The sequence below is a fragment of the Pseudomonas sp. E45-MNA-CIBAN-0222 genome (genome assembly GCF_040310405.1).
GTDB classification, from domain to species: domain Bacteria; phylum Pseudomonadota; class Gammaproteobacteria; order Pseudomonadales; family Pseudomonadaceae; genus Stutzerimonas; species Stutzerimonas stutzeri_AC.
Map to the genome: position 1 here is coordinate 113654 of NZ_JBEOPU010000002.1, position 409057 is coordinate 522710.

355 protein-coding genes, 1 tRNA gene, 1 other RNA gene, 6 pseudogenes and 2 riboswitches (1 of these 365 only partly in view) are annotated in these 409057 nt (G+C 62.5%); of the genes and pseudogenes, 165 read left to right on the forward strand and 198 right to left on the reverse strand.

Translation table 11 applies throughout. The annotated features are described in order from the left end of the window. From AAEZ08_RS03605 to AAEZ08_RS03650, 10 genes are all read right to left on the reverse strand, one after another. Positions 1-128, reverse strand: the 5' end (the start) of a protein-coding gene (locus AAEZ08_RS03605) for a DUF493 domain-containing protein (protein WP_003285156.1). 157 nt of this gene lie to the left of the window's left edge; only the first 128 of its 285 coding nucleotides appear in the window; the start codon lies at positions 126-128; its stop codon lies beyond the left edge, outside the window. A gap of 65 nt (positions 129-193) precedes the next feature. Further along, on the reverse strand, positions 194-1351 hold the full coding sequence (locus AAEZ08_RS03610; protein ID WP_003285157.1) for a D-alanyl-D-alanine carboxypeptidase family protein: 1158 nt from the start codon (positions 1349-1351) through the stop codon (positions 194-196). Between the two features lie 49 nt (positions 1352-1400). Next, on the reverse strand, positions 1401-2399 hold the full coding sequence (locus AAEZ08_RS03615) for a septal ring lytic transglycosylase RlpA family protein (RefSeq protein WP_003285158.1): 999 nt from the start codon (positions 2397-2399) through the stop codon (positions 1401-1403). Then, a complete protein-coding gene (gene mltB / locus AAEZ08_RS03620; protein ID WP_003285159.1) occupies positions 2396-3373 on the reverse strand; it encodes a lytic murein transglycosylase B in 978 nt (325 codons plus the stop codon). Before mltB ends, AAEZ08_RS03615 begins: the two co-directional genes overlap by 4 nt. A gap of 47 nt (positions 3374-3420) precedes the next feature. Beyond that, positions 3421-4566, reverse strand: a complete 1146-nt coding sequence (gene rodA, locus AAEZ08_RS03625; RefSeq protein WP_003285160.1) for a rod shape-determining protein RodA — start codon at positions 4564-4566, stop codon at positions 3421-3423. Continuing rightward, positions 4563-6452 (reverse strand): penicillin-binding protein 2, encoded by a 1890-nt coding sequence (gene mrdA / locus AAEZ08_RS03630; protein ID WP_500123723.1) that lies wholly within the window; start codon positions 6450-6452, stop codon positions 4563-4565. Before mrdA ends, rodA begins: the two co-directional genes overlap by 4 nt. Positions 6453-6469: 17 nt before the next feature. Beyond that, a complete protein-coding gene (gene rlmH, locus AAEZ08_RS03635; RefSeq protein ID WP_482694485.1) occupies positions 6470-6937 on the reverse strand; it encodes a 23S rRNA (pseudouridine(1915)-N(3))-methyltransferase RlmH in 468 nt (155 codons plus the stop codon). A 2-nt stretch (positions 6938-6939) separates the two neighbouring features. Next, positions 6940-7299, reverse strand: a complete 360-nt coding sequence (gene rsfS, locus AAEZ08_RS03640) for a ribosome silencing factor (RefSeq protein ID WP_003285165.1) — start codon at positions 7297-7299, stop codon at positions 6940-6942. A 15-nt stretch (positions 7300-7314) separates the two neighbouring features. Then, positions 7315-7974: a nicotinate-nucleotide adenylyltransferase gene (gene nadD / locus AAEZ08_RS03645; RefSeq protein WP_003285166.1), complete on the reverse strand. Its 660-nt coding sequence runs from the start codon at positions 7972-7974 to the stop codon at positions 7315-7317. Further along, on the reverse strand, positions 7974-9239 hold the full coding sequence (locus tag AAEZ08_RS03650) for a glutamate-5-semialdehyde dehydrogenase (RefSeq protein WP_500123724.1): 1266 nt from the start codon (positions 9237-9239) through the stop codon (positions 7974-7976). Before AAEZ08_RS03650 ends, nadD begins: the two co-directional genes overlap by 1 nt. Positions 9240-9455: 216 nt before the next feature. On the opposite strand from AAEZ08_RS03650, the gene AAEZ08_RS03655 reads away from it, so the two are divergent. Beyond that, positions 9456-10775 carry a bifunctional DedA family/phosphatase PAP2 family protein gene (locus AAEZ08_RS03655; RefSeq protein ID WP_500123725.1) on the forward strand — a complete coding sequence of 440 codons (1320 nt, stop codon included), beginning with the start codon at positions 9456-9458 and terminating at the stop codon, positions 10773-10775. Positions 10776-10814: 39 nt separating this feature from the next. On the opposite strand, the gene AAEZ08_RS03660 is transcribed toward AAEZ08_RS03655, so the two are convergent. The 3 genes from AAEZ08_RS03660 to AAEZ08_RS03670 are packed head-to-tail and all read right to left on the reverse strand — an operon-like array spanning position 10815 to position 12488. Beyond that, on the reverse strand, positions 10815-11399 hold the full coding sequence (locus AAEZ08_RS03660; RefSeq protein ID WP_500123726.1) for an LON peptidase substrate-binding domain-containing protein: 585 nt from the start codon (positions 11397-11399) through the stop codon (positions 10815-10817). Positions 11400-11409: 10 nt separating this feature from the next. Continuing rightward, positions 11410-12120, reverse strand: coding sequence for an LrgB family protein (locus AAEZ08_RS03665; RefSeq protein ID WP_179486382.1), 711 nt, complete (start codon positions 12118-12120; stop codon positions 11410-11412). 5 nt (positions 12121-12125) lie between these two features. Continuing rightward, the gene (locus tag AAEZ08_RS03670) at positions 12126-12488 is read right to left on the reverse strand and encodes a CidA/LrgA family protein (RefSeq protein ID WP_003285172.1); all 363 of its coding nucleotides are present in this window, start codon (positions 12486-12488) and stop codon (positions 12126-12128) included. 229 nt (positions 12489-12717) lie between these two features. Between AAEZ08_RS03670 and AAEZ08_RS03675 the strand changes: the two genes are divergently transcribed. The 3 genes from AAEZ08_RS03675 to AAEZ08_RS03685 all read left to right on the forward strand — a co-directional run bounded on the left by AAEZ08_RS03675 (position 12718) and on the right by AAEZ08_RS03685 (position 15582). Continuing rightward, positions 12718-13173, forward strand: coding sequence for a MaoC family dehydratase (locus tag AAEZ08_RS03675; protein WP_500123727.1), 456 nt, complete (start codon positions 12718-12720; stop codon positions 13171-13173). A 74-nt stretch (positions 13174-13247) separates the two neighbouring features. After that, positions 13248-14921 (forward strand): C13 family peptidase, encoded by a 1674-nt coding sequence (locus tag AAEZ08_RS03680; protein ID WP_003285174.1) that lies wholly within the window; start codon positions 13248-13250, stop codon positions 14919-14921. Between the two features lie 19 nt (positions 14922-14940). Continuing rightward, positions 14941-15582 carry an oxidoreductase gene (locus AAEZ08_RS03685; RefSeq protein ID WP_500123728.1) on the forward strand — a complete coding sequence of 214 codons (642 nt, stop codon included), beginning with the start codon at positions 14941-14943 and terminating at the stop codon, positions 15580-15582. A 90-nt stretch (positions 15583-15672) separates the two neighbouring features. Here AAEZ08_RS03685 and orn read toward each other — a convergent pair whose 3' ends face one another. Together orn and AAEZ08_RS03695 are read right to left on the reverse strand one after the other, a co-directional pair. Continuing rightward, positions 15673-16215 (reverse strand): oligoribonuclease, encoded by a 543-nt coding sequence (gene orn / locus AAEZ08_RS03690; RefSeq protein ID WP_181065865.1) that lies wholly within the window; start codon positions 16213-16215, stop codon positions 15673-15675. Positions 16216-16243: 28 nt separating this feature from the next. Further along, on the reverse strand, positions 16244-17050 hold the full coding sequence (locus tag AAEZ08_RS03695) for a class I SAM-dependent methyltransferase (protein WP_058065012.1): 807 nt from the start codon (positions 17048-17050) through the stop codon (positions 16244-16246). A gap of 122 nt (positions 17051-17172) precedes the next feature. On the opposite strand from AAEZ08_RS03695, the gene rsgA reads away from it, so the two are divergent. Next, the gene (gene rsgA, locus AAEZ08_RS03700) at positions 17173-18204 is read left to right on the forward strand and encodes a small ribosomal subunit biogenesis GTPase RsgA (protein WP_003285179.1); all 1032 of its coding nucleotides are present in this window, start codon (positions 17173-17175) and stop codon (positions 18202-18204) included. A gap of 8 nt (positions 18205-18212) precedes the next feature. On the opposite strand, the gene motB is transcribed toward rsgA, so the two are convergent. After that, on the reverse strand, positions 18213-19190 hold the full coding sequence (gene motB, locus AAEZ08_RS03705) for a flagellar motor protein MotB (protein WP_058065011.1): 978 nt from the start codon (positions 19188-19190) through the stop codon (positions 18213-18215). A gap of 9 nt (positions 19191-19199) precedes the next feature. Further along, positions 19200-20051: a flagellar motor stator protein MotA gene (motA, locus tag AAEZ08_RS03710; RefSeq protein WP_003285182.1), complete on the reverse strand. Its 852-nt coding sequence runs from the start codon at positions 20049-20051 to the stop codon at positions 19200-19202. A gap of 163 nt (positions 20052-20214) precedes the next feature. On the opposite strand from motA, the gene AAEZ08_RS03715 reads away from it, so the two are divergent. The 6 genes from AAEZ08_RS03715 (at position 20215) to AAEZ08_RS03740 (ending at position 28995) form a co-directional block, all read left to right on the forward strand. Further along, a complete protein-coding gene (locus AAEZ08_RS03715) occupies positions 20215-21729 on the forward strand; it encodes an HDOD domain-containing protein (protein WP_058065010.1) in 1515 nt (504 codons plus the stop codon). A gap of 47 nt (positions 21730-21776) precedes the next feature. Then, positions 21777-22592, forward strand: coding sequence for a rhodanese-like domain-containing protein (locus AAEZ08_RS03720; RefSeq protein ID WP_500123729.1), 816 nt, complete (start codon positions 21777-21779; stop codon positions 22590-22592). Positions 22593-22603: 11 nt separating this feature from the next. Beyond that, positions 22604-23497, forward strand: coding sequence for an archaetidylserine decarboxylase (asd, locus tag AAEZ08_RS03725; protein ID WP_500123730.1), 894 nt, complete (start codon positions 22604-22606; stop codon positions 23495-23497). A gap of 143 nt (positions 23498-23640) precedes the next feature. Further along, positions 23641-25479 carry a cyclic-di-GMP receptor FimW-related protein gene (locus AAEZ08_RS03730; RefSeq protein ID WP_500123731.1) on the forward strand — a complete coding sequence of 613 codons (1839 nt, stop codon included), beginning with the start codon at positions 23641-23643 and terminating at the stop codon, positions 25477-25479. A 241-nt stretch (positions 25480-25720) separates the two neighbouring features. After that, a complete protein-coding gene (locus AAEZ08_RS03735; RefSeq protein WP_003285187.1) occupies positions 25721-27787 on the forward strand; it encodes an EAL domain-containing response regulator in 2067 nt (688 codons plus the stop codon). A 134-nt stretch (positions 27788-27921) separates the two neighbouring features. Further along, entirely contained in the window at positions 27922-28995 is a 1074-nt protein-coding gene (locus tag AAEZ08_RS03740; protein ID WP_500123732.1) for an NAD(P)-dependent alcohol dehydrogenase, read from the forward strand. A 99-nt stretch (positions 28996-29094) separates the two neighbouring features. On the opposite strand, the gene serB is transcribed toward AAEZ08_RS03740, so the two are convergent. After that, complete coding sequence (gene serB / locus AAEZ08_RS03745) at positions 29095-30309, reverse strand: phosphoserine phosphatase SerB (RefSeq protein ID WP_003285189.1); 1215 nt, start codon at positions 30307-30309, stop codon at positions 29095-29097. A gap of 223 nt (positions 30310-30532) precedes the next feature. Here serB and AAEZ08_RS03750 point away from each other — a divergent pair, with 223 nt between their 5' ends. Continuing rightward, on the forward strand, positions 30533-32059 hold the full coding sequence (locus AAEZ08_RS03750) for an AhpA/YtjB family protein (protein WP_500123733.1): 1527 nt from the start codon (positions 30533-30535) through the stop codon (positions 32057-32059). Positions 32060-32237: 178 nt separating this feature from the next. On the opposite strand, the gene AAEZ08_RS03755 is transcribed toward AAEZ08_RS03750, so the two are convergent. The 10 genes from AAEZ08_RS03755 to AAEZ08_RS03800 all read right to left on the reverse strand — a co-directional run bounded on the left by AAEZ08_RS03755 (position 32238) and on the right by AAEZ08_RS03800 (position 42086). Continuing rightward, entirely contained in the window at positions 32238-32945 is a 708-nt protein-coding gene (locus AAEZ08_RS03755) for a PqiC family protein (protein WP_003285191.1), read from the reverse strand. A gap of 181 nt (positions 32946-33126) precedes the next feature. Then, on the reverse strand, positions 33127-35379 hold the full coding sequence (parC, locus tag AAEZ08_RS03760; protein WP_500123734.1) for a DNA topoisomerase IV subunit A: 2253 nt from the start codon (positions 35377-35379) through the stop codon (positions 33127-33129). Beyond that, complete coding sequence (locus tag AAEZ08_RS03765; protein WP_500123735.1) at positions 35379-35762, reverse strand: bleomycin resistance protein; 384 nt, start codon at positions 35760-35762, stop codon at positions 35379-35381. Before AAEZ08_RS03765 ends, parC begins: the two co-directional genes overlap by 1 nt. Further along, on the reverse strand, positions 35759-36292 hold the full coding sequence (locus AAEZ08_RS03770; RefSeq protein WP_500123736.1) for a retropepsin-like aspartic protease family protein: 534 nt from the start codon (positions 36290-36292) through the stop codon (positions 35759-35761). Before AAEZ08_RS03770 ends, AAEZ08_RS03765 begins: the two co-directional genes overlap by 4 nt. Continuing rightward, positions 36289-37272, reverse strand: coding sequence for an esterase-like activity of phytase family protein (locus tag AAEZ08_RS03775; protein WP_003285195.1), 984 nt, complete (start codon positions 37270-37272; stop codon positions 36289-36291). The genes AAEZ08_RS03770 and AAEZ08_RS03775 overlap by 4 nt, the downstream gene beginning before the upstream one ends. Then, positions 37269-39155, reverse strand: a complete 1887-nt coding sequence (gene parE, locus AAEZ08_RS03780; protein ID WP_058065002.1) for a DNA topoisomerase IV subunit B — start codon at positions 39153-39155, stop codon at positions 37269-37271. Before parE ends, AAEZ08_RS03775 begins: the two co-directional genes overlap by 4 nt. 126 nt (positions 39156-39281) lie before the next feature. Then, a complete protein-coding gene (locus tag AAEZ08_RS03785; RefSeq protein ID WP_500123737.1) occupies positions 39282-39887 on the reverse strand; it encodes a YqiA/YcfP family alpha/beta fold hydrolase in 606 nt (201 codons plus the stop codon). 169 nt (positions 39888-40056) lie between these two features. After that, positions 40057-40872 carry a 3',5'-cyclic-AMP phosphodiesterase gene (gene cpdA / locus AAEZ08_RS03790; RefSeq protein ID WP_500123738.1) on the reverse strand — a complete coding sequence of 272 codons (816 nt, stop codon included), beginning with the start codon at positions 40870-40872 and terminating at the stop codon, positions 40057-40059. A 153-nt stretch (positions 40873-41025) separates the two neighbouring features. Next, positions 41026-41472, reverse strand: a complete 447-nt coding sequence (locus AAEZ08_RS03795) for a DUF1249 domain-containing protein (protein ID WP_036992109.1) — start codon at positions 41470-41472, stop codon at positions 41026-41028. After that, on the reverse strand, positions 41469-42086 hold the full coding sequence (locus AAEZ08_RS03800; protein ID WP_003285203.1) for an NUDIX domain-containing protein: 618 nt from the start codon (positions 42084-42086) through the stop codon (positions 41469-41471). Before AAEZ08_RS03800 ends, AAEZ08_RS03795 begins: the two co-directional genes overlap by 4 nt. A 216-nt stretch (positions 42087-42302) precedes the next feature. Here AAEZ08_RS03800 and AAEZ08_RS03805 point away from each other — a divergent pair, with 216 nt between their 5' ends. Continuing rightward, entirely contained in the window at positions 42303-43040 is a 738-nt protein-coding gene (locus tag AAEZ08_RS03805; protein ID WP_500123739.1) for an RsiV family protein, read from the forward strand. A 51-nt stretch (positions 43041-43091) separates the two neighbouring features. On the opposite strand, the gene thiC is transcribed toward AAEZ08_RS03805, so the two are convergent. Continuing rightward, positions 43092-44972, reverse strand: coding sequence for a phosphomethylpyrimidine synthase ThiC (gene thiC, locus AAEZ08_RS03810; RefSeq protein WP_258188889.1), 1881 nt, complete (start codon positions 44970-44972; stop codon positions 43092-43094). Between the two features lie 100 nt (positions 44973-45072). Continuing rightward, positions 45073-45179: riboswitch (TPP riboswitch) on the reverse strand. Positions 45180-45354: 175 nt separating this feature from the next. Here thiC and AAEZ08_RS03815 point away from each other — a divergent pair. Next, positions 45355-46809, forward strand: coding sequence for a TolC family outer membrane protein (locus tag AAEZ08_RS03815; protein WP_500123740.1), 1455 nt, complete (start codon positions 45355-45357; stop codon positions 46807-46809). A 199-nt stretch (positions 46810-47008) separates the two neighbouring features. Here AAEZ08_RS03815 and waaA read toward each other — a convergent pair whose 3' ends face one another. After that, complete coding sequence (gene waaA / locus AAEZ08_RS03820) at positions 47009-48277, reverse strand: lipid IV(A) 3-deoxy-D-manno-octulosonic acid transferase (RefSeq protein ID WP_500123741.1); 1269 nt, start codon at positions 48275-48277, stop codon at positions 47009-47011. A gap of 118 nt (positions 48278-48395) precedes the next feature. Between waaA and AAEZ08_RS03825 the strand changes: the two are divergent. The 4 genes and pseudogenes from AAEZ08_RS03825 (at position 48396) to AAEZ08_RS03840 (ending at position 51742) form a co-directional block, all read left to right on the forward strand. Continuing rightward, positions 48396-48723 (forward strand): annotated as a pseudogene (locus AAEZ08_RS03825) (SMR family transporter). A 60-nt stretch (positions 48724-48783) separates the two neighbouring features. After that, positions 48784-49959 carry an NAD(P)/FAD-dependent oxidoreductase gene (locus AAEZ08_RS03830; protein ID WP_102820751.1) on the forward strand — a complete coding sequence of 392 codons (1176 nt, stop codon included), beginning with the start codon at positions 48784-48786 and terminating at the stop codon, positions 49957-49959. Then, positions 49956-50765: an aldo/keto reductase gene (locus AAEZ08_RS03835; protein ID WP_181065888.1), complete on the forward strand. Its 810-nt coding sequence runs from the start codon at positions 49956-49958 to the stop codon at positions 50763-50765. Before AAEZ08_RS03830 ends, AAEZ08_RS03835 begins: the two co-directional genes overlap by 4 nt. An 89-nt stretch (positions 50766-50854) precedes the next feature. Continuing rightward, positions 50855-51742, forward strand: a complete 888-nt coding sequence (locus tag AAEZ08_RS03840; RefSeq protein WP_483031525.1) for a metal ABC transporter ATPase — start codon at positions 50855-50857, stop codon at positions 51740-51742. 79 nt (positions 51743-51821) lie between these two features. Here AAEZ08_RS03840 and hldE read toward each other — a convergent pair whose 3' ends face one another. From hldE to msbA, 6 genes are all read right to left on the reverse strand, one after another. Beyond that, positions 51822-53243, reverse strand: a complete 1422-nt coding sequence (hldE, locus tag AAEZ08_RS03845; RefSeq protein ID WP_500123742.1) for a bifunctional D-glycero-beta-D-manno-heptose-7-phosphate kinase/D-glycero-beta-D-manno-heptose 1-phosphate adenylyltransferase HldE — start codon at positions 53241-53243, stop codon at positions 51822-51824. Between the two features lie 27 nt (positions 53244-53270). Further along, positions 53271-54545, reverse strand: coding sequence for an O-antigen ligase family protein (locus tag AAEZ08_RS03850; RefSeq protein ID WP_500123743.1), 1275 nt, complete (start codon positions 54543-54545; stop codon positions 53271-53273). Continuing rightward, positions 54545-55336, reverse strand: a complete 792-nt coding sequence (locus AAEZ08_RS03855) for a glycosyltransferase family 2 protein (RefSeq protein ID WP_181065896.1) — start codon at positions 55334-55336, stop codon at positions 54545-54547. Before AAEZ08_RS03855 ends, AAEZ08_RS03850 begins: the two co-directional genes overlap by 1 nt. A 109-nt stretch (positions 55337-55445) precedes the next feature. Continuing rightward, a complete protein-coding gene (locus tag AAEZ08_RS03860) occupies positions 55446-56915 on the reverse strand; it encodes a PIG-L deacetylase family protein (protein ID WP_181065898.1) in 1470 nt (489 codons plus the stop codon). A 3-nt stretch (positions 56916-56918) separates the two neighbouring features. Next, on the reverse strand, positions 56919-57812 hold the full coding sequence (locus AAEZ08_RS03865) for a GNAT family N-acetyltransferase (RefSeq protein WP_181065900.1): 894 nt from the start codon (positions 57810-57812) through the stop codon (positions 56919-56921). Then, positions 57809-59641 carry a lipid A export permease/ATP-binding protein MsbA gene (gene msbA, locus AAEZ08_RS03870; RefSeq protein WP_058065130.1) on the reverse strand — a complete coding sequence of 611 codons (1833 nt, stop codon included), beginning with the start codon at positions 59639-59641 and terminating at the stop codon, positions 57809-57811. The genes AAEZ08_RS03865 and msbA overlap by 4 nt, the downstream gene beginning before the upstream one ends. Before the next feature lie 149 nt (positions 59642-59790). On the opposite strand from msbA, the gene AAEZ08_RS03875 reads away from it, so the two are divergent. Further along, on the forward strand, positions 59791-60384 hold the full coding sequence (locus AAEZ08_RS03875; protein ID WP_180983340.1) for a phosphotransferase: 594 nt from the start codon (positions 59791-59793) through the stop codon (positions 60382-60384). Positions 60385-60413: 29 nt separating this feature from the next. On the opposite strand, the gene AAEZ08_RS03880 is transcribed toward AAEZ08_RS03875, so the two are convergent. Beyond that, positions 60414-61334, reverse strand: coding sequence for a glycosyltransferase family 2 protein (locus AAEZ08_RS03880; RefSeq protein WP_181065901.1), 921 nt, complete (start codon positions 61332-61334; stop codon positions 60414-60416). Between the two features lie 202 nt (positions 61335-61536). Between AAEZ08_RS03880 and AAEZ08_RS03885 the strand changes: the two genes are divergently transcribed. From AAEZ08_RS03885 to AAEZ08_RS03895, 3 genes are read left to right on the forward strand one after another with little or no spacing between them, the layout of a single operon-like run. Continuing rightward, positions 61537-62253 carry a hypothetical protein gene (locus AAEZ08_RS03885; RefSeq protein WP_152987365.1) on the forward strand — a complete coding sequence of 239 codons (717 nt, stop codon included), beginning with the start codon at positions 61537-61539 and terminating at the stop codon, positions 62251-62253. Continuing rightward, a complete protein-coding gene (locus AAEZ08_RS03890) occupies positions 62244-62909 on the forward strand; it encodes a hypothetical protein (RefSeq protein ID WP_181065903.1) in 666 nt (221 codons plus the stop codon). Before AAEZ08_RS03885 ends, AAEZ08_RS03890 begins: the two co-directional genes overlap by 10 nt. Before the next feature lie 42 nt (positions 62910-62951). Then, positions 62952-64103, forward strand: coding sequence for a hypothetical protein (locus AAEZ08_RS03895; protein ID WP_102819865.1), 1152 nt, complete (start codon positions 62952-62954; stop codon positions 64101-64103). Between the two features lie 20 nt (positions 64104-64123). Here the strand turns inward: AAEZ08_RS03895 and AAEZ08_RS03900 are convergent, their stop codons facing one another. The 14 genes from AAEZ08_RS03900 to glnE all read right to left on the reverse strand — a co-directional run bounded on the left by AAEZ08_RS03900 (position 64124) and on the right by glnE (position 81091). Beyond that, positions 64124-65005 carry a WaaZ-like lipopolysaccharide core biosynthesis protein gene (locus AAEZ08_RS03900; protein WP_146029356.1) on the reverse strand — a complete coding sequence of 294 codons (882 nt, stop codon included), beginning with the start codon at positions 65003-65005 and terminating at the stop codon, positions 64124-64126. After that, positions 64989-66059 (reverse strand): polysaccharide pyruvyl transferase family protein, encoded by a 1071-nt coding sequence (locus tag AAEZ08_RS03905; protein WP_500123744.1) that lies wholly within the window; start codon positions 66057-66059, stop codon positions 64989-64991. Before AAEZ08_RS03905 ends, AAEZ08_RS03900 begins: the two co-directional genes overlap by 17 nt. A 70-nt stretch (positions 66060-66129) precedes the next feature. Next, on the reverse strand, positions 66130-67122 hold the full coding sequence (locus AAEZ08_RS03910) for a glycosyltransferase family 9 protein (protein ID WP_241491483.1): 993 nt from the start codon (positions 67120-67122) through the stop codon (positions 66130-66132). Beyond that, complete coding sequence (locus AAEZ08_RS03915; protein WP_180983281.1) at positions 67112-68248, reverse strand: glycosyltransferase; 1137 nt, start codon at positions 68246-68248, stop codon at positions 67112-67114. The genes AAEZ08_RS03910 and AAEZ08_RS03915 overlap by 11 nt, the downstream gene beginning before the upstream one ends. Continuing rightward, positions 68241-69995: a carbamoyltransferase family protein gene (locus tag AAEZ08_RS03920; RefSeq protein ID WP_500123745.1), complete on the reverse strand. Its 1755-nt coding sequence runs from the start codon at positions 69993-69995 to the stop codon at positions 68241-68243. Before AAEZ08_RS03920 ends, AAEZ08_RS03915 begins: the two co-directional genes overlap by 8 nt. A gap of 12 nt (positions 69996-70007) precedes the next feature. Further along, positions 70008-71453, reverse strand: a complete 1446-nt coding sequence (locus AAEZ08_RS03925) for a lipopolysaccharide kinase InaA family protein (RefSeq protein WP_500123868.1) — start codon at positions 71451-71453, stop codon at positions 70008-70010. Continuing rightward, positions 71450-72196 carry a lipopolysaccharide kinase InaA family protein gene (locus AAEZ08_RS03930; protein WP_003285225.1) on the reverse strand — a complete coding sequence of 249 codons (747 nt, stop codon included), beginning with the start codon at positions 72194-72196 and terminating at the stop codon, positions 71450-71452. Before AAEZ08_RS03930 ends, AAEZ08_RS03925 begins: the two co-directional genes overlap by 4 nt. After that, positions 72193-72927 carry a lipopolysaccharide kinase InaA family protein gene (locus tag AAEZ08_RS03935; RefSeq protein ID WP_003285226.1) on the reverse strand — a complete coding sequence of 245 codons (735 nt, stop codon included), beginning with the start codon at positions 72925-72927 and terminating at the stop codon, positions 72193-72195. The genes AAEZ08_RS03930 and AAEZ08_RS03935 overlap by 4 nt, the downstream gene beginning before the upstream one ends. After that, a complete protein-coding gene (gene rfaP / locus AAEZ08_RS03940; protein WP_058064950.1) occupies positions 72927-73733 on the reverse strand; it encodes a lipopolysaccharide core heptose(I) kinase RfaP in 807 nt (268 codons plus the stop codon). Before rfaP ends, AAEZ08_RS03935 begins: the two co-directional genes overlap by 1 nt. A gap of 208 nt (positions 73734-73941) precedes the next feature. Next, the gene (locus AAEZ08_RS03945) at positions 73942-75063 is read right to left on the reverse strand and encodes a glycosyltransferase family 4 protein (protein ID WP_500123746.1); all 1122 of its coding nucleotides are present in this window, start codon (positions 75061-75063) and stop codon (positions 73942-73944) included. Then, positions 75063-76064, reverse strand: a complete 1002-nt coding sequence (waaC, locus tag AAEZ08_RS03950; RefSeq protein ID WP_102819872.1) for a lipopolysaccharide heptosyltransferase I — start codon at positions 76062-76064, stop codon at positions 75063-75065. Before waaC ends, AAEZ08_RS03945 begins: the two co-directional genes overlap by 1 nt. Further along, positions 76065-77099 carry a lipopolysaccharide heptosyltransferase II gene (gene waaF, locus AAEZ08_RS03955; RefSeq protein WP_102819873.1) on the reverse strand — a complete coding sequence of 345 codons (1035 nt, stop codon included), beginning with the start codon at positions 77097-77099 and terminating at the stop codon, positions 76065-76067. It lies immediately after the preceding gene. A gap of 74 nt (positions 77100-77173) precedes the next feature. Next, entirely contained in the window at positions 77174-78097 is a 924-nt protein-coding gene (ilvE, locus tag AAEZ08_RS03960) for a branched-chain-amino-acid transaminase (RefSeq protein ID WP_003285232.1), read from the reverse strand. A 48-nt stretch (positions 78098-78145) separates the two neighbouring features. Continuing rightward, on the reverse strand, positions 78146-81091 hold the full coding sequence (glnE, locus tag AAEZ08_RS03965; RefSeq protein ID WP_500123747.1) for a bifunctional [glutamate--ammonia ligase]-adenylyl-L-tyrosine phosphorylase/[glutamate--ammonia-ligase] adenylyltransferase: 2946 nt from the start codon (positions 81089-81091) through the stop codon (positions 78146-78148). Positions 81092-81360: 269 nt separating this feature from the next. On the opposite strand from glnE, the gene aceE reads away from it, so the two are divergent. Together aceE and aceF are read left to right on the forward strand one after the other, a co-directional pair. After that, on the forward strand, positions 81361-84006 hold the full coding sequence (aceE, locus tag AAEZ08_RS03970) for a pyruvate dehydrogenase (acetyl-transferring), homodimeric type (protein WP_500123748.1): 2646 nt from the start codon (positions 81361-81363) through the stop codon (positions 84004-84006). 24 nt (positions 84007-84030) lie between these two features. Further along, the gene (gene aceF / locus AAEZ08_RS03975) at positions 84031-86034 is read left to right on the forward strand and encodes a dihydrolipoyllysine-residue acetyltransferase (protein WP_181065921.1); all 2004 of its coding nucleotides are present in this window, start codon (positions 84031-84033) and stop codon (positions 86032-86034) included. Positions 86035-86170: 136 nt separating this feature from the next. Here the strand turns inward: aceF and AAEZ08_RS03980 are convergent, their stop codons facing one another. Then, on the reverse strand, positions 86171-86659 hold the full coding sequence (locus AAEZ08_RS03980; RefSeq protein WP_003285239.1) for a hypothetical protein: 489 nt from the start codon (positions 86657-86659) through the stop codon (positions 86171-86173). Positions 86660-86808: 149 nt separating this feature from the next. On the opposite strand from AAEZ08_RS03980, the gene AAEZ08_RS03985 reads away from it, so the two are divergent. Both AAEZ08_RS03985 and msrA read left to right on the forward strand, forming a co-directional pair. Then, positions 86809-89481 (forward strand): bifunctional diguanylate cyclase/phosphodiesterase, encoded by a 2673-nt coding sequence (locus AAEZ08_RS03985; RefSeq protein ID WP_003285240.1) that lies wholly within the window; start codon positions 86809-86811, stop codon positions 89479-89481. 117 nt (positions 89482-89598) lie between these two features. Then, complete coding sequence (msrA, locus tag AAEZ08_RS03990) at positions 89599-90246, forward strand: peptide-methionine (S)-S-oxide reductase MsrA (protein ID WP_181065924.1); 648 nt, start codon at positions 89599-89601, stop codon at positions 90244-90246. A 416-nt stretch (positions 90247-90662) separates the two neighbouring features. On the opposite strand, the gene AAEZ08_RS03995 is transcribed toward msrA, so the two are convergent. The 9 genes from AAEZ08_RS03995 to bioB all read right to left on the reverse strand — a co-directional run bounded on the left by AAEZ08_RS03995 (position 90663) and on the right by bioB (position 101106). Next, positions 90663-92441, reverse strand: a complete 1779-nt coding sequence (locus tag AAEZ08_RS03995; protein WP_058064943.1) for an acyl-CoA dehydrogenase C-terminal domain-containing protein — start codon at positions 92439-92441, stop codon at positions 90663-90665. A 139-nt stretch (positions 92442-92580) separates the two neighbouring features. Continuing rightward, entirely contained in the window at positions 92581-93870 is a 1290-nt protein-coding gene (locus AAEZ08_RS04000; RefSeq protein ID WP_500123749.1) for a GGDEF domain-containing protein, read from the reverse strand. A gap of 167 nt (positions 93871-94037) precedes the next feature. Beyond that, the gene (locus tag AAEZ08_RS04005; RefSeq protein WP_003282599.1) at positions 94038-95843 is read right to left on the reverse strand and encodes a phenylacyl-CoA dehydrogenase; all 1806 of its coding nucleotides are present in this window, start codon (positions 95841-95843) and stop codon (positions 94038-94040) included. Positions 95844-96202: 359 nt separating this feature from the next. Further along, positions 96203-96451 carry a hypothetical protein gene (locus AAEZ08_RS04010; protein WP_058064941.1) on the reverse strand — a complete coding sequence of 83 codons (249 nt, stop codon included), beginning with the start codon at positions 96449-96451 and terminating at the stop codon, positions 96203-96205. A 63-nt stretch (positions 96452-96514) separates the two neighbouring features. Further along, complete coding sequence (gene bioD / locus AAEZ08_RS04015) at positions 96515-97225, reverse strand: dethiobiotin synthase (RefSeq protein WP_500123750.1); 711 nt, start codon at positions 97223-97225, stop codon at positions 96515-96517. Beyond that, positions 97225-98040 carry a malonyl-ACP O-methyltransferase BioC gene (gene bioC / locus AAEZ08_RS04020; protein WP_003282602.1) on the reverse strand — a complete coding sequence of 272 codons (816 nt, stop codon included), beginning with the start codon at positions 98038-98040 and terminating at the stop codon, positions 97225-97227. Before bioC ends, bioD begins: the two co-directional genes overlap by 1 nt. Then, positions 98033-98758 (reverse strand): alpha/beta fold hydrolase, encoded by a 726-nt coding sequence (locus tag AAEZ08_RS04025; RefSeq protein ID WP_500123751.1) that lies wholly within the window; start codon positions 98756-98758, stop codon positions 98033-98035. The genes bioC and AAEZ08_RS04025 overlap by 8 nt, the downstream gene beginning before the upstream one ends. Continuing rightward, positions 98751-99929: an 8-amino-7-oxononanoate synthase gene (gene bioF / locus AAEZ08_RS04030; RefSeq protein WP_500123752.1), complete on the reverse strand. Its 1179-nt coding sequence runs from the start codon at positions 99927-99929 to the stop codon at positions 98751-98753. Before bioF ends, AAEZ08_RS04025 begins: the two co-directional genes overlap by 8 nt. Positions 99930-100047: 118 nt before the next feature. Beyond that, positions 100048-101106 carry a biotin synthase BioB gene (gene bioB, locus AAEZ08_RS04035; protein ID WP_500123753.1) on the reverse strand — a complete coding sequence of 353 codons (1059 nt, stop codon included), beginning with the start codon at positions 101104-101106 and terminating at the stop codon, positions 100048-100050. A gap of 93 nt (positions 101107-101199) precedes the next feature. On the opposite strand from bioB, the gene AAEZ08_RS04040 reads away from it, so the two are divergent. After that, positions 101200-101904: a ComFC family protein gene (locus tag AAEZ08_RS04040; RefSeq protein WP_500123754.1), complete on the forward strand. Its 705-nt coding sequence runs from the start codon at positions 101200-101202 to the stop codon at positions 101902-101904. A gap of 71 nt (positions 101905-101975) precedes the next feature. Then, a complete protein-coding gene (locus tag AAEZ08_RS04045; protein ID WP_500123755.1) occupies positions 101976-102950 on the forward strand; it encodes a serine/threonine protein kinase in 975 nt (324 codons plus the stop codon). 127 nt (positions 102951-103077) lie between these two features. Here AAEZ08_RS04045 and AAEZ08_RS04050 read toward each other — a convergent pair whose 3' ends face one another. Next, positions 103078-103917, reverse strand: a complete 840-nt coding sequence (locus AAEZ08_RS04050) for a 23S rRNA (adenine(2030)-N(6))-methyltransferase RlmJ (RefSeq protein WP_500123756.1) — start codon at positions 103915-103917, stop codon at positions 103078-103080. A 135-nt stretch (positions 103918-104052) separates the two neighbouring features. On the opposite strand from AAEZ08_RS04050, the gene AAEZ08_RS04055 reads away from it, so the two are divergent. Both AAEZ08_RS04055 and AAEZ08_RS04060 read left to right on the forward strand, forming a co-directional pair. Continuing rightward, positions 104053-105096: an NAD(P)H-dependent flavin oxidoreductase gene (locus AAEZ08_RS04055; RefSeq protein WP_228208085.1), complete on the forward strand. Its 1044-nt coding sequence runs from the start codon at positions 104053-104055 to the stop codon at positions 105094-105096. Between the two features lie 82 nt (positions 105097-105178). Beyond that, positions 105179-105712 carry a sterol desaturase family protein gene (locus tag AAEZ08_RS04060; protein WP_500123757.1) on the forward strand — a complete coding sequence of 178 codons (534 nt, stop codon included), beginning with the start codon at positions 105179-105181 and terminating at the stop codon, positions 105710-105712. Here the strand turns inward: AAEZ08_RS04060 and AAEZ08_RS04065 are convergent. Genes AAEZ08_RS04065 through fni form a run of 5 tightly spaced genes read right to left on the reverse strand, consistent with a single transcriptional unit; the run spans position 105672 to position 111602 of the window. Then, on the reverse strand, positions 105672-106598 hold the full coding sequence (locus tag AAEZ08_RS04065; protein ID WP_500123758.1) for a phytoene/squalene synthase family protein: 927 nt from the start codon (positions 106596-106598) through the stop codon (positions 105672-105674). The two genes, AAEZ08_RS04060 and AAEZ08_RS04065, sit on opposite strands and share 41 nt — an antisense overlap. Further along, positions 106595-108100: a phytoene desaturase gene (locus tag AAEZ08_RS04070; RefSeq protein WP_500123759.1), complete on the reverse strand. Its 1506-nt coding sequence runs from the start codon at positions 108098-108100 to the stop codon at positions 106595-106597. Before AAEZ08_RS04070 ends, AAEZ08_RS04065 begins: the two co-directional genes overlap by 4 nt. Further along, the gene (crtY, locus tag AAEZ08_RS04075; protein WP_500123760.1) at positions 108097-109266 is read right to left on the reverse strand and encodes a lycopene beta-cyclase CrtY; all 1170 of its coding nucleotides are present in this window, start codon (positions 109264-109266) and stop codon (positions 108097-108099) included. Before crtY ends, AAEZ08_RS04070 begins: the two co-directional genes overlap by 4 nt. Then, positions 109256-110542, reverse strand: a complete 1287-nt coding sequence (locus AAEZ08_RS04080; RefSeq protein ID WP_500123761.1) for a glycosyltransferase — start codon at positions 110540-110542, stop codon at positions 109256-109258. The genes crtY and AAEZ08_RS04080 overlap by 11 nt, the downstream gene beginning before the upstream one ends. Before the next feature lie 19 nt (positions 110543-110561). Further along, positions 110562-111602: a type 2 isopentenyl-diphosphate Delta-isomerase gene (gene fni / locus AAEZ08_RS04085; RefSeq protein ID WP_500123762.1), complete on the reverse strand. Its 1041-nt coding sequence runs from the start codon at positions 111600-111602 to the stop codon at positions 110562-110564. A 158-nt stretch (positions 111603-111760) separates the two neighbouring features. Here fni and AAEZ08_RS04090 point away from each other — a divergent pair, with 158 nt between their 5' ends. From AAEZ08_RS04090 to selO, 5 genes are all read left to right on the forward strand, one after another. Next, on the forward strand, positions 111761-112651 hold the full coding sequence (locus AAEZ08_RS04090; protein ID WP_500123763.1) for a polyprenyl synthetase family protein: 891 nt from the start codon (positions 111761-111763) through the stop codon (positions 112649-112651). 102 nt (positions 112652-112753) lie between these two features. Next, positions 112754-114556: an acyl-CoA dehydrogenase gene (locus AAEZ08_RS04095; protein ID WP_003282617.1), complete on the forward strand. Its 1803-nt coding sequence runs from the start codon at positions 112754-112756 to the stop codon at positions 114554-114556. Between the two features lie 135 nt (positions 114557-114691). After that, positions 114692-116437 carry a potassium/proton antiporter gene (locus AAEZ08_RS04100; RefSeq protein WP_500123764.1) on the forward strand — a complete coding sequence of 582 codons (1746 nt, stop codon included), beginning with the start codon at positions 114692-114694 and terminating at the stop codon, positions 116435-116437. 184 nt (positions 116438-116621) lie between these two features. Beyond that, entirely contained in the window at positions 116622-119912 is a 3291-nt protein-coding gene (gene mscK / locus AAEZ08_RS04105; protein WP_500123765.1) for a mechanosensitive channel MscK, read from the forward strand. A gap of 90 nt (positions 119913-120002) precedes the next feature. Beyond that, positions 120003-121463: a protein adenylyltransferase SelO gene (gene selO / locus AAEZ08_RS04110; protein WP_500123766.1), complete on the forward strand. Its 1461-nt coding sequence runs from the start codon at positions 120003-120005 to the stop codon at positions 121461-121463. Between the two features lie 379 nt (positions 121464-121842). Here the strand turns inward: selO and AAEZ08_RS04115 are convergent, their stop codons facing one another. From AAEZ08_RS04115 to AAEZ08_RS04135, 5 genes are all read right to left on the reverse strand, one after another. Continuing rightward, complete coding sequence (locus tag AAEZ08_RS04115) at positions 121843-123033, reverse strand: hybrid sensor histidine kinase/response regulator (protein WP_500123767.1); 1191 nt, start codon at positions 123031-123033, stop codon at positions 121843-121845. A 2-nt stretch (positions 123034-123035) separates the two neighbouring features. Continuing rightward, the gene (locus tag AAEZ08_RS04120) at positions 123036-123638 is read right to left on the reverse strand and encodes a chemotaxis protein CheB (RefSeq protein ID WP_179485527.1); all 603 of its coding nucleotides are present in this window, start codon (positions 123636-123638) and stop codon (positions 123036-123038) included. Beyond that, entirely contained in the window at positions 123635-124453 is an 819-nt protein-coding gene (locus tag AAEZ08_RS04125) for a CheR family methyltransferase (RefSeq protein ID WP_500123768.1), read from the reverse strand. The genes AAEZ08_RS04120 and AAEZ08_RS04125 overlap by 4 nt, the downstream gene beginning before the upstream one ends. 1 nt (position 124454) lies before the next feature. Further along, positions 124455-127976, reverse strand: a complete 3522-nt coding sequence (locus AAEZ08_RS04130) for a response regulator (protein WP_500123769.1) — start codon at positions 127974-127976, stop codon at positions 124455-124457. A gap of 188 nt (positions 127977-128164) precedes the next feature. Next, a complete protein-coding gene (locus tag AAEZ08_RS04135; protein WP_003282625.1) occupies positions 128165-128323 on the reverse strand; it encodes a YqaE/Pmp3 family membrane protein in 159 nt (52 codons plus the stop codon). Positions 128324-128765: 442 nt separating this feature from the next. Between AAEZ08_RS04135 and AAEZ08_RS04140 the strand changes: the two genes are divergently transcribed. Then, positions 128766-129758 (forward strand): SDR family oxidoreductase, encoded by a 993-nt coding sequence (locus AAEZ08_RS04140; protein ID WP_500123770.1) that lies wholly within the window; start codon positions 128766-128768, stop codon positions 129756-129758. Here AAEZ08_RS04140 and AAEZ08_RS04145 read toward each other — a convergent pair. Then, complete coding sequence (locus AAEZ08_RS04145; RefSeq protein ID WP_058064917.1) at positions 129755-129952, reverse strand: hypothetical protein; 198 nt, start codon at positions 129950-129952, stop codon at positions 129755-129757. The genes AAEZ08_RS04140 and AAEZ08_RS04145 overlap by 4 nt on opposite strands. Before the next feature lie 229 nt (positions 129953-130181). Between AAEZ08_RS04145 and AAEZ08_RS04150 the strand changes: the two genes are divergently transcribed. From AAEZ08_RS04150 to AAEZ08_RS04165, 4 genes are all read left to right on the forward strand, one after another. Next, positions 130182-131561: an NfeD family protein gene (locus AAEZ08_RS04150; RefSeq protein WP_500123771.1), complete on the forward strand. Its 1380-nt coding sequence runs from the start codon at positions 130182-130184 to the stop codon at positions 131559-131561. Continuing rightward, the gene (locus tag AAEZ08_RS04155) at positions 131551-132309 is read left to right on the forward strand and encodes a slipin family protein (protein ID WP_003282629.1); all 759 of its coding nucleotides are present in this window, start codon (positions 131551-131553) and stop codon (positions 132307-132309) included. Before AAEZ08_RS04150 ends, AAEZ08_RS04155 begins: the two co-directional genes overlap by 11 nt. Continuing rightward, the gene (locus AAEZ08_RS04160) at positions 132310-132813 is read left to right on the forward strand and encodes an LEA/WHy family protein (RefSeq protein ID WP_102819901.1); all 504 of its coding nucleotides are present in this window, start codon (positions 132310-132312) and stop codon (positions 132811-132813) included. Between the two features lie 300 nt (positions 132814-133113). Beyond that, a complete protein-coding gene (locus tag AAEZ08_RS04165; protein ID WP_003282631.1) occupies positions 133114-134385 on the forward strand; it encodes an OprD family porin in 1272 nt (423 codons plus the stop codon). A gap of 84 nt (positions 134386-134469) precedes the next feature. On the opposite strand, the gene AAEZ08_RS04170 is transcribed toward AAEZ08_RS04165, so the two are convergent. From AAEZ08_RS04170 to kdgD, 10 genes are all read right to left on the reverse strand, one after another. Next, positions 134470-135360, reverse strand: coding sequence for an aldose 1-epimerase (locus AAEZ08_RS04170; RefSeq protein WP_500123772.1), 891 nt, complete (start codon positions 135358-135360; stop codon positions 134470-134472). A gap of 119 nt (positions 135361-135479) precedes the next feature. Continuing rightward, a complete protein-coding gene (locus AAEZ08_RS04175; protein ID WP_500123773.1) occupies positions 135480-136406 on the reverse strand; it encodes a 2-hydroxyacid dehydrogenase in 927 nt (308 codons plus the stop codon). 44 nt (positions 136407-136450) lie between these two features. Next, positions 136451-136774 (reverse strand): DUF3325 domain-containing protein, encoded by a 324-nt coding sequence (locus AAEZ08_RS04180; protein WP_036991415.1) that lies wholly within the window; start codon positions 136772-136774, stop codon positions 136451-136453. Between the two features lie 2 nt (positions 136775-136776). Next, the gene (locus AAEZ08_RS04185) at positions 136777-138303 is read right to left on the reverse strand and encodes a PepSY-associated TM helix domain-containing protein (RefSeq protein WP_500123774.1); all 1527 of its coding nucleotides are present in this window, start codon (positions 138301-138303) and stop codon (positions 136777-136779) included. Continuing rightward, on the reverse strand, positions 138300-138596 hold the full coding sequence (locus AAEZ08_RS04190; RefSeq protein ID WP_003282636.1) for a DUF3649 domain-containing protein: 297 nt from the start codon (positions 138594-138596) through the stop codon (positions 138300-138302). The genes AAEZ08_RS04185 and AAEZ08_RS04190 overlap by 4 nt, the downstream gene beginning before the upstream one ends. Before the next feature lie 49 nt (positions 138597-138645). Continuing rightward, positions 138646-140781 carry a TonB-dependent siderophore receptor gene (locus AAEZ08_RS04195; RefSeq protein ID WP_500123775.1) on the reverse strand — a complete coding sequence of 712 codons (2136 nt, stop codon included), beginning with the start codon at positions 140779-140781 and terminating at the stop codon, positions 138646-138648. A gap of 142 nt (positions 140782-140923) precedes the next feature. Next, the gene (garD, locus tag AAEZ08_RS04200; protein ID WP_500123869.1) at positions 140924-142477 is read right to left on the reverse strand and encodes a galactarate dehydratase; all 1554 of its coding nucleotides are present in this window, start codon (positions 142475-142477) and stop codon (positions 140924-140926) included. A 459-nt stretch (positions 142478-142936) separates the two neighbouring features. Continuing rightward, entirely contained in the window at positions 142937-144277 is a 1341-nt protein-coding gene (gudD, locus tag AAEZ08_RS04205) for a glucarate dehydratase (protein WP_500123776.1), read from the reverse strand. A 93-nt stretch (positions 144278-144370) separates the two neighbouring features. Then, entirely contained in the window at positions 144371-145813 is a 1443-nt protein-coding gene (locus tag AAEZ08_RS04210; RefSeq protein WP_500123777.1) for an aldehyde dehydrogenase family protein, read from the reverse strand. Positions 145814-145883: 70 nt separating this feature from the next. Next, positions 145884-146795, reverse strand: coding sequence for a 5-dehydro-4-deoxyglucarate dehydratase (gene kdgD / locus AAEZ08_RS04215; RefSeq protein WP_500123778.1), 912 nt, complete (start codon positions 146793-146795; stop codon positions 145884-145886). A gap of 452 nt (positions 146796-147247) precedes the next feature. Between kdgD and AAEZ08_RS04220 the strand changes: the two genes are divergently transcribed. The 4 genes from AAEZ08_RS04220 to AAEZ08_RS04235 all read left to right on the forward strand — a co-directional run bounded on the left by AAEZ08_RS04220 (position 147248) and on the right by AAEZ08_RS04235 (position 151735). Beyond that, positions 147248-148639: an enolase C-terminal domain-like protein gene (locus tag AAEZ08_RS04220; protein WP_500123779.1), complete on the forward strand. Its 1392-nt coding sequence runs from the start codon at positions 147248-147250 to the stop codon at positions 148637-148639. A gap of 28 nt (positions 148640-148667) precedes the next feature. Next, complete coding sequence (locus AAEZ08_RS04225; protein ID WP_482694556.1) at positions 148668-149648, forward strand: tripartite tricarboxylate transporter substrate binding protein; 981 nt, start codon at positions 148668-148670, stop codon at positions 149646-149648. Between the two features lie 64 nt (positions 149649-149712). Continuing rightward, positions 149713-150204, forward strand: a complete 492-nt coding sequence (locus AAEZ08_RS04230; RefSeq protein ID WP_003282644.1) for a tripartite tricarboxylate transporter TctB family protein — start codon at positions 149713-149715, stop codon at positions 150202-150204. 10 nt (positions 150205-150214) lie between these two features. Beyond that, a complete protein-coding gene (locus tag AAEZ08_RS04235; RefSeq protein ID WP_500123780.1) occupies positions 150215-151735 on the forward strand; it encodes a tripartite tricarboxylate transporter permease in 1521 nt (506 codons plus the stop codon). 35 nt (positions 151736-151770) lie between these two features. Here AAEZ08_RS04235 and AAEZ08_RS04240 read toward each other — a convergent pair whose 3' ends face one another. Further along, positions 151771-152913 (reverse strand): L-talarate/galactarate dehydratase, encoded by a 1143-nt coding sequence (locus AAEZ08_RS04240; protein WP_058064904.1) that lies wholly within the window; start codon positions 152911-152913, stop codon positions 151771-151773. Between the two features lie 105 nt (positions 152914-153018). On the opposite strand from AAEZ08_RS04240, the gene AAEZ08_RS04245 reads away from it, so the two are divergent. Continuing rightward, positions 153019-153975: a LysR family transcriptional regulator gene (locus AAEZ08_RS04245; RefSeq protein ID WP_500123781.1), complete on the forward strand. Its 957-nt coding sequence runs from the start codon at positions 153019-153021 to the stop codon at positions 153973-153975. A 106-nt stretch (positions 153976-154081) separates the two neighbouring features. Here AAEZ08_RS04245 and AAEZ08_RS04250 read toward each other — a convergent pair whose 3' ends face one another. Beyond that, positions 154082-155308, reverse strand: a complete 1227-nt coding sequence (locus AAEZ08_RS04250; protein ID WP_500123782.1) for a type II toxin-antitoxin system HipA family toxin — start codon at positions 155306-155308, stop codon at positions 154082-154084. Next, positions 155308-155631 (reverse strand): helix-turn-helix domain-containing protein, encoded by a 324-nt coding sequence (locus tag AAEZ08_RS04255; protein WP_500123783.1) that lies wholly within the window; start codon positions 155629-155631, stop codon positions 155308-155310. Before AAEZ08_RS04255 ends, AAEZ08_RS04250 begins: the two co-directional genes overlap by 1 nt. A 496-nt stretch (positions 155632-156127) precedes the next feature. On the opposite strand from AAEZ08_RS04255, the gene AAEZ08_RS04260 reads away from it, so the two are divergent. From AAEZ08_RS04260 to AAEZ08_RS04295, 8 genes are all read left to right on the forward strand, one after another. Then, positions 156128-156844 (forward strand): AzlC family ABC transporter permease, encoded by a 717-nt coding sequence (locus tag AAEZ08_RS04260; RefSeq protein ID WP_500123784.1) that lies wholly within the window; start codon positions 156128-156130, stop codon positions 156842-156844. Further along, on the forward strand, positions 156834-157142 hold the full coding sequence (locus AAEZ08_RS04265) for an AzlD family protein (protein ID WP_003282651.1): 309 nt from the start codon (positions 156834-156836) through the stop codon (positions 157140-157142). Before AAEZ08_RS04260 ends, AAEZ08_RS04265 begins: the two co-directional genes overlap by 11 nt. A 384-nt stretch (positions 157143-157526) precedes the next feature. Then, the gene (locus AAEZ08_RS04270; RefSeq protein ID WP_500123785.1) at positions 157527-158342 is read left to right on the forward strand and encodes an NAD-dependent epimerase/dehydratase family protein; all 816 of its coding nucleotides are present in this window, start codon (positions 157527-157529) and stop codon (positions 158340-158342) included. Positions 158343-158383: 41 nt separating this feature from the next. Beyond that, positions 158384-159274 (forward strand): SMP-30/gluconolactonase/LRE family protein, encoded by an 891-nt coding sequence (locus AAEZ08_RS04275; protein ID WP_500123786.1) that lies wholly within the window; start codon positions 158384-158386, stop codon positions 159272-159274. 80 nt (positions 159275-159354) lie between these two features. Further along, positions 159355-160326, forward strand: coding sequence for a TRAP transporter substrate-binding protein (locus tag AAEZ08_RS04280; RefSeq protein WP_191122404.1), 972 nt, complete (start codon positions 159355-159357; stop codon positions 160324-160326). A 58-nt stretch (positions 160327-160384) separates the two neighbouring features. After that, entirely contained in the window at positions 160385-160912 is a 528-nt protein-coding gene (locus AAEZ08_RS04285) for a TRAP transporter small permease (protein ID WP_500123787.1), read from the forward strand. Beyond that, positions 160912-162192: a TRAP transporter large permease gene (locus AAEZ08_RS04290; protein WP_500123788.1), complete on the forward strand. Its 1281-nt coding sequence runs from the start codon at positions 160912-160914 to the stop codon at positions 162190-162192. The genes AAEZ08_RS04285 and AAEZ08_RS04290 overlap by 1 nt, the downstream gene beginning before the upstream one ends. 163 nt (positions 162193-162355) lie before the next feature. Further along, positions 162356-163261 (forward strand): EamA family transporter, encoded by a 906-nt coding sequence (locus AAEZ08_RS04295; protein ID WP_427702196.1) that lies wholly within the window; start codon positions 162356-162358, stop codon positions 163259-163261. A gap of 42 nt (positions 163262-163303) precedes the next feature. Here AAEZ08_RS04295 and AAEZ08_RS04300 read toward each other — a convergent pair whose 3' ends face one another. The 3 genes from AAEZ08_RS04300 to AAEZ08_RS04310 all read right to left on the reverse strand — a co-directional run bounded on the left by AAEZ08_RS04300 (position 163304) and on the right by AAEZ08_RS04310 (position 166531). Further along, the gene (locus AAEZ08_RS04300) at positions 163304-164059 is read right to left on the reverse strand and encodes a FadR/GntR family transcriptional regulator (protein ID WP_279648115.1); all 756 of its coding nucleotides are present in this window, start codon (positions 164057-164059) and stop codon (positions 163304-163306) included. A 106-nt stretch (positions 164060-164165) separates the two neighbouring features. Next, on the reverse strand, positions 164166-165767 hold the full coding sequence (gene treF, locus AAEZ08_RS04305) for an alpha,alpha-trehalase TreF (RefSeq protein ID WP_500123789.1): 1602 nt from the start codon (positions 165765-165767) through the stop codon (positions 164166-164168). Continuing rightward, on the reverse strand, positions 165764-166531 hold the full coding sequence (locus tag AAEZ08_RS04310) for an SDR family NAD(P)-dependent oxidoreductase (RefSeq protein WP_102819924.1): 768 nt from the start codon (positions 166529-166531) through the stop codon (positions 165764-165766). The genes treF and AAEZ08_RS04310 overlap by 4 nt, the downstream gene beginning before the upstream one ends. A 204-nt stretch (positions 166532-166735) precedes the next feature. Here AAEZ08_RS04310 and rarD point away from each other — a divergent pair, with 204 nt between their 5' ends. Then, on the forward strand, positions 166736-167626 hold the full coding sequence (gene rarD, locus AAEZ08_RS04315; RefSeq protein WP_003282661.1) for an EamA family transporter RarD: 891 nt from the start codon (positions 166736-166738) through the stop codon (positions 167624-167626). Positions 167627-167642: 16 nt separating this feature from the next. Here rarD and AAEZ08_RS04320 read toward each other — a convergent pair whose 3' ends face one another. After that, entirely contained in the window at positions 167643-168167 is a 525-nt protein-coding gene (locus AAEZ08_RS04320; RefSeq protein ID WP_003282662.1) for a glycine cleavage system transcriptional repressor, read from the reverse strand. 229 nt (positions 168168-168396) lie between these two features. Here AAEZ08_RS04320 and AAEZ08_RS04325 point away from each other — a divergent pair, with 229 nt between their 5' ends. The 6 genes from AAEZ08_RS04325 to AAEZ08_RS04350 all read left to right on the forward strand — a co-directional run bounded on the left by AAEZ08_RS04325 (position 168397) and on the right by AAEZ08_RS04350 (position 176799). Next, a complete protein-coding gene (locus AAEZ08_RS04325) occupies positions 168397-170577 on the forward strand; it encodes a malate synthase G (protein WP_500123790.1) in 2181 nt (726 codons plus the stop codon). 200 nt (positions 170578-170777) lie between these two features. Continuing rightward, positions 170778-172400, forward strand: coding sequence for a methyl-accepting chemotaxis protein (locus AAEZ08_RS04330; protein WP_500123791.1), 1623 nt, complete (start codon positions 170778-170780; stop codon positions 172398-172400). 19 nt (positions 172401-172419) lie between these two features. Continuing rightward, positions 172420-173559 carry a porin family protein gene (locus AAEZ08_RS04335; protein ID WP_003282666.1) on the forward strand — a complete coding sequence of 380 codons (1140 nt, stop codon included), beginning with the start codon at positions 172420-172422 and terminating at the stop codon, positions 173557-173559. An 11-nt stretch (positions 173560-173570) separates the two neighbouring features. Further along, positions 173571-173975, forward strand: a complete 405-nt coding sequence (locus tag AAEZ08_RS04340) for a hypothetical protein (RefSeq protein ID WP_003282667.1) — start codon at positions 173571-173573, stop codon at positions 173973-173975. Positions 173976-174160: 185 nt separating this feature from the next. Continuing rightward, positions 174161-176095 carry a putative nucleotidyltransferase substrate binding domain-containing protein gene (locus tag AAEZ08_RS04345; RefSeq protein ID WP_003282668.1) on the forward strand — a complete coding sequence of 645 codons (1935 nt, stop codon included), beginning with the start codon at positions 174161-174163 and terminating at the stop codon, positions 176093-176095. After that, the gene (locus tag AAEZ08_RS04350; RefSeq protein WP_003282669.1) at positions 176092-176799 is read left to right on the forward strand and encodes a 3'-5' exonuclease; all 708 of its coding nucleotides are present in this window, start codon (positions 176092-176094) and stop codon (positions 176797-176799) included. The genes AAEZ08_RS04345 and AAEZ08_RS04350 overlap by 4 nt, the downstream gene beginning before the upstream one ends. Before the next feature lie 223 nt (positions 176800-177022). Here the strand turns inward: AAEZ08_RS04350 and AAEZ08_RS04355 are convergent, their stop codons facing one another. The 4 genes from AAEZ08_RS04355 to rloA2 all read right to left on the reverse strand — a co-directional run bounded on the left by AAEZ08_RS04355 (position 177023) and on the right by rloA2 (position 180934). Next, on the reverse strand, positions 177023-177541 hold the full coding sequence (locus AAEZ08_RS04355) for a hypothetical protein (RefSeq protein ID WP_003282670.1): 519 nt from the start codon (positions 177539-177541) through the stop codon (positions 177023-177025). A gap of 97 nt (positions 177542-177638) precedes the next feature. After that, positions 177639-179408, reverse strand: a complete 1770-nt coding sequence (locus AAEZ08_RS04360; RefSeq protein WP_181065969.1) for a sodium:solute symporter family protein — start codon at positions 179406-179408, stop codon at positions 177639-177641. A 5-nt stretch (positions 179409-179413) separates the two neighbouring features. Continuing rightward, positions 179414-179677: a DUF4212 domain-containing protein gene (locus tag AAEZ08_RS04365; protein ID WP_003282672.1), complete on the reverse strand. Its 264-nt coding sequence runs from the start codon at positions 179675-179677 to the stop codon at positions 179414-179416. Between the two features lie 747 nt (positions 179678-180424). Further along, positions 180425-180934 carry a retropepsin-like aspartic peptidase RloA2 gene (gene rloA2 / locus AAEZ08_RS04370; RefSeq protein WP_003282673.1) on the reverse strand — a complete coding sequence of 170 codons (510 nt, stop codon included), beginning with the start codon at positions 180932-180934 and terminating at the stop codon, positions 180425-180427. A 183-nt stretch (positions 180935-181117) separates the two neighbouring features. On the opposite strand from rloA2, the gene dbpA reads away from it, so the two are divergent. Together dbpA and yccS are read left to right on the forward strand one after the other, a co-directional pair. Next, complete coding sequence (gene dbpA / locus AAEZ08_RS04375) at positions 181118-182497, forward strand: ATP-dependent RNA helicase DbpA (RefSeq protein ID WP_003282674.1); 1380 nt, start codon at positions 181118-181120, stop codon at positions 182495-182497. A 128-nt stretch (positions 182498-182625) separates the two neighbouring features. Beyond that, the gene (gene yccS, locus AAEZ08_RS04380) at positions 182626-184806 is read left to right on the forward strand and encodes a YccS family putative transporter (protein ID WP_500123792.1); all 2181 of its coding nucleotides are present in this window, start codon (positions 182626-182628) and stop codon (positions 184804-184806) included. Here the strand turns inward: yccS and AAEZ08_RS04385 are convergent. After that, positions 184803-185480 carry a substrate-binding periplasmic protein gene (locus tag AAEZ08_RS04385; RefSeq protein WP_427702286.1) on the reverse strand — a complete coding sequence of 226 codons (678 nt, stop codon included), beginning with the start codon at positions 185478-185480 and terminating at the stop codon, positions 184803-184805. The genes yccS and AAEZ08_RS04385 overlap by 4 nt on opposite strands. A gap of 210 nt (positions 185481-185690) precedes the next feature. On the opposite strand from AAEZ08_RS04385, the gene AAEZ08_RS04390 reads away from it, so the two are divergent. Next, a complete protein-coding gene (locus tag AAEZ08_RS04390) occupies positions 185691-186875 on the forward strand; it encodes a BaiN/RdsA family NAD(P)/FAD-dependent oxidoreductase (RefSeq protein ID WP_003282677.1) in 1185 nt (394 codons plus the stop codon). Between the two features lie 23 nt (positions 186876-186898). On the opposite strand, the gene AAEZ08_RS04395 is transcribed toward AAEZ08_RS04390, so the two are convergent. From AAEZ08_RS04395 to AAEZ08_RS04420, 6 genes are all read right to left on the reverse strand, one after another. Continuing rightward, positions 186899-187081 (reverse strand): hypothetical protein, encoded by a 183-nt coding sequence (locus AAEZ08_RS04395; protein WP_003282678.1) that lies wholly within the window; start codon positions 187079-187081, stop codon positions 186899-186901. A 67-nt stretch (positions 187082-187148) separates the two neighbouring features. Further along, positions 187149-187460 carry a hypothetical protein gene (locus AAEZ08_RS04400; protein WP_181065973.1) on the reverse strand — a complete coding sequence of 104 codons (312 nt, stop codon included), beginning with the start codon at positions 187458-187460 and terminating at the stop codon, positions 187149-187151. A 132-nt stretch (positions 187461-187592) separates the two neighbouring features. Further along, positions 187593-189851 carry an EAL domain-containing protein gene (locus AAEZ08_RS04405; RefSeq protein ID WP_500123793.1) on the reverse strand — a complete coding sequence of 753 codons (2259 nt, stop codon included), beginning with the start codon at positions 189849-189851 and terminating at the stop codon, positions 187593-187595. Positions 189852-190077: 226 nt separating this feature from the next. Then, positions 190078-190551, reverse strand: coding sequence for a PA2171 family ribosome-binding persister protein (locus tag AAEZ08_RS04410; protein ID WP_003282681.1), 474 nt, complete (start codon positions 190549-190551; stop codon positions 190078-190080). Between the two features lie 88 nt (positions 190552-190639). After that, positions 190640-190918 (reverse strand): DUF3509 domain-containing protein, encoded by a 279-nt coding sequence (locus AAEZ08_RS04415; protein WP_003282682.1) that lies wholly within the window; start codon positions 190916-190918, stop codon positions 190640-190642. A gap of 170 nt (positions 190919-191088) precedes the next feature. Further along, a complete protein-coding gene (locus AAEZ08_RS04420) occupies positions 191089-191703 on the reverse strand; it encodes a class I SAM-dependent methyltransferase (RefSeq protein WP_003282683.1) in 615 nt (204 codons plus the stop codon). 272 nt (positions 191704-191975) lie between these two features. Here AAEZ08_RS04420 and AAEZ08_RS04425 point away from each other — a divergent pair, with 272 nt between their 5' ends. Beyond that, the gene (locus tag AAEZ08_RS04425) at positions 191976-192356 is read left to right on the forward strand and encodes a response regulator (RefSeq protein ID WP_003282684.1); all 381 of its coding nucleotides are present in this window, start codon (positions 191976-191978) and stop codon (positions 192354-192356) included. A gap of 65 nt (positions 192357-192421) precedes the next feature. Here AAEZ08_RS04425 and fba read toward each other — a convergent pair whose 3' ends face one another. The 7 genes from fba to AAEZ08_RS04460 form a co-directional block, all read right to left on the reverse strand. Next, positions 192422-193486, reverse strand: coding sequence for a class II fructose-bisphosphate aldolase (gene fba, locus AAEZ08_RS04430; protein WP_003282685.1), 1065 nt, complete (start codon positions 193484-193486; stop codon positions 192422-192424). Positions 193487-193665: 179 nt separating this feature from the next. Next, a complete protein-coding gene (locus AAEZ08_RS04435; protein WP_003282686.1) occupies positions 193666-194001 on the reverse strand; it encodes an MliC family protein in 336 nt (111 codons plus the stop codon). A 23-nt stretch (positions 194002-194024) separates the two neighbouring features. Then, positions 194025-194216, reverse strand: coding sequence for a hypothetical protein (locus AAEZ08_RS04440; protein WP_102819930.1), 192 nt, complete (start codon positions 194214-194216; stop codon positions 194025-194027). A gap of 131 nt (positions 194217-194347) precedes the next feature. Then, on the reverse strand, positions 194348-195508 hold the full coding sequence (locus AAEZ08_RS04445) for a phosphoglycerate kinase (RefSeq protein WP_102819931.1): 1161 nt from the start codon (positions 195506-195508) through the stop codon (positions 194348-194350). A 49-nt stretch (positions 195509-195557) separates the two neighbouring features. Then, complete coding sequence (gene epd, locus AAEZ08_RS04450) at positions 195558-196604, reverse strand: erythrose-4-phosphate dehydrogenase (RefSeq protein WP_003282689.1); 1047 nt, start codon at positions 196602-196604, stop codon at positions 195558-195560. Between the two features lie 107 nt (positions 196605-196711). Beyond that, complete coding sequence (gene tkt, locus AAEZ08_RS04455) at positions 196712-198709, reverse strand: transketolase (RefSeq protein WP_500123794.1); 1998 nt, start codon at positions 198707-198709, stop codon at positions 196712-196714. Between the two features lie 94 nt (positions 198710-198803). Continuing rightward, positions 198804-199742, reverse strand: a complete 939-nt coding sequence (locus tag AAEZ08_RS04460) for a LysR substrate-binding domain-containing protein (protein WP_500123795.1) — start codon at positions 199740-199742, stop codon at positions 198804-198806. Positions 199743-199876: 134 nt separating this feature from the next. Here AAEZ08_RS04460 and AAEZ08_RS04465 point away from each other — a divergent pair, with 134 nt between their 5' ends. From AAEZ08_RS04465 to AAEZ08_RS04485, 5 genes are all read left to right on the forward strand, one after another. Beyond that, positions 199877-200773 (forward strand): TauD/TfdA family dioxygenase, encoded by an 897-nt coding sequence (locus tag AAEZ08_RS04465; protein ID WP_500123796.1) that lies wholly within the window; start codon positions 199877-199879, stop codon positions 200771-200773. Continuing rightward, on the forward strand, positions 200770-201372 hold the full coding sequence (locus tag AAEZ08_RS04470; protein WP_003282693.1) for a LysE family translocator: 603 nt from the start codon (positions 200770-200772) through the stop codon (positions 201370-201372). Before AAEZ08_RS04465 ends, AAEZ08_RS04470 begins: the two co-directional genes overlap by 4 nt. Positions 201373-201454: 82 nt before the next feature. Further along, complete coding sequence (locus tag AAEZ08_RS04475) at positions 201455-202456, forward strand: ArsR/SmtB family transcription factor (RefSeq protein WP_500123797.1); 1002 nt, start codon at positions 201455-201457, stop codon at positions 202454-202456. A 14-nt stretch (positions 202457-202470) separates the two neighbouring features. Continuing rightward, positions 202471-203661 (forward strand): methionine adenosyltransferase, encoded by a 1191-nt coding sequence (metK, locus tag AAEZ08_RS04480; RefSeq protein ID WP_427702208.1) that lies wholly within the window; start codon positions 202471-202473, stop codon positions 203659-203661. A gap of 255 nt (positions 203662-203916) precedes the next feature. After that, entirely contained in the window at positions 203917-204249 is a 333-nt protein-coding gene (locus tag AAEZ08_RS04485) for a hypothetical protein (protein ID WP_102819936.1), read from the forward strand. Between the two features lie 48 nt (positions 204250-204297). Here the strand turns inward: AAEZ08_RS04485 and AAEZ08_RS04490 are convergent, their stop codons facing one another. Both AAEZ08_RS04490 and AAEZ08_RS04495 read right to left on the reverse strand, forming a co-directional pair. Then, entirely contained in the window at positions 204298-205059 is a 762-nt protein-coding gene (locus tag AAEZ08_RS04490) for an ABC transporter permease (protein ID WP_102819937.1), read from the reverse strand. A gap of 12 nt (positions 205060-205071) precedes the next feature. Further along, the gene (locus AAEZ08_RS04495; protein ID WP_500123798.1) at positions 205072-205995 is read right to left on the reverse strand and encodes an ABC transporter ATP-binding protein; all 924 of its coding nucleotides are present in this window, start codon (positions 205993-205995) and stop codon (positions 205072-205074) included. Between the two features lie 175 nt (positions 205996-206170). On the opposite strand from AAEZ08_RS04495, the gene AAEZ08_RS04500 reads away from it, so the two are divergent. The 3 genes from AAEZ08_RS04500 (at position 206171) to AAEZ08_RS04510 (ending at position 209700) form a co-directional block, all read left to right on the forward strand. Continuing rightward, a complete protein-coding gene (locus AAEZ08_RS04500; protein WP_500123799.1) occupies positions 206171-207502 on the forward strand; it encodes a ferredoxin reductase family protein in 1332 nt (443 codons plus the stop codon). 90 nt (positions 207503-207592) lie between these two features. Beyond that, on the forward strand, positions 207593-209260 hold the full coding sequence (gene ligB / locus AAEZ08_RS04505; RefSeq protein ID WP_500123800.1) for an NAD-dependent DNA ligase LigB: 1668 nt from the start codon (positions 207593-207595) through the stop codon (positions 209258-209260). A gap of 59 nt (positions 209261-209319) precedes the next feature. Next, the gene (locus AAEZ08_RS04510) at positions 209320-209700 is read left to right on the forward strand and encodes a DUF1090 domain-containing protein (protein WP_500123801.1); all 381 of its coding nucleotides are present in this window, start codon (positions 209320-209322) and stop codon (positions 209698-209700) included. Between the two features lie 6 nt (positions 209701-209706). On the opposite strand, the gene AAEZ08_RS04515 is transcribed toward AAEZ08_RS04510, so the two are convergent. Both AAEZ08_RS04515 and AAEZ08_RS04520 read right to left on the reverse strand, forming a co-directional pair. Then, positions 209707-210153: a c-type cytochrome gene (locus tag AAEZ08_RS04515; protein ID WP_003282706.1), complete on the reverse strand. Its 447-nt coding sequence runs from the start codon at positions 210151-210153 to the stop codon at positions 209707-209709. 107 nt (positions 210154-210260) lie between these two features. Further along, positions 210261-210698 (reverse strand): hypothetical protein, encoded by a 438-nt coding sequence (locus AAEZ08_RS04520; RefSeq protein ID WP_500123802.1) that lies wholly within the window; start codon positions 210696-210698, stop codon positions 210261-210263. Between the two features lie 165 nt (positions 210699-210863). Next, positions 210864-211018, forward strand: a riboswitch (S-adenosyl-L-homocysteine riboswitch). 24 nt (positions 211019-211042) lie between these two features. On the opposite strand from AAEZ08_RS04520, the gene ahcY reads away from it, so the two are divergent. The 3 genes from ahcY to rhlE2 all read left to right on the forward strand — a co-directional run bounded on the left by ahcY (position 211043) and on the right by rhlE2 (position 215454). Next, positions 211043-212449 (forward strand): adenosylhomocysteinase, encoded by a 1407-nt coding sequence (gene ahcY, locus AAEZ08_RS04525; protein ID WP_058064279.1) that lies wholly within the window; start codon positions 211043-211045, stop codon positions 212447-212449. 92 nt (positions 212450-212541) lie between these two features. After that, positions 212542-213390 (forward strand): methylenetetrahydrofolate reductase [NAD(P)H], encoded by an 849-nt coding sequence (metF, locus tag AAEZ08_RS04530; protein ID WP_500123803.1) that lies wholly within the window; start codon positions 212542-212544, stop codon positions 213388-213390. A gap of 234 nt (positions 213391-213624) precedes the next feature. After that, positions 213625-215454, forward strand: coding sequence for an RNA helicase RhlE2 (rhlE2, locus tag AAEZ08_RS04535; RefSeq protein WP_103457006.1), 1830 nt, complete (start codon positions 213625-213627; stop codon positions 215452-215454). Between the two features lie 99 nt (positions 215455-215553). Here the strand turns inward: rhlE2 and AAEZ08_RS04540 are convergent, their stop codons facing one another. The 5 genes from AAEZ08_RS04540 to AAEZ08_RS04560 form a co-directional block, all read right to left on the reverse strand. Then, entirely contained in the window at positions 215554-216978 is a 1425-nt protein-coding gene (locus AAEZ08_RS04540; protein ID WP_500123804.1) for an AdeC/AdeK/OprM family multidrug efflux complex outer membrane factor, read from the reverse strand. Then, entirely contained in the window at positions 216975-220112 is a 3138-nt protein-coding gene (locus tag AAEZ08_RS04545; RefSeq protein ID WP_493905737.1) for an efflux RND transporter permease subunit, read from the reverse strand. The genes AAEZ08_RS04540 and AAEZ08_RS04545 overlap by 4 nt, the downstream gene beginning before the upstream one ends. Before the next feature lie 13 nt (positions 220113-220125). Then, positions 220126-221265, reverse strand: a complete 1140-nt coding sequence (locus AAEZ08_RS04550; RefSeq protein ID WP_049340295.1) for an efflux RND transporter periplasmic adaptor subunit — start codon at positions 221263-221265, stop codon at positions 220126-220128. Between the two features lie 265 nt (positions 221266-221530). After that, positions 221531-222106: a YceI family protein gene (locus AAEZ08_RS04555; protein ID WP_493905736.1), complete on the reverse strand. Its 576-nt coding sequence runs from the start codon at positions 222104-222106 to the stop codon at positions 221531-221533. A gap of 25 nt (positions 222107-222131) precedes the next feature. After that, positions 222132-222686 carry a cytochrome b/b6 domain-containing protein gene (locus AAEZ08_RS04560; protein WP_493905735.1) on the reverse strand — a complete coding sequence of 185 codons (555 nt, stop codon included), beginning with the start codon at positions 222684-222686 and terminating at the stop codon, positions 222132-222134. Between the two features lie 165 nt (positions 222687-222851). Between AAEZ08_RS04560 and AAEZ08_RS04565 the strand changes: the two genes are divergently transcribed. Both AAEZ08_RS04565 and AAEZ08_RS04570 read left to right on the forward strand, forming a co-directional pair. Then, the gene (locus AAEZ08_RS04565; RefSeq protein WP_500123805.1) at positions 222852-224258 is read left to right on the forward strand and encodes an adenosylmethionine--8-amino-7-oxononanoate transaminase; all 1407 of its coding nucleotides are present in this window, start codon (positions 222852-222854) and stop codon (positions 224256-224258) included. A 92-nt stretch (positions 224259-224350) separates the two neighbouring features. Next, positions 224351-225067: a 16S rRNA (uracil(1498)-N(3))-methyltransferase gene (locus tag AAEZ08_RS04570; protein WP_500123806.1), complete on the forward strand. Its 717-nt coding sequence runs from the start codon at positions 224351-224353 to the stop codon at positions 225065-225067. Between the two features lie 22 nt (positions 225068-225089). Here AAEZ08_RS04570 and AAEZ08_RS04575 read toward each other — a convergent pair whose 3' ends face one another. From AAEZ08_RS04575 to pilG, 8 genes are all read right to left on the reverse strand, one after another. Further along, entirely contained in the window at positions 225090-225563 is a 474-nt protein-coding gene (locus tag AAEZ08_RS04575) for a chemotaxis protein CheW (protein WP_058064271.1), read from the reverse strand. Beyond that, positions 225560-226612 carry a chemotaxis protein CheB gene (locus AAEZ08_RS04580; RefSeq protein ID WP_058064270.1) on the reverse strand — a complete coding sequence of 351 codons (1053 nt, stop codon included), beginning with the start codon at positions 226610-226612 and terminating at the stop codon, positions 225560-225562. The genes AAEZ08_RS04575 and AAEZ08_RS04580 overlap by 4 nt, the downstream gene beginning before the upstream one ends. Then, a complete protein-coding gene (locus tag AAEZ08_RS04585; RefSeq protein WP_500123870.1) occupies positions 226605-233825 on the reverse strand; it encodes an Hpt domain-containing protein in 7221 nt (2406 codons plus the stop codon). The genes AAEZ08_RS04580 and AAEZ08_RS04585 overlap by 8 nt, the downstream gene beginning before the upstream one ends. A gap of 11 nt (positions 233826-233836) precedes the next feature. Continuing rightward, positions 233837-234703, reverse strand: coding sequence for a protein-glutamate O-methyltransferase (locus AAEZ08_RS04590; RefSeq protein WP_500123871.1), 867 nt, complete (start codon positions 234701-234703; stop codon positions 233837-233839). Between the two features lie 61 nt (positions 234704-234764). Continuing rightward, entirely contained in the window at positions 234765-236813 is a 2049-nt protein-coding gene (locus AAEZ08_RS04595; protein ID WP_181065989.1) for a methyl-accepting chemotaxis protein, read from the reverse strand. Positions 236814-236894: 81 nt separating this feature from the next. After that, positions 236895-237431 (reverse strand): chemotaxis protein CheW, encoded by a 537-nt coding sequence (locus AAEZ08_RS04600; RefSeq protein ID WP_003282727.1) that lies wholly within the window; start codon positions 237429-237431, stop codon positions 236895-236897. Positions 237432-237472: 41 nt separating this feature from the next. Then, positions 237473-237838: a twitching motility response regulator PilH gene (gene pilH, locus AAEZ08_RS04605; protein ID WP_003282728.1), complete on the reverse strand. Its 366-nt coding sequence runs from the start codon at positions 237836-237838 to the stop codon at positions 237473-237475. A gap of 43 nt (positions 237839-237881) precedes the next feature. Continuing rightward, positions 237882-238289 (reverse strand): twitching motility response regulator PilG, encoded by a 408-nt coding sequence (gene pilG, locus AAEZ08_RS04610; RefSeq protein ID WP_003282729.1) that lies wholly within the window; start codon positions 238287-238289, stop codon positions 237882-237884. Positions 238290-238524: 235 nt separating this feature from the next. Here pilG and gshB point away from each other — a divergent pair, with 235 nt between their 5' ends. The 7 genes from gshB (at position 238525) to AAEZ08_RS04645 (ending at position 244394) form a co-directional block, all read left to right on the forward strand. After that, on the forward strand, positions 238525-239475 hold the full coding sequence (gene gshB, locus AAEZ08_RS04615) for a glutathione synthase (protein WP_058064267.1): 951 nt from the start codon (positions 238525-238527) through the stop codon (positions 239473-239475). 87 nt (positions 239476-239562) lie between these two features. Then, positions 239563-240456: an energy transducer TonB gene (locus tag AAEZ08_RS04620; RefSeq protein WP_036991428.1), complete on the forward strand. Its 894-nt coding sequence runs from the start codon at positions 239563-239565 to the stop codon at positions 240454-240456. A 63-nt stretch (positions 240457-240519) separates the two neighbouring features. Continuing rightward, the gene (locus AAEZ08_RS04625) at positions 240520-241089 is read left to right on the forward strand and encodes a YqgE/AlgH family protein (RefSeq protein WP_427702218.1); all 570 of its coding nucleotides are present in this window, start codon (positions 240520-240522) and stop codon (positions 241087-241089) included. Beyond that, the gene (gene ruvX, locus AAEZ08_RS04630; protein ID WP_003282733.1) at positions 241086-241514 is read left to right on the forward strand and encodes a Holliday junction resolvase RuvX; all 429 of its coding nucleotides are present in this window, start codon (positions 241086-241088) and stop codon (positions 241512-241514) included. Before AAEZ08_RS04625 ends, ruvX begins: the two co-directional genes overlap by 4 nt. 21 nt (positions 241515-241535) lie before the next feature. Continuing rightward, positions 241536-242048, forward strand: coding sequence for a bifunctional pyr operon transcriptional regulator/uracil phosphoribosyltransferase PyrR (pyrR, locus tag AAEZ08_RS04635; protein WP_003282734.1), 513 nt, complete (start codon positions 241536-241538; stop codon positions 242046-242048). 55 nt (positions 242049-242103) lie between these two features. After that, positions 242104-243120, forward strand: coding sequence for an aspartate carbamoyltransferase catalytic subunit (locus AAEZ08_RS04640; RefSeq protein WP_003282735.1), 1017 nt, complete (start codon positions 242104-242106; stop codon positions 243118-243120). Beyond that, a complete protein-coding gene (locus tag AAEZ08_RS04645; RefSeq protein WP_058064264.1) occupies positions 243120-244394 on the forward strand; it encodes a dihydroorotase in 1275 nt (424 codons plus the stop codon). Before AAEZ08_RS04640 ends, AAEZ08_RS04645 begins: the two co-directional genes overlap by 1 nt. A 73-nt stretch (positions 244395-244467) precedes the next feature. On the opposite strand, the gene AAEZ08_RS04650 is transcribed toward AAEZ08_RS04645, so the two are convergent. Beyond that, on the reverse strand, positions 244468-244863 hold the full coding sequence (locus tag AAEZ08_RS04650; RefSeq protein ID WP_003282737.1) for an NINE protein: 396 nt from the start codon (positions 244861-244863) through the stop codon (positions 244468-244470). 133 nt (positions 244864-244996) lie between these two features. Here AAEZ08_RS04650 and AAEZ08_RS04655 point away from each other — a divergent pair, with 133 nt between their 5' ends. Together AAEZ08_RS04655 and AAEZ08_RS04660 are read left to right on the forward strand one after the other, a co-directional pair. Further along, positions 244997-246208: a putative DNA modification/repair radical SAM protein gene (locus AAEZ08_RS04655; RefSeq protein ID WP_102820038.1), complete on the forward strand. Its 1212-nt coding sequence runs from the start codon at positions 244997-244999 to the stop codon at positions 246206-246208. Continuing rightward, on the forward strand, positions 246208-247044 hold the full coding sequence (locus AAEZ08_RS04660) for a TIGR03915 family putative DNA repair protein (RefSeq protein ID WP_427702220.1): 837 nt from the start codon (positions 246208-246210) through the stop codon (positions 247042-247044). Before AAEZ08_RS04655 ends, AAEZ08_RS04660 begins: the two co-directional genes overlap by 1 nt. Here the strand turns inward: AAEZ08_RS04660 and AAEZ08_RS04665 are convergent. Then, positions 247041-248186 (reverse strand): PilT/PilU family type 4a pilus ATPase, encoded by a 1146-nt coding sequence (locus AAEZ08_RS04665; RefSeq protein ID WP_058064262.1) that lies wholly within the window; start codon positions 248184-248186, stop codon positions 247041-247043. The two genes, AAEZ08_RS04660 and AAEZ08_RS04665, sit on opposite strands and share 4 nt — an antisense overlap. 85 nt (positions 248187-248271) lie before the next feature. Next, positions 248272-249306: a type IV pilus twitching motility protein PilT gene (gene pilT / locus AAEZ08_RS04670; protein WP_003282742.1), complete on the reverse strand. Its 1035-nt coding sequence runs from the start codon at positions 249304-249306 to the stop codon at positions 248272-248274. A 66-nt stretch (positions 249307-249372) separates the two neighbouring features. Here pilT and AAEZ08_RS04675 point away from each other — a divergent pair, with 66 nt between their 5' ends. From AAEZ08_RS04675 to AAEZ08_RS04720, 10 genes are all read left to right on the forward strand, one after another. Beyond that, the gene (locus AAEZ08_RS04675; RefSeq protein ID WP_181065994.1) at positions 249373-250062 is read left to right on the forward strand and encodes a YggS family pyridoxal phosphate-dependent enzyme; all 690 of its coding nucleotides are present in this window, start codon (positions 249373-249375) and stop codon (positions 250060-250062) included. A gap of 10 nt (positions 250063-250072) precedes the next feature. Beyond that, entirely contained in the window at positions 250073-250897 is an 825-nt protein-coding gene (gene proC, locus AAEZ08_RS04680) for a pyrroline-5-carboxylate reductase (RefSeq protein ID WP_003282745.1), read from the forward strand. Positions 250898-250906: 9 nt separating this feature from the next. After that, complete coding sequence (locus tag AAEZ08_RS04685) at positions 250907-251497, forward strand: YggT family protein (protein WP_003282747.1); 591 nt, start codon at positions 250907-250909, stop codon at positions 251495-251497. A gap of 271 nt (positions 251498-251768) precedes the next feature. After that, a complete protein-coding gene (locus AAEZ08_RS04690) occupies positions 251769-253736 on the forward strand; it encodes a dynamin family protein (RefSeq protein WP_500123807.1) in 1968 nt (655 codons plus the stop codon). 129 nt (positions 253737-253865) lie between these two features. Next, the gene (gene metX, locus AAEZ08_RS04695; protein ID WP_500123808.1) at positions 253866-255005 is read left to right on the forward strand and encodes a homoserine O-succinyltransferase MetX; all 1140 of its coding nucleotides are present in this window, start codon (positions 253866-253868) and stop codon (positions 255003-255005) included. A gap of 9 nt (positions 255006-255014) precedes the next feature. Next, positions 255015-255614, forward strand: coding sequence for a methionine biosynthesis protein MetW (gene metW, locus AAEZ08_RS04700; protein WP_003282750.1), 600 nt, complete (start codon positions 255015-255017; stop codon positions 255612-255614). Between the two features lie 25 nt (positions 255615-255639). Further along, entirely contained in the window at positions 255640-256062 is a 423-nt protein-coding gene (locus tag AAEZ08_RS04705) for a DUF4426 domain-containing protein (protein WP_003282751.1), read from the forward strand. Next, positions 256059-256652: an RdgB/HAM1 family non-canonical purine NTP pyrophosphatase gene (gene rdgB / locus AAEZ08_RS04710; RefSeq protein ID WP_483031460.1), complete on the forward strand. Its 594-nt coding sequence runs from the start codon at positions 256059-256061 to the stop codon at positions 256650-256652. Before AAEZ08_RS04705 ends, rdgB begins: the two co-directional genes overlap by 4 nt. Then, a complete protein-coding gene (gene hemW, locus AAEZ08_RS04715; RefSeq protein WP_500123809.1) occupies positions 256649-257827 on the forward strand; it encodes a radical SAM family heme chaperone HemW in 1179 nt (392 codons plus the stop codon). Before rdgB ends, hemW begins: the two co-directional genes overlap by 4 nt. A 9-nt stretch (positions 257828-257836) precedes the next feature. Further along, positions 257837-258160: a DUF3392 domain-containing protein gene (locus tag AAEZ08_RS04720; protein ID WP_003282754.1), complete on the forward strand. Its 324-nt coding sequence runs from the start codon at positions 257837-257839 to the stop codon at positions 258158-258160. Between the two features lie 6 nt (positions 258161-258166). Here the strand turns inward: AAEZ08_RS04720 and AAEZ08_RS04725 are convergent, their stop codons facing one another. Then, positions 258167-258529 (reverse strand): DUF5064 family protein, encoded by a 363-nt coding sequence (locus AAEZ08_RS04725; protein ID WP_102819951.1) that lies wholly within the window; start codon positions 258527-258529, stop codon positions 258167-258169. A 190-nt stretch (positions 258530-258719) separates the two neighbouring features. On the opposite strand from AAEZ08_RS04725, the gene arcD reads away from it, so the two are divergent. The 4 genes from arcD to arcC all read left to right on the forward strand — a co-directional run bounded on the left by arcD (position 258720) and on the right by arcC (position 263536). After that, the gene (arcD, locus tag AAEZ08_RS04730) at positions 258720-260147 is read left to right on the forward strand and encodes an arginine-ornithine antiporter (RefSeq protein WP_500123810.1); all 1428 of its coding nucleotides are present in this window, start codon (positions 258720-258722) and stop codon (positions 260145-260147) included. A 96-nt stretch (positions 260148-260243) separates the two neighbouring features. Next, on the forward strand, positions 260244-261500 hold the full coding sequence (arcA, locus tag AAEZ08_RS04735; RefSeq protein ID WP_500123811.1) for an arginine deiminase: 1257 nt from the start codon (positions 260244-260246) through the stop codon (positions 261498-261500). Positions 261501-261557: 57 nt separating this feature from the next. Further along, positions 261558-262568 (forward strand): ornithine carbamoyltransferase, encoded by a 1011-nt coding sequence (locus AAEZ08_RS04740; protein WP_003282758.1) that lies wholly within the window; start codon positions 261558-261560, stop codon positions 262566-262568. Between the two features lie 44 nt (positions 262569-262612). After that, positions 262613-263536, forward strand: coding sequence for a carbamate kinase (gene arcC / locus AAEZ08_RS04745; protein ID WP_482694591.1), 924 nt, complete (start codon positions 262613-262615; stop codon positions 263534-263536). A 64-nt stretch (positions 263537-263600) separates the two neighbouring features. Here the strand turns inward: arcC and AAEZ08_RS04750 are convergent, their stop codons facing one another. The 5 genes from AAEZ08_RS04750 to AAEZ08_RS04770 form a co-directional block, all read right to left on the reverse strand. Next, positions 263601-264941 carry a DUF1329 domain-containing protein gene (locus AAEZ08_RS04750; RefSeq protein ID WP_058064256.1) on the reverse strand — a complete coding sequence of 447 codons (1341 nt, stop codon included), beginning with the start codon at positions 264939-264941 and terminating at the stop codon, positions 263601-263603. A gap of 232 nt (positions 264942-265173) precedes the next feature. Next, positions 265174-265890, reverse strand: a complete 717-nt coding sequence (trmB, locus tag AAEZ08_RS04755; protein ID WP_500123812.1) for a tRNA (guanosine(46)-N7)-methyltransferase TrmB — start codon at positions 265888-265890, stop codon at positions 265174-265176. Between the two features lie 64 nt (positions 265891-265954). Further along, positions 265955-266749 (reverse strand): thiazole synthase, encoded by a 795-nt coding sequence (locus tag AAEZ08_RS04760; RefSeq protein WP_500123813.1) that lies wholly within the window; start codon positions 266747-266749, stop codon positions 265955-265957. A 75-nt stretch (positions 266750-266824) separates the two neighbouring features. Continuing rightward, a complete protein-coding gene (gene thiS, locus AAEZ08_RS04765; protein WP_058064299.1) occupies positions 266825-267025 on the reverse strand; it encodes a sulfur carrier protein ThiS in 201 nt (66 codons plus the stop codon). Positions 267026-267113: 88 nt separating this feature from the next. Beyond that, positions 267114-267488, reverse strand: a complete 375-nt coding sequence (locus AAEZ08_RS04770; RefSeq protein ID WP_058064253.1) for a DUF423 domain-containing protein — start codon at positions 267486-267488, stop codon at positions 267114-267116. A 68-nt stretch (positions 267489-267556) separates the two neighbouring features. Here AAEZ08_RS04770 and mtgA point away from each other — a divergent pair, with 68 nt between their 5' ends. The 3 genes from mtgA to AAEZ08_RS04785 all read left to right on the forward strand — a co-directional run bounded on the left by mtgA (position 267557) and on the right by AAEZ08_RS04785 (position 273101). After that, on the forward strand, positions 267557-268285 hold the full coding sequence (mtgA, locus tag AAEZ08_RS04775; RefSeq protein WP_500123814.1) for a monofunctional biosynthetic peptidoglycan transglycosylase: 729 nt from the start codon (positions 267557-267559) through the stop codon (positions 268283-268285). A 124-nt stretch (positions 268286-268409) separates the two neighbouring features. After that, complete coding sequence (gene dibA / locus AAEZ08_RS04780; protein WP_500123815.1) at positions 268410-270341, forward strand: phosphodiesterase DibA; 1932 nt, start codon at positions 268410-268412, stop codon at positions 270339-270341. Positions 270342-270533: 192 nt separating this feature from the next. Next, entirely contained in the window at positions 270534-273101 is a 2568-nt protein-coding gene (locus AAEZ08_RS04785; RefSeq protein WP_500123816.1) for a CHASE domain-containing protein, read from the forward strand. An 84-nt stretch (positions 273102-273185) separates the two neighbouring features. On the opposite strand, the gene rpoH is transcribed toward AAEZ08_RS04785, so the two are convergent. The 4 genes from rpoH to ftsY form a co-directional block, all read right to left on the reverse strand. Then, on the reverse strand, positions 273186-274040 hold the full coding sequence (rpoH, locus tag AAEZ08_RS04790; protein WP_003282767.1) for an RNA polymerase sigma factor RpoH: 855 nt from the start codon (positions 274038-274040) through the stop codon (positions 273186-273188). Between the two features lie 110 nt (positions 274041-274150). Continuing rightward, a complete protein-coding gene (gene ftsX / locus AAEZ08_RS04795; RefSeq protein WP_058064249.1) occupies positions 274151-275170 on the reverse strand; it encodes a permease-like cell division protein FtsX in 1020 nt (339 codons plus the stop codon). Beyond that, a complete protein-coding gene (gene ftsE, locus AAEZ08_RS04800) occupies positions 275170-275838 on the reverse strand; it encodes a cell division ATP-binding protein FtsE (protein ID WP_003282770.1) in 669 nt (222 codons plus the stop codon). The genes ftsX and ftsE overlap by 1 nt, the downstream gene beginning before the upstream one ends. Beyond that, on the reverse strand, positions 275835-277109 hold the full coding sequence (gene ftsY, locus AAEZ08_RS04805) for a signal recognition particle-docking protein FtsY (RefSeq protein ID WP_500123817.1): 1275 nt from the start codon (positions 277107-277109) through the stop codon (positions 275835-275837). The genes ftsE and ftsY overlap by 4 nt, the downstream gene beginning before the upstream one ends. Positions 277110-277338: 229 nt before the next feature. On the opposite strand from ftsY, the gene AAEZ08_RS04810 reads away from it, so the two are divergent. From AAEZ08_RS04810 to rsmD, 3 genes are read left to right on the forward strand one after another with little or no spacing between them, the layout of a single operon-like run. After that, positions 277339-278691, forward strand: coding sequence for a M16 family metallopeptidase (locus AAEZ08_RS04810; protein ID WP_003303183.1), 1353 nt, complete (start codon positions 277339-277341; stop codon positions 278689-278691). Then, the gene (locus tag AAEZ08_RS04815) at positions 278684-280213 is read left to right on the forward strand and encodes a M16 family metallopeptidase (RefSeq protein ID WP_003303184.1); all 1530 of its coding nucleotides are present in this window, start codon (positions 278684-278686) and stop codon (positions 280211-280213) included. Before AAEZ08_RS04810 ends, AAEZ08_RS04815 begins: the two co-directional genes overlap by 8 nt. Continuing rightward, positions 280213-280815: a 16S rRNA (guanine(966)-N(2))-methyltransferase RsmD gene (rsmD, locus tag AAEZ08_RS04820; RefSeq protein WP_500123818.1), complete on the forward strand. Its 603-nt coding sequence runs from the start codon at positions 280213-280215 to the stop codon at positions 280813-280815. The genes AAEZ08_RS04815 and rsmD overlap by 1 nt, the downstream gene beginning before the upstream one ends. Positions 280816-280826: 11 nt before the next feature. On the opposite strand, the gene AAEZ08_RS04825 is transcribed toward rsmD, so the two are convergent. Then, on the reverse strand, positions 280827-281231 hold the full coding sequence (locus tag AAEZ08_RS04825; protein ID WP_042927084.1) for a hypothetical protein: 405 nt from the start codon (positions 281229-281231) through the stop codon (positions 280827-280829). Positions 281232-281403: 172 nt separating this feature from the next. Between AAEZ08_RS04825 and AAEZ08_RS04830 the strand changes: the two genes are divergently transcribed. Further along, the gene (locus tag AAEZ08_RS04830; protein ID WP_181121015.1) at positions 281404-282387 is read left to right on the forward strand and encodes a hydrolase; all 984 of its coding nucleotides are present in this window, start codon (positions 281404-281406) and stop codon (positions 282385-282387) included. A 13-nt stretch (positions 282388-282400) separates the two neighbouring features. On the opposite strand, the gene AAEZ08_RS04835 is transcribed toward AAEZ08_RS04830, so the two are convergent. Then, positions 282401-283075, reverse strand: a complete 675-nt coding sequence (locus AAEZ08_RS04835) for a TetR/AcrR family transcriptional regulator (RefSeq protein WP_500123819.1) — start codon at positions 283073-283075, stop codon at positions 282401-282403. 128 nt (positions 283076-283203) lie between these two features. On the opposite strand from AAEZ08_RS04835, the gene AAEZ08_RS04840 reads away from it, so the two are divergent. The 6 genes from AAEZ08_RS04840 to ggt all read left to right on the forward strand — a co-directional run bounded on the left by AAEZ08_RS04840 (position 283204) and on the right by ggt (position 289454). Further along, entirely contained in the window at positions 283204-284616 is a 1413-nt protein-coding gene (locus AAEZ08_RS04840) for a coniferyl aldehyde dehydrogenase (RefSeq protein WP_500123820.1), read from the forward strand. 15 nt (positions 284617-284631) lie between these two features. Beyond that, the gene (locus tag AAEZ08_RS04845) at positions 284632-285162 is read left to right on the forward strand and encodes a twin-arginine translocation pathway signal protein (protein ID WP_500123821.1); all 531 of its coding nucleotides are present in this window, start codon (positions 284632-284634) and stop codon (positions 285160-285162) included. Positions 285163-285178: 16 nt separating this feature from the next. Beyond that, positions 285179-286774, forward strand: a complete 1596-nt coding sequence (locus AAEZ08_RS04850) for a GMC family oxidoreductase N-terminal domain-containing protein (protein ID WP_181066006.1) — start codon at positions 285179-285181, stop codon at positions 286772-286774. Between the two features lie 105 nt (positions 286775-286879). Next, on the forward strand, positions 286880-287362 hold the full coding sequence (gene coaD, locus AAEZ08_RS04855; protein WP_014818712.1) for a pantetheine-phosphate adenylyltransferase: 483 nt from the start codon (positions 286880-286882) through the stop codon (positions 287360-287362). A gap of 107 nt (positions 287363-287469) precedes the next feature. Further along, positions 287470-287721, forward strand: coding sequence for a YfhL family 4Fe-4S dicluster ferredoxin (locus tag AAEZ08_RS04860; RefSeq protein WP_003303200.1), 252 nt, complete (start codon positions 287470-287472; stop codon positions 287719-287721). After that, positions 287721-289454 carry a gamma-glutamyltransferase gene (gene ggt, locus AAEZ08_RS04865; protein WP_500123822.1) on the forward strand — a complete coding sequence of 578 codons (1734 nt, stop codon included), beginning with the start codon at positions 287721-287723 and terminating at the stop codon, positions 289452-289454. Before AAEZ08_RS04860 ends, ggt begins: the two co-directional genes overlap by 1 nt. On the opposite strand, the gene AAEZ08_RS04870 is transcribed toward ggt, so the two are convergent. The 4 genes from AAEZ08_RS04870 to AAEZ08_RS04885 all read right to left on the reverse strand — a co-directional run bounded on the left by AAEZ08_RS04870 (position 289438) and on the right by AAEZ08_RS04885 (position 293515). Continuing rightward, a complete protein-coding gene (locus AAEZ08_RS04870; protein WP_500123823.1) occupies positions 289438-291276 on the reverse strand; it encodes a Na/Pi cotransporter family protein in 1839 nt (612 codons plus the stop codon). The two genes, ggt and AAEZ08_RS04870, sit on opposite strands and share 17 nt — an antisense overlap. Positions 291277-291378: 102 nt before the next feature. Beyond that, positions 291379-291720, reverse strand: coding sequence for a multidrug transporter (locus AAEZ08_RS04875; protein ID WP_482694605.1), 342 nt, complete (start codon positions 291718-291720; stop codon positions 291379-291381). Between the two features lie 112 nt (positions 291721-291832). After that, on the reverse strand, positions 291833-292645 hold the full coding sequence (gene mutM / locus AAEZ08_RS04880; RefSeq protein WP_102819973.1) for a bifunctional DNA-formamidopyrimidine glycosylase/DNA-(apurinic or apyrimidinic site) lyase: 813 nt from the start codon (positions 292643-292645) through the stop codon (positions 291833-291835). A gap of 57 nt (positions 292646-292702) precedes the next feature. Further along, positions 292703-293515, reverse strand: a complete 813-nt coding sequence (locus tag AAEZ08_RS04885) for an HDOD domain-containing protein (protein ID WP_177333363.1) — start codon at positions 293513-293515, stop codon at positions 292703-292705. Between the two features lie 183 nt (positions 293516-293698). Between AAEZ08_RS04885 and AAEZ08_RS04890 the strand changes: the two genes are divergently transcribed. After that, positions 293699-294238, forward strand: coding sequence for a type 1 glutamine amidotransferase domain-containing protein (locus AAEZ08_RS04890; protein ID WP_003282798.1), 540 nt, complete (start codon positions 293699-293701; stop codon positions 294236-294238). Positions 294239-294340: 102 nt separating this feature from the next. Further along, a complete protein-coding gene (locus AAEZ08_RS04895; protein ID WP_003282799.1) occupies positions 294341-295537 on the forward strand; it encodes a class I SAM-dependent rRNA methyltransferase in 1197 nt (398 codons plus the stop codon). A 76-nt stretch (positions 295538-295613) separates the two neighbouring features. Here AAEZ08_RS04895 and AAEZ08_RS04900 read toward each other — a convergent pair whose 3' ends face one another. Beyond that, positions 295614-296462 (reverse strand): poly(ethylene terephthalate) hydrolase family protein, encoded by an 849-nt coding sequence (locus tag AAEZ08_RS04900; protein WP_014818704.1) that lies wholly within the window; start codon positions 296460-296462, stop codon positions 295614-295616. A 498-nt stretch (positions 296463-296960) separates the two neighbouring features. On the opposite strand from AAEZ08_RS04900, the gene ilvD reads away from it, so the two are divergent. Then, positions 296961-298799, forward strand: a complete 1839-nt coding sequence (ilvD, locus tag AAEZ08_RS04905) for a dihydroxy-acid dehydratase (RefSeq protein WP_483031444.1) — start codon at positions 296961-296963, stop codon at positions 298797-298799. 182 nt (positions 298800-298981) lie between these two features. On the opposite strand, the gene AAEZ08_RS04910 is transcribed toward ilvD, so the two are convergent. Continuing rightward, on the reverse strand, positions 298982-299662 hold the full coding sequence (locus AAEZ08_RS04910) for a response regulator (protein WP_500123824.1): 681 nt from the start codon (positions 299660-299662) through the stop codon (positions 298982-298984). Next, the gene (locus AAEZ08_RS04915; protein ID WP_500123825.1) at positions 299662-301047 is read right to left on the reverse strand and encodes an ATP-binding protein; all 1386 of its coding nucleotides are present in this window, start codon (positions 301045-301047) and stop codon (positions 299662-299664) included. The genes AAEZ08_RS04910 and AAEZ08_RS04915 overlap by 1 nt, the downstream gene beginning before the upstream one ends. 138 nt (positions 301048-301185) lie before the next feature. On the opposite strand from AAEZ08_RS04915, the gene AAEZ08_RS04920 reads away from it, so the two are divergent. From AAEZ08_RS04920 to AAEZ08_RS04940, 5 genes and pseudogenes are all read left to right on the forward strand, one after another. After that, positions 301186-302370: an efflux RND transporter periplasmic adaptor subunit gene (locus tag AAEZ08_RS04920; RefSeq protein ID WP_500123826.1), complete on the forward strand. Its 1185-nt coding sequence runs from the start codon at positions 301186-301188 to the stop codon at positions 302368-302370. Positions 302371-302379: 9 nt separating this feature from the next. Continuing rightward, positions 302380-305502 (forward strand): efflux RND transporter permease subunit, encoded by a 3123-nt coding sequence (locus tag AAEZ08_RS04925; protein ID WP_500123827.1) that lies wholly within the window; start codon positions 302380-302382, stop codon positions 305500-305502. After that, positions 305499-306895: pseudogene (locus tag AAEZ08_RS04930) on the forward strand (efflux transporter outer membrane subunit). The gene AAEZ08_RS04925 and the pseudogene AAEZ08_RS04930 overlap by 4 nt, the downstream one beginning before the upstream one ends. Before the next feature lie 45 nt (positions 306896-306940). Then, entirely contained in the window at positions 306941-307420 is a 480-nt protein-coding gene (locus tag AAEZ08_RS04935; protein WP_228207998.1) for an anti-virulence regulator CigR family protein, read from the forward strand. A 23-nt stretch (positions 307421-307443) separates the two neighbouring features. Next, positions 307444-307542 (forward strand): annotated as a pseudogene (locus AAEZ08_RS04940) (hypothetical protein); the annotation flags it as partial. A 57-nt stretch (positions 307543-307599) separates the two neighbouring features. Here the strand turns inward: AAEZ08_RS04940 and AAEZ08_RS04945 are convergent. Next, positions 307600-309330, reverse strand: a complete 1731-nt coding sequence (locus AAEZ08_RS04945) for a DUF4153 domain-containing protein (RefSeq protein ID WP_500123828.1) — start codon at positions 309328-309330, stop codon at positions 307600-307602. A gap of 100 nt (positions 309331-309430) precedes the next feature. After that, a complete protein-coding gene (locus AAEZ08_RS04950; protein ID WP_500123829.1) occupies positions 309431-310549 on the reverse strand; it encodes an NAD(P)/FAD-dependent oxidoreductase in 1119 nt (372 codons plus the stop codon). 97 nt (positions 310550-310646) lie between these two features. On the opposite strand from AAEZ08_RS04950, the gene AAEZ08_RS04955 reads away from it, so the two are divergent. Further along, positions 310647-311102, forward strand: a complete 456-nt coding sequence (locus AAEZ08_RS04955; RefSeq protein WP_500123830.1) for a metallophosphoesterase family protein — start codon at positions 310647-310649, stop codon at positions 311100-311102. Here AAEZ08_RS04955 and AAEZ08_RS04960 read toward each other — a convergent pair. Together AAEZ08_RS04960 and AAEZ08_RS04965 are read right to left on the reverse strand one after the other, a co-directional pair. Beyond that, positions 311095-311742 carry a YitT family protein gene (locus AAEZ08_RS04960; RefSeq protein ID WP_058064229.1) on the reverse strand — a complete coding sequence of 216 codons (648 nt, stop codon included), beginning with the start codon at positions 311740-311742 and terminating at the stop codon, positions 311095-311097. The two genes, AAEZ08_RS04955 and AAEZ08_RS04960, sit on opposite strands and share 8 nt — an antisense overlap. Positions 311743-311829: 87 nt before the next feature. After that, positions 311830-312348: a dihydrofolate reductase gene (locus tag AAEZ08_RS04965; protein WP_312946802.1), complete on the reverse strand. Its 519-nt coding sequence runs from the start codon at positions 312346-312348 to the stop codon at positions 311830-311832. Positions 312349-312532: 184 nt separating this feature from the next. Here AAEZ08_RS04965 and AAEZ08_RS04970 point away from each other — a divergent pair, with 184 nt between their 5' ends. Then, positions 312533-313648, forward strand: a complete 1116-nt coding sequence (locus tag AAEZ08_RS04970; RefSeq protein WP_500123831.1) for a glycerophosphodiester phosphodiesterase — start codon at positions 312533-312535, stop codon at positions 313646-313648. Between the two features lie 43 nt (positions 313649-313691). Here AAEZ08_RS04970 and AAEZ08_RS04975 read toward each other — a convergent pair whose 3' ends face one another. After that, a complete protein-coding gene (locus tag AAEZ08_RS04975) occupies positions 313692-313928 on the reverse strand; it encodes a DUF4282 domain-containing protein (RefSeq protein ID WP_500123832.1) in 237 nt (78 codons plus the stop codon). A gap of 224 nt (positions 313929-314152) precedes the next feature. Between AAEZ08_RS04975 and AAEZ08_RS04980 the strand changes: the two genes are divergently transcribed. Both AAEZ08_RS04980 and AAEZ08_RS04985 read left to right on the forward strand, forming a co-directional pair. Then, on the forward strand, positions 314153-315547 hold the full coding sequence (locus AAEZ08_RS04980) for a DUF2868 domain-containing protein (protein WP_500123833.1): 1395 nt from the start codon (positions 314153-314155) through the stop codon (positions 315545-315547). Next, complete coding sequence (locus AAEZ08_RS04985) at positions 315540-316913, forward strand: DUF3482 domain-containing protein (RefSeq protein ID WP_500123834.1); 1374 nt, start codon at positions 315540-315542, stop codon at positions 316911-316913. Before AAEZ08_RS04980 ends, AAEZ08_RS04985 begins: the two co-directional genes overlap by 8 nt. Positions 316914-317125: 212 nt before the next feature. Here the strand turns inward: AAEZ08_RS04985 and phoU are convergent, their stop codons facing one another. The 5 genes from phoU to AAEZ08_RS05010 all read right to left on the reverse strand — a co-directional run bounded on the left by phoU (position 317126) and on the right by AAEZ08_RS05010 (position 324032). Then, positions 317126-317854: a phosphate signaling complex protein PhoU gene (phoU, locus tag AAEZ08_RS04990; RefSeq protein WP_500123835.1), complete on the reverse strand. Its 729-nt coding sequence runs from the start codon at positions 317852-317854 to the stop codon at positions 317126-317128. Positions 317855-318000: 146 nt separating this feature from the next. Further along, a complete protein-coding gene (gene pstB / locus AAEZ08_RS04995) occupies positions 318001-318828 on the reverse strand; it encodes a phosphate ABC transporter ATP-binding protein PstB (protein ID WP_102823989.1) in 828 nt (275 codons plus the stop codon). A 101-nt stretch (positions 318829-318929) separates the two neighbouring features. Then, complete coding sequence (gene pstA / locus AAEZ08_RS05000) at positions 318930-320546, reverse strand: phosphate ABC transporter permease PstA (RefSeq protein ID WP_500123872.1); 1617 nt, start codon at positions 320544-320546, stop codon at positions 318930-318932. 81 nt (positions 320547-320627) lie between these two features. Further along, positions 320628-322904 carry an ABC transporter permease subunit gene (locus tag AAEZ08_RS05005; RefSeq protein ID WP_500123836.1) on the reverse strand — a complete coding sequence of 759 codons (2277 nt, stop codon included), beginning with the start codon at positions 322902-322904 and terminating at the stop codon, positions 320628-320630. Between the two features lie 162 nt (positions 322905-323066). Then, entirely contained in the window at positions 323067-324032 is a 966-nt protein-coding gene (locus AAEZ08_RS05010) for a PstS family phosphate ABC transporter substrate-binding protein (RefSeq protein ID WP_058065316.1), read from the reverse strand. Between the two features lie 224 nt (positions 324033-324256). Between AAEZ08_RS05010 and AAEZ08_RS05015 the strand changes: the two genes are divergently transcribed. Continuing rightward, entirely contained in the window at positions 324257-324658 is a 402-nt protein-coding gene (locus AAEZ08_RS05015; RefSeq protein ID WP_003282816.1) for an acyl-CoA thioesterase, read from the forward strand. A gap of 9 nt (positions 324659-324667) precedes the next feature. On the opposite strand, the gene AAEZ08_RS05020 is transcribed toward AAEZ08_RS05015, so the two are convergent. Then, entirely contained in the window at positions 324668-325873 is a 1206-nt protein-coding gene (locus AAEZ08_RS05020) for a GGDEF domain-containing protein (RefSeq protein ID WP_500123837.1), read from the reverse strand. A 127-nt stretch (positions 325874-326000) separates the two neighbouring features. Here AAEZ08_RS05020 and AAEZ08_RS05025 point away from each other — a divergent pair, with 127 nt between their 5' ends. Continuing rightward, positions 326001-326957 carry an AEC family transporter gene (locus AAEZ08_RS05025; protein ID WP_125860348.1) on the forward strand — a complete coding sequence of 319 codons (957 nt, stop codon included), beginning with the start codon at positions 326001-326003 and terminating at the stop codon, positions 326955-326957. Here AAEZ08_RS05025 and AAEZ08_RS05030 read toward each other — a convergent pair whose 3' ends face one another. The 4 genes from AAEZ08_RS05030 to recC form a co-directional block, all read right to left on the reverse strand. Continuing rightward, positions 326958-327401, reverse strand: coding sequence for a hypothetical protein (locus tag AAEZ08_RS05030; RefSeq protein ID WP_036991478.1), 444 nt, complete (start codon positions 327399-327401; stop codon positions 326958-326960). It lies immediately after the preceding gene. 129 nt (positions 327402-327530) lie between these two features. After that, a complete protein-coding gene (gene recD, locus AAEZ08_RS05035) occupies positions 327531-329381 on the reverse strand; it encodes an exodeoxyribonuclease V subunit alpha (RefSeq protein WP_500123838.1) in 1851 nt (616 codons plus the stop codon). A gap of 247 nt (positions 329382-329628) precedes the next feature. Then, positions 329629-333177: an exodeoxyribonuclease V subunit beta gene (gene recB, locus AAEZ08_RS05040; RefSeq protein ID WP_500123839.1), complete on the reverse strand. Its 3549-nt coding sequence runs from the start codon at positions 333175-333177 to the stop codon at positions 329629-329631. Beyond that, entirely contained in the window at positions 333174-336443 is a 3270-nt protein-coding gene (gene recC, locus AAEZ08_RS05045; RefSeq protein ID WP_500123840.1) for an exodeoxyribonuclease V subunit gamma, read from the reverse strand. The genes recB and recC overlap by 4 nt, the downstream gene beginning before the upstream one ends. 226 nt (positions 336444-336669) lie before the next feature. Between recC and AAEZ08_RS05050 the strand changes: the two genes are divergently transcribed. Both AAEZ08_RS05050 and AAEZ08_RS05055 read left to right on the forward strand, forming a co-directional pair. Further along, positions 336670-337566, forward strand: a complete 897-nt coding sequence (locus tag AAEZ08_RS05050) for a cache domain-containing protein (RefSeq protein WP_058065322.1) — start codon at positions 336670-336672, stop codon at positions 337564-337566. 140 nt (positions 337567-337706) lie between these two features. After that, a complete protein-coding gene (locus tag AAEZ08_RS05055) occupies positions 337707-339398 on the forward strand; it encodes a Na/Pi cotransporter family protein (RefSeq protein ID WP_500123841.1) in 1692 nt (563 codons plus the stop codon). Between the two features lie 138 nt (positions 339399-339536). On the opposite strand, the gene AAEZ08_RS05060 is transcribed toward AAEZ08_RS05055, so the two are convergent. Both AAEZ08_RS05060 and AAEZ08_RS05065 read right to left on the reverse strand, forming a co-directional pair. Further along, a complete protein-coding gene (locus AAEZ08_RS05060) occupies positions 339537-342089 on the reverse strand; it encodes a TRAP transporter permease (RefSeq protein ID WP_102819989.1) in 2553 nt (850 codons plus the stop codon). A 121-nt stretch (positions 342090-342210) separates the two neighbouring features. Continuing rightward, complete coding sequence (locus AAEZ08_RS05065) at positions 342211-343176, reverse strand: TAXI family TRAP transporter solute-binding subunit (protein ID WP_003282827.1); 966 nt, start codon at positions 343174-343176, stop codon at positions 342211-342213. A gap of 610 nt (positions 343177-343786) precedes the next feature. Between AAEZ08_RS05065 and AAEZ08_RS05070 the strand changes: the two are divergent. The 6 genes and pseudogenes from AAEZ08_RS05070 to AAEZ08_RS05095 form a co-directional block, all read left to right on the forward strand. Continuing rightward, positions 343787-344062 (forward strand): annotated as a pseudogene (locus AAEZ08_RS05070) (PAS domain-containing protein); the annotation flags it as partial. A gap of 303 nt (positions 344063-344365) precedes the next feature. Then, a pseudogene (locus AAEZ08_RS05075) lies at positions 344366-345367 on the forward strand (methyl-accepting chemotaxis protein); the annotation flags it as partial. Positions 345368-345669: 302 nt separating this feature from the next. Beyond that, positions 345670-345834, forward strand: a complete 165-nt coding sequence (locus AAEZ08_RS05080) for an HAD-IG family 5'-nucleotidase (RefSeq protein WP_160320986.1) — start codon at positions 345670-345672, stop codon at positions 345832-345834. 123 nt (positions 345835-345957) lie between these two features. Then, positions 345958-346239: pseudogene (locus AAEZ08_RS05085) on the forward strand (PAS domain-containing protein); the annotation flags it as partial. Between the two features lie 240 nt (positions 346240-346479). After that, positions 346480-347538 (forward strand): methyl-accepting chemotaxis protein, encoded by a 1059-nt coding sequence (locus AAEZ08_RS05090; protein WP_500123873.1) that lies wholly within the window; start codon positions 346480-346482, stop codon positions 347536-347538. Between the two features lie 131 nt (positions 347539-347669). Next, complete coding sequence (locus AAEZ08_RS05095) at positions 347670-349598, forward strand: sensor domain-containing diguanylate cyclase (RefSeq protein WP_500123842.1); 1929 nt, start codon at positions 347670-347672, stop codon at positions 349596-349598. Here AAEZ08_RS05095 and AAEZ08_RS05100 read toward each other — a convergent pair. Both AAEZ08_RS05100 and AAEZ08_RS05105 read right to left on the reverse strand, forming a co-directional pair. Further along, complete coding sequence (locus AAEZ08_RS05100) at positions 349579-350979, reverse strand: sensor histidine kinase (RefSeq protein WP_500123843.1); 1401 nt, start codon at positions 350977-350979, stop codon at positions 349579-349581. The two genes, AAEZ08_RS05095 and AAEZ08_RS05100, sit on opposite strands and share 20 nt — an antisense overlap. After that, positions 350972-351643 carry a response regulator gene (locus AAEZ08_RS05105; protein WP_500123844.1) on the reverse strand — a complete coding sequence of 224 codons (672 nt, stop codon included), beginning with the start codon at positions 351641-351643 and terminating at the stop codon, positions 350972-350974. The genes AAEZ08_RS05100 and AAEZ08_RS05105 overlap by 8 nt, the downstream gene beginning before the upstream one ends. A 182-nt stretch (positions 351644-351825) precedes the next feature. Here AAEZ08_RS05105 and AAEZ08_RS05110 point away from each other — a divergent pair, with 182 nt between their 5' ends. The 5 genes from AAEZ08_RS05110 to AAEZ08_RS05130 all read left to right on the forward strand — a co-directional run bounded on the left by AAEZ08_RS05110 (position 351826) and on the right by AAEZ08_RS05130 (position 357169). Then, positions 351826-353088 carry an OprD family porin gene (locus AAEZ08_RS05110; protein WP_427702253.1) on the forward strand — a complete coding sequence of 421 codons (1263 nt, stop codon included), beginning with the start codon at positions 351826-351828 and terminating at the stop codon, positions 353086-353088. Positions 353089-353122: 34 nt separating this feature from the next. Continuing rightward, positions 353123-354097, forward strand: coding sequence for a Bug family tripartite tricarboxylate transporter substrate binding protein (locus AAEZ08_RS05115; protein WP_102819994.1), 975 nt, complete (start codon positions 353123-353125; stop codon positions 354095-354097). Between the two features lie 88 nt (positions 354098-354185). Then, complete coding sequence (locus tag AAEZ08_RS05120) at positions 354186-354629, forward strand: tripartite tricarboxylate transporter TctB family protein (protein WP_003282837.1); 444 nt, start codon at positions 354186-354188, stop codon at positions 354627-354629. 1 nt (position 354630) lies between these two features. Continuing rightward, positions 354631-356145 (forward strand): tripartite tricarboxylate transporter permease, encoded by a 1515-nt coding sequence (locus tag AAEZ08_RS05125; protein ID WP_500123845.1) that lies wholly within the window; start codon positions 354631-354633, stop codon positions 356143-356145. A gap of 1 nt (position 356146) precedes the next feature. Then, positions 356147-357169 carry an AbrB family transcriptional regulator gene (locus AAEZ08_RS05130; protein ID WP_500123846.1) on the forward strand — a complete coding sequence of 341 codons (1023 nt, stop codon included), beginning with the start codon at positions 356147-356149 and terminating at the stop codon, positions 357167-357169. A 118-nt stretch (positions 357170-357287) separates the two neighbouring features. On the opposite strand, the gene AAEZ08_RS05135 is transcribed toward AAEZ08_RS05130, so the two are convergent. From AAEZ08_RS05135 to AAEZ08_RS05150, 4 genes are all read right to left on the reverse strand, one after another. Further along, on the reverse strand, positions 357288-358517 hold the full coding sequence (locus tag AAEZ08_RS05135; protein ID WP_500123847.1) for a nucleoside recognition domain-containing protein: 1230 nt from the start codon (positions 358515-358517) through the stop codon (positions 357288-357290). Between the two features lie 412 nt (positions 358518-358929). Continuing rightward, the gene (locus tag AAEZ08_RS05140) at positions 358930-359100 is read right to left on the reverse strand and encodes a DUF1328 domain-containing protein (RefSeq protein ID WP_003282841.1); all 171 of its coding nucleotides are present in this window, start codon (positions 359098-359100) and stop codon (positions 358930-358932) included. Between the two features lie 111 nt (positions 359101-359211). Then, the gene (locus tag AAEZ08_RS05145) at positions 359212-359448 is read right to left on the reverse strand and encodes a hypothetical protein (RefSeq protein WP_500123848.1); all 237 of its coding nucleotides are present in this window, start codon (positions 359446-359448) and stop codon (positions 359212-359214) included. A 178-nt stretch (positions 359449-359626) separates the two neighbouring features. After that, complete coding sequence (locus tag AAEZ08_RS05150; protein ID WP_058065335.1) at positions 359627-360058, reverse strand: PA2169 family four-helix-bundle protein; 432 nt, start codon at positions 360056-360058, stop codon at positions 359627-359629. A 309-nt stretch (positions 360059-360367) separates the two neighbouring features. On the opposite strand from AAEZ08_RS05150, the gene algB reads away from it, so the two are divergent. Genes algB through AAEZ08_RS05165 form a run of 3 tightly spaced genes read left to right on the forward strand, consistent with a single transcriptional unit; the run spans position 360368 to position 363927 of the window. Next, positions 360368-361714: a sigma-54-dependent response regulator transcription factor AlgB gene (algB, locus tag AAEZ08_RS05155; protein WP_058065336.1), complete on the forward strand. Its 1347-nt coding sequence runs from the start codon at positions 360368-360370 to the stop codon at positions 361712-361714. Next, complete coding sequence (locus AAEZ08_RS05160; protein ID WP_102819997.1) at positions 361711-363498, forward strand: KinB sensor domain-containing domain; 1788 nt, start codon at positions 361711-361713, stop codon at positions 363496-363498. The genes algB and AAEZ08_RS05160 overlap by 4 nt, the downstream gene beginning before the upstream one ends. 24 nt (positions 363499-363522) lie before the next feature. After that, positions 363523-363927 (forward strand): DUF1330 domain-containing protein, encoded by a 405-nt coding sequence (locus AAEZ08_RS05165; RefSeq protein WP_003282846.1) that lies wholly within the window; start codon positions 363523-363525, stop codon positions 363925-363927. Between the two features lie 3 nt (positions 363928-363930). On the opposite strand, the gene AAEZ08_RS05170 is transcribed toward AAEZ08_RS05165, so the two are convergent. The 5 genes from AAEZ08_RS05170 to AAEZ08_RS05190 form a co-directional block, all read right to left on the reverse strand. Next, positions 363931-364719 (reverse strand): N-acetylmuramoyl-L-alanine amidase, encoded by a 789-nt coding sequence (locus tag AAEZ08_RS05170; protein ID WP_003282847.1) that lies wholly within the window; start codon positions 364717-364719, stop codon positions 363931-363933. A 140-nt stretch (positions 364720-364859) separates the two neighbouring features. Further along, on the reverse strand, positions 364860-366707 hold the full coding sequence (locus AAEZ08_RS05175) for a GGDEF domain-containing protein (RefSeq protein WP_500123849.1): 1848 nt from the start codon (positions 366705-366707) through the stop codon (positions 364860-364862). Beyond that, positions 366704-367573: an endonuclease/exonuclease/phosphatase family protein gene (locus AAEZ08_RS05180; RefSeq protein WP_003282849.1), complete on the reverse strand. Its 870-nt coding sequence runs from the start codon at positions 367571-367573 to the stop codon at positions 366704-366706. The genes AAEZ08_RS05175 and AAEZ08_RS05180 overlap by 4 nt, the downstream gene beginning before the upstream one ends. A 6-nt stretch (positions 367574-367579) precedes the next feature. Further along, entirely contained in the window at positions 367580-368209 is a 630-nt protein-coding gene (locus AAEZ08_RS05185; RefSeq protein ID WP_102820000.1) for a thiol:disulfide interchange protein DsbA/DsbL, read from the reverse strand. 181 nt (positions 368210-368390) lie between these two features. Next, positions 368391-369023, reverse strand: coding sequence for a c-type cytochrome (locus AAEZ08_RS05190; RefSeq protein WP_003282851.1), 633 nt, complete (start codon positions 369021-369023; stop codon positions 368391-368393). Between the two features lie 267 nt (positions 369024-369290). Between AAEZ08_RS05190 and yihA the strand changes: the two genes are divergently transcribed. Continuing rightward, entirely contained in the window at positions 369291-369935 is a 645-nt protein-coding gene (yihA, locus tag AAEZ08_RS05195) for a ribosome biogenesis GTP-binding protein YihA/YsxC (protein ID WP_058065476.1), read from the forward strand. Between the two features lie 263 nt (positions 369936-370198). On the opposite strand, the gene gcvP is transcribed toward yihA, so the two are convergent. The 10 genes from gcvP to AAEZ08_RS05245 all read right to left on the reverse strand — a co-directional run bounded on the left by gcvP (position 370199) and on the right by AAEZ08_RS05245 (position 382537). After that, positions 370199-373075: an aminomethyl-transferring glycine dehydrogenase gene (gcvP, locus tag AAEZ08_RS05200; RefSeq protein WP_500123850.1), complete on the reverse strand. Its 2877-nt coding sequence runs from the start codon at positions 373073-373075 to the stop codon at positions 370199-370201. Positions 373076-373134: 59 nt separating this feature from the next. Next, a complete protein-coding gene (gcvH, locus tag AAEZ08_RS05205) occupies positions 373135-373524 on the reverse strand; it encodes a glycine cleavage system protein GcvH (protein WP_003282854.1) in 390 nt (129 codons plus the stop codon). A gap of 52 nt (positions 373525-373576) precedes the next feature. Next, the gene (gene gcvT, locus AAEZ08_RS05210) at positions 373577-374659 is read right to left on the reverse strand and encodes a glycine cleavage system aminomethyltransferase GcvT (protein WP_003282855.1); all 1083 of its coding nucleotides are present in this window, start codon (positions 374657-374659) and stop codon (positions 373577-373579) included. Positions 374660-374872: 213 nt separating this feature from the next. Next, the gene (locus AAEZ08_RS05215) at positions 374873-376489 is read right to left on the reverse strand and encodes an ABC transporter permease (protein WP_003282856.1); all 1617 of its coding nucleotides are present in this window, start codon (positions 376487-376489) and stop codon (positions 374873-374875) included. A gap of 118 nt (positions 376490-376607) precedes the next feature. After that, a complete protein-coding gene (locus tag AAEZ08_RS05220; protein WP_003282857.1) occupies positions 376608-377609 on the reverse strand; it encodes an extracellular solute-binding protein in 1002 nt (333 codons plus the stop codon). Between the two features lie 109 nt (positions 377610-377718). Next, positions 377719-378939, reverse strand: a complete 1221-nt coding sequence (locus tag AAEZ08_RS05225; RefSeq protein WP_500123851.1) for a 2-octaprenyl-3-methyl-6-methoxy-1,4-benzoquinol hydroxylase — start codon at positions 378937-378939, stop codon at positions 377719-377721. Next, positions 378939-379427, reverse strand: coding sequence for a DUF4442 domain-containing protein (locus tag AAEZ08_RS05230; RefSeq protein ID WP_003282859.1), 489 nt, complete (start codon positions 379425-379427; stop codon positions 378939-378941). Before AAEZ08_RS05230 ends, AAEZ08_RS05225 begins: the two co-directional genes overlap by 1 nt. Before the next feature lie 24 nt (positions 379428-379451). Next, positions 379452-380630, reverse strand: a complete 1179-nt coding sequence (gene ubiH, locus AAEZ08_RS05235; RefSeq protein ID WP_500123852.1) for a 2-octaprenyl-6-methoxyphenyl hydroxylase — start codon at positions 380628-380630, stop codon at positions 379452-379454. A 1-nt stretch (position 380631) separates the two neighbouring features. Next, the gene (gene pepP / locus AAEZ08_RS05240; RefSeq protein ID WP_500123853.1) at positions 380632-381966 is read right to left on the reverse strand and encodes a Xaa-Pro aminopeptidase; all 1335 of its coding nucleotides are present in this window, start codon (positions 381964-381966) and stop codon (positions 380632-380634) included. 16 nt (positions 381967-381982) lie between these two features. Beyond that, complete coding sequence (locus AAEZ08_RS05245) at positions 381983-382537, reverse strand: YecA/YgfB family protein (RefSeq protein ID WP_058065477.1); 555 nt, start codon at positions 382535-382537, stop codon at positions 381983-381985. Positions 382538-382666: 129 nt separating this feature from the next. Here AAEZ08_RS05245 and AAEZ08_RS05250 point away from each other — a divergent pair, with 129 nt between their 5' ends. The 4 genes from AAEZ08_RS05250 to AAEZ08_RS05265 all read left to right on the forward strand — a co-directional run bounded on the left by AAEZ08_RS05250 (position 382667) and on the right by AAEZ08_RS05265 (position 384008). Continuing rightward, a complete protein-coding gene (locus tag AAEZ08_RS05250; protein ID WP_003282863.1) occupies positions 382667-382876 on the forward strand; it encodes a TIGR02449 family protein in 210 nt (69 codons plus the stop codon). Continuing rightward, a complete protein-coding gene (locus tag AAEZ08_RS05255; protein WP_103457126.1) occupies positions 382873-383187 on the forward strand; it encodes a cell division protein ZapA in 315 nt (104 codons plus the stop codon). Before AAEZ08_RS05250 ends, AAEZ08_RS05255 begins: the two co-directional genes overlap by 4 nt. A 33-nt stretch (positions 383188-383220) precedes the next feature. Beyond that, positions 383221-383399, forward strand: a non-coding RNA gene (gene ssrS / locus AAEZ08_RS05260) — 6S RNA. A gap of 6 nt (positions 383400-383405) precedes the next feature. Continuing rightward, complete coding sequence (locus AAEZ08_RS05265) at positions 383406-384008, forward strand: 5-formyltetrahydrofolate cyclo-ligase (RefSeq protein ID WP_181066033.1); 603 nt, start codon at positions 383406-383408, stop codon at positions 384006-384008. A gap of 28 nt (positions 384009-384036) precedes the next feature. Here AAEZ08_RS05265 and AAEZ08_RS05270 read toward each other — a convergent pair whose 3' ends face one another. Then, positions 384037-384189, reverse strand: a complete 153-nt coding sequence (locus AAEZ08_RS05270) for a hypothetical protein (protein WP_003282866.1) — start codon at positions 384187-384189, stop codon at positions 384037-384039. Between the two features lie 198 nt (positions 384190-384387). Here AAEZ08_RS05270 and AAEZ08_RS05275 point away from each other — a divergent pair, with 198 nt between their 5' ends. Further along, entirely contained in the window at positions 384388-384837 is a 450-nt protein-coding gene (locus AAEZ08_RS05275; protein WP_500123854.1) for an EVE domain-containing protein, read from the forward strand. A 1-nt stretch (position 384838) separates the two neighbouring features. On the opposite strand, the gene AAEZ08_RS05280 is transcribed toward AAEZ08_RS05275, so the two are convergent. After that, entirely contained in the window at positions 384839-385222 is a 384-nt protein-coding gene (locus AAEZ08_RS05280; RefSeq protein ID WP_181066047.1) for a flagellar basal body-associated FliL family protein, read from the reverse strand. Between the two features lie 230 nt (positions 385223-385452). Between AAEZ08_RS05280 and AAEZ08_RS05285 the strand changes: the two genes are divergently transcribed. Continuing rightward, positions 385453-386433, forward strand: a complete 981-nt coding sequence (locus tag AAEZ08_RS05285) for an NADPH:quinone oxidoreductase family protein (RefSeq protein WP_500123855.1) — start codon at positions 385453-385455, stop codon at positions 386431-386433. 57 nt (positions 386434-386490) lie between these two features. On the opposite strand, the gene secB is transcribed toward AAEZ08_RS05285, so the two are convergent. Genes secB through AAEZ08_RS05300 form a run of 3 tightly spaced genes read right to left on the reverse strand, consistent with a single transcriptional unit; the run spans position 386491 to position 387712 of the window. Further along, complete coding sequence (gene secB, locus AAEZ08_RS05290) at positions 386491-386985, reverse strand: protein-export chaperone SecB (protein ID WP_003282870.1); 495 nt, start codon at positions 386983-386985, stop codon at positions 386491-386493. A gap of 56 nt (positions 386986-387041) precedes the next feature. Continuing rightward, entirely contained in the window at positions 387042-387296 is a 255-nt protein-coding gene (grxC, locus tag AAEZ08_RS05295; protein ID WP_003282871.1) for a glutaredoxin 3, read from the reverse strand. Between the two features lie 2 nt (positions 387297-387298). Continuing rightward, a complete protein-coding gene (locus AAEZ08_RS05300) occupies positions 387299-387712 on the reverse strand; it encodes a rhodanese-like domain-containing protein (RefSeq protein WP_003282873.1) in 414 nt (137 codons plus the stop codon). Between the two features lie 139 nt (positions 387713-387851). Between AAEZ08_RS05300 and gpmI the strand changes: the two genes are divergently transcribed. The 4 genes from gpmI to AAEZ08_RS05320 all read left to right on the forward strand — a co-directional run bounded on the left by gpmI (position 387852) and on the right by AAEZ08_RS05320 (position 392958). Then, a complete protein-coding gene (gene gpmI / locus AAEZ08_RS05305; RefSeq protein ID WP_483031410.1) occupies positions 387852-389399 on the forward strand; it encodes a 2,3-bisphosphoglycerate-independent phosphoglycerate mutase in 1548 nt (515 codons plus the stop codon). Between the two features lie 111 nt (positions 389400-389510). Beyond that, entirely contained in the window at positions 389511-390773 is a 1263-nt protein-coding gene (locus AAEZ08_RS05310) for a murein hydrolase activator EnvC family protein (protein WP_483031409.1), read from the forward strand. Positions 390774-390844: 71 nt separating this feature from the next. Then, positions 390845-392164: a S41 family peptidase gene (locus tag AAEZ08_RS05315; protein ID WP_500123856.1), complete on the forward strand. Its 1320-nt coding sequence runs from the start codon at positions 390845-390847 to the stop codon at positions 392162-392164. 2 nt (positions 392165-392166) lie between these two features. After that, on the forward strand, positions 392167-392958 hold the full coding sequence (locus tag AAEZ08_RS05320) for a divergent polysaccharide deacetylase family protein (protein ID WP_500123857.1): 792 nt from the start codon (positions 392167-392169) through the stop codon (positions 392956-392958). Between the two features lie 3 nt (positions 392959-392961). Here the strand turns inward: AAEZ08_RS05320 and AAEZ08_RS05325 are convergent, their stop codons facing one another. The 7 genes from AAEZ08_RS05325 to hisB form a co-directional block, all read right to left on the reverse strand. Beyond that, positions 392962-393681: a substrate-binding periplasmic protein gene (locus tag AAEZ08_RS05325; protein WP_500123858.1), complete on the reverse strand. Its 720-nt coding sequence runs from the start codon at positions 393679-393681 to the stop codon at positions 392962-392964. 259 nt (positions 393682-393940) lie between these two features. Continuing rightward, positions 393941-394690: a substrate-binding periplasmic protein gene (locus AAEZ08_RS05330; RefSeq protein WP_003282879.1), complete on the reverse strand. Its 750-nt coding sequence runs from the start codon at positions 394688-394690 to the stop codon at positions 393941-393943. 85 nt (positions 394691-394775) lie between these two features. Then, positions 394776-395546 (reverse strand): imidazole glycerol phosphate synthase subunit HisF, encoded by a 771-nt coding sequence (gene hisF / locus AAEZ08_RS05335; protein WP_003282881.1) that lies wholly within the window; start codon positions 395544-395546, stop codon positions 394776-394778. Between the two features lie 98 nt (positions 395547-395644). Next, positions 395645-396388, reverse strand: coding sequence for a 1-(5-phosphoribosyl)-5-[(5-phosphoribosylamino)methylideneamino]imidazole-4-carboxamide isomerase (gene hisA / locus AAEZ08_RS05340; RefSeq protein ID WP_014818633.1), 744 nt, complete (start codon positions 396386-396388; stop codon positions 395645-395647). A 36-nt stretch (positions 396389-396424) separates the two neighbouring features. Next, the gene (locus AAEZ08_RS05345; RefSeq protein WP_500123859.1) at positions 396425-396685 is read right to left on the reverse strand and encodes a DUF2164 domain-containing protein; all 261 of its coding nucleotides are present in this window, start codon (positions 396683-396685) and stop codon (positions 396425-396427) included. After that, positions 396686-397324, reverse strand: a complete 639-nt coding sequence (hisH, locus tag AAEZ08_RS05350; protein WP_003282884.1) for an imidazole glycerol phosphate synthase subunit HisH — start codon at positions 397322-397324, stop codon at positions 396686-396688. Then, positions 397324-397917 carry an imidazoleglycerol-phosphate dehydratase HisB gene (hisB, locus tag AAEZ08_RS05355; RefSeq protein ID WP_500123860.1) on the reverse strand — a complete coding sequence of 198 codons (594 nt, stop codon included), beginning with the start codon at positions 397915-397917 and terminating at the stop codon, positions 397324-397326. The genes hisH and hisB overlap by 1 nt, the downstream gene beginning before the upstream one ends. Before the next feature lie 145 nt (positions 397918-398062). Between hisB and AAEZ08_RS05360 the strand changes: the two genes are divergently transcribed. Continuing rightward, entirely contained in the window at positions 398063-399358 is a 1296-nt protein-coding gene (locus AAEZ08_RS05360) for a nitrate regulatory protein (protein ID WP_177333425.1), read from the forward strand. A gap of 19 nt (positions 399359-399377) precedes the next feature. On the opposite strand, the gene AAEZ08_RS05365 is transcribed toward AAEZ08_RS05360, so the two are convergent. Beyond that, positions 399378-399515 carry a hypothetical protein gene (locus tag AAEZ08_RS05365; protein WP_160320987.1) on the reverse strand — a complete coding sequence of 46 codons (138 nt, stop codon included), beginning with the start codon at positions 399513-399515 and terminating at the stop codon, positions 399378-399380. Positions 399516-399715: 200 nt separating this feature from the next. Here AAEZ08_RS05365 and AAEZ08_RS05370 point away from each other — a divergent pair, with 200 nt between their 5' ends. The 10 genes from AAEZ08_RS05370 (at position 399716) to AAEZ08_RS05415 (ending at position 408980) form a co-directional block, all read left to right on the forward strand. Next, positions 399716-401047, forward strand: a complete 1332-nt coding sequence (locus AAEZ08_RS05370) for a CmpA/NrtA family ABC transporter substrate-binding protein (RefSeq protein WP_156244926.1) — start codon at positions 399716-399718, stop codon at positions 401045-401047. 26 nt (positions 401048-401073) lie between these two features. Further along, the gene (gene ntrB, locus AAEZ08_RS05375; protein ID WP_500123861.1) at positions 401074-401943 is read left to right on the forward strand and encodes a nitrate ABC transporter permease; all 870 of its coding nucleotides are present in this window, start codon (positions 401074-401076) and stop codon (positions 401941-401943) included. Between the two features lie 11 nt (positions 401944-401954). Beyond that, positions 401955-402737, forward strand: coding sequence for an ABC transporter ATP-binding protein (locus AAEZ08_RS05380; RefSeq protein ID WP_041015037.1), 783 nt, complete (start codon positions 401955-401957; stop codon positions 402735-402737). A gap of 87 nt (positions 402738-402824) precedes the next feature. Beyond that, positions 402825-403223 carry an aspartate 1-decarboxylase autocleavage activator PanM gene (gene panM, locus AAEZ08_RS05385; RefSeq protein WP_500123862.1) on the forward strand — a complete coding sequence of 133 codons (399 nt, stop codon included), beginning with the start codon at positions 402825-402827 and terminating at the stop codon, positions 403221-403223. Between the two features lie 210 nt (positions 403224-403433). Beyond that, positions 403434-405656, forward strand: a complete 2223-nt coding sequence (locus AAEZ08_RS05390; RefSeq protein WP_500123863.1) for an AsmA family protein — start codon at positions 403434-403436, stop codon at positions 405654-405656. Beyond that, positions 405653-406720, forward strand: a complete 1068-nt coding sequence (gene mutY, locus AAEZ08_RS05395; protein ID WP_003280775.1) for an A/G-specific adenine glycosylase — start codon at positions 405653-405655, stop codon at positions 406718-406720. Before AAEZ08_RS05390 ends, mutY begins: the two co-directional genes overlap by 4 nt. Next, a complete protein-coding gene (locus tag AAEZ08_RS05400) occupies positions 406717-406989 on the forward strand; it encodes an oxidative damage protection protein (RefSeq protein WP_003280779.1) in 273 nt (90 codons plus the stop codon). The genes mutY and AAEZ08_RS05400 overlap by 4 nt, the downstream gene beginning before the upstream one ends. Positions 406990-407081: 92 nt before the next feature. Then, a tRNA-Phe gene (locus AAEZ08_RS05405) sits at positions 407082-407157 on the forward strand. A 163-nt stretch (positions 407158-407320) separates the two neighbouring features. Beyond that, positions 407321-407776 (forward strand): Arm DNA-binding domain-containing protein, encoded by a 456-nt coding sequence (locus AAEZ08_RS05410; RefSeq protein ID WP_500123864.1) that lies wholly within the window; start codon positions 407321-407323, stop codon positions 407774-407776. After that, complete coding sequence (locus AAEZ08_RS05415) at positions 407760-408980, forward strand: tyrosine-type recombinase/integrase (RefSeq protein ID WP_500123865.1); 1221 nt, start codon at positions 407760-407762, stop codon at positions 408978-408980. Before AAEZ08_RS05410 ends, AAEZ08_RS05415 begins: the two co-directional genes overlap by 17 nt. Positions 408981-409057 lie beyond the last annotated feature (77 nt).

Genomic DNA, 409057 nt, shown 5'->3' on the forward strand with positions numbered 1-409057 from the left:
TGGCGCTGAATGACGTCGATCACCACTTCACGAAAACCCTCGCCAGCATCGCCGATCACCTTGATAGGGTAGCGCTCGCAGGGAAAGTCGATCTTGGGTGCAGATATATCGTCTTGATTATCGGTCATGGGTAACGGACTCGTGATCCGCACGTGCGCCGCGGCGGGGTCAGCCGGGGCGCACTCGAGCGTGGTCAGTTGAACAGGCTGAAGAAGAACAGGCGAATGCTATCCCAAAAACGGCGGAACAGCCCACCCTCTTCGATGGTTTCCAGCGCCACCAGATCGGTACTGCGGATCACCTTGTCGGCCAGCTTGACGTCCACCTTGCCGATCACATCACCCTGCTGGATCGGTGCCGTGAGCGTGCTGTTGAAACTCATAACCGCTTCCAGCTTCTCCACTTGGCCACGCGGCAACGTCATAGTCAGATCTTGCGCCAGGCCGGCCTTGAGCTTGTCCTGCTGGCCTTTCCAGACCTGAGCCTGGGCCAGCTCGGCGCCTTTTTGGTAGAACGTGCGCGTTTCGAAGAACCGGAAGCCATAAGTCAGCAACTTCTGGGTCTCCGCCGCGCGGGCTTGCTCGCTGTCGGTGCCAAAGACGGCGGAAATCAGCCGCATGTTGTCACGCACGGCAGAGGCCACCAGACAAAAGCCGGCCTCTTCGGTATGCCCGGTCTTCAACCCGTCGACGGTCTTGTCGCGCCACAGCAGCAGGTTGCGGTTCGGTTGTTTGATGTTGTTCCAGAAGAACTCTTTCTGCGCATAAATGGCGTAGTGCGCTGGATCTTCGTAAATGATCGCGCGTGCCAGCTTGGCCATGTCATTAGCCGAGGAGTAATGATCCGGATCCGGCAAGCCAGTGGCATTGACGAAATGGCTATTGGTCATGCCCAGGCGCTGGGCGGTGCTGTTCATCAGGTCGGCGAAGGCTTCTTCGCTGCCAGCGATATGTTCGGCCATCGCGACGCTAGCGTCGTTGCCCGACTGAATGATGATGCCGTGCAACAGATCGTCTACCGAGACCTGGGTGTTGACCTGGATGAACATCCGCGAGCCACCGGTGCGCCATGCCTTCTCGCTCACCGTGACCATGTCGTTGTCGCTGATCTGGCCTTTCTGGATTTCCAGGGTAGCGATATAGGCGGTCATCAGCTTGGTCAGGCTGGCTGGCGGCAGGCGTTCGTCACCGTTGTGCTCTACCAGCACTTCCCCGCTGGCAGCGTCCATCAGCATGTAGGACTTGGCAGCCAGTTGCGGGGCGGACGGTACGATCTGCGCTGCCCAGACGGTCGGCGCGACCGTTAGCAGCGTCAGGACTATGATGCGTTGCACGAGGCTGGTGATTTTCATCCGAATCTCAAGTTAGTCAGGTAAAACAAAAGGCAAAGAATGACAACGCTCAGTCGGCAGCAACCCGCCGTGGCTGCCCAAGGTTGGCCAGGCGGACGCTCTCTTCGAGCTGCATCGCCTCATCCGGCGTTTCGATGGGACCCATTCGTACCCGGTGCAGCGTCTGCTGGTTGTGTACTACCGAGCTGATGAACACCGGAGCAGACACCACCCCGCTCAGCTTGTCCTTGAGTAGCTGAGCCGCATCTGGATTGGCGAAGGCGCCAACTTGGAGAAACAGGCCAGAGGCTGCGGGCGAAGCGTTTTTTTTTGCGTCGATTTCCAGCGGCACCGTCGCAGCGGCGTGCTGTTGAGGCGGCGGCGTGTACTGCTCGATGGGCTGCGCGATATTGCTGACCGGTTTTGCTGCGGCCATCTGCGGCTGCGCCATCATGCTCGGCACCGGCCTGCCCTGCTGCGCCCACCACTGTGTAGGATCGATGCCTTCGACCTTGACCCGCGCCGTACCGCTTTCGGCGAAACCGAGCTTTTTCGCAGCGGCGAAGGATAGATCAATGATCCGATCGGAATAGAACGGGCCGCGATCGTTGACCCGAAGTGTCACGGTGCGCCCGTTATCCAGGTTGGTGACCTTGACATAGGTGGGCAACGGCAGCGTCTTGTGCGCCGCGCTCATGCCGTAAAGGTCGTACTTCTCGCCATTGGCGGTGGGCTGACCGTGGAACTTGGTGCCATACCAGGACGCCGTACCGGTAGCCGTGTAACGATGACCATCACTGATAGGGAAGTAGGTTTTACCCAGCACGGTGTACGGGTTGGCTTTGTAAGCCCCGTAGTGAGGCATCGGAACGGCGTCCGGAATTTGCGAGACGTCCACGTCCCACCAAGGCGCGCCGTCCTTGTGTGGCCGGGAGTAATCGCCCGGCCCACTGATACCGGTACTTTTGCTCGGTGTGCTGCTGGGCTTGGGTGCGGGTGTCGACGAGCAGCTTGCCAGCAGTACGCCAGTAACGCTTAGCGCGACCAGCTTGGTCCAGAGAGCACTCATTGGTCGCCTCGCGCTTCAGCCAACATCTGCGACAGCTGATGCACGGCCATGGCATACATCACGCTACGGTTATAACGAGTGATAACGTAGAAGTTCGGCAAGCCCAGCCAATACTCGTCACCCTCTGCGCCTTCCAGGCGAAAGGCAGTAATCGCTGTGTCGTCAGCCACAGACTTGTCGAACTGCCAGCCCAGGCTGCGCATCTCGCCTGCCTTTTTCTGCGACTCCAGACCGACGGTCAGGCCTTCTTCATGGCGATCGCCGGACACTTTCGCGCGCGCTACAACGGGCTCGCCGGCAGCCCAACCATGTTGCTTGAAATAGCTCGCGGCACTGCCGATCGCATCGGTCGGGTTATTCCAGATATCGATGCGGCCATCGCCATCAAAGTCCACCGCATAGGCGCGGAAGCTGCTCGGCATGAACTGAGGCAAGCCCATGGCACCAGCATACGAGCCTTTGAGTGTCAGCGGGTCGACCTGCTCCTCACGAGTCAATAGGAGGAATTCCTTGAGCTGCTGGCGGAAAAACGGCTGACGTGGGGGATAATCGAACCCGAGTGTCGACAGCGCGTCGATCACTCGATGGCTACCGGTGTTGCGGCCGTAGAAGGTTTCGACGCCGATGATCGCGACGATGATTTCCGGCGGCACACCGTACTCAGCTTCAGCACGAGACAGGGCTGCTTCGTTCTCCCGCCAGAAATCGACACCCTGCGCGACCCGCGAATCGGTAAGGAATATTGGCCGGTATTCCTTCCACGGCTTGACCCGCTCAGCTGGCCGGGAAATGGCATCAAGAATCGCCTGCTTGCGCTCGGCCTGCTCGAACAGATCGCGCAGCTGGTCGCCGACGAACCCGTAGTCGCGGGTCATTTCCGCGATGAACTCTTCCACATTGGGCCCGGTGTAATCCGCCGCCTGCAGCGGCAGACTCCCGAGCAAGGCGCCAGTCAAGCTCACGCTCCCAAGCATCCGTGCGATCCAGCCACGCCGTAATGAAATCAAAAAATTCACTCTCGTCAAACCTGCGCGATCCACTTGCGATGGGTGTGGATCGACATCAAAACCCCGAACCCTGACAGCAGGGTCACCAATGAAGTTCCGCCATAGCTTATGAAGGGCAAAGGTACCCCCACAACCGGCAGCAGACCACTGACCATACCGATATTGACGAAAACGTAAACAAAGAAGGTCATTGTCAACGCACCGGCCAGCAGCTTTCCGAACAACGTTTGCGCCTGCGCTGTGATCACCAACCCTCGAGTAATCAACAGGATGTACACCACCAGGAGCAGACAGACGCCAACCAGGCCGAACTCTTCGGCGAGAACGGCGATGATAAAGTCAGTATGGCTTTCCGGCAAAAAATCCAGATGGGACTGGGTCCCAGCAAGCCAACCCTTTCCGAATACGCCGCCCGAGCCAATCGCCGCTTTCGACTGAATGATGTTCCAGCCTGTACCCAGCGGATCGCTTTCTGGGTCGAGAAACGTCAGCACACGCTGCTTCTGATAATCGCGCAAGACGAAGTACCACATGGCCACGGCGACGGGCACGAGCGCAGCCACTGCGCCTATGATCCAGCGCCAGCGCAGCCCACCGATGAACAGCACGAAGGCCCCAGAGGCCAGAATCAGCAACGACGTGCCAAGATCGGGCTGTTTGAGAATAAGCACAAAGGGGATGAGGATCATCGCCAGGCTGATAGCAGTGTGCTTGATACTCGGAGGCAGGCTACGCGATGACAGATACCAGGCAATGGTCATCGGCATGATGATTTTCATGAACTCGGATGGCTGAAAACGGATCACCCCGGGAATATTGATCCAGCGCGTCGCACCCATTGCCGTGTAGCCAACGAACTCGACCGCCAGCAGCAGCCCCACCACGGCCAGGTATCCCAACGGAACCCAGCGAGCCATGAAACGAGGCTCGAACTGTGCAATCACCAGCATTACGCCCAGGCCAATGCCGAACGACGTCGCTTGCTTGATGACCATATCCCAGCTTTTGCCGCTGGCCGAGTAAAGAATGAACAAGCTACCAGCGGCCAGTACCAGCAAAAGGACGAGTAAGAGGCCATCAATATGCAAGCGCTGCAACAGGCTGGCACGGCGCCGGAGTACGTCTTCGCGCGATAGGGTACGGTCGAAATTACCGCTCATGGCGTTTTACCCTCGGCAGTCAGCGGCGCCGCGAATTCCGCCTTCAGCTTGCCTTCTTCATCCAACAGCCAGGCATCCATGACGAGCTTGGCTACGGGGGCAGCGACACCGGAACCGGATTCGCCGTTCTCGACCATCACCGCCACCGCGATCTTCGGATCATGGACCGGTGCAAACGCAACGAATAGCGCATGGTCTCGATGCCGCTCAGCCAGCTTCGCACTGTCGTACTTCTCCCCTTGGCGGATGGCAACCACCTGGGCAGTGCCGCTTTTACCGGCAATACGATAAACCGAGCTGTCGCCGACCTTCCTTGCGGTGCCACGGGCGCCGTGAAGCACCTGTTCCATGCCGTGGTTTGCATAATCCCAGAAGCGCGGATCACGCAGCTGAATGTCCGGAACCGGGTCCGGATCGACGGGCACCCTGCCACCAATGCTGCGCGCCAGGTGCGGACGAATCCACTTGCCGCGAGTCGCCATCAAGGCGGTGGCCTGAGCCAGCTGCAATGGAGTTGCCTGCATGTAGCCCTGGCCAATACCGAGAATGACGGTCTCTCCGGGATACCAAGGCTGGCGGTAACGCGCACGTTTCCAGTCGCGCGACGGCATCAGGCCAGCGGTTTCCTCATGCATGTCCAACGAAACGCGCTGCCCGAGACCGAATCGGGTCATGTAATCGTGCATACGATCGACCCCCATTTTGTGGGCCATATCGTAGAAATAGGTGTCGTTGGAGCGGGCGATGGCGAGATCCAGATCCACCCAGCCGTCACCGCTGCGATTCCAATTGCGGTACTTGTGCTTCACGTTCGGCAGCTGAAAAAAGCCCGGGTCGAAAACTCGGCTGGTCGGGGTGATCACCCCCGCATCGAGCCCCGCCACAGCCATCATTGGCTTGATCGTCGACCCTGGCGGATAGAGCCCCCGCAGCACGCGGTTGTACAACGGACGATCAATGGAATCGCGCAGCTCGCCGTAGGCCTTGAAGCTGATGCCGGTGACGAACAGATTGGGGTTGAAGCTTGGCTGACTAACCATCGCCACCACCTCACCGGTGTCCGGCAGCAGCGCGACGATCGCCCCGCGACGCCCACCCAGGGCGTCCTCGGCGGCTTCCTGCAAATCCAGGTCGAGCGACAGGGTGATGTCCTTACCCGGTATCGGATCGGTCCGCTTGAGCACGCGTAGCACGCGGCCACGGGCGTTGGTTTCGACTTCCTCGTAGCCGACCTGCCCGTGCAGCTCATCCTCGTAAAACTTTTCGATGCCTGTCTTGCCGATGTGGTGCGTACCGCTGTAGTTGACCGGATCGAGTTGCTTGATTTCCTGCTCGTTGATCCGTCCGACATAACCCACCGAGTGGGCGAAGTGCGCACCCTGCGGATAGTGCCGAACCAGCTGCGCCGCCACCTCGACGCCGGGCAAGCGGAACTGGTTCACCGCAACGCGCGCAATCTGCTCTTCAGACAGCTCATACATGATCGGCACCGGCTCGAATGGCCGGCGGCCCTGCAGCACACGCTTCTCGAAAAGCCCGCGTTCTTCCTCGCCCAGTTCCAGCAACTCGACCACAGAATCGAGCACAACCCTCCAATCACCGGCGCGCTCGCGCGTCACTGTCAGGCTAAAGCTCGGGCGATTGTCGGCAATGACGCGGCCCTGACGATCAAAGATCAGCCCGCGATTAGGCGGAATGGGCTGTACGTGGACGCGATTGTTCTCTGACAGAGTCGAGTGATGCTCGAACTGCACCACTTGCAGGTAATACATCCGCGCCACCAGCACGCCGATCAGCGCCAATACAAAAGCAAGGCCCACGATGACGCGCCGACGTACTAGCAGGGCGTCCTTCTCATGGTCCTTGAGCTGAATCGGTTGCGGCATTTGAGGGGGTTCGCGGACTACTTGTGATAAGGGTGACCGGACAGTAGCGTCCAGGCGCGGTAAATCTGCTCGCCGATCAGGATACGCACCAGCGGATGGGGCAGCGTCAGCGGCGACAGCGACCAGCGCTGCTCGCTACGCGCGCAAACCTCAGGTGCGAGGCCTTCCGGACCACCGACCATGAGATTGACGTTACGCGCGTCTAGCCGCCAGCGCTCAATTTCCGCTGCCAGCTGCTCGGTGCTCCATGGCTTGCCGTGCACCTCGAGCGTGACGATCCGTTCTCCCGCCTGCACCTTGCCCAGCATCGCCTCGCCTTCCTGGCGAATCAACCGGGCAACATCGGCATTTTTGCCGCGGGTATTGAGCGGTATCTCGTGCAGCTCCAGCGGCAGCTCGGAAGGCAGGCGTTTAGCGTATTCCTGCCAGCCATCCTCGACCCAGCGCGGCATCTTCGAGCCGACCGCAACCAGCTTGATACGCACGCTTATTCCGGGTCGTTAGCGTGCTGCGCGCGGCTTTGCTCGGCGCCTTGCCAGAGGCGTTCCAGATCGTAGAACTGGCGGGTCGGCACCTGCATCACGTGGACAACCACATCGCCCAGATCGAGCAGTGCCCATTCGCCACCTTCGAGGCCCTCACTGCCCAGCGGGCGAACACCCTGCTCCTTGACCTTCTCCAGCACGTTCTCCACCAGCGATTTGACGTGGCGGCTGGAACTGCCACTGGCGATGATCATGTAATCGGTGACACTGGTCTTGCCGCGAACATCAATGGTGGTGATGTCCTGGCCTTTCAGATCTTCCAGGGCGGTTACAGCCAGCTGGACCAAAGTTTCAATTTGCATAACGTGAAAACAACCTCAGTTCGACGCCCGGTACAGTCCGTGCGCGTTGATATAAGCCAGTACAGCATCGGGAACCAAAAATCGGACCGACTTGCCGCTGGCCAGCAATTGGCGAATCTGTGTGGCCGACACTTCCAATGGTGTCTGCCAAACGAAGGCAATCTGCCCGCAGCCGCCGCAAAGCACCTGAGGGTCGGGCACACTGCGCGCGGCGAGCAAATCACGCAGCTCCTGCGGCGCCTCGCTACCGGCGTCTGGCCGCTGCAGAACCAGGATATGGCAGTAATCGAGCAGCTCTTCCCAGCGATGCCAGGTCGGCAGCCCGCAGAAGGCATCCCAACCCACCACCAACAACAACTGGTCGTCCTGGCCAACCTCGGCGCGCAGGGAAATCAGCGTATCGATGGTATAGGACGGCTTTTCCCGCTCCAGCTCGCGAGCGTCCACACACAGCGGCGGCAGATCCTGCACCGCCAGGCGGACCATCGCCAGGCGATCCTGCGCCGAGCAATTAGGGGTGTCACGGTGCGGCGGCCTTGCATTGGGTATCAGCCGCAACTCATCGAGGCCGAACATTTCGACGACTTCCAGCGCGCCGCGCAGGTGGCCGATATGTACCGGATCGAAAGTACCGCCGAGAATACCGATGCGCCGGGCGCCGCTGCCATGGCTCATCAGGTGCGGACGTGGCCGTCGCCGAAAACCACGTACTTCTCACTGGTCAGCCCTTCCAGACCGACCGGGCCGCGGGCGTGGAGTTTATCGGTAGAGATGCCGATCTCCGCCCCCAGTCCGTACTCGAAACCATCGGCGAAGCGTGTCGAGGCATTGACCATCACCGAAGCGGAATCCACTTCGGTGAGAAAGCGCCGTGCATCGGTGAAGTTCTCGGTGACAATCGCGTCGGTGTGCTGCGAGCCGTAGCGATTGATGTGTTCGATGGCTGCATCCAGCGAGTCGACGATGCGAATCGACAGGATCGGCGCGTTGTACTCGGTGGACCAGTCTTCTTCGCTGGCCGCGAGCACATCGCCGCCAAGCAGTGCGCGAGTGCGCTCGCAGCCGCGCAGCTCGACGCTTTTCTCGCGATAGATGGCGGCCAGCGGCGGCAGAACCTGTTCGGCAGCGCCCTGGTGAACCAGCAACGTTTCCATGGTGTTGCACGGCGCGAAGCGCTGGGTCTTGGCGTTGTCGGCGACGCGGATGGCTTTGCCCATATCTGCCGCCACGTCGACGTATACATGACAGATGCCATCCAGGTGCTTGATCACCGGCACGCGGGCGTCGCGACTGATGCGTTCGATCAGCCCCTTGCCGCCGCGCGGCACGATCACATCGACGAACTCGGGCATGCTGATCAGCGCGCCGACCGCGGCACGGTCCGTGGTTTCCACGACCTGCACCGCCGCTGCTGGCAGTCCAGCTTCAGCCAAGCCGAGCTGGATGCACCGTGCAATCGCCTGATTGGAATGTATCGCCTCGGAACCACCACGCAGGATGGTCGCATTGCCCGACTTCAGGCACAGACTGGCGGCATCGATGGTCACATTGGGACGCGACTCGTAGATGATCCCGACTACGCCAAGCGGCACACGCATCTTGCCGACCTGAATGCCGGAAGGCATGTAACGCATGTCTCGAATCTCGCCGATCGGATCCGGCAGCGTGGCGACCTGGCGCAGACCTTCGATCATGCCGTCGATCACCTTGGGCGTCAGCGCCAACCGATCAAGCATCGCCGCGTCCAGCCCGTTAGCACGGCCACCGGCGAGGTCCAACTCATTGGCCGCCACCAGCTCGTCGCGAGCGGCGTCGAGCGCAGTGGCAGCTGCTTGCAGGGCACGATTCTTCTGCGCCGTACTGGCGCGCGCAAGCACTCGCGAGGCTTCGCGCGCCGCGCGGCCCAGGCGGGTCATGTAATCGAGTACGGACTCGGTCATGGATCTAGCTGGCCTGACTGAAGGGAAAGCGGCTGATTATAGCCACGCCGGGCGTTCACGCACAGCGGCGCCCGGTGAATGGGAGGTGAATATAGCGGTACTTTCCAAGGCCATACGGCGCCCGCGTGCCGCGCTGCTGCGCGAAGTATCATCGCCCAGGGAAACCCATGAGCCTTTCGTCAGGTCGAAAGGCGGTCCCGTTTCAAGGAATTTCGCATGAGCCAATGGCTCGACACCCTCACTCAATGGCTGGCCACTCACCCACAATGGCTTGGCCTGGCACTCTTGATCGTTGCCTGCATGGAGTGTCTGGCGGTGGTCGGCCTGATCATCCCGGGCACCGTACTCATCTTCGCTATCGCCGTGCTCGCGGGCAGCGGCGTGCTGACCCTCGGTGAAACGCTGCTGCTGGGTTTTATCGGCGGCTTGATCGGCGATTTGCTGTCCTATGCACTCGGGCGACGCTATCACCAGGGCATTCGCAGCCTGCGTGGCCTGCGCGATCATCCTGAATGGCTTTTGCGCGCTGAGCATTATTTCCAACGCTATGGCGTCGCAAGCCTGCTGGTAGGTCGATTCATCGGCCCATTGCGCCCCATGCTGCCGATGACTGCCGGCATGCTCGATATGCCTTTCGGACGTTTCCTCCTGGTCAGCCTATGCGCCGCAGCGGGCTGGTCGATGGCCTATCTGCTGCCAGGCTGGAGCGCCGGCGCCGCCATGCGTCTGCCATTGGAAGAGGGTTTCTGGAGCGAAGCGGCAATCGTGGTCGGTGCCCTGTTGACGCTGATTGCGGCAACGGCATTCGGCAGTCTGCGGCAACATCGCTGGGTGAGCGCGCTATCGGCCGGGCTCAGCGTCGCGATCCTGCTCGGCCTGTTTTTCGGTTGGCCGCATCTGAAAGAGCTAGACGAGGGGTTGCTCGCGGTGATTCAGGGCGAGCGCAGCGCCACGTTCGACCGCGTCATGGTGGTCATCACGCGCGCTGGCGATTTCCACACCCAGCTATGGGCCGCAGTGTTGCTGTGCGTATTGCTCCTGGCATTGCGGCAATGGCGCACTGCGATGTTCGCCGTCCTCACGCTGCTGGGTACGGCCCTGGCCAACGGCGCGCTTAAGGCGACCTTCGCTCGCGTTCGCCCGGAGGTGCTGATGGAACCGCTGAGCAGCTACAGCTTCCCCAGCGGGCACAGTTCGGCGGCATTTGCCTTCTTCCTCACCCTAGGCGTGCTCGCCGGTCGCGGCCAACCACCGCGCCTGCGCCTAGCCTGGCTGGTTCTTGCCAGCCTGCCAGCGACAGCGATTGCACTCTCGCGGGTCTATCTGGGGGTGCACTGGACCAGCGATGTCACAGCCGGCGCGCTGCTGGCCGCGAGCATCTGCGCAGCCAGCCTGACCCTGGTGCAATGGCGCACGCCACTGAGCGCGATGGCGCCGAAGGTGTGGTGGCTGATACTGCCAGCCTGCCTGGGCCTGCTCGGCGCATTCAGCGTCTGGGCCTTGCCGACGGCGATGCAGATGTATCGGTATCAGTAGCGCCCACGGATCAGTCGTAGCGCCGGCAACGCAATCGATCTACGCCCCGTCCTGCAATTGCTCGAGCAGGCTTTGAATCTGCTCGAGCTGCAACGCCGGCTCGTCCAACCCAAGCAATTCGATCTTCTGCTCAGCTTCGAACGGCAGCAGGTAGGCCAGCTGACTGGCCAGAGCGGCCTGATCGCTCACGGCACCGCCCAGCCCAAGGGTTTTCACCATCGGATGCTGACCCAGCGCGGCGAGCAGTACGACGAGGTCGGCGTGCTGCTCGGCCAATGGCTGGCTGTCGGCTTCGCTGCGCCAGGTGACTTGGGCGACGGCCAGCTGGTCACGCAGCACTTCGTACGATTGCACATCGAAGCGCCGCCCGCCTTCGACCCGGATACCCAACAGGCCGTTGGGCAGCTGTTGCCAGTCGCGAATCAGCGCTTCGCAACCGATATGAGAGAACGCCGCCGGTGCTGCGCCAACCTCCTTGCCATCCAGAATATGCACCACGCCAAAGCCATGCCCGGCCTTGAGGCACTGGCTGACCATATCGAGATAGCGTGCCTCGAAGACCTGCAGGTCGAGAAAACAACCGGGGAACAACACGGTATCCAGCGGGAACAACGGCAATCTCATGGGGACTCCATCACAACAGCAAGGCAACCACCAACGGCAACAGCACCGCAGTCATTACCCCCATCAGGCTCATGGCCAGGGCCGCGAACGCACCGCACTCTTCGCTTTCCTGAAGCGCCTGCGCGGTACCCACGGCGTGGGCGGTCAGCCCGAGCGCAATGCCACGGGCCGCAGGATGCTGAACGCCAAACCGGCGCAACAGTTCCGGACCGAGGATCGCACCGAGTACGCCGGTGATCATCACGAACACTGCTGCCAGGGCCACCACGCCGCCAATCTGCTCGGCCACTAGCATCGCAATAGGTGAAGTGACCGACTTCGGCGCCAGCGTCATAAGGATCATCCGCTCGGCACCGAACAACCAGGCCAGCGCCATCCCCAAAGCCGTGGCAAACATGCCGGCAATCAGCAAGGTGATCACGATCGGTCCGAACAACTCACGAATCCGCCGCAGGTTCAGATACAGCGGCACGGCCAGAGCGACGGTAGCCGGGCCCAGGAGGATGGTTAGCCACTGCGCGCTGATGCGGTATTCGTCATAGTCGATCCCACACAGCAGCAGGATGCCGACGATAAGCGTCATCGACACCAGTACCGGCTGCAGGAACACCCAGCGGGTTTTCTCGTATGCGGCATAGGCCAACTGAAAGACCGCCAGGGTGATGCCTACGCCAAACAGCGGATGGTGGATCAGCGCCTGCCAGGCTGCATACCAGTGCAATTCCATCATGCGCCCTCCTGCCGGTGCTGCTTGCGCCGGATGAGCGCCTGCATCAGCCAGCCTGTAAAGACCAGCGAGATCAGCAGCGAGATCACCAGCACGCCGACGATGGCCCAGAAATCGTCGAGAATCGCCTCGGTATAGGCCATTACCCCCACCGCCGGCGGCACCAGCAAAAGCGGCAGATAGCGCAACAGACTGCTCGCCGCCAATTGCAGCGACTCGCTGGCCCGGCCGCGCGCCAACAGCCCGGCAAACAGCAACACCATGCCGATGATCGGCCCAGGCAGCATGGGCAGGAACAGCACATTGAGGACGGTGCCGAGCAACTGGAATGCAACCAGCCAGGTCAGGCCTCTGAGCAGCATGGGAGCCTCCCGCAAAATTGCGACAGTATAAAGGGCAACGCCGGCAGGCGCCCGCGCTGCGCTATGACGGGCCATTCGCGGTGCCGATGCTGGTTTGCCGCGACGCCTGCCCGTGCTGATCTAGAGCTGTAAATGACGCAGAGCCAGCCGGCCGTTTCGGGCCCGGCACTGCCCCTCTCTAGTCAGACTGCACATCGCTGCAGCCATACAAGAACAATCAGGAGGACACATGCCACAGATACCCGTCGCACAGCTCAAGGATTACATCGGCAAGGAACTGGGCCACTCCGAGTGGCTGACCGTCGATCAGCAGCGCGTCAACCAGTTCGCCGACTGCACCGGCGATCACCAGTTCATCCACATCGATGCCGAAAAAGCCGCGCAAACACCGTTCGGTGGCACCATCGCCCATGGTTTCCTGTCGCTGTCGTTGCTGCCGATGTTGTCTGGCGACCTTATGGTCGTGCCGGAAGGCACGCGGATGGGCGTCAACTATGGGCTGGACAGCCTGCGCTTCATCCAGCCAGTGCGGGTTGGCTCGCGGGTGCGTCTGGGCCTGACGCTGATTGATGCTTACGAGAAGAATCCAGGGCAATGGCTGCTCAAGGCGCGCGCGGTGATGGAAATCGAAGGCTCGGAAAAACCGGCCTATATTGCCGAAACCCTCGCCCTGTGCATCCTCTGACAGGCACAGCAGCATTGCCGCGACCCGCTCGGTTTGCGGCATACTGCGGGCTTCCTGCCTGAGCGGAAGCCCGCATGCTGCGCCTCGTTCCTTTTCTCTTGATCGGCCTGCTTACCGCCTGCGGTGAAGGCGAGCCCATCACGCCCGCAGATGCTGTACTGCCGGACGGCGGCCGCTATCGCGGCACCCTCGTCGACGGACGCCTACAAGGCGGAGGCCGCATCGACTACCCGAACGGCAGCTATTACCTAGGGCAGTTCAAGGACGGCCAGTGGCATGGCCTGGGCACCTGGCAAAGCGCCGCAGGCGATCGCTACGAGGGCGAATTCAAACACGGCTTGTTCGACGGCCTCGGCCGTTTCAGTTATGTCGAGGGCGGCGTCTACGAGGGCGAATTCCAGGCCGGCCGCATGCATGGCCACGGGCGCTTCAGCCAGGACGGCACAGTCTACGAGGGCGAGTTTCGCAACAATCTGTACCACGGCCAGGGCAGCCTGAAATACGCCGACGGTTTCAGTCATCAAGGCCAATTCAAAAAAGGCCAGCCGGATGGTCCCGGCACCCGCAGCGACGCCGATGGTCAACTCAGCGGGCATTTCAGCGCTGGCAGCCTGAACGGCGAAGGCAGCTTCGTGACAACCCAGGGCGAGCGCTACAACGGGCAGTTCGAGAACGACCAGTTTCACGGCCAGGGCCGCTACGAGGACAGCGAGGGCAACTCTTGGGTCGGCACCTTCGTTCACGGCGAACTGAGTGGCACTGGCACTCACGTCACCAGCGAAGGTAGCCGCTACAGTGGCCAGTTCCACAACTGGCGCTACCATGGCCGGGGCCGCCTCGACCGGTCTGATGGCAGCGCCTACACCGGCAGCTTCCGCCAGGGCCGCCTTGACGGTGATGGCCTACTGACCGCGGCGGATGGCCATGAGCTGCGCGGTATATGGCGCAACGACCGGCGCGTTCGCGACGAGCAGGGACGCGCCCTGCCGGACCCGCTCGAGCTCGCACTGCTGGAACAAGGCGCCCTGCTTGAGCGTGCGATCAGCGCGCTACCGCCTTCCAGCTCTGCCCAGGACCTTTATACGCTGACCGTGGCGGGCGATGGCCGGCAGAACGTGTTCATGCGCGAAACCGATTACGTACAGAAGTTGCTCGCCGAGCGCTTCGCCGCCCATGGCCAGATAAGCCTGGTCAACCACCGCGACCATCTGACCGACCGCCCGCTGGCGACCCGGGAGAACCTGGCCCGAGCGATTCGCGCGCTGGCCGAACGCAGCGGTGAAGAAGACCTGATCTTTCTCTATTTCACCAGCCACGGCTCGGCGGACCACGAGCTGGTGCTGAACCAGCCGCGTATTTCGCTCGAAGATTTGCCGGCAGCGGATCTGGCACAAGTGCTCGCGCCCCTTGCAAAGCGCAAGGTCATCCTGGTGATCTCGGCGTGCTATTCCGGTGGTTTCATCGAGCCACTGAAGAACGAGCACACTCTGATCATGACCGCCGCCCGCGCCGATCGGGTGTCCTTCGGTTGCTCGGAGCAGAGCGACTTTACCTACTTTGGCCGTGCGCTATTCGCCGAAGCACTGCAGGAAACCGACGATATCGTGCAGGCCTTCACGCTGGCCGCAGCAAAGGTTGCCGAACGCGAGCAGGCCGACGACTATCAGGCATCGGAACCGCAAATTTGGGCGCCGGAAACGGTTGTCCAGCGCTGGCAGGAACTGCAGCAGCGGCGTGCCACCCAATGATCGCCACAGGAGCAAGACCATGTATTTGACGCCACAGCGCATTCTGCTTGCCGGCGCCACCGGACTCACTGGCGAGCACCTGCTCGATCGACTGCTAAACGAACCTACCGTCGAACGCGTGCTGGCACCAACGCGTAAACCGCTGGCCGCCCACCAACGCCTGGAAAATCCGGTCGGCGAGCTGCTGACGCTACTGCCAACACTGGGCGGTGAGATCGACACGGCCTTCTGCTGCCTGGGCAGCACCCTCAAGCAGGCCGGCAGCCAGGAAGCCTTCCGCGCCATCGATCACGCCTTGGTAGTGGCGTTTGCCCGCAGGGCAAAGGAAATGGGCGCACGTCACCTGCTAGTGATCAGCTCACTGGGCGCGAACCCGGACAGCTCAGTGTTCTATCTCAAGGTCAAAGGCGAAATGGAAGCAGCGCTGCAACAGCAGGACTGGCCGCAGCTGACCATCGCCCGCCCCTCGCAGCTGATCGGCCCGCGCCTGGAGCCGCGGTTGAGCGAACGCATCGCGGCGCCTCTGTCGCAGCTGCTGCCGGGCAAGTACCACGGCATCGAAACCTGCACCCTGGCCCGCGCGCTGTGGCGGCTGGCGCTGGAAGAAGGCGACGGCGTGCGCATCGTCGAGTCGGACGAGCTGCGCAAATTGGGGAAGTAGACTGTCGGCGCCTCGCCAAGAGGCGCCTTATTGATCGCAGTACCACAGGGTGGATGTAGTTTCACACCCTCCAGGCGCCCACGCCGCCTTTCAGACCTTGATGAAATGCTCGCGGTAATGCCGCAGCTCGGCGATTGAATCGCGGATGTCGTCCAGCGCCAGATGCGTGCCGCTTTTCTTGAAGCCATCCATAATCTGCGGCGCCCAGCGTACTGCCAGCTCCTTGAGCGTCGATACGTCCAGGTTGCGGTAGTGGAAGTATGCTTCCAGCTTCGGCATCTGCCGGTAGAGGAACCGCCGGTCCTGGCAGATGCTGTTGCCACAGATCGGCGACTTGCCCTTAGGCACCCACTGTTCGAGGAAGGCCAGCGTCGCCTGCTCGGCCTCGGCGGTGGAAATCCTGCTCTCACGCACGCGCTGGGTCAGGCCCGAGCCGCCATGCTGGCGGGTGTTCCAATCATCCATGCGCGCCAGCGTTTCATCGCTCTGGTGGACCGCGATCACCGGCCCTTCGGCCAACACGTTGAGCTGGCTATCGGTGACGATGGTCGCCATTTCGATGATGACGTCGTTGTCCGGATCCAGACCGGTCATTTCCAGGTCGATCCAAATCAGGTTCTGCGGGTTCTGCATGGCGGGCTCCTTGGCTGTGCGGCGCAGTTTAGCCGCTCGTACCGGCGCCGTCAGGTGTCGCGCCACCGGGGCACCAGATCAGTAGCCGTGAGCCGCGCCAGTCATCGAGGTGCAGCACTTCAGCCGGTTCGACCCCAGGCACCTCAAAGCTATTGCTGATCAACAGTGCACCAGAACGCATTTCCGCTTGCGCTTTTTCCCACAACGCCGCCATAGGCGCTGGCGAGAGGAAGCAATACACGACGTCGTACTCGCCAAGGTCGACACGCCAGAGGCTGATCAGACGGATGTGGCAGTTACGCCGCGTCAAACAACGCAACCAGGACAGCACAAAGGGCAGCGGTGCGGTTTCAACGCCAACAAACTGCGCCGACGGAAACTCCCGCGCCAGTCGCGACAGCGTACCGGCCAAGCCGCTGCCCAGATCGATATAGCGGAAATCGCGCGGTAGCATGGCCAGCCGTTCGCGCAACTCGCGCTCGGCTTCGCGGCCGGTCAGGTAGAGCGGCACCCGCTCGGTGAACGCATTCCAGTTCAACAGCAACAGCAACATGAAAGCGCCCAACGGCAACCAACCCGGCACGTCGAAATCGCGCAGCAACACAAGGCCCGGAACGAACATCAGGTTGATCACCAGCCACCAGGCCGACAGCCCGAGCCGCGCCCCGATCAGCGCAGCCAGGCTGCCCTGCGCGACCGCCGTAAGGATGAGACTGGGGCGCACATCCAGCACCGCGACCAGACCGAGCAACAGCAGCCAGACCAACAGCAGCGCCAACAGCTGGGCCAGCAACGCACGCAGTATGGGTAGGCGAGTGAACAGGGTGGCGGACATGACCGGCAATCATCGGCGACGGGAGCCACAGTCTAACCGCCCGACTTGGCGTCATGCAGGCCGAAGCCGCCACGGTGCAGCGTGCTAGACTCGCTCACCAATCCCAGAGACAGCCCGAATCCATGGCCAAACGCCAACTCAACCGCCGGCAGAACTGGCGCATCGAGAAAATCCAGGAAGAGCGCGCCGCGCGCGTTGCGCGTCGCGAGAGCCGCACCCTCGAAGAGCTCGAAGGCGGCGACCTCGGCCCGGAGCAAACCGGACTGGTCATCGCGCATTTCGGGGTGCAGGTTGAGGTCGAGGCGCTGGAGGGCGATCAGAGCGGCCAAGTGTTCCGCTGCCACCTGCGCGCCAATCTGCCCGCCCTGGTCACTGGTGATCGCGTGGTCTGGCGCCCCGGCAATCAGGGAATCGGCGTCATCGTCGCGCAACTGCCGCGGCATTCGGAACTCTGCCGACCGGACACCCGTGGCCAGCTCAAGCCCGTTGCGGCGAACGTTGACCTGATCGTCATCGTCTTTGCGCCGCTACCAGAGCCCCACGCCAACCTGATCGACCGTTATCTGGTTGCCGCCGAACACGCCGGCATCACGCCGTTGCTGCTATTGAACAAGGTCGACCTGATCGACGACCAGAATGAAGCCGCGCTGAATCGCCTGCTGGAGGTCTATCGACAGCTGAACTACCCGCTGCTGGAAGTCTCGGCGCACGGTGGCGGCGGCATGGACACGCTCAAGGCGCGGCTCGACGGGCACGTCAGCGTCTTCGTCGGGCAGTCAGGTGTGGGTAAATCTTCGCTGGTGAACAGCCTATTGCCGGGCGTCGACACGCGGGTCGGTGCGCTTTCGGAAATGACTGGCAAGGGCACTCACACCACCACCACCGCGCGGCTGTTCCACTTTCCCGGCGGCGGCGAATTGATCGACTCACCCGGCATTCGCGAGTTCGGCCTTGGCCACGTCAGCCGAGCCGATGTGGAGGCGGGCTTCATAGAATTCCAGGATCTGCTCGGGCACTGCCGTTTCCGCGACTGCAAGCATGATCGCGAACCCGGCTGTGCGCTGCTCAAGGCTCTGGAGGATGGGCGAGTCCAACCTCAGCGCATGGCCAGCTATCGACACATTCTCAGCAGCCTGGCAGAACCGGACTACTGAATAGGCACTCAGCGAGCGTCGGGTTGGCTGAGCTGCAACACACCATCCTCGAAGATATTCAGCCGCTCGCGTAGCGCTTGCGGCTGCAGCGGGTCATCAGTGGCAGGCGCTGCAGCCTGAGGCGCAGATGTATCGCCCGCATCGGGCTGTTCACCTTCGATCGAACGCTGAGCCTTTTTGGTCAGCACCAGAATGTCGATGCGCCGATTGACCGGGTTGTAGGGGTCCTTGCGGTCGAACAGTGCGGACGACGCGTAACCCACCACTCGTGCAATCTGGTCCTCCGGATATCCGCCGATCACAAGCGTTCGACGGGCAGCATTGGCGCGGCCGGCAGAGAGCTCCCAGTTGCCGAAATCGCCACGCCCCGCAAAAGGCTTCGCGTCAGTGTGGCCACTGATGCTGATCTTGTTCGGGATGGCAGCGATGGTATCGACCAACGCCAGCAGGATGTCTTCGAAATAGGGCTGCAGTTGCGCACTACCGAGCGCAAACATTGGCCGGTTCGCCGCATCCATGATCTGAATCCGCAGACCGTCCTGGGTAATCTCGAAAAGGATCTGATCCTTGAATTTCTGTAGCTCCGGATTTTCGTCGACCTTGTTCTGCAGCTCTTGTAGCACCAGCTCCAGGCGTTCGCGCTCAAGCTGCTCGGCGAAATTTTCCGCCCGCCCGGGATCTACCTGCAACTCGATCTGGGCCGGCTCGAGCTCCTGGTTAAGGGTACGATCCGGCGAGGGTGTAGGTGTGCCGCCCAGATCGATGACGTGAGGGCTGGCGCTCTCGGTAAAGCCAAGGGGATCCTGAAAGTACCCGGAAATCGCCAGCTTCTGCTCCGGCGTGGCCGTGGTCAGCAGCCACATCACGAGAAAGAACGCCATCATCGCCGTGGCAAAGTCGGCAAAAGCGATCTTCCAGGCGCCGCCATGATGGCCACCTGCGACCTTCTTGATCCGCTTGACGATGATCGGTTGGGTATTGTCCATGGCGAACCTTTAGGCGCCGCGCATCGCTTGTTCGAGCTCGGCAAAGCTCGGCCGGTGCGCCGGATACAGGACCTTACGCCCGAATTCGACGGCCAGGGTCGGCGGCATGCCCGAGGCTGAAGCCACCAGAGTCGCCTTGATCGCCTCATAGACGTTCAGCTCTTCTTTGGCATCGTGCTCCAAGGCCGATGCGAGCGGGCCGAAAAAGCCATAAGAAGCAAGAATCCCGAGAAAGGTACCCACCAGCGCCGTGGCCACCTTCTCCCCAATCTCGGCGTTGGTAGCGGATGCGAGAATCGACATGGTGATCACGATGCCGAGCACCGCTGCGACGATGCCCATCGCTGGCAAGCCATCAGCCACGCGAGCCACAGCATGAGCCGGGTGATCGAGCTCTTCTTTCAGTCCTGTCATTTCCATGTCGAACAGGCCTTCAAGCTCGTGGGGGGCCATGTTGCCGGAGGACATGATGCGAAGGTAATCGCAGGTGAAAGCGGTCATACGCTCATCCTGCAGAAAGCCGGGGTACTTGCTAAAAAGCGGACTGGCAGCGGGATCTTCGAGGTCGGCCTCGATGGCCATCATGCCTTCACGACGGCTCTTGTTGAGAACCGCATAGAGTACGCTGAGCACTTCCAGGTAATAGGCGTGAGTGAAACGCGTGCTGAACATTTTCAGCGATTTCTTGAACACCACCATCGTGGTGCTGCCGGGGTTGGCCTGGAGAAAGCCGCCTAGCGCAGCGCCTCCGATGATCATCACTTCGAACGGGTGGAGGAGTGCGCCGACCTTGCCGCCGGACAGCACGAAGCCGCCCAGCACGCTGGCGAACACGACGATGATGCCGATGAGTTTGACCATAGGAGGTACGTCTGAACCTGGTTACGAGCCGGCTGGCATACAGGAAACAATGCCCTGAATCGCCGCCAGACAGCCTTGCGAAAGGAATGTTTGAAGAATTGTTCTGGTTATCGGAACTTTTGCGCCAGACTAAAGGCCATCCCGATGAAAAGCTAGTTCGGCCATGACCACGACACCTCTGCTGCCACGCACGATACCCGCCTGGATCAAGGCACTCGACGACGCCCCCCTGCCCGCCTTCGCCGCTGTTCATGGCAAGGTGCGGCAGGCACTGCGTGACGGCAGCAACTCGATGCGACAAATCGCTGAGCTAATCCAGACCAGCCCTGTTTTGGCGCTGCGCTTCATACAAGAGGCCAACCGGGGCATCGGTGACGGGCAACCTGCCGAAAGCCTGGAGGTTGCGCTCAGCCGCATCGGCCTGCAGCGTGCCGAAGCGCTACTGGCCCGCATCCCAGCCATGGAAGCACGCGATATCCCGCTGCCACTGCGCCAGATGGTATTGATCAGCCGTCACGCCAGCCAGCAGGCCAACGGGCTATTTGCCGCCCGCCTCGCCCGTCTGTGGCAGGACATCCATTGGGGCAGCCTGCTATTCCTGTCACCCGCATGGGCGCTGGTCGGTGCCTACCCGCATCTGTTGGAAATCTGGGAGCAGCGAGTCCTGGTAAAAGGTGAGCCAGCCAGTCGAATCGAAAAGGAATTGCTTGGAGTACCGCTGCTGGAGCTGTGCCTGAAACTCGCCGAGCATTGGCGCCTGCCGGATTGGATTATTCAAGGCTACCGCCTGCTCAGCGGCGATCGGCGCATGCTGATCAAGGCGCTGCATATCGCCCGCGACAACGAACACCCGCTACACCAGCAACAGATGCTCGACGCCGACCCCGAATTGCGCCGCTGGCTGACCCTGCCAAGCAACACTATCGTGCTGGCCAACGGCCTGGCACTGTCCTCGCACCACAGCTGGAGTGGTGTGCACAGCCTGCGCTGGCAACGCCTAGCTGGACTGTACCTGCAGGTAGCGTTGGGCGAGCTGCAGCAGATGGTGCACCAGCAGGCGGTCATCAGCGCTCGCGAGATCGGCCCAACCGACCTCTGGCACCCGGCCCAGGGACTCCTGTGGCCCTTCGATACAAGCTTCCAACGCCTACGCGACGTGGCCGTGCCAAATGAAGCCGATCTTGCCGACTGGCGCGCACAGTGCCGCCGCCTGCTAACTGAGCCGACTCCGTTCAGCAATGTCCTGCAGCTGACCGCCACTGCCAGCCAAGCCTTATCGAGCGCTGGAATGCAGCGATCGATGGTGATGCTGCTCGACCGCAAACAGAACCGTCTGGTCGCGCAGCAATGCGCGGGGCTACCGAGCGACGCTGTACGCCTTAGCCTGCCCGCAGAGCAGAGCCAGATTGTTCGACGGCTTCTGGAAAAGCCCGCGCAACTGCGCTTGCAACCGGCCAACATGGCGCAGTTTTCGGCACTGTTACCAGGCACGCTGAAGGCTCTTTTCGCCGGCGAACACCTGCTGTTGCGTTCCTTGGGCGTCGACGGTCGCGTACTGATGCTGGTGGTGGCCGATCAGAATGGCGCGCCCATCTCAGACGCAACGCTGCAAACATTCGCTAAAACAACGCAGTGCATCGAGCGCGCATTGGGCGCCTTCAGCAGGCGCGGGGTCTGAGCTTTTTCGCTAGACTTCGCCCCTTCTACGATTAGTCGAGGGCTGCCGTGTCTGCCTTTTCCAACCTGCCACTGGTGATCGAGCCGGCCGACCTGGCCGCGCGCCTGGCTGCACCCGAGCTGATTCTGGTCGACCTGACCAGCGCTGCGCGCTATGCCGAAGGCCACTTGCCAGGCGCTCGCTTCGTTGACCCGAAACAAACCCAACTCGGCCAACCACCTGCACCTGGACTACTGCCTAGCCTGGGACAGATCGAAAGCCTGTTCGGCGCGCTCGGCCATCGTCCCGACGCGGTCTACGTGGTGTATGACGACGAGGGGGGCGGCTGGGCCGGGCGCTTCATCTGGCTGCTCGACGTGATTGGCCATCACCGCTACCACTATCTCAACGGTGGCCTGCACGCCTGGTTGGGCGATGGCCGCCCGGTGACACAGCAAGTACCCGAGGCGGGCACAGCGGAACTCAGCCTGACGCTGGACGATGCGCCCACAGCAACTCGCGCTTACATCGAGAGCCGTCTTGGCGACGATGACCTGGTAATTTGGGACGCGCGCTCGCCTGCCGAGTACCGCGGCGAGAAGCTGTTTGCCGCACGCGGTGGTCACATTCCTGGGGCTGTCAACTTCGAATGGACAGCTGCCATGGACCCTGCCCGCGCGCTGCGCATTCGCGAAGACATAGCCGAGCAATTAAAGGGGCTGGGCATCGTCCCGGAAAAAGAAATCATCACCCACTGCCAAACCCACCACCGCTCGGGCCTGACCTATCTTCTGGCGAAGTCTCTAGGTTATCCCCGCGTCAAGGGTTACGCCGGCTCCTGGGCCGAATGGGGCAACCTGCCTGACACCCCGGTGCAGCAATGAAAAGGTCCAACATGAAAGATCGCTTATTCGTTATCAGCCAGTATGTGCTGCCCCATCACCTCATTTCGCGCCTGGCCGGCTGTCTGGCCGAATGCCGCCTGCCGTGGGTGAAGAACGCATTTACCAAGTGGTTCGTCCGCCACTTTCAGGTCGATATGCGTGAAGCGGTGACCGAAGATCCGACCGCTTACGAGCACTTCAACGCGTTCTTCACCCGTGCACTGAAGGATGGGGCCCGCCCGCTGGACAGCACCCCAGGCGCCATTCTCAACCCCTGCGACGGCGCCATCAGCCAGTTGGGGCGGATCGAACAAGGCCGCATCTTCCAGGCCAAGGGCCACAGTTTCAGCGCCATGGAGCTGCTTGGCGGGGACCATCAGCGTGCCGCACCGTTCATGGGCGGCGCATTCGCTACCGTCTATCTGTCACCCAAGGACTACCACCGCGTGCATATGCCGGTCAGCGGCACACTGCGCGAAATGGTCTATGTCCCGGGGCGGATTTTCTCGGTCAACACCGTGACAGCTCAGGGCATGCCGGAGCTCTTCGCTCGCAATGAGCGCGTAGTCTGCCTGTTCGACACAGAGCACGGCCCCATGGCCATGGTCCTGGTCGGCGCCATGATCGTTGCCAGTATCGAAACCGTCTGGGCGGGGCTGGTGACGCCGCCTAAGCGCAGCCTGAAGACGTTCCGCTACGACGAAGCAGCGCGCGCGCCTATCCATCTGGAGAAAGGTGCGGAAATGGGTCGTTTCAAATTGGGCTCGACCGTGGTTCTCCTGTTCGGGCCGGACAAGGTGCGCTGGGCCGAGCAGCTGGGTGCTCTGAGCCCCGTTTGCATGGGCGAAGCGCTTGGGCAAGCGGTCCTTAGCACAGCGCCCGTTGAGCCAGTCGAGCAGCCCTGACAGGGTGAACACGACATTCGGTAGCCGACAGCTGCCGAATGTCGGCTAATATCAATAAGCCATCATTCAGTCCTGACCATCCCGGCAGATATTGATAGAGTTCACATTCACCCATGCCCTGACCGCTGCGGAGCCTGCCCGTTTTGGATAGACAGAGCCACCATCTGCTGTTGCGCGCACCCGCACCGACCCAGCAGGCACTGTCCTTCTGCGACGCTAGCGTTCGCGGCGTCACTGGCTGGCTCGCCGGATTACCGAAAGCCAACATCGGTGAGACCGCGCGACAGCTTTACCAAGCCCTGATCGAGCTCAATCAGCTGCGTATTGCCTCGGACACCCGACTGCAAATGCTGGAGCTGCTGCGGCCGGACGTGCACTTCGTCTGCACGCAGCTGGAAAAGCACTATGTCAACCAGCCCATCGTGCTCAGCGAGCGACCGCGTAAAGTCGCCGGGCTCTGCCAGGCGTTACAGAACCACCTTGCCGTCGGCTACAAGCTGATCGTTGTCCGCGTGGTATCCCAGCCTGATCGCGACCGCCATCAATTGCTGTCAGTTGCACTACAGCGTGCCATCCACAGTCTTGGCGCCTTGCTGATACGCTCCACGCAACTTTACGGTCCGGCAGCGCCTGGTCTGTGGCTCGAACTTCATCAGCTCTATCAACTGGCCGTCGAGCAAGGTACCGAACGCCTGCTGGTCCGGGACCCGTTAGCACGACACGCACAAGGCCTTAGCGCAGAGCAGAGCTATCTGGCATCGCTGCTGCTTGGTTGCGCCCGCTGCAACCAGATGCGCCAGCAGAGCATCGGCAAGCTGGCCGCAGCGCTGGAGGCGTGGGGTGCTTTGGTCCATATCCAGGCGGCCAGCGCTGCCAGCGGCCTGTTCCTGCTGTCGCCGGTGGTTGACGGACCGCCACGCTACCGATCACTTTTTACCGACAGGGATCAGCAAAACCTGTTGGGTATCGATACCCGAACGCTCGTCGACGTCATCGAAGAGCACCTGCGCCTGGCCCCAGACAACCGCCGCCTGACACGCCTACCAGCGGCGGCCGGCCTTGATGACGATCTATTGCGACACCTTAGCTCCGCATGGGGCGCCATCTCCGAGCGCACCTTCCAGCGCATACCCGCACAGGGCACGATCAACCTGTGCATCGGCATGACCGCGCTGCATTATCAGCTCGCCGGACAGCGTCCTTTCAATGAAGTACTGGAGCTACCTCGCACCTCGAACCGTGCTGTTTACAAGCTGCACAACGGCGCAGCGGACGTATGGGCCAATGCATTCGATGCCCAGAGCAGCACAATGGAGCTGTTACCGAGCCACGACCACATCGAATTTGTCAGACCCGATATGGCGCAGACCGCGCCCGTGGCCAAAACTGCTGCTCCAAGCAATAGCCCCAAGAACAACGCCACAGCAGAAAGTCATCCGGTCTTTCAGGTTCAACTGGTTGACCATAGCCCCGGCGGTTATTGCCTGGCATGGGACGGAGAAGTGCCCAGCCAACTGCAGGCGGGCGAATTGCTTGGATTACGTGACGGTAACGCGCAGACCTGGAGCATCGCTCTGGTGCGCTGGATCCGTCAGGTACGAGGCGGCAACACGCAAATGGGCGTCGAGCTGATCGCACCGCAGGCTCAACCATGTGGCCTACGCCTGCTTCGCAAGGTCGACCAGGGCAGCGAGTACCTCCGCGCACTGTTGCTGCCGGAAATCAGCGCCATCTCGCAGCCGGCAACGCTGATAGCGCCCCGCCTGCCATTCCAGGAAGGCCACAAGGTGCAGATCAACCGTAACGGCGAAGAACAACGAGCCGTACTTAACCGGCGGCGGTCCAATACTGGCAACTACAATCAGTTCGACTACCGCTTGATCGGTCAGCTCGCGCCAGAGCGAGAGACACCTGTCACAGGCTGGAAAACCCACACAGCGGGCGGGGATGAAGATTTTGACTCACTTTGGAAGTCGCTGTAGATTGCCGGATCTCGCATTCTTGCCTGCCTGCGCCGCCTCGGCGCGCACTTGAGCGGTAGGGACCATTGCCATTTCGTTCACGGCCGCGCCGGAGTCCGTTTTTGTGCGGAGCACGGCATGAGGAGAGAAGTTTGGTCACCCCAAATGAACGACGAATAACGCAGCACCGCGTAAGCGCAACCCCAGCCCTTCGGTTTGCACTGCAACGTGGCACGCGACGAATTGGCAACAGACCCTGAACATGGCCCTGCAAAAGAAAACCATCCGCCTGCTGATCCTTGAAGACTCGCAGAACGAAGCCGAACGTCTGGTCAGCCTCTTCCGCAATGCCGGACAGGCGACACGAGTGCATCGACTCACTTCCAGCGACGACCTTGCAGAAGCCCTGAAACAAACCTGGGATCTGCTGATCAGCTCGCCGCAAAGCGAAAACCTCGATCCTAGCGAAGCGATCAGCGCTATTCGCCGGCAGGCCAAGGATATTCCGATCATCCAACTCACCACTGACAACGACGCCGAAGCGATCACCGAAGCGCTCATGCTCGGCGCCCAGGATGCCCTGCCCCAGGGTGAGGATGAGTGGCTGCTGCTGGTGGCTAATCGCGAACTGGCCAATCTCGAAGAGAGACGGGCCCGCCGCTCGGCGGAAGTAGCCTTGCGTGAAGCCGAAAAGCGTTGCCAATTGCTGCTCGACAGCTCGGTAGATGCGATCGCTTATGTGCACGACGGCATGCACATCTACGTCAACCGCGCCTATCGCGAGCTGTTCGGCTATGTCGATGCGGAAGATCTCGAAGGCATGCCGATGATCGATCTGATCAGCAGCACCGACCAGAGCCGTTTCAAGACCTTCCTGAAAAACTACCACACCCTCGAGGGTACCGCAGAGCTGGCCTGTGGTGGTGTTCGCGCCGATGGCGAAACCCTGAAAACCCGCATGAATTTCTCGCCGGCGGCCTATGACGGCGAACCCTGCATTCAAGTCGTCATACGCGCTGAGAACGACAGCGCCGAGCTGCAGAAGCTGCGTGAGATCAGCAGCCAGGACCCAGTGACCGGCCTGCTCAATCGCAACAGCTTCCTTGAAGTGATGGACGTGGCAGTCGAGCGCGCGGTTAATGCTGGGCAAAGTGCCAGTCTTGCCTACATCCGAGTCGATCGATTCGCTGCGCTGCAGGCCGATATCGGCCTGGCGGACTCCGACCAACTGCTGAGCCAGCTGGCCACCCTACTCCGAGGCCACTTCGCTAACGAAACCCAGCTCGCGCGCTTTGCCGATGACGTGTTCACCGTCTTGCAGCCCGGAATTAACCCGCAACAGGCCGAACCGGAACTGCGCAAGCTATTGAGCAAGGTCGACGGGCTTCTGCTCGATGTCGGCGGGCGAACCGTGCAGACCACCCTTAGCATTGGCGTGGCCGGGCTGGACGAGAAAACTGCCAAGGCTCAGGATGCCATTGAGCGCGCCCACCGCTGCGCCGACGAGTTGAGCGACGGCAACGCGCTAAAGATATTCAACCCGGCCGACGAACTAGCCGCAGCGGCAAATCGCGGTGATATCGTCGCGATGCTCAGACAGGCTCTGGAAAACAACAGTTTCCGCCTGCTTTTCCAACCGATCATCAGCCTGCGCGGCGACAGCTTCGAGCATTACGAAGTCCTGCTGCGACTGCTTGATCCGCAGGGCGTGGAAGTGCCGCCGAACGAGTTTCTCAGCGCTGCCAGTGATGTCGGCCTGGCAACCAAGATTGATCGCTGGGTGATCCTCAATTCAATCAAGCTACTGGCAGACCACCGCTCCAAAGGGCACAGCACGCGCCTCTTCCTGCATCTGTCTGCCGCCAGCATTCAGGACCCCAGCCTGCTGCCCTGGCTCGGTGTCGTACTGAAGGCGTCACGCCTGCCCGGTGACTCGTTGGCGTTCGAGTTCGGTGAAGCCGACGCCGTGGCTTATCTGAAGCAGGCGAAAGCGCTGGTGCAGGGACTGACCGGTCTCGGATGCCGCATCGCCCTGGCCCAGTTCGGTTGCGTGCTCAACCCGTTCAACACGCTCAAGCATCTGGATGCCGAGTTCATCAAGGTCGACGGCTCTTACACGCAGGACCTGACCCGCCAAGAGAATCAGGAAGCGCTCAAGACGCTGCTCGCAGATCTACACGAACAACAGAAACAGAGCATCGTACCGTTCGTGGAAAGCGCCACCGTGCTCGCCACATTGTGGCAGGCGGGTGTCAGCTACATTCAGGGCCATTACCTGCAAGGCCCTAGTCAGTCGATGGACTACAACTTCTCCTCCGACGAGGAGTAGTGATGCCGGCTTGGGCCGGCGCAGTCTACCGGCCCATCCATCCCCCTTTCGCCTCCAATTGACCACGATCACTGGCCAACCACAACGTTGGGCTAGAGTGCTTGGACGTCTTCACGTCCAAGAGGAACCGCACCATGGTCATGATGAAAGCTGCCGTGTTCGTCGAGCCGGGCCGCATCGAACTGCAGGACAAACCCATCCCGGAGATTGGCCCCAACGATGCGCTGATGCGCATCACCACGACCACCATCTGCGGCACTGACGTGCACATTCTCAAAGGCGAGTACCCGGTCGCCGCCGGCTTGACCATCGGTCATGAGCCGGTGGGCGTTATCGAAAAGCTCGGCAGCAACGTAAGGGGCTATCAGGAAGGCCAGCGCGTGATCGCCGGCGCGATCTGCCCAAGCTTCACCTCTTATGCCTGTCAGGACGGCCTGCCCTCACAGGACGGCGGCTGCTCCTGCCACGGCTACAAGCCCATGGGCGGCTGGCGTTTCGGCAATAGCATCGACGGCACTCAGGCCGAGTATGTACTCGTACCCGATGCCCAGGCCAACCTGGCGCCTGTGCCCGATGGCCTGACTGACGAGGAGGTACTGATGTGTCCTGACATCATGTCGACCGGTTTCGCCGGTGCCGAGGCGGCCAACATCAAGATCGGCGACGTCGTAGTGATCTTCGCTCAGGGGCCCATAGGCCTTTGCGCCACCGCAGGTGCCAGGCTACGAGGCGCCGGTACCATCATCGCAGTCGACGGCGTCGATGCACGCCTGGACATTGCCAGAAAGATGGGCGCTGACGTCACACTGAATTTCAGAAACGTGGACGTAGTGGAGGAAGTGCTGAAGCTCACCGGGGGGCGCGGTGTCGATGTCTCGATTGAAGCGCTCGGGCTGCAGTCCACCTTCGAGAGCGCTTTGCGGGTGCTCAAACCGGGCGGAACCTTATCCAGCCTCGGCGTTTACTCCAGCGATCTGACCATTCCGCTCGGCGCCTTCCATGCAGGCCTGGGCGACAACAAGATCGTCACCTCGCTCTGCCCTGGCGGCAAGGAGCGCATGCGGCGATTGCTCAACGTGGTCGCATCCGGGCGTGTCGACCTTGGCCCGCTGGTCACTCATGAATATGGCCTGGACGACATTACCAAGGCGTACGACCTGTTTGCCAATCAGCGCGATGGCGTGCTGAAAGTGGCAATCAAGCCCTGAACCAGCTGCAAGCCAGAAGTGTCGGGCGGCAGTAAAAAGCCCTGGGTCGAAACAGGCCCAGGGCTTTTCTTTCCAGGGGCTTGCCGCTGGCAGTTGCCCTTATTCGGTGCCTTCGCGATCGCGGAAGCCCAGCAGATAAAGGATACCGTCCAAACCCAGGGTGGAGATGGCCTGCTTGGCCGACTGTTTGACCAGTGGTTTGGCACGGAAGGCAACGCCAAGCCCGGCGAGGCCCAGCATCGGCAAGTCGTTGGCGCCATCTCCCACCGCAATGGTCTGCTCCAGACAGAGACCTTCCTGTTCCGCCAGCTGCCGTAGCAGATCGGCCTTGCGCTGCGCATCGACGATAGGCTCGACCGCCACGCCGGTGACCTTGCCGTTCTCGATCTGCAGCTCGTTAGCGAACACGTAGTCGATGCCTAGCTTGGCCTGCAGCTGCTTGGCAAAGTAACTGAAGCCACCGGACAGAATTGCCGTCTTGTAACCCAGGCGCTTGAGTTCGGCAAACAGCACCTCGGCCCCCTCGGTCAGGCGCAGGCTGGCGCCGATATCGACAAGCACGTCCTCCGACAAGCCCTCCAGCAGCGCCAGACGCTCCTTGAAGCTGGCACGGAAATCCAGCTCGCCACGCATCGCGCGCTCGGTGATCTCGGAGACCTGCTCACCTACACCGGCCGCCTTGGCCAGCTCGTCGATCACCTCGGCCTCGATCAGCGTCGAGTCCATGTCGAATACCGCCAGACGACGGTTACGCCGGTAGACCGAATCGCGCTGGAATGCGATGTCGACGTTGAGCTCCTGCGCCACGCTGAGGAACTCAGCGCGCAGGGCCGCAGTATCAGCTGGTTCGCCACGCACCGAGAACTCGATACAGCCTTTGCCCAGCTCCTCCGGCATGTCCAGCGGCATGCGCCCGGAGAGGCGATCGATATGATCGATGTTGAGGCCATATTTGGCGGTGATCGAGCTGACTCGCTGCAGCTGCTCGGCAGTGACCTTGCGCGTAAGCAAGGTCACGATATGTCGGGACTTGCCCTGCCCGGCAACCCAATGCTGGTAGTCGGCCTCGGCCACCGGCGTGAAGCGCACTTGCTGGTCATGCTTGTAGCCCATGAACAGCACGTCCTTGAGCACCGACGAGGCGCGCTCGTTATCCGGAATCTCGATCAGGATGCCGAACGACAGGGTGTCATGGATCACCGCCTGGCCGATGTCGAGAATGGTCACGCCACCCTGGGCGAGCACACCAGTGATGGCGGCTGTAAGACCTGGACGATCTTCTCCAGTGATATTGATCAGGACGATTTCGCGCAAGGCGCAGCTCCCATGGCAGGCAATGAAGGCTGGCATTCTACATCAGCTGGTCTGCACGCTGGACAGCGCCCACACCTCTACCATGTGCCTGCTCGGTGGAACCTGCCAACTCGCAAGTCGAGGATTTCGACGCAATTCGTCAGCTTACCGTCGCAGACCTTCAGCGCCTCCTGCGCTTTCCGTATACTGCTCGGCAAATTCCCGACGAGAAGAGCCGCGCTCTGTGAACCGGCCCGCATCCGTAAAGCCAGATAATTTCTTCCTGATGGTCTATCGCGCAGTGCGCCAGCATCGTGTGCCGCTGGTGTTGCGTATTGCCAGCCATACGCTGCTGCTCGTAGCACTCGCGTTGGTCATCTATGCGTGGGTGATCGGCATGCAGTTCAAGCATGCCATGGAGCAGCAGGCCGACGCCCTCGGCCAGAGCCTGGTCACCCAGACAGCCGCATCAGCCACTGATCTATTGGTCGCCAACGATATCCTCAGCCTCAACGTGCTGTTGAGTAACTTGGTGAAGAACCCGCTGGTCGCCCACGCCGCAATCTATAGCGTGGACAACCGCGTGCTCGCCGAATCCGGCACTCGCCCTCAGCAGGGCCTGCTCGGTGACGACAACGGCCTTTACTCGACGCCGATCAGCTTCCAGGAAGTAATAGCCGGGCACTTGCGCGTTAGCCTGGATATGCAGCAGTTCCAGCAACCGATGACCATCAGCCTTCAGAGCATGGGCCTGCTCAGTCTGATTCTGCTCGCACTGACACTGATACTGAGCCTACGCCTGGGCAGACAGTTGGCAACGCCGCTGATGCAGCTACGCCTGTGGCTGCGCGATCCGGATGATCCCGCCCCGGGTGCAGGACGGCAGGACGAGATCGGCGACCTTGCACGCCAACTGCAGGCACGCCTGGTACCCGAGAAGCCCGAGCCGGAGCTGGATATGAGCGATGCGCTGGACGATGATTATTTCGACCAGCGTGACGAGCACTCGCCCTCGGACCAGTCTTACGCGCCGCAATTCGAGCGCTTTGATATGGAACTGGACGACGAGCCAAGGCGCTCGCCACGGCTATCGACAAGCGCCGATGACGAGCTGGAGGTGCTTGACGACGAAGTGATCTTCGACGCTACGCCCGTAGCGGCCAAAGTCGCACAACCCGCAGCGCCACGCCCAAGCTGCAGTGCCGTGCTGGCCATCCAGCTTGGCGGCCAGGAGCAGTTGCGCCGCCTGCCCCGCCCGCGCCTGACCGAGTTGCTGCAACGCTATCGCGACTGCCTGCAACAGGCCGCCACCCTCTACCAGGCCGAGCTGCACACGCTCAATGACGGCAGCAGCCTGATGCTGTTCCATAGCCAGGACGACGAGCAGAATTACCTCACCCACGCGATCTGCTGCGGTGAACTGATGCGGGCTCTTGGCCACGCGCTGCAGATCGAGGTTGCTGACAGCGGAATTACCCTACAGCTGCAGCTCGGCCTGACTCGCGGCGATAACCTGGTCGATCTCAGTCAGGGCGACCTGTTACTCAGCGAGCCGGCCCAGGCAGCGTTGGATATGTCTCTGCACAGCCGCAACCTGCTGCTGGTCGAGCGCAGCATCAGTGAAGATTCGCTGATTCAGCAGCGTGCCCGTATCCGCCCGATCGCCAGCCCGGAAGGCGCCTGCTGTGTGGAGCGGCTACTGGAACCCTACCCCTCGCTGCTGGAGCGCCAGCTGGCGCGTATGCACGAACTGCGCAATCGCCCTCACTGATCCGGAATGCACACCAGCGCTCGCGCCCAGCAGCGTGCGCTGGTGATAGCAGGAGCCCTACCGGCCGCAACAGCGCTCATCCGAGAGACACAAAAAAGCCCGACGGGAAGCGACTAGCGCTGGCCTGATCGGGCTTTTTTGCTGCAGCAGATAACCGCAGTTTTCCGTTGGGCTTCGCTTAGAAGCGAAACACTTCCATATCGGTACGAATCGGCTCGGCCGCCGGAATGCGCGGCACCGGCGCTTCAGCAGACCTGTTCACCTGTGGCTTGGCGGGCGCCGGCTTGGGTGGCGTCTTGGCGACCAGCGCAGGCTCGACCGCCCCCGCTACCATCTCGCTCAGGCGCTGCAACAACAGGCTCTGTGCACGCACCTGATCGGTTGCGCTACCTTGATGTTCTTCCTGCAGTCGCACCAGACGGCTGCCCAGGTGCTTGCCCGCTTTGTCCCGCAGCCGCCATTGCGCTTCGAGTACGGCGGGGTATTGCGGACCGGAGTCGAGGCGAGTGATGGACAGCTCGATCTGCACCTCCGGCGCAAAACCTTCATCGGCCGGGCCAAGCACCAGGCTCTGGGTATCCAGCTGCCAAGCCAGTTGCCGCAACAGCAATTGCTCGATATCGGCCTTCAGACTGCCGGCCCAACGGGCCTGCTGAACATCACCGGCCAGACTACCGTCAGCCAGACGCTGAAGCAGTGCATCGCGCTGTAGATAATCGGCAAGCGTGACAGGCGCCAGCAACACGGAGGCTCCATCGGTTCGCTCCGGCACTTCGGTAGTGCCGCTGTCGAGCCGATACATCGGCGCAGGTTGCAAGCCGATACAACCGGACAAACCAATGCTGGCCAGCAACAAAACAGTCGGAACACGCAGCAAGTTCATCATTACCGTAATAACACCAAAGTTCAGGCCGCTAGCGGCCTTCTAAGGCACCGATGCCTCATGCATGGCGCGCCGGACAATCGGATTAGCCGACGCAAATGAAGCAGCGGGCAAAACGCCGCAGGCTGGAAAGGCCGCTATCTTCCGTGAAACCGGCCGTCGATTCCAGCGCCAATGCACATTGTCACACTTCGACCAGCAGACCCTCGACGCGCTGGAAGCCTCTCGGCAGCTTGTTGCCGCGCCTACCACGCTCGCCTTTGTAATGCTCCAGATCTTCGGCCTTGAGCGACAGCGTGCGCTTGCCGGCCTGCAGCACCAAGGTGGCGCCAGCAGGCAGCACGGCGAGGTCGATCAGGTACTCATCGCGACTGGCAACCCGCTCGCCAGGGATGCCAATGATCTTGTTGCCCTTGCCTTTGCCCAGCTGCGGAAGATCGCGCACCGGGAACACCAGCAGGCGGCCCTCGGTAGTCACAGCGGCCAACCAGTCGTCATCACGGCTGGCCAGCGGCCGTGGTGCAACGACCTTGGAACCCTTGGGCAGCGAGAGCAGAGCCTTGCCCGCCTTGTTCTTGGCCTGCAAATCCTCACCCTTGACGACGAAACCGTATCCGGCATCCGAGGCGATCACATAAAGCGCGTCGTCGTCGGGCAGCATTACGCATTCGAAGCTGGCACCCGGCGGCGGCGTCAGGCGTCCGGTGAGCGGCTCGCCCTGTCCACGTGCCGAGGGCAGCGAGTGCGCCGCGAGCGAATAGCTGCGGCCGGTGGAGTCTATGAACACTGCGTACTGATTCGAGCGCCCGACGGCGGCTGCCCTGAAGCCGTCGCCGGCCTTGTAGGAAAGCCCATTGGCATCGACATCGTGGCCCTTGGCACAGCGCGCCCAACCTTTTTCGGAGATCACCACGGTAACCGGCTCGGAAGGCAGCAGCTCATTTTCCGACAACGCCCGCGCCTCGGCACGCTCGACGATCGGCGAGCGACGGTCGTCGCCGTAGGTTTCGGCGTCCTCGATCAGCTCCTTGCGCACCAGCTTCTTCAGCTTGGTTTCGCTACCCAGCAGCGCCAACAGCTTTTCGCGCTCCTTGGCCAGCTCGTCCTGCTCGCCGCGGATCTTCATCTCTTCCAGCCGCGCCAACTGCCGCAGGCGGGTGTCGAGGATGTAGTCGGCCTGCAGTTCGGAGAGCTCGAAGCGGGCCATCAACACCGGCTTGGGCTGATCCTCGGTACGGATGATATGGATCACCTCATCCAGATTGAGGAAGGCCACCAGCAAACCTTCCAACAGGTGCAGGCGTCGCTCGACCTTGTCCAGACGGAACTGCAGGCGACGGCGTACAGTACCGATGCGATAGGTCAGCCATTCGCCAAGCAGCGTGCGCAGATTTTTCACCTGCGGGCGGCCGTCGAGACCTATGACGTTGGCGTTGACGCGGTAGCTGGACTCCAGATCGGTAGTGGCGAACAGGTGCTGCATCAGCGCTTCCACGTCGACCCGATTGGAGCGCGGGATAATGACGATGCGGCATGGGTTCTCGTGATCGGACTCATCGCGCAGGTCAGCGACCATCGGCAATTTCTTGGCCTGCATCTGTCCGGCGATCTGCTCCAGCACCTTGGATCCGGAAACCTGATGCGGGAGCGCGGTGACCACGACGTCGCCGTCCTCGACACGGTAAACGGCCCGCATGCGCACGGAACCTCGACCTGTCTCATAGATCTTCAGCAGATCCGCACGCGGCGTGATGATCTCCGCCTCGGTCGGGAAATCCGGCCCAAGCACATGCTCGCAGAGCTGCTCGACACTGGCGCCCGGCTCGTCAAGCAAGCGTACGCAGGCGGCCGCCACTTCGCGCAGGTTGTGCGGCGGCACGTCAGTGGCCATGCCCACGGCGATACCGGTGGTGCCGTTGAGCAAAAGGTTGGGCAGGCGCGCCGGCAGCGTCGCCGGTTCGTCGAGCGTGCCATCGAAATTCGGCACCCAATTCACCGTGCCCTGTCCCAACTCGCTGAGCAGCACCTCGGAATAGCGCGACAGACGCGCCTCGGTGTAGCGCATCGCGGCAAAGGACTTCGGATCGTCCGGGGCGCCCCAGTTGCCTTGGCCGTCGACCAGCGTATAGCGATAGCTGAATGGCTGCGCCATCAACACCATGGCCTCGTAACAGGCACTGTCACCATGGGGATGGAACTTACCGAGCACGTCACCGACAGTCCGGGCGGACTTCTTGTGCTTGGCGTCGGCGTTCAAGCCGAGCTCGCTCATGGCGTAGATGATCCGCCGCTGCACCGGTTTGAGGCCGTCGCCGATATGCGGCAGCGCACGATCCATGATCACGTACATGGAATAGTTGAGGTAAGCCTGCTCGGTGAAATCGGCGAGGGAGCGACGCTCCACGCCGTCCAGGCTCAGGTCGATGGTTTCGCTCATCAGCAGTTTTCTTCAGCAATGGTTGGATGACTCACGACAGGCTGCTCGCCGAACTTGAGCAAATTGCCATGGGCGTCGATGACGTAAAGTTCTTTCATGCCCCAGGACCGCAAAACAGGTGCATCGAGGGCCAAGCCACGTTGGCTGAACTCTTGATACAGCGCCTGACAGTCACCGGTACGGAGATAACAGGAGGTGTTCTGCGCAATGTGTCGCTCTGGGCAAAGCCAGAAGTGCAGCTCGACACCATCGCGCATCATGATCAGATAGTCAGAGGCTTGCAGACACACATGAAAGCCGAGACGCGCCGTGTAAAAGTCGCAGCTTTCATCGAGGTTCAGCGAAGCCAGCACCGGCACTGCGGCCTGTATTAGCGCGCTCATTGAGCTCGCCTCTCCGGTAACTGCTGGCGCAGCACCAAGGTGCCGGCGCGCTGGGTGAATTCAAGTTGTTTCAAGGCGCTCATGCCGAGCAGTACCTGCTCGCCGCGAAAGCCGGGAGCGACGATAGCGCGCACGTCGCGCAGGCGAATGTCACCCAGATCGAGGCTCGACAGCACAGTGCGATAGCCGGTGGTCTGGCCATTGGCAGTGTGCAGCATCACCGCCGCACCGCGCTGCAAACCCAGGCGCTCGGCCAATTCGGCGGGGATGGCGACATCCGTGGCGCCGGTATCGAGCAGAAAGGTCACAGACTCGCCATTGATACGCCCGCTGGCGACGAAGTGCCCTTGGGCATTACCGGTCAACTGCACCTCGATTTGCTCGCCCTGCACCAAGGATAGCGGCTCGCGATTGGGATTGGTTCGGCCTTCCTCCCACGCCGCGAAGAACCGGGTGGCCAAGAACAAACCTGCACCCCAGGCCAGCACCAACATCACGCGCCCGGCGCGACGCCCGGCGGTCTGGCTCACGGCCGCGCGCTCCAACCGCCATTCGGCGCTGCGAAGCGCCAGACGATCGGACGCTTTTCTCCATCGCCACGGGCCTTGCCATTGTTATCGACGCCAATCCAGGCGCCTTCGGCGTCAACCCACAACGCCTCGGCATTGCCATAGGGTTCCCCGTAGCGACGCTCCTCGGTCAAGGCTTCGGCGGCAAATGACCAGCAACGCTCGACCGCTCCGGTGGCCGGGCTGCGGCGGCAAATCCGGTAGGCCGATGGCTCCAGCACGAACAACTTGTCGCCAAAGAACGCGATGGCCGAAAAGCTGCGCGGGACGGGCATCTCACCTAACGCTTCCGGCGGCTGCTGGTGGCCGCCCTGAGCCATCAATACGCAGCCACCGGTGCATTGCCAGCTGCTCTGCTTTCGATGCAATACCAGCAAACCACGGCGCTCGCGCTCTGCCGCCAACCACATACGCTCGGCCTTAGGGTCTACCGCGATGCCTTCGAACAGGGCGTTGAAGTGCCAGAGCATACCGCTGGCCCGTGCCTGACGAACCAGTGAGTCGGGCAGGCGAAGCCATTCCGCAGTACCTGCCGGGCTGACTCGCAGTACAGCCGCATGGGCTTCGCTGACCACATAGCGATTACCCGAGCTATCGCAGCTCAAACCCTCGAAATCCAGATGACCACCGCGCACGTGTCCACTGAGCCAGGCGCGCATGCGCATACCCCAGGGCAAACCGCTGTGAGGCGGCGGGCCGGCCTCGAAGCGCTCAGGCTCTGCCTGCCAAGGCGAGACACTGGTGTCCAGACGATAGAGAACATCGTCCTCACGGTCCGATACAGCCCATAGTGCGTCGCCACACCAGGCCATCCCTGACAGGTTGCCGCCGGTCATGCCCTCAACCGGATACTCGCCGAGCAATTTGAGTTCGGGCGCCGGCTCGTTGGCCCAAAGCGGCGCAGAAGCCAGGCACAGCAGTGCCAGCCAACGGCGGCTCAAACCAGCACCTCCGCCAGATTGCCCTTGGATTCGAGCCAACTCTTGCGGTCGCCGGCGCGCTTCTTGGCAAGCAGCATGTCCATGATTTCGCGGGTTCCCTCGAAGTCGTCCAGGGTCAACTGCACCAGCCGACGGGTGTTGGGGTCCATGGTCGTTTCACGCAGTTGCGGCGGGTTCATTTCGCCAAGCCCCTTGAAGCGCGTGACTTGCGGCTTGCCACGACGCTTCTCGGCGACCAGACGCTCGAGGATGCCATCGCGCTCCGCCTCATCCAGCGCATAGAAAATGTCCTTGCCCAGGTCAATCCGATACAGCGGCGGCATGGCGACATAGACGTGCCCGGCATCGACCAATGGGCGGAAATGCTGAACGAACAGAGCGCAGAGCAAGGTCGCGATGTGCAGGCCGTCGGAGTCGGCGTCAGCGAGGATGCAGATCTTGCCGTAACGCAGTTGCCCCAGATCGGCCGCACCCGGATCGACGCCGATGGCGACGGCGATGTCGTGGACCTCCTGACTGGCGAGTACTTCGCCGCCGTCGACTTCCCAGGTGTTCAGGATCTTGCCGCGCAACGGCATGATCGCCTGGAACTCCTTGTCCCGCGCCTGCTTGGCAGAGCCACCGGCCGAATCACCCTCGACCAGGAACAGCTCGGAGCGCATCGGATCCTGCCCGGCGCAGTCGGCCAGTTTGCCCGGCAGCGCGGGGCCTTGGGTGATCTTCTTGCGCTCTACCTTCTTGCCGGCCTTGAGACGACGCCCGGCATTGTTGATCGCCAGCTCGGCTAGCTGCATACCCAACTCGGGATGCCCGTTGAGCCACAGGCTGAAGGCATCCTTGACCACGCCGGAAACGAAAGCGGCAGCTTCGCGAGACGACAGGCGCTCCTTGGTCTGACCGGAGAACTGAGGCTCCTGCATCTTCATCGATAGGACGAAAGAGATGCGCTCCCAGATGTCCTCAGGCGCCAGTTTGAGTCCGCGCGGCAGCAGATTGCGGAACTCGCAGAACTCACGCATCGCATCCAACAGACCCTGGCGCAGACCGTTGACGTGGGTGCCGCCCTGGGCCGTGGGAATCAGGTTGACGTAGCTCTCCTGAACGCTTTCGCCGCCCTCCGGCAGCCAGAGCAAGGCCCAGTCTACCGCCTCGGTATTTCCGGCCAGCTTGCCGACAAAGGGCTCATCGGGCAGGCGCAGGTAGTCGCTGACCGAGTCGACGAGATAGGAGCGCAGACCATCCTCGTAATGCCACTCGACTTTCTCGCCGGTGCTCTTGTCCTCGAAGCTGACGTTCAGCCCTGGACACAGGACCGCCTTTGCCTTGAGCACATGCTTGAGGCGAGTGATGGAAAACTTGGGTGAATCGAAGTACTTGGGATCAGCCCAGAAGCGCACGCTGGTGCCGGTATTACGCTTGCCGACGCTACCGATGACTTCCAGGTCGGTGGCTTTGAAGCCGTCGGCAAAGCTCATGCGGTACTCGCTGCCGTCACGCTTGACGGTCACTTCGACGCGCGTGGACAGCGCGTTGACCACAGAGATACCAACGCCGTGCAAACCACCTGAGAACTGGTAGTTTTTGTTGGAGAACTTGCCACCTGCGTGCAGCTTGGTGAGGATCAGCTCGACACCGGGCACACCCTCTTCAGGGTGGATATCAACCGGCATGCCGCGGCCATCGTCGATCACTTCCAGCGAGCTGTCTTGATGCAGGATCACCTGAACCGCGCGGGCATGACCGGCAAGGGCTTCATCGACGCTGTTGTCGATGACTTCCTGGGCCAGATGATTGGGCCGCGAGGTGTCGGTGTACATGCCCGGGCGCTTGCGCACTGGGTCGAGGCCGGAAAGAACCTCGATGGCTTCTGCGGTATAAGACATCTGTCTGGCACTGTCCTTATGTTCTGAACAATCAGCCGCTAAGGGCCGCGAAAAAACCAGCGCACCGGCCGGGATAAAGCGTCGCACGTGGCGAAGATCGACCTGCTCCGCCTGCACATGTTTCTGTCAGAGCTGCTCCAACCACTTATTCGGCTCGAAGCCAGCGAACGCCAAGAGCGCCGGCAGACGCTCAGCGAACCCCTGGAAGCCATGGTCGCCGCCAGCCTGAATGCGCAAGGCACAGCCACGATAGAACTGTGCAGCATCACGGTAATCCAGCGTTTCATCACCTGTCTGCAGCCAGACTTGATAGCGCTCAGCATCCTGCGGCGGCGCGGTTTCCAGTTCCGCCAAAGCGGCCACATGATCCTCGGTAAGATCCCAGACTTCCCCGCTATAGAGGTTTGTCTGCGGCCCGAGGTAACCGTCGAAACGGCGGTGCGGTGTCACGGCCGGGTTGATGAGCAATGCCTTCAGGCCATGGCGCTCGGCGAGGTGGGTCGCATAGTAGCCGCCAAGCGAGCTGCCGACCAGCAGCGGGCGCCCGAGCTCGGCGAGGCAGGCTTCGAGCTGGATGAGGGCCTGGCGTGGATGATGATGCAGTGCAGGAACCCGCAATCGATCAGCCAGGCCTAGCTTTTTCAGCGCAGCGGATAGCTGGCTCGCCTTCTGTGAAGCAGGTGAGCTGTTGAGGCCATGGATATAAAGGATGGCAGGCGGGTAACTGGACATGAATACAGTTCGTTGAAAAAGGGCAAGGCTACAAGGCACCCGTCGCCCTCTGCAAGCGACCTGACCTGGAAGGTCACGCCCAGCCAACAGGTGAAAGATGAAAAGAAAAACCGTCTCGACCACGTTTACGGCCAGTTGGCGCCATAACGAGTCGCCAACCACTGGGTGTTCAATAACCCTTTACGGTGTAATCGATCTCAAATTCGATGCCGCTGACCCGTGACACTCCGGTATCCAGCTGCCCATCGCGGTGTAAACGCAACCAGCGATAACCCGGCGCGGCGCTGTCGACCTGAAAGTCTTCGCTCTGCGGAGTGAACTGCACACCGGTCGACGGCGATGCAAGCAGGCGTACACCATTGCGGAACTGATCGAACTCCTGGTGAATATGCCCCCAGAGCAATGCCCGCACGTTGCTGTGTCGATCAAGCACCGTGAATAGCTCATCGGAATTTCGCAGTCCGATGGCATCCATCCAGCGACTGCCGATGGAAACGGGGTGGTGGTGCAGACAGATCAGATGATGCCGATCCGGCGCCTCGCTCAGGGCGCGCTCGAGCAACTCCAGCTGATCACCGCGGAGCATGCCAAACACCGAACCCGCCACCAGCGTATCGAGCATCACCACACGCCAGTTGCCAATATCCAGAACTGGCTCCATCAGCGAGCTTGCATGCGCCGCCTCGCGCATCGCGGATAGCTCATCGTGGTTGCCTGGGCACCAGCGGGCTGGAGCCAGGATCGGCTCTACAGTACGGCGAAAACGCTGGTAGGACGCCACCGATCCATCCTGCGACAGATCGCCAGTGGCCAGCAGCAGGTCGATGCGCGGCTGCTCGTCAATGGCAAGCTCAACCACCTGCCTGAGGCTGTCGCAGGTATTCATGCCCAGCAGGTTGTCGTCCGCCTCGGCAAACAGATGGCTGTCGGTTAGTTGCACCAGCAATACCGAATCTTCAACAGCAGTCAGGGACGCACCAGGCAAGACCCTTCTCCTTGAGCTAAAACGCAACGGAATTATGGTAGGAGCCCATCAGGAGGGTAAACCACGGGATGTGGGCTTGGATCACAGAACCGTACAGCACACGCCAAAGATGGCGAAGCGCCAGCGTGGGTCAGCAAGAAATAGTTGGAGCGGTTACAGCACCGGCTCGAGCTCGTGCCCGCAAGCCAGGCAGTGACCCAACCACTCGCCAAGGAAAAGATTGAGCTGGTTCTTCTCATCCGGCTGGTGCATTTGCGCGTTGGGGTAGTGATAGATACCGCGAAAGCGCCGAGCATTCTCGGCGCGAATCACCTCGGCCATGCGCGCATCGTGGTAAACACGCACCTCCATCTTCGGCACCGGCAGCCAAGTCAGGCAATTCTCCTGACTGACCTGCAAGGTCGTGGTGTAAGGGCAGGCTTCAAGCACTTCAAGTACCAGTACACCGAGCAACTGGTCGCCCTGACTGATGGCGATACGGCGCGCGGCGCAACCGTTGCGCATGCCCGGCAGCAATCGCATCAGGCGCAGGTAATTGGCCTCGCAGGCCGACTGCAGTTCGAGCAGATCGACTCGGTAGCGCTCGCGCGTCCTTCTCATGTCCATGCCCCCCGCACCTGCTCGCGATTCAAGGCCAGCCACTGCAGTGCAATGATGCTTGCCGCATTGTCGATACGACCGTCGTTCACTGCGCCGAGTGCCTCCTGCAGCGACCAGACGTGCACACGAATGTCCTCGCCTTCCTCGGCCAGGCCGAAGACGCCCTGCGCGCCCTCACTGTTGCAGCGACCGACATACAGGTGAACACGCTCGTCGCTGCCGCCCGGAGACGGGAAGTACTGTGTGATCGGCAAAAGCTCGCCCAGCTCCAAGCCGGCTTCTTCGATCGCCTCGCGTCGGGCAACCTCTTCGGGCGACTCGTCTTTGTCGATCAGGCCTGCCACCAGCTCAATCAACCAGGGATTCTCGACCTTGCCCACCGCACCCACCCGGAATTGCTCGATCACCACCACCTGATCGCGCTGCGGATCGTAAGGCAGCACGCAAACGGCATCGTGGCGTACAAACAGCTCGCGAGTCAGTTCCCTGCCCATGCTGCCGCTGAACTGGCGATGGCGCAGGTGCAGGCGTTCCAGCCGGTAGAAACCGCTGAAGCATTGCTCTCGTCGGAGGATCTCGACATCATCCGGGCCGGGCTTGAAGGTCTCGCTCATGGGGTACTACTCATATCGGTTTGATCCGCGCCGGACGCGGCGGCGAATGACTGCAACCGTCACGTCGTGAGCGGCATCGTGGCCATCCTAACGCGGCATCGCCTCTGGCGCAGCCCTTTGCAGACCACCTTAGTCGAAGAAAGCTCCGTTGGCCGAACTGTACGAACTTCACGCCTGGTCGGTAATCGAAAGCGCACTGTCATGTCTGGACGAACCATGAATCCAACCGCATCCATCCGCAATCTCATCATGCTGAGCAGCCTTGCCGTGCTGCTGAGCGGCTGCCAGCACTTCGCCTCCGAGCGCCCACTCGAGGTCCACCAGAACGTTACGGAACAGCGACCTGCGGGTTGCAAAGAGGAAAGCTGCCCGCTGGTAAACATCGACTCACTGGAATTTGCCGACGAACCGGAACTGAATCGTCTGATCGATGCCCGTCTGCGGCGGATGACCATCAATGGTCCGGATGATCGACTACCTGAATCGCTACGGAGTTATGAGGAGCAGTTCCTGAGCACGGCTGAGCCGACCTGGAGCAGCTACCTGCAGGCCAAACTACGTGAACAACACGGCGATATTCTGGTTATCGAGCTGTCCAGCTATCTCTACGTAGGTGGAGCCCATGGAATGCCTGGCCGTGGATTCATCAACTACGACCGGGAGCGGAACAAGGAACTGCGGCTGGAAGATCTGCTGATCCCAGGGCAAGAGGGCAACTTCTGGCGCGCCGCACGCCAGGCGCATCAGCGCTGGCTGGTAGAGAACGAGCACGATCAGGACGCCGAGTTCGTCGACTTCTGGCCGTTCCAGCAAACCGCTCATGTCGCGCTGCTCAAGGACAGTGTGCTGCTCAAGTACGATGTGTACAGCATCGCCCCTTACTCAAGCGGACACCCTGAGCTGTTCATTCCGCTCGAACAGCTCAAGGGCATTGTGAAACCCGAGTATCTCTAAGCCGAGCCGTCGCGGGCCGGTGTCACTGCCGGCCCGCGATGCCTTCAGTTGTCACACCTGCTTATAGATCACCGACCCTTCATCCTTGAAGCGCGAGGACTGCTCGGCGAAGCCGGCCTCGATGGCCTTCTGCTCGTCGGTCAGGCCATGCTCGGCGGCGTACTCGCGCACTTCCTGGGTGATCTTCATAGAGCAGAACTTCGGTCCGCACATGGAGCAGAAGTGCGCGACTTTCGCCGATTCCTTCGGCAGCGTCTCGTCGTGGAAGGCACGCGCGGTGTCCGGGTCGAGGCCGAGGTTGAACTGGTCTTCCCAACGGAACTCGAAGCGCGCCTTGGACAGCGCGTTGTCGCGGATCTGCGCGCCCGGATGACCCTTGGCGAGGTCGGCGGCATGGGCGGCGATCTTGTAAGTGATGATGCCGGTCTTGACGTCATCCTTGTTCGGCAACCCGAGGTGCTCCTTCGGCGTCACGTAGCAAAGCATGGCGCAGCCAAACCAGCCGATCATGGCCGCACCGATGCCGGAGGTGATGTGGTCGTAGCCCGGGGCGATGTCGGTGGTCAGCGGGCCGAGGGTGTAGAACGGCGCCTCGTCGCAGCATTCGAGTTGCTTGTCCATGTTCTCCTTGATCATGTGCATCGGCACGTGACCCGGGCCTTCGATCATGCACTGCACGTCGTGCTTCCAGGCGATCTTGGTCAGCTCGCCGAGGGTTTCCAGCTCACCGAACTGCGCGGCGTCGTTGGCATCAGCAATTGAGCCCGGACGCAGGCCGTCGCCCAGCGAGAAGCTGACGTCGTAGGCCTTCATGATTTCGCAGATTTCCTCGAAGTTCGTGTAGAGGAAATTCTCCTTGTGATGCGCCAGGCACCATTTGGCCATGATCGAGCCGCCGCGCGAGACGATGCCGGTGACGCGCTTGGCGGTCAGCGGCACGTAGCGCAGCAAGACACCCGCGTGGATGGTGAAGTAGTCCACCCCCTGCTCGGCCTGTTCGATCAGCGTGTCGCGGAACAGCTCCCAGGTCAGGTCTTCGGCAACGCCGTTGACCTTTTCCAGCGCCTGGTAGATCGGCACGGTGCCGATCGGCACCGGCGAGTTGCGGATGATCCACTCGCGGGTTTCGTGGATGTGCTTGCCGGTGGACAGGTCCATCACCGTGTCCGAGCCCCAGCGGATGCCCCAGGTCAGCTTGGCCACTTCCTCTTCGATCGAGGAACCCAGCGCCGAGTTGCCGATATTGCCGTTGATCTTCACCAGGAAGTTGCGGCCGATGATCATCGGCTCGAGCTCGGTGTGGTTGATGTTGGCCGGGATGATGGCGCGACCGCGGGCCACTTCGTCACGCACGAATTCCGGCGTGATCTCCTTGGGGATCGAGGCGCCGAAGCTATGCCCGGCGTGCTGATCCTTCAGCAGTCCAGCCTCGCGTGCTTCGGTCAGCTTCATGTTCTCGCGGATGGCAACGTATTCCATCTCGGGCGTGATGATGCCCTTGCGCGCATAGTGCATCTGGCTGACGTTGCGCCCGGCCTTGGCCCGCCGTGGATGGCGCACATGAGCAAAGCGCATGGCGGTCAGCTCCGCGTCGTTGAGGCGACGCTGGCCGAACTCGGAGGTCAGCCCCGGTAGCTTCTCGGTATCGTCGCGCTCCTCGATCCAGGCGCTGCGCACATCCGCCAGGCCCTTGCGTACGTCGATCTGCACGTTCGGGTCGGTATAGGGGCCGGAGGTGTCGTACACGGTGACCGGGGCGTTGATCTCGCCGCCGAAGTCGGTCGGGGTCACATCCAGACTGATCTCGCGCATTGGTACACGGATATCCGGGCGCGAACCCTGCACATAGACTTTCTGCGAGCGCGGGAAGGGTTGGATCGACTGCTGGTCGACCTGGGCGGATTCACTCAGGTTCTGTTGTTCTACACGCATCAGGCTGGCTCCTAGAGAATTGTCGGAGCGAACCTGAAAACACGGATGGCAAGGGCATCGGGTGCGCCGGAACTGGCGCTGAGAGAGCTGGCCGAACGACTGGCGAGCACATCTTGTTCCCTACGCAGGCCTTAACCTGATCAGGTTCAACGGGATCCGGAACTTTCCGATCTCAGCCTTCGCTTCAAGGCACCCCGACAAGAACGCCATCGAGTCTAATCAAGACCCAGTACGAACGCCATGCCAAGGGCGAAAGTAGTCGACCGTTCGGTCATTCGGGCGCGACTGCAGTCCCATCGCACGGTGCTTTGCACACGCACCTTGACCCCCCGTCACCTGCCGCTTAGCCTTGCCCATCAGCTCTATTCAGGATGGACCCAACATGCTGCGCAGACTCCCCCTGGCTCTCGCCGTGGCCTCCCTCACCGCCGGAGCAGCCTGGGCGCAGGAGACCATCCCCCTCGCCAGCAAGACCGATCTGGTCAGCGTCTATCAGCAAGCCGTCAACAACAACGCCGACCTGGCTGCGGCCCGCGCGCAATTCCGCGCCCGCCAGGAAATCGTGCCCCAGGCGCGTGCCGGATTGCTGCCCAACTTCAGCGCCGGCGCCGAAATGAGCGATACCGAGACGGACGTCGACACCAGCATGGGCTCAACCTCGCTGTCGCGCAGCGGCACAGCCTATCAGGCGACGCTGAGCCAGCCGATCTTCCGTGCTGATCGCTGGTTCCAGCTCAAGGCCGCGGAAGCCGTGAGCGAGCAGGCCGCAATCGAATACTCCATCGCCGAGCAGGACCTGATCCTGCAGAGCGCCCAGGCCTACTTCGCCGTGCTGCGCGCGCAGGACAACCTGGCCGCGGTAAAGGCCGAAGAAGCCGCATTCAAGCGCCAGCTCGACCAGGCCAACGAACGCTTCGAGGTCGGTCTTTCCGACAAGACCGATGTGCTCGAGGCCCAGGCCGGGTTCGATACGGCGCGGGCCAACCGCTCCATCGCCCAGCGCCAGGTTGACGATGCCTTCCAGGCTCTGTTCACCCTGACCAACCGCGAGTACATCGCCCTGGAAGGCATCCGCCACACCCTGCCGGTGCTGGCCCCGGTACCCAACGAAGCCAAGGCCTGGGTCGATACGGCGACGCGGCAGAACCTCAACCTGCTGGCAGTGAATTACGCGGTGACAGCGGCGGAAGAAACCCTGCGCCAGCGCCGCTCCGGCCATGCACCGACGCTCGATGCGGTGGCGTCCTATCGCAAGGGCGACAACGACTCGCTGGGTTTCAGCAATTCCCAGAGTATTCCGGGCTTCGACATGCCGCGCTATACCGGCGATGTCGAACAACGCAGCATTGGCCTGCAGCTGAACATCCCGATCTACAGCGGCGGCCTGACCACTTCGCAGAGTCGTGAGGCCTATTACCAGCTCAGCCAGAGCGAACAGCAGCGTGAGAGCCTGCGCCGCCAAGTGGTCGAATCCACACGCAACCTGCATCGGGCGGTGAATACGGATATCGAACAGGTCGAAGCCCGCCGGCAGTCGATCATCTCCAACCAGAGCGCGCTCGAGGCCACTGAAATCGGCTATCAGGTCGGCACGCGTAACATCGTCGACGTGCTCGACACTCAGCGCCGGCTGTATGGCGCTGTGCGCGACTACAACAACGCCCGCTACGACTACATTCTCGACAACCTGCGTCTGAAACAGGCCGCCGGCACACTCAACCCGGACGACTTGCAGCAGCTGGCAGAGTATCTGAAGCCAGATTACAACCCGGACACCGACTTCCTGCCGCCGGACCTGCCGCAGACCATCGGCCAGCCGGTGCGAATTGACTATTGATCAGAGAGCCGCTGTGTTTGATTGACCCGCAGATTGGTGGGCTCAAGCCCACCAATCTCGCCGCCAAGCAAAACGAAGTACCCGCAGGTGAAGCTGCAACGCGGCCGGTCCGTAGGGTGGGCTTCCGCCCACCAAGCTCGCGCACCACGGACGGCGGCGGCAGTCGTGCAGGCTTTACCTTCCAGGCCTGACGCGACCGCTAGCTGAGCAATCGCCCCAAACCTGCCAGCAATCGCTCCAGCGCCCCTTGATTGGCCCTGAGCACGCCGAGGCCGGCATTGCGCATACGCTCTGCCACATCCGGGTCGCGCCAAAGCTCGCTGACTGTCAGAGACAATTGCGCGGCATCCTGCACTTCGCGCAGAGCACCGGCATCGCGCAACTGCACCGATATCTCGAGAAAGTTGAACAGGTGCGGACCACTGAGCATCGGCTTGCCCAGCGCTGCGGGCTCGAGGAGGTTGTGCCCGCCATTGGGCACCAGGCTGCCGCCAACGAAGGCGATATCCGCCAGTGCGTAAAGAAACAGCAGCTCGCCCATGGTGTCGCCGACCAGTACCTGGGTGCCGGCACCAACCGCCTCGCCCGTCGAGCGGCGCACGGCGGAAAACCCCTCCCTACCCGCCAGCTCGTACACCGAGGCAAAGCGCTCCGGGTGCCTGGGCACCAGGATCAGCAGCGCCTGCGGATGCTCGCTGAGCAGTTGGCGATGAGCAGCGAGAATGATCTCGTCCTCACCAGCGTGAGTACTGGCGGCGATCCATAATGGCCGCTCCAGTGCCGCCCATTGGCCGCGCAACTCCGTCGCTCGCGCCAGCAGCGCCGGGTCGATGGTCAGATCGAACTTGATCGAGCCGGTCACGTCGACGCACTCGCGGCGCGCACCGAGCTGGCGGAAACGCTCGGCTTCAGCCTCTGTCTGCACGGCAATCAGGCTCAGCTCGGCCAGCATCGGCGCGGTCAGGCGGGCGAAGCGCGCGTAGCCGCGGGCCGAGCGCTCGGACAAGCGCGCATTGGCCAGCGCTACCGGAATGCCGCGGCGTGCACACTGATGGATATGGTTGGGCCAGAGTTCGGTTTCCATCACCACCGCCAGCTTCGGCCGCACGCGGTCAAGAAACCGCGCAGCCGCCCAGGGCAGATCATAGGGCAGATAGCAGTGCTGCACGCTGTCACCGAACAGCGCCTGAATCCGCTCCGAGCCGGTCGGTGTCATGCAGGTGACGGTAATCGGCAGCTGCGGATAGCGCGCCATAAGCTGGCGGATCATCGGCGCCGCGGCGATGCTCTCGCCGACCGACACCGAATGTACCCAGATACCGCCCGGGCGAAGCGGCGGAAGGCCGAAGGCGAAACGCTCGCCGATACGCCGCGAATAGGCCGGCGCTTGCCTGGCGCGCCAGAGCAGACGCAGAAATACCAGCGGTAGGCCAAGATGGAACAGAAGGGTGTAGAGGGTGCGATTCATGGGCGCGGAGCTTAGCAAGCCGCCTGCCGGCGAGCCACAACCACCGCAGTGACTAGCTAGTTGGCGAGGACGCGACCGAACGAAGTTCACCTTCTCCAGCCCACGATCAGGATTTCCCATGTCCGGTTACGTTTACCTGGCCATCGCCATCTGCGCCGAAGTGGTCGCCACCATCTCGATGAAAGCCCAGACCGGCTTCAGCCGCCCTCTGCCCCTGCTATAGCCTGTCGTTCTGGATGCTGGCGCTGGTGGTGAAGACGATTCCGGTGGGGATCGCCTACGCCATCCGGGCGGGCCCGGGCATCGTACTGGTCAGCATCGCTGCGGCGATGATCTATCGCCAGCACCTGGACCTGGACCTGGACCTGCCGGCGATGCTCGGCATGACCCAGATCATCGCCGGTGTGGCGGTCATTCAGCTGCTCTTCGGCAGCACCGGCCACTGAACGCCCTGCGAACTGCATGCAGTTATACTGCGCATCCGTTTCCTTATCCGAGGTCTGCACATGCCTGAATCCCTCAGCACCGACGTCCTGATCGTTGGCGGCGGCGTCGCCGGCCTCTGGCTCAACGCGCGCCTGCGCAGACAAGGTTTTGCCACGTTGCTGGTGGACAAGGGAACGCTGGGTGGCGGGCAGAGCGTGAAGTCCCAGGGCATCATTCATGGCGGCACCAAGTACGCCTTGAGCGGCGCCCTCACCGGCGCATCCGAAGCCATCGCCGACATGCCGCGGCGCTGGCGCGAGGCTCTCGAAGGCAACGGCGAACTGGATCTCAGCGGCGTGCGCCTGCTCTCCGATGCTCATTACCTCTGGTCGCCCGGCACCCTGGCCGGCAACCTCACCAGCTTCTTCGCCAGCAAGGCGGTGCGCTCGCGGGTTGGTCAGGTCAAGGGCGACGAACTGCCACCCGCGCTGCAACATCCTAAATTCAAAGGAAAGGTCTACCGCCTCAGCGAACTGGTGCTCGATGTGCCCAGCCTGATCGCCCGTTTGGCCGAGCTGGCCGGTAACAGCCTGCTCGCCGGCCAGCAGGTCGAACCGCTACTCGATGGCAACGAGCTGGTCGGCCTGCGCGTCGACAGCCGCGAGATCCGCGCTCAGCGCATCGTCTTCAGCGCCGGCGGCGGAACGGCAGAGCTGCTCGCTTCGCTCGGCCTGCAACAGCCGGCCATGCAGCGCCGCCCGCTGCACATGGTCATCGTCAAGGCGCCGACGCTCAAGCCGCTCTACGCCCACTGCCTGGGCGGAGGCACCAAACCGCGCATCACCGTGACCAGCCATCCGGCGGCAGACGGCGAGTGGGTCTGGTATCTCGGCGGCGATCTCGCCGAAGCCGACGGCGTGGCACGCGACGAATCCCGCCAGATCGCCGCGGCGAAGAAGGAGCTGGCCGAGCTGGTGCCCTGGATCGACCTGTCCGCAGCGCACTGGGCGACGCTGCGCATCGACCGCGCCGAGCCTGCGCAATCGGCCCTCGCCCGTCCGGACAATGCCTTTCTCGCCGAGCAGGGCCGCCTGCTGGTCGGCTGGCCGACCAAGCTGGCGCTATCGCCGGACTTTTCCGACCGCGTCGAAGCCGCCCTCGCCCGCGACGGCATTCGTCCCGGCCAGCATCCCGCGCTACCGGAACTGCCGCGACCACCGTTGACCGGGCCGTTCTGGGAAGGACTGCTGCCATGAACGCAACGCTGCATGAGTTGCACCGTCCGCTGGGCAGCACCGGCCTGAATATCTCGCCGCTGGGTCTGGGAACGGTGAAGCTCGGACGTGACCAGGGCGTGAAATATCCCAGCGGCTTCGCCATTCCCGACGATGCTCAGGCTCGCCAGCTGCTGGCTCTGGCCCGCGATCTGGGCATCAACCTGATCGATACCGCCCCGGCCTACGGCGTCAGCGAAGAGCGGCTGGGCCCTCTGCTGGCCGGCCAGCGCGATGAGTGGGTGATCGTCAGCAAGGTCGGCGAGGAGTTCGAGAACGGCCAGTCGCGCTTCGACTTTTCCGCCGCGCACACGCGCTTTTCGGTCGAACGCAGCCTCAAGCGCCTGCGTACCGACCGCATCGAGCTGGTGCTTGTGCATTCCGATGGCAACGATCTGGACATCCTGCAGCACGCCGAGGTCTACCAGACCCTTGCCGAGCTCAAGCGCGAGGGCAAGATTCTCGGCTACGGCCTTTCCGGCAAGACTGTGGATGGCGGGCTGCTGGCGCTGCAGCAGGGCGACTGCGCAATGGTCACCTACAACCTCAACGAGCAGGCCGAGCGACCGGTGCTCGACTACGCTGCAGCCCACGGTAAGGGCATTCTGATAAAGAAGGCCCTGGCCAGCGGCCACGCCTGCCTCAAGCCAGGTGAAGACCCGGTGCGCCGCAGCTTCGAGTTGCTGTTCAGCCACCCTGGGGTCAGTGGCGCGATCATCGGCACTATCAATCTGCAGCATTTGACGGCTAACGTACGGACTGCTGCTGCCGTTCTGACCGGCAACTAAACGGTCCTAGCGCCAACGTTCATCCGCTGCGCGGGAGCTTATTACGCTGATACCGCGCGGTTACTGTCTTCGCCGCAAGGAGAAACCGAATGCCAAGAGTTCTGGTGCGCAAGAGCCCTGCCGCATTCAAGACCCTGCCCCTCTATGTCGAGGCCAGTCAGGACAACCTGAGCTACCAGAGTCTGGGCAGGCCGTTGAACTTCAGCGAAGTGATCGAGCGCCGCCGCCCGGTTGATGTTTCCGATCCGGGCCGCTTTGCCATCGAACTGGCCAATCTCGGCGTGTCGGTACGTCTGACCATGAGTTGGCAGGGCCGCGAATACTGGGTGCTGGTCCGTCAGCAGCGGCCGGACCGTGGTGACGTTGTCCTCAAGCTAATTTCCGGCTACATCCCAGCCCATGAGCTGAACCTGCCGCTGCTTACCGCCATCCAGGAGATCGCCGAAGAATGCCTACTGGAAACCCCTGAAGGCTGGCTTGCCGGGCGTTTCGGCGATACCTGGCTGCCCACTCCGTACCAGGCCAGCCTGCACTACCGCGAGGCGGTGCACTTCAAGCTCGCCTCGCAATCCGGCGCCACACGCCCGGTGCAGTGCGGCAACATGGTGCTGATGGAACGTCCTCGCGCCTATGTACACCTGCCGACCGCATCGCTGCAGCTGGTCTATGACATGCGCATGGAGCTACCGAAGGAGACGCGACAGCTCAGTCTTTTTCATGTCGATGAGCGCCTGGAAGACGACCAACTGGTCGCGCGACTGGAGCGCAGCCGGCCCGATATCTACCTGATTCCTCTGCATCAGGGCCAGCCACAGGATCAGCTGTTGCAACTGCGCAATGGCCAGTTCAGCCCAGTGAACACCCGCGGCCTGTGGCTCTCGGAAAGCTTTGCGCCGCAGGAAGGCTGGGTAGTGCGCGACGAGCGCGTTCGCTGGCGCGATTGGTGGGCGGCACGGCCGGTGGCGATAGCCCGTTAAAGCGAAGTGGATAGCCACGGAAAGCGGCTATCCACCTTTGGCTGACGATACGCTGGCGGTGCCGCGTCCGTACTCAGACTCAGCGGCTACGGATCTTCTCGACGATGGCGGTGGTCGAGCTGTTTTCCACCAGCCCCAGCACCTTCACCACGCCACCATACACCTTGACCAGATCGGCACCGACCACCTGATCAACGCCATAGTCGCCGCCCTTGACCAGCACATCGGGACGAACCTGAGCCAGCAGGTTTTCCGGAGTGTCCTCCGAGAAACACACCACCCAGTCCACCGCCTCGAGTCCGGCGAGCACCGCCATGCGGCGATCCACCGAGTTGATCGGCCGCCCCGGCCCCTTCAGGCGGCTGACCGAGCCGTCGTCGTTGACTGCCACGACCAGACGATCACCTTGTGCGCGCGCCTGCTCCAGATAGGTCACATGGCCGGCATGCAGGATGTCGAAACAGCCATTGGTGAAGACGATTTTCTCGCCCTCTGCCCGTGCATCCTCAACGGCAGTCAACAACTGCTCGACGGTCATTACGCCACGCTCGGAGCCCTCTTCGCGCTGCACGGCTCGGCGCAACTCGGGTGCGCTGATACAGGCAGTACCCAGCTTGCCGACCACGATGCCGGCAGCGAGATTGGCCAATGCCACGGCCTGCGGCAGCTCCTCACCGGCAGCGATGGCCGCTGCCAGAGTCGAAATGACGGTATCCCCGGCGCCGGTCACGTCGAAGACCTCGCGGGCACGGGCCGGCAGGTGCAGCGGGGCGTGATCAGGGCGCAGCAGAGTCATGCCGTGCTCGCCACGAGTGACCAGCAGCGCTTCCAGTTCGAGCCGGCTCATCAGCTCGGCACCCTTGGCGACCAGTTCGGCCTCATCGGCACAATGCCCGACGATCGCCTCGAACTCGCCCAGGTTCGGCGTAATCAACGACGCGCCGCGGTAGATTTCAAAATCCTTGCCCTTGGGGTCGGCGAGGACCGGAATGCCGCGACGGCGCGCAGCCTGGATCAGTGCCTGATGGTTCTTCAACGCGCCCTTGCCGTAATCCGACAGCACCAGCACCTTGACCCCAGCAAGCAAGCCCTCCACGTCGGCCAGCAGCGCAGCAGGGTCGGTATCGAACGGCTCTTCGAAATCCATGCGCAGCAGCTGCTGATGGCGGCTCATCACTCGCAGCTTGACGATGGTCGGCTGGTCCTCGACGCACTGAAAATGTGTATTCACGCCCGCCGCGGCGAGGCTGTCGGCCAGGCTCTGACGGGCCTCGTCTTCACCGGTCACACCCACCAGCGCAGCAGGCGCACCCAGCGCCGCGATGTTCAGCGCCACATTGGCCGCGCCACCGGGCCGATCTTCAATCTGCTCGACCTTGACCACCGGTACCGGCGCCTCAGGCGAGATACGCGACGTACCGCCATGCCAGTAACGATCGAGCATGACGTCACCGACCACCAGAACGGCGGCTTGGTCGAAACGGGGCATGGACAGTTTCATATAGGCTCCTAAGTTAAGACGGATAGCTTAGCAGGCAGCGGCGCCCTGATCGCCAGCCTTGAACTGCTTCGAACCACTCCGAAGAGGAGCACTTGGTAATGCGCAGGCAAAAGCCACCGGTAGCCAGACCCATAGCCAGACGAGGTTGGGAGTCGACAGGAAAGAGCTGAAATCGACGCCTATTGCGGCTGCGGCTCCACACAGGATCGAAAGCCACAATGCGCTGAGTGGATCCTTGCGACAGAGCCACAGCCGTCTGATCGAACCGGCCAATATCGCCAGAAATGCGGCAAGCCCCAGCAGGCCGTAGTTGAAGATCACTTCAACATAGAGGCTATGTGCATGGTTGATCACGGCGTCGTAACCGCCGAGCTTTCGCACCCCCAATAACGGCTCAATGCTTGCATCGGCACCGTACCCAAGAAGCCATCGGCCTGGCATCAGGCCAAACACCATGCGCCAGATTTCATCCCGATGGGTCAGCTGGCGGGTGAATAATTCATACGCGATGCGCTCATGAAAAAAAACGACGGCCAAGGTCGCAGTAACGAGTACGCTCCCCCAGAAAGCGTATCGCTGCTGCTTGGTAGCTAGAACCGTAACAAGCACGATCACCGCCAACGCGGCAGCGAGCCATCCAGACCGACCTAGCGTACCGAAGACATAAACCGAAGTGACAACGGCGCATAACAACCAAAAGCACTGAATCGATCGGCGTTGGGCGATCAAATAAAGCCAGACGATCAACACCAACGAGAAGGCCATCTGTAATGATGCAAGTACGCTGTTTTCGAACTCAGCCAACCCCTTGATGCCCGAATCGCTGATCGCAGCCGCACGATTACCCAAATCGAGTGAGCCGGCGTGCCAGAGCTCCCATAGGGTTACTGCACAGGCCATTACGGAAGCGATCCCTGTCGCCGATATAAGCCCAGCCCAATGGCTCTGCCGCTGGTGGGCGGCATGGGCAAGCGCAATGAAGAACGCTGAAACCAGCACTACGCGGCGCATGGTTTTGCCATCACCGAGCCATATGCTGCTCACTGCGATATAGGCCAACAAAGCTGCAGCGGCCCATAGCAAATAGTTTTGCTTGAGCCATTGCCTGAAAACGCTCGCATCGAGAAGGCTTAGTGCCAGGCAGAGAAACAAGGTAGCGCGTATGAACCCGGCCCACGTGCTTGCCTCACCAAACCACCATATCCGGCCTACCAAAAGCGCAAACAGCGCGCAGAAAGCCAATGCAGCACAAGCAGTTCGGAGCCAGCCCAATTGGCGCGATTCGCACGTTAAGGACAACATCAAATCGATCCACGGCCAAGGTATCCGACCGCGCCCCCCAAGCAAAACAACAAAACTGCAGCTACAACTCGACCGATTTTTTTCTTTCGTTTCTTACGTTGTTTTTGCTGGTCTGCCTCTGCCCAGACATGCGCATCATCGCCAGTATGAATGACTGCATCGGACTCAAGAATGACGACCCTGTAACCCAGCGCCTCAAACTCCTGAGACAGTCGTGACTCGCCCTCAGCAGAAGAAGAGAAGCGGGCAACCGGCGATACCTTCTGGAAGTCACGCATACGTCGCAAGCCGGGGTTGAAGGAAAAACCTCGCCATGCCGGTTCGCTGGATAGCAGGTAGTGACAGGCTATACCGTCTAGCACCAGCCGATCGCCGAGCATGTGAAATGGGTAGTTAACCCTGAAATCGTGCGCAAAACTTCTCAGCCAGACCTGCAAGATTTCCGGGAACGCCTGAAGAATGCTCAGCGATTGCTCAACGAAACCGGGCCGGTAGAATTCCCAATCATCCTCGCAATGAAAAACATAAGCCGTTTCCACAAGTGCGTAAGCCCGGTCGATGGCAGCGAGTTGCCCTAGTCGCGGCCTGTTCAACAGAACTTGGGTATTTGCCTTCCAACTCGCTGGAAGGGTCATGTGAACGGCGCCATCGCCGCTGTCCTCGACGATAATGACTGACCTGATAGGAGCAGTGTTGAACCTATCGAAACTCTCGAGTGTTTTACGCAGATGATCGAACCGCCCGCAGCTGGTTACCACCAGAGTTACATCGCTATCAATGCTGAACTGCATGTTCTGTTCACTTACCCTTGAGATGAAACCGCATCTGGCCACTGAGCAACTTCTTTTGTGCAGAGCGAGCCTTACGTCTAAAACCGAACTGGTAACGGCTGTACTAGCGTCAAACCTCAACTCGAAGGCTTGGCATCTGAAGGCCATCTGCTGTGGGTCGGCGTACCCAGAACAGTTCATGCCGCCGTACCGCTTTGCGAAAAAACTCGTCCTCGCCAATCGCTGGCCATACGCGACCTGCTAGAAAACGCTGGATAACCCGGCGCAGGCGCTTCTTGAAAGGCAGAGGTATCTGCAAGTCATGCTGCATCGACAATGCCATGGCCTTGTCGATTCGGGTGGCGGAGGACAGCAGGGGACTCCAGGGAGCATAAGCAGGTAATGGTTCGATGGCGGGCGGAAGCGCGACGCCACAATTGGCAGGCCCCATAGGCCAACGATCGTTGTCCGCTAAGTGATTGGCATAAAGCAAGTGCACGCCGGGCTTCCAGGAGCTCTGGGCGATGGCTTGATCAACAGCCAACGTTGCATGCACATGATCGTCATGCGGATCGAGCTCTGGATGTGGCATGACCACCACCTCAGGTTGATGCTGCTCAAGCAATTCAACCAGGTCGGCAATCAGGTTCTGCCAAGTGGGAAGGCCGTCGGCGTCCCCCGGCAAAGAGTGTTTATTGAGGTAGCGCGCGCCTCGTATGTCAGCCTCTTCGGACTCACGAGAGCCGTATACCTCGCCCGGATGGGCATGCATGTCAGACAACTGTAGGCAGTAGTATCCCAATTGAACGCAATTCTCTATGGGCACATCGCCCCAAAGTGGCACCGCATAGCTGTTCCATGTTCTCAAACGCCCTTTTAAACGTGCAGCGGCAGCCGTATCCAGCCCCAAACGACGGTAATAGCCGGCCTCAATTTCGCCTTGGGTCAGGGTAACAATTACAGGCTCCCTGCTTTCGCTGTATAGGCCGAACGCGGCAAGCTCTGCATCATCGGCGTGAGGCGCAATGATCATCACTTTTTGCTTGGAGAAATCGGGGTGGCTAAAGGCATGTAGTATTGCCGATTTACCAAGGCGGCAATGCTTACCCTTCAAGGTGAGCTTACCAACGCGAAGCGACTCTCCAGCCCCGGAGAGATTGAGATAACGTTTGCCTGATACCCTCCTTTCGAAGTCCTGCCGGTCCGGCTCAGGCATGCCGCTTATAAGGACCTGCGGATCAAGCAAGAAGCCCGCCCATGTCGACCTCACATCGACCTCTAGAATGAGCGTGTCGGCACTCACCGGGACATCCTGACCACAACAGAGCACTTGCCCCTCGCTTAAAGCGACCGGTAGTGCAACGCTATCGGGTGGAAAACTGTACCGGTAGGAATCACGTGGAGAATAAAACAGGTGGTCGGCGAACCACGCCTCGTGGGCTAACCAAAACAACATCGCCAGAATTGGCGAAACCCACCAGGGACCAATATTGTAAACACCGAAGTCGATGAACGCAGCCAGTATTAGCGTCAGCAAAGCCAGAATTATGCGCTTGTTGCGCCGGTGCTTCTTGAGAAGGGCCTTCTTGCGTACGGACATTCATCAAACCTCAAAACAATCCATGCGATTACACCAGCGCTCCTTGTATTCACGATCAGCCCGCCCAAACGAATAGCGCAATGCCTTGCCAAGCGATTCGGCATCAGCCCAAGCAGCTTGAATATTAGCGAAACTGAGTATACTGCCGGGGCTAAACTCTCGGCTTTCAGGGGCCACGCCGCCGTTAACATATTCGATACTAACCCACTGAGGAGACTCCACTCGGTATAAAACCTGTATTGCAACTGGTTTATTACTCAGCACAGCAATTGAGCCAAAGATGAACGGTCGTAACGTTTCGAAAACCTGAGCAAGATTCTTTTTGCCAGGCACATCGAACCCCCACCGTCGTTCGAATAAGTCAGTGTAGATTGCAGCCTGCTCGTGCGGGGAGTAACCACTCATTGGCTGCAACTGCCCTCCCGCTTCCTCGAACAAACGCAACTCACGACGCTGGTTATAGCGAAACTTGCGAGAAAACTGCTCAAGCGGACGAGCCATTGCCAGCGCGTCCTTTTGGAGACGCAGGCCCGCGAAGCGCCCTTGGTTAAGCGACGAAAGAAAGGACCCTCTATGGCGCAAAGGCGCCTGTGCTGTGTCTCGAGCGGGCAAAATGATTTCGGCGTTTCCCATATCAAATGCACCACGCTGCCCAATGCGCTTCAGCACGCGCCGCGAAAGCGCAAGGTCGCGCCCCCAACAGGCGACAGCAGCCTCGATCTCTCCAGAGCTGAGGCGCCCCAGGTAGCGCACCTTTACGCCCACCAACGAGGAAAGGCTCTCCACAAAGAAGGGATGGGTCGCAACACTACCGCCAAAGCGGTGCCATGCCTGAGCGTAAGTCGGTGCATCTATCGCAACCCACCCCCGCTCCCGCCAGTAACGCAGGCTAATCATGTGGGCGTCTCGAACTCAGCGTCGGCAACGTCGGAATTCGGCTGAACCGTCTCTTCGAAATTATGGCTATGCAGGCGAGCGTAATAGCCATTGACCGCAATCAACTCAGCATGAGTACCGCGCTCTACGATGCGGCCCCGGTCCATTACTAGGATCAAATCTGCCTTTTCGATTGTAGACAAGCGATGGGCGATGACGATGGTGGTCCGCCCTAGCACGACTTCATCCAACGCAGCCTGTATATGCCGCTCTGACTCGGTATCGAGCGCCGAAGTCGCCTCGTCGAGAATCAGAACAGGTGCGTCCTTCAATAGCGCCCGTGCGATTGCCAAACGCTGCCGCTGGCCGCCCGACAACAACACGCCGTTTTCCCCCACAAGTGTGTCAAAACCTTTCGGCAGTGCATCAATGAACTCGGAGGCATAAGCGGCATCCGCCGCACGCACGACCTCATCCCGGGACTTGGATGAGAGATCACCATAGGCGATGTTCTTGGCAATGGTATCGTTGAACAGGGTTACTTGCTGGGTTACTAAAGCGATATGAGATCGCAAATTACGAAGCGTATACTTCTCGACTGGCACTCCATCCAGCAGAATCTCGCCTACACTGTGCCGATAAAAGCGGGGAATCAAATTAGCCAGTGTCGACTTTCCGCTACCAGAGCGCCCTACCAGGGCAACCATCTGTCCTGGTTGTATGCTGAAACTTATATCATCCAGAATTACTTTCTCACTTCCCGGATAAGAAAAACTCAAGTTACAGACTTGAACCTCCCCGGTTACCGTTTCCCGCTCGATGCAGCCGTCATCCTGCTCCGGCGTCTCGTCAAGCTGCCCGAAAATTGTTTCCGCACCGGCTAGTCCTTTCTGAATGGTGGAGCTAACCTCAGATAGCTGACGAATAGGCTTGGGCAATAAGCCTGCAGCAGTAATGTAGGCAACAAGGTCGCCTACTGTGGAATCTCCTCGGAGATATAGCACCAAAAACATCATCAGCGCCATTGCGCTATAAGTTACCAACTGCAGCGATGGCGTATATATTGCCGATGTGCGAACCATACGCAGCTGCTTACGAGCATTGTCGATATTGGCCGCAAGGAAGCGGTTACTTTCGTAACGCTCACCGCCAAAGCTTCGAACCACTCGGTATCCCTGTATGGTTTCCGAAGTTACATGCGTAAGCTCCCCCATGGCGTCCTGTATTTTTCGGCTCTGCGAGCGAAACTTACGGCTTGTAATTCGCACCATCATAGCGATAAAAGGTAGTACAGCCACCATAACCAGAGTCAACTTCCAGTTCATCCACAAGAGGTAGCTGAACAGGAATATTACAGTTAGCCCCTCTCTGACGAGAACCTTCAGTGCATCCGTAGCCGCACCGGTAACCATTGAGACGTTATAAGTGACGCGAGATATCAGATGTCCCGAAGAGTGCTCATCGAAATATCGGTTGGGCAGGGTCAAGAGATTATTAAATAATGTCGTTCGCAGATCTTGCACCAACCCCAGCGCAACCCTGGCCAGATAGTAGCTACCAAGAAATGACCCTATACCCTGCCATATAGTAATCAGCATCAGCGCAAGCGGGACGCCGTAAAGCAGTTCCATTGAGCCAATTACCGGCAGCGCCACCTCGCTCTGCGTAGAATCCGCAAGACCGTCTACAAAATACTTCAGCAAGCCGGCCATCATTGGCTGGGTAGACGCGAAAATTATGTAGCCAATCATACTTACCGCAAAATACAGCCAGTAAGGCCGGACGTACGTCAGCAATCGCAAGTAGAGCCGCACGCTAGACAGTTTTGATCTTGAAGAATCTGTGGTCATGGTAATCATCAGATCGAGGACAGGCGACGATTGTATCACTCAGCGACAAGGTGCCAAATTATTGCTAATATTCAATGCTTTCCCTGCCCATGAAGCCCCTCCTAAACCGCATGCATTCCATGACAAGCGAGGCCTTTCAGCGACTTACCATGCACGCCGCCGTGCTCGAAGAAGACGGATTCGGCCCTAAAGTGTATCTGCTGGAGGACGGAAGCTTTTTAAAGCTGTTCAGACGTAAGCGCTTCTTTTCATCGGAGGCGCTGCGGCCGTACGCACGGCGTTTCGCGGAAAATGCAACGGTGCTACGCGGCCTGCTGATACCCGTCCCCGAGATCAAAGGCGTCTACCGAATGGCAGATCCGCTCCGCACGGCAGTGCATTACGTCGGACTACCAGGAAACACCATGCGCGCCAGCATGCGAGAGGCCGACGAAGCCGGACGAGAGCGCCTAGTAAGACGATTCGGACAGTTACTTGCCCACCTGCATGACGCCGGCATCTACTTCCGATCACTCCACCTAGGAAACGTGATCGTACTGCCCAACGAGGAACTGGGCCTGATCGATTTCGCAGACATGCAGACTTATCGCAAGAGCCTCTCCATATCCAAACGCAAACGCAATCTTCGACACGTACAACGCTACGAAGAAGATCGCGAGTGGATATTTGAAACCTATTTAGCCACACTGCAAGAAAGCTATCGTGAAGCCACGAATACACCAGACTTTCAGATGACCCTGTAAGGCTTCAGCCCCCGAGTTGCGGGATACACTTAAATAAGACGCTGAATAGGACCAGGCCGGGGACGCTTGATCAGAAAATGACGGAGTCGCCTCAATAGCTGCCGGTCCCACTGCCGCGCCGGAACCTGCCTGAACAGCGCCCAAGCGAAGCGCTTATCATGCACTACAGCAAGGCGCAGGGCCTTGCATATGAGACGTGCCTTGGCAGATTCGTAGCGTGGATGATCGGCAAACGGCTGAATCACTTGGAGACTGTAGCGGTATTCAGCAATGTAGTTTTTTGACAAACTGTCTCCATGGCGCCTGTAAAAGGTGACCACGTCCGGGAGAATATCTATTCGATAACCCGCAGCGGCGATCTTCAGAGTCATCTGGAAATCTTGAATCTTGATCGAGGGGTCATAGCCACCGACGCGCTCAATTGCCTCTCGCCTGTAGACTGCAATGTTGCCGCCAACACATAGCGCCTGAGCCAGCACATCATCGAAGGTGTATTGACATACAGACCGCTTCTTGTTTTTTTGCGGCAGAAGCTTTCCCGTCTCGTCGATCCTGATGGCCCGGCCGCCCAAACAACCGACCTCTGGGCGATCACGCAAATAATCAACCTGCACGGCCAGCCTCCCTGCCACCATCACGTCATCGGCATCAAAGGTAGCCACATACTCGCCAGCAGCAATAGCCAAGCCCGCGTTCAAGGCCGCACTGACACCCTGATTGGCCTGACGAATAAACTCGACGCGACGCACGAACGAACCAGGCACACCCTGCGCTATCGCCGCCTCGATCACCTCAACACTATTGTCCGTCGACCCATCGTCCACGACGACGAGCTCAAAATTAGGGTAGGTTTGCGCTAGGACACTATAGATACATTCAGCGACGAATGCGCCGTAGTTAAAGCAAGGCACAATCACCGAGATTAAAGGGTAGCGACCCGTGGAAGCCATATCACTCACCACAAGGAGGGGTTGAGCACATCATCACCATGCAACACGCCACCCGAACGGCTACTTGCGGAAGGCAAACGCGGGCGGGACGCCCTATACTGACCAGATTCATCGGATTTCTCGGTAGATCTTAACGGCGGATCATCATAGAAATGACCATGCCTTTGAGAACAATCGTAACGGAAAAAACAAGGCAGTACGAATGCCCCCACAACTCGACAGTCCAGAGCTAACAATATTCGACCTAATCGAATTTCGTCCACCGAAACGATGGATGCCGTGGCGGCGCGATCAACGCCTGCATCTGTACGTAGACGGCAAGCGTTTCGATTATGTGACCGGTGCATGGGCCTATTGGATACCTGCACTTCGCTGCAAATTTCTGCATTCGGCGCAGGGACGTCTGGACTGCAGATTTACCGGCGTACCGTCCCGGCAGACCTGTGAAACCGCGACTGACCCTAATAGCTCTGCTGGCAATGACAGCCCTTATACCTGGCAAGACTGGCGAAACGTTTACGCAAAAACGGCAGCACGCCGTGCCGCCGAGTTGTACGTTGCAACGGAGCGGCTATACAAGGCAGGAATTGGCCCCCGCCCCCTGGGCATCTGCATGGCGCGATCCTTGGTCGAATCGGGTCATGAAGATGTTCATGGCGCCTTTGGCATCAGCACGGAAAACGTACTTCAACTCCCTGTCAAGGCACCGGCTACTCAAGATGAGTTCTTGCGCGCGGGCGTACAACCTGACCGTATAGGAAGCTGCATTCGGCAACAGCTACGCGGCTATGTGGTTGACCTGAACTCTGCGGTCGGCGCAATGCCAATAAACGCTGAGGCAGAGATAGCAGCGATAGAAGCATTCTTGGAAACGCACACATACAGCAACCCTGCGGCCGTCACCCCAAAATGTACCTGACCCAGACAAAAGCGAAACTGCAGCTAGGCCAAGCCCTCGTACTGCGTATTGATCCGCGCAAGGTAACTCATCACGCTGGGTCAAAATTTCCAATCAGCAGAACCATCGAGCAGAAGCTTAAAGGCTTCCCAAAGCCGATCAGAAAGGGCGCCAGTCAGCTCTCCACACGCTATCACCCCTTTGTTCTAGCCGACGACGCTCTCCCCCCGGTAACACCGATTGAGCTGCTTGAGAAAGACAGGAGAGTAAAAGACCTCCTGTCCTCCAGCCATTACTCCGACTCGCTGTGGTATCAATCTCTGCTTGCCGAGCTGACAACAAAAGGAAAGACACGACATAAAGGTATCAAGATAACCAGCCAAGACGAGCTGAATAAATTCTTCGAGACCTACGTCTGGGAGCTGGTAGCAAGCATGCGAAGGGACGGTTACGTTGAAAGAGCCGGATCGGATACCGGAACCGCATTCATTCTGAGCAACGGCGTACTCGTCAAAAGCGCGAGCGCAGACCATCGTTTCCTTGTCGCAAGACACCTAGGAGTAAGGGATTTTCCGCTTACAGTTATGGGCGTATGCCGGGGATGGCTGGAAAGCACTGGAACAACCATTGAGCATATTGCACCCGCATTAAAGAATATTGCTGAACGGTATCGCTAAATATTGCAAGCTAACTGATAGCTTCCCAGCCAAGATCGAGACATGACAAATATTATAGAACTGCAAATCAACAAGAGCACACCTAACCGAATTGAGCTGAACACCGACAGCATCAGCATCTACCTAGAAACAACTGGCTTCGATATAGAGCACGTCAGCGATGACTTCGCCGTATGGATGTTCTTGCCAATAGCCATGAAATGCGGCAAAAACCTTCACATCAGAGGAACTATTGATCCCGTCGTTGCACGCAACGCTGAAAAGCTATCCTATATATGGGCCATGTGGGTGCCGGGCCTTTACTCAACCATAAAGGTTACCGCAGACCACTGCATGCCCACAGCCCCGGTTCAGGAACGAGCATCCGAGGTCATCCTCTTTTCCGGCGGCATTGATTCAACGCATGCCATGATCAAACGAGGCAAGGCGGGCAACGGCAACCTTGCCGTCACAGTTCATGGCATGGACTATAAAGCGAGAGACGACGCGCGCTTTGAAAGCCTGATGGCAAAAGGTCTTCCGCTTATTCAGGACTTAGCCTACGAAAGCGCCTCAGTGAAAACTAACGCTGCTGAGTACGTTGCCCCGTTGAGTTACAGCCATGGTTTTCTGCTGGCCAGTATTCTGTTCCTGTTTTCCGGGCACTTCAAAAAAGGCGTTATAGCTTCGGATTGCACATGGGAGCAGGACATGCTCATCTCGCCCTGGGGTAGTAATCATGTAACAAACGAGTATTTTGCTTCCGAAATTTTCAAACTGGAGACTGCCGAAGCCAGCCTCAGCCGAATCCAGAAAATATCGGCAATATCAGCGCACCCGGTTGCGCTGAACACGGTCTCTTTCTGCAAAAACTATAAATCCCGCCCAGATAACTGCGGACAATGCACCAAGTGCATAAGAACAAAAACGATGTTCATCGCAGAGCTAGGAAGCTGCCCACCAATCTTTCACGTGACCGAATTAACGAAAGAGCAAGTTGCCTCGATAACTCTTGAGAAGAAAAGCGACTTCATGTTCTTCTTCGACGTCGTACTTTCAGCGCGCGCGAACGGAAATCTCGAAAAACTGGCTGGTCTGGAGATTAAAGTTGAGCGCTACATTGCGAAACAGAAAGCGCTGCTGGCAGAAAAGAAACTCAGCATGTCAAAGAAGCTGGCACGCAGACTCTTAAGCATAGCTGGACTTAAACGGTAGCAATAAAAAGCTCCGCCCGATCACGCCAGCGATATTTTCTTGAGCAACTCGTCAAGGTCATTCAATCGTTCAAGCCGCGGAATGACCGACTCGGGCAGGCGACTGCTCGAAAACAGATTATACACTTTGAACTCTGACGTTCGCCTAAAAGCTCGGGACATATACTTAAAGCTGGGCAATATGAGCGCCTCGTAATCATCATCCAATGCGCTACGCATAGGGGCCTCGCCTTCTTCATAGAAGCGACCGGCCCCCGAACTCAGATCTACGCCAACCAGAACGACATGGCTAAAGCCGAGATGATAAGCCAACTGAATCGCAACGTATGGAACCGTCCGAGCACAGAAATATCCCTTTTCTATATTTTTGCTAAAGCCGATGCGATTGGCTTTCTTCGACCAGAGGGAGAACCGGCACATCAGATCGGGATCACGGCGAACGGACCAAGAGAACCGGCGGTCTGACATCGCCCTCCCATGCCACGGACGGTTCAGTCGCTCCACAAGGTACAAAGGACTATTTCCGGGACGAAACTCCTCGTGATGCTTCAATACCTGATCCAGAACAGATGGGCTTAAGGCAACGTTTTCTGAAAACTCTGCCGCTTCGATAACCACTTCGCTTTTCGCGTCCCCATAATTAGGGTCGTCGCAGACATAAAAGTAGGGGCGCACATCCGCCGCTTTGAAAGCAGCCAACGATCCATTGACTGCAAACATAGGCATATGACTATAGCGTTCAATCGGAAAGTTTTTTACCGACGGGCCTGAAGCAATGATAATTGCAGCACCCTTACGGGTACTCCCGCACGCGCTCAGGCTTGCAGTCTGGAAAAGGCACTTACCATTTCGGATGACGTCGTACCTTTTCGTATTCTCGGGCCGCTCAAACACTAACGTCATGATCTTCTCTACGCCTCTCGGCCCGCTGTGCAATTTCTTCGAACATGCGCACAGCATCTCTCCGTGCGTCTGTCTTGAATTTTTCTATGCGCTCTTTTTCAGACTTTGTAAACGCTAGTTGAGAACACGAATTTAATGCGCCGCTATACGAATCAAAGACCCTCTTTTCCAAGCCTATCTCTTCAAGTAACGCCTCAATCTTATGGGTATTCGACGGCACAGCGTAGAACGGTGTACCCGTGACAAGGCAAAGCGTTACACAATGAAAGCGTCCTGTGATCACTCCTTCTGAAGAGGCCAGCGCATGAAGGAACCGATCCCCGGACAGTACCGCATGTCGCCAACGCAACCGATCCATCTTCTTTTTGCCCAAACGCCCAAAGCCTGGCGCCAGATAGCTCTCAGCAATATGCCTGTAGCGCTTCAATCGTTTGATATAACCCTGAAAAGCCAGACGTTTGAAACCTCGCCCAACCCGCAAAGGCGGCAGTGTCCGTATGCTGAGGTAACGCAACGGCATGGAAGCGCTCGAAACTAGGCGTAGCGCTTCAAGCTGACGCTCTTTCAGGACGCTTCCGTTGACTACCAGCCCTTCGCGCGTAGCCGATACAGAGGGAGCAAGCGTGAAAGTGAGGTCAGGCACAACCTCTGCGCTTACCCCGGAAGCGGCCAACTCCTCTTTACTCATTCGATCACGCACATAGATTGCGGCAAAGTCAGTGGCGTATTCCAAAAGTTGGCAATTATCTTGCCACACACTGTTTATCAGAAAGCAAGGCACGCCAACACTGCGACAATATCGCGCGAGCCTCCCGAAGCACAGCGCCGGGTCTGCATCATGATGCATGGTGCCTTCGCCATTCACGATACAGAGGTCAAGCGTGGCGATTTCCGCAATCAGCTGCTGGTCTGACTCCCAATCATAGTTTTTTGGACAATAGCGTCTGACCTGAATACCCGCGTCCTTGCTCAGCTTTCCAAGCTGAGCCATAACGAACTGGCAGCCATGGTGTTCATCGCAGGATGTGTCATTGAAAACGATGGTTTGCAACATGCTTTATCTAGTCAGCTTCGGAACTGCTTCAGGCAGCTGGATGGTCCGGTAGGCGTATAAGATCCGCCGGTTATTTCTTGCAATATCGGCCCAGCTGCGATGGAACACGCCAGACTGGCACAAATGGACGCCAGATATATCGTCCTAAAAGCTTAAACCTATAGTAGGGATGAAGCACCGTATTAAGATTATTGAACCCTGGCCGCCAGGTAAACTGCTCCCCCCGCCTGGTAATCGTAAAGGTCTTCAGCCCAATCAAGGACGCCAAGTGCCCACCGCCGGAGTCATTACTTATGACCACCGAAGCTGTCGACACATGATCGATCAACCCATTGATATCGACAAAACTCCTGACGACAAAGCCGGGAAAAGCCGCTTCCAGCTGCTGATGCTCCTTTGGAACGCCGACGTATTCAACGTCCCAACCATTCTTTCGAATTGCATGCCCTAACAGCCTGAAACCCAGAAGCCAGTAATTCTTCTTCGGCTGAGGAGTCGTCGGAAAAATAAGCACCAAACGACTGCTCTCCCGTTCTTCCAATTGAGATAACAGTTCTCCGCCAGGCTTGACTGATATGCCGAACACGTCGCGAGCATAGGTATCAACCCAGTCGACCATAGTGAGTCCGGCGTCCGAGTCACGGCAGAACGCCGTGCTCGCATCTGCGAAGCGGCGCCCGCGGACCACGACTTCGCGCCCTTGCACACCAACGTTGCGAGGAATTTTCTTTGCGGTCACAAAGGCAACATTCGTAAGGCCATTCGAGAGCTGCGATGCCACTGACGGGCAATAGCATCGCTCGAAACACGCGATAACCAGATCGAATCGATTGGCAACATCCACCAGGTCCTCTTTCCCGTCCTGGCGCACGTCAAGCCACGTAAAGCGGTCACGCGCGGGATACAGCAAACTGCTGAAAAACTGCACCTGCGCGCCTGCCATGCACAAGTTCCAGGCCAAGCGCAGATAGATAGTGACATCACCTAGAGCAGGGAACGGCAGTATGGCAACGCTCATTCCAGCAACACTAAACGGCGGCACACCTTTTTCTTCATGTTCCATTAGCAGCGGCCTTCCCCAGTATCGCAACAACACCTTCCATAGACCAGAACCGCTGGCGAGCAGCTGCATCTGAAAAACGCAGGCGAAGCGCCTTAGCCATGGATTCCCGCTGAGCGGCGAGCGCTTCCGAGCCCTGCCGTGACGTATTGATCAGTACGTCAGACAACGCCCGCTCATCACCCAGACGGAAAAAGACACCACAACCTTCCAAGACCTCGGGAGCCCCCCCACAATCGGCACTCACGATCGGCAACCCGGCTGCCATTGCTTCTAGCAGCACCATACCGAAAGGTTCGTGATCGGAACTCAGGACGAATATATCGAAAGCCTTGAACAGCCGGCGGGCTTCGGCTATCTGCCCTAGGAAATACACTGAAGAGCCGACGCCCATCGCCTCCGCCAAGGCTTTGAGCTCTGCCTCCAAGCGCCCTGTCCCGACAATGACTAAGATACTGCCGTGCGGCAACCGATCTCGAGCGGCCGCGAAACCACGTATCAGCGTCGCCTGATCCTTGTCCGGATGTAAGCGTCCGACATTACCGACAATCCAGGAGTCCTGCGGCAGACCAAGAGCTTGGCGCGCGTCTTCACGGCAAACTTGCTCTGCCTGAACCGCATCGATATCGAGGCGATTGTAGAGCGTTTGTATGCGGTCGGCCTTCCAAGTCGGCAAGCAGCGCCGGATATCGTCACGCACGGCATTGGACACACCGAGAAGCATGAGCCGCTCGCGAAACAGGTTACTGAACGCGCGGCGCGAGCGGCGCGCGTAATCGCCGAACGCGTGATGGACGTTTATGACATCAAGTTTGGTGCCAAGCAACGCGACATATGCCGGCTTGGAACGGTGCGCAATGCACAATGCAAAATCACGCGCGGCCGCTATGCGGCGAATTTCCCGTATGGCAGCCAGCTTGAGACCTCTGACCGCCTTGCTGTCATGACCAAGAAAGATGACCTCGTCAGACGCAGACCCCTCAACAACCTCATCTCTTGGTCTACCTGTCAGGTAGACCGTTGTGACCTTGTAGGAAGTCCCCTGAAATAGCACGGCATATTGCCGTGCGCAATCGAGGAAAGGTCCGTCGTAGCCGTGACAGATCTGGAGGATCCTGCGTTCAGACACAAAGGCGTTCCTCGGCGTCACACTTCACCACCAGCACATCTTCCATGATCAGGTACTGCAGGTCCGAGCCATAGAACATGTTCAGCGCATCGGTCGGTGAGCAGATCATCGGCTCACCGCGGCGATTGAGGGAGGTATTCAGCGACACGCCATTGCCGGTCAGCTTTTCCAACTCCAGCATCAGGTCATACCAGCGCGGGTTGTGGCGGCGCTCGAGAACCTGGGCGCGGGAGGTGCCGTCTTCATGGACCACCTCGCCGACGCGCTCCTTCCAGCCCTCGTTGACCTCGAAGGTAAAGGTCATGAACGGGCTCGGATGATCGACCTTGAGCATCTGCGTCGCAACGGTATCGAGCATGGACGGGCAGAAGGGTCTCCAGCGCTCGCGGAACTTGATTTGTTCGTTAATCCGATCAGCGACGCCAGGGATGCTCGGACAACCGATAATAGACCGCCCGCCAAGGGCGCGTGGGCCGAACTCCATACGGCCTTGAAACCAGGCGACCGGATTCCCCTCAACCATGATTTTCGCTATGCGCTGAGGCACATCGTCGATTTGCTGCCATGCTGGCTTGTTCGGATGACGAGCGCAGGCCGCGATCACGTCCTCGTTCGAGTAGGACGGCCCAAGGTAGACGTGCTCCATTTTCTCAACGGGAACGCCGCGCTGGTGCGAAACATAGGCTGCAGCACCAACCGCGGTACCGGCATCACCAGACGCGGGCTGGACGAAAAGCTCCTTGACCTCGTCACGGGCGATGATCTTCTGGTTGAGCTTGACGTTCAGCGCGCAACCGCCGGCGAAGGCAATCTTGCCGGTCTCGCGGAGGATGTCGCCCAAGTAGTAGTCCATCATCTGCAGCGCGAGTTTTTCGAACAGCGCCTGCATGGCGGCCGCGTAATGGATGTAGGGATCGTCGGCGATATCGCCTTCACGCTTGGGCCCCAGCCACTCGATCAGCTTGGGAGAGAAGTAGTAGCCCTTGCCCTTCTCCTTGTAGCGACGGAAGCCGATGACATTCGCGTAATCGGTATTAATGGTCAGCTCGCCGTTCTCGAATTTGGCCAGTCGCGAGAAATCGTACTTGGCGGCGTCGCCATAGGGCGCCATGCCCATGACCTTGAACTCGCCGTCGAGCATCTCGAAACCGAGGTACTCGGTGATGGCGCCGTAGAGGCCGCCGAGCGAATCCGGGTCGTAGAATTCCTTGATCTTGTGGATCTTGCCGTTCTCGCCCCAGCCGAAGAAGGTGGTGGCGTACTCGCCTTTGCCGTCGATGCCGAGGATGGCGGTTTTCTCGGTGAAGCCCGAGCAATGGTAGGCACTGGAGGCATGTGCCAGGTGGTGCTCGACCGGCTGCAGCTTTACCTTCTTCAGATCAAAGCCCAGCTGCTGCAGGCACCACTCGATGCGCTTCTTGTAACGGTAGTAGCGGCGGTTGCCCATAAGGATGGCATCTAGCGCACGATCCGGTGCGTACCAGTAACGCTTGGCATAATGCCAGCGCGCCTTCTCGAAGATGCTGATAGGCGCAAAAGGAATCGCCACCACGTCGACATCCGCCGGCTTGATGCCGGCCTGTTCCAGGCAGAACTTGGCGGACTCATAGGGCATGCGGTTCTTGGCATGCTTGTCGCGCACGAAACGCTCTTCTTCAACGGCGGCGATCAGCTTGCCGTCGATGTAAAGGGCAGCGGAAGGATCATGACTGAGGGCGCCGGAAAGGCCGAGAATCGTCAATGCCACGGGTAATGCCTCTTAATCTTCGATACGGGTGCCGGGCACCGCGGGTAAACGTTGGTCAAGCAGCTGATGCAAAGCACTATCGGCCGGCCAATTGCGCAGAAAACGTGCGCGATCTTTGGCATAGGCCCGGGCGAAGCTCGAGTCGCTGTTGTGCTGCTGCACAGCATCAAGGTCGATCAGGACCCAACGACCCTGCTCCCAAAACAGATTATGTCCCTTTAGATCGCCATGACTGATGCGCTGACGAATCAGCGCAGCGAACAGTCGATCCAAAGCGGACAGCTCAAGCTCGGGCGGGCAACCATCCAGGTATGGCTTAAAACGCGCGATTATATCTTTACCGTGCAGCAATTCGGTAATTAGCCACGCAGGGCCACGCATCCACAACCAACGACGCTCGATCACAGCCAGCAGGCGGGGCGTGGCAATCCCTAAGAAATCGAGACGGTTACCTTCGACCCAACTGTGCCAGGCCCGGCTGGGGCGCCAGAAGCGTTTGAGCCAATGCAGCGGATTCTTGATGTTGTAGCGCTTGATCAGAAGCGCTCGACCGTTCGACTCAATGCTGGCGACCGTCGCGCTGCCACCGTCTTTCAGAAGCTCGCCTTGTGCGATAAATGCATTGGGATCAGCAAGAACAACCCGCAGCGCTACTTCCTCGTCACGCCGCACCACCTGCGCACCAAACGCGCCGATACGCGCGCTGAACAGACTACAGTCGCGCGCTACCTTCTTCAGATAATCGTTCAAGCGCCAGGCGCGAGTCTTGTGAATGTCTTTGAGCAACGCTTCCAGCGGCAACGCATGCTCGCTATTGGCGAGCAGGTAGTGGACCAGCAGCTCTTCAATGAACGGATCGACCTCCGCGGGCAACTGCGCGAAGAACACGCCAAGATTTTCCAGCACTTGCTCGCGGCACAACGGAGCTCCGGGCACTTTCGCTTTCACACCGCCGCCATCGACAACGTAAAGCTGGTCGCCCGCCCGCAATAAGTTATCGAGATGCAGATCGGCCTGCCAGATGCCGCGCGCATGCATCCTGGCGATCAATTCAAGTGCTTCGCCAAGGACCCCCCTTTGCCCGTCAGACAGCATCACATCAGTTTCTACAGCGCGCCAGGCATCCCAGAGGCTTTCGGCATCGTCGAGCCAATCGAAAATCAGCCAGCCACCTTCGCCCTCCTGCCACCCCTCGGCCAGCAAGCCGGGCGTCGGCAGTTGCTGCTCCGCCATTAGCCGCGCGCCACTTCGCTCGAGCTGATGATGACGCTGCGCTTTGGAGCCCACTATCAGCTTGGCCAGTACGGTGCGACCGTTCCACTCGGCACAACCGACATATCGATGACCAGGCAAAATCCGCAGCCAGCGAACAATATTCAGCACTCCATTACCAGGCAGCGCTACTTGTAGCGGGCTGCCTGGCTGACGCCCCGTACCAGCCAACTGGGACAGATTCATCCACGCGCCTCTTTTTCTCTGCGCCGACGATTGAGGCGCTGCACCCATGAATCGAGCAGGCGATCGTCATCAAGGTAAGTTGACAGCAGGGAGCGCACGCCGTCGTCACCAATACAGGCAGCACGACGCACGAGTGGCTCCAAATCCCTGATACGGTCACGCTGGCCAAACAGCAGCGGGCGCGTTTTTTCCAGATCGATAAGACAAGCCTGCCACTGACCAGCTAGCTCTCGCAGGAAGATATGTTTGGGATAGAAGCAGCCATGCATTTGCCCCGCTCGGTGAAGGGCGCGAGCCAACTTTCCGGTTGCGCGAAGGATCGATTGGCGTTGCGATTCGGCCAGCTGCGGCCATTGAGCTAGCCAACCATCCAAATCCATCCAGCCATCCAACGCACGAGTCAAAAGGACTGCTCGCCGCTCTCCACCCACCTTGCGCTGGCCGAAAAAGCTCGCCTGTAATGCCGGTACACCAAGCTGAGCGTAGCGGCGGATACTGCGGAATTCTCGGGCGAAAGTGGGCTCGCCAAACGGGTGCGTCAGGCTCCGCGTCAGGTGATTGCTCTGCCGTTTGAGGTAGAAGGCCGCGCCATTGAGCTCAAGCCGAAAGACGCTGCTCCACCCTCCGCGCTCGATATTCGGCTCATCCACAGCTTCGAGCTGTACAGCCCAGAGCGCGTCGAAGTCACTTAGGCCGCTGCGCTCAAGTAAAGGACGGTCGGACTCTTCTATGAAATCAGTCATTCTCGTCCCTGAAAGTAGTTCAATATCTGCCGTATCCGCGGCTTGTCCTGGGGTGCCAGCCGCGGGCGCTGGCAATACTGCAAATAGAATCTCAGGCGCTGAGTGCGAGTAAGCTGGTACTTGGCCACCTTGTCCAAACAGGCTAGATCCTTGACGATGCGCCGCTGCAGAAACGGGCCGCGCCAGAATGAGCCGGTCGGACAATCAATCAAATACAAGCGCCGCTGCGGATCAACCAGCAGGTTGCGCCATTTGAGATCATTGTGGGCGAAGCCCCGGTCATGCAATGCGCGAGTCGAGCGCGCCAGTTGCAGGCTGACTTCATGTACCCAGCGCCGATCACGAAGGCGAGGATCATGGCTTGCCGCCAGCAAAGCCAGATCTTCGGTCTGCTCCAATTCGCGGGTGATCAAAGCGCCTCGTAAAAATGCGCCGCCTCGGCGTTCCATGCCGTATGCCACGATTGGGGCGGTCGGGATGCCCCAGCGGCGAAAGAGCATTAGATTCTGCCACTCGGCCTTTACTCGTGGGCGCCCAACGAATCGCCGCAGGCCCTTGCCTGCCCCCGAGTAGCGTTTGACGTAATAACGCACACCATTGAGTTCGACACGAATGACTTCCGACAACGGGTCTTTCGTCAGGCGCTCACCCTCAAGCGCAAATACAGTCATCAGGCTGCCGAACTCATCCCGAAGGTCAGCGTATGCTGGATCCAGTGTCCAGCCAGCCATCAAAGTGCCCCTCCGTAGCGCTGCTTGCGGCCCTGCAGTTTTTCCGCCCTGCGCTGCAACCAGACCAGCAGGGACGCCTCCTCGTGCAGGATTTCGCGCACTGGTTGCTGGAAGTAGTCGCGCAGGAAGCGCAACTTGTCGCCACGGGTCAGGCCGATCTCCAGTGCCGAGAAATACAGTCCTGCCAGGTCCTTGTTGCGCCAACGCCGCGGCGTCTGGCTGCGGGCCTGCGCGCGGTGCAGGTCGATCAGCGACAGACGGAAATCACTTGCTGTCACCGGCTTGTCGGTATGCAGCAGAAAGTGGCAAATATAGAAATCGCGGTGATTGACGCCGGTGCGGTGCATGGTGCCGGCCATGCGCGCGACTTCAGCGATGAGTGCTCGTTTAAGCAACGGCGCAGGTGGCTGTTCACGCCAGTTGGCCGTGAAATCCTCAAGACTGACAGTCGGCGCCAGCTCTTCGGTGATGATGAAGGAGTGTTGAGTCGCAGGATTGCTGCCACGCTCGCCGTAAGCAACTGCGGTCATGGTAGGAACACCCACTTCATGCAGCCGCTGAATCGCGCGCCACTCCTGACCAGCGCCAAGCACTGGCGCCTTGGCCGTGAGCAGATTTTTGGTGATCTCGCCCCAGCCGATGCCACGGTGGATCTTAACGAAGTATCCGCGTCCCTCTACCTCGGTACGCAGCGTGCGGCGGCCTTCCAGCTCGCGGTAGACCTGACCGTCAAGACGCTCGACTTCTACGAAGGGATCCTTGCCGTGCCAGAGGCTTTTGAACGGCTCCGATAAAATCAGTCGCATGTAGCCTCCGCAGCTCGAGGCATCAACCCTGGTCGAGCTGGAAACCCGCGCAGGCCTGCAGGCTGCAATCGCCGCGAGGGCGCACCACCCACGGAATCGGCGGGCACTCGACACGTTTGTGGGGGGCCCGACATCGGGGCGAGGCTTTTGAGTGCTGTGGGCAAGCCTGTGGCTTGCGATCGGCTTGGGGACATGCCGGTCATGGGCCTCATGCCTGCTCTCCAAGGATCACATCGGCCGCCTTCTGCGGCATGGAGTACAGATCGGCGCTGGCGGCATACGCCAACCCGTTGCGGCTCCAGGTCGCGCGCTGCTGCTCGTCGCTCAGCATCTGCGTCAACAGCTGGTCGAGCGTGCGCTGTTCGAACGGGCTGGGCACCACGCGACCGCAGTCGGCGTCGGTAATGTAGTGCGCATAGCCACATACATCGGTTACCAGCACCGGCAGCCCGGCCACCAGCGCTTCCAGCAACACGGTACCAGTGTTCTCGTTGTAGGCCGGATGGATCAGCAGGTCGGCGCCAAGCAGGAAGCGCGGGATGTCGCTACGCCCCTTGAGAAACTCGACCATGCCGGAAACGCCCAGCGTCTTGGCCTGCAGCTTGAACGGCTTGGGATCGTCCTGGCCGATCACCAGCAGCCGTGTGCGCTGGCTCAGCTCACGGGGCAATGCGGCGAGCGCCTTGAGGCTGCGGTCCAGCCCCTTGGTCTTGAAGCCGGAACCGATCTGCACCAGCAGCAGTTCTTCCGACCGGACCTCGAACTCCTCGCGAAACTCGGCACGGATTTGCGCGGCATTGGCCGGCGCGCGGCGATCCTGGGCGGTGCCCGGCGGCAACAGGTGAAAGCGTTCGGGGGGCGTGGCGTAGTGTTTGACGAACAGCGGCTGCTGCACCTCGGAGATCATCAGGATTTCGGTCTTCGCCTCGAGCGCGAACACCGCGCGCTCGTACTCGGCGAAGTGTTTATAGCGACCCCAGCGGCGATAGATAGGGTTGCGCAGGGTCTGCGCCTTGTCCTCGAAACAGGGGTCGGCGGCGTAGTACACATCGAGCCCGGGCATCTTGTTGAAGCCGATCACGCGGTCGACCGGCCGCTTGGCCAGATCCGCCTCGACCCAGACAGTGAAGCGCTCGTTGCGGGTGTGGTTGAACAGCGCCTTTACCGGGGCGATCAGTACCTCGAAGCCTTCAGGCACGTCACCTTCCCAGATCATCGCGTAGACGCGGATCGAGTGGCCGCGACGCTGGCATTCGAGGGCAATGCGCATGAAATCGCGCTGCAGCCCGCCAAAGGGAAAGTACTTGTAGAGAATGAACGCCAATTGCATCAGACGGACTCCGGGGCCCGCAGCAGGGCTTTCAGTTCGGTGACGACGCGCTCGGGGCGCAAATCGTCGAAACAGGGCTTACGCCGATCACCGCGACCGGCATTCGGCCCGCTCGCGCACAGGTGCACCTGAGAGCGCCCATAGGCGCCGACTCGCCCGGGCAGGGTCGGACCATAAAGCGAAATGCTCGGCACATCCAGCGCCGCGGCCAGGTGGCCGAGACCGGTGTCCACCGCGACGCAGGCGCGTGCACCGGCGATGACCCGGGCCACACCGGCAAGATTGAGCTTCGGCAACACCGCCGCGCCGGCTATGCCGCTGACGATGCGCTCGGCCCGCGCCTTCTCTTCGGCATTGCCCCACGGCAGGCGGATCGCCCAGCCGAAATCGCTCATGCGCTCGGCCAGCTCACGCCAGTAGGCTTCCGGCCAGTGCTTGCTCGGCCAGGTGGTGCCGTGCAGGAACAACAGATAGGGCTGATCACTCGGCGCGGCCATCTGCTCGCGATTCAGGCCGTAGTCGGCAACATCCTGCGGCAGCGGATAACCGAGCGCCTGAGCGAATAGCTGGCGCACCCGCTCCAGCGCATGCTGCTCACGCGGCACGGCATAGCACCGATCATAGAAGCGTGTCGCCAGCGGCTCGCGCGCCGAATCGCGGTCCAGCCCGGCGACCGGCGCCTTGACGTAGCGGGTCAGCCAGGCGCTCTTGAGCAAGCCCTGGGCGTCGATTACCAGGTCGTAACGACTTTCGCGCAGACGCGCCTTGAAGCGTCGCCACTCGCCGCTACGCAGGGTATCGATCGGATGTTTGCGCCAGCGACGAATCGCCACCGTGATCACCTGCGCCACCGCTGGATGCCAGGCCGGGATCTCGGCGAAGCCCTCCTCTACGACCCAGTCGAACTGAATGCCGGGCAGCGCCCGCTGCGCGTCGGTCAGCGCCGGCAGGGTATGCACGACATCGCCCAACGACGAGGTTTTGACCAGCAGGACCTTCAATCAGCGTACCTCGACCGACTGCGGAGCCAGGCGATCAAGCGCCTCGATCGCCGCGCGCGGCTTCAGCTCGCGCATGCAATTGTTGTGGCCGAAACGGCAGGTACGCTCGAAGCAAGGACTGCAATCCAGCCCTAGGCGCACCACCTCGACTTGCTCGGAAAGTGGTGGGGTGAAGGCTGGCGAAGTGGAGCCGTACACGGCCACCAATGGCCGGGCCAGCGCAGCAGAGACGTGCATCAAACCGGAATCGTTGGACACCACCGCATCGGCACAGGAGAGCAGGTCGATGGCCTCGGCCAGGCTGGTTTCGCCGGCCAGGTTCACTGCTTCCTCGCGCAAACCAGGAATCAATCGCGCAAGAATCTCCTCGCCCACCGGATGATCGTTTTTCGAGCCGAACAGCCAGACTTGCCAACCGTCACGAATCTTCAGCTCGGCGACCTTGGCGAAGTGCTCGGCCGGCCAGCGCTTGGATTCGCCGAACTCGGCGCCCGGACACAGCGCCAGTACCGGACGATCCAGACTGAGGCCGAAACGTGCCAATGCCGCATCGCGAGTCACGGGGTCGATACGCAGCGAGGGGTTCGGATACGGTCTGGGCAACTCGGCGCCAGGCTCGAACGCCAGCGCCATGAAGCGCTCGATCATCAGCGGATAGCGCTGCTTGTCGAGCTTGCGCATATCGTTTAGCAGACCGAAGCGCATTTCGCCGCGCCAGCCGGTGCGCTTGGGAATACCGGCGAAGAACGGCACCAGTGCCGACTTCAACGAATTGGGCAAGAGGATCGCCTGCTCATACTGACCACGCAGGCTCTGCGCAACTGTGCGCCGGGTCGCCATATCGAGCACGCCGTGCCCGACCGGAAAGCTCAGCGCCTGACGTACCTCGGGCATGCGCTCGAGAATCGGCCGGCTCCACTCGGGCGCCAGCACGTCGATCTGGCAGTCGGGATGGCGCTGTTTCAGGCAGACGAACAGCGTCTGCGCCATCACCATGTCGCCAACCCAGCTGGGTCCCACAATCAGAATATTCATAAAGGCAGCTTCAAGCCACGAGCCTCAAGCTGCAAGCGGTAAACCATCGGCCGCGTGCAGCTTGGTGCCTGCGCTTACTTGACCAGTGTCCGCCATTCGGCATGCGCCGCGGTCTTGCCGGAGACCAGATCGAAGTAGGCTTTCTGCAGCTTCTCGGTGATCGGGCCACGACGGCCGATACCGATGGCGCGACCGTCCACTTCGCGAATCGGCGTGACTTCGGCGGCGGTACCGGTGAAAAAGGCTTCGTCGGCGATGTACACCTCATCGCGGGTGATGCGCTTCTCGACGATCTTCAGGCCGTGCTCGGCGGCCAGAGTCAGCACGGTGCCACGGGTGATGCCGTTCAGGCAGGCGGTGACTTCCGGGGTGTAGATCACGCCATCCTTGATGATGAAGATGTTTTCGCCCGAGCCCTCGGCCACATAGCCTTCGGGGTCCAGCATCAGCGCTTCGTCGGCGCCGCCGGAAATGGCTTCCTGCAGGGCCAGCATCGAGTTGATGTACGCACCGTTGGACTTGGCGCGGGTCATGGTGATGTTGACGTGGTGGCGGGTGAAGGAACTGGTGCGCACCTTGATGCCCAGCTCAAGCGCCTCGTCGCCCATGTAGGCGCCCCAGTGCCAGGCAGCGACGATCACGTGCACTTTCAGGCCGCTGGCGCGCAGCCCCATGCCTTCACTTCCGTAGAACACCATCGGGCGGATGTAGGCGCTTTCCAGGTTGTTCTCGCGAACTGCGGCGCGGGTCGCCTCGTTGATCTCTTCCTTCGAGTACGGCATCGGCATGTTCATGATGTGAGCCGAATCGAACAGGCGGTCGGTGTGCGCCTGCAGGCGGAAGATCGCCGTGCCATCCGGGGTGTTGTAGGCGCGAACACCTTCGAACACGCCCATGCCGTAGTGCAGGGTATGGGTCAGCACATGGGTGGTCGCATCGCGCCACTGCACCAGTTCGCCGTCATACCAGATGACGCCATCACGATCGGCCATCGACATCTTGCCAGCTCCTCAGAATTCGATATTGCTCGGTAGCCCGACGCAGGCTCAGCTGAGCCCCAGCTCGCGCCAGATACGCATGACAGCGCGACGCTCGTCGTGGAATTGATCCCCACTCACCACTCCGGGCTGCTTCTGCAGTGATTGCCGGTGGGCTGCTGCGCGGTAGGCCTTGTAGGCGTCCTGCAGCAGCCGAACCTCATCGCCGGTCATCAACCCGGCCTGCTCCAACCCATCGAGAATGCGGATGTTATCGGTATAGCGCAGCAGTTCGGGATGCTGGTGCGACCACGCCAAAGCCGCGTATTGCACCATAAATTCGATATCCACGATACCACCGGCGTCCTGCTTGAGATTGAACTCGGCGGCACCGTCGAAGGCTTGCTCGGCGGTCCCCGCATGCGTCGCGCGGGTCCCGAGGTTGTCACGCATCTTCGCGCGCATGTCGCTGACTTCGCGACGCAGCGCATCCAGATCGCGTTCACGCCCGAGCACGCCAGCGCGCACCCGCTCGAAGTCGGCGGTCAGCTGCGAGCAGCCAACCAGCACCCGCGCACGCACTAGCGCCTGGTGTTCCCAAGTCCAGGCTTCCTGACTCTGGTAGCGCTCGAAGGCGCCGAGGGAGCTGACCAGCAACCCGGAAGCACCGGACGGACGCAGCCGCATGTCCACTTCATAGAGTTGGCCGGAGGTGGTCTGGGTAGTCAGCAAATGAATAATGCGTTGACCGAGGCGGGTAAAGAACTGCGCGGTGTCGATGGACTTGGCGCCATTGGTCTCGGCGGCAGGGTCACCGTCGTGGATGAACACCAGATCCAGATCGGAACCGTGGCCGAGCTCGATCCCGCCGACTTTGCCATAGCCGACGATGACGAAGGCCGGATCGCACAGCGTGCCGTCGCTGCGCTGTGGCTGGCCATGACGCGCGACGGTGTGGCGCCAGGCCAGGGTCAGCACCTCCTGCAGGATGGCCTCGGCCAGCCAGGTCAGGTAGTCGCTGACCTTCATCAACGGCAGCGTGCCGGCGATCTCCGAGGCGGCGACGCGCAGTCGGTGCGCCAGCTTGAAATGGCGCAGCGCTTCCATTTGCTGCTCCAGATCGTCCTCGGGAATGCGCATCAGCCGCTCGCGCAATTCGGCGGCGAGCTCGGGCGCCAGCGGCGGACTGTAGAGGCGCCCGGCATTGAGCAGCTCATCGAGCAGCAAGGGGAAGCGTGCAATCTGTTCAGCAATCCACGGGCTGGCCGCACAGAGCTCCAGCAGTCGCTGCAGCGCGCCGGGATTTTCGGTCAGCAATACGAGATAGGCCGAACGCCGGGCCACCGCCTCGACCAGCGGCAGCACGCGCTCAAGCACCAGATCCGGGTCATCCTGCTCGACAGCCTGCGCCAGCAGGCGAGGAATGAAGGCATCCAGACGCTCGCGACCGAGACGTTGCATGGTCCTGACCTGACTGGCATTGCGCAGTGCGGCAAGGCGCTGGCAGGCAACCTGACCATCACGGAATCCGGCTTCGGACAGCTGTCGACAGGCGAACTCCTCGTCCCAATCCTGCTCCCAGAGCGGCAGCCATTCACCACCCACCAACGCTTCGCCCTCGGCATCCTCGTCCTCATCCGGGTCAGCGATGACCTGATGGAAATGCCAGTCGATACGCCCACGCCAGTGCAACAGCTGCTCGTGGAAAGCCTGCCAGCTGTCGAAACCAAGCATGAAGGCGACCCGCGCGCAGTCGACTTCAGTCTCCGGCAGCATCTGCGTCTGGCGATCGGCAATGGCCTGCAGCGCATGCTCGGTATAGCGCAGAAACTCGTAGCCTTCGCGCAGCTCCTTCACCGCTGCGCCCGGCAGATAGCCCTGACCCTCCAGCGTCGCCAGCACCTTGAGCAACGGCCGTTGCTGCAGGCTGAGATCCCGCCCGCCGTGAATCAGCTGAAACGCCTGGGCGATGAACTCAACCTCACGGATTCCACCGGCACCCAGCTTGATATTCGAAGCCATGCCCTTGCGCCGGACTTCCTGCTGAATCAGCTGCTTCATGGTGCGCAGCGCTTCGATGGCGGAGAAATCCAGATAGCGCCGATAGACGAACGGCCGCAGCATTTCCAGCAGCTCCTTGCCAGCCTGCTGATCGCCACCAATGACGCGCGCCTTGATCATCGCGTAGCGTTCCCAGTCACGCCCCTGGTCCTGGTAGTACTGCTCCAGCGCATTGAAGCTGTAGACCAACGGCCCGGAGGAGCCGTACGGACGCAAGCGCATATCGACGCGGAAGGCAAAGCCGTCGACGGTGATGGCATCCAACGATTTGATCAGCCGCTGACCGAGTCGGACGAAGAACTCCTGATTGTCCAGCGAACGCTTCGCTCCCACGGTTTCGCCGCCTTCGGGGTACCCAAAGATCAGGTCGATGTCCGAGGACAGATTCAGTTCATGGGCGCCCAACTTGCCCATGCCAAGGATGACCATGTGCTGCGCCGTGCCGCTGCGGCGCCCAGTAGGCACGCCGAACTGTTCGCAGTGGCGCGTGTAGAGCCAGTGATACGCCAGATCGACCGAGGCGTCGGCGAGATCGGAGAGGTCGCGACAGGTTTCGGCCAGGTCAGCCTGACGGGTCAGATCGCGCCAGATGATCCGCACCTGCTGGCGCGTGCGAAAGCGCCGGAGGGTCAGCGCCAGGGCGTCCTCGTTATCGCAGGCGGCAATCTGCTCGTTAAGCGCGTCGCGCATCTCAGTAGGCGCAAACGAGCGATCCAGCCAGCCCCGCTCGGCCAGCTGCAGCAACATCTGCGGATCTCGACTAACCTGTTCGCTGACGAAATCACTCGCCGCACATACTCGAGCGAAAGCATCGTGGTGCTCTGTTAACCAGGCGCGACAACGTGCCGCAATAGCTTCCGACAGGCTGCCGGCGGCACTGAGGAACGACTCTTCGGCACGACTGACAAAAGGCAGAAGCGAGGGCGGCAATGCAACCAGCGATGGCAGACTCATGGAGGTTTCCTTCACACCAGCAATACAGTGAAACCGCGCGATTCAGAGCCTCACATAAACCCTTCACAGGAAAATGCCAGTGCCGCTGATCTGTAGTTTTACTACTAAAGAGTGTTTCAGGGGGCTGATCCTGACGCCGTTTTGTAGTAAAACTACAGGCGCCCGGTCCTATCCCCGGCACTCGTCCAAGAACATTACACGCACCGGCCCACAAAGCCGGTAGCGAACAGGCGACCGATTCTGGAAGCCTTTCCGCCATGGAGCAAGCCATGCAAGATCTCGATCCCGTCGAAACCCAGGAATGGCTGGACGCCCTCGAGTCCGTCCTCGACCGCGAGGGCGAAGACCGCGCTCACTACCTGATGACCCGGATGGGCGAACTGGCCACACGTAGCGGCACCCCCCTGCCCTACGGCATCACTACGCCGTACCGCAACACCATCCCCGTTACCCGTGAAGCCAAGATGCCCGGCGACCTTTTCATGGAGCGCCGTATCCGCTCTTTGGTCCGCTGGAACGCATTAGCCATGGTGATGCGCGCAAACCTCAAGGATCCGGATCTGGGTGGGCACATTTCCACCTTCGCTTCCAGCGCGACGCTCTACGACATCGGCTTCAACTACTTCTTCCAGGCGCCGACCGAAGAGCATGGCGGCGACCTGATCTACTATCAGGGCCATGCCTCCCCCGGCATCTACGCACGCGCCTTTTTGGAAGGTCGCCTGAGCGAAGAGCAGATGCTCAACTTCCGCCAGGAAGTGGATGGCAAGGGCTTATCGAGCTACCCGCACCCGCACCTGATGCCAGACTTCTGGCAGTTCCCGACCGTGTCCATGGGACTCGGCCCGATTACCGCGATCTACCAGGCGCGCTTCATGAAGTACCTGGAAAACCGCGGTTTCATTCCGAAAGGCAAACAGCGCGTCTGGTGCTTCATCGGCGACGGCGAGTGCGACGAGCCGGAAACCCTTGGCGCGATCTCCCTGGCCGGCCGTGAGAACCTCGATAACCTGGTGTTCGTCATCAACTGCAACCTGCAGCGCCTGGACGGCCCGGTTCGCGGTAACGGCAAGATCATTCAGGAACTGGAAGGCGTATTCAAAGGCGCCAACTGGAACGTCAACAAGGTCGTCTGGGGTCGCCTGTGGGATCCACTGTTCGCGATCGATGAAGATGGTCGCATGCAACGCCGCATGGACCAGGCAATCGACGGCGAATACCAGAACTACAAGGCAAAAGACGGCGCCTACGTGCGCAAGCATTTCTTCGGGGCCGACCCAGAACTGCTCAAGCGCGTCGAGAGCATGTCCGACGAAGAAGTCTGGAAGCTCAACCGCGGCGGCCACGATCCCTACAAGGTTTATGCGGCCTACCATCAGGCGGTCAACCACAAAGGCCAGCCGACTGTCATCCTGGCGCACACGATCAAGGGCTACGGCACCGGTGCCGGTGAGGCGAAGAACATCGCCCACAACACCAAGAAAGTCGATATCGACAGCCTGAAGAAATTCCGCGATCGCTTCGACATCCCGGTCAACGACTCGCAGCTCGAAGAGTTGCCGTTCTACCGTCCGGCCGAAGACAGTGCGGAGATGAGATACCTGCGTAAGTGCCGTGACAAGCTGGGTGGCCACCTGCCGCAGCGTCGGCCGAAGAGCTTCAGCATCCCGACACCGCCGCTGGATACCTTGAAGGCAGTGCTCGACGGTTCCGGTGACCGCGAGATTTCCACCACCATGGCGTTCGGTCGCATCCTTTCGCAGCTGGTGAAGGACAAGGATCTGGGCAAGCGTATCGTCCCGATCCTCGCCGACGAGGCGCGCACCTTCGGCATGGAAGGCATGTTCCGTCAGCTGGGTATCTACTCTCCGGTCGGGCAGCTGTACGAGCCGGTCGACCGCGACCAGGTGATGTACTACCGCGAGGAGAAAGATGGCCAGATCCTGCAGGAAGGCCTGAACGAAGCTGGTGCCTTCTCCTCGTTCATCGCCGCAGGTACCGCCTACAGCAACTACAACCAGCCGATGCTGCCGGTCTACATCTTTTACTCGATGTTCGGCTTCCAGCGAATCGGTGACCTGGCCTGGGCGGCTGGCGATGCCCAGACCCGCGGCTTCCTGCTGGGCGGCACTTCCGGGCGTACGACGCTGAACGGTGAAGGCCTGCAGCACGAGGACGGCCACAGCCACATCCTCGCCAGCACCATCCCCAACTGCCGCAGCTATGACCCCACTTACGGCTACGAGCTGGCGGTGATCATGCACCACGGTATGCACGAGATGATGGAGCAGCAGAAGAGCGTCTACTACTACATCACTGTGATGAACGAGAACTACCAGCAGCCGGCCATGCCGCAGGGTGTCGAAGACGGCATCATCAAGGGCATGTACCTGCTCGAAGAAGCCAAAGGCGACTTCAAGCACCGCGTGCAGCTGCTGGGTTCGGGCACCATCCTGCGCGAAGTCCGTGCTGCGGTGGACATCCTCGCCAAGATGGGCGTAGGCGCCGACGTCTGGAGCGTGACCAGCTTCAACGAACTGCGCCGTGACGGCCTGGCGGTAGATCGCTGGAACCGTTTGCACCCGACCGAGGAGCCACGCAAGAGCTACGTCCAGCAGTGCCTGGAAGGCCGCGAAGGCCCGGTCATCGCCTCGACCGACTACATGAAGCTGTTCGCCGACCAGATCCGCCAATGGGTGCCGTCACGCGAATACCAGGTGCTGGGTACCGACGGCTTCGGCCGCAGCGACTCGCGCGCCAAGCTGCGTGATTTCTTCGAGGTCGATCGTCGCTGGGTGACTGTCGCCGCACTGCAAGCACTCGCCGATCGCGGCGCCATCGAACGCACCGTGGTGGCCAACGCCATCACCGAGTTCGGTATCGACCCCGAGAAGCGCAATCCACTGGATTGCTGATGCGTGCGCACAGGAGAACCTATTGTGAGTGAAACCATACGCGTACCCGACATCGGCAGCGGTGAGGGTGAAGTAATCGAATTGTTCGTCAAGGTCGGCGACCGTATCGAAGCCGACCAGAGCATCCTGACGCTCGAATCCGACAAGGCCAGCATGGAAATTCCCGCGCCCAAGGCGGGCGTGGTGAAGAGCCTGAAGGTCAAGCTCGGCGATCGCCTGAAAGAAGGCGACGACCTGCTCGAACTGGAAAGCGAAGAACAGGACAGCGAAGCGCCGGCGCAAGCCGCAGCCGAGCCTGCCGCCGCCAGCAGTGGCGGCCCTGCCGACGAAGCCGAGGAACCCACTCCTGCGGGCGACGAAAACCCGTCAGCTTCGGCTGAGGAGGGCGAATCGCAGGAGATCAAGGTTCCGGACATCGGCTCCTCCGGAAAAGCCAGCGTGATCGAAATTTCAGTGAAGGCCGGCGACACCATCGCCGCCGAGCAACCGCTGATCACGCTGGAGTCCGACAAAGCCAGCATGGAGATCCCCTCTCCAGCCGCCGGTGTGGTCGAGAGCATTTCGGTGAAGGTGGGAGATGAAGTCGGTACCGGCGATCTGATCCTGATCCTCAAGGGCGCCGCCTCAAGCAAGCCCGCAGCGGCCAGTGCTCCGACCAGCCAGGCACAAAGCCCGGCCAAGGAGAAACTGACCGAGCAGGCAGCAGAAGCGCCAGCCGAAGCTGCAGGCGAGTCCGTCGAAGAGGTTCGTATTCCGGACATCGGCTCCAGCGGCAGCGCCAAGGTCATCGAAGTCATGATCAAGGCCGGCGACAGCGTCGAGGCAGACCAATCGCTGATCACCCTTGAATCCGACAAGGCCAGCATGGAAATCCCGGCCCCCAAGGCGGGTGTGGTGGAATCCCTGTCGATCAAGGTGGGTGACGATGCCAAGACTGGCGACCTGATCCTGACCCTCAAAGTCCAAGGCGCCGCACCGGCGAAGAAGCCGGCCGCCAAGCCGGAGGAAGCTGCACCGCAGCAGCAGGCTGTCGCACCGAACAAGCAGGGCGTACCTGAAGCCAAGGCTGCCGCTACACCCGCGCCGGCAGTCAGCGGTCCGAGCAAGACCGGCACCAAGGTTCACGCCGGGCCCGCGGTACGCATGACCGCGCGCGAGTACGGCGTCGAGCTGGTCGACGTTCCGGCTACCGGCCCCAAGGGACGAATCCTCAAGGAGGACGTCCAGGCCTACGTCAAGAACATGCTGCACAAGGCCAAGCATGCTTCGGCCGAAGGTGCAGCGGGCGGTGCCGGCATTCCGCCGATCCCGGCCGTGGACTTCAGCAAGTTCGGCGAGGTCGAAGAAGTCGCGATGTCGCGCCTGATGCAGATCGGCGCAGCCAACCTGCACCGCAGCTGGCTCAATGTGCCACACGTGACGCAGTTCGAATCGGCTGACATCACTGAACTTGAAGCCTTCCGCGTGGCTCAGAAGGCCGCAGCCGAGAAAGCCGGCGTCAAGCTCACCGTGCTGCCACTGTTGCTCAAGGCGTGTGCACACTTGCTACAGGAGCTGCCGGATTTCAACAGTTCGCTGGCGCCAAGTGGCAAGGCGCTTATCCGCAAGAAGTACGTACACATCGGCTTCGCAGTAGATACACCGGACGGGCTGATGGTGCCGGTGATTCGCAATGTCGATCAGAAGAGCCTGCTACAACTGGCCGGCGAAGCGGCACAGCTGGCAGAGAAAGCCCGCACCAAGAAGCTGTCGCCCGATGCGATGCAGGGCGCTTGCTTCACCATTTCCAGCCTTGGTCATATTGGCGGCACCGGCTTCACGCCGATCGTCAACGCGCCGGAAGTGGCAATTCTCGGTGTTTCCAAGGCGACGATGCAGCCCGTTTGGGACGGCAAGGCTTTCGAGCCTCGTCTGATGTTGCCGCTCTCGCTGTCCTACGATCACCGTGTGATCAACGGGGCTGCTGCAGCGCGCTTCACCAAGCGTCTGTCCGAGGTGCTGGCGGATATCCGCACGCTGCTGCTGTAAGCGACTGAGCCAGACGAAAACGCCGCATCCTCTTAACGAAGATGCGGCGTTTTTCTATCCAGCCACGCCGGACGTTGCGCTTGCCGAAGATGATGGGAAATCTAGTCAGCCTCAGCGCAGGACATCCAGCACTACCTCAGCCCTTTTGCAGATTACGGATCAGGAACGACAACGCCTTCGCCAGCTCTTCGGCGCCCTCTGGGTCGCGAAGAATGACCAGCAGGGGCAGACCATCGACAGGGCTGTTGATCGAGCAGCTAAACCCCTGAGAAGGACATTGATATTGCAGGTAAGGATCGAGACCGAATACAGACAGGCTCCGATTGCGCACTGCCACGCCGCCGCTGTTGCCCCGCACCTCTTCGCGAATGCGCAGCTCGCCGGGAGTCGACACGCTCAGCTCGTAAAGAAAGTCCTGCGGGTTGGCTTGTCCAACCTGGTAGCCCGCGCGCAGAGCGTAGGTATCGAGCATTCCATTGCTATGCGCCAACAACGCCTCACGGTCGTTATTGGTTAGATAGAGTTTGCGCAGTTCAGTAAGATAACGCGCCGATTCGTCGGAGCCGAACTCGACCGTTTCGCCCGCTATCAGTGGCGTTCCGATCACGCAGAAAACCGAGACCATCACTAACTTTGCCAGCCGACTTGTCAGTCCCTGTCGCATGATGCACCCTTGCCGAAATTAATATTATTTAGCCATCGTCCTTCGCTGGAACGGCGCCTGGAGCACAGGCCAGCCCGTCTTCAGGGAGCATACTGGAAGCCACCCGCTCGATGAAAATACATACCGATGCCGCCAGCCGTCTGGCGACCGAGGTTGTGACGCAGTTGCCAGTGCCTTCACGGCTCGGCATGCTGCGTTTCGAGCGCCTGAACGAATCCAGCTGGACACTACTATTTCTCGACCCTGCCTGCGATCGGTACCTCGGCGTTTCCGCCGCAGACCTCTGCTCGCTGGTCGACTCTCCCTATGCCAGCCTGATGGAGCCCAGCACCCGCCATCAGTTGCATGAGGATATCCAGCAGCAATTGGCAGGTCGTGGGCACTATTCGGTCAGCTACCGTCTGCATACGCCAGATGACGTGCTGGACATCACCGAACTGGGGGAAGTCTGCCAGCAATACGGCCGCGAGCTGCTCCGGGGCTATCTCATGACCGGTCGACAACCTGAGTCGGATCAGGATCTCAGAGTGCAGAACGCCAGACTACGAACGGCGCTGCAGCAGCATCAGCAAACGCAGGACGAGCACATTGAGCACATGCTGCGCTCGCGCACCCAGCAGAGCCTGATCGTCAGACTGGCGCGCCATCGCTATGGCTCCGGCAATCCGCAACTGGAGGCGGCGCAACTGATAACTCAGGCCGCCAGTGAGGTCTACGAACTCAACCACGCAGTGATTTGGCATCTGAATGGCACCCGCCTGGAGCCAGTCGCCTGCTACCGTCGCGCCAGCGACAGCTACGAAACGCTGTCAGCGCTGGAGCTGGCTCCATACCCGCGCTATTTGCAGGCCCTGCAGAGTGGCCGCGCCGTCGATGCTCAGGACGTTTTGCAGGACCATCGCACCTGCGAGCTGGGCGAATACTACTATCGTCCCCAGGGTATTTGCTCGATCCTCGACGCCAGCATCCGCGTCGGCGGCGAGGTAATAGGCGTGCTCAGCCTGCAACACACCGGCAAACTGCGAGCCTGGCAAGCCGACGAGATCGCCTTTGCCGGCGAACTGGCCGATCAGTACGCCCAGGTCTTGGCGAACCAGCAGCGCCTAAGCGCCACACATATGCTGAATCTGTTCCAGCGCGCGGTGGAACAGAGCGCCAGCGCGTTCATATTGGTCGATCGAGACGGACGGGTGGAATACGTCAATCCGGCCTTTACCGTCATCAGCCAGTTTTCCGCATCCGAGGTACGAGGGCAGCGGTTGGCCGACCTGAAGGCCCTGGAAAACCTCAGCGAGCTGCTTTTCGACACATCCTCGGCACTTGCCCATAGCAATAGCTGGCAAGGGGAATTCCGCTCCCGACGCAAGAATCTGGAGCCCTACTGGGGGCAGCTGTCGATCTCCAAAGTCTTCAACGACGAAGGCGCACTTACCCACTACATCGGCATCTACGAAGACATCACCCGTAACAAGCTGGCGCACCAGCACATCGAACGCCTGGCCTACACCGACAACCTGACCAACCTGGGCAACCGGCCGTGTTTCATCCGCAGCCTTGAAGAACGCTTCGCCGCTGGTGCAGAGCCCAGGCTTTGCTTGCTACTGGTGGACATCGACAACTTCAAACGTATCAACGACAGCCTTGGCCACCAGATCGGCGACAAACTGCTGACCGCCCTCGCTCGCCGCCTGCGCAACGGGCTGAGCCAGCAAAGCGTACTGGCGCGTTTCGCCAGCAATGAATTTGCCCTGCTGTTCGACGACAAGGGGCTGGATGAAGGTATCCGACTGGCAGATCAGGTGCTGCGCATTCTCGACAAGCCGCTGTTCGTCGATAAACAACTGATCAGCGTCAGCGGGTCACTAGGGCTTGCTTGTTCACCGCAGCACGGTAGCGATCCGGAAACACTGATGAAGCATGCCGGGCAGGCGCTGCACAAGGCCAAAGCCAATGGCAAGAATCAGGTACAGATATTCACCGAAGCGCTGCATGCCGAGGCCAACTACAAGTTGTTCGTCGAAAACAACTTGCGCCGGGCCCTCCTGCAGAACGAGCTGGAGGTGTTCTACCAGCCCAAACTGTGCCTGCGTACTGGCCGGCTGCAGGGTCTGGAGGCGTTGCTGCGCTGGAACCATCCGGAAAAGGGCATGATCAGCCCGGATCAGTTCATCAGCGTCGCGGAAGAAACCGGGCTGATCATCCCCATCGGCAAATGGGTCGCTCGCGAAGCATGTCGCATGGGTGTCAGACTGTCAGCGCTAGGCCTTGGCAACCCGCAGATAGCGATCAATCTATCGCCCAAGCAGTTTTCTGACCCGGACCTCCTGGGGTCGATTGCGGCGATCCTGCTTGAGGAGCAGCTTCCGCCAGCCCAGCTGGAGCTGGAGCTGACCGAAAGCCTTCTACTCGATGCCACAGAGGAAACCCGACAACAGCTGATTGGTCTCAAGGCACTGGGGCTGACGCTGGCCATGGACGACTTCGGCACAGGCTATTCCTCGCTGAGTTATCTCAAGAAATTCCCCATCGATGTCATCAAGATCGATCGCAGTTTCATCAAGGACATTCCCGACAATCAGGACGATGTGGAAATCACCTCTGCAGTAATCGCCATGGCTCGCAAGCTGCACCTCAAGGTTGTTGCCGAGGGCATCGAAACGCAGGCGCAGCTGCAGTTCCTTCGCCTGCACCGCTGCGACATCGGCCAGGGCTACCTGTTCGACAAACCCATTCCGGGAAACAATCTGAGCGAAGCCCTGCGACGTTATCCACGCTGGAGCTGAGCGCCACATCGTCGCCGCAACGCCTATTTCAGCGACGTGCGGTATCGACCGTGCTTTCACAGCTGCCCGAGCTTTTGTAGCCTACATCGTCCCCCTCCCGCTCCGATCGAGGCACGCATGTCGCTACGCTCAGAAATACTGGTCAGCAAGCAAGCCTTACCCACGCCAGAGCAGGCCCTACCCGGCCGCTCAACGCCCATGTCGGTCCCCGCAGCACACTACGTCAATGGCAATTCGCTGCAGGCGCCATTCCCTGAAGGCTTGGAACAGGCGGTGTTTGCCATGGGCTGCTTCTGGGGCGCGGAACGGCGGTTCTGGGAGCAGCCGGGTGTCTGGTCCACGGCCGTGGGTTATGCCGGCGGGCTGACACCAAACCCAACGTATGACGAGGTATGCTCCGGCCTAACCGGCCATACCGAGGCAGTGCTCGTGGTGTTCGATCCGCAGCAGATCGACTACGGCACGCTGCTGCGCAATTTCTGGGAAGCGCACAACCCGACGCAAGGGATGCGCCAGGGCAACGATGTCGGCAGCCAGTACCGCTCGGCAATCTACTGCATGAACGCACAGCAGCACACCGAGGCGCAGGCCAGTCGTGATCGCTTTCAGCAGCGTCTGCGCGATGCCGGCTTTCCGGAGATCACCACAGAAATTGCCGACGCCCCAACGTTCTATTACGCAGAGGCCTACCACCAGCAGTATCTGGCAAAAAATCCGGGGGGGTATTGCGGGTTGGGAGGCACAGGCGTTTGCATGCCGGATTAAGGCGAGCGTTAGCAGGCAGACTAAGCCGCTCCTACAACGAGCCTGCATCGCGACGCTAGATGCGTGCCTGAACTAAGCAGAAAAGAAAAACCCCGCCGAAGCGGGGCTCTGCAGACTGAATCCTGACATCCGTGATCGCGCGCCGTCCTGGCGCCGCTCCCTGTGTGGTCCGTATTGTTGATCTGCGCTTTCCTTGCGCCACGTCCTTATGCAGTAGATTACCGCCAGACCGTGATGGCCAGTAGTAGCCATTTTGCATCACGCCATGTAAGCCTTTTCCTACATCGCGTCATCCGTGATGCAGAGCTGTAAGTCCAGGCTTACATATGCGCAGTTTTTATGACCTGAGGCGCGGCTTAATCGTTCCGCGTCATGGCCAAATAATTTCATATTGCCTTTAGATTAAGCCGTGCGACTTAAAATTGAGCGGCATCAAGCAGATACAGCGACTCGCTTCCAGCCTTGACCGACGCGCTCAGCGAATGGATGCGAGGCAGCAAACGGGCAAAGTAGAAACGCGCTGTTCCAAGCTTGCTCTGGTAAAAATCCCCTTCCTCCTGCTTGGCAAATGCGACGGCTGCCATGCGCGCCCACATGTATGCGTACGCGGTGTAGCCGAACACGTGGAGGTATTCCACCGATGCGGCACCGATCTCGTTTGGGTTCGTCTTGGCCTGGTCGATCACCCAAGCAGTCAACTCGTCCAGATTATCCATCGCAGCTTTGAGGGGCTTGGCGAACTCTGCCAGCTGCGGATCTGCATCGGCGATAAAGGCGCGAATCTCATCGACGAACGCCTGATACATGGCGCCGCCACTGCCGACGATCTTGCGGCCGACTAGGTCCAATGCCTGAATGCCATTGGTGCCCTCGTAGATCTGGGTGATCCGGCAGTCACGCACCAGCTGCTCCTGACCCCACTCACGAATGAAGCCGTGGCCGCCGAAGACTTGCTGGCCATGAACCGTGGTTTCCAGCCCCATATCGGTAAGGAATGCTTTGGCTACTGGCGTCAGCAGCGCCACCTGAGCCTCGGCACGCAGTCGCGCCTCGTCGTCATCGCTGAACTTGGCGATATCGAGCTGCAGCGCGACATAGCTGGAGAAGGCCCGGCCACCCTCGTTTAGCGCCTTCATCGTCAGCAGCATGCGACGCACATCCGGGTGCACGATGATCGGGTCAGCGGCCTTGTCCTGCGCCACCGGCCCGGTCGGGGCGCGGCTCTGCGTACGATCGCGGGCATACTCGATTGCGCTCTGATAGGAACGTTCACCGGTCGACAAACCCTGGATACCAACTCCCAAGCGCTCGTAGTTCATCATGGTGAACATCGCCGCCAGGCCCTTGTTCGGCTCGCCGACCATCCAACCGGTGGCACCGTCGAAATTCATCACGCAGGTTGCCGAGGCCTGGATACCCATCTTGTGCTCGATGGAACCGCAGGACAGCGAGTTTCGCTCACCCAGGGTGCCATCCTCATTGACCATGACCTTTGGCACCAGGAACAACGAAATGCCGCGGGAGCCAGCCGGCGCATCCGGCAGTTTGGCCAGCACCAGATGGATGATGTTCTCGGTCAAGTCGTGCTCGCCGCCGGTGATGAAGATCTTGGTTCCGCTAACCTTGTAGGAACCATCGGCCTGTGGCTCAGCCTTGGTGCGAATGATGCCCAGGTCGGTGCCCGCATGGGGCTCGGTCAGGCACATGGAGCCGGACCAGACACCGGCATACATGTTCGGCAGGTACTTCTGCTTGAGCTCCTCGCTGGCGTGGGCATAGATCGACAGGCAGGCGCCGGACGTCAGCATTGGATAGAGACCGAAGGCCAGGCTGGCGGAGTTCATCATTTCCTCGACCTGAGCCGAGATGACTTTCGGCATGCCCATGCCGCCGAACGCCGGATCACCACCAACACCTACCCAGCCGCCTTCGGCGTACAACTGATAAGCCTCGCGGTAGCCGGCGGGCGTCGAAACCGCCCCGGCGTCCCAGCGACAGCCCTCTTCATCACCGCTGCGGTTAAGCGGGGCAATGCTGTTGGCCGTGATCTTGCCGGCTTCCTCAAGAATGGCGTCGGCCGTTTCGGCATCGACAACCTCGGCCAGGGCTGGCAGCGACTGCCATAGTTTCGGCGCGTCGAAGACTTCATTCAGGACAAAACGCATGTCGCGCAGCGGCGCTTGGTAGTCAGCCATGGCAAGGTTCCTCGCAAGACACTGGGTTGCAGCCACTGTGGGCCGTTTCCAGCGAGTCTAACCGAATAACCAATACGGGATTAAGCGTCTTTTTATGACTTAATGGTTTTTATTGGTCACAAACAGCACTCATGCAACCCTAACGCGAACGCACGGCCATCCGCACCGCGCCACGCCCGCTACCGTGCACTCGCACACAATTGCGCCCGGCCTTCTTTGCGGCGTAGAGCGCTTCATCAGCCGCTTTGATAACCTCTGCTGCGCCGCGTTGCTCGACCTGCCGTTCCGCCACGCCGATGCTGATGGTTACCGAGACTTGACTGGCAGAAGATGCGCCGCGAGCCATGCGGCCACGTCGATCATCTTTCGGCCGGCTGCTTGTATCGCGCAATTGCAGCGCATAGGCCTCCACGGCTTGGCGTACCGCCTCCAGATGTGGCAAACACTGCTCGATACTGCGTCCCGGGAACACCAGAGTGAACTCCTCACCCCCATAGCGATAGGCGCGCCCACCGCCGCCGATTTTACGTAACCGACTGGCGACCATCCGCAGCACCTGATCGCCGACATCATGGCCATGGGTATCGTTGAAGCTCTTGAAATGGTCCACATCCGCCATTGCCAGCACGTACTGCCGCCCGAGGCGCTGCAAGCGCTCGTTCAACGCACGACGGCCGGGCAGCCCAGTCAGCTCGTCACGGAAGGCCATGAGATACGCTTCATGGGCGATCGCCACCACCAATATCAACAGCACATGACTGCTCAACACGTTCAAGGCACCGGCGCGGCTGAACGTCTGCGGAAGCATCAGCAACAACCCAAGCAAAGCAACGACCTGCGCCGCATGGGTCGGCCTTGGCTGGCGCAGGTACTGGATGATCAGTAGCACTAGCGCCCCCAAGAACGCCGGGTACGCCAGCTGGATGAGCGGCAGCCAGTCAGCCTGCAGGGCTGGCCAGCGAATCACGACGAGCCAGGCGTGTAATGCTTCAGGAAAACGTCTTGCCAACGCCAGGGCAACAATGCCGACGGCAAACAGTACCGCTGCACGCGCCAGCCCGTCTTGAGCAAGGTGACTGCGCTCCCGCCACATCCCATACAGGCCATAGAGCAACGGTAAGAGCAGGCTGCACAGATGAAAAGTAAGGGCCGCATCGTCCAACAGCGTGCCGTGGGCGCGGAAATGGTCGACATGGGTGTCGAGCAAAAAATAAACCAGATAGACACAAAGCAGCAGAAAGGACTCACGAATGCGCCCGTACATCATGCAGAGCGCACCACCGAGCAACAGCAGCACGGTGGGCAGGACGTTATAAAGCGATGTGAAGAACTCGTTCAGCGATCCCTGACGCGCAATGACTTCGCCGCCCAATAGCAAGGCCAGCGGCGCAAGGAAGTGGCTGAAGCGGGCCGAGACGGTACGTGACAAGAGTGCTCCGGCGTGTTGCCGAGAAAGCTAGCATTTTGCCTTCTCGCCACCCGTTACGCAGCCAAAAAACCATCCAATGCGCTATCCCGCACGGCAAAGCCGCCTATACCTGCGCAAAAAAAAGCCGCTGCAGAGCAGCGGCTTTTTTCTACAACTTCTTCAGCCTATTAGTAACCGAGCGCGAAATCTTCCTCAGCCATTTCCATCAGGTTATCGGCACCCGACATCATGGCGTCAACATGCATGCGGGTACGCGGCAGGATGCGCTGGAAGTAGAAGCGAGCGGTCTGCAGCTTGGCCTTGTAAAACGCCTCCTCGGAGGTGCCTTCAGCCAGTTTCTCGGCAGCAACCCGAGCCATGTCAGCCCAGAAATAGGCGAGGCAGGCATAGCCGGAATACATGCAGTAATCGACCGATGCCGCACCGACCATTTCACGGTCCTTCATGGCAGCCATGCCGATCTTCATGGTCAGCTCGCCCCACTCCTTGTTCAGCTGGTTCAGAGGGGTAACGAACTCCTTGATGGCATCGTTGCCTTCCTGGTTCTGGCAGAACTTGTGCACGATCTTGGTGAAGGACTTCAGCGCCTCGCCCTGAGTCATCAACACCTTGCGGCCCAACAGGTCCAGCGCCTGGATACCGGTGGTGCCTTCGTACAGCATGGAGATACGGGCATCACGCACGTTCTGCTCCATGCCCCACTCGGCAATGAAGCCGTGGCCACCGTAGATCTGTACGCCATGGTTGGCCGCTTCGAAACCCACTTCGGTCATGAAAGCCTTGGCGATCGGCGTGAGGAAGGCCAGCAGTGTGTCGGCCTGCTTCTTCTGCTCTTCATCCTGGCTGTTCTTGACGATGTCGACCTGCTTGGCAGTGAAGTAAACCATCGCGCGGTTGCCCTCGGCGAATGCCTTCATGGTCAACAGCATACGGCGCACGTCAGGGTGCACGATAATCGGGTCGGCTGCCTTCTCAGGCGCTTTAGGACCGGTAAGCGCACGCATCTGCAGACGCTCGCGAGCGTACTTGATGCCACCCTGGAAACCGATCTCGGCATGCGCCAGGCCCTGCAGTGCGGTACCCAGACGTGCGGTATTCATGAAGGTGAACATGGCGTTCAGGCCCTTGTTCGGCGGCCCGATCAGGAAGCCGGTAGCGCCGTCGAAGTTCATGACACAGGTCGCGTTGCCATGGATACCCATCTTGTGTTCCAGCGAGCCGCAGGTCACACCGTTGCGCTCGCCCTTCTCGCCTTCAGCGTTGGGCAGGAACTTGGGCACGATGAACAGGGAAATACCCTTGGTGCCAGCCGGAGCATCGGGCAGGCGAGCCAGCACAATGTGGACGATATTCTCGGCCATGTCATGCTCACCGGAAGAGATGAAGATCTTGGTGCCGTTCAGCTTGTAGCTGCCGTCAGCCTGAGGCTCGGCCTTGGTGCGCAGCATGCCAAGGTCGGTACCGCAGTGCGGCTCGGTCAAGCACATGGTGCCAGTCCACTGACCGGAAACCAGCTTGCTCAGGTAGGTGTGCTTCTGATCATCGGTGCCGTGGGTAGCAATGGTGTTCATGCAGCCATGGGACAGGCCGGGGTACATGCCCCAGGACCAGTTGGCCTGACCGATCATTTCACTGATAGCCAGACCGAGAGACTCGGGCAGACCCTGGCCGCCGTGGTCGACGTCATGGGCCAGGCTCGGCCAGCCGCCTTCCACGTACTGCTCGTACGCTTCCTTGAATCCGGTCGGCGTTTTCACACCCGACTCGCTCCAGGTACAACCTTCGATGTCGCCGACGCGGTTCAGCGGTGCGAGCACCTGCTCACAGAACTTCGCGCCTTCGTCGAGAATGGCATTGACCATATCCGGGGTGGCGTCTTCACATCCCGGCAGGCTCTGGTAATGCGCCTCGTAGCCGAGCAGCTCGTCACGTACGAAGCGGATATCGCGCAAGGGGGCCTTGTAGTCGGGCATAGCGTAAACCTCAGCGGTGAGTTCTTGTTACAAGCTGACCGGGACGACCCAGCCATTTGAATTCGATTTCGACCGTCGGACAACTAGCCCGAAGGGTCAAACAGGCGTTTGAAACATACGTTTCGACCTGATCGATGTCAAGCGGAGGAAAATGCACGCGTAGAGACCTGAATGCATTGAGATGTCGCGCCTGAGCGGGAAACTGGCTGTCGGGTAAAGGCTATGGAAACGAGCTGTTGCAAAAGCAGGGCGTGAGTACGTCTGCCGGAATGGCACCAAAAAAGACGGTGAGGAGAGAGGCATCGCGTCGAACGAGACGACCGACGGCGCAGGTGAGCAGGAAAAGTACAGGCCTGAGATCAGGCCTGGGTATCGATCAGCGTGCCGAGCACTTCATCAGCACTCTGGATCACCCGGGCTCCAACCTTGGCGCTGTGCTCACCGACTTTCAGCTGAATCATCTGCTCGGTGATATCCGCAACAGCCTGAGAATTATCAGGCACAGGTCCATTGGCAGATGCGATAGCCGAGGCAGCCTGTTCGACACGCTGCTGGCCGCTCTGGAAGGCGCTTAGACCGGCGCTCATCATACTGTTAGTGATCTGCATGGTGACTCCACGCGCTATCAGGTTGCCATCATTCAAGCAGATGCTGGCAGCTATCGCAAGGCGCTAGCCGTCGGAATGCGAATCTGCGCATGTCAGCCGCAATGGAGACAGCGTCAGGTGCTGTGCGACTTGTCGTGCAGTAGCCTCAGCAAGGCGCGGCACCCGGCCAAGGCAGGGTGCCGGCAGCAACTCAGCGAGGGTAGAGAGGTTTTCCTCCAGGCGCGAAGTGGCAGGGTCAACGATATTCGCCACCCAGCCAGCCAGCACCAAGCCGTCGCGGGCGATCGCTTCGGCGCTGAGCAGCGCATGATTGATGCAACCCAAGCGCACCCCAACCACGAGAATGACCGGCAATCCCAGCGCCACTGGCAATGCCGACAGATACTCACGCGCATTCAGCGGCACCCGCCAGCCGCCCGCACCCTCGACCAGGGTGAAATCGGCTTGCCGAGCCAGCACCGGCTGCACGGCCTGAACCAGACCAGCGACACTCAGCTCGACCCCGGCTTCGTGGGCAGCGATATGCGGGGCAATGGCCGGCTCGAACGCGAACGGGTTGACCGTCGCATAGTCCAGCGCAGGACCGCACTCGGCCAGCAGCGCCAGCGCATCGCTGTTACGCAAGCCCTGCTCGGTCCGTTCGCAGCCTGAGGCGACCGGCTTCACCGCCGCGGTGGACATCCCTTGCGCGCGCGCGGCATGCAGCAAACCAGCAGCGATGGTGGTCTTGCCGACATCGGTATCAGTGCCGGCAATGAAGAAAGCGCGATGCATCATGGCTCCTTGTGCAGAATGCCGTAGATCACCTGGTAGGTCGCCGGGAGCCCTTCGGGCTGGCGGAAATCTTCGTAGGCCTCGACCAGCGCGCGGATGCGTGAGCGCCCGGTCAACCCGTCCGGGCGACCCGGGTTCAGGTTGTGCGCACCCAGCGCCTTGAGCTCATGGGTCAGCTGGCGCAAATCGGGGAAATGCAGCACTTCCGGGCGCACTTCGAGACTCACCAATCCCAGACCGCAGTCCCTACACAGCGCCTGGTAGGCCTCCAGCGAGCGGAAGCGATTGACGTGAGCGAAGCCGTCCACCACCAGCCAGCTGTCCCGCAGCTCCTGCAGGGTACCGCTGCACAGACTGGTGAAGGCGAGGATGCCGCCCGGACGTAACACCCGCCGCGCTTCGCTCAGCACGACTGCGAAATCCTCGCACCACTGCAGCGCCAGGCTCGAATAGATCAGATCGACGCTGCCATCACGCAGCGGCAGCCGCTCGGCGTCACCGGTGACGAAATGCCGTGCGCCTCCCTGCGGCCGCGCGTGGCGCAGCATGCCCTCGGCGATATCCAGTGCCAGGCCATCGGCCTCCGGAAAGGCCGCGGCCAGGGCGCGGGAAAAGTAGCCGGTGCCACTGCCAAGATCGAGCCAGCAGCTGGGTTGCCGAGTTGAAGGCAGTCGGGCCAGCAATTGATTACCGACTTTCCGCTGCAGCGCGGCGACGCTGTCGTAGCTGGCAGCAGCACGGGAAAACGATGCCGCGACCTGGCGCTTGTCAGGTAACTGCGCCGGTGGACGCTCGCTGAGCGATGCTTCAGTCATCCTCGCCCTCACCCATGAACGCCAGCATGGCGGTCGCCACGTCGTCGGCGCGCTCCAGCGGCAGGCCGTGGCTGGCACTGGCCAGCACATCGACCTCCACATCCGGCAGACAGGCCAGCAGCGCCTCCGCGGCAGCCGCTGGGACCAGCGCATCGCTGCCCGCGAACAGGTGTAGCTGCGGTCCAACGTAACGCTGCAGCGACTCGCGTCCATCCAGATCGGCAAGCAGGCGCAAACCGGCGGCCGCGACGGCCACAGGCTGGTCGAGCAGACTGACCTGCAACTGCCGGGCAAGCGTGCGCGGATCGTACGCACCGCGGCTGCAGAGCAAACTGAAGCGCTTGAGCGTGTCCTCCGGTCCCATCTGGAATGCCGCATCGAAGGCATCGAAGACTTCGGCAGGCATGGCCGTCGGCCAATCGTCGCGGCTGCGGAAGCAGGGGTTGCTACAGATGGTGATCAGGCCAGGGCAGTTGTCGCCACGGCGTGCTGCCAGCTGCGTGGCCAGCATTCCGCCCAGGGACCAGCCCGCTATCCAGCTGTCGACGGGCAACCGCGCATCCAGCTCATCGAGCCAGGCCTCAGGGCGCTCTAGCGTCGGCAGCGGGACAATGTCGACCTGCAGCCGCGGCTCACGATCACGCAACAGCTCGGCCAGGGGCTCCAGGGCAGCCGGGCCGAACGCCCAACCCGGCAGAAGAATCAGTCGATCACGCATCCTCGTTCTCCTTGGGCAATAGGGCCCAGCACTCGGCCAGCGCTAGCAGCAGACGGTCCAGCTGCGCCTCACTGTGGCTCGCGGTGAAGGTGATCCGCAGTCGCGCGCTGCCGGCCGGAACGGTCGGCGGGCGAATGGCGCCGACCAGGATGCCGCGTTCGCGCAGCAACGCCGACAGCCTTAACGCCCGTTCGCTGCTGCCCACCAGCACCGGCTGGATCGGCGTCGGGCTGTCCATCAGCGTCAGTCCGATCTGCTGCGCGCCCTCGCGGAAACGCGCGACCAATCGGTTCAGATGCTCTCGGCGCCAGCCTTCGCTGCTCAGCAGCTCCAGGCTTTTGAGTGTGGCACAGGCCACCGCCGGCGGCTGGCTAGTGGTGTAGATGTAGGGCCGAGCGAACTGGATCAGCGTTTCGATCAGCTCCTCGCTGCCGGCGACAAAGGCACCCGCGGTGCCGAACGCCTTGCCCAGCGTGCCAACCAGCACCGGCACGTCATCCATGCCCAGGCCGAAGTGCTCGACGATGCCGCCGCCCGTCGCGCCCAGCGGACCGAAGCCATGGGCATCGTCGACCATCACCCAGGCGCCACGCTGCTTGGCCGTGGCGCAGATCGCCGGCAGGTCGGCGAGATCGCCGTCCATGCTGAATACGCCATCGGTCACCACCAGGGTATTGCCGCTGGCCTTCTCCAGGCGCTTGCCGAGGCTCTCGGCGTCGTTGTGCAGGTAGCGCGAGAAACGCGCGCCCGAGAGCAGACCAGCATCGAGCAGGGAAGCGTGATTGAGGCGATCCTCCAGCACCGTATCGCCCTGCCCGACCAGCGCCGTCACCGCGGCCAGATTCGCCATGTAGCCGGTGGAAAACAGCAGGGCACGCGGGCGGCCGGTGAATTCGGCGAGGGCTTCTTCGAGCTGGTGATGCGGCGTGCTGTGGCCGATCACCAGATGCGAGGCACCGCCGCCCACGCCCCACTTCGCGGCGCCCTGCTGCATGGCTGCGATCACCTCGGGATGGCTGGCCAGTCCCAGGTAGTCGTTGGAGCAGAACGCCAGCAGCCGCTGCCCATCGACCACCACTTCCGGCTGCTGCGGTGTTTCCAGCAACGGGCGTTGACGATAGAGATGGGCCGCGCGGCGCTCGGCAAGACGGGCGGAGAGATCGAAAGTCATGGACTCGGATACCGGCGAATGGTGGATAACCGCAAGCGGGTTCCACCTTACGAAGAGTCGCGTTAAGTGTCGGGGGAATCGGGGCGCAGTTGGCGTCTCCGTCCACCGAAACGAATCATCAGGCTGAAGCGGCGTTGTAGAACAGCTTGCTGTCGCGCTGCTCGATCAGCGCCTGCTCGATGGCCGCCTGGTGTACTTCGTCGGCGTGCTCGTGGCGCTCTTCCGGCTTGATGCCCAGGCGCGCGAACAGCTGCATGTCCTTGCCAGCCTGCGGGTTGGCGGTGGTCAGCAGCTTCTCGCCGTAGAAGATCGAGTTGGCGCCGGCGAAGAATGCCAGGGCCTGAATCTGATCGTTCATCTGCTCACGGCCGGCGGACAGGCGCACATGGGATTTCGGCATCATGATCCGCGCCACGGCGAGCATGCGGATGAAGTCGAACGGATCGACGTCCTGTTCCTCGGCCAGCGGTGTGCCCTTGACCTTGACCAGCATGTTGATCGGCACCGATTCCGGGTGCTCCGGCAGGTTGGCCAGCTGGATCAGCAGGCCGGCGCGATCGTCCAGCGACTCGCCCATGCCGAGAATGCCGCCGGAGCAGATCTTCATGCCCGCCTCGCGCACGTAGCTCAGCGTCTCCAGACGCTCACCGTAGGTGCGGGTGGTGATGATGTTGCCGTAGTACTCCGGCGAGGTGTCGAGGTTGTGGTTGTAGTAATCCAGCCCCGCCGCCGCCAGCGCCTTGGTCTGCTCCTGATCGAGCTTGCCGAGGGTCATGCAGGTTTCCAGGCCCAGCGCCTTCACACCCTCGACCATTTTCAGCACGTAGGGCATGTCCTTCGCGGACGGGTGCTTCCAGGCTGCGCCCATGCAGAAGCGCGTCGAGCCGATGGCCTTGGCTTCGGCCGCCGCCTCCAGCACCTTCTGCACTTCCATCAGCTTTTCTTTATCCAGGCCAGTGTTGTAGTGGCCGGACTGCGGGCAGTACTTGCAGTCTTCCGGGCATGCGCCGGTCTTGATCGAGAGCAGGGTGGACACCTGCACGCGGTTGGCATCGAAATGCTGGCGATGCACGGTCTGCGCCTGGAACAGCAGATCATTGAAGGGTTGCTCGAAGAGCGCCTTGACCTCGGCAAGAGTCCAATCGTGACGCGTAACGGAAGCGGAGGTGGCGCTCATGGGCATTCCTTGTAATTAATAGCGGCTTGGCGGCCTGACACGGATGTGGAATGGTTAGCCAAGCTCGAAACGCTGTCAACCAGGAAAGGAATCATGGTTTACAATTGGTCAATTAATAAACAGCAATGTTTATTGTGCGATGAGCCTTGCGAAGGCCATCCACTGTGTATCCCGTGCGAAGCGGAACTGCCCTGGCTCGATGGCCAGTGCGCAGTCTGCGCCGTGCCGCTGCCGACCCGCGGACTGATCTGCGGCGAGTGCCTGAAGCGGCCGCCGAGCTACGACCATGTCGAAGTGCCCTGGCGCTTCGCCTTTCCCGTCGACACGCTGATCACCCGCTTCAAGCACCAGGCGCGCTGGCCATTCGGCCGCCTGCTTGGCGAGCGAATGGCGCTGCATCTGCAACACGCCTTTACCGAGGGACTACCGCAGCCTGACCTTCTGGTCCCGGTACCACTGGCACGCCGACGCCTGCGCCAGCGCGGCTTCAATCAGGCGCAGATGCTGGCGCAGTGGCTGGCCGCCGCGCTGAAACTGCCGGTCGATGAGCACCTGCTCGAGCGGATCGTCGATACGCCACCGCAGCAGCAGCTGGACGCCGCCACCCGACGGCGCAATCTGCGCCAGGCGTTCCGCGTCGCACCCGCAGCCAACATCGAGGGCCGCCATCTGGCATTGGTCGACGACGTACTGACCACCGGCGCGACCGCCGAGGCGCTGGCGCAACTGCTCAAGCGTGCGGGTGCGGCTCGAGTGGACGTCTATTGCCTGGCGCGCACGCCCAAGCCGGGCAACTGATCGCGGCGGACGCGCGGTTGTTTAAAAGCCCCGGTGCAATACACTGATCGGCCTATTCCGCGGAGCCGGTCATGTCTCATCCCTTCGACACACTCACGCCGGACCTGGTCCTCGACGCTGTGGAAAGCATCGGTTATCTCAGCGATGCCCGCGTGCTGGCGCTCAACAGCTACGAGAACCGCGTCTATCAAGTGGGCATCGAAGACGAAACACCACTGATCGCCAAGTTCTACCGGCCCGGTCGCTGGAGCAACGAGGCGATTCTCGAGGAGCACCAGTTCAGCCTGGAACTGGCCGAACACGAGGTGCCTGTAGTGGCGCCGCTGGAGCGCAACGGCACGACGCTGTTCGAGCATGCGGGTTTCCGCTTCGCGCTCTTCCCACGCCGTGGCGGCCGCGCGCCGGAACCGGGCAATCTCGACCAGCTCTATCGCCTCGGCCAGCTGTTGGGGCGCATGCATGCGATAGGTGCAAACCGGCCGTTCGAGCATCGCGAAACTCTGGGCGTACAGAATTTCGGCCACGACTCGCTGAACAGCTTGCTGGACGGTGACTTCGTGCCCCGTAGCCTGCTGCCTGCCTACGAGTCGGTGGCGCGCGACCTGCTCAAACGGGTCGAAGACGTCTTCGCCAGCACCAACTTCACCCCGATCCGCCTGCATGGCGATTGCCACCCGGGCAACATCCTCGCCCGCGACGACGCCTTTCATCTGGTCGATCTCGACGACTGCCGCATGGGCCCGTCGGTCCAGGATCTGTGGATGATGCTGGCCGGCGAACGCCACGAGCGGCTCGGCCAGCTGGCCGAACTGGTGGACGGCTACAACGAATTCCATGATTTTGCCCCCCGCGAGCTGCCGCTGATCGAGGCGTTGCGCGCCCTGCGGCTGATGCACTACAGCGCCTGGCTCGCCCGCCGCTGGGACGATCCGGCCTTCCCGATGAGCTTTCCCTGGTTTGGCAGCGAGCGTTACTGGGGCGACCAGGTGCTGATCCTGCGCGAACAGATATCGGCGCTGCAGGAAGAGCCGCTCAGGCTGTTTTAGTATCGGGCAGGGTGGTGGGCTGAAGCCCACCCTACGGGTTCGGCCGCATGGCTGTGAGGCGCCCGACGTCGTAGGGTGGGCTTTAGCCCACCGAGCGGACCAAACCCTACCCAGGCAAACGCCCTCTTCAGGCCTCCTCGATCAGCCAGTCCAGGCGCCAGCTGCCTTGGCTCTGCGCCAGCTGCTCGGCCAGCCATGGCAACAGCTCGCGCAGCTCTTCCTCCAGCCCCCACGGCGGGTTCACGATAGCCAGGCCCGAACCGCTCAGGCGGCTGGCGTCGTCGGCGGGGTGGACGAACAGTTCGGCACGCAGCAACTTGGGCGCACCGCTGCGCGCCAGATCCTGATAGAAACGCTTGAGTTGACGTTCGTCCTTGATCGGATACCAGATCACGCCGATGGTCTGGCGCATGCGGCCGAGCGCTTCCTTAATTGCCGTCACGCAGCGGCTTAGCTCATCGGCCTGCTCGAACGGCGGATCGATCAACAACACCACGCGCTTTTCCTGCGTCGGCATCAGCGCCCGCGGCACATGCCAGCCCTCGCCGCGGTGCACGGCCACGCGGCGGTCGCCGGCCATGTTGTCCTTGAGCAGCGCGCCGTCCTCGGGATGCTTTTCGTTGAGCTGCAGACGATCCTGCTCGCGGGTCAGTTGCCGCGCCAGCTCCGGCGAGCCGGGGTAATAGCGCAGCGCGCCGTCCGGGTTGAGCTGGCGGATCACGTCGAGATAGTCATCAAGCAGCGCAGGGTGCGTCTCGGCCTGCCAGATGCGGGCGATGCCCTGCAGCCACTCGCCAGTACGACTGGCCTGGTCGCCGGCCAGGTCGTACAGGCCAACGCCGGCATGGCTGTCGAGGTAGGCGTACGGCGCCTCCTTGCGCGCGAGCAGGGCGAAGATTCGGCTCAGAACCAGGTGTTTGAGCACGTCGGCGTGGTTGCCGGCATGGAAGGCGTGGCGGTAGTTCATCTGATCCTCCTCGAGAGCCGCGCAGTTTACCCGTCCGCCTTGCGCAGCGCAGGTCCCGCATGACCGGCGTCGTTTTCCCCGACCACCGACACGGGCTACAGTGGCGCCCCACGACGACTGAACGGAGCTGACCTCATGGACCTGCGCGATCTCTTCGGCATCGAGCACCCGATCATCCAGGCGCCCATGGCCGGTGCGCAGAATCACCTGCTGGCCGCAGCGGTGTGCGAGGCCGGCGGGCTGGGTTCGATCCCGGCCGGCATGCTCAATGCCGAGGCGCTGGACGCCGAGCTGACCGCCATCGAGGCGCTGACCGACCGGCCCTACAACGTCAACTTCTTCTGCCACCAGACGCCGGCTGCCGACCCGACGGCCTTCGACGCCTGGCACCGGATGCTCGCACCCATGTTCGCCGAGTTCGCCATCGACCCGGCGAGCATTCCCACCGGCGCCACCCGCCAACCGTTCGATGCCGCAATGGCCGAGGTGCTGGAGCGGCACAAGCCGGCGCTGGTCAGCTTCCACTTCGGCCTGCCGGCGCCCGATCTGCTGCAACGCGCCCGCGCCACCGGGGCGAAGATCGCCTCCAGCGCGACTACGGTCGCCGAAGGCCTCTGGCTGCAGCAGCACGACGTCGACCTGGTGATTGCCCAGGGCCTGGAAGCCGGCGGCCACCGCGGCATCTTTCTCAGCGAGGACCTGACCACCCAACTCGGCACCTTTGCCCTGCTGCCGCAACTGGTCGCCGCGCTAAACGTGCCGGTGGTCGCCGCGGGCGGCATCGCCGATGCCGGGGGCGTGGCTGCAGCGCAGACGCTCGGCGCGGCTGGTGTGCAACTGGGCACGGCCTACCTGCTGTGCCCGGAGAGCCGCACCAATGCGCTGCATCGCGCCGCGCTGAAGAGCCCGCACGCAGCGCATACCGCGCTGACCACCCTGTTCAGCGGGCGCCCGGCGCGCGGCATCGTCAACCGCATCATGCGCGAGCTGGGTCCGCTGCCCGAAGGCGTGCCGCCCTTCCCGCTGGCCGGCAACGCCATCGGCGCGCTGCGTGCCCAGACCGAGAAGCAGGGCCTGGATCACTGCACGCCGCTGTGGGCCGGGCAGAACGTCAGCGGCTGCCGGGAGATCCCGGCCGGCCAGCTGACCCGTGAACTTGCGGCCGGATGGCGGGCCTGAGTCATTACGCAGTCCGTCGCGGCGAGCCCTGAGCCGCCGCGACGGGGCGTAGAATCGACCGCACGTCACACGGAATCCCGCCATGAGCCCACTGACCAATACGCTCGTCTTCCTGGCCACCCTGGCCGGCATGGAAGTCTTTGCCTGGTGGGCACACAAGTACGTGATGCACGGCTGGGGTTGGGGCTGGCACAAGTCGCACCACGAGCCACGCAGCGGCTGGTTCGAAAAGAACGACCTGTATGCGGTGGTGTTCGCTGGCGTGGCGATCCTGCTGATTGCCTTTGGCACGGCCGGCTACCACCCGCTGGAATGGATCGGCGCTGGCATGACGGCCTACGGCTTTCTCTACTTCGTCGCCCATGACGGGCTGGTCCATCATCGCTGGCCGCTGCGCTATGTGCCGCGCAACGGTTATCTCAAGCGGCTGTATCAGGCGCACCGTATGCACCATGCCGTAGAGGGCAAGGAGCGCTGCGTGTCCTTCGGTTTTCTTTATGCACCGCCGCTGCCGGTGCTCAAGCGCCAATTGCGCGAGTTGCACGATGGGCCGCTGCGCAAGGCGAGCGTTAGCGCTAGCGAGGACGCCTCCAGAGACCGTCAGGACGTGGCCTGACCTGCATCCGCCGCGAGGCCAGCGCCAACACGCCACCCCCCAGCAGGAACTGCAGCTTCTGCGCCTTGCTCGTCGACACCCGCGCATCCCAGGCCGCTGCGCCGCGCGCTTTCACCTCGACGCCAATTTGCCGATAGACGCCATGTGCCGTGCCGATCGACCAGGCCGAGCGCAGCGGCAGATCGCGCAGGCCCTGCGACGCCGAGCGATAGTAGGGCTCGGCCAGATCCACCAGCCGCGCCGCCAGCGTCGCCAACGCGGCACGATGCCCAGGCAGTGCGATTTCATCTTCGGGAATGCCCACTTCAGCCAGCCACTCGGCCGGCAGGTAGACGCGGCCGATCTGCGCATCCTCGACGATATCGCGGGCAATGTTGGTGAGCTGAAAGGCCAAGCCCAGATCACAGGCGCGATCCAGCGTCGGCTCCGCTTCGGCGCCCATCACCCGCGCCATCATCAGGCCGACCACGCCGGCAACCCGGTAGCAATACAGCAGGGTGTCGTCGAGGGTCTGGTAGCGGTAGCCCTGCACATCCATGCGAAAACCCGCCAGATGTTCCAGCGGATGGGCCTTGGGAATCCGATGACGCTTGATCACCTGCTGGAAGGCGGCGAACGCCGGATCGGCCATCGGCTCGCCGGCATAGGCGCGCTCGGTGAGATCGACCAGCTCGGCCAGCCGCGCCTCACCGCTGTTGCGATCGCCCTCCACCTGGCCGTGCCCCAGCGTCTGGCCGTCGATCACATCGTCGCAATGACGGCACCAGGCGTAGAGCATCACCGCACTCTGGCGGGTGCGCTCGTCGAACAGCTTCGCCGCGGCGGCGAAGCTCTTGGAGCCGACATTGATCGCCTGGGTCGACTGATCGATTACCCGGTCGTTCATCCGGCCTGCTCCTTCAATAGGAAGTCCTCCAGCATCAGCCCGGCAGTAGCCTTGGCCGAGCCCACGACGCCCGGAACTCCCGCGCCAGGGTGGGTGCCGGCGCCAACGATATAGAGGTTGGGAATCACGTCGTCGCGGTTGTGCGGGCGGAGCCAGGCGCTCTGGGTAAGGATCGGCTCCAGCGAAAACGCCGAGCCCAGATGCGCGTTGAGCTCGTCGCGGAAATCGTGCGGTGTGAAGATCCGATGCGTGACCAGATCGCCGCGCAGACCGGGAATATAGTGCCGCTCCAGGTACTCGAAGATGCGGTCGCGGTATTTCGGCCCCTCCTCTGCCCAATCGATATCCGCCGTGCCCAGGTGCGGCACCGGCGCCAGCACGTAGTGGCTGGCACAGCCTTCCGGCGCCAGCGAGGGATCGGTGACGCAGGGCGCGTGCAGGTAGAGGGAAAAGTCGTCGGCCAGCGTCTCGCGCTTGAAGATTTCGTCGATCAGCTCGCGATAGCGCGGGCCGAAACATACCGTGTGGTGCTGCAGGTGCTCGTGGCGGCGCTTGAGCCCGAAATGAATGACGAACAGCGACATAGAGAAACGCTTGCCGGAGAGCCGTTTGGCCTCGTCGCGACCACGCTGTTCGTGGCCGAGCAGCCGCTTGTAGGTGTTGACCACATCGGCGTTGGAGGCCACCGCATCGGTGTCGAAGCGTCGACCGTCACCCGTGATCACCGCCTTCGCCCGCCCTTCGGCCAGCTCGATGCACGCCACCTCGGCGTTCAGCTCCAGCTTGCCGCCGAGGTCTTCGAACAGCTTGACCATGCCCTGCACCAGCGCACCGGTGCCGCCGCGCGGAAACCACACACCGCCCTGGCGCTCCAGCGCATGGATCAGCGCATAGATCGACGAGGTCTCGAAGGGGTTGCCGCCGACCAACAGGGAGTGAAAGGAAAGCGCCTGCCGCAGCCGGTCGTTCTCCACGAACTTGGCCACCATGCTGTACACGTTGCGCCAGGCCTGCAGCTTGGCGAGCTGCGGGGCGACACCGATCATGCTGCGAAACGACAGGAAGGGCACGGTGCCGAGCTTGACGTAGCCCTCCTCGTACACCGCCCGCGAATAGGCGAGAAAGCGCTGATAACCGGCGACGTCACGGGGGTTGAGCGCATGGATCTGCCGATCCAGCTGGGCCTGGTCGTTGACGTAATCGAAGCTGTAGCCGTCCTCCCAGCACAGCCGGTAGAAGGGGCTGACCGGCAGCAGCTCGACGTAGTCGGCCATGCGCTTGCCGGCGCCGCTGAAGAGTTCTTCCAGCGCTGGCGGATCGGTGATCACCGTCGGGCCGGCATCAAAGGTGAAGCCCTGGTCGTGATAGACGTAGGCGCGGCCACCCGGCTTGTCGCGCTTCTCCAACAGGGTGGTCTGGATGCCGGCACGCTGCAGACGGATGGCCAGCGCCAGCCCGCCGAAGCCGGCGCCGATTACCACCGCTCGTTTAGCTTGGTTCATCGGTAATCCTTGCGATGCAGATCATGGGCGGCGAGCGCGCGCAGCGCTTCGCCGAGCGGAACAGGAGGCTTGCCCGAGACGATGCGCAAGCGGTCGCGGGTGGTCAGATTGGCCGCGTAGAAACGCTGGATCAGCGGTTCGCGCAGGCGATAGAAACGCTGCATCACCGCCCAGCGGCGATCCGCCGGACCGGCCATGAACAGCATGCGATTGAGCAGTCGGAAGAAACCGCGCTGGCGCCACTGCGCCAACGAGTAATCGCGGATCGCCTCGAACAGGCTGACGGCATCCCAGCGATCCAGCGCGATCAGGTGGTCGGCCAGACGCACCGCGTCGGGCAGCGAGTAGCCGGTGGTGGGATGGAACAACGCCGCGGACAGCCCCGTCTGCGGCACGCCACGCGCCTCGCCCCAGAAGGCGGCGATGTCGCCGGACAGCACGATGGGCAGCACGCCCTGCTCCTCGCGCAGCACCCCGCGGATCGCCCAGCCGCGGCCCTCGGCGTAGCGCTCGATATTGGCGCGCAGTGTCTCCGGCGCTACCGCGTCGCCGTCGGCGTAGTAGGTGTCTTCGATCAGCAGGCTGTCGATGCTGAGCGGCAGCACATAGACGAAGCGATAGCCGTCGTGCTGCGGGACGCTCGCGTCCATGATGATCGGCTCCTGCAAGCCGTGCGGCTGCTGCAGGCGCAGTTCCTGGCCGAGAAACTTCTGAAAGCCGAGGGCCAGCTGATCGGTCCGGCGCACGCCGCGTCCATCGATCACGGCGCCGGCCTGCAGGACGTCCCCCGAGCCCAGACGCACCCTGTGTGGCTCCACGCTGGCAACGGTGGTGCGCAAACGCACGCCATCGCTCAGTTCGGGCATCAGGTACTGGTGAAAGCGCTCCGAGAAGATACTCGCGTAACCGCTGCCCAGCCGGCGCTGCAGGTCGGGAAAGATCACTTCATAACCGGGCCAGCGCTTGCCCACTATGGGCTCCAGCCAACGCTGCTGAGCCGGCGTCAGATCATGCTGGTGAAACGACCAGGTGTGATTGCCGCCCAGGGTGTCGCCCTGCTCGACGATCAGCAGGCGCAGATCGGGTCGCTGCTGACGCAGGCGCAGGGCCAAAAGGCCGTTGGCCAGCCCACCGCCAACCAGGATCAGGTCCGCATCAAGCGCCACGTGCCACCTCCAGCCGTTGCCCATCTGTCCCGAGCGCCGCCTCGATCAGGTCGGCGGCACGCACCACACCGCCAGCCTGACGTGCTTCCGCCCCGAGCTGTGCCGCGCGCCGGCGAAACGCTGGATCGCTCAGCAGCTGCTCCAGCGCACGACTGATCCGCGTCGGGCTCGCCAGTTGCGGCTGCAAACGCAGGCCGACGCCGGCATGTTCGATACGCGCGGCGACACCCGGCTGATCGAAGGCGATCGGCAGCGCCAGCATCGGCACGGCGGCCTCCAGCGCATCGAGCGCGGTATTCAGCCCGGCATGGGTGATCACCGCCGAGGCCCTGGCCAATGCCGCGCGCTGGGGCGCGAAGTCGGTGACCCAATGCGCGTCCTCCTCGCGCAGCCGCGCCGCTTGCGCGGCATTCAGCCCGCCGCAATGGGCAATCAACAGCTGTACGCCGAGCGGCTTGCAGGCGCGGGCGATATTGCGCAGCAAGGTATAGCGATGTCCCTGCAGGGTGCCCAGCGAGGCGAAGACAAACGGCCGCGCCGGGTCGATCGGCAGGTTCAGCTCGGCTTCGTTTTCCAACGGACGCCGCAACGGCCCGACAGCATGAAAATTCGCCGGGAGCTGGCGGCGCGGAAAGTCGAAGCCGGGCACCGTCTGGCTGATCTGCAGCAGCGGCGACAGGCATTCGCTCAGGGTCGAGCGGGGCGTCAGGCCGAACGTCTGGCAATAGTGCTGAATCACGTTGGCATGGGGCCGCATCAGGCGGTCGTAGACACGGCTGCTGTGCAGGTTGAGCTGCTCGCCCCAGTCGGTTGTCCGGTAGCGCCAGGGCATCACCGGCAAGGGCACCAGCGGCTCGCGGTTGAACGGCAAGGCACAGGCGATGGATACGAACGGCAGATCGAGATGTTCGGCCACCAGCGCCCCGGCCGGCTCCATCTGGTCGGCCAGTACGGCGTCGACCTTCAGCGAACGCAGCACGCCCGGCGCCTCGCGACAGAACAGTGCGGTACTCGTCGCCATGTCGGCAATGACCCGGCGGATGCCGAACGGCCCCGGTTGCGCGGCGCGGCGGACCACCGCAGCCAATGTGCCCGGCGGATGGGATTCGGCGCCGATGGCGACGAATCCGGCGTCGGGCAGCGCCAGCAGCGCAGCCACATCGGCCTGCTGAATAAACGTCACCCGATGGCCGCGCTGGATCAGTTGCCAGGCGACCGCTTCGAAGGCGCGCAGGTGGCTGAGAAAGGGCGGCGCAATTGCCGCGAAATGAGTCATCTGGCGGCTCCGCCCGGCATCAGGCAGTGGGCACTTGCAGCAATCGAGCCTGCCGCAGCTCGGCCAGGCCAGCCGAGCCTGTACAGAAGCAGGCAATGCGCAGCTGCTCGATCAGCACTTCGAAGTGCTGAACCACCGCCTCACTGCTGAGCATCGCGGCCTGTAGTACGCCCGCTGCCTGGCCGACCAGGTCGGCGCCCAGGCAGATCGCCTTGGCTGCTTCCACACCGTCGCGAATGCCACCGGAAGCGATCAGCGGCGTATCCGGGCAGGCCTTGCGCACCACCTGCAGCGCCTGTGCGGTGGGGATGCCCCACTCGGCGAAGGCCTGGGCGATCGCGCGCTGGCTGACATCAGTGGCGCGCTCGGCTTCCACCGCGGCCCAGCTGGTTCCACCAGAACCCGCGACATCGATGGCGGCGACGCCGGCGTCGACCAGCTGCCGCGCCACCATCGCGGATATGCCGGCACCGACTTCCTTGATCACCACAGGCGCGGCCAGGCGGCTGGCAAGCGCTTCGATCGCCCGCAGCACGCCTCGCCAATCACGGTCGCCACCCGGCTGCACCGCTTCCTGCAGCGGGTTCAGGTGCACGATCAGCGCATCGCCATCGATCATCTCGACCGCCCGCCGCGCCTCGTCCACACCGTAGCCGCGTACCAGCTGGGCGGCTCCGAAATTGGCCAGCAAGAGGATGTCCGGCGCGAGCTGGCGCAACTGGCCCGTCAGGCCCTGATCGCCCGCAGTTTCGAGCGCAACCCGTTGCGACCCCACCGCCATCGCGATACCCAGGTGCTGCGCAGCTTCCGCCAGGTGCGCGTTGATCGCGGCCGAGCGCGCGGCGCCGCCGGTCATCGAGCTGATCAGCAGCGGTGCCCGCAGCTGGCGGCCGAACAGCCGGGTGTGCAGCTCGATCTGGTCCAGGTGCAACTCGGGCAGGGCGCAGTGCTCAAAGCGAAATGCACCGAAACCGGTACCCGTCGCACCGGCTGCCCGCGTCGGGTTCAGGACGATATCCAGATGATCGTTTTTGCGGCTGACCAACGATTGTTTGCTCATGGAAATCGGCTCCCGGGAAGACTTGTTTGGACGTGGCGCCCTGAAAAAAGTGCTATGCGATGGCAACGAGTTGTACAGGTTTTTGTCATAACGTCCAATCGTTGTACAACATTGCACAACCCTGGTGCTCGAACTGGGGCGCCAGCGAGGGCACCGCCATGCAAACGCAGAATTCCACCCTCCCGCTTCCGCAATGCGACAGCCTGCTGCGCCTGCGGCGGCAGGTCGACGAGCGCCTGGCCATGCGCCTGCCGCGACCCGAGTCGGAGCTGGACAAGGTCACCCTGGCGTTACGTGAAGGCACCCTCGCTCCCGGCAAACGAATCAGGCCGCTGTTGTTGCTGCTGGCGCTGGGAGATCTCGGCGTCGACCTCGATATCGGCCTGGACCCGGCATGTGCGCTGGAGATGATCCACGCCGCCTCGCTGTTTCTCGACGACATGCCATGCATGGACAACGCCAGCCTGCGGCGCGGCCAGCCGACCATTCATCTGCGTTTCGGCGAGGATGTCGCCGTCCTCGCCTCAGTGGCCCTGCTCAGCCATGCCTATGGCATAACCGCCACCGCGCCCAGGCTCACCCCCAGGCAGCGCAACGACGCGGTGGCCACACTGGCGCGAGCGGTCGGTGCGCAGGGCCTGGTGCGTGGGCAATTTCGCGACCTGCATGGCGCACAAGAAGCACAGCAGCTCGATGCGGTGATTGCCACCAATCAGCTGAAAACCGGCTCGCTGTTCACCGCCGCATTGGAAGTTGCGGCCCTGCTTGCCGGCGCGGAGCGGACGCGGACACGCCATCTGCAAGGCTTTGCCAACGAGCTGGGGCTGGCGTTTCAGCTGCTCGACGATATCGCCGATGGCCTGACGCCAGAGCAGACCGGCAAGGATTGTCAGCAAGATGGCGCCAAGGCGACAGTGGTCTCACTGCTCGGTCAGCATGCCGCGCATCAGCAGCTGACAGCGCACCGAGAAGCGGCGCTGGCTCATCTCGACGCGGCCGGCCTGGGCGAGGGCGAACTGGCCGCGCTCATGCGCCAGCTGTTCGGCTGAATGGACCGACCCCGTGTTGACGCTTCATCAGTGCAATGGATGAAGCTAGGCAATGGAAAAGCGCGGTCCTTAGACTCAAGCCGATAAAAACGGAGGTTGACCATGACCGAGACCCTGCTCTGCCCGCGCAACCTGGCCTTCGAACTCTACGAGGTGCTGGACGCCGAGGCCCTGACCCGCCGCGAGCACTTCGCCGATCACAGCCGCGAAACCTTCGACGCCGCCATCGGTACCGCGCGCACCATCGCCGAAAAGTACTTCGCGCCGCACAACCGCAAGTCCGACGAGCACGAGCCGCAGTACGTCAACGGCGAAGCGGTGCTGATTCCCGAGGTCAAGCCGGCGGTGGACGCCTTTATCGAGGCGGGTTTCCACAATGCCCAGCGCAGCTTCGACGACGGCGGCATGCAGCTGCCGAACCTGCTGTCGCGGGCCTGCTTCGCGCATTTCCAGTCCGCCAACATCGCCACCAGCTCCTACCCGATGCTGAGCATGGGCGCCTCGCACCTGATCGAAGCTTTCGGCTCGGAGGAGCAGAAGCAGCGCTTCCTGCAGCCGATGCTCGAGGGGCGCTTCTTCGGCACCATGGCACTCACCGAGCCGCACGCCGGCTCCTCGCTGTCGGACATCCGCACGCGCGCCGAACCGGCCGGTGACGGCAGCTATCGCCTCAAGGGCAACAAGATCTTCATCTCCGGCGGCGACCACCCGCTGTCGGAAAACATCGTGCACATGGTGCTGGCCAAGCTGCCGGACGCACCGCCCGGGGTTAAGGGCATCAGCCTGTTCATCGTGCCGAAGTTCCTGATCAACGACGACGGCTCGCTGGGCGAACGCAACGACGTGCTGCTGGCCGGCCTGTTCCACAAGATGGGCTGGCGCGGCACCACCAGCACCGCGTTGAACTTCGGCGACAACGGCAACTGCGTCGGCTACCTGGTAGGCGAGCCGCACAAGGGCCTGGCCTATATGTTCCAGATGATGAACGAGGCGCGCATCGGTGTCGGCATGGGCGCGATCATGCTCGGCTACGCCGGCTACCTCTACTCGCTGAACTACGCCCGCGAGCGTCCGCAGGGCCGCCTGCCGGACGGCAAGGACCCGGCGTCGACCCAGGTGCCGATCATCGAGCACACCGACGTCAAGCGCATGCTGCTGACGCAGAAGGCCTACGTCGAGGGCGCCTTCGACCTCGGCCTGTATTCCGCGCGGCTGGTGGACGACGAGCACACTGCGGAAAGCGAGGAGGCGCGGCGCAGTGCGGCGGAATTGCTCGACCTGCTCACCCCCATCGTCAAGTCCTGGCCATCGGAGTTCTGCCTGAAGGCCAACGAACTGGCGATCCAGATCCTCGGCGGCCACGGCTACACCCGCGAGTACCCGGTGGAGCAGTACTACCGCGACAACCGCCTCAACCCGATCCATGAAGGTACTCACGGTATCCAGTCGCTGGACCTGCTCGGCCGCAAGCTGATGCAGAACAAGGGCGCCGGCCTGCGCCAGCTGCTCGGGCTGATCCAGGACTGCTGCCAGCGCGCCGCCGAATACGACTCGCTCGGTGCCTTGCGCCAGCCACTGGAACAGCACGTCGCCCGGCTGACCAGCGTGACCCAGGCGCTCCTGGGCGACCTGATGGCAGGGAAGGTCAACCAGGCGCTGGCCAACTCGGCGCTGTATCTGAAGGTGTTCGGCCACGCAGTGATCGGCTGGCGCTGGCTGGAACAGGCACTGCGTGCCGAGCGCGGGTTGGCCGAGGGCAATCCGGCAGATGCCGACTTCTACCGCGGCAAGCTGCAGGCCGCACGCTACTTCCTCAGCTGGGAAGTACCGGCTTGCGAGCACGAGCTGGCCATCCTCGAAACACGCGACGATACCTGCCTCTCCATGCAGGACGCCTGGTTCTAGCGTACGCCATACATGCTGTTACAGCGCCCCGCTCATGCGGGGCGTTTTTTTGACAGGCAGTCAAATCATCAGGTTAGAATCGCTGGCATATCCCGTGCATGGGCACGCGGCAGCTTTCTCTAGTGGAGACTTCATTTGGACGTCGGCAGCATCAACCACCTGTTCTTCATCGGTGCCTTGTTGGTGGCGGCGAGTATCCTGATGAGCTCGCTTTCGGCGCGACTCGGTGTGCCGATCCTGGTGATTTTTCTTGGCGTCGGCATGCTTGCCGGGGTCGATGGCGTCGGCGGTATCGTCTTCGAGGACTACCGCCTGGCCTTCATCATCAGCAACCTGGCGCTGGCGATAATCCTGCTCGATGGCGGCATGCGCACCCGCACCGCTACCTTCCGCGTCGCGCTGAAACCGGCATTCTCGCTAGCAACCCTGGGCGTGGCGATCACCTCCGGCTTCACCGGCCTGGCCGCCGCCTGGCTGTTCGACCTGCCGCTGCTGCAGGGCCTGCTGATCGGTGCGATCGTCGGCTCCACCGATGCCGCCGTGGTGTTCAATCTTCTCAACGGCAAGGGCCTGAACGAGCGGGTCGGTTCGACGCTGGAAATCGAATCGGGCAGCAACGACCCGATGGCGATGTTCCTGACCGTCGCACTGATCGAGATGCTGCTCGCCGGCCAGTCCACCTTTGGCTGGGATTTCCTGCTCAGCCTGCTGCAGCAGTTCGGCATCGGCACCGTGCTCGGCCTGCTCGGCGGCTGGCTGCTGCTGCAGCTGATCAACCGTCTGTCGGTGGCCGACGGCCTCTATCCGCTGCTGGCGGTGGCCGGCGGCCTGATGATCTTCGCCCTGTCCGGCGCCATTGGCGGCAGCGGCATCCTGGCGATCTATGTCTGCGGCCTGCTGCTGGGCAACCGGCCGATCCGCAACCGCCACGGCATCCTGCACATGTTCGATGGCCTGGCCTGGCTCAGCCAGATCGGCATGTTCCTGGTGCTCGGTCTGCTGCTCACGCCCAGCGAGCTGCTGCCCATCGCCCTGCCGGCACTGGCGCTGTCGCTATGGATGATCCTCTTCGCCCGGCCGCTGGCGGTGTTCGTCAGCCTGCTGCCGTTTCGCAGCTTCCACCTGCGCGAACGCCTGTTCATTTCCTGGATCGGTCTGCGCGGCGCGGTGCCGGTGATCCTCGCGGTGTTCCCGCTGATGGCCGGGCTGGAAAATGCCCAGCTGTTCTTCAACGTGGCGTTCTTCATCGTGCTGGTGTCGTTGCTGCTGCAGGGCTCGACGCTGGCCTGGGCGGCAAAGAAGGCCAAGGTGGAAGTCCCGCCATCGCCGATGCCGGTCTCGCGCATTGGCCTGCAGGTGCACACCACCAGCCAGTGGGAGATATTCGTCTACCGCCTGAGTGCCAGCAAATGGTGCGTCGGCGCCGCCCTGCGCGAGTTGAAGATGCCCCCGGGCACGCGCATTGCTGCGCTGTTCCGCGGAAAGGAGCTGCTGCACCCGTCGGGCAGTACCCGCCTGCAGGTGGATGACATCCTCTGCGTGATCGGCCATGACGAAGACTTGCCGGCCCTTGGCAAGCTGTTCAGCCAGGCGCCCACGCGCGGACAGGACCTGCGTTTCTTCGGCGACTTCATCCTCGAAGCCGACGCCCAGCTCAATGCCATCGCCGCGCTCTACGGGCTCAAACTCGGCGAGGTGGATGGCGAGCAGACCATCGGTGACTTCATGGCCGAGCAGGTTGGCGGCCGGCCGGTGGTCGGCGACCAGGTCGAATGGAACGGCCTGACCTGGACCGTGGCGGCGATGGACGCGGGCGAGGTGCGCAAGGTCGGCCTGAAGTTTCCGGACGGCGACAAGCCCGGCCCGCAGCTGATGTTCTAGCGTCTGGAGGCGGTCCGCCGATCGCCCCGTTTCGCCGGCTAGCGAACCGGCGCCGCGAATCACTGCATTGCTGCGAACCGCCCGGCCAACGAGCCCGTCCGTCGACCCGTTGCACGGTACTCGCGCTCGGCTGGCGCAGCCCGTAGACTTTCGCACTTTCGGTCACCCGCCTGCGTCTGCCTCCATGTCATTTCTGCGCACCCTGCTGCTTTCCACGCTCTGCCTGTTCGTTGCCCCGCTGCACGCCCAATCCCTCGACAGCCTGACCGGCACGCCGCCCGCCGCCGAAGGCGAAGCCAAGCCGGCGTTGTCGCTCGGCGAGCAGACCCAGCGTCTGCTCCAGCAAACCGAAACCAGCAACAAGCGCGCCGAGGAACTCAAGGCCCTGCTGGCTCAGGCCCCCAAGGAAATCGCCGAGGCCCAGCGCGAACTGGCCAAGCTCAAGGCCAGCCCCGACGAAGACCCCGCCAAGCGCTATGCCAGCCAGTCGGTAGAGGCGCTCGAACAGCGCCTGAGCGCGCGGGTCGAGGAGCTGTCCGAATGGCAGAAGCAGTTCAGCGCCGCCAACAGCATGATCATCAGCGCGCAGACCCGTCCGGAGCGCGCCCAGGCGCAGATCAGCACGGCGCAGACGCGCATCCAGGAAATCAACAATCTGCTCAAGAGCGGGCGCGAGTCAGGCAAGCCGCTGAGCGAAGAACGTCGGGCACTGCTGGACGCCGAGATCGTCTCGCTCACTGCACAGATCGACCTGCGCCGCCAAGAGCTGGCCGGCAACAGCCTGCTGCAGGACCTGGGCAAGGCACGCCGTGACCTGCTGGCCGAGCGCATTGCCCGCGCCGAGCAGGACACCCAGGCGCTGCAGGGCCTGATCAACGAGAAGCGCCGCGCCGAATCGGAACAGACCGTCGCCGAGTTCTCGGCACGGGTGCAGCAGGCCGGCTCGGACAAGCTGCTTGCCGCCGAGAGCGCCGAGAACCTCAAGCTGTCCGACTACCTGCTGCGCGCCACCGAGCGCCTCAACCGCCTCAACCAGCAGAACCTCAGGACCCGCCAGCAGCTCGACACCCTCAACCAGACCGATCAGGCACTGGAGGAGCAGATCGCCGTGCTCGAGGGCAGCCTGCTGCTATCGCGCATTCTCTACCAGCAGAAGCAGGCCTTGCCGAGCCTGCAACTGGACAAGAATCTCGCCGACGAGATCGCCGATATCCGCCTCTATCAGTTCGAACTCAACCAGCGCCGCGAGGCGGCCGGCAATGCCGCCGCCTATGTCGATCAGCTGCTGGCGCGGCAGAACGAAGAAGAAGTAACGCCGGAGCTGCGGCGCACCCTGCTGGAGCTGGCCACCACCCGTAGCGAGTTGCTCGACCGTCTCAATCGCGAGCTGGATGCGCTGCTCAACGCCTCGATCACCCTGCAGCTGAACCAGAAGCAGCTGCAGGACACCGCGCGCGCGCTCAGCGATACCCTCGACGAGCAGATGTTCTGGATTCCCAGCAACAAGCCGCTGGATCTCAGCTGGCTGCAGGGCGCCCCCCAGCGCCTCAAGGCCCAGCTGGCGTCGATGCCCTGGCTGTCGGCGCTGCAGGAACTGGGCGCCGGTCTCAAGGAGCGGCCGCTGTTCTTCCTGCCGCTGCTGCTGCTGATCGCCGCCCTGCTCTGGTGGCGCAACAAGATCGACGCCAAGCTCAGCTCGCTGAGCGAGCAGATCGGCCACTTCCGCAACGACAGCCAGCTGCATACACCGCTGGCGCTATTGCTCAACCTCTTGCTGGCCTTGCCTGGCGCATTGTTCCTCGCCCTCTGCGGCTATCTGCTGCAGATGGATGCGCGCGGACAGAACTACGTGCTCGGTGCCGCCCTGTTCGAAATGGCCCAGGCCTGGCTGGTGTTCTACAGCGCCTACCGCATGCTCTCGCCGGGGCGTGTCGCCGAGCTGCACTTCGGCTGGTCACGGCCGCAGGTGGCCTTCCTGCGCGACGAGATCCGCCGCCTCGGCCTGATCGTCATGGCCCTGGTGGCGGTGGTCAGCGTCGCCGAGCACCAGCCGGCGCGGTTGGCCGACGACGTGCTCGGCATCCTCGTGGTGCTGACCTGCTTCGCCCTGATGAGCTGGCGTCTCAACCGCCTGCTGCTCAAAGGCCCATCGAGCCAGAATGCGCCACCAGTGAGACTGATGATCGGCCTGCTGTTCAGCGTGCTACCGATCGCGCTGATCGTCGCGGTGGGCTTCGGCTACTACTACACCGCGCTGAAGCTGACCGACCGGCTGATCGACACCCTTTACCTGCTGATGATCTGGATCGTCGTCGAGGCCGCGCTGATCCGCGGGCTGACGGTGGCGGCGCGGCGCCTGGCCTACAAGCGCGCACTGGCCAGACGGCAAGCCATGGCCGATGAGCAGAGCGATACGATCGAAGCCCAGGGCGAGCCTGGGCTGGACATCGAGCAGGTCAACCAGCAGTCCCTGCGCCTGACCCGCCTGACCATGTTCGGCGTGTTCCTGGTGGCGCTGTACTGGGTCTGGTCCGACCTGATCTCGGTGGTGTCCTATCTGGACAACATCACCCTCTACGAATACACCAGCGGCAGCGGCGACGCCCTCACCACCGCCGCGATCAGCCTGAACAACCTGCTCGGTGCGCTGCTGATCATCGCCATCACCGTGGCCCTGGCACGCAACCTGCCGGGCCTGCTTGAAGTCATGGTGCTGTCCAAGCTGCGCCTGGCCCAGGGCAGCGCCTATGCCACCACCACGCTGCTGTCCTATGCGCTGGCCGGCTTCGGCATCGTCGCCACACTGTCCACCCTCGGGGTCAGCTGGGACAAGCTGCAATGGCTGGTGGCGGCGCTCTCGGTCGGCCTGGGTTTCGGCCTGCAGGAGATCTTCGCCAACTTCATTTCCGGTCTGATCATCCTCTTCGAGCGCCCGGTGCGCATCGGCGACGTGGTCACCATCGGCAACCTGTCCGGCACGGTCAGCCGGATTCGCATCCGTGCCACCACCATCACCGACTTCGACCGCAAGGACATCATCGTCCCGAACAAGACCTTCATCACCGGCCAGCTGATCAACTGGTCGCTGAGCGACACCGTCACCCGCGTGACGCTGAAGGTCGGCGTCGCCTATGGCTCGGACCTGGAGGCGGTACGCAAGCTGCTGCTGCAAGCCGCCCGGGACAACCCCCGTGTACTCAAGGAGCCGGAACCGCAGGTGCTGTTCCTCAACTTCGGCGAAAGCACCCTGGACCACGAGCTGCGCATCCATGTGCGAGACCTCGGCGACCGCAACCCGGCCACCGACGAGATCAACCGCTTCATCGACCGCGAGTTCAACAAGGCAGGCATTAACATCGCCTTCCGTCAGGTTGACGTGTTCCTGAAGAACTTCGCCGGCCAACAACTGCAGCTCAGTGCCGCGCCCAAGCCCGGCGACGACGAGCAGAAGCCGGCGACCGACGATCGCGGCTGAGGAACGTCCAGGCGCGCCTCGCTCTCAAACGTCATGAACGCCCGGCACCGGCCGGGCCCATTCTCGCTCGCATGCCGCGCCGGAGGCGTTTTGAAAACCCTGACCCAACTGACCTTCGACAACCGCTTCGCCCGTCTCGGCGACATCTTTTCCACCGAGGTGTCGCCGCAGCCACTGAGCGATCCGCGCCTGGTGGTTGCCAGCGAAGCGGCGATGGCGCTGTTGGATCTGGACCCCACAGAAGCCGAGCAGCCGCTGTTCGCCGAACTGTTCTCCGGGCACAAGATCTGGTCCACCGCCGAGCCGCGCGCGATGGTCTATTCCGGCCACCAGTTCGGCAGTTACAACCCGCAGCTCGGCGACGGCCGAGGCCTGCTGCTCGGCGAGGTGGTGAACGAGGCCGGCGAGTACTGGGACCTGCACCTCAAGGGCGCCGGCAAGACGCCCTATTCGCGCATGGGCGATGGTCGCGCGGTGCTGCGCTCGTCGATCCGCGAATTCCTTGCCAGCGAACATCTGCATGCGCTGGGCATTCCCAGCTCCCGTGCGCTGTGCGTCACCAGCTCGGACACGCTGGTCTATCGCGAGCGCCCGGAGCGCGGCGCCATGCTGCTGCGCCTGGCGCCCAGCCATGTGCGCTTCGGCCACTTCGAGTTCTTCTACTACACCCGCCAGCACGCCGAACTGAAGCAGCTGCTCGAACACGTCATCGCGGCACACTTCAGCGAGCTGCTGGAACACCCCGAGCCGTTCCACATGTTCTTCCGCACGGTGCTCGAACGCACCGCCGCGCTGATTGCCCGCTGGCAGGCCTATGGCTTCTGCCACGGCGTGATGAACACCGACAACATGTCGATCCTTGGCATAACCTTCGATTTCGGCCCCTACGCCTTTCTCGACGACTTCGACGCGCGCTTCATCTGCAACCATTCCGACGACACCGGTCGCTATTCCTTCGAGAATCAGGTGCCCATCGCCCATTGGAACCTGGCGGCGCTGGCCCAGGCATTGACGCCTTTCGTCGACGTGAAAGTCCTGCGCGAAACCATGGAGCTGTTCCTGCCGCTGTACGAAGCCGAATGGTTGGACCTGATGCGCCGGCGCCTGGGTTTCGCCCAGGCCCAAGCGGATGACGAGACACTGGTCCGCCGTCTGCTGCAACTGATGCAGGCCAGCGCCGTCGATTACACCAGCTTCTTCCGCGAACTCAGCGAGGGCCTTGCCGAACAGGCCACACAGAGCCTGCGCGAGGACTTCGTCGATCTGCAGGGCTTCGATGCCTGGGCCGCGGATTATTGCGCGCGAACTGCGCGCGAGGGTGCCGACGCAACCGAACGCCAGGTTCGGATGCAGGCGGTCAATCCGAAATACATCCTGCGCAACTACCTCGCGCAACAGGTCATCGAGGCAGCGGAAAAAGGCGACTACGCCCCGGTACGCGAGCTTCACGCGGTGCTCAGCCGCCCGTTCGAGCATCAGCCGGGCATGCAGCGTTACGCCGAGCGCCCGCCCCAATGGGGCAAGCACTTGGAAATCAGCTGTTCGTCCTGACAACTAGAACGAAAGATCAAAAGCTCGCGCCGGGGGCGGCCCTCCCACAGAAGCAATCAGCCACGCCGCACCGCTCTCGTGGGAGTCGCGCCCCCGCGACGAATGCAGGCAGCAGGCCCGCCAGAAGATCAAAAGCTCAAGCCGGGGGCGGCCCTCCCACAACGGCAACCAGCCAAGCCGACCCGCTCCCGTGGGAGGCGCGCCCTCGCGGCGAATACAGGCCGCAGGCCTGCCAGAAGATCAAAAGCTCGCGCCGAGGGCGGCCCTCCCACAGAAGCAACCAGCCACGCCGAACCGCTCTCGTGGGAGGCGCGCCCTCGCGGCGAATGCAGGCCCACAGGTCTGCGCAAAGCAACAAAATATGATCGAGAGGGTGAGACTACTCGCCCAGCGGCAGCACGACGCGGAACAGCGAGCCCTGGCCTTCCTCGCTCTGCACCTGAATGCGGCCGTTGTGCGCACGGACGATCTGGTCGGCGATGAACAGACCCAGTCCCAGACCGGCGCTGCTTTCGCTGCCTTCGGCACGTTCGAACTGGCAGAAGATGCGCTCCAGACTCTGCGGGCTGATGCCGATGCCGTGGTCGCGCACCTCGATGCAGGCGCCGTCTGCACACGACACGACACTGACGTGCACCGGCTTGCCAGCCCCGTAGCGCATGGCATTGGTCAGCAGGTTGGCCAGCACCTGTTCGATACGGAAGGCGTCCCACACGCCGATGATCGGCTCGTTTCGCTCCAGCCGCAGCTCGCAGCCGCAGGCTTCCATCTGCGCCGCGAAACTTTCCACGACGTTACCGACCAACTGCGCGAGGTCGGTGCGGCTCGGGCGGATCGATAACTTGCCGGTACGGATGCGCGAGACATCGAGCATGTCGTCGATCAGGCGGATCAGGCTCTGAATCTGCCGCTCGTCCTTGTCCACCATGTTGCGCAGGCGCTCTTCGCTGAAGGCCTCGAGATTGTTGCGACCGAGCTGCAGCTTGCGCAGCTGCACCTCGAGAATCAGGGTGTTGAGCGGTGTCTTCAGCTCGTGGGAGACGATCGACATGAAGTCATCGCGCATGCGCACCGCCCCCTCCAGCTCGGCCTGGGTGCTGCGCAGTTCGTCGAGCAGCACTTCCTGCTCGCGGCGGCTCCGCTCCAGCGCCTCCAGTTGGCGCGCCAGGCGCTTGCGCCCGCGATAAAGATCGACGAACACACTGACCTTGCTGCGCACCGCGTGGGCATCCAACGGCTTCTGCATGAAATCCACCGCGCCGCTCTCGTAACCCTTGAAGGCATAGTTGAGCTCACGGCCGGCGGCGCTGACGAAGACGATGGGGATCTGCTTGGTGCGCTCGGTGCCGCGCATCAGCTCGGCCAACTGGAAGCCGTCCATGCCCGGCATCTGCACGTCGAGGATTGCCAGCGCGAACTCGTGCCGCAGCAACAGCTCCAGCGCCTGCTCGGCCGATTCGGCCTGATGAACCCGTATGCCGGGCGCCTGCAACAGCGCGTCCAGAGCCAGCAGGTTCTCCGGCAGGTCATCGACGATCAGTAGATTTACCTCGTCGGTACGGTCGGGCATGGTCACTCCAGTTCTCGCAACAATCGGTGAATGTCGCGTAGGGGCAAGATGTAATCCGGCGCGAAGCGTCGCAGAGCGGCGCGAGGCATGGTCGGTACGGCCGCTTCGGCGGGGTCCTGAATCACGGTCAACCCGCCGCCGCGGTGAATCGCCTCGAGGCCGGCGGCGCCATCCTCGTTGGCGCCGGTCAGCAGGAAACCCGCAACCTGCGGTCCCCAGGCATCAGCCGCCGATTCGAACAGCACGTCGATCGACGGACGGGAAAAATGCACCGCATCGTCCTGGCTCAGGGACAGGCTGCGGTCGCTCTCGACCAGCAGGTGGTAGCCGGGTGCGGCAAAGTACAGCATTCCGCAGCGTAACTGGTCCTTGTCGTCGGCTTCCTTGACCAGTAGCCGGGTTCTACGTCCGAAAATCTCGGCCAGATGCGTCGGGCCATTGGCCGGCACGTGCTGGACCACCAGGATCGGCAAGCGGAAACCGCTCGGCAGCCCTTCGAGCACCATCCCGAGAGCCTCGAGCCCACCAGCGGAGGCGCCGATCACCACGGCCTCGATCGGCGGCTGGCGACGGGCGAGCAGGATCGCCTGCGCGGAGCTGCTCATGATTTGCGGAAGATCCTTTCCGATTTGTTGAACGGCTCGTAGCAACCGGCGTAGCCGGAGAACTCCACCGTCTCCTTGCTCCCCAGGCCGAGAAACCCGCGGTGGCAGAGCGATTCGTGGAACAGACCGAAGGCGCGGTCCTGCAGCGGCTTGTTGAAATAGATCAGCACGTTGCGGCAGGAGATCAAATGCGTTTCGGAAAATACGCTATCGGTGGCCAGGCTATGGTCGGCAAACGTAACCGTTTCTTTCAGCGACTTGTCCATGATCGCCGAGTCGTACGCGGCGGTGTAATAGTCGGAAAAGCTCTGCGTGCCACCGGCCTGCTGATAGTTCGCCGTGTACTGGCGCAGGTGGTCGATGGCGAAGATGCCCTGGCGCGCCTGTTCCAGCGACCGCGGGTTGATGTCGGTGGCGTAGATGATCGTCCGCTCCAGCAGCCCCTCCTCCTTGAGCAGGATGGCCATCGAGTAGACCTCCTCGCCGGTGCTGCAGCCGGCGACCCAGATCTTCAGCGACGGATAGGTGCGCAGCACCGGCACCACGTGCTCGCGCAGCGACCGGTAGTAGCTCGGGTCGCGGAACATCTCGCTGACCGGGATGGTGAGGTACTGCAGCAGGTCCATGAAGGCGTGCGGGTCGTAGAGGATCTTGCGCTGCAGTTCCGAGATGCTGCCGCAGTCGAGCTGCTTGAGCGCCAGCAGCACCCGGCGCTTGAGCGAGGCGCTGGAGTAGTCGCGGAAGTCGTAGCTGTACTTGAGGTAGATGGCCTCGATCAGCAGCTTGAGTTCGATCTCGACGTTACGGTCGGGCATGTCACAGCAGCTCCACTTTCGGCAGCCAGACGCGGATCAGCGAGAACAATCGGTCGAGGTCGATGGGCTTGGCCAGGTAATCGTTGGCGCCGGCACGCAGACAGCGATCCTGATCGTCCTTCATCGCCTTGGCGGTCACCGCGATGATCGGCAGCTTGGCGAAGCGGGCATCCTTGCGGATTTCCTGCATGGCGGTGAAGCCATCCATCTCCGGCATCATGATGTCCATCAGCACCAGGTCGATGCCGGCATCGTGCTGCAGCTTGTCGATGGCCTCCAGACCGTTGCGGGCGATTTCCACCAGCGCGCCCTTCTGTTCCAGCGCGCTGGTCAGGGCGAAGACGTTGCGCACGTCGTCGTCCACCACCAGGATCGTGCGGCCCTCGAAGGCCTTCTCGCGGCTGCGCGCGCTTTTCAGCATCTTCTGCCGCTCGGGCGGCATGTCCGACTCGACCTTGTGCAGGAACAGGGTGACCTCGTCGAGCAGGCGCTCCGGCGAGCGCGCCCCCTTGATGATGATCGAGCGCGAGTATTTGAGCAGCGCCGCTTCCTCGTCGCGGGTCAGGTTGCGCCCGGTGTAGACGATCACCGGCGGGAAGGAGCAGATATCCTCCTTGGCCATGCGTTCGAGCAGTTCGCTGCCATCCATGTCCGGCAGTTTGAGGTCGATGATCATGCAGTCGAACACGGTGCTGCGCAGCAGTTCGAGGGCCTGCTCGCCGAACTCGACGGCGGTGATCTCGATGTCCACGTCCTCGATCAGCCGCGACATGCTCTCGCGCTGCAGGGCGTCGTCCTCGACCAGCAGGATGCGCTTGACCTTCTGCGCCAGCTTGGCTTCCAGGCGACCGAACACGTCCTTCAGTTCCTCGCGGGTGGTGGGTTTCATCGCGTAGCCCACCGCGCCCATCTGCAGCGCGGCTTCCTTGCGATCCTCCACCGAGACCACGTGCACCGGAATATGGCGGGTCGCCGAGTTTTCCTTGAGGCGCTCGAGCACGGTCAGGCCGGAATGGTCCGGCAGGCGCATGTCGAGCAGGATGGCATCGGGCTTGTACTGCACCGCGGTGTCGAAACCATCGTCGGCGTTCTGCGACAGCAGGCAGCTGTACTGCAATTCATGCGCGAGATCGTGAAGGATGCGCGCAAACTGCGGTTCATCTTCGATCACCAGTACGCAGCGTTCCTTGAACGGGTACTTGTCGCGGTCGTCGGCCAGGCGCGCCTGCGGCGCAGCGGCAGCGCGATTCAGCAACTCACGCTCGTCCTGAAGCGCCGGCGCTTTGCTCGCAGCGGGTACCGGCTTTTGACGTGGCTCCGGCTGACGGCTCGGCTCCTGCACCACCGGCTCCGCGACGAACGCTTCGCTATAGTTCTGTGGCACGACCAGAGTAAAGGTACTGCCGGCCCCCGGCGTGCTCTGCACTTCGATCTCTCCGCCGAGCAAATTGGCCAGCTCGCGGGAGATCGACAGCCCCAGGCCAGTGCCGCCGTAACGACGATTGGTGGTGCCGTCGGCCTGGCGGAACGCCTCGAAGATCGCTGCCTGCTGCTCCTGTGCGATGCCGATGCCGGTGTCACGCACGGCGAAGGCCAGCAGGTCGTCGTCACGCGGTTCGACGCGCAGGGTCACCGAGCCTTTCTCGGTGAATTTGAAGGCATTGGCCAGCAGATTCTTGAGGATCTGCTCCAGCCGCTGGCGATCGGTGAACAGGCTGGCCGGCAGGTCATCCGCCAATTCCACGCTGAACTGCAGGGATTTCTCCATGGCCAGCGGCAGGAACAGATTCTTCATGCCGTCGACCAGGCGGGAAAGGATGGTCAGCTCGGGATGCACTTCGAGCTTGCCGGCTTCCACCTTGGAGATGTCGAGGATGTCGTTGATCAGCGTGAGCAGATCGTTACCCGCCGAATAGATGGAACGGGCGAACTGCACCTGATCGTCGCTGAGATTGCCATCAGGGTTGTCGGCCAGCAGCTTGGCCAGGATCAGCGAGCTGTTCAGCGGCGTGCGCAGCTCGTGGGACATGTTGGCGAGGAATTCGGACTTGTAGCGGCTGGCGCGCTGCAATTCGTCGGCGCGCTGTTCGAGCATCAGCTGCACTTCGTTCAGGCGCTGATTCTTGTCGTCCATCTGATCGCGCTGGCGGGCCAGTTCCTCGGCCTGCTCGGCGAGCTGCTCGTTGGTCTGCTCCAGCTCGGCCTGCTGCTCTTCCATGTGCGCCTGGGATTCGCGCAGGGCATTGGACTGTTCTTCCAACTCCTCGTTGGCGGCGCGCAGCTCTTCCTGCTGCACCTGCAGCTCCTCGTTGAGCTGCTGGGTCTCGGCCAGCACCCTCTGCAGCCGCTGGCGGTAACGCGCGGCCTCGATGGCCGAAGCAATGCTGGGAGCGATGCGCCGCAGCAGTTCGCTGTCCTGCTCACGCAAGGGCCGCAGGAAACCCAGCTCGATCACGCCGTTGAGCATGCCGCTGTCTTCCAGCGGTACGATCAGCACCGAGCGCGGCGTCGTATCGCCCAGCGCCGAGGTGACCTTCAGGTAGTCCGCAGGCAGGTCTTCGAGCGCCATCACCCGCCGCTCCAGCGCGGCCTGGCCGACCAAACCGTTGCCGATGTCCAGCGTGCGCGCACTCTGCAGGTATTCGGGGTCGTAGGCATATTCGGCGACGCGTTGCAGCTTGCCATCCTGCACCACGTAGAGCGCGCCGACCGCCGCATCGATGTAGCGCGAAAGAAAATTCAGCACACCCTGACCCAGGGCTGGCAGGGCCAGTTCGCCGATGATCGACTCGCTGAGCTGGGTCTGCCCGGTGCGGTACCAGGCCTGCTGCTCAAGCGCCTCGGAATGGGACTGCTGGCGCTGCAACGACTGCGAGTAGCTTTCCGACAGCGAGGTCAGGTCGCGGCGGCCGAGATAGACCAGAATACCGCTGAAGATCAGGCTGAACAGCAGGAAGCCGCCGATCAGCGCCGTGGTCATCGATTCGGAGTTGCTGATGCGCTCAGCACGGCGTTGCCGCTCGGCTGCGATGTACTCATTGAGCAGGTCACGGCGCTGATCGGTCAGATCCAAGCCTCGGCGAGTACGCACGTAGTCGACTATCGGCTCTCCAGCCGTGCGCCGAGTGATGCCTTCCTCGGCAAAGGTCAGCCAGAGACGGTGAGCGGCCTCGATCTTCTGGAGGCGCGCCATCTGCAACGGGTCGTCGCGCGAGTATTCTTTGAGCTCGTCCAGCTCTTGCTGCACGCGCTCCAGACCCTGACGGTAGGGGTCGAGAAAAACCTCCTCGCCGGCGATCAGGTAGCCGCGCATACCGGTTTCCAGATCGGCGACCAGCCGCAGTGCCTCGTGGGCATGGGCGACGCCCTTGACCGACTGATCAACCCAATGACTGACACTCAACAGGTAATAGACGATAGCGCTGAAGAAAAAGGCGCTGAGGAACCCGAACCCTAGTGGCACGGCCACGTTGCGGTTCAGTATCCGCCTGAAATTGCTCTGATCGATGAAGGACTCGCTCATTGGTTTCCTTTCCGAATAACCGACGCGACGGCAACGCGCATGACATCGCTAAAAGGCGATCGCGCTCGGTTACCGGCGTTTTCTTGAGTGTTTCGCGCGTAATAGGTTCCGCAGCGCAGGAAGCGCTACTCTACACGGCCAGAGGAGGGAGTTCAAAAACGGCCCGAACAACGTCGGGCCGGTGGCGATCAACGGCGGGCGATGATCCAGACTGCGTGGATGATGCCTGGGATGTAGCCCAGCAGCGTAAGCAGGATGTTCAGCCAGAAAGCACCAGCAAAACCCACCTGGAGGAACACGCCAAGCGGCGGTAGCAGAATCGCAATAATGATGCGGATGAGGTCCATCATGGTCTCCGTCAGGTCAGGGTGGCCTTGGCTAGGCCTACCTGAATCGACCTGATCGGCGCAGACGGGTTCCGTTCTTAAACCGGCGACGCCCGCTGCCATGGGCAGCGGGCAATGATCCGAAGGCGACCGGATAAGCCGCCGAGGGCATCTGATAGATGCACGGAGGGGGAAGACGCAGCCATACCTGCAGCGATGGCACCGTTGCGTCATGCCGCTTCGCCTTTTGAGCCAAGGGGCGGCGCCGAGCGTATCGCTTAGCCTGCTAACCATCCCAGAAGAGCCCTGACGCCACCATTGGCCATTGGTCGATAGCCGAGCAATTCAGTAAGGAACAGTTACCAGTCTGGGTCGGAACTCGCCGCAGCCTATACGGGTCGTCTTAGCAGACCTTGCGGGCGACCGAATCGCGCCGCTTTCTTCTTCGAGCAGAGGATTTCCCATGTCTGAACTAATCTCGGTGATCTGCGGTGCGACCGCGGGTGTCGGCCGAGCAACCGCCGAGGCCTTTGCGAAAGCCGGCTACCAGGTCGCGCTGATCGCCCGGGGTGAACAGGGCCTGCGCGACACTCAGGAGCAACTCGAAGCACTGGGTGCGACCGTTTTGGCGATTTCCGCCGATGTCGCCGATGCCAAGGCGCTGGATGCCGCAGCCAGCCGCATAGAGACGGAACTGGGGCCGATCGATGTCTGGGTGAACGCGGCGATGGCGACCGTGTTCGGCCCCTTCGCGTCCTTGACCGCAGACGAAATTCGTCGCGTCACCGAAGTGACGTACCTCGGTAGCGTGCACGGCACCCTCGCCGCCCTGCGCTGCATGCGCCCGCGCAATAGCGGCACCATCGTCCAGGTCGGCTCGGCATTGGCCTATCGCGCCATACCGCTGCAGTCGGTCTACTGCGGTGCCAAGTTCGCGATCCGCGGCTTCATCGACTCGCTGCGCTGTGAGCTGATACACGATAACAGCGCCATCCGCCTGACCATGGTCCAGCTGCCGGCGCACAACACGCCGCAATTCGACTGGGCACGCAACAAGGTGGGTTGGCGCGCGCAGCCGGTGCCGCCAATCCATACACCAGAAGTTGCCGCCCGCGCCATCTTGCGCGCAGCCCACGAAGCACCACGGGAGTTGTGGGTCGGCACGGCGAGCCTGAAAGCGATCATCGGCACGCTGTTCATGCCCGGTCTGCTCGATCGCATGCTCGCGCGGCAAGCCTGGGACGGGCAGCTGGTGCCCGAGCGCGTGCCGGAAAACCGTTCGGACAACCTGTTCGAGCCGGTCGAGGGTCTACACGCGACCGACGGCCGCTTCGGTGATCAGGCGCAATCACACGCGCTGACCATCAGCGCGGCGAATGTGGGCAAGCTGGCCCTGGGCGCCGGCGCCCTGCTGGCGTTGGGTGCGGGATGGGCATTGGGTCGACGCCGGCACTAGCGCTCAGGCGGCCGTGGCGAACGCTTGCGACGGATGTTGATCCAGGAAAGCACGGCCAGCGCCAGCATCGCCCCGGCCATGTTGTAATTGCCGATCACTGCATAGCCGACGGCTGCCAGTGAGCAGGCACCGAAGCCTATCCAGCGCACGGCCCCCATCATCTTCTCGACGGTTTGGTTACGAGGCGCCGGCATCAGATCGCCCTATCCTGCCGGCGCTTGATCGCGCTGATCGCTTTCTCATCCACGGGTGACTCCTTCTTCTACGGACATGGCCAGCCGGCAAGTGCGAGGCAGCAACCTCGGCCGGAGGTCAGTGCCTGCGCCACGGCGTGGCATTCCCGCGCAGCAACCGACGCAGCTGGGCCTGTCGTCTACGCTCAAGAGACAGGCAGTACCTCCTGCACTGCCCGAGGAGAATGCCATGCCTCGCTCCATGCGCCTATTGCGCCGGTCGCTGGCCTTGCTGCTGTTACTGGTCGGACCGGTATTGGCCGCCGCTCCGGTGACGCTGCTGCGGGTGGATGGCGCCATCGGCCCGGCCAGCGCCGACTATGTTCTGCGCGGCCTCAAGCATGCCGTCGACGAAGGCGCACAGCTGGTGGTGCTGGAACTGGACACCCCTGGCGGCCTGGACCTTTCGATGCGCGCCATCATCAAGGCGATCCTCGCCAGTCCGATTCCGGTTGCTACCTATGTGACCCCCAGCGGCGCCCGCGCAGCCAGCGCCGGCACCTACATGCTCTACGCCAGCCATGTTGCGGCGATGGCACCGGGCACCAACCTCGGCGCAGCAACGCCGGTGCAGATCGGAGGCATGCCCGGCGCGCCGCCCGAGCAGCCGCAAGGCGAAAAGGGCGAGCAAACCAAAGCCCCCGGCGATGCCATGAGCCGCAAACAGGTCAACGATGCCGCCGCCTACATCCGTGGACTCGCGCAGTTACGCGAACGCAATGCCGAATGGGCCGAGCAGGCGGTGCGCGAGGCGGTCAGCCTCTCGGCCAGCGAAGCGCTGGAACTCAAGGTCATCGACTACCTGGCGCGCGATGTCGCCGATCTGCTGCGCCAGCTCGACGGCAAGACCCTCGTCACCGCCGAAGGAGAGGTCAGCCTGAGCACCTCCGATGCTCAGCTGATCGAACATGCACCGGACTGGCGGGTGCGCCTGCTGGCGGTGATCACCAACCCAAGCGTGGCGTTGATTCTGATGATGATCGGCATCTACGGGCTGATTCTCGAATTCTCCAACCCCGGCATCGGCGCTGGCGGCGTGCTCGGCGGCATCTGCCTGATTCTCGCGCTGTATTCGCTGCAGCTGTTACCGGTGAACTACGCCGGGGTGGCGCTGATACTGCTGGGCATCGCCTTCATGGTGGCCGAGGGCTTTCTACCGAGCTTCGGCGTACTCGGCATCGGCGGGGTCGCGGCATTCGTCGCGGGCGCGGTGATCCTGATCGACACGGAAGTGCCCGGCTTCGGCATCCCGCTCTCATTGATCGTGCCGCTGGGCATCGTCAGCGCACTGCTGGTGTTCGCCATCGTCGCCATGGCGCTGAAGGCACGACGACAGCGCCTCGTCGGTGGTGACAGCGAACTCATCGGCAGCCTGGCGCTGGTGGATTCAGTGCCGCCGCAGAACCCGCACAGCGGCTGGGTGCATCTGCAGGGCGAGAACTGGCAGGTGCGCAGTGCCATGCCCTTGCAGGTCGGCCAACAGGTACGGGTGATTGCGCGGCAAGGCCTGCACCTGGAGGTCGCGGCACAACCATCAACCAATCGAGAGGAGCTGAACCATGGGTTATGAAATGAGTTTTCTGGTGTTGCTGGTGCTGTTGTTGGGCCTGCTGGCCTCGACCTTTCGCATCCTGCGCGAATACGAGCGCGGCGTGGTGTTCATGCTCGGGCGCTTCTGGAAGGTCAAGGGCCCTGGGCTGATCCTGATCATCCCGGGGCTGCAGCAGATGGTTCGGGTCGACCTGCGCACCCTGGTGCTGGACGTGCCAACCCAGGACGTGATCTCCCGCGATAACGTTTCGGTCAAGGTCAATGCGGTGGTGTACTACCGCGTCCTCGATGCGCAGAAAGCGATCATCCAGGTCGAGGATTACCATTCGGCCACCAGCCAGCTGGCGCAGACCACCCTGCGCGCGGTACTCGGCAAGCACGAGCTGGACGACATGCTGGCCGAACGAGAACAGCTCAACAGCGACATCCAACAGGTGCTCGATGCACAGACCGACGCCTGGGGCATCAAGGTGTCCAACGTCGAGATCAAGCATGTTGATCTCGACGAGTCCATGGTTCGCGCCATTGCCCGCCAGGCCGAGGCGGAACGCGAGCGCCGAGCCAAGGTCATTCATGCAGAGGGCGAATTGCAGGCTTCGGAGAAGCTGATGCAGGCCGCCGAGATGCTCGGCCGGCAATCGGGAGCGATGCAACTGCGCTACATGCAGACGCTGAGCAACATCGCCGGCGACAAGAGCTCCACCATCGTCTTTCCGCTGCCCATAGAGCTGCTGCAGGGCATCAAGAACCTCGACAGGAAATCCTGAGTGCACATATTTGCCACGCTTCACCAACCGCTGCGCCTGCTGCTGATCGCCCTGCTCGCCTCCGCGCTAGGCGCCTGCGCCGCCTTCTCGCCGCGCGACCCGCTCAATGTTCAGGTCGCCGGCATTCAACCGTTGCAGGGCGAAGGTCTGGAATTGCGCTTCATGGTCAGGCTCCGCCTGCAGAACCCCAACGAGGCCGCCATCGATTACAGCGGCGTCGCGTTGGACCTGGAGGTCAACGGCCGCCGGCTGGCCAGCGGGGTCAGCGACCAGCGCGGCACGGTGCCACGCTTCGGTGAGAGCGTGCTCAGCGTACCGGTGACCATCTCGGCTTTCTCTGCTGCGCGCCAGGCCCTCGGGCTTGCCGAACACGTCGGCCTCGACGAAGTACCCTACGTGTTGCGCGGCAAGCTTGCCGGCGGTTTGTTCGGCACCCAGCGCTTCGTCGAGAAAGGCACATTCGATCTCTCCCCGGCTGCCACTTCACCCTATAGTCGCCCCTGAGTCATACGATCACTCGTCAATCTTCGAGTGATCGCCTTCTCGGCAGCAAAGCACAAGACCATCGCGTGCTTACGCTGCCGGCCCCCTCAAATACAGCACAGGCCTGACGGGGCGCCCGTATTCTCTGCTGTGGGCCATCCCTTCTTTCGACTTTAGGCGACGTTGACAACGACGAAGCCATGTCCATAATGCCTGCAGTCATATGACAACTGACGTCATTAGACTTGCCATCAGGCATAGACCACCGCCCCCACGGTGGCCACACCGGGGCGGCCCATCAAGCAAGGGAGTACAACAATAATGACCCCACGCACCTCCTCATCCGTCGCGCTTTTCGCTGGCGGTTGCATGACCCTCGCATCGCTCGGCTTTGCCGCCAGTGCGCAAGCCGAGGGCTTCATCGACGACTCGAAGCTGTCACTGAACCTGCGCAACTTTTACATCAACCGCAACTTCACCAATCCGGACGCGCCGCTGAGCAAGGCCGAAGAGTGGACGCAGAGCTTCATTCTCAATTTCCAGTCCGGCTATACGCCTGGCCCGATCGGTTTCGGCGTGGATGCGCTGGGTCTGTTGGCCGTCAAGCTCGATGGCGGTGGCGGCACCTATGGCACGGGCCTGCTGCCGGTACATGGCGCACCGGGCGACCGGCATCCGCCGGATGACTTCGGCCGCCTGGCGGTTGCGGCGAAGGCCAAGCTGTCCGAAACCGAAATGCGCGTCGGTGAATGGATGGTGGTGCTGCCGATCCTGCGCTCGGACGACGGGCGCTCCCTGCCGCAGACCTTCAAGGGCGGCATGATCACCTCCAAGGAGATCAATGGTCTGGCACTCTATGGCGGTCAGATGCGGCAGAACAGCCCGCGCGATGATGGCAGCATGGACGACATGTCCCTGCAGGGCTTCGGTGGCGTTACCTCTGATCGGTTCAACTTTGTCGGCGGTGAGTACGACCTCGGCGCCAAGACGAAGATAGGCGCCTGGCACGCACGCCTGGAAGACATCTACCAGCAGAACTATTTCCAGCTCCTGCACACCCAACCGCTGGGTGAAGGCATGGCGCTGACCGCCAACCTCGGTTACTTCACCGGCAAGGAAGAAGGCAGCGCACTGGTCGGCGATCTGGACAACAAGACCTACTCCGGCCTGTTCGGCCTGCAGGTCGGTGGCAACACCTTCTACGTCGGTCTGCAGAAGGTCAGCGGCGACAACGGCTGGATGCGCGTCAACGGCACCAGCGGCGGCACCCTGGCCAACGACTCGTTCAACTCGGCCTACGACAACCCGAACGAGCGTTCGTGGCAGCTACGCCATGACTACAACTTCACCGGCATGGGCGTTCCGGGCCTGACCATCATGAACCGCTACATCAGCGGCGATCGCATTGAAGCTGGCGGCGTGGATGACGGTAAAGAATGGGGCCGCGAGTCGGAGCTTGCCTACACAGTGCAGAGCGGCCCGTTCAAGAACCTCAACGTCAAGTGGCGCAACTCCAGCATCCGTCGTGACTACAGCACCACCGAGTTCGACGAGAACCGGCTGATCTTCAACTACCCGCTGTCTCTGCTGTAAGCGGTAGCGCAGTACGCAACCCTCCTCGCTCCGGTTGCGATAAATCTTTGGCCCGTCGTCTGACGGGCCTTTTTTCATCCGCTTTCAGCGACGCGTGACGCGCAGGCGGCAGCGCCGCTCCAGTCGCTCGCCCGGCTGCAGATACACGACTCCGTGCTTGGCCGGATCGGGCGTACTCAACGCATCGTTGCGATGGGATACCGGCTCCACGGCGAAGAGCCCTTGCGCGGCCGGCGGCGTATACACCACCAGATGCGCCATCGACGGGCCAGCTTCGATTTGCAGCGTGACCCCTGCAGCGTGCCACTGCAGTGTTGCCGTGCCATCCCAACCACTAAAGCAATGATCCAGCTCGGGCTCGTGCAGCTCCCGCGCCTGCCGGTAGTCCCAGCGCTCTGGTACGTCCACCGCCTTGCGCGGCAGCTGCTGATCGTCACTCAGCCAGACCTGCTGGGCAGCAAAACGCAGCGTCACGCCATCATGGCGCAAGAAGTATGGGTGCCAGCCGAGCCCTGCCGGCATCACCCGATCACTACGATTGCTCAGCACCAGCCGCATCCAGGCGCCCTGCTCGTCGAGACCGAGCTCATGCTCGAGTTCGAAGGAGAAAGGCCAGTCCTGCCGGGCTTCGCCTTCGGCCCGGTGCTGCAGGGTCAGCAGAAGACGATCGGCCTCCTGCGCAGCCTGCGTCCAAGGGCGCTTCCAGCCCACGCCGTGAATCGGCAAGTCGTGCTCCGCGGAATTCAACCGCAGCCGATGCTGTTCGCCATTCACCTCGAACAGTCCATCACCGATGCGATTGGAATACGGCGCCAGCACGAAGCAACTTGCGCGGCGCACTTGCTCGATGCCGTCCCAGGGCCTCAGCAGGTCGAAATCATCCAGGGCAAAACGGGTGATGGCACCACCCAATGCCGGACAGACCGAGAGCCGGAAACCGGCGTGCGAGAGGTGCAGCTCGTCAAGGGAAGCCATGCGTGCTCCTGATGGTTGGCAACCGCCAGCAGCGACGGTGTTAGCGATGAGACCGCGCCGGGGACTGCACGGCGCTCAGCATCCGCGACTCGCCGCGGTGCAGCTGTCTGCTGCGGCGCCTAGACCGGCGTCAGCAGGCGGCCTTCGCGGACAAAGCAGTCCAGGTTGTCCAATAGCAGATCCTCCATCGCCCTGCGGGTTTCATGGGTGGCACTGCCGATGTGCGGCAGCAGGACGACGTTGGGCAACTCGCAGAGTGCCGTCGGCACCCTCGGCTCCTCGGCAAAGACATCCAGACCCGCACCACCGAGCCGCCCTTCCTGCAACGCGGCGACCAGCGCCGGCTCGTCCACCACCGAGCCACGCGCAACGTTGATCAGAATGCCCTTGGCACCCAGCGCGTCGAGCACGGCCCGGTCGATGAGGTGCTGCGTTTGCGCCCCACCCGGACAGGTGAGCACGAGAAAATCCGCCCAGCGCGCGAGATCCAACAGGTCAGCCACATACTCGTACGGGCTGCCCGTCACCGGCCGGCGATTGTGATAGCGCACCTTCATGTCGAAGCCCGCCGAGCGCTTGGCCACCGCCTCGCCGATGCGGCCCAGACCGACGATGCCAAGCCGTTTGCCGCTGACCCGACGGCCGAGCGCGAGGTTTCCATCGGCCCAACGCCCCTCGCGAACGAAGCGGTCGCCCAGGGCAAGCTGACGCGCGCTGTCGATGATCAGACCGAAGGCCAGATCGGCCACGCATTCGTTGAGCACATCCGGCGTGTTGCTCACCGGGATGCCTCGCATCCTGGCGGCCTCCAAGGCAATGGAGTCATAGCCGACGCCGAAGCTGCAGATGGCTTTCAGCCTGGGCAACCGTGCGATCAGCGAGGCCGGGCAACCAAACCGCGCAGAGGTAACCATGATTTCGATGCGCTCGGCATGCTCGGCGAGCAGCGCTTCGGCATCTCCCTGCCAGTACGCCAGGACTTCATGCCCGTCCAGGCACTGCTGGAATCGCTCGGTCAAGGGGCCCATCTGGAGAATGCAGGTCATCGATATTCCTCTGCGAGTTGGTGGGCCGTAGCCCGCAAATGGTTTTACAGCACTCCCTGCACTACCCCGCACACCGCCAACAGCGGCGCCGCTGGCAATACCCAGCGCGAACGCCAGGCCAATAGCAGCACCAGCAGCAAGCCAGCGAGCATCACCAGGCAGAGCCAGATCACCGTACCGATCTCGCCGCCCTGGCTGTTGATGCATAACCACAGGGCAAAGCCGAAGCAGCCCGCGGCCAGCGTCCGAATGATCGCTGCGCCTGGCAGTCGCGTATCGGCGTGCAGCAGCACACCGCGGTGTCGGTTCATGGTCAGGCAGAGCAACGTCATACCCAGGTAGGCCAGGGCCAAAGCCAATAGCAGCACGTTCACGCCTCCTGTGCTCGGGTTGTCCGGCTACGCACAGCAACCGGGGCCGGCGCTGCGCTCAAGCGCCAGGCAAAGGCGGCGCAAATCAGCCCCGCGACAATCATGAATAAATCAACTGACGCCAACACCCAGTCGCCACGCCCAAGACTGGCGACCAGGTGACCCTCGCTGGTCAAACCATTGATCAGCGGCAATCCAAGGGCGAGCACGGCGCCGAGCAGCAGTTGTTCGCGCAGCAGGCGATGGCTTTGCCGGCGGCGCAGAACAGCCCAGAGCACAGCTAGCAGCCAGACACCGACGAACACCCAGCCCTCGGCTACTGCGCGTTCGGCGAAGGTGCCTGGAATCAGGCGATTGCCCCACAGCAACGCTAGGCTGGCCAGCGGCAGGCCGGCGAAAACCGAGGCGTTCAACGCGCGTACCCAGGCCAGGCTCCTGTCGCCGCGCTGCTCACGCTTGGCCACCCAAACCTTCAGGCCGCCCACCAGCATGGCGCACCCGGCAAGCCCCATCAGCAGGTACAACAGACGCACCAGCGTGCCGCCAAACTGCGCCATATGCAGGCCGGCCAGCCAGAGGTAGGCGCGATAGCCAGTGGAGGCATCCTGACGATTGAGCAGTTCGCCGCTCGTGGCGTCGTAGGTCAGGGTGTCCTGCGGCGAGCCGATGCGCGAGCGGTCCCGTCGACGGATGTCCACCACCGCCGAAGCGTCATCAGGATGATGCACGCTGACCCAGCCCACCTCGCCACCGCCCCACTGCTGGCGCGATTCGGCAATCAACGCATCCAACGAGGTCGGTTTTGCAGCCGGCTGGTGCAGCTCATCACGGTGATAGCTGCCCATCACCTCACCGAAGTACTGCACGACGTTGCCGGAGTAGCTCACTTGTGCGGCAGCCGGCATGTAGGACGCGACGAAAATCGCCACGCCGGTATAGGCCAGCACCAGATGGAACGGAAATCCGACCACGCCAAACAGGTTGTGCGCATCGAGCCAGGCGCGCTGGCCGTTGGCCTTGGGCCGCAGCGTGAAGAAATCCTTGAAGATGCGCCGGTGGATGATCACGCCTGACACCAGCGCGACGAGCATGAACATGCCGGCCAGCCCGACGATGTACATCCCGACGTCGCCGGCATGCAGGTTGTAGTGCAGTTTGAAGAAGAACTCGCCGCCGACGGTTTCCGGCATGGGTATGGCCTGCGCACTGCGCGGATCGAAGGCCACGTTATGGATCGTCTCGGTACCGTCCACTTCCCAACCAAGGCGCCAATAGGGCTCACGCTCTGTGGGGCCGTGCATCCAGAAGGCATGCAGCTCATCGCTGACGTTCTGCTGCAACCAGCCGCGTACGTCGTCCGCTCCCAGGCTCGATACCACGCCGTCGTGCAGCGCGGGGCGCATCCAGCGAGTGAGTTCCTTGTCGAAGCAGGCAACGGTACCGGCGAAGATGATCACAAAGAGCAGCCAGCTCGGCAGCAGGCCGCCCCAGGTGTGAAGTCCGGCCATACTTTGGCGCAGTTTCATGGACGAACCCTCCAGTCGCCGGAAAAGAACGCGGCCAGGCACAGCACCGCGGTTACGCCGATGATCGGCAGCCATACCCGCGTGGCACTGCGGGCGGCGAACACGTAGATCACCACGGCCGTCCACACGGCAAAGCTGGCGAGGCTGGAAAACACCACACGATCAGGCCGTGCCAGCGGCAGATAGACAGCCAGAAAGGCGGTGACCGCGTAGGCGACCGCGTAACCGCCGACCAGCGCCGCGAGCACGCGCGACGCGATGTTCCAGCGGTTGATGGATGTGTTGCGACTCACTTCGAATCCTCCCTTGCAGACCGGTACGCGGCGCTTGGCTCAGCGGCGTTCAAAAGCTGTAGCTCGCGGTCGCCGTCAGCGTGCGGCGGTTGCCGGTGAAGCAGTCGCCGCGTGACAGACAGGTGGTGTAGTAGGTCTCATCTTCCAGGTTGGTGGCGTTGAGGGTGAGCGACCAGTCCTGGTAGGCGTAGCCGAGCATGGCGTCGAACAGTGTGGTCGACGGCGTCTTCAGGCTGTCGGTGCCATCCCAGCTGGCACCGACGTAACGCACACCGGCGCCGGCGCTGAAGCCAGGAATGCCGGCGATGCTGAAGCGGTGCTGCGACCATAGCGAGGCCATGTGTTCGGGCACGCTGGCGATGCGCTTTCCCTGCTGGGCGACCGGTCCCTTGACCACTTCGCTATCCAGATAGGTGTAGGTGCTGATCAGATCCCAGTTCGAGTTCATCTCGACCAGCCCTTCCAGCTCCAGCCCCTTTACCCGCGCTTCGCCGGCCTGGATGGTGCTCAGCGGATTCGCCGGGTTGGGCATCTGGCGGTTCTTCTCGCGCAGATCGAACACCGCAGCAGTGAGGAGCGTGTTGCTGCCAGCCGGCTGATACTTCACGCCGAGCTCCCACTGCTCGCCTTCGAGCGGCTTGTAGGACTGCTGAGTGAAATTGTCCAGCCCGATAATCGGCGTAAAGGATTCGCTGTAGCTGATGTAGGGCGCCACACCATTGTCGAACAGATAGGTCAGACCGACGCGACCGGTGACCGCGTCATCCTTCTGCCGGGTACCCTCCTCGACGCGAGTGTCAGCCCAGTCCTTGCGCAGCCCCAGAGTTGCCAGCCACTTGTCGAGACGGATCTGGTCCTGAACGTAGAGGCCCTGCTGGGCAACGCGCTGCTGCGGGACATCGGAAAGCGTGATGCCGGAGGGATCGAAGGTGCCATACACCGGGTCGTAGAGATCCAGCGGGGTGGCCACGCCGCGAGCGGTCCGGCTATCGGTTACCGCATGCCGGTAGTCGATGCCCACCAGCGCGGTGTGCTGCAGCGCACCGGTGTCGAAGCGCGACTCGGCCTGGTGATCGGCGGTCCAGATGGTGACTTCCGGCTTGGAAATGGACCAGACGCGGTTGACAGTCCGATTGTCCGCATTAAGCACAGGCCCACGCAGGGGGTCCCAACCATACATGGTCTGATAGCTGACCTTGCTCTTCTGCCAGCGCAGGTTCTGCCGCAGCGTCCAGGTGTCATCCAGGCGCCAGGCCATCTGCGAGGTCAGCGCTTTCTGCTCGCTGTCGTATTCATCGAAGCCCGGCTCGCTGACAAAGCGCTCGCTACCGATCTCGCCGTAGGGAGCGCTGAGCACGGTGCCGCGGTGCGGCAGGAAGGAACTGGTGGTGCCGCCGTCGTCCTTTTGCACGTTGGCCATCAGCGTCCACTCGAACTGCTCGTTGGGGCGCCAAGTCAGCGACGGCATGAACAGCAGGCGGTTGTCTTTGGTGTGATCGACCTGAGTCTGGCTGTCACGCTGGATCGCCACCACGCGGTACAGCAACGTGCCGTCTTCATCCAGCGGGCCGGTGCTGTCGAAGGCGATCTGCTTGCGGTCGAAGCTGCCGTACTGCAGCTGCAGCTCGCTTCTCTGTACAGCTTGCGGACGCTTGCTGACGAAGTTGAGTAGGCCGCCGACCGAACTCTGCCCATAGAGCATGGACGACGGCCCCTTGATCACCTCAACGCGCTCCAGAGTGAAGGGGTCGGTGCGCGTGTTGTTGTAGCTGCCGACGCTCTGCTGCAAGCCATCCAGAAACGTAGTCGGCGAAATACCACGGATCAGTGCCGAATCACCGCGGCTGTCGAAACCATAGGCCTCGCCACGCATGCCGGCCACGTAGCGCAGCGAATCCTGGATGGTCAGCGAGCCCTGGTCGCGGATGCGGTCGGCGGTGATCACGCTGATCGACTGCGGGGTTTCGATGATCGGCGTGTCGGTCTTGGTGGCGCTGACACTGCGCTTGGCGACATAGCCTTCGACCGGGCCATTACCGCGTTCGGTCTCGCGGGGTGCGGTGATCTGTTGCGCTTCGAGCTCGACCGCTTCCTGAGCGTCTACAGCAAAGCAGGCGACCAGTACTGGCAGGCCCAACACCAGCGGGCGCAACGAAAACGGAGGCGAAGCGACAACGCGACTCATGGAGTTCTACCTTGAAGTTTTTATGAGAACGCGCATGATATTGATAAATGTTTCTATTTAGAAGCTGTACCTGACCTATCTCCTGCGGTATCGCCTGTCCATGCCCCACCACTGCTACGGGCGAGACCGGGAGCACGTCGGCTCAGGTGATGGGCGCCGGGTTGAACAGGACGATGTCGTTGTGCAGCCGGTGCTGCTCGGCCCAGGTGTGCTTCCGCCCGCTGGCGACGTCCAGGTAGTAATGGAACAGCTCCCAGCCGAGTTCTTCGATGCTGCTACGGCCACTGGCAATACGCCCGGCGTCGATGTCGATCAGGTCAGGCCAGCGCTCGGCGAGTTCAGTGCGCGTCGCCACCTTGACCACCGGCGCCATGGCCAGGCCGTACGGCGTGCCGCGGCCGGTGGTGAACACGTGCAGGTTCATCCCGGCAGCCAGCTGCAGCGTGCCGCAGACGAAGTCGGAGGCCGGGGTGGCACAGAAGATCAGGCCCTTTCGCGCAACCCGTTCGCCCGGCCCCACCACGCCATTGATGGCGCCGCTGCCGGATTTGACGATAGAGCCCAGGGACTTCTCGACGATGTTCGACAGCCCGCCCTTCTTGTTGCCCGGCGTGGTGTTGGCGCTGCGGTCGGCGGCGCCGCGCTCCAGGTAGCGGTCGTACCAGTCCATCTCGGCGATCAGCGCATCGGCCACTTCCGGCGTCTCGGCGCGGGCGGTGAGCATATACACCGCATCGCGCACCTCGGTGTTCTCCGAGAACATCACCGTGGCCCCGGCGCGCACCAGCAGGTCCGCCGCATAGCCCAGCGCCGGATTGGCGGTGATGCCGGAGAAGGCGTCGCTGCCGCCGCACTGCATGCCGAGGATCAGCTCGCTGGCCGGCACCATTTCGCGGCGGCGCTGGTCGAGTTTTTTCAGCCGCGTTTCGGCCAGCGCCATGATCTGCTCGATCATCTCGCCGAAGCCTGTATTCGATTCCTGCAAGCGATATAGCCAGGGGTCGCGCAGGTCCACCGAGGGATCGCCCTCGTGCATCACCTGTTCGGCCTGCAGCTTCTCGCAACCGAGGCTGATGACCAGCGCTTCGCCGCCCAGGTTGGGGTTGCGCGCCAGGTTGCGCACGGTGCGGATGGGGATGTAGGCGTCGCGGGCGTTGATCGCCACGCCGCAGCCGTAGCTGTGGGTCAGCGCGACCACATCGTCGACGTTCGGGTACTTGGGCAACAGCTCGTCGCGGATGCGCTTGACCGCGTGTTCCAGCACGCCGGTGACGCATTGCACCGTGGTGCTGATGCCGAGGATGTTGCGCGTACCGACGGTGCCGTCTGCATTGCGATAGCCCTCGAACGTGTAACCCTCCAGCGGCGCGAGCCGCTCCGGTACAGCCGTGGCGCGCGGCAGGCAGTCCAGCGGCGGTGCGCTGGGCATCTTTAGCTGGGTTTCCTTGACCCAGCTGCCGCGGCGGATGGGCTCAAGGGCAAACCCGATGATCTGCCCGTAGCGGCGCACCGCCTCGCCTTCACCGATGTCTACCAGCGCCACCTTATGGCTCTGCGGCACCGCCTCGACGGTGATCAGGCCGTCCTCGAACCTGGCGCCGACCGGCACGCCGCCATCGTTGACCACCACGGCGACGTTGTCCGCCTCGTTCAGGCGGATGCAGCGCGGGGAATCCTGGTGGGGAATCAGTTGCACGGTTTCGCTCATGTCTGCTCCGGTTGGTCCGGTTGTTGTTCTGAAATGGTTTCGTTCTGACAGCTTCGTTGGGGTGGGCTATATCCACCGCTTACCTATCGACCAACCACCTTTTCCTTGCGCGCCGCTGGTGGGCTGAAGCCCGCCCTACGATGCCGAGACCCGACCTACGCCGGGGTGCCCATTCGCGGTCAAGACCGCGCCTGCAGAGGCTGCTTTTTGGTGCCACCTACGATCGCGAAGCTGCCACCCCGTAGGGTGGGCTTTAGCCCACCGCTTCCTCGTCCTACCGACCAACCACCTTTCTGGCTCGATCTCTGGTGGGCTAAAGCCCATCCTACGATGCTGAACGCTTGGGAACGGTCTTGACCGCGAAGCCGGTGCCGCCCGCGCGGCCGAAGCAGGTCCCACAAAAGCAGCAGCCTTTGAGCACAGGGACCAAGCCTGCGGCCGAAGCCCTCAGCGCACCATGCAGGGCTTCTTGTTGTTGAAGGTCCAGCTGGGGATCAGGTACTGCATGGCGATGGCGTCGTCGCGGGCGCCCAGGCCTTTTTCCTTGTACATCGCATGGGCCTTGCGCAAGGCATCCCAGTCCAGCTCGACGCCCAGCCCCGGCTTCTGCGGCACCGAGATCTTGCCGCCGACGATCTTCAGCGGCTCGCGGGTCAGGTGCTGCCCGTCCTGCCAGATCCAGTGGGTGTCGATGGCAGTGACGCGGCCCGGCGCGGCGGCGGCCACGTGGGTAAACATCGCCAGTGAAATATCGAAGTGGTTGTTCGAATGCGAACCCCAGGTCAGCCCGAAGTCGCTGCACATCTGCGCCACGCGCACGGAGCCGGCCATGGTCCAGAAGTGCGGGTCGGCCAGCGGGATGTCCACCGAGTGCAGGCACACCGCGTGGCTCATCTGCCGCCAGTCGGTAGCGATCATGTTGGTCGCCGTCGGCAAACCGGTGGCGCGGCGGAACTCGGCCATCACTTCGCGACCGGAATAGCTGTTCTCGGCACCACAGGGGTCTTCGGCGTACGCCAGCACGCCGTGCAGGTCGCGACACAGGTCGATGGCTTCGTCCAGCGACCAGGCGCCGTTGGGGTCCAGCGTCACGCGAGCGTCGGGGAAGCGCGCGGCCAGGGCGCGGATCGCCTCGACTTCTTCTTCACCGCGCAGCACGCCGCCCTTGAGCTTGAAGTCCTTGAAGCCGTAGCGCTCATAGGCCGCCTCGGCCTGGCGGACGATGCTATCCGGCGTCATGGCCTCCTCGTTGCGCAGGCGGAACCAGGCGTCGTCGGCGCCGGATTCGTCGCGGTAGCCGAGGTCGGTCTTGTTGCGATCACCGATGAAGAACAGGTAGCCGAGCATTTCCACTTCATCGCGCTGCTGACCGTCGCCGAGCAGTGCGGCGACGGTCACCTCAAGGTGCTGGCCGAGCAGGTCGAGCAGCGCCGACTCCAGCGCAGTGACGGCGTGAATGGCGATGCGCAGATCGAAGGTCTGCAGGCCGCGGCCGCCAGAATCGCGGTCGGCGAAAGCGCGGCGCGCACGGTTGAGCAGGGCGTTGTATTGGCCGATGGGCTCGCCGACCATCATGCCGCGGGCGTCTTCCAGCGTCTGGCGGATGGCTTCGCCGCCCGGCACTTCGCCGACGCCGACATGCCCGGCGCTGTCCTTGAGGATGAGGATGTTGCGGGTGAACCAGGGCCCGTGAGCGCCGCTGAGGTTCATCAGCATGCTGTCCTGCCCGGCGACGGGCACGACGGTGAGTTCGGTAATGCGGGGTGTGCCCGTTTCGGCAATGGTCATGGGTGTCCCTCTGTTGTTCTTGTCGGGGATGCGGCGCCCGCGCGGGGCGCCGTTACGCAGTTTCGCAGCGTGGCCTTTCGACCGGCTTTCACCTCAGCCGATGTAGGTGGTCTTCACCGTGGTGTAGAACTCCTGGGCGTAGCGGCCCTGTTCGCGCGGGCCGTAGGACGAACCTTTGCGGCCGCCAAACGGCACGTGGTAATCCACCCCGGCGGTGGGCAGGTTGATCATCACCATGCCGGCCTGCGCGTGACGCTTGAAGTGATTGGCGTACTTCAGCGAGGTGGTGCAGATGCCGGCGGACAGACCGAACTCGGTGTCGTTGGCCATCGCCAGCGCCTCGTCGTAGTCCTTGACCTTCACCACGTTGGCCACCGGGCCGAAGATTTCCTCTCGGCTGATGCGCATGTTCGGGTCGCTGTCGACGAACAGCGTCGGCGCCAGGAAGTAGCCCTCGGTGCCACACTTCACCCGCTCGCCACCGCAGGCCAGGCGCGCACCCTCCTGCTTGCCGATCTCGATGTAACGCAGGTCCTGCTCCAGCTGGGCCTCGGACACCACCGGACCGACGTCGACGCCCTGCTCCAGCGCTGAACCCACCTTGATCTTCTTGATGCGCTCGATCATCGCCTCGACGAAACGCTCGTAGATGCCTTCGGTGACAATGATGCGGCTCGAGGCCGTGCAGCGCTGGCCGGTGGAGTAGAAGGCGCTCTGGGTGCACAGCTCGACGGCAACGTTGAGGTCGGCGTCGTCCAGTACGATCTGCGGGTTCTTGCCGCCCATCTCCAGCTGCACCTTGGCGCCACGCGCCACGCAGGCCTGGGCGATGCCGCGGCCGACGCCCACCGAGCCTGTGAAACTCACGGCGTCGACATCCTTGGCATTGACGATGGCCTCGCCGACTTCACGGCCGCGGCCCATCACCAGGTTGAACACGCCGGCCGGGAAGCCCGCCCGGGAGATGATCTCGGCGATGGCCCAGGCGCAGCCCGGCACCAGGTCGGCCGGTTTGATCACCACACAGTTGCCGAAGGCCAGCGCCGGGGCGATCTTCCAGGCGGGGATGGCGATGGGGAAGTTCCACGGCGTGATCAGACCGATCACGCCGAGCGGTTCGCGAGTCACTTCCACACCGACCCCGGGGCGCACCGACTGCAGCGTCTCGCCGGCCTGGCGCAGGCATTCGCCGGCGAAGTACTTGAAGATGTTGCCGGCACGGGCGACTTCGCCGATGGCTTCCGGGAGGGTCTTGCCCTCTTCGCGGGCCAGCAGCGTGCCGAGCTCTTCACGGCGGGCGAGGATTTCCAGGCCGACCTTTTCCAGCGCATCGGCGCGCGCCTGGATGCCGAAGGTGGCCCAGGCCGGAAAGGCGCGGCGGGCGGCGGTGACGGCCTGCTCGACCTGCCCGGCATCGGCCTGGGCGTATTCGCCGATCACGTCAGAGAGGTCGGACGGATTGGTGTTGGCCTGGTAGCGATCCGAGCCGACCCACTGGCCGTCGATGTAGTTGTCGTAGCGTTGTACGTCAGCCATGCAAAGTGTCCTCTGATGATGCCCGGCGCGGCCGTTCGGCAGGGCGGCGCCGGGGCGATTCCGGAAAGGCTTACTGGGCGCCCTGCTTCTCGATCAGCACCGCCAGGCGCTCGTACTCGTCGGGCTTCAGCTCGGTCAGCGGCGCGCGCACCGGGCCGGCGTCGTAGCCGGAAATGCGGGCGCCGGCCTTGACGATGCTGACCGCGTAGCCCTTGCAGCGGTTGCGGATGTCCAGATACGGCAGGAAGAAATCGTCGATCAGCTTGCCGACGGTTTCGTGATCCTCGCGGGCGATGGCCTTGTAGAAGTCCATGGCGGTCTTCGGAATGAAGTTGAACACCGCCGAGGAATACACCGGCACGCCCAGCGCCTTGTAGGCCGCGGCATAGACTTCCGCGGTCGGCAGGCCACCGAGGTAGCTGAAGCGCTCACCGAGGCGGCGGCGGATCGACACCATCAGTTCGATGTCGCCCAGGCCATCCTTGTAGCCGATCAGGTTCGGGCAGCGCTCGGCCAGCTGCTCCAGGTGCGTCGCGGTCAGGCGGCAGACGTTGCGGTTGTAGACCACCACGCCGATGTTCACCGACTTGCAGACCTGCTCGACATGCAGGGCGACGCCTTCCTGACTGGCCTCGGTGAGGTAGTGCGGCAGCAGCAGCAGGCCCTTGGCACCCAGGCGCTCGGCTTCCTGCGCCATCTGGATGGCCAGGCGGGTCGGACCACCGACGCCGGCGAGAATCGGCACCGTGCCGGCGCAGGTGTCGACGGCGGTCTTGATGATCTCGCTGTACTCGCGCGGCTCCAGCGAGAAGAATTCGCCGGTGCCACCGGCGGCGAACAGCGCCGAGGCGCCGTAGGGGCCGAGCCATTCCAGGCGCTTGACGTAGCCGGCGCGGTTGAAGTCGCCCTGCGCGTTGAAGTCGGTAACCGGGAACGACAGCAGGCCGGAAGAGAGGATGGCCTTCAATTCTTGTGGGTTCATTATTCGAGCATCCTGAATGCATGTTGAGGAGGTACAAGGGCGTCAGCCTTGAGATACGTTATCGTACAACTAAAAATAGTCCAACCGTTTTTTCTGTGCATTTCTTCAGCGCTGAAAGCTGAATGAAAGCTTTCTGCTTTTCACTCGGCCCGGCCAGGTCAATCACCATGAGGGCGGCAGCTTAAAAGGCATAAGCAGCTGCGGATGACCCAGCTAAATGCACTGATGATTTCGTTTGACAGGTGACGTAGCGAACTGTAAAAAATCCTCCATAGTCGTACGACGACCTATGACCACAATAACAATAGCGAGGCCCCGGACATGTTCCGCAACTGCCCGACCCCTGCGCAGCCGCTGGCTGCCAACAACGCCATCCGCCGCGCTGCCTCAGCAGATGCGCGCACAGCGCCCACCCCGGTCGCTCGCCTCGCCTGCAGCGGAGGCCGCGGACAATGAGCCAGACGTTCAGTGCAACACCCCGCGTCCAGAGCATGCGGGTCATCCCGGTAGCCGGCCACGACAGCATGCTGCTCAACCTCTGCGGTGCCCACGCTCCCTACTTCACCCGCAACCTGGTGCTGCTCACCGACAATGCCGGCAACACCGGCATCGGCGAAGTGCCGGGTGGCGAAGGCATCCTCCAGGCGCTGGAGCGCTGCCGGCCGCTGGTCATCGGCCAGCCGATCGGCCTTTACAACCGCACGCTCAACAGCCTGCGCAGCGCCATCGCCGGCAACGCCGCCGGGACGCCGCAAGCAACCCGGCACGAGGTGACCTCCGAAGCCGAGGCCGCCGTGCTGCGCCAGCCCCACGAGATCAACCTGCGCCTGGACAACGTGATCACCGCGGTCGAGGCCGCGCTGCTCGACCTGCTCGGCCAGCACCTCGACGTGCCGGTGGCCGAGCTGCTGGGGAGCGGCCAGCAGCGCGACGCCGTGCCGATGCTCGCCTACCTCTTCTATATAGGTGATCGTCAGCGCACCGACCTGCCCTATCTGGCCAGCACCGGCGAGGATTGGTACCACCTGCGCCATCAGCAGACGCTGACCCCGGACGCCATCGCCCGCCTGGCCGAGGCCGCACATGCGCGCTACGGCTTCGCCGACTTCAAGCTCAAGGGCGGCGTGATGCGGGGCGCGGAGGAGATGCAGGCGATCGCCGCGATCAAGGCACGCTTCCCCGATGCCCGCGTCACCCTCGACCCCAACGGCGCCTGGTCGCTGGACGAGGCCATCGCCCTGTGCAAGGGCCAGGGTCACCTGCTGGCCTACGCCGAGGACCCCTGCGGCCCGGAGAACGGCTATTCCGGCCGCGAGATCATGGCCGAGTTCAAGCGCGCCACCGGCATTCCCACCGCCACCAACATGGTCGCCACCGACTGGCGGCAGATGGGCCACTCGCTGCGCCTGGAGTCGGTCGACATCCCGCTCGCCGACCCGCACTTCTGGACCATGCAGGGCTCGGTGCGCCTGGCGCAGATGTGCGAGCAGTTCGGCCTGACCTGGGGCTCGCATTCGAACAACCATTTCGACGTCTCGCTGGCCATGTTCACCCATGCCGCGGCCGCTGCACCGGGCCGTATCACCGCCATCGACACCCACTGGATCTGGCAGGAAGGCCAGGAGCGCCTGACCCGCGAGCCGCTGCAGATCGTCGACGGCCAGGTGCGCGTGCCCGAGCGCCCGGGCCTGGGTATCGAGCCGGACATGGACCGGATCATGAACGCCCACGAGTTGTACAAGAAGGTCGCCAGCGGCGCGCGCGACGACGCCATGGCGATGCGTTACCTGGTGCCTGGCTGGACCTATGACCCGAAGAAACCCAGCCTCGGCCGCAATACCTGAACCCGCAGCCCAAACCCGGAGAACTCCAATGAAAACAATATTCCGCGCCTCCCTCCTTTCCGCCCTCGTCGGCATCGCCGGTCTCGCAGCTGCCTCCACCGCGATGGCCGCCGATGTGAAATGGCCGACCCGCCCCGTGCAGGTGGTGGTGATCGCCAACCCCGGCGGCGATACCGATTTCAACGCACGTACCATGGCCAAGTACTTCAACCAGATCACCGGCAAGAGCATGGTGGTGACCAATATCGCTGGCGGCGGCGGCACCCTGGCCGCCGAGCAGGTCAAGGGCGCGGCAGCGGACGGCAACACCATCCTCTTCACCCACCCGGGGCAGCTGATCGTCAACGAGGTCGCCGGCCTCACCGAGGACAGCTACGAAACCTTCGACGTGTCGTGCATCGCCGGGGTCGACAAGAGCACCGTATTCGTCGCCTCCAAGCAGTCCGGTGTGACCAGCATGCAGGACCTGGTGGATAAGTCGAAGGCCAAGCCGGGCAGCATTACCTACGGCACCGAGATGGGCAGCTTCTCCCACGTGCAGGGACTGATGCTGGAGAAACTGACCGATACCAAGCTGAAGATGGTCGATGGCGGAACGGTCGCCGATCGCGTGGTGGGCATGCTCGGTGGTCGTCTCGACCTCGGCGCGATCACCTATGGATCGGTACAGGATTACGTCAGCGGTGGGCAGATGGTCGCCCTCGGCCAGCCCAACGAGGAGCGCAACGAACTGCTCGGCGACGTGCCGACGCTAAAGGAGCAGGGCCTGGACATCACCATGGACAAGCCTTACGTGGTCGCCTTTCCGAAGGGCACCGACCCGGCGATCGTTAAGAAGATGGCCGATGTGATGAAACAGATCACCGAGATTCCCGAGTACGCCGAGGAACTGAAGAAGTTCAAGCAGCCGGTGGCCTACTACGGCACCGAAGAGGCCAAGGCGATTCTGGCCAAGACCCGCGAGGACTTCATGCAGTTCAAGGACGAGCTGCGTCAGGCCAAGAACTGATCCCTGACGTGTCACCAGCCGGCCACGCCGGCTGGCTGTCTCTCCTCGCGCACGGAGGTTTGCGATGACCACTGCGAACAAGAAAGAACTGACCATCGGCGTGGCCATGCTCGGCGCCAGCATCGCCTATCTGGTGATGGCCTACCGCGTACCCGGCCACGACGGCATCGATGCCGCCACCGTCCCCACCCTGCTGGCCATCCTGCTATGCCTGCTGGGCCTGCTGCAGACCCTGAGCGCTTTTACCCGCCACGCGCAGGCTGCAGAGAGCAGCAGCGATACGCCGGACCAGCCCAAGCCAACCGTTACCGAGCCGCTGACCGTGCTCAAGACCCTTGGCCTGATCCTGCTTTACGTCGTACTGCTGGGCCCGGTGGGTTTTCCCATCATGACTGCGATCTACCTGTACCTGCAGTTCATCGTGCTGACGCCTGTGGGCCACAAGATTCGGCACCTGCTCTATGTCGTCATCGCGGTAGTCACGTCGGGGTTCATCTACCTGCTGTTCCGCGAGGCCTTCGATCTGTTGCTGCCCGCTGGCCTGCTGAATTTCTGAGGAATCGACCATGCTCGACTTACTGCAGCAAGGCTTCGGTGCCGTCTTCTCGCTCAACATCCTGCTGCTGATGCTCGGCGGCGTTGCGGTTGGCATCGTGTTCGGCGCCGTCCCCGGCCTGTCGGCGACCATGGCCGTGGCGCTATGCCTGCCGCTGACCTTTACCATGGGGCCGCAAGCTGGCCTGTCGCTGCTGGTCGCGCTGTTCATCGGCGCTACGTCCGGCGGCCTGATCTCGGCGATCCTGCTGAAGATTCCCGGTACACCGTCGTCCATCGCCACGGTGTTCGACGGCGGCCCATTGATGGAGCAGGGCCTGGGCGTGAAGGCGCTCGGGGTCGGCATCGTGTTTTCCTTTCTCGGCACCATCTTCAGCATCATCGCGCTGATGTTCATCGCCCCGCAGCTGGCCAAGGTCGCGCTGAGCTTCGGCCCGCACGAATACTTCGCCATCGCGGTGTTCTCGCTGACGCTGATCGCCACCCTGTCGGCCGGCTCGATGGTCAAGGGGCTGTTCGCCGGCACGCTGGGCATCGCCGTATCCACCGTCGGCATCGCGCCGGTCGAGGCGGTGCGCCGCTTCACCTTCGGCGTCAGCGAGCTGAACGGCGGCTTTTCCATGCTGACGGTGATGATCGGCATGTTCGCCGTGGCCGAGGTTATCAAGCTCGCCGAAACCGGCCGGCATGCCGTGCGCAGCAAGGCCGGCTCGGTGAGCATGAAGGACATCAAGGGCTTCGGCTTCTCGCTCAAGGAGTTCCGCCAGGAGCTGCCCAATGCCAGTCGTTCGGGCCTGATCGGCCTGGCAGTGGGCATCCTGCCGGGCATCGGCGCCGGCACCTCCAACCTGCTCTCCTACATCGTCGCCAAGAAGCGCGCCAAGCAACCGGAAACCTATGGCAAGGGCAACATCGGCGGCGTGGTCGCCAGCGAGACGGCGAACAACGCCGGCATCGGCGGCGCCATGATGCCGCTGATGACCCTGGGCATTCCCGGCGACACCACCACCGCGATCCTGCTCGGCGGCTTTCTGATTCACGGCATCCAGCCAGGGCCGCTGCTGTTCATCAGCCAGGGGCCGCTGGTCTACACCATCTTCGCCGCGCTGTTGGTGGCCTCGGTGATGATGCTGTTCATGGAGTTCTACGGCCTGCGCCTGTTCATCAAGCTGCTCGACGTGCCCAAGCACATCCTGCTGCCGATCATCCTGGTGCTCTGCGTGGTCGGTGCGTTCGGCCTCTCTAGCCGGCTGTTCGATGTCTGGTCGATCCTGCTGTTCGGCTTGCTCGGCTACGGCTTCGTCAAGGCGGGCATGCCGGTCGCGCCCTTCATCATCGGCTTTATCCTCGGGCCGATGGCGGAGACCAACCTGCGCCGCGGCCTGATGCTCTCCGCCGGCAACTTCGCCTCCTTCTTCACCAACCCCATCGCCGCGACCTTCCTCGGTCTGGCCCTGGCCTTCGTGCTCTGGCAGCTGTACAGCGCAATGCGGCCCAGGACCGGTGTTCTCGGCCAGGTGCTGCGCACCTGAACCTGCGCCCCTCTGCGCCAGCAGAGGGGCTGCCGTCACGGCTTGGTGCCGAACGTCTCGCGCGCCAGTGTCCAACCCACCACCTGCTCGCTGAGGCTCAGCCCCAGCCCGGGCCGGGTCGGCACCTGCATGCAGCCATCGCGGATCTCGAGTCGCTCTTGGAACAGCGGCTCGAGCCATTCGAAATGCTCGACCCACGTGGCATGTTCGTAGGCCGCAGCGAGGTGGATATGCAATTCCATGACGAAGTGCGGCGCCATGACGATTCCGCGCCGCCGCGCCGCCTCGGCCACCTGCAGAAACGGCGTGATGCCACCGATGCGCGGCGCATCATGCATGATCACGTCCACCGCCCCGCGCTCGACAAAGGCACAGGCTTCGGCCGCGCTGCCGAGCATCTCGCCAGTGCCGACCGGGGTGATGAGCTGAGCGGCCAGGGCGGCGTGACCTTCCAGATCGTGGGCGTCCAGCGGCTCCTCGATCCAGGTCAAGTCGAACTCCTCCAGCGCCTGTCCCATGCGCGCCGCGGTGGTGCGGTCCCATTGCTGGTTAACGTCCACCATCAACGCCACCTCGTCACCGAAGTGCCTGCGCAGCGCCGCGACCCGCCGCAGATCGGCGCGCCGGTCTGGCTGGCCGATCTTCAGCTTGATCCCGCCGATACCGCGGGCGCGGGAGGCCTCGGCCTTTTCGATGACCTCCTCGATGGGCACCTGCAGGTAGCCGCCGGAGGTGTTGTAGCAAGGCACCGCATCGCGATGGGCGCCAAGCAGCTTGGCCAGCGGCAGTCCGGCACGGCGTGCCTTGAGGTCCCAGAGCGCGGTGTCGAAGGCGGCAATGCTCTGCACTGCCAGGCCGCTGCGCCCGATCGAGGCGCTGGCCCAGCTCAATCGGCTCCACAGCCGGGCGATGTCGTTGGGATCCTCGCCCAGCAGTAACGGCGCCAGTTCCCGCACATGGGCATATTGCGCCGGGCCGCCGGTGCGCAGGCTGTAGCTGAAGCCCAGCCCCTTATGACCCTGCTGCGTCTGCAGTTCGACGAACAGCAGGCTGACCGACGCCAGGGGCAGCTGTCGCCCGGTAAGCACCTTGGCATCGCTGACAGGCCTCTGCAGTGGCAACTCCACAGCACGCAGGCCGATCCAGCTGATGCGGTCCGCTTCATAGAGGTCGCTCATTCGTGTTTCGCCGCCTCGCCAGTCTGGGGATGCGCTGGATAATCCGCCGGCTGATTGATACGGTCCAATTCATTAACGCACTCGATTGATACCAGGAACGGATCAATGTTCGAACTCGCCCAGCTGCGCTGCTTCACCATCCTGGCCAGCGAACTAAATTTCCGTCGCGCCGCCGAGCGCCTGAACATGACGCAGCCGCCGCTGAGCCGGCAGATCCAGTTGCTGGAACATCAGCTCGGCGTCGCGCTGTTCACCCGCAGCACGCGCTCGGTGGCGCTCACCGCCGCCGGCCGTGCCTTCTTCGTCGAGGCCCAGGCGTTGCTCGACCAGGCCCACCGCGCGGCGCAAGGCGCTCGGCTGGCTGCACTGGGCGAGAGCGGCTCGCTGACCATCAGCTTCGTTGCCAGCGCGGTCTACGACTTCCTGCCGCGCGCGATCACCCAGGTGCGCCGGGAACGGCCGGGCGTGGCCATCAACCTGCTGGAAACCACCACTTTCGAGCAGCTGCAGGCACTGCGCGCGCGCCGGGTCGACCTGGCGGTGGTGCGCGAGCCGTTGCAGCAGCCGGGACTGGTCAGTGAATGCCTGCTGCGCGAGCCCTTCGTGCTGGCCACGCCGGCCGACCATCCGCTGGCGCAGCATCCGACGCCGACCCTGGAAATGCTCCACGGCGAGCCGTTCATCCTCTATGCCCATGGCGCCTGGCAGCCGTTCAACGAGCTGCACACCGGGCTGTTCCGGGCCAACGGTATCCAGCCCGACTACGTGCAGTCGCTGGGCTCGACGCTGACCATCCTCTCGCTGGTGAACGCTGGCCTCGGCCTGGCGCTGGTGCCACGCGGGGCCAGCATGATCCGCTTCCAACACGTGTGCTTTCGCGAGCTGCCGCTGCCAGCGGGCATCTGCGCCGAGCTGCACCTGGCCTGGCGCGACGACAACGATAACCCGGCGCTGGAGGCGGCGCGCAATGCCGTGCGCCAAGCGGCCAGCGACATTGCCCGGGACCTGCTGCCAATCCCAGCGCCAACACCATGGGGCGGGCTGCTGACGGCCACAAGTTGACATTCCAATGGTCGACCAGAGCTGGGGCTATTCAGGCCTGTGACGAATGCGCTGCTCGACACTAAAGCAAGGACCAAGAGTGCAGGAGAAGCCTTCGCAGCCCGCTCTAGACCAGCAGTCTCCCGCTGCTTGTTGCGTCCACCGCCGCATCCAGCTCAGCCCCAGCCAAATGCTCTGCATAGTGCTCCATCAGCTCCGACTCCCAAGAAGCGACCTCGTCCAATATGCCGGCCGCCTCATCTTTCGTCAGTGCAAAATGCTCATGCTGGCTAAGCAGGTTAGCTCGACTTAGGAGAGTACCGTTGATACCAACTTCCATCGCCAGCCCCTGCGCAGGCCCCTCTCCCAGTACGGGAAGAACGTCATACATAGGCGAGAGGCGCCAAGCCCCTTCCTGCCAGATCACTGCATGGTTGCGAGGATGATCGTCACTGTTCCCTACGAGGGCGTTGTAGGCCATTCGCTTGTAGAGCTCCTGCCTATCAGAATCTGGCGCGCCTCGGCGGTACAGCTCATCGGCGAGCGCCGCGTAGATCCATCCTTTGCTGCGCTGCACCTGCCATTCGGCATCGAGAAGAGTTAAGCCACTCATCATCGGAATGCGGCGAAACCTTGCATCATTCTCTGACCATTTTCGGTCAAATCGCTCCACTAGCAGCGTGTTGCCTCTTTCACTTTGATGGAGTGCAGTCCGGGCGACACTCATCCCCTTGGTAGCCGCAAAAGTCATGCAGGCATACTCGAATTTCGGAAGGTCGTAGTGATCAAACTTGTCGCGTGGCTTAGCAAGAATAAGCTTGTGATCAAAGCGGTACGTGCGCTTGGGCCTCGCACCACCAATAGCTGAGCGCTGATCCCGTATTCTTAATGCCTCCAGCTGCTCAGCGCTCAGCTGGCTGTCATAAATCGCAGCGCAAACATCTATGAAATGATCGAGCCCTTTGGCTTCAAGCATTTTCACAGGCCTTTCGCCTATACCCGGCCGCGGTGTGCGATCTTCGCCAGCCATGATATTTCCGGCGCGATCTTCGTTAGGAGATAACAGCAGGAGCTGGATCGGAGTGAGCTCTCCCTTTCGGGTGCGGCGCAGCAGTCGTTCTCCCCAGCCATCTGGCATCGCATCATCAATGAACCCGGGAACGCCCCCATTCTTATGTACCTGAATAGGTCGAGCGGAGAGCGGATATCGTATCGGATCAGGAACCCAACGCTTGGCTTCCACGATCTCCGGCGCATAGACGAAGGTTCCCGTGCGACCAGCAAGGGTCAGCCTGCCCAACGTCACAGTCTCACCCGTTTCCGGACATTCCATGTAGATGTAAGCGCGCGACATTAAAAGTCCTCCGCGCCGCTGCGCGGCAGCCTGACGCGCTTGGTCGTGTTGGTTTCTAAAGAGGTGAGATCAAGCGCAGGGTCATCGATCAGCGCCTGGAAAACCCGGTCAGAGATCCCAACGGTAAACAGCGCGAGCATGAAATCGCGCAACGAAACACCTTCAGCCTTCCCCCCCTCAATGTGTCGAACAGCTCGGAGAGAAATCCCAGCCCGCTCTGCAAGGTCAGCCTGACGCAGCCCCATGCGCAGGCGCGCCTCCTTCACCAGAAGGCCTATACGGTAAAGCAGAGAGGTACTTTGAACAGGGAAAAAGTCTTTCATAAGGTGGCACCAAGCGACATCCTACAAAGGATAAGGTACTACCAATCGCGCACTAAGCAACCTTTCAGACAGTTAATGATGCTTCTTATAGCACCTTAATCACCATAAAGTATCATTAATAGATACCTTATTTAAGAAGAACAACCCGGCAGGGTAGATCAACTCTCGGATTCTGGGCGGTAGATCTATCCAGTTCGGCACCAGTCCAGCCAGATCAGCCTTCTGCTGCGACCGGCAGCTTCTGGAGTCAGCAGCCCGTCACAGCTGCAATATCAGAAGCGGACAACACCCTCTATAGCATTGGTGGTGGCTGGCAAGGCGCAGCGTCGATAGGCCGAAGCCTTCATTGTCCTCTGCGCCATCGACTGCTCGAACGAATCTGTACCGCCCGATCCGACGCCAACTGCGCTGTTCCGTTGCGGTAACACGCCCTAATCTGGCCGGCTGGACATTGAATGACGTCGTCGATCCGGCGCTGCCACTGGAGGACTCATGCATGACTGACGCAGATAGCGAGCTGCATCATTTCGACCGGCGCATGGTCTGGGCCGGTTTTCGCCAGCTCGCGCCGATTTCAATCTTCGTCACCCTGTTCGGCGCCGCCTTCGGCCTCGCCGCGGTGCAGACCGGGCTGGACGATTCGGTGATTTTGGCGATGAGCGCGCTGGTGTTTGCCGGCGCCTCGCAGTTCGCCGCGCTGGAGCTGTGGGGCACGCAGGTGCCGCTGTTCACCCTGATGATCACGGTGTTTGCCATCAACGCCCGCCACCTGCTGATGGGCGCCACGCTCTACCCCTGGTTGCGCCAGCTGTCGCCGGGCAGGCGCTACGGGGTGATGCTGATCGCCTCGGACGCCAACTGGGCGATGGCCATGCAGGCCTTCAACCACAACCGCCCGGGATTCGGCCTGCTGCTCGGTGGTGGCCTGGCGCTCTGGTCGTTCTGGGTGGTCGGCAGTTGGCTGGGTATCCATTTCGGCAGTGCCGTCAGTGATCCTAAGCGCCTGGGCCTGGACATGGTGATGGGCTGCTTTCTGCTGGCAATGGTGGTGGGCGGCGAAAAGAACCTGCGCATGCTGGTGATCTGGAGCGTTGCCGCCGGCGCCTCGCTGCTCGCCTTTCGTTACCTGCCGGAGAACAGCCACGTGGTGGTGGGCGCGCTGGCCGGCGGCGCAACCGGGCTGCTGTGGAAGGAGAAAGCACGTGAATCTTGATGCGACGGGCGCCGGCGCGCTGATCGTGGTGCTGGTCATGGCGCTGGTGACGCTGGCGACGCGCTGGGGCGGCGTCTTCGTCATGACCTTCGTGCCCATCGGCGACCGAGCCAGACAGTTCATCACCGCCATGTCCGGTTCGGTTCTGGTGGCGATCGTCGCGCCGATGGCATGGCAGGGCGACAGCGGCGCCCGACTGGCGCTCTTGGCCACGGCAGTGACCATGCTGGTGCTGAAGAAGCCGCTGCCGGCGATTGCCGCCGGTATCCTCGCCGCGGCGCTGGTCAGGCAGTTCTGAACAGCAGCGGCCAATCGCGGCCGCTCAGGGTGCCCGCCCGGCAGTATCCATAAGCAGTCATTACGGTGTGTGCCGGCAGCGCTTCGCCATCGAACTGGCCGCGCACCGCCATCGCTGTGCACCCGCCTCACCGGCAAGTCATCATACAACTGCCGTTAACGTCGTTGACGCCTTCCCGGGCTCATCAGTCGAAGGCGCCGCTCCATTGGAGCCCTCTGTCGCAGCGCTTTCACCAGGTCAACTCACAGCAAGTGGCGCTGAGGAGCGATATATCTCATCAAATACGACTTTAAGCGTGTTGACATTCACACAACCAGATGCTGATATTTAGCACATGTCATATGACAACAGATGACTTCAAGAACAATAACGACAGGCACCCCGATGACTACCACTCCGACACCCCCATTCGGCCGTCTTCTGCTCACCGGAGCGGCAGGCGGCCTTGGTAAGGTCTTACGCGAAAAGCTGCAGCCCTACGCCCGCATCATCCGATTGTCCGATATAGCGCCGATGGCCCCGGCAGCCGGCGAGCATGAGGAAGTCATGCCCTGCGACCTCGCCGACAAGGCGGCCGTGCATGCCCTGTGCGAAGGTGTCGACGCCATCGCCCACTTCGGCGGCGTCTCCGTTGAGCGACCGTTCGAAGAAATCCTCGACGCCAATATCCGCGGCACCTTCCACATCTACGAAGCAGCCCGCCTGCACGGCATCAAGCGTGTGGTCTTCGCCAGTTCCAACCACGTGATCGGCTTCTACCCGCAGACCGAAACCCTGGATGCCCACGCACCACGCCGCCCGGATGGCTACTACGGCCTGTCCAAGTCCTACGGCGAGGACATGGCGAATTTCTACCACGATCGCTACGGCATCGAGACCGTCAGCATCCGCATCGGCTCCTCGTTTCCCGAGCCTGCCAACCGCCGGATGATGAGCACCTGGCTCAGTTTCCGCGACCTCACCGAGCTGATGCGCTGCGCGCTGTTCACGCCAGCGGTCGGTCATACCGTGGTCTACGGCATGTCCGCCAACCGTGACGTGTGGTGGGACAACCATCTCGCGGCGCACTTGGGCTTCCAAGCGCAGGACAGCTCCGAAGCGTTCCGCGACAAGGTCGAGCAGCAACCGCCGTACGGCGCTGACGACCCGGCTGGCATCTACCAGGGCGGCGCCTTCGTCGCGGCCGGCCCCTTCGACTGATCGATCACCTTCGCCCGCGTACAAAAACAAAGAGAAACGCAATGGCCAGTGAAGCTGAACTCATCGCCGACCTGCGCTGCGCCACCGGCGAAAGCCCGGTCTGGGTCGCTGCCGAACAGGCGCTGTATTGGGTCGACATCCCCAATCGCGAACTGCTGCGCTGGAACGCTGCCGACCGCCAGGTTTCCCGCTGGCAGGGCGAGCAGATGCTGGCCTGCATCGCGCGCCACGGCGATGGCTGGGTGGCCGGCATGGAGAGCGGCTTCTTCGCCCTGCAGACGCGCCCGGACGGCCGACTCGACAGCCGCGCGCTGGCGGCCATCGAGCACCAGCTGGCCGATATGCGCATGAACGATGGCCGCTGTGATCGCCAGGGCCGTTTCTGGGCCGGCAGCATGGCGCTGGACATGGCCGCCGGGCACCCGGTCGGCGCGCTCTACCGGCTGGATGACGATGCCAACGATGCACCACTGCGGCCGCAGCTCGACGGTTTCATCGTGCCCAACGGTCTGGCCTTCAGCCCTGACGGACGAACCATGTACCTGTCCGATTCGCACCCCAGCGTGCAGAAGATCTGGGCCTTCGATTACGACACGGACAGCGGCACGCCGAGCGGCCGACGCCTGTTCGTCGACATGCTCGACCATCCGGGCCGACCCGACGGCGCCGCGGTGGATGCCGACGGCTGCTACTGGATCTGCGGCAACGACGCCGGGCTGATCCACCGTTTCACCCCGGATGGCCGCCTGGACCGCTCGCTCGCGGTACCGGTGAAGAAACCGACCATGTGCGCGTTCGGCGGCTCGCGTTTGGACACTCTGTTCGTCACCTCGATCCGCCCCGGCGGCGATCTGAGCGACCAGCCGCTGGCCGGTGGCGTCTTCGCCCTGAACCCAGGCGTCACCGGACTGGAGGAACCCGCTTTCAGTTGACTCACCAGGGAAGGGCCGCTGCGTGCCCAACCTCGCTTCTCGCAACGCTGCACACCAACAAAAACAAGATGGAGAGTGTCATGAACCTCAAACGCAAGTTGCTCGTTACCGCCCTACCCTTCGCCTTCTGCGTCAGCGGGCTGGCACATGCCATGACGCTGAAGATTGCCGAGATCCACCCGGCCGGCTACCCCACGGTGGTCGCGCAGGAGAACATGGGCAAGAAGATCGCCGAAGCCACCAAGGGCGAACTGGATTACCGCATGTTCGCCGGCGGTGTTCTCGGCTCGGAAAAGGAAGTGGTCGAGCAGGTGCAGCTCGGCGCGGTACAGATGACCCGCGTCAGCCTCGGCACCCTCGGACCGGTGGTCCCGGACGTCAACGTGTTCAACATGCCGTTCGTGTTCCGCGACCATGAACACATGCGCAAGGTCATCGATGGCGACATCGGCCAGGAGATCCTCGACAAGATCACCAACTCCGAATTCAACATGGTCGGCCTGGCCTGGATGGATGGCGGCGTGCGCAACCTCTACACCAAGGAGCCGGTACGCAGTCTGGAAGACCTCAAGGGCATGAAGATCCGCGTGATCGGCAACCCGATGTTCATCGAAACCTTCAACGCCCTGGGCGCCAGCGGTATCGCCATGGACACCGGCGAGATCTTCAGCGCATTGCAGAGCGGCGTGATCGACGGTGCCGAGAACAACCCGCCGACCATGCTTGAGCACAACCACTTCCGCAACGCCAAGTACTACAGCCTGACCGGCCATCTGATCCTGCCCGAGCCGATCGTGATCTCCAAGACCACCTGGAACAAGCTCAGCGCCGAACAGCAGGACCTGGTGAAGAAGTTCGCCAAGGAAGCGCAGTTCGAAGAGCGCAAGTTGTGGGACGAGAAGTCCGCCGCCAGCGAAGCCAAGCTCAAGGAAGCCGGGGTCGAGTTCATCGAAATCGACAAGAAACCCTTCTTCGACGCCACCGCGCCGATCCGCGAGAAGTACGGCGCGCCATACGCCGAACTGATCAAGCGCATCGAAGCCGTTCAGTAATCCTCGTGCAAGCGCATCGCGGCGGCCCGTGCCGACGCGGTGCAACCGGTGGACTCTCATGAAAAACCTGGTTCTGGGCGTCAATGACGCCATCTATCGCACCTGCGTCATCGTCGCGGCCACGGCGATCGTGATCATGGCGACGATCATTCCCTGGGGCGTGTTCAGCCGTTACGCACTGGGCCAGGGCCTCGGCTGGCCCGAGCCCATCGCCATCCTGCTGATGGTGCTGTTCACCTTCGTCGGTGCCGCCGCCAGCTACCGCGCCGGCGCACACATGGCCGTACAGGTGCTCAGCGATCGCCTGCCGCCCATGGCTCAGCCGTTTCTCACCCTGTTCGTACGCCTGGCGATGGCCGCCATCAGCCTGTTCATGCTGATCTGGGGCTACAAGCTGTGCGTCGCCACCTGGAACCAGTACCTCAGCACCCTGACCTGGATGCGCGTGGGCATCAGCTATGCGCCGATCCCCCTGGGCGGCTTCATCACCCTGCTGTTCGTCATCGAGCAACTGCTGTACGGCGACCAGAGCAAGCGCCGGGTCGTCGATTACGAAGCCCGCGAAGAGTCCAAGGAGTCCGTGTAATGGATGCCGTCGTCCTGTTGGGCAGCTTCATCGTCCTCATTCTGCTACGCGTTCCGGTGGCCTATTCCCTCGGGTTGGCCACTCTGGCCGGCGCCTGGTGGATCGACATTCCCCTGCACGCCGTGATGATCCAGATCGCCGGCGGCGTGAACAAATTCTCCCTGCTGGCCATCCCCTTCTTCGTCCTGGCCGGCGCGATCATGGCCGAAGGCGGCATGGCCCGGCGCCTGGTCGCCTTCGCCGGAGTGCTGGTCGGCTTCGTCCGCGGTGGCCTGTCACTGGTCAACATCACCGCCTCGACCTTCTTCGGCGCCATCTCCGGCTCATCCCTGGCGGACACCGCCTCGGTCGGCTCGGTGCTGATCCCCGAGATGGAAAAGAAGGGCTACCCGCGGGAGTTCTCCACCGCGGTGACCATCTCTGGATCGGTGCAGGCACTGCTGACCCCACCCAGCCACAACTCGGTGATCTATTCGCTGGCCGCCGGCGGCACGGTGTCGATCGCCGCGCTGTTCGTCGCCGGCATCGGGCCGGGCCTTCTGCTCAGCGCCACCATGGCGACCCTGTGCCTGTTCTTCGCCCGCAAGCGCAACTACCCCAAGGGCGAAGTGGTACCGCTGCGCCAGACGCTGAAGATCTGCGTCGAGGCACTCTGGGGCCTGATGACCATGGTCATCATCCTCGGCGGCATACTCTCCGGTGTGTTCACCGCCACCGAGTCCGCCGCGGTGGCGGTGGTCTGGGCCTTCTTCGTCACCATGTTCATCTACCGCGACTACAAGTGGCGCGAACTACCGCGGATGCTGCACCGCACGGTGCGCACTCTGTCGATCGTGATGATTCTGATCGCTTTCGCCGCCAGCTTCGGCTACATCATGACCCTGATGCAGATTCCCTTGAAGATCACCACCGCGTTCCTGACGCTGTCAGACAATCGCTACGTGATCCTCATGTGCATCAACTTCATGCTGCTGGTGCTGGGCACGCTGATGGACATGGCGCCGCTGATCCTGATCCTCACGCCGATCCTTCTGCCGGTAGTCGTTTCCTTCGGCGTCGACCCGGTGCACTTCGGCATGATCATGCTGGTCAACCTCGGGATCGGACTGATTACCCCGCCGGTAGGTGCGGTACTCTTCGTCGGTGCCGCCATTGGCAAGGTCACCATCGAGAACACGGTGAAGGCGCTGCTGCCGTTCTACGCCGCGCTGTTCGCGGTGCTGATGGCCGTGACCTATATACCGATGATTTCGCTGTGGCTGCCGAGCGTAGTGCTCTGAAAGCAGTCAGACAGGGAACGAGGACGCCGCCCACCCGGGCGGCGTTTTACTTTGCCAACCGGCGAATTCACGGGCCGGGCATGCATTGGCCGCCGCTTACGGAGGCAAGCCCGTAACCGAACGCAACGCATTCTGTACAGGGTCTCAGAGGACTGGTTTATCCATGCAAACTGCCACGCCATTTCCACGCCACATCGCTGTACTGGTCCTGGCCACTCTGGCCTGCTCGTTCGCTGCCAACCATATCGCCGCGCGGATCGCCTTCGATCACGGCACCGGCCTGTTGCTGGCCATGCTCTGCCGCGCCGGCGTGACCCTGCTGGCGCTGGCCGCGCTGGTGTTCTGGCGTCGTGAATCGCTGCGCCTGAGCCCGGCCACCTGGCGCTGGCAGATTCTGCTGGGCCTGCTGATCGCGGTGCAGAGCTTCTGCATCTATTCGGCTGTGGCGCGCATTCCTGTGGCGCTGGCGCTGCTGGTGGTGAACCTGTCGCCGATTCTGCTGGCGCTGCTCACCTGGGCGCTCGGTGGGCCGCGGCCGACCCGCCAGGCACTGGCGATCATGGGCCTGATCCTGTTCGGCCTGGTGCTGGTTCTGGATGTTCCGGGGCGCCTGTTCAGCAGCGCGGCACCGGATGGCCAGTGGACCGCGGGGATCCTGTTCAGCCTGACCGCTGCCGCGGTATTCGCGGTGGCGCTGTGGGTCACCGAGCACAAGCTGTCGAGCATGGCCGGTTCAGTGCGCAGCATGCTGACGCTGATAGTGGTATTCACCGCCTCCGCGCTGCTCGGCGCCAGCGACCTGATTCCGGGCGGTCTGGGCCTGCCCACCGCCACCGTCGGCTGGATCGCCCTCGCCTGCCTGGTGCTGCTCTACGGCGCGGCCTTCTCGACCCTGTTCATCTGCATGCCGCGGCTGAACATCGCCCGCAATGCGCCGGTGATGAACATGGAGCCGGTGGCCGGCATGGTATTGGGCTGGCTGATACTCGGTCAGGTGCTCGGTGCCACGCAGGTGGTCGGCGGCCTGATCGTGGTCGGCGGTATCGTCCTGTTGGCGTACCGCCGCTAGGATCTGTCGACGTTCCCGGCGCCAGCCGCGCCGGGGCGCCGATCAGCTTTGCAGCACTTCCGCTTCGGCGCTTTCGTGGGCCTGACGCAGCCGCTCACGGCTGTTGGTCAAGTGCAGACGCATGGCTGCCCGCGCGGATTCCGGGTCCTGCCGCTCGATGGCCTCGTAGATCTGCTCATGCTCGCGGCCCAGACGCGCCTGGTAGTGCTGCTGATCGTCATGGGCCAGCCGCGCGGAATTGACCCGACTGCGCGGAATCAACGTGGTGCCGAGATGGCTCATGATGTCGGTGAAGTAGCGGTTGCCGGTGGCTTCGGCGATCTGCAGATGGAATTGGAAATCCGATGACACCGCATCGCTGGAGTGCGCCGCGCTCTGGTTGAGCTGATCGAGAAAGGCGCGCATCGCTGCCAGCTGCTCGGGCGAGCGACGCTGTGCGGCCAGTCCGGCCGATTCCACTTCAAGACTGATGCGCAGCTCGAGAATCGCCAGTAGATCACGCAAGGTGCCGATGGTCGCCGGGTCGATGCGCAGCCCCGTGGTGCTCGGCGTGTCCAGCACGAAGGTGCCGATGCCGTGCCGCGTTTCCACCAGCCCCGAGGCCTGCAGCCGCGAGATCGCCTCGCGCACCACCGTGCGACTCACGCCCTGCGCCTGCATGATGGCGGACTCGGTCGGCAGCTTGTCGCCACGCTTCATCAGGCCGTCGCGGATCTGCTGCGACAGCTCGGCCACCAGCTCCTGAGCAAGGCTGCGGTGTTTACGACGGGCGCGGGGCTGGGCGCTCTGGTTATCCATGACGACGATCTCTGAGAAGCGGAAGCAGTCGTCATCATAGCCCAGCAGTTGTACGATAACTATTGATCCAACGCAGCGGCGCTGAAAACAGCGCCGCGATACGGTTCTAACCCACTCGGCAATGGCCGGCGCGACAGCGGTTGGCCTGGTGGCTGGGATCTTCCTGCATCAGCTTGCGGGTCACGCCGTTAGTCCAGCCGAAGCCATCCTGCAATGGGTATTCCCCGCCACCGGCATGCTCCGTGCAGGGCCGCAGCACGTACTTTTCCATCAGCTTGCTTTCGCGCTCGAACAGGTGGCTGACGATGGTCAGCCAGCGCTGTTCAATGTCCAGCGCCAGCTCATCGTGACCGTAATGCTGCAGTCCGCGAATACCGATCCACTGCAGCGGCGCCCAGCCATTGGGCCGATCCCACTGCTCGCCACTGCCGCTGATCTCGGTGGTGGCCAGGCCGCCTGGAGCCAACAGACGCTCGCGCACGGTTGCGGCCACCGCGGCAGCCTGCTCCGTGCTTGCCATGCGCACGAACAGCGGCGCCAGCGTTGCGGCGGTGAGGTTGTCGCGCTGCCGCCCACGTTGCCAGTCATAGTCGAAGTACGCCTTGGCGCGCGGGTTCCACAGGTAGTGGTCGATGGCGCTTAGCCGGGTTCTGGCACGACGGGCAAAATCTTCGGCGCAGGCCTGCTGGCCCTTTACCGCCGACAGCTCGGCGATCTGTCGCTCCAGCTTGTAGAGCAATGCGTTGAGGTCGATCGGCAGGATGCTGGTGGTGCGGATGGTGGCCAACCGGTGGGCATCGTCCAGCCAGCGTGAACTGAAATCCCAACCGGACTCAGCTCCGGCACGCAGGTCGCGATAGACCTCATGGCGTGGCCGGCAGCTGGCGCGCGCGGTCTCGATGTCCTCGAGATAGGACTCCTCGCGCGGCGTGTCTCGCTCGTCCCAGTAGCGGTTGAGCACCACGCCATCGGCCAGGCAGACGCAACGCCGGTGCACCTCGCCAGGGCGCAGCGCATCGGCTCCCTCCATCCAGAAAGCGTATTCCTTGTGCAGCTGCGGCAGGTAATCACTGGCCCGGTACAAGCCGTTTTCCTCGAACAGCTCGGTCATCAGGGAAAACACCGGCGGTTGCGAACGCCCCAGATAGTAGGTGCGGTTGCCGTTGGGTACATGGCCGTAGGTGTCGATCAGATAGGCGAAGTTGTCCGCCATCGAGCGCAACAGGTCGCAATGCCCACTCTCATCCAGGCCGAGCATGGTGAAGTAGGAATCCCAGTAGTACAGCTCGGTGAAGCGCCCACCGGGCACCACATAATCATGCGGCAAGGGCAGCAGCGAGGAATGCTCGGGATGGTCCTGCGGATGACGGGTGAGGATCGGCCAGAGCCGGTCGATATGCTCGGCCAGGCTGTCGTCGGGGTTGGCGACGAACTCCTTGGTCGGCATCTCATAAAGACTGAAATGCTCGTGCACAAAAGCTACGAGGTCGAAGCCCGACTCGGCGCAGCGGGCACGGTAATCCTCGAGGATGGCTTCGGGATGCTGCAGGGGCGCGCAGTCAACGAAAGTTTTGCTGTCAGGAAAGACGCGCTGCATCTGCACCGCGACGAACAACTCCTGATAGCGCTCGGCGGGGGTTAGGGTATCGGCCAGCGAAATGGCGCTGACGTCATGGCTGAACGGCTGACACGGCGGGATATTGGTCATTGTTCGCTGTAATTCCATAGCAGGCCGCCATCGACCACCAAGGTGGCTCCGGTGATGTATTCGGCATCCGGTGAGGCAAGAAAGGCGACAACGCCAGCGATGTCGCGGGGCCGGCCGAGGCGTCCGGCGGGGATGTTCTGCAACAGACTGGCGAGCTTTTCCGGTTGGTTCATCAGTTCGCGGTTGATCGGCGTTTCCACCGCGCCCGGCGCCACGTTGTTCACCGTAATGCCCAACGGCGCGAGCTCGATCGCGATATTGCGCATGAGCATCTTCAGCCCGCCCTTGCTCGCGCAGTAGGCGGTGAAGTTGGGGTGCGGCAATTCCTCGTGCACCGAGCTGTTGTTGATGATCCGCCCGCCGCGGCCCTGCTCGCGTAGATAGCGGGCGAATGCCTGGGAGAGGAAGAACGGCCCGCGCAGATTCACGTCGAGTACCCGGTCGTAGTCGCCTTCCTCGGCGTCGAGAAACGCGGCGTGCGTCTGCACCCCGGCGTTGTTCACCAGGATGTCCAGCCAGCCCATTCGCTCGACGCTCTCGTGCACCAGCCGGCGGCATTGTTCGACCTGGCTGACATCCGCGGCAATAAAGCAGACCCGCCGCCCGACGGCGCGCACCTGTTCAAGACTCGCACGGGCCTCGTCATCTTCTTCGCGACCGTTGATGACCACGTCGGCCCCCTCCTCGGCCAGGCGCACGGCGATGCCGAGGCCGATACCGTGGGTACTGCCGGTGACCAGAGCCACCTGATTCTGCAAGCGCATTGCGACCTCCGTACGCACGTCGCCTGAGTGCGACGCCGTTTCGATTGGCGATGCAGATGAGACGGAGCGAGCCTTCGCGCGTTCCCTAATCTGCTGGATCGGCCCAGCTGGTCGCGTCGCGCATCTACGTTAGCAGCCTAAGCTTTCTCTCCTTCGAGCAAAGGCGCAAAATGACCGGCTCTCCGCTGCTCGTCGAAGGACGTCATGGCTACCGCCAATCTGCGCAAGGGTTATCTGCTGGGGCTGGCTACCTTCAGCATCTGGGGCATGTTTCCGCTCTACTTCAAGGCACTTGAGCAATACGGCGCACTTGAGATCGTTACCCAGCGGGTGATCTGGTCGGCGGTATTCGGCTCGCTGGTGCTGCTGGTCTGGCGCCACCCCGGCTGGTGGCGCGAACTGCTGGCGCACCCGCGACGGCTTGGCGTACTCGGCATATCCAGCGTGCTGATCGCCGCCAACTGGCTGATCTACGTCTGGGCGGTGAACCACGACCGGATGGTCGAGGCGAGCCTGGGCTACTACATCAATCCGCTGGTCAACGTGCTGCTCGGCATGATCGTGCTGCGCGAGCGGCTGCGCCCACTGCAGTGGCTGGCGGTGGCGATGGCCACCGTCGGTGTCAGCCTGCAGCTGCTGATGCTCGGCGAATTCCCGTGGATTTCCATCGTGCTGGCGCTGAGCTTCGGCAGCTACGGGCTGCTGCGCAAGCTGGCACCGGTGGCCGCGTTGCCCGGGCTGGTGGTGGAAACCTGGCTGTTGCTACCAATAGCGCTGGTCTGGCTGTTCTGGTTCAGCAGCGGCACCAGTACCGAACCTGCGTTCTGGACCAGCACCGACGCACTCTGGCTGATGGCCGCAGGACCCGTGACGTTGATCCCGCTGCTCGGCTTCAACGCCGCCGCGCGTCACCTGCCGTATTCGACGCTGGGCTTCCTGCAGTACCTGACGCCGACGCTGCTGCTGATCCTCGCCGTCCAGCTGTTCGGCGAGCCATTCCCGGTCGACCGCCAGCTGGCCTTCTTCTGCATCTGGGCGGGGCTTGCGGTCTACAGCCTGGATGCCTGGCGCGTGATGCGCAAAAGCGCCGGCTGAAAAAGCTGGCGACCGTCTAGGATTTCTCGGCCGGCTGCAGCTTGAGTTCGACCATCAGGTCGTCGGCCAGGGCTTCCAGACGCTGTTGCAGGACTTCCAGCGACAGCTCGCTCGGCACGGCCAGACGCACTTCGGCACGGAACAACAGCTCGCTGCTCATCGGTGCCGGCAACACCTCGGTATCCAGGCTTTCCAGATTGACGCCGTGCGTGGCCAGCAGATGGGTAATGTCGCGCACGATGCCCGGACGATCATTGCCGACCAGCTCCAGCTGGATTTCCTGCCAGCTCTCTACCGGCTCCGTACCGCTGTGCGCCAGCAACACGCGGATGCCTTGCGCTTGCAGCCCCTCTAGTGCGGCGGTCAGCTCTCCATGTGCCTGTTGCGGCACGGCCACCCGCAGGATGCCGGCGAACTGTCCGGCCATGCGCGACATGCGGCTCTCCAGCCAGTTGCCGCCGTGATCGGCGATGCACTTGGCCAGTCGTTCGACCAGACCTGGCTGGTCTTCGGCAATGACGGTGAGAACGAGGTGATCCATGGACGGCTCCTGTGCTGGGAATTCGCTTACGAGGTAGCGACGGCCCATTAGGTATAGCAGGCAGTCGCCTCTGTGGCAGTCTGCAGCGCCCTCGCCCAGCGTCGCAAGGCCGAAACGACCGGCTCTTTCGGCGGACTGATTTTCCCCGGCGCTTCATGTAGTATCCGGCGACTCGGACTACAAGAAACGAGACTGTCCGTCGAATTAGAAGAACCAAGTGAGGCGAGTAATGACTGAGCGCGTTCAAGTCGGTGGCCTGCAGGTCGCCAAAGTCCTGTACGACTTCGTGAACAACGAAGCGATTCCCGGTACCGGCGTCGATGCCGCTGCCTTCTGGGCCGGCGCCGACAGCGTCATCCACGACCTGGCGCCGAAGAACCGCGCGCTGCTGGCCAAGCGCGACGAGCTGCAGGCGCAGATCGATGCCTGGCACCAGGCCCGCGCCGGTCAGACCCACGACGCCGTGGCGTACAAGAGTTTCCTGCAGGAAATCGGCTACCTGCTGCCGGAGGCCGAAGACTTCAAGGCCACCACCGAGAACGTTGACGAAGAAATCGCCCGCATGGCCGGCCCGCAGCTGGTGGTGCCGATCATGAACGCGCGCTTCGCCCTGAACGCCGCCAACGCCCGCTGGGGCTCGCTGTACGACGCGCTCTACGGCACCGACGCGATCTCCGAAGAAGACGGCGCCACCAAGGGCCCGGGCTACAACGAGATCCGCGGCAACAAGGTCATCGCCTACGCGCGCAACTTCCTCAATGAAGCCGCACCGCTGGAAACCGGCTCCCACATCGACTCCACCGGCTACCGCATCGAAGGCGGCAAGCTGGTCGTTTCGCTCAAAGACGGCAGCACCACCGGCCTGAAGAACCCGGCCCAGCTGCAAGGCTTCCAGGGCGAAGCCAGCGCACCGATCGCTGTGCTGCTGAAGAACAACGGCATTCACTTCGAGATCCAGATCGACCCGGCCAGCCCGATCGGCCAGACCGACGCGGCCGGCGTGAAGGACATCCTGATGGAATCGGCGCTGACCACCATCATGGACTGCGAAGACTCCATCGCCGCCGTCGACGCCGACGACAAGACCATCGTCTATCGCAACTGGCTCGGCCTGATGAAGGGCGACCTGGTTGAGGAGCTGGAAAAGGGCGGCAAGCGCATCACCCGCGCGATGAACCCGGACCGCGTCTACACCAAGGCCGACGGCAACGGCGAGCTGACCCTGCATGGCCGCTCCCTGCTGTTCATCCGTAACGTCGGTCACCTGATGACCAACGATGCCATCCTCGACAAGGAAGGCAACGAGGTGCCGGAAGGCATCATGGACGGCCTGTTCACCAGCCTGATCGCGGTGCACAACCTCAACGGCAACACCAGCCGCAAGAACACTCGCACCGGCTCGATGTACATCGTCAAGCCGAAGATGCACGGCCCGGAAGAAGTGGCCTTCGCCACCGAGCTGTTCGGCCGCGTCGAGGACGTCCTCGGTCTGCCGCGCAACACCCTCAAGGTCGGCATCATGGACGAGGAGCGTCGTACCACGATCAACCTCAAGGCCTGCATCAAGGAAGCGCGCGAGCGCGTGGTGTTCATCAACACCGGCTTCCTCGACCGCACCGGTGACGAAATCCACACCTCCATGGAAGCCGGCCCGATGGTGCGCAAGGCGGCCATGAAGGCCGAGAAGTGGATCGGCGCCTACGAGAACAACAACGTCGACGTGGGTCTGGCGTGCGGTCTGCAGGGCAAGGCGCAGATCGGCAAGGGCATGTGGGCCATGCCTGACCTGATGGCCGCGATGCTCGAGCAGAAGGTCGGCCACCCCATGGCCGGTGCCAACACCGCGTGGGTACCGTCGCCAACCGCAGCCACCCTGCACGCCATGCACTACCACAAGATCGACGTGCAGGCGCGTCAGGTCGAACTGGCCAAGCGCGAAAAAGCTTCCATCGACGACATCCTCACCATCCCGCTGGCGCAAGACACCAACTGGAGCGAGGAAGAGAAACAGAACGAGCTGGACAACAACTCGCAGGGCATCCTCGGCTACATGGTCCGCTGGGTCGAACAGGGCGTCGGTTGCTCCAAGGTGCCGGACATCAACGACATCGCACTGATGGAAGACCGCGCTACCCTGCGTATCTCCAGCCAGCACGTAGCCAACTGGATGCGTCATGGCGTCGTTACCAAGGATCAGGTGCTCGCAAGCCTCAAGCGCATGGCGCCGGTGGTTGACCGTCAGAACGAAGGTGACCCGCTGTACCGCCCGATGGCGCCGGAGTTCGACAACAGCGTGGCCTTCCAGGCCGCCCTGGAGCTGGTCCTCGAAGGCACCAAGCAGCCCAACGGCTACACCGAGCCGGTCCTGCACCGTCGTCGCCGCGAGTTCAAGGCCAAGAACGACCTGTAACGCTCAGCCTGGCTGCAAACGAACCGCCCTACGGGGCGGTTTTTTTATCGTCCGAATCCGCTCAACGGCGCTCAAGTTCGGCATGCGACAACCGATACCGTGACCGTGATAACAAATCGAGTCACACTGTTTTCCGATAGATGGCATGTCGCCACCATGTGTCATCCCGTAGTATTCGCCGCCCGCCGTGAAGTCGCTGCATGTTCAAGAATCTCTCGTTGACCGCCAAGCTTTCGTTGGTGCCCGCCGTCGCACTGCTCGGGCTGATCGTCTATGTCGGCTATACCTCGCTGCAGCTGTCGGCGACCGATTCTCGGCTGCAAATGCTTGAAAGCCAGAGCTACCCGACACTGGAAAAGGCCGATGCGGTGATCTTTCAGTTTTCACGCATTCCAGGGCTGCTGAACAACGCTGTTGCGGCGGGCGAAGCGGGCATTCTCGGCGAAGCGCGCGACGTGCTGAGCGAGATAGATGCGCAACAGCAGGCGCTGGCGACGCTTCTCAGTGGCCAACCTCAACGCCGACAGGCGCTCGATAGCTGGCGCAATGCGGTGAAGGGCTACGCCGACAATGCCCTCAGCGCCTCTGCAAAGCTGATCGATGGCAGCGCCTCGTTTGATGACCTGCGACCGAGCCTGGATCGCATGGCTAGTGACCTGGCGCAGGCGCAGAAGCTTGGCAGCGACTTCCGTGCGCAGGCTTACGAGGATTTCCAGCAGACCCTGGTAGAGACCCGCGAAGCCAACGCCGACACCACGCGGTTGGGCATTATCCTCAGTCTGGTGCTGGTCGTGCTGGTCAGCCTTGGCGCCTGGCTGGTGATTCGCAGTGTGATGGTCAACATCCGCGGCGTGATCACTTCATTGCAGTCAATCGCTCGCGGCGATGGTGATCTGACGCAACGCGTAAACGTCCAATCCAACGACGAAATCGGCGCGATGATCGAGCTGTTCAACGGTTTCCTCGACAAACTTCAACGCACCATTCGCCAGATCATCGACGCGGCGAGCCCGCTCGGCCAGGTATCGAAAGAACTCTACAACCTGACCCAGGGCTCGGAAGAAAACGCCAAGTCGCAACAGCACCACACCGACTCGATCACCCGCGACATCCTCACCATGACCGGCAGCATTCAGGAAGTGGCGCAGCGCTCGCAGCAGGCTTCCGACGAGGCCAACTCCGCAGCGCGCCAGGCCGCCACCGCACGTGAGCATGTCGGCAGCCTGTCGACCGGCATCAGTGACCTGGGTGACAGCGTGATGGGCGCGGTCAAGGCCATGGAACAGCTCGAGGAAGAAACCCAAGAAGTCGGTTCGGTACTGACCGTGATCCGCAGCATCGCCGAGCAGACCAATCTGTTGGCACTCAACGCCGCCATCGAAGCCGCCCGCGCTGGCGAGCAAGGCCGCGGCTTCGCGGTCGTCGCCGATGAGGTGCGCAACCTGGCGCAGAAGACCGCCGCCTCCACCGCCGAGATTCAGCAGATCATCCAGCGCCTGCAGAACAGCGCCAACACCGTACTCAACGTAATGACCAGCAACGGCGAGAAATCCCGCGCCAGCATCGAACGTTCCATCGAGGCTACGCAGCTGCTGGAAGCCATTGCACGCACGGTCAACCAGATCGACGAACTCAACGCCGGCATCGCTCAGTTCACGCAAGAGCAGATCGGCCTGTCGAGTTCAATCCAACAAGAAACTCAAGTGTTGCAGCAGGACGCACAAGCAACCGCTAACGGCGCCGAAGCCACCGCCCGCCTTGGCGAGCAACTGGTGAGTACCGGAGACCACCTGCGCGCGGCCACGGGCCAATTCCGTGTTTAACGATTCTTTGGAGCATCAAATGACTGCATTTCGTGTCGCCGGTCTGGCAGCTGTCTGCCTGGCCGCCACCCCTGCCTTCGCCCTGGAACAGGGTGAACATCGCTTCAACGGTTTTGGTACCGTCGGTTTCACCCACCTGGGCGGCGAAGATGAAGGTCGCAGCTACGGCGGTCAGGGCCAAACCACCGACTCCTGGCGCGGTGATCAGCTGTCCAAGTTCGGCGCTCAACTGAGCTACGGCATCACCGACACCGTCGGCGTGACCGTCCAGGCGACCGCCAAAGCGCAGCAGGACGAGTGGAAAGCCAACCTCGAGTGGGCATACCTGTCGCTGCAGGCCACCGACCAGCTGATGCTCCGTGCCGGCCGCCTGCGCAGCCCGGTGTACATGTATTCCGAAAGCCTCGACGTCGGCTACAGCTATCCGTGGCTGCGTCTGCCTGACGAGGTTTACAGCCAGGTGCAGGTCACCAACTACGAAGGCGTCGATGCGGTCTACACCGTGCCGCTGTCGTACGGTTCGGTGACTTTCCAGGTCGCTGGCGGTCAGGCGAAGAACCGTGACTACTACGCATACGACGAGCAGTTCGATATCGACTACGGCAACCTCTTCGGCGCCAGCATCAGCCTGGCCACCAACGATTTCGGCATGCTGCGCATCGGCTATGTCGAGGCGGATATCAAGACGGATATCAGCGGTACGGTGGACGTCGGCGGCGGCGTAATGCTGCCACTGAGCCTGCTGGAACTGAACAAGGAGAAAGGCAAGTTCACCTCGATCGGCTACCAGTACGACAACGGCACCTGGGTCAGCAGCAATGAGTGGACCTCGCGCATGATCGAGAACGATGACATGGAATCCATCGACTCGTTCTACCTGATGGGCGGCCGTCGTTTCGGTGATTTCCTGCCGCACCTGACCTACGCACAGCTGGACGACAACGGTGGCCGTCAGAGCTCCTGGACCCTGGGCCTGAACTATCAGGCAGCGCCGACCGTAGTGGTAAAGGGCGAGTACAAGCGCGTCGACACCAAGAACGGTTATGACGGCGTCTTCACCCGCAATGCGCAGGAAGTGTTCGAAAATGCCGTAGGCATTGCTCCCGCCCGCAACTACGACGGCGACATCGTTTCCGTCGGCGTTGATTTCGTATTCTGAGGAGCGTCCCGATGAGAGCATCCATTCGCATCCTTTGCGGCACCGCGCTGATCAGCATGGTTTCCCTGGCTCAGGCCGAGGTTGCCGTGATCGGCAATCCCGGCGCAGCCAAGGCGCCATCGCAATCCGAAGTTGCCAACATTTTCCTGGGCAAGGACAAGTCCATGAAAGGCGTCGATCAGGCCGGCTGGAATCCTACCAAGGAAGCCTTCTATGCAGGCGTCACCAACAAGAACGAGTCGCAGCTCAAGTCTTATTGGTCCGGGCTGATCTTCACCGGTAAGGGTCAGCCGCTGCCCAGCGTCGCTGACGACGCCGCAGTGGTGGCCAAGGTCGCCGCCGAAGCCGATGCCGTCGGTTACGTCGACAGCTCGGCGGTAAACGGTTCGGTCAAGGTGCTTTTCACCCTGCCCTAAGCGAAATGACGAAACAAAGGAGCCGGCCCCAGTGGCCGGCTTTTTCATGTCTCAAATTCCCCGCAACAGCGCGAAACATGAGGCTGACCTTGATCAGCTCCCCCGCCCCTTGAGGTGACTAGACTTACGTCCAATTGGGTCCGAACGACCTGCAGCCCACCATTAACAAAAAATGGAAGCCGACCATGAGCACACCCGACGCCTTCTCCCAGGCTGGGAAGACGGCAGTACTGCAGAACATCCATGGCACCATGGAATTCCTGCGCAAGTACGCCCCGTTCAACCAGATGGAGCCGGCCCACCTCGCGTATCTGGTGGAGAACTGTGAGCTGCGCTTCTATGCCGAAGGCGACTGCATCATTTCACCCGATGACGGGGTCGTGCAGCACTTCTACATCGTCAAGCAGGGCCGCGTGCATGGTCAGCGCCCGCATACCGCGAAACGCGGTACCGACACCACGTTCGAAGTCATCGTCGGCGAATGCTTTCCGATGGCCGCTCTCATGGGTGAGCGAGCTACCCGGACAGCGCACCTCGCTGCGGATGACACCTTTTGCTTCCTGCTGAACAAGCCCGCGTTCGTCAAACTGGTCTCCACCTCGGCCGTGTTTCGCGACTTCGCCATTCGCGGCGTCAGCAGCCTGCTCGACCTGGTCAACCAGCAGGCCCAGATGCGTGCCGTAGAGAGTCTCGGCGAGCAGTACTCTCTGGAAACCAGCATCGGCGAGTTGGCGCTGCATCACCCCGTGTCCTGCCTGCCCAGCCGGCCGCTCAACGAGGCCGTGGCGATGATGCAGGACGAGAACGTCGGCAGCATCGTGATCGTCGACGAGGCTCTGCATCCGCAAGGCATCTTCACGCTGCGCGATCTTCGGCGCGCCATTGGCACAGGCACTACCGACCTGAGCCAGCCAATATCGCAGTTCATGACCCACGACCCCTTCTACCTGCCGCCGGATGCCACTGCCTTCGACGCCGCCATCGCCATGACCGAACGGCATATAGCCCACGTCTGCGTGGTGGAAAACGGCCTGCTGCAGGGCGTGATTTCAGAGCGTGATCTGTTTTCTCTGCAGCGCGTGGACCTGGTGCATCTAGCACAGACCATTCGCCATGCCGACCGGGTCGATGCGCTGGTGGTCATCCGCAGCCGCATCACCCAGCTGGTCGACAACATGCTCGCCCACGGCGCCTCATCGACCCAGATCACGCGCATCGTCACCCTGCTCAACGATCACACCGTATGCCGGGTGATCGAACTGGCGATCGAGCGTATGGGCGACCCAGGCATTCCGTTCACCTGGCTGTGCTTCGGCAGCGAAGGCCGCCAGGAGCAGACGCTTCACACCGATCAGGACAATGGCATTCTCTTCGAGGCCACCGACGCCGCCGACGCCGCCCATATCCGCGGCCGCTTGCTGCCCCTGGCCGAGCGCATCAATCGCGACCTCGATACCTGCGGCTTCACCCTGTGCAAGGGCAACATCATGGCCAGCAACCCGCAGCTGTGCCTGTCGCGCCAGGAGTGGAGCCGCCGCTTCAGCTCGTTCATCCGCGAGGCGACGCCGGAGAATCTGCTCGGCAGCACCATCTATTTTGATCTGCGCAGCATCTGGGGACCGTCGGAGGGATGCGAGCAGCTGCGCCGTGATCTGATCGAGGAGATCAACGATAACAGCCTGTTCCAACGCATGATGGCCGACAACGCGCTGCGTCACCGCCCACCGGTGGGTCGTTTCCGCGACTTCGTAGTGGCACGCAAAGGCGAAGGCAAGGACACGCTGGATCTGAAGGTGCAGGGCCTTACCCCCTTCGTCGATGGCGCTCGCCTGCTGGCGCTGAGCAACGGCATCGGCACCTGCAATACCCTTGAGCGCCTGCGCAAGCTGGTGGAGAAAGGCGTAATCGAGGAGAAGGACGGCGCAGCCTACGAAGAGGCCTATCATTTCATCCAGCAGACCCGCATGCAGCATCATCAGCAGCAGGCACGCGATGGACTGCCCTATTCCAACCGCCTGGATCCGGATACGCTCAACGTTCTCGACCGTCGCATCCTGCGCGAATCCTTCCGCCAAGCGCAGCGTTTGCAGGCCAGTCTCGCGGTGCGCTATCAATTATGAGCATGTTCTGGTTCAACCCTCGCGGACCGAAGCTGCCCCCCGAGCAGCAACAGCGTATCGCCGAGCTGCCCAAACCCTGCCTGCCGCAGGCCATCCCGCTTCGCCAGCAACGCATGGTAGTTCTGGATCTGGAAACTACTGGCCTGCACCTCAAGCGCGACCTGGTCATTGCCATCGGCGCGGTCACCATCGAAGACGGTGCCATCAGCTATTCCAAGCAGTTCGAGTGCACGCTTTGTCGCCAGGTCAAGGTCACCGAGAGCGTGCTGATCCATGGCATTGCGCCAAGCGAGTTGGCGACCGGATTACCTCCGGCGGAGGCGCTGCTCAGCTTCATGGAGTTCGCGTCCGACAGCGTCATTCTGGCGTTTCACGCACCCTTCGATCAGCGCATGTTGGCCCGAGCGCTGAAGAACGAACTGGGTTACGCACTGGAGCACACCTTCCTCGACGTAGCCGACCTGGCTCCGATGCTGTTTCCCGAGGCAATGATTCATCGTGGCGGTCTGGACCATTGGCTCGACTACTTCAACATCCACATACCGCAACGCCATAACGCATCTGCCGATGCGATGGCCACCGCAGAGATCGCCCTGATCCTGCTGAACCGCGCCCAACGCATGGGCCTCACCACCACCGACGAACTGGCTCAGCGGCTCAGATGCTGGCAACGCGCACGCAAAGCCGCGTTCAACTCGATCTGAAAGGCGCACTCTTGCGGCAGCCTTTCAAGCTGCGCCTAAAGGTGTAAGGACTAGTCGATCGGTATCGTGAGCCGGTTGATACCGGATGTCAGGCTTCCATTGCGGAGCCGATTGATCCGATGCCCGTAAATAACTGCCGTATACAAGCCAAATGAGCGTCACCATAACGGCGCGCATCGGCTGATACCAATGCGCGGAATCCGCTTGGGGCGCTAGACGGCCATTATCGGCCGGCCCCACATATGGCCTGGTACAGCGGTGAATCTTCCGCCAGCTCGGTCGCCGTCTCGATCTTGGCCTGACCAGCTTCATTCAATCTGAACATCACGTTCTCTGTGCAGAGCATCTGATGAGGACTGCTCTTCACAGTGGACATCAGGTGGTGCTTTTCGAAGCGATACAGAACGAAACGGCCAATCCGCCCCCTGTCCGTATCTTGGATCTGCGCACTTGCGCCATCCAGCACGACATAGGCCAACGGCATCGGAAATGCCATGGTCCAAGGCCGCCACAACATTTCACCCTCTTCACTTGAAACAACCACGGACCCTTCCGGAAGGCGCAATTGCGTGGTCTCAAACCAGGTGTATTCGTAATGGATCGTGTAAGCCAGCATACCCAGACCGGCGAACACTGGAATGATCCACTTCGGCAGCCGCTTACGCGTCAGGGAGCGCAGCAGCAACCCAATACCCGCGCCCGCCACACCAGCGACGGCTGCCGCGATCAGATGCCAGAACATATATATCCCCCTCAAAAAAATCGGGCTTCCAAATGGAAGCCCGACTTCTACTTCAACCTCGTGCCAGAGCAGGTCTGACGTCTGGTTGCATTATCAGTTAGTGATCAAGCGCAGCGCCAGCACCTTTCGGGGTACGAACGCTTTCTACCAGATCCTGAATCTCCTGCGGCGGAGCCTCAGTGGCGAGGGATACGGCGTAAGCCACTGCGAAGTTCAGCATCGCACCCACTGCACCGAAGGCCTGCGGGGAAATGCCCATCCACCACTGATCAGGCGTGTTCGGAATGCTTGCAGTGCCAGGGATGAAGAACCAGCCCAGGTACAGGAAGATGTATACGGCGGTGCTCACCACACCAACCAGCATCCCCGCAACGGCGCCCTTGCTGTTCACGCGCTTGGAGAAGATCCCCATCATCAGCGCTGGGAACAGGCTCGCTGCCGCGAGACCAAACGCCAGTGCTACTACCTGCGCGGCGAAGCCGGGAGGGTTGAGGCCCAACCAGGTTGCCAGCAGGATCGCCGCTGTCATGGAGAGACGAGCCGCCAACATCTCGTTCTTCTCACTGATCTTCGGATTGATGATCGTCTTGATCAAGTCATGACTGATTGCAGAGGAGATTGCCAACAGCAGACCCGCAGCAGTCGAGAGCGCAGCAGCGATAGCACCCGCGGCGATCAGACCGATGACCCAACCAGGCAGATTCGCGATCTCTGGGTTGGCCAACACGATGATGTCGTTGTTAACAGTCAGCTCGTTGCCGTTCCAGCCACGCTCTTGTGCAGTAGGAGCAAAGCCGGCATTGGTATCGTTGTACATCTGCACACGACCATCGCCGTTCTTGTCTTCCCACTTGATCAGGCCAGTGGTTTCCCAGGTCTGAATCCAGTCCGGACGCTCTTCATAGAGGATCGCCTCAGCCTGCGGACCTTCCGGATAGATGGTTTCAATCAGGTTCAGACGTGCCATGGAGGCAACAGCTGGAGCGGTAAGGTACAGCAGGGCGATGAACACGAGGGTCCAGCCAGCGGACCAACGGGCATCAGCTACTTTCGGTACGGTGAAGAAGCGAATGATTACGTGCGGCAGACCAGCAGTACCGATCATCAGCGACAGAGTGAACAGGAACATGTTCAGCTTGTTGTCGACGTCAGCGGTGTAGGCGGCAAAGCCCAGGTCCTGAACGACGGTATCCAACTTGTCCAGCAGCGGCATACCAGACTCGGTATGGGTGCCGAACATGCCGAACATCGGGATCGGGTTGCCAGTCAGCTGCATGGCGATGAACACCGCCGGAATGGTGTACGCGATGATCAGAACCACGTACTGCGCCACCTGGGTGTAGGTGATGCCCTTCATGCCGCCGAATACCGCATAGGCAAACACGATGGCAGCAGCGAGCCAGATACCAACGTCGTTGCTCACTTCCAGGAAGCGAGAGAACGCCACACCAGCACCCGCCATCTGACCGATTACGTAGGTAACGGAGATGAGGATGAGGCAGACAACTGCAGTCAGGCGAGCGCCACGGCTATAGAAGCGGTCACCAATGAAGTCCGGCACGGTGAACTTGCCGAATTTGCGCAGGTAGGGTGCAAGCAGCATCGCCAGCAGCACATAGCCGCCAGTCCAGCCCATCAGGTAAACGGACGTAGCATAACCACCGGAGGCGATCAGACCCGCCATGGAGATGAAGGAAGCCGCAGACATCCAGTCTGCTGCTGTTGCCATACCATTGGTTACGGGGTGAACGCCGCCACCGGCGACATAGAATTCCTTAGTCGACCCAGCGCGGGCCCAGATCGCGATCCCTATATAAAGCAGGAAAGACGCGCCCACGAACATCATGTTGATCCAATATTGGCTCATTGTGGTTACTCCTCAACCCCGAATTCCTTGTCCAATTTGTTCAACCGCCACGCGTAGTGGAAGATGATCGCAATGAACGTGATGATGGAACCCTGTTGAGCGAACCAGAAGCCCAGATCTGTTCCTCCAACCGGGATACCGGCTACCAGCGGGCGCAGGAGGATACCGAAGCCATATGAGACGAGAGCCCAGACCACTAAGCTCCAAGTGATAAGGCGAACATTCGCCTTCCAGTACGCAGCAGCATTTTCTTTATCGTTGTCGGCCATTGACGTTCTCCGCCTTATTTTTATTACGTGTGAAGGGAACCCACATCCTGAATTTAACAGGGGTGGGTTAATGAATGAAAGCCCCGACTTTAGTCTGACAAACAACACGCGAAGACCAATCCACATGCTGGAGAGGCCCTAAAAATGCGCCTCGACGTAGCCATAGGCCATCGTGCGAGCCACTCGCCGTAACCTTCGTGGCAGACGCTTTTGGCGTCGAACGGTGCGGCGAGCTGACGCGGCGGTCGGTAGCTTGGTCCGAGCGTCCTCCATGAGCACTATCAATACCGGCCGGTCACAAACTAATCTCGACTAGTTTTCAATTAAAAAAGCCCACTAAAGAGCATCGGCAATATTTAAAAGACAACTAGACATACAAAACAATGCAACAAACAAAAACGACTCATATATAAACAACAAACTTAAACTAACTTCCTTATATTGCCTTTTGATTGCAAACGAAACGGCCCGCCACCTTTTTAGGTCTGGTTATATGAGGCGTATTTTTCGTGAGGCCAGAGCACGTTCATCCGACACGCATCAGCTGGGCCTGCTGGATGGAAAGAAACTGTGTTGCACCGCGTTATCAACGCCAGAGGTAAAGGCAGCCCGCTCGGTTTGTCGGACCGAGGCGAACGATCACGCGCTGTTGGGAACTATGCGGGAGCGCGGAACAGCGCTGCCTTTCGAGGGCCTAAGCCAGGCCGGCGCGGCCTGGCGGGTGACGCGTGCCAATGGCGATTGCAGTCAGCAGGTTGGCTGACCGGCCGTGTACTTCTCGGTCGGATAGATCGCAGCGTTCAGGTCACGAATGGTCTCGGCACCAATCAGTAAGGGATAGCTGAAGTGGGTGCGGTCCGTGAGATTGACCTCGACGTCGCGTAGCTGATCGCCGATGCACAGCTGCATACCTACCACCGGGCGCTCTGCCCGCGGCGGTTCGCTGTTCGGGTCGACATTGCCGGTCTCTTCAGCTCGCGTTTTGATGCGGCTGATGCCGAGCAAGCGCTGCTCATAAAGGGTGTCATCCGCGCCCTCGACGGCCAGACGGAAACGGACCCAGTCTTCGCCATCGCGCTCGAATTGCTCGATGTCACGCGCGGACAGCGATGCTGTCATGGCACCGGTATCCATCTTGGCCGGTAGGGTTTTGCCGATCTGTTCGACTTTGATGTGTTCGTAACGTCCGTAAAGGGTGGGCTCGGCGGCAAACGCAGGCAGCGCCAACAACCCAGCAAGGAAAAGAACGCGAGACAAAACAAACCTCCAGAGTGCGGAACATGGACAATTTTCGATCAAGCTCCCCCGTCTGGGTTCCATACACGGGCCTTTCAAAACATTTCGCCATGCCGGCGGTTGGCCACACCAGCGGTTGCGACCGGCGCTTAGGGCGACGGCCTGATAGACTGCAGGCCGCCCCCCCAGTCGAAGACTCTTTCCGTGCCCAGTACCGTCTTTTCATCACTGCCCCTTTCCGCCGCCATGCTCGCCAACCTCGACGCCCTCGGCTACACCGCGATGACGCCGATCCAGGCTCAGAGCCTGCCGGTCATGCTCAAGGGACAGGATCTGATCGCCCAGGCCAAGACCGGTAGTGGCAAGACCGCTGCCTTCGGCATTGCTCTGCTGGAGCCCCTCAATCCCCGCTACTTCGGCTGCCAGGCGCTGGTTCTATGCCCGACCCGGGAGTTGGCCGATCAGGTAGCCAAAGAGCTGCGCCGACTGGCACGGGCGGCGGACAACATCAAGATCCTCACCCTCTGCGGCGGTGTGTCCATTGGCCCGCAGATCGCCTCGCTGGAGCATGGCGCGCACGTCATCGTCGGTACACCGGGGCGGGTGCAGGAGCACCTGAAGAAAGGCACGCTGAAACTCGACGGTCTGAACACCCTGGTGCTCGATGAAGCAGACCGCATGCTCGACATGGGCTTCTACGACGCCATCGCCGAAATCATCGGCCATACGCCCGCCAAGCGGCAGACCCTGCTGTTTTCGGCAACCTATCCGAGCGGTATCAAACAGCTGTCGGCGAGCTTCATGCGCGATCCGCAACAGGTACGCGCCGAGGCCCTGCACGACGATACGCAGATCGAGCAGCGCTTCTACGAAATCGACCCCGAGCAACGCATGGAAGCGGTCGTGCGCCTACTGGCCAGCTTTCGCCCGGAAAGCTGCGTGGCTTTCTGCTTCACCAAGCAGCAATGCCAGGAGCTGGTCGATCACCTGAGCGCCAAAGGCATTTCCGCCATGGCGCTCAACGGCGACCTGGAGCAGCGTGATCGCGACCAGGTATTGGCCATGTTCGCCAACCGCAGTCTCTCGGTACTGGTGGCGACCGACGTCGCGGCCCGCGGCCTGGATATCGATGCACTGGACATGGTGATCAACGTCGAACTGGCGCGCGACTCGGAAATACATGTGCATCGTGTAGGCCGCACCGGTCGAGCTGGCAACCAGGGCCTTGCCGTGAGTCTGGTCGCACCGGCCGAAGCCCATCGCGCACAGGCCATCGAGAAGCTGCAGAAGGCCCCACTCAATTGGCATCCGCTGGACAGCCTGAAAGCCCAAGCAGGCGAGCCCTTGCAACCGCCAATGGTGACGCTGTGCATCGGCGCGGGGCGCAAGGACAAGCTACGGCCGGGCGATATTCTCGGCGCACTGACTGGCGATGCTGGAATTCCCGGGACTCAGGTCGGCAAGATCGCCATCTTCGATTTCCAGGCATTCGTGGCGGTCGAGCGCGGGGTAGCCAAGCAAGCGCTCAAGCGCATGAATGAAGGTAAGATCAAAGGCCGCTCGCTGAAGGTACGCCTGCTCTGACAAGCCCCAACGCCTGCACCTGTTGATCGCGGGCGCAGGTGGCTGGTCGCTGATTGAATGCACGGGCCGGCCGTGACAGCGTTAGCGGTGGCGTCGTCAAACCCAGCCTACCCCCAACGGATCGATTCATGCCGCAACCCTCGCTCAGCCAGTTTTTACGTCGCCTATGGGCGCTGGAGAAGTTCGGCTACAGCCTGCGCGTTCTGATTGCCATGGCTGGCAGCATGGGCCTGAGCTGGCACCTCGGCCAACCGGAACTGATCATTCCGCTGTTTCTCGGCATCATCGCCAGCGCGCTGGCAGAAACCGATGACAGCTGGCTCGGCCGCCTGAACGCCCTGCTGGTAACGCTGCTGTGCTTCAGCATCGCCGCGGTCGCGGTCGAGTTGATGTTTCCCTACCCCTGGCTATTCGTAGCCGGCCTGGCGCTATCCACTTTCGCGCTGGTCATGCTCGGCGCACTCGGTGAGCGTTACGGCGCGATTGCGCAGGCGACATTGATCCTCGCGATCTACAGCATGATCGCCGCCGACCAGCGCTCCGGCGAATTGCAGCATTTCTGGCGTGATCCGTTACTGCTGATCGCCGGCGCTGCCTGGTACGGTTTGCTTTCGGTGTGCTGGAACGCGCTGTTCGCTCATCAGCCGGTGCAGCAGAGTCTGGCGGGCCTGTATCGCGAACTGGGCCTGTACTTCCGGTTCAAGGCAGCGCTGTTCGAGCCCGTGCGTCAGCTCGATGTGGAGCAGCGCCGGCTTGAGCTCGCGCAGCAGAACGGGCGGGTGGTCAGCGCGCTGAACGCGGCCAAGGAAACCCTGTTGCACCGCCTGGGCAACGGCCGCGCTGGCGGCAAGATCAATCACTATTTGAAACTCTACTTTCTCGCTCAAGACCTGCATGAGCGGGTCAGCTCCTCACACTATCCCTATCAGGCACTGGCCGAAGCCTTCTTCCATAGCGACGTGCTGTTTCGCTGTCAGCGCCTGCTGCGCCTACAGGCCAGCGCGTGTACCGAGCTTGGTGAAGCCATGCAGATGCGTCAGGCGTTTCGCTACAGTGACGCCAATGCGCAGGCGCTCGAAGACCTGCAGGCCTCCCTGGAGCACCTGCGCGAGCAGAACAATCCGGCCTGGCGCGGCCTGCTGCGTTCGCTACGCGCGCTGTCGGGCAACCTCTCCACCCTACAGCGCCAGCTCGCCAGCGCCAGCGACCCCGGCACATTGGAAGGCGAACAGGACAGTAGCCTGCTCGACCGACAACCGCAGACGCTGCGCGATGCGTTCAATCGTGTTCGCCAGCAGCTGACGCCCACCTCGCTACTGTTCCGCCACGCCCTGCGCATGACCATCGCTCTGGTCTGCGGCTACGCCGTGCTGCATGCCATCCATCCCGAGCAAGGCTACTGGGTACTGCTGACCACCGTCTTCGTTTGCCAGCCCAACTACGGCGCCACGCGGATCAAGCTGGTGCAGCGTATAAGCGGTACCTTGCTGGGGCTTATCGCTGGCTGGGCGCTGTTCGACCTGTTCCCCAGCCAGCCGGTGCAGGCGCTTTTTGCCGTCATCGCCGGTGTGGTGTTCTTCGCCACCCGAAGCACCCGCTACACGCTGGCCACCGCGGCGATCACTCTGATGGTGCTGTTCTGCTTCAATCAGGTTGGTGATGGCTACGGGCTGATCCTGCCGCGACTGTTCGATACCCTGCTCGGCAGCCTGATCGCCGCAGCCGCGGTATTCCTCATCCTGCCGGACTGGCAGGGCCGGCGCCTCAACCAGGTGGTCGCCAATACCCTCAGCTGCAACAGCGACTACCTGCGCCAGATCATGCGTCAGTACGACAGCGGCAAACGCGACGACTTGGCCTATCGACTGGCCCGGCGCAACGCGCACAACGCCGATGCGGCGCTGTCCACCACGCTGTCGAATATGCTGCTGGAGCCCGGACACTTTCGGAAGGACGCCGAAACCGGCTTTCGCTTCCTGATCCTTTCTCACACCCTGCTGAATTATCTGTCAGGGCTTGGCGCCCACCGAGAAAGCCTGCCCGATGACGCCCGTGACGAGATGCTGGAAAGCGCCGCACAGCATCTGGCGAGCAGCCTCGACGAACTGGCCAACAGCCTGCAGCGCAACGAGCCGGTGGCGGTTTACGACGAGAAGGAAGAGCTACTGGCGCAACAGCTGGAACAGACCTCCGAAGACGTCGATGACAGCCATCGCCTGCTGCAGACGCAGCTGGGCCTCATTTGTCGTCAGCTGGCGCCGCTACGCAGCATGGCGGCGCACTTGGTCAAACGGCAGCCGCCGAACTAGGGCAGCGATTCGGGTGCGGGCATGCCGTGGCGGAGGAAGATCGCCGCATAACTGCCATCCTCGACCATCGCGGCGATTTCCGTGTTGAAGGTAGCGATGATATCGGCCACACGAGGATGGTCGTTACGAACCATGAGCGACAACCCGACTCGCCTGAACTCACCTGGCACGAACGAGAGCGCATCCCTCTCATGCCCTAGCTCGCGCTCAAGGTGGAACCGCGCAGTGCGCTCGTCTTCCAGCGTCAGATCGACTCTTCCGACGATCAGCATCTTGGCTGCCTGCACGAAATTGGAGGCGTAGCCTTTTTGCAGGCGGGAGTCATTGTCCAGCTCGTCGCTGTACATGTAGCCACGACTCAGCGCGATCGGATAGCCAAGTAAAGTATCGAGTCCGTCATAACGAAAGTCGGTGCCGCGCCGTTGCACCCAGCGCATTCGGTTGATCAGAAACGGGCGTGAGCTACGCGTGTAGTCGACCCGCTTCTCGGTATCCCAGCCGTTGACCATGTCGAAGGCGCCGCTGTTAAGACCCAGCAGGGCACGTTCCCAGGGCACCTCGGTATATTCCACCCGATAACCGCCCCGGCCGAGTGCCGTGCGAATGAGATCGACGGACAAACCATCGTTCGGCAGGCTGCTATCGGTATAGGGCGGCCAGATGTTCCCGGCCATGCGTAACACTTCTGCGGGCAACGACGCGCTTGCCAGCAGCAATATCAACCCGAGAAAACGTCTTTTGCCCGTCACCTTTATCTCGCTATTTATGGCGAAGCGCCATCAAAGCACAAAGCGAGTGGATTGGCGCCCGCGTCTCGTCGGATGCCAGGCTGCGCCGAGGCAGAAGCAGGAGTACCATCGCGCGTTTTCTGGACGAGGTATGCGGTGGTGCAGACTGATGTGGTGGTAATCGGCGCAGGTGCTGCCGGGCTGATGTGCGCCTTTACGGCAGCGGCACGAGGCCGCCAGGTATTGCTGCTCGATCACGCCAACAAGGCCGGCAAGAAGATCCTCATGTCGGGTGGCGGGCGCTGCAACTTCACCAACCTGTACACCGAGCCGGCGAACTTCCTCTCCAGCAACTCGCACTTCTGCAAGTCCGCCCTGGCACGCTACACGCAGTGGGATTTCATTGAGATGGTCAGCCGCCACGGCGTGCCCTATCACGAGAAAAAGCTTGGCCAGCTGTTCTGCGACAACAAGGCCAGCGACATCCTCGAGATGCTGCTGGATGAATGCGCACAGGCGGGCGTTGATCTGCGGCTCGATACCGCCGTCGAGTCGATCAAGAAAGATGACGAGGGTTATCTGCTGCAATCGGGCATCGGCTCCGTGCACTGCCAGTCATTGGTGATCGCCACCGGCGGCTTGTCGATTCCAACCCTAGGCGCCAGCGGCTTTGGCTATCAGATCGCTAGGCAATTCGGCCACAACGTATTGCCGACAAGGGCTGGGCTGGTGCCATTCACCATCACTGAACCGCAGCTCAAAACCATCTGCACCGAGCTATCCGGCACATCGGTGGAGGACTGTCTGGTTAGCTGCGACGGTCAGAGCTTTCGCGAGAACATCCTTTTCACCCATCGAGGGCTGTCCGGGCCGGCCATCCTGCAGATTTCATCCTACTGGCAACCTGGTGCCGTTGTGCATATCAACCTGCTCCCGCATCTGGATCTCAGTGAATGGCTCATGACGCAGCGGCAGGAGCGCCCGAATACGGAGCTCAAGACGCTTCTGGGTGAGGTCTTCACGCGCAAGATGGCCGGATTGCTTTGCGAGCACTGGTTCGTCTCCAAACCACTCAAGCAATACTCACCCAGCGAACTCGAGGCGGTCGCAGAGAAGCTCGGAGACTGGCAGCTGGTGCCGGCCGGCACCGAGGGTTATCGCACGGCGGAGGTAACGCTAGGCGGCATCGACACCAGGGAAGTGTCGTCCAAGACCATGGAATCGCAGAAATCGCCGGGGCTCTACTTCGTTGGGGAGGTGCTCGATGTCACCGGTCACCTTGGCGGTTTCAATTTTCAGTGGGCGTGGGCGTCAGCCTACGCGGCTGGACAGTTCGTCTAGCCGACGCAACGCTGAGAGGTGAGTTACTCGTTGGCCATGTTCGACGGCGGTGAAATCTGCCGCGGGCCAGCTGGATCGGTCGCAGTATTCTGAAATTCCTGCTGATTACGCGTGTTGTTGTCCAGCGCCGACTCTTCTTCATCCGGCGAGCATCCAGCCAGAGCCATCGCGGTCAGCAGGCTGACCATCACAAGTGTCCACTTCATCGGTCTCTCCTGTTGAAAGCACCCCGCGCCAAACGCGGGGTGCTCGGATCAGGTGATGGTGCCTCGCTTACTGCGAAGTACCAGTGCCAGTTCCGGTACCGGTGCTAGGTGCAGTGCCGGAGCCCGACTCGGTACCCAGCCCGCTACCGTTATCGGCTGGCGGAGTCGCCATGCCACCGGAGGTGCCAGTGCCAGTGCCGGTGCTCGGCGCAGTGCCAGTACCTGTGCCTGCTGGCGGGGTGGTGGTGTCAGTAGAAGGTGCGGCAGGCTGCTCGGTGGTTACCGGAGGCGGCGTCGGCTCGCGCTCGCGATCCTCATCAGGGCCGCAACCGACCAGCAGAAGTCCGAGTACGGGGGGCAGCAGATAGGTAAGACGCATGGTTAACCTCCTTCAGAGTGAGCCGGCGAATCGCCAGCGAATTCTTGAATCATCAGATTCACAGAAGGTTGACCCTCTATAGCCGCAAGAGTGCCCCACCGACCCAACTCGAGGTGAGCCTGCCTGGGGCAATCAGCGCGAAAGTCGTGGTGTCGCAGCATTGGACGAAGCTGCTGGCAGCGTCGCGGCGAGCAGTGCCCAGAGGCCATCGACGCGGTCCTGCCTGTCGAACAACTGCTGCAATTGCGCAGCCGGTTGCGGCGGGCTGAACCAATATCCCTGAACCATCTGACACCCCTCAGCGGCCAGAAAGGCCACCTGAGCGGGTCGCTCCACGCCTTCCGCCACAACTGCCAGTCCAAGGCTCTGGCCCAAACCGATGATCGCTCGGCTGATCGCCACCGAGTCTGCGTCGTCCGGTGCTGCGGCGATGAAGCTGCGATCGACCTTGAGCACATGCAATGGATAGCGCTTCAAGTAGCCAAGGGAGCAATAGCCGGTGCCGAAGTCATCCAGCGCCAGGCGAACGCCTAGCGCAGCGATTTCGTGCAGGCTGCTCAGTAGCATCTCGCTGTCCTGCATCAGCAGGGTTTCAGTGATCTCAAGCAGCAGGCTTTGCGGTGGCAAGCCCGTTTCGCGAAGAACACGCGCCACCAGGTCGACGAAGCCAGGCTGCTGCAACTGACGTATCGACAGGTTCACGGCGCAATAGAGATGCACTTGCCCCGCCTGCTGCCAACGCCTGACCTGAGAGCAAGCCTCACGCAGCACCCATTCGCCGACCCGAACGATCTCGCGAGACTCCTCCAGTACCGGTATGAACTCGTTCGGCGCCACCGGTTTGTCGTTGAACGACCAGCGCAACAGCGCCTCGACGCCCACCAGATAGGCCCGTCCATGCACAACCCTGCAGATGGGCTGATAGTGCAGGCTGAACTCCCGACGTATAAGTGCCTGAGCCAGGGCGCTCTCGAGCTCCAATTGCCGCGCAGCCTTGGAATGCAGGCTATCGCAGAACAGGGCGAACTGATCCTTGCCCGCGCTTTTCGCCCGGTACAGTGCGAGATCCGCGGCCTGCAACGCGTCCAGTGCCTGGCCGCCACGCTGCAAAGGGGCTATCCCGATGCTGGCACTGACCGACAGCGTACGTTCGCCGAGTTGCAGCGGCTCGCGCAGCGCAACCAGCATCCGCTGTGCCACCCGCTCGGCGTCTGCTTCGCAGGCTAGATCCCCGAGCAGGGCGACGAATTCGTCGCCACCGAAGCGCGCCAGATGATCGCCAGGTCGCAGGCAGCGCAATAAGCGCTGCGCCACCTCAACCAGCACCTGATCACCGGCACTGTGGCCCAGGCTGTCATTGATCAGCTTGAAACGATCCAAATCGACGAAGAGCAGCGCAGCGGCTCGCGCACTGGGGCGCTGCTGGACCTCTTTGAGCAGCTCTTCCAGATGCAGACGATTGGCTAAACCAGTCAACGCGTCGTGACGTGCTGCGTAACGCAGGCACTCCTCGGCCGCCTTGCGCGCACTGATATCCGTCTGCGAGCCGGCCATGCGCAGCCTGCCCTGCTCGCAACGATCTGCCACGCCACGCACCAGCACCCATAGATAGTCTCCGCAGCCGGTGCGCACCCGATATTCGTGCACCAATGACGGCGTGTGCCCGTTCAGGTGAGCGGCAATGGCTTCGCGCAGGCCAGGCAAATCATCCGGGTAAACCCGCTCGAACCAGCTGCGACTGCAGTATTCGGGCTGGGCGGGCATCATCAGCATGGCTGTCCAGCGCTCGGACAGATGGAGCTGGTCATGTTCCACGTCCCATTCCCAGATACCATCTTCGGAACCCCGCAACGCGCGACTCAAGCGTGCTTCACTGTCTTCCAGTGCTTGGCGCTGTGCAGCGCTGTAGGTGTCGATGGCCAGAATCATGTCGAAGAAGACGATCTTCAACAGGCTGTCATAGAGCGCCTGCTGTTCGCCATCGCCGAGCAGGCTGCGCAGCATTTCCGACAGATACAGACGATAGGCACCCAGATACCACTCAAGATCCACACCGACGCGTTGGTGCACGAGCCCTACCAGCAGACGATCAAGCACGTAGTCTCGCTCGTACGGACCGCTCCATAGCCGGCGATAGTATTCCTTCTGCCGCTCTTTCAGGCGCGACAGGCCGGCACCATCACTGCGCATCGCCGAGGGTTGCCCAAAGTCAGCGAGATGCTTGTAGAGTTTGTCGATGAAGTGGCGGTGAGCGGGCTCCAACTCCTCTAGTGCAGCGCGATTCAGACGCAGTGCATCACTCGCCTGCCACTGCAAGAATCGTTTTCGCGTAAGAACCTGGTCGAGGCCCAGCCCGACTCGTTGCAACAGTGCTCTCAGCTCGTCTTCCATGCCCGCCCTCTATGCAATGAGCGCGTCCTACTGATACCACCGCGGCACGGCCTTCGGACCAGTCAGGGATTCAGTGCAGAGACGGCGTCAATTGATGCCATAAGGCCATCAAGGTTCGCAGCGGCGGGTGAGAGCATCATTGATACAGGTCAGCAAAGCCGAGGGTACGGCGGTAACCTTGGGTCGAAAGCAACCGGGGCTGGGGGCCCCGGTAAGAATGGAGCTATCAGGCCGCCTGCTTGGCGGTCAGCTCCTTCTTGAGCTGGGCACGAAGCTCACTCATCTGCGCGCCCATTTCTTCGAGGCGCTTGGCGTCGAACAGCTCCCTCGCCTGAGGGAACATCTCCGACTCTTCTTCCTCGATATGGTGCTCTAGAAGCTCCTTGCACACCTTGGCGCGCCCAGAGAACTGAAAGCTACCTGGGTCAGTGGCCTTTAGATCCGGCAGCACCAACGCATCTACCGTGCGGTGCTCCTCGGTGGCCTCATAAAACATCTTCAGCTCTTCCTTGCCGCCGGCTTCCTTGTAGGCAGGGTAGAGAATCTGCTCTTCCAACTGGGTATGGATAGTGACTTCCATCTCTAGCTTGGCCAGCAGCTCGGTGCGTGTTTTCACGGCACGCTCGGTGGAATCGGTCAAACGCGTCAGCAGGTCCTTCACGCGCTCATGATCCTCAATCAACAGGTCGATGGCGTTCATGCGGCAATCCTCATCAGCTTCACGGTAAAAGGAACCGAGCGCACAGCTCGGTTCAAAAACAGCTGCGGCGCAGGCCGCAGTTAATAGCTCAGGCGTACTCGTATGTGGGCAGTGCGGTACGGCTCTGGCTTTGCAGGTGAGCGATGGAAGGCGACATCCCAGCCTCCAGCGCCAGATCTCGGCGGACCGAGCTGACCACCCACTCGAGCTGAATTCTGGTCTGAGTCTGCCCTTTCGACAGCGCACGCTTGACCAGGGTCCGGTCGTCGTTGCGCAGGGTAAGCAGCAGTCCGCCATCCGGGCGGGGCTCGGTGAGCACTTCGAACTCAGGGAAAGCGGCAGTAAGGTATTGTTGTGCAGCGGTCATTGTTCTGTACTCCAATTAAGTTCCAGCGAACTTAACGGAGCAGTGATCATGCCAACCTAGAGCATATATATTTTTCTATATAAAACAATGAGTTAGCAAAAACCCTCTAAGGCTTAAGCCGTGCAAAACGCAATACAGGGTGGGGGGTGGGTTGCATTCTGCGGTCCGAACTACCTCTTCCTCCAGACACTTGCCAGCCAGCTTTGTTGCACTCGCGGCAGGCCCGAGGGGCGGTAGTAGTGTTCCAGTTCACTAAAACCGGCTGCCAATAGCTGTTTTCGCCAAGTCGGCCAGTCATACCACACCCCATAGCGATCGCCGCTCCAGCCTTCATCGTTCTGGCCTCGCGGGTTGGAACAGAACAGCACCCCACCGGATTTCAAAGTGTCGCGCAGCTGCGAGAGTACGCTGGGCAACCTCGCGCTCGGCACATGAAACAGAACCGCATTGGCGAAGATGCCGTCAAAGGCTTCAGCCGGCAGATTCAAGTGCAACAGATCCTGCTGCCAGACTTCACAGCCACTCTCGGCGCGGGCCATTTCGACAAAAGCGTCGGCGCCATCCAGGCCAACCGCTATATGCCCGCGCGCCGTCAACGCCTTGAGATCGCGCCCCGGCCCGCAGCCGAGATCCAAAATACGCAGCGGCGCCTCTGCCTCTATGTGACGCAGAAGGGCATCAATGTTCTGGCTGACGTCATGGTCACGGGTCCCCTCGCGAAAGGCTTGCGCATTCTGTCGGTAGTAGTCGAGGGTGCCCTGGGCCGCGCTGTCCGGATCGCTCATGATGTCCTCCTGCAAAAGCCGAGTGGCCAGCCTACCGCGGGCCCAACCCTGACAGCCAGCGTGCAGCCTCACCAAAGGTCGACATTGAGCACTGCCATCAAAGCAGCGAGGATAGCGGCCAGATGTGCGGCAGCGCACAGTGACGGGGCGAAAACGACGACCGTCCGACTGCAGGACTGAAACTTGCAGCGCGTAACCTGTCGAAACCCTGTCTGGCTCCGTCGCAACGACGGGCTCGGCACGCAGCACGTAACGCAACATCGAGACCGATCATGAACCACGCACTGCAAAAAATCGTTCTGCTCGTTGAAGATGAGCCGCATATCCTCAGCCTGCTTTCGGACTACCTGGCCAGCGAGGGCTATCAGGTGCTGGAAGCGGACAGTGCGCCCAAAGCCTTCGAAATCCTGGCGACCAAGCCGCACCTCGACCTGCTGGTGACCGACTTCCGTCTGCCGGGTAATGTATCGGGCGTGATGATTGCCGAGCCGGCGCTCAAGCTGCGCCCAAATCTCAAGGTGATCTTCATCAGCGGCTACCCTATCGAGATATTTGAATCAGGCAGCCCAATCGCCCGCTCGGCCCCCGTGCTGTCCAAGCCCTTCGCCCTGGATACACTGCGCAGCCAGATTCAGCAGTTGCTCGCCACCTGACCCAAGCCTCGACACAGAAACGAAAAAGCCCGCACAGCGCGGGCTTTTTCACGTCTGGACGTAGATCAGTTGATCTTCGGGTCCAGCTCGCCGTTGGCGTAACGCTGGAACATACCTTCCAGAGAGATCGGCTTGATCTTGGAGGCATGACCAGCAGTGCCGAAGGCTTCGTAGCGGGCGATGCATACATCGCGCATGGCAACGACAGTCTTCGCCAGGTACTTGCGCGGATCGAACTCGCTGGGATGCTTGGCCAGGAATTCGCGAATCGCACCGGTGGACGCCAGACGCAGGTCGGTGTCGATGTTGACCTTGCGCACGCCGTACTTGATACCTTCAACGATTTCCTCGACCGGCACACCGTAGGTCTCGCCGATCTCGCCGCCGTACTCGTTGATGATCTTCAGCCAGTCCTGCGGCACGGAGGAAGAGCCGTGCATGACCAGGTGAGTTTCGGGTATGCGCGCATGGATCGCCTTGATGCGGTCTATGGCCAACACGTCCCCGGTTGGCGGCTTGGTGAACTTGTAGGCGCCGTGGCTGGTGCCGATGGCGATCGCCAGGGCATCGACCTTGGTCTTGGCGACGAAGTCGGCCGCCTCTTCCGGATCGGTCAGCAGCTGGCTGTGATCGAGTACGCCTTCGGCACCTACTCCATCTTCTTCACCGGCCATGCCGGTTTCCAGGCTACCCAGGCACCCCAGCTCACCTTCGACGGAAACGCCACAGGCGTGAGCGAAGGCTACTGTCTGCTGGGTTACGCGCACGTTGTACTCGTAATCGGCGGGGGTCTTGCCATCTTCTTTCAGCGAGCCGTCCATCATTACCGAGGAAAAGCCCAGCTGAATCGAACGCTGGCAGATGTCGGGGCTGGTGCCATGGTCCTGATGCATGCACACCGGAATGTGCGGGAATTCTTCGATCGCCGCCAGGATCAGATGACGCAGGAACGGCGCACCGGCATATTTGCGTGCACCGGCGGAAGCCTGGACGATCACCGGGGAGTCGGTCTTGTCGGCCGCTTCCATGATGGCGCGCATCTGCTCGAGGTTGTTGACGTTGAAGGCCGGCACGCCGTAGCCGAACTCGGCGGCGTGGTCGAGCATCTGGCGCATGCTGATGAGTGCCATGTTTTCCTTTCTCCCGGTCTGGGTCGTTTGATCGTGTAGAGCCTGCCGCAGAGGCCGACGCTGTTCAAGCGCCGCACGTGGGCGCGGCATTGTAGAGGCGGGAGCGGCAATTGCCAGCGTCCCGCCAGCGCTTTCAATCCAATGCCCCGCTTTGGCGAGGCAGCTGTACTCGTTACCCGCTAGATACTGATGAGCGACGCGCTGCAGCCATGGGCCAGCACCTTGTCGTCGGCAACGCGGTACACCAGCGCCTCGTTGCCCTTGTCGTGAAAGGCGAGCACGCCATCGCTATAGAAAGTGCCACGGGTGGCTGGTTCCTTTCGCAGGGTGTGAATACGCTCGCTATTACCCACTTTCAGATCAATCGCGGTTCGTTTGTCGTCTGCATAACGCCAGGCGATATTCTGCTGACTCTGGCACTTCCAGCGCACGAACGGCGCGTCCGGGCCGGACTGCCAGTGACCACAACCGCCGAGCAGCAACGCTGCGATCAGCATGGGCAGGCCTTTGTTCATTCCTTCTCCTTGGCTGACGGCGGTCAGGGGCAATCCTGCAAGCCGCCTTGTGTGATGGTCGGATCGCCCGTGGCCTGCATTTCGACACGCTGATCATGCTCGGCGGTCGGTCCGATGGCTGCAGGTGGGTCGAGCACCTGGCAGGCAGAATCCGGCGCACTCCCGGCGCAACCGGCCAGGCCCAGGCAGCAAATAGCAACAACGGCATATCGCATGGTGCATCCCCTTTCCTTGTTCCAGATAGAACAAAGACCACGGCGAGACGCCTGGGTTGCCCCGCGCACTGCCGGCACCGTGGATCCGGCGCCGACAGACGAATGCGTCGAGGTCGCCTCGACTGCCTAACTCAGCTCGCGCGCTGCTCCAGCACCTCGACCGCCGGCAGCACCTTGCCTTCGACGAACTCGAGGAAGGCGCCACCGCCGGTGGAAATATAGGAAATCTGCTCGGCAACGCCGTACTTATCGATGGCCGCCAGGGTGTCACCACCACCGGCGATCGAGAATGCCGGGCTCTGGGCGATGGCCTGAGCCAGCACCTTGGTGCCGTTACCGAACTGATCGAACTCGAACACACCTACCGGGCCGTTCCAGAGGATGGTCTGCGAGGCCTTGAGCATTTCGCCGAACATGGCTGCGGTCTTCGGTCCGATATCCAGGATCATGTCGTCATCGGCCACGTCGGCAACGGCCTTGACCGTGGCTTCAGCGGTTTCTGCGAATTCCTTGGCGACAACCACGTCCACCGGCAGCGGCACAGAGACCTTGGCGGCGATGGCCTTGGCGGTATCCAGCAGGTCCGCTTCATGCAGCGACTTGCCGACGTTGTAGCCGGCAGCGGCGAGGAAGGTGTTGGCGATGCCCCCACCGACGATGAGCTGATCGCATACGTCCGCCAGGGAGGTCAGCACGTCGAGCTTGGTGGACACCTTGGAACCAGCCACGATGGCGACCATTGGCTTGGCCGGGGTCTTCAGCGCTTTGCCCAGGGCGTCCAGCTCGGCTGCCAGCAGCGGGCCGGCGCAGGCGACCTTGGCAAACTTGGCCACGCCATGGGTCGAGCCCTGGGCGCGGTGAGCGGTGCCAAAGGCATCCATGACGAAAATGTCACACAGAGCGGCGTACTTCTGCGCCAGCTCGTCGGTGTTCTTCTTCTCGCCCTTGTTGAAGCGCACGTTCTCCAGCAGCACCAGCTCACCGGGCTGGACCTGGACGCCTTCGAGGTAGTCCTTGACCAGCGGGACTTCGCGGCCAAGCGCCTTGGACAGGTAGTCGGCGACCGGCTTGAGGCTGTCTTCCTCGCTGTAGACACCCTCTTCCGGGCGGCCCAGGTGCGAGCAGACCAGCACCGCCGCGCCCTTCTCCAGCGCCAGCTTGATGGTCGGCAACGAGGCCAGGATGCGCGCATCGCTCTTCACCGCGCCATCCTTCACCGGCACGTTGAGGTCCTCGCGGATCAGCACGCGCTTACCCTGGAGGTCGAGATCGGTCATCTTCAAAACGGTCATGTTGGTCTTCCTTAAGGTCGAGAAGCAGCGATGTTCCAGGCGCGGGCTGCTAGGTGCGATTGGCCACGCGCAAAAAGTGATCGGTGACGTCGAGCATGCGATTGGCAAAACCCCATTCGTTGTCGAACCAGGCCAGCAGATTCACCAGGCGCGGGCCGGACGCTCGCGTCAGGCTGCCGTCGACGATCGCCGAATGCGGGTCGTGATTGAAGTCGCAACTGGCGTGGGGCAGCTCGGTATACGCCAACAGCCCCTGCAATGGCCCGCTTTCGGCAGCCTCGCGCAGCACCCGGTTGATCGTTCGTGCGTCGGTATCACAGGCAGTCTGCAGTGTGATGTCCAGGCAAGACACGTTCACCGTGGGCACCCGCACCGCTTTGGCCTGAATCCGCCCCGAGAGTTCCGGGAGCAAACGCTCGATACCACGCGCCAGGCCCGTGGACACCGGAATCACCGACTGGAATGCCGAACGTGTACGGCGCAGATCCTCGTGATGATAGGCGTCGATCACCGGCTGGTCGTTCATGGCCGAGTGAATGGTGGTGATCGAGGCGTACTCGATACCGACCGCATCGTTGAGCAGCTTGAGCAGCGGCACACCGCAGTTGGTGGTGCAGGAAGCATTGGAGACCAGCCGTTCGGCGCCACTCAGCTGCTGCTGGTTGATGCCCATGACCACCGTGGCATCGACGTCCGCCGCGCTGGCCATCGGCTGGGAAAACAGCACCCGCGGCACACCCGCGGCGAGAAAGCGTTCGCCATCGGCGCGACTGGTGTAGGCACCGGAGCACTCCAGCACCAGATCGACGTCCAGCGCTCGCCAGTCGATGGCTTCCGGCGTCGATTCACGCAGCACTTTTACGCAGTGCCCATTGAGATGCAGGCAGTCGCCGTCGACGCTCACCTCGCCTGGAAAGCGGCCATGAGTGGAGTCGAAACGAGTGAGGTATTCCAGGCTGGCCATATCGGCCAGGTCGTTGAGGGCAACGAACTGAAAATCGAAAGCTGCGCCGCGCTCATAGAATGCACGCAGCACGCAACGGCCGATGCGGCCGTAGCCGTTGAGGGCGACGCGATAGGGACGGGCGTTGGCCATGGGTTATTAGTCGGTCCTGCGGGTGGAAAACCGCTTGGTGGTTCTCCACCCTACGCGGATGGGGCTTCGTAGGGTGGATGACATGGTCATCCACCGCATCTTCGCAGTCAGTCCTCCAGCAGCTCTTCGGCGACGGCGAGGATGTTGTCGACGGTGAAGCCGAACTCCTCGAACAGCTGGTTGGCCGGGGCCGACTCGCCGTAGGTGGTCATGCCAATGATGCGACCGTCGAGGCCGACGTACTTGTACCAGTAGTCCGCGTGGGCCGCTTCAATCGCAATACGCGCGCCGACTTCCACCGGCAGCACCTGCTGCTTGTAGGCGGCGTCCTGGCTATCGAACACGCTGGTGCAAGGCATCGAGACAACGCGCACCTTGCGGCCCTGCTCTGCCAGCTTGTCGGCAGCCTGCACCGCCAGGCTGACTTCCGAACCGGTGGAGATCAGGATCAGCTCCGGCTCGCCAGCGCAGTTCTTCAGGATGTAGCCGCCGCGGGCAATCGCCGCTTCAGTTTCGTTGTCACGAACGTGGAACGGCAGGTTCTGGCGCGAGAAGATCAGCGCGCTCGGCCCGTCCTTGCGCTCGACCGCATGCTTCCAGGCCACCGCGGATTCGACCGTGTCGGCCGGGCGCCAGGTGTCCAGGTTCGGCGTGGTGCGCAGGCTGGTCAGCTGCTCGATCGGCTGGTGCGTCGGGCCGTCTTCGCCCAGACCGATGGAGTCGTGGGTGAAGACGTAGAGCACACGCTGCTTCATCAGCGCGGACATGCGCACGGCGTTGCGGGCGTACTCCATGAACATCAGGAAGGTCGCGCCGTAGGGGATCAGGCCGCCGTGCAGGGCGACACCGTTCATGATCGCGGCCATACCGAACTCGCGCACGCCGTAATACATGTAGTTGCCCGAAGCGTCTTCGGCGACTACCGGCTTGCAACCCTTCCACAGCGTCAGGTTGGAGCCGGCCAGGTCCGCCGATCCGCCGAGCAGTTCCGGCAACAGCGGGCCAAAGGCATTCAGGCAGTTCTGGCTGGCCTTGCGGCTGGCGATGGTCTCACCCTTGGTAGCGACCTCGCGGATGAACTCACTGGCCTTCTCGGCGAAGTCGGCCGGCAGCTCGCCCGCCATCCGGCGCTTGAACTCGGACGCCAGGGCCGGGAATTCGGCCGCATACGCAGCGAAGCGCTTGTTCCACTCGTTCTCGGCGTCGGCACCCTTCTGCTTGGCGTCCCACTCGGCGTAGATCTCCGCGGGAATCTCGAACGGGCCGTGTTTCCAGCCCAGCGCCTCGCGGGTCAAGGCGATTTCGGCGTCACCCAGGGCAGCGCCGTGGGATTCTTCCTTGCCCTGCTTGTTCGGCGAACCGAAGCCGATGATGGTCTTGCAGCAGATCAGCGTCGGACGATCGCTCTTGCGCGCAGTTTCCAGGGCGATCTGGATTTCTTCTGCATCATGGCCGTCGACATTGCGAATCACCTGCCAGCCATAGGCCTCGAAGCGACGCGGGGTGTCATCGGTGAACCAGCCGTGCACTTCACCGTCGATGGAGATGCCATTGTCATCGTAGAAAGCGATCAGCTTGTTCAGGCCAAGGGTGCCAGCCAGCGAGCAGACTTCATGGGAGATGCCTTCCATCAGACAGCCGTCGCCCATGAACACATAGGTGTTGTGATCGACGATCTTGTGCCCGTCGCGGTTGAACTGCGCAGCCATGACCTTCTCGGCCACGGCGAAGCCGACGGCATTGGCCAGGCCCTGGCCCAGCGGACCGGTGGTGGTCTCGACGCCCGCGGTGTAGCCGAACTCCGGGTGGCCCGGGGTTTTGCTGTGCAGCTGGCGGAAGTTCTTCAGGTCATCGATGGTCAGGTCGTAACCGGTCAGGTGCAGCAGCGAGTAGATCAGCATCGAGCCGTGGCCGTTGGAAAGCACGAACCGGTCACGGTCTGCCCACTGCGGGTTGGTCGGACTGTGCTTCAAATGGTCACGCCAGAGCACTTCGGCGATGTCCGCCATGCCCATTGGGGCACCCGGGTGGCCGCTGTTGGCTTTCTGCACGGCATCCATGCTGAGGGCGCGGATGGCATTGGCTCGCTCACGACGGCTGGGCATCGCTGAATCTCCTGCGGGGTGTACGTAGAAAAAGGCGGCCATTTTCCCCTACCGAGGGCAACCGGGGCAATGACTGAATAGCCTGGCAGGCGCCTCAATCCAACAGCTCGACGCCTTGGCTGGTCACATCCGGCAGATGTTCGAGCAGGTAGTCGCGCATGCGCATCAGCGTGGCCGACTCATCACCGCCGCTTGGCCAGACGAGGTAATAGCTGTCACCGGACTTCACCGCCTGATGAAAGGGCAGCACCAGACTGCCGCGCTGTAGCTCTGCGCCAACCAACGCGAGATCGCCGATCGACACGCCGTGCCCCTGCGCCGCAGCAGAGATACCCAGCTCAAGGGTGTCGAACAACTTGCCCTGCTGCCAGGCAACCTGATCCGCTCGACCGGTGTGCTGCAACCAGCGCCGCCAGTCACGACAGTCACGCGAAGGGTGGATGAGTTCGGCCTCGGCCAGTTGCTGCGTAGTCCAGGCCGCTGAACCAAGCAAATCCGGAGCACAGACCGGCACCAGCCACTCGTCGAACAGCTTTACCCGCCGCCAGTCGGCGGGAAAACCATCGTTGCCGAGCAGAATCGCGCAATCGAATGGCTCACTGTTGAAATCCACTGCGTCCAGATCCATCCAGGCACTGGTCAATTGCACGCGGTTCTGCGGATTGGCCACCTGGAAGCCCTCCAGCGTCCCCAGCAGCCAGCGCATGGTCAGCGTCGACGGCGCTTTGAGACGCATCGCGCCACGCTGACGAGTAACGGCAACACAGGCGTTCTCGATGGTACGAAAGCCGATCTTCAACTCCTGGGCCAGTAGCCGCCCCGCATCGGTGAGCAGCAGCCGGGAGCCGCGCCGCTCGAAAAGCTGACAGCCAAGGTGCTCCTCCAACGCTTTCACATGCCGACTGATCGCGCTCTGGGTGATGAACAGGCTTTGCGCCGCCTGGGTGAATGAACCGAAGCGCGCTGCCGCCTCGAAGGCACGGAGCGCATAGAGCGGCGGCATGCGCGGATATTCGACGGCAGATTCTGGCATGACTAAAACTCATCCTTATCGGGTGTTTTTTCCATTTTTCAATCCTTCGCTGCGTCCCAATACTGCGCCAGCAAAGGCCCGAGTCCAAGCGATCCCGAGGCCCTGTCACGCCCAAAAACTCAGGAAAGGATGCCATGCAAAGCAAATACTACGAGACGCTTCTGGCCAACGCGGTTGAGAAGGGCGCCCTGCAGCATGAGCAAATTGGCCAGCTCCTGAATTTCAGGCTGTTCGGCAACAAAAAAGGCTTCATGACACTCGAGAACCTGCCTATCGGCGATATCCCGCCCACCCCGCAAAGCCGCGAGTACCTTTGCAAGCCCGACGACAGCAGCGAGCGACTGCTGCTGCAGGCCACGGCGCTGCTTGGCGAGCCGATCGGCTACTTGCAGGAGTCCGACGGCTGCATAGTCAACAACTTCTTCCCCCAGCAGGCGCATTCCCGCGGCGCGACCTCGGACAGTTTCGACACCGAACTGGACCTGCATACGGAGAACGCCTTTCACGCCGTGCTGCCTGACTACCTGGTGCTGCTTTGCCTGCGCCAGGACCCAGACGCAGAGGCCGTCACCTACATAGCTTCGATCGAACGCATTCTCGAACGCCTGACCTTCGAGGAACAGTCGTTCTTCCTGACCGAACCCTACAATTTTCTCTCCGACTACGGCCCCACCGAAAAGAACCAGCGCATCGACATCAATCGCCATCAGACGGTGCTCTACGGCGACCCCGATGCGCCCTTTTTTCGCTTCGACCCGCAATTCATGCTGGCTTTCAGCAGCCGCGCCCAACACTTGATGGACAAGCTGCGCGCCATTGCCTGGGAGGTAGTCGAGCCAGTACGCCTGAATCGTGGCGACATGCTGATCATCGACAACCGCCGCACTGCCCACGCCCGCAGCCCCTTCAGCGCACGCTTCGACGGTAGTGATCGCTGGATCCAGCGCGCCTTTGCCATCACTAACCCGAATTTCTATGCAGAGCGCCTGGGCAAACGCAGCCGGGTGTTCGGCCTGGTGACCGAATTATGAACGCCACCTATCTCGCCTTCGCCGCCGCAGTCGCTCTGCTGATCGCCTCACCCGGCCCGGTGGTCGCCTTGGTAGTGGCCGACGCCCGTCGCCGCTGGCCGCTTTGGACAATTCTCGGCGGCGCGGTATCTGCGCAGATCCTGATGATCGCTGCACTGGTAATGATCTACCTGGCCCTGGACCTCGACCCGCTGGTGCTCGAGGCCGGACAGATTCTCGGTGGCCTGTACCTGATCTGGCTGGGTTGCGACGGCCTGTGCGGCGGGCGCAGCGAAACCGCCACGCCAACGCGCAGCGAAGCGCACTATTTCTGGCGCGCCATGGCGGTGGGCCTGTCCAATCCAAAGGACATTCTGTTCTTTCTCGCCTTTCTACCCGGCTTCATCCTCCCCGCGCAGCCGTTCGCGCCACAGGCGACGGTGCTGATCGTGATCTGGGCGGTGATTGATCTGAGCATCCTGCTCGCCTACAGCCTGCTCTCGCGTCGCCTGGCGGGTGAAGGACTGATCCAGCGCCTGCTGGATATCCTGCCGAACTATTTCCTCATCGGGCTGGGCCTGGTGTCCTGCACCCTTGGGTTGTCCCGCCTGCTGCATTAACCCTGCGCCCACAAGGGCAATATCAAAACTTTTTGATATTGCCCTTGCTGTACGAAAAGTGACCGACTAAACTGCGCGACCTATGAGCCTGCGCATACCCCAGATCCGTTTCGACGCCAGTGATTCGCTCGCCGCCTTGTGCAAGGCCGGTGGCGATGCGCTGCGGCTGAACATATTGCGGGCGTTGGCCAGCGATTCGTTCGGCGTGCTCGAGCTGGCGCAGATCTTCGCCATCGGCCAGTCCGGCATGAGCCATCACCTCAAGGTGCTGACGCAGGCCGGTCTGCTGGCGACCCGCCGCGAAGGCAACGCGGTGTTCTATCGACGCAGCCTGCCGCAAGCGAATAGCCCAGGCGGCAAGCTGCATGGGGCGCTGCTCGAAGAGGCTGATCGACTGGAACTGCCACGCGAAATCGAAGCGCGTATCGCGGCGGTCCACGCCCAGCGCAGCGCCGCCAGCGAGGATTTCTTCGCACGCATGGCTGGCAGTTTCCAGGCCCGGCAGGACCTGATCGCCGGCTTGCCGCAGTACCGCGACAGCGTAGTGGCGCTCCTCGATGCACTGAACTTCGAGAGCAGCGCCACGGCACTGGAAATAGGTCCCGGCGATGGCAGCTTTCTGCCAGAACTGGCCCGCCGTTTTGCGCGCGTGGTGGCACTGGATAACAGTCCGGCCATGCTCGATCTGGCCCGCGCGCGCTGCGAAGAGGCAGGACTGGCAAACGTCGAGCTGAAGCTCGCCGACGCCCTGCACGACGACTGCGCACCCGCCGACTGCGTGGTACTGAACATGGTGCTGCATCACCTGGCCGCGCCAGGCGAAGCGATAAAACAACTGGCACGACTGGTGAACGCAGGCGGCAGTCTGCTGGTCACGGAGCTGTGCAGCCACAACCAGAGTTGGGCCAGGGAGGCCTGCGGCGATCTGTGGTTGGGGTTCGAACAGGACGATCTGGCCCGTTGGGCCGATGCCGCGGGGCTCACGCCCGGCGAGAGCCTCTACATTGGCTTGAAGAACGGTTTTCAGATCCAGGCCCGGTACTTTTCCCGGCTCGCCCCTGACAGCCGACTCACCCACCGGTAATAGGAAACCGATAGATGAGCGAATATTCGATTTTTACCTCCGAGTCCGTGTCCGAAGGGCACCCAGACAAGATCGCCGACCAGATTTCCGATGCGGTGCTGGACGCCATCATCGCCGAGGACAAGCATGCCCGCGTGGCCTGCGAGACTCTGGTCAAGACCGGCGTGGCGATCGTCGCCGGTGAAGTGACCACCTCGGCCTGGGTCGACCTCGAGCAACTGGTGCGCGACGTCATTATCGACATCGGCTACAACAGCTCGGAAGTCGGCTTCGACGGCGCCACCTGCGGCATCATCAACATCATCGGCAAGCAGTCGGTGGACATCGCCCAGGGTGTGGACCGCAGCAAGCCGGAAGACCAGGGCGCTGGCGACCAAGGCCTGATGTTCGGCTACGCCAGCAACGAAACCGACGTACTGATGCCCGCCCCGATCCGCTTCTCCCACGCCCTCGTCGAGCGTCAGGCGGAAGCGCGCAAGAACGGCCTGCTGCCGTGGCTGCGTCCAGATGCCAAGAGCCAGGTCACCTGCCGCTACGAAGGCGGCAAGGTAGTGGGTATCGATGCCATCGTGCTCTCCACCCAGCACAACCCGGAGGTCAAGCATTCCGACCTCAAGGAAGCGGTGATGGAGCTGGTCGTCAAGCACGTGATCCCGGCCGAACTGCTGCACAAGGACACCCAGTTCCACATCAACCCGACCGGCCAGTTCATCATCGGCGGCCCGGTGGGCGACTGCGGCCTGACCGGGCGCAAGATCATCGTCGACACCTACGGCGGCATGGCCCGTCACGGCGGCGGCGCCTTCTCCGGCAAGGATCCATCCAAGGTCGACCGCTCGGCTGCCTACGCTGGCCGTTATGTAGCGAAGAACATCGTTGCTGCCGGCCTGGCCGAACGCTGCGAAATCCAGGTCTCCTACGCCATCGGCGTGGCCCAGCCGACGTCGATCTCGATCAACACCTTCGGTACCGGCAAGCTCAGCGACGAGAAGATCGTTGCCCTGGTACGCGAGCATTTCGATCTGCGCCCCTACGCGATCACCACCATGCTCGACCTGCTGCATCCAATGTACAAGGCCACCGCGGCCTATGGCCACTTCGGCCGCGCGCCCTATGAAATGACGGTCGGTGGCGACACCTTTACCGCCTTCACCTGGGAAAAGACCGACAAGGCCGACGCCCTGCGCGCGGCTGCCGGCCTGTAACACCACCGCTCCACGCCAAACGAAAAGCCCCGCCGGTGCAAACCGAGCGGGGCTTTTTCTTTTAAAAACGAGCGGTAGGCGCGCAAAAGAAGCATGCCGCCGGACACATACCGATATTTCAACAAACTGCACCGCATCACGAAAACACCCGTTGCAGAGCCTTTCCGATACGCAGGCCAAACGCTATCATCGCCGCCCTTTTCGAACGGACTCGCTCGATCGCATGCCGCGATCGACTTTAACAGGAGGTTTTCCATGCGTATTTCCCATCTTTTCGGCTGTGCCATCCTCGCCCTCGGCAGCGCCTCGCTGCAGGCCGCCACCACCGACGTGCAGGCCAAGTGCGAACAGCAGTTGGCTGCCCAGCAGGGCAACCTGGAAACCGGCAAGCTGCTCGGCCAGATGCTTGGCAACGAAAAGCTCAACAACGCGCTGAATCAGGTTGATGGCGGCTGCGCCCAGCTCAACGCCGACGGCCTGGCCGCCAACGCTGCTGGCGATGACACTGCTGCTGTGAACGAGAAGGTCCAAGCCGTCACTCAGGCCAAGGACGCCGTTCTCGGCCTGGGCAAGATGTTCGGCAAATAAGCGCCGACGCTAAAAAACGCCCGCATCTGCGGGCGTTTTTGTTGGTGGCTAGTTCTTCAGCCGATAGCCTGTTTTGAATATCCACCACACCGCCAGCAGGCAGGCGGCGAGAAAGCTCAGGATCATCGCCAGGCTGACGCCGACGCTGATGTCCGAGACACCATAGAAGCTCCAGCGGAAACCGCTGATCAGGTACACCACCGGGTTGAACAGGGTGACCTTCTGCCATAGCGGCGGCAGCATCTCGATGGAGTAGAAGCTCCCACCGAGAAAGGCCAGCGGCGTGACGATCAGCGCCGGGACGATCTGCAGCTTCTCCCAGCCATCGGCCCAGATGCCGATGATGAAGCCGAAGAGGCAGAAGGTGATCGCCGTCAGCACCAGAAACAGCGCCATCATCAGCGGATGCTGGATTTCGTAGTCGACGAATAACCGCGCGGTGATGAGGATGATCACGCCCAGCACCAGCGACTTGGTCGCCGCTGCGCCGACATAGCCGATAACGATCTCGACATAGGAAACCGGCGCAGAAAGCACCTCGTAGATGGTCCCGGAATAGCGCGGCATGTAGATGCCGAACGAGGCATTGGAGATGCTCTCGGTGAGCAACGCCATCATGATCAGGCCGGGGATGATGAACGCACCATAAGGGATGCCGTGCATCGCCTCCATGCGCGCGCCGATGGCCGAACCGAATACCACGAAGTACAGCGAGGTAGAGATTACCGGGGTGGCGATACTCTGTAGCAAGGTGCGCCAGGTGCGCGCCAGTTCGAACAGGTAGATCGCGCGGATCGCGTAGAAATTCATGCGGGCTTTTCCTCAGCGACCGTGAACGAGGTTGACGAAGATCTCTTCGAGCGAGCTCTGGCTCGACTGCAAATCCTTGAAATCGATACCGTGGGCGGCCAGGCGCTTGAGCAGCTCGGCGATGCCGGTGTCCTGGTGCTGCACGTCGAAGGTGAACACCAGCTGGTTGCCGGCATCGGTGAGCTCCAGCGGGTAGCTGGCCAGCTCGTCCGGGATCACCGCCAGCGGGCGCTGCAGATGCAGGGTCAGCTGCTTCTTGCCGAGCTTGTGCATCAGCACGGCCTTGTCCTCGACAAGGATGATCTCGCCGCGGCTGATCACCCCGATACGATCGGCCATTTCCTCGGCCTCTTCGATGTAATGCGTGGTCAGGATGATGGTCACGCCACGTTCGCGCAGGCCACGGACCATCTCCCACATGTCGCGGCGCAGTTCGACATCGACGCCGGCTGTAGGCTCGTCGAGAAACAGAATCGACGGCTCGTGGGACAATGCCTTGGCGATCATCACCCGCCGCTTCATGCCGCCGGAAAGCTCCTGAATGCGTGCACTGCGTTTGTCCCACAGCGACAAATCGCGCAACAGTTTCTCCAGGAACGAATCGTCAGGCGCCTTGCCAAAGAGGCCGCGCGAAAAACGCACGGTTGCCCAGACGCTTTCGAAACCTTCGTTGAACAGCTCCTGCGGCACCAGCCCGATCTTCGAGCGTGCAGCGCGGTAGTCTTGGACGATGTCGTGGCCATCGACCAGCACGCGGCCGGTGCCCGGATTGACGATCCCGCAGATGATGCTGATCAGCGTGGTCTTGCCGGCGCCATTGGGGCCCAGCAGGGCAAAGATTTCGCCCTTGTGGATCTCGAGGTCGATGCGTTTGAGCGCCGGATGGCCGGAAGCGTAGGTTTTGGTGAGCTGCTCGATGGCGATCACTGGTTGCACGGGCTCGTCTCTTCGAGGAATTAAGGGGCGAATTGTAGATAAAAAGCGCGTCTTCCCGTGTCGCCGATTTCGGCTGACCGCTTCGCTACTGACCACGATCATGGCAGTGGCATGGCAGTAGGGAGATGCTTAAGGAAGCTTGAAATAGGGATGTCAGCTGGGAGGCTTGCCCAAGATGAGACAGATAAAAGTCACATACGTCGCGCTGTTCGTCGGACTGACGCTGCTCTGGCTGCTGGTCGACAGCTTCATTATGGCGCGTTACCAGTTCTGGCCGTTACGCAAGACGCTGGTGCACTACAGCGGCGTGCTCGGGATTGTCGCGATGAGCGTGGCAATGGTGCTGGCGGTGCGGCCGCGACGCTTCGAGCGCTTCTTCGACGGGTTGGACAAGACCTATCGACTACACAAGTGGCTCGGCATCAGCGCGCTAGTAATTGCCATCTTTCACTGGGGCTGGGGGCAGATACCAAAATGGCTAGTCGGTTTTGGCTGGCTGGAAAAACCGGCACGACGTGCCGGTGAGGGCCAGATGCATGAGGGCATCTTTGCCCTGCTGCAACGCTTCCGCGGCCTAGCGGAGACGATAGGCGAATGGGCGTTCTATGCCGCGGTGATTCTGATCGTGCTGGCGCTAGTCAAGCGCTTCCCCTACCGCTGGTTTTTCAAGACGCACCGCTGGCTGGCGCTGGTCTATCTGGCCCTGGTGGCGCATGCAGTAGTGCTGACGCCGCCGGACTATTGGACATCGCCACTGGGCGTGGTCCTTGCCGTCATGATGGCCTCGGGTTCTGTGGCGGCCTGCATTTCGCTGTTGCGCCGCATCGGCCGCAAGCATCAGGTCGTCGGCCGCATTGATGGACTTACCCATCATCGCGACAACCGCGTGCTGCGCGTCGATATCAAGCTCGACGGTCCCTGGCCGGGGCACAAGGCCGGGCAGTTCGCCTTCGTCACCTTCGACGACAAGGAGGGACCGCACCCCTTCAGCCTGTCCTCTGCCTGGTGCAACGATGGCAAGCTTACTTTCTCGATCAAGGGCCTCGGCGACTACACCCGTTCCCTGCCGGACACCCTAAAGGCGGGCGACGCGGTTAAGGTCGAAGGACCTTACGGCTGCTTCGATTTCCACAGCCGAAAACCTCGGCAGATCTGGGTCGCCGGCGGCATCGGCATCGCACCCTTCATTGGCCGGCTACAGGCGCTCGCCGAAAGCGGCAAGGGCGACAACGTCGACCTGTTCTACTGCACCAGCGCGCCGGACCAAGGCTTCATCGAGCGTATCCGCGAGCTGGCTGAGAGTGCCCGCGTGCGCCTGCACGTGCTGATCGCCAGCGAGGGCGGGCGTCTGACACCCGAGCGCCTTCGTGAGTTGGCGCCGCGCTGGCACGACAGCGATGTTTGGTTCTGCGGCCCGGCAGGCTTCGGTCAGGACCTGAGCAAGGACCTGCGACGCCACGGCCTGCCATCGAGGGATTTCCACCAGGAACTGTTCAATATGCGCTGACGCACGGTCGCGCTGCGCCAAGCCGGCGACAATGCTATCGGCCTTCTCTGATGGGAGGCCAGACCAATTCATTGGAGCAAGGACGCTCTTATGCAACGCCTGATCGCACTATCGCTGTGCCTTTTGTCACCCCTTTGCCTTGCTGCCTGCCCGACCTGGGACAACCGCCAAGCACAACAGGAAATCCGCAGCCTGCGGCAGCAGCTCAATCAATGGGATGAGGCCTACCACCGCAACGGCCAGTCGTTGGTGGATGACGAAATCTACGACCAGAGCCGCGACCGCCTGCACGACTGGCAGCGTTGTTTTCCTGCCGCCGATCAATCGCAACAGGATCCGCTGGACGCAGCGGGCGGCCCACTACCGCATCCAGTCAGGCAGACCGGCCTGGTGAAGCTCGCTGACGAACAGTCGGTTGCCGACTGGATCGAGCGACGCGATAACCTCTGGATTCAGCCCAAGGTAGATGGCGTAGCGGTGACCCTGGTATATCGCAACGGCCAGCTGCAGCAAGCCATCAGCCGTGGTGACGGTAACAGCGGTCAGGACTGGACGACCAATGCGCGGCTTGTCCCAGCGGTTCCGGCGCGACTGACAGAGCCAGGCGACGTAATCCTGCAGGGCGAGCTTTACTGGCGCCTGGAGCAGCATGTGCAAGCAGCGGATGGTGGTGTCGGTGCACGCAGCCGTGTAGCCGGTGCGATGGCGCGCACGCAACTAAGCAGTGACATCGCCGAGCAGATCGGATTGTTCGTCTGGGACTGGCCCAACGGCCCGGAGCCGATGACTGCGCAGCTGGAGCGGCTTGCGGCAATGGGATTCGCGGACAGTAAACGCTTCAGCCTGCCGCTACGGGATTTTGAGCAAGCGCGGCATTGGCGCGAGTATTGGTATCGGCAACCCCTGCCCTTCGCCACCGACGGCGTGGTGTTACGGCAAAGCCAGCGTCCACCAGCCGAACGCTGGCAAGCCGAACCGCATTGGGCGGCGGCATGGAAGCACCCTCTGCGCAAGGTGGTGACCGAGGTGCGCGCCGTGGAGTTTCGCATCGGCCGCACCGGACGGATCACGCCAATGCTGCAGCTGGCACCGGTATATCTCGATGACCGGCGCATTCGCACCCTCAGCCTTGGCTCGCTGGGCCGCTGGCGAGCACTGGACGTGCATCCCGGCGATCAGGTTGCTGTTGCGCTTGCGGGACAGACCATTGCGCAGCTGGACTCGGTAGTCTGGCGCAGCACCGAACGGGCGCAAGTGGTGGCACCCGACCCTGCTCGGTATCACGCACACAGCTGCTGGCAGCCGACGCCAGGCTGCGAGCAGCAGTTCATAGCCCGCCTCGCCTGGCTAAGTGGCAAACAGGGCCTCGGCTTTTCAGGACTCGGTGCCGGTAGCTGGCAAGCGCTGCTCGATGCCGGACTGTTACCCGATCTGCTCGCATGGCTGGAGCTGGATGCGGCAACGCTACAGCAGGTGCCGGGCATCGGCGAAGAGCGCGCCGGCAAGCTGGCTGCGAGCTTTGCCCTTGCTCGAGAGAGGTCGTTGGAGCGCTGGCTCAGGGCCCTCGGCATGCCCGCTGCTGTATCACTCGCGGAGGAAGTCGATTGGAACGTGCTGGCCGCGCGCAGCGCGGCGCAATGGCAGGCCGTGCCAGGCGTCGGACCAGCGCGTGCGCGGCAGCTGCAGGCATTCTTCCAGGCACCGGAGCTACAAGCGTTGCGCTACAGATTACGTGCCGTCGGCGTTTCAGGTTTCTAAGGGACTTTCGCCGCTCTGCGCGGTCGATAGGGGCTGGATAACAATTATGGAGGCGAGGCATGTCTTTGCGACATTGGCCGATTGCCCTGCTGATCGGCAACACCGCCATCAGCTCGCTAGCCGCGGCGGCACCACAAGCCGATACCCAGTGCCAAGAACAACGCCAGTCCTTGCGTGAACACCTGCAGCAGGCAAGGCTGCAGGGCGACAAGCCGCGTCAGACGCAGCTCAACGCCGAGCTGCAGTCGCTAAGCGAAGAGTGCCAAGGTCTGGTGGCGCTGCATCCGCGCCAAGTCGAGTACGAGCACATCAATCGCCAGGTGGACCGGCGTGAGGCGCTGTTACGCGAGGCGCTGGGCACTGGCGATGCGCAGCTGATCGAGCTGCGTCGCAATCAGCTGGCCAAATCCCGGGAAAAGCTCGACACGCTACGCCGCTGACCCGTCTCAGTAAGCGCGAAACTCCTTGTGGCAGGCTTCGCAGGCATCCTCGACCCGCTGAAAGGCCGGCGCAACGCTTTGTGCGGTGACAGGTGAGGCACTGGTCACGCCGACCAGCTCTGCTGTGGTCGCCTCCAGTGCACGCGCCATCTCGTTGAAACGCTCCTGGCGCTGCCAGACATCGTCGCGCGCGTCGCTCTGCTTCTCCTTGACCTCGGGGTAGTGCTGCCATGGCTGTCGCGAAAGCTCATCCAGTTTTACGGCGCCCGCGCTGAACGCTTCACCATCAAAAGGCAGGCGGCCGCGCAACATGCCGCCGAGATCTTCTTTGGTATCGAGCATCGCCTGGTAGATCGCCTTACGCTTGCCCAGCGGCGAATCAGGATCGACCCGATCGCAGCCCGTCAGCGCGAGCGCAGCAATCAAGGACAGGCTCAGCAGTCTCAGCTTCATGGTTCAACCACCCGTGGAGGCAAAGCGCGGGATTATCCCCGCCCACGCCCGGTTGAACAAATCAGTCAGGTATCGACTTCGTCAGCAAAGATTGCGCAGGCATTCGACTAGCGCGACCAGCTGCCGCCACCGCTCTCGCAATCGATCTTGGCCTGTGCCCGGTCGCTGGCGTGGTAGTGATAGGTGACGATCGTCGCTTCGTCACTCATCTGGGTTGGCAAGGTACCGTTTTTCGCCTGGGAGCCGGTGGCACGTTCGTTAGCGAGAGTCTCCGGAGTCATTGCTGCGGTACAGATACCAAAGTGGCCGTCAGGGCAGCTGTCGCGGATCTCGCGGCGGGAATTCTTCACCGCCTCGTTGTCCTGACACACCCAGTCGATGGCGTCCTCGTCATCCAGACCGTGAAACTCGAAGCACTGCTCGGTCACCACCGGCGCCGGCACGGCGCCAGACGTTTCGCTATGCACGTAGCAGGATTTAGCAGCGGCAGGGAGGCTGAAGGCGCCGACGAGCAGTACCGGCGCGAGGCGAAGCATGGGGTTCATGGCGGTCTCCTGAAACGGTTTCGCCCGGCAAGGTCACCGAACCTCAAATTTCGACCCCCTGCCCGGCTACGTAGTTCGCGCGGTATCGGACTTGGGATTGACGCACAGCGCAGCTATAATCGCCTGGTTTTTCCCGGTCGACTCCGCTTCGACCGTGCCCGCCACCCGTCCGAGGGGCGCTGCAGCAGGAATGAAAGCCTGTTTTGTATCTCGCAAGCCACGCGGCTTACCTTGTCGCGCCGCAGCAGATCCAGATTAGAATTCACCTGTCAGGCTCGGATGGGGCGTTTCCTAGAACGCATCAACGGCGCCCATTCGCATCTATACGAATGGAGAACTCTTCTATGAGTGCTGTCATGACGCCTGCCGGTTTCACCGACTTCAAGGTCGCCGACATTTCTCTGGCCGCCTGGGGCCGCCGTGAAGTCATCATTGCCGAGTCCGAAATGCCCGCGCTGATGGGCCTGCGCACCAAGTACGCCGCAGAGCAACCGCTCAAGGGCGCGAAAATCCTCGGCTGCATCCACATGACTATCCAGACCGCCGTGCTGATCGAGACGCTGATCGCCCTCGGCGCCGAAGTACGCTGGTCCTCCTGCAACATCTTCTCCACCCAGGATCAGGCCGCTGCCGCCATCGCCGCCGCCGGCATCCCGGTGTTTGCCTGGAAGGGCGAGACCGAGGAAGAGTACGAGTGGTGCATCGAGCAGACCATCCTCAAGGACGGCCAGCCGTGGGACGCCAACATGGTGCTGGACGACGGCGGTGACCTGACCCAGATCCTGCACGACAAGTACCCGCAAGTGCTCGAGCGCGTCCACGGCGTCACCGAGGAAACTACCACCGGCGTGCACCGCCTGCTCGACATGCTCAAGGGCGGCACGCTGAAGATCCCGGCGATCAACGTCAACGACTCGGTCACCAAGAGCAAGAACGACAACAAGTATGGTTGCCGTCACAGCCTGAACGATGCCATCAAGCGCGCCACCGACCACCTGCTGTCGGGCAAGCAGGCGCTGGTCGTCGGCTACGGCGATGTCGGCAAGGGGTCGGCGCAATCGCTGCGTCAGGAAGGCATGATCGTCAAGGTGTCGGAAGTCGACCCGATCTGCGCCATGCAGGCCTGCATGGATGGCTTCGAGCTGGTCTCCCCCTACAAGGACGGCATCAACGATGGCACTGAAGCCAGCGTCGACGCGGCCCTGCTGGGCAAGATCGACCTGATCGTCACCACCACCGGTAACGTTAACGTGTGCGACGCCGGCATGCTCAAGGCGCTGAAGAAGCGCGCCGTGGTGTGCAACATCGGCCACTTCGACAACGAGATCGACACCGCCTTCATGCGCGCCAACTGGGGCTGGGAAGAGGTCAAGCCGCAGGTGCACAAGATCCACCGCACCGGCAAGACCGTCGACCCGACCAACGACGACTACCTGATCCTGCTGGCCGAAGGACGCCTGGTGAACCTGGGCAACGCCACCGGCCACCCGAGCCGCATCATGGACGGCTCCTTCGCCAACCAGGTGCTGGCGCAGATCCATCTCTACAACGAGAAGTTTGCCGACCTGCCGGTTGCCGAGAAGAGCAAGAACGTCACCGTCATGGTGCTGCCGAAGAAGCTCGACGAGGAAGTAGCGCTGGAGATGGTCAAGGGCTTTGGTGGCGTGGTCACCCAGCTGACCACCAAGCAGGCGGAATACATCGGCGTGACCGTCGAAGGCCCGTTCAAGCCGGACAGCTACCGCTACTAAGAAGCAGCTCAAACTGCACGCCACAGGTCGCAAGCCGCTTCGTGCCCGCTTGAGGCCTGTAGCTTGCGGCTTGGCAGCTAAGGAATCTTTAGATGACGACTTCCCGCCCCTCCATCAGCTTCGAGTTCTTCCCTACCAAGACCGAAGCCGGGCATGAAAAACTGCTGAACGTGGCCCGCCAATTGGCAGGTTACCAACCTGATTTCTTTTCCTGCACCTACGGTGCCGGCGGGTCGACCCGTGACCGCACGCTAAACACCGTGCTGCAGCTCGACGGCGAAGTGAAAGTGCCGACCGCGCCGCATCTGTCCTGCGTCGGCGACACCAAGGCTGATCTGCGCGAGCTGCTGAACCTCTACAAGGAGGCAGGCATCCAGCGCATCGTTGCGCTGCGGGGCGATCTGCCCTCTGGTATGGGTATGGCCAGCGGCGAGCTGCGCTACGCCAATGAGCTGGTGGAATTCATCCGCAGCGAAACCGGGGATCACTTCCACATCGAAATCGCTGCCTACCCGGAGATGCATCCGCAGGCACGCAATTTCGAGGATGATCTGGCCAACTTCGTGCGCAAGGCCAAGGCCGGCGCCGACAGCGCTATTACCCAGTACTTCTTCAATGCCGACTGCTACTTCTACTTCGTCGAGCGCGTACGCAAGCTCGGCGTAGAAACGCCAGTGGTGCCAGGCATCATGCCAATCACCAACTACAGCAAGCTGGCACGGTTCTCCGACGCCTGCGGCGCGGAGATTCCGCGCTGGGTGCGCAAGCAGCTCGAAGCCTACGGCGACGACATCCAGAGCATCCAGGCCTTCGGCGAGCAGGTCATCACCGAGATGTGCGAGAAGCTGCTGGCCGGCGGTGCGCCAGGCCTGCACTTCTACACACTGAACCAGGCCGAGCCGAGCCTGGCAGTCTGGAATAACCTCAAGCTGTCGCGCTGAGTCGGACTCAACCTGCTCCGCAGAAATGCGGGGCTGGCTAATGAACCCGTGACCTGCGACACTGTCAGAGCAATGCGGTGTTAACAGGCTCTGTTATACTCCGCGCTTCCGCCAGGCTTACGCCCGGATGCCGCTACCATATCTGCGGCAGGACCGGACGGGATCGCACGCCAGTCGCGATTCAAGCCAGGCATGATCATCCCAGGGCCTCGCCCTAACAAGACAGGATTACTCATGTCCTTTGCTTCCCTCGGTCTCTCCGAGGCTTTGGCCGGTGCCGTCGAGGCCGCCGGTTACACCCAGCCTACCCCCGTGCAACAGCGGGCAATTCCCGCCGTGTTGCAAGGCCGTGACCTGATGGTCGCCGCTCAGACCGGAACCGGAAAGACGGGCGGTTTCGCCCTGCCGGTACTTGAATTGCTGTTCCCGGGTGGTCACCCGGACCGTGACCATCGCTACGGTCCGAAACAGCCGCGCGTACTGGTCCTGACGCCGACCCGCGAGCTCGCCGCTCAGGTCCACGAGAGCTTCAAGGTCTATGCCCGTGACTTGCCCCTGAAGAGCACCTGCATCTTCGGTGGTGTTGGCATGAACCCGCAGATCCAGGCAGTAGCCAAGGGTCTCGACGTGCTTGTCGCCTGCCCCGGTCGCTTGCTCGACCTGACCAATCAGAAAGCAATCGACCTGTCGCATGTGGAAATCCTCGTCCTCGACGAAGCTGACCGCATGCTCGACATGGGCTTCATCCATGACGTCAAGAAGGTCCTGGCCAAGCTGCCAGCCAAGCGCCAGAACCTGCTGTTCTCGGCCACCTTCTCCAAGGACATCACCGATCTCGCCGGCAAGCTGCTGCACAACCCCGAGCGCATCGAGGTCACGCCGCCGAACACCACCGTCGAGCGAATCGAGCAACGCATGTTCCGCGTGGCTGCCAGCCACAAGCGTGCCCTGCTCGCCCACCTGATTACCCAGGGTGCCTGGGAGCAGGTGCTGGTCTTCACCCGCACCAAGCACGGCGCCAACCGTCTGGCCGAATATCTGGAAAAGCACGGTCTGCCGGCTGCCGCGATTCATGGCAACAAGAGCCAGAACGCCCGTACCAAGGCTCTGGCCGACTTCAAGGCCAACCAGGTGCGCATCCTGGTCGCCACCGATATTGCCGCCCGTGGCCTGGATATCGATCAGCTGCCCCATGTGGTCAACTTCGAGCTGCCCAACGTCGAGGAAGACTACGTGCACCGCATCGGCCGTACCGGTCGTGCCGGACGCAGCGGTGAAGCCATCTCGCTGGTCGCGCCAGACGAGGAGAAGCTGCTCAAGGGCATCGAACGGATGACCAAGCAGCGCATTCCCGAAGGCGACCTGATGGGCTTTGACGCCAGTGCCATCGAGGCCGAAAAGCCCGAAGTGCGCGAACCGCGCCAGCCACGCCCCCAGCGCGGAGAGGGCAAGCCCCGCGGCGAACGTAGCAAGCCTGCCGAAAAAGGCGCCGAGCAAAAGGAGCGCAACCGTCGCAGCCAAAGCAAGGCCCGCAAGCCTACGCGCGAGGGCGCCAGCAGCGAAGCACAAGCTGTTGTCCGTCCGCCTCAGCTGCCGCCGGATCGCGCTCCTGACGAGTTCCGCGATGACGAAGTGGACAACTTCGGCAATCGGGTCGATTACGTCAGCCCATATCAGAACAAGCAGAACCGCGGCCGCCGCCCCGGCGCTCCTGCTCAGCCAGGCAGCGCTCCACGCGCAGCGGGTGCTGCACGAACAGGTACAGGCGGCACAAGCGGTGCCAGCGCGCCCGCAGCAGGCAAGGGCAAGCGCCCCGGCCAGGGTCCGGCAGCACGCAGTGGTCAGCCACGCAACGGCCAGCCGCGGCGCAAGAGTGAAAGCCGGCGGATCGACGAGCCAGTGGCGTCTCGTCAGGAAGCGGCCAAACCTCGCGAGAAGCAGCCGGTGATCATCCACAAGGAATCGAAGATCGATCGCCTGCCTAGCCTTGACCAGCTCGAGCAGTTACCGACTCGCCCGCGCGGCGAGAAGCCAGCACTGCTGACGCGTAACCGCGAAGCGTAAGCCACACACAAAAACGCCGCCCAATGGGCGGCGTTTTCGTTTCTGCGTTTCTGCGAAGATAGGCGTCAAGCAAGCCCCGCTTCATCACCCTGTTGCCACTCAGCCCTCCGCCGGCCGCACCTGAGCAGTTTCCTGCCAGCCACCACCTAGCGCCTTAAACAGATTGACCTCGCTGGCCATCTGCGCAAGCCGATCGCTGATCAGCTGTTGCTGCACGCTGAACAGCTGGCGCTGGGCATCGAGCAAGGTCAGATAGCTGTCTACGCCGGTGCGATAGCGTCGCTCGGCAAGGTTGTAGTAGTCCTCGCTGGTTTCCAGCAGGTCGCGTTGCGCCTGCACCTGGCGCGTATAAGTGGCTTGGGCCGCCAGCCCATCGGCCACTTCGCGGAAGGCCGTTTGGATCGCCTTTTCGTACTGCGCAACCTGGATGTTCTTGCTGATCTGCGCGTAATCCACATTCGCCCGCAGCTGGCCGGCGTTGAAGATCGGCACGCTGATGCTCGGCGAAAAACTCCAGTAGCCAGAACCTCCATCGAACAGGCCGGACAGTTCTCTGCTCGCGGTGCCCGCCGCGCCGGTCAGGCTGATACGCGGGAAGAAGGCGGCGCGCGCAGCTCCGATGCTGGCATTGACAGCCCTGAGTTGAAACTCCGCCTGAAGGATGTCCGGCCGCTGCTGGAGCAGATCCGACGGCAAACCGACCGGCAGCGCTGCAAGCTGGGTGCGCTCCAGGCCGTCACCCGAGGGCAAGCCAGCCGGCAGATTCTGACCCAGCAGCAGCGTCAGTGCGTTACGGTCCTGCGCAACCAGACGCGTGTACTGTTCAATGCTGACCCGTGCGCTGTCCACCGCGCTGCGCGCCTGACGCAGCTCCAGTGCCGAAGCGACGCCGACGTCGAAACTGCGCTGGGTCAGACCAAAGCTCTCTTCATAGGTTTTTAGCGTATCGCGTGTGACCTGCAGCAGTGCCTGATCGGCCTGCAGCGTCAACCAGGCGTTGGCGACGCTGGCAATAAGGCTGATCTGGGTACTGCGCTGCGCGGCCTCGCTGGCGAAGAACTCCTCCAGCGCCTGGTCGCGGAGACTGCGCAGCCGGCCGAACAGATCGAGCTCCCAGGAAACACCAAAGGTCGCGCTGTACTGGCTGCTGATCGCAGGCTCACCGCTCATGCTCAGGTCTCCCGGCGTGCGGCTACGCGTGCCGGCGCCATCGGCGCTCACTGCCGGCAGCAAATCTGCGCGCTGGATACGATAAAGCGCCCGGTAGGCATCAACGTTGAGCGCCGCAACACGCAGGTCACGGTTGTTCTCAAGCGCCACTTCGATCAGTTGCTGCAGCGCCGGGTCGCGGAAGAACTCACGCCAGCCAAGCGTCTGCTCGGACGCCTGTGCCGCGCTCTGCTGATAAGCCTCGCCTTGCGGCCAGTCGCCGGCAACCGGCGCATCCGGGCGCTGGTAATCGGGTATCAGCGAGCAGCCGGTGAGCGCCGTCATGAGCGCCAGACTCAACAGAGACTTGTTCACAGCGAGTCCTCCTTCACACCTTCGTTGGCGGGCTTCGTGCGGTCGAAGATTGTGCAGATCATCACGTAGAACAACGGAATCCAGAAAATCGCCAGCACCGCAGCGGAGATCATCCCGCCGATCACGCCAGTACCGATGGCGTGCTTACTGCCCGCGCCAGCCCCGGAAGCAAGCGCCAGCGGCACCACCCCGAGAATGAACGCCAGCGACGTCATGATGATCGGCCGCAGACGCATGCGACATGCCTGCAATGCCGCATCGACATGGCTCATGCCCTGCTCGTGCAGCGCCTTGGCGAACTCCACGATAAGGATCGCGTTACGCGCCGACAGACCAATGGTAGTGACCAGGCCCACCTGGAAGAACACCTCGTTGGAAAGGCCGCGCAGCAGCGTAAAGGCAAGCGCGCCGACGATGCCCAGCGGTACGACCAGCATGACCGAGAACGGTATCGACCAGCTCTCGTACAACGCCGCCAAACAGAGGAAAACCACCAGTAGCGACAGGGCATACAACGCAAGGGTCTGCGAGCCCGCCAGACGTTCCTCGTAGGACTGTCCAGTCCAGGAGTAACCCACCCCAGGCGGCAGCTGAGCGGCAATGCGCTCGACCTCGGCCATCGCATCACCCGAGCTGTAGCCGGGGGCCGGCTCGCCGAGCATTTCGATCGCGCTGACCCCGTTGTAGCGGGAAAGCTTGGGTGAGCCGTATGTCCACTCACCGGTCGCGAAGGCGCTGAAGGGCACCATTTCCCCAGCGTCGTTGCGCACGTACCACTTCTGCAGATCTTCGGGGCTCATACGGGCACTGGAGACGCCCTGCAGATACACCTTCTTGACTCGACCGCGGTCGATGAAGTCATTGACGTAACGGCCACCCCAGGCGATCGACAGGGTGCTGTTGATCTCCGCCAGCGAAACGCCCAGTGCCCGCGCCTTTTCATCGTCGATAAGCACCTGATACTGCGGTTCGTCGCGCAGGGTATTGGGCCGCACCCGGGTCAGCACCGGACTCTGGCTGGCCAGCTGCATGAACTTGTCGCGGGCCTGCTGCAGCACTTCATGGCCAACGCCAGCGCGATCCTGCAGGAACAGGTTGAAACCGGTGGCGTTACCCAGCTCCATCACCGCCGGCGGCGCAAAGGCGAATACCTGAGCGTCACGGAAACTGGCGAAATGTTGCTGCGCACGCTGAGCCAGGGCGAATACGCCGTCCTCCTCGTTGGTCCGCTCGCTCCAAGGCTTCAGGCTGATGAAGGCGATACCCGAGCTCTGACCGCGGCCGGCGAAGCTGAAGCCGGTCACGGTAAAGACGGAACGAACGATGTCGCCCTCCTCTTCCAGCAGATAGCTGCGCATGGCGTCGATGCTCTGCTGGGTGCGCTCAGCAGTCGAGCCCGACGGGGTCATGACCTGAGCGAACAGGACGCCCTGGTCCTCTTCCGGCAGGAACGCGCTGGGGATTCGGCCGAACAGGACGACCATGACGCCGACGATCAGCACATAGAGCAGAAGGAACGGTGCCTTGCGCCTGAGGACGGCTTTCACACCGCTCTCATAGCCATTGACGCTGCGCTCGAAGGTGCGATTGAACCAGCCGAAGAATCCGCCTTTCTCGTGGTGATCATCCTTGTCGATCGGCTTGAGCAGCGTCGCACACAGCGCCGGTGTGAAGATCAGCGCCATCAGCACCGAGAGCACCATCGCCGAAACGATGGTGATGGAAAACTGCCGATAGATGACCCCGGTCGAGCCTCCGAAGAAGGCCATCGGCAGCAGTACCGCCGACAGCACCACGCCAATGCCGATCAGCGCGCCCTGGATCTGGCCCATGGACTTGCGCGTCGCCTCCAGAGGCGAGAGCCCTTCTTCGCGCATCACCCGCTCGACGTTTTCCACCACCACGATGGCGTCGTCGACCAGCAGGCCGATGGCCAGGATCATGGCGAACATGGTCAGGGTGTTGATGCTGAAGCCGAACACCGCCAGCACGCCGAAGGTGCCCAGCAGTACCACCGGTACCGCGAGCGTCGGAACCAGCGTCGCACGGAAGTTCTGCAGGAACAGGTACATCACCAGAAACACCAGCACGAACGCTTCGAGCAGCGTTTGCATGACACCGGTGATGGAGGCGGAGATGACCGGCGTAGTGTCGTACGGGTAGACCACATCGACGCCCGGCGGGAAGAACGGCTTGAGCTCCTCGATGGTCTTGCGTACACCATCGACCGTATCCAGCGCGTTGGCGCCAGTGGCCAGTTTCAGCGCGAGGCCGGCGGCTGGCTTGCCGTTGAAGTGTGCACTGACGGAATAGTTTTCCCCCCCCAGCTCGACCTTGGCGACATCACCCAGACGCACCTGCGAGCCGTCGCTGTTGACCTTGAGCAGGATGTTGCGGAACTGCTCCGGAGTCTGCAGACGAGTCTTGCCGATCACCGTGGCGTTGAGCTGCTGCCCGGGCAGCGCCGGCAAGCCACCCAACTGGCCGGAAGACACCTGGACGTTCTGCGCCTGGATCGCCGAGCTGACATCCTCCGGCGTCAGGCTGAAGTTGTTCAGCTTGGCTGGATCGAGCCAGATGCGCATCGCGTACTGGGCACCGAACACCTGAAAATCGCCCACGCCCTTGGTGCGGGAAATCGGGTCCTGCATGTTGGCGACGATGTAGTTGGCCAAGTCGCGTTGATCCAGACTGCCGTCAGTCGATACCAGACCGATGATGATGAGGAAGTTGCTTACGGCCTTGGTGACGCGGATGCCCTGTTGCTGAACCTCTTGCGGCAGCAGCGGCGTTGCCAGCTGCAGCTTGTTCTGCACTTGGACCTGAGCGATATCGGGGTTGGTGCCCTGATCGAAGGTCACGGTGATTTCCATGCTGCCGTCGGAGTTACTCGACGAACTGATGTAGCGCAGCCCGTCGATACCGTTGAGCTGTTGTTCGATGACCTGCACCACGGTGTCCTGCACGGTCTGTGCAGAGGCGCCCGGGTAGCTCACCGAGATACCGACCGCGGGCGGGGCGATGCTCGGATACTGGTTGACCGGCAGGTTGAGGATGGACAGGCCGCCGGCGAGCATGATCACCAGAGCAATCACCCAGGCGAAGATCGGCCGGTCGATAAAGAAGTTGGACATGACTAGGAACCCCTCAGCCTTCTTGGCCTTGGGGCTGTGCGTTCACCCCCCGGTTATCGACGTTGGTCGCCGGCGCCACCTCGACCTCTACACCCGGCTGGATGAACTGCAACCCCTCGGTGATCACGCGATCACCGGGCTGCAAACCATCGCCGACCAGCCAGCGATTGCCGACCGCGCGCTCGGTCTTGATCGTGCGCAGCTCGACCTTGTTCTCCGCGTTGACCACCATCGCGGTCGGTTCACCCTTGGCGTTGCGTGTCACGCCTTGCTGCGGCACCAGGATCGCCTCGCTTTTCATGCCTGCGACCAGTTGGGCATGCACAAACATGCCAGGCAGCAGAACCTTGTCAGGGTTGGGGAATACCGCTCGCAGCGTCACCGAGCCAGTGCCGGGATCCACCGTCACTTCGCTGAACTCGAGCTTGCCTTCATGACCGTAGTCGCTACCGTCTTCGAGCATCAGGGTCACCTTGGCAGCGTTCTCACCGGCCTTCTGCAGACGTCCTTCAGCCAGATCACGGCGCAGCGCAAGCAAATCGCGAGCGGGCTGTGTCACGTCCACATAGATCGGGTCAAGTTGCTGGATGGTTGCCAGCTCCTGCTCCTGGCCATTGCTGACCAGCGCGCCTTCGGTCACTGCGGAGCGGCCGATTCGCCCGGAGATCGGTGCCAACACCTTGGTGTAGCGCAGGTCGATGCGCGCCCGCTCCAGCTCCGCTTCGGCCTGCAGGCTGGCGGCGCGGGCCTCGTCATACGCCTGCTTGCTGACGGCCTGGTCCTTGACCAGCTCGGCATAACGGTCGGCCAGCGACTTGCTGGACGCCACGCTCGCCTGGGCGCTCTTCAACGTGGCTTCGTATACCGATGGATCAATCTGATACAGCTGCTGCCCGGCCTTTACGTCACTGCCTTCGGTAAACAGGCGTTTCTGGATGATGCCGTTGACCTGCGGTCGCACCTCGGCGATGCGGTAGGCGCGGGTACGCCCGGGCAGCTCGGTGGTTACCGCGAACGGCTCTGCCTGCAGGGTCACGATACCCACCTTGGGCTTCTGCTGGGCCGGTGGGGCGGCTTCTTCCTGACAGCCGGCCAGGAAAACAGCCATGGCGAGAATGGACATCAGGGCAGCATTGGCTGACTTGATTGGCATGGTTAGACCTCTTGAAAACCTGGCAGGCGGGAGTGGGCAACAGCACACCGCAGACGCGGAGAGCGTAAAGGCCCGAAATATACTTACATCCATGACTGTCTGTAAACCTGAAAAGACTCGTCGGACCTGCTGCAAATATTGCAAAAGGTGTGTTCATAGGCCCGTTCGCCACAGCTTTGTCCGCTGCGCAATCCGCGCCGATACATAATCCAGGCAAACGCAGAACGCCGGCAAGATGCCGGCGTTCGGGTTCCACGGGGAGCGTTTACTTGCGCACACCTTCGACCGAGATGATCAGATCGACCGTTTGCGACGCCGGCCCGAGGTCCATCTTGATGTCGAAGTCCTTCAGCGTCAGCGTCGTACTGCCTTCGAAACCGGCACGGTAGCCACCCCAGGGATCATCACCTTCGCCGATGAACTTGGCAGCGATCACCACCGGTTTGGTCACGCCGTTGAGCGTCAGGTTGCCGGTGATGTCAGCAGTGCCGTCGCCGGTGGACTTCACCGAAGTCGACTCGAAGGTCGCTACCGGGTGCTTGCCGACGTTGAGGAAGTCATCGCTGCGCAGGTGCTTGTCGCGCTCGGCGTGGTTGGTATCGACGCTGGCAGTCTTCAGCGTGACATTGACCTTGCTCTCTGCCGGCTTGGCCGCATCGAAGCTGAAGCTGCCATCGAAATCCTTGAACGTGCCCCACAGCCAGCTGTAGCCGAGGTGGCTGATCTTGAAATTGACGAAGGCGTGCTGGCCTTGCTTGTCGATGGCGTAGTCGGCAGCGAATACCGGACTACTGGCCAGCGCAGAGCCGAGGACCAGTGCCGCGAGCGTTTTCTTGAGCATTGATGATTCTCCTATCGAGTGATGATTAACCGGCATTACGACCGAGCATGCGTTTGAGTGTCGCATCGCGGTCGATAAAATGGTGCTTGAGCGCAGCACAGGCGTGTACGACCGCGAAGATCACCAACGCCCAGGCTGCATATTCATGAATCAGTCCGGCGCGATCAGCCTGATTGGGTATGGTCGTGATCAGCGCAGGCACGTCGAACAAGCCGAATACGGTGATCGGCCGGCCATCGGCGGTGGAGATCAGATAGCCGGAGAGCATCGCCACGAACAGGCCGAGATACAAAAAACCATGACCAAGCTTCGCCGCCCGCTGCGTCAGTCGTCCCTGGCTCGCCAGTGGCGCTGGGGCAGGGCTCACGAAACGCCAGAGAACGCGCAGCACCATGACCATGAACAGCATGACGCCGATGCTCTTGTGCAAATCCGGCGCGGTGCGATACCAACTGCTGTAGTAGGTCAGCCCCACCATCCAGAAGCCCAGACCGAAAAGGCCGAACACGGCGAGGGCGACCAGCCAGTGCAACGCAATGCTGGTCAGACCATAGTTGGTGGGGGAGTTACGCCACTGCATCGAATCTTCCTTCACTTTCCGAGGGCTAGAAGCCTAGCCGGTAACTTATCGCAATAGAGTGCATTTTTTCGCTGTGACTTATCGACCAATTCGATAACCGCTCTCGTTTCCGCGCCAGCAGGCCTGCATCTGCTAGGCTGCGCGACTCACCGCGGAGGACCAACGATGAGCCTGAACGACAGCTGGATGCAACGCGACCTTGCCGTACTCTGGCACCCCTGCACTCAGATGAAAGATCACGAACAGCTGCCCCTGATCCCCATTCGCCGAGGCGATGGCGTGTGGCTGGAAGACTTTGACGGCAAGCGCTACCTGGACGCCGTCAGCTCTTGGTGGGTCAACGTGTTTGGTCATGCCAATCCACGTATCAATCAACGCATCAAGGATCAGGTCGATCAGCTTGAGCACGTGATGCTCGCAGGCTTCAGTCACCAGCCAGTGATCGAGCTGTCCGAGCGACTTGTCGCGCTGACGCCGGCCGGGCTGGACCGGGTGTTCTACACCGACAACGGTTCGACCGGTATCGAAGTGGCGCTGAAGATGAGCTTCCACTATTGGCGTAACAGCGGCCGTGGGCAGAAGCAGCGATTCGTCACCCTGACCAACAGCTATCACGGCGAAACCGTTGCTGCGATGTCGGTGGGCGATGTCGCACTCTTCACCGATACCTACAAGCCCATGCTGCTGGATACCTTCAAGGTACCGAGTCCGGATTGCTACCTGCGTCCTGAGGGTGTCAGCTGGGAGGAGCACTCCCGGCAAATGTTTGCGCACATGGAGCAGACGCTTGCAGAGCATCATCAGGACATCGCCGCGGTCATCGTCGAGCCTTTGATCCAGGGTGCCGGCGGCATGCGCATGTATCATCCGATCTACCTCAAGCTGCTGCGCGAAGCCTGCGACCGCTACGAGGTGCATCTCATCCATGACGAGATCGCCGTCGGCTTCGGCCGCACCGGCACAATGTTCGCCTGTGAGCAGGCGGGCATCACGCCTGACTTCCTCTGTCTGTCAAAAGCCCTGACCGGCGGCTATCTACCGATGGCTGCAGTGCTCACCACCAACCGGATGTACCAGGCGTTCTACGACGACTATTCCACGCTGCGCGCATTCCTCCACTCGCACACCTACACCGGCAACCCGCTGGCCTGCGCCGCGGCCCTGGCGACGCTGGATATCTTCGCCGAGGACAATGTCATCGAAGCGAACAAGCCATTAGCGGCTCGCATGGCCAGCGCCACCGCGCACCTGGCTGACCATCCGCACGTCGCCGAGGTCCGCCAGACGGGCATGGCGTTGGCCATAGAAATGGTTCAGAGCAAGGCCAGCCGAGCCGCTTATCCATGGCAGGAGCGGCGCGGTCTTAAGGTCTACCAACACGCCTTGGAGCGCGGCGCCCTGCTGCGGCCCCTCGGCAGCGTTGTCTATTTCTTGCCGCCCTACTGCATCACCGAGGAACAGATCGATTTTCTTGCTGCAGTAGCCACCGAAGGCATCGATATCGCCACACGGGAGAGCAGCCAGGTATCCGTGCCAGCCGGACTCTATCCAGAGTTCAGGGATCCGGGCTGACGCCAGCGGCAAGCTCGATGCGAGGCCGCCTGCTAGGCGGGCGGCCGATGCTTTAGACTTGCTGGTTCCACTTGCCGCCCGCAGCTGTCCCTATGCGCCTATCACGCTTCTTCATCGACGCCCCCCTTTCCCTTGGCCGGCACTCACTGCCCGAAGCCTCCGCTCACTACATCAGCCGGGTATTGCGGCTTTCGCCCGGCGGCGCGGTTCAGCTGTTCGATGGCAGTGGCGCGGAGTTCCGCGGTGAACTGGCTGAAGTGGGCAAGAAAACCGTCACCGTCGAGCTCCAGGAATATCTAGCGGGGATGCCCGAATCACCGTTGCGCATTCATCTCGGTCAGGGGCTGTCCCGAGGCGAGCGAATGGACTGGGCCATTCAGAAAGCCACCGAGCTCGGCGTAGCGCAGATCACACCTATTGTCAGCGAACGCTGTGAAGTTCGCCTCAACGACGAGCGGGTCGATAAACGCCTGGCCCACTGGCGCCAGATCGCGATCAGCGCCTGCGAGCAATGCGGACGATCGGTGCTGCCGCTCATCCACGCGCCGGTCAGCCTGCGTGACTGGCTGACGTTAGAAGCAGATCTGAAGCTGGTGCTGCACCCAGTGGCTGAGCCACTGGTGAGCCACGCGAAGCCGCAGACGCTGGCATTCCTGATCGGTCCGGAAGGAGGTTTGAGCGAAAGTGAAGTCGCGCAGGCCGCGGACCAAGGGTTCCAGCCCGCGAGACTCGGGCCGCGGGTTCTGCGCACCGAGACCGCGCCAGTGGTAGCCTTGAGCGTCGCGCAGCAGCTCTGGGGTGATTTCTAACAGCGGGCGAGCACCGAAGGGGTCAGATCAGGCCAGCGTCGGCCAGTTTCTGTTCCAGACCGATCAAATCGGGGATTCGTGCCTGCACATCGCCGAGATTGACCGCGTCCAACTCCAACGGTGCAAGTGCAACATCAGCGCGCGCGAGGCTTGCATCGACCTTGATCGAGTGCGGGATACCTTGCACCAGCAGCGCAATGAACTTGACGTGATCGCGGCCGCCGACCGCATTGAGTACGGCAACCCGTGCAGCGCTGCCGACCGGCTGGGGCTGACCACTGGAGGCCGCCTCGAACGACAGCAGTGGCAGGCTCAAATCACGCCATTGCACCTGCCCTAGGAACCACGCTGGCATGCCCTGCACCGGTTGTGGGGCGCGATAGGGAATCAGCTCGGCGACCGCGACGTTGGGCATCAGCAGCATGCGATCGGCAAGCGGCATCAGTAGCCCAGTGAGGCTGCTCTGTGCATCCGGTGAAACGACCATCTGACTCATGAATTCTCCCGTTGAAAAGACCTAGCTGAAACGCCAGTCTGATTCACCAAATGATTGACCAGAGCCTGTGCCAGTTCGCGCGGATCACCGCTGTACGAGCTGTAGCCACCTTCGCGAAGGTTGTCCGGCATGCTGGAACACGCACAGGAATCGGCGCGCTGCGTCCAGACCTTGCCGCCCTGGCGCAGCATGTAAGCGGCTGCGGCACTGCCATCGCTACCCATTCCGCTGAACGCGATCACACCGCAACGCTCGCCGAACTGCTGAGCCAGATTCAGCATCATTTGGTCGATAGAGGGGCTGTAAGGCTCAGGCCAGCAACGGCCATTCAGCCGCGTACTGCCGTTGGCCTCGAAACCCAGCTCCTCGCTGATCGGCGCTATGACCACTTCGCCACAACGCACGGGCTCGCCTGGTCGGACCTGCTTAACCTGCCACTGGCTATGTCGGCCAACGGCCTGGGATAACGCCGACTCGAAGCTGGCTTCGATGTGCTGTGCGTAAATGAAACCAATCGGCAGGCCGCCAGGCAGGGCATCCAAAAAGGCCTTTACAGCCTCCGGCCCCCCCAGCGAAGCGGCCAGCAACCAAATCTGTGTTGCCGGCTCACCGGCAACCAGCGCGCTATCGGCCAGCACCGCCGGCAATGTCAATCGCTCGGGGCGCTGTCCTTCACCCTGCAACACCTCCAGACGTGGCCCCACTGCGCGCGATGGATCACCCACGAGGCGCTTTAGCTTGCTGAACAGGCTACGTTCCCAGCGCGGGTAGAACTCCGAATGTCGCTCCGGCGCACGTCCTTCCCCGAACAGTACCCGAGTGGTATCCCTTTCGAGCAACGCATCCACGAGCGGCGAATCTTCGGTCTGGGCAAGATCAACCAGCCATAGATCGGCCTCGGTGTTATCGAGGTCAGCGGGCTCAAGGCGCGCCGGATCATTGTTCAACACCACCTGATAGCCACTGCCGGTCAGGGCTTGCTGCAGCACATGGCGCTGCAGCGAGGTATCGGCAAGAACCGCGATGCGTGCGGACAGGACTTCAGACATCGGCGCGAACCAGTCGCTGAATGGCCTCAAGCAGCACGGACTCCTGATACGGCTTGCCCAAGTACTCGTTGACGCCGATGGTCAGCGCGCGATCGCGGTGCTTCTCGCCCGTCCGCGAGGTGATCATGATGATCGGCAGGTCTTTAAGACGCTCGTCGTGTCGCACCAGCGTGGCCACCTCGAAGCCGTCCATGCGCGGCATCTCGATATCCAGCAGCATGATGTCTGGTTTGCGTTCCTGCAGCTGGGTAATGGCATCCACCCCATCCTTCGCGGTGAGGACATTCATACCGTTGCGCTCCAGCAGGCGGCTGGTGACCTTGCGTACGGTGACCGAATCGTCGACTACCATGACCAACTTCGGCCGATCGCTTTCCGCCTCCACAGGTTCCAGCCCCTGATCGATCAGTCGCGGCTGCTGTAGCTGGGTGAGCTGATGCGCATGCAGCACACGGATGGTCGCCAGCAGATCTAGAATCACTACGACCCGGCCATCGCCGAGGATGGTCGCGCCGGAGATGCCATGCACGCCGGCAAACTGAAGACCGAGACTCTTCACCACGATTTCGCGCGAGCCTGCGAGGCTATCGACCTGCACCGCAACGCTGTGCTCTTTCGAGCGTACAAGGATCACCGGTAAAGGCAGGCTCTGCCCCACCAGCTTTGGCCTCTGGCCATTGCTCAGCAGGTCGCCCAGGTAGCGCAGCTCGTAGGCCTGACCGGCGTATTCGAAACGAGGCGCATCCGGCTGGTAATAAGCTTCCAGTTCGTAAGGCGAAACCCGCACGATACCTTCGATGGTGTTCAACGGAATCGCGTACAGATCCTCCCCTGAATAAACCATCAGCGCCCGGTTGACCGACACCGTGAACGGTAGCCGAATCAGAAAGCGTGTCCCCTGACCAAGCGTCGATTCGATACTCATCGAGCCGCCAAGCTGCTTGACCTCCGAATGCACCACGTCCATCCCGACGCCACGCCCTGAGATCTGCGTGACACGCTCGGCCGTGGAGAAGCCAGCTTCAAGGATGAACTGCAGGATTTCGTGCTCGGACAGATTGCTGTCGGCAGACATCAGGCCACGCTCGATGGCCTTGCGCCGCACGGCATCCAGATTGATACCGCCCCCGTCGTCCGCCAGCGTCAGCACGATGTCGCCGCCTTCACGGGCCAGATCCAGGCGAATATTGCCCTGCTCAGGTTTGCCCGCGGCCCGACGCCGGTCAACGGACTCGATACCATGGTCAACCGCGTTGCGCAGCATGTGCTCCAGCGGCGCGACGATTCGCTCGAGTACGCTGCGATCCATCTCGCCAGTGGCGTTACCGACCATGAACTCGACCTGTTTGCCGAGCTCGCCAGCGACCTGTCGAACGATACGCCGCAGGCGCGGAACCAGGCGCTCGAAGGGCACCATGCGAGTGCGCATGAGACCTTCCTGAAGCTCGGTATTGACCCGCGCCTGCTGCAGCAGCAGGGTTTCGGCGTCGCGGTTACGCGCAGCCAGGGTTTCTTTGAGGTCGAGCAAGTCGGAAGCTGACTCGAACAGTGCACGCGAGAGCTGCTGCAACTGTGAGTGGCGGTCCATTTCCAACGGATCGAAGTCGTCGTAACCGGCGCGCTCCGCCTCAGCCTGGTAGCGGCTGAGAATCTGCGCCTGGGTTTCCGTGTCCAAGCGGCGTAACTGATCGCGAACACGCTCGATGGTCGCTTCCATTTCGCCGAGGGTAAATCCTACGTCACTGACCTGCTGCTCGACGCGACCACGGAAGATCGATGTCTCACCGGCTAGGTTGACCAGGCCTTCCAGCAACTCGGCCGGCACTTTGACCAACTCTTGCGGCGCCCGCCGCGAGGCCGCTTCTTGGGCAGCCAGCTGAGCACGCCGGATGAAGGGCAGCACCTTGGCCGGACTGGCACTCAGGGCTGGCTGGGTGCTGGCCGCAATAATCGGCTGCGCTAACGCCAGCGGCTCGCTCGCTACGCGCTGCTCTTGTTCCTGCTCGACCGATCGGGTCTCTGGTGCCGCGTCCGCCGCTAGGCCTGCACGCAACCGCTCAATATCTTTTAGCAGCGCGTCGTGGCCCTGCTGAACATCGAGAAACAGGCTCTCCGGCCATGGAGCACCCTGTTGCTGCGCTTCACTGAGGCGCTGCTCAAGATCATGAGCAAGGTTGCCCAGCGCGCTCTGGCCGGCAAGCCGCGCTCCGCCCTTCAGGGTGTGCAGAACACGAAGCACATCGGTCAATGGTGCCGTATCTTCGCGGCCGGCATCCCAACGGCTAAGTGCAGACTCCATCTCTTCCAGCAGCTCATCCGCTTCCTCGACGAAGATATCGAGAATCTCGTCCTCAGCCGCCTGCTGCGCATCTTCCTGGGCAGCCTTGAGCGAAACGCTGCTGGGGATGCTCAGCTGTTCGTCGGGGTTGCTACGAAATCGGCGAATCGTCTCGATGAGCGCATCGCCCGAAGGGACCGCTCGGCGAGCGCGAACAGCCTCAAGCATCTCGGCCAGGCGATCCTGGCAGGCCTGCAGAAGACCGAATAGCTCCGGACTGGCGCGGTAGTTACCGGCGCAAAGGCCCTCGTACAAATATTCGAGCTCGTGAGCCAAATCACCGATCTCACGAATGTCCGCCATCCGCGCGCCGCCCTTGAGCGTGTGCAAATCTCGCTGCAGCGCTTCTAGCTCGAAGCTGTTGTCGACATCTGCCATCCATCGCTGCAGTCCACCGGCTGCACTCTCGATGAGATCAAAGCCCTCCTCGAGAAAGATCTCTACCAGCTCAGGGTCGCGCTCGTCGATGGCCTCATACGCGTCTAGCGAGCCCTCATCTGCAATTGCGGAGTTTGCGTCCGTTTCAGGCAATTGAAGCTCGATCGCTTCCAGCTCCGGCTCCTCGTCCAGCTGTTCTTGATCCGAGATGATGTCTGCGTCGCCGCTATCGTCCGCAGCACCGGCAGCACTCTCGTCGATCTCGATCGACGGCAGCTCTAGAGCATCGGAGGGAGGCAACAGATCCACAATTTCATAAGAGTCGGTATCAATGTCTGCGACTGGCGTCTCGTCAGGTTCAGCGTCATCCTGCGCGATGCCTTCGGGGTCTACCTCAGCCACTTCGAATGTAGGCAGAACGCCCTGACGAAAGGCCCGCATTGATTCGATCAACGCGTCGGCGCAACTCATGGGCAGTTGTCGTTGCAATTGCTCGAGCTGCAGCGCCAGATGATCGTGACTGCGCTGCAGCAGCGTGGCCAATTCGTTCGAATGCACGTAACGGCCGTCGGAGAGGCCTTCGTAAAGCGATTCCAGCTCGTGCGCCAGATCGCCGATCGGGCGAATAGCTGCCATCCGAGCACCACCCTTAAGGGTGTGCAGATCGCGCAGTAGCGCAGAAAGAGCCATCTGATTGGCCGGATCGGCGAGCCAACGGTCGAGCGCATGGCCCGCACTCTCCATCAGATCGACGGCTTCGTCGAGAAAGATCTCCACCATTTCATGATCAAGGTCTTCCTGCTCTTCAGCTTGTACGACAGGGTCAACAGGCCAGGCTTCGGCTTCGGCTTCGGCTTCGGCTTCGGCTTCGGCTTCGGCTTCGGCTTCGGCTTCGGCTTCGGCTTCGGCTTCGGCTGGCAAGTCTATTGTCGCCTCATTGCCCGTCAAGGCGAGCTGCTGCGAATCGACTGTCTGCTCCAAGGCCAGCGGATCAATAGCTTCGGCCAGCAGTGCTTCCAGACGAGCCACCAGCTCCGACTGCTCACTCACCTGCAAGGCGGCAGCAACCTGATCCATCATGCCTACCAGTGCCTCGTGGCCCTGTTCGACATCGTCGAAGAAGCGCTCACTGACCGCCAATCGACCTTCCTCAACCACTGCGTACAGCCGCAACAGCACTTGGCAGAGCGCTTCCATCTGCGGCAGGTCGGCCATTTTTGCGCCCTGTCCTAGCGTGGTGAGCTCCTGCAGCAGCGCCGAAAGCTCCTGGCGCTCGGCCGGATGCGCTCGCCAGCTACGCAGCAGGTCCTCGGCGTCCAGCAGGATATCCATACCCTCGGAGAGGAATAGCGCGATCATGCTTGGATCGCGAGCCTCGCCAGCATCGTTGTGCTGGCGCGCGCCTGCCTCGACTAATCTCGCCTGGTGCAGCGCATGCACCTTTGCCAGGAACTCGGGGGCACCTTCGATGGGTGCGAGCGGCTCATGGTCTAGATTGGCCAGACCCAGGCGCAACAGCATCTCTGCCTCATGCAGCAGTTCAGCTTCGGCCAGATCCATCTGAATCAGGTTGGTCTTGAACTCCTTGACCATCTTTTCCAGTGGCGTGGCGATTTCCGCAACGGGCAGGATGCCCGCCATATGCGCACTACCCTTGAGCGTGTGCAGCGCTCGCTGCAAGGCATCGGTAACGGGCTGCGGAAGACGTTGGGCGCAATCGGCAAGGAAGCTGACCAGAGTAGTCAGATGCGATTCGGCCTCGTTGCGAAAGATCTCCAGCAACTGTGGGTCCAGCGCGTCGTCGTCCACGTCCGGTGAAACAGCCTGCGGCGAGACAACCGTCGCCACAGAGGGAGTCTCGGACTGGGTCAACGCTACTGGCTGCCCCTTGGCCAATGCGTGTGCTGCGGCTGCCAGTCGATCAACATCATCTCGTTGGCGCTGGGCTTTGGCAGCAAACTCATCGACCAGCGCCGGCATCAGCGCAACGACGTCATTGACCACCTGCCTGACCTGATCGGTTGGCTCGATGCTGCGATCCAATACGCGATTAAGCAGATTCTCAATGGACCAGGCCAGCTCACCGATGACCAGCGCACGAACCATCCGCCCACTACCCTTGAGGGTGTGGAACGCACGACGCACTTCACCCAGCGCATGCTTGTCTTCTGTGTCGGCACACCAGCGTGGCAGCTGCTCGCCAATGGCTTCCAGAACCTCTGCGGCTTCCTCGATGAAGACTTCCAGCAGATCCTCGTCTACCGGCTCCTCATCAGCAGGCGGCGGCAACAGACTCGGAGGAACATCCTGGGCCGGCGGATTGATGGCTGCAGCAGGAGCCGCCATCACCTGCTCAAGACTGACGGCGGGCTCGGATTCGGGGCTCTGCGAAGGCTGGTCGTAGGGCTCAGAGAAAGCTGGCAGGGAAACTTCTGGAAGATCGAGCTCGGCTACTTGCTCCTCGCTCCAAGTGGTCAAGGAGTCAGCCTCAGGGGTTGCACCAAGGGCAACGCTGGCGTCCAGGCCCTCTTCCTGGGCTTCTTCGGGCAAGCTGAAAACAATTTCGTCTTCGCCAGACGGCTCGTCCGCGACGGACTCAGCGTCGACTTCAACGTTTCCACTGTCAGCGTCGAGAGATGCCTCTGCGGGCAGCTCCGCCGCCGGAGTAGCGGAAGCCTGCTCCGACTCAACCGAGTAAAAATCAAAAGCACTGCTAGCCGCGTCCGATTCCTCTGGCAGAACTTCAATCTCATCCAGCGAGTCGATCGGGTCGGCCTCAGGCACAGGCTCCTCGTCCTGATGCCGCTGCGCCCCCCCCGGTGCATAACCAAGGTTCTGCAGACTCTCTTCTGCCACGTCGAGAATGAGGTCTCCCTGGGTGCCACAATCTTCGGTCAGGCGCTCCAGGTAATACTCGACGCTGGTGATCGCGTCAGCCAGCGTATCCAGACTTTGCCAGTCCGGCACAGCCTGACGGGCCAGTAGCTGGTCCTGGATATATCCGTTGCAGGCCTGCAGCAGAGCCGCGGCACGCTCCAGCGGAATCATCGCAAGACCGCCACGGACCTGAGTCAATAGATCGGGGACACGGGCCAGATGCTCGTGGTTCCACTGTGAAGCGATGAACTCGATAATCGCGTCTTTCGCCTGCTCCAGGCCGTTACGCGCCTCTCGGATGACCAGTTGATGGATCTGTGCAACGTCGGTGGTCGGCAGGTGACTCGCTTCGCTGCGTTCCTCTCCCGCCCCCCCGACCATGCCAGCCAGGGTGGCCTCGACGTAGAGCAAAGCACCGGCAATATCCATCAGCACGGCGTCGTCAGGTGACTGCCGCCCCTGAGCGATGGACTGTACCAAAGCAATCTGATCGAGAATGATCTTGCGCGGTTGCGCGAAGCCGAGGACCGCCAGTGTATCGGCGATCTGCTTGAGTGGCACTTCAAGACTGGCGAGGTCGGAAATGACCTTGCGATCACTACGAACGAATAAGTCGAGACTGTCCTTTACTCGCACCAGCTCTTCACAGAGGGCAGCGACTACCGAACGCATCGCACCCCGATCAGGGCCTGCCAACTGAGCGCGCTCCTGGTCGACCACGGCGCTGTCCGGCAGCGCCTCGTCAAGCCGGTAGTGCTGCTTGAGTGCTTGGATGCGCGGGGTTTGTCCCGGAGCCTTGGCGACGTAGAAAAGCAGGTTCTTGATCAGCTCATCCGGCGCGGCCTGGTTGAGACCATCGGCACCTTCTTCGACCAATCGTTTGAGCTGCTTGTCCACCTGGCGCAGCAGGGTGCGAACCGAGGTACCGTTGCTCACGCCGCCGCTGGCCAGCCCTTCGACCATGCCTGATGCGATCTGCCACAACGCCGCCAGGGGCGCATCTTTGCAAAGCATTTCCAGTCGCGCGAAGACCCGGGCCATGTAGCCCAGGTTGGTTGGCAGGTCCTGGTTGCGGATCACGCCAACCAGCGCAACCTGCAACATTTGTCGCAATTTGCGCAGCAGCGTTGGCAGCTCGGTCGTGCGCAAGCGCTCGACTGACTCCTGGGACAGCGCTGGCGTGCGCCCGGAGAGATCGGGCGAAAACAGGCTGGTTTCCGAAAGCAGCTTCTCACCGCGCGCGGCGCGCAGATCGTTGAGCAGCGGCAGAACCACCATGGGCAGGTCGCGCCGGGCACTCTGGATGCGATCCAGGTACGCCGGCAGCTGCAGGATGGCCTGCATCATTACCTCGAGCGCCTCGCCCTGGTTAGCAACACGCTCATCCAGCAGCGCTCGTGCCAGCTGCTCCATTTCTTCGGCGAGCAAAGCGGCCCCGAAGAACTCCACCATCTGCAGAGTGCCGTGGACCTGATGCACATAGGTCAGGCAAAAGCGCATCCGAGTCGAGTCCTGTGGATTCTCGACGAACGCCTCCAGGGCCTGACGCGCCTGCTTAAGCGTCTCGGCAATCTCGCCCTTCACCCACTCCAGGGCGACATAATCGTGCCGATCACCCATAGCGACTCCGCTCATAAACTTTTCCGGGTAAAAGCCAGAACCTGGTCATTGGCCACCGGAAGCAATTCCGGATGCTGCCAACCAACCACTTCACCTACACCGATCACCAATAACCCTCCTGGCGCCAAGCATTCAGCCAAGCGATTGAGGATTTCTCGGCGTCGCCAGCGACGGAAATAGATCAGCAGGTTCTGACAGAAAATGACATCCATGTCGGAGACCGGCGAATTCGCCAGCTCCAACACATTGAGCCTTGCAAAGCACACACGTGCAGCCAGGGCAGGCAGGACTTGAAAACGATCATCGGGCGAAGACAGGAAATAGCGATCACGCATAGCCGGTTCGACCTGCTCTAACCTGCGAGCGCCATAGACGGCCGCTCGTGATTTGGCCAGGGCGCTCAAGCTGATATCAGTGCCGGTGACGCCGAAGCAATTTTGCGACTCACTACCCGCCAATACCTCTGCCGCAGTCATTGCCAGCGAGTAGGTCTCTTCACCGCTTGCGCAACCCACGCTCCACAACGCCAAGGGCCGCTCGAGCGGCCCCTGTTCCAGGCGGTGGCGCAGATACCCTTCAAGCAGTTCAAATGACGCGGGATGACGAAAGAAGCGCGTCTCCTGCACCGTAAGCCTATCCATCAGGGTCGACCACTCAACCGCCCCACTGGGACCGGACGTAACCTGCCGGTAGTAACTGGCATAGTCAGGCGCACCGACTTCTCGCATGCGGGCGCTCAGATTGGTCTGCAGGAAGCTGCGTCTACGTTCGCTGACGACCATGCCGGAGCGCTCTTCGAGGAGTGCCTGCCAGTCATGAAATTCCGCCGGCGACATATCGGCCAAGGGCTCCAATGCCCAGTCAAACCTCGGCTGCATGCCCTGCCCCTCGCTTGTGATCATCGGCGGCAGCCATCAAATGACTGCCGCACTCGTCAAGTCAGGCCTGATCCGGAGCATCCGGCAGGGTAAAGCCGGAAACGGAATGGCGCATCTCGTTGGCCATCTTGGCCAAATTACCGATGCTCTTGGCCGTAGCGGTGGTACCCGACGAGGTCTGCGAGGTGATCTCCTGGATCACGTTCATGGTATTGGAGATGTGGCCGGCCGAAGAAGCCTGCTGGCGTGCAGCGTTAGAGATGTTCTGGATCAGCGCCGCAAGCGTCTTGGATACCTTTTCGATCTCTTCCAGTGCCACACCGGCGTCCTGCGCCAAACGGGCACCACGCACCACTTCAGAGGTGGTCTGCTCCATCGAGATGACCGCCTCGTTGGTGTCGGTCTGAATGGTCTTAACCAGCGCCTCGATCTGTTTGGTCGCCGCGGAAGAGCGTTCTGCAAGACGCTGAACTTCGTCCGCTACCACCGCAAAGCCTCGGCCTGCGTCACCCGCCATGGATGCCTGGATCGCCGCGTTGAGTGCGAGAATGTTGGTCTGGTCAGCAATATCGTTAATCAAGCTAACGATGTCACCAATCTCCTGAGAGGACTCACCGAGACGCTTGATCCGCTTGGACGTGTCCTGGATCTGCTCACGAATGTTGTCCATCCCGGTGATGGTGTTGTGCACCACCTCGTTGCCCTTGTTGGCGATCGCTACGGAGCGCTCTGCTACCGCCGAGGATTCCGCGGCGTTGGCCGATACCTGGTCAATGGAAACGGCCATCTCGTTGATCGCTGCCGAGGCACCCGCGATTTCCTGCGCCTGATGCTCAGAAGCTTCGGCCAGGTGCATTGCAGTCGCCTGGGTTTCCTGAGCGGCACCGGACACCTGAACGGCGGTCTGGTTAATGGTAGCTACCAGTTCACGCAGCTGGTCGATGGAGTAGTTGATCGAGTCGGCGATCGCACCGGTGAAGTCTTCGGTAACAGTCGCGGCCACCGTCAGGTCACCGTCCGCGAGGTCGCCGATTTCGTCGAGCAGTCGCAGAATCGCGGCCTGGTTACGCTCGTTCTTCTCGGCAGTTTCGCTCAAGCGGCGACGTGCTTCCTGAACCATGACCAAGCCAATCAGAATGATCGAGGCCAGCGCCAAGGCGCCCAGCACGTATCCCAGGATGGTGTTGAGATAACGGGCATCGGCACGACTCTGCAGGCCTTGCGACAGTGCAGAAGTCTTGTCGAGCAGGGTTTGGGAAACTTCGAAGATACTGTTCGCTGACTCGCGCACCTGGAACAGTTCAGGCGAAGTTTCGAGAATTTCGTCCACGGAGCCGGATACGAACTGGAAGAGCTCGGCAATTTCAGACAGGCGATCAAGCGCTTCTTCGTCGGTTACGGCGCTGATACCCATGGCAACGTTGCCTTCGATCATCGCATTCAGAACCCGGCCAAAGAGACTGGCATCACGGCCGAACATATCCGCTGCCTGGACCGAGTCCTGGTCACCGGAAAGCACCTTGTTCACCGAACCGAGAATACGCTCGGCCAGCAGTGATTGGCGCTGGGCTACCGAGACCTGAGCCGCCGGGGCACCACTTTCCAGCAAGATATCGACGACTTCCTCGTACTCAACCTGCAACTGGGGAATGGTTTCAGCCAGAGTACTGGCTACCTGGTGCAGCGAAAGAACGGTTTGCTCACTGGAAACAATGGCGTCGGTGTCACGGCGCAGCGTGGTCCAGTCCTGCTCTACCGCATTGACTTCGTCGCGCAGCGACTCAGGCACAGCAGGCAAGCCGATGCTCTCGTTACCCTGCGAGAGGTAAGCCCAGCGCTGATCGAACTCGTTCCGGGCCTGCTTCAGAGACGCGAACGCCTCCTGCGTGCCGGTTGCCGCTTCCACGGCGTCCTTGGCGATCTGCTGGGACAGTACGCGGAGCTCTCCCGCGTGAGCGATGTACTCGTTATCGTAATCCGCCTGCGTGTTGACGTACGCGAAGTTCGCGAACAGCAAAACGATCGAAACGATCAGTACGATAAACAGGCCGGTGGTCAGCGTATTGCTACGCACCCCGCTCAATAAAGCATTAGCATTCATTTTGTTCATTATCCGGCCCCCGCCTGGACCCCCGTGCGCTTCCATCCAAGAACCAAAAGGTCGACCTCGGTCGACCCACCTACAAACTTTTTAAAACGCGACGTCCAAGAACGCCTGATGCGTAGCCAATGCGTGCGGACTGAAGACCAGCCAGGGCTGCTCGCGCTGGAACACACCGTGAATAAACGGTTGGATCGATGCCTCAATCGGAGGCAACTCCTCCGAGAAGGTCTCTACCGGAAAGTGCTGCATGCCGAAGACTTCATCGACGGTTAGCCCCGCAAACACGTCCTGATGGTCAACCACCAGCACCCTGCGCTGCTTGCGCAGAGCCGAAAGCTCCAGCCCGAAATAGCCGCAGAGGTCCATTACCGGCAGCAATCTGCCTCGGACATTCGCCACACCCTTGACCCAGCTCTTAACGCCGGGAAGCAAGGTGTAGCGCGGCTCATGCAGGATTTCGCCTACCTCCCCCATCGGAGCGACGAACAAGCGCCCCCCCATACGGAAACCGATCCCTCCCCAGGTCTGTACAGCTTCCTGTTGAGAAGGCAGGCCCGCCGCAAACATGCGGCATCGATTATCTAGCTCCAGCAGCTGCTGAAACGGCGTTTGCGTGTCAGGCATGCTGGCCACGTCCCTTTGTGCGAGTGTTGGCTTCCCCGGCGTTAGCCCGCCAGAACGGCATTCAGGGTTTTCAGCAATGTCGCCTCATCCACCGGCTTGGTCAGGTAATCCTTGGCCCCTTGGCGCTTGCCCCAGACCTTATCGGTTTCCTGATCCTTGGTGGTGACGATGATCACCGGAATGTGACTGGTTTCAGAATCTTTAGTCAGTTGACGTGTGGCCTGAAAACCATTCAGCCCCGGCATGACGATATCCATCAGGACAACGTCCGGCTTTTCTTGGCGCGCCAGCGCAACACCGTCAGCGCCGTTCTCGGCCTTCAGCACTACATGACCGTGCTTTTCCAGCATGGCGGTGAGCTTGTACATTTCGGTCGGCGAATCATCAACAATCAGAACGCGAGCCATGATTTCTCCATAGGAAGGCTTCAGCGGCAAACAATGCCGAACTTCAGGATGCTTGCTCCACCGGTGCAAAATCAGGCACATGCGCCTTGATCGCACCGAGCAGCTCTTCTTTGCTGAACGGCTTGGTGAGGTATTGATCGGAACCGACGATACGCCCTTTAGCCTTGTCGAACAGGCCGTCTTTGGAAGACAGCATGATCACCGGCGTCGACTTGAAGGAACTGTTGTTCTTGATCAACGCGCAGGTCTGATAGCCGTCCAGCCTAGGCATCATAATATCGACGAAGATGATGCGGGGATGAGTATCCGCAATCTTGGCGAGCGCATCGAAACCGTCCACTGCGGTGATGACATCGCATCCTACTTTCTTCAGCAGGGTTTCAGCGGTACGACGAATCGTTTTCGAATCGTCGATCACCATGACCTTCAAGCCCTCGGAGTGCTGTTCCATTTCGCCCTACCATCGCCTCGGTGAGTCGTAGTTTATCGTTATGTCAGTGCGCCGGAGGCCCTGCCACCGATGGGCTGCACCCAATCGCCGGACCTTTTTAGCACACTCCTCATGCGCAAGCTATCAACCGGAAAAGCATCCGGATTTTCCTTGACCCAGTGCACAACCACAGCCAATCTGCAGCGACATTTGAGCCACTGGCGGCGCCCGCCGCCCACTGCCGGAGAAACACCTCATGACCGTTCGCGTCGGGATCATCATGGACCCTATCGCGCATATCGCCTTCAAAAAGGACAGCTCGCTGGCCATGCTGTTGGCCGCCCAGGCGCGAGGCTGGACGCTGTTCTATATGGAGCAGCGCGACCTTTACCAGCTGGGCGACCAGGCCCGCGCACGCATGTGTCCGCTGCGGGTTTTCAACGATCCGCAACACTGGTTCGAGACGGATGAGGAGATCGACGCCGCACTTAGCGACCTCGATGTGATCCTCATGCGCAAGGACCCGCCCTTCAACAGCGAGTACATCTACGCAACCTACTTGCTGGAATTGGCGGAGAAGTCGGGAACGCTGGTGGTCAATCGCCCGCAGAGCCTGCGCGACTGCAACGAGAAGTTCTTCGCTACCCAGTTTCCACAATGCACGCCGCCGACACTGGTCAGCCGACGTTCGGACATTCTCCGCGAGTTCGCCCGCGAGCACCGTGACATCATTCTCAAACCCCTTGATGAGATGGGCGGCGCCTCTATTTTCCGCCACCGCGAGGGCGACCCGAACCTTTCGGTGATCCTGGAGGTGCTGACCGAGCATGGCAGCCGCCAGATCATGGCGCAGCGCTATGTTCCGGCCATCAAGGATGGCGACAAGCGCATCCTGATGATCGACGGCGAACCGGTACCCTATTGCTTGGCACGGATCCCCGCCGCTGGTGAAACCCGCGGCAACCTGGCCGCTGGCGGCCGCGGCGTAGCGCAGCCGCTGTCCGATCACGACCGCGAGATCGCCGCACTCGTCGGCCCGGAATTACGCAAGCGCGGCCTGCTGTTTGTGGGCCTGGATGTGATCGGCGATTACCTCACCGAAATCAACATCACCAGCCCGACCTGCATCCGTGAAATCGACAATGCGTTCGATACTCGCATCGGCGAACGCCTCATGGACGCGATCGCGGCCAAGCTGCAAGGTTGAACCAGCTAACAGCTTTGAGCTTGGAGCTTGCGACTCCCAGCTCAAAGCCGGCAGACTGCGCGGCACTTCGAGCCGACCCGACACCCGATGAACGCCGCTACCCGCCATCCCATGCCTGAACCCACCCGAGTCCGCCCCGCGGACAGGCTCGGCTTCACGCTATTTCTGGCTGCTGCGTTGCACCTGGCCCTGATACTCGGCGTGGGCTTCACCCTGTCCGAGCCCAAGCAAATCAGCAAAACCCTGGAAATCACCCTATCGACGTTCAAGAGCGAGGAAAAGCCTAAAGAGGCCGACTTCCTCGCCCAAGACAATCAACAGGGCAGCGGTACGCTGGATCACAAAGCCTCGCCGAAAACCACCGAGCAGGCGCAATTCCAGGATACCGAGGTGCGCAAGTTCACCCCGCCGGCGGCACCGCCTCGCAGCACTCGACCGGAGCCGGCTAAGACCGTCGTCACCACTCGCAGCCCACAGCGCGAGAAGGCGGACGTCAAGCAACAGACTCCACCACAGCCCGAGCCGCAATCCGCTCCGGCATTCGACAGCTCACAACTGAGCGCGGAGATCGCCAGTCTCGAAGCTGAGCTGGCGCAGGATGTCGAGCGCTATGCCAAGCGCCCGCGGGTCAGCCGGCAGAACAGCGCTGCCACCATGCGCGACATCAGCGCTTGGTATCGCGACGAATGGCGCAAAAAGGTCGAGCGCATCGGCAATCTCAACTACCCGGACGAAGCACGCCGTCAACAGATTTACGGCAGCCTGCGCATGCTGGTCACTATCAACCGTGACGGCACCATCCAGGAGCTGCGCGTGATCGAATCTTCCGGCCAGCCAGTGCTCGACGATGCTGCAATGCGTATCGTGCGCCTGGCTGCGCCGTTCGCACCTTTCACCGGAGAGCTGGGACAGAAGTTCGACCAGGTGGAAATTATCCGCACCTGGCGCTTCGAGCGGGGCGACAGGCTATCGAGCCGTTGAACGTAGCTGGACGAACCGTCGCACCTGTAGCCGGAAAGCGGTGCAACGCTTAAGCTAACGCGCATGAAAAACACCGCGCCCAGCTACCTCAAGCATCACTTTCTGATCGCCATGCCGCAGATGGCCGATCCGAACTTTGCCCAGACGCTGATTTATCTGATCGAGCACGGACCGGAAGGCGCCATGGGCCTGATAATCAACCGCCCGAGCGGCCTGAGTCTTGCCGATGTGCTGGAACAGTTGCGTCCGGACGAGCCAATTCCTGCGCTATGCCAGAGCCTCCCGATTTTTTCCGGCGGCCCGGTACAGACTGACCGGGGCTTCGTTCTGCATTCGCCCGACCTCCAGTTCCAGGCCACCCTATCGCTCGGCCCGCTGGGCATGTCTACCTCGCAGGACGTTCTATTCGCTATCGCGGACGGCCAGGGGCCTGCTCGGCACTTCGTCGCACTCGGCTACGCCGGTTGGGAAGCAGGCCAGCTTGAGGCCGAACTGGTCGACAATGCCTGGTTAAGCTGCCCCGCGGACACCGAGATCCTGTTCGACCTGCCGTATGATCAACGTTTGAACGCAGCTGCCGCGTCACTTGGCGTGGACCTGCGCCTGCTCAGCACCCAGGTTGGGCACGCATGAGCTCGCCTCGACTGTTGCTCGGCTTCGACTATGGCACCAAGCAGATTGGCGTTGCGGTCGGCCAGGTCATTACCGGGCAAGCACGTGAGCTGTGCGTACTCAAGGCACAAAATGGAATACCTGACTGGCAGCAGATCGAGGCGCTGATGCGCGAATGGCAGCCCGATGCGTTGGTTGTCGGCCTGCCACTTAATATGGACGGCACACCAAGCGACATGAGTGCCCGGGCAGAGAAGTTTGCCCGCAGGCTCAACGGCCGCTTCAACCTGCCGGTACACACCCACGACGAACGCCTGACCACGTTCGAAGCCAAAGGCGAGCGTCTGCGCCAGGGCCAACATGGCGGCTACCGTGACCGCCCGGTAGATGCCCTGGCCGCCGCACTATTGCTGGAGGGCTGGCTGAGCGATCAACCCGCCGCCTGATCCAGACCTGAAGGAGATCCCATGATCCTGCCCAATCCCGAACAGCTGCTGTCCGAAATGGCCGCCGCGCTGAATCAGCACCTGAACGACCGCGGCATCCAGGAGCCGCGTTTCATCGGCATTCGTACTGGCGGCGTCTGGGTTGCCCAAGCGCTGCTCGCGGCGCGGGGACATAACGAACCACTCGGCATTCTCGATGTGTCGTTCTACCGCGACGATTTCACCCAAAAGGGGCTGCATCCGCAGGTTCAACCGTCGGAATTGCCTTTCGAAATCGAAGGCCAGCATTTGGTCCTGATCGACGACGTGCTGATGACCGGTCGCACCATCCGCGCCGCACTCAACGAGTTGTTCGACTACGGCCGCCCCGCCAGCGTGACGCTGGTATGCCTGCTCGACCTGAACGCCCGCGAGCTGCCGATTCGCCCTGACGTGGTCGGCGCGACCCTGTCGCTGGCACCGGAGCAGCGCATCAAGCTGATCGGGCCGGAGCCACTGGCCCTCGAGCAACAAATGGAAACCAGCCCCTCCTGAACGAGCCGGTAACTTCCGCCCCAGCCCATCTCCAGCCGCCCACCGAGATCCTGCGATGACGCCCACCGACGCCAAGCGCCCGTTACAGCTTAACGACCAAGGACAGCTGCGCCATTTCCTCTCCCTCGACGGCCTGCCCCGCGAGTTGCTCACCGAGATTCTGGACACCGCGGACTCATTCCTTGAGGTCGGCGCCCGCGCAGTGAAGAAGGTTCCACTGCTGCGCGGAAAAACCGTCTGCAACGTGTTCTTCGAGAATTCCACGCGCACCCGTACCACCTTCGAACTGGCGGCGCAGCGGCTGTCGGCAGACGTCATCACATTGAACGTCTCGACCTCCTCCACCAGCAAGGGCGAGACCCTCACCGATACGCTGCGCAACCTGGAAGCCATGGCCGCGGATATGTTCGTAGTACGCCATGCCGACTCCGGTGCCGCACACTTCATCGCCGAGCACGTCAGCCCGGAGGTCGCGGTGATCAACGGCGGCGACGGGCGCCATGCGCACCCAACCCAGGGCATGCTCGACATGCTCACCATTCGCCGCCACAAAGGCAGCTTCGAAAATCTCTCGGTCGCGATCGTCGGTGACATCCTGCATTCGCGGGTGGCGCGCTCGAACATGCTGGCGCTGAAGACGCTTGGCTGCCCGGACATCCGTGTCATTGCACCGAAAACTCTGCTCCCCGAGGGCATCGAGCAGTACGGCGTGCGTGTGTTCAACGAGATGAACGAGGGGCTGCGCGACGTCGACGTGGTGATCATGTTGCGCTTGCAACGCGAGCGGATGCAGGGCGGCCTGCTACCCAGCGAAGGCGAGTTCTACAAGCTCTACGGCCTGAACACTCAGCGTCTTGCGCTGGCCAAGCCCGACGCCATCGTCATGCACCCAGGCCCGATCAACCGCGGCGTGGAGATCGAATCCGCCGTGGCTGACGGCCCGCAATCGGTGATCCTCAATCAGGTCACCTACGGCATCGCCATTCGCATGGCCGTGTTGTCCATGGCGATGAGCGGCCAGGCTGCGCAGCGCCAGATCGATTCTGAATCCGTATCCGAGGAGCAGCAGTGATGGTGGCAACCCGAATACTCGGCGCGCAGGTAATCGACCCCGTCAGCGGGCGCGACGAAATCGCCGATATTTTCCTGCAGCACGGCAAGATTGCAGCCATCGGCCAAGCACCAGCCGGCTTCGAAGCGCAACAGACGATCGACGCCCAAGGCCTGATCGCAGCACCCGGTCTGGTCGATCTTGCTGTAGCCCTGCGCGAGCCCGGCTACAGCCGCAAGGGCAGCATTGCCAGTGAGACCCTGGCCGCAGCGGCAGGCGGCATCACCAGCCTGTGCTGTCCGCCGCAGACCCGTCCGGTTCTGGACACCGCGGCAGTCACCGAACTGATCCTAGACCGCGCACGTGAGTCAGGTCATGCCAAGGTATTTCCAATCGGCGCACTCACGCGCAACCTGGCCGGCGAGCAGCTTTCCGAACTGGTGGCACTGCGCGAAGCCGGCTGCGTCGCCTTCGGCAATGGCCTGAGCGAATTCGCCAGCAACCGTAACCTGCGCCGCGCACTGGAATATGCTGCGACCTTCGATCTGACGGTGATCTTCCACTCCCAGGACAGTGACCTCGCCGAAGGCGGGCTTGCCCACGAAGGCGCAGCGGCCAGCTTCCTCGGACTTTCCGGCATCCCGGAAACCGCGGAAACCGTGGCGCTGGCACGCAACCTCCTGTTGGTGGAACGCTCTGGCGTTCGTGCACATTTCGCGCAACTGACCAGCGCACGTGGCGCGGAATTGATCGCTCAGGCGCAGGCACGCGGCCTTCCAGTAACGGCCGATGTAGCAATGTATCAACTGATACTCACAGACGAAGCGTTGCACGGCTTTTCAAGCCTTTATCACGTGCAGCCGCCTCTGCGCAGCGCAGCGGACCGCGACGGCTTGCGCGAGGCAGTGAAGACTGGCGTGATCACGGCGATTTCCAGCCATCACCAGCCACACGAAGCCGACGCCAAGCTGGCGCCGTTCGGCGAAACCGAACCGGGCATCAGCAGTGCGGACGTCCTGCTGCCCTTGGCCCTGACGCTGGTGGAAGATGGCCTGCTGGATCTACCCACCCTGCTGGCACGGCTGACCAGCGGTCCCGCGGCAGCACTGGCGCTTCCGGCCGGCAAACTGCAGGCCGGACTGCCGGCCGACGTGGTGCTATTCGACCGCAACAGCTCGACCTTGGTTGGTGAGAGCTGGTATTCCAAAGGCCGCAATTGCCCATTCATGGGCCACTGCCTGCCGGGCTCGGTGCGCTACACCATCGTTGACGGTCGCATCAGCTATCAGAGCTGAGGCTCAATCTTGCGCGCATGGATGAAGCGTCATCCATGCGCGCAACGCGCTCGCCCCAAACTCCTGCCCCTGCTCAGCTTCGCGCGAGGTTGCGCTCGGATATCTGCGAGTTCAGCGTCCAGAAGTCGTAGAGCACCCCGATGAAGAACAAGCCGCCAGTGAACAGGTAAAGGATCCCCGTGATCCACTTGCCCTGATACATGCGGTGCACGCCGAACACACCGAGGAAGGTCAGCAGTATCCAGCCGACCGTGTAGTCGATGGGTCCCGGCTGAAAGCGCATGTCCGCTTCACGATCCATCGATGGAATCAGAAACAGGTCGATGATCCAGCCGACGAAGAACAGGCCGAGGGTGAAGAACCAGATGGTGCCGGTGATGGGTTTGCCGTAGTAGAAACGGTGGGACCCGAGAAAACCGAATATCCACAGGAGATAGCCGATCAGCGTGCTATGGGTGTTCTGCTGCATCCGAACCTCGATGTGCAATTGATGAGTGACGTCCAGCTTATCCGATAATGCGCATGAACCGCCCCGCCAGACGGACGTTGCCGGCATGCGCGGTCATGATACTGTATATGCAAACAGTATCCCGGTCGCCACCATGCAATTGATCGACAAACTCAGCGTGCTCGCCGACGCCGCCAAGTACGATGTTTCCTGCGCCAGCAGCGGCGCGCCGACGCGCAGCTCAAAGGGCAAGAGCGGACTCGGCGCCACCAGTGGCATGGGCATCTGCCACAGCTTCACGCCGGATGGGCGCTGTGTCGCGCTGCTGAAGATCCTGCTGACCAACTTCTGCCTGTACGACTGCCAATACTGCGTCAATCGCCGCTCCAGCGATGTGCCGCGGGCGCGCTTCACGCCGGAAGAAGTGGTCAGCCTGACGCTCGACTTTTACCGACGCAATTGCATCAGCGGTCTGTTTCTCAGCTCCGGCATCATCCGCTCGGCGGACTACACCATGGAACAGCTGGTGCGGGTCGCCAAGCTGCTGCGTGAGGAGCACGAATTTCGCGGTTACATCCACCTCAAGACCATTCCCGACGCCGACCCACAGCTGATCGCCGAAGCCGGTCGCTACGCCGACCGGCTCAGCGTGAACATCGAGCTACCAACCGAAGCCAGCCTGATCCGCCTGGCACCGGAAAAGCAGGTGGTGACCATCAAACAGGCCATGCACACTATTCACCAGGGCGAAACGGAGGCCAGCGCGGAGAAGCGGGCGCCGCGCTTCGCACCCGCTGGTCAGAGCACGCAGATGATCGTTGGCGCCGACAACACCGACGACAGCACCATCCTGCATACCGCCCAGTCGCTGTACGGCAGCTATCGGCTGCGCCGTGTCTACTACTCGGCCTTCAGCCCGATCCCCCACAGTCCCAACACCGTCCCTTTCGCGGCACCACCGCTGATGCGCGAGCACCGCCTGTATCAGGCCGACTTCCTCATGCGCGGTTACGGCTTCAGGGCCGGCGAACTGCTCAGCGGGCCGGGCAACCTCGCGCTGGATATCGATCCGAAGCTGGCCTGGGCGCTGGCCCATCGCGACCAGTTTCCAGTGGACCTCAATCGCGCCGAACCGGCGATGATCGCCCGCATTCCCGGGATCGGCATGCTCAGCGCCAAACGCTTGGTGGATCTGCGCCGGCAGAAGCGCATCCGCTTCGAGGATCTGACCCGCCTGCGCTGCTCGCTCGAAAAAGCCAAACCCTTCGTCATCACTCAGGACTACCGGCCAAGCCTGGCAGGACAGGAGTCGGCCATGCTGCACCAGCATCTGCGCGACACGCCCGCGCAACTGGCGCTCTGGTAATGGTCACGGTGCGCTTCGATGGAAGCTTCCAGGAGTGGCGAAGTCGCGCTCGCGCGCTGCTGCAGAACCATGTCTCGCCACATGAAGTGAACTGGGTCAGCGGCGATGAATCAACGGGACTGTTCGACAATCCGTCGCCTGCACCTTCACCGAAATGCGAACAGCGGATTCGCGTCCCGAGAGAACTGCTGGACGAACTGGAGATGGCTGCGCGCTATCGCGTCGGCAATCGCTGGAGCCTGCTGTATCGCGTGCTCTGGCGCGTCACCCAAGGCGACTCGAGCGCAAGAATGGTAGGCGATGTCGACGGCAGCGAGCTGCACGGGCGAATCAAGGCAGTCCGCCGTGAAGCCCATCATCTGCATGCCTTTCTTCGCTTCAGCCCACTGCAGACCAATGATGGACCGCAGCACGTCGCCTGGTTCGAGCCCGCGCACGACGTACTGCCTTGGGCGGCAGGGCATTTCGCCGAACGGATGGGAGGCAACAGCTGGCTGATTGCGACGCCGGAAGAAGGTGTTTGCTGGGATGGTCGGGAGATGTACTACACCCAACCCTGCCCACCACAGTGGCGGCAGTTGGCGCAGAACGCAGCGGACCCTGGCGGCGAGTTATGGAAGACGTATTACGAAAGCACGTTTAACCCGGCCCGCCTGAACCGTAGCGTGCTGGAGAGCAACCTGCCCGTGCGCTTCTGGAAAAACCTCCCCGAGGGCATGCTGATACCGCAGCTGATGAGCCGCGCACGGGCCGGCGCGCAGTGTGATGGCCAGGCCGAACGCGTCGCTGCCAGAAGCGGAAAGCGCATCGGCCGAGAGCCGAGACAGGCCGATTAGCGGAAGCGGCGGCCTGGATCCTCGTCGCTGACCTCCAGACTCAGGCCTTGCGACACGCTGGTCAGATGCTCACCATCGGTTTCCGAACCCAGCTTGATCAGCAGGCGCAGGTCGTTGGCCGAGTCGGCATGCAAAAGCGCGTCTTCGTAGGTGATTTCACCCTGCACATAGAGGTTGTATAGCGCCTGATCGAAGGTCTGCATGCCCAATTCGGTCGAGCGCTTCATCAGCGACTTGAGTTCATGCACCTCGCCCTTGCGAATCAGATCGGCCGCCAACGGCGTATTGATCAGCACCTCGATGACCGCACGACGGCCCTTGCCGTCAGGGGTCGGCACCAGCTGCTGGGCGACGATGGCCTTGAGGTTGAGGGACAGATCCATCCACACCTGGTTATGCCGATCAGGCGGGAAGAAGTTAATGATGCGATCCAGCGCCTGGTTGGCGTTGTTGGCGTGCAGCGTCGCCAGGCACAGGTGACCGGTTTCGGCGAACGCCACGGCGTAGTCCATGGTTTCGCGGGTACGAATCTCACCGATGAGGATCACGTCTGGCGCCTGGCGCAGGGTGTTCTTCAGTGCTACCTCGAACGAGCTGGTATCGATACCGACTTCGCGCTGGGTGACGATGCAATTCTGGTGCTGGTGGATGAATTCGATCGGGTCCTCGATAGAAATGATGTGCCCGCTGGAATTCTTGTTGCGGTAGCCAATCATCGAAGCCAATGAAGTCGACTTGCCGGTACCGGTGGCGCCAACGAACAGCACCAGTCCGCGTTTGGTCATCGACAGCTTCTTGAGGACGTCCGGCAGCTTGAGCTCATCGATAGTGGGAATGTTGGTCTCGATGCGCCGCAACACCATTCCGGCGAGGTTGCGCTGGTAAAAGGCGCTGACACGGAAGCGGCCGATACCACGAGCACTGATGGCGAAGTTGCACTCGTGATTCTCGGTGAACTCGCGGCGCTGCTGCTCGTTCATCACGCCATGCACGGTTTCCCGGGTCATCTCCGGGGACATCGCTGTCTTGCTAACCGGCATGATCTTGCCGTTGACCTTCATTGAAGGTGGCACGCCGGCCGTAATGAACAGATCGGAGCCGCCCTTTTCAACCATCAGGCGCAGAAGTTTCTCGAATTCCATCGTCGTACTCGCAATCGTGGCAAGCGCCGCAACGAGCGGCGCCCGGGGTGTTTCAGAGCCTTTTCGCGATCTGCTGAGCAGGCTCTTAGAAGTTTTCCGGCTGCTTGGCCTTCTCCTTGGCGCTGTCCCTCGAGATCAGCCCCTTGGCGAGCAGACCCTTGAGGCACGAATCGAGCGTCTGCATGCCCAGCGAACCACCGGTCTGAATCGAGGAATACATCTGCGCCACCTTGTCCTCGCGAATCAGGTTACGGATCGCCGGCGTACCGATCATGATCTCGTGGGCTGCCACGCGGCCGCCGCCTACCTTTTTCAGCAGCGTTTGGGAGACTACCGCCTGCAACGACTCGGAGAGCATCGAGCGAACCATGGACTTCTCTTCGGCCGGGAACACGTCGACCACGCGGTCGATGGTCTTGGCGGCCGATGTGGTGTGCAGGGTGCCAAATACCAGGTGACCGGTTTCCGCAGCGGTCAGCGCCAGGCGGATGGTTTCCAGGTCACGCATTTCGCCCACCAGGATGATGTCCGGGTCTTCACGCAGTGCCGAACGCAGCGCCTCGGAGAAGCCCAGGGTGTCGCGATGGACCTCGCGCTGGTTGACCAGGCACTTCTTCGACTCGTGGACGAATTCGATCGGGTCTTCGATGGTCAGAATGTGGTGGTACTTTGTGTTGTTCAGATAATCGAGCATTGCCGCCAGGGTGGTCGACTTGCCCGAACCGGTCGGCCCGGTAACCAGCACCAAGCCCCGAGGTACGTCGGTGATCTTGCGAAACACCTCGCCCATGCCGAGATCTTCCATGGTCAGCACTTTCGAGGGAATGGTTCGGAACACCGCACCGGCGCCCCGATTCTGGTTGAAGGCGTTGACCCGGAAGCGCGCCACGCCAGGTACTTCGAACGAGAAGTCAGTCTCGAGAAACTCCTCGAAATCCTTGCGCTGCTTGTCGTTCATGATGTCGTAGATCAGCGCATGCACCTGCTTGTGGTCCATGGCCGGCAGGTTGATTCGCCGCACGTCGCCATCGACGCGGATCATCGGCGGCAGGCCGGCGGAAAGGTGCAAATCCGACGCACCCTGCTTGGCGCTGAAGGCCAGCAGTTCTGTGATATCCATGGGACTCCCCAATTACAAGCAAGCAGGTAGAATGCCGCGCAGACCCTAAGGCGGCGGGCGCAAGTAATGTCCACGATAGAGAAGAATATTGCAAAGGTCGGAACACGCATCCGTGAGGCGGCGCAAGCTGTGGATCGTGATCCCGCCAAGGTCGGGCTTTTGGCGGTGAGCAAGACCCAGCCAGCCTCCGCCATTCGGGACGCTTTCGCTGCCGGAGCGCGCGATTTCGGCGAAAACTATCTGCAGGAAGCTCTGGACAAACAAGCCGATCTGACGGACCTGCCGCTGGTCTGGCACTTCATCGGCCCGATCCAGTCGAACAAGACCAAGCCCATCGCCGAGCACTTCGACTGGGTGCACTCGGTGGACCGCCTGAAGATTGCCCAACGCCTGTCCGATCAGCGTCCAGCCGAGCTGCCGCCACTGAACATCTGCCTGCAGGTGAATGTCAGTGGCGAAGCAAGCAAATCCGGCTGCGCGCCTGAGGAACTTAACCACTTGGCACAGGCTGTCGCCGCAATGCCTCGCCTGCACTTGCGTGGTCTGATGTGCATTCCCGCCCCCAGTGACGACCCGGCCGAGCAGCGCGCAGCTTTTGCCCGCCTGCGAACGTTACGCGACGAGTTGCCACTGGAACTCGATACCCTGTCGATGGGTATGAGCCAGGATCTCGAAGCTGCGATTGCCGAAGGCGCGACCTGGGTGCGTATTGGCACCGCACTGTTCGGCGCCCGTGACTACGGTCGCCCCCAATAAAGGAAACGCTATGAACTCTCCCCGCATCGCCTTCATCGGTGCTGGCAACATGGCCGCCAGCCTGATCGGCGGAATGCGCGCCCAGGGCGTCGCTGCAGATGCCATCCGCGCCAGCGACCCAGGTGCCGAACAACGTGCGAAGATCAGTGCCGACCACGGCATCCAGACATTCGCACAGAACGCCGATGCACTGGCCGGCGCCGATATAGTGGTGCTGTCGGTCAAGCCGCAGGTCATGCAGGCAGTCTGCCGCGACCTCGTCGCGCATCTGGAGCATGCTCCGCTGATCGTCTCGATCGCTGCCGGCATCAGCTGCGACAGCCTGCAGCGCTGGCTTGGCCCACGCCCGCAGGCGATCGTGCGCTGCATGCCCAATACGCCGTCACTGCTGCGCCAGGGCGTCAGCGGCCTGTACGCCAATGCACAAGTCAGCAACACGCAGAAGCAGCAGGCCGAACAACTGCTATCGGCCGTAGGCATGGCCCTGTGGCTCGAAGAGGAACGTCTGATCGATGCGGTGACGGCCGTATCCGGTAGCGGCCCAGCCTATTTCTTCCTCCTGATCGAAGCGATGACCGCCGCTGGCGAGCAACTCGGCCTGCCGAGGGAAACCGCAGCACAGCTGACGCTGCAGACTGCACTCGGCGCAGCGCGTATGGCCTGTGAGGGCGATGTCGATGCAGCCGAATTGCGCCGCCGCGTCACGTCACCGAACGGAACGACCGAAGCGGCAATCAAAGCCTTCCAGGCCGGTGGCTTCGAGCAGCTGGTGCAACAGGCGTTGAACGCCGCCGCGCAGCGCTCGGCCGAGCTGGCCGAACAACTGGGTCAATAAGGAGCATTCATGTCCCAACTCTCGCAAGCCCTGATTCTGGTCATTCAGACGCTGGGCAGCCTCTATCTGCTTATCGTGCTGCTGCGCTTCATCTTGCAACTGGTGCGCGCCGACTTCTACAACCCGCTTAGCCAGTTCATCGTCAAGGCAACTCACCCGCTGCTGCGGCCGATGCGTCGCATCATTCCGAGCATGGGCACGCTGGACCTATCCTCGCTGCTCCTTGCGCTGATCGTACAGACGGTGCTGATGGCGCTGATTCTGTTGATTGCCTACGGCACTGTCGGCAATCCCCTGCTGCTGCTGATCTGGGCGGTAATCGGCATCATCGGGCTGTTTCTGAACATCTTCTTCTGGGCACTGATCATCAGCGTCATCCTGTCCTGGGTGGCGCCCGGTAGTCAGAATCCTGGGGCTCAGCTGGTCGGTCAGCTCTGCGAGCCGGTACTGGCGCCCTTGCGCCGCTTGCTCCCGAACCTGGGCGGGCTGGATATCTCACCGATATTCGCCTTTCTCGCGATCAAGCTGCTGGACATGCTGGTGGTCAACAACCTGGCCACCATGACCCATATGCCGAATATTCTGCGCATGTTGATCTGAGACGTCGTTCACGGTTTCTTGCCATCGCGGCACCTTGGCGCGTAAAGCGCCTCGGCTTGCCGCTTGCCAGCACGTAGACTGCTTTTTCTCGGCTGTTTCCATCCTACCCCGCACTTCGATCGCGGGATGTGAACGAGTAATAGACACGACTTCGAACCGGCGACAACCGTCCGTGCTCCTAGCTTGCCCGCTCGGTCACACCAGGCTTCGAATGAATTGACCTCGTAACGGCGGATCCGATAATTCGCCGAATCACACTTCCAGGAGTTGGATGAGCATGGAACGACTCGATCGACAGGTAGACGCCTACGTCACCTGGAAGCGCGACCTGATTCGTGAGATCACCCGCTACCGCAGTTGGCTGGCGCACAACAGGCTCAGCAGCGAGGGCGTTGAGGCCCGCCTGGAAAGGGCGCTGCGGGTGCTGCGCACCGATCACATCACCCTCGCGTTCGTCGGCGAGTACTCGCGCGGCAAAACCGAGCTGATCAACAGTCTGTTCTTTTCCAACTACGGCCAGCGCATCCTGCCTTCACGCGCCGGACGTACCACCATGTGCCCTACCGAGCTGCTGTTCGATCCGCGCTCGGAACGCTCCTATATCCGTCTGTTACCCATTGAATCGCGCCTGCAGGACACCAGCATTGCCCAGCTCAAGCGCACACCACGGCTGTGGCTGAACCTGCCGCTCGACCCGCATGATCCCGATGGCATGGCCGAAGCATTCGCCCAAGTGGCGCTGACCAAAGCGCTGCCGGTGGAACAGGCGATCCAGCTGGGCTTCGATCCCGCAAGCCTGGAAAGTGCCGGCAATGCCAATACCGTGCTGGTGCCTGCCTGGCGCCACGCCATGGTCAACTTCGACCACCCGCTGCTGCGTCAAGGCCTGCGCATCCTCGATACGCCAGGGCTGAACGCGCTGGGTAGCGAGCCGGAACTGACCCTGTCGATGCTGCCCAATGCGCAGGCGATCGTTTTCCTGCTGTCAGCCGACACTGGCGTGACCGCCAGCGACATGGAGATCTGGCAGCAGCACATCCGCCAGCTCGACGAGGACACCCAGGCCAGCCTGTTCGCTGTACTGAACAAGATCGACGTACTCTGGGACGATGTGGCCGGCGAAGTCTTCGTGCAGCGAGCGATCGATGAGATCCGCGCCACTACTGCGCAGCAGCTGGGCATCGACTGCGCAGACGTGTTGCCGCTGTCGGCAAAGCAGGCGCTGATGGCAAAGATTCGCGGCGACCACGCGCTGCTCGAACGCAGCCAGCTGGATCAGTTGGAACAGTTGCTCAGCCAGCGCATCCTGGCGCAGAAAGAACGCCTGCTCGAAGATCAAGTGGTGCACCAGGTGCTGGCAATGGTGCAGAACAGTCAGCATGCACTCAAGCTGCGCCAGGAAAAGGTCATCGAACAGCGTGACATGCTGGCCAACCATCAGCAGGGTAACGGGCAGATGCTGCTTGAGCTTACCGCTCGCACGCGTCACGACCATAACTGCCACCATAAGCGCCTGCTCGACCTGAAGACCAACCAGCGACTACTGCAACGCCAAGGCGAACTGTTGCGTGCAGCGATACGCGCCGAGCGCCTCGAAGAGCACCTGACCCGACTACGTCGCAGCCTTACCGGAAGCTTGACGACGCTGGGCATCAACCTGGCGATCCTGCACTTCTTCCGCTCGGTGGAACAGGATCTGGGTATCCTCGAGCAGGAGGCCGAACGCGCCAACAAGATGGTTGCGGCGATCTACCGCCGACACAACGAAGAGAACCCGTTGCACGGTATCGACCCACCAACGTTCCAACTGCAGCCTTATCAGCGTGAGCTGCGAGCGTTGCAGAACAAGGCTGACCAATTTCGTCTGCAGCTCAAGACCTTGCTTACCGAACAACGCACGCTGACCCGGCGCTTCTTCTCCACGCTGGTGCAGGAAGTCATCGGCTTGCATCAGCGTCTGCGCCTGGAAGCCGAACAATGGGCGGGGGATGCGCTGACGCCACTGCTGCAGTACTCCCTGGAGCACAAGCAGCAGCTGGAGACGCACATCCTGCGGCTCAAGAGCCTGGCCACGGAAAGCCAGCAAAATAGCCAGCGCGGGCAACTGCTGACTCGCTACAGCGGCGAGCTGGAGCTGCAACTGGCACAGGCCGCGGAGATGCTGCGCGCTTTGCGACGGCCAGCGCCGATGCGGCGGCAGGAAAAAGTGGTCAGCTTGGCCAGCGCACAGATCAGCTAACGCCTGCGGCCAATTCGCTCGACGCTACCGACGAATTGGCAAGAGCCTTCCTCGCGTTGCATTTCAGGATGAATTGCAACGCGCATACCTTTAGACTTTGCCGCCTTCTTCAAGCAAGAGCCAGGGTCGATGCCCACTGCCATTCCCGCCGATTCCGTTGGCCTGGTGATTCCGCAGGTCGCGCATTTTGCCGAACCACTGACACTCGCCTGCGGCCGTACGCTAGCTGATTACCAGCTGATCTATGAAACCTATGGCGAGCTGAACGCCGCGCGCAGCAATGCCGTGCTCATCTGCCATGCACTTTCCGGCCACCATCATGCCGCCGGCTACCACAGCATGGACGACCGCAAACCCGGCTGGTGGGATTCCTGCATAGGCCCGGGCAAGGCCATCGATACCGATCATTTCTTCGTCGTCAGCCTGAACAACCTGGGCGGCTGCAATGGTTCGACCGGCCCGAGCAGCACCAACCCGGCCAGCGGCAAGCCCTATGGTGCAGACTTCCCAGTGGTGACAGTGGAAGACTGGGTGCACAGTCAGGCACTTCTGGCCGACTGCCTTGGCATCGCCCAATGGGCAGCGGTGATAGGCGGCAGCCTGGGCGGCATGCAGGCCTTGCAATGGACCATCAGCTACCCTGAGCGAGTACGCCATTGCCTGGCCATCGCCTCGGCGCCCAGGCTGTCGGCACAGAACATCGCCTTCAACGAAGTCGCGCGCCAGGCCATCCTGTCCGACCCGGAATTCCACGGCGGCCATTTCCAGGAGATGGGCGTGATTCCCAAGCGCGGCCTGATGCTGGCGCGCATGGTCGGCCACATCACCTACCTATCCGATGATGCCATGGGCACCAAGTTCGGCCGCGGATTGAAGAGCGAGAAGCTCAACTACGACTTCAACAGCGTGGAATTTCAGGTCGAGAGCTACCTGCGCTATCAGGGCGAGGAGTTTTCCGGGCGTTTCGACGCCAATACCTATCTGCTGATGACCAAGGCGCTGGATTATTTCGACCCGGCCGCGGCCAACGACGACGATCTGGCCAAGACCTTCGAGGTCGCCCAGGCGCGCTTTTGCGTCATGTCCTTCACCACCGACTGGCGCTTTTCACCAGAGCGCTCGCGGGAAATCGTCGACGCGCTGCTCGCCGCGCGCAAGGACGTCTGTTACCTGGAGATCGACGCGCCACAAGGCCACGACGCCTTTCTGATCCCCAACCCACGCTACCTGCAAGCCTTCCGCGGTTACATGAACCGCATAGCCGTATAAGGAACGAAGATGCGCGCCGATCTGGACATCATCCAAGAGTGGATTCCGGCCGGCAGCCGAGTACTCGACCTCGGCTGCGGCAATGGTGAGCTGCTGGCCTGGCTGCGCGATCACAAGCAGGTCAGCGGCTACGGCCTGGAAATCGATCCGGACAACATTGCCGCCTGCATCGACAAGGGCGTCAATGTCATCGAGCAGAACCTCGATCTGGGTCTGGGCAACTTCGCCAGCGATAGCTTCGACATGGTGGTCATGACCCAGGCGCTGCAGGCCGTGCACTATCCCGACAAGCTGATGAAGGAAATGCTGCGCGTCGGTCGGCAGTGCATTATCACCTTCCCCAACTTCGGCCATTGGCGCTGCCGCTGGTACCTTGCGAGCAAAGGCCGCATGCCCGTATCCGAGTTCCTCCCCTACACTTGGTACAACACGCCGAATATTCACTTCTGCACATTCGAGGATTTCGAGCGGCTATGCCAGGAAAGCGGTGCCAGGGTGCTCGAGCGCCTTGCCGTTGACCGAGACCACAGGCACGGCTGGGCCAGTCGAGCATGGCCAAATCTGCTGGGTGAAATCGGCATCTACCGTGTCACGGGACCTTCCCGCTGAGCGGTTCAACGCTGGAGGAAAACATATGAAACAAGTTCTCATCGGCCTGCTGGCCGCCCTGCTTACGCTGCCCGCACTGGCGGAGCGCAAGCACAGCGTCGGCGACTACGACATCCACTACATCGCCTTCAACTCCGGGTTTCTACAGCCCGATATCGCCGCGGCAGCGGGCCTGACGCGCAGCAAGACTCAGGGCGTGATCAACATCTCGGTGCTAAAAGGCGGCAAGCCTGTGGCGGCGCAGGTAAGCGGGCAGGTGAGGAACCTGCTCGGGCAGGATCGCTCACTGACCTTCAAGCAGCTCAAGGAAGGCGAAGAGGCGCTCTATTATCTGGCGCAATTCCCATTCGACTCGCAGGAAACCCTGCGCTTCAGCCTTACCGTGAAACCAGCTGGCGGTGACCCGTTCAGCTTTGACTTCAGCCAGGAGTTCTACCCCGACCGATGATGCCTTTCCCTGAACTGGTGCTGGCCAGTCATAACGCCGGCAAGCTCAAAGAGCTACAGGCAATGCTCGGCGACACCGTACGCGTGCGCTCGATCGCCGAGTTCAGCGATATCGAGCCGGAGGAAACCGGTCTGTCGTTCATCGAGAACGCCATTCTCAAGGCGCGCAATGCAGCCCGACTGTCCGGTCTGCCGGCGCTCGCTGACGACTCCGGCCTGGCCGTCGATACCCTTGGCGGCGCACCGGGGATCTACTCGGCACGCTATGCCGACGGCCAGGGCGATGCCGCCAACAATGCCAAGCTGCTGGATGTTCTGCGTGACGTTCCAGATGCCGAACGTGGCGCGCAGTTCGTCTGTGCTCTGGCTTTGGTACGCCACGCTGAGGATCCGCTGCCGATCATCTGCGAAGGCCTCTGGCACGGTCGCATCCTGCATGCTCCGCGCGGCGAGCACGGCTTCGGCTACGACCCGCTGTTCTGGGTACCGGAATGCGAATGCTCCAGTGCCGAGCTGCCGGCAGCGCGGAAGAACCAGCTCAGCCACCGTGCACGCGCCATGGCCCTGCTCAAGCAGCGGCTGGGGATATGAACGCCGCAAGCCCTGTGCCTGCATCCGGCCGGAATCGCTTCGAACTTCCACCGCTGGCGGCCTACGTCCATATCCCCTGGTGCGTGCGCAAGTGCCCGTATTGCGACTTCAATTCCCATGCGGCCGGCCCCGAGCTGCCCGAGGAGGCCTATGTCGCCTCGCTGCTGGCGGATCTTCGCGATGACCTCGAGCATGTCCAGGGTCGCCGGCTGAGCTCGATCTTCTTCGGCGGCGGCACACCTAGCCTGTTTTCCGCCAAGGCGCTGGCAGCCATTGTCGAAGGCTTGGAAAGGCTGGTTGGCTTTGCAGACGACATCGAAATCACCTTGGAGGCCAATCCAGGGACATTCGAGCAGGCCAAGTTCCGCGACTATCGCCAGCTCGGCATCAACCGACTTTCCATTGGCGTACAGAGCTTCCAGGCGTCCAAGCTCAAGGCGCTCGGGCGCATTCACGACGGCGATGAAGCGATTCGCGCAGCCGATATGGCGCGCGACGCAGGGTTCGACAACTTCAATCTCGACCTCATGCACGGCCTGCCGGATCAGAGCCTGGAGGATGCGCTGAGCGACCTGCGCATCGCCATCGCGCAGCAACCGACGCATGTGTCCTGGTATCAGTTGACCCTGGAGCCGAACACGGTGTTCTGGAGCCAGCCGCCGCAGCTACCTGAAGATGACATCCTCTGGGACATCCAGGAAGCCGGCCAGACGCTGCTCGCCGAGCACGGCTACCACCAGTACGAAACCTCGGCCTATGCCAAGCCCGGGCGCCAGGCCCATCACAACCTGAACTACTGGACCTTCGGCGATTTCCTCGGCGTCGGCGCCGGCGCCCATGCCAAGCTCAGCCACACCGACGGACGCATCCTGCGCAGCTGGAAAACCCGCCTGCCAAAGGACTACCTCGATCGGGCCAAAGCCTTTCGCGCCGGCGAAAAGCAGCTCACTACCGATGAATTACCCTTCGAATTCCTGATGAATGTGCTGCGCCTCACCGACGGCGTACCGGCCATGCTGTTCACTCAGCGCACCGGATTGGCCCTGGACATGCTTGCCGAGCCCCGCCGTGTTGCCGAGGCCCGCGGCTTGCTGTCACCCGATCCCTCTCGCTTGGTGGCGACGGCCAAGGGCCAATTGTTTCTCAACGACCTGCTACAGAGCTTCCTGCCTTAAGGACACCGGATGGATTTGCTACTCGACCTGATCGTTACACTGTCGCGCTGGAGCCGCAGCCACCTTTCCGATATTTCACTGGCGCTCATGGCCACACTCTTCGTCCTCTTCGGCCCGGCAATCAATACCTGGGTAAAGGGCGCTGTCAGCAGCCTTAACTTCTTTTTCCGCACACTGATCTTCGTACTGGTCTGCGCGGTGGGCTACGGCCTGGCCATCGTTTTCCTGACGCCGTGGATGACCCAGGGCCTGGCCCATCTGAACAACTACAGCCTGGCCCCAGTACTGCTGCTGATCTTCTTCCTCGTCGGTGTAATCGCCGATCGCAACTAGCGCCGTTCAGCCTTCACGCAAAAAGCGGTCAAGATCAATCGGCTCGCCAGGCTCGCAATGCAGCTGCTGGCGCAGATCCTTGAACATAGGATCATAGTCGGCATGAAAGGCGAACAGGACGTCCGAGTGCAGAGCTGCACCCTGCTTGCGCAGGGATTGACGAACACGCTGCAGGAAATTGCAGGCTACGTCCCGATGCAGGCGAAACAGCTCGTCGATCGGCGTCCGATCGACCGTGCCGTGCAAATGAAAGCATGCCCACTCCGGTTTCCGCTCCGCGCCCTCGACGTGATAGTCGAGAACGAGGTGATAACCGGAAAAGGCCTTCGACGCGGGCCGACTGACCACTGCATGACCGGATCTGAACACTGCATAACCCTCCCTTCAGGTCCATTTTCGACGCGCACGTGTTTTGGCGCCGGGCTGTCTAGCACGGGCCCCATCAGACAGTGTGATCGTTGCACTCCATTACCCTGGTTCTCTTGACGCTGGTCATCACACCGTCACAGGCAGGCATTTAATGGCCTCAGCTGCTCTGATTTGCAAAGGAGGCAGAACCATGGCCACGGCCTCGAAACAACTGAAACTCAGCGCACTGGTTGCACTAGTAGTGGGATCGATGATCGGCGGCGGGATCTTTTCCCTGCCGCAGAACATGGCAGCTAGTGCCAGCGCCGGTGCAATCCTGATCGGCTGGGCAATTACCGCGGTCGGTATGCTCAGCCTGGCCTTCGTCTTCCAGACCCTGGCCAACCGCAAGCCGGAACTCGATGCCGGTGTCTATGCCTACGCCAAGGCGGGCTTTGGCGACTACATGGGCTTTTCGTCCGCCTGGGGTTACTGGATCAGCGCCTGGATCGGCAACGTCAGCTACTTCGTCCTACTCTTTAGTACGCTCGGCTATTTCTTCCCGATATTCGGAGAGGGCAATACCTTGCCAGCGGTGATCGGCGCCTCGCTGGTCCTGTGGGGCGTACACCTGCTGGTTCTACGCGGCATCCAGCAGGCCGCGTTCATCAACCTGATCAGCACCATCGCCAAGATCGTGCCTCTGTTGCTCTTTATCGTCATCACCGCCGTAGCGTTTCGCCTGGAAGTGTTCACCGCCGACTTCTGGGGACGCGGCAACATTGAGCTTGGCAGCGTCATGGAGCAGGTGCGCAACATGATGCTGGTGACAGTGTGGGTGTTCATCGGCATCGAGGGCGCCAGCGTCTATTCGGCACGTGCCGAGCGACGCAGCGACGTCGGTAAAGCCACGGTGATCGGATTCATCGGCGTGCTTGCACTGCTTGTGTTGGTGAACGTCCTGTCGATGGGCATCATGAGCCAGGCCGAGCTGGCCGGCCTGAAGAACCCATCCATGGCTGGCGTTCTGGAACAAGTGGTAGGGCGCTGGGGCGCAATCCTGATCAGCGTCGGATTGGTGGTTTCACTGGCCGGTGCTCTGCTGTCCTGGACTCTGCTCTGTGCCGAGATCCTCTTCGCCAGCGCGCGCGATGACACCATGCCCCGCTTCCTGCGCAAGGAGAATGCCAATCACGTTCCGGCCAACGCGCTGTGGCTCTCCAACGGGCTGATCCAGCTGTTCCTGATCATCACGCTATTCAGCGCCTCGACCTACCTTAGCCTGCTGTACCTAGCCACCTCGATGATCCTGGTGCCCTATTTCTGGTCGGCTGCCTATGCACTGCTACTCGGTGTGCGTGGCGAAGGCTACGAGAGTGCACCCGGTGAGCGGCGCAAGGACCTGCTCACAGCCGTGATCGCAACGCTATATGCGGTATGGCTGGTCTATGCCGGTGGCATCCAGTACGTATTGCTGTCCGCACTGCTCTACGCCCCAGGTGCCCTGTTGTTCGCCAAGGCCAAACGCGAACTCGGGCAGCCGGTGTTCACCTCGCTGGAGAAACTGATTTTCGCCGCAGTACTGATCGGTGCGGCGATCGCCGCCTACGGGCTGTACGAAGGATTCCTCTCTCTCTGACCACCGGAAGCAAGTTCCGGCAACCCTCGCCCACCGCCAAAAGCGGTGGCGAGCCACTAAGCACCCACAGGTGCGAAGACTGCAAGGAGTACAGACATGACCCCGCAAACACCAAAGCTGGGCGTCCATTCCGAAGCTGGAAAGCTGCGCAAGGTAATGGTCTGCTCGCCGGGCCTGGCCCATCAGCGCTTGACCCCAACCAACTGTGACGAGCTGCTGTTTGACGATGTGCTGTGGGTGAACCAGGCCAAGCGTGACCACTTCGACTTCGTCACGAAGATGCGAGAACGCGGCGTCGAAGTCCTGGAAATGCACAACCTGCTGACCGAAACAGTGGCCAATCCAGAAGCATTGAAGTGGATTCTCGACCGCAAGATCACGCCCAACCAGGTTGGCATCGGCCTGCAAAACGAGGTTCGCAGTTGGCTCGAGGAGCAACAGCCGCGACGACTGGCTGAATACCTGATTGGCGGCGTAGCTGGCAGTGACCTGCCTGGTACCCAGAGCGGCGAAATCGTCAGCATGTTTCGTGACTATCTCGGGCACTCGAGCTTCATCCTGCCGCCACTGCCCAACACGATCTTCACCCGTGATACCAGCTGCTGGATATACGGCGGCGTCTCGCTAAACCCCATGCATTGGACGGCACGGCGTCAGGAGACGCTGCTCACCACAGCGATCTATCGTTTCCACCCCGAGTTCGCCGGCAAAGACTTCAAGGTCTGGTATGGCGACCCCGAGCTCGACCACGGCCTGGCTACCCTGGAAGGCGGCGACGTGATGCCAATCGGCAATGGGGTGGTGCTCATCGGTATGGGCGAGCGCACCTCCCGCCAGGCCATCGGTCAGTTGGCACAGTCGCTGTTCAATCATGGCGCCGCCCAGCGGGTGATCGTTGCAGGCCTTCCACGGTCTCGCTCAGCGATGCATCTGGATACCGTGTTCAGCTTCTGCGACCGCGACCTGGTGACGATCTACCCCGAGGTGGTGAATGGCATCGTGCCGTTCAGCCTGCGTCCCGACGAGAGCAAACCGGGCGGTATCGACCTGCGCCGCGAGGGCGCGAGCTTCCTGCAGGTGGTCGCCGAAGCATTGGGCCTTCCCGCGCTACGGGTGGTGGAGACAGGCGGCGACAGCTACGAGGTCGAGCGCGAGCAGTGGGACGACGGCAACAACGTTGTAGCCCTCGAACCCGGCGTCGTGATCGGCTATGACCGCAACACCTTCACCAATACCCAACTGCGCAAGGCCGGTGTCGAGGTAATCACCATCAGTGCCAGCGAACTGGGCCGTGGCCGTGGCGGCGGCCACTGCATGACCTGCCCGATCATTCGCGACGCTCTCGACTATTGATCTCGGATCAACGTGCCGGTCTCCGGCCGGCACGTCCGCGTAAAGAGGATCTTCATCATGGCTTTCAACATTCATAACCGCAGCCTGCTAAGCCTCATGCACCACAGCGAGCGCGAGCTGCGCTATCTGCTTGACCTGTCCCGCGACCTCAAGCGCGCCAAATACACCGGCACTGAGCGCCAGCACCTCAAGGGCAAGAACATCGCGCTGATCTTCGAGAAAACCTCGACCCGCACTCGCTGCGCGTTCGAGGTGGCCGCCTACGATCAGGGCGCCAACGTTACCTATATCGACCCCAACTCCTCGCAAATTGGCCACAAGGAGAGCATGAAGGACACGGCCCGGGTGCTCGGCCGCATGTACGACGCCATCGAATATCGCGGCTTCAAGCAGGAGATCGTCGAAGAGCTCGCCCGCTACGCTGGCGTACCGGTCTACAACGGCCTGACCGACGAATATCACCCGACCCAGATGATCGCCGACGTCATGACCATGCGCGAGCACAGTGACAAGCCGCTGCATCAGATCAGCTACGCCTACCTGGGCGACGCGCGAAACAACATGGGCAATTCACTGCTGCTGATCGGTGCCAAGCTGGGTATGGATGTGCGCATCGCGGCGCCGCGGGCGCTGTGGCCAAGCGAAGAGCACGTCAAGGCGTGCAACGAGTTCGCCGAGCAAAGCGGTGCGCGACTAATGCTCACTGAGGATCCAAAGGCCGCAGTCCAGGGCGTCGATTTCGTCCACACCGACGTATGGGTATCCATGGGTGAGCCGGTTGAGGCCTGGGCCGAGCGTATCGAGCAGTTGCTGCCCTATCAGGTGAACCCTTCGCTGATGCAGGCCACCGGCAATCCACGGGCAAAGTTCATGCACTGCCTGCCGGCCTTTCACAACAGCGAAACCAAGGTCGGCAAGGAGATTGCCGCGCGCTATCCGCATCTGGCCAACGGTATCGAGGTTACCGAAGAGGTATTCGAGTCGCCTGCCTGCATAGCCTTCGAACAGGCCGAAAATCGCATGCACACCATCAAGGCGATCCTGGTATCCACCCTCGCCGACATCTGATCCACCTAGCGCCCGCACCGCGGGCGCACTTTGGAGGAACACACATGCGTATCGTAGTCGCACTGGGCGGTAATGCCCTGCTTCGCAGAGGGGAGCCTTTAAGCGCGGAGAACCAGCGCGAGAATGTGAGGATTGCGTGCACCCAGATTGCACGGATCGCGCCGGGCAACGAACTGGTGGTGGCCCACGGGAACGGCCCGCAAGTCGGACTGCTGGCATTGCAGGGAGCGGCCTACAAGGATGTTCCCACCTACCCCTTGGATGTGCTGGGTGCGGAAACCGAGGGCATGATCGGCTACATCATCGAGCAGGAGCTGGGCAACCTCCTCCCGTTCGAGGTGCCCTTCGCCACCTTGCTGACGCAGGTGGAGGTAGATGCCGCCGACCCGGCCTTCCAAAAGCCCACCAAACCGATCGGACCAGTCTACAGCCGCGAAGAGGCTGAGCAGCTGGCCAAGGAAAAAGGCTGGAGCATTGCCGCCGACGGAGACCGTTTTCGCCGCGTGGTGCCGAGCCCAAGGCCGAAGCGCATTTTCGAGATCCGACCGATCAGCTGGCTGCTGGAGAAAGGCAGCGTAGTGATCTGCGCCGGTGGCGGAGGAATCCCTACCGTGTATGACCAGAACGGTCGGCTGCAAGGCGTGGAGGCAGTGATCGACAAGGATCTGTGCTCGGCTCTGTTGGCCGAACAGCTGAGCGCAGACCTGCTGGTGATCGCCACTGACGTCGACGGCGCCTATCTGAACTGGGGAACACCAGAGCAGCGCCGCATCCATGAAGCGCATCCCGACGAACTGGAGCGCCTGGGCTTCGCTGCGGGCTCCATGGGCCCGAAGGTACAAGCAGCCTGCGAGTTCGCTCGCAACACCGGCAAGGTCGCGGTGATCGGCTCGCTTGGTGATATCGAAGCAATCGTTCAGGGCAGCGCCGGAACGCGTGTCAGCCTGGCAGCGGGCGATTCGCTATAAGCGGCCTTGGCCGAAAACGAAAAAGCCGCCTTGCAGGGCGGCTTTTTTCATTCGTGTCCGAGGATCAGTTTCCGCCCCGGCGCAGCGCCTGAGGCGAGAAGTCGCGAGGACTCAGCTTTGCGCCGAAATCATACATCTGCTCGTTGTTATCCAGCCCGTCGACGAAATAGTTGCCGTCCTTGAGGTGGTACAACGTTTCCAGCGTGCTGTTGAACATCGGCACATCGTAATAGCTGATCGGGTGGCTCTCCTGCAGACCAATCAGGGCACCCTTCTCGTCATACAGGTCGACCGCGAGGATCGCCCAGCTGTCCTCGTCGATATAGAACCGGCGCTTGTCGTACAGGTGCCCGAAGCCTTTGCGCAAAGTCGCCTCGACAACCCATACGCGATGCAGCTCGTAGCGCAGCAGCTCTGGATTAAGCGTGCGCGATTGAACGATGGTGTCGTAGGGAATGCCCTTCTGGTGCACCGCATAGCTGTTGTAGGGCATCAGCATCTCGCGCTTGCCGAGCAGCTCCCAGTCGTACCGGTCCGGCGCACCATTGAAAGAGTCGACCACGTCGGCCGTAGCCAGACCACTGGTGTCGGGCTGCAGTGAGTCATAGGCAAGCGAAGGCAGGCGGCGCACACGGCGATCATCCGGGCTGTAGCGCCAAGCCTTGCGGGTAGTCAGCACCTGATCCAGAGGGTCCTGCACCACGAGCGCGGTGCCGGAAAGCTTGGCCGGCGCTGTAACCCGGTACTTGTAGTACAGCACGGTATTGTCCAGATCCCCTTGGGTCATCCCCTCGCGGTTGTAGACGTAGTAAACATGCCGGTCGCGCTTGATGTAATTGGCCCTGCCACCAATCACAACGGCCTGGTTGTTGACCATGTGGGTCTGGTCGCCCTTGTAATGCAGGATGTGATTCCAGATGACCTCGATACCGCTCTGCGGGATCGGGAACGGAATTCCGGCTGCGGCTCCCAGGATGCCGTTACCGTTGGCAATCAGCTCGGCGCTAACAGCGTTGAAACGCGTAGCGTCATAGATGCGCTGCGGCACCGAAGCACTGCGGCGGGTCGGAAAGACACGCAGATGGTAGTCCGGGTAGCGCTCCAGCAAGGCCTTCAAGCCTTCGGAGAGCTGACCGCTGTACTGGTCCAGGTTGGTCCGATCAACACGATAGAGCATCGAGTCGGAGGCATACGGGTCGGGATGGTGCATCCCCGGCTCGTAGCCGGCCGGCGGCGCAACGCCACCCGTCCACGGAGGGATGGTACCGGCAGCATTGCCAGCCCGCTCAGCGCCAAGCGGGGTAAGGTCCTGCCCCAGCCGGGCGGCCTCGGCGCTATCTACCTTTGCCTGTGCCTGCCATGCGGCACAGGCCGCCAACAACAGAATTCCAATCTTTCCGTACATCGTCTACTCCCCCAATTGCGCACGACGCTGGGCACTGCTTGGTATACCCAGCCGTCGGCGATGCATTGTTATATGGTGTGTGCAGGCGTGCCTTCCTGGCAGGCACTTTTATCCCTGGCCGCTGCTGCGGCTCTTCGTTTGAGTCTGGCAAGCGATAGCGCTGACGGGCCCTACCTACAGGGCGGCCCGGCGGCGGTCGCGGGTGTCTCGGTGCTGCTTGTCGTAACGTTTCTTAGTCGATGCGCTGGAACTTCAGGTCCCAGACGCCGTGACCGAGCCGCTCGCCACGGCGTTCAAACTTGGTTACCGGCCGCTCTGGCGGGCGTGGTACGCAGCGCCCGTCCTCAGCCAGATTGCGATAGCCCGGGGCGACGCTCATCACCTCAAGCATGTATTCGGCGTAGGGCTCCCAGTCGGTGGCCATATGCAGCACGCCGCCGACCTTCAACTTGCTGCGCACCAGCTCGGCGAAGGCCGGCTGAACGATGCGCCGCTTGTGATGACGGCTCTTGTGCCATGGGTCCGGAAAGAACAGCAGCACGCGGTCCAGACTGGCATCGGCTACGCAATCGCGCAGCACCTCCAAAGCGTCGCAACTGTAGACCCTGACGTTGTTTAATTTCTGTGACACAAGTCCGCTCAGCAGCGCACCGACACCGGGTTTATGCACTTCCACGCCGATGAAGTCCTGATCCGGCGCCGCGCCGGCCATTTCCAGCGTGGAATGGCCCATGCCGAACCCGATCTCGAAGGTACGCGGCGCACTGCGGCCAAACACTTCGTCGAAATTGCGCAGACCATCCTCGAGCACCAGCCCGAATTTCGGCCAGCCTTGTTCGAGACCGCGCTGCTGGCCTTCGGTCATACGCCCGGCGCGCATCACGAAACTCTTGATGGTACGGCGGTGCTCGGTTTGCTGCTCTTCAACCGCGGGGGTTTGCTCTGTCATGGTCTACCTGCGAGAAATAAAAAAGCCGACCCCGACACGAGGTCAGGGTCGGCCACAAGCCGTTTTAGCGAATCAGCCCATCCAGCGGCGATGAGGCGCTCGCGTAAAGCTTTTTCGGCATGCGCCCGGCGAGATAGGCCAGACGGCCGGCCTCGATGGCGTACTTCATCGCCTCAGCCATCAGCACCGGGTTTTGCGCATGGGCAATGGCGCTATTCATCAAAACCGCTTCGCAGCCCAGCTCCATGGCGATGGCCGCATCCGAGGCAGTACCGACCCCGGCATCCACCAGCACGGGAACGGTGGCTTCTTCAAGGATGATGCGCAGGTTGTACGGGTTGCAGATGCCCAGGCCGGTGCCGATCAGTCCAGCTAGCGGCATCACCGCGATGCAGCCCATCTCGGCCAGTTGACGGGCGATGATCGGGTCGTCGCTGGTGTACACCATGACGTCGAAACCGTCCTTGACCAGCACTTCTGCCGCCTTGAGGGTTTCGATCACGTTCGGAAACAGGGTCTTCTGATCGGCCAGCACTTCGAGCTTGACCAGCTTGTGACCATCGAGCAGTTCGCGCGCCAGGCGGCATGTGCGCACCGCGTCTTCGGCCGTGAAGCAACCAGCAGTGTTCGGCAGGATGGTGTAACGCTCGGGACTGATCACATCGAGCAGGTTCGGCTCGCCCGGATTCTGGCCGATGTTGGTGCGGCGTACCGCAACGGTGACGATATCGGCGCCCGACGCTTCGATGGCCGCACGCGTCTCCTCGAGATCCTTGTACTTGCCGGTGCCAACCAGCAGCCGCGATTGATAGGTGCGACCGGCCAGGATAAAGGGCTTGTCGTTCGGAACTGGGCGCATGGGAAATCCTCGTTCGGACGTATTGCTGCGGACTGGGCGCCGCACTGGCGGCGTAATTCGAAGGGACGCGATCAGCTAGCCGCCACCGATGGCGTGAACCACCTCGACATGATCGCCCTCGCTGAGCGGCGTGGACGCGTGCGCGCTGCGCGGCACGATGTCCCGGTTGAGCTCGACGGCCAGACGGCGCCCGCTCAGCTCAAGACGCACCAGCAGGTCGGCCACCGTCTCGCCGGCTGGCAGCTCATAGGGTTCGCCATTCAACTGGATATGCATGCTGTTCGCCGCCATTGCGAAAAGGGGACGGCATTCTAGCCCGAATCACCCACGCCACCAACGCGAAGCCCGCGGCCGTTCGTCTCGCTCAGCCGCGTAAGCGCCAGCCGGCAAGCCCCAGACATAACCAACCTGCGAGAAAGGCGGTGCCACCTATCGGCGTGATCATGCCTAGCTTGCCGATTCCACTGAGCGTGAGCAGGTACAGGCTGCCTGAGAACAACAGAATGCCAGCGGCGAACAAGGCGCCAGCCGCGTTCAGCAGGCGACTGGGCCGTTGCAATGCGAGCAGCGCGACGCCGAAAAGCGCCAGCGCGTGAATCATCTGATACTGCACGCCCGTCTGAAAAACGGCCAGATAGGCCGGGCTCAGCTGACTTCTGAGGCCGTGGGAGGCGAAGGCGCCGAGCGCTACGCCGGTGAAACCGAAAAGGGCGGCAAGCACGAGATAATAACGAATCATTGCCTTTTCCAGTCGATGGCTTGAACGGTCGCTATAATGCCGGCTCTTTTCGCCCACGACCACGTGCCATGTTGCGAAACCTTCTGCTGCGCCTGTCCAAACTGCTGCTCTGGCTGATCGGCCTATTGGTGCTGCTGGTCCTGTTGTTTCGCTGGGTGCCTCCGCCGTTCACCGCTTTGATGATCGAGCGCAAGATCGAGTCCTGGCGCACAGGCGAAACTATCGACCTGACCCGCGACTGGCGGCCCTGGCGCGAGCTGCCGGACGATCTGAAAATGGCGGTGATCGCTGCCGAGGACCAGAAGTTTGCCGACCACTGGGGCTTCGACGTCGCAGCAATTCGCGCCGCCCTCAGCCACAATGAGCGTGGCGTATCACTGCGCGGTGCCAGCACCCTAAGTCAGCAGGTAGCGAAGAATCTGTTCCTCTGGTCCGGCCGCAGTTGGCCGCGCAAAGGTCTGGAAGCCTGGTTCACCGCACTGATCGAACTGCTGTGGCCCAAGCAGCGCATCCTTGAGGTCTACCTCAATAGCGTTGAATGGGGCGATGGCATCTTCGGTGCGCAAGCGGCAGCACAGCACCATTTCGGTACCGGCGCATCGTATTTATCCGCCCGCCAGGCCAGCCTGCTGGCTGCGGTGCTGCCAAATCCGCGGCAATGGCACGCGGGCAAACCGAGCGGGTACGTGAACAACCGCGCTGCGTGGATTCGCCAGCAGATGCGCCAGCTTGGAGGCGCACACTACCTGCAGCGGCTGAAACCTGACCACCCGGACTGGTGGCCAGGCTGGCTTTAGGCCAGTATGTCGCGCCGCAGGCGTCGCAGGATGCAGCAGCACCCGTGTCTAACGATGTGCCTCGCGCCTGCGCTGTGCGATGAGGTTTGACTGTGCAGTATCTCGACCGGACTCAAAAGCAACGATGAACACGCACCTCGTCCGGCTGAGTCTGGGCTACTTTCTCCTGGCCATGCTGTGGATTCTCCTCGGCGACACGCTCCTCGGCCATCTGGTCAAGGGCAGCGACAGCCAAGCCTGGCACATGGGCAAAGGCGCTCTATTTGTGGCATTCACGAGCGCCCTGCTGTTCGTGCTCGGACGACAGCACTTTCGCCGCTTCGACGAGCAGCAGCGTGCTCAGCATGTGCAGGAAACCAGCCTTAAACAGGCGGCGGCGGTCTTCGACAGCACCCAGGAAGGCGTTCTGGTAACTGATCCAAGCCAGCACATCGTGCACGTCAATCCCGCGTTCAGTCGCATCACCGGCTACAGCACCGAAGAGGTACTCGGGCAAACACCGAAACTCTTCGCCTCCGGCAAGCACGACGCAGCCTTCTACGCTCAGATGTGGCTGGCGCTGAAAGATCATGGCGAATGGAGCGGCGAAATCTGGAACCGCCGCAAGAACGGCGAGGTGTATCCGCAATGGCAGAACCTGCGCTGCATCCACGACAACCAGGGTAATCTCAGCCATTACGTAGCGGTGTTCTCCGACCTCTCGGCGCTGAAACGCTCTCGCGAGGAACTCGACCAACTCGCCCACTACGACCCACTGGTCAACCTGCCGAATCGTCTGCTGTTCACCGAGCGCGCCAAGCAAGACCTCGAGCGGGCACGAGCGAGCAGGCGTAGCGGCGCGCTGCTGCTGATCGACCTCGACCACTTCAAGGACATCAACGAAAGCCTTGGCCACAGCCTGGGCGATGCTCTGCTGCAAACCGTAAGCGTTCGTTTGAGTGCCGAGCTCGAGGAAGGCATGACGCTCGGCCGACTCGGCGGCGACGAATTCGCCCTGCTTTGCGAAGGCTTTGGCGCCGAGAAAGCCACGGCTCTGGCATTGCGCATCCTTGATCGTCTGAACGAGCCCTTCCACCTCGGCGGGCAGGAGCTGTTCAGCAGCGCCAGCATTGGCATCGTGCTCTATCCGTATCCGACCGATGTGCAGAATGTCGAGCAGCTGATGCGCAACGCCGATTCGGCGCTGTTCAAGGCCAAGAGCAGCGGCCGCTCTACCTATGCGTTCTATTCCGAAGAGCTGACGAGCCAAGCGCGCCAGCGCGTCGAGCTGGTCACCGCTCTGCGCCAGGCTCTGGAACACGGACAGCTGCGTCTGCATTTTCAGCCGATTTACGATCTGCACCAAGGCACCATCGCCGGATTCGAAGCGCTGGTGCGCTGGCAGCATCCGCAAAAAGGCCTGATCGCGCCAGGCATCTTTATCCCCATCGCCGAGGAAACCGGCCTGATCGGCGCCATAGATAACTGGGTGCTGGAGCAAGCCTGCGACCAGGCCCGGGAATGGCTCGGCCAGGGCCGCGCGCTAGGATTCATCGCGGTGAATATCTCCAGTCGGCTGTTCGGCAACGGCGACCTTGACCTGCAGGTGGCCACCGTTCTGGCCAAGAGTGGGCTTGAGCCCCGCTACCTCGAGCTGGAGATCACCGAAAGTACCGTTATGCAGGACCCGGACGCAGCCCTGGAGTTGTTGCAGCGCCTGCGCACGCTTGGCGTTCAATTGGCAATCGACGACTTCGGCACCGGCTACTCGTCGTTGCAACGGTTAAAGCGCATGAACGTGCACAAGCTCAAAATCGACCAAGGCTTCGTCAGAGGGCTGCCAGCAGACCGCGAGGATGCCGCCATTACCCGCTCGGTCATCAGTCTGGCGCATAACCTGGGCCTGAAAGTCGTCGCCGAAGGCATCGAGGTTGCGGACCAGGCGGCATTCCTGTTGTCCCAGAATTGCGACTATGGGCAGGGCTACGGTTTTGCCCGACCGCTGCCCGCGAGCGATATCGACTGGCGCCCGACAGCACTGGATTACGGCAATAGCAGCCCTTCGTCTCCGCGCTGATGACGCACTTATATCAATAGGCCATCACGAGCGGTAAGCTGATGTTCGCTCAGCGCCGCAGGCCGACCGCCTGTACGCCCGAGGCCGCGTCATTGCGGCATACTGGCCCAGCCCAGCCAGTAGCGGCCAGCACACTTTCTGACCGATCAGACAACCAAATCGGTTCACGTACCGCCCACCACAGCGAAGATGATGAGCGACCCAGTAGAACACCACAGCCCATCCCTGGGCCTGCGACAGCTCTTCACCTGGCGAAACGGCATCGCCTGGGGCGCTTTGGTGTTGACCCTGCTGGTACAGCTGGTGGTCTGGCAGAACCTGCGCACCAACGAAGACCGCGCGGCTGAGCAGCAATTTCAGATGCTTAGCGAGAAGGTCACCGAGGCCATTCGCAAGCGCCTACGCGACCACGAGCAGATTCTTCTTGGCGGCGCCGGTCTGTTCGATGCCGTCGAGCAAGTCAACCGCGAGCAGTGGCGCATGTACGTCAGCCGTCTGCTGCTGCCGGATCGCTACCCAGGCATTCAAGGCGTCGGCTTCACGCAGGCCGTCCCGCGAGACGAGCGCGAGGCCCATATCGCCAAAATCCGCGCGCAAGGCTTCCCAAGCTACGACATCTACCCTGCCGGTGACCGCGAGCTCTACACCTCAATTATCTTTCTGGAGCCATTTACCGGTCGCAATCTGGCCGCATTTGGCTACGACATGTACTCCGAACCGACCCGCCAGCGCGCGATGCTGCGCGCCGCGCAACTAGGCGAAACCAGCATCACCGGCAAAGTGACGCTGATGCAGGAAACCCACGGCAAGGTACAGGCCGGCGTGCTGCTCTATGTGCCGGTGTACCGGCCAGAACAGCCGGTGACTACGCCGGAGCAACGCATGCAGGCGCTGTTGGGATTCGTCTACAGTCCCTATCGGGTCGACGACCTGATGCGGGGCATTCTTCGTGCGGCAGACTTGCCGCTGGCTCTGCACATATACGCCAGCACCAGCGAAAACCCGCAGCATTTGCTCTACGCCTCACGCGAGGCACCTGAACCCGGTAGAGCCCGCTACAGCGAGCTTCAGCAATTGGACCTTTACGGCCAGACCTGGTCGCTACGCATGGATAGCCGGCCAGAGTTCGACGAGCGCTTCCGCGCCAACGAAGCGCTGGTGATTGGCCTGGGACTTGGGCTGAGCCTACTGGTATTTCTTCTGACGTCGTCGCTTGCGCTTCGCCATCGCCGCACCAAGGCGCTGGCGGAAGAGATGACGCGGCATATTCGCCAAAGCCGGCACGACCTGAGGTTGAGCGAGGAACGTCTTTCGTTGGCTCTCAAAGGCAGCAACGACGGACTGTGGGACCTCGACCTGGAAGCCGGCAGCATGTTCGCCTCACCCCGCGCCTGGGACATGCTCGGTTATCGCCCCAACGAACTGACCTGCGATCTCAAACTGTGGGAGCGCGTCACGGTCGCTGAAGACCTCGCGCAGCAGAAGGCGCGGCTGGCGCAAACCATGCTATCCAATGTCGACCACTTCACCACCGAGCTACGGCTGCAGCATAAGCACGGCCATATTGTGCCGGTGCTGTTGCGCGGCTATATCCAGCGCGACCCGCAGGGCATGGCGCAGCGTATCAGCGGCACGCTGATGGACCTCACAGAGCACAAGCGCGTCGAGCAGATGAAGAACGACTTCGTCTCCACCGTGAGCCACGAGCTGCGCACGCCACTGACCTCGATCAGCGGAGCGCTCGGGCTGATTGTCGGCGGCGCGCTTGGCGCAGTGCCGCCTGCCATGCTGCACATGCTCGAAATCGCCTATCGCAACAGCCTGCGCCTGGGCCATCTGATCAACGACCTGCTGGACATGGAGAAGATTGCCGCCGGAAAAATGTCCTTTGAATTGCGCGAACATTCGCTGGGTGACCTGCTCGAGGAGGCACTGGCGAGCAACCGCGCGCTCTGCGATCAACATGGTGTGCGCTGCACACTGGATCACCCCGCTGACGTACTGGTCTGGGTAGACGGGATTCGCTTGCAGCAGGTGCTCGGCAACTTCTTGTCAAATGCCGTCAAGTTCACTCCTGAGGGAGGGGAAATTCGACTGCACAGTCACTTGTCTGGGCCGAAGGTTCGCATCAGCGTCACAGACCAAGGGCCAGGCATTCCTGAGGCATTCCGTTCGAGGGTGTTCGAGAAGTTTGCTCAGGCAGACGCTTCCGACAGCCGACAGAAATCCGGTACCGGGCTCGGATTGGCCATCACCAAGGAACTGATCGAGCGCATGGGCGGCGCCGTTGGCTTTGACTGCCAGCCCGGCCAAGGCACAACCTTCTGGTGCGAGCTGCCCATTCAGGCCTCCGCCAGCGAGACGGAGAGCCGCGACGGTTTGCCGAGAATCCTGGTGGTCGAAGATGAACCGGACACCGGGCGCCTTCTACATATGATGCTGCGCGAGGGCGGCTATGGGGCAGAGCGGGTGCAAAGCCTGCATCAAGCACGGGAAAAGCTCGCCAACGGCCATTACGAGGCGATGACACTCGACCTGCACCTGCCCGACGGCAGCGGCATGCAGCTGATCGACGAGCTGCGCGCCAAACCGGGCATGCAGGATCTACCGATCATCGTCATCTCCGCGGCACACCAGTTCGATCAAGCCCAGTTTCCCGAGTGGATCGTCTGGCTGCACAAGCCGATCACCAATGCGCAGTTGTTGGCGGCAGTCGAGAAAGCGCAAGACAACATCCGAAGGATGCGCCGCGGGGACTGAGCGGCACGTGGCACCCGATAGCTTGAGGCAAAAAAAATCGCGGGAGCCGATTGGCACCCCGCGATTCGCTTTAGCTGGTGAGCATCAGGCCTGAATCGAGCCCTTCAGCTTGTTCATCGCATTCTTTTCCAGCTGTCGAATGCGCTCGGCTGACACGTTGTACTTGGCAGCCAGGTCGTGCAGGGTCGCTTTGTCCTCACTCAGCCAGCGCTGTTGGAGGATATCGCGACTACGCTCATCGAGCCCTTCGAGTGCCGTATGCAGACTGGAGGTTGAGCTATCGCTCCAGTCTGCATCTTCCAGCTGGCGGGCCGGATCGTAACGGTGATCTTCCAGATAGTGCGCCGGCGACTGATAGGCACTGTCGTCATCGGCATCGGTTGCCGGATCGAAGGCCATATCATGCCCGGTCAGGCGACTCTCCATCTCGCGCACTTCATGTGGCTCGACGCCCAGGCTGTCGGCCACGGCCGACACTTCATCGTTGTTCAGCCAGGCCAGGCGCTTCTTCTGGCTACGCAGATTGAAGAACAGCTTGCGCTGCGCCTTGGTGGTCGCGACCTTGACGATGCGCCAGTTGCGCAGGATGAACTCGTGGATTTCGGCGCGAATCCAATGCACGGCGAAAGACACCAACCGTACGCCCATCTCTGGGTTGAAACGCTTGACCGCCTTCATCAAGCCGACATTACCTTCCTGAATCAAATCGGCCTGGGCCAGACCATAGCCAGAATAGCTGCGGGCAATGTGAACGACGAAACGCAGGTGCGCCAGCACCATCTGCCGAGCCGCTTCGAGATCCTGATGATAGAAGAGACGCCCGGCCAGCTCGCGCTCCTGCTCGACGGTGAGCAGCGGGAGGCTGTTCACGGTCTGCACGTAGGCCTCGAGATTGGCTCCCGGGACTAGCGCTTGAACAGGTTGCAGAGTAGTTGTCATGCAGTACCTCCAATGACGAAGCTGCAGCAGTTTAGCATTGCCGCATGAGACTGCAAGCCTGTGGAAAAGTTCCCCAGCCAATCAACTAAGTCATTGTATTAAAAAGAAATTTATCTTGGCGCCAACTCACTCAGATGCCTTGCGACAGCCAACCAGGCTCCGATGTAGCCAAGCAATATGGCGCCGATAACCAGCGACAGTGCGTCACCGGCCGGGACACCTTCCAGACCGAAATCACTGCCGTAGAGGCCAGCGAGACTAACCACGGCCTCGTTAAGCCAGCCCAGCCCGTAGGCCAACAGCAGCCAGGCGATCAATCCCGCCCCCAGACCATAGATGGCGCCCATATAGAGGAACGGGCGCCGGACGTAGCCGTCGGTGCCACCTACAAGCTTGACCACCTCGATCTCGGTGCGCCGGTTTTCAATATGCAGGCGGATTGTGTTGCCGATCACCAGCAACAGCGTGGCGACCAGCAACAGCGTCAGGCCGAAAACAAAACGGTCGCCGAGCTTGAGAATGGCGCTCAGTCGCTCGACCCAGAGCAGATCCAGCTGAGCCAACTGCACGCCGGGCAGTTCGGCCAGCTGCTGGCGCAGCGCTTCAAGCTTGTCCTTGTCCACCTCCTCGGGCGTGACAAGAATCACGCCGGGCAGCGGATTTTCCGGTAGCTCCTTCAGCGCCTCGCCTAGTCCGGAAAGCTGCTGGAACTCCTCCAGCGCTTGTTCGCGGCTGACCCAGTCCGCTTCAGCCACGTCCGGCATGGCGGCCACCTCATCACGCAAACGCTCGCCGGTACCGGCATCCACATCCAGCTGCATGAACAGTGAGATCTGCGCGGCGCGCTGCCAGGAACCGCCAAGCCGCTCGACGTTGTCCAACAACAGTGCCAGGCCCATAGGCAAGCTCAGCGCTACCGCCATCACCAGACAGGTGAAGAAGCTACCGATCGGCTGCTTGACCAGGCGCCCGACACTGTCGACCAGGCTCGCCCGATGGCTTTCCAGCCAGGCGTGAAACAGTGCCTTGAAGTCCGGCTCGTCGCCGCGCGGCTGCTCCGGTTTCTTCACCGAACCGCCAATGCGCTCTGCCGTGCTTGGGTTGGTTTTAGGTTTGCGTTCGCTGCTCATCAGCTGGCCTCCCCGTCGCCGATCAGGCGACCACGTTGCAGGGTCAGCATGCGATGACGCATCCGCGCGATCAGCGCCAGATCGTGGCTGGCGATCAATACGGTAGTGCCCAGACGGTTGATGTCTTCGAACACACCCATGATCTCTGCGGCAAGCCGCGGGTCGAGGTTACCGGTGGGTTCGTCAGCCAGCAGCAGGGCCGGACGGTGCACCACGGCGCGGGCAATGCCGACACGTTGCTGCTGACCCGTTGACAGGTCAGCGGGATACTGCAGCGCCTTGTCCTTGAGGCTGACGCGCTCTAGTGCGGTCATCACCCGCTGACCGATCTCGCGCTTGTTGAGCCCGAGTATCTGCAACGGCAGGGCGACGTTGTCGAACACCGTGCGATCGAACAGCAGCTGGTGATTCTGGAACACCACCCCGATCTGTCGGCGCAGGAAGGGAATCTGCGCGTTGGTGATGCGCGACAGGTCCTGTCCGGCCAGCAACAGCTTGCCGCTGGTGGGGCGCTCCATGGCCAGCAACAGGCGCAGCAGCGTGCTCTTGCCGGCGCCGGAATGGCCGGTGACGAAGAGGAACTCGCCACGGCGCACCTGAAAGGAAAGCTCATGCAACCCGATGTGGCCGTTGGGATAGCGTTTGCCGACCTGTTCGAAACGAATCATGCGCCGTCCCGCTGGGCAAAAAGCGCCTTGACGAAGGCATCGGCCTCGAACGTGCGCAGATCGTCGATGCCTTCGCCGACACCGATATAGCGGATCGGCGTGCCGAACTGCTTGGCCAGGGCGAAGATCACGCCACCCTTGGCGGTGCCGTCGAGCTTGGTCAGCACCAGCCCGGTCAGCTCGACCGCCTGGTTGAACTGCTTGGTCTGGTTGATGGCGTTCTGGCCGGTGCCGGCGTCGAGTACCAGCAGGACTTCGTGGGGAGCCGACTCGTCGAGCTTGCCCATGACCCGACGGACTTTCTTCAGTTCCTCCATCAGGTTGTCCTTGGTATGCAGACGGCCCGCGGTGTCAGCGATCAGCACGTCGATGCCGCGCGCCTTGGCCGCCTGCACCGCATCGAAGATCACCGAGGCGGAATCGGCACCGGTGTGCTGGGCGATCACCGGAATGCTGTTGCGCTCGCCCCACACCTGCAACTGCTCCACCGCCGCGGCGCGGAAGGTGTCGCCGGCCGCGAGCATGACCTTCTTGCCTTCGAGCTGCAGCTTCTTGGCCAGCTTGCCGATGGTGGTGGTCTTGCCGACACCGTTCACGCCGACCACGAGGATCACATACGGGCACTTGCCACTGTCGACCACGAGCGGCTGCTCGACCGGCTTGAGCAACCCAGAGAGTTCTTCCTGCAGCGCGGTATAGAGCGCGCCACTGTCGGCCAGCTCCTTGCGCGACACGCGGCGGGTGAGGTTCTGCATGATCGCCGTGGTCGCCTCGACACCGACGTCGGCGGTGAGCAGACGGGTTTCCAGTTCGTCGAGCAGGTCATCGTCGATGGCTTTCTTGCCGAGGAACAGGCTGGCCATGCCTTCGCCGATGCTGGAGCTGGTCTTGGACAGCCCTTGCTTGAGGCGGGCGAAGAAGCCGAGTTTGGCCGGAGCTTCGGCGGGCACTGCCGCGGCGACCGGCACCGGCACGATTTCTGGCTCTGGCTCTGGCTCTGGCTCTGGCTCTGGCTCTGGCTCTGGCTCTGGCTCTGGCTCTGGGAGTATTTCGGCTTCGACGGGCGGTTCGGGCAATAACTCGGCGGTGGTGATTGCCGGTTGCTCGCTCTCGGCCTCAGGCTGCTCGGCGTGCGCCAGGCGGTCTTCCTGCGCTTCGGCAGCAGGTTGCTCGGCCGCCGGCTGCTGCGGTTTCTTGCGCAGCCAGCCGAACAGGCCTTTCTTTTCGCCGGGCTCGGCCGGTGTCTTCTTGTCGTCGTTGGAACCAAACATGGAGAAGGTATTCTCAAGGATGCGATACGCCGGCAGCCACGCTGCCGGCCAAACGGGCTCTATCCTAGCACCTCGCAAAGCGGGTGCGCTAAGCACGGGTTCCGGCATCAGGGCCGGTCTGGCTGCGGATACCCCGGCTTTGCCTGACCCGCGCAGGCCATTACCATGGCTGCCGTGTCGCCGCCCTGCCATCTGCCGTGGCGGGCACCAACCTGGACGAGTCCCGACTATGCCTCTGATGTTACGCCGCGCCGCCGCCCTGCTGCTCGGAGCCTTCTATCTGCCCCTGCTGGCAGCAGCAGACAGCCAGCCCACCCACGAGTTCTTCCTCGACAACGGCCTGAAGGTGATCGTGCGCGAGGATCATCGTGCGCCGGTGGTGGTATCCCAGCTCTGGTACAAGGTTGGTTCCAGCTACGAGACGGCTGGCCAGACCGGCCTCTCCCACGCGCTCGAACACATGATGTTCAAGGGCAGCCGCAAGCTCGATGCCGGCGAAGCCTCGCGCATCCTGCGTGAGCTGGGCGCCGAGGAAAACGCCTTCACCAGCGACGACTACACCGCCTATTACCAGGTCCTGGCGCGTGACCGCCTGGCCGTCGCGTTCGAGCTCGAAGCCGATCGCCTGGCCAGCCTCAAGCTGCCGCCAGACGAGTTCGCCCGCGAGATCGAGGTGATCAAGGAAGAACGCCGCCTGCGCACCGACGACAAGCCCAGCTCGCTGGCCTACGAGCGCTTCAAGACCATCGCCTATCCCGCCAGCGGCTACCGCAACCCGACCATCGGCTGGATGGCCGACCTCAACCGCATGCAGGCCGACGAGCTGCGCGCCTGGTACGAGCAGTGGTACGCACCGAACAACGCCACCCTGGTGGTGGTCGGCGACGTGACCGCCGATGAGGTCCGCGGACTGGCCGAGCGCTTCTTCGGCGCCATCGAGAAACGCGAAGTGCCGGCAGCCAAGCGGCCACTGGAACTGGCCGAACCGGGCGAGCGACGCCTCCAGCTGCACGTGAAGACGCAGCTGCCGACGCTGCTCATGGCCTTCAATGCGCCGAGCCTGGCGACCGAGGAGAACGCTCGCCAGGTGCATGCCCTGCGGTTGATCTCCGCCCTGCTCGACGGCGGCTACAGCGCGCGCCTGCCGGAGCGCCTGGAGCGCGGTGAGGAACTGGTGACCAGCGCCTCGGCCTGGTACGACGCCTATGCCCGTGGCGACAGCCTGTTCGTCTTGAGCGCCGCGCCGAACATGCAGAAGGGCCGCACGCTGGAAGAAGTCGAAGCCGGCCTGTGGCAGGAGCTCGATGCGCTCAAGCAGACGCCCCCCTCTGCGGACGAACTCGAGCGCGTGCGTGCCCAGGTCATCGCCGGCCTGGTCTACGAGCGCGACTCCATCACCCAGCAGGCCACCACCATCGGCAAGCTGGAAACCGTCGGCCTGTCCTGGCGCCTGATGGACGAGGAGCTGAGCGCGCTGGAAGCGGTCACGCCCGAGGACATCCAGCAGGCCGCCCGCACCTACTTCACCCGCTCCCGCCTGAGCGTCGCCCATGTTCTGCCCGAGGAAGCCCGTGATGAGTGAATCCAAAGCCCTGCGCCGTGGCCTGTTCGGCCTGCTGCTGGCGGCCGGCCTCGGCCTCGCGGGCTGCGATGACGGTTCCAGCGCCCTGCCGCAGCCCGGCCAGCCGGTCGAGCAGGACGTGGCCCGCGAAGCCAGCCAGCCCGCCGTGACGACCGAGAACGAGAAACCCCGCCTGGAGTCGCTCGCCGAGCTGGGCGATCAACCACTGGCCCGGCGCAAACTGGACATCCAGAGCTGGCAGACCGCCGAAGGCGCCAAGGTACTGTTCGTCGAAGCCCGTGAGCTGCCGATGTTCGACCTGCGCCTGACCTTCTCCGCCGGCAGCAGCCAGGACGGCGACGTACCCGGCCTGGCACTGCTGACCAACGCCATGCTCAACGAGGGCGTGGCGGGCAAGGACGTCGGCGCCATCGCCCGTGGCTTCGAAGGCCTCGGTGCGGACTTCGGCAACGGTTCCTACCGCGACATGGCCGTGGCCAGCCTGCGCAGCCTCAGTGCGCCGGACAAGCGCGAGCCGGCCCTGGCGCTGTTTAATCAGGTCATCGGCCAGCCGAGCTTCCCTGAGGACTCGCTGCAACGGATCAAGAACCAGCTGCTGGCCGGCTTCGAATTCCAGAAGCAGAACCCCGGCAAGCTGGCCAGCCTGGAGCTGTTCCAGCAGCTGTATGGCGATCACCCCTACGCCCACCCCAGCGAAGGTACCCCCCAGTCGGTACCGGCGATCAGCGTCGAGCAGCTGCGCGACTTCCACGCCCGCGCCTATGCGGCAGGCAATGCGGTGATCGCACTGGTCGGCGATCTCTCCCGCGAAGAGGCCGAAGCCCTGGCCGCCGACGTCTCCGTCGCCCTGCCGCAAGGCCCGGCGCTGCCAACGACGCCGACGCCCGAGGCTCCGGTCGCCGGCAAGCACCATATCGACTTCCCCTCCAACCAGAGCCATCTGATGCTGGCCCAACTCGGCATCCCGCGTGGCCATCCGGACTATGCGGCGCTCTATCTGGGCAACCAGATCCTCGGCGGTGGCGGCTTCGGCACGCGACTGATGGAAGAGGTGCGCGAAAAGCGCGGCCTGACCTACGGCATCTACTCGGGTTTCAGCCCGATGCGCGCCGAAGGACCGTTCATGATCAGCATGCAGACCCGCGCCGAACTCACCGACGGCGCGCTGGAACTGGTGCAGCAGCTGGTCCGCGACTACCTCGCCGAGGGTCCGACCGAGGCCGAGCTGGAGCGCAGCAAGCGCGAGATCGCCGGCAGCTTCCCGCTGTCTACCGCAAGCAATGCCGACATCGTCGGTCAGCTGGGTAGCATCGGCTTCTACGACCTGCCGCTGACCTACCTGGAGGATTTCATGGGCGAGGTGCAGGCACTGACAGTCGAACAGGTCAAAGCCGCGATGAACAAGCATCTGCAGGACGATGCCTTCGTCATCGTCACCGCCGGCCCCAGCGTCGAGCAGCAACCGCTGCCGCCGCCCACCGATAAACCAGTCGAACAGCCCAGCGGCGTTCCGGAGCACTGATGGCCAACCCACCCATTCGCCCCAGCGCCCACGGCGGCCAGGGCCAGTTGCGCATCATCGGCGGCGAATGGCGCTCGCGCCGCTTCAGCTTCCCCGATGCCGAAGGCCTGCGCCCCACGCCGGACCGGGTGCGCGAAACCCTGTTCAACTGGCTGGCACCCTACCTGTCCGGCGCGCGGGTGCTCGACCCATTCACCGGCAGTGGCGCGATCTATCTCGAAGCGCTGTCGCGGGGCGCCAGCATGGCCCTGGCGCTGGACGTGAACGCCAACGCCATCGCCAGCCTGCGCAAGCATCTGGATACGCTCAACTGCGGCCACGGCCAACTGCTGCAGAGCGATGCCCTGCGCTATCTGGACACCCAGACGCCGACCGCCTTCGACCTGGTATTCCTCGACCCGCCGTTCAACAAGAATCTGTTGCAACCGGCCTGCGAGCTGCTGGAGACAAAGGGTTGGCTGGCCGAGCACGCCTGGGTCTACACCGAAAGCGAGGCACTGCCGTCCAGCCTCGGCCTGCCGGGGAACTGGCGACTGCATCGGGAGAAGCAGGCCGGCAAGGTGCACTACGCGCTCTGGGAGCGCCACGCACCCGCCGCTTGAAGTCGGCGACTTCAGTAGAAGTCGACGGTCTGACCGTTGCGATCGAAGGCCAGGAAGCGGCCGACGTTGCCGGTCTCGATGGCGCTGACCATCATCTTCAGTGGCTGCTCGGCCTCGTCGGCGTTCGGCGTGATGCCGGCCTGGCCGGGCAGCGCCGCGGCGAACAGCAGATCCCAGGCCACGCCCGTGCGCTCGGACTCTTCACGCAGCGCGGCGAAGTCGCTCAGTTCCTCGGGCAGCTTGTCGACGCAGAGCACCGGTTTCAGCGAGCCGCCGGCGTTTTCCTCGAAGCGCTGGCGCTCGGCCTCGGTGGCATCCTCGGGCAGTTCGGCGCTGACGAAGACGAACAGCAGGCGCTGGGGCTCGCGCTCCTGGCGCGCGGCAGCCAGCAGTTGATCGAAGGGGGTAAGCGTCATGGGCAGGGTTCCGGATAAGACTATCGCGTCACTCTCCACCCCTTAGGCGGCGCTGACCATATCCCCAAAGACATAAGTCGCCAGGCGGCCAGCATCATTCAACGCCTGCATCGTGCTTTTCTTCCCGCCGCCGAGGCTCTAACGTCGGAGCAAACGAGGAACCCGAGCAACCGTGTCCGAATCCTTCCAACCCGCCTGGTGGCTTCCCGGGCCGCACCTGCAGACCCTGTGGAACGCATTCTTTCGCAAGGCGCCGCGCCTCGAACGCCGGCGTGAGCGGCTGTGGCTGGCCGATGGCGATTTCATCGACCTGGACTGGCACGGCCCGCATGAAGCAACAGCGCCGCTGGTCCTTGTGCTACACGGGCTGACCGGCTCGTCGAATTCGCTTTACGTGCTCGGTCTGCAGCAACAACTGAGCGCGCAGGGCTGGGCGAGCGTCGCGATCAACTGGCGCGGCTGCTCGGGCGAACCGAACCTGTTGCCGCGCGCCTATCATTCCGGCGCCAGCGATGATCTCGCCGAAGTGATCGGGCATCTGCAGGCCTGCCGGCCCATGGCGCCGCTGCATGCGGTCGGCTACTCGCTGGGCGGCAACGTACTGCTCAAGTACATGGGCGAAATGGCAGCCAGTTGCCCGCTGCGCAAGGCCGTGGCGGTGTCCGTGCCATTCCGCCTGGACCAATGTGCCGATCGCATCGGCCTCGGCTTCTCCCGCGTCTACCAGGCGCATTTCATGAAGGCGATGGTCGCCTACGTGAGGGACAAACAGCAGCGCTTCCAGCGCGAGGGGCTGCTGAACCACCTCGGTGCCTTGCAGAGCCTCGGACCACTGCACGGCATGCGTACTTTCTGGGATTTCGACGGCCGCTTCACCGCGCCGCTGCACGGCTACAGCGACGCCCAGGACTATTACCGCCGTGCCTCCAGCCGCTACTACCTGCCGACGATCACGACGCCAACCCTGCTGATCCAGGCCGAGGATGATCCCTTCGTGTTCCGCCACAGCGTGCCGGAACCGACCGAGCTATCCGCCACCACCGCCCTCGAGCTGCACGCCAACGGTGGCCACGTCGGTTTTGTCGAAGGCACGCCGCGTAGGCCGCGCTACTACCTGGAGCGGCGCATTCCGCAGTGGCTGGCACAAACGCCGTGAGCCCTCGCCTGCTCTAGACGCCTCGCGAGTCCGGCAGCGGATCCAGTTCGACGAAGTACTGCTGCTGCAGCGCCGCCACGGCTTCGCGGGCACCCGGAGCAACGAAGCCACTTTCCAGTGCCAGCACCTGATAGATGCCCCGACGCAGCTGTAGTTGATCCAGGCTTCCGGCTCCCGCGCCAACCGTGCCGAGGAAACGCACCCAGGAGGTAAGGACGATCCAGGCATTCAGCGCCAAGGCCTCGGCCTGGAGCGGATCCATCAGCAGAATGCCGGCATCGACGAAACCCTGATAGATCGCCCGGGCATGCCGCAGGCAACGACCGGCGAAGGCCTGGTAGCGCTGGGCGAGCTGCGGATTGGCATCCAGCAGACCTTCCAGATCACGGTGCAGAAAGCGGTAATCCCACATCGCGCCCAGCAGCGCCTCAAGGTAAAGCGCCTTGTCCTGTACCTGCATTTCCCGCTCCGGCGGCAGGCGCAGGAACTGATCGACACACGATTCATACTGCCCGAAGAGCTCCGCGACGATCGCCTGCTTGTTGGGGAAGTGGTAGTACAGATTGCCCGGCGAAATGCCCAGATGGGCGGCGATGTGGTTGGTCGTGACGTTGCGCTCGCCCTGGGCGTTGAACAGCGCCAGGCTGGTTTCGAGGATACGGTCGCGGGTCTTTGCTCGGGGGGCCATGGGTGATTGGGTCTCGGCGCTGAAGCGAAGGGGCAACGGTACACGCCGGCAGGCGGGCAGGCACGTTTCATTGACAGATTAGAGCAATTACTCTAAAAACTCTCCAGCACATCGCATCAGGAGCCCGTATGTCAGTCGAAATCCCGCAAGCGCTGATCGCCCTGGAGGTCCTGTTCGCCCGCCAGCGCTCGGCTTTCACCGCCACACCGATGCCTTCGAAAGGGGATCGCCTGCGTTGGCTGGACGCCCTGCGCGATGTGCTGGTCAGTCATCAACCGGCGCTGATCGCGGCGATCGCCGCGGATTTCGGGCATCGTTCGGCCGACGAGACCCTGCTGGCGGAAATCATGCCCAGCCTGCACGGTATCCGGTACGCCAGCCGTCATTTGCGGCGCTGGATGAAACCCTCGCGCCGGCATGTCGGCCTGGCCTTCCAACCGGCCAGCGCACGGGTGATCTACCAGCCGCTGGGCGTGGTCGGCATCATCGTGCCGTGGAACTACCCACTCTATCTGGCCATCGGGCCGCTGATCGGCGCGCTCGCCGCCGGCAATCGCGTGATGCTGAAGATGAGCGAATCCACGCCTGCCACCGGTCAGCTACTCAAGCAGCTGCTGGCGCAGATATTCCCTGAAGATCAGGTAGCGGTGGTGCTCGGCGATGTTGAGGTCGGTCAGGCTTTCGCCCGGCTGCCGTTCGATCACCTGCTGTTCACCGGCTCGACGCTTATTGGCCGCGAAGTGATGCGCGCCGCGGCGGAGAACCTGACGCCGGTGACGCTGGAACTCGGCGGCAAGTCGCCGGCGATCGTTTCGGCCAGCGTCCCCCTGGGCGATGCCGCCGAGCGCATCGCCTTCGGCAAGTGCATGAACGCCGGGCAGACCTGCGTCGCGCCGGACTATGTGCTGGTGCCGCGCGAGCGTGTCGAGGACTTCGTCGGTGCCTACCGTGAGGCGGTACAGCGTCTGTATCCGAGCCTTGCGGACAACCCTGATTACACCTCGATCATCAATGCGCGTCAGCTGGCACGACTGCAGGACTACCTCGACGACGCGCGGACCAAGGACGCACATGTCGTGCCGCTGTTTGCCGAAGCGCAGCAGCGGCGTATGCCGCACTGCCTGCTGCTGAACACGACCGACGACATGCGCGTGATGCAGGAAGAAATCTTCGGCCCGCTGTTGCCGGTCGTGCCCTACGGCGATCTGGACGAAGCGCTGGCCTACATCAACGCGCGCCCACGGCCGCTGGCGCTGTACTACTTCGGCTACGACCGCGGCGAGCAGCAGCGCGTGCTGCAAACCACCCACTCCGGTGGCGTGTGCCTGAACGACAGCCTGTTGCACGTCGCCCAGGACGACCTCCCCTTCGGCGGCATCGGCCCCTCCGGCATGGGGCACTACCACGGCCACGAGGGCTTCCTCACCTTCAGCAAGGCCAAGGGTGTATTCATCAAGCAGCGCCTCAATGCCGCCCGGCTGATCTACCCGCCCTACGGTAAGTGGTGGCAGAAGCTGATCTATCCGCTGTTTATCCGCTGATGCGTGGCTGAGTCGATGCACGAGCCTTCCCTCAATCGCCGCGGCCTGCTCAAGGTCGGACTGCTCGGCGGCGCGCTCCTGGCCGGTGGTGGCGTGCTCAGCCGGAGCCTAAGCGCCTCGGCGGACGACGCGGCGAGCGGCTTCTTCGTGCTGCGTGACAGCGATCTGCCCATGCTGCGCCGACTAACGCCGTTGCTGCTGGAAGGCTCGACGGCGCCCAGAGACATGCCGCAGGCCGTGCAGACCACCCTCGTCAGCCTTGACCTGGGCCTGCACCACTTGTCGCCCGCGCTGCTAAGCCAGGTACGCCAGCTGTTCGACGTACTCAGCCTGCCACTGACCCGCGGGCCGCTGACCGGTATCTGGAGCGGCTGGGAGGTCGCCTCCGATGATCAAATACGCGCGTTCCTTCAGCGCTGGCAAAACAGCTCGCTCGCCCTGCTGCGTCAGGGTCATGCCTCGCTGCTGCAGATGATCCTCATGGCCTGGTACACCAGCCCCACCGCCTGGGCGCACTGCGGTTATCCCGGACCGCCGAAGGTCTGACTGATAGGAGGCATCCGTGCCCGTTCCCGACTTGTTTGCTGCAGGCCTTGCCCGTGGCTGGACCACATACGACGGCTCACGACTGGAGGACGATCTGACCCTGGAGGCCGACGTCGCCATCGTCGGCAGTGGCGCAGGCGGCGCCACCAGCGCAGAAGTGCTGAGCGCAGCCGGCTACAAGGTGCTGCTGATCGAAGAAGGCCCGCTGCGCACCAGCAGCGACTTCGACATGCAGGAAGCCAGTGCCTACCGCTCGCTCTATCAGGAAGCCATCGGCCGCACGAGCAAGGACGGCGCCATCACCATCCTGCAGGGCCGCGCGGTCGGCGGCACCACGCTGGTGAACTGGACCTCGAGCTTTCGCACACCGCCGCAAACATTGCAGCACTGGGCCAGCGAGCACGACGTCAGCGGGCTGTCGGTCGAGGAGCTGCAACCCTGGTTCGAACGCATCGAACAGCGCCTCGGCATCGCGCCCTGGGCCGTGCCGCCGAATGCCAACAACGCGGTGTTGCAGCGCGGCTGCGAAAGCCTCGGCCAGCACTGGGCGGTGATCCCGCGCAACGTGCGTGGCTGCTGGAACCTAGGCTATTGCGGCATGGGCTGCCCGACCAACGCCAAGCAGTCGATGCTGGTCACCAGCATTCCGGCGCTGCTGGATAAGGGCGGCGCACTGCTCTACCTCGCGCGCGCCGAACGCCTGTTGATGCAGGGCGAGCGGGTCGTCGGCCTGGACTGTCTGGGCATGGACGACCGCTGCGTGGAACCGGACGGGCGGCGCATCCGCGTCGTCGCCAGGCACTACATACTCGCCGGCGGCGGCATCAACACACCGGCACTGCTGCTGCGCTCGCAGACGCCCGACCCGCACCAACGCGTCGGCAAGCGCACCTTCCTGCACCTGACCAACTTCTCCGCGGCGCAATTCGACGAGCGCATAGACGCCTTCAGCGGCGCGCCACAATCGATCTATTCCGACCACTTCCAGTGGCGCGACGGGATTGCCGGGCCGGCGGGCTACAAGCTCGAAGTACCGCCCATCCATCCCGCGCTCGCGGCCACCCTGCTCGGCGACTTCGGCCCGGAGAATGCGCAGCGCATGGCCGAGCTGCCGCATACCCACGCGATGATCGCCCTGCAGCGCGACGGCTTTCATCCGGACAGCGCCGAGGGCACGGTCGAGCTGCGCAGCGACGGCAGCCCGGTGCTCGACTACCGCATGACCGACTATGCCTGGAACGGTATCCGCCGTGCCTTTCTGAGCATGGCCGAGATCCAGTTCGCCGCCGGTGCGCGCGCCGTGCTGCCCCTGCATGCCGACGCCCATTACGTGCGCACGCCCCGCGCCGCCCGGGAGCTGATCGAGGGTCTGGACCTCGCGCTGTACCGCACCCGTCTTGGCAGCGCCCACGTCATGGGCGGTTGTGCCATGGGTGATGACCCACGCCGGGCCGTGACAGACAGCCTCGGTCGGCACCATCAGCTGGCCAACCTGTCGATACACGACGGCTCACTGTTCCCCACCAGCATCGGCGCCAATCCCCAGCTGTCGATCTATGCGCTGTGCGCCAAACTCGCCACGGAGCTGGGTGATCGCCTGCAGAAGTCCTGAGATTGACTGTCATTCACGACAGATCGCGGCATGGCATTCAGGCTTTACGCTGTCGACACCGAGCCGCTACCATCCACACCCCCACGCATGCGTCAGGACGCCGCGATGAATCGAGTGTTGTATCCGGGAACCTTCGATCCCATCACCATGGGCCACGCCGATCTGGTGGAACGCGCTTCGCGCCTGTTCGACGAGGTCATCATCGCCGTGGCGGCCAACCCCAAGAAGAACCCGCTGTTCCCGCTCGAGCAACGTGTGGCGCTGGCTCAAGAAGTCACCAAGCACCTGCCGAACGTGAAGGTCATGGGTTTCTCCACGCTGCTGGCGCACTTCGTCAAGGAGCAGCAGGCCAATATCCTGCTGCGCGGGCTGCGTGCGGTTTCGGACTTCGAGTACGAGTTCCAGCTGGCCAACATGAACCGCCAGCTGGCGCCCGATGTGGAAAGCCTGTTCCTCACGCCGTCGGAAAAGTACTCCTATATTTCCTCGACGCTGGTTCGGGAGATTGCCTCGCTCAAGGGTGACGTATCCAAATTCGTCCATCCGGCGGTGATGAGCGCGTTGCACGAGCGCTTCGGCCAGAACTGACGATGCCCGCCGGGCCGCGTCGAGTGCACGCTGGCCGGCGATGCGGCACAATTGCCCGGTCGTAATATTGCTGTGCCGTGGTTCGAGCCACGGCAGGAGTTCGCTGGATGTCCCTGAAAATCACCGATGACTGCATCAACTGCGATGTGTGCGAGCCAGAGTGCCCGAACAGCGCCATTTCCCAGGGCGAGGAAATCTACGTCATCGACCCCAACCTCTGCACCGAATGCGTCGGCCACTACGACGAGCCACAGTGCCAGCAGGTCTGCCCGGTAGACTGCATCCCGCTCGACGAGAACAACGTCGAGAGCAAGGACGAACTGATGCAGAAGTACCTGATCATCACCGGCAAGGCGTGATGCTCTCGCGGCGACCGACCCGAAGGACCCGCCTGCTCAGGGGCCTCCAGGGTTGTCTCGCCGCCCTTCTGCTGCTGGCCGGCGCGGCCCAGGGCAACCCTCTTGCAAACGGCGCCGTCGCCACGGCCCATCCGCTGGCCAGTGAAGTTGGCCGGCGCATTCTCGAAGCCGGCGGCAACGCCTTCGATGCCACCGTTGCAGTCAGCGCCGCCCTGGCGGTGGTCGAGCCATACGGCTCCGGACTTGGCGGCGGCGGCTTCTTTCTGCTGCGCGAAGCCGGCGAATCCCCCCACCACAGTTTCCTCGACGCCCGCGAGCGCGCACCCGCCGCTGCCACGCCGGACCTGTACCTGCGCGAGGGCAAGATCCGGCGCGAACTTTCGCTGAATGGCCCGCTGGCCGCGGCGATACCCGGCACGCCGGCTGCACTGGTCGAGCTCGCGGAGAAGCGCGGCCGCCTGCCCCTGAAGACCACCCTGGCGCCGGCCATCGCCTTGGCCCGCGACGGCTTTGCGGTGGATTCCGTATATCGCCAGCGCGCCGGCTGGCGCCTCGCGGCGTTGCGTGACGATCCGGAGAGCGCGCGGCTGTTTCTCCACGACGGCGACCTGCCCGCCGAAGGCCATCTGCTGCGTCAGCCGGAGCTCGCGCAAACCCTGGAGCGCCTGGCCAGGCACGGGTACGACGGTTTCTACCGCGGCGAGCTCGCGGAAAAGCTGGTACACGGCGTGCGCGCTGCCGGCGGCATCTGGTCTTTGAAGGATCTGGCCGATTACCACACCGTCGAGCGCGACCCCCTACGCTTTAATCTCGCCGATGGCCGCGAGTTGATCGGTGCGCCGCCACCCTCGGCCGGCGGCGCAATTCTCGCGCAGAGCCTGGGCATCCTCGAGCGCCTGTCCTGGCGCGAGGCGGAGCCGCTGCAACGCAGTCATCTGGTGGTCGAGGCGCTGCGCCGGGCTTATCGCGACCGCGGCCTGCTGGGCGATCCGGATTTCGTCGCGTCACCGCTGCCACATCTACTTTCAGACCAGTACCTCGACCAGCTCGCCCGCTCCATCGATCCCGACCAGGCGACGCCCAGCCGCGCGCTGCCACCCGCGCCGCGCTGGCGGGAGGGCGAACACACTACGCACTTCGCGGTGATCGATGCCGAAGGCAATGCAGTGGCCGCGACGCTGTCGCTGAACATGATGTTCGGGGCCGCCTTCACCGTGCCCGGTACCGGCGTGCTGCTCAATGACGAGATGGACGATTTCGCCGCCGATATCGATGGCAGCAACGTCTACGGGCTGGCGGGCAGCAGCGCCAATGCGATTTCCGGCGGCAAGCGTCCGCTGTCGAGCATGAGCCCGACCTTTATCGAAAGCGCTGAAGAATTCGCCGCATTCGGCACGCCGGGCGGGAGTCGCATCCCGAGTATGGTGCTGCTCTCGGCACTGTCTTATCTGGATGGCGAGGCAGTGCAGGCCTGGCCGGCAGTGCCGCGCTATCACCACCAGTACCTGCCAGATGTACTGCAGTACGAAGCCGATGCCTTCACCCCGGCGCAGCTGGACGCCCTGCGCGCTCGCGGCCACCAGCCCAGGCTGATCGAACGCGACTACGGTAACCAGCAGGTGCTCTATTGGCACAAGCCGAGCGGCACGGTCGAGGCGGCCAGCGACCCACGCGGCATCGGTCGAGCCTTGAAAGTGCCCGCACGCCGCGAGCCGGTTACAGCTGCACAATGACCGGGCCTTCGTCTTCAGCAAGCTGACGTAGCTGCCGTGTCAGCTCATGGCCCTCGCCGAGCAGCAAGGCGTTGCGCAAGCTCTGGATGATGCGGCTGGCGTAACCCAGATCGTTCATCAGCGAACTGCTCTGCAACCCGTCCAGCTTGTGGTTGCGAATCGAGTCGAACAACCGACGGCGAAATTCGGCATCGAACTTGGCAGCGCGCTCGTCCAGCCAGTTCAAGCGCTCACGCCAGAGTTCATCGGGCAACTCCGAGTGATTGAGCGCGCGGATCTCGCGCAACGACTCCAGCAAATGCCGACGCAGCTCGACATACGCCTGGCGCGCCGCGGAGTCATCGGTGCGCAGGTAGTGTCCGAGGTTTTTCTGCAGGTGCTTGGCATCCTTGACCGCGTCCACCAGCTGCAGCGCCGCAACCTGGCAGCTCAACCAGAACGCCTGGTGGCTCTCGTCCAGCGGCAGCTCCAGACGCCCCATGAAGGTCAGCAGATCGGAATACACGCCCTTGATGTGCCGCTGATACAGCCGCTCGGCATCCAGGGCCTGGGCATCTGGCTTCGCGTTGATCAGCGCCTCGTCAATTCGTCCCTGCTGGCGCAGCTGGTCCACCGGCAGATAGGTGGCATGGCAGATCACCTCGAGACTCAGGCGCGCCAGATGCTGCAGCTCCTGCGCCACGGCGCTGGCGGCAGCATCCGCGGAGTCCAGCGCACGGTCATTCAGGTAGCGCGCGTGAGTCAGCGGCTCTGCCGGCATCGCTTGCGCAAGCTCGGTAATCAGCACCGCCGGCTCGACCCTTTCAGGCAGCACGCGCAGCAACAGATTCGCCAGCTGCGCCTGCCACGGCCAGAAGAGCAGCACGCCCATGCCATTGAACAGCGTATGGAAGAGCGCCAACTGGATCAGCCGATTCTCCCCAAGCCCCAACGGCGTTACCAACCACTGCACCAGCCAGGCCAACGGCACCAACAGTGCGATGGCCAGCACTGCAGTCGTCACGTTGAATAGCACATGGGCCAACGCCAGCCGCTGCCCACTGCGGTTACCGCCGAGCGAACCGACGAACGCAGTGGTAACGCTCGTCCCGACATTGGCACCGATCGCAGTCGCCAGCGCCTGGCCGAGATCGAGCTGTCCGGTGGCCAAAGCAGTCAGCGTGAGCATCAATGTGGCATGGCTGGACTGCAGCACCACCGTGGCGAGCAGGCCGATCGCTACGAACATCAGCTGTCCGCCCAGGCCACCGGCATGGTATTGCGAAAGGTCCATGCCGCCGAAGCTGGAAAACCCGGTCTTGATCTGATCGATGCCGAGAAAGATGAACGCGATACCAAGCACGATTCTGCCGGCCGCTTTCCCCTTGTCGCCGGTGAAGCTGGCCAGCACGCCGAATACCAGCAACGGCAGGGCCAGCGGGCTCAGACTTACATTCTGCCCGGCCAGCGCCAGCAGCCAGATACCTGTGGTAGACCCGAGATTGGCGCCGAAGAGAATCGCAATACCTCCGGCGAGCTTGATCAGACCGGTACTGATAAAGGCGATGGTAAGCAGCGAAACCAGCGTGCTGGATTGCAGCAGCATGGTGCCGCTCATGCCGAACAGCAGGCCTTTGAGCGGCGTTGCGGTACTGCGCGCCAGCAATTGCTCGAGCTTGCTGCCGGCCAGTTGGCGCAGCCCTTCTTCGAGGCATTGCATGCCGAACAGAAACAGCGCGAGGCCCGCGCAGAGTTCGAGCCAGCCGTCACTGGCCCAGAAAGACCAGGACAGTATCAGCACGCCCGCAATGGGCAGGAGAATCTTGAAATAACGGCTGTTCAAGGACGAAGGCTTCGCGGCGCGGGGATAGGAGGCGAAGCCTACTGTAGCGGCTTCGCGACCGGAAGGCTCACGCCTGGCCAGTCGCGACGCGGATGATGTCGATCAATGCTGGGCGCCGTAGCCAGTAGTGGTGCAGCCCAGGCAACGGACGAAAGCAGCTTTGCCCGGCTCGACCACAAGAGCCTTGCCAGCCTCGCCGACGTTGCCACCCAACGCGGTGAACGGCAGGCTGACGACGAAGGCGGCAGCGCCGATGGCAGTCGCGGCGATCAGCAGCGGACGAGCGATGACCAGATCCCCGATCATGGAGTAGGCCTTCGGCGCTTCGACGGTATACATCGGGTCGCCACTGACATTCTGCGGAACCGGCTCCGCATACGCCGGCATTGCCAGCAGGCCAGTAGTCAGAGCCAAGACAACAGCGGTGGAGCGGAACAGTTTCATGGTGTGGTCCTTCAGCTGTGAACGCGGCAATTTTAGTTGTGGCGGGCACTATAGCAGTGGCTGGGGGCCGCTGGGCGTGAACGCCGTCAACGCCCGCGCAGTTGCGATGCGCTCAGCGCTGGCAGCGGTGGCAATAAACGCTGGCACGCTGACCAAGGCGGATCTCGCGCAAGGTGGTACCGCAATTTTTGCAGAACTCACCGTTGCGTCCATAGACGAACAATTCCTGTTGGAAGTAGCCGGGCTTGCCGTCGCCACCGACGAAATCGCGCAACGTGGTGCCGCCGCGCTCGATGGCCATGGCCAGTATCCGCCGGATTTCCTCACCCAGCTTGAGGTAGCGCGCTCGCGAGATGCTTCCGGCCGGCCGCCGCGGGTCGATTCCGGCGGTGAACAGCGCCTCGCTCGCATAGATGTTGCCGACGCCCACCACTACGGCGTTATCCATGATGAACGGCTTGACCGCCATGCTGCGGCCGCGGGATAGCCGATACAGCCGGTCGCCGTCGAAATCCTCACCGAGCGGCTCGGGGCCGAGGCTGGCGAGCAGCACATGGGCGAGCGGCTCGTGGCTCCAGAGCATGGCGCCGAAGCGCCGTGGATCGGTGTAGCGCAGCGCCTGGCCGGACTCCAGCAGGATATCGACATGCTCGTGCTTGGCCGCCGGCAATGCCGCGTCCACCAGGCGCAGGCTGCCGGACATGCCCAGGTGAACGATCAGCGTGCCGGTCTCGGCCTTGATCAGCAGATACTTGGCGCGACGCTCGACGGCCTCGATACATTGGCCGGACAGGCGCACATCGAGGTCTTCCGGGATCGGCCAGCGCAGCCGCCGATCACGCACCAGCACGCGGCTGACACGCTGTCCGACAAGGTATGGCTCGATGCCACGGCGGGTAGTTTCGACTTCGGGGAGTTCGGGCATGGCGGGACGTTGGAGACAGCGGAGGGATGCCGACCTTAGCAGGCCGGCGCCAGTGCGTCAGCCCACGCCCAGCTCGCGGATGCTTTCCTTGAGGCAGACGAAATCGTATTCCGACAGCCCGACGTATTCGAGCACTAGCTGCGAAATGCCCTCCCACTCGTGGTCGTCCGGCTGCGCGCCGAGCACCCGATGACAGGCGCAGATATGTTCTGCCATCTTGAGGATCGCCAGCAGCGTCTTGATCGGCGCGTCGCGCCCCGAGTCGTCGGCGAACAACGACAGCGCGTTGTGGTGATTGGCGATAGCGTCACACAGGTGCAGCGGCAGATTCCACGACTTGGCGGTGAAGTAGCCGACCACCGCATGGTTGGTGCTGAGCACGCGGTTCTCGATGTCCACGATGCGCTGACCTTCGCCGTTGCTGGCGTAAGCCTCCTCCAGCACGCCCATATAGCCAGGGAAACGCTTGAGCATCAGCGGGATGCCGCAGTTGTGGAACAGCCCCAGAGTGTACGCCTCGTCCGGAGACTGGTAGCCGATGCGCTTGGCCAGTGTCAGACAGGCCATGGCGACGTCCTGCGCGCTGTCCCAGAAGCGGCTGAGGGTGACGATGGTCTCGTCGCTCATCTCGCCCTTGATCGACTGCGCATTGATCAGGTTGATCACCGAATTGCAGCCCAGCAGGTTCACCGCCTGCTGAATTGAAGCGATGCGATTGGCCAGACCGAAATGCGGCGAGTTGACCAGCTTGAGTAGCGCCCCTGAAAGCCCCGGGTCCTGGCTGATCAGCCGCGCGATGGCCTTCAGATCCGGTACCGGCATGACCTGCTCCATTTGCAGGTCGACCATGATCTGGGGTTGCGGTGGCACGCTGATGCCTTGCAGCACCCGGCGGATCTGTTCGGCGGAAAGTTCAACGGCCATGAAGGGGGCGCTCTAAGAAGGAGGCAAAGTGCCATCGGCACGAAAAGGCGAACTTTGGCTGAGAAGCGGGTCCCATTTCAAGTGACTCGCATTCTGCGAGCTTACTGACAGACAAACGGAGGCATGCCCATGACCCAACCTCTCACAAGCAAGCGCGTGGCGATCCTGGTGACTGACGGCTTCGAGCAGGTCGAGCTGACCGGGCCCCAGGAGGCACTGGAGAAGGCCGGCGCGACAGCCCAGATCGTCTCCGCCAAGAACGGCGAAGTGACCGGCTGGAACCACACCACGCCGGCCAGCAAGTTCCACGTGGACAAGACCTTCGACGACCTCGATATGAATGACTATGACGCCGTGCTGCTACCCGGTGGCGTGGTCAACTCAGACACCATTCGCACCGACGAAACCGCGCAAAAGCTGGTGCGCGACGCCGCCGCGGCGAACAAGCCGATCGCGGTGATCTGTCACGGCGGCTGGCTGCTGATCTCCGCCGGGCTGGTCAAGGGCAAGCGCATGACCAGCTGGCCGTCGCTTACCGACGACCTGAAGAACGCTGGCGCCGATTGGGTGGACCAGGAGGTGGTGGTGGACGGTCAACTGATCAGCAGCCGCAAGCCCGATGACATCCCGGCGTTCAGCCAGGCGCTGATCGACGCCCTGTCCGCCTGATCGGACGATGCGTGGCGGGCGCTGCGAGGATTTTCCGGCAGCGCCGGCGCGCGTGGCCTGCCGCTCGTTTAGAATGCCCGTCTTTTTCCCGGAGCCCCGCCGATGACCCTGCCCAGCCTGCGCCTCAAAGCCAACGCCGATCGCCGCCTGCGCGCCGGTCATCTGTGGGTCTACAGCAACGAAGTGGACACCGCCGCCACACCGTTGAGCGGCTTCGCCGCCGGGGATCAGGCCGTGCTGGAAGCAGCGGGCGGCAAGCCGCTGGGCATCGTCGGCATCTCGCCAAACAACCTGATCTGCGCGCGCCTGCTGTCGCGCGATCTCAAGCACAGCCTGGACAAGTCGCTGCTGGTGCATCGCATCCAGGTCGCCCTGTCGCTGCGTGATCGCCTGTTCGATCAGCCCTGCTACCGCCTGATCTATGGTGATTCCGATCTTTTGCCGGGCCTGGTGGTGGATCGCTTCCACGACCACCTTGTGGTGCAGCTTGCCTCGGCCACCATGGAGCGCAACAAGGATGCCGTGCTCGAAGCACTGGTCCAGGTGCTCAAGCCGCGCGGCGTGCTGTGGAAGAATGACTCCAGCGCCCGCGATGCCGAGGGCCTGGAGCGGTACGTCGATACCGCGTTCGGCGTGGTTCCGGAATGGGTCGCGCTGGAGGAGAACGGTGTGAAGTTCGAGGCACCGGTGCTGCAGGGCCAGAAGACCGGCTGGTTCTACGACCACCGCATGAACCGCGCGCGCCTGGCGCCATACGTGAAGGGCAAGCGCGTACTCGACCTGTTCAGCTACATCGGCGGCTGGGGCGTACAGGCCGCGGCCTTCGGCGCCAGTGAAGTGTTCTGCGTCGACGCTTCAGCCTTCGCCCTGGACGGCGTCGAGCGCAATGCCGCACTCAATGGCGTGGCCGAGAAGATGACCTGCGTGGAAGGCGATGCCTTCGAAGCGATGAAGGAACTGAAGAACGCCGAGGAGCGCTTCGACGTAGTCATCACCGACCCGCCGGCGTTCATCAAGCGCAAGAAGGACATCAAGAACGGTGAGGCCGCCTACCGACGCCTCAACGAAGCCGCCATGCGTCTACTGAACAAGGACGGCATCTTGGTCAGCGCCAGCTGCTCCATGCACCTGGAAGAGGATCACCTGCAGAACATCCTGCTCGGCAGCGCGCGTCATCTGGACCGCAACATCCAACTGCTCGAACGCGGCGCCCAGGGCCCGGATCATCCGGTGCATCCGGCGATCCCCGAGACCCGCTACATCAAGAGCCTGACCTGCCGCATCCTGCCCAACAGCTGAGGGGCGGCACACGCGCCTACCGTATCGCCATGAAACCTCCGCCCGGCAGTGCGGGCGAAGGTTTCAACGTGCGGTGCTACTCGATGCCCTTGCGCTGATCGCTCCACAGCAGGCTGGTGCACAACCCGCAGAAACGTCCGTAGAAGGTGCCACGCGCACTCTCGTCGTCCATCAGGTGATAACGGAACCAGGCCGTCGTCGGTCCGCGATAAGCCCCGCCATCACCCACCGGCTCGAAGTGACTGACATAGCGCCTTTCCCCCCAGAAGATCGGCACATTGGCGCGGGTATAGACCGGCTGCGCATTCAGATAGGGGATGGCGATCGTGTCGGCACCCCCGGACATCAGGAACATCGGCCCGCGCTGGTTGCGCTGCGACGACGAGTCATGGCCAAGACCGATGGTGTACGGCTGGATCGGCGCGGTGACCTTCACGCGATCATCCTGCCCGGCCATGATCGAGCCTCCACCGCCCTGGGAGTGGCCCGATGTGGCGACGCGCCCGGTGTTCAACACGCCGACGTAGGTGCCGTAGGTGCGATTGCTTTCCTGTACCAGGTAATCGAGGCAGGCCAGCATGTCGCGCCCGGTGCCGGCATTCGAGGTTTCCGCCGCGGCCACCACGAAGCCATGGCTGGCCCAGTGGGTCAGCAGCCCTGAATAAGTCGTCGGCCCGGTGCCGGTACCATTACCCCAGAGGATGACCGGATGCCTGACGCCATCCTGGCCCAGCGTGCGTGGCCGGTAGATGCGGCAGCTCGGCCCTTCGCTCTGACTGGTGACGGCGTAGGGGCCGGAATTGTCGAAGCTCGAAACCGAGGGAAATGGTGCTCCGGGTGTGTCCGGCAGGGGGGCGGCGGCGGCGGTTGCGGATAGGGCCACCAGAGCAGCGGCGCTCAGGTATAGACGTGTGAATTTGTGCATCTGCATTCCTCGTTCTTATCGTTGGTATAAGGACGCCTCGCCCATCATCGACTGCCCGCTACTCCGCAGAACGCGCACCCATGGCGAGGCGACCGCTCGCTGGCCAGCGGCAAGACAAGATGCAGTCACCAGCGAAACAGTCGGGTCTGGACTCTAGCGAGCGATCCTCGACCTGCCAGTCAAGTGGACCGGCGGTCATACACCGAAAAAGGCCGCCGATGCGCAGGCCTCACGCCCGACCCAGCCGCTCCGGGCCGCTGGCACGCGGGGTAGCGCAGAACCGGCAATCGTCCCGCCTGGCCCGAGCACCGGAACGTGCGTAGAATCGGTGATATCTCGCCATTCACCACACGGCGAACACTGAGCCCAGGCCCTACGAGCGTCTACCCGCCTCGACCCGGCCCCTTCCGAACGCGCGGTCACCCTCCGTTGCATCCGGCACAGGCGTTGCTCACCATACGCATACTTTTGCTTACCTGATCAGCCGCAGGAACCGTCATGCCCGATTACCGTTCGAAAACCTCCACGCACGGCCGCAACATGGCCGGTGCCCGCGCGCTGTGGCGCGCCACCGGCATGAAGGACGAAGACTTCAAGAAGCCGATCATCGCCATCGCCAACTCCTTCACCCAGTTCGTGCCCGGTCACGTGCACCTGAAGGACCTCGGTCAGCTGGTCGCCCGTGAGATCGAAAAGCACGGCGGCGTCGCCAAGGAGTTCAACACCATCGCGGTCGACGACGGCATCGCTATGGGCCACGACGGCATGCTCTATTCGCTGCCGTCGCGCGAAATCATCGCCGACTCGGTGGAGTACATGGTCAACGCGCATTGCGCCGACGCCATCGTCTGCATCTCCAACTGCGACAAGATCACCCCCGGCATGCTGATGGCCGCCCTGCGCTTGAACATCCCGGTGGTGTTCGTTTCCGGCGGCCCGATGGAAGCCGGCAAGACCAAGCTGGCCAGCCATGGCCTGGACCTGGTCGATGCCATGGTTATCGCGGCCGACGAAAGCGCCTCGGACGAGAAGGTCGCCGAATACGAGCGCAGCGCCTGCCCGACCTGCGGCAGCTGCTCCGGCATGTTTACCGCCAACTCGATGAACTGCCTGGCCGAAGCCCTGGGTCTGGCCCTGCCGGGTAACGGTTCGACCCTGGCGACCCACAGCGATCGAGAGCAGCTGTTCCTGCGCGCCGGTCGCACCGTCGTCGAGCTTTGCCAGCGCTATTACGGCGAAGGCGACGAATCGGTACTGCCGCGCAACATCGCCAGCCGCCGCGCGTTCGAGAACGCCATGACCCTGGACATCGCCATGGGTGGCTCGACCAACACCATCCTGCATCTGCTGGCAGCGGCTCAGGAAGCCGAGGTCGATTTCGACCTGCGCGCCATCGACGCGCTGTCGCGCAAGGTGCCGCAGCTGTGCAAGGTCGCGCCTAACATCCAGAAATACCACATGGAAGACGTGCACCGTGCCGGCGGGATCTTCTCCATTCTGGGTGAACTGGCCCGTGGCGGCCTGTTGCACACCGACGTGCCCACCGTGCATAGCCGGACGCTTGCCGACGGCATCGCGCAGTGGGATATCACCCAGACCCAGGACGAAGCGGTGCACACCTTCTTCAAGGCAGGCCCGGCCGGTATTCCGACGCAAACGGCGTTCAGCCAGTCGACCCGCTGGGACAGCCTGGATGACGACCGCGAAAACGGCTGCATTCGCAGCGTCGAGCACGCCTACTCGCAGGAAGGCGGCCTCGCCGTGCTGTACGGCAACATCGCACTGGATGGCTGCGTGGTGAAAACCGCGGGCGTGGACGAATCCATCCACGTGTTCGAAGGCACAGCGAAGATCTTCGAAAGCCAGGACAGCGCCGTGAAGGGCATCCTCAATGACGAAGTGAAGGCTGGCGACATCGTCATCATTCGCTACGAAGGCCCGAAAGGCGGCCCGGGCATGCAGGAAATGCTTTACCCGACCTCGTACCTGAAGTCCAAAGGACTGGGCAAGGATTGCGCGCTGCTCACCGATGGCCGCTTCTCTGGCGGCACGTCGGGCCTGTCCATCGGCCACGCATCGCCGGAAGCGGCTGCCGGTGGCGCCATCGGCCTGGTGCAGGACGGCGACAAGGTGCTGATCGACATTCCCAACCGCAGCATCCAGCTGCAGGTCAGCGATGAAGAACTGTCCCACCGCCGCATCGAGCAGGACAAGAAAGGCTGGAAACCCGCCCAGCCACGCACCCGCAAAGTGACTACGGCGCTCAAAGCCTACGCCCTGCTCGCCACCAGCGCCGACAAGGGCGCGGTGCGCAACAAGGCGATGCTGGACGACTAAGTCCAAACGGGCGCCAGCGCCCGGTAGAAAAAGCCGCGATCCCGATGGGGCTGGCGGCTTTTTTTTGCGTAGCGTATTCAGCCGCTAACGCCAAAAAACAAACAGGTAGCTAATCGCAGGTGACTGACGTAGGCAAGACAAGCACGCCGCGGAACACAGTATCCGGGAACGGAATATTGCGCCTAGAGCTCCAGCTTGTAGCCGACACCATAGATCGAGTGGATAAGCTCCTGTTGCGGCGCCACTTGTTCCAACTTGCGCCGCAGGTTCTTTACGTGGCTGTCCACAGTGCGGTCGGTGACCACGCGGTGGTCGTCGTACAGCCGATTCATCAACTGGTCGCGTGAATACACTCGGCCCGGAGACCCCGCCAGGCAATGCAGCAGGCGAAACTCCACGGGCGTCAGGTCCAGCTCCACCCCTGCGTAGCTGGCACGGTAGGTCGCTGTATCCAACTGCAGGCCGCCGCTAGTCTGCGGTGGTCGGCGGCGCAGGATGGCACGCACGCGCGCCATCACCTCCCGCGGGCTAAAGGGTTTGCAGATGTAGTCGTCGGCACCCAGGTCCAGACCTAGTAGACGGTCCACTTCCTCGACACGCGCAGTGATCAGCATGATCGGAACCTCGCTGAAGCTGCGCAGCTCGCGGCAGATATCCAGGCCGTCGCGGCCGGGCAGCATGATATCGAGCAGGATCAGCTGCGGCTCGGCCGCTCGCACCGCTGGCACCACCGTCAGGCCGTCGTCCAGGCAGGTCACCCGGTGCCCGGCAGCCTGCAGGTAGTCGCGCAGTAGGACGGCCAGCTTGGGTTCATCTTCCACCACCAGGATGTCGGCGGGGTTCAGCTCGTCGTTGTTTAGCATCAGCGTGCTTCCCGCGGCAGACTCAATCGCAACCACAGCCCACCGAGCGGCGAAGGACGAGCTTCCAGTGTGCCGCCGTGAGCCTCGGCAATGCTGTGACAGATCGCCAGCCCCAGCCCCGAGCCGCCGCTGGCCCGACCGCGTGAGGTTTCGCCGCGGAAGAAACGTTCGAACAGGAGTGGCAGGTCGGCTTCGTCCACGCCCGGCGCCGAGTCGAGCCAGTCCAGCAGAATAAGACCGTGCTGCTCTTGCAGGTGGATGCGCAATTGCCCACCTGCTGCGGTGTAGCGCAGGCTGTTCTCCAATAGGTTGCCGAGCAGCTGACGTAGGCGTGCGCTATCGGCAAGTACGGGAATGGCCGTCAGGGGTAACTGCAGTTCCAGGCTCAGGCCCTGTTCCTGGCAACGCTCAGCGGCTCCGCGCAGGCTCTCATGCAGCAGTTCCACCAGATCCAGTGGCTGCTTGCGGTAAGTCAGCGCGCCGACGTCGGCCATCGACAATTCATAAAGGTCATCGACCAGTTGGGTGATCTGGCCTACCTCCTGCTGCAGCGAACGCAGAGAAGCGCGGTCGAGTGTACGGATCCCGTCTTCCAACGCCTCCAGCTCACCGCGCAGCACCGCCAATGGGGTGCGCAGTTCATGGGAGATGTCGGCCATGAACTCGCGGCGCATCTGCTCGTTGCGCTCCAGGGTATGAGCCAGCTGGTTGAAGTCGGCAGCCAACTGGCCGACTTCGTCGTCGCTGCTGACGCTGACCCGCTCGGTGTAATCGCCAGCTGCCAGACGATGAGTCGCCGCCGCCACTTGGCGCACCGGGGCGAGCAGACGGCGCGTCGCCCACCCTGCGATCAGCGCGGCCAGCAGCAGGGAAATCCCTGCGACCACCAGGCTGGCCAGCAACTGATTGCGCAGCAAGCGTTCGCCGCCGACCTCCGTGACGCTCTGGAACGGCGCCATGGCCAACCAGCCAACGGTCTTGCCGTCTACCTCTACAGGCATGCGTACAGCATCAGCACCCATCTCAATAAAGCCCATGACCTTGCGCTGTTGCATATCCAGCAAAGAGATGCGGAACACCGCACCAGTGAGGTCGGAAACCGGCAGATCCCAGGTCGCACCCGCGCGTATCTGGGCATCTTGCGGGTGAATCATGTGGAACCATTCATCGTGATCGTCCCGCAGAAAATCCCAACTGCCGTGGCTGCGATAGGCCTCGCTGAAGCGCGGCAGCACCACGGCCATGCGCTGCTCGGTCAGCTCGTTGATGTAGCCGATAAAGCCGCGCCCAAAGCTCCAGCCACCGGCCACGAACATGGCCAGGGCGACGAACAGGGCTGTACTGAGCACTGCAAGGAAGAGTTTGCGCGACAGGCTGAGTTTCATGATGGACCAGAGCAGCGGGCGAGGCGTTATTAAGGGCGACCACACCGAGGTATTCAACATCCCTGCTGCAATCTCCAAATTCTCTGCACATTTGCTCCGCAGCATCTCCAGCCTATGGTCTGCCGCTGGTTGGAGAAAATGATGCTCAGCACGTTCAGTAAAGTCGTGGGTTGCCTCGCTCTGCTCGGGGCGCTTGTGCTCCTGGCTCTGTTTGCTCTGCCGCTGCACGCTCCGACCAAGGTTGATTTCATGCCTGTGTCAGCCGAAGTAGGCGTCATGACCCTGCAACCGCAGACCCAGCGCCTTACCAGCGAATTGCCAGGACGCACCAAGGCCTGGCTGAGCGCGGAAATTCGCCCGCAGGTCGGCGGCATCGTGCAGCAACGCCTGTTTACCGAAGGTGCGCAAGTAAAGGCCGGCGAGGTGCTCTACGTGATCGACCCGGCTAGCTATCAGGCCGCACTTGATCAGGCCCGTGCTACTACCGCCGAAGCGCTTGCTGCGCTCGACTCAGCACGACTGAAGGCGACTCGTTACGCCGAACTGGTGAAGATCGACGCCATCAGCAAGCAGGACCACGAAGATGCCCAAGCTAGCCTGCAGAGCGCCCAGGCGGTCTATCAAGCGGCCCAGGCCGCAGAGAAAAGCGCGCGCATCAACCTGGCCTACACCCGCATCACGTCACCTATCACTGGGCGTGTAGAAAGCTCCAGCGTCACTCCAGGCGCGCTGGTTACTGCTAGCCAGGATACGCCGCTGACCACAGTTCAGCAGCTCGATCCGCTTTACGTCGACATCACCCAATCCAGCACCGAGGTGCTGCGTCTAAAGCGCGAACTCGCTGCGGGCCGCCTGAGCAAGGCTGGCGACGATGAGGCACGCATTATGCTGCGTCTGGAAGACGGCAGCGAATACAACCACGCTGGGCGTCTGCAGTTCAGCGGTGCAAGCGTTTCGCAAAGCACCGGCAGCGTCACCCTGCGCGCCGTGGTACCCAACCCGGATGGCCTGCTACTGCCGGGCATGTACGTACGCGCCGTGCTTGAGGAGGCGGTGGATGAAAAGGCGCTGCTGGTGCCGCAGCGTGCCGTGACCCGCGGGCACAGCGGCACCACAAGCGTGTTGTTGGCAGTCGATGGCAAGGTCGAACAGCGGCAGATCAACATCGGCCGCAGCGTCGGCAACCAGTGGTGGGTCGACTCGGGGCTCGCTACCGGCGACCAGGTGATAGTCGAGGGCGGACAGAAGGTGCGCGTCGGCGACAGCGTTCGCACGGTCGCCATCGAAATCCCGGTCGCCGCGGCGCCCCTGGCCAGTCACTGAGGACTCGACATGGCACGCTTCTTCATCGACCGACCTATTTTCGCCTGGGTTATCTCTATCGTCATCATGCTCGCCGGCGGACTGCCCATCAGCCAGCTGCCGCTTGAGCAATACCCGGACATTGCCCCACCGACCATCAATATTTCCGCCACCTACACCGGTGCCTCGGCCAAGACCATCGAAGACTCGGTGACCCAGGTGATCGAACAGCAGATGAAGGGCCTCGATGGCCTGATGTACATGTCCGCCAGCAGCAGTTCGGCCGGTAGCGCCAGTCTCAGTCTGACGTTCGCCGCAGGAACCGATGCCGATGTGGCGCAGATGCAGGTACAGAACAAGCTGCAGCAGGCCGAATCGCGGCTGCCGCAAGCGGTGCAGAACCAAGGCATCACGGTGACCAAGGGCGGCGGCGACTTTCTGATGATCGTCGCCTTCGTGTCGAGCAGTCCGAGCGTAACCAATACCGATATCGGCGACTTTATCGACAGCCAGTTGCTGGACCAGATCAGCCGTGTCGACGGCGTTGGTGAAGTGCAAACATTGGGCTCCGGCTACGCCATGCGTGTCTGGCTGGACCCGGCCAAGCTCGAGCAGTACGCGCTGATGCCGTCAGATGTCAACAGCGCCCTGGAGGCGCAGAACACTGAGGTTTCCGCCGGCCAACTCGGCGCACTGCCAGCCTCGGCCGGGCAGCAGCTGAATGCGACCATCAGTGCACGCAGCAAGCTGCAGACGGTGCAGCAGTTCCGCGACATCGTGCTCAAGAGCGCTAGTGACGGCTCGCTGGTGCTGCTTTCGGACGTCGCTCGGGTCGAACTCGGAAACGAAAGCTACGATGTGGTCACCGCGCTCAACGGCATGCCTTCCGCGGCCATGGGCATCAAGCTGGCTACTGGCGCCAACGCGCTGGACGTGGCCAAGGCAGTCAAGCTCAAGCTCGCCGAGATGCAAGCCAACTTCCCAGACGACATGCAGCTGGAAATGGCCATCCCCTACGACACCACACCCTTCGTCAGCCTATCGATCAAGGCTGTAGTGCAGGCACTGTTCGAAGCGACCGTGCTGGTGGTGTTGATCATGTACCTGTTCCTGCAGAACTGGCGCGCCACCCTGATTCCCGCCATTACAGTGCCCGTGGTATTGCTCGGTACCTTCGGCGTGCTCGCGCTGTTCGGCTACTCGATCAACACCCTGAGCATGTTCGCCATGGTGCTTGCTATCGGCCTGCTCGTGGACGATGCCATCGTTGTGGTGGAGAACGTCGAGCGAGTGATGGCTGAAGAAGGGCTATCACCACTGGAGGCCACGCGAAAGTCGATGAACGAAATCAGCGGCGCACTTGTGGGCATTGCCCTGGTGCTGTCGGCAGTGTTTATCCCAATGGCCTTCTTCGGCGGCTCCACCGGGGAGATCTATCGGCAGTTCTCGGTGACAATCGTCAGCGCCATGCTGCTTTCGGTGCTGGTAGCAATGAGCCTCAGCCCGGCGTTGTGCGCCACTCTGCTCAAGCCGGTCGTCAGGGGCGAGGCGCATAATGCCCGAGGTTTTTTCGGCTGGTTCAATCGCACATTCGAACGCAGTGCTGCGAGCTACCAACGTGGCGTTGCAAACGTACTGCGACGCGGCTCGCGCATGCTTGTGCTGTATGTACTGGTTCTGGTCGCGCTGGCAGTCGGTTATACAAACCTGCCTGGCGCCTTCCTGCCGGATGAGGACCAGGGCATGTTGATGGCCATGATCCAGCTGCCGGTCGGTGCTACCGACGAGCGCACCCAGGCCGCCACCCAGCAGCTCGTCGAGTACATGCTCACGCAGCCTGAGGTGGATTCACTGGTGACCATCACCGGTATGGGCATGGGCGGCAATGCGCAGAACTCAGGTCGTGCCTTTATCAAGCTGAAAGACTGGAGCCTGCGCGAAGGGACCGAGCAGAGCGCGGCAGCCCTGGCCCGGCGGGCCACCGGCGAACTGTCCGGCTTGCGCGATGCGAGCATCTTCGTGATGCAGCCGCCGGCTATCCGCGGCCTCGGCGACAGTTCCGGCTTCAACCTGCAACTCAAGGACGTCGGTGGCGTAGGCCACGAAGCGTTGGTCGCCGCCCGCGATCAGTTCCTTGCTCTGGCCGCGCAGAGCGACAAGCTGGTGGGCGTGCGCAGCAACGGCCTGGAGGATGCACCCGAATTCCAGATCGCCATCGACGATCGAAAGGCCGGCGCATACGGTCTGACCCCCAGCGATGTCAACAGCACCCTGGGCACCGCCATGGGCGGCAGCTACGTCAATGACTTCGTCTACAACGGTCGGGTGAAAAAGGTCTACGTGCAGGGCGAAATAGAGAGCCGCATGCAGCCCGAACATGTCGGTCGCTGGTACGTACGCAATGAAGCCGACGAAATGGTGCCGTTCAGCGCAATCGCCGGCAGTGCCTGGAGCTTCGCCTCGCCATTGCTGGAGCGCTACAACGGCAACGCCTCAATGGAACTGGTCGGTGACCCTGCAGACGGCGTCAGTTCGGGCGAAGCCATGGACGAAGTCGAGCGGCTGGTCGCTCAACTGCCGTCCGGCATCAGCTACGAGTGGTCCGGGCAGTCCTATCAGGAGCGGCTTTCCGGCTCGCAGGCGCCGCTGCTCTATGCGGTTTCCATCCTGTTCGTGTTTCTTTGCCTGGCAGCCTTGTATGAGAGTTGGGCGGTACCCTTTGCCGTGATGCTGGTGGTGCCGCTCGGGGTGCTCGGCAGCTGGCTGGCGGGACAAAGCAACGATGTGTACTTCCAGGTTGGGCTGCTGACCACCGTCGGCATGGCCGCGAGGAACGCCATCCTTATCGTCGAGTTCGCCAAACAGTTGCACGAGCAGGGTCAGGACCTGGTCAGCGCGGCGATGGAAGCCTGTCGTCAGCGTCTACGGCCGATTCTGATGACCTCGCTCACGTTCATGTTCGGCGTGCTACCGCTTGCACTGAGCAGCGGTGCTGGCGCCGGTGGGCGTCAGGCCATTGGAACCGGCGTGCTGGGCGGCATGTTCAGCTCTACGGTGTTGGGCATCTTTTTCGTCCCGCTGTTCTTCGTTCTGGTGTCTGGCCTGGCTGCACGACGCGTGCCGGCTGAGACTGGCACAGGAGTAGAAGCATGATCCGTCCATCTCATCTGACCGCGCTGCTGGCGGCCCTGCTACTGGCAGGCTGCGTAAACCTGGCCCCCGATTATCAGCAACCCGAGGCGCCAATCCCCCAGCAATGGCCGACCCGCGCCGAGCTGGGCAGTGCATCCCCGCAGATCGGCTGGCAAACGTTCTTCCTCGATGCGCGGCTGCGACAGGTCATTGATCAGGCCCTGGCCAACAATCGCGACCTGCGCGTGGCCGCCCTAAATGTCGAGAAGGCCGGGCCCTGTACCGGGTACAGCGCGCCGAGCAACTGCCGACCATCAATGCCAGCGGCAGCGGTACTCACAGCCGCACCCCAGCCGGTCTGAGCGGCACGGGCGACGCCAGCACCACGCACCAGTACAGCGCTGAACTGGGCCTGAGTGGCTATGAGCTGGACCTGTTCGGGCGTATTCAAAACCTCAGCGATGCCGCTCTGGAAGACTACCTGGCGCTGGAGGAGACCCGGCGCAGCACGCAGATCAGTCTGCTCGCGGAGGTGGCCAATGCCTGGCTGACCCTGGCCGCCGATCGCGATCTGCTCAAGCTGGCCGAGGACACCCTGACCAGCCAGCAGTCCAGCCATGAACTGCAGCAGCGCAGTCATGCTCTGGGCAACACCTCGGGTCTGGTTCTGGCTCAGGCGAAGACAACTGTGGAGTCGGCTCGGGTCGACGTGGCGGCCTACCAGAGCCAGGTGCAGCAGGACCTCAACGCTCTCCAACTGCTGGTGGGTGCCCCCTTGAGCGAGGAGTTATTGCCCAGTGGACTGACCGAAGACAGCGCCGAGCTGCTGGATGTCCCTGCCGACCTGCCCTCCAGCCTGTTGCAACAGCGCCCCGACGTGCTAGCTGCCGAACACGGCTTGAAGTCGGCCAACGCCGATATCGGGGCCGCGCGCGCAGCCTTCTACCCCAGCATCAGCCTGACCACCAGCGCCGGCACCAGCAGTACGGCATTGAGCGGGCTGTTCAAGGGTGGCAGTGGCGCCTGGAGCTTCGCCCCGAGCATCAGCGTGCCGATCTTCGACGCCGGTGCCAACCGCGCCAATCTGCAGGTCGCCGAGCACGAGCTGGACATACAGCACGCCACCTATGAAAAGACCCTGCAGAGCGCCTTCCGCGAGGTGGCCGATGTGCTTGCCGAGCGCGGCACCTTGCGCCAGCGCATGGAGGCGCAACAAGCGCTGACCGAGGCGACGGCCAGAAGCCAGCAACTTGCCGACGCGCTGTATCGCAACGGGGCCAGCAGCTATCTGGATGCCCTGGATGCGCAGCGCGAGCTGTATGCCGCGCAGCAGGACCTGATTAGCCTGCAGCTGACCGAGCAGAGCAACCGCATCGCGCTGTACCGAGTGCTAGGCGGCGGAATCTCCGAATGACGAGACATACAACCCCCTCTTTAGCTACCTCCGAGGAACAACAAGATGAATAAAAACCTGATTGCCAGTTTGACCATCGCCTTGCTATTCATTAGCTCGCTGCTATCGGCAGCACCGCAGGGCCACGATGAGATGCGCCAAGGCCGTAACGCGCAGAGCGGTGGCAAAGCCCCCAGCAACCAGTCGCAAAGTCAGAAACAAGGGCAGAGCAAAACAGGACAAACGCCGCAGAAAAGCCCGGCGAAGAGCCACGCCCAGCAACCGCCCAAAGACTTCAGCTCGGTACACCAAGCCTTCCATGAACGTCGTGAACAGATCGGCAGGGGCGGACCGCTCCCGGCCGAGATCAGAATTCAGCAAGGCAAGCCGCTACCCAAGGGATATGGCAAGCGTCTAGATGCCAAGGTGCTGAAAGGACTGCCGCAGTATCAGGGTTACGAGTGGCGTCGGGTCGGCAGCGACATCGTACTGGTCGCGGTAACCACGGGCATCGTCTATACCATTCTGCAGGGGGTGCTGAACTGACGTAACACCGCGATGATCGGCCGCCTGCACCTGAGGATGCCGGCCGAGAGATCACGGCCCTCAAGGCCTGCGCCCTGCTCGCCACCAACGCCGACAAGGGCGCAGCGATGCTGGACGGCTGATCACCTGTCGCAGCCGCATGAAAAAGCCCAACCTTGTGTCAGGCTTTTTCATGGGTGCTATTCGGTAATCGCCGGCTCCAGCCGTATGCCGTCGATCTGCAAGGCATTGAAACGCGGCGCCACCACCCGCCAGGCACCGCGCTCGACCTGCTCCTTGAGCGTCTCGCCGTCTAGGGTCTGCTCGTCGGCGCTGCGAAGGTGGCCGATCCAGCGCCAGTTGCCGTTCGCCTCACGCCCCAGCACCGTCACGATCCGCGGCCGCGCACCGCGCAGCAGCAGCAGCTCGGACTGGCTGTCGTCATCCAGATCGACGGCAAACAGGGAGCAGTCCTCGTCACAGCCCTGTGTCGCGATGGCCTGTGCCAGCGCGCCACCGGCATCCTCGAGAGGCTCGCCGATCCATGGCACGGGAGCGGTGTTGGCCATGTCGTGCGCGTGTCGCCAGTTCCAGTAGTTGTCCGCGCCGTCCAGTCGTTGCAGGTCCGCCTGCAGTTGCTCCCGACGCGCGTCGGCGACGCCCGGTTGGCTCAGGCGCTGGCGCAGTTTCTCCAGATGGTCGCGACCGGGTTGCCCCAGCTGAAAGCGCAGTGCGCCGAGATCGGTGCGTTCTGCCGGCACCTGCTCGTCGAGCAGGCGCTGGTACTGGTTGGCTGCGCTGAGCTGCAGCGGGCTCAACGGTGGCAGATGCATGAGCAGCAACAGCGCCACTGAAACCAGCGCCAGCAGCGGGTTGCTCCGGCGCAAGCCCGCCAACCAGCCATCCCGCCGCTGCAGCACCGCTGCCATCAGCGCCAGCGCATGCAGCAGGGCAACCAGCGTCGCACCGACCGCCACCACCCGATCAGGCGTGAGTCCGTACTGACCGATCCGCAGCCACAGTGCGTAAACCGCAAGGCCAGCCAGAAGCGGCAGGCACAGGGAGCTGGCGTCGACCAGCACGCGCAGCGCACGCGGGTAATGCACCGCCTGCCGGCCATCCTGAATGACGCCGTTAAGCAGGGCGACATGGGCGAACACCATGGCCAGCAGGATCGGCGTCGCGTGGCGCGTTTCCCACAACGGCTGCAGACCGGTGAACGGCAGGCAGACCACGAAAATCAGCAGGATCAGCACCGTCAGCGGCAGCAGGAAGCGACACATCGCCTGCAGCACGTTGCGCAGCGCATCGACCACCTGGCCACGCTCGAGACCGATCCACAGCCCGATGGCGACGACCGTCGCGCTGGCCACCCAGATAAAGCCGGACGACTCGAACAGCGTTGCGAAAATCCTGATGCCGACCAGCTTGAACAGGCCGGCCCAGAGCCAGATCAGCAGCCAGAACGCCGCCAGCATAAGCAGCGCCATGAACAGCAGCAGGCCGTTGTTGATGGCATGCCGGTATAACGCGGCGTAGTCGACACGCCAGCGATGACCGATATCCCGCGCCTGGATGAAGGGTGTCAGCACATAGGCCAGGATCAGGTTGCTCCAGAGCAGCAGGGTGCCGACGGTTTCACCCAGGTAATACCAGCGCGGCTGCTCGAACTGCAACGCGAGACCGCCCGCCAGCACGGCCGGCAACGCGGCAGAGGCAAGCACCAGGCGCCAGCGCCCGGCCTCGCGCAGCCCGCCCCAGAGCAGCTGCACCTGCCAGCCGCCAATCACCGTGAAGGCCAGCAGTGCCGAGCACAGAATCCGCCAGCCAGCAGCGTGCGGCCAGGCCTCGCTGGCCGCCCAGAGCGCCAGCCCCTGCAGCAATCCGACCGCCAGATAGACTTTCAGCGGGCGAGCGCCTGTCTGTTCCATGCACATTCCTTTTTGCCGGTGAGTGAGCCGTCCGATCGCGGCGGGTTGCAGTGTGCTACCCGCCTGGACGGGCCGCAACGTGGGGGGCGACAGCCCGTGATCAGGTTGCCAATGCCGTGGGCTCGAGCAGCCCAAGGACGTGTTCGGCAATCGCCAGGCAGGCAGTCAGTCCCGGCGATTCGATGCCGAACAGGTTCACCAGCCCGGCGATGCAGTGCTGCGCCGGGCCGTCGATGCGAAAGTCCGCGGCCGCCTCGGCGGGGCCGCTGATCTTCGGGCGGATGCCGGTGTAGGCCGGTTGCAACGAATCGTCCGGCAACGCCGGCCAATAACGGCGAATCGCGGCGTAGAAGCCCTCGGCCCGTTGCGGCTCGATGCGATAGTCGAGCGCCTCGACCCACTGCACGTCCGGGCCGAAACGCGCCTGGCCGGCCAGGTCCAGGGTCAGGTGCACGCCGAGGCCGCCGGGCTCGGGCAGCGGATAGACCAGATGGCGAAACGGCGTGCGCCCGCTCAGGCTGAAGTAGCTGCCCTTGGCGAAGAACTGCCGCGGCCGTGCGGCCGGGTCCAACCCGGCGGTGTGCGCGGCGAGGATGGGCGCACCATGCCCGGCGCAATTCACCACGGCGCGGGCCAGCAGCTGCAGCGGGTCGGCGCCGCCCACCTCGACCTGCAAGCCTGCGCTGCCAACCGTGATCGCCGTTACCGGCGCGTTCAGTGCCAGCACCGCGTCGTTGCGCTCGGCATCGCCCAGCAGTGCCAGCATCAGCGCGTGGCTGTCGATGATGCCGGTACTCGGCGAGAGCAGCCCTGCCACCGCCTGCAACTCCGGCTCCAGCGCCAGTACCTCGTGCCCATCGAGGGACTGGAGGTCATCGACCCCATTGGCCTGCGCGTGCCGCTGCAATTGCTCCAGCGCAGCGATCTGGGCGTCGTCGGTGGCGACGATCAGCTTGCCACAGCGGCGATAGGCCACGCCGTGGCTGTCGCAGAAATCGTAGAGCTGGCGACGCCCGGCCACGCACAGCCGGCCTTTGAGCGAGCCCTGCGGGTAGTAGATGCCGGCGTGGATGACTTCGCTGTTGCGCGCGCTGGTGGCGGTGCCAAAGGCCGCCTCGGCTTCCAGTATCAGCACCTCGCGGCCGGCCAGCGCCAGCGCACGTGCCACCGCCAGCCCGACCACTCCCGCACCCACCACCACGCAATCCACTCGATCCATGCCAGACTCCTCGACCCGAGGGTCCCAAGCCTGCCGCAACCACAGCGGTCGGCCAAGGGTCAGATGACCTAACGAAGCAGTTAAAGGGAACACCGGCATGCGCATCGGCCTGATCTCCGACACCCACGGCCTGCTCCGCCCCGAGGCATTGGCGACGATGCAGGGTTGTGAGCAGATCATTCACGCTGGCGACATCGGCAAGCCGGAGGTGCTCGACGGGCTGCGGGCCATCGCGCCGCTTGAGGCGATTCGCGGCAATATCGATACGGCCGACTGGGCGCGAGCGCTGCCGGAACGACTGGACCTGCGCATCGGCGGTCTCACGCTGCACGTGTTGCATGACCTCAAGCAGCTGGATATCGACCCGCTCGCTGCCGGTATCGACGTGGTGATCACCGGCCACTCGCACAAGCCAAAGGTCGAGCGGCGCGATGGCGTGCTCTACGTGAACCCGGGCAGCGCCGGTCCGCGACGCTTCAACCTGCCGATCAGCCTGGCGCTGCTGGAGTTGAGCGACGGCGACGCACAGGTCGAGCTGATCAGCCTCAGCTGACGCCCATGTAGCGATCGGCGCGGTGATTGATCGCCAACACCAGATTCAGCGCCACGGCGCCAAGCACCGACAGCAGCACCTTGTCCGCCGGCACGACGAACACCGCGGCAAGCACGATCAATGAGTCGATGCCCATCTGGAAGGTACCGGCACGTAGCCCGAAGCGCTCCTGCAGAAACAGCGCGAGGATGTTCACCCCGCCAAGACTGGCGCGATGGCGGAACAGGATCAGCAGGCCGACGCCGATGGCGAACCCGCCGAACACCGCCGCATAGACTACGTTCAGCTCGGCAAAGCGCATCCACTGCGGCGTCAGTTCGGCAAACAGCGAGACAAGGCCCACCGCGCAGACGGTGCGCAGGGTGAACGGCCAGCCCATGCGCCAGATCGCCAGCGCGTAGAACGGCAGGTTGAGCAGGAAGAACACCGGGCCGAACGACCAGCCGGCCAGGTACTTGAGCAGAAAGGCCAGTCCAACGGTGCCGCCGGTGAGCAGCCCGGCGTGGCTGTAGAAGGCAATGCCAAGGGCGACCAGCGCGGTGCCGGTGAGCAGCGCCAGGCCATCCTCCCACAGCGGATGGCGAACGAAGATCGCAGCAACGCGCTCGGCTTCCGGGGCGTCGGATTTGTCAGGTTGCATGAGAGTTCTCGTTACGGCAGCGACGGGCCAGCATAGAAGCTGCGGCCCGTTAAGGATTTGGCGCCGATCAAGCGAAGAGCGTGCCGGTCAGCTATGTTTTTGCCAGGTCTCGAAACGATACGCTGGCGCCTCGCCCTCGGCCGGATGTGGCTGACTGTCAACGCACTGCCACTCAGCCTCGTCGAAGGCAGGAAAGAACGCATCGCCTTCGGGAGCGGCATCGATTCGCGTGAGGTACAGCCGCTGCGCCTGCCCCAACGCCTGGGCGTACAGCTGCGCACCGCCGATCAGCATCAGCTCGTCGACGCCCTGCTCACGCGCCCACTGCTCGGCACGCACCAGCGCGGCGTCCAGGTTAGTGAAGGTTTCCGCGCCGTCTAGCTGCAGATCCGCCTGGCGACTGACCACCAGGTTGAGCCGACCCGGCAGCGGGCGGCCAAGCGAATCCCAGGTCTTGCGGCCCATGATGATCGGCTTGCCGAGGGTCATGGCCTTGAAATGCTTGAGATCGGCTGGCAGGTGCCAGGGCATGATGTTGTCACGACCGATCACGTGCCGCTCAGCGAGAGCAGCGATCATGGCGAGGGGAAGGCGAGTCTGATTCATGGCGGCGAGAATATCAGAGGGCTGTGTCTTCCTGCAGCGCTGTTGGCCACATTGAGTCGACCAGAAATCGCAGCGTCAGCCGTTCGTCGGCTTCATCGCTTTGCAATACAAGCGGCAACGCAGCGTCAACGTCCGGTCATGCAAGTGGCTCAGGCTGTGACATCCAAACCGAGGAGATGCCGAAATGGCCCGCAAGACCACCGCTTCCCTTCGCCGCTGGCTGACCGCCTGCAGCCTGTTGCTACCGCTCACCGGCTTCGCTGCGCCGGATGAACACGCCGCGAGACACCAAGCTGCGCGGGGCGAGCCGACGCCGCTGGTGATCGCTCACCGCGGCGCCAGCGGCTACCTGCCGGAGCACACCCTGGCCGCCTATGCCCTGGCCGTTTTCCAAGGCGCGGACTACATCGAGCCGGATCTGGTGATGACCCGCGACGGCCAGATCGTCGCCCGCCACGACAACGAGTTGGGCCTGACCACCGACGTCTCGCAGCGCCCCGAGTTTGCCGATCGCAAGCGCACCCAGCAGGTCGACGGCGTCACCCTTACCGGCTGGTTCAGCGAAGATTTCACCCTCGCCGAACTGAAGACCCTGCGCGCCATCGAGCGCATCCCGGATATCCGCCCAGGCAACGCACGCATCGACGGCAGCCTGGAGATTCCGACCCTGCAGGAGATCATCGACCTGGTGAAAACCCTGCAGCTCAGCCAGGGCCGGCGCATCGGCCTGTACCCGGAAACCAAGCATCCGACGCACTTCCAGCAGCTCGGCCTGGCGATGGAGAAGCCGCTGGTGCGCATCCTTACCCGCAACGGCTACGTCGGGCGCCAGGCGCCGGTGTATATCCAGTCGTTCGAGGTGGACAACCTCAAGACCCTCAGCCGCCTGACCCAGCTGCGCCTGGTGCAGCTGTTCAGCTCGGGGCAGCCATATGACCAGCAGGTACGCGGCAGCAAGCTGACCTACGCGCAGATGGCGACGCCCGCCGGACTCAAGGACATCTCCCGCTACGCCGCCGGCGTCGGTCCGGAGAAGAGCTACATCATTCCGCGTGATGCCAACGGCAACCTCGGCACGCCGACCGGCTTCGTCGCCGCCGCCCACGCCGCGGGGCTCAAGGTCCACCCGTACACCTTTCGCGCGGAGAACGCCTTCCTCCCGGCCAGTCTGCGCAGCAGCGACAAGCGCCACGAACGCGGCGACAGCGAAGCGGAGATCCGCGCCTTCCTCGATGCCGGTATCGATGGGCTGTTCATCGACCAGCCGGACATCGCCGTGCGCCTGCGCAACGCCGACTGACAACCGCAAACAAAACGGGCGGCCCTGAGGGCCGCCCGTTGGATTACGCCTTGTTGGCGAGCTTCTGCAGATTTTCGTGGATTTTGAATAGCACGATCAGCAGTTCGCACCACACGCGCGTACCGATGGAGCCGAAAATCAGGATGCCCAGCGCCTGCCAGATTGCACCGGAAAACAGCGCGACGACAAATCCGACGACCACCGAAACCAGGCCGAGCCAGTAGATCAGCGTGATGATTTTCGGCGTGAGCATGGCGTCGAAGAAAAACAGGTCTCTCATGGGAATTCCTTTTCGGGATGAGGATTGGCCGAGGCAACCTTGCCTCTTGCCAGTCCATGGCAGATAAAACGGCTCTAGGCCGCCCGATGATCATCGGGGCGCGGATTCTAGCCGCCTCGGCTGCGACATCCAACCCAACGATGGCCCGACCGAGCAGCAGCGCAATTCCCCCGCGCCTACCGCGGCGAGTATGCTCGGGTCTTCGCCTTGCCACGAGACGCCGCGTGACCGATCTCCCGTTGCCTGCCCTCAATCCACTCGACCGCCTCTGGCTGACCGAAGCCGTACGCCTGCGCGAGGAACACGCCGGGCCACTGGAGGATGACGAAGCCAATCGCCAGGCCCGCGCCCAGGGCGGCGACCTGCCAGTGCTCATCGAGCGGCGTGCGCTCTGGCTGGCGCGCCGTGACGGGCTGATCGAAGCGCTGCAGCACTGGCGTCAGGGCGCACGCCTGGGTGCGTTCGTGCTGGCGCTGCTGGCGGTCTTCACCGGTGCCGGCCTGGCCTTTGCCGCGCTCGGCGACGGGCAGCGGCCGGTCAACGTGTTTTGGGCGCTTGGCAGCCTTCTTGGGCTGAATCTGCTGACCCTGCTCGGCTGGCTGCTCGGCCTGCTTTTCGCGCGCGACAGTGGCGGTGCGTTGGGACGATTGTGGCTTTGGCTCAGCGAAAAACTCGCCCGCGATGCCCGCGCCGCACAACTGGCGCCGGCCTTGCTGACCATCCTGCATCGACATCGGCTGGGCCGCTGGCTGTTGGGCCTAGGCGTACACGGCCTCTGGCTGCTGGCGATGGCCAGCGCCCTGCTTACCTTGCTCGCCCTGCTGGCAACGCGGCGCTACGGCTTCGTCTGGGAAACCACAATCCTTGGCGAGAGTGCCTTTGTCGGCTTGACCCAGGCCCTCGGCGCGCTGCCGGCACTGCTCGGCTTCAGCGTGCCGGACACCGAGCAGATCCGCGCCAGTGGCGCACTCGGCGGCGATCTTGAAGGCGCGCGGCAACGCTGGGCGGGTTGGCTGGTCGGCGTGCTGCTGGTCTACGGCCTGCTGCCGCGGCTACTGCTGGCCGGCTTCAGCCTGTGGCGCTGGCGCCGCGGCCGTGCGGCACTGAAGCTCGACCTCGGCCAACCGGCCTATCGACTACTGCGCGAACGCCTGCAGCCACCCAGCGAGCGACTCGGCATCAGTGATGCAGCACCCGCCCAACTGCACGCCCCGACCGCAGGTGCTCAGCTCGATGGCAGCGCCGGCGCCGTACTGGTGGCCATCGAACTGGATGGCAGTCGTCCATGGCCGCCGACTCTGCCCAAGAACATCGCCGATGCCGGCATCCTCGATGATCGCGAAGGGCGCCGACGGCTGCTCGATCAGCTCACCCGCTTTCCTCCGGCACGCCTGGCCATCGCCTGTGATCCTCGACGCTCACCCGACCGCGGCACCCTGGCGCTGATCGGCGAGCTGTCGCGCTGCGCCGCTGCGACCCGCGTCTGGCTGCTGCAGGCACCTCCCGGTGAGGCGCTGGACAGCGCGCGCCTGGAAGACTGGCATCAGGCGCTGGATGCCCTGGGCCTGCCCCACTCCAACACGACGCCGTTTGGCTGGCTGGAGAGCGGACATGACTGAAGCCCTGAAGCTCGCCGTGGTCGGCCACACCAATGTCGGCAAGACCTCGCTGCTGCGCACCCTGACCCGTGATGCAGGCTTCGGCGAGGTTTCGCACCGTCCCAGCACCACCCGCCATGTCGAAGGCGCTCGGCTGTCGGTGGACGGCGAAGCACTGCTGGAGCTGTACGACACACCCGGCCTGGAAGATGCCATCGCCCTGCTTGACTACCTCGAGCGCGTCGAGCGCCCTGGCGAACGCCTCGACGGCCCGGCACGCACCGCGCGCTTTCTCGACGGCAGCGAGGCGCGCCAGCGCTTCGAGCAGGAAGCCAAGGTGCTGCGCCAGCTGCTCGCCAGCGACGCCGGGCTCTACGTGATCGATGCCCGTGAGCCGGTGCTGGCCAAGTACAAGGATGAGCTGGCGGTGCTCGCCGGCTGCGGCAAGCCCCTCTTGCCCGTGCTCAATTTCGTCGCGCAGCCCGGGCATCGCGAGGAGGAATGGCGGCAGGCGCTGGCCCGCCTCGGCCTGCATGCGCTGGTGCGCTTCGACAGCGTGGCGCCACCGGTGGATGGTGAGCGGCGCCTGTACGAAAGCCTGGCGCTGCTGCTGGAACAGGCGCGGCCCAAACTGCAGCGGCTGATCGAGGACCATGAAGCCCAGGCAGCGGCGCGCCTGGTCAGCGGCCAGCGGTTGATCGCCGAGCTGCTGGTGGATGTCGCCGCCTGCCGACGCAGCGTAGCCGCACAGCCGGAACTGGAACGTGGCGCCATTCGTGAATTACACGACGCCGTGCGCAGCCGCGAGCAGCGCTGCGTCGAGGCGCTGCTGCGCCTGTTTGCCTTTCGCAAGGAGCAGGCGGCAGCCAGCGACCTGCCGCTGCTCGACGGGCGTTGGGGCGACGACCTGTTCAATCCGGAAACCCTCAAGCAGCTGGGCGTGAAGATCGGTAGTGGCATGGCGGCAGGCGCGGCCGCCGGTGCCGGGGTCGACCTTATGGTCGGTGGTATCACCCTCGGTGCCGCGGCGCTCCTCGGCGCCATCGCCGGCGGCGGCGCGCAGACCGCACGGCACTATGGCAATCGCCTGCTCGGCAAACTCAAGGGTCAGCGCGAGCTGAGCGTCGACGACGCCGTGCTGCGCCTGCTCGCCCTGCGCCAACGCCAACTGCTCGCCGTGCTTACCACCCGAGGGCACGCCGCTACCGAGGCCATCCGCCTGGCCACGCCGCAGGATCAGGGCTGGCGCGAAGGCAAGCTGCCCGAAGCGCTGCAGCGCTGCCGCGCGCATCCCGAGTGGTCTTCACTCAACCCCGGCGCCCGCCTGCAGGACGGGGAGCGGCAGGCCGCGCTGGATGAGCTGGAGGCTGAGTTGCAGCAAAACTGAGCCGGTTGGGCTCGCGCTTATGGTGGGCTGAAGCCCACCCTACGAGGGTGACGGACACCCAGACGCAATTCTTCGAACACCGTCCAAAGACAGCCAAAGGTGAACGGTCAGCGACTAGCCCAGATCCCGATGCGAGGCCTATTCATAGGGTGGGCTTCAGCCCACCAGAGTGGTACGTAGACAAGCGGTGAAGCCCGCCTACGACCGGCTGCTCAGCGCTCCTTCGAGCCTTCCACTTCCTCGGCCAATCGCGCCAGGCCAAGGTGGCGGACGTCGGTGCCGCGCACCAGATAGATCACCAGTTCGGCGATGTTGCGTGCGTGGTCGCCGATGCGTTCCAGCGAGCGCAGCGCCCAGATCACGCTGAGCACGCGGGAGATCGAGCGCGGGTCTTCCATCATGTAGGTGACCAGCTCGCGCAAGGCGGTCTTGTATTCGCGGTCGACGGTCTTGTCGTACTGCGCCACCGACAGCGCGAGGTCGGCATCGAAGCGGGCGAAGGCGTCCAGCGCTTCCTGCACCATCTTGCGTACCTGGTCGCCGATATGGCGCACCTCGACGTAGCCCTTGGGCGACTCGCCTTCCTCGCACAGCTGGATGGCGCGGCGGGCGATCTTGGTCGCCTCGTCACCGATGCGCTCGAGGTCGATCACCGACTTGGAAATGCTGATGATCAGGCGCAGATCAGAGGCCGCCGGCTGACGGCGGGCGAGGATGCGCACGCACTCCTCGTCGATGTTGCGCTCCATCTGGTTGATCTGGTCATCCACTTCGCGCACCTGCTGAGCGAGGCCCGAATCGGCCTGAATCAGCGCGGTCACCGCGTCGTTGACCTGCTTCTCCACCAGCCCGCCCATGGCCAGCAGGTGGCTGCGCACCTCCTCCAGCTCGGCGTTGAACTGCTGGGAGATGTGTTGGGTGTGGCTGTCTTTGCTGATCATGTGCGAACCCTTGCGAAACTGTTGTTCTCTCGCCGGACGGTCCGGCCTTTGGCAAATCGTGCTGCGCTAGGAGGCGGCGCGCAGACAGTACGAACCAGGTACGGCAAGCGCCGCCGACAACGCGCAGCGCGATTTGCCATAGCCGGCTAGCCGTAGCGGCCGGTGATGTAGTCTTCGGTCTGCTTCTTGGCCGGGTTGGTGAACAGCGTATCGGTGTCGCCGTACTCGATCAGTTTGCCCATGTACATGAACGCCGTGTAGTCGGACACCCGCGCGGCCTGCTGCATGTTGTGGGTGACGATGACGATGGTGTACTTGGCCTTCAGTTCGTAGATCAGCTCCTCGACCTTCAGCGAGGAGATCGGGTCGAGGGCCGAACTGGGCTCGTCGAGCAACAGCACTTCCGGCTGCACGGCGATGGTGCGCGCGATCACCAGACGCTGCTGCTGGCCGCCGGAGAGGCCGAGGGCCGATTCGTGCAGACGATCCTTCACTTCCTCCCACAGCGCCGCGCCCTTGAGGGCCCATTCGACGGTTTCGTCGAGCACGCGCTTCTGCTTGATGCCCTGGATGCGCAGACCGTAGACGACGTTCTCGTAGATGCTCTTGGGGAACGGGTTGGGCTTCTGGAACACCATGCCGACGCGACGACGCAGGTCGGCGACGTCCTCGCCCTTGCGGTAGATGTTGGTGCCGTCGAGGTTGATCGCGCCTTCGATGCGGCAGCCGTCGACCAGATCGTTCATGCGGTTGAAGCAGCGCAGCAGGGTCGACTTGCCGCAGCCGGACGGACCGATAAAGGCGGTCACGCGTTGGCGCGGGATGTTCATGCTGACGTTGAACAGCGCCTGCTTCTGGCCGTAGTACAGGCTCAGATCCGGCACTTCGATGGCCACCGGCTCCTTGGCCAGGTTCAGGCTGCGCTTGTCACGACCGAGGGCCGAGATGTCGATGGAATGCGTGTTGGTTTGCATGTGCTCGCTCCGTTCGCAGCTGCCAGCTGCAAGCTACAGGCTGCAAGTCCAGGCCAGCGCCTCGTTCTTCCTAGGCCGCTGGCTTGAACTCGCCGCTTCGATTAGTGATCCAGCGCCTTGTACTTCTCGCGCAGGTGGTTGCGAATGTAGATCGCGCTGAAGTTGAGCGTGGCGATCACCAGTACCAGCAGCAGTGCGGTGGCATAGACCAGCGGCCGCGCCGCCTCGACGTTGGGGCTCTGGAAGCCGACGTCGTAGATATGAAAGCCCAGGTGCATGATCTTCTGGTCCAGATGCAGGTAGGGGTAGTTGCCATTGAGCGGCAGGTTCGGTGCCAGCTTGACCACACCGACCAGCATCAGCGGCGCCACTTCACCGGCAGCGCGGGCCACGGCGAGGATCAGGCCGGTCATCATCGCCGGGCTGGCCATCGGCAGCACTACCTTCCACAGCGTCTCGGACTTGGTCGCACCGAGGGCCAGCGAGCCTTCACGGATCATCCGCGGGATGCGCGCCAGGCCTTCCTCGGTGGCCACGATCACCACCGGCAGGGTGAGGATCGCCAGGGTCAGCGAGGCCCACATCAGGCCAGGCGTACCGAACACCGGTGCCGGGGCTGCCTCGGGGTAGAACAGACGATCGAGCGAGCCGCCCAGCACGTAGACGAAGAAGCCCAGACCGAATACGCCGTAGACGATCGACGGCACCCCGGCGAGGTTGTTCACCGCGATGCGGATGATGCGGGTGAGCAGGCCCTGCTTGGCGTATTCGCGCAGATAGACCGCGGCGATCACGCCGAACGGCGTGACGATCACCGCCATGATCAGGGTCATCAGCACGGTGCCGAAGATTGCCGGGAACACGCCACCTTCGGTGTTCGCTTCGCGTGGCTCGTCGCTGACGAACTCCCACAGCTTGGCGAAATAGAACATCAGCTTCTGTGGCGTCGACATGGCATTGGGCTGGAAGGCCCGCACCACCTTGCCCAGGGTGATCTCCTGCTCGCGGCCGTCGGCGGTGCGCACGGTGATACTGTCGCGGTTGAACTGCTGCTGCAGCGCCACCAGCTTGTCTTCCAGTACCCGGTACTCGGCATCCCACTGGGCGCGCTCGGCATCCAGATCGGCCTGGGCGGCGGCATCCAGACGATCTCTCAGCTCGAGCTGACGGGTCTTCAAGCGCAGACGCTCGAGGCCGTGGTTGATGCGGCCGATCTCCACCTTCTCGATGCGCGAGATCTGCGTGTGCAGTTCATCGACGCGGTCGATACGGGCCTGCAGTTCGTTCCAGGCGCCTTCGCCCTCGGCGACCAGCTGGCCGGCTTCCTTCACGTTGAGCAGGAACCCATAGAAATTGCCCCACTCGCGGCGCTCCAGCACCATCAGGTCGGCCGGCGTACGCTGATTGCTCAGCCACTCGCCCACCACCCAGGAGAAGTCGGCGCCATAGACATCGCGGTTGCCCACCTTGAGCAGCTCGCGGGTCATGAACTCACCGCCCTCGACGTTGACCGGCAGCCCACTGGCGGCCAGACGTGCACGGGGTACTTCCTCGGCCTGCACGACCTCGCCGGCCAGCACGCGCATCTCGGCGCCGGGCATGCTGTAGTCGGCGACGATCACGTCGGCCGGCCAGAAATGCGCCAGACCACGCACGGCGATGATCGCCAGCAGACCCAGGGTCATGATCACTGCGATGGACACCGCGCCGGCGTTCATCCAGATCCAGGGTGTGCCGCTCTTGACCCAGGTGTTCAGCGAATCCTTTTTCACGGATCGATACCTTTTCCGAAATCTGGTTTACAGGCTGGCGTACTTGCCACGCAGACGCTGACGAATCAGCTCGGCGAGGGTGTTCATCACGAAGGTGAACATCAGCAGTACCAGCGCGGCGAGGAAGAGCACGCGGTAATGGGTGCCACCCACCTCGGATTCGGGCATTTCCACGGCGACGTTGGCGGCCAGGGTGCGCATGCCCTCGAAGATGTTGGCTTCCATGATCGGCGTGTTGCCTGTGGCCATCAGCACGATCATCGTCTCGCCCACCGCGCGGCCCATGCCGATCATCAGCGCCGAGAAGATGCCCGGGCTGGCGGTCAGCAGCACCACGCGGGTCAGCGTCTGCCAGGGTGTGGCGCCAAGGGCCAGGGAGCCCAGCGTCAGGCTGCGCGGCACGCTGAACACGGCATCCTCGGCGATCGAATAGATGGTCGGGATCACCGCGAAGCCCATCGCCAGACCGATCACCAGGGCGTTGCGCTGGTCAAACGGGATGCCCATGTCGTTGGACAGCCACATGCGCATGTCCCCACCGAAGAACCAGTTCTCCAGATGGCCACTGATTTCCAGCGAGCCATAGCCGATCAGCAGAATCACTGGAATCAGCAGCACCGCCTCCCAGCCATCCGGGACGGCCAGGCGCACACCTTGCGGCAAGCGGCTCCAGGTCCAGGCGGCGAACAGAATCCCCACCGGCATCAAGAGCAGCAGGGCGAAGATGCCCGGCAGGTGGTTTTCCAAGAATGGCGCCAGGAACAGGCCGGCGAAGAAACCGAGAATCACCGTCGGCAGCGCTTCCATCAGCTCGATGACCGGTTTGACCTTGCTGCGCAGTCTGGGCGCCATGAAGTAGGCGGTGTAGAACGCCGCGCAGATGGCCAGCGGTGCCGCCAGCAGCATCGCGTAGAAGGCTGCCTTGAGCGTACCGAAGGCCAGTGGGGCGAGGCTCAGCTTGGGTTCAAAATCACTGTTGGCCGACGTGGACTGCCAGACGTAATCGGGCTCCGGATAGCTTTCGTACCAGACCTTGCCCCACAGTGCACTCCAGGAGATTTCCGGGTGCGGGTTGTCGATCACGAAACGCTGCAGGCCCTGGTTAGATTCGATCAGTAGTCGGCTGGCGCGAGGCGACATGGCAGCCAGAGCGGCGCCTTCGGCGACCTGTTCCTTGACCAGCGTGCGATGTGCAGTGCTGTGGAAGATGCCTAGGGTGCCGCTGTCATCCAGTGCGAGAAAGCCCTTGCGGCGCTCTTCCGGCAGAAGCTGGCGAATCGGACTGCTGCCCAGCTTGAAGCTGCGCACATTCTTCAGCTCGGCGTCGCCATCGGCAGCACGCACCATGAACCACTGGCCGATGGTACCTTTGGAGTCGCCGATCAACAGAGATATGCCGCCCAGCAAAGGACTGACGCTGGTGATGGAGCTACCATCGCCAACCAGCTTGTAGCGGCCGTTGAGCTGCTTGCGACGCAGGTCGAAGACATCTGCACTGGCTTTGCCACTGATCGCGTAGAGCCACATGTGCCGCGGGTCGATCAGCAGCTGGCGAATCGGTTCAGCCATTTGCGGCAGGTTGAGGCGCTCCTGCTCGAGCGTCACTTCGCCAGTCAGCAGGTTCTCGCTGCTGGCGATGCGCTGGGCATGCAACGCAGTGCCAGTGGCGCCGGCAACCAGCAGGGTCTTGCCATTCAGGCTGATGGCCGCGCGGTCAATTGCACGGCCTTCCGGGTCGAGCTGCAACGGCTCTTCACCAAAGGGATAGGCCAGCTCCGGCGTGATGGTCTTCTGGTTGTTCGGGTAGGTGAGCTTGTAATTGTGCTCAAGCACCAGCGCCTGGCCGTTATCCAAGCCCAGCACCAGGCGGCGAGTACCAGGCGTATCCTGGCCGACCGAGACGATCTGAGCGCCCTCCGGCAGCGGCACGGCCTTGCTCGACAGCAAGACGCCGTCGCGAAGGCCAAAGAAACGTGCCTGGCCATCCTTACCCAGACGCAGAGCAACCTGGTTCTGCTCCTCGATGGCCATGAACAGTGGTTCACCCGCTTCAGCCAGCCAGGCCGGCTGCTGAACCGCGCGGCTTTCCAGCTCGGCCCCCTGGAACATCGGAAGTACGACCTGAGCCAGGTAGAAGAAGATAAGGGTAATGGCACCCAGTACCGCCAGACCACCGATGGACACGTACCAGCGCGCCAGGTGATCTTTCAGCGCACGGATACGGCGCTTGCGTTGCAGCGCTGGCGTATTGAAGTCCAGCCGTTGCACATCGGAATTCGCGGTCATGTTTTCCATGTCGTTCATGCCAGGGCTCCTGGGCCTGAGCGGCCCTTCGGGGCGCCTAATCTAATAAAGCTGTGTGACAGAAAGATTACAGTCAGGTGACGCAACGAAGCCCGCCAGCGCGTATCGCGTGGCGGGCATCTGCTAAGGCCGGCGCGCTTGTCGCCAACCATCGCTCAGGTCTTACAGACCCAGTTCCTGCATAGTCTTGTCGACTACCTTTTTCGGCAGCGGAATGTAGCCATCCTTGACCACGACTTCCTGACCCTGCTTGGAAAGCACCTGCTTGAGGAACTCGGCATCCAGCGGGCTCAGCGGCTTGTTCGGCGCCTTGTTCACGTAGACGTAGAAGAAGCGAGCCAGCGGGAACTTGCCGGCCAGAGCGTTCTCTTCGCTCGCCTCGAAGGCCTCGCCACCCTTGGACAGGGGCACAGCGCGGACGCTGGAGGTCTTGTAGCCGATGCCCGAGTAGCCAATGGCGTTCAGGGTGCTGGAGATCGACTGCACCACCGAAGCGGAACCCGGTTGCTCGTTGACGTTGGACTTGAAGTCACCCTTACACAGGGCTTCTTCCTTGAAGTAGCCGTAGGTACCGGATACCGAGTTACGACCGAACAGCTGGATCGGCTTGCTGGCCCACTCGCCGGTCATACCCAGATCACCCCAGGTCTTGATGTCCTTCTCGCCACCGCACAGGCGGGTGCTGGAGAAGATCGCGTCTACCTGCTCGATATCCAGCGATTTGATCGGGTTGTCCTTGTGCACGAACACCGCCAGGGCGTCGATGGCTACCGGGACGGCCGTCGGCTTGTAGCCGTACTTCTCTTCGAAGGCTTGAATCTCGTTGTCCTTCATTGGGCGGCTCATCGGGCCCATGTTGGAGGTGCCTTCGGTCAGAGCGGGCGGCGCAGTGGAGGAACCGGCAGCCTGGATCTGAATGTTGACGTTCGGGTAGCTGCGCTTGAACTCTTCGGCCCACAGCGTCATCAGGTTGGCCAGGGAGTCGGAACCGACGCTGGACAGGTTTCCGGAAACGCCGGAGGTCTTCTGGTAGCTCGGCAGGGCCGGGTCTACAGCTGCGACCGCGCTTGCGGCGCCCACGCCAGCGGCTACAAAGGTCAGGGCCGCCATCAAACGATTCAGTTTCATACCTTGCTCCTAGCAGGGGTGTGCTCGAGTGTGTTGGAACGGGGGCCAGTATCTGCAGGCCGTGTGAACACTCTATGAAGCAAGTGTGACAATCTGATTACGAGCCCATCCATTGACCTGTCGCGGTCGCTGCAGGCTTGCACAGCCGCTATACTCGGCGCCGTCGCCCGCACTAGCGCGGGCATTTCGCGCCAGAACAACAATCGAGCCGCGAGTCCGACCGAATGAAAGAATACGAACAGGAAGATCCGATCCCGCAGGGCGACCTGGCCCTGCAGCTCACTGCGCTGCCGCGCGAGACTAATGGTTTCGGCGATATCTACGGCGGTTGGCTGGTGTCGCAGATGGATCTGGCCGGCACCGCAATGGCCAGCCGCGTGGCCGCTGGCCGCGTCGCCACGGTCTCCATCGATCGCATGGCATTCATGGTCCCGGTCGCCGTTGGCGCGCAGCTGTCGTTCTATACCCAGACGCTGGAGGTCGGGCGCAGCTCGATCCGCATGCTGGTGGAAGTCTGGAGCGACGATCCGCTGTCCAGCGAATGGCGCAAGGTGACTGAGGCGGTCTTCGTCTTCGTCGCCATCGACGGCAGCGGCCGTACGCGTACGGTCCCACCGCGCCGCTGAACCCCTCGTCTAGCGCAGCTCTAACTCAGGCCGCACCTGCCCGACAGCAACGGCAAAGCGATTCTTGCCACTGGTCTTGGCCTGATACAGCGCAGTGTCAGCACAGTGATAGAGCTGTTCGGCCTGCTGGCCGTCCTGCAACGTGGCGATGCCAATGCTGACCCCAACCCGCGCCGCCGGATCATGCGGGTGCCTGATATCCAGCGCGGCCAGCGCGGTAATCACCTGACGCGCGATGCGCTGTGCGGCGGCGTTGTCGCAGTTGTACAGCAGCAGTGCAAACTCCTCACCGCCGACTCGCGCTGCCTCATCCAGCGGTCGCCGCGCGAAGCCGGCAAGCAACTCGCCGAAGGCGCGGATCAGCGCATCGCCAGCCGGATGCCCGAAGGTATCGTTGTAGGCTTTGAAGTCATCCAGGTCGAGCAGCAGCAAGCTCAACGGCCGCCGGTCCCGCCGGGCCTGGGCGATCCGCTGGGGTAGCGCGCGATCATGGCTGCGCCGGTTGGCCAGACTGCTGAGCGCATCGTGCTCGGCGACCCAGCCCAGCAACTGGCGGGTAAGGAATTGATCGCGCTGCGAATACTCATGCACGTAGCGGCTGATTGCGCCGATGATTAGCAACAGCAGATAGTAGCTGACGGCAACCCAGTGCTCTGGCATCTGCTCGGCCGTCAGGATCAGGCTGGCCATGAACACGTCCGCCAGCACGATCAGCAGCGCGCAAATCAGCGCCCACCAGAAGGTCACGCCGAGAAAAAAGAACGAAGCGACGATCAGCAGGCCGGCGCCGTAACGGAAATTCAGCGGTGTAGCGAGCGCTTCGAAACGAATGTCGATCATCGCCGCAACGACGCCCACCATCACCAGCAATACCGGAAAAATTCGGTTGGCCTGCGCGCGAAACCTACGGCTGTAGAAGGTCAGCACCAGCACGACGATGCCGGGGAGTATCTGCAGGATGCGCAGTGCCGTTAGCGTTCCCAGCCAGCCGGTATCATCGAGATTGAAAAAACGATGCTCGCAATACAGGTAGCCCGAAACAGCGAAAATCAGCAGCAGCGCCGCAAGGCGTTGTGAGGTGCGCGCATGTCGATCCAGATAGTGGCGAAACTCCCGCTCCAGCTCCGGCGCGAAGCGCAGCAGACGAAATCCTCCGTGCAGTTGACGACCATAGGGCGTATCGCAGAAGTCCTCAGCAGAGGGAAGTTCAGTCATGTGTCGCATTGGAGGCTCGCAGTATCGGCAACCAGATGATATCACCGAGCCACTATCGAATTGAGGATAGTCCGACCGACGTACGCATCGGCTACATTGCCCCGGCCGAATACAGGACTTGCACTCGATGTTTCCAGCATCGAATATCGCTGAACATGCACTGTTGGATGTATCCGTGACCGCCCTGCTGCTTGCCCTCTGGCCCCTGTTCGCCCTTATCGTCGCCGGTTATTTCCTGCGTTTGCGTGCCTTTCCCAGTGCCGAGTTCTGGCCCGGTGCCGAGCGCATTAACTACTTCATCCTCTTCCCCGCCCTGCTGTTCAGTAGCCTGGCCACAGCACCGCTGGATAACCCTGCGCTACCCCGCTTGGCCGCTGCAGTGATGCTCGCTTTGGGAGCTGCCTGGGCTGCCTTGCTGATAATGAAGCGGCTGCGCGGCTGGTCTGCCGGCCGTTTCGGCGCCATCACCCAGGGCGTCCTGCGTTTCAATACCTATCTGGGCCTGGCAGCCGTCGGTAGCTTGTTCGGCAAGGAAGGTCTGGCGCTGGCCGCGCTGATGCTGGCGCTGATGGTGCCGACGGTGAACGTGATGTCTGTGTGGGCGCTGACCGCCGAGCGCGGCGTCAGCGTGCGCGGCCTGCTGCTGCCCATCATCAAGAATCCGCTGATTCTGGCTTGTGTCGCCGGCGCGCTGGTCAATCTGTCGGGCCTGGGCCTGCCTGGCGGCACCGACCGCCTGCTGAGCCTGCTGGCCGCCGCCAGCCTGCCGCTGGGCCTGCTCTGTGTCGGCGCAGCACTCAAACCGCGAGAGCTGGGCGGAGAAATCCCGGCTCTGGGCTGGAACAGCACGGCGCGCCTGCTGGTCGTACCGCTGCTGGCCTACGGCGTAGCGCTGGTGCTGGGCTTGCCGGCGATGGAGACGACTATCCTGGTGCTGTTCTTCGCCCTGCCCACCGCCCCCACTGCCTACGTGCTCACCCGCCAGCTCGGCGGCGACAGTCATCTGATGGCCGGCATCATCACCTTGCAGACCCTGCTTGCGGCCGCCAGCCTGCCGCTGGTGCTGACGCTGCTCAACGGCTGATCAGCGCGCGACCTGCCCGCGTAGCAGACGCAGCAGCATCAACGCCATACCGACACCCAGCGCGCCAAGCACCAGCAGCGGCCCGAGATAACCGAGGGCATCCTGCAGCCAACCGAGCAGTAAGTGCAGCCACTCGGTGTGCAGCGAGGCCTCGACTGCCACGTAGCCACCCTGCTCCCAGATCTGGTAGGCGGCGTGCAGCGGGATCAGCGTCAGCGGCAGCAGGATCAGGCACAGCCAGTAGCCACTGCGCCGGTACGCACCCAGCAGACCCCACGGCAGATAGGCGGCGCGGATAAGCTGGAAGAAGCAAACGATGTAATAGACCACCAGCAGCAGGGCGAAACCGCTGGCCACAGAGGGCGCGAGCCAGAGTTCACGCAGCGCCGCGGTGCTGATGATCAGGCTGAGCGCGCCCCATAGCAGAAGAAAGAAGGTTCTCATCGCAAGTCCCAGTGTCGGCTTTTGGCGAAAGCGCATCGGAACAGAATTCCTAGCGTCATACGCACAACCGCTTCACGAAACAGGCGGCGATGCGCCGCGAACGTGCCGGCTTCGAGCAGCAGTGCACGCTCAGAACAGGCTGAGCTGATCGCCACCTGCTTCGGGCAGATTCACGCTGGGTAACGCCTCGGGGTCTCTGTTGCCGTTCTCATGCATCGCCAGCCGTTCGGCTAAACCCGCAGCGCGCTCGGCACGGGTAATGACCGCCTCGGCCAGCCGCGCCGGCAGCGCCCAGATCTCCACCCGGCGCTTGGCACGGGTGATTCCTGTGTAGAACAGCGAGCGTGTCAACAGCGGGCTGGGCTGTTCAGGGAGCGCCAGCAGCACTTCGGTGAACTCCGAGCCCTGGCTCTTGTGCACAGTCATGGCGAAGGCGCTGTCATGGCTTGGCAATCGCGCCGGGGCGAAGCCGCGATAGCCCTCATCCCCTTCGAAGAACACGCGCAGTCCCTGCTCGGTTTTCAGGCACAGCCCGATATCGCCGTTGAACAGCCCCAGCGCGTAGTCATTCTGCCGGACCATCACCGCGCGGCCGGGATACCAGCGCTCGCGGGCCGGCACGCCGAGGCGGCGCTTGAAACGTGCCTCCAGCGCTTCGTTGATGCCGGTGAGCCCAAAGGCGCCTTCGCGCTGGGCAGTCAGCGCGCGAAAGCCGTTGAAAGCCTCGAAGGCAGCGGATGGATCAGCCTGGCGTGCGGCCTGCAGATAGGGCGAATAGCCCTGCTCCAGTCGCTCGATCAGTGCGGCGGGGCTGGGCGTCTCATTCCAGGCGAGATCCGCACGGCCTTCCTGCAGCAACGCGACGGTGCCTTTCGCATCGCCGGCGTTGATACGCCGCGCCAGCTCGCCGATGCCGCTGTCGCCGGCGAATCGGTGGCTGTGGGTCAGGAGCACCACCGCATCACCCAGGCGCGAACGGGGCGTATCGACCGGTACATTCTGCCCGGTAATGCGTTGCAGATCGGCCGCTGCCTGGGTATCGAAACCGCGACCCTCACAAAGCTCGGCGAAGACCGCGCCGGCTTCCACCGCCGCCAACTGGTCCTTGTCGCCTAGCAGAATCAACCTCGCCTTCGGCGGCAGAGCTGCGACCAGCTTGGCCATCAACGCCAGATCGACCATCGACGCCTCGTCCACCACCAGCACGTCCAACGCCAGCGGATTGGCCGCGTCGTGGCGCACACGGGGGCTGTCGCCGCGGCTGCCGAGCAGGCGGTGCAGGGTCCGCGCCTCGTCCGGCAGGGCCTCTTTCACCGCATCGCTGACCGGCAGCTCGGCCTTGGCGTTGCGGATCGCCTCGGCCATGCGTGCGGCGGCCTTGCCGGTGGGTGCGGCGAGGCCGATGGCCAGGCGCTCGCCGCCGGGTTGTTCCAGCAGTGCCGCCAGCAGACGCACCACGGTGGTGGTCTTGCCGGTGCCGGGACCGCCGGAAATCACCGCCAGGCGTCGGCGTACCGCCTGCGCGGCGGCCAACCGCTGCCAGTCGGGGCTTTGCTGGTTGAAAGCGAATAGCCGGGCCAGGCTGTCGCTCAATTGCCTTTCGTCCACGACTGGCGCATCCGCCGCGCGCGCAAGCAGCTCTTCGGCCAGCTGCTCTTCGTACGCCTGGTATCGGGCGAGGTAGAGCCGGTCGCCATCCAGGATCAAGGGTGCGTATTCGCCGGGTGCGCCGATCAGGGCCGACGCCTCCAGTTGTGCGCGCCAGGTTGCGAGCGCTGGCAGGCTGAGGTCGACCTCAGCCCAGGGGCGCTTGCCGGCCAGGCGTTCGAGCGGCAGGCAGACATCTCCGGACGCCAGGGCTTCACAGCAAAGCGCGGCGGCGAGCAGGACCATATCAGGCGTCTCAGGCTCGAGGCGCTGCAAGCTGGCGATGAAGGCGCGTTCCAGTGGGCCGATAGGCAGGTCTGAATGCAACGTCATCACGCATACCTCCACACGTGCCGGGCCAGGCAGCATTTGAGCATTGACAGGGCTACCGCCCGCCTCAGCCAATCCAGGGCATCGTCAAGGTGGTGGGCTGAAGCCCACCCTACAAAACTGACATTGACCTTAGGAGCCAGCTTGCTGGCGATGCTTTTATAACGCGCCCGGATCACCAGCAAGCTGACTCCTACACAAGCGGGTGATCGGCCTTCGCGAGATAGGGCTTCTGCGAATATGAGGTGCATCATCGCTCCTCCTCGAACAACCGATCCAGCGCATCGAGAAGCGCGTCGCGCGGGCGGGCGAAGTAGACGCCGGCGTCGGGCATGCCTCGCAGGAACAGGTAGAAGGCGCCGCCCAGCTGATCGTCGCGGAAATCAGCCAGACGCTGACGCAGAAAGCGGCGCAGCGCTACCAGATAGATCAGGTATTGCAGGTAATAGTGCTCGCCCGCCAATGCTTGCAGCAGCCGCTCACCGCCGTAGTAGCTCGCATCAGGCCCTAGCCAATTGGACTTGTAGTCCGCGATGTACCAACGGCCATCGTGCTCGAAGGTCAGGTCGATAAAACCCTTGAGAAAGCCCTTGAGGCTGTCGAATTCAAGCCGCGACGCTGCCTCGCGCAGCGGAGCGGCGAGGCCGTAGTCAGGGTCTGTCAGCAGAGTACGCAACCGCGTCACATCGAGTTCCTGCACCGGGAAGGTGAAGCCCAGCTCGGGCAGCCGCCGTGCCGATTGCAGGCGGGCAAGCGTCAGGCCGGCGCCGTCCAGGTCAGTCTCCAGCACACCCTGTAGATGGGTCGTGGCGATGTCCTTCCATTCCAGCGGCAAGCCATAAGCCTGCAGTGCCGGCTCGACCAGCTCCGGCAGATCGCCTTTTCCCCGTGCCCAATCTTCAAGAATCGCGTGCAGGCAAGTTCCGGCCCGTGCGCCGCGGGGAAAGGCGAAGAACCCGCTGCCCGGCTCGCCGGCATCGGGGATCGCCAGAGCGTCACGGTCCGGCGCCTCCATGTGCATGCCGGCGGCGAGCCCCGAAAAGCTGCCGATTCGCCAGGCGCTGTGCAGGCTGCGAGTGAGCTGCGATAGCTGCTGAGGCGCTGCCGCACGACCGGGCCCTTGGGCACTGGCTTCACGCACCTCCAGCGGCAGGCAGGCCATATGGCCGCTGCTTTCTTCGATCAGTCGCTCGATGCCCAGGCGCAGGCTGCCGCCGTTGAGGTCGGCCAGATGATTGCCCAGCTCGGTCAAAGGGTGCTCGCCGGGGAGATCGCGGCCGTGCAGCAGCCAGGCCAGGGCGCTGCTGTGCAGACCCTCGTCCGCTAGGCTGCCATCCTTTTTTGGTTTGCAGAGATTCACAGGCCCCCAGTGCAGCCAGAGCCGGTCGCGCGCGCGGGTCAGTGCGACGTAGGCCAGGCGCAGTTGCTCGGCGAAAACTTCCTCCCGGGCGCGTTCGAGGTTGTCTTGCAGCGCGTCGCTGCCCAGGTCCAGCAGCGGCCGGCCATCGGCGTCGTGGCAACGGGCGCTGTCGCGGTTCTTGCCGAGCAGTTTGCCGTCCCACAGGAAGGGGCAGAACACCAGCGGATATTCCAGGCCCTTGCTGGTGTGGATGGTGACGATCTGCACCCGTTCGGCATCGCTTTCCAGGCGCAGCAGGGCTTCCTCGCCCGCGCCTTCGCTGCCGCGCTGGGCATTGAACCAGGCCAGCAGCGGCTCCAGCCCCGGGCGCAGCAGGCTTTCGGCTTGCAGCAATTCGCCAAGGTGCAGCAGATTGGTCAGCCGACGCTCCCCGTCGACACGCGCCAGCAGCCGCTCGGCTATGGCCTGCTCGTCTAGCCAGGCACGGAATACACGCATGAAGCCCTGCTGCTGCCAGAGCTGGTGATAGCGCTCTGCGGCTTCGCGCTCGGCATCCCACTGCTGCTGATCGTCCTGACAGCGGGCAAGATCGGCGGCGCTGCGGCCCAGCAGGCGCGTGGCCAGGGCGTAACGCAGCAGCCCTTCGCGCCCCGGCTCGGCGTAGGCGGCGAGCACCGCCGCGAGCTCCGTGGCCTCCTCGCTGCGCCATACACTGTCGCGCCCACGGCGAACGCTGGGCACGCCGCGGGCAGACAGCTCATCAGCGATCATTCCGGCCTGGCGATGGTTGGCCACCAGCACGGCGATATCGCCACCTTTCAGCGCGGTAAACGCGCCGTCCTTGTCGAAGCCTGCACGCCCTTCACCGGCGCCCGCCAGTTGCAGGGCAATGCGCCGTGCGGTGTCGCTCGCCGCCAGCTGCGCGGCCTCGCCTTTGCCCAGCGGATCGTCGCCCAGCCACACGAGCGACAGTGGCGCGGCTTCGCCCTCTTCCACCAGGCGCAGCTTGGCCCGCGGCTTCTCGGCGGCGCCCACCGGCGGGTACTGCAGATCGCGTTGCGCAAACGGCTGCGGATGCTTGAACAGCTGGTTGAGCGCGGCGATCAGCTCAGGCGTGGAGCGGTAGTTGGTCGGCAGGTTGAAGGGGTCGCGATCAGCCTGTTGCTTGGCAGTCATATAGGTCGCCAAATCCGCGCCACGGAAGGCATAGATCGCCTGCTTGGGGTCACCCACGAAGCACAGCGAAGCCTCGCTTGACTTGGCATAGATGCGGTTGAAGATGGCGTACTGGATCGGGTCGGTGTCCTGAAACTCGTCGATCAGCGCCAGCGGATAGGTCGCTCGCAACGAGGCCGCCAGATCCTCGCCGACCGGGCCCTGCAAAGCCAGATCCAGGCGATTGAGCAGGTCGTCGAAGGCCAGCAGCCGCTGCGCCGCCTTGCGCTCAGGCAGCTCGCGGTTGAGCCGCTCGAGCAGCGCCACCTGCAGGGCGATCAGCCGCTGCTTGCCGGCCGGCAGTGCGTCGGCCACCTGATCGGCCAGCTCGTCCAGTGCATGGGCCAGCTCGCAGACGGGCGCGTCGAAGCCTTTTTTGCAAGCCTTGCTCAGGGCGCGCACGCCGAACTTGGCCGCACCCTCGGGCAGGTCGAACATCACCGCCGGGTCGGCAAAGTAGGCGTCCAGTTCAACCTGCCATGGTGTGAACTTGATGCCCTTGTGAGTGCTCTGGTTCAGCCCGCCATGGGCTACCAGCTCAGCGACCCAGGCCTTGCCGGCCTCTTGCCAGAGCCCCGCGGCGCGCTGCCAGGCTGCCTCGACAGAGCGTAGGTCCGTTGGCACCGGCAAGTCCTGCGGTTCCACGCGCAAGTAAGGCTTGCCCAAGTGACTGCGCAACCGCTGGCGCAGCCACACCGGCGTGATCCGGCTCTTGGCGAGGAAACGCGCCCAGACCGGATCGGCATCGGCCAGTTCGCTGCGCCAGGCATCAGCAAGCAGCGCGTCGATGATCTCGCGGTCATCGGCGGTCAGCTCGCTGTCGAAGTCGCCGCCGGCCTCGAAGGCCGCGTCCTGCAGGGCACGCTGGCAGAAGCCGTGGATGGTGAAGATCGCCGCCTCGTCGAACCCGTGCACCGCCAGCAACAGGCGCCGCCGCGAGGCGTCGTCCGGATAGCGGGCGTGCAGGCGATTGAGGAAGTCATCGCTGCTCGGCGTGCCCTCATAAACCGCCAGCAGATCGGCCAGCCGCGCGCGGATGCGCTCGCGCAGCTCGGCGGTGGCGGCGGTGGTGTAGGTGACCACCAGAATCTGCCCCACCGAGAGCTGGCGCTCCAGCAGCAGACGCGCATAGAGCGCGGTGAGCGTCCAGGTCTTGCCGGTGCCGGCGCTGGCTTCGATCAGCGAGCGGCCGTCGAAGGGGGAGTCGAGGAGGTCGAGTTTCATTCTTCCTGCTCCTCATCGGCCAGGGCATCCAGGGCCGGGCCGATCAGCTGTTCGGCCAGGGTTTCGAACCGCTCGTCCAGCGGATCGCGATCACGGAAGGCCAAGGCGCTCCAGGGGTCTTCAGCTTCGGCGGCAATGGGGCTGAACTCGGCACCAAGCCAGGCTTCGCGGGCACGCTTGCGGGCGCAGTCGAGCGGCTCGCTACCACGGGCCGGCTTGCGGTAGCCCTTGGCAAACGCATGGCTGCTACGCGGCAACAACGGCAGCGGCTCCCGAATCGCACAGCGATAGGCCGCCAGCCAGGGCTCCAGCAGCTGCGCGGCATTGGCCAGCGGCCCAAGCTGCCAGTCGCCGGCTGGCGAAAGCATTAGGCTGTTGCGCTCGATTCCGGGCGTGGCGGACAGATTGAGCAGCAGATGGCGCAGCCAGAACGGCGGCAGGTCCCACTCCCCCAAGCGGCCGAGCTTCCAGCCGAACAGGCCGGCCGGGGTCACGCCGTCGAGCCAGCCATGCACGCGTACACCGGCCAGGGTGATATCCACCGGCAGCGGCTCGGGCACCGCGTCCGGGCGCAGTTCGAACAGGCGCGGCGCAAAGGCACGGACCGGGCCGCGCAACTTGCCCCATAGCGCCTGGCCGAGCTCGCCGGTGGGGAGCCAACCAGCGGCACAGGCCATGCGGCGCTCTTCTTCGTCACTCCAGCCATGTTCCATGGCCTGCAGCGACAGGCGGCGCAGGCCGTTCCAGGCCGGCATCTCCAGATCGAACGGCTCGTCACTGGCGAGCGTTTCCTGATCATCGGCCAGCCGCAGGCCCAGGCGCTGTTCAAGCAGGAAGCGCGCCGGGTGCCGGAAGCACTGCAGCAGCTGCGACGGCTCAATGGTCAGCCAGGCCTCGTCGGGTTCGGCGAGCAGGCTTGCGAAGGGCTGCGCCTGTGTATGGGGTGGCTCGGCCAGGCGCTGGGCGGCGCGGAACCAGGGCAGCGAAAAGCCGGCGCAGGTGGCATCGCCGAAGTTGCGTGGTGAGAACGGCTGCAGCGGATGCGCGATAACGATCTTCTGGCTGACCAGCTTCGCGCCATCGGCCAGCACGGCCGTCATGTCCACGGCTTCCAGCACCTCGCTGAGCAGCACCGACGGCGGCAGCACGGCGTTGTCGCGCGGGTCGCGGCCGACATAGGACAGATACAGCGCCTCGCGCGCAGAGAGCAGCGTCTCCAGCAGCAGGTAGCGGTCGTCGAGGCGCCGCGCCCGGTCGCCACGGCGCGGATGCCGGCCGATCAAATCGAAGCCCGACGGCGGTGTGCGCCGCGGGAAGGCGCCATCGTCCAGCCCTAGCAGACAGACCACTCGGAACGGCAGGCTGCGCATCGGCACCATGGTGCAGAAGGTCACCGCACCGGTGAGAAAGCCCGAGGCGCCGCTGCCCTGCTGCAGCGCGGCGCTGAGCTGCTGGTGCACCAGTTCCAGCTCGATGGGGCGGGTGAGGTCGGCGGCATGGGCCTGATCGCGCAGCGAGGCACAGGCCTGGGAGAGCAGCAGCAGCGTCTCGCCGGCCTCGCGCTCGTCGAACAGCGTATCGATCAGCACTTGCAGGTCGTCCGCCCATTCGCCCAACGGACGCGGCCGCGCCAGCTGGTCGGCCAGTGTGCCGAGACGTTCGACGAACTCCACAAGTCGTCCCAGCAATTGCCCACTGGCCCCTTCCAGAGCATCCAGAGGCCAGTAGTCACCGAGCAGCGGCGCGTTGTCCCCGGCCAACTGCGGCGGTGCAGCAAACCCCAGCATCAGCCGATCCAGCCCCTGGCGCCAGGTAAAGGCCGATTCGTCAGGCAGACCCAGGCGAACGCGCTGGCTACCGTCGCGCCCCCAACGCACGCCGGCCTCGCGCAGCCAGTCGCGTAGCAGCGGCAGGTCTTCGCTTTCGATTCCGGCGCGGCGGGCAACGGCCGGCTGCTCCAGCCAGGCGAGGATTTCCTCGGCGGTGAAACGGCTCTGCGCCAGCATCAGCAATTCGAGGAACGCCTCGATCAGCGGCATTTCGGCGCGCAGGCTGCGGTCAGCGAGGCTGTAGGGAATCCGCGGGCTGCCCTCGCGCGGGGCGAATACGGCTTCGATAAAGGGCGCGTAGCGCTCGATATCCGGGGTCAGCACCACCACCTGATCGGGCGTCAATGCAGGGTTGGCGGCGAAGCGCGCCAGCAGCTGATCGTGCAGGATTTCCACCTCGCGCAGCGGCGAATGGGCGATGTGCACTTCCAGAGAACGGTCGCCCTCGGCCAGCGTGATGCGCTCATCGGGTAGCCGCGTGCGCAGGCGCAGGATGTCGTTCTGCAGGGCGTGCAGGAGGCTGTCGTCGCTGAGGTCGTCATCTTCGGAATACAGGCCGAACTCCTGGCTGCCTTCGCTGGCGGTGAGGCTGAACAGGGAATCGAAGAAATCGCGACCCTGCTTGCCGAGACTGGCCAGCAGCGGATGGCCCACGTCCAGATACCAGTCATTGATACCGCTCTCCGGTTGCCTGGCCAGCTCGCGGATATCGCGAATCTCCCCCCAGGCTTCGCGGCTCGGGTTGAGCGCGCAGACCACCACGTCGATATGCTGCGACAGCCCGTCGAGCACTCGCAGGTGGTGTGGCGGCAGGCTGCTGATGCCGAACACCAGCAGCCGCTCGGGCAGGCCCGGCAAGGGCTCGTCGCTGTAGAGGCGCTGCAGCAGGTCGCCAAGCAGCCGTGCGCGGTGCGGGTGGCCGTCTTTTGTCAGCTCGCGCCAGAGCAGCGCCTGCCAGGCTTCGTCAGGACCCAGTTCCTGCATTTCGCCCCGCTCCCACGCCGCCAGCCAGTCGTCGCGATAGAGCAGGTACTGGTCGAAGACGTCTGCGATCTTCGCGGCAAGCGAGAACCGACGGCGCTCGTCACCACCGTCAAGGTACTGCGCCAGGCGCGGCGCAAGTTCGAGATTGGCCGGCTCGCAGAGCCAACCGTAGAGGCGCCAGGTCAGGGTCGTCGGGGAGAACGCCGACTGCTCGGGCAGGCTGCCCAGCACGGTGCGGCTCAGGTCCCAGACGAACTTGGCCGGCAGCTGCATCTCCAGCTGCATGGCGATACCCTGCTTGCGCGCCAGCTCCAGGGTCAGCCAGCGGCCCATGCCCTGGCTCGGCACCACCACCAGCGCCGGGGCGAAGGGGTCGGCGAGCGGCTGGGCGAGCAGGCGCGTGGCCAGTTCGCCGAGGGTTTCCAGATCAGGGGCATGGTAAAGGCTGAGCATGAGTGCACCGCTTGAACAGAAGTCGCTAGGTTACAGGCCGCTCCGCAGGGGAGCGAGCCGGCGATTTCAGCTTGCACCCGCCATGCGACAACTCATGTCGCCGTACATCTCCTCCTTTCGCCCTGCCCTTTTGCTTCTCTCGACCAATATCAATTACGCCGCGGCTGCCTAGCATGGGGATACGGGGCGGCCGCTTAGTCGCCCGCCATCAGGTCAGGAGTCGTTCATGAACCGGAACCGCAAGAAGCTGCTCGCCCTCTCTCTATCCGCCACGCTGGGCGCCGTGCCGCTGCTGCTGCACGCACAGGAGCCGGCCCAGCAGCGGACGCTTGGCTCGGTGGAGCGCAGCCACGCCAGCCAGGCCCGCGCTCTGCTCGACAATGCCGTGCTGACCTTCCAGGCCAAGGGCCCGGAGCTGGCGCTGGCCGCCTTCAACGACCGCAACGGTGAGTTCGTCCAAGGCCAGTACTACATCTTCGTGCTTGGCGAGGACGGAACCATGCAGGCCAGCAGCGGCCCGTCGGCTGCCCTGGTAGGGTTGAACGTTGCTGACCTCAAGGACGCCGCCGGCAAGTCGTTCATCCGCGAAATCCTCGACAAGTCGACCAAGCAGGACAGCGGCGAAGTCGAATACAAGTGGCTCAACCCGGCCGACAACAAGGTCGAGAACAAGCTCAGCCAGTTCCGCAAGGTCGGCGACCACGTGCTCTGCGTCGGTTACTACATTCCGCGCGCCACCGCCGAGCACGCCAAGGCGCTGCTCGACCGCGCCGTGCAGCAGGTCAAGGACAAGGGTGCCGAGGCGGCCTTCCGCAACTTCAACGACCCGCGTGGCGGCTTCGTCTTCAACGACGAGTACGTCTTCGTCATCGGCCTCGACGATGGTCGCTACCGCGCCAGCGGCAGCTCGCCGAACCTGGTGGGTGTCGATGTGCGCAACGTCAACGACGCCGCCGGCAAGCCGCTGTTCAAGGAGATGATCGAACTGGCGCGCAAGCAGGGATCCGGCAGCGTCGACTACGTCTGGCGCAACCCGGCGACCAACGCGGTCGAGCAGAAGCACACGCTGATCCAGCGGGTCGACGACGTACTGCTCGGTGTCGGCTACTACACCCGTCCCTGAGGATCGGGCGAAACGGGCTTTGTGACGTTTCGGTGAACGGGGCCGACGGGCCAGGGTCAATCGAGTATCCCCGGTGAAGATCTGCGTCCTTGTGACGCAGGCTTTCGTCGTTGCTGCTCGATGAGGCAGGAGCCCGACCGATGCTGACCCTGTTGCACCTGTTGTCGTCTATCGCCCTGCTGGTCTGGGGTACGCATATCGTGCGTACCGGGATCATGCGAGTGTATGGCTCGCACCTGCGACGGGCGCTCGGCCAGAGCATGGGCAATGCGCCGCTGGCCTTCGGTGCCGGTATCGGCGTCACAGCGCTGGTACAGAGCAGCAACGCCACCGCGCTGCTGGCCATCTCCTTCGTCGCCCAGGGACTGATGGCGCTGCCCACGGCGCTGGCGATCATGCTCGGGGCGGATGTCGGCACGGCGCTGATGGCCCGCGTGCTGACCCTCGATCTTTCCTGGCTATCGCCGCTGCTGACGCTGCTTGGCGTCTGCCTGTTCCTCTCGCGCAAACAGACTCGCGTCGGCCAGATCGGCCGCGTGCTGATCGGCCTCGGCCTGATCATTCTCGCCCTGCAGCTGATCGTGCACGCCGCCGAGCCGATCACCGAGGCGCGCGGCATGCAGGTGCTCTTCTCTTCCCTGGCCGGCGACACCCTGCTCGCCGTGCTGGTGGGTGCGCTATTCGCCGTGCTTTCGTATTCCAGCCTCGCCGCCGTACTGCTGACCTCGACGCTGGCCGGCGCCGGCCTGATCAGCCTGCCGGTGGCGCTGGGCCTGGTGATCGGCGCCAACATCGGCAGCGGCCTGCTCGCCTGGTTCAACGCCAGCCTGCAGCCGGCTTCGGCGCGCCGCGTGGCGCTGGGCAACCTGCTGTACAAGCTGGCCGGGCTGATCGTGCTGCCGTTTCTCGGCATGCTGGTGGCCTGGATGGACACCCTGGGTGTCAGCGCACAGACCCAGGTGATCGGCTTTCACCTGATCTATAACAGCCTGCGCTGCGTGATCCTGCTGCCCACCGTGAAGCCGATGGCGCAATTGTGTGAATACCTGCTGCCGGAGCGTGCGCTGGACAACGGCGTGGCACAGCCGCGGCACCTCGACCCCGCGGCGCTGGATACGCCAAGCCTGGCGCTGGCCAATGCGGTCCGCGAAACCCTGCGCATCGGCGACATGGTGGAGCTGATGCTGGCGCGGCTGCTGGAAGTGCTGCGCGAAGACCGCCCCGAGCCAGGCGATGAGATTCGCCGCCTGGACGATGACGTCGACGCGCTCTACAGCGGCGTGAAGCTCTACCTGGCGCAGATGCCCCGCGAGGACCTCGCCGAGCAGGAGGGCCGGCGCTGGGCAGAGATCATCGAGCTGGCGATCAACCTCGAGCAGGCCGGCGACAGCATCGAGCACATGGTCAGCAAAGTGCAGCATCTCAAGACGTCCAAGCGCCGCTCGTTTTCCGACAGCGGCCTGGAGGAGCTCGGCCAGTTGCATGCGCTGCTCAGCGCCAACCTGCGGTTAGGGCTTTCGGTGTTCATCTCCGGCGATTTCCACGGCGCCCGCCAGCTGCTGCAGCAGAAACGCCAGTTCCGCAAGCTGGAGCGCGAACTGGCGCATGCCCACGTGCAGCGCCTGCACCAGCAAGTGGTGGAGAGCATCGAGACCAGCGCCGCGCATCTGGAGCTGATCGCCGACATGAAGCGCCTGAACTCGCTGTTCTGCAGCGCGGCGTACCCAGCACTGGAGGGCTCCGGAAGCGGGAAAACCCGCACGACCGGCGAGCCGCGGGTTGCGCACGACATGCGCATGAAGGAGCAGCCGCTGCCCGGAAGGCCTGCCTAGCACCCATCGGGATACCGAAAAGCTCTATGCCGCTTGGACGATCACCTCCGGCGGGCTCCCTGTTCGATCCATCACCAACAAAAAACCCCGACCATGTATCCAGGGCCGGGGTTTCCGATTGCTAACGATTACTGCCGATCAACGCTGCCTGCGTCGTCTCTGCATCCAGACGATCAGCCCGAACAGCAGGAAGCCCGGAATCCACATGAACTCCTTCGGCCAGCGATCGACCGGTGCACGCACCGAGAGAATCTGCTGATCGAATTCCAGGCCCGCTTCGGCGGCCGGGCTGCCGAAGGTGACGCTGTCGACCAGCAACTTGCCATCGTCCTCGTAGGTCATCAGGCCGATCTTCGCCAGCTTCTCCTCGCCGGACGCGCCGTCCGGAATGGCCAGCAGCAGGACGAATTCGCGCGGATCGCCCACCGCATCCTCGCCGAGCACACGCATGCGTAGCTGGCTGTCTTCATCGACACTGCCCAGGGCCTCTACCAGCTGCGCCGGCGGAATCTCCTGGTAGGGATCGTGGATGATGTCCATCCAGAAGCCCGGACGGAACAACGTGAAGGCCACCAGCAACAGCAGCACGCTTTCGTACCAGCGGCTGCGCACCAGGAAGTAACCCTGCGTGCCCGCGGCAAACACCAGCATGGCGATGGTCGCCACGATGAAGATCAGCACGCCGTGCCAGAAGTCCACGCCGATCAGCAGCAGGTCGGTATTGAAGATGAACAGGAACGGCAGCGCCGCGGTGCGCAGGCTGTAGTAGAAGGCCGTGACACCGGTTCTGATCGGATCGCCCTTGGACACGGCTGCGGCCGCGAACGAGGCCAGACCAACCGGCGGCGTCACGTCGGCCATGATGCCAAAGTAGAACACGAACAGATGCACCGCGATCAGCGGAACGATCAGGCCGTTCTGCTGGCCCAGGGAAACGATTACCGGCGCCAGCAGGCTGGACACGACGATGTAGTTGGCGGTGGTCGGCAGGCCCATGCCGAGAATCAGGCTGAGGAAGGCGGTGAGCAGCAGCATCAACAGAAGGTTGCCCATCGACAGCAGCTCGACCAGATCGGCCAGCACCAGCCCGACGCCTGTCTGCGAAACGGCACCGACGATGATGCCTGCCGCAGCAGTGGCGATGCCGATACCGATCATGTTGCGCGCACCGGCAATCAGCCCTTCGCGCAGATCGACCACGCCATCGGTAAAGGTGCCGTGCTCATGGCCGCCGTCCTTGCGCAGCAATGACAGCAAAGGGCGCTGGGTGAGCAAAATGAACACCAGCATCACCGAGCCCCAGAACGCCGACAGACCGGGCGACAGCCGCTCGATCATCAGACACCAGACCAACACCACTACCGGTAGCAGGAAATGCAGGCCGGAGAGCAGCACCGGGCGGGTTTCCGGCAGCTTTTCCAGCGGCATGTTCGGGTCTTCATGAGGCAGCGGCGGATTGCTCGCGGCAATCTTAAGCAGGCCGATATAGACCAACGCCAGCAGGACGCCGATAACCCACAGGGCTGAATCACCGAGCGCCGGCTTGAGCCAACCAAGGCCGTAATAGACACCCAGGGACAGACCGGAAATCAGTGCTGCACCAAAGGCAAAGCCGATCAGACGCTGCATCCAGGGCTTGGCGACGTTGGCGCGCGGCAGCGCCTGCAAGCCGAGTTTCATCGATTCCAGATGGACGATATAGGTCAGCGCGATGTAGGAGATCAGTGCCGGCAGGAAGGCATGCTTGATTACCTCCACATAGGGGATGCCGACGTACTCGACCATCAGGAACGCCGCGGCACCCATCACCGGCGGCATGATCTGGCCGTTGACCGAAGAGGCCACCTCAACCGCGCCAGCCTTCTCTGCCGAGAAACCGGTGCGCTTCATCATCGGAATGGTGAAAGTACCAGTGGTCACCACGTTGGCAATGGACGAACCGGAAATCAGGCCGGTCATGCCGGAGGCCACGACCGCGGCCTTGGCCGGGCCGCCACGGAAATGCCCGAGCATGCTGAAGGCCAGCTGAATGAAGTAATGCCCGGCCCCGGCCCGCTCGAGCAGGGCGCCAAACAGTACGAAAAGAAAGACGAAGCTGGTGGAGACACCCAGCGCAATGCCGAATACGCCTTCGGTTGTGATCCACTGGTGGTTAGCCAGCGCGGTGAAACTGACCCCGCGGTGGGCCAGCAGGCCCGGCATCCAGGGGCCGGCGACGCTGTAGACGAGGAACACCAGCGCAATGATCGCCAACGGCGGACCGAGAGCGCGGCGAGTAGCCTCAAGCAGCAGCGGAATACCGATGCAGGCGGTGACCAGATCCATGGTGGTCAGGTTGCCGGGGCGCTGTGCCAGCTGCTCGTAAGCAATGAACAAGTAGGCAGCTGTAGATGCAGCGACCAGGCCCAGGGCGATATCGACAAGGGGGACACGGTCTCTGGGCGACTTCTTGAATGCCGGATAGGCCAGAAACGCGAGCAGTAGCGCAAACGCCAAATGAATGGAGCGGGTCTCGGTGTCGTTCAGTACGCCAAAACCGAGCACGAAAGGCAGCGGTGAGGCGATCCACAGCTGGAACAATGACCAGAGCAGCGCGAGCCCGGCGATAACCGCGGCTATCGGCCCAATGGGCGTGCGCGCACCAACATCCTGGGCGATCAGTTCCTCGGTGGACAGTTGTTTGTCTTGCATGAATTGAGGCCTGTTTTTCAGGTAACGGAACCGCGAAAACCCGTGGCCATGAGGCGCACGGGTTTTCAGCTAAGGCATCGCGATGATCAGGGCCGCGCCAGCGACGCAGCCCTGGCGAGCCTTACAACCAGCCGCGTTCCTTGTAGTAGCGCTCGGCGCCTTCATGCAGCGGCGCACTCAGACCAACTTCGATCATCTCTTCCGGCTTCAGATCCTTGAACGCCGGATGCAGACGCTGGAAGCGCTCGATGTTCTCGAACACCGATTTGACCAGCTGGTAGACCACTTCGGCATCGACCTTGGCGGTGGTGGACAGTACCGCCTTGCCACCGATGGACTGGGTCGGCTTGTCGTTGCCCTTGTACAGGCCGCCTGGGATCTCGGCCTTGGTGTAGTAGCTCTTCTCTTCCAGCAGCTTGTCGATCTCGGCACCCGTGATCGGTACCAGCACCGCGTCGGTGGTGGTGGTCGCTTCCTGGATCGCGCCATTGGGGTGACCGACGAAGTAGGTCATGGCATCGATGTTGTTGTCGCCCAGCGCACTGGCCTGTTCAGCCGGCTTCAACTCGGCGGCGAGGGAGAAGACCGACTTGTCCCAGCCTTTGACGGTCATGATTTCTTCGAGGGTATCGCGCTGGCCAGAACCGGGGTTACCGATGTTGACACGCTTGCCCTTGAGATCATCGAGACCCTTGATGTTGGCGCTGCGGCGTGCGAGTACGGTGAATACTTCACTCTGCAGGGAGAACACCGCACGGATGTCGTCCATCTTCCCTTCTTTCTCGAAGGGGGTGACGCCTTCCATTGCCTTGTACTGGTGGTCGGACTGCATGATGCCGAAGTTGAATTCGCCACTGCGCAGGCCGTTTACGTTAGCCACGCCGCCGCCGCTAGCCGGCGCGTTGCACTTGATGTTTTCCGCGTTGCGATTGACGAAGCGGCAGATCGATTGCCCGGCAACGTAATAAACGCCGGTCTGGCCGCCTGTGCCGATGGTGACGAACTTCTCTTGCGCCTGTGCCACTGCGCTCAGGCCGGTTCCCGCCAGAGCAGCGGTAAAGATCCATGCCAAGGATTTGCCTTTCATGGATGCACTCCTTTTTGGTTGTTTTCGGATTCCCGGGCATCCCTTGTGAGTCTGCGCGGAACTTGAGTCTAGCAGGCGGCCGCTTTGGGGACAGCCTACGAACCCCGCCACGCCGATCCAGCAATGCTTGTGCCCATTGCTAGGACCGGAGGACGGAAGAAGGGTTGCGCGATATAGCGCATATTTTTCTGTACATTACTTATACACAAAGTATTATCTGTACAAGATTGATAGCACCTGGCCAGCCCTGGATTAAACCCGACCAGCGGAGTAGGACTTCAGTAGCATTGAATGGCGCAAGCAGTGATATCAACATGCTATCAGCCTCCAGGTGAGGAGGCATGCTGATCGGACAGGACCATGGGCCCGCCGACTGAAGCGCCAACAGGGATCATCCAGGGGATGTATCAATGCTGGCGCTTTTTTCGTGCCCATTTTCGGCGAAGCAAAACCGATACAAAACGACCCGTAGGGCCGTCCGAAGCAAGGAACCGATCACCACTGGGTGACAAAATCGCAGGAAGCGCGCGAAGCACCTTGAACGTGCATCGACCGAGACGTCCGTGGCGGAACAGAGCAATACGAATCACACGAGTTCACCACCATGCGCATGAACCTGCCGGTCACCGGCCGCGACGTTTCCATCAGCGACACCGCCAACATCCTGTCCACCACGGATCTCAATGGTGACATCACCTATGTAAATCCGGATTTCATCAAGATCAGCGGTTTTGAAGAAAGCGAGCTGATCGGTCAGCACCACAACATCGTCCGCCATCCGGATATGCCCACCGAAGCATTCGGTGACCTGTGGGGCTGCGTACGCGCCGGCACATCGTGGATGGGCATGGTGAAAAACCGCTGCAAGAACGGTGATCATTACTGGGTCAGCGCGTTCGTTACGCCGATCAGCCGCAATGGTCGGGTGGTCGAGTACCAATCGGTCCGAACCAAGCCCCAGCAGAAACAGATCGACGCCGCGGAGAAGCTCTACGCTCAGTTACGCGACAGGCGTCCGCCGGCGGCCTTGCGTCGCGCGCCGTTGAGCGCGCGCAGCCGGGTCGCGCTGTTCGCAGCGCTGGGTGCAGCGCCTTGCGTGGTAGCCGGTGCGCTGCTGGGCGGCGCTGGTTTGGTCGTTGCGCTGGCCACTGCGGCAGCGGCAGCAATAAGCGCGAGTAGCCTGGCCTATATGACGCTGGCACCCTTGCAGCGCCTCGCCGAACAGGCCCGCCAGCTGGGTGACAACCCGGTGGGGCAGCTGATCTATGCCGGCCGCCGTGACGAGTTCGGCCAGATTGCCTTCGCCATGAAAATGCTGGAAACCGAAGCGGGCGCAATGGTCGGCCGCATTGGCGATGCCTCGCGTCAGCTCAGCCAGCACGCCCATGAACTGCTCGGCGCCATGGACAGCAGCAGCCAGAGCGCCGCACGCCAGCAGAGCGAAACCGATCAGGTCGCAACGGCGATCAACCAGATGGCAGCCAGCGTGCAGGAAGTGGCAAACAACGCCCAACGCACCGCGGAGGCAGCCAGCCGTGCCAACAGCGAAGCGGCGACCGGCACCGAGGTGGTCAACCGGACCGGTGCCGCCATTGGCCAGCTGGCTCAGGATATTCAGCGTGCTGGCGACGTGATCCACGAACTGGAGGCGCACAGCAACGACATCACCAAGGTGCTGGACGTCATTCGCGGTATCGCCGAGCAAACCAACCTGCTGGCGCTGAATGCGGCCATCGAAGCCGCGCGCGCCGGGGAACAGGGCCGCGGTTTCGCCGTGGTCGCCGATGAGGTCCGCAACCTGGCCTCGCGCACCCAGCAGTCGACTCAGGAGATCAACAGCATGATCAGCGCACTGCAAGGTGGTGCGCGTCAGGCGGTGGACGTCATGCAGCGCAGCCGCGAGCAGGCCATGCAGAGCGTCGAGCAGGCCGCGCAAGCAGCTTGCTCCCTGCAGGGCATCAATAGCCGGGTCAACGAGATCAGCGAGATGAGCATTCAGATCGCCGCGGCGGTCGAGCAGCAAAGCGCGGTCAGCGAAAACATCAACCAGAACATCGTGAGCATTCGTGGCGGCTCCGACCAACATGTGGCGAGCGGTTTGCGCAGCCGGCAGAGCGCCTCGGGCGTTGCCCAGCTGGCAGACAGCATGGAAATGCTGGTCCAGCAATTCTGGACCCGCAGACGGACCTGAGCGAGGCCACGGCGCCCCGAAACGGTGCGCTCGGCTTGGCCTTTTATTGGCCGCTGATCGGCCGCATCCCGGGCTTGTTACGGCGCGCAGGCGAAGGCAAAATGCCATCAGTTTCGCCAATTGCGAAAGCTGCTTTACCGCTCAGGACAATCGGACCTGATAGCTAAGGCGCCAGCCGTGACATCCCAAAGGGATGCTCCACGACTGGCGCCTTTATTTTTGGGCTCGAAACACGCCGGCACATCATGAGCGTGTCGGCAGATCGGCACTCAACCTGCATGTGATTGCACGAAGAAGAAGCAATGCTGACCGAAGAAACCCTGCGTACTGCGCTGGAAGAAACCATTGAGGTGCTGGAACGCACCCGCCGCTCGTTCAAGTCCCGCGAGCTCGGCCAACTGCGCCAGCGCCTGATCGACCTGCTCGAGCAGCTGGAAACGGACGCGAGCAGCAAAGAGGACACTTGATCGCCAGTTCGTAGTACCCCGATGTAGACGGATTCGTCGTCGAGTCTATGCGAGCGCCCCAATAGAGCGGTGCCGCCGATTGCCTTGCGTATTCAGACCCATTTCTCCAAGGAAGATCTGTCTATGCGCCTCAACCTGCCCGTCAGCAGCCGTGAAGTTACGGTTGCTGAAACGGCGAACATTCTGTCCACCACCGACCTTCAGGGCACCATCACCTACGCGAACCCGGATTTCGTTGCGATTTCCGGATTCACCGAAGACGAACTGCTGGGTGAGCACCACAACACGGTGCGTCACCCGGATATGCCTGAGGCGGCATTTGCCGATCTTTGGCAGACGCTACAGGCGAACAAGTCGTGGATGGGCGTGGTGAAAAACCGCTGCAAGAATGGCGACCACTATTGGGTAAGCGCCTTCGCCACGCCGGTCTGCCGGGACGGCAAGGTGGTGGAATACCAGTCGGTGCGCACTCGCCCGCAGCCTGAGCAGATCCAGGCAGCTGAAGCACTTTACGCCCAGCTGCGTGGCGGTCGTGTGGCCAAGTCGCTGCGCTGCGCGCTGGGTCTACGCGAGCGCACGGCGCTGCTTGCCGCTGCCGGCGGGGCTTTCGGTGTTGTCCTCGGCAGCCTGCTCGCTGCAACGCCGGTGGCAGCAACGGTGGCCGGCCTCGCGCTCGGCGGTGCGATTGCCGTGGCGGTGACGATGTCCCTGGCGCCGCTATCACGCCTGGCGCAGCAGGCCCGGCGGGTCGGCCACAATCCGGTCGGCCAATTGATCTACACCGGCCGCAAGGACGAAGTCGGCGAGATCGCCTTCGCCATGAAGATGCTGGAAACCGAAGCCGGAGCCATGGTTGGGCGCATCGCCGACTGCAGCCGGCAGCTCAGCGATCATGCGCGCGACCTGCTCGGCGCCATGCATGGCAGCACCCAGAGCGCCTCACGCCAGCAGCAGGAAACCGACCTGATCGCTACGGCGATCCAGCAAATGAGTGCCAGCGTGCAGGACGTCGCACTCAATGCACAACGCACCGCCGAAGTCGCGGCCCGGGCCGACAGCGAAGCAGCCAGCGGTCGGGAGATCGTCGGCCTGACCGGCAACAGCATCACCCGGCTGGCCGGCGACATTCAGCAGGCCGCCGAGGTGATTCACCAGCTCGAGAGCCATAGCCAGGAAATCAGCCGGGTACTCGATGTCATTCATGGCATCGCCGAACAGACCAACCTGCTCGCGCTGAATGCAGCCATCGAAGCGGCACGCGCTGGCGATCAGGGCCGCGGCTTCGCCGTGGTGGCCGACGAGGTGCGCCAGCTGGCATCGCGGACATCCAGCGCGACCACCGATATCCAGAGCATGATCGGGTCACTGCAGGCCGGTGCGCGGCAAGCCGTGGAGGTCATGCAGCGCAGCCGCGAACAGGCGCAGCACAGCGTCAGTCACGCCGACCAGGCAGAACATTCGTTGAGCGGCATCAACAGTCGGGTAACCGAGATCAGCGCAATGAGTACTCAGATTGCCGCCGCCGTCGATCAGCAGAGCGCGGTCAGCGAAGAGATCACCCAGAGTATCGTCAGCATTCGCGGCAGCTCGGAAGATCACGTCGCAACCGGCTTGCACAGTCAGCGCAGCGCCTCTGGCGTGGCCCATCTGGCCGACGGCATGCTGGAACTGGTGCAGCAGTTCTGGGCGCGACGGCGCGCGTGAGCGCTGCAGTCTGTCGCGTGCGCAGGACAGACTGATATCACGATGGCATCATGCGCATATCGGTGCGCATTTAATGACGTCAGTTGGCTGGCACTTTGCTGGCCATTACCGCGCCGATGAGGCACTTTTGCATGATGCGCGCCCTACTGCTGTTGATCACCTGCCTGACGTTGCTGCCCTGGACCGGGGTCGCGATCGCGGCTGAGCCATCGCCAGTGCTGCAGACACGAGGGTCGGCGACGCTGCAGGTCGGCGAAGTGGAATACCTGCTGGGAAGGCCGGACGCGGATTTCACCGAGATTGCCGCGGCGGATCCGCCCTGGCAACGGTTGAACAAACCCAATCTCGGCAAGCAGCGCGACGACGCCTGGCTGCGCCTCCGGCTGCATAACACGGGCGACGCGGCGACGCTGTGGTATCTGCTGCTGAAATGGCCGGTGCTCGACCGCGTTGCGGTACGCCTGCATTACCCCGACAGCGACCGCTGGGGCCAACCGATGCTGGCCGGCGATGCCGTGGCGCTGAGCAGCCGGCCGCTGGCCGACCATCACCTGGTCTATCCACTCGAACTACCTGCGGGCGAACCAGCCGTGGTCTATCTGCAGGTGCAGGCCAGGGAAACCCTTGCCCTGCCGTTGGAGCTGATCGACGAGAAGCAGTTGATCGAGAGCAGGCTTCGCGACGTCACCCTGGTCAGCCTGTTCTTCGGCGGCATTCTGGTGATCGTGCTGTACAACTGCAGCCTGCTGATATTCACCCGTGACGTCAGCTATTTTCTTTATGTGCTGTACCTGCTGAGCGCGGTGTTCTACGTGCTGACGATCACCGGGTTTGGCCAGCTGTTCCTCTGGCCGGAAATCCCCAAGCTGTCGGCACGTTTCTATGGCCTTTCCGCGGCGCTGTGCTTCTTCACGCCGATGCTGTTCGCCCTGCGCTTTCTCGGCATACGGCGCTATGGCGGCTGGGTCTGGGCGGTGTCCATCAGCCTGACCGGCTACTGGGGCGTTGCGGTGCTCACGCTGCTGCTGGCGCCGACCCTGGCGCGCTACCTGTTCATGGACAGCGTCGCGCTGCTGCACTGCGTATTGACCATGGCCGTGACGCTCAACCTGTGGATGCGTGGCAATCCATCTGCGCGCCTGTTCAGCATCGCCTGGAGCACCTTGCTGGTGTTCACGGTCATCAACCTGTTGGCCCTCAACGGAACATTGCCACTCAATGCCTGGACGCTCAATGGCCAGCTGATCGGCATGTTCACCGAATTCGTGCTGCTTTCCATGGCGCTCGCCGAACGCATCAACGTCGAGCGCAACCGGCGCATCGCCGCACAGCAGCTGGCCTTGCAGGCCTCGCAGTCGCTGGCCGAAGAGCGCGCCCTGCGCCTGCAGGCCAAGCAGGAGGCACTGGACCTGCAACTGCGCGCCAACGAGGTGCTCGAAGCCCGCGTCTACGAACGCACCCGTGCGCTGGAAGAAGTCCGCCACGGCCTGGAAGCCGCCAATGCCGAGCTGCTGCGCTTGAGTACCACCGACTCACTGACCCAGCTGGCCAACCGTCGGCGTTTCGATCGTTTGCTGGACGAGGAGATACGCCGCGCCAGACGCAGCGGCAGTCCGCTGTCGGTACTGCTGGCCGATATCGATCACTTCAAGCGGGTCAACGACAGCTATGGGCATCCATTCGGCGACGAATGCCTGCGCCAGGTCGCGGCAGTGCTCGCCGCCCATTGCCAGCGCGCCGGCGATGTCGCGGCGCGCTATGGCGGTGAAGAGTTCGTTGTCCTGCTGCCAGGGCTCGACGCCGGGCAGGCCATCGCGCTGGCGGAGTCGATTCGCTGCGCAATCACCCAATTGCAGCTGCAGCATGGCGAACAGCCGGTGGCGCTGACCATCAGCCTCGGCGTCGCCACACTGACACCCGCGCTCGTCGCGCCGGTCGACTTACTGGCGGCAGCGGATGCGGCCCTCTATCAGGCCAAGAACGGCGGCCGCAATCGGGTGGTGTTGGCGCCCGACTGCGTTACCGAATACGTCAAGGCGATCACTCCTCAACCGGTATGAAACGCACCCTCACCAGAAGGCCACCGAGCTCGCCCTGATCCAGGCTGATTTCAGCCCGATGGGCGCGGACGATCTCGCCGACGATGGCCAGCCCGAGGCCGGCGCCATGCCCGCCGGTGTCACGGCGGTAGAAGCGCGCGAAGACGCGGTCATGCTCGGCAGCAGGAATGCCGGGGCCGTCGTCCTCTACCTCCAGCACGGCGCCGTCGAGCACCCGCAGCACCACATTGCCGCCGTTCAATGTATGCGCCAGCGCATTGTCCAGCAGGTTGCTCAGCAGCTCGCTGATCAGCGTCGGCTCGCCATCGACCCACACCGGCGCCTCGGCTTCCAAGGCCAGGGCGACGCCACGCTTATGGGCCAACGCCGCCATCGCCAGGCCCAGCTCGCGGGCCAGCTGCGACAGATCAAGGCGCTGCGCACCGCCCTCGGCGATGGACTGCGCACCGCTTTCGATGCGTGCCAGCGAGAGCAGCTGGTTGGCCAGGTGGATGACCTTGTCGGTGCTTTGCCCGGCGTCTTCCAGGGTGCTGCGCCAGGCCGCCGGTTCGGCTTCACGCAGGCCAAGTTCGATGCGCGCCTTCAGGGCCGCCAGCGGCGTGCGCAACTCATGAGAGGCATCGGCGATGAAGCACGCCTGGCGCTCGAACTGGCCGCGCAGACGCTCGGTGAACCCGTTGAGGGCCGCCACCAGCGGCTTCAATTCACGTTGCACGCTGACCAGCGGTAGCGGCCGCAGATCATCCGGCGCACGCTCCTGCACCGCCTCACTGAGCCGGCCTAACGGCCGTAGAGCGGCGCTGACTGCCAGCCATACCAGCACCAGTGCGGCGATGGCCATCAGGCCGACACGCCACAGGGTATCGGTCAGCAGACCGCGCGCCATGCGTTCGCGGGCGCCGAGGGTCTCTGCCACGCGGATCTCGGCGATGCCGTTGAGCTCCGGTTCGCTGACCGGTTGCAGCAGGCTCACCAGACGCACGCCCTGGCCCTGGAACTCGCCATCGTAGAAGCGCGCCAGCGCCGGGTAGTCATCGGTGCGCGGGACATCGGCACCGGGCGCCGGGAGGTGATCGTATCCGCTGACCAGACGGCCCTCGATATCCAGCACCTGATAGTAGATGCGTCCGGCACTGTCGTAGGCAAAGGTGTCCAGCGCCACGTAGGGTACGTTCGCGCGCAATTTGCCATCGTTAGCCACCAGGCCATCGGCAATCGCCCTGGCCGAGGCCAATAGCGTGCGGTCGTAGGCGGTGTCGGCGGCGGCGCGGCCGTTCCAATAGGCGCTCCAGCCACTGAAGAGCAACAGCAAGGCGAGCAGGACTGCCAGACGGCGCAGCAGCCGCGCCCGCAGACTGCCGGCGACCACCGGCTCAGCCATCGCGCGCCTCGAGCAGATAGCCCAGGCCGCGGAAGGTGACGATGCGTACCGGCTGGCCTTCCAGCTTTTTGCGCAAACGATGAATGTAGATCTCGATGGCATCGGCGCCGGCGTCCTCGTCCAGGCCGAACACCTGGGCGGCCAGCTGGTCCTTGCTCATCACCCGGCCGGGACGGGCGATCAGTGCCTCGAGCACAGCCTGTTCCCGGGAGGTCAGCGTCAGCGGCTCGTCGGCCAGGCTGAAGCGGCGCGCATCCAGGTCGTAGACCAGTGCGCCGCAGCGCTGCTGGCGTTCACCCCCGCCGACGCTGCGCCGCAGCAGCGCCTTGACCCGCGCCTCCAGCTCGGACAGCTCGAACGGCTTGGCCAGGTAGTCGTCGGCACCGAGGTTGAGGCCGTGCACGCGATCGCTGACCTCGCCGCGGGCAGTGAGCATCAGCACCGGCAAGGTCTTGCCGCGCTCGCGCAGGCGTGCGAGCACCTGAAAGCCGTCCAGCCGCGGCAGGCCGACGTCGAGGATCGCCAGCGCGTAATCCTCGCTGGCCAACGCCAGGTCGGCAGCGACGCCGTCGTGCAGCAGGTCCACGGTCCAGCCAGCGGCGCGCAGCGCCTGCACCACGCTTTCGGCCAGCTGGGGGTGGTCCTCGACCAGAAGAATCCGCATTGCCTGTCCTCTGCCATTGCGACGGAGCGCCAGTGTAGCGGCAGATCATTCGCCCCGCCGCTGGCTTTCAGCACTGAAAGGCTGGCGAAAGCTTGACCGCCTAGGATCGCCCACAGGTGGCTCGAACCACCCCGCGCGGCGCATGTCGCCGTCACAACAAAAACAATAGTGGAGATACCCCGATGCTGACTGCTGTCAGACGCTCACCCGTTCCTGCACGTCTCGCTCTGGCCGTTGCCGCCGCTTCGCTGGCACCAGCAACTCAGGCCGCCTTCATTGAAGACAGCAGTGCGACCCTGCAAACCCAGAACATCTATCTGAACCGCGACTTCCGCGAAGGCTCCGGCCAGTCCAAGCGTGAAGAGTGGACCCAGGGCTTCATCCTCGATGTCCAGTCCGGCTTCACCGAAGGCACCGTGGGCGTTGGCCTCGATGCCATGGGCATGCTCGGCATCAAGCTGGATTCCGGTGGCGGTCGCACCGGCACCGACCTCTTGCCGGTGCACGACGACGGCAGCACGCCGGACGAATTCAGCCGCCTGGGCCTGACCGCCAAGGCGAAGATCGCCGATACCGAGCTGCGCTACGGCTCGCACATTCCAGAGATGCCGGTGGTCAAGGCCAGCGACAGCCGCACGCTGCCGCAAGTGTTCGAGGGCGCCACCGTCACCTCGACGGACATCGAAGGCCTGACGCTGACCGGCGGCCGCCTGGACAAGGTCATCGACCGCGCCTCGACCAACTCGCAGGACCTGCAGCTGAACAACAAGAACAGCCGTTTCGCCAGTGCCGCCGAGGCCGACCACCTGACCTTCGCCGGGGCCGAGTACGCTTTCAACAAGAACCTCACCGGCCGCTACTACTATGGCGAGCTGGATGACGTGTATCGCCAGCACTTCTTCGGTCTGCTGGCCGTCAAGCCGCTGACCGACAACTCGGCGCTGAGCGCCGATCTGCGCGTGATGATCAGCGATGACACCGGCGCAGCCAATGCCGGCAAGATCGACAACCAGGCATGGAACGGCATGCTCGGCTACAGCCTGGGCGGGCACAAGTTCAGCCTCGGCTACCAGCAGATGCGCGGCGATACCGGCTATGCCTACATCGATGGTGGTGATCCGTTTCTGGTCAACTTCGTGCAGATCAACGACTTCGCCAATGCCGACGAGCGCTCCTGGCAAGCGCGTTACGACTACAACTTCGCCGCCATGGGCATCCCCGGACTTACCTTCCTGACCCGCTACGTTTCCGGCGACAACGCCGAATACAACGGTGGCAACAACGGCAGCGAGTGGGAACGCGACATCGAGCTGAAGTACGTGGTGCAGAGCGGCCCGCTGAAGAATGTCGCGGTCCGTATGCGCAACGCCATGTTCCGCTCCGACTTCGCCCGCGACGCCGATGAGAACCGTCTGATCGTCAGCTACAGCCTGCCAATCTGGTAAACCCGGGCCACAATAAGAACTCCAGGAGACTCCCATGAAAACCGCACTCAGTCGTTTCGCTCTGCTCGGCTCCTGCCTGCTGCTCTCCAGTCAGCTGCTCGCCGAACCCAAACGCCCCGAATGCATTGCCCCGGCCAAGCCCGGTGGCGGTTTCGACCTGACCTGCAAGCTGGCACAAAGCGGCCTGAAGGACAGCGGTCTGCTCAAGGCGCCGATGCGCGTGACCTACATGCCCGGCGGTGTCGGCGCGGTGGCCTACAACGCGGTGGTCGCCCAGCGTGCGGCGGACCCCGCAACCATCACGGCTTTTTCCAGCGGTTCGCTGCTCAACCTTGCCCAGGGCAAATTTGGTCGCTACGACGAGAATGCCGTGCGCTGGCTGGCGGGCGTGGGCACCGACTATGGCGCCATCACGGTACGCGCCGATGCGCCCTACCAGAACCTCGATGAGCTGATCGCCGCGGTGAAGAAGGACCCGACCAGTGTGGTATTCGGCGCAGGCGCCACCATCGGCGGCCAGGACTGGATGCAGACCGCTCTGATCGCACGTCAAGCAGGCATCGAACCGCAGAAGCTGCGCTATGTAGCCTTCGAAGGCGGTGGCGAAACACTCACCGCCATGCTCGGCGGCCACGTCCAAGTCACCTCCAGCGGCCTGGGCGAGGTCACTCCGCAACTGGCGGCCGGCAAGGTCCGAGTGCTCGCGGTGCTCTCCGATGAACGTCTGCCGGGTCGGCTAAAGGACATTCCCACCGCCAAGGAACAGGGTTACGACATCAGCTGGCCGGTCATTCGTGGCTTCTACATGGGGCCGGAGGTGTCTGATGAGGACTTCAACTGGTGGAAGACCCAGTTCGACACCCTGCTCGCCGACGAGGACTTCGCCAAGCTGCGCGAGCAACGTGACCTGTTCCCGCTGTCGATGACGGGCGATGAGCTCGAAGCGTTCGTCAGCAAGCAGGTGCAGGAGTACAAGGCCCTCGCCGGCGAGTTCGGCCTGATCAAGTAACCGAACGCCCGGCCCGCGTTCTGTTGGGCCGGGCAGTTGACGCTCGGGCGCTGCCGCGCCAGGCCGTCGAATCCTGAGGTATCCCGTCATGTACGTACGTGTCTTCGCCGCGGCGTGGCTGCTCGCCTGCGCCGGCCTCGCCCTGCTCGCCTGGGGCTTCGAGGCGCCCTTCGCCTACGACCCGGTTGGGCCGCGCGCCTACCCGCTGTTGCTGCTGTTTCTGATGACGTGCGGCGCACTGTGGCTGCTGCTCAAGCCGCACGGCGAGCCGACGCCCGCGTTCGACCGAGCCAAGACCAAGCGGGCCGTGCTGTGCGTGCTGGTTCTGCTGACCTACTCGCTGCTGTTCGAAATTCTCGGTTTCGTGATCAGTACCGCCCTGGCCGGTTTCGCCCTCGGCTTGCTGTTCAACGGTCGCCTGTGGCCCAGCGTGATCAGCGGTGCGCTGCTTGGCGTGCTGCTCTACGGGCTGTTCGATTACCTGCTGGACGTACCGCTGCCGCTTGGCCTGCTACGTCTGCTGGAGAGCTGAAATGGAAACACTTAATTTCTTGATGCAGGGCTTCGATGTCGCCACCCGGCCGACCAACCTGCTGGTGGCGCTGTTCGGCGCTTTCGTCGGCACCGTGGTCGGGCTGCTGCCGGGCCTAGGCCCGATCAACGGCGTCGCGCTGCTTTTGCCGCTGGCCTTTGCCCTCGGCCTGCCGCCGGAAACCGCGCTGATCCTGCTGGCTGCGGTGTACCTCGGCTGTGAATACGGCGGTCGCATTTCGGCCATCCTGCTCAACGTGCCGGGTGACGCCGCGGCGGTGATGACCACCCTCGACGGCTACCCGCTGGCGCGTCAGGGCAAGGCCGGTATCGCCCTGTCGCTGTCCGCGGTGAGCTCGTTCATCGGCAGCATCATCGCCACCTGCGGCGTGGTGCTGTTCGCTCCGTTGCTGGCCAAGTGGGCAGTGGCCTTTGGCCCGGCGGAATACTTCGTGCTGATGATCTTCGCCATCGCCTGCCTCGGCGGCATGGTCGGCGACAAGCCGGTGAAAACGCTGATGGCCGCACTGATGGGCCTGGCGCTGGCCACGGTGGGCGTGGACTCGACCACCGGGGTGTACCGCTTCACCTTCGGCAGCGTCAGTCTGTCGGACGGCATCCAGTTCGTCATCGTGGTGATCGGCTTCTTCAGCGTCAGCGAGATCCTGCTGATGCTGGAGAAGACCCACAGCGGGCAGAAGGCGGTCAAGGCCAGCGGCCGGTTGCTGTTCAACTTCAAGGAGTTCTGCCTGACCTTCTGGACCATGGTGCGCAGCGCCGTGGCCGGCTTCGTCATCGGCACCCTGCCGGGCGCCGGCGCAACCATCGCCAGCGCCATGACCTACATGAGCGAGAAGCGCATGGCCGGCGACAAGGGCCGCTTCGGCGATGGCGATCTGCGCGGCCTGGCTGCGCCGGAAGCTGCCAACAACGCCTCAGCCTGCGGCTCGCTGATTCCGATGCTGACCCTGGGCGTGCCAGGCTCGGGCACCACCGCGGTGATGATCGGCGCACTGACGCTGTACAACATCACCCCCGGCCCGTTGCTATTCGAACAGCAGCCGGACGTGGTCTGGGGCCTGATCGCCTCGCTGTTCATCGGCAACGTGATTCTGCTGATCATGAACATCCCGCTGGTGGGTCTGTTCTCGCGCATGCTCAGCGTGCCGAACTGGGTGCTCGTGCCAACGATCACGGTGATCAGCATGGTCGGCGTGTATTCGGTGCACAGCACCACCTTCGATCTGGTGCTGATGGTTGGTCTAGGGGTGTTCGGCTACATGCTGCGCAAGCTGGATGTCCCCCTGTCGGCAGTGATTCTCGGCTTCGTACTCGGGGAGCTGATGGAGGACAACCTGCGCCGCGCCCTGTCGATCTCCGCTGGCGAGCTGGGTATCCTCTGGGGTAGCCCGATTACCCTTACGCTGTGGGCGCTGACCGTGGCGATGCTGGCCATGCCGGGGTTGCGCTGGTATCTCAAGCGTCGTCGCGGCAACGTCGCCGAGGCGCAGGCCTGAGATGCGGGGCACGCTGCCAGGCTGGTGGGCGACACCACTGATCGGCGCGCTCGGCGGCTGGCTGGCGACTCTGGCCAACTGGCCGCTGCCATGGATGGTCGGTTCGCTATTGGCAGTGATTGCGGTGCGCTGCAGTGGCTGGCTGGTTGATGAAATTCCCCGCGGCCGCCAGACCGGCCAATGGATCGTCGCCAGTGCCATCGGCCTGCACTTCACCAGCGAGGTGATGCAGCAGGTCCTCACGCATTTCGGCGTGATCCTCGCTGGAGCGATCGGCACCCTGCTGCTGGGCCTGATCGGCATCGTCATTCTGCTGCGCAGCGGTAGTGACCGCGCCACGGCATTTTTTGCCAGCATGCCGGGCGGGGCGAGCGAGATGGTGGTGCTGGCCAACCGGCACCAGGCCGAGCCGGCACGGGTGGCGGCGGCGCACAGCCTGCGCCTGTTGCTGGTGGTACTGATTGTCCCGGCGCTATTCACCTGGGGGCTGCCGTCGATGGAGCCTCCGCTGCCGGCGCCAGTGAGCTGGTCTTGGTTGGCGTTGCTGCTGCCAGCCGGTGGCTTGTTGGCACTGCTCTGGCGTCGACTCGGGCAACCCAATCCGTGGATGCTTGGACCGCTGACCGCCTGCGCAGTGGCCAGCGTGGCGTTTGACCTGCACATCGGTTTGCCGGGCTGGGCCGGGGCCCTGGGGCAGTGGTTGATCGGCTGTTCCCTGGCCTGCCATTTCGATCGACCGTTCTTTCGCAGTGCGCCAGCGTTCCTCTTGCGCATTTTGCTGTTCACGCTGCTGGCCATGTTCGTCGCTGCCGCGCTGGGTGGCGCTTTGGGCTGGGTGACAACTCTGGATAAAGCGTCGTTGATGCTCGGCATGATGCCGGGAGGTATCACCGAGCTGTGCCTGACCGCCGAGGCATTGCAGCTGTCGGTGGCGCTGGTCACCGCGGTACAGGTACTGAGACTGTTTCTGGTGATGTTCCTTGCGGAGCCGGTGTTCCGACTCTGGCACCGTCGCTGGAGCTGAGCGGTTTGCGGAGCACCTGGCTTTCAACCCGCTGATCAGCACGCTGCGCATCATCGGCAGCACGTGGCACGCGAGGCGCCTTACCGAGCGCTGCGCTCTGTTCCACGCCGCAGCAAACTCAGCCAAAGAACCAGTAGCACACGCCAATAGCTGCCACGATCCCGACAAAATCCGCCACCAGCGCACAGCCCACGGCGTGCCGCGCACGCTGGATACCCACCGCTCCGAAGTACACAGCCAGCACGTAGAAAGTGGTTTCGGTGCTGCCCTGCACCGTCGCCGCCACCAGCGCCGGGAAGCTGTCCACTCCTTGGCTTTGCATGGTTTCGATCAGCATCGCCCGCGCAGCGCTGCCGGAGAACGGCTTGACCAGTGCCGTCGGCAACGCATCGACGAAGCGCGTATCCCAACCGAGCGCCTCCACCAGCCAACGAATGCCCTCCAGGCCGAAATCCAATGCGCCGGATGCGCGCAAGGCACCGATCGCACAGAGCATGGCGATCAGATAGGGCAGCAGGCTTTTCGCGACATCGAAGCCTTCCTTCGCCCCCTCTACGAAGGCTTCGTACACCGGCACTTTTCGCAGCGCACCAACGATCAGAAAGGCGATGATCAGGCCAAACAGGGTCAAGTTGCCGAGCAGCGATGACAACGAGCCCAGCGCCGTCACCGACAACCCGGCCAGCAGCGCCATGAAGCCCCCGAGCAACAGGGCCCCGGGAATGAAGTAGGCGAGCACCACCGGATCCCACAGGCGCAAACGCTGCATCAGCGCCACCGCCAGCAAGCCAGCCAGGGACGAGGCGCTGGTCGCCAGCAGGATTGGCAGGAACACCAGCGTCGGGTCTTCCGCGCCCTGCTGCACGCGATACATGAAGATCGACACCGGTAGCAGGGTCAGCGATGAGGTGTTAAGCACCAGAAAGAGGATCTGCGCATTGCTCGCCACACTCGGCAGCGGGTTTAGCTCCTGCAGCGCGCGCATCGCCTTGAGGCCGATCGGCGTCGCGGCATTGTCCAGGCCAAGGCCGTTGGCGGCGAAATTCAGCGTGATCAGCCCTAGCGCCGGATGGCCTGCAGGCACTTCGGGCATCAGTCGGCGAAACAAGGGCCCCAGCAGGCGCGCCAGCAGCTCGATCAACCCTGCCTTTTCGGCGATACGCAAAAAGCCCAGCCACAATGTGAGGGTGCCAAACAACACAATCATCACTTCCACGGCCAGTTTGGCCATGGCGAACAGACTTTCCACCAGCGTGGCAAAAACCGCGGGGTCGCCACCAATCAGCCAGCGTGCAAGTGCGGCAACAGCGGCAATCAGAAAAAAGCCCAGCCAGAGGCCGTTGAGCATGTCGTTCTCCCGTCAAAGCTGGCGGCGATGATAGCGGTGCGAGCGCACAGGGGTCATCCGCCGATCGGCATACGGGGCAGGACTAGTGGAAAATGGGGCGTTGCATGGGGGGAATTGCACAGCTGCAGATGCTTGTTGCTGCAAGCCGGCAGTGACAGTTACGTCACTGCCGGCAGCAGCCTCGCAGAACCCGGTCCGTTATGGAGGTACTCCATGTACCCCTAGGTCGCTCCGCTTTAGCAGAACAACCCGACCCCCTGGTTCACCCCGCTGAGGGGTCGAGCGCGCAGAGCCGTTACACCCGGCGCGCGCTTTGGATCATCTTCGATGCCGAACATGACCCGGCAAAATTGGCTTCCTATGCCGCTGAAACTCCTGAATGCAGCCGCCCTTACGGGCGGCTATAGACGCATCAAACGCGCGGTCCACGACCACGGCCGAAGATCAGCGATGCTACGAACAGCACCAGGAAAACCACGAACAGGATCTTGGCGATACCTGTAGCGGTGCCTGCGATACCACCGAAGCCCAGTACAGCAGCGATGATGGCGATGATCAGGAAAGTAATTGCCCAACTCAGCATGGTGTGACTCCTCTTTGGTTCAGGAACGGTTCTCAGCGGATCAGATCAGCCCGATCGGCATCGATGTTTTGACGCATCCTTGCTAGTTCGCTTGCACGTCCCCTTCGTTGCTCAGAACACCCAGCGCTGCTCAACAGGCGCCTGGCGATAATCGATCGTTTGCGGTTTCTGACCGGTCCGCACGAGCTCAATAGGTTGAGCGTCATACATACTGATTCGTTCCGCTGAATTCTGTTGCACCTGGCTGAGCGGTTGCGACATGGGGCGTTCGGCACCCATGATCAGTACAACAACCGCAGCAGAGAGGAATCCCTTGCTGGCCAATGACACGCGGGCTTGGCGATCCATTCTGAACTCCTTCTAAGCGTGGCAACTCGTTTCGTTGACCAAGTTATTGCAGGTGTCGTGCCAGGCGAGACGGCATAGCTAAATCGTTTTAAATCAATTACTTACAGATGCCGATTCGGGGTGCGTCAACTCAAATTGCATGAGCACCCCTTTAATTCCGGGCGTTTTGCACGACCGCTTAGTGACGCGCCTCCTTGAGCTGCCGAATCCGCCCATGGCACGCACGCAACTTTGGAAGCTCGATGGCGAGCAATGCCCTGACATCGGGTTCGGCATCACCAATGGCGTCCTCGAAGGCCCGCAGGATGTCCGACTCGGTCTGTTCAAGTTGGTCGACATAGGCCGTGTCATGATCGCCAATGCGCGAGCGGGCATTGGCATAGAGTTCTCGCATGCGCCCGGTCAGCGTCCCGCCCTGCGATGGCTGCTCGTGGCTGGCGGCGACTTTCACGGTCAATGCCTGGATGACCTGCGTCTTTGCCTGGGCAAGGTCGCGGAACAGATGCTGCAGCTCGACGTCCTTTACTTCATCTGCGGCATGCTGGTAGAAACGCTGCCCGTCGCGCGTGATCTCGATTAGCTCATTGAGCTGGTTCATGGACTTGTTCATGACACCTCCTGCGTGATTTGCGGCAGATCGCACCGGATTCCCGTTGCCGGGATACGGCACCTTCTGATCATGGTCGCAAGCCGCATGCCAGCAGGGCTGCCGGGGCAGATCGTGGCAAATCAGCCACTTGGGAGAGGTCGGAAATGACCTTGGAGTGCAGCATGCAGGAAAGCCTTGTCTGCACCGTGCAACTTGCAAGACTTTTCATAGACTAAGCACTCGCCAGCAACGCAACGGCGCCGCCGGGCGCTCGACACGCCATAATCAAATATTTTCAGCGACCGAATTCGCCTTTGATGGGGAACATCCATGGACCAAACGACGGACAACGGCGGACGCATCCTTCTTGTGGATGATGAAGCGGCGATCCTGCGTACCTTCCGTTATTGCCTGGAGGACCGCGGTTACACGGTCATGACGGCAGCCAGTGCAGCGCAAGCAGAAGCGATACTGCAGCGACAGGTATTCGATCTGTGCTTCCTCGATTTGCGCCTGGGCGAGGACAACGGCCTGGATGTATTGCAGCAGATGCGCTTGCTTGCCCCCTGGATGCGGGTCGTGATCGTCACCGCACATTCGGCGGTGGACACCGCCGTAGATGCCATGCAGGCCGGCGCTGCCGATTACCTGCTCAAGCCGTGCAGCCCGGAACAACTCCGCCTGTCCGCGGCCAAGCAGCTGGAAGTACGCCAGATGGCCGCGCGCCTGGAAGCGCTCGAAGGCGAAGTGAAGCAACGCAGCGATGCATTGGGCTCCCACAGCCCGGCGATGATGGCCGTGCTGGAAACGGCGCGGCAGGTAGCCGACACCGACGCCAACATCCTGATTCTCGGCGAATCCGGCACCGGTAAGGGCGAGTTGGCACGCGCCATTCACACCTGGAGTCGTCGCTCGAAAAAGGCCTTCGTCACCATCAATTGCCCTTCACTGTCCGCCGACCTGATGGAAAGCGAGCTGTTCGGTCATAACCGCGGCGCCTTCACCGGCGCCACCGAAAGCACCCTGGGCCGCGTCAACCAGGCCGATGGCGGCACGCTGTTCCTCGATGAAATCGGCGACTTCCCGCTGGCACTACAGCCCAAGCTACTGCGCTTCATTCAGGACAAGGAGTACGAGCGGGTCGGCGATCCGGTCACCCGACGCGCTGACGTGCGCATCCTTGCCGCAACCAATCTGAACCTCGAAGAAATGGTTCGCGAAGGCAAGTTCCGCGAGGACCTGCTCTATCGTCTCAACGTCATTACCCTCAATCTGCCGCCAATGCGCGAGCGCCCCGAGGATGTATTGGCGCTGGCCGAACGCTTCCTGGCGTTCTTCGTGAAGAACTACGGGCGCCCGGCGCGCGGCTTCAGCGATGCGGCAACCGCGGCGCTGAAAACCTACCGCTGGCCGGGTAACGTCCGTGAACTTCGCAACGTGGTCGAACGGGCAAGCATCATCTGCCCGCAACAGATGATCGACGTCAGTCATCTGGGACTCGGCGAACAGGTCGGCAGCAACGCACCGCGCATCGGCGAACCACTGAGCCTCGAAGCACTGGAGAAGGCGCACATCGCCGGGGTGCTGAGCACCAGTGACACACTGGAACAAGCGGCACGAATCCTCGGGATCGACGCCTCGACCCTTTATAGAAAGCGCAAGCAGTACGGCCTATGAAACTCCAGATGAAGCTGCGAACCCGACTGTTCCTCGGGTTCTCGGCACTGATGACCGTAGCCCTGCTCGGCCTGCTCCTTGCCCTGGTCAGCGTGATGCAGATGGCCAAGAGTCAGGAACAGCTGATCCGCAACAACTTCGCCATCATCGAGATCAACCAGCAATTGCGTCAGGCATTGGGCAACCACCTGATCGTCATGCTCACCGACGACAGCCAAGGCGAAGCACTGGATTCACTGCGTCAGAGTTTCCAGCAGACGCTCGAGCGTGGCATTGCCGAAGCCAAGGATGACACCGATCGGCAGGCGTTCCAGGCCATCGCCAGCGCCTATGCCAGCTTTCTGCAGCAGGTCGACGCCTCCAGGCATCAGAGGCTTTCGCTGTTGGATGACAACCCGCTGAGTCAGGCCTTCAATCAGGTTCGTAGCCTGATGACCGAGATGCAGCGCGCGGCATACGACAAGATCCGCGACACAGAACTGCGCAGCCGTGACCGGGCATCACTGCTGGCAGGGCTGCTGGGGCTCACGGCAATCGCAGTACTGCTGATCGGCTTCATCACCGCGCACAGTTTCGCGCGACGCTTCGGCGAGCCGATCGAACGGCTTTCTGCGGCAGCAGACCAGATCGGACGCGGCGACTTCAACATCTCCCTGCCGACTCCACCGATTGCCGAACTGTCCTCCCTGAGTCGCCGCTTCGGGCTGATGGCCCAGGCCCTGCACGAGTTCAAGCAAACCAATGTCGAGGCCCTGGTAAACGGCCAGCAGCGTCTGCAGGCACTGCTCGACAGCATCGACGACGGCTTGCTGATCGTCGATCGGGATGGCCGGCTGGAACACGCCAACCCGGTGGCTCAACGTCAGCTAGCCTGGGAAAACGAACACTTGGGCTCGACCCTCGGTGAAGCGCTGGGCTATCCGGATCTGGACAAAGCGGCGCGGCAGGTGCTTGACGACAAACCGCTGTCCGATCCACCCGAGGACCTGATCATCGAGGCCGACGGCGAACGCCGCCTGCTAGCCTGGCGCATCAGCCCCGTCAGCCACCACGACGGCAGCATCAGTGGAGCAGTCATGGTGCTGCACGATGTCACCGATCAACGCACCTTCGAGCGCGTACGCAACGAGTTCGTACTGCGCGCATCTCACGAGCTGCGCACACCCGTCACCGGTATGCAGATGGCATTCAGTCTGCTGCGCGAACGCCTGCGCTACCCGCCGGATAGTCGCGAGTCGGACCTGTTCGACACCGTGCACGAAGAAATGCAACGTCTGGTCCGCCTGATCAACGATCTGCTCAATTTCTCGCGCTACCAAAGTGGCCAGCAAAAGCTCGAGGTCGAGCAGTGCAGTATTCCCGAACTGCTCGAGGCCGCGCGCCAACGTTTCGAGGTGGCCGCCGCCGACCAGGATGTGCAGCTCAAACTGGAACTGCAGCAGCCGCTGCCAACGCTGATGCTTGACCGTCAGCAAATCGAACGGGTCATGGACAACCTGCTGAGCAATGCACTGCGGCATACGCCCAAGGGCGGCGAAGTCCGCCTGCTGGCGCGCCACCACGGGGAGCGGATGATCCTCAGCGTGGAGGACAACGGCGAGGGCATTCCCTATAGCCAGCAGGCCCGAATCTTCGAGCCTTTCGTGCAGATCGGCCGCCGTCGCGGCGGTGCCGGACTGGGCCTTGCCTTATGTAAGGAAATCGCTCAGCTGCATGGTGGCCGTATCGGCGTGCATTCGCGGATCGGCCACGGCACCATCTTCTACGTCGCACTGCCGATCTGACGGCGCCACCTCGAGGAAGCCCCAATGCCGAGCCTGACCCCCAGCCCAGAACAGCTCGCTGATTATGTTGAGGCCATGCCCTCAGGCGTACCGATCCTGATGCTCAATTTGCTGCGCTACAACGATCAGGCGACCTATCCCCCGGGAAGCCATCACAGCCCATGTAGCGGCCGCGAGGCCTATGCCCGCTACAGCCGCGTAGCCCTGGCCAAGGTTCAGGCAAGTGGCGGTGCAATAGAGGTTCGTGCCAAGGCCCATGCTGCGCTGATTGCGCCGCCGGACGAGCATTGGGACGAGCTGCTGCTGGTCAGCTATTCGTCCAAGGAAGCCTTTCTGGCGATGATAAGCGACAGCGAGTACCAGCTCGCGGCCGAGCACCGCACCGCAGCCCTGGCTGACTCGAGGCTGATTGGTACCACCCGCTACTGACCTTCAGCGCTTGGCCTGGCTGGCGAGCACCTGCAGCATCGCAGCGGTCTCGGCATCGGGCTCCCCATCGAAACGGACCGGACGGTACTTCATCTGGAACGCAGCGATAACGTTGCGCGTCTCGTCGTCCAAATGGCCATGGCGCGGCACCCGATAACCCTGCGCCGCCAACGCATCCTGGAACCAGGCGATGGTCGGCAGGCCAGCAGACGCATAGCGCATCCGCTGCGCGGTGACTGCATCGGCGTCGGGCCAGGGCACCAGCCCCTCGTCCGCCAAGCGCTTCCACGGGAACAAAGGCCCCGGATCGACTTTGCGCTGTGGGGCAATGTCGCTGTGGCCGATGATGGCGCCGGCCTTTAGGCCGTGGCGCGCCATGATGTCCTTGAGCAACTCCACCAGCGCGTCGATCTGCTCCTCGGAGTAGGGATACCAGAGCCGTCGTCCGTCCGCGCTCTCCACGTAACCCCGGTTGACCAGCTCGATGCCGATCGACGTGGCGTTGAGCCAGGTGCGGCCATTCCACTCGCTTTCCCCGGCATGCCAGGCGCGACGATTCTCGTCCACCAGCCGATAGATAGTCGCTGGTGATTCGCCGATCAGGTAGTGACTGCTGACATCTCGCCCACTGAGCAACTCCAATGAGCGCGGCAGATCGGTCGAGGTGTAATGCAGCACGATGAATTGAGCACGGCTGTCATGGCCAACCGAGCTATAGCTGGTATCGATACGCGGACCGCTGGCGCAGCCAGCCAGCAGTAAAAGCAGCAGGGTGGCGGTGATGGCTTTCATCGGGAAGACCTCTGTGTCGACGGCGAAATGACGCAGATGGGCAATGCCATGCGAACGCTGTAACGCTCGCGATGCAGCAGCACTCGGCGCAAAAGAACAGGGATTATACCCGGCGAACCGGCGTGAACCACGCCGCTCGGTCAGGCCAGCTCGACGCGATTCCTTCCAGAATCCTTCGCGCGGTAAAGCGCTGCGTCGGCACGCTCGAAAGCGCGCTCCGTGGTATCACCTTCGGTAAAAGCGGTCAGGCCGGCCGAAACGGTGATGGCGACCCGCTGCCCCTTGAAATGGAAAGGACAGTCGCTGATCGACTCACGCAGAGCGTCCATCAATTGCTGCCCTGCCTGGTAAGGCGTATTGGGCAGTAGCACAACGAACTCCTCACCACCGAAGCGGGCAATGAAATCGGTCTTGCGCAGCCGTTTGTGCAGCTCGGTACCGATGATCTTGAGCACCCGATCACCGGCCAGATGACCGTAGCCATCGTTGACCCGCTTGAAATGGTCGACATCCAGTACGGCCAGCAGCAGATCGCCTCCATAGCGCTGCCACCGCGCAAACTCGATATCCAGACGCTCGTTCCAGGCTGCGCGATTGGGTAGCCCGGTCAACGGATCTTGCAGCGCCTTCTGCCGCTGCTCCTCGAGATGGCCGCGCAATCCGCGCGCCGCCTGTTCCAGGCTGCCGACTCGAGTGACCAGCTGTTGTAGCCGCTCGCCCAGCTTTTGCTCCTGCTCACTGCGCTGCTGCCGGTAGGTGTCTACCGTGCCCAGCAGGCCGTCCAGGCGCGCCTCGACCACTTGCTTCAGACTCTTGAGATCTGTGGCCTGACGCATGCTGTCCTGCAGGCCACCGACCTGCTCGCGCAGCTCGGCGTCCAGCGCCTGCGCGGCATCCCGCCCTTCGCTATGGCCCTGGTGAGCCGCGAGCAGATTTTCCTGCATCGCCGTAAGCCGCTCGTTCAGGGACTGCAGATAGCTCTCGAACTCCCTCTGCCCCTGATCGCTGAAGGCAACCATGAGCATAGAGAGGTCATCCAGCAACGGCACCAGTTCGTACCAGTTCAAGCCGTGTTCAACGCGCGTGCGCAGGGTCTGCTGCTGAGCCTGATGCTGCTCGGGCAGGTGCAAACTATCGAGCAAATTGCCCAGCGTGGCCTCAACACGCTCGGCAACAACGCTATATGCCGGCTCGGGGGAGTCCGGCAGGGCGTAAGAAGAGTCGGCTCCGCGCAGATGCTCGATGTCTTGGTCGGCCTCTTGCTCAGAGCCTTGCTCGAGTTGGGCGGGCATCACTGACGCTGAGTTCGAGGAGGCGACGTCGTCAGCAGATGCAGTCGGCTCGGCGCTGACAGGTTGCGCCATCGACCCCGCCGACATCAGCGGAGCATCCTCCATAGCAGCCTGACTGGCCGCTGGATTGGCGGCCAGCAGTGGCTCACCCGCCACCGTCGGTTCTGCCACCATAGTGTCGCGGCCGCCGAACAGGCGTTTCAGGAACCCGCTCTGCTGAGGTGCAGCCCCCTGCAGGCTCAGCACCTGCTCTTGTAGAACCCCCAACTCACCGAGCAGCACGGGCAGCTCGCGCAGTCGGGCCGCGCGTTGATTCAGCTCTTTGGCGAAGCGCTTGAGCGGCTTGCGCAGCTCTGCCGGCAGTGACATTTCCAGCAACTGGGAAACCAGTCGATGCACCGCGTCGGTCAGCTGGGCGGCTCGCTCATGGCGATGACGTTCGGACTCCAGCACGGCTTTTTCCAGCCGCGGTACCAACTGGCTGAGCCCCTCGTCCAGATCGCCCTCGCGCAGGACTTCGCGCATCTCATGCAGGCAGCGCTCGACTGCTGGGTCGGCGCCTTCCACCGCGAGGCTGCTGCGTACAAGACTGCGCCGCAGCAAGTCGACGCGCTGCTCCCAGCGGGCATCCTGTTGCTCCTGCCGCTCAGCCAACTGAAGGTACTTTTCCTTCCAACGCTCAGCTTCTTCGCTCATTTGGGCTCTAACACCTGTACTGGCAAGCAATCACCTTGAAGCGAATCGGGCAGCCTGATCTCAACGGCCACCGGCAGGTGATCGGAAATCGGCAACGCCAGCACATCGACGCGTTCCAGCGTCAGGCTCGGGCTCAACAGAATGTGATCCAAGCAGCGCTGCGGCCTCCAGCTGGGAAAGGTTGCCTCGACCTGCGGCGCCAGCAGGCCGAGATCACGCAGCGGCGAGTTCTCCAGCAGATCGTTGGCATGGGTGTTCATGTCACCCATCAGCACCTGGTGACGGTAACCGCCGATCAGCTCGCGGATATAGGCCAGCTGGCGCGCCCGAGTTCCGCCCCCCAGTGCCAGGTGCATCATCACCACGACCAGTGCATCCGGCCCTTCGCCAAAACGCAGCAGAATCGCACCGCGTCCTGAAGGTCCTGGCAGCGGATGGTCTTCCAGACCCTGGGGTTCCAGCCGACTGAGCACACCATTGCTGTGTTGGGCAAAACGACCAAGATTGCGATTGAGCTGCTGATACCAGTATGGGAAATCGCCCAGATGGGCCAGATGCTCCACCTGATTGACGTAGCCGGACCGCATGCTACCACCGTCCGCTTCCTGCAGCGCCACCAGGTCATAATTGCCCAGCACCTCGCCGATGCGTTTCAAATTCCCGGCGCGCCCGGGGTGCGGCAGTAAGTGCTGCCAGCTGCGTGTTAGGTAGTGGTGATAGCGCTCGGTACTGATGCCAACCTGGATATTGAAGCTAAGCAGCCGCAGCCGGCCATCTGCCGGCAGGCCACTGCTTGCCAGGCAGTGCGGATTGACGCGCGCCTTTCCCGGCCCGGCAAGGCGAGGCGCGCTCCAACGCCGCAACATCGTCGCTTACCGCGCTGCGCGTTCTTTTTCGATAAGATAGTCGGCGACTTGCAACGTACGCTCAGGACCACCGGACGAGCCGAGGTCGAAGCGATACTTGCCGTTGACGATCATCACCGGTACGCCGGTGATCTGATACGCCATGCCGAGCTTCTTGACCTGCTCCACGCGGCTACGCACGCCGAAGGAGTTGTAGGCTTTGAGGAAGGTTTGCTTGTCGATGCCGTGACCCGCTAGGAAATCACCCATTTCCTCAGGGGTAGCGAGCTTCTTGCGCTCCTGATGGTAGGCAGCAAACACGGCGTCATGCACCTTTGGCTCCACGCCCATGGACTCCAGGGCGATGAACAGCTGCCCGTGAGCATTCCAGATGCCACCGAACATGGCTGGCAGCCGCTTGAAATCGACATCCTCCGGCAGCTTCTCAGCCCACGGCTTGATGATCGGCTCGAATTGATAGCAATGCGGGCAGCCATACCAGAACAGCTCGACCACCTCGATCTTGCTTGGCTCGGCAACCGGCACCGGGCTGCTCAGCTCGACATACTCCTTGCCGGCCTGGAACTCTGCGGCCTGGGCTGACAGGCCGATCAGGCTCGCAGCAGTAAAAACGGCAGTGAGTAGGAAATTGCGCATGAAATACTCCTGTTAACGACGGACCACTGGCGCAACAGGCTGCAGTAAAACGCCCCGACTCGCCAGCGTTTTTCATGCATCTGCGCCAGGGCGTGACGAAGATAGTGTAGCCAGGCGTAAAAACGCAAAAGGGCGTCGAGGCTTTGGCCCGGACGCCCTACTGCTCAGACCGCCGACGGTGTCAGTGCAGACCCTGAATGTAGCTGGACAGCGCTTCGATGTCCTTGTTGCTCAGCTTGGCGGCAACGCCACGCATGATCATGCTGTCGCCGTCGTTGGTACGGTTGCCTTCGCGGAAGTCGGTAAGCTGCTTGGCGGTGTACGCTGCATGCTGGCCGCCCAGTTTGGGGAAGCCGGCCAAGTCGTTGCCGACGCCATTGGGCGCGTGGCAGCCGGTGCAAGCCGGCATGCCCTGATCGAGTTTGCCGCCACGGAACAGCTTCTCACCTTGCTCCGCCAGAGCAGAATCGGCGTACCCGACGCTGCCCTTTTGGCTTGCATAATAGGCGGCGATGTCTTGCAGATCCTGATCGCTCAGCGGGTCGAGCATGCCGGTCATTTCCAGCACTTTGCGACCTACGCCTTCCGGGGCACCGGGGGTGCTGCCGGCCTTGATATCCTGCAGTTGCTTGAGCAGATAACGCTCGCCCTGGCCAGCGAGTTTCGGGAAGTTCGGTGCCGGGCTGTTGCCGTCCGCACCATGGCAGGCGCCACACACTACAACTTTGCCCTGACCAGCTTCGGCGTCTCCAGCCGCGTGGGCCATACCGGTGATGCCAAGGGTCAACAGCAGACTCACGAGTACTTTGTTCATCAGCTAATCCAACTACGGCTAAGGGTTTGAAAGGGAAACTCATCGGGTCGCGCACAGCCATCGGCCGGGGCGACGCTCGTTATAGTGGCACGCTGGGCACTCGCATCAGGCGGCAACCGCCACCGCACAGCACCCGACTCAAAACTGGGAACCACGCGCAGCCCAATATCAGGCCAAAGCGCACATAAAAACTGCGGCATTATATACTCCCGTTTCTGAAACGGAAACGAACCATTGCCGCACCTGCGCGCACTCACCGGAACGACCATGCTACCGAAAAACCCGATTCTCGGCCTTTGCCAACAGGCCTCCTTCATGATCAGCGCCGCCAAGGTCGATCAGTGCCCGGCCGACGAGGGTCTGGAAGTAGCCTTCGCCGGCCGCTCTAACGCGGGCAAGTCCAGTGCGCTGAACACGCTGACCCACGCCAATCTGGCACGTACCTCCAAGACACCTGGCCGTACGCAGCTGCTCAATTTTTTCCGCCTCGATGACGAGCGCCGACTGGTCGACCTGCCCGGTTACGGCTATGCCAAGGTACCGATTCCACTCAAGCAGCACTGGCAGCGCCACCTGGAAGCTTACCTGGGCAGCCGTGAGAGCCTGGCCGGCGTGTTCCTGATGATGGATATTCGCCATCCTCTGACGGAGTTTGACCGCATGATGCTCGACTGGTCCAACGCCAGTCAGATGCCGTTACATATCCTTCTGACAAAATCAGACAAACTGGCCTTTGGCGCCGCCAAGACCGCGCTGCTGACCATTCAGCGAGATATTCGCCAGACATGGGGCGAAGAGGTCAGCGTGCAGCTGTTCTCCGCACCCAAGCGTCAGGGAATCGAGGAAGCCCAATTGGTGCTGGCTAACTGGCTGGGCCTGTTGGATGACCAAGAGCAAGAGCCTGAAGCCTGAGCCAGTCAGCCGCTGGATGGGTTGCGCTTATCAAGCCATCGAGGGTTCTACGGTAGGGAATTGAAAAGCGCATCCACCCTACGCGGGACGAAATGCGAAAGAGAACGGGGTGCAAGCCAGCCGGAAGGAAGGAGAAGGAAGGATCACGCTATACCGATCCGGCGAGCGTGCCCCCTCTGGACTTGAAGCCCGGCATCCATCCTGAACGCGTAGCCTGAAACCCTCGTAATACTTGGATTCCAGGCTTGCGCTTGCAAAGCGCTTCAATCGCGATAGGCATCCACCGGCACGCAGGCGCAGAACAGGTTGCGATCGCCGTAGACATTGTCCACCCGGTTCACCGCCGGCCAGTACTTGTGGGCACGGGAGTGGGCGCTCGGCGTGACCGCTTCGGCAATGCTGTATGGCCGATCCCACTCGCCGATCACGTCAGCCAGGGTATGCGGCGCGCGCGCCAGCGGATTGTTGTCCGCCGGCCACTCACCGCCCTGGACCTTGGCGATCTCCGCGCGGATGCTCAGCATCGCTTCGACGAAACGATCCAGCTCGGCCTTCGACTCGCTCTCGGTGGGCTCGATCATCAATGTGCCCGGCACCGGGAAGGACATGGTCGGTGCGTGGAAGCCGTAGTCCATCAGGCGCTTGGCGACGTCCTCCTCGCTGATGCCGGTCTCGGCCTTGAGCGGGCGCAGGTCGAGGATGCACTCGTGGGCGACGCGGCCGTTGCGCCCGGCGTAGAGCACGGGAAATGCATCGCCCAGGCGATTGGCCAGGTAGTTGGCGCCGAGAATCGCGACTTCCGTGGCGTCGCGCAGCTGCGGGCCCATCATGGCAATGTACATCCAGCTGATCGGCAGGATGCTCGCGCTGCCCCAGGGCGCTGCGCTAACCGCGCCGTTGCCTGGCTGCGGGCCTTCCAGTTCGACCACTGGGTGATTGGCCACGAACGGTGCCAGGTGCGCCTTGACGCCGATCGGCCCCATGCCTGGGCCGCCACCGCCATGCGGGATGCAGAAGGTCTTGTGCAGGTTCATGTGCGAGACGTCGGCGCCGATGTCCGCCGGCCGCGCCAAACCGACCTGAGCGTTGAGGTTGGCACCGTCCATATACACCTGGCCGCCGTGAGCGTGGATCGCGGCGCAGATCTCGCGCACGTTTTCTTCGTAAACGCCGTGGGTCGACGGATAGGTGATCATCAGGCAGGACAGACGATCACCGGCCTCGGCGGCCTTGCGCTTGAGGTCTTCCAGATCGACGTTGCCGCCCTTGTCGCACTCGACGATGACCACGCGCATGCTGACCATCTGCGCCGAGGCGGGGTTGGTGCCATGGGCCGAGGACGGAATCAGGCAGATGTCGCGCTGCCCTTCGCCACGGCTCTCGTGATACTTGCGGATCGCCACGAGTCCAGCGTATTCGCCCTGGGCACCGGAGTTGGGCTGCATGCTGATCGCGTCGAAACCGGTGATCGCGCAGAGCCAGGCCTCCAGCTCCTCGATCATCAGCTTGTAACCCTGGGCCTGACCGCGCGGGACAAACGGATGCAGATTGGCGAACTCAGCCCAGGTGATCGGAATCATCTCGCTGGTGGCGTTGAGTTTCATGGTGCAGGAGCCGAGCGGGATCATCGCCTGATTCAGCGCCAGGTCCTTGTTCTCCAGCTGCTTGAGATAGCGCAGCATCTCGGTTTCGCTGTGGTGCGAGTTGAACACCGGATGCTCCAGGTAGCCGCTCTCGCGTTGCAGCGCCTCGGGAATGCCCGCGGCCAGCTCACCGGAATCCAGCGCGGAGACATCGAGGCCATGATCGGCACCGAGGAAGACCGCCAGGAGCTGCTCGACGGTACGCTCATCACTGGTTTCATCGAGGCTGACACCGAGACGGCCGCGGCCGAGGATGCGCAGGTTGATCTGCGCCGCTTCGGCGCTATCGATGATCGCGCTCTGCGCACCGCCGACCTCGAGGGTCAGAGTGTCGAAGAAATGCTGGTTGACCCGAACGATGCCCTTCTGCTCGAGACCCGCGGCGAGGATGGCGGTCAGCCGGTGGACACGCTGGGCGATGCGCTTGAGGCCCTGCGGGCCGTGGTACACGGCGTAGAAACCAGCGATGTTGGCCAGCAGCACCTGGGCCGTGCAGATGTTGGAGTTGGCCTTCTCGCGGCGGATGTGCTGCTCGCGGGTCTGCAGCGCCATACGCAGCGCGGTGTTGCCGCGGGCGTCCTTGGACACGCCGATGATGCGTCCCGGCATACCGCGCTTGAATTCGTCACGGCTGGCGAAATAGGCCGCGTGCGGGCCGCCGTAGCCCATCGGCACACCGAAGCGCTGGGTTGAGCCGAGCACGACGTCGGCGCCCAGCTCGCCCGGCGGGGTCAGCAGCAGCAGGCTGAGCAGATCGGCGGCGACGCAGGCCAGTGCCTGCTGCGCGTGCAGCTGCTCGATGGCCGGACGCAGGTCACGGATTTCGCCATGGGTGTCCGGGTACTGCAGCAGTGCACCGAACACCTCCTGCCCGGCCAGCTCGTCCAGCGTGCCGACCACCAGTTCGAAGCCGAACGCCTCGGCGCGGGTCTGCACCACGGAGAGCGTCTGCGGGTGGCAGTTCTCGTCGACGAAGAAGCGGTTGCTCTTGCTCTTGGCCATGCGCCGGGCCAGGGTCATGGCCTCGGCCGCTGCGGTCGCCTCATCGAGCAACGAGGCATTGGCCAGGTCGAGACCGGTGAGGTCGATGATCATCTGCTGATAGTTCAGCAACGCTTCCAGCCGACCCTGGGCGATCTCCGGCTGATAGGGGGTGTAGGCGGTGTACCAGCCCGGATTCTCCAGCACGTTGCGCAGGATCACCGGCGGAGTGATGGTGCCGTGGTAGCCCATGCCGATCAGGCTGGTCCAGAGTTGATTCTGCTCCGCATAGCCACGCAGCTTGGCCAGCGCAGCCTGCTCGTCCAGCGCCGCTGGCAGATCCAGCTCGTCCTGCAGGCGGATCGCCGGAGGCACGGTCTGCTCGATCAGCTGTTCGCGACTGGTCAGGCCCAGGGCGTCGAGCATGGCCTGCTGTTCGGCCTGATCCGGACCGAGGTGGCGGCGCAGGAAGGCATCGGGTTGCTGGAGTTGGGAAAGGCTCGGCATATACGGCATGGTCGCTACTCTCGGAAAAAACAAAAGCCCCGACAGAGCGGGGCTTTTGCGGATGATGCTTAGGCGTCGGCGTCGCAGGCGGCCTGGTAAGCGGCTGCGTCGAGCAGCTTGTCCAGCTCCGCCGGGTCGCTCGGCTGCAGGCGGAAGAACCAGCTGCCATAGGCGTCGCTATTGACCAGCTCCGGCGAATCGGCCAGCGCCTCGTTGATCGCGATCACCTCACCGGAAACCGGCGCGTAAATGTCGGACGCGGCTTTCACCGACTCGACCACACCAGCTTCCTGGCCGGCATTGAGCTGGCGCCCGACCTCGGGCAGCTCGACGTAGACCACATCCCCCAGCGCTTCCTGGGCGTGATCGGAAATGCCGACGGTGATGCTGCCGTCCGCTTCGAGACGGGCCCACTCGTGGCTGGCGGCGTAACGCAGATCGCTGGGGATATCACTCATTGTTGTGTCCTCAAGGCTGTTGACAGCAGTCGCGCAAAACAGTCGGTCGAATTTACACCAGTACCTTGCCGTGCCGCACGAATGTCGGCTGCACGACGCGCACCGGGTACCACTTGCCACGAATCTCCACCTCCGCGCGCTCAGCGGTGCCAGCGGGCACACGGGCCAAGGCAATGGACTTGCCAAGCGTAGGAGAAAAACTGCCACTGGTGATTTCGCCGTCGCCGGCACCATTCACCCGCACTACCTGATGGGCACGCAGCACGCCCCGCTCTTCGAGAACAAGCCCGACCAGCTTTGGCAGATCGTCACGCGCCCGCTCCTGCTCCAATGCAGCACGGCCAACGAAATCGCGATCACTCGGTTCCCAGGCAATGGTCCAGCCCATATTGGCAGCCAGCGGCGAGATATCCTCGTTCATGTCCTGACCGTACAGGTTCAGCCCAGCCTCCAGGCGCAGAGTGTCGCGTGCGCCGAGGCCGATGGGGGAAATACCGGCGCCGACCAGTTCGCTGAGGAAGTCCGGCGCCTGATCGGCCGGCAGAATGATTTCCAGCCCATCCTCGCCGGTATAACCGGTCCGGCCGATAAACCAGTCGCCATCGGCCATTCCTTGGAACGGCTTGAGTTCATGGACCAATCCAGCCCGGGTCTGGTTGAGCAGTTCGGCGGTACGAGCCCGCGCGTGAGGCCCCTGAATAGCCAGCATTGCCAGCTCTGGACGCTCCTTCACTTCAACGGCGAACCCTTCTGCCTGAGTTTGCATCCACGCCAGATCCTTGTCGCGGGTGCTGGCATTGACCACCAGGCGGTAGCCCCAGTCGGTGAGGTAGACGATCAGATCGTCGATCACGCCGCCGCGCTCGTTGAGCATGGCGCTATATAGTGCCCGGCCTGTGCTCTTCAGCCGCGCCACATCATTGGCCAGCAGGTGCTGCAGATAGGCGGTGCCTTGCTCGCCGGCTACATCGACGACGGTCATGTGCGAAACGTCGAACACCCCGCAGTCACGTCGCACCTGATGATGTTCTTCCACCTGGGAACCGTAATGCAGTGGCATGTCCCAGCCACCGAAATCGACCATTTTGGCGCCAAGCGCAAGGTGCTGATCGTAGAGGGGAGTACGCTGACCCATGGGTGTCTCCTTCTGGGCAGGTCGCCGAATCGGCATTGGAAAAGCCAGTAAAAGCCGGCCCGCGCAGGACCAGCGACTTTCGAATGGCGCGCATTGTAGCCTCAAGGTGGCGACAGGTCACGGCGCTTCAGGCGGGCGGAGACTGGAGGTAGAAAGGCAACCAGCGACAGCCGACCTGCTTCGCACAGCAGCCTACTGGAATCACCTATGCCGCTAGCCGGGCCGCCTTGCCGAGCGGCGAATCAGCAGCACAACAGGCAATAATCCAACCAACACCAGAGTCAGCGCCGGCAGCGAGGCACGGGCCCACTCCCCCTCACTGGTCATCTCGAAAATCCGTACCGCCAGCGTGTCCCAGCCAAAGGGACGCATCAGCAGAGTAGCCGGCATTTCCTTGAGAACATCGACGAACACCAAAAGCGCGGCGCTCAGGGTGCCAGGCAGCAGCAACGGCAAGTAGACACGGAAGAACAACGCTGGGCCACCGACCCCCAGACTGCGTGACGCCTGCGGCAGCGACGGGCGAATCCGTGCCAGGGCGTTCTCCAGCGGCCCAAAGGCGACCGCCATGAAACGGATCAGATAGGCCAGCAGCAAGGCCCCGAGGCTGCCAAGCAGGATCGGTTTGCCAGCACCGCCAAGCCAGCTGGAAAGCGGCATCACCATGTGCCGGTCGAGATAACTGAACGCCAGCATGATCGATACCGCCAGCACCGAGCCCGGCAAGGCGTAACCGAGATTGGCCAGGCTGACCGCACTGCGGATCGAGCGCACCGGCGCCTGCCGCCGGGCGAAGGCCAGCAACAGCGCCACCGTCACGGTGATCAGCGCAGCCATGCCGCCAAGATACAGGGTGTGCAGAATTAGCCCCGCATAGCGCTCATCGAGGTCGAAGCGTCCTCGCTGCCAGAGCCACGCGAGCAGCTGCAGCACCGGAATGACAAACGCGCACATGAACACCAGCCCGCACCAGGCACTGGCGGCAAAAGCCTTCACCCCGGTTAGCCGGTAGAGCGCTGCAGAACGCGCTCGCTCGCTGGCCGGTCGCGCCGCACCGCGTGCACGGCGTTCGCCGTAGAGCACCAACATCACCGCAAGCAGCAACAGACTGGCCAGCTGGGTGGCGCTGGTGAGGCTGAAGAACCCGTACCAGGTCTTGTAAATGGCTGTGGTGAAGGTATCGAAGTTGAACACTGATACCGCGCCAAAGTCAGCCAGGGTTTCCATCATCGCCAGGGCCAGGCCGGCGCCGATGGCTGGACGCGCCATCGGTAATGCCACCCGCCAGAACGCCTGCCAAGGCGATTGGCCAAGTACCCGTGCCGCCTCCATCAGCCCCTTGCCCTGAGCGAGAAACGCCGAGCGCGCCAGCAAATAGACGTAGGGATAGAACACCAGTACCAGCACCGCAATGACGCCACCGGTCGAGCGCACCCGCGGAAAGCGGACGCCGCTACCAAACCAGTCCCGCGCGAGACTCTGCACCGGCCCCGAGAAATCCAGCAGACCGATGAAGACGAAAGCCAGCACATAGGCGGGAATCGCGAAAGGCAGCATCAGTGCCCAATCCAGCCACCGACGACCGGGAAACTCACACAGCGCCGTCAGCCAGGCCAGGCTGACACCGAGCACGACCACCCCGGTGCCCACGCCCAGGACCAGCGTCAGCGTGTTCCCCAATAGGCGGGGCATCTGCGTATCCCATAGATGCGCCCAGATTTCACGGTCGATCGTGCCCCAGCTGAACAGCAGAATGCTCAGCGGCAGCAATACCAACGCCGCAACAGCGAAAGTGATGGGATACCAGCGGCGCTCGACGGGATGGGACACTCAAGCCTCGGAAGCAAAAAAGACAACGCCCCGGACCAGGCCGGGGCGCCGAGTATAACCGCAGCGGCGAGCGTGGCAGCTCGCGCCGCACGTCACCGCTGGAACCGCGGCGGGCTGATCAGTTCCAGCCGGCGCGATCCATCAGTTTGATGGCTTCGGCCTGGCGCTTGCCAGCGACTTCCACCGGGATGGTGTCAGCCTTGAACTCGCCCCAGGTCGCCACTTCGGCAGACGGCTTCACGCTCGGGTTGGCCGGGAACTCCATGTTGGCATCGGCGAAGATGTTCTGCGCCTCGGCACTGGTCATCCACTCCACCAGCTTGCGGGCGGCATCAGGGTTAGGCGCGTGCTTGGTCAAGCCGATGCCGGACAGATTCACATGCACGCCGCGGTCTTCCTGGTTCGGCCAGAACAGCCTGGGTTTGAGCTGCGGGTTCTGCGCGTGCAGACGACCGTAGTAATAGGTGTTGACGATGCCGACATCGCACTGCCCGGCGTCGACTGCCATGACCACCGAATTGTCATCGGCGAACACGTCGGTGGCGAGGTTGTTCACCCAGCCCTTGATGATCTGCTCGGTCTTCTCAGCACCATGGGTCTCGATCATCGTCGCAGTCAGCGACTGGTTGTAGACCTTCTTGCTGGTGCGCAGGCACAGGCGGCCTTCCCAGTTCTTGTCGGCCAGTGCCTCATAAGTGGTCAGCTCACCATCCTTGACCCGCTCAGGGGAGTAAACGATGGTCCGTGCGCGCAGCGACAGGCCGGTCCAGGAATCGCTGGAGGAACGGTATTGCGCAGGAATATTGTCTTTAACGACTTGGGAATTGAGCGGCTGCAGGATGCCCATTTCTTCGGCTTGCCAGAGGTTGCCGCCATCGACGGTCAGCAGCAGATCCGCTGGGGTGTTCGCGCCTTCGGCCTTGATGCGGGCCATCAGCGGAGCTTCCTTGTCGGTGATGAACTTGATCGCGACGCCGGTCTTCTCGGTGTAAGCGTCGAATACCGGCTTGATCAGCTCGTCGATACGCGAGGAGTAAACCACTACTTCGTTGGCAGCCTGGACAGCACCCGATAGCGCCGTGAGCGCCAGGGCGGCGAGTAAACCTTTGCTTGCCTGCATGGAACAGCCTCTTGGTGAGTTGAAACAGAGGCTGAATAGTAGTGAATGTTATTTACCTTCTCAATGCGACAATTCGTACAGGTAATCTTTTGTAAATATCAAATTGATATCAGGGCTTGGCCAGTTCGGGTAAGTCGCCGCTCAAACCCAAGGCTTGACGGACAAAAAGCGCCTTCGCCTCAGGTAGCGCCTGGACCGCCTTCAGGCCAGTGTTGCGCAACCAGCGCAGCGGCAGTGGATCGGCCTGGAACAGCCGTTCGAAGCCCTCCATCGCCGCCATCATCGCCAAATTGTGCGGCATACGCCGGCGCTCGAAGCGGCTCAGTACCTGTACATCGGCCACGCGCTCGCCGCGAGCAACCGCGGCCTTGATTACTTCCGACAGTACGGCGGCATCCAATAGCCCGAGGTTCACGCCCTGCCCCGCCAAAGGATGAATGGTGTGCGCCGCATCGCCAATCAGCGCCAGCCCGGGCTGTACGTAACGTTTGGCGTGGCGCTGGCGCAGCGGAATGCACAGCCGCGGATCGACTTCGAGCACCTCGCCCAAGCGCTGCTCGAAGGCGCGCCCCAACGCCGCTCGAAAGGACTCGTCATCGAGCGCCATCAGCCGCTTGGCTTCAGCCTCGGTAACCGACCAGACGATGGAACACCAGTGCCGATCGCCATCGCGCTCCAGCGGCAGGAACGCCAGCGGCCCATCATCGGTAAAGCGCTGCCAGGCTGTTCGCTGGTGTGGCTCACTGCAGCGCACGCTGGTGACGATCGCCTGGTGCAGGTAATCCCACTCCCGCGTTTCGCAACCAGCCAGACGGCGAATCGCCGAGTTGGCGCCATCCGCAGCGATCAGCAAGGGCGTGCGAAGCTCGCGGCCGTCGGCCAGCGTCAGCTGCCAGCCGTCAGCGGTGTGCGCCAGCTGTTCGACGCACGCTTCGCCGATCAGCTGCAGTCCGCCGCGGCGCTGCATAGCGTCCAGCAGCGCATCCTGCACCACACGGTTCTCGACGATATGCCCAAGCACTTCGGCATGTACGGTTTCGGCGGAAAAATGAATCTGCCCGGTGCCCGAACCATCCCATACATGCATATCCGTGTAGGGACTTGCACGGCGCGCGGCGATACCCGGCCAGGCACCGACCCGCTGCAGGATCCGTTGACTGGCCGCGGATAGCGCACTGACCCGCGGCTCGAAGCTGCACTGCGGATCGAATTCGACGACCTCGAGCGAGCTCGCATCAAGTACGACGATATCCAGCCCGCAACCTTCGAGCGCGAGGGCCAGCGTACTGCCGACCATACCGGCACCCACGATGATCAGATCCGCTTGCATCACTTCTCTCCTGGCTGCCGCGCCCGCGGCTTGAGTCGTACGTAGAGGGTCTTCTGCACCCGTGCCACCAGTGTGCCCTCGCCGTCCCGCACTTCAACATGCATTCTGGGCTGGTACTTACTGCCGTCGGCCGTGTGCGCGCGGATCTCATCCAACAGTTTGTCGCTGATAGCAAAATCGGCATAGACCACGCCACGCCCCGGCCTGATGAATTCGATGTTGGCCGCTTTGTCCCAGACGATGTAGTCGCGACCGAGATTCTCCATCAGCATCAGCACGAAGAACGGGTCGACCATCGAATACAGCGAACCGCCGAATTGCGTGCCGACATAGTTGCGGTTGTACCAGCGCAACACCATCTTGACCTGAATCTGGCGCAGATCCGCGCTGATGTGTCGCACCCGCACGCCCGCACCGATGTACGGTGGATAGAAATTCAAAGCCCAGCGCAGAAACCGGGCCTTACGCGCCAATCGGGAGCCGCTCATGCAAAGTCCTTTTGTTGCGGCGTTTCAGCCAGCACGAGTCCCCAGGCCCATGGCCTGACGCGCGAACCAGCGCTTAGCGGCAGGCGTCAGGTCCAGGCCGAGCAACCCAAGATTGCGACCGGCCGAAACCAGCCGACCGGAATCACCAAACAGCCGGGTGACCTGATCAGAAAAGCCGACGGTCATGCGTTGATCGAAGCGCTGCCTGCGGGCGTACTCCTGCAGCACCGCCAGCTCGCCTATCGCTGCGTCGCTGCGCAGCAAGGCGACACTCAGCGCATCCACATCGCGCAGCGACAGGTTGTAGCCTTGGCCGGCGATCGGGTGCAGGCTGTGGGCCGCATTTCCCAATACCACCAGGCCCGAGCGCACCTGCTCTTCGGCCTCGATCAGTGTCAACGGATACAGATGCCGGGCACCGACTTGCTGCAAGGTGCCCAGGCGATAGCCAAATGCTTCTTGCAGCTCGGCAAGGAACACCGCCTCGTGCGCTTGCGCCAAACGTGCGGCGTCGTCCTGGGATCGCGTCCAAACCAGTGCACAGCGATCATCTTGCAGCGGCAGCAATGCCATCGGACCATCTTCTGTGAAGCGCTCGAAGGCTAGCCCGTCATGCGGCTTACCCGGTGTGATATTGGCAATAAGCGCGGTCTGGCCGTAAGGCCTTCGCGACACATGGATGCCAAGCTGCTCGCGCAGCCCGGAACGACCGCCATCGGCAAGTACGGTCAAGTCGCACTCCAACCGCTGGCCGTCGGTAAAGCTCAGCCGATACCCCGCCGCGCAGGGCTCCAGACGTTCGACCTCGGCGGGACAGTGACGGATTACCACGTCGTCATCCAGCGCCTGCCAAAGGCAATGGCCGATCCAGGCGTTCTCGACCACGTAACCCAGTGCTTCGACGCCTTCGCGTTCGCAATCCAGCCGCGCCGCACCAAAACCCCCGCGCTCGGACACGTGAATGCGCCGAATCGGCTCGGCGCGCTCGGCGATGCGCGCCCATAGGCCAAGGCGCTGGTAGATCATTCGGGTGCCGTAGGATAAAGCCGTAGAGCGCGCGTCATAGCTCGGCTGGTACTCGTGCCCCGGCTCGAACGGCTCGATCAGATGGATGCGCCAGCCGCGCGCCCGGGCACCATCCTGCAAGGCCAGCGCGAGACTGGCGCCGACCAGCCCGCCACCGATGATCGCCAGGCTTTGCATGTCAGGCGACCTGCTCGCGAGCGGCGGCCATCAGCGCCTCGATTTCAGCGACGCTCTTCGGCACACCGTTGGTAAGAATTTCACAGCCAGTTCGCGTCACCACCACATCGTCCTCGATGCGCACGCCGATGCCGCGCCATTTCTTGGCCACGTTCTGATTGTCCACGGCGATATAGATGCCCGGCTCGACAGTCATCGCCATGCCCGGCTCGAGCACGCGCCACTCGCCACCGATCTTGTAGTCACCGACATCATGCACGTCCATGCCCAGCCAGTGCCCGGCGCGGTGCATGTAGAACGCCTTGTAAGCTTCGCTGGCGATCAGCTCATCGACCTCGCCCTGCAGGAGGCCCAGCTCGACCAGCCCGGCGGTGATTACCCGTACTGTGGCCTCGTGGGCCTCGTTCCAGTGCTTGCCAGGCGCGATGTGCTTGAAAGCCTCTTCGTTGGCCTTGAGTACCAATTCGTAAATGGCTTTCTGCTCGGGCGAAAAGCGGCCGTTGACCGGGAAGGTGCGGGTAATGTCGCTGGCGTAGCAGTCGATTTCGCAACCGGCGTCGATCAGCACCAGGTCGCCTGCCTTTAGCGGCGCATCGTTCTCACGGTAGTGCAGGATGCAGGCATTCCTGCCGGCGGCGACGATCGAGCCGTAAGCAGGCATCTTCGCCCCGCCCTTGCGGAATTCGTAGTCCAGTTCAGCTTCCAGGTGGTACTCGAACAAGCCAGCGCGGCTGGCCTGCATGGCGCGAATATGTGCACGTGCGGAAATTTCCGCCGCGTGCTTCATCACCTTCACTTCGTTGCTCGACTTGTACAGGCGCATGTCGTGCAGCAGGTGATCGAGGGCGACGAACTCGCTGGGCGGCTGAGCACCCTGGCGGGCCTTGGCGCGAATGGTCTTGATCCACTCCATCAGCCGATGATCGAAGGCTTCGTTGGTGCCGATGGCGTAGTACACACGGTCACGCCCCTCGATCAGGCCGGGAAGAATGTCGTCTATATCGCCGATGGGAAACGCATCGTCGGCGCCGTACTCCTTGATGGCGCCATCCTGCCCCGCACGCAGGCCGTCCCAAAGTTCGCGCTCGGGGTCACGCTCGCGGCAGAACAGCACGTACTCGCCATGCTCGCGCCCCGGGATGAGCGCGATCACCGCCTCCGGCTCAGGAAACCCGCAGAGGTACTGGAAGTCGCTGTCCTGGCGGTAGACATGCTCGACATCGCGGTTGCGAATGTACATCGGCGCGGCCGGCAGAATGGCGATGCTGTTGGGTTCCATCTGCTCCATCAGCGCCTTGCGCCGACGGGCGTATTCCGATTTCGGGATGCGAGTCATGGGCGGAACGGTGTCCTCAGTGCAGGGAAGGTTTCGGTGCAGCAGGTACCGGCTTGGCGCACTCGGTAAACAGCAGCAGTGGCGCTACGCGCAGATATTCCATCACTTCCATGTAATCGGTCTCGCCGTCCTCGGACTCTTCCAGAGAGTCTTGGATCTGTGCGATGGCCGAGAGATCCTGCAGTACTTCCACGGACTCGGTGCTCAGCGCGCGGTCGCCAGCGGTCAGGCCGAAGCCGGCGAGAAAGCCCTGGCACCACTGGCCCAGCGCAACGGCGCGTTCACTCAACGGCGCATCGTCGCTGGGCAGCAGCAGGACGACAGCAATGTCGTCACCGGCGAGTTCGCCCTTGACCATCTCCTGCAGGCCGATCAACGCCTGACGAATATTTTCCTGCGGCGCTTCGCCAAGCAGGTCCGAAGCATCGGTCAGCCAGGGTTCGACATCGAAGCCAGCGCCGGCGCAGCTGCGTCCGAGCAACAGGCCGTGCAACTCGGCAGGGGAAACGGTTTGAGGTGTACCTGCCAGAAGTGTGGCAAAAGCGGCATACGGGGAGTTCTGAATAGACATGGCGGCTAGGCGCACGATGGCGCAATGACTAGAATGAAGGCTTCGTATCCTAGCACCGGCGGCCGCGGCAAGACCATCGAAGCCCCTGGGCATCGCCTCCGTCTTCACCAGTGCCTCAACAGGAATCCCATGGAAGACGCCGATCTGAAAGCGCTGACCACCAAACTGGAACAGCTGATTCAGCGTATCGAGCAGCTCAAGGCGCAGAACCATCTGCTGCTGGCCAATGAGCGAAGCTGGCGTGAAGAGCGCGCTCATCTGATCGAAAAGAACGAAATGGCCCGTTTGAAGGTCGAATCGATGATTTCGCGCCTGAAAGCCCTGGAGCAGGACTCATGACCCAGCCGAACACCGTTACCGTACACATCATGGACAAGGAATATTGCATTGCCTGTCCGTCAGAGGAACGCAGCAATCTGGAAGGTGCGGCTCGCTATCTGGATCGCAAAATGCGCGAGATTCGCAGCAGCGGGAAAGTCATCGGCGCCGATCGCGTCGCAGTGATGGCGGCGCTGAACATTACTCACGAGCTGCTGCACAAACATGATCGGCTGGATGCCGAAGCCAACAGCGCCCGCGAACACGTGCGCATGCTGCTGGAGCGAGTCGACAGCGCCCTGGCCACCGATCCAAACCCGTCCAGCAACTGATGAACGGTTCGCATATTGAGGTATAATCCGCCCAACTCCCTGGCATGTTCGCCAGTCGGCGATGACCCTCTCCCGATAAGCAACACCATGGAGGCTACACGTGGTGCCGGTGTGCATGTCCGCCTGACGGAAAGCCTTAAGGTACTCTGTAGTCGCCACCTTGAACTCTCGGGTTCAAGGGCCTACGCTGGCAGCGGCATGCTGGGGAGCCACTTCTGATGATCGTAGCCGAAGGCCTTTCGCGCCCGGCGCTACGCCGCAAGCTGCGCCAAGCCAGGCGACAGCTCACTCCCGCGCAGCAACGTCTTGCCGCTAGCCGCCTTTATCGGCAGTTGGCTCAGCACCCTGTGTTCCGTCGCGCCCGGCATATTGCTCTGTACCTGCCCAACGATGGCGAAATCGATCCGGGCCTGCTTCTGCGTGCCGCTCAGAGACGCGGCAAAGCGACTTACCTTCCAGTTCTGAACCCCTGGCCACGAACGCGCATGGTATTTCAGCGCATCAAGCCCGGCGAAAGACTGCGCCGAAACCGTTTCGACATTTTCGAACCGGTTATCCGGTCCGCCCGACAACGACGCGTCTGGGCGCTCGACCTACTGCTGATGCCATTGGTCGGATTCGACGGAAAGGGAGGGCGCCTGGGGATGGGGGGCGGCTTCTATGACCGCAGCCTGGCCTACCGCGCGATGCGCAAAAAAAGTCACAAACCGACATTATTGGGCTTGGCCCACGAGTGTCAGAGAGTCGATCAATTGCCGCTGGAGAGTTGGGACGTACCGATTCAAGGCACAGTGACGGACCAGGGCTGGTACGTCGAATAATTTAAGGCCGCGTCCTTGCGGCACCTGCTCAGCGATGCTGGGCTTGTTGCACCTGAATGACCGGAGCCATGCCGGCGGCGCCGTCAGCTTGCTCCCACAGGCTCTGCGTATAGCCAGTAGTGACTACACCCAGACCAAAGATGAAGACCAAAATCCACAGAATATCGGGCTTACGTTTCATTTTGTGTTCGCCTCCCCCTACCAGGCGAAATGCTTGCGTCGAGTCGGTGTGATTTATCGTTCTAGGACTCGATAGGCCACCTTACAGCCGCGGCATTTTCCGTGAAGCATCGGCACCGCGCAAACAGGTATTGCAGCCGACTGTCGGAGATTTTGCCATCATGGTCTGATCGAACCGCCTTACAGGAGAGCAAGGTTCATGCCTTATTGGCTTATGAAGTCCGAACCGGACGAATTTTCCATCCTGGACCTGAAAGAAATGGGCCATGGACGCTGGGATGGCGTACGCAACTACCAGGCGCGAAACTTCATGCGCCAGATGCAGGAAGGCGATCAGTTCTTCTTCTATCACTCCAGTTGCGCCGAGCCAGGAATCGCCGGGATCGGCCGAATCAGCCGCAGCGCCTACCCCGACCCCAGCGCGCTCGATCCTTCCAGCCATTATCACGACGCCAAGGCCAACAGCGAGGCCAATCCTTGGAGTGCGGTCGATGTCGAATTCGTCGAAGCCTTCGCAGCGCCGCTGAAGCTGGCGCGCCTGAAAGCGCAGGCTGAACTGCACGAACTGGCGCTGGTGAAGAAAGGCAGTCGGCTGTCGGTAATGCCGGTCAGCGAAAGAGAATGGCAGGCGATCCTGGCGCTGCGCTGAGCTACTGGATGATCAGGTTATTGAACAGCAGATCATCGACCAGCGGTGCGCCCTCTTCCTGCTCCAGCACTTCGCGGACCTGCCTCAGCGCCTCCTGACGCAGCTGCTCCTTGGCTTCCGGGCCGCCCAGCGTTTCATCGGTCTGCTCGGAAAAAAGCATCACCAGCTGATGACGAATCAGCGGCTCGTGGTGCTTGACGCGATCTTCCACCTCCTTGCTTGAAATGCGTAGTGCGACGTCGGCCTTGTAGTACTTCAGCCGGTCGCCGGAGCCGTAGTTCCCGACCATGGCGGGCACCAGAGCGTAGTAGAGGGTTTGCGGGGCGGCGGCGTCCGCAGGCTCTTCCGCGAGGGCCGGCAGTGCGAAGGCAAGGCTGAAAAACACGGCGATCAAATACTTCACAGGCACTGCTCCAAGGGAAACCTGCGCCAGCATAACCAGTAGCCGCAGTGCACCCAAGCCCATTGCGCAACCGCCTGCCACTTATACGCTGCCATTACAGCGAGCGATGCTGATTGCCCTGCTGCACAGTGCTCCTAGACTGAATGGTCCTGAGCAGTCGAGCCATCCATCGTCGAGCGCCACACGCTCGACCAGTCGAACAAGGAAATGCGATGAAAGCCGTTCTGTGCAAAAGCTTCGGTCCGCCCGAGAGTCTGGTTATCGAGGATGCCCCTACCCCGCAACTGAAGCCGAGCGAGATTTTGCTCGACGTGCATGCGGCCGGGGTCAATTTTCCCGACACCCTGATGATCGAGGGTAAATACCAGTTCAAACCTCCGTTCCCCTTCTCGCCCGGTGGCGAGGCGGCCGGCGTGATCGCCGCAGTAGGCGAGAAGGTCCGCCACCTCAAGGTCGGCGACCGGGTCATGGCGCTCACCGGCTGGGGCAGCTTCGCCGAACAGGTAGCAGTCGCCGGCAGCAATGCCCTGCCGATCCCGCCGAGCATGGAATACGACATCGCCGCCGCCTTCAGCATGACCTACGGCACTTCGATGCACGCGCTCAAGCAGCGCGCCAATCTGCAGCCCGGCGAGACCCTGCTGGTGCTGGGCGCTTCCGGCGGGGTCGGCCTGGCCGCCGTGGAGATAGGCAAGGCCATGGGCGCCCGGGTGATCGCAGCCGCCTCGAGCGCCGAGAAGCTGGAAGTGGCGAAGAACGCTGGCGCCGACGAGCTGATCAACTACAGCGAAGTCGGCCTTAAGGAGCGCCTGAAAGAACTCACTGGGGGTCAGGGCGTGGACGTGATCTACGACCCGGTGGGCGGTGAGCTTTTCGAGGAAGCCTTCCGCAGCATCGCCTGGAACGGCCGCATGCTGGTGGTAGGGTTTGCAGCGGGGGGGGACATTCCGGCACTGCCGGCCAATCTGCCGCTACTCAAGGGAGCAGCATTGATCGGTGTGTTCTGGGGGGCCTTCGCTCAGCGCCAACCACAGGACAACGCCGCGAATTTCCGCCAGCTGTTCACCTGGCATGCCGAGGGCAAGCTCAAGCCGCTGGTGTCGCAACGTTTCGCTTTGCAGGACACCGGCAAAGCCATTGCTACGCTGGGGCAGCGCAAGGCGGTCGGCAAGCTGGTCGTGCAGGTGCGCTGACCCGCCGAGGGATTGCGCAGGAAGCAGTAGACTTCCTGCGCAGTCTCAGCCGCCGGATCAGTGAGCGGTGCTGGGCGCTTCGCCGGCGCTCTGCATACGCGTCATTTCCTGGGCGTAGAGTGCGTCGAAATTCACCGGAGCCAGCATCAGTGCCGGGAACGATCCGCGGGTAACCAGGCTGTCCAGCGCCTCACGGGCGTACGGGAAGAGGATGTTCGGGCAGAACGCGCCGAGCGTGTGGCTCATGGCCGCAGCTTCGAGACCCTTGATCAGGAAGATCCCGGCCTGCTGCACTTCGGCGATGAAGGCGACTTCTTCGCCGGTTTTCACGGTAACCGAGAGAGTCAGCACGACTTCATGGAAGTCACCTTCCAGCGCCTTCTGACGGGTATTCAGATCCAGCCCGACACTCGGATTCCATTCCTGACGGAAAATTTCCGGGCTCTTCGGCGCTTCGAAGGACAGGTCGCGGACGTAAATGCGCTGCAGGGAGAATTGCGCGCCCTGCTCGGTCTGCGATGCTGCGCCGCCGTTGTTAGCTTGTTCGGTCATTTCTGCAACCTTCTTTGTGCGTGTCGTTTGATTTGTTAGCGGCCCCGCGCCGGCACTCAGGCCTGCAGCATAGGGTCGAGACGTCCACTGCGCTCCAGAGCATGCAGCTCATCGCAGCCGCCGACGTGCTGATCGCCAATCCATATCTGTGGTACCGACGTGCGCCCGGCCTTGCTGGCCATCTCGGCGCGCAGGGATGAATTGCCATCCACGGGGATTTCCTCGTAGGCGACACCTTTGCGATCGAGCAACGCCTTGGCGCGAATGCAGAACGGGCACCAGGCGGTGGTATAGATGACGACGTTGGGCATGATTACTTGACCACTGGCAGATTGTCGCCGCGCCAGCTGGAAATCCCTCCCGACAACTTGGCGGCTGTGAAGCCTGCCTTCTGCAGCTCACGGCAGGCCGTTCCGGCGTGCTGCCCCATGGCATCGACCACGATGATGGTCTTGGCCTTGTGCTTTTCCAGCTCGCCTGTGCGGCTGACCAGCTTCTCGTAGGGAATGTTCAATGCATCGACGATATGGCCGGCGTCGAACTCCTTCTTGGCGCGCACGTCCAACACCACGCCCTCGTCACTGTTGACCAGTGCCGTCAGTTCGCGATTGCTCAGGCTCTTGCCACCCTTGCGTGTCTCGGTGATGAACAAAAGGATCAACAGCACGACGAACAGGCTGCTGAGTACATAGTGGTTAGAGACAAATTCAATCAGGTTAGCGAGCATCAACGGGTACCCGGACGATAAAATGCGGGCCAGTATACACAGGCCCTCCTACCGGCTGAACCCTGATGAATCGTGACCTCATCCTGGTCAGCCAGTAGACTGACCGCCCTTTTCCGCCCCGCGCAAGGAGCCCGAAAGCATGCCTGTCGCACCTAATGCCGTGCCCAAACCCCTGGTACTGATCATTCTCGATGGCTTCGGGCACAGCGACAGTCCCGACTTCAACGCCATCCATGCTGCGCGCAAGCCAGTCTACGACCGCCTGCTGGCCAGTCAGCCGCACGGGCTGATCTCCGGCAGCGGCATGGACGTTGGCCTGCCGGACGGGCAAATGGGCAACTCCGAGGTCGGACACATGAATCTGGGCGCTGGCCGTGTGGTGTATCAGGACTTCACCCGCGTGACCAAGGCGATCCGCGACGGCGAGTTCTTCGCCAATCCGACTATCTGTGCCGCCGTCGACAAAGCCGTAGGTGCGGGGAAGGCGGTGCACATCCTCGGCCTGCTCTCCGACGGTGGCGTGCACAGCCATCAGGATCATCTGGTCGCCATGGCCGAGCTGGCGGCCCAGCGCGGCGCCGAGAAAATCTACCTGCACGCCTTCCTTGACGGCCGCGACACCCCGCCGAAGAGCGCACAGCACTCCATCGAACTGCTCCAGGCTACCTTCACGCGCCTGGGCAAGGGGCGTATCGCCAGCCTGATCGGGCGCTACTTCGCCATGGACCGCGACAACCGTTGGGATCGCGTACAACAGGCCTACGAGCTGATCGTCGAGGGCAAGGCCGAGCACCACTCCGACTACGCCGTGGATGGTTTGATTGCCGCCTATGAGCGTGGCGAAAGTGACGAGTTCGTCAAAGCGACCACCATCGGCGAGCCGGTGCGTGTCGAAGATGGCGATGCCGTGGTGTTCATGAACTTCCGTGCCGACCGCGCTCGGGAACTCACCCGCTGCTTCGTCGAACCCGGCTTCAAGGAATTCGAGCGTGCACGGGTGCCGCAACTGGCCGAGTTCGTCATGCTCACCCAGTACGCCGCGAGCATTCCCGCGCCGGCAGCCTTTGCCCCGGAAGCGCTGACCAACGTGCTCGGCGAATACCTGGCCAACAACGGCAAGACCCAGCTGCGCATTGCCGAAACCGAGAAATACGCCCACGTCACCTTCTTCTTCTCCGGTGGCCGCGAAGAACCCTTCCCGGGCGAGGAACGCATTCTGATCCCGTCGCCTCAGGTCGCCACTTACGACCTGAAACCCGAAATGAGCGCGCCCGAGGTCACCGACCGCATCGTCGATGCCATCGAGAATCAGCGCTACGACGTCATCGTGGTCAACTATGCCAACGGCGACATGGTCGGCCATACCGGCGTGTTCGATGCCGCGGTCAAGGCGGTGGAGTGCCTGGACAGCTGTGTCGGGCGCATCGTCGAGGCGCTGGACAAGGTCGGCGGTGAGGCGCTGCTCACCGCCGACCACGGCAACGTCGAACAGATGGAAGACGTCATGACCGGCCAGGCGCACACCGCGCATACCTGTGAACCGGTGCCTTTCATCTATATCGGCAAGCGCAACGTCTCGATCCGCGCAGGCGGCGTGCTGGCCGATGTCGCCCCGACCATGCTGACCTTGCTCGGCATGCCGGTACCGCCAGAGATGACTGGCCGCTCGATCGTCGAGCTGAACTGATCGCCCAGGCGGGAAACGGCGTCAGCCGCCGTTTCCCGCTACAGGCTTCAAGCTTCCAGCTTGCTTTTTAGGCATACTACGCCGGTCATAACGCTCGGTTGACACCCTCCAATGCCCCGTACTTTTCTCGCCCTCGCCCTCCTCTGCCTGCTCGGTCCTGCCGTGGCGGACGATCGTGCCGCAGCGCGGCAGCAGATCGAAGCAGCCCGCCAGGACATCAACGAACTGCAGAAGCTGCTCAAGCAGATCGAACAGCAGAAGTCCGGCGTTCAGAAGCAGCTGCAAACCACTGAAAGCGAGATGGGACAGCTGGAGAAACAGGTCGACACCCTGCAGCAGGAAATCGACCGCAGCGAGGCGGAACTGGAACGCCTCAACGAGGAGAAGACCACCCTCGAAGGCGCACGCCTGGAACAGCAGCGCCTGATCGGCCTGCAGGCCAGAGCCGCCTACCAGAACGGTCGCCAGGAGTACCTCAAACTGCTGCTCAACCAGCAGAATCCGGAAAAATTCAGCCGCACCATCACCTATTACGACTACCTGAACAAGGCACGGCTCGAGCAGCTAGACAGCTTCAACGAGACATTGCGCCAGCTGGCCAATGTCGAAACCGATATCGAGGCGGAGCAGGCTCTTCTGGCGGAAAAGAAGGATGGCCTGATCGAGCGCCGCGACCAGCTCGCCGAGGTACGCAAGGAGCGTCAACAGGCACTCGCCAAGCTCAACAGCGACCTGTCCAGCCGTGAGCAGAAACTGCAGGCACGCCGCCAGGAGCAGGCCCAGTTCGAGCGTGTGCTCAAGACCATCGAGGAAACCCTGGCGCGCCAGGCGCGTGAAGCCGAACAAGCACGGCAGCGCGCGCTGCTTGCCGAGCGTCAGCGGGAGCAGCAGCGCCAGGCGGCAGGGGCAGCACCGACACCAGCGCCGAACGGGCCTACGGTGTCCAGTGCCGGCGGCAGCTTTGGCGGGCCGTTTTCCCAGGCCAAAGGCAAGCTCCCCTGGCCAGTCGATGGACGTCTCGTCGCCCGCTACGGCACTCCGCGCGGCGGCGACGCTCGAACCAAGTGGGACGGCGTGCTGATCGGCGCCAGCATTGGCACTCAGGTCCGTGCCGTGCATGGCGGACGGGTAGTATTCGCTGACTGGCTACGCGGCGCCGGCCTGCTTGTAATTCTTGACCATGGCAATGGCTACCTGAGCCTGTATGGTCACAACCAGAGCTTGCTGCGTGACGCTGGCGACATCGTCAAGGCCGGTGACCCGATTGCCACGGTAGGCACCAGCGGCGGCCAGGAAACTGCCGCACTGTATTTCGCCATTCGGCAGCAGGGCCGCCCCAGCGATCCTGCCCAATGGTGTCGCGCGCAAGGCTAGCGAGTTGCGGCGTTCGGTCCTGCCGAGCCGCCCGTATCGCCAAGCGCGCCCTCTCATAACTGGAGTTCGACATGTTGCACCTGCGCCGTTTCGCCCGCCCATCCACGCTCGCCCTGGCCATACTGCTGGGGATGCAGGGCGGCGCCTGGGCTCAGCAGCCACCGGCGGAGACGGCGGCGCCGAGCGCCAAGGCGCCCCTGCCGCTGGAAGAGCTGCGTACCTTTGCCGAGGTGCTGGACAGCATCAAGGCGGCGTATGTCGAGCCGGTGGATGACAAGACGCTGCTGGAAAATGCCATCAAGGGCATGCTCAGCAATCTCGACCCCCACTCCGCGTACCTGGAACCCGAGGCGTTCGCCGAACTGCAGGAAAGCACCAGCGGCGAGTTCGGCGGCCTGGGTATCGAAGTCGGCATGGAAGACGGCTTCATCAAGGTCGTTTCGCCGATCGACGACACCCCGGCATCGAAGGCCGGCATCGAAGCCGGCGACCTGATCGTCAAAATCGACGGCCAACCGACCAAGGGCCTGTCGATGATGGATGCCATCGGCAAGATGCGCGGCAAGCCGGGCAGCAGTATCAACCTGACGCTGGTGCGCGAGGGCGGCCAGCCGTTCGACGTGAAGCTCACCCGCGCGATCATCAAAGTGCGTAGCGTGCGCAGCCAGATCCTCGAGCCGGGCTACGGTTATCTGCGCGTTACCCAGTTCCAGGTCAACTCCGGCGAGGAAGTTGGCAAGGCGCTGGCCAAGCTGAAGAAAGACAACGAAGGCAAGAAGCTGAACGGTCTGGTGCTGGATTTGCGCAACAACCCCGGTGGCGTACTCCAGGCGGCGGTAGAGATTTCCGACCACTTCCTCACCAAGGGCCTGATCGTCTACACCAAGGGCCGTATCGCCAACTCCGAGCTGCGCTTCAATGCTGACGCGGCCGATGCCAGCGAAGGTGTGCCGCTGGTCGTGCTGATTAACGGCGGTAGCGCCTCGGCCTCCGAGATCGTTGCCGGCGCACTGCAGGATCACAAGCGCGGTGTGGTGATGGGCACCGACAGCTTCGGCAAGGGCTCGGTACAGACCGTGCTGCCGCTGAACAACGATCGTGCACTGAAGCTGACTACCGCGCTGTACTACACCCCCAACGGCCGCTCGATCCAGGCCCAGGGCATCGAGCCGGACATCAAGGTCGAGCGTGCCAAGCTGACCCGCGAGCAGGCCGCCGATGGCTTCCGCGAGGCCGATCTTGCTGGCCACCTGGGCAACGGCAACGGCGGTCCGGACCGTCCCACCGCCACCCAGATCGCCAGCGACTCGCCGCGCCCGCAGGACGATGACTACCAGCTCGGCCAGGCCCTGAATCTGCTCAAGGGATTGAACCTCACCCGCGGCCAGTGAAGATGTCAGGCTGGATAGCAGGGCTGGCGCTGCTGGTGTTGCTCGCCAGCCAGGCGCTGTATGCCAGCGAGCCCGCAGCCACGCCGGACCATGTCCCGCGTCCGCGGTTGACCCTGATAATCGACGACCTCGGGCAGAACCCGGCACGCGACCGCCGCGTGCTGCAACTGCCGGGCCCGGTGGCATTGGCGATCCTGCCGGACACCCGCCACGCAGCCACGCTGGCCGAGCAGGCCCATCGCGCGGGCAAGACCGTCATGCTGCACATGCCGATGTCGCCTGCCCAAGGCCGTTTCGCCTGGCATCCCCAACTACCTCATGACGAACTGGCGCGCCGTCTCGACGCAGCGCTTGCGGCGGTACCGCATGCCAGCGGGCTGAACAACCACATGGGCAGCGCCATGACCGATCAGATACAGGCCATGACCTGGCTGATGGGCGAACTGCAGCGCCGCCACCTGTTCTTTCTCGACAGCCGCACCAGCCCGCGCACCGTGGCCGCCGCCAGCGCCCAACGCACGGCACTGGCCAGCCTGTCGCGGGACATCTTTCTCGATGACGATCCTTCACCGTCCGCGGTAGCCGAACGCTTCCACACGGCAGTCGCGCTGGCGCGCAAGCAAGGCTCGGTCGTCATCATCGGTCATCCCCACGAGAGCACGCTGGCCGTGCTCGAACGCGAACTGCCGCGCCTCTCGGCGCAGGGCATCGAATGGGTCGATGTCGGGCAGATGATCGCCACCCGCAGCAACCGCGCGATGGCCGCCCATGGTCGTGGCGGCGTCTACCGCTGAGCTTCAGAGATAGCGGCGCAGCATCGCATCCACCGTGCCGTCAGCACGCATCGCATCCAGCGCCCGCTGCAGACGCTCAACGACCTCGTCCGGTGTCGCCCGGTTGAGCGCGAGGAACAGCCGCGCTTCATTGAAACGCAGCACCGGTTTCAGGCCGGTCACACCTTCCTGCTTGGCCAGGTAGGGTCCGACCGGATCGGCGGTGGCCCAGACGTCGATCTGACCCTTGAGCAGCTTGCCGATGTTCTCCTGATCACGCAGCGAGTTGATCGGCGCCAGGCCCTTGCCCTCCAGATGCTGGCTGACCGCATCGTTCTTGTAGGCACCGATGCGCAGGTCGCGTGCCTGCTCCAGCCCGGTCAGGCGCAGAGGACTGTCGGCGGGCGCCAGCAGCACCCAGCTGATGCTCGCCAACGGGCCGACCCATTTGAACTGCTGCTCGCGCTCGGCCGTGAAGGTGGTGGAGAACAGCCCCTGATCCGGCTGTTCGAGCACCTGCTTGTAGATGCGATCCCAGGGAAAGCGCAGGGTCAGCTCGTAGCGGATATTCGCGCGGCGGAACATCTCGCGCACGATGTCGGCGTTGATGCCGTGGATGCGCGCGTCGGCGGCGTAGTTCTTGCCGTCCTCAGCCATGTTGAATGGTGGAAAATTCTCGGTCAGCAGCACGACTCGGTAGTCGTCAGGCAGCGCCGCGTGCGCGTGAGCACAGAGCAGCAGCAAGACGACGGCAATGATTCGCTTGAATGGATCGCTCCCTTTTTCTCGATTCCCTGGCCCACCCCTCCGCGAGCCAGAGCCGGGGGCTGTCCAAAGCAAGATGCGAACCAGCGAAGCGCCGCGGCGCCAGCGGCTGAGCGCCCGCTGAATTAGGGAAGCGTGCATGCGCCACGACCGCGCGTGCAGGAGGATCGGTGCACGCTACTGGCGCACCGTCATCACCGAGAAAGTCGGCGCAGGAGATGCGCCGACTACGGAAGGCTCAGAGGTAGCGGGCGTTGATCTCGTCGATCACACCTTCGCTACGCATCTGGTCGAGCGCTTTCTGCAGCTTCTGCACCGTCTCGTCGGCGATCTGCTTGTTCAGCGCCAGGTACAGTTCGGCACTGTCGAAACGCAGCACGCGCTTGAGTCCGGTCACACCGTCCTGGCGGGCGAGGTAGCGGCCAGCGGGATCACCAGTGGCCCACAGGTCGATCTTGCCGTCGATCAGCTTCTTCACGTTCTCCTGATCGCGCAGGGCGAGCTGCGGCTGCAGCCCCTGTCCGTCCAGGTGCTCGGCAATGGCATCACCCTTGTAGGCGCCGATGTTGTACTGGCGCGCCTGATCCAGGCTGGTCAGGTTGATCGGACTGTCGCCACGAGCCAGCAACACCCAGTCGTCCGGGCCGATGGGACCAACCCACTTGAACAGCTCTTCGCGCTCGGGCAGGCGCGCCGTGACGAAAACCCCGTAGTTCGGCTGCTTCAGCGCCATGCCGTAGATACGCTCCCAGGGAAAGCGCAGCGTCAGGCTGTAATCGATGCCGGCGCGCTTGAACATCTCGCGCACGATATCCACAGCAATGCCGGTGATGTTCTCGTCACGAGCGAAGTTCTTGCCATCATCCGCCATGTTGTAGGGTGGGAAATTCTCTGTCAGCAGGTCGATTTTCACCGGTGTCTGCGCGTGGCCAAGCGTGGCGCCGAACAGCAGCGCCGCAGCGGCAAGGGAAGCGATGGTCTTGATCATGCGTGAAGTCTCCTGAGTGCATCCGCAAAAGCCGCGGACGGTTCCTTGTATCGAGTATTAAGCCTTGTTCAGCTACCGGCTGGGATCAACGCATCACAATGCCGCGGGCAGCCAGGTAGGCCTTGGCTTCCGGAATGGTGTATTCGCCGAAGTGGAAGATGCTCGCGGCCAGCACCGCATCGGCCTTGCCATCGAGGATGCCATCGGCCAGGTGCTGCAGGTTGCCGACGCCACCGGAGGCGATCACCGGGATGCACAGCGCTTCGCTGATGGCGCGGGTGACGCCGAGATCGTAGCCGCTCTTCACGCCGTCCTGATCCATGCTGGTCAGCAGGATTTCGCCAGCGCCGAGGTCTTCCATCTTCTTCGCCCAGGCCACGGCATCCAGGCCGGTAGGCTTGCGCCCGCCATGGGTGAAGATTTCCCAGCGACCCGGCTCGCCCGGCGCGGACACCTTCTTCGCGTCGATGGCGACGACGATGCACTGTGAGCCGAAGCGGTCCGCGGCCTCGCCGACGAAATCCGGGTTGAACACCGCGGCGGTGTTGATCGAGACCTTGTCGGCACCCGCATTGAGAAGGTTGCGGATGTCCTGCACGGTCCTGACCCCACCACCGACGGTCAGCGGGATGAACACCTGGCTGGCCATGCGCTCGACGGTGTGCAGGGTGGTGTCACGGTTGTCGACGCTGGCGGTGATGTCGAGGAAGGTGATCTCGTCGGCGCCCTGCTCGTCGTAGCGGCGGGCGATCTCCACCGGGTCGCCGGCGTCGCGAATGTTCTCGAACTGGACGCCCTTGACCACGCGGCCGTTGTCCACGTCGAGGCAGGGAATGATGCGTTTGGCCAGGGCCATGGCTTTCTCCGAAAGCAGCTTCTTCAAGCCGCAGGCTTCAAGCTGCAAGTAGCGTGTAGGGTGGATCACGCTTCACCGATCCACCGCAGATCAGCGAATCACTCGTCCTTGTACTTCAGGTCGCAGAGCGCCTGCGCCTCGGCCACATCCAGCGTGCCTTCGTAGATTGCCCGGCCGGTGATGGCGCCGACGATGCCCGGTGTGTTGGTATCGAGCAGCTTCTGGATGTCGCCGATGTTGTGGATGCCACCAGAAGCGATCACCGGGATGCGGCTGGCGTTAGCCAGCGCCACGGTGGCCTCGACGTTGCAGCCTTGCATCATGCCGTCCTTGGCGATGTCGGTGTAGACGATCGCCGAGACACCATCGGCCTCGAAGCGGCGCGCCAGATCGACCGCCTGCACGCTGGAGACTTCCGCCCAGCCATCGGTGGCGACAAAGCCGTCCTTCGCATCAAGGCCAACGATGACCTTGCCCGGGAAGGCGCGGCAGGCCTCGGTGACGAACCCCGGCTCTTTGACCGCCTTGGTGCCGATGATCACGTAGCTGACGCCGGCGCGCACGTAGTGCTCGATGGTTTCCAGGGTGCGGATGCCGCCACCGATCTGGATCGGCAGGTCCGGGTAGCGCTTGGCGATGGCGGTGACCACCTCGCCGTTGACCGGCTGGCCTTCGAAGGCGCCGTTGAGGTCGACCAGATGCAGGCGGCGGCAGCCGGCCTCGACCCACTTGGCGGCCATGGCCACCGGGTCATCGGAAAACACCGTGGCATCGTCCATCAGACCCTGACGCAGACGCACGCAGGCGCCGTCCTTGAGATCGATAGCGGGAATAATCAGCATGGCTTGAACCTGTTCAAATCAAATGTCGGTTAAGGGTCAGCTCTTCTCGAGCGCCCACAAGTCGCTTTCGATGCTCTCGAACCGTTCCTTAAGGTCGCTCTGCACGTCGAAGATCGCCTTGTTGTAATACAGCGGTGCGATTTCCCGGGCGAACAGATCAAGCACCTCCTGCGCCTCGAATGAGCCCAGCTCGAGTTCGAACCGCTCTTCCAGAAAGCGCTTGATGACCTGTTGCGCCGCCTGCTCCTGAGCGGCATCCAGCGTCAGGACCGGCGGTTTGAGCTTGGCCCGGCTCATTTACCAGCGACCATCCCAGGCGGCGAAGTTCTGCAGCAGCTGCAGGCCGTGGGTGTGGCTCTTCTCTGGGTGGAACTGCACGGCGAAGCGCGAGCCATCGGCCAGCGCGGCGGCGAAGTCGTTGCCGTAATGGCCGCGACCGACCACCTGCCGCGGATTGCCGGCCTCGATGTAGTAGCTGTGCACGAAGTAGAAGCGGCCATTGTCCGGAATCGCGTGCCAGAGCGGATGGTCGACCACCTGCTTGACCTCGTTCCAGCCCATGTGCGGCACCTTCAGGTGCTCGCCGTCCTCGTGCAGGTCCTTGCCGAAGAAGCGCACCTGACCGGGGAACAGACCGATGCAGTCGACTCCGTCGTTCTCCTCGCTGCGCTCCATCAGCGCCTGCATGCCGACGCAGATACCGAGGAACGGGCGGTCCTGGCTGACTTCGCGAACCAGTTCGTCGAAGCCCAGCCGGCGGATCTCGGCCATGCAGTCGCGGATCGCGCCGACGCCGGGGAACACCACGCGGTCGGCCTCACGGATGACCTGCGCATCGCTGGTGATCAGCACGCGGCCAGCGCCGACGTGTTCCAGCGCCTTGGCCACCGAGTGCAGGTTGCCCATGCCGTAGTCGATGACGGCAACGGTCTGCATTACAGGCACCCTTTGGTGGACGGCATCTGCCCGGCCATGCGCGGATCGAGTTCGACAGCCATGCGCAGCGCGCGGCCGAAGGCCTTGAACACGGTTTCGATCTGGTGGTGGGTGTTGATGCCGCGCAGGGTGTCGATGTGCAGGGTCACCAGGGCGTGATTGACGAAGCCCTGGAAGAATTCCTGGAACAGGTCGACGTCGAACTTGCCGACCACCGCGCGGGTGTAGGGCACGTTCATGGTCAGCCCCGGGCGCCCGGAGAAGTCGATCACCACGCGCGACAGCGCCTCGTCCAGCGGCACATAGGAATGCCCGTAGCGGGTCATGCCTTTCTTGTCGCCGATGGCTTTGGTGAAGGCCTGGCCGAGGGTGATGCCGACGTCCTCCACGGTGTGGTGGTCGTCGATGTGCAGGTCGCCGTTGCACTCGATATCCAGGTCGATCAGCCCGTGACGGGCGATCTGGTCGAGCATGTGCTCCAGGAAGGGCACGCCGATGGCGAAGCGCGCCTTGCCGGTGCCATCCAGATTGATGGTGACCTTAACCTGGGTTTCCAGGGTGTTGCGCTCTACGTAAGCCGTACGTTCGGACATCAACAGCTCCGCTGATCGTGGGCGAAAAGGGGCACATTATAGGCGCAAACGCCGCAGCACGGATACGCGCCGGGCTTACTGGACTGCATCTTGCAGGAACCTGCGCGTCAACCCGCGGAGGTGCCGCCCAATGCACGGACGGAAAATGCCTGCGACCCTGCGCTTCATGCTGGCGTCCCGGCGCAGCGAACTGCTCGGCCTGGAGGACCTGGCGCGCACCTGCGAACTGGTCACCCGTATCAGCCAGCTGGTGCACGCGCTGCAGAAGGAGCGCGGCTACTCGAACATCTACCTCAGCGGCAACGCCGCCCATCAGCGCCAGCAGTTGGACGTGCTCAGCCTGGAAGCCGAGGCGCTGGAGCGCGACGTACGCCTGGATCTGGATCGCATCGATCTGGACGCCGTCAGCAGCGCCGAGAAGACCCGCCTGTTCACCCGCATCGCCTATGCCCTGCACAGCCTCGACGAGCTGCCGGCGCTGCGCCGGCGCATCCGCGAGCACGCCATCAGCATGCAGGACGCCACGGCGACACTGGTGCGGCTGATCGGCGGGCTGCTGGCAGTGGTGTTCGAGGCGGCCGACACCGCCGCCGATCCGGACATCACCCGCTGCCTGGTGGCGCTGTTCAATTTCATGCAGGGCAAGGAACTGGCCGGCCAGGAGCGCGCGCTCGGTGTGGTCGGCTTCGCCAGCGGCTATTTCCGCGCAGACATGCTGGAGCGCCTGGAGCACCTGCTCGAAGGCCAGGAGCGCTGCTTCGCCACCTTCAGCCGCTTCGCCAGCCCGGCAGCGCAGGCGCTATGGCAAGCGCTGTGCGCCAGCGAGACGAACATCAACGCCTGCCGCCTGCGTGACATCGCCCGCCGTACCAGCCCCGGCGCGGCGGTCGAACCGCAGCTGTGCGAGCTCTGGTTCGAGCTGCACACGCACCGCATCGACGCAATGAAGCAGGTCGAGACGCGCCTGGAGCAGGATCTGTTGCAACAGTGCCGGTACAGCATCGAGCGTATCCGCAAGGACCTGCAGAGCCATCGCAAGCTGCTAGACGGCATCGCCGACATGCACGCCGCCGCCGAGCAGGCCAAGCTGTTCAGTGTGCAGGCCAGCGACCTTGACGCGCCACCGCCGGACGGCATGACCGCGATGGTGGCGCGCTCGACCCTGGAACTCTTGCTAACCCAGAGCGTGCGCCTGCAGGGCCTCAATGAAGAGTTGCGCGAGGCGCGTCAGGCGCTGGACGAGCGCAAGCAGGTCGAGCGCGCCAAGCAGCAGCTGATGCGCCAGCAGGGCTTCTCCGAGGGCGAGGCCTACAGTTGGCTGCGCCAGGCGGCAATGAACCAGGGCCTGCGCCTGGAGGAGGTCGCCCAGCGCCTACTGGCACTGGCACAGCCCGCCGAGCGCGCCCCGGCCCGCACCCTGGGCCAGCGCTCCAGGCACTGAAAACAGGCACGCCGCACCATCAGCACAGCCCGCCTGCCCCGCGGATGTGCATGCGCCGCCAGCCCCGCAGGATCGCCAAGCGCAATTCATCTTGATCAAGCCAATCACGGAACTGGTCGCGCTCGGTGTGCGGCACCACCGCAAGTGCTTGATTCAATGGAAACCTCCCGCCGATTCGATGCCGCGACCGCACCCGCCCGGTGCCGCCGGAGCAGTTCTGGCACAGCTTTCGCAAAGCTCAGGCAAGGCCGGATCCTTCGGCTTTCACAACTCCTCATCAGGACAACGGTGTCCACGCTCTCCGGCTTCAGCCGGGCGGTGTGGCGCCGTTTTTTTTCGCCCAAAGGAAAACGGACCATGACCGACAAGCCGAACAACGACCAGCCCAGCAGCGTAACGCTGGCCTCGCGCCGCAGCTTTCTCAAGCATTCGATCATCGCCGCCAGCGGCGTCGCCCTGTTCGGCGGCATGTCCCTGGGCATGCGTTCGGCCGCCTGGGCGGCGGGCGGTGACGTGGAAACCACCAAGGCCAAGCTCGGCTTCATCGCCCTGACCGACGCCGCGCCGTTGTTCGTCGCCGCCGAGAAGGGCTTCTTCGCCAAGTACGGGATGACCGAGGTCGAAGTACTCAAGCAGTCGTCATGGGGCACCACCCGCGACAACCTGGTGCTCGGCTCGGCGAAGAACGGCATCGACGGCGCGCACATCCTCACACCGATGCCCTACCTGATCAGCGCCGGCATCGTCACGCCGAACAACCAGCCAGTACCCATGTCGATCCTGGCGCGGCTGAACCTGTCCGGCCAGTGCATCTCGGTCGGCGAGGAGTATCGCGACCTGAAGATCGGCCTCGACAGCACGCCATTCAAGGCCGCGCTGGAGGCGAAGAAGGCCAGCGGCAAGAAGGTCAGTGCGGCGATGACCTTCCCCGGCGGCACCCATGACCTGTGGATGCGCTACTGGCTGGCGGCCGGCGGCATCGACCCGAACGCCGACATCAACACCATCGTCGTGCCGCCGGCACAGATGGTCGCCAACATGAAGGTGGGCAGCATGGACACCTTCTGCGTCTGCGAGCCGTGGAACGCCCAGCTGATCAACCAGAAGATCGGCTACACCGCCAACACCACCGGCGAGCTGTGGCACAACCACCCGGAGAAGGCCTTCGCCCTGCGCAGCGACTATGTCGCCGCCAACCCCAACGCGGCCAAGGCACTGACCATGGCGATCATGGAAGCCCAGCAGTTCTGCGAGAAGGCCGAGAACAAGGAAGAAGTGGCGAAGATCTGTTCGCAACGCAAGTGGATCGGCGCGCCCTACAAGGACATCGTCGACCGCATGAAGGGCAACTTCGCCTACGGCACCGGCAAGGTCATCGAGAACCATCCCGAGCAGATGCGCTACTGGGACGACCACGCCTCCTACCCGTTCCAGAGCCACGACCTCTGGTTCCTGACCGAGAACAAGCGCTGGGGCTACCTGCCGGCCGACTTCGACAGCCAGGCACTGATCGCCAAGGTCAACCGCGAAGACATCTGGCGCGCCGCCGCCGGCGAGCTGAACCTGCCCGCCGAACTGATCCCGACCTCCACCTCCCGCGGCGTGGAGAAGTTCTTCGACGGCAAGCTGTTCGACCCCGAGAACCCGCAAGCCTACCTGGACAGCCTGACCATCAAGGCCATGGCCTGATAACCGCAACCCGCGAGGAAAAGCCCATGAATGCCAACGTCAAACTGCAGCCCGCCAGCGCCGAGCCGGTGTCCATCGTCCGCCCTTCCCGCCTCGCCGCACTGGCTCGGCGCAGCGGCCGCTACGCTGTGCAGCAGCTGGTGCCACCGCTGGTGATCCTGCTGGTGCTCGGCGTGATCTGGGAGATGCTCTGCTCCGGCGCGGACGCCGCGCTGCCGCCGCCCTCGCAGGTGGTCGCGGAAACCTGGGAGCTGATCATCGATCCGTTCTACGACAATGGCGGCAATGACGTGGGCCTGGCCTGGCAACTGCTGGCGAGCCTGCAGCGGGTTGCGGTGGGTTATATGCTGGCGGTGGTCGCTGGGGTCGGCCTCGGCGTGCTGATTGGCCAGTCGGACTGGGCCATGCGCGGCCTCGATCCGATCTTCCAGGTGCTGCGCACCGTGCCGCCACTGGCCTGGCTGCCGCTGTCGCTGGCGGGTTTCCAGGACAGCCATCCCTCGGCGCTGTTCGTCATCTTCATCACCGCGATCTGGCCGATCATCATCAATACCGCGGTGGGCATCCGCAACATCCCGCAGGACTACCGCAACGTCGCCCAGGTGCTGCAGCTCAACGGTTTCGAGTACTTCAAGACCATCATGCTGCCGGCCGCCGCGCCTTACATCTTCACCGGCCTGCGTATCGGCGTCGGCCTGTCGTGGCTGGCGATCATCGCCGCGGAGATGCTCATCGGCGGCGTCGGCATCGGCTTCTTCATCTGGGATGCGTGGAACGCCTCGCGCATCAGCGACATCATCCTCGCGCTCGTCTACATCGGCGTGGTCGGCTTCGTGCTCGATCGCCTGGTGGCCTTCGTCGGCCAGCGCATCACCCGCGGCATTCCGGCCAACTGAGGAGCAACGCCATGAGCTATCTCTCCATCGAACACCTGGACAAGAGTTTCGTGCGCGGCAACCTCGCCTCGCAGGTGCTCAAGGACATCAACCTGAACATCGCCAAGGGCGAGTTCATCTCCATCATCGGCCACTCCGGCTGCGGCAAGTCGACGGTGCTGAACATCGTCGCCGGGCTGCTCGACCCCAGCCTCGGCGGCGTGATCCTCGACGGCAAGGAAGTCCGCGGCCCTGGCCCGGACCGCAGCATGGTGTTCCAGAACCATTCGCTGCTGCCCTGGCTGACCGTCTACGAGAACGTCGAAGTGGCGGTGAACAAGCTGTTCAAGCGCAGCATGAACAAGCGCGAGCGACGCGACTGGATCGAGCACAACCTGGCACTGGTGAACATGAGCCACGCGCTGAACAAGTATCCGCAGGAAATCTCCGGCGGCATGAAGCAGCGCGTCGGCATCGCCCGCGCGCTGGCGATGAAGCCCAAGGTGCTGCTGCTCGACGAACCGTTCGGCGCCCTCGATGCACTCACCCGCGCGCACCTGCAGGACGAGGTGATGAAGATCCAGAAGGACCTGGGCAACACCATGATGATGATCACCCACGATGTCGACGAAGCGGTGCTGCTTTCCGACCGCATCGTGATGATGACCAACGGCCCCTCGGCGACCATCGGCGAGATCCTCGAGGTGAAACTGCCGCGCCCGCGCGACCGCATTGCCCTGGCCGACGACCCCGAGTACAACCACTACCGCCGTGCGGTGCTGAGTTTTCTCCACGAGCGCCATCGCCTGCATTGACGGGTGCGCCCACCGCCGGCGTCTCGTGCGCTGGCGGCGGTTCGGCGTATCCTTGCCGGCATTCCGCCCAGCCGTCGCAAGGTCGCCATGCCCGTCTACGTCGAATCCGTCACCCACCCCAGCCCGCAGGATTTAACCGATCTGGCGAAAATCTACGCCGACGCCCCCGAATGGCTGCTGACTCCCTATGCCAGCGCCGAAGCGCTGATCGCGGCGGCGCTGGCCGATGGCAGCCTGATCGCCGGGCGCTTCAATGACCGCCTGCTCGGCGCCGCCCTGCTGCAGCGCGGCGACGATGCCTGGCGCCTGTCACACCTGTGCGTACGCAAGCTCACCCGCAAGCGCGGCGTCGGCCGCCGGCTGCTGGAGGAGACCCAGCGTCAGGCCAGTGAAGCCGGCAAACCGTTGCGCCTGGCGGCTCCGGCCGGTCATCTGGAAGCCAGCGCCCTGGCCGCGCGTACACATCTGCCGCTGGATTCGCTCTAGATTGCGCTGGTGAGCTGAAGCCCACCTTGCTACCGGCAATCAACCCTTCCGCGCCTGATTCGCTGCAACAGGGCGTATTTGCCCTGCGCTGCAGCCTGGGGCGGAACCAGCTCCCCCAGCCCCACTCCAAAGCCGACCGCCTTCCCGACAAGCGCAGGCACGGGGCTATACTCGGCACTTTTCAGATCGTTCATCTACAAGGACTCGTCCATGAAATCGCTCGGCAAAATCCTGGGTCTGGTCTTTCTCGGGCTGTTGCTGATCCTGGTGGCGGCAGGCTTCGCCCTGACGCACCTATTCGATCCCAACGACTACAAGGACGAGATCCGCGACCTGGCACGCAGCAAGGCCGGCCTCGAACTGGACATCAAAGGTGACATCGGCTGGAGCCTGTTCCCCTGGCTCGGCCTGGAACTGCACGAGACCACCCTGGCCAGCGCGCAGACGCCCGAGCAGCCGTTCGCCGACCTGCGCATGCTCGGCCTCTCGGTGCGGGTGATGCCGCTGCTGAGCCGCGAAGTACAGATGAGCGATATCAAGGTGAACGGCCTCAACCTGACCCTGAGTCGCGACGAGCAGGGCCGCGGCAACTGGGAAGGCGTCGGCCAGCCGGCCAAGCAGGCAGAACAACCGGCGCCAACCGCCGAGGCTAGCGAACCACAGACCGAACCGGATGCAGCTCCCGCTTCGCGCAGCAAGCCATTGACCCTGGACATCGACAGCCTGACCGTCAGCGACGCACGGGTCACCTACCACGACGCCAAGACCGGCCAACAGTACAGCGCCGAAAGCATCGAGCTGACCACCGGCGCGATCCGCGAAGGCAGCCCGATCCCGGTGAAGCTCAACGCCTTCTTCGGCAGCAACAAGCCGGTGATGCGCGCGCGCACCGAACTGCAGGGCGCGCTGCGTTTCGACAACCAGCTCAAGCGCTACCAGTTCGAAGACATGCGCCTGTCCGGCGAGGCTTCCGGCGAGCCGCTGCAAGGCCAGACACTGACCTTCAGCGCCCAGGGCCAGTTGCTGGTCGATCTCGCCGCGCAGATCGCCGAATGGAACAGCCTGAAGTTCACTGCCAACCAGCTGCGCGGGCTGGGCGAGCTGAAGGCACGCGACCTGGACAAGGAACCGAAGATCAGCGGCGCATTGACGGTCGCGCAGTTCAACCTGCGCGAGTTTCTCCAGGGCACCGGCCAGAAACTGCCGGCAATGGCCGATGGCGCTACGCTGAGCAAGGCCGAACTGGTCAGCCGCCTGAGCGGCACGCCAAACAGCATCGCGCTGGAAGAGCTGACCCTGAAGCTAGACGACAGCACCTTCACCGGCCGCATCGCCATCAGCGACTTCGCCCGCCAGGCGCTGCGCGTTGACCTCAAGGGCGATCGTCTCAACCTCGACCGCTACCTAGCGCCACCAAGCAAGGAACAAGCGGCCGAGGCGGCGCGCAAAAGCGAGGTCAAGAGCACCCAGGCCAGTGCGATCGGCAGCGGCACCACGCCCCTGCCCAACGCGCCGACCCAGCAGGCCTGGAGCCAGGCTTCAGTGTTGCCGGTGGATCAGCTGCGCAAGCTCGACACCGAGGTCAACCTGGCCATCGGCAGCCTGACCGCAATGAAAATCCCGCTGGACGGCTTCAACCTCAAGGCACGCACCCGCAATGGCCTGTTGACGCTGCAGGAAATGCGCGCCGGGCTGTACGGCGGTCGCCTGGATGGCTCTGCCAGCCTCGACGTGCGCCCACCCCAACCACTGTTGACGGTGCAGCACCGCTTCAACGGCGTGCCAGTCGAGCGTCTTCTGGAAAGCCAGGGCGAAGAAGTGGTGGTCAAGGGCCTGTTGAATCTGGATGCCGACCTGCGTACCCAGGGCAACAGTGAAAAGGCCTGGATCGACAACCTCAACGGCAAGGTCGGCTTCATCATCGACAACGGTGTGCTGGTCGATGCCAACCTGGAGCAGCAGCTGTGCCGCGCCATTGCGACGCTCAATCGCAAGCCGCTCGCCAGCGACCCACGCAGCAAGGACACGCCGTTCCGCGAACTCAAGGGCAATCTGACCCTGCGCAACGGCGTGGCCAGCAACCCCGACCTCAAGGCCAGCATTCCTGGCCTGACCGTCAACGGCAACGGCGATGTCGACCTGCGCGCGCTGGGCATGGACTACCGCGTCGGTATCGTCATCGAAGGCGACAAGGGCGCCATGCCGGACCCGGCCTGCCAGGTCAACGAGCGCTACGTCGGCATCGAATGGCCGCTGCGCTGCCGCGGCCCACTGGAGCTGGGCGCCAAAGCCTGCCGCTTCGACAACGACGCCCTGGGCAAGGTCGCAGCGCGGCTGGCCGGTGAAAAGCTCAACGAGAAGATTGAGGAGAAGCTCGGCGACAAGGTCAGCCCGGAGCTCAAGGACGCACTCAAGGGCCTGTTCAACCGATGAGTCCCGAGCAGTTCGGCGCGGCGGTCCTCGACTGGTTCGACCGCCACGGCCGCAAGGATCTGCCCTGGCAGCAGAACATCACGCCGTACCGCGTGTGGGTGTCCGAAATCATGCTGCAGCAGACCCAGGTCAGCACCGTGCTCGGCTACTTCGACCGCTTCATGGACGCGCTGCCCAGTGTCGAGGCACTCGCCGCCGCCGAGGAAGATGAAGTCCTGCACCTGTGGACCGGCCTCGGTTACTACAGCCGTGCACGCAATCTGCACAAGACCGCGAAACTCATTGTCGCGGAGTATGACGGCGTGTTTCCTGCGGATGTCGACCAGCTCGCCGAACTACCTGGCATTGGCCGCTCCACGGCCGGCGCCATAGCCAGCATCAGCCTGGGCCTGCGGGCGCCGATCCTCGACGGCAACGTCAAGCGCGTGCTGGCCCGCTACGTGGCCCAGGACGGTTATCCCGGCGAGCCGAAAGTGGCCCGCCAGCTGTGGGAGGTAGCCGAGCGCTTCACCCCGCAGCAGCGGGTCAACCATTACACCCAGGCGATGATGGATCTCGGCGCCACGCTGTGCACGCGTAGCCGCCCGAGCTGCCTGCTCTGCCCGCTGAAGGACGGCTGCCGCGCCCACCTGCTCGGGCGCGAAACCGAATTCCCGGTGCCCAAGCCACGGAAGGCGCTGCCGCAAAAACGCACACTGATGCCGCTGCTGGCCAATCGCGACGGCGCCATCCTGCTCTACCGCCGTCCGTCGACGGGACTGTGGGGTGGGCTTTGGAGCCTGCCGGAGCTGGACGACCTCGCAGCTCTCGACCCTTTGGCCGAGCGGCATGCCCTGCAGCTCGAGGAGCGCCGCGAGCTGCCAGGCCTAACCCACACATTCAGCCATTTCCAATTGGCTATCGAGCCCTGGCTGATCAGGGTCAAGTCCGCGCCCGACGCCGTGGCCGAGGCCGACTGGCTCTGGTATAACCTCGCCACCCCGCCGCGCCTCGGCCTTGCCGCGCCAGTAAAGACACTGCTCAAGCGCGCCGCCGCTGAATTGAATGCAGGAGAAACCACATGACCCGCACCGTGAACTGCCGCAAGTACAACGAAGAACTCCCCGGCCTCGAGCGCCCGCCGTTTCCAGGCCAGAAAGGCGAAGACATCTACAACAACATTTCCAAGCAGGCCTGGGACGACTGGCAGAAGCACCAGACCATGCTGATCAACGAGCGCCGGCTGAACATGATGAACGCCGAGGACCGCAAGTTCCTTCAGGGCGAGATGGACAAGTTCTTCTCCGGCGAGGATTACGCCAAGGCCGAAGGCTACGTGCCGCCGAGCGAATGACCGTCAGCTGCGCTAAGCGCCCGTCCGGATTAAATATTTTTCCGAACCACGCTTGACAGGCAAAAGCCAAATCCGTCTAATAGCGCCCCGTTGCCCAGGTAGCTCAGTCGGTAGAGCAGGGGATTGAAAATCCCCGTGTCGGCGGTTCGATTCCGTCCCTGGGCACCACCTTTCGTTTTCAGGTGGTGTCAGCATCACCCGAAAGCCCACAAGAAGCCCGCCTAGTGCGGGTTTTTTGTTGTCTGCACTTCCCTACCCTTCCCTTGTAAGCCCAAACAATTGGGGGTATATCTGGTGGAACCCCAGTTCGGTCAAAAACGGTTCCCCCAGCATGGACGCAAACCTAGATAACAAGGCGCTTGCAGCACTTTGGCCCAAAGACAAGCCCTACAAGGTAGGAGCGGGTAGCGGCTTATTCTTGGAAGTCACACCCAACGGCTCCAAGCTGTGGCGGCTCAAATACCGCTTCGGCGGAAAAGAAAACAAAATATCCCTAGGTGCCTTTCCCAGCGTTTCGCTGGAGCAGGCTCGCAAAGCACGCGATGAAGCCCGGGCGACTATCCAGGCTGGCATCGACCCGAGTGCGCTCCGCAAAGCTGAGCGGGCCGAACGCAGCAAAAACAGAGCGCACGCGAAGGCCTTCCGTCTGGTCATGTCTCTTGACCACGCCCTGACCATAGAGACGCCGAAGCAGATTCTTAGCCTTACGCCCTCGCAGACTGCTGCCGTACGCGCCATTCTGCTGGCCGTTGAATCGGAGGGATCCGGCCATGCCGCTAACCGATAGCGCCATCAAGACGGCCAAACCCAAGGAAAAGGACTACAAGCTGAGCGATGCCCACGGCCTGTATTTGCTGGTCAAGCCGAACGGATCAAAGCTGTGGCGACTGAAATTTCGAGTGAATGGCAAAGAGAAGGGGCTGGCATTTGGTACCTACCCAACCGTAAGCCTCGCTCAAGCGCGCCAAAAGCGCGAGGAGGCGCGCCAGTTGCTTGCCCTGGGGGTCGACCCTAGCGCAGAGAGAAAAGCCGCTAAACAAGCGCAGCGGGTTGATGGTGTGACATTCGAGACATTGGCGCATGAGTGGTACAGCTACAACGCCCCTCGTTGGGCAGAAAGCACTGCCTACAAGACGAAGCTGTACCTGGACAATGACATGCTCCCCCATATCGGAGCGCGCCCTGTGAAATCCATCACCCGCCCCGAACTGGTGGATCTGGTACGCAAGGTTGAAGCGCGAGGGAAGCTCAATGCCGCAGGCAAGATTCGCCAATGGCTACACCAAATATTCCGCTATGGCCTGGCCAGTGGCGTTGTCGAAGCCAACCCGGCCACCGATTTGGACGTAGTAGCCGCACCGCCCAAAGCTACACGTCACCATCCTCACGTTGCCTTTGCAGAGCTGCCCGAGCTGCTGGGCAAGATTGAATCAACCACGCTTAACACCCTGACCCGCTGCGCCATCCGCCTGCTGGTGCTGACAGCCGTTCGCCCCGGTGAGCTACGGCAAGCGCCCTGGTCGGAGTTCGATCTAGACGGCGCTACCTGGACCATTCCGAAAGCACGCATGAAAGCCCGCCGCCCGCATGTGGTGCCCCTGCCTCAGCAAGCCCTTGCCATCCTTCGCCAGCTAAAGGAAATCACGGGCGATTACCCGCTAGTGTTTGCGGGCCAGCAAAATCCCGACCGCCCGATGAGCGAGAACACCATCAATAAAGCGCTGCGCCTGATGGGCTACGAAGGGCGCCAGACTGGCCACGGCTTCCGCCATCTGCTGAGTACCGAATTGAACGGACGGGGATATAACCGAGACTGGATCGAGCGCCAGCTAGCCCACGGCGACAATGACGAAATTCGCGACACCTACAACCACGCCACCTATCTAGAGCAGCGCCGGGAAATGATGCAAGCCTGGGCCGATTCGATCGACGCGCAAAGCGCAGGGGCCAATGTAGTAAGCATCAAGCGCAAGGCTGAAGGGTCTTGCTAAGGAGACACTGCATAAATAGCCAGCCGCCCCCACCCTTGGCACACTGAGCCCCCTCAACCAGCCCCCTCCATGAGCTT

What these genes read in the sequence shown, in the direction of transcription:
- nadD (WP_003285166.1), bottom strand. Translation starts at nt 7,974, where the DNA reads ATGAGCCATGGCAGCGGCGCCCGGCGCATCGGTATTCTCGGCGGTACT.
- AAEZ08_RS04960 (WP_058064229.1), bottom strand. Translation starts at nt 311,742, where the DNA reads ATGCAACCTGACAAATCCGACGCCCCGGAAGCCGAGCGCGTTGCTGCG.
- AAEZ08_RS04860 (WP_003303200.1), top strand. Translation starts at nt 287,470, where the DNA reads ATGTCCCTGAAAATCACCGATGACTGCATCAACTGCGATGTGTGCGAG.
- ntrB (WP_500123861.1), top strand. Translation starts at nt 401,074, where the DNA reads ATGAATGCCAACGTCAAACTGCAGCCCGCCAGCGCCGAGCCGGTGTCC.
- motB (WP_058065011.1), bottom strand. Translation starts at nt 19,190, where the DNA reads ATGGACAATACCCAACCGATCATCGTCAAGCGGATCAAGAAGGTCGCA.
- AAEZ08_RS04490 (WP_102819937.1), bottom strand. Translation starts at nt 205,059, where the DNA reads ATGAATTTCTACGCGATCCGCGCGATCTACCTGTTCGAACTGGCGCGC.
- AAEZ08_RS04280 (WP_191122404.1), top strand. Translation starts at nt 159,355, where the DNA reads ATGAACCTCAAACGCAAGTTGCTCGTTACCGCCCTACCCTTCGCCTTC.
- glnE (WP_500123747.1), bottom strand. Translation starts at nt 81,091, where the DNA reads ATGAGTCTGCCATCGCTGGTTGCATTGCCGCCCTCGCTTCTGCCTTTT.
- AAEZ08_RS04845 (WP_500123821.1), top strand. Translation starts at nt 284,632, where the DNA reads ATGCACGAGCCTTCCCTCAATCGCCGCGGCCTGCTCAAGGTCGGACTG.
- AAEZ08_RS04435 (WP_003282686.1), bottom strand. Translation starts at nt 194,001, where the DNA reads ATGAACAAAGGCCTGCCCATGCTGATCGCAGCGTTGCTGCTCGGCGGT.
- AAEZ08_RS04900 (WP_014818704.1), bottom strand. Translation starts at nt 296,462, where the DNA reads ATGCACAAATTCACACGTCTATACCTGAGCGCCGCTGCTCTGGTGGCC.
- AAEZ08_RS05345 (WP_500123859.1), bottom strand. Translation starts at nt 396,685, where the DNA reads ATGAGCCGGGCCAAGCTCAAACCGCCGGTCCTGACGCTGGATGCCGCT.
- AAEZ08_RS04475 (WP_500123797.1), top strand. Translation starts at nt 201,455, where the DNA reads ATGAGCCTGCGCATACCCCAGATCCGTTTCGACGCCAGTGATTCGCTC.
- AAEZ08_RS04560 (WP_493905735.1), bottom strand. Translation starts at nt 222,686, where the DNA reads ATGCAGTGGCGTAACTCCCCCACCAACTATGGTCTGACCAGCATTGCG.
- ligB (WP_500123800.1), top strand. Translation starts at nt 207,593, where the DNA reads ATGCAACGCCTGATCGCACTATCGCTGTGCCTTTTGTCACCCCTTTGC.
- pilH (WP_003282728.1), bottom strand. Translation starts at nt 237,838, where the DNA reads ATGGCTCGCGTTCTGATTGTTGATGATTCGCCGACCGAAATGTACAAG.
- AAEZ08_RS04165 (WP_003282631.1), top strand. Translation starts at nt 133,114, where the DNA reads ATGACCCCACGCACCTCCTCATCCGTCGCGCTTTTCGCTGGCGGTTGC.
- AAEZ08_RS04135 (WP_003282625.1), bottom strand. Translation starts at nt 128,323, where the DNA reads ATGGACCTCATCCGCATCATTATTGCGATTCTGCTACCGCCGCTTGGC.
- proC (WP_003282745.1), top strand. Translation starts at nt 250,073, where the DNA reads ATGAACTCTCCCCGCATCGCCTTCATCGGTGCTGGCAACATGGCCGCC.
- AAEZ08_RS04070 (WP_500123759.1), bottom strand. Translation starts at nt 108,100, where the DNA reads ATGAACCAAGCTAAACGAGCGGTGGTAATCGGCGCCGGCTTCGGCGGG.
- AAEZ08_RS03740 (WP_500123732.1), top strand. Translation starts at nt 27,922, where the DNA reads ATGGTCATGATGAAAGCTGCCGTGTTCGTCGAGCCGGGCCGCATCGAA.
- mutY (WP_003280775.1), top strand. Translation starts at nt 405,653, where the DNA reads ATGAGTCCCGAGCAGTTCGGCGCGGCGGTCCTCGACTGGTTCGACCGC.
- AAEZ08_RS04210 (WP_500123777.1), bottom strand. Translation starts at nt 145,813, where the DNA reads ATGGCTGACGTACAACGCTACGACAACTACATCGACGGCCAGTGGGTC.
- AAEZ08_RS03680 (WP_003285174.1), top strand. Translation starts at nt 13,248, where the DNA reads ATGCTGCGCCTCGTTCCTTTTCTCTTGATCGGCCTGCTTACCGCCTGC.
- AAEZ08_RS05320 (WP_500123857.1), top strand. Translation starts at nt 392,167, where the DNA reads ATGTCAGGCTGGATAGCAGGGCTGGCGCTGCTGGTGTTGCTCGCCAGC.
- AAEZ08_RS03755 (WP_003285191.1), bottom strand. Translation starts at nt 32,945, where the DNA reads ATGATGAACTTGCTGCGTGTTCCGACTGTTTTGTTGCTGGCCAGCATT.
- AAEZ08_RS04115 (WP_500123767.1), bottom strand. Translation starts at nt 123,033, where the DNA reads ATGCCCGACCGTACCGACGAGGTAAATCTACTGATCGTCGATGACCTG.
- AAEZ08_RS04420 (WP_003282683.1), bottom strand. Translation starts at nt 191,703, where the DNA reads ATGAGCGATCCGGACAGCGCGGCCCAGGGCACCCTCGACTACTACCGA.
- recB (WP_500123839.1), bottom strand. Translation starts at nt 333,177, where the DNA reads ATGAAACTCGACCTCCTCGACTCCCCCTTCGACGGCCGCTCGCTGATC.
- AAEZ08_RS05380 (WP_041015037.1), top strand. Translation starts at nt 401,955, where the DNA reads ATGAGCTATCTCTCCATCGAACACCTGGACAAGAGTTTCGTGCGCGGC.
- AAEZ08_RS04950 (WP_500123829.1), bottom strand. Translation starts at nt 310,549, where the DNA reads ATGGATCGAGTGGATTGCGTGGTGGTGGGTGCGGGAGTGGTCGGGCTG.
- AAEZ08_RS04415 (WP_003282682.1), bottom strand. Translation starts at nt 190,918, where the DNA reads ATGACCGCTGCACAACAATACCTTACTGCCGCTTTCCCTGAGTTCGAA.
- AAEZ08_RS05065 (WP_003282827.1), bottom strand. Translation starts at nt 343,176, where the DNA reads ATGAAAGGCAAATCCTTGGCATGGATCTTTACCGCTGCTCTGGCGGGA.
- AAEZ08_RS04195 (WP_500123775.1), bottom strand. Translation starts at nt 140,781, where the DNA reads ATGAGTCGCGTTGTCGCTTCGCCTCCGTTTTCGTTGCGCCCGCTGGTG.
- AAEZ08_RS05165 (WP_003282846.1), top strand. Translation starts at nt 363,523, where the DNA reads ATGCCGAGCCTGACCCCCAGCCCAGAACAGCTCGCTGATTATGTTGAG.
- AAEZ08_RS03890 (WP_181065903.1), top strand. Translation starts at nt 62,244, where the DNA reads ATGTACCTGACCCAGACAAAAGCGAAACTGCAGCTAGGCCAAGCCCTC.
- yccS (WP_500123792.1), top strand. Translation starts at nt 182,626, where the DNA reads ATGCCGCAACCCTCGCTCAGCCAGTTTTTACGTCGCCTATGGGCGCTG.
- ruvX (WP_003282733.1), top strand. Translation starts at nt 241,086, where the DNA reads ATGAGCTCGCCTCGACTGTTGCTCGGCTTCGACTATGGCACCAAGCAG.
- mtgA (WP_500123814.1), top strand. Translation starts at nt 267,557, where the DNA reads ATGTTGCGAAACCTTCTGCTGCGCCTGTCCAAACTGCTGCTCTGGCTG.
- bioD (WP_500123750.1), bottom strand. Translation starts at nt 97,225, where the DNA reads ATGCATCGCGCTTTCTTCATTGCCGGCACTGATACCGATGTCGGCAAG.
- secB (WP_003282870.1), bottom strand. Translation starts at nt 386,985, where the DNA reads ATGACCGAACAAGCTAACAACGGCGGCGCAGCATCGCAGACCGAGCAG.
- AAEZ08_RS05185 (WP_102820000.1), bottom strand. Translation starts at nt 368,209, where the DNA reads ATGCGCAATTTCCTACTCACTGCCGTTTTTACTGCTGCGAGCCTGATC.
- AAEZ08_RS03805 (WP_500123739.1), top strand. Translation starts at nt 42,303, where the DNA reads ATGAATCCAACCGCATCCATCCGCAATCTCATCATGCTGAGCAGCCTT.
- AAEZ08_RS05415 (WP_500123865.1), top strand. Translation starts at nt 407,760, where the DNA reads ATGCCGCTAACCGATAGCGCCATCAAGACGGCCAAACCCAAGGAAAAG.
- AAEZ08_RS03840 (WP_483031525.1), top strand. Translation starts at nt 50,855, where the DNA reads ATGCCAAGAGTTCTGGTGCGCAAGAGCCCTGCCGCATTCAAGACCCTG.
- gcvH (WP_003282854.1), bottom strand. Translation starts at nt 373,524, where the DNA reads ATGAGTGATATCCCCAGCGATCTGCGTTACGCCGCCAGCCACGAGTGG.
- AAEZ08_RS03615 (WP_003285158.1), bottom strand. Translation starts at nt 2,399, where the DNA reads ATGAGTGCTCTCTGGACCAAGCTGGTCGCGCTAAGCGTTACTGGCGTA.
- AAEZ08_RS04545 (WP_493905737.1), bottom strand. Translation starts at nt 220,112, where the DNA reads ATGTCCAACTTCTTTATCGACCGGCCGATCTTCGCCTGGGTGATTGCT.
- AAEZ08_RS05265 (WP_181066033.1), top strand. Translation starts at nt 383,406, where the DNA reads ATGATCGTAGCCGAAGGCCTTTCGCGCCCGGCGCTACGCCGCAAGCTG.
- AAEZ08_RS04065 (WP_500123758.1), bottom strand. Translation starts at nt 106,598, where the DNA reads ATGAACGACCGGGTAATCGATCAGTCGACCCAGGCGATCAATGTCGGC.
- AAEZ08_RS04570 (WP_500123806.1), top strand. Translation starts at nt 224,351, where the DNA reads ATGCGCCTATCACGCTTCTTCATCGACGCCCCCCTTTCCCTTGGCCGG.
- AAEZ08_RS04150 (WP_500123771.1), top strand. Translation starts at nt 130,182, where the DNA reads ATGCCTCGCTCCATGCGCCTATTGCGCCGGTCGCTGGCCTTGCTGCTG.
- AAEZ08_RS03875 (WP_180983340.1), top strand. Translation starts at nt 59,791, where the DNA reads ATGCACGCCGCCGTGCTCGAAGAAGACGGATTCGGCCCTAAAGTGTAT.
- mutM (WP_102819973.1), bottom strand. Translation starts at nt 292,645, where the DNA reads ATGCCCGAACTCCCCGAAGTCGAAACTACCCGCCGTGGCATCGAGCCA.
- ftsX (WP_058064249.1), bottom strand. Translation starts at nt 275,170, where the DNA reads ATGAGCAGCGAACGCAAACCTAAAACCAACCCAAGCACGGCAGAGCGC.
- AAEZ08_RS04120 (WP_179485527.1), bottom strand. Translation starts at nt 123,638, where the DNA reads ATGAGCAGCTCCGCGCAGGCGATCCTGCTCGCCCGTCGCCAGCCGCCG.
- pepP (WP_500123853.1), bottom strand. Translation starts at nt 381,966, where the DNA reads ATGACTCGCATCCCGAAATCGGAATACGCCCGTCGGCGCAAGGCGCTG.
- AAEZ08_RS03800 (WP_003285203.1), bottom strand. Translation starts at nt 42,086, where the DNA reads ATGAGCGAGACCTTCAAGCCCGGCCCGGATGATGTCGAGATCCTCCGA.
- AAEZ08_RS04785 (WP_500123816.1), top strand. Translation starts at nt 270,534, where the DNA reads ATGAGCGACCCAGTAGAACACCACAGCCCATCCCTGGGCCTGCGACAG.
- ftsE (WP_003282770.1), bottom strand. Translation starts at nt 275,838, where the DNA reads ATGATTCGTTTCGAACAGGTCGGCAAACGCTATCCCAACGGCCACATC.
- AAEZ08_RS04300 (WP_279648115.1), bottom strand. Translation starts at nt 164,059, where the DNA reads ATGGATAACCAGAGCGCCCAGCCCCGCGCCCGTCGTAAACACCGCAGC.
- AAEZ08_RS05055 (WP_500123841.1), top strand. Translation starts at nt 337,707, where the DNA reads ATGCTGACCCTGTTGCACCTGTTGTCGTCTATCGCCCTGCTGGTCTGG.
- AAEZ08_RS04260 (WP_500123784.1), top strand. Translation starts at nt 156,128, where the DNA reads ATGACTGACGCAGATAGCGAGCTGCATCATTTCGACCGGCGCATGGTC.
- AAEZ08_RS04185 (WP_500123774.1), bottom strand. Translation starts at nt 138,303, where the DNA reads ATGAAACTGCGCCAAAGTATGGCCGGACTTCACACCTGGGGCGGCCTG.
- AAEZ08_RS04620 (WP_036991428.1), top strand. Translation starts at nt 239,563, where the DNA reads ATGAACGCCGCTACCCGCCATCCCATGCCTGAACCCACCCGAGTCCGC.
- AAEZ08_RS04750 (WP_058064256.1), bottom strand. Translation starts at nt 264,941, where the DNA reads ATGTACGGAAAGATTGGAATTCTGTTGTTGGCGGCCTGTGCCGCATGG.
- gcvT (WP_003282855.1), bottom strand. Translation starts at nt 374,659, where the DNA reads ATGGGTCAGCGTACTCCCCTCTACGATCAGCACCTTGCGCTTGGCGCC.
- hisA (WP_014818633.1), bottom strand. Translation starts at nt 396,388, where the DNA reads ATGCTGATTATTCCCGCTATCGATCTCAAGGACGGCGCCTGCGTGCGT.
- AAEZ08_RS04555 (WP_493905736.1), bottom strand. Translation starts at nt 222,106, where the DNA reads ATGCTCAAGAAAACGCTCGCGGCACTGGTCCTCGGCTCTGCGCTGGCC.
- rodA (WP_003285160.1), bottom strand. Translation starts at nt 4,566, where the DNA reads ATGAGCGGTAATTTCGACCGTACCCTATCGCGCGAAGACGTACTCCGG.
- AAEZ08_RS05060 (WP_102819989.1), bottom strand. Translation starts at nt 342,089, where the DNA reads ATGCAAGACAAACAACTGTCCACCGAGGAACTGATCGCCCAGGATGTT.
- mrdA (WP_500123723.1), bottom strand. Translation starts at nt 6,452, where the DNA reads ATGCCGCAACCGATTCAGCTCAAGGACCATGAGAAGGACGCCCTGCTA.
- arcD (WP_500123810.1), top strand. Translation starts at nt 258,720, where the DNA reads ATGGCCACGGCCTCGAAACAACTGAAACTCAGCGCACTGGTTGCACTA.
- AAEZ08_RS03850 (WP_500123743.1), bottom strand. Translation starts at nt 54,545, where the DNA reads ATGTTGTCCTTAACGTGCGAATCGCGCCAATTGGGCTGGCTCCGAACT.
- coaD (WP_014818712.1), top strand. Translation starts at nt 286,880, where the DNA reads ATGAATCGAGTGTTGTATCCGGGAACCTTCGATCCCATCACCATGGGC.
- AAEZ08_RS03660 (WP_500123726.1), bottom strand. Translation starts at nt 11,399, where the DNA reads ATGAGATTGCCGTTGTTCCCGCTGGATACCGTGTTGTTCCCCGGTTGT.
- AAEZ08_RS03655 (WP_500123725.1), top strand. Translation starts at nt 9,456, where the DNA reads ATGAGCCAATGGCTCGACACCCTCACTCAATGGCTGGCCACTCACCCA.
- ahcY (WP_058064279.1), top strand. Translation starts at nt 211,043, where the DNA reads ATGAGTGCTGTCATGACGCCTGCCGGTTTCACCGACTTCAAGGTCGCC.
- ilvD (WP_483031444.1), top strand. Translation starts at nt 296,961, where the DNA reads ATGCCCGATTACCGTTCGAAAACCTCCACGCACGGCCGCAACATGGCC.
- AAEZ08_RS04295 (WP_427702196.1), top strand. Translation starts at nt 162,356, where the DNA reads ATGCAAACTGCCACGCCATTTCCACGCCACATCGCTGTACTGGTCCTG.
- AAEZ08_RS04815 (WP_003303184.1), top strand. Translation starts at nt 278,684, where the DNA reads ATGAGTGAATCCAAAGCCCTGCGCCGTGGCCTGTTCGGCCTGCTGCTG.
- AAEZ08_RS05315 (WP_500123856.1), top strand. Translation starts at nt 390,845, where the DNA reads ATGTTGCACCTGCGCCGTTTCGCCCGCCCATCCACGCTCGCCCTGGCC.
- recD (WP_500123838.1), bottom strand. Translation starts at nt 329,381, where the DNA reads ATGACGTTGCATTCAGACCTGCCTATCGGCCCACTGGAACGCGCCTTC.
- AAEZ08_RS04575 (WP_058064271.1), bottom strand. Translation starts at nt 225,563, where the DNA reads ATGAGTCAGATGGTCGTTTCACCGGATGCACAGAGCAGCCTCACTGGG.
- AAEZ08_RS05220 (WP_003282857.1), bottom strand. Translation starts at nt 377,609, where the DNA reads ATGCAGGCAAGCAAAGGTTTACTCGCCGCCCTGGCGCTCACGGCGCTA.
- rfaP (WP_058064950.1), bottom strand. Translation starts at nt 73,733, where the DNA reads ATGCGACTGATTTTATCGGAGCCGTTCAAAAGCCTCTGGCACGGCAAG.
- gcvP (WP_500123850.1), bottom strand. Translation starts at nt 373,075, where the DNA reads ATGCCGTATATGCCGAGCCTTTCCCAACTCCAGCAACCCGATGCCTTC.
- msbA (WP_058065130.1), bottom strand. Translation starts at nt 59,641, where the DNA reads ATGACCACAGATTCTTCAAGATCAAAACTGTCTAGCGTGCGGCTCTAC.
- AAEZ08_RS04895 (WP_003282799.1), top strand. Translation starts at nt 294,341, where the DNA reads ATGACCCTGCCCAGCCTGCGCCTCAAAGCCAACGCCGATCGCCGCCTG.
- mltB (WP_003285159.1), bottom strand. Translation starts at nt 3,373, where the DNA reads ATGCTTGGGAGCGTGAGCTTGACTGGCGCCTTGCTCGGGAGTCTGCCG.
- AAEZ08_RS04055 (WP_228208085.1), top strand. Translation starts at nt 104,053, where the DNA reads ATGGACCTGCGCGATCTCTTCGGCATCGAGCACCCGATCATCCAGGCG.
- hisB (WP_500123860.1), bottom strand. Translation starts at nt 397,917, where the DNA reads ATGTCCGAACGTACGGCTTACGTAGAGCGCAACACCCTGGAAACCCAG.
- algB (WP_058065336.1), top strand. Translation starts at nt 360,368, where the DNA reads ATGGACCAAACGACGGACAACGGCGGACGCATCCTTCTTGTGGATGAT.
- AAEZ08_RS04330 (WP_500123791.1), top strand. Translation starts at nt 170,778, where the DNA reads ATGTTCAAGAATCTCTCGTTGACCGCCAAGCTTTCGTTGGTGCCCGCC.
- AAEZ08_RS04690 (WP_500123807.1), top strand. Translation starts at nt 251,769, where the DNA reads ATGAGCATGGAACGACTCGATCGACAGGTAGACGCCTACGTCACCTGG.
- AAEZ08_RS04915 (WP_500123825.1), bottom strand. Translation starts at nt 301,047, where the DNA reads ATGAAACTCAGCCTGTCGCGCAAACTCTTCCTTGCAGTGCTCAGTACA.
- AAEZ08_RS05125 (WP_500123845.1), top strand. Translation starts at nt 354,631, where the DNA reads ATGGAAACACTTAATTTCTTGATGCAGGGCTTCGATGTCGCCACCCGG.
- AAEZ08_RS04050 (WP_500123756.1), bottom strand. Translation starts at nt 103,917, where the DNA reads ATGAACTACCGCCACGCCTTCCATGCCGGCAACCACGCCGACGTGCTC.
- AAEZ08_RS05300 (WP_003282873.1), bottom strand. Translation starts at nt 387,712, where the DNA reads ATGCTCGCTAACCTGATTGAATTTGTCTCTAACCACTATGTACTCAGC.
- AAEZ08_RS04240 (WP_058064904.1), bottom strand. Translation starts at nt 152,913, where the DNA reads ATGAGCGACCTCTATGAAGCGGACCGCATCAGCTGGATCGGCCTGCGT.
- AAEZ08_RS03650 (WP_500123724.1), bottom strand. Translation starts at nt 9,239, where the DNA reads ATGACCGAGTCCGTACTCGATTACATGACCCGCCTGGGCCGCGCGGCG.
- AAEZ08_RS04360 (WP_181065969.1), bottom strand. Translation starts at nt 179,408, where the DNA reads ATGAGCCAATATTGGATCAACATGATGTTCGTGGGCGCGTCTTTCCTG.
- AAEZ08_RS05135 (WP_500123847.1), bottom strand. Translation starts at nt 358,517, where the DNA reads ATGCTCAACGGCCTCTGGCTGGGCTTTTTTCTGATTGCCGCTGTTGCC.
- AAEZ08_RS04405 (WP_500123793.1), bottom strand. Translation starts at nt 189,851, where the DNA reads ATGGAAGACGAGCTGAGAGCACTGTTGCAACGAGTCGGGCTGGGCCTC.
- thiS (WP_058064299.1), bottom strand. Translation starts at nt 267,025, where the DNA reads ATGCATATCCAGTTGAATGGCGAACCCTATGAGCTGCCAGCCGGCGAG.
- AAEZ08_RS04445 (WP_102819931.1), bottom strand. Translation starts at nt 195,508, where the DNA reads ATGACCGTTTTGAAGATGACCGATCTCGACCTCCAGGGTAAGCGCGTG.
- AAEZ08_RS03855 (WP_181065896.1), bottom strand. Translation starts at nt 55,336, where the DNA reads ATGCAGTTCAGCATTGATAGCGATGTAACTCTGGTGGTAACCAGCTGC.
- AAEZ08_RS04705 (WP_003282751.1), top strand. Translation starts at nt 255,640, where the DNA reads ATGAAACAAGTTCTCATCGGCCTGCTGGCCGCCCTGCTTACGCTGCCC.
- AAEZ08_RS03880 (WP_181065901.1), bottom strand. Translation starts at nt 61,334, where the DNA reads ATGGCTTCCACGGGTCGCTACCCTTTAATCTCGGTGATTGTGCCTTGC.
- AAEZ08_RS04470 (WP_003282693.1), top strand. Translation starts at nt 200,770, where the DNA reads ATGAACGCCACCTATCTCGCCTTCGCCGCCGCAGTCGCTCTGCTGATC.
- thiC (WP_258188889.1), bottom strand. Translation starts at nt 44,972, where the DNA reads ATGCGTGTAGAACAACAGAACCTGAGTGAATCCGCCCAGGTCGACCAG.
- AAEZ08_RS05370 (WP_156244926.1), top strand. Translation starts at nt 399,716, where the DNA reads ATGACCGACAAGCCGAACAACGACCAGCCCAGCAGCGTAACGCTGGCC.
- parE (WP_058065002.1), bottom strand. Translation starts at nt 39,155, where the DNA reads ATGTCTTATACCGCAGAAGCCATCGAGGTTCTTTCCGGCCTCGACCCA.
- panM (WP_500123862.1), top strand. Translation starts at nt 402,825, where the DNA reads ATGCCCGTCTACGTCGAATCCGTCACCCACCCCAGCCCGCAGGATTTA.
- AAEZ08_RS04945 (WP_500123828.1), bottom strand. Translation starts at nt 309,330, where the DNA reads ATGGAACAGACAGGCGCTCGCCCGCTGAAAGTCTATCTGGCGGTCGGA.
- AAEZ08_RS04010 (WP_058064941.1), bottom strand. Translation starts at nt 96,451, where the DNA reads ATGCAGATCACTAACAGTATGATGAGCGCCGGTCTAAGCGCCTTCCAG.
- AAEZ08_RS05150 (WP_058065335.1), bottom strand. Translation starts at nt 360,058, where the DNA reads ATGAACAAGTCCATGAACCAGCTCAATGAGCTAATCGAGATCACGCGC.
- hisF (WP_003282881.1), bottom strand. Translation starts at nt 395,546, where the DNA reads ATGGCCCTGGCCAAACGCATCATTCCCTGCCTCGACGTGGACAACGGC.
- AAEZ08_RS04520 (WP_500123802.1), bottom strand. Translation starts at nt 210,698, where the DNA reads ATGAACCCCATGCTTCGCCTCGCGCCGGTACTGCTCGTCGGCGCCTTC.
- AAEZ08_RS05105 (WP_500123844.1), bottom strand. Translation starts at nt 351,643, where the DNA reads ATGCGGATTCTTCTGGTCGAGGACCACCCCCAGCTGGCCGAAAGCGTG.
- hldE (WP_500123742.1), bottom strand. Translation starts at nt 53,243, where the DNA reads ATGAAACTGTCCATGCCCCGTTTCGACCAAGCCGCCGTTCTGGTGGTC.
- pilT (WP_003282742.1), bottom strand. Translation starts at nt 249,306, where the DNA reads ATGGATATCACAGAACTGCTGGCCTTCAGCGCCAAGCAGGGTGCGTCG.
- AAEZ08_RS04665 (WP_058064262.1), bottom strand. Translation starts at nt 248,186, where the DNA reads ATGGAATTCGAGAAACTTCTGCGCCTGATGGTTGAAAAGGGCGGCTCC.
- AAEZ08_RS04285 (WP_500123787.1), top strand. Translation starts at nt 160,385, where the DNA reads ATGAAAAACCTGGTTCTGGGCGTCAATGACGCCATCTATCGCACCTGC.
- AAEZ08_RS04965 (WP_312946802.1), bottom strand. Translation starts at nt 312,348, where the DNA reads ATGAATCAGACTCGCCTTCCCCTCGCCATGATCGCTGCTCTCGCTGAG.
- AAEZ08_RS05285 (WP_500123855.1), top strand. Translation starts at nt 385,453, where the DNA reads ATGAAAGCCGTTCTGTGCAAAAGCTTCGGTCCGCCCGAGAGTCTGGTT.
- mscK (WP_500123765.1), top strand. Translation starts at nt 116,622, where the DNA reads ATGTCATTTCTGCGCACCCTGCTGCTTTCCACGCTCTGCCTGTTCGTT.
- AAEZ08_RS03930 (WP_003285225.1), bottom strand. Translation starts at nt 72,196, where the DNA reads ATGACTGATTTCATAGAAGAGTCCGACCGTCCTTTACTTGAGCGCAGC.
- AAEZ08_RS04080 (WP_500123761.1), bottom strand. Translation starts at nt 110,542, where the DNA reads ATGACTCATTTCGCGGCAATTGCGCCGCCCTTTCTCAGCCACCTGCGC.
- orn (WP_181065865.1), bottom strand. Translation starts at nt 16,215, where the DNA reads ATGCAGAACCCGCAGAACCTGATTTGGATCGACCTGGAAATGACCGGT.
- recC (WP_500123840.1), bottom strand. Translation starts at nt 336,443, where the DNA reads ATGCTCAGCCTTTACCATGCCCCTGATCTGGAAACCCTCGGCGAACTG.
- AAEZ08_RS04925 (WP_500123827.1), top strand. Translation starts at nt 302,380, where the DNA reads ATGGCACGCTTCTTCATCGACCGACCTATTTTCGCCTGGGTTATCTCT.
- AAEZ08_RS04385 (WP_427702286.1), bottom strand. Translation starts at nt 185,480, where the DNA reads ATGGCCGGGAACATCTGGCCGCCCTATACCGATAGCAGCCTGCCGAAC.
- AAEZ08_RS04220 (WP_500123779.1), top strand. Translation starts at nt 147,248, where the DNA reads ATGAGCCAGACGTTCAGTGCAACACCCCGCGTCCAGAGCATGCGGGTC.
- fba (WP_003282685.1), bottom strand. Translation starts at nt 193,486, where the DNA reads ATGGCACTCATCAGCATGCGCCAGATGCTCGACCACGCCGCCGAGTTC.
- AAEZ08_RS04410 (WP_003282681.1), bottom strand. Translation starts at nt 190,551, where the DNA reads ATGAACGCCATCGACCTGTTGATTGAGGATCATGAGCGCGTGAAGGAC.
- AAEZ08_RS03910 (WP_241491483.1), bottom strand. Translation starts at nt 67,122, where the DNA reads ATGGAACATGAAGAAAAAGGTGTGCCGCCGTTTAGTGTTGCTGGAATG.
- AAEZ08_RS04810 (WP_003303183.1), top strand. Translation starts at nt 277,339, where the DNA reads ATGCCTCTGATGTTACGCCGCGCCGCCGCCCTGCTGCTCGGAGCCTTC.
- AAEZ08_RS05005 (WP_500123836.1), bottom strand. Translation starts at nt 322,904, where the DNA reads ATGAACGACATGGAAAACATGACCGCGAATTCCGATGTGCAACGGCTG.
- grxC (WP_003282871.1), bottom strand. Translation starts at nt 387,296, where the DNA reads ATGCCCAACGTCGTCATCTATACCACCGCCTGGTGCCCGTTCTGCATT.
- AAEZ08_RS03980 (WP_003285239.1), bottom strand. Translation starts at nt 86,659, where the DNA reads ATGGTCTCGGTTTTCTGCGTGATCGGAACGCCACTGATAGCGGGCGAA.
- AAEZ08_RS05410 (WP_500123864.1), top strand. Translation starts at nt 407,321, where the DNA reads ATGGACGCAAACCTAGATAACAAGGCGCTTGCAGCACTTTGGCCCAAA.
- AAEZ08_RS04565 (WP_500123805.1), top strand. Translation starts at nt 222,852, where the DNA reads ATGAGCCTGAACGACAGCTGGATGCAACGCGACCTTGCCGTACTCTGG.
- AAEZ08_RS03885 (WP_152987365.1), top strand. Translation starts at nt 61,537, where the DNA reads ATGCCCCCACAACTCGACAGTCCAGAGCTAACAATATTCGACCTAATC.
- AAEZ08_RS03610 (WP_003285157.1), bottom strand. Translation starts at nt 1,351, where the DNA reads ATGAAAATCACCAGCCTCGTGCAACGCATCATAGTCCTGACGCTGCTA.
- AAEZ08_RS03860 (WP_181065898.1), bottom strand. Translation starts at nt 56,915, where the DNA reads ATGTCCGTACGCAAGAAGGCCCTTCTCAAGAAGCACCGGCGCAACAAG.
- AAEZ08_RS04155 (WP_003282629.1), top strand. Translation starts at nt 131,551, where the DNA reads ATGGGTTATGAAATGAGTTTTCTGGTGTTGCTGGTGCTGTTGTTGGGC.
- AAEZ08_RS03695 (WP_058065012.1), bottom strand. Translation starts at nt 17,050, where the DNA reads ATGTCCGCCACCCTGTTCACTCGCCTACCCATACTGCGTGCGTTGCTG.
- AAEZ08_RS03935 (WP_003285226.1), bottom strand. Translation starts at nt 72,927, where the DNA reads ATGGCTGGCTGGACACTGGATCCAGCATACGCTGACCTTCGGGATGAG.
- pyrR (WP_003282734.1), top strand. Translation starts at nt 241,536, where the DNA reads ATGATCCTGCCCAATCCCGAACAGCTGCTGTCCGAAATGGCCGCCGCG.
- AAEZ08_RS04130 (WP_500123769.1), bottom strand. Translation starts at nt 127,976, where the DNA reads ATGAGCGAGTCCTTCATCGATCAGAGCAATTTCAGGCGGATACTGAAC.
- parC (WP_500123734.1), bottom strand. Translation starts at nt 35,379, where the DNA reads ATGAGCGAAACCATCGACCTGAGCCTGGACGGCGTGGAGCGTCGCTCC.
- AAEZ08_RS05175 (WP_500123849.1), bottom strand. Translation starts at nt 366,707, where the DNA reads ATGAGCGAAGAAGCTGAGCGTTGGAAGGAAAAGTACCTTCAGTTGGCT.
- rpoH (WP_003282767.1), bottom strand. Translation starts at nt 274,040, where the DNA reads ATGACAACTACTCTGCAACCTGTTCAAGCGCTAGTCCCGGGAGCCAAT.
- rsgA (WP_003285179.1), top strand. Translation starts at nt 17,173, where the DNA reads ATGGCCAAACGCCAACTCAACCGCCGGCAGAACTGGCGCATCGAGAAA.
- AAEZ08_RS05390 (WP_500123863.1), top strand. Translation starts at nt 403,434, where the DNA reads ATGAAATCGCTCGGCAAAATCCTGGGTCTGGTCTTTCTCGGGCTGTTG.
- AAEZ08_RS04350 (WP_003282669.1), top strand. Translation starts at nt 176,092, where the DNA reads ATGAGCATGTTCTGGTTCAACCCTCGCGGACCGAAGCTGCCCCCCGAG.
- fni (WP_500123762.1), bottom strand. Translation starts at nt 111,602, where the DNA reads ATGAGCAAACAATCGTTGGTCAGCCGCAAAAACGATCATCTGGATATC.
- AAEZ08_RS05170 (WP_003282847.1), bottom strand. Translation starts at nt 364,719, where the DNA reads ATGAAAGCCATCACCGCCACCCTGCTGCTTTTACTGCTGGCTGGCTGC.
- AAEZ08_RS04325 (WP_500123790.1), top strand. Translation starts at nt 168,397, where the DNA reads ATGACTGAGCGCGTTCAAGTCGGTGGCCTGCAGGTCGCCAAAGTCCTG.
- AAEZ08_RS05130 (WP_500123846.1), top strand. Translation starts at nt 356,147, where the DNA reads ATGCGGGGCACGCTGCCAGGCTGGTGGGCGACACCACTGATCGGCGCG.
- AAEZ08_RS04920 (WP_500123826.1), top strand. Translation starts at nt 301,186, where the DNA reads ATGATGCTCAGCACGTTCAGTAAAGTCGTGGGTTGCCTCGCTCTGCTC.
- AAEZ08_RS04825 (WP_042927084.1), bottom strand. Translation starts at nt 281,231, where the DNA reads ATGACGCTTACCCCCTTCGATCAACTGCTGGCTGCCGCGCGCCAGGAG.
- AAEZ08_RS05145 (WP_500123848.1), bottom strand. Translation starts at nt 359,448, where the DNA reads ATGGATCGCCAAGCCCGCGTGTCATTGGCCAGCAAGGGATTCCTCTCT.
- AAEZ08_RS04655 (WP_102820038.1), top strand. Translation starts at nt 244,997, where the DNA reads ATGCAATTGATCGACAAACTCAGCGTGCTCGCCGACGCCGCCAAGTAC.
- AAEZ08_RS04320 (WP_003282662.1), bottom strand. Translation starts at nt 168,167, where the DNA reads ATGGATCACCTCGTTCTCACCGTCATTGCCGAAGACCAGCCAGGTCTG.
- AAEZ08_RS03925 (WP_500123868.1), bottom strand. Translation starts at nt 71,453, where the DNA reads ATGAATCTGTCCCAGTTGGCTGGTACGGGGCGTCAGCCAGGCAGCCCG.
- AAEZ08_RS04400 (WP_181065973.1), bottom strand. Translation starts at nt 187,460, where the DNA reads ATGCGTCTTACCTATCTGCTGCCCCCCGTACTCGGACTTCTGCTGGTC.
- AAEZ08_RS04935 (WP_228207998.1), top strand. Translation starts at nt 306,941, where the DNA reads ATGAATAAAAACCTGATTGCCAGTTTGACCATCGCCTTGCTATTCATT.
- AAEZ08_RS04025 (WP_500123751.1), bottom strand. Translation starts at nt 98,758, where the DNA reads ATGCGTGATCGACTGATTCTTCTGCCGGGTTGGGCGTTCGGCCCGGCT.
- AAEZ08_RS04170 (WP_500123772.1), bottom strand. Translation starts at nt 135,360, where the DNA reads ATGGCTTCCCTTGACGAGCTGCACCTCTCGCACGCCGGTTTCCGGCTC.
- AAEZ08_RS03905 (WP_500123744.1), bottom strand. Translation starts at nt 66,059, where the DNA reads ATGTTGCAAACCATCGTTTTCAATGACACATCCTGCGATGAACACCAT.
- AAEZ08_RS04975 (WP_500123832.1), bottom strand. Translation starts at nt 313,928, where the DNA reads ATGAGAGACCTGTTTTTCTTCGACGCCATGCTCACGCCGAAAATCATC.
- AAEZ08_RS04145 (WP_058064917.1), bottom strand. Translation starts at nt 129,952, where the DNA reads ATGCCGGCGCCTCGTAACCAAACCGTCGAGAAGATGATGGGGGCCGTG.
- AAEZ08_RS04515 (WP_003282706.1), bottom strand. Translation starts at nt 210,153, where the DNA reads ATGAAGCTGAGACTGCTGAGCCTGTCCTTGATTGCTGCGCTCGCGCTG.
- pilG (WP_003282729.1), bottom strand. Translation starts at nt 238,289, where the DNA reads ATGGAACAGCACTCCGAGGGCTTGAAGGTCATGGTGATCGACGATTCG.
- AAEZ08_RS04875 (WP_482694605.1), bottom strand. Translation starts at nt 291,720, where the DNA reads ATGAAACTGTTCCGCTCCACCGCTGTTGTCTTGGCTCTGACTACTGGC.
- kdgD (WP_500123778.1), bottom strand. Translation starts at nt 146,795, where the DNA reads ATGAACCCACAAGAATTGAAGGCCATCCTCTCTTCCGGCCTGCTGTCG.
- AAEZ08_RS04275 (WP_500123786.1), top strand. Translation starts at nt 158,384, where the DNA reads ATGGCCAGTGAAGCTGAACTCATCGCCGACCTGCGCTGCGCCACCGGC.
- AAEZ08_RS05180 (WP_003282849.1), bottom strand. Translation starts at nt 367,573, where the DNA reads ATGTTGCGGCGTTGGAGCGCGCCTCGCCTTGCCGGGCCGGGAAAGGCG.
- AAEZ08_RS04225 (WP_482694556.1), top strand. Translation starts at nt 148,668, where the DNA reads ATGAAAACAATATTCCGCGCCTCCCTCCTTTCCGCCCTCGTCGGCATC.
- motA (WP_003285182.1), bottom strand. Translation starts at nt 20,051, where the DNA reads ATGGTCAAACTCATCGGCATCATCGTCGTGTTCGCCAGCGTGCTGGGC.
- AAEZ08_RS04770 (WP_058064253.1), bottom strand. Translation starts at nt 267,488, where the DNA reads ATGATTCGTTATTATCTCGTGCTTGCCGCCCTTTTCGGTTTCACCGGC.
- AAEZ08_RS04235 (WP_500123780.1), top strand. Translation starts at nt 150,215, where the DNA reads ATGCTCGACTTACTGCAGCAAGGCTTCGGTGCCGTCTTCTCGCTCAAC.
- arcC (WP_482694591.1), top strand. Translation starts at nt 262,613, where the DNA reads ATGCGTATCGTAGTCGCACTGGGCGGTAATGCCCTGCTTCGCAGAGGG.
- AAEZ08_RS03715 (WP_058065010.1), top strand. Translation starts at nt 20,215, where the DNA reads ATGACCACGACACCTCTGCTGCCACGCACGATACCCGCCTGGATCAAG.
- hemW (WP_500123809.1), top strand. Translation starts at nt 256,649, where the DNA reads ATGAACGCCGCAAGCCCTGTGCCTGCATCCGGCCGGAATCGCTTCGAA.
- dibA (WP_500123815.1), top strand. Translation starts at nt 268,410, where the DNA reads ATGAACACGCACCTCGTCCGGCTGAGTCTGGGCTACTTTCTCCTGGCC.
- pstA (WP_500123872.1), bottom strand. Translation starts at nt 320,546, where the DNA reads ATGAACGCCGGCGCGGTGTCCATCGCAGTGATCATGACCCTGGGTCTG.
- AAEZ08_RS04585 (WP_500123870.1), bottom strand. Translation starts at nt 233,825, where the DNA reads ATGGGTGATCGGCACGATTATGTCGCCCTGGAGTGGGTGAAGGGCGAG.
- AAEZ08_RS04335 (WP_003282666.1), top strand. Translation starts at nt 172,420, where the DNA reads ATGACTGCATTTCGTGTCGCCGGTCTGGCAGCTGTCTGCCTGGCCGCC.
- AAEZ08_RS05190 (WP_003282851.1), bottom strand. Translation starts at nt 369,023, where the DNA reads ATGAACAAAGTACTCGTGAGTCTGCTGTTGACCCTTGGCATCACCGGT.
- AAEZ08_RS05270 (WP_003282866.1), bottom strand. Translation starts at nt 384,189, where the DNA reads ATGAAACGTAAGCCCGATATTCTGTGGATTTTGGTCTTCATCTTTGGT.
- AAEZ08_RS05010 (WP_058065316.1), bottom strand. Translation starts at nt 324,032, where the DNA reads ATGAAACTGAATCGTTTGATGGCGGCCCTGACCTTTGTAGCCGCTGGC.
- AAEZ08_RS04645 (WP_058064264.1), top strand. Translation starts at nt 243,120, where the DNA reads ATGGTGGCAACCCGAATACTCGGCGCGCAGGTAATCGACCCCGTCAGC.
- msrA (WP_181065924.1), top strand. Translation starts at nt 89,599, where the DNA reads ATGTCGCTACGCTCAGAAATACTGGTCAGCAAGCAAGCCTTACCCACG.
- AAEZ08_RS04910 (WP_500123824.1), bottom strand. Translation starts at nt 299,662, where the DNA reads ATGCTAAACAACGACGAGCTGAACCCCGCCGACATCCTGGTGGTGGAA.
- AAEZ08_RS04425 (WP_003282684.1), top strand. Translation starts at nt 191,976, where the DNA reads ATGAACCACGCACTGCAAAAAATCGTTCTGCTCGTTGAAGATGAGCCG.
- AAEZ08_RS04485 (WP_102819936.1), top strand. Translation starts at nt 203,917, where the DNA reads ATGCGTATTTCCCATCTTTTCGGCTGTGCCATCCTCGCCCTCGGCAGC.
- ubiH (WP_500123852.1), bottom strand. Translation starts at nt 380,630, where the DNA reads ATGCAAAGCCTGGCGATCATCGGTGGCGGGCTGGTCGGCGCCAGTCTC.
- AAEZ08_RS03685 (WP_500123728.1), top strand. Translation starts at nt 14,941, where the DNA reads ATGTATTTGACGCCACAGCGCATTCTGCTTGCCGGCGCCACCGGACTC.
- ggt (WP_500123822.1), top strand. Translation starts at nt 287,721, where the DNA reads ATGCTCTCGCGGCGACCGACCCGAAGGACCCGCCTGCTCAGGGGCCTC.
- AAEZ08_RS05400 (WP_003280779.1), top strand. Translation starts at nt 406,717, where the DNA reads ATGACCCGCACCGTGAACTGCCGCAAGTACAACGAAGAACTCCCCGGC.
- AAEZ08_RS03785 (WP_500123737.1), bottom strand. Translation starts at nt 39,887, where the DNA reads ATGTCCAGTTACCCGCCTGCCATCCTTTATATCCATGGCCTCAACAGC.
- AAEZ08_RS04345 (WP_003282668.1), top strand. Translation starts at nt 174,161, where the DNA reads ATGAGCACACCCGACGCCTTCTCCCAGGCTGGGAAGACGGCAGTACTG.
- AAEZ08_RS05275 (WP_500123854.1), top strand. Translation starts at nt 384,388, where the DNA reads ATGCCTTATTGGCTTATGAAGTCCGAACCGGACGAATTTTCCATCCTG.
- pstB (WP_102823989.1), bottom strand. Translation starts at nt 318,828, where the DNA reads ATGCAAACCAACACGCATTCCATCGACATCTCGGCCCTCGGTCGTGAC.
- AAEZ08_RS05360 (WP_177333425.1), top strand. Translation starts at nt 398,063, where the DNA reads ATGCCTGCGACCCTGCGCTTCATGCTGGCGTCCCGGCGCAGCGAACTG.
- metX (WP_500123808.1), top strand. Translation starts at nt 253,866, where the DNA reads ATGCCCACTGCCATTCCCGCCGATTCCGTTGGCCTGGTGATTCCGCAG.
- AAEZ08_RS04500 (WP_500123799.1), top strand. Translation starts at nt 206,171, where the DNA reads ATGAGACAGATAAAAGTCACATACGTCGCGCTGTTCGTCGGACTGACG.
- gudD (WP_500123776.1), bottom strand. Translation starts at nt 144,277, where the DNA reads ATGACCATTGCCGAAACGGGCACACCCCGCATTACCGAACTCACCGTC.
- epd (WP_003282689.1), bottom strand. Translation starts at nt 196,604, where the DNA reads ATGGCCAACGCCCGTCCCTATCGCGTCGCCCTCAACGGCTACGGCCGC.
- AAEZ08_RS05020 (WP_500123837.1), bottom strand. Translation starts at nt 325,873, where the DNA reads ATGACTGAACTTCCCTCTGCTGAGGACTTCTGCGATACGCCCTATGGT.
- AAEZ08_RS04550 (WP_049340295.1), bottom strand. Translation starts at nt 221,265, where the DNA reads ATGCCAATCAAGTCAGCCAATGCTGCCCTGATGTCCATTCTCGCCATG.
- AAEZ08_RS04140 (WP_500123770.1), top strand. Translation starts at nt 128,766, where the DNA reads ATGTCTGAACTAATCTCGGTGATCTGCGGTGCGACCGCGGGTGTCGGC.
- AAEZ08_RS04255 (WP_500123783.1), bottom strand. Translation starts at nt 155,631, where the DNA reads ATGAAAGACTTTTTCCCTGTTCAAAGTACCTCTCTGCTTTACCGTATA.
- AAEZ08_RS04460 (WP_500123795.1), bottom strand. Translation starts at nt 199,742, where the DNA reads ATGCCAGAATCTGCCGTCGAATATCCGCGCATGCCGCCGCTCTATGCG.
- AAEZ08_RS03895 (WP_102819865.1), top strand. Translation starts at nt 62,952, where the DNA reads ATGACAAATATTATAGAACTGCAAATCAACAAGAGCACACCTAACCGA.
- AAEZ08_RS04340 (WP_003282667.1), top strand. Translation starts at nt 173,571, where the DNA reads ATGAGAGCATCCATTCGCATCCTTTGCGGCACCGCGCTGATCAGCATG.
- AAEZ08_RS05100 (WP_500123843.1), bottom strand. Translation starts at nt 350,979, where the DNA reads ATGGCTGAGCCGGTGGTCGCCGGCAGTCTGCGGGCGCGGCTGCTGCGC.
- AAEZ08_RS05255 (WP_103457126.1), top strand. Translation starts at nt 382,873, where the DNA reads ATGACCCAGCCGAACACCGTTACCGTACACATCATGGACAAGGAATAT.
- metK (WP_427702208.1), top strand. Translation starts at nt 202,471, where the DNA reads ATGAGCGAATATTCGATTTTTACCTCCGAGTCCGTGTCCGAAGGGCAC.
- AAEZ08_RS03945 (WP_500123746.1), bottom strand. Translation starts at nt 75,063, where the DNA reads ATGCAATTGGCGTTCATTCTCTACAAGTACTTTCCCTTTGGCGGGCTG.
- rhlE2 (WP_103457006.1), top strand. Translation starts at nt 213,625, where the DNA reads ATGTCCTTTGCTTCCCTCGGTCTCTCCGAGGCTTTGGCCGGTGCCGTC.
- AAEZ08_RS04890 (WP_003282798.1), top strand. Translation starts at nt 293,699, where the DNA reads ATGACCCAACCTCTCACAAGCAAGCGCGTGGCGATCCTGGTGACTGAC.
- AAEZ08_RS04675 (WP_181065994.1), top strand. Translation starts at nt 249,373, where the DNA reads ATGTCCACGATAGAGAAGAATATTGCAAAGGTCGGAACACGCATCCGT.
- AAEZ08_RS04290 (WP_500123788.1), top strand. Translation starts at nt 160,912, where the DNA reads ATGGATGCCGTCGTCCTGTTGGGCAGCTTCATCGTCCTCATTCTGCTA.
- AAEZ08_RS03795 (WP_036992109.1), bottom strand. Translation starts at nt 41,472, where the DNA reads ATGAGAAGGACGCGCGAGCGCTACCGAGTCGATCTGCTCGAACTGCAG.
- AAEZ08_RS03735 (WP_003285187.1), top strand. Translation starts at nt 25,721, where the DNA reads ATGGCCCTGCAAAAGAAAACCATCCGCCTGCTGATCCTTGAAGACTCG.
- AAEZ08_RS05050 (WP_058065322.1), top strand. Translation starts at nt 336,670, where the DNA reads ATGAACCGGAACCGCAAGAAGCTGCTCGCCCTCTCTCTATCCGCCACG.
- AAEZ08_RS05120 (WP_003282837.1), top strand. Translation starts at nt 354,186, where the DNA reads ATGTACGTACGTGTCTTCGCCGCGGCGTGGCTGCTCGCCTGCGCCGGC.
- AAEZ08_RS04740 (WP_003282758.1), top strand. Translation starts at nt 261,558, where the DNA reads ATGGCTTTCAACATTCATAACCGCAGCCTGCTAAGCCTCATGCACCAC.
- AAEZ08_RS03830 (WP_102820751.1), top strand. Translation starts at nt 48,784, where the DNA reads ATGCCTGAATCCCTCAGCACCGACGTCCTGATCGTTGGCGGCGGCGTC.
- AAEZ08_RS04090 (WP_500123763.1), top strand. Translation starts at nt 111,761, where the DNA reads ATGCAAACGCAGAATTCCACCCTCCCGCTTCCGCAATGCGACAGCCTG.
- AAEZ08_RS04835 (WP_500123819.1), bottom strand. Translation starts at nt 283,075, where the DNA reads ATGGCCCCCCGAGCAAAGACCCGCGACCGTATCCTCGAAACCAGCCTG.
- AAEZ08_RS04955 (WP_500123830.1), top strand. Translation starts at nt 310,647, where the DNA reads ATGCGCATCGGCCTGATCTCCGACACCCACGGCCTGCTCCGCCCCGAG.
- AAEZ08_RS04395 (WP_003282678.1), bottom strand. Translation starts at nt 187,081, where the DNA reads ATGAAGTGGACACTTGTGATGGTCAGCCTGCTGACCGCGATGGCTCTG.
- AAEZ08_RS05140 (WP_003282841.1), bottom strand. Translation starts at nt 359,100, where the DNA reads ATGCTGAGTTGGGCAATTACTTTCCTGATCATCGCCATCATCGCTGCT.
- AAEZ08_RS04720 (WP_003282754.1), top strand. Translation starts at nt 257,837, where the DNA reads ATGGATTTGCTACTCGACCTGATCGTTACACTGTCGCGCTGGAGCCGC.
- bioB (WP_500123753.1), bottom strand. Translation starts at nt 101,106, where the DNA reads ATGAGCGCCACCTCCGCTTCCGTTACGCGTCACGATTGGACTCTTGCC.
- AAEZ08_RS05115 (WP_102819994.1), top strand. Translation starts at nt 353,123, where the DNA reads ATGAAAACCGCACTCAGTCGTTTCGCTCTGCTCGGCTCCTGCCTGCTG.
- AAEZ08_RS04230 (WP_003282644.1), top strand. Translation starts at nt 149,713, where the DNA reads ATGACCACTGCGAACAAGAAAGAACTGACCATCGGCGTGGCCATGCTC.
- AAEZ08_RS03670 (WP_003285172.1), bottom strand. Translation starts at nt 12,488, where the DNA reads ATGCTGCTCAGAGGCCTGACCTGGCTGGTTGCATTCCAGTTGCTCGGC.
- AAEZ08_RS04060 (WP_500123757.1), top strand. Translation starts at nt 105,179, where the DNA reads ATGAGCCCACTGACCAATACGCTCGTCTTCCTGGCCACCCTGGCCGGC.
- AAEZ08_RS05030 (WP_036991478.1), bottom strand. Translation starts at nt 327,401, where the DNA reads ATGAGAACCTTCTTTCTTCTGCTATGGGGCGCGCTCAGCCTGATCATC.
- AAEZ08_RS05245 (WP_058065477.1), bottom strand. Translation starts at nt 382,537, where the DNA reads ATGTCTATTCAGAACTCCCCGTATGCCGCTTTTGCCACACTTCTGGCA.
- AAEZ08_RS04640 (WP_003282735.1), top strand. Translation starts at nt 242,104, where the DNA reads ATGACGCCCACCGACGCCAAGCGCCCGTTACAGCTTAACGACCAAGGA.
- AAEZ08_RS04040 (WP_500123754.1), top strand. Translation starts at nt 101,200, where the DNA reads ATGGTTTACAATTGGTCAATTAATAAACAGCAATGTTTATTGTGCGAT.
- rsfS (WP_003285165.1), bottom strand. Translation starts at nt 7,299, where the DNA reads ATGCAAATTGAAACTTTGGTCCAGCTGGCTGTAACCGCCCTGGAAGAT.
- AAEZ08_RS04760 (WP_500123813.1), bottom strand. Translation starts at nt 266,749, where the DNA reads ATGCGCCCAGTTCCGAACGACAAGCCCTTTATCCTGGCCGGTCGCACC.
- AAEZ08_RS04365 (WP_003282672.1), bottom strand. Translation starts at nt 179,677, where the DNA reads ATGGCCGACAACGATAAAGAAAATGCTGCTGCGTACTGGAAGGCGAAT.
- rarD (WP_003282661.1), top strand. Translation starts at nt 166,736, where the DNA reads ATGGCTACCGCCAATCTGCGCAAGGGTTATCTGCTGGGGCTGGCTACC.
- AAEZ08_RS04245 (WP_500123781.1), top strand. Translation starts at nt 153,019, where the DNA reads ATGTTCGAACTCGCCCAGCTGCGCTGCTTCACCATCCTGGCCAGCGAA.
- AAEZ08_RS04310 (WP_102819924.1), bottom strand. Translation starts at nt 166,531, where the DNA reads ATGCGCTTGCAGAATCAGGTGGCTCTGGTCACCGGCAGTACCCACGGT.
- AAEZ08_RS04580 (WP_058064270.1), bottom strand. Translation starts at nt 226,612, where the DNA reads ATGTCTGAAGTCCTGTCCGCACGCATCGCGGTTCTTGCCGATACCTCG.
- AAEZ08_RS04095 (WP_003282617.1), top strand. Translation starts at nt 112,754, where the DNA reads ATGACCGAGACCCTGCTCTGCCCGCGCAACCTGGCCTTCGAACTCTAC.
- AAEZ08_RS04250 (WP_500123782.1), bottom strand. Translation starts at nt 155,308, where the DNA reads ATGTCGCGCGCTTACATCTACATGGAATGTCCGGAAACGGGTGAGACT.
- bioC (WP_003282602.1), bottom strand. Translation starts at nt 98,040, where the DNA reads ATGACTGAAGCATCGCTCAGCGAGCGTCCACCGGCGCAGTTACCTGAC.
- AAEZ08_RS05250 (WP_003282863.1), top strand. Translation starts at nt 382,667, where the DNA reads ATGGAAGACGCCGATCTGAAAGCGCTGACCACCAAACTGGAACAGCTG.
- ftsY (WP_500123817.1), bottom strand. Translation starts at nt 277,109, where the DNA reads ATGTTTGGTTCCAACGACGACAAGAAGACACCGGCCGAGCCCGGCGAA.
- AAEZ08_RS05080 (WP_160320986.1), top strand. Translation starts at nt 345,670, where the DNA reads ATGCTGACCGAAGAAACCCTGCGTACTGCGCTGGAAGAAACCATTGAG.
- AAEZ08_RS03765 (WP_500123735.1), bottom strand. Translation starts at nt 35,762, where the DNA reads ATGAGCGCGCTAATACAGGCCGCAGTGCCGGTGCTGGCTTCGCTGAAC.
- AAEZ08_RS05110 (WP_427702253.1), top strand. Translation starts at nt 351,826, where the DNA reads ATGCTGACTGCTGTCAGACGCTCACCCGTTCCTGCACGTCTCGCTCTG.
- AAEZ08_RS05225 (WP_500123851.1), bottom strand. Translation starts at nt 378,939, where the DNA reads ATGCAAGCGGATCTGATCATCGTGGGTGCCGGTATGGTCGGCAGTACG.
- AAEZ08_RS03985 (WP_003285240.1), top strand. Translation starts at nt 86,809, where the DNA reads ATGAAAATACATACCGATGCCGCCAGCCGTCTGGCGACCGAGGTTGTG.
- AAEZ08_RS04660 (WP_427702220.1), top strand. Translation starts at nt 246,208, where the DNA reads ATGGTCACGGTGCGCTTCGATGGAAGCTTCCAGGAGTGGCGAAGTCGC.
- ilvE (WP_003285232.1), bottom strand. Translation starts at nt 78,097, where the DNA reads ATGTCGATGGCCGATCGTGATGGCGTCATCTGGTATGACGGCGAACTG.
- treF (WP_500123789.1), bottom strand. Translation starts at nt 165,767, where the DNA reads ATGACCAATATCCCGCCGTGTCAGCCGTTCAGCCATGACGTCAGCGCC.
- AAEZ08_RS04440 (WP_102819930.1), bottom strand. Translation starts at nt 194,216, where the DNA reads ATGCGATATGCCGTTGTTGCTATTTGCTGCCTGGGCCTGGCCGGTTGC.
- AAEZ08_RS05025 (WP_125860348.1), top strand. Translation starts at nt 326,001, where the DNA reads ATGTTTCCAGCATCGAATATCGCTGAACATGCACTGTTGGATGTATCC.
- metF (WP_500123803.1), top strand. Translation starts at nt 212,542, where the DNA reads ATGACGACTTCCCGCCCCTCCATCAGCTTCGAGTTCTTCCCTACCAAG.
- waaA (WP_500123741.1), bottom strand. Translation starts at nt 48,277, where the DNA reads ATGAATCGCACCCTCTACACCCTTCTGTTCCATCTTGGCCTACCGCTG.
- AAEZ08_RS03995 (WP_058064943.1), bottom strand. Translation starts at nt 92,441, where the DNA reads ATGGCTGACTACCAAGCGCCGCTGCGCGACATGCGTTTTGTCCTGAAT.
- AAEZ08_RS04355 (WP_003282670.1), bottom strand. Translation starts at nt 177,541, where the DNA reads ATGTTCTGGCATCTGATCGCGGCAGCCGTCGCTGGTGTGGCGGGCGCG.
- AAEZ08_RS04650 (WP_003282737.1), bottom strand. Translation starts at nt 244,863, where the DNA reads ATGCAGCAGAACACCCATAGCACGCTGATCGGCTATCTCCTGTGGATA.
- tkt (WP_500123794.1), bottom strand. Translation starts at nt 198,709, where the DNA reads ATGCCCAGCCGTCGTGAGCGAGCCAATGCCATCCGCGCCCTCAGCATG.
- AAEZ08_RS04005 (WP_003282599.1), bottom strand. Translation starts at nt 95,843, where the DNA reads ATGCCCGACTACAAGGCCCCCTTGCGCGATATCCGCTTCGTACGTGAC.
- gpmI (WP_483031410.1), top strand. Translation starts at nt 387,852, where the DNA reads ATGCCTGTCGCACCTAATGCCGTGCCCAAACCCCTGGTACTGATCATT.
- AAEZ08_RS04510 (WP_500123801.1), top strand. Translation starts at nt 209,320, where the DNA reads ATGTCTTTGCGACATTGGCCGATTGCCCTGCTGATCGGCAACACCGCC.
- AAEZ08_RS04270 (WP_500123785.1), top strand. Translation starts at nt 157,527, where the DNA reads ATGACTACCACTCCGACACCCCCATTCGGCCGTCTTCTGCTCACCGGA.
- AAEZ08_RS04970 (WP_500123831.1), top strand. Translation starts at nt 312,533, where the DNA reads ATGGCCCGCAAGACCACCGCTTCCCTTCGCCGCTGGCTGACCGCCTGC.
- rdgB (WP_483031460.1), top strand. Translation starts at nt 256,059, where the DNA reads ATGATGCCTTTCCCTGAACTGGTGCTGGCCAGTCATAACGCCGGCAAG.
- AAEZ08_RS04045 (WP_500123755.1), top strand. Translation starts at nt 101,976, where the DNA reads ATGTCTCATCCCTTCGACACACTCACGCCGGACCTGGTCCTCGACGCT.
- AAEZ08_RS04175 (WP_500123773.1), bottom strand. Translation starts at nt 136,406, where the DNA reads ATGACCTGCATTCTCCAGATGGGCCCCTTGACCGAGCGATTCCAGCAG.
- AAEZ08_RS05160 (WP_102819997.1), top strand. Translation starts at nt 361,711, where the DNA reads ATGAAACTCCAGATGAAGCTGCGAACCCGACTGTTCCTCGGGTTCTCG.
- arcA (WP_500123811.1), top strand. Translation starts at nt 260,244, where the DNA reads ATGACCCCGCAAACACCAAAGCTGGGCGTCCATTCCGAAGCTGGAAAG.
- AAEZ08_RS04685 (WP_003282747.1), top strand. Translation starts at nt 250,907, where the DNA reads ATGTCCCAACTCTCGCAAGCCCTGATTCTGGTCATTCAGACGCTGGGC.
- metW (WP_003282750.1), top strand. Translation starts at nt 255,015, where the DNA reads ATGCGCGCCGATCTGGACATCATCCAAGAGTGGATTCCGGCCGGCAGC.
- AAEZ08_RS04125 (WP_500123768.1), bottom strand. Translation starts at nt 124,453, where the DNA reads ATGCCCGACCGTAACGTCGAGATCGAACTCAAGCTGCTGATCGAGGCC.
- AAEZ08_RS05230 (WP_003282859.1), bottom strand. Translation starts at nt 379,427, where the DNA reads ATGAGCGGCTCCCGATTGGCGCGTAAGGCCCGGTTTCTGCGCTGGGCT.
- gshB (WP_058064267.1), top strand. Translation starts at nt 238,525, where the DNA reads ATGACCGTTCGCGTCGGGATCATCATGGACCCTATCGCGCATATCGCC.
- AAEZ08_RS03900 (WP_146029356.1), bottom strand. Translation starts at nt 65,005, where the DNA reads ATGACGTTAGTGTTTGAGCGGCCCGAGAATACGAAAAGGTACGACGTC.
- AAEZ08_RS04600 (WP_003282727.1), bottom strand. Translation starts at nt 237,431, where the DNA reads ATGCCTGACACGCAAACGCCGTTTCAGCAGCTGCTGGAGCTAGATAAT.
- bioF (WP_500123752.1), bottom strand. Translation starts at nt 99,929, where the DNA reads ATGACTTTCGATCTCTCCGCCCGTCTTGCCGAGCGCCGCGCGGCCCAT.
- rsmD (WP_500123818.1), top strand. Translation starts at nt 280,213, where the DNA reads ATGGCCAACCCACCCATTCGCCCCAGCGCCCACGGCGGCCAGGGCCAG.
- AAEZ08_RS04840 (WP_500123820.1), top strand. Translation starts at nt 283,204, where the DNA reads ATGTCAGTCGAAATCCCGCAAGCGCTGATCGCCCTGGAGGTCCTGTTC.
- yihA (WP_058065476.1), top strand. Translation starts at nt 369,291, where the DNA reads ATGCTACCGAAAAACCCGATTCTCGGCCTTTGCCAACAGGCCTCCTTC.
- phoU (WP_500123835.1), bottom strand. Translation starts at nt 317,854, where the DNA reads ATGATCAGCAAAGACAGCCACACCCAACACATCTCCCAGCAGTTCAAC.
- AAEZ08_RS03865 (WP_181065900.1), bottom strand. Translation starts at nt 57,812, where the DNA reads ATGATTAGCCTGCGTTACTGGCGGGAGCGGGGGTGGGTTGCGATAGAT.
- AAEZ08_RS04985 (WP_500123834.1), top strand. Translation starts at nt 315,540, where the DNA reads ATGACTGAAGCCCTGAAGCTCGCCGTGGTCGGCCACACCAATGTCGGC.
- AAEZ08_RS03835 (WP_181065888.1), top strand. Translation starts at nt 49,956, where the DNA reads ATGAACGCAACGCTGCATGAGTTGCACCGTCCGCTGGGCAGCACCGGC.
- waaF (WP_102819873.1), bottom strand. Translation starts at nt 77,099, where the DNA reads ATGAATATTCTGATTGTGGGACCCAGCTGGGTTGGCGACATGGTGATG.
- hisH (WP_003282884.1), bottom strand. Translation starts at nt 397,324, where the DNA reads ATGCAGACCGTTGCCGTCATCGACTACGGCATGGGCAACCTGCACTCG.
- AAEZ08_RS04465 (WP_500123796.1), top strand. Translation starts at nt 199,877, where the DNA reads ATGCAAAGCAAATACTACGAGACGCTTCTGGCCAACGCGGTTGAGAAG.
- AAEZ08_RS04595 (WP_181065989.1), bottom strand. Translation starts at nt 236,813, where the DNA reads ATGAACAAAATGAATGCTAATGCTTTATTGAGCGGGGTGCGTAGCAAT.
- AAEZ08_RS05310 (WP_483031409.1), top strand. Translation starts at nt 389,511, where the DNA reads ATGCCCCGTACTTTTCTCGCCCTCGCCCTCCTCTGCCTGCTCGGTCCT.
- AAEZ08_RS05015 (WP_003282816.1), top strand. Translation starts at nt 324,257, where the DNA reads ATGAAAGAATACGAACAGGAAGATCCGATCCCGCAGGGCGACCTGGCC.
- asd (WP_500123730.1), top strand. Translation starts at nt 22,604, where the DNA reads ATGAAAGATCGCTTATTCGTTATCAGCCAGTATGTGCTGCCCCATCAC.
- aceE (WP_500123748.1), top strand. Translation starts at nt 81,361, where the DNA reads ATGCAAGATCTCGATCCCGTCGAAACCCAGGAATGGCTGGACGCCCTC.
- AAEZ08_RS04590 (WP_500123871.1), bottom strand. Translation starts at nt 234,703, where the DNA reads ATGCAGCCGAGGTTTGACTGGGCATTGGAGCCCTTGGCCGATATGTCG.
- AAEZ08_RS05330 (WP_003282879.1), bottom strand. Translation starts at nt 394,690, where the DNA reads ATGATCAAGACCATCGCTTCCCTTGCCGCTGCGGCGCTGCTGTTCGGC.
- trmB (WP_500123812.1), bottom strand. Translation starts at nt 265,890, where the DNA reads ATGACAGAGCAAACCCCCGCGGTTGAAGAGCAGCAAACCGAGCACCGC.
- AAEZ08_RS03815 (WP_500123740.1), top strand. Translation starts at nt 45,355, where the DNA reads ATGCTGCGCAGACTCCCCCTGGCTCTCGCCGTGGCCTCCCTCACCGCC.
- AAEZ08_RS05095 (WP_500123842.1), top strand. Translation starts at nt 347,670, where the DNA reads ATGATGCGCGCCCTACTGCTGTTGATCACCTGCCTGACGTTGCTGCCC.
- AAEZ08_RS04625 (WP_427702218.1), top strand. Translation starts at nt 240,520, where the DNA reads ATGAAAAACACCGCGCCCAGCTACCTCAAGCATCACTTTCTGATCGCC.
- AAEZ08_RS03675 (WP_500123727.1), top strand. Translation starts at nt 12,718, where the DNA reads ATGCCACAGATACCCGTCGCACAGCTCAAGGATTACATCGGCAAGGAA.